The organism is Mesorhizobium sp. P160219 (genome assembly GCF_057786095.1).
In genome coordinates this window covers 5,986,590-6,442,504 of sequence record NZ_JBYNWG010000001.1, presented here as the reverse complement: position 1 = coordinate 6,442,504, position 455,915 = coordinate 5,986,590, and the positions used below count along the sequence as shown (strand labels likewise).

The following is a 455,915-nucleotide window of genomic DNA, read 5'->3' as shown; positions in this document are numbered from 1 at the left end:
AGCGATCGGTGTCGGGCGGACCGGCCTCGAGCAGCATGACGGACACGTCCGGGTCCTCGCTCAGCCGGGCGGCCAGAATGCAGCCAGCCGAACCGCCGCCGACGATGATGTAATCCGTCATTTCCACTCCCGGGTTCTCTTTGTTGGAGCATGATCTCCGGACAAAACGGTTTCCCGTTTGTCCGAGAAAACCGGTTCCCACTTTTCGGGATCAAGCTCCTGCCAGCGGTGATCACCGCCCCTTCCTCTTGCGCGCGACGATCTCAAGTCGCTTGTGCCGCGTCAAGAGAAAGGGTATGGTTATCGTGTTGAAGGGTTGTCGTACAAGTGGAGGAGCTTGACGATCCTCACCAGGAGGTCCCGGCCGCGCTCCACGCGCAAGATGCCGGGCGGAACAGAATTCAATCGGGAGGTTTCGAGGTATGAACGACACGAAGAATTTTGCGGTCAACCGGCGCACGCTGATGATGGGCGCCACCGCCGGCGTGGCGGCACTCGCCATGCCGAGCGTGCTGCGCGCGCAGGACAAGCCGACTCTGGTGACGTCGATCCGCTCGCTGTCCAACCCCTATCACGCGGTGTGGAAGACCGGCGCCGAAGCGTATGCCAAATGGGCCGGGCTGGAACACGTCACGCTGGTTTCGGAAGGCAACAGCGAGAAGGGCATTGCCGACATCAAGGCGATGCTGGCCAAGACCGGCGGCAACATGGTGCTGAATTCCGATCCCAACGACACGCCCGATGCGCGCCCGATCGTCGAGGCCTGCGCCAAGGCCGGCGCCTATGTGGTGACCCAGTGGAACAAGCCTGGGGATCTGCACCCGAAGGATTTCAACCCGAACTATGTCTCGCATATCGAGTTCGACGGCATCGACAGCGGCAAGACCATCGCCGAGATCCTGTTCAAGACCATTGGCGGCAAGGGCGGCATCGTAGCGCTCGGCGGCCTGATCTCGACCACGGCGGCGATCGAACGCAAGAAGGGCCTCGACGCAGCGCTTGCCGCCAACCCGGACATCAAGCTGCTCGATTTCCAGGTCGCCAACTGGAAGTCGACCGAAGCCTTCGACCTGATGGGCAATCTGCTCACCCGCTTCGGCGACGACATCAAGGGCATCTGGGCGGCCAATGACGATATGGGCTCGGGCGCTCTGGAAGCGCTGCGCGCCGAAAACCTCGCCGGCAATGTGCCGATCGTCGGCGTCGACGGCATCAAGACGGCGGTCGATGCGGTGCGCACCGGCGAATTCGCCTGCACGGTCACTTCGGATCCGTTCTGGCAGGGCGGCATGGGTCTCGCCATCGGCTACAACGCCAAGATCGGCAAGTTCGACCCGACCAAGGAGCCGCCGGAGCACCGTGAGTTCTACGGCAAGGCGGTGCTGATCTCGCACGACAATGTCGAGGAATATTACAAGACCAATGTCGATGCGAAGCCCGAGATCGACTGGAACGATCTGTGGGGCCGGGTCACCGGAGCAATCCGTACCTGATCCATCGGAGTGGGCTGCACCTCCCTGGCGGCCCGCTTCCTCCCGCAGCCGTCGCGATCCCCTTGTCGCGACGGCTGTCACCAGCAGACGGGAAGCGGTTTCTTGACAATCCATACAGAACCCCTGAAGTCCGTTTCGGACATCGAGCGGACGACGCCTATGACATCGTTCCCCGGCCGCATCGCGACATTCCTGGGCGGCAGGCGCTGGCGCAGCCTGGCGCCGCTGGCGGTGCTGATTGTACTCTGCGTACTCATCGCCATTGCCAATCCCAATTTCATCGAGCTGCGCAATCTGGTGCGGCTTGCGAATTCCGCCGCCGTGCCGCTGACGCTGGCGATGGGGCTGACCTTCATCATCCTGATGGGCAGCATCGACCTCGCAGTCGAAGGCACGCTTTCGGTGGCGGCAATGGTGCTTGTGCTGCTCGCCGCCAATGACGGCAACGGCAACGACTATGGCTGGTGGGCGGTGCTCGCTGCCATCGCCGCCGGCACCGCCATGGGCTTCGTCAGCGGTCTCGTCCAGACCATGCTGCGCATCCCGTCCTTCATGGGCACGCTCGGCATGTGGTTCATCGGCCTCGGCCTGTCGGTCTATATGCTGGGCGGCACGGCCATCAAGCTGAACGACGCCTCGATCCGCGACCTGGCCTTGCACCGTTTCCTCGGCCTGCCGGTGGCGGTCTGGGTCGCGTTCGGCGCCTTCCTGCTCGCCACTGTCATCCAGTATCACACCAAGCTCGGCCGCCACATATTGGCGATCGGCGGCGATGAGGATGTCGCCAAGCTCTCCGGCGTCAATGTCGTGCGCGTGCGCATCGCCGCTTTTGCGCTGGCAGGGTTCTTCTTCGGCATTGCCGGCGTGCTGGCCGCGGCACAGCTCGGCCAGTCGCACGCCGTCATCGGCGACGGCAGGCTGTTTGCAGCGGTCACCGCAGTGGTCGTCGGCGGCACCGCTTTGACCGGCGGCGAGGGCGGCGTCGTCAACACGCTGATCGGTGTGCTGATCGTCACCGTGCTTGCCAATGGCATGATCCTGCTCGGCATCTCGCCCTACATCCAGCAGACGGTGCAGGGTCTGATGATCATCGCCGCGGTGGCGCTGTCGCTCGACCGTGTCCGCCTGAAAATCGTCAAGTGAACGCCATGCTGCAGGCGTCCAACATCATCAAGAATTTCCCCGGCGTCCAGGCGCTGCGCGATGTCTCCATCGAAGTGCGGCCCAATGAAGTTGTCGGGCTGATCGGCGAGAACGGCGCCGGCAAGTCGACGCTGATGCGGGTGCTGGCCGGCGGCTACCGCCCGGATGGCGGCTCGCTCACGCTGGATGGCGAACAGCTGCGCATGCGCAACGCCCGTGATGCGGCCAGGCATGGCATCGGCATGGTGTTCCAGGAGCAGTCGCTGGTGCTGAACCTGACGGTTGCCGAAAACATCTATCTCGGCGAGGAGGACCGCTTCACCCGCTTCGGCCTCGTCAATTGGCGCGCCATGAACGCGGCGGCGCGGCGGCAACTGGCCAAGATCGGCATCGACATCGACGTCACCGCGCGCACCTCCGAACTCACCTTCGCCGCACGCCAGATGGTCGAGCTCGCCAAGGCGCTGACCTTGGAGGAAGTGGTCGAGCGGCAGTTGCTCATCCTGCTCGACGAGCCGACCTCGGTGCTCAACGCCGCTGATATCGAGGTGCTGTTCGCGCGGGTGCGCTCGCTTAAATCCCGCGCCAGTTTTGTGTTCGTCTCGCACCGCCTCGACGAGGTGCTCAACATCTCCGACCGTGTCTACACGATGAAGGACGGCGCGGTCGTCGCCGAGCACCGCGCAGCTGAAGTCACCGCGCCGGAGCTGCACGAGATCATGGTCGGGCGCGGCCTGCAGGCCGAATATTACCGCGAGGCCCGCCAGCTCGCGCCGCGCGATATCGTGATGGTCGAGGCCAAGGGGCTTGGCGCCAACGGTTACTATCACGGCGTCGATCTCTCGATCCGGGCCGGCGAAATTGTCGGCATTGCCGGCGTCGTCGGCTCCGGCCGCGAGGAGGTGACGCGCACCGTTGGCGGCTTCGTCCAGCATGATGCCGGCGAGATGAAAATCGCCGGCGATGCCGTGCGCTTCTCCTCGCCGGAGCCGGCTGTGCGCAAGGGCATCGGCTATGTCCCGCGCGAGCGCCGGCTCGAAGGGCTGGTGATGTTCCTGTCGATCGCGGAGAACATTTCGCTGGCCGATCTCTCCAGCGTCATGCGCCATGGCGCCATCGACTATGGCAAGGAGCGCCGGCTTGCCGCCGACTGGATCAAGCGGCTGCGCATCAAGGCGCCCGGTCCCGATGCCGCCTGCCGCAAGCTCAGCGGCGGCAACCAGCAGAAGGTGGTGCTGGCGCGCTGGATGACGGCGGGCTCGCGCATCCTGGTGCTCGACCATCCCACACGCGGGCTCGATGTCGGCGCCAAGGAAGAGGTCTACGAATTGGTGCGCGACCTCTCCGCGCAAGGCGTGGCGATCCTTTTGATTTCCGACACGCTGGAGGAAACGATCGGTCTGTCGCACCAGGTGCTGGTGATGCGCGACGGTGCAATCACCGCGCGCTTCGATGCCAGTCCGGGCAACAAGCCGAACCAGGTCGATCTTCTCAGGGCAATGGTGTGAACCGATGAATGAGGCGTTCTCCATCAGGCAGGTTTTCGAGGGCAAGTGGACGCAAGGCGCCATTCCGCTGATCCTGCTTGTCGGCCTGCTTTTGATCATTGAGATCGCCGCGCCCGGCTTCCTCACCGGCGAAACCGTGGCGCTTTTGTTTGCCAACACTGCCGTGCTGTTCATCCTGGCGACCGGCGTCACCTTCGCCATCCTGCTTGGCGGCATCGATTTGTCGATCCAGGCGGTGGCATCGCTGGCCAGCGTCATCCTGGCGCAATTGCTGCCTTCGCTCGGCCTTGCCGCCTTTCCGGTGGCGATCCTGTCGGGGCTCGCCTTCGGCGTGTTGAGCGGTGTCGTCCATGTCAAGCTGCGCGTGCCGTCCTTCGTCGCGACACTCGCCACCGGCGGCGTGGTCACCGGCCTGGCGCTCTGGGTCTCCAATGGCCGCGCCATCACCATCGAGGAAGGTGGCCGAGAAAACACGGCGTGGATCAACGCCACCATCATCGGCATTCCGGTGGTGGTGCTGATTTCGGCGGTCATCGGCATCGCCGCCTTTCTGGCGCTGCGCTACACACGCTTCGGCCGGCAAGCGATCGCGGTCGGCGCCGGCGAACCGGCGGCGTGGGCCGCGGGCATCAATGTCGACCGCACCAAGATCATCGCCTTTGCCGCGTCGGGTATGCTCGCGGCCATCGCCGGCATCGTGCTGGCAGCCAGGCTGTCGAGCGGTTCGCCGGTGCTGGCCAACCAGCTGCTGCTGCCGGCCATCGCCGCCGTCATCGTCGGCGGCACGGCGATCACCGGCGGGCTCGGCGGCGTTGCCCGCACGGCGGTCGGCGCGCTGATCATCTCGATCGTGCGCATCGGCATGACCTTCGTCGGCGTCAATATTTTCCTGGAAAACATGGTGTTCGGCGCGGTGCTCATTGCCGCCGTCGCCATCACCATCGACCGCAGCAAGATCGCGGTCATCAAGTGATCCCGCCTCCCAGGCAAGCGCGGACAGGACGGGACCGCATCGGCGCGAGGCCGATGCGGTCCGGCCCGATCGGATCACATCGTGTCGAGGCCGATCAGCTCGATCTTGTAGCCGTCGGGGTCTTCGACGAAAGCGATGTGGGTGGTGCCGTGCTGCATCGGGCCGGGCTTGCGCGGGATTTTGGCGCCGCGCTTTTCCAGTTCGGCGCAGACGGCGTAGATGTCGTTGACGCCGAGCGCCAGATGGCCGAAGCCGGTGCCGATCTCGTAGGGCTCCTCGCGGCCCCAGTTCAGCGTCAGCTCGACGACGGCTTCCTTGTCCTCGGGGCCATAGCCGACAAAGGCGTTGGTGAACTTGCCGCCGGGGTAGTCGTCGCGGCGCAGCAGGGTCATGCCGAGCACCTCGGTGTAAAAGGCGATCGACTTGTCGAGGTCGAGCACCCTGATCATGGTGTGCATATAGCGAAAGCCCGGGGCGTCGCTCATTGGGGGAGTCCTCCGAATTCTGTGATTTGCGGGTCTGACCATCCACATCGAGCGCTTGGCGGCAAGCCTTGCTTGATGTTCTCAATCAGGGTTGTATGATAACACGACAACACCGGTATTTGTCCAGCCGTTTTGCCTAGGGGCCCAGAGCCAATCCATGAATGCCGCGCCCTCCGCATCGCAGATCGCAGCCCTGGCCGGCGTGCTGCCGAATGGCGGGCTGCTGACCGATGAAGCGGATCTGGCGCGCTTCAGCCGCGATTGGTCGGGCGACCATTTCGGCCGGCCGCTGGCGGTGGCGCGGCCCTCCTCGGTGGATGAAATGTCGGCGCTGATGCGGTTCTGCCATGCCGAGCGCATCCCGGTGGTGCCGCAAGGCGGGTTGACCGGCCTTGTGGGTGCTGCGGTGGCGGCGGATGGCGGCGAGGTCGTCATCTCGCTGGAGCGGATGACCAGGATTCGCTCGATCAGCCCGATCGACTTTGCCATGGTGGTCGAGGCCGGCTGCATCCTCGAGGACGCCAAGCGCGCCGCCGAAGCGAGCGACTGCCTGCTGCCGATCACGTTCGGCGCGCAGGGCAGCTGCCGTATCGGCGGCAATGTCGCCACCAATGCCGGCGGCTTCAACGTGCTGCGCTACGGGATGACGCGCGACCTGGTGCTTGGCCTCGAAGTGGTGCTGGCCGACGGCCGCGTCTGGAACGGGCTGAAAGTGCTGCGCAAGGACAATCGCGGCTATGATCTGAAGCAGATCTTCATCGGCTCGGAGGGCACGCTCGGCATCGTCACCGCGGCGGCGCTGAAACTATTCCCCAAGCCGACGCAGATCGAAACCGCGCTGGTTGGCCTGCGCTCCGTCGAGGACGCGATGGCACTCTATGCAAGGGCGCGGCGCGATTGCAGCGATTTGCTCACCGCCTTCGAACTGATCCTGCGCGGCGGCATCGAGATCACCATGCGCGGCGGCCAGGATTTTCCCGATCCGCTCAGCCAGCCCTATCCCGTCTATGTGCTGATCGAGGTGTCGTCGGGAGGGCTGATCGACCTCTCCAATATGCTGCTGGGGTTTCTCGGCAGCGTCGAGGACATCGTCGAGGACGGCGTCATCGCTTCGACCAGGGCTCAAGGTGAGCGGTTGTGGCTCTACCGCGAGATCATGGTCGAGCGGCAGGGCAGGGGCGGGCGCTACCTGCGCACCGATGTGTCGGTGCCGATCTCCAGGCTTGCCGATTTCGTCACCGATGCGCTGGCCGCCTTGGAGAAAGCCCGGCCCGACGCGCTGGCCGTCACCTACGGCCATGTCGGCGACGGCAACATCCACCTCAACGTCGTGCCGCCGGAAGGCATGGGCACCGAGGCGATGGAACATCTGTTCGAGCAGGCGGAAGCCGAGATCTTCACCGTCGTCGATCGCTATGGCGGCTCGATCAGCGCCGAGCACGGCATCGGCCGGGTCAAGCAGAAGGCGTTCCTCGAACGCATCGATCCGGTGACGCTCGACCTCGCCGCCGGCATCAAGGACGCATTCGACCCGCGCCACATTCTCAGCAACGGCCGCATTCTGGCGTCCGCACCCGCCGTCGACTATAGGTGAGCGATGACGCTGAAACTCGACAAGGTCAATCGCGGCCCACACCTCTCCACTCTGGTGGCCAGTTCCATCTCGCGCGAGATCGCGCAAGGCCGGCTGAAGCCGGGTGACCAGCTGCCGACCGAGGCGGCGCTGGCAACCACTTTCGGGGTCAGCCGCAACGTCGTGCGCGAGGCGATCGCGCGGCTGCGCTCGGAAGGCCGCATCTGGTCGCAGCAGGGACGCGGCGCTTTCGTCGTCGAGACCACCAACCCGACGGTGCTGACCATCGACCATGAGACGCTGCAGCGCGCCGATTCGTTCCGCAACCTCTTCGAACTGCGCGGCATCCTCGAAGTGCAGGCGGCGGCCCTTGCCGCCAAGCGGCGCAGCGACGCCGATCTCAAAGCCATGGGCGATGCGCTGTCCGGCATGCGCGCCGCGCCGTATGGCAGCGTCGCCTGGCTGCGCAGCGACCTCGAATTCCACCGCACCGTCGCCGAGGCGACGCGCAACAGCTACATGGGCCAATTCCTGGTCTTCGTCTCCGAACGGGTGCGCGAAAGCATTCTGGCCGCCGGCAACCAGCAGAAATCCGACGACATGGCCCGCATCACGCTGGGCGAGCACGAGCGCATCCTGAGAGCGATCCGTGCCGGTGACGCCGAAGGAGCGCAAGCGGCCATGCGCGACCATCTGGCTGGTGCCGCGCTGCGGGTGGGGTTGCATGAGGGCGAGGCGGCTGTGGAGGCAGCGCCGGCGCCGGAGGTGGCATCGCCGGTGCGGCATTCGCGGTTGCGAAAGGCTGTGCGCGGGCAGGCTTAGCCGATAGGCTTGCCTATCAGCGCGCTGGGCCAATCGCCTATGTCGGCGCTGACCCCCACTCCGTCTCGGCTTCGCCGAGCCACCTTGCCGGGGCGAGCCACGGGTCTCGCCCGTCCTTCGGACCCCCCATTTCATGGGGGATGAGGAAATGCCAATCTCCGACATCGCAGCCCTTCAAAAGCTTGGGTTTCCTCTCCCCCACGAATGTGGGGGTAGAGGTGGCTCGGCGAAGCCGAGACGGAGTGGGGGAGCGCCATATCAGATTTCACACGGTCGTCGGCTCAACCAGCTCAGGGCCGGAGATAGGCCGCCACCCCACCGCGCTATTTCAGCGGCAGAAACAGCTCAAGCACCACCTCACGCACCGGTCCGTTCGACGAAAAGTGCCGTTGGCAATAGATCGGAAAGTCGCGCGCCTCCTCGCCGCTGGCCGGAAGCCATTCGCGGTACAGGTAAAGCGCTGCCGGCTCGAGATTGTTGGTGTTGCCGGGATAGCGCAGCACCGCGCAGCGTCCGGCGGGGATCACGCCGGCCTTCATCTGCGCGTCCTCGATCCGCCCGCCTTCTACCGGCAGGTCGGTTCCGGCACAAATATCCATGCTGTAATCGGCCGGGTTCGCCGGCTCCCTTTCGGAACGGAAGATGTTGAAGGTCGGGCTTGTCTCGGGCGAGAGGCCGGCCGCCTTGCGCCAGGCGATGAAGCGCTGGATGGTGTCCTGGAGCGTCGCCCGGTCGCCGCGATGCTCCATGATCGCCACCGGCGTCGGCGGCACATCGCGGATCATCACGTCGGCGGGTTCGAAGATTATCTGCATGAGCGTGGTCCTTGCTTTGTCGAGCGGCCCGAAGGCCATGAGCCACGCACCCCAGTCGGGAGACTTCCGGAACGACGAAGGCGATTGTCCGAACCGTTGCTGAAAGGCGCGGGCGAAGGCATCCGGTGCGTCGTAACCGGCATCCATCGCTATGTCGGTGACGCTTTGGGCGTCGCTCTCGGCAAGCCGGTACGAAGCGCGCTTCAGGCGGGCAAGCTGGACATAGCGATGCACGGACAGCCCGAAGGTGGACGTGAACTGCCGGTGGAAATGGAATTTCGAGAACGCCGCAACGCCGCTCAACGCTTCCAGGCCCAGATCGCCGTCCAGATGCTGGTCTATATGGTCCAGCACCCGCTGCATTCGGGCATGGTAGTTTTCAAGTGGCGTCATCAAACGTCTCGTCCTGCGTGGCGACACCAGATAGGCGCCGCCTGATATGTCGCGCTCGACCGATCTTGCGGTTTGACATGGATGGACCGGTGTTTGCCAGCGGAGGCTAGGCGCACGCCTGCGGCGAGTGATGCTGTGGAGGCGGCATGGTCAGTGCAGGAGTTGGCATCTCCATTGCGGTATTCGAGATTGCGAAGGCTGTGCACGGGCGGCTGTGGGAAGGGGGTTAAGTCACGGGCCGGCCCTATCCCTTGGCGAGCCACCTTGGCGCAGTTAGCCACGGGTCTCGCAGTCCTTCGAACCCATTTCAGAGGCAAGGAAACGCGAGTCTCCTGTATTAGGTTGCAGCTTCACTAGGATTCCATCACAGACTGCCTGTGAGGAAGTGGCTAGCCTCTTCACGAGGAACCGGCTCTATACCTGTTATCCACAACCAATACGGGTTTTCCAACGGTTTCCGGGAAATTGACTGGCAGGCCGCACACGGTCTCTGCAAAGTCGTTTGGCATGATTTGAGAACAAAGTAAAAACAAACCAATCCCATCCCCATTTACAATTCTCTTGTGAGTGGGAGAGAATCGGTTTAGTTACTGCCAGCATGGACACGATCAACCTCATCTCCCTTCGCCGCCGAGAGATCGAGCAGCGCATGGCGCAGCTGAAATCCGACCTTTCAGTATACGAAAAAGAGCTAGTCGAGCTCGACACCGCTGAGCGCGTTTTCGCGCGCCTTTCCGGTGCAGAGAGGCCTGCGGCGGGCGAGGCAAACCAATTGGCGGCGGCGAATGTCCACGGCTTCCTCACGAAAAAACTCACGGTCCCGGAAATGATCCTGTCCGTGCTGCATGACGAGCAGGACATGGCCAGCCACTTCGAAGGGATTGAGCCGAAGGAAATCGCGAGACTGATCGAAAAGAAGTTTCTTGGCAGGCAAATTCGGAGTGAGGCCGTTAGCTCGATTTGTTGGCGTATGCGAAAACGGGAACAACTCGTCAAATCGAGCGAGGGGCCTTTCTACTCTCTGCCAGGAAAAGAGAAACCCGCTGACTTGCTTTCTCCGGGAGGGGAACAGTCAGCGGGTCTATCAGAAACCGGTGCGCAAGGCGGTGAAGCCCGACCGGGAGGTGGAACATAACAACATAAGTTGACCCTGTTGGGTGACTGGGGCGTTCGCAGCGCCTTGGTCGCCCGCTGGGGCCGGGAAGTGGTTCCGCTCTCGGGTTTGCACTGAGCAGCGCGGGGTCCGACTCCCCGTCGGTCCACCAATTTTTCTAGCAGAATCTGCTAGATTCGTCAAACTGGGCCGGCCTCCTTGGCTGGTCCGGTTATTTTCATTTTTCACCAAGGCAATGCCTGGTGTTTCCAATGCCGCAGCCAGTTAGCCCGCGGCGACCCTCCTCAAAATCGCCGGTGAGACGCTAGTCGGGGCCGGCAATGATATCCTAGAGGATCGGCACAACTTCTCGCCATGGCCGGCGGTGACTGTGGTGTTGGTGAACCTTCCGTCTGAATTTTTCGGCTAGTCGCCGGTGCGCTCTCACGGCAGAGTGTGGCGATGTGCAATCTCTACAATCTCACCACATCGCAAGAGGCCATCCGCCAGTGGACTCGGACTTTGCGGGATATTCTGGGCAACCTTGAGCCCTCGGTTGATATCTATCCCAACATGCCTGGCCCTGTGGTCCGCAATGCCTCGGACGGGCAGCGTGAAGTCGCGAAGTTGCTCTGGGGAATGCCGACGCCGGCCGAGCGGGTGAAGGGCAAGGCGGACTATGGCACCACCAACATTCGTAACCCGCAATATGGCCACTGGCAACAATATGTCGGCGTCGAGAACCGCTGTGTGGTGCCGGTGACGAGTTTCGCGGAGCCCAGCCCAACGCCCGGCGACAAAGACCCTGAGACAGGCGTCCAGCGGAACTATTGGTTCGCGCTCAATGAGGGCCGCCCGCTATTCTTCTTCGCCGGCCTCTGGACGCCTTGGCATGGGGTGCGCAAGGTCAAGGACGGCCCCGGCGACTTCGAACTCTACGGCTTCATGACGACGGCACCGAATGCCTTAGTTAAGCCAATCCACGAGAAGGCCATGCCGGTTATATTGAGCACGAAAGAAGAGACGGAGACGTGGCTGACCGCGCCATGGTCGGTGGCTAAGCGGCTACAGCGCCCTGCTCCTGACGATGTGCTTGTGATTGTCGAGAAGCCGGCCACGCAGATCAAGTTTTTGCGCGGAGTTGACCAACGTGGGCAACTGCCACTTCTATAGGTCCTTGGGTGACTGCTAATGCTAAAATTTCAGAGCTCGCTCATGCGCAATTGTAATCGATTTCGGCTTTCAGTATGTAAGGGTTGTTGTCATTTCCGATAGCGGCAAATTATCATGGACGAAATTCTAGCTTCCGTAGCTATTTTTGCCGGACTCTCCGGCCTAATCGCATCTGCAATATCCGCGTTCATTTCTGCAAAAGCTAAGAAGAATGTGACGTTAAAATTATTAGATTCTACTATCGCTGGCACCCTAACTTTCGACCCTAAGAGCTTATCGGCCGCAGAGGCGGAGCGTATTATAGACATGCTGGGAGATGCTGTTCGGAAAAGGGAGGAAGAATCAGGCATTGTTGATAGGATTGGCGGCAACAATGGCTGAAGATTCTAAAAAAGTAGGTGCATCTAGCGCTGCAGGATTGTCTGCTGGAACAGGCTTCTCAGGATTAGTTCTTTTATTTCCTGATGGATTATTTAAATCATTTCTTCTTATACTTTCGCCGGCTATAACGATTGCGATTAGCAGCTCTTGGCATGTGGTGACGGAGGAAGTCGGGGCGCGGGTCGCCGATTGGCGAATCCGATCCCAGAGGAAAAAAGCTGGAAAGATGTTGCATGCATTGATGGCGGATCCATCAACAAGCCCAGATTTGCTGTCCCGAGCCAAACAGAATCTAGAGGCGCTCACTTTGGTCGAAGTTGAAATAACAAAGCGCCGCGTGGATGCAATTGCCTCCTGATCGATCCTGAGCCGCAACTCCTATTAGTCATCCCGCCAAATCACCCGCCGCACCATCCTGATTTCGACAAGCCGCCTCACGCGTATCTTCATGCTCTCCGATGCGCTTGGCAGCAGGATGTCGACGTCAAGTTCGCGCCGCTTGCACCGCTCGCAACGCATGTGGCGGTCAACGTCCCAGAACGGAATGTCTCCAACCAGCTTGACAAGATCGCCGGGCAGATAGTGGCGGGTGACGTTGCAGTTGAAGCAGCGGACGCGGATCAGCTGACCGACCTCATGCGCTTTGCTCAGCGTTTGGACAAGGCTGCGGGGTTTTCTGGGCTGCTCGGGCATATTAGAAAATAGGAATGAGTTCCTCGCTGATTCAATTCGTCATTGACATTTTTGTTCCCTTTTTGTTCACTGTGGCCATACAGCACCTGGAGTACTCGCTATGGACCGCATTGTGACACTGAACAGTCGGCAGGAAGCCGCCCTCCAGGCTCACGCCGAGGATTTCATCGCCGTCCATAATGGTGATGTGATGAAGGCGCTGAAGGAAATGATCGTGCTCAACGGACATCTTCAGGAACGACTTGATGCACTCACCGCACCTCGCCGCGCGGCACGTTAGGAGGGAACGGCAATGGGTATGATGCAGTTTGACGAGGAAGCGAAAGCCGAGTTGCATTCAGAAGCCGTGAAGCTCATCGCGCGTTACGACAGTCCGCTTGAGACCGTGAAGGCGCTCATGGTCTATAACTGCGAGCTTGAGACCCAGATACTCGCCATAGCCCACCGGCATCCGGGAGTGGTTTCAATCGGCTACGATCCTACTCCACCAGTGCTGGGGTAATCGCTTGTGATGGGCTGCGGTAGTTGCTTCGGTCCGCGTTATTCCGCCGCCGGCTCCACCAGCGACACCCCATTCAGCCCCGCAACAATATCCGACAGCGCCGGCACGAATTTTTCGCCATGGCCTGTTGTGACGGCCGTAGCGAACCCGTTGCGCACGGCGGCGCCGATCGGGTTGGCGATGCCGGCGGCCTGGGCGAAGGAGGCGAGGTAGGTCATGTCCTTCAGCGCATTGGCGATGGCGAAGCGCTGGGCGTTTTCGTTGCGGTTGAGGACGAAGTCGAAGAAGGCCTGGTAGAAGCCGCAATCCATGCGGCTGCCGGAAATGACGCTGTTGAAGACCTGGGGCGTCAGCCCGGCCTTGGCGCCGAGGCTCAGCGCTTCCGAATAGATCGCGGAATAGCCCATCGAGACGAAATTGTTGAGCAGCTTCATGGTGTGGCCGCTGCCGGTCGGGCCGGTGTGGACGATACGCGCAGCGAAGGCTTCCAGCACCGGCCGTGCGCGGGCGACGATCTCGGCCGCACCGCCGACCATGACGTCGAGCTTGCCCTCGGTGGCTTCCTTGGGCGTGCGCGCCAGCGGCGCGTCGATCAGCGTTATGTCTTGCTCCGCGAGGTCGGCGGCAAGCGCTGTCGTCGATGACGGGTTGGAGGTCGAGCAGTCGATGATCAGCAGCGGCGTCTTGGCCGCAGCAAGCCCGTCCGCGCCCTTGACCAGCGCTTCGACCTCGCGCGAACCGGTGACGCACAGGATGACGATGTCGCAGGCAGCGGCGAGTTCGCGCGGGCTTGGCGCTTCGGTGGCGTCGGCGGCGATCAGCCGGTCTGCGGCGGTGCGGCTGCGGTGGACATGCACCGTCAGCGGCCAGCCTTTGCGCAGCAGATTGTCGGCCATGCCGGCGCCCATGCTGCCCAGGCCGATGAAGCCGATGCGTTCTTTCATGCAATCCTCCTATCGCCCGTGCCAACGGGCCGAATTTTCGTCACCTTGCGGCGGGCACCTGTCGATGCAATTCTTTGAATAAGATTCGGCCTTCGAACAAGAATCGAACCGGAGTGCCACCGATGGCGGAGCCCATGACTTTCGACGCCATACCGCAGGCGCCCAACCTGCGGACGGGTCTGGTCAACACGCTGATTGCGCAGATCGAATCCGGTGACCTTGCGCCGGGCCAGCGGCTGCCGACCGAGCAGGAGATTGTTGCTGCCACAGGCGTCAGCCGCACCGTGGTGCGCGAGGCGCTGGCGGCGCTGCGCGAGCGGGGGCTGATCACCACGCGCCAGGGCCTCGGCGCCTTCGTCGCCAAGGATCCGCTGCCGAAGACGTTTTCGGTCCTGCCCGACGATCTCGAATCGATCGACGAGGTGCTGCGCGTGCTGGAACTGCGCATGGGCATCGAGGTCGAAGCGACCGGCCTCGCTGCCCAACGGCGCAGCGAGGCGGCGCTTCAACAGATGAGCGCGCGGCTCGACGCGCTGGAGGCGGCGGTGCGCGCCGGCGGCTCCGGCTCGGAAGAGGATTTTGGTTTCCACCGCGCCATTCTCGCCGCGACGCAGAATGCGAATTTCACCCGGCTGTTCGACACGTTCGGCAGCGCCATGATCCCGCGCCATTGGACGCGGCTCGACCGGATGACGGAGGCCGAGCGGGAAAAATATCTCGACCGCATGCAGCGCGAGCACCGCGCCATTCTCGGGGCCATCGGAGCCAGGGACGTCAATGCCGCGCGGCGCGCCATGCGCAGCCATCTGACCAAAAGTTATGCCCGCTTCGAGGATCTGCGCGACAAGGCTGTTCACGATTAGGGAGCCAACCACGGTTGACGGACTGCTCATCCGGCGAGCCCGCCGAGATAAAGTTCGCGCATCAGCGACATGTTCCTCCCGGCTCCAAATTGTTGCAATCTTGCCTGGTTGTCATACAACCCTGTAATCTGGTAAATCCCAGGAAGAGGGATGTCAATCGCGTTGCCACGCGATATGAGGCTCCCCGAAGAATCGCAATCATGGAGCCGGCATTGCCGGCGAAGCCGCAGTCAGGAACAGCGAGATGCATTCACGGAAATTTGGCCGTACCGGCAGATCAGTCAGCGAGATCGGCTTCGGCGCTTGGGCGATCGGCGCCGCCTGGGGCGAGGTCAATGACAACGATGCGGTCGCAGCCCTGCATGCCGCGCTCGATGCGGGCGTCAGCTTCCTCGACACGGCCGACGTCTATGGCGACGGCCGTTCGGAAAAACTGATCGCACGGGTGATGAAGGAACGTGGCGGCGCGCGCCCGTTCATCGCCACAAAGGCCGGACGGCGGCTGCCGAAGCAGACCGTCGAAGGCTACAGCGTCGAGAACCTCAACGGCTGGATCGACCGCAGCCTGAAATACCTCGAGACCGACACGCTCGACCTGGTGCAGCTGCATTGCCCGCCGACCGATCTTTACTACCACCCGGAGGTGTTCGAGCGTCTCGACCGTTTGGTGGAGCAGGGCAAGATCCGCAATTACGGCGTCAGCGTCGAGCGTGTTGAAGAGGCGCTGAAGGCGATGCAATATCCCGGCGTCGTCAGCGTGCAGATCATCTTCAACGCCTTCCGCCAGCGCCCGGCCGAGCTGTTCTTCGACCAGGCGAAAAAGAACGATGTCGCCATCATCGCCCGCGTGCCGCTGGCCAGCGGCCTGTTGTCCGGCAAGTTCAGGGCGGACACCAAGTTCGAGACCACCGATCATCGCCTGTTCAACAGGAATGGCGAAGCCTTCGATGTCGGCGAGACGTTTTCGGGCGTGCCCTATGAGGTCGGGCTGGCGGCGGTCGAGAAGGTGCGGCCGCTGGTGTCAGGCGAGACCACGATGGCGAAATTCGCGCTGCGCTGGATCCTGATGTTCGACGCGGTGACGGTTGTCATTCCCGGCGCCCGCAATCCGGCGCAGGCGGTTTCCAATGCGGAAGCGGCGGAGCTTGCGCCGTTGTCCTCCGAGTTGATGGCCAAGGTGAAGGCGGTCTACGACGAGAACATCAAGCCCTACGTGCATCAGCGCTGGTAACCCGGCGCCTGCCGCCCTCGACCGGCTGACTGACCAGAGGCCAGCCGGGCCAAATTGCGTTCGTCCGTCACAAGCCGTGCAGCGGATTCTATGATCCATCGGTCATTTAATCGACCGCGCCGATTGTTATTGTGCAGTGCAGCAACGATATTGCTGCGTGTGCGTTGTGTGCACGAGTCTGCCCATTCCGGCGCGCAAGGATACCGATTTGCGAGACATATCCGATACGATCGCCCGGCTGAGCGCGATACGCGGCCGGCCAGCCGGTACAGGACAGAGCAAGGACGACCACCTGTCCGAGATGACAGGGTTCGGGTCCAATCCGGGCGCCTTGCGCGCGCGGTTTTATCGTCCTGAAAACCTACCGAAGCAGGCGGCGCTGGTCGTGGTGCTGCATGGCTGTACCCAGACTGCCGCCGGCTACGACCATGGTTCCGGCTGGACCGAACTCGCCGACGAGCAGGGTTTTGCCGTGCTTTTCCCCGAGCAGCAGCGCGCCAACAACGCCAATCTTTGCTTCAACTGGTTCGTGCCGGGCGATATAAGCCGCGACAGCGGCGAGGCGCTGTCCATCCGCCAGATGATCGAGGCGGCGGTGGTCACCCACGGTCTCGACCGCAAGCGGATCTTCGTCACCGGCCTTTCCGCCGGCGGCGCCATGGCGGCGGTGATGCTGGCGACCTACCCGGACGTGTTTGCCGGTGGCGCGATCATCGCCGGGCTTGCCTATGGCAGCGCCTCGACCATCCCCGAAGCCTTCGACCGCATGCGTGGCCATGGCGGCCCGTCCAGAAGCGACCTGCAGCGTCTGTTGCGGGAGGCTTCGCCGCACAAGGGGCCGTGGCCGAGGATTTCGATCTGGCAGGGCTCGGCCGACACGACCGTGGTGCCTTCCAATGCCGGCGCGGTGCTGGCGCAATGGCAGGGCGTGCACGGCCTCGCTCAAGCGCCGACACGCACGGAAAAGGTCGACGGTCAGAGCCGCAAAGTCTGGTCCGATGGCAAAGGCCGCGACGTGGTCGAGGCATACAGCATTGCCGGCATGGGCCATGGCACGCCATTGCAGGCGGGCGGCGACAATGCTCTCGGCAAAGCAGGGCCGTTCATGTTGGATGTCGGGATTTCCTCGACGCGCCACATCGCCCGTTTCTGGGGGCTGACGAAGCCAGAGGTACGACGCACGGCGAAAGCCGAGGCCGCTTCAGGCACTGCATTGCAGCCTTTCTCGCCGAAGGAAAAACCGCGAGCCGTCCGTGTCGATCCGGCCCCGGAGCCTGTCAATCCGCCAGGCGGTCCGGCGGGCGGGATTGCCAAGGTCATCGAGGACGCGCTGCGGGCAGCGGGATTGATGCGCTGAGGCTGAGGCTCGCCCCGCACACGCCCAAAATACAAGGGCAAGCGCCAGCATCATTATCGCAGCAGGCCTTCGTCCTCGAACGCATCCCAGCCCTTCAATCCGGGCGGCGGGCCGTCCGTGTTCCGGGCCTTCCTCGCAGTGCGCGCCTGGCCGGTGCCCTTTCCCGCGCGCGTCAGCGCGGCCTTGCCCGCGCCGCGCCGCCTGTTCTCGGCGACTTCCTGGACATCCTGCTCTCTCCACACGGTTGCCAGATCGCGGTCCAGGACGTCCTCGATGTGGCGCGGGTCGAAAACGTGGAAGGTGACAGACTTTGATCGCCCACGCATCTTGACGGTGCGTGTGCCGGTGCTTTGCAGCCGACCGTCCTTGAGCCATTTGTGGCGCTCGCGCGAAGAGATCGTAAGGATATCCTCGACCTCGCGTGGAAGCACAGGCAGCGCCTCCACTCCCTCCAGTGTTTTGGAGATACTGGCAGAGGCGGCCTTGAACGCTTCCGCTTCGGATTTCGACATTCGCAATGCGATGCGCCCCGTCTCGGCCTTGACGTGCTTCCTGACTGCCCATGGCAGGCGGGCTCTGACTTCACGTTCGATCCCCTTGGAGCGCACGGCGGACCCGAGTGTCGCTGACGGCGACAACGGCCATTCGGCAATCAGTTGCGGGGACGGGCTCATGCCTTCCTGGGGCTGGTTTCGTTGGTTCGATGCTAACACGGCAAGAGCCGGTAAAGCCAAGGCAACAGCGAAAAGGGGCAGGTCCGATGAGAACCCGCCCCTTATGGCCGAATTTGAACGCCGCTTGCAGCGCACCGACAGCACCCTTGGCCCCGCCGCTGTACGGCGACGACGGGACTCGATGATCAGAGTGGGCTGGCGTTGCGCGTTTTGTCGCGTTCGGCCTCGATGTCGGTGTAGGGGTCGGCATCGGCATCGAAGCCGGTCCAGCCACCGGCTTCATAGGCGCGTCGGCGGTCTTGCAGATCGACCGAGTTGGACTCGCCAAGAATACGCTCGGCCTCGTCGGCGAGTTCGTCACTGACCCTGGCGGTCACCATCGTGCCACCGCGGCGAACGCCCTCCGCATAGACATGCGCATCCCTTTCGGGGACACCGGACTCGGTCAGCGCCCCGACGATGCCGCCGGCAGCGCCACCGACGACCGCGCCGCCAACGGCGCCGACCGCGGTGGCGGCCAGCCATCCTGCGGCCACGACCGGACCGACGCCCGGAATGGCCATGATGCCGAGCCCTGTCAGAAGCCCGCCGGCGCCGCCAATGACGGCTCCGAGACCGGCGCCGCCCGCTGCATCCTCGGCGGCGTTGGAGGTGTCGCCATCGTCGTACCAGTCGTCCGAATTGTTGGCGACGATGCTGATGTCGGCCTGCGGCACGCCGATTGCCTCCAGTTCGCCGACGGCATCGGAGGCATCATCGTAGTTGTCGAAAAGTCCTGTTACGGTTTTCATGGTCTTGATCTCCTCGATCTGGTTCAGAGGTTCAGTTGGCGCCGGCAACGACGTTGCCCTGATAATCGAGCGCCACGGTCGTGGTCTTGCCATCCTTGGTGGCCTGACCGCGCCAGATGCCCTGGTCGTCTTTGGTCAGCTTGGACACGCCGGAGAAGCCGGCATCCTGAATGCGGCTCTTCGCCTGATCCTCGGTGAAGCTGTTGGCACCCGGGACCGGGGCGGCCGGATTGGTGGTGTCGGTCGTGCTCACGGCCGGGGTGGTGGAGCTGGTGGTCGACGATGCATTGTCGGTGGAAGCGATCTTCTCGACCATTTCCTGATGCATTTTGAGCGTCGGCAAGGTCTCGGAGGCGAAGGTCTTCAACTGCGCGTTGTCGCCGTCCTTGGCATAGCTCTCGAACAGCGTGACCGCCTCCGAATGCGCATTGCGCTGCATCTGGACATAGGGCTTGTCGACGGCATCGTTGGCATTCTGCAGAGCCTCCAGATCGGCCTTGTGCTTGGCGTCCAGCTCCGTCGGCACTTTCAGCTTCTGTTCGCCGGCGATGGTCGCAAGCTTGGCGTTGGCGGCGCCGTGATCGTCGATCATCTTCTTGGCGAAATCCTTGACGCCTTGATCCTGGGCCTTGCCCTCGGCGATCTTGCTGGAATCCACTTCGAACAGGCCGCCGATGGCGGCCTTGTCGACAAAGTCCTGAGCGCTGTCGGCGGCGAAGGCGGGCAGGGCGAACATCATGGCTGTGGCGGTGGCCAGCGAAGCTAGAAGAACACGTGTTTTCATGGACAGAAATCCTCGTTGGGGCACACATCGTGCTGTGAGCCTAACCAGTGCGGCCAAGCTTTGTTCCGCCGCCCAAGCGTTATAGCCGGGAGGGTCGATGCCGCGATGATGGCCCCTCGTCAGCGGCTTTTTGCGCCTTTGCCATGTCGGCGCTGAGGACGGCGGCCGGCTCGACGGGCGCCTTGCAAGTCCATCGCAAAGGGAAACGAGGCCCTTCGCCGCCGGCAAGTGAACACCGCCCGCGGTGAACTATCGAGGTTCAGCGATCGTTGCGTTCGAGGCGGCGCGCAACCTCTGTCTGGGCGACCTGCAGCAGCGTGTCTATTTCGAACATCGCCGCGGCATGGCCGCCGTCGCGAATGACACGGCGGGCGCGGTGTAGCAGATCGGAGACCGTCCGCAGCGTTTCAGCATGGCTCGATCGATTCGACAAATGCGTGCCCTCCGTCAACCACAACCGTTGGATCGGGAGAGTGTTCCCAAAGTTGGCGGCCGGCCGGGTGAATGACTGTGAGCGCAGGCAGCGGAACCATCCTTGTCCGTTGGCCGTTCCCCCTGCCTCAACGAAAGGAACAGCCATGGCCGAGAACGACACCCCGAAGGACACCGCGAAGGACACCCCCAAGGACACCCCGAAGATTTCCGCCCGAGAGGCCCAGGAGGCCCTGGAGAAGCAGGTCGCATCGCTGAAGCGCGAGATCAGCAAGATCAACCGGACGCTTGCCGAGCGCGCAGAAGATGCCGTTGGCGAAGCCGGCGGCTGGTATGGCAGCGCGACCGAGCGCGCGGCACGGGCAACGCAGCAGCTGAGATCGCAGGCGCAGACGGTGTCCGAAGCCGTCCAGCAAAATCCCGGCACCATCAGCAGCGCTTTCGTGCTTGGCGGCATTGCCGGGTTGTTGATCGGCATGCTGCTCGGGCAAAGCCATGAACGCGACCGAAGCTGGTTCTAGCGGCGTATCTTATGAATATTGCGCCCGCCGGCTTTGCTGGCGGGCTTTGTATGGACGCCAGATCAGTATCGCTTGAGTGAAAAACTCCCGCTCGGAAATTCGGTGTTGACAGCTGTCCTACTAGTAGGTAGGTAAACGCCATGAGCAACCTTGTGGCGACCTCCGATCAGATTCTGGCGTCCGCGCGAAACTTCATCGTGGCCGGCGGCTACAACGGATTCAGTTATGCCGATATCGCCGGCGAGGTGGGGATCCGCAAGGCGAGCATCCACCATCATTTCCCCAGCAAGGTCGACCTTGTCCGCACGCTTGTGGCGCGCCATCGCGAGCGTACCGAGGCCGGCATGGCAGATCTGGAAAGTAAACTCTCGGACCCGCTTGCACTGCTTCAAACCTATGCCGACTACTGGGCAAAATGCATTGAAGATGCGAGCGTCCCGTTTTGCGTCTGCGCGCTGCTTGCCAGCGAACTCCCTGCGCTCCCGGCTGAAATTGCCGTCGAAGTGCGGGCTTACTTCAGGTTTCTGTCGTCCTGGTTGACCAGGGTCATGGAGCACGGCGCCGAGCAGGGGATTCTCGGATTTGCAGGCTCGGCGGAGCTGGAGGCCGAGACCTTCATGGCGACCGTTCATGGCGCCATGCTGTCCGCGCGCGCCTATGGCAACCCCGCCATGTTCGGCACCATTCTGACGCCAACCGTGCAGCGTCTGTCTCGGAAGGTTCACTAACAGGAATTTGCGCGACAGGGGCGGCGAGCCCCTTCACCGAATTCCCTCGACGCGTCCATCATGCCTACCTTCTAGTAGGTAAACACAAAAAGGGAAATCCGAAAATGCTTGCCAAGACGAATGAAGCCAACCAATCCTCATGGCTCAAGAGCTACTATTTCATACGCTTTGCCGTGGCGGCCGCCTGGGTGCTGCTGGCCTTTACCGTCGCCAGCACAATGCCGTCCCTGGCAGCCATCATGCTGGTCGCCTATCCCGCATGGGATGCGCTGGCCAATTTCGTCGACGCCCAGCGCAGCGGTGGGCTAAGCCGCAACAAAACGCAGCTGCTGAACTTCGTCATCAGCATCATCACCACGGCGGCGGTCGCCATTGCTCTGGGCAAAAGCATGAATGCGGTGCTCGCGGTGTTCGGCGTCTGGGCGGTCCTGTCGGGCCTCTTTCAGCTGGCAACCGCGGTCCGGCGCTGGAAGTCCGGCGCGCAGTGGGCAATGGTGCTGAGCGGCGCCCAGTCGGCGCTCGCCGGCATCTTTTTCGTGAAGATGGCGGGCAGCGATGCGACGGTCGGGATCACCGATGTCGCGCCCTATGCCGCGTTCGGCGCCTTCTACTTCCTGGTCTCGGCAGTCTGGCTGACGGTCAGCGACGCGCGGCGCAAGGCGGCTGAGGCCGCCGGCTGAGGGCGTCGCGTTTCGAAAACGGGATTTGTGGTCGCCGCCGCCTGCGCGGCGCCCTCGACAGGTGAGTTGAGTTTCCCTGCCGCGGTCGTATGTTGTTGACCGTAGTGGAGGATCACAAATGCCCATTCGACGCAAAGCCACCGAGGCCGGCGTTTTGCAGCCATCCGAACTCGAGCTGTTGGGCCGTGTATTCGAGCAGCTTAAGCGCGACGGTCAGTCGCCCGAAGCACGCGACGCCATCGCATCCCGGATTATCGCGAACTATATGGCCGGCGTGGTCGACGAAGCCGAGCTCGTCAGTCTTTCGAGGCAACCGCTGGGCCGGTAGCGCGCTTTCCATTCCGGGTTCAGAAGAGTTTCAGGTCGTCAAATCAGAGGGATAAGGCAATGCCGGCTGACCCACCGATAGAGCGACGGTCGCATATCCGTGATCTTGTTCTGAAGGAAGCGACAATCCGCGTTGGCGACGCCAGTATCAATTGTCTGGTTTGTAACCAGCACGCCCACGGTGCGGAGCTGCGGGTGAAGGCCGATATCGCAATCCCCGACCGTTTCGTGCTTCACGTGCCGGTCGATCATACCAGCTATCGCGCCGTGGTGCGGTGGAGACGGAACGAGCGACTTGGGGTGCAGCTTGATTCGGGAAGGCAGGCGTAGAGGGCGATAGCCGGGACGGATGCAGGGTTGATGGGACAAGGCAGGGCTCGTTTGCGGCACGAACGCTTCTTTCTATGCTACTTGCGATTTGCAATCAGTTGCTATAGCGTCTGACTGCTTGCAAATTACAAGCGGTTAATCCGTGAACCGACTATGTGAAGGCGCTGCTTATGGCCAAACTTATCTTGGGAATGAACGTCTCCATCGATGGCTATGTCGATGACCTTGCCGGAAATCTGGTCATGGGCGCACCAAGCCAGAAGCACTTCGAGTACTGGATCGAGACGATTCGCAACCATACCGGCGCTGTGTATGGCCGCCGGATGTACGAGGTCATGCGCTATTGGGACGATGATCACGCGGAATGGGACGCTCCGCTTCGCCAGTTCGCGACACTCTGGCGCAAGCTGCCCAAATGGGTCGTTTCGCGCACACTTTCACGGGTAGGCCCAAACGCCACCCTCATCTCCGGCGATATTGAAGCGCAGATTCGCGAGATCGCGGCCCGCACGGAGGGTACCCTGAGCGTTTCCGGTCCGGAACTGGCCGGCCTTATGACCAGGCTGGGGCTGATCGAGGAGTATCACCTGCACGTGAGGCCGTTCGTGCTCGGCAAAGGCAAGCCTTTCTTCCACGAGGCAAGGCCTGCGCTGCAACTGGTGTCGAGCACATTGATCGATGACGATACGGTTCATATGATCTATGTGCCGCGAGGCTGAACGATAAGGCGCTTCAGCGCCAACATGCGAACCTGGAGAGGGCCTGGTCCCGGCCTTCGCGCCGAGGTCTCACATGTCAGCTTGCGTGCTGGGTACCCAAGCAGCAGAGGGTCTGCTGTCGGCCCAAAATCTGCCGGTCAGCAATGCGCCCTATGCCGGTCAAAGAGGCCTTGCCGCCGTTCCTCCATAAGCAGACATTGCAGACCTACAAGGACATCGCTTTTACGCCCGAAGCGCCGCTTGGGTTGGTCCTTCAGTGACCTGGCGGCCCAAGGGCGTCGTCCTCCACCGCCCGACCTCGTCCGCAACTCATCGTTGCCGCCAGCGGCTCTGCTCCCGGCCTTCCCGATGACCGAGCGGGTAGTGAAACATCATGGTCAAGCCTGAAAAGCAAGGTCCAACCTAGCCGCCTTTCCGGGCCTGCGTCATCATCGTCCAGCAGTTCAGGATCCTGCGTGCGCCAGCCGGGTCCGTCGGGTCGGCCGGCCGCACAGTTTTTTCATCCCGCTGGAACATTGGCGAAGGAATGCAGTTGGTGTCGCTGCAGATGCCGCCGCGTGGTGCCTGTGGGCGATTGGTGGCAACACCTGATCGGCCGCCGCTCCTTTACGAGGCGGCTTAGCGTGTGAGCCAATCCTGCAGCAAAGGCCTAGGGATTGGAACGGCCAACAGGAGGCAGTCATGAAGCACCAGACACTCGATCAACTCCAGTCAGTCGCGGACATCAGTCCACTATCGCCGGCTCTGCTGGCTACAAGGACGCAACGGATAGAGCGGTGGGCGGAACTGCTCTATCGAAATCCGACGCGCTCCCTTGTGGCTCTCACCGGGACTGAGCATCTGCATCCCTCTGTCCGCGGAGAAGCGCGCGCGGTCGGATCGGCGATCAGTGTCGCCTTTGACGATCCACTGCTGCGTGCATCGGGCATGCAATCGGATACCTACGGGGAAGCCAGACGCTTCTTCGAACTCTCCGATTGGCAGTTGCATGAGATCGTCTGCAGTTGCCACACCGGCGCCACCATGCAGGCTGGCTGGGCCGCCGGACGTGTCCGCAGGGTCCTCAATGGGAGCAAGATATTGGCTTGGCTGAGAAAAGGATTCATGCCGCACTGAGACACAGCGCTTGCGCCTGAAGAAGCATGCAGGCTCCAGCAGAGATTGCGTCGGCTCCGCGAAGGCATGGCTGACCTCAATGGAGTAGGGCGGCCGAGTTGCTTGCGACTTCAGAAATGACGTTCACCATTGCTTAGTGGACCTCGTCAGGGTGATCGGCAATTTCGTGAATAGCGAGTACCAGCGCCAGTTTCGACCAACCGGTCGGCAGCGCCCGCGTGACCAAGCGGGGTTACTTATCCTCGGTGGGTCACATGTGCGCTTCGTCAGCGGTATAGCCTGCCAATCCCTCCACAGCCGTTTTGACGCTGCGAAAAGCTCGAGGCGTGAGGGGGCAATTTGACCCAGGAATCCCGACAACGGACCTTCCGCTTTCGGCCCCGAAATTGAAATTCGAGGCCCGCCCCATCACCCCGGAAAGATCGTAAACCCGCCATCGACGCGGAGCACCTGCCCATTGATAAACCGCGCCCGCGGGCCAGCCAGAAACGCCACCGCCTCGGCGATCTCTTCGGGCTCGGCATAGCGGTTCAGCGATTTCCTGCTCGAGTCCATGCGCTCGGGATCGACCACGCGGGTCGCCTGGAAACGTGCCGTCTTCGTGGCGCCTGGGCTGACCGCATTGATGCGCACGCCGTCGTCGATCAGTTCCTTGGCGAGACAGCGCGTGTAATGCACGACCGCGGCCTTCAAGGTGGAGTAAACGACCTCGGGCGAGCAGCCGAGATGTGCCGCCGCGGAGGCGATGTTGATGACGGAGCCGCCGCCGCGCTGCTTCATCGGCGGCACGAAGGCCTGGCAGACCAGCATCGTGCCGATCAGATTGTTCTCGGTGAGCACGCGGATGTCGTCCAGTTCGATGTCGAGGGCGTTGTTCGGGTTCGGCTTGCCGCCCTTGGCGCCGATGTCGCCGCCAGCGCAATTGACCAGCACATGGACGTCGCCGAGATCGGCCTCGATCCTGCGCTTCATCTCGGCCACCGCCTTCTGGTCGCCAATGTTGCCGGTCACCGACGTGACCTTCGTCCCATGCCGCTTCAGGCGCTCGACCACTTCGCCGAGATTGGCGAACTCGCCGTATTTGGCCGGCGCCGTTTCGTCCATGTCGTGGATCGCGACATTGGCGCCGAGTTCCGCCAGGCGCTCGGCCATCACGCGGCCGAGGCCGCGGCCGGAGCCGGTTACGAAGGCGGTCAATCCATCGAGTTCACGTGCCGTCATCGGATATTCTCCATCAAACCAAATTTGCGCATGTTGGCGGCGCTGCGCCGGATCATGTCGAGCTCATAGGAAACCAGTGAGACGTCGGCTTCGCGCTCCCAAGGCGTGCGGTAGTCGGCATCGTCGGGCAGCCGGTTGCGCTGCGCGGCCGCCAGGCAGGCGGCAAATTCGCGTGCCGTCTTCGGGGGATAGCCGCGCCACCAGTCGTCGCTGAGATAGCGGACATGCCGCGCCTCCAATGCGCCCGGTTCGAGGACGGCGGTCAGGCGATCATGGTGCTGGGCAAGAATTGCAAACAGCTCGGCGAACGGCACAGCACCGTCACCGATAGCGCAGCGGATCAGCCGGTAACCTTCGGTCGTGAACTGCACGCGGTAATCCTTGAGGTGGACATGGCGGACATAGGGGGCGATCACCTTCGTAAAATCGAGCGGCGCTTCGCCGACCGGGAACGTGTTGCCGGTGTCGAAGGTCACGCCCACACTGTCACCACCGAGGGCGCAGAAATCGACGAGTTCCCGGCTGGTAAAGTCCTGGTGGTTTTCGATCGCAAGGACATACCCTTCGGTATTCGCGCGGGGACCCCATTCCACCAATCGCCCCCGAATGATGCCGACGTACTCGCTCCATTTTGCGCCGGCGGCGTTGCGGTCGCCGCAGAGAACCGGCGTCAGCGCCGTCCGGATGATTTTGGCCTTGAGCAGGCGCGCGGCCCGAAACGCATCGTCGAGCGGTTCGCCCACCAGCAGGCCGCCGCTGACGACCGGCGTGATGCCAAGGCCGGCGAGCCGTTCGCGCAGCGCGATCACCGCGTCGTCGGAAAGCTCGCTCAGCCATGGCACCCAGATCTCCAGCACGCGCGCGCCGAGATCGGTCGCGAGCGCGATGAAACCTTCGAGCCCCGCAGGTCTAGGATTGGCGCGTGGCGTGCCGCGGCCCTGGAGGCCGAGATGATAGGTCAGGCCGTAGGGGTTCAGGCCGACCTCGAGCATGAAGCGATCCTTTGAGTCAGGTGTGGTCATCGCAGGCCGGCATCCACGGTGATCGACTGCTTGGTGATCATGCGGCTGTCGTCGGCGGCGAGGAACAGCACCGTGCGCGCGATCTCCTCGCCGAGCAGAACCTTGCGGATCACCTGGCGCTGCACGACCTGGTCGACCGAACCTTGGGTCTTGTACCAAAGCTCCCGCTGCCGGTCGGTGATGACGGCGCCCGGCTCGATGGCGTTGACGCGGATGTTGTCGGGGCCAAACGCCCGCGCCAGCGCGAAGGTCAGCCCGATAACGGCAGCCTTGGCCGCCGCATAGGGCGCCATCTCTGACGCGCCGAAACGCCAGGCGATCGAGGAAAAATTGACGATCGAACCGAAGCCCAGTTCCTGCATGTGCGGATGCACGGCCTGGGCGGCAAAGAAGTGGTGCCTGAGGTTCACATCCTGGGCGTGGTCCCAATATTCCTGCGTCACGTCGGCGACGGAGAGGCGATTGTCATCGGCGGCGTTGTTGACCAGCACCGCGACAGGCCCTAGGCGGTCGCGCACCGTGCCGATCGCGGCCTGGAGGGCGGGGATATCGGTCACATCGCAGCGCAGGAACAGGGGCGCGTGCGCTGCCGCGGCGGCGAGTTCCCGCGCGAGCGCCTCGCCGGCCTCCTGCTGCAGATCGAGAAACGCCACTCGTGCGCCATTGGCGGCGAAGGCGCGGACCGTGTCGGCGCCGATGCCCGACGCACCGCCGGTGATCAGCACGACACGCTCGGACAGGCTCGGATACGTGGCGAAGGACAAGGCGGAACTCTTTTCAGATCAGGCTTCGGTCAGATCGGGTCAGATCAGATCAGGCGTTGGGTCGTCGGGTCGAACAGGCAGGCACGCGCCATGTCGATGCCGAGCGTCACCGTCTCGCCCATAAGCGGCGTGCCGTCGGGGTCGAAACGGCCGGTGATCTCCTTGCCGCCCAGGCGCAGGACGGCCATGGTCTCCGCGCCTGTCGGCTCGACCAGTTCGACCACTGCATCGATCTGCGCGATGCCCGGCTTGCGGCGCGCAAGGTCGGGATCGAAGCGGTAGATGTGCTCGGGACGGATGCCGAGCACGAGCTGTCGCGGCGTGTCGGATGGGAGCGCCTGGACGATCGGCAGGCTGGCCGTCTTGCCGTCGGCGGTCTGCAGGACAACAGTGCGGCGACCGCCTTCCTGGCTCAGTTCGGCGGCCAAAAAATTCATCGCCGGCGACCCCATGAAGCCGGCGACGAACATGTTGGCCGGACGATTGTAGATCGTGGCGGGATCGTCGAATTGCTGGACCTCGCCCTGATGCATCACGGCGATGCGCGACGCCAGCGTCATCGCCTCGACCTGGTCGTGGGTGACGTAGACGGTGGTTTTGCCGACGCGGTGATGCAGCTTCTTGATTTCGGTGCGCATGTCGACGCGCAGCTTGGCATCGAGATTGGAGAGCGGCTCGTCGAACAGGAACAGTTTGGGATCGCGCACCAGCGCCCGGCCCATGGCGACGCGCTGGCGCTGGCCGCCCGAAAGCTGTCCGGGCTTGCGCCCTAGCAGCGGTTCGATCTGCAGGAAGGCGGCAACCCGCTTGACGGCCTCGTCCTGCTGCGGCTTCGGGACGCGGCGGCTTTCCATGCCGAAGGTGATGTTCTCGCGCACCGTCATCGTCGGGTACAGGGCATAGGACTGGAACACCATGGCGATGTCGCGGTCCTTCGGCGCCACCGAATTGACCAGCCGCCCGTCGATGCGGATCTCGCCGGAGGTAACGGATTCGAGCCCGGCGATCATCGCCAGCAGAGTGGACTTGCCGCAGCCGGACGGTCCGACCAGCGCGATGAACTCGCCGTTCCGCGCTTCGAGATCGATGCCCTTCAGCACCTCGACCGCGCCGAAGTTCTTGCGCAGCGATCGGATGATCAATGTCGACATGCAATGCCCTTCACTTGATCGCGCCTCATTTGATGGCACCTTGCGTCAGGCCTCGCACAAAATACTTGCCGCCGAAGAGATAGATCAGCAGCGGCGGCAGCGCGCCGATCAGCACGGCGGCGCTCATGACATCGTAGGCGCGCACATTGGTGCCGCTTGCCGTCAGCGCGACGAGCGCTGCCGTGATCGGCTGTTGCTGCCCGGAGGTGAAGACGACGCCGAACAGATATTCGTTCCAGATGCCGGTGAACTGCCAGATCACCGTGACGATCAGGATCGGTGAGGAGAGCGGCAGAATGATCTTGCGGAAGATGCGCCAGAAGCCGGCGCCGTCGATGCGCGCCGCCTTGATCAGGTCGTCGGGGATGCTGACGTAGTAGTTGCGGCAAAACAAAGTGGTGAACGAAATGCCCTGGATAACGTGGATGAGGACGAGCCCGTAGACCGAATTGCTGAGGCCGAGATTGCCGAGGATGAACGCCCACGGCATCAACGAAATCTGGCCCGGAATGAAGACGCCGAGCAGCATGCAGGTGAACAAAGCTTCCGAACCTCTGAAGCGCCATTTCGACAGGATGTAACCGTTCATCGCGCCGACCGCCGTCGAGATGATCGTGGCCGGGATCGTCATCTTCAGGGAGTTGTAGAAGTTGCGCTGCATGCCCTCGCAGGTGCCGCCGATGCAATAGGTGCTCCAGGCCTGGCCCCAGGCATCGAGGCGGAAGCTGCGCGGCAGCGAGATCAACCCGTTGCGCGCGATCTCCTGCTGGTCGCGGAATGAATTCAGCACCACCACCAGCAACGGGACCAGGTAGATCGCCGCGAAGACGACCAGCAGCCCATAGATGGCGAAGCGGGTGAGAAAATGCCGGCGCGACGCGACTGCGGCAGCGCGACGGTCGAGCGACTGGTCCAGGGAGACGTCAGCCATGGCCGGCTTCCTTGCGCCGGCGCCAGACCACCCAGAATGAATAGGGCACCAGCACCACGGCAACAGCGGCAAGCATCATGATGGCGGCGGCCGCACCTTCGCCGATCTGGCCGCGTTGGAACATCAGGTCATAGACGTAGATGGCGGGGAAGGTGGTCGAGATCCCCGGGCCGCCTTTGGTCAGGGCCGCCACGAGGTCGAAGGTCTTGATGGCGAACTGGATCTGGATGACGGCGACCGCCAGGAAGATCGGCGCAATGGTTGGCAGAAGCACCTTGCGATAAATGCGGAACGTCGATGCGCCGTCGATCTGCGCGGCCTTGACGAGGTCCTGATCCACCGAGCGCAGGCCGGCCAGGAACAGCGCCATGGCAAAGCCCGAGGCCTGCCAGACACCGGTGATGATCACCGCGTAGATCGCATAGTGCCGGTCGCTGGCGAGTGCGAACTTGAAGCTCGCCCAGCCGAAACCGCGCACCATGGCCTGGATGCCGTCGGTCGGATTGTAGAGCCAGCTCCAGACCGTGCCGGTGACGATGAAGGAGACGGCCAGCGGATAGAGGAAGATCGTGCGCCAGGCCGCTTCGCCGCGCACGCGCTGGTCGATCAGGATCGCCAGCAGCAGTCCCACCGCCATCGAGCCGACGATGTAGAAAGCGCTGAAGAAAAACAGGTTGTTGTAGGCGATGTTCCAGCGCCGGTTCGCCCACAGCGACGCGTAGTTCTCGAGGCCGACGAAGCCGTAGGTCGGCAGCAGCGAGGAGTTGGACAGCGAGATATAGAGCGTCCAGCCGGTGAACACGAAGACGTAGACGAAGCTCGCCACGAGAGAGGGGCCGAGCACCAGCAAGGGCATCGCGGAGCCCAGCCGCTCGCGCCAGGGGCGGGCGGGCGTCGGGACCGACAGGATCAGGTCGTGATTTGACATTCAGAGCACGGAAATTGGCAGAGCACGGGACTGGAAGGGAGGACGGCCGGGCGGATAGGCATCGCGCCCGGCCATTCCCGTCTATTTCTGTGCTTCCGCCGCGTCGGCCATCGCATTGGCGCCATCCTCGGGCGACATGTCCGGTGTCGCCACGAACTCGGTAATGGAGTCCATGATCGCGCCGCGCATCTTCTGCGGGATGGTCATGTTGTGCGCCATCGAGCGGACCAGCGTGCCGTCCTTGATCGAAGCCTGCAGATCCTTCTGCGAGAGCTGCTGGCACGGATTGAAGCCCTTCGACAGATCGATATCCAGGCGTGCAGGGATCGAGCCCTTGGCCTGGTTGAAGACCGTCTGGAAGTCGGGCGACAGGATCAGGCTGGCCAGCAGCTTCTGGCCGTCGATGTAATCCTGGTCCTTCTGCTTGAAGAACACGACCGAGTCCGAGTTGAGGATGAAGCCGGGTTTGCCCCAATCGGTCGGCGCCTGGGCGCAGACATAGTCGGTGCCTTCCTTGAAGCCGGCGGCGGTCAAAAGGCCGATCGTCCAGTCGCCCATGATGTGGAACGCCGCGTCGCCCTTGCCGACCAGCGCCGACATCGAATCCCAGTCGCGGCCGACCATGCCCGGATCCATGTATTTGCTCGTCATCAGGCGCATCTGCGTGAAGGCCTTGACCATTCCCGGGCTGCGCATGGACTCGACATCGCCTTCCACAAAGGCCTTACGGTAGAGATCGATGTCCTGGCCGTAGAGCACGACCTCGAACACCGTCGAATCCGTCCAGTCGGCGGTCGAATGCGAGATGCAGATCTTGCCTGTGGCGACGATCTTGTCGCAGGCGGCATTGAACTCGGCCCAGGTCTTGGGCATTTCCGCCACGCCGGCCGCCTGCATGACCTTGGGCGAGGCCCAGAGCCAGTTGATGCGGTGGATGTTCATGGGCGCGGCGACCCATTTGCCGGTCGGCTTCATCACCGGAAGCAATTCCGGCGCCACCACTTTCTCCCACCCTTCCGAGGCCGCCAACTCGTCGAGATCGGCGGTCATGCCGGTCTCGTTCCATTCGGCGATCTCGGGGCCCTTGAGCTGCACGGCAGGCGGGGCATTGCCGGCGATCACGTCGGCGCGCAGCTTGGCCAGCGTATTGGCGGTGTGGCCGGCGATCGAGGTCTGTTCCCATTTGCCGCCCTTGGCGGTGAACATCTCGCCGAGCTTGGCGATCGCCTGGGCGTCCGATCCGGTCGCCCACTGGTGCAAAAGGTTGGTCTTGGGTTCGGCGAAGGCTGTTCCGGCGAAAAATGTGCACGCAGCAGCGGCCGCAATCGCGGTCATGACGGACTTCATCGTTTCACTCCCATATCGTGTTGCACGGTTCGTCTCGACCGCTTATGGCCGCGGTTTGAAGCCGCCGCCGGCGAGATGCGTCAATCTCGAGTTCTTTCCAAGATGACATATTGGAGCTATCAGTCAACGATGTTTATGTTGAGCCATGACAAAACCTTCGCTTAGAACCTGGCTGATCGACAGACCCTCCGCGTCGCCGGAGAGCATGATCGTGCGCTGCCTGAGCGAGCGCGGCGCACTCTCCGCGTTGCAGATCGCACGCGCCACCGGTCTGGCGCGCTCGACGGTGTCAACCGCGCTTAACGGCTTGAAAAGGTCTGGAATGGTGATCGAAGCCCCGACCAGCCGCGACGGCATCAGAGGCATCGGCAGGCCAGCCGCGGCGGTGACGCTCAATCCGACAGCGGGCACCTGCGTCGGCATTCACCTGGCTCTTCAGCAGATACGGCTCATCGTCGCCGATGTCTCGCATTCCGTCATTGCCGAACAAAATATTCCAATGGCGCTGGACTACCAGCCGCAACAGGCGGCCCAGGCGGTCAAATCGGCAATTGCCCAATCTTACAGGGAAAACGGTCTGCCGGTGGCGGGGCTCCTGGGGGTTGGTGTCTCCGTCTCCGGCCCTGTCAGCCGCGATGGAGTGGTGCTGCGCGCAAGCATGGTTCCAACATGGGCCGGCGTCAACATACGAGATGTGTTCGGACCCGTCCTGGAACAGCCGATCTTCGCCGACAACGAGAGCAACTGCGCGGCCATTGCCGAGCTGATGTGGGGCGCGGCCGTAGGCCAGGACGATTTCGTCCTGTTCAAGATCGATCTGGGTGTCGGCGGCGCCATAGTCCAGCATGGCCGGCTGGTGACGGGCGTCGCCGGCGGCGCTGGCGAATTCGGGCACATCAGCATCGATCCCGGCGGCGACCTTTGCCGCTGCGGCAATCGCGGCTGCCTGGAGCTCTACGCGAGTTTTACCCGGCCGCTGGAACAGATTTCGCGTGTCGTTGGGCGGCAAGTCACCATGGACGATGTCATCGCCATGGCCGAGCAGGGCGACGTCAGGGCGTTGCGGATGATCGAGGATACCGCCGAGATCGCCGGCCGGGGTCTCGGCCTCATCGGCTCGGTGCTCAATCCGCCGCTTATCATCATCGGCGGCCACATGGCTTTGGCAGGGGACATTCTGTTGACGCCGCTGATCGCGTCCTATGAACGCCATACGCTGATCAAGTCCCGCGATATCGCTCCCGCCCTGCGCACGCGCATCATCGTTGGCAGGCACACCGAGAACGATGCCTTGCTGGGCGCGGTCGGCCTCGTTTTGAGACACCAAACGAAGGAACTGTCTCCGGGGTGATCGTCAGGACCAGCCTGTGCTTGTTCAAGTCAATTGCATGTGCCCGCAGCCTTGAGCGCTTCGGCGCGGGACGATTTGGGCAAATCCGCGATCCGCCGGACAGAAGCGTAAAACCTCGGATAGTCGCCGGAACACAGGTCGAACAAGCGAAGAAAGGCCGGAACCTGTTCACCGTAGACAGAAGTTGCGGCGAGCTTGGCGTTGTTGATCGGGGCAGAGAACCAGGCGTCGTATCCCCGGTATCCCGCCCAGTGCCTGTCGCGCATCCGCCGGTAGCGCGCCCGCAACCGGTCGATGGTTGCTGCCTTGGCGGCCGCCATCTTTTCCGGGGTGCGGGGACTACCATAGACCTGCCTTAGCTCGTCGCGCGTCTTCGCCACCAGTCCGAGAAAATCGGCGCTGCGTTTGCGGTCGGCTTCGTATCGGCGCAATCCGGCCCGGTCGCCGGCGGCGCGGAGCCATTCCCTGACGCCGCTGGTTTCAACGGCAACGGCGAATGCCTCGTTGAATGCGGAATCGCCATCCACATAGAGGCGCTGATGCGCCAGTTCATGAAAAACAAGGCTTGCGAGATAGGTGTCGTCCTGACGCAGCATGGTGCTCAGCAGCGGGTCACTGGACCAGCCAAGCGTGGAATAGGCGGTGACGCCCGAGACATAGACGTCCAGCCCCTGTCTTTGAAGTTCGACTGCGTTCTCAGTCGCGGATTTCCGGGAGAAGTAACCCCGGTATGGAACGCAGCCGAAAACCGGAAAGCACCATGTTCGTGGCGCCAGCGAGAATTGCGGCGCGGCAAAAACGGCCCAGGTCACGGCGTCGCGATGGATGTCGACATAACTGCGATAGCTGTTGTTTTCGGGCAGTGCCAGTTCATCCGTCGCAAACCGTCTTATGGCGCTGGCCGACGTCAATTTGGCGCGCAATGCTTCAGGCGTCGAAGGATCACGGATGAGTTTTGCAATATTTTTGCGGGCGGCCATGATCTGCGCGTGACCCTGCAACGACTGCGCGTAGTAGGAAATGCTCGTGCAGCCGGTCGCCCCGGACGCCATGACGACCGCGGCAAGCATCCGAAGAACGCGCTTCACTGTTTGCCCACCCTGGCCCATCTCCCCATGCAGCAAACGTCCTGGTCACCCTCAAACAGGAGGCACCGGTTTCCGTCAAGAGCTGCAGGGGCAGGGGGTGACACCGACCTGGGCAGGGCAAGGCGGCCATTCGCCTAGGATTGACGAAAGCCCACCGCAGGGCGGAGCGGGCGAGATACGGACCGTCCGTCGAGACGCGGTTCCCCCAAGCTGCCGCGCGCTACTGGTCCGAAAACTTCACGCTCACGCCGCGCTGGCGAAAATAAGCCTGCATCAACTTACGGCCCGAGCGGTTGTTCTGGGCCAATTTGGCCGGATCGAACACCGCCTGTTTTGCGCCCTCTCGTGTCAGCGCAGCCTTGAGCGTCGCGATATGGGCGTCGATGTCGGCATTGTCCGCCCGCAGCGAGGCATAGATACTTTCGGTCGCTTCGGCCACAGTCGGTTCGCTCACAGATGTCGTCCTTTGGTTGGTTGGGCGGCGGCTTTACCACAGATTTGCGGCTCCGACGATATCGACTGAACCGTCAGAGCACAGCGCCCAGGGCGCAAAACCGCAAAACGTATGTATTCGGCCCTGCTAAACATTGCCCGGCAGGCGAATGGGTCTAACTATCGGCTAGGAAACGGGGGGAATCAGGTGGCTGCCAATCGTCGAAACAACATCTCATCGTCCGAGCGGGGGCTAGGACGGATTCTTGCGGCAGGCAATGCCCATCCGCGCACAGCTCTGCCTACCGTGGCAACCATCGTCACGACGGTAGCTGCGCTGTATTTCGGTCGTGAGGTGTTCCTTCCCATTGCCATCGCGCTGCTTTTGACCTTTGCGCTGGTGCCGATGGTCTCCGCACTGAAGCGTGTCGGCTTGCCTCGGCTGCCCGCAGTGCTTCTGAGCGTGATTGGCGCATTCGCGGCCCTGGGCCTGTTCAGCTTCATTGTTGCGACCCAGGTAAGCGAGCTTGCTCAGAACATTTCCGTCTACCAGACAAACATTCTGACCAAGGTACGTTCCCTCAAGGAGACGGGCGTTGGTGGCGGCATAATTGCCAGGCTGAGCGGGGTGATCGAGCGTGTCGGTCAGGAGATCGACAAGCAGGATGTGGCGCCGCCTGCGGCCGACAAGCCCCGGCGCGAGCCTGTTCCCGTCGAGATCGTCGCCCGCGAGAGACCTCTGGAGGTATTGCAGAACATCATCGGACCGTTGATCAGCCCGCTGGCATCAGCTGGCCTGATCATCATCGTCGTCATCTTCATGTTGCTTGAGCGCGAGGATCTGCGCGACCGGTTTATCCGCCTCGTCGGCTATGGCGACCTCCATCGCACAACGCAGGCATTGCAGGATGCCGGCAAACGGGTTGGCCGCTATCTGATCATGCAATTGGTGGTCAATATCGTCTACGCGATACCAATCGCAATTGGCCTTTGGGTGCTCGGCATTCCCAACGCGCTGCTGTGGGGGTTGCTGGCACTGGCGCTGCGCTTCGTTCCCTATATCGGCCCTGTTATCGGCATGCTGCTGCCCTTGTTTCTGGCCTTGGCGGTTGCGCCCGGCTGGTCGCTGGTGCTGTGGACCGCCGCACTGTTTGTCGTCATGGAATTGGTAACCGGCAACGTCATCGAACCGTGGCTCTATGGCTCGCGCACGGGACTTTCTCCTTTGGCAATCATCGTTGCGGCAATTTTCTGGACATGGTTGTGGGGGCCGCTCGGCCTGGTCCTTTCGACGCCGCTGACAGTTTGCCTCGTCGTCCTCGGGCGACATGTTCCGCAGTTCGAATTTCTCGACGTCCTGTTTGGCAACGAGCCCGTCCTTGAATCTCACGCCCGGCTCTATCAACGGCTCCTGGCCGGCGATCCCGACGAGGCCACTGACCATGCCGAGGAGATCCTCGAGGAGAAGTACCTGATCGATTTCTACGACACTGTCGCCATTCCTGCTCTCCTGTTGGGCGAGCAGGACCGCATGCGTGGCGTGATGGGCGATCAACAGCGAAGGCAGGTGGCGGCGAGCGCCCAAATTCTTGTGGCAAATCTTGCCGACGATGCACAGGAAGAGGCAAGCGAGGAAGATGCGCCGGCAACCACCGCGGAAGGGAGCGCGAGCAGGGAAACAGATGGCGTCGAAGAGGAAGAGATCGAGCTGCCCGACGGCAAGGACATGTCGGTGCTTTGTGCCGGCGGTCGCGGCGAACTCGACGATGCCGCTGCCGCCATGCTCGCTCAGGTGCTGGAGGTGCAAGGTGCTACGGTGGCGAAGGCCAGTTTTGTCGATATGGAGCCGGCAGGTATTCGTCGTCTCGAACTAGAGGCGATCGACACCGTCGTGGTCGGTTTCCTGAACCGGGATTCGCTCAAGCATGCCCGCTTTCTGGTCCGGAGACTGAAGCGCGCCAAGGCAGGTTTGAGAATTGGGATTGTGTTCTGGTCAGACGCGGAGCAGGGCGATGTCGGGCAAGAAAGGCAAGCTTTGGCCGCCGACATCAGCGCCGATTTCGTAGCGCACGGCATGGTCAACGCTGTGCTTGGCGCACTTTCTCCAGCGCCGGCCGTTCCCCTCAAAGTCGTTTCGAAACGCCGCGATCGACGCCGTCCGGCCCCTCGAAAACGGATCCCGGCCCAGGCAACGGCCGCAACAGCCTAGCCGCACCGCCATGTCTCAGATTGCCGCGCCGGCGCTGGAATGCCTGGTGCGACGGCAAGATCGTCCCCACTCGCAAACCATGGAACAATCTCGCGGCCTTGCGGTTCCTAACATCGAAGGAGAACCCCCATGCTTAGATTCCTTATCCGCCTCGGCGCGATCTATGCAGCGTTCCAGATCGGCCGAGAGTTCGGCCGCAAGGAGACCGAAATCATGCTCCTGCCGCCGCCCGTTGACTACGAGCGGCAACCGACGTCAAGAAACGAAACCGATTTCGGAGAGGCATAGGACCGGTCAATCTGTCTGGTCGATCTGGCCCATGCTGGCGCCGTCCCTGCGCGGGGCGCTTTATCGTACGAACGGACCCGGCCACTTGGCTGTTGCCAGGATCGTTTCTGGCAACGCAATAATTGAGCCGCTATCTCTGTCGCTCAAACGCGGCACAGCGAGGTTGACCGTGCGTCGAAGAATGAGTCTCAGATCCTGGCGTTGAGCCGATGGAGAAGGCATGATCAGCACGGGCAAGGACGAGCACAACCCTAAGAAAGTGGAAGGGAATGAAGCACTGGTGCTGTCAACTGCCAAAGAGACCGGCATCACCGAGGATCAAGCGCGCGACCTTGTTCGCCTGATCGGCACCGGCCGCAATTCGCTGCTCCGTGAGGCACGGCAGCTGCTCCGGCAGCGCCTGGCTAGTTTAGACCGAAGGTGCTCAGAGCACGGCTATCCCGTCGCCTTCTGCTGCCCGGCGGTCATCGCTTTGAGAGCCCGGACCACCTCTGCAGGTCCGGCGGGTTTCATCACTCTTACGCCGGACGTGAACGCTTCGGGGGTTTCCTCGAGCCCCAGGCCGGAATAGACGATGAAAGGAACCGCCCGCCCTGCCAAGGTTTTTGCCGCGTCAACAGCCTCGCCGTCCGACAGCCTTACGTCCAGGATCGCTGCGGCGGGGGTATGGTCCGCAAGAAAACGTTTCGCCTGGGAACATGTCGCCGCCAATGCCACGGCAAAGCCCGCCTCCGAAAGAGTGGACTCCATATCCAGTGCTATCAAGGCTTCGTCGTCGACGACAAGGACCAAGGGTTTGCCCATGCGCGGATGATCGCACGTTTGTAGATGGAAGACGAGTCGAGGCTACGACCCTTTTAGGGTCCGGTTCCCGTACGCAGCGGGTCGAGACCGCGAGCAATGGGAACCAACTGATCCAAGCCGCATTATATTTGGTTGGACTGGACAAGGTGTTTGGGATGCATGAAGCAACACAGGCGAATGTTGTCGCCTTCGAAAACCCGGGGGTGTCCAGCAATGACGGTCTGGATTTCGATTACAAGGATTTCTTCGAAAACGGCGCCGTTGCCCTCCATCTGGTGAACGCAGACGGCGTAATCGTGCATGCCAACCAGGCTGAGCTCGACCTTCTCGGCTATCCCGCAGAGGACTACCTCGGTTGCCACATCGCCGAGTTCTATCCCGACCGGGACGTCATAGAGGACATTTTGGGTCGCCTTGCCAATGGCGAGAAGATCGTAAGATATCCGGCGCGATTGAGGGCCAGCGATGGATCGATCAAGCACGTCGAAGTCACCTCAAGCGGACATTTCCGGGACGGCAAGCTGATCAACACCCGGTGCTTCACGGTCGATGTAACCGACTTGGTGCACACCCGCTCGGAGCTCAGGCAGCATGACAGTACCTATCACCAGATACTCGACGGCCTACCCGTCGCCATCTACACGACCGATCAGGATGGGACGATCACCTACTACAACCGCGCCGCGGCCGATCTGGCAGGCAGGGAGCCTGAGGTCGGCAAGGATAAATGGTGTGTGACGTTCAAGCTGTTCAGTGCCGACGGCAAGGAATTGCCGCACGATGAATGCCCGATGGCCATCGCGCTCAAGGAGAACAGGCCGGTCCGCAATCAGCAAGCTGTTGCGCAGCGTCCCGATGGATCGTTTTTTCCGTTCCTGCCCTACCCGACACCGCTGCGGGACGAGCACGGCGCTCTGATTGGCGCCGTCAACATGCTGCTGGACCTGACGGACCGCCAGCGTGCCGAAGAAACCAGGCAGCACCTGTCAGCGATCGTGGAATCCTCATTTGACGCTATCGTCAGCAAGGATCTCAACACCATCATAAAAAGCTGGAACCACGGCGCCGAACGGCTTTTCGGCTATACCGCCGACGAAGCGATTGGCCGGTCGGTGACCATGCTGATCCCCGAAGACCATCAGGACGAGGAACCCCGCATCCTCCAACGCATTCGCCGCGGCGAGCGCGTCGAACCATTCGAAACGACCCGCCTGCGCAAGGATGGCAGCCTGGTTCCGGTTTCGCTGACGATATCGCCCGTGCGTAACGCAACCGGGCAGATCACCGGCGCATCGAAGATAGCGCGAGACATCACGTCGGCGAAGGAGAATGAATACCGCATCCGCATGCTGATGCGCGAGGTCAACCACCGGGTGAAAAACCAGTATTCGGTCATCCTGTCGATGATCCGGGAGACCAACAAGCGATCGGAGACGCCAAAACACTTTGAAACCCAGGTGCGCGAGCGCATCATGGCGTTGTCGCGATCTCACGACCTGCTTGTTTCGGCGGATTGGAAGGGTGCCACGATCAGCGACCTCTTGGCGGCCCAGGTCGAGCCTTTCCCGCGGGGGGATGTGATCGAAATGTCGGGCCCATCATTGGTGCTCAGTCCCAACGCAGTTCAGTATCTCGGGATTGCCTTCCACGAACTGGCGACCAACTCGGCCAAATACGGCGTGCTCTCAGGGGACAAGGGCCGGATTTCGGTCACATGGGGCATCACCGGTTCCGGTGCTTCGAGGCTCTTTCACCTCACCTGGGCCGAATCCGATGGTCCGCAGGTCCAGACTGTCGGACAAGGTGGCTTTGGAACCGTTGTGCTGAAGCGGGTTGCGCCCGCAGCGGTCAGTGGGCAGGGAATTCTCGAACACGGTCCGCATGGCATAACATGGAGCCTGGAAGCGCCTTTGGTTTCCGTGGCAGCTTCTGCCGACCATGAAGCTTAGAAGCAGGAAGCAGCCCTGCAACGAGCATTCGTCAATTGGAAGCCCTTGATGCGGCCTTTGCCGAGCGAAAACCCCGTTTCCGCTAAAGATCGCCAGAGCCATTGCTAAAGTCGGCAGAGCAAATCACCGGCAGAGGGCGCATTTCGTTGCACGGAACGGGACAGGACCGGCGTAGCCAGAGGCGAGGTAACTATGGACATCGACGAGTTCCGTGCGACCCTTCAGGGTGTAGAGCCCCCGGCGAATCTTGGGATGGCGCTCCACGCTCTATGGTGGGATAGACAGGGCGATTGGGAGCGGGCGCATGAGTGTGTGCAGGCCAACGAATCTGATCCGGCCTCTGTATGGGTTCATGCCTATCTGCACCGCAAAGAAGGCGACCTTTCTAATGCAGCCTACTGGTACCGCCGCGCCGGGCAGCCTGTGGCAACTGGCAAGCTAGACGCAGAGTGGGAGTCGATTACAGAATCACTTCTTGCAGGATAGTGAGGGTCGCCCAAGGGGCAGCCTAGCGCCTCATCGCCCCCGTAGAGGCGAAACTCACCTCCGCCCGATGGGATCGGCTGGGCCCATGAGGTCCGAACGTTTCCGCATAAATTCATGCAGCGAGATTGTTCTCGCGATTCCGTAAGGTCTCTGTTTAATAAGCTATATCTAATATTGACTATTTTCTGTCGCTCAAAAGTCGCAGACTTCATTTTACTGATCACCGTTAGCTTCTTGGTAGCTCTCACGACTATAAACTTCTTGCGGGCGAATAGCTTTCATGCTGCCTTCGCGCACTCAGGAATCAGGGAGCTTAGGCATGGCGGAGCGGATTGCGCGTGATGGGTTTTGGGTTTTGCATCTCGCGCGCTTGCCGCAAGTCGTGTCGCTTCGCTCCGGCACTTCCGCCTTGACGATCCTAACTGTTGCCCTTGCGCTGAGCGCCGCGCCGGCTCGGGCCGATGGCGGCAATGGTAGCAGCGCAGGCGCTGGACAAGGTGGCGTTGACGGCGCGCTCGCGAGTGCCACGGGTCAGAATGCCGCCAATGGCGCGACCGCTGGTGGCGGTGGTGGCGGCATTGACCTCACGACGGGTGACGGGGCGCCAGGAGGATCGGGAGCGGTAAGTGGGACAGCCAACAACCCAAATGGCGTTGCCGGTGCCACTGGTGCTACGGGTCTGGTCATCTCGACAGACGGGACCATTGCAACCAGCATCAGCGGCGGGGCCGGCGCTTTGGGCTCCCCTGGCACGAATGGCGTCGTCAGGAGCGGCGGCGGTGGCGGTGGCGGTGTGGGCGTCAGTGCCACGGCCGACGTTACAGTCACTGGCACAGGATCGGTGAGTGGTGGCACTGGCGGCCGAGGTGGGACCAATGGCAACAGCGGCAGCGGTGGTGGCGGCGTCGGCATATTCTCGTCCGCAAACGTGTTTGTAGAGGCGGGCGGCAGCGTTACCGGCGGCACGAGTCTTTCCACAATTGGGGTCCAAGCAGGTGGTGGCGGCGGCGCAGCTGCCATCGTCCTGATGGGCGGCGGGACAATCCAGAACAGCGGGAATCTGCTCGGGGGTGCCGGTGGAAGAACAGTTCTCGGCGGCGGTGGGGACGGTGGCGCCGCTGTTCTGCTGCTTTCAGGTGGAACCGTCATCAACAAGCTAGGTGCGACGATCGTTGGCGGCAGTGGCGGTCAGGGCTCCTTGGCAGGCGGCGATGGCGCCGCAGGGATCAAGGGCGCCAACATCGCGGTCATCAATGCGGGTACGATCAGCGGCGGTGCCGTCGGCACCGGTGGCGGAACGCCGGCAGCCGGCAAAGCCATCCAGTTCACCGGCGGCGTCAATTCGCTGGAGATTCAGGCCGGCTCCACCATCATAGGCAATGTGGTCGCTTTCAGCGCCGCGGATACATTCAAGCTGGGTGGCGATATCAGCGCCAGTTTCGGTGTGTCGCAGATCGGCGCTGGCGCCAAATATGACGGGTTTGGGTTCTACGAGAAAACCGGAAACAGCACCTGGACCCTAACGGGGACGACAACTGCCGTCACGCCTTGGACCTTGTCCGGCGGGACCCTGCAAATTTCGAACAATGACAATCTGGGCGCCCTCTCGGGCGGCTTGACCTTCGACGGCGGCACGTTGCGCACGACCACCAGCTTCGCCACCAATCGCAATGTCCTGATCAATTCGACCGGCGGGTTCGACACGGTGGCAGGCACGCAGTTGGACGTGTCAGGCCAGGTGACCGGCACCGGCACACTGGTCAAGAGCGGCGCCGGCACCCTCAACGTCACCAATTTGTCCAACAGCTATACGGGTGGCAACATCGTCAATGCAGGAACGCTTGCCGGCAACACCGTGGCGATCCGTGGCGACATCCTGGACAACGGCGCTGTCTCGTTTCTCGACCTCGGCCCCCACACCTTCGGCGGAAATATCTCCGGCTCGGGCAGCGTCGACATCGAAGGCTTCGGCACGCTGACGCTGACCGGTGCCAACACCCACAGCGGCGGCACGAAGGTCGGGACCGGCAAAAGCATCTCGGTCGCGTCGGACCAGAATCTGGGTGCCGCAACGGGCCTGCTGACACTCGACGGCGGCGAACTCGGCACGACAGCAAGCTTCGCCATGAGCCGCGATGTCAAGCTCACTTCCGCCTATGGCTACTTCCGCGCGGCGGCGGGTACGACGCTGACCGCCAATGGCGAGCTGAGCGGCGTGGGCGGCGTCTACAAGGAGGGCGCCGGCACCCTGGTGCTCAAGGGCGACAGTACCTATTCCGGCCGCACCACCGTCGACAGCGGCAAGCTTATCGTCGAGGGCTCGCTCGGCAGCACCGAAACGACGGTCAACAGCGGCGGCACGCTGGGCGGCTCCGGCTCGATCGGCGGCGCGGTGATCGTCGCCGATGGCGGTGTGCTGGCGCCGGGGTCCAGCCCTGGCACGCTTACGGTCGGATCGCTCAGCCTGAGCTCCGGTTCTATGCTCGACTACGAGCTCGGCCAGGCGGGCATTGTCGGCGGCGGTGTCAACGACCTGATCGAGGTGACCGGCGCGCTGACGCTGGACGGCAGCCTCAACATCACCGATGTCGGCGGCTTCGGGCCTGGCGTCTACCGGCTAATCAATTATGGCGGCGCACTCACCGACAATGGTCTCGAGCTCGGCAATCTGCCGGCCGGTGTCACGGCCGCCGACCTGACGGTGCAGACCTCCGTCGCCAACCAGGTCAATCTCGTCAGCAGCGTCGGCACCGACTTGCTCTTCTGGGATGGTGACGCGGCCGGCAATGCCAACAATGATCTGGTCGACGGCGGCAACGGCACGTGGACGGCGACAAGCCTGAACTGGACGACGAGCACCGGCCTGGTAACTGGCGCGATGAAGCCGCAGCCCGGCTTCGCCATCTTCCAGACGCTCGGCGGCACCGTCATCGCCGACGGCAGCGCCGGCGCGCTTGCGATTACGGGCATGCAATTCGCCGCCGATGGCTACCGCATCGAAGGCGACGCCATCACGCTTGATGGCGCTGGCGGCGAGAGCATCATTCGGGTCGGCGACGGCACGGTGGCCGGAGCAGGTTACACCGCCACCATCGCCTCCGTGCTAACCGGGACCAGCAGCCTGACCAAGACCGATGCGGGCACGCTGGTGCTGTCCGGCGCCAACACCTACACGGGCGGCACCACCGTCCTGGGCGGCGTGCTATCTGTTTCAGCCGACAACAATCTCGGCGTTGCCGCTGGCGGCCTGACGCTCTCCGGCGGGACGCTGCGCAACACAGCGGCGTTCAGCTCGGCGCGCGACGTCACGCTTTCGTCGGCCGGCGGCACCTTCGACACTGTGGCCGACCTGACCTTGTCCGGTGCGATCTCTGGCGCTGGCAGCCTTGCCAAGACCGGCGCCGGCACGCTGACGCTTACGGGAACGAACAGCTATGGCGGCAACACGTTGGTCAGCGCTGGCACGCTGGTCGGCGATGCAACCTCGATTCGTGGCGACATCGGCAATTCCGGCACTGTCGTGTTCGACCAGGCGGCGGACGCCAGCTTCGCCGGCGATATCTCCGGCACCGGCGCAATGATGAAGGATGGCTCCGGCGTGCTGACGCTGTCAGGCACGTCGCTGCTGGACTGGACCGTCAATCAAGGCGGCCTCGTCTCGGCAGCCGAGCGCTTCGGTGGCGATGTCGCGATCGGCGCCGGCGCCTCCTTCACATTCGACCAAGTCGCCTCCGCCAGCTATGCCGGCGTGCTCTCGGGCGCCGGTACGTTCATCAAGGACGGCCAAGGCACGCTGCTGCTTGCGTTGGACAACTCAGGCTTTATCGGCGCCACTACGGTCAGCGGCGGCACGCTTGCCGCGGGCGCTGCGAACGCGTTCAGTTCCTCCTCGCAGTTTTCCGTCGCCTCGGGCGCCACGCTCGATCTTGCCGGCACGTCCCAGACGATTGCGGGGCTGAGCAACGCCGGAACGGTGCGCATCGCGGGTGGCGTCCCAGGCGACACACTTACCGTAAGCGGCGACTATGTCGGCAATAGCGGCGCCGTCGTTCTCAACGCTGCGCTCGGTGGTGACGGTTCGCCGACAGACATGCTGGTGATCGCCGGCAACACGTCAGGGACGGGTACCCTTCAGGTCGTCAATTTCGGCGGGTCGGGCGCCCAAACGGTCGGAGGCGTCAAGATCGTCGACGTCGGCGGCGTCTCGAACGGCAGCTTCTCGCTCGACGGCAATTATACCTTCGAAGGCGATGCAGCGGTCGTCGCGGGCGCCTATGCCTACAGGCTTTACCAAGGCGGCGTCAGCACACCGGCCGATGGCGATTGGTATCTGCGCTCGGCCCTGGTCAACGGCGATCCCGATCCGCAGCCGCTCTATTCGCCCGGCGTGCCTCTCTACGAGGCCTATGAAGGGGTGCTGCAGGCCTTCAATGAACTGGGCACCATGCAGCAACGCATTGGCAATCGGTCGTGGGGCGAGGGTGCTACGCCGCAAGGTGCGGACCTGCCAAGCCAGGGCTCGGTCGACGGCAAGGCGATATGGGCGCGCATCGAAGCTGCCCATGCCGAGATCAAGCCGGAGACGTCGACCTCCGGCACGAACTATGACGTGACCACCTGGAAGCTGCAGGCCGGCGTCGATGGCCTGCTGCACGAAAGCGACGCCGGTACCCTGATCGGAGGGATTACGGCCCACTACGGAACCGCGTCGTCGGACGTCTCCTCGATCTTCGGGGCAGGGTCGATCGCTGCCACCGGCTACGGCGTCGGCAGCACGCTCACCTGGTTCGCCAGCGGTGGCTTTTACGTCGACGCGCAGGCTGAGGCGACATGGTATGACAGTGACATCCGGTCGGCCACGCTGGGCACCACGCTTGCGGACGGCAACAACGGTTTCGGCTACGGGCTGAGCATCGAGACCGGACAGAAGATCGCCCTCAACGGCAACTGGTCGCTGACGCCGCAGGCCCAGCTTGCCTATTCGTCGGTCGACTTCGACGCGTTCACCGACCCGTTTGGCGCCGTCGTGTCGCCCGGCAGCAGCAACAGCCTCGTCGGCCGGCTCGGCCTCTCCGCGGACTATGAAGACCAGTGGGTGGACGATGCGGGGCAAGTCAGCCGCTCGCACATTTACGGGCTCGGCAACCTTTACTACGACTTCCTCGACGGAAATGATGTCGATGTGTCTGGCACGAAACTGGTCAGCGAAAATCAGGCGCTGTGGGGCGGTGTCGGCCTTGGTGGCTCGCTGAGCTGGGCGGACGGTCGCTACGCCGTCTTCGGAGAAGGGACAGCGCGGACAAGCCTCAAGGATTTTGGCGATAGCCACGCCCTGGGCGCCAAGCTCGGGTTCGCTGTGAAATGGTAGCGGCGATCAAGCTGGACATGTCGACTTTGGCTTGAGGGTCGTGTCCGGCACGGCTATGGAATCCGGACTTGCGGGCCACCCGGCTCGTCGCCCTCGGACGTTTCCTTACCGGCTGCCGGCATCAAGTACCAGGCTCGAATCCGAAGCACCCTGGCGCTCGATCACAGGGATGCCAGCGCGCTGGACATGCGCTCCAGCCCTTGGCGCAACAGGGGACGCGGGCAGCCGACATTCAGGCGAATGAAGCCTTCGCCGCCAGGCCCATAGACGCGGCCGTCATAGAGATTAACCCCGGCCCGATCGACAAAGAATTTCTGAATTCCACCCACTCGGCGATCGAGCGCGCACGCATCCAACCACACCAGAAACGATGCGTCGGGCCGCATGGGCGTGATGCCTGGAAGGTGTTCACCGGCGAACTCGCAAACCAGATCGATGTTGCCGGCGATGTAGTGCGTGAGTTGGTCGAGCCACGGCGCGCCGCTGCTGTAAGCAACCTCCAAAGCCAGGCGGCCGAAAAAGTTCGCATTCACCATGAATGACGCCTGCATTGCGGCAAGAAGCGCCTCGCGGCGCTTTTTGCTGGCTACCGAAATGGTTGCCGAAGGAACCCCGGCAAGATTGAAAGTCTTCGTTGGAGCGGTGCAGATGAACGATTTCTCGGCAGCATCTTCCGAGATGGAGGAGAAGACGATGTGGGGGCGATCCGACAACCTTATGTCGCAGTGAATGTCGTCGGATATCACCAGGATCCCATGACGCTCGCAGATGTCGTTGAGCGCCGCCAATTCTTCGCGTGTCCAGGCCATTCCGGCAGGGTTGTGAGGATTGCACAGCAGGAATGCCTTGGCGCCGCCGGCCGCCAGTTTCTCGAAATCCTCGAGATCGAGCTCATATCTGTTGTTCTGCAGCCTCAGCCGGTTCGTAAGGAGAACGCGGCCGTTTCCCTGAACCACTTCGAAATAGGGCGAGTACACGGGCGACTGCACAATGACGCAGTCACCGGGCTTGGTGAAGGTTCGCAGTATCGCAGCCACGGACGGCATGATCGCCGGCGCGGGAAGCAAGGTCTCCAGTTTCGGCGACCAGTTGTGCCGGTGCGCGAACCACGATTGCACGATCTCATAGTGGCGCGGATCGCGGCGTGTGTAGCCGTAAATGCCATGCTCCGCGGCCTCGCGCAGTCGCGCGATGACGGTTTCCGGAGCGCGGAAGTCCATATCCGCCGTCCACAGCGACAGCAGGTCCTGGCCCTCGACCTGGGGAGAGAACTCGTCCCACTGGTTGGCCCATTTGACGGATCCGAACTGCTGACGGTCGTGGATCTGGTCGAAATCTATTCCCGCGATATGTCGCTGCCCATGCGCCGATGCGGGCGTGTCTGCACAAGCCATTTGATAGTCACCTTGCCGCGGGCATTGCTTGTGGCATCATCATCGCCTCCTAGGATTTGTGGCCACGCGCCAATTGGCGCTCCACAGATTGCGAGTAACGCGACATGCCGAAGCAAAAGCTCCAGTAGACCAGCCCCGCAAAGAGGTAGCCGGTTGATGAGATCGTCGGGCCTGCCCAGTTCGGATCGACGCGCGCTGTTTCGACGGCCTTCAGGAAATCCGCGATGCCGACGATGGCGACCAGAGTCGTGTCTTTGAACAGACCGATGAAGGTCGAGACGATGCTCGGTATGACGATCGTCAACGCCTGAGGGAGGACGATCAGGCGCATCATGTCGAAGTAGCCGATCCCGAGCGCCTTGGCCGCTTCGTACTGGCCCTTCGGGATCGCCTGAAGGCCGGCTCTCACGACCTCGGCCATATAGGCGGACGAGAACAACGCTATCGCGATGAGCGGGCGCAACAGTCGATCAGGCGTCAGATAATCCGGGACGAAGAGCGGCATCATAAAGTTCGCCATGAACAACACTGTGATAAACGGCACGCCGCGGACGACTTCGATGAACGTGACGCAAACCGTCTTGACGAAAGGGAGTTCCGACCTGCGTCCAAGCGCCAGGATAACCCCGATCGGAAGCGAGAAGACGATGCCCACGATCGACATCAGCAACGTGATCAAGAGACCGCCCCAGAGCGTCGTATCGATGACAGGCAAATGAAGAAAGGCAACGCCGCGCACGAGAACGAACGCGGCCACGGGGTAGACGAGGAAGAACAGCAACGCCGCCACTTTGCGCCGCGGAGCCTTCGTCCACAGGAGCCAAACGATGAGGATGGCGCCGATCGCCTGCGCAAGGTCCACGCGCCACCGCTCGGAAACCGGATACGCGCCGTATCGCAGGTAGTCGAACTTCTCGGCGATGAAAGGCCAGCAAGCCCCCTGGCTGTTCGCACGGCAAGCTTCATGGCCGCCGCTCCAGACCGCGTTGAAGATCGCAAAGCTCAGGAAGTGATGCAGCAGCCACGCGGCGAGGAGGACAAAGCATATTGTCAGCGCGCCTGAAGACGGCGTCGAAAACAGGTTCTTTTTCATCCAGCTCACTGGACCCGGTCGAACGTCCGCGGGAGGCGCCATGGCTGGTATGAGCGCGCTGATCACAATTGGCGAACGCATGGACTGATCGCTCACCCGTCACCTCTCAACGATTGCAAAATGTTGGTTGCACGCGTTCATGGCCAATGACGTGGCAAGGGAGATAACGAGATAGACCGACAGGGTAATCGCCATGACCTGGACGGCGGCTCCGGTCTGGTTGAGCACCGTGCCTGCAAAGATCTGAACGAGGTCGGGATAGCCGATGAACACGGCAAGCGACGAGTTCTTGATGAGATTGAGATACTGGCTTGTCAAAGGGGGAATGATGATGCGCAGCGCCTGGGGAACGACGACCAGACGAAGCGTCTTGCCCGGCGCCAGCCCCAGCGCATGCGCAGCCTCGGTCTGGCCCTTTGGCACTGCCTGGATTCCACCTCGCACGATCTCGGCGATGTATGAACCGGTGTAGACCGACAGACCGATCAGGAGAGCGGCAAACTCCGGATAGAGCTGATGCCCGCCTTGAAAATTGAAACCCCGTAGCTGCGGGGCGACGAACGAGACCGGCTCGCCAGCCGCCAGGAAAAGGACCAACGGAAATCCTATCAAGGTCGCCAGACTGACCAGAAGCACCGGCAGCTGCCTGCCCGTCCGTCTCTGGACGCTCCTGGCGCGAAACCAGAATGCAACGCAGCAGGAAATGGCCGCAACGAATGCCAGGCCCACCAGCCCCGCTCCCGGATGCAAATGAATCTCCGGAACGATGAGGCCGCGATTGTTGAGGTAGATGCCGCCGGGAATGGCGATGGACGCCTTCGGCGAGGGCAACGGCTTGAGGACGGCGTTGTACCAGAACAGCAGCTGCAGCAATAACGGAACATTGCGCACAAGCTCGACATAGGCGGTCGCCACCTTCGAAACGATCCAGTTCGGCGACAGGCGGGCAACGCCGATGACGAAGCCAAGCAAGGTCGCAAACAGGATTGCGAGGACACTGACGTAGAGGGTGTTGACCACTCCCACCCAGAACGCCTGACCGTAGCTGGACAATGCATCGTACGGTATCAGGGTTTGATTGATGTCGAAGCCGGCAGACTCATTCCAAAAGTCGAATGAGAGCGGAATCCCCCGGACCCGCATATTCGATGCAGTCTGCATGCCGATGCCCAGGGCCAAGGCCAGCAGGCAGCCGGCGAGCAAGAGCTGGTAGAAGATGCCCCGCACCTTCGTATCGTGCAGCGACAACCTCCTGCGCGACGGCGCGGGAAGCGACAAATGGGACATGGGCTGTTCCTATCTGGTCCGTGCAAGGCGCTGACGGTAACACGCCAGCGCCTTGCAACCATGCCTTTGCCTAAAGCGCGTCGCCATTGAACGGACTCAGGCGACGCGCTTTAGGGTCTTCGTTATGCATGTCGTGTCTCAAAACCGGGGCCATTTTTGAGCGACATGCGTTAGCGGATCGGCGGAGCGTATTGAACGCCGCCTTGGTTCCAGAGCGCGTTCATGCCGCGCTCCATTTTCAGCGGCGAATCCTTGCCGACATTGCGATCAAACACTTCGCCGTAATTGCCGACCTGCTTGATCACCTCGACCGGCCAGTTATCGCCGAGCCCGATGTCCTTGCCTATGCTGCCGTCCACGCCAAGCAAGCGGCGGATGCTGGGGTTGTCCGACGATTTCATGGCATCGACGTTCTTGGAGGTGACCCCGTATTCCTCCGCGGCCACCATGACGTAGAGCGTCCACTTCGCCACATTGAGCCACTGGTCGTCACCCTGCCGCACGGCCGGGCCAAGCGGCTCCTTGGAGATCAGCTTGGGAAGAACAATGCTGTCGTCCGGCTTGGCCATGCGAAGCCGCGACGCGTTCAAGGTGGAGGTGTCTGCGGACAAGACGTCGCAACGTCCCTCCTCATAAGCCTTCACTACAGCTTCCTCGTCCGCGAAACCAACCGTCGTGTACTTGATCGACTGCGAGCGAAAATAGTCGGCAAGGTTCAACTCGGTCGTGGTGCCCTGGGTGACGCATATCGATGCGCCGTCAAGTCCCTTGGCTGACGTGATACTGTCCGCCTTGCGCACCATGAACCCCTGGCCGTCATAGAAATACGTGCCGGCAAACAGTATGCCTAGCGACGTATCGCGGGACGATGTCCAGGTTGCGTTGTGGGCGAGAATGTCGATCTCTCCCGACTGCAAGGCGGTGAAGCGATCCTTTGGCGTCAATGGGATGAACTTGACCTTTTGCGCGTCCCCGAGCACGGCAGCGGCCACGGCGCGACAATAATCGACGACAAATCCGGTCCATTTGCCTTCATTGTCGGGAAGGCTGAAGCCAGCCGTGGCCGAATTCGTGCCACAGGTCAGCACGCCATTTTTCTTGACATTATCGAGGGTTGCGGACCACGCCGAGGAGGCGGTGCACGCGATGGCGAGGGCAAGTAGGCCCTTGAACGTTGATCTCATTTCGGCATTCCCCTGTTATTGTTGAAGGGAATGTGCTCTCCAGCCCAAGTATTCGTCAAATCGATTGTTCTCATGGTGAAAATGAGCGCTGCTCATAGTTGCGAAGCACTCCAGCTGAAAAGCGGTTGAGTGGTGAAGCAGCGCGCGCGACCTATTTTACGGCCGACCCCGGTGCTCCGACGGTGCCTTGGTGTCTCTTGCTCCGCGATTCGTTGTAGATTCCCACGATGATTTCCCGGAGCCACCTGGTTCCCGGGTCATTCGCCATCTGGCGGTGAACAATAAGCCAGGCATTCACATTCGCTATCGGAAGGGGTGGCGGGACCAACGTCACCTCACTCCTCTCATCCAGCATTTGCAGGATGGCATCACCGCAATGGGTAATCAGTTCAGTGCCGCGAAGCGCCCAGGGCAGCACCGGATAGTTCGAGATGGTCGCAACGACATTGCGGCGAAGACCCATCTGTTTGAGGGCGGCATCCGCGAGGCCTTCCGCCAGGCCATCTGCGGAAATCTGGAGGTGGGAACTGGCCAGATAGGTTTCCAGCGTCATTGCGCTTCTGGCGATCTTGCTTCCGCTCCACACTGCGCAAAACAATCGGTCCTGGCCAAGCTCCACCTTCAAGAGACCTGGGTCGTCGCGTATCGCTGCTCCCGTCAGCGCGCAGTCAACTTGTCTCAGATAGACCGATGAACCGATTTCGGGTCCGTTTGCGGGAATGACGTTCAGCGTCGCGCCAGGAGCTTGCCTGGAAAATTCTCGAATGAGGCCCGGGATGAAAACCATGGCATGATAATCTGTAAGTCCAACGCGAAAGTTGCGCCGCGTCGTTGCTGGATTGAAGATCTGATGCCGGTCGATCGATGCGCGGATCGTTGCGAGTGCGGCGGAAATATTCGACAGCAGCTCAACTGCCCGGGGAGTTGGCCGCATCTCGCCGCCATCTCTGGTGAACAATTCATCCTGCAATAGATACCGAAGCTTCGACAGGGAGTGGCTTACAGCTGATTGTGTTCTGCCCAATTCGGTAGCCGCCCGCGTCACGCTCCTTTCCCGCATCATCACGTCAAAGACCCGCAATAGATTGAGGTCGATATCGTTATAATTCACGGAATTACCTCATCTGCGACCTGAGACCGCACCAGGCGGCACTAACGCGTTGGTTGCGACGGTGACAGATGGGGCACGAAGAGTGAAGACAGAGGTCCGGCTTTGAAACTCTGGCGGTTGAACAGGTGACGGCGACCGCCGGATCGCTCTGCGGCATTTCTGAGCCTGGCTTGGCGAGCAAGCCGGCAATCCGCCATGAACCCAGGGCGAGCATGTGAAGCAAAGTCAGCCGCACCCGCTGGGGTGGGAAATCGCAGGCGGTTTCAAGGGCTTGATAGTGGCGGAGAGAGCGGGATTCGAACCCGCGTTACGGTCTCCCGTAAACACACTTTCCAGGCGTGCGCCTTCAACCACTCGGCCACCTCTCCGTCCTTGCATTCGCGCCGGCCGGTTTTGCCACGCGGGTTGGGGAGATGCATCCCTTTGGGATTTGCGGGAAGACCCGCTTGATGGACACCGCCAACCAGCGGATGCCCTTCCCGGCGCCCGTCAATCAAACAGGCGCGGGGCTCATCTAGTCGATCCGGCGCCGAATGCCAAGCCATAACGGCAGTCTATTCGCTTTGCCGGCCATGCATCGTTTCGCGGGGCGTTGATCGGCTCCGCTTCTAAGGCGCTTCGGTTCTGAATGGTGTTCCACGGGCAAGGCGGCAGGGCCGGCCGCGCTTGACTTCGCCCCTCGCCACCTGTCGAGTGCGGCGGAGGCTTTGCGGGGGGCATCGTCCGACATGACATCGAGCAATGAACAGCCGGCCAGCGGAACGCCGGCCGGAGGCATGCCAGGCGGGCTGACGCCCGCAGGGCGTCCGGACAGCGGGCTGTCCTTCGTGCCCGTGGTCTGGCTCCTCTTCGTCATGGCATGGTCGGTCTACTGGCTGGTCTCGGCGCGGTGGCTGTTCGAGAGTTCCGGCGTGCCGGACAGGGTCTTCTATTTCGTGCTTGGCGGACTGGCCTTCGACATCGTCACCATCGTGTGGGGGCTTTATCTGCTCGGTCTCGCCTTCAGCCGTTCCGCGCGCTTTCCGCGTCATTTCACCATCTGGCAGATCACCACCATCGCCTGGCGGCTGGCCGAGCAGGTCTATGCGCTGACCGTGCCCGATTTCACCGTCTCCGCCAGGGAGCTTGCGATCGCCGCCACCGAAATCGTCATCGGCCTTTTTTGCATTTACTTGCTGCGCCGCCGCGACGAGGCCAAGGCCTTTTATGCAAGGCCGGAAGCGCAGGCACCGTCAGCCTTTAGTTCGATCGTCGCCGCCCTGGCCGGCATCATCCTCGGCGCCGTCGTCGGCACTGTCGCCGGCTTCGCGCTCGGCGCGGGGATCGCCGAAGCCACCGACATCAGCTGTTTCGAAGGCGGCTGCGGCTACTTCGCGGTGTTCATCGGCCTTGCCGGGCTGGTGGTCGGGGCCATTGGCGGCGGCGTCCTCGGCGTCTGGCTCGTCCATCGGCGGAGCCGAAAAGTGGCCATAGGCGGGCGATAGGCTTCAAATTCGCGTATGGCGATTGCACGCCGGGCGTGCGCATTCTATTCCTCGCCTTTGACCGGAAGGTCCTCGGGAGGAACTTGAGGACCGGGGAAGATTTCGATGCTGCGTTTTTTGTTTCGCCTCGCGGCCATGGTCGCACTCTCGGTCGCCGTCATCATGGCCGTGCTCGACGCGACGCGCTCGGTGGCGGCTTCCGCATTGGTCATGACGCCGCTGAATTCGAGCTGGCTGGCGGTTTCGCCCGACACCCGCGCGGCCTTCGAGACCTTCGTGCGCGCCAAGGTCAATCCGATGATATGGGATGGCGGCATCGCCTGGGTGCTTGCCCAGCCCGGGTTTGCCGTGTTCGCGGTGCTTGCCTTCATCCTCTATGCGATCGGCTACCGGCGCCGGCGGCGCGGCGGAGAATTCGCGCCGGGCTGATGGGTTGTCCCAGCGGACTTGAGACGACAATGTGGCAATCGCCCACAGCTGTCACCGTCTTGGGCATGTTTTTCCAACGGGGGGCATGCTTTTCCAAAAGGTCAAAATTCCGCGTGAATTTTGTTTCGGGCCGTGCCAGATTGCCTTGAGCGGGAGGGGAGTACACTCCTGGCTGATGCCGCATGCCTGCCGGAGAACCGGGCAGGCGGACGGCGCGTAACGGAAAAAAATAACCGACAGGGTGTGGATCACATGAAACGTATCGTTCTCGGCCTCCTGGCCGCAACCGCAATGGTTCTTCCGGCTTTCGCCGCGGATGTCCAGCCGGCCATCCTCTACGATCTCGGCGGCAAGTTCGACAAATCCTTCAACGAGGCTGCCTATCACGGCGCCGAAAAGTTCAAGACCGAGACGGGCACCGCCTATGTCGAGTTCGAAGTGTCGAACGCCTCGCAACGCGAGCAGGCGCTGCGCCGCTTCGCCGAGGACGGCCGCAACCCGATCGTCATGGCCGGCTTTGCCTGGGAGGATGCGCTGAAGGTGGTCGCGAAGGAATATCCCGATCTCAACTTCGCCATCATCGACGATGCCGTCGATATGCCCAATGTCCGCTCGCTGGTCTTCAAGGAAAACGAAGGCTCCTATCTCGTCGGCATCCTGGCGGCGATGGCCTCGAAGTCCAAGAAGGTGTCCTTCATCGGCGGCATGGACATTCCGCTGATCCGCAAGTTCGAATGCGGCTATGTCGGCGGCGCCAAGGCGGCCGGTGCGACCGATGTCATCCAGAACATGACCGGTGACACGCCCGCGGCGTGGAACGATCCGGCCAAGGGCGGCGAGATCGCCAAGACGCAGATCGACCAGGGCTCCGACGTCGTCTATGCCGCGGCCGGTGGCACCGGCGTCGGCGTGCTGCAGGCGGCGGCGGATGCCGGCAAGCTCGGCATCGGCGTCGATTCCAACCAGAACGGCCTGCAGCCCGGCAAGGTGCTGACCTCGATGCTGAAGCGCGTCGACGTCGCGGTCTACACCGCCTTCATGGACGGCAAGAACGGCACCTTCAAGGGCGGCCTGCAAAATCTCGGCCTCAAGGAAGGCGGCGTCGACTACGCCATGGACGACAACAACAAGGCGCTGGTCACCGACGAGATGAAGGCTGCCGTCGAAAAGGCCAAGGCCGACATCATCGCCGGCACGATCCAGGTGCACGACTATACCGCCGACAACGCCTGCCCGTATTGATTGATAAGAATTCGCTTACGAACCGCCGGGTAAAAGCCCGGCGGTTTTGTTTGAGGGCTTTAAAGGACGTTGAGGATTGGCGGAGGTCTCGGCGACGTCCGATCTCCCCCCTTGCGGGGGAGATGCCTGGCAAGGCAGAGGGGGGGCTGTCCCTCGGCCTAACGGCCAATCAGGTTGGCGATCCTTCACACCCCCTCTGGCCTGCCGGCCATCTCCCCCGCAAGGGGGGAGATCGGCAGTTTCGGCGTTGCGGGTCCTTCTTCGCAAGTCCATATGCGATTGCCTTGGACGTCAGGGCAGAAGCGCACCGCCGGTCGACAACAAGCCCAAGAGATAACCCAGCGCAAACACCACGATCAGCGCGATGGCGATGACGGCGCCGCGTCGGGCACCGAGCGAATGCACGCCGACGCCATAGGGCTTCCGCTCCAGTCTGCCGAGCGCCGGCGTCGCTTCGTCCTGGCCGACCACACGCATCTGCGGCAGTTCGGCGATGCGTTGCGAGATCAGCCGCCAGCGATCGTCGTCGCCCGAGGGCCGCCCCGTGCCGTCGAAGACATGCATGCGCTCGGCCAGCCGCATCACCGTGTCGCGGAAGGCGGGATCGATCGCCAGGTCTCGCTCGGCACGCTCGCGGTCGCGATCGTTCATCAGGCCAAGCACATAGTCGCCCGCCCGCGTAACGCGATCGCTTTCACCGGCCATCGGCTTCTCCTTGCTACCAGTGCGGCGGTTTGGTTATCGGCACGTCGGGTGCCGATTGTTCCTCCAGCGCCATGAAGCGCCCGGTCAGCGCATCCAGCTTGCGCTGCATGCGCTCGATGACCGTCCACTGTTCGGCGATCTGGCCCGACAGTTCCTCGATCGTCTTTTCCTGCTCGGCGGCGCGGATTTCCAGCGTCGTCAGCCGGTCGACAGGCATGATCATTCGAAACTCCCCAGGTCCTGGTGCACGCAGTGCAGCATGATGCGACTGTCGAGCCTTGCATATTAGTGAATGTGAAGGTCTGCGGCCACGTTCGAAATTGACAAGCGCACCGGGATTTGTCGAGAGTGGCCACTGCGCCGCCAATTGGCACGGGTGGGGCATCATGCTAGGCGTTTTGACCAAGCGATAAAAAAATAAGAGTGGGACAGGCTGCATGGCGCAAGCCGCAATCGAACTGATCGGCATCAACAAGAGTTTTGGCGCCGTTCGCGCCAATCGCGACATCAATCTGGAGATCGCACGCGGCACCATCCACGGCATCGTCGGCGAGAACGGCGCCGGCAAGTCGACGCTGATGTCGATCCTCTACGGCTTCTACCAGGCCGACAGCGGCGAGATCCGTGTCGGCGGCAAGGCGGCGTCGATCAAGACCTCCAACGACGCCATCGCGCTCGGCATCGGCATGGTGCACCAGCACTTCATGCTGGTCGACAATTTCACCGTGCTGGAAAACATCATCCTCGGCGCCGAAAGCGATGCGCTGTTGAAAAAGAGCATCGCCAAGGCGCGCTCCGAACTGGAGCGGCTCGAGCGCGAATACGGACTGGAAGTCGATCCCGACGCCATCATCGAGGAATTGCCGGTCGGCCTGCAGCAGCGTGTCGAAATCCTGAAGGCGCTTTATCGCGGCGCCGAGATCCTGATTCTCGACGAGCCGACGGGCGTGTTGACGCCGGCCGAGGCCGACCATCTGTTTCGCATCCTCAGGCAATTGAAGGACCAGGGCAAAACGGTGGTGCTGATCACCCACAAGCTGCGCGAGATCATGGCCATCACCGACAATGTCTCGGTCATGCGCCAGGGCACGATGGTGGCGACGCGCGAGACCAGCAAGACGACAGTCGGCGAACTGGCCGAACTGATGGTCGGGCGGCGCGTGCTGCTGCGGGTCGAAAAGGGCGAGACGGAGGCCGGCGCGGTCAAGCTCGCAGTCAAGAACCTGACGGTGAAAGACCAGCGCGGCGTCACCATGGTCGACGACATCTCCTTCGATATCCGCGCCGGCGAGATCGTCGGCATTGCCGGTGTCGCCGGCAACGGCCAGTCCGAACTGCTCGAGGCGATTTCCGGCATCAGGCGCGCGGTTTCCGGCTCGGTGATGCTCGATGGCAAGCCGATCGACCTGACCGGGGCCGCCGATCCCGGCGAGTTGCGCGACCGTGGGCTCGCCCATGTGCCGGAGGACCGCCATCATGTCGGCCTGGTGCTGGCCTTCGAGGAGAACGAGAATTCGATCCTCGGCTACCATGACGACCCGCGCTACCTGAAAGGCCCGTTCCTCAACATCGACGCCATCATGGCTGATGCCAAGGACAAGATCGAGAAATATGACATCCGGCCCGGCAATCCGCGTCTGAAGACGGCGAATTTCTCCGGCGGCAACCAGCAGAAGATCGTGCTGGCGCGGGAAATGGAGCAGGACCCCGGTGTTCTGATCGTCGGCCAGCCGACGCGCGGCGTCGATGTCGGCGCCATAGAATTCATCCACAAGCGGCTGATTGCCATGCGCGACCAGGGCAAGGCGGTGCTGGTGGTGTCGGTCGAGCTCGACGAGATCCGTTCGCTGTCCGACCGCATCCTGGTGATGTTTGCCGGTCGCATCGTCGGCGAACGTGGCCCCGAGGCGACCGAGGGCGAGCTTGGCCTGCTGATGGCAGGCATCGATCGCCAAGAGGCGGCAGAGTGAGCACGCCTTACGCCAAACTGCCGGCCTGGGCCGATTATGGGCTGATCCCGCTGATCAATCTGTCCGTGGCCTTCATCGTTGCCGGTTTCGTCGTCATGCTGGTCGGCGAAAACCCGTTTCGTGCCGCCGTCATCCTGGTCGAGGGCGCTTTCGGCAAGGGAACCGGCATTGCCTTCACGCTGTTCTATGCCACCACCTTCATCTTCACCGGCCTGTCGGTGGCGGTGGCCGCGCATTGCGGCCTGTTCAACATCGGGACCGAGGGCCAGGCCTATATTGCCGGCCTTGGCGTGGGCGTGGTCTGCCTCGCCTTCGACACTGTGCTGCCGTGGTGGCTGACCTTTCCGCTGGCGATCGTCGCCGGAGCCGCCGTCGGTGCGCTGTGGGCGCTGATCCCGGCCTATCTGCAGGCCAAGCGCGGGTCGCACATCGTCATCACCACCATCATGTTCAACTTCATCGCGGCCTCGATCATGGTCTACCTCCTGGTTGGGCCGTTGAAGCCGGCGGCGTCGCAGGCGCCGCAGACGCGCAACTTCCTCGCTGGCGCCGAACTGCCCAAACTCAACTGGATCATCGAACTGTTCGGCGCCAAGATCCGCTCGGCGCCGTTCAACATCTGCTTCCTGCTGGCGCTGCTCATGGCATTCCTGGTCTGGCTGCTGATCTGGCGCACCAAGCTCGGCTACGAGATGCGCACCTATGGCCACAGCCCGAAAGCGGCGCGCTATGCCGGCATTTCGGAGACCCGCATCATCATTATCGCGATGATGATTTCGGGCGCGCTGGCCGGCATGATGACGCTGAACCCGGTGATGGGCGACCAGCACAATGTGGCAATCGATTTCGTCTCCGGCGCCGGCTTCGTCGGCATTGCCGTGGCGCTGATGGGCCGTCTGCATCCGGTCGGCATCGTGCTGGCGGCGATCCTGTTTGGCATGCTCTACCAGGGCGGCGCCGAACTTGCCTTCGAAATGCCGGCGATTTCCCGCGACATGATCGTCATCATCCAGGGTTTGGTCATCCTGTTTGCCGGTGCGCTGGAGCACATGTTCCGGCCCTACGTCCAGGCGCTGTTCGCCTCGTTCAGTCCAAGGTCGGTCGGCATCGAAGCGGTCAAAGGGAAGGGCGCCTGAGATGGACGTCTTCATCGCCATCGTGCAGATCCTGGACTCGACCATACGCCTGTCGGTGCCGCTGCTACTCGCTTGCCTCGCCGGCCTCTATTCGGAACGCGCCGGCGTTTTCGACATCGGGCTGGAAGGCAAGATGCTGGTCGGCGCCTTTGCAGGTGCGGCCGCCGCTTCGGTCTTCCATTCGGCCTTCCTCGGTCTCGGCATGGCGATCGTGATGTCGGTCGCCTTTGCCCTGGTGCACGGCTTCGCCTCGATCACCCATCGCGGCAACCAGATCGTCTCCGGTGTGGCCATCAACTTCGTCGCCGCCGGCTCGACCATCATTCTGGGCCAAGCCTGGTTCCAGCAGGGCGGGCGCACGCCGGCGCTGCAGCCGGGCGAGCGTTTCGAGGCCATCACTCTGCCTGGTGCTGCCGCGATCCACGACGTGCCGATCATAGGGCCGATCTATTCCGAGCTGCTCTCTGGCCATTCGATCCTGGTCTATCTCGCTTTCGCCATGGTGCCGTTCACCTGGTGGGTGTTGTTTCGCACCCGCTTCGGCCTGCGCCTACGCGCCGTCGGCGAGAACCCGGCCGCCGTCGACACCGCCGGCATCTCGGTCGCTTGGCTGCGCTACCGGGCGCTGATCTGCACCGGTGTGCTGACCGGCATTGCCGGCGCCTACCTCTCGATGGTGCAGAATGGCGGCTTCGTGAAGGACATGACCGCGGGCAAGGGCTACATCGCACTGGCGGCGCTGATCTTTGCCAAATGGCGACCGGTGAACGCCATGTTCGCCTGTCTTCTGTTCGGCTTCCTCGACGCGGCGGCGATCCGCCTACAGGGTTCGCCGCTGCCGTTGATCGGCAAGGTGCCGGTGCAGTTCATGCAGGCGCTGCCCTATGTGCTGACCGTGATCCTGCTTGCCGGCTTCATCGGCAAGGCGATCCCGCCGCGCGCCGGCGGCGTGCCTTATGTCAAGGAACGTTGATCCGGGCGCCCAGGAGCACTGTGTCGAACATGCGGCTGGTGCTCGAAAGGCGCCAGGAAAACGCAAATGGCCGGGTTTTGACCACGATCGTCGGAGAGAACGTCTAGATGTCGCATGATCTGTTCGAAGCCGCGCAGGAGGCCATGGCCAAGGCCTACGCGCCCTATTCGAAGTTTCCGGTGGGTGCGGCGTTGCGCACCGAAGACGGCCGTGTCTTCACCGGCGCCAACATCGAGGTCGCGTCCTATCCGGAAGGCTGGTGCGCCGAGACCACGGCGCTCGGCCATTACATCATGGGCGGCGGCGGCAAGATTGTGGAAATCGCCGTCATTGCCTCGCGCATGGCCAAATGCTCGCCCTGTGGCGGCTGCCGGCAAAGGCTGGCGGAATTCTGCCGGCCGGACACAAAGCTCTATCTTTGCGACAACACCGGCGTGGTCGAGACCGTGACCATGGGCGACATGCTGCCCTACGGGTTTCGTGGCGACATTTTGAAGTGAGAGTTGGCTGATATGAAGGAAGCTCTGGACCACCTCGTTGAAAGGCTGGACGGGTTGGCGCCGACAACGGCGATGGTGCTGGGGTCGGGCCTTGGCGGGCTTGTCGACCAGGTCGAAAATGCCGTGCGCATCTCTTATGCCGACCTGCCGGGTTTCCCCCGCAGCGGGGTGACTGGCCATGCCGGCGAGGTGGTCGCGGGGCTTTTCGCCGGCACGCCGGTGCTGATGCTGTCCGGCCGCGCCCATTATTACGAGCACGGCGTTGCTGCGGCGATGCGGCCGGCGCTGGAGGTGCTTGCCGGCATCGGCATCACCAAGCTGATCCTTACCAATGCCGCCGGCTCGGTCGATCCCGACATGCTGCCTGGATCGGTGATGCTGATCACCGACCACATCAATTTCTCCGGCTCCAACCCGCTGATCGGCGAGCCTAGCGACCGCCGCTTCGTCGGCCTGACCGAAGCCTATGATGCCGGCCTGCGCGCGGCGATCGAACGGGCGGCGAAGGCGACAGGGACGGCGCTGCACAAGGGCGTCTATATGTGGTTTTCCGGTCCGTGTTTCGAAACCCCTGCTGAAATCCGCATGGCCCGCGTCATGGGCGCCAAAGCGGTAGGGATGTCGACCGTACCGGAGGTCATTCTCGCCCGCTTCTTTGGGCTTCGCGTAGCCGCCTGTTCGGTGATCACCAATCTCGCCGCCGGGATGACCGGGGCGGAACTGTCGCACCAGGAGACCAAGGACATGGCGCCGATCGGCGGCGCACGGCTGGCGACGATCCTTGCGCATGTGTTCCAGGATGGGTTGCCGGAGCCAAAGGGCACCTGATGCTTCCGCAGGAAATCATCCGCCGCAAGCGCGACGGCCAGAAACTGTCCGCGCAGGAGATTTCGGCCTTTGTCGCCGGCGTCACTTCGGGCAGCGTCTCGGACGGCCAGGTCGGCGCCTTTGCCATGGCGGTGTTCTTCAACGGCATGAACCGCGACGAGGCGGTGGCGCTGACGCTCGCCATGCGCGATTCCGGCGATGTGCTCGACTGGTCGGACCTGCCGGGTCCGGTCACCGACAAACATTCGACCGGCGGCGTCGGCGACAATGTCTCGCTGATGCTGGCGCCGATCGTCGCCGCTTGCGGCGCCTATGTGCCGATGATCTCCGGCAGGGGCCTTGGGCATACCGGCGGCACGCTGGACAAGATGGACGCCATCCCGGGCTATATCAGCCAGCCGGATATCGCGCGCTTCCGCAAGACGGTGCTCGAGACCGGCTGTGCCATCATCGGACAGACCGCCGATCTCGCGCCCGCCGACCGTCGCCTCTATGCGATCCGCGATGTGACCGGAACGGTGGAATCGGTGCCGCTGATCACTGCCTCTATCCTGTCGAAGAAACTCGCGGCCGGCCTGCGGTCGCTGGTGCTCGACGTCAAGGTCGGCAATGGCGCCTTCATGGAGAAGTCGCGCGACGCGACAGCACTGGCCAACAGCCTGGTCGAGATCGCCAACGGCGCCGGCCTGGAGGCCTCGGCGCTGGTCACCGGTATGAACGAGCCGCTGGCGTCGGCGGCCGGCAACGCGGTCGAGGTGCGCAACGCCGTCGATTTCCTCACCGGAAGGTTCCGCGACAAGCGACTGGAGGATGTGACGCTGGCGCTGGCCGCCGAGATGCTGCAATCGGCAGGGCTGGCGTCGTCCAATCAGGACGGTCTCAGGCGCGCGGCCGAGACGCTGGCCGGCGGCCGCGCGGCAGCCGCCTTCGCGCGTATGGTCGCAGCCCTTGGCGGTCCCGCCGATTTCGTCGAGAAGCCGGAAAAATACCTGCCGAAAGCGGCGGTGGAGTTTGCGGTCAAGGCGACAGGCAACGGTTTTGCCACCGCTATTGCCACCCGCGATATCGGCCTTGCCGTGGTCGGGCTCGGTGGCGGGCGCACGCGGCCGGACGACAGGATCGACCATGCGGTCGGCATCACCAGGCTGCTGCCGCTCGGCGCCGAGGTGCGGGCCGGCGAGCCGCTGGCGCTGGTCCACGCCCGCACGCAAGTGGAGGCCGAAGCGGCCGCAGCCGCCGTGCTTTCGGCCTATACGATCGGGGCGTCGAAACCAGCCGCCGACAAGACTGTCATCCGGCGCGTGCTGCCGCGCGGGTAGCGGAACGCGCTACTGCACCAGCAACAGTGTGCCGTTTTCGACCTGGTATTTTGCCAGCCGCTGCAAAAATCTCATGCCAATGAGGTTGGTGCGCAGAGCCTTGTCGTCGAGCACTACCGCCTGGACGTTGTCGACGCTGATCTTGCCGATCTGCAGGCGATCGATGTTGACCACGGCGGCCCTGATCGCGCCATTGGCGGTGTTGACCTGCTGGTTGAAGTCCGACGGGTTGAGCGAGATGCCGATGCGGCGCGCCGTCGAGGTGTTGATGGCGACCAAAGTGGCGCCGGTGTCGATCATGCCGTCGACCTGGCGGCCGTTGAGCTTGAAGGCGGAGGTGAAATGGCCGCGCTCGTCAGCCGCCACCAATACTTTGCGCCCAGTGGGCAGCGGTGCGGCCGGCTTGCCGGGAACCGAGGCCATGTTCAGTTCGGGCTGAGGCTGCGCGGACGGCTTGCCGGCGACGGTCGACTTCAACAGGTTGTCGAGAATCTGCGGATTCGACTGATAGACGATCGGGATCGATGCCGACGTTCCGGCGAACACGCCCAGAATGACAAGCTTGCGCAGCATGAATGGACCTTCGTGAAGGCCCATTCTTGCCCACGTATGGTGTGTGCCGCTTTAACGCCAACCCGAAACCGCGGCTTTGCGTAAACGGGCGGTAAACGACTGGATGTCAGCTGGCCTTGCCAGCCGCCGTCATTTGGTTCCGTACATGCGGTCGCCGGCATCGCCGAGGCCGGGCATGATGTAGCCCTTCTCGTTGAGCTGGCGGTCGATGGAAGCGGTGAACACGGGAACATCCGGATGCGCCTTGGTGAAGCGCTCGATGCCTTCTGGCGCCGCCAGCAGGCAAAGGAAACGGATGTTGGTGGCGCCGCGCTCCTTCAGCTTGTCGATGGCCGCGATGGCCGAGTTCGCGGTCGCCAGCATCGGATCGACGACGATCACCAGCCGGTCGGCGAGATCGCTCGGCGCCTTGAAGAAATATTCCACCGCCTCCAGCGTTTCGTGATCGCGGTAGAGGCCGACATGCGCGACGCGGGCCGCCGGGACCAGGTCGAGCAGGCCTTCGAGCAGGCCATTGCCGGCGCGCAGCACCGAGGCGAAGACCAGCTTCTTGCCCTCCAGCGTCGGCGCTTCCATGGTTTCCATCGGCGTTTCGATGGTCGTCGTCGTCAGTTCGAGGTTGCGGGTGACCTCGTAGCCGAGCAGGAGCGAGATCTCGCGCAGCAGCCGCCGGAAACCGGCGGTCGACGTCTCCTTCTTGCGCATGATGGTGAGCTTGTGCTGGACAAGCGGGTGGTCGACGACGGTGACGCCCTGCATGGGTTGCTCCAGTGAATGGTGAATAGTGAATAGTGAATAGTGAGCAGGTTTGCGAGTCCCGATGGATCGATCATTGCGGTTGACAGGCCGAAGAGCCGGCAAACCATTCACCATTCACCATTCACCATTCACCATTCACCATTCACCTCTTCGCATCGAGCCGGGCAAGCAGCGCGCTTTTCGTCTTCCTGTCGACGAAAGCCGCCTCGATCGCGGTTCGGGTGATGGCGGCCAGCGCCTTTTCGTTCATGGCGAAATGCTCGGCGGCGATGTCGTATTCGCGCTTCAGCGAAGTCCAGAAATAGGGCGGGTCGTCAGAATTCAGCGTCACCTTGCAGCCGGCTGCCTGCAGCGCAGGGAAAGGGTGATCGGCGAAACTGTCGTAGACCTTGAGCGCGATGTTGGAGCCGGGGCAGCATTCCAGCACGATGCCCTCATCGGCGATGCGCCGCACCAGATCGGGGTTTTCGATGGCGCGCACGCCATGGCCGATGCGCGACGGGCGGATATGGTCGAGTGCGGCCTGCACCGTCTCCCATCCGGTCAGCTCGCCGGCATGGATGGTGATGCCGAGGCCGGCTTCGCGGGCGATCTCGAAGGCCCTGACATAATCCTCCATCTCGCCCATGCGCTCGTCGCCGGCGACGCCGAAGCCGGTGACCAGCGGATTTCCGCAGCGCGCCGCAAAGCGCGCCGCCTGCTCGATCGACTCGACGCCGACATGGCGTACGCCGGTGACGATCATGCGGCCCTCGATGCCGGTCTTGGCTTTGGCGCGCAGCATGCCTTCGCCGAGCGCATCGGTATAGGCCTTGGGCGACAGGCCGGCCCTGACGGCATGGTCGGGCGAGGTGAAGACCTCGGAATAGATGGCGCCGTCGCGGGCAAGGCTGGTCAGATAATGGTCGGCGAGGCGGGCATAATCCTCCTCGGTGCGGAACAGGTCGGCGGAAAAATCATAAGCCGCCAGGAACGAGGTGAAATCATGCCAGACGAAGGAGCCGTTCTGGATATAAAGCGAGGTGTCCTTGCCGTATTTCTGCGCCTGACGGATGACGAGTTCGGGCGCCGCTGCCCCCTCGATGTGGCAGTGCAGTTCTGCTTTCAAAGGCATGCAGTTATCCCGTCTCATCAGTCCAGGCCGTAAAGCCCACCACCTGGAAGCGCGGCCGAACACCGCGCCTTAAACAATAGCGCCCGCACCATCGATCGGCTATGGTCCCGCCGGTTTTATGACGGATCAAAATAATGTCAGTTGAGAGAACCACGGCCGCGGGCGGCATGGAAACCTCCTATGGTTTCAAGAAGGTAGGGCCAGGCGACAAGCAGCCTCTGGTCAACGATGTTTTCCACAAGGTGGCGAACCGCTACGACCTGATGAACGACCTGATGTCGGCCGGGCTGCACCGGCTGTGGAAGGATGCCATGGTGACATGGCTCAATCCGCCGAAACGTCCGGGCTGGAAAGTGCTTGACGTGGCGGGCGGCACCGGCGACATCGCCTTCCGCATTGTAGACGCCAGCCATGGCAACACGCATGCCACGGTGCTCGACATCAACGGCTCGATGCTCAGCGTCGGCCGTGACCGCGCGGAGAAAAAGCGCCTGTCCGGCAACACCGATTTCGTCGAGGCCAATGCCGAGGAACTGCCTTTCACCGATAGCACCTTTGACGCCTACACCATCGCATTCGGCATCCGCAACGTGCCGCGCATCGATGTCGCGCTGACGGAAGCCTTTCGCGTGCTGAAGCCCGGCGGACGGTTCCTGTGCCTGGAGTTTTCCGAGGTCGAGATGCCGCTGCTGGACAAGGTCTACGAAGCCTGGTCGTTCAACGCCATTCCGCAGATCGGCAAGATGGTGACGGGCGAGGGCGAACCCTATTCCTACCTGGTCGAATCGATCCGCAAATTTCCCAATCAGCAGAACTTTGCTGCCATGATCACCCGCGCGGGCTTCGAGCGCGTGTCGTTCCGCAACTATTCCGGCGGCATTGCCGCCCTGCATTCGGGCTGGAAGCTTTGAGGCACCACAGTTTGCAGCAGCAGGGTAGGCGATGAGCAGCGTCGGCGCCGCCTTTCGGCTCGCACGGGCCGGCTGGGTGCTGGTTCGCGAAGGCGTGATCGCAGCATTGCCTGGCGACGAACTCGGCGGCCTGCCGAAATTCGGCTGGCGCATGGCCCGGCTCTTCACCCGCCGCCGCGCGCTCGCTTATGAGCGCAGCGACCGGCTGGCCAAGGCGGTGGTCCGGCTCGGACCCTCCTACGTCAAGCTCGGCCAGTTCCTGGCGACGCGGCCTGATGTCGTCGGCAACGACATGGCGCTCGACCTCGCCATGCTGCAGGACAAGATGCACACTTTTTCGCAGGCGGAAGCGGTGGCGGCGATCGAGGGCTCGCTCGGGCGCAAGATCGGCGAACTCTATACGCAGTTCGGCGGGCCGGTCGCGGCGGCCTCCATCGCCCAGGTTCATCCCGCGCAAGCCATGCATGACGGTGTCGATACCAAGGTGGCGGTGAAGGTGATCCGGCCTGGCGTGCGCCGCCGCTTCTTCCAGGATCTCGAAAGCTATTTCCTCGCCGCTCGGCTGCAGGAGAAATACATCCCGTCGTCGCGCCGGCTGCGGCCGGTCGAGGTGACCGAGACGCTGGCGCAGACCACCAAGATCGAGATGGATCTTCGCCTCGAGGCGGCCGCACTTTCGGAACTGGGCGAAAACACCAAGGACGATCCGGGCTTCCGCGTGCCGTCGGTCGACTGGGAGCGCACCGGGCGCGATGTGCTGACCATGGAATGGGTCGACGGCGTCAAGATGAACGACATCGCCGGCCTCGCGGCGGCGGGGCACGATCTGAAGGCGATCGCCACCAACCTGATCCAGTCGTTCCTGCGTCACACGCTGCGCGACGGCTTCTTCCATGCCGACATGCATCCAGGCAATCTGTTCGTCGAGGCCAATGGCAATATCGTCGCCGTCGATCTCGGCATTGCCGGACGGCTCGGCAAGAAGGAGCGCCGGTTCCTCGCCGAAATCCTCTACGGCTTCATCACGCGCGACTATCTGCGCGTCGCCGAGGTGCATTTCGAGGCCGGCTACGTGCCGCGTCAGCACAATGTCGCGGCTTTCGCGCAGGCCATTCGCGCGATCGGCGAGCCGATCCATGGCCAGCCGGCTGAAACCATCTCGATGGCGAAGCTTCTGACGCTGCTCTTCGAGGTCACCGAACTGTTCGATATGGCCACGCGGTCGGAACTGATCCTGTTGCAGAAGACCATGGTGGTGGTCGAAGGCGTCGCGCGCACGCTCGACCCGGCCTTCAACATGTGGAAGACGGCCGAGCCGGTGGTCGGCCAGTGGATCGCCGGCAATCTCGGCCCGAGCGGCCTGCTGATGGACGCGCGCGACGGCGCCAAGGCGCTGCTGGCGCTGGCCCGCCAAGCGCCCGATCTTGCCGCCCGCACCGAACGGCTGTCGCGCGAGATCGATTTTATGGCCGAACACGGCCTGCGCTTCGACGAAGCGACATCGCGCGCCATCGGTAAGGCCGAAGCGCGCTACACCCGCTCCGGCCGCATGGCGCTGTGGGTCATCGCGCTGACGCTGGTGTATATCGCGTGGAAGCTGCTCTGATCGCTTGCAACGCTAGCAACTGTGGTGCTAGCGTTGCAGTCGCGCTATTGATGTCGCGGAGCAAGTCATGGGCACCATTACTGTCCGCAATCTAGCTGACGACGTGAAGCAGAAATTGCGTGAGCGCGCTGCGGCGCGCGGGGTGTCGATGGAGGAAGAGGCGCGTGATGCGCTTGCCAAAAGCGTGCTGTCGGCGGAAGCCGGCATGCCCGAGAGCGAAACCCTCTATGCAACAATCCGCCGCTTGGTTGAGCCTCATGGAGGTTTTGACATCGATCTGTCCCAGCGAGGTCAATCCACAAAAACGCACAAAACCCTCGACGGCAAGCGCATCCTGCTGATCATCGGCGGCGGCATCGCCGCCTACAAGGCGCTCGACCTGATCCGCCGGCTGCGCGAGCGCGGTGCGGCGGTGCGCGTCGTGATGACATCGGCGGCGCAGGAGTTCGTCACCACGCTTTCGGTCGGCGCGCTTTCGGCCGACCATGTCTTCACCGAACTCTTCGACCGCAGTGACGAGCACGATGTTGGCCATATCCGCCTGTCGCGCGAGGCCGACCTCTTGGTGGTGGCGCCGGCCACCGCCGACCTGATGGCCAAGCTCGCCAACGGCCATGCCAACGATCTGGCCTCGACGGTGCTGCTCGCCACCGACAAGAAGGTGCTGATGGCGCCGGCGATGAACCCGAAAATGTGGTCGCATGCCGCGACGCGCCGCAACCGGGCGACGCTCGCCAAGGACGGCATCGCCTTTGTCGGCCCGGCCAGGGGCGAGATGGCCGAGAGCAATGAGGTGGGCGAAGGCCGCATGGCCGAGCCGCTGGACATCGTGGCAGTGATCGAGGCACTGCTCGACAGCAGGCCGAAGCCGCTGGCCGGCCGCAGGATCATCGTCACCTCGGGGCCGACGCATGAGCCGATCGACCCGGTGCGCTACATCGCCAACCGCTCTTCGGGCAAGCAGGGCCATGCGATTGCGGCAGCGCTGGCAAGACTGGGCGCGGATGTACGCCTGATCTCCGGTCCGGTCAGCATTGCCGATCCGGCCGGCGTTGTGACGACGCATGTCGAGACCGCGGCCGAGATGAAGGCGGCCGTCGAACAGTTGTTGCCGGCGGACGCCGCGGTCTTCGTAGCTGCCGTCGCCGACTGGCGCACCGCTGGCACGGCCGGCGAGAAGATCAAGAAGGTGGCGGGCCAGGGCCCACCGGCGCTGCAAATGGTCGAAAACCCCGACATTCTCGCCGGCGTCGGTCATCACGGGCAACGGCCGGGGCTGGTTGTCGGCTTCGCCGCCGAGACCCAGGACCTGATTGCGAATGCCGAGGCCAAGCTGAAGAAGAAGGGCGCCGATTTCATTGTCGCCAACGATGTCTCGCATGAAAGCGGCGTCGGCCCCACCGGCGTCATGGGCGGCGACCGCAACAAGGTGCGCATCGTCTCGAAGGACGGTGTCGAGGAATGGCCTGAGATGGGCAAGGGCGAGGTGGCGGCGCGGCTCGCCGCGCTCATCGCCGAGCGTTTGCAAGCCTGAGCGGCCGCCGGTTCCGCAATCGGGCAGGCCATGGTCTTGCAAGCAGCCTTGTGGCCGAGGGCATTTGACGTCGACAGCGCCGGCGGAATGCTGTCGCCAAATTCTCGATCGGCCGTGCCCTCAGCCTGGCGCCAGTTGCGGCCGGCGTGCCTCCAAAGCCATCTTCAACGCCGCCAGGCAACCGACAATGCCAAGTGGCACGAAGGCCAGGTACAGCCAGCCGGCGACGTGCGCTGCTGCCTCGCGGTTCAGCCCGTCCGAAAAGCCGCTGGCATTGGCGATGATGCCGGCCATGGCGGCGCCCACGGCGTAGCCGATGCGCTGCATGGTCGGCACGGCGGCCGAGGCGATCGTCTGCTCGCTGTCGCGGGCCGAGGCGACGATGATGCGGGTCAGGAAGGGCCATGACACGCCGAAGCCACCGCCTTGCAACAAAGCGCAGAGCAGGATCAGCGGGATCGAGCCGGCGGGGATGGCATAGGCGAAACCGGCGAGGCCGGCTGCAATCATCAGCGCGCCGATGACGAGGATCTGCCGTTCGCGCTGCAGCGGCGCATTGGCGACGGCGATCGACAGGATTGACCAGGCGATCGATTCGGCGGCGATGATGTAGCCTGTGGTCAGGATCGGGATGCCGTGCAGCGTGGTAAGCAGAAGCGGCCCGTAGATGGAAAAAGAGACTGTCGCCACCGAGAAGGCGGCAACCATGGTCATGCCGCTGCCGACCGGCGAGCGCCATGAGAACAGGCCCGACGGGAACAGTCGCGATTGCGGCTTAATGGCGTCGACGAAAACGAACAGCGCCAGGCCGGCGAGGCCGATGATCAGCAGCAGCGACGATCGAAGCAAGGCGACGTCGACGCCTGCGGTGGCGATCAGCACGACGGCGATGGCGAGGCAGCCAAGTGCTGCATAGGGGAAGGGCGGCGAGGTGCCGGCGGCGGCTTGCGGCTTCGTCGCTTCCGGCGTGTTCAGGACGATGAAGCTTGCCGATGCCATGGCAATGCCACCCAGCACGAAGACGCCGAAGGCCCAGCGCCAGGACAGGAGCTCGACCATGATCGCGCCGAGCATCGGGCCGCTGAACGCGGCGACGCCCCAGATCGCCGACATTATGCCGAACAGCTGTGGCCAGATGTTGCGGTTAAACAGCCGCTCGACCGAGACGAAGGCCAGCGACACCAGCGCACCGCCGCCGAGCCCCTCGACCAGACGGCCGGCAAGAAACACTGGCATGGACGGCGCGGTGGCGCAGATCAGGGCGCCCACGGCATAGAGCAGGGCGGCGACCGTGACGTTGGAGCGTAGAGCGACATAGCTGACCAGCCGCCCGGCCGCTGCGCCGGCGACAATGGCGCCGAGCTCGTAGACGGCCAGCGACCAGCCGACGAACTGCACACCGGCGAGGTCCCCGACCATGGCCGGCATGACCGTCGCCACCATCGTCTCGTTGGTGGCGTGCAGCAGGATGCCGAGGCTGATGAAGCAGAAGCGCGCGAGGTCGCCGCTTGCCCACAATGCCCGCCAGTCGACCTTGTTGCTGGTGATTTCAGTCATTCTTTTACCCTGCCTTTGCATATCTCGATGCCGGCGCATGGCGCCAGAAGCCAGTGGGGGCTTTCCGGCGGGGCCATGCGCGCTGTTTCAGTCAGGCGAGTTGTAAAACCTCAAGCGCAGTTGAGCTCAAGTGGCTTTTTATCGAAGTGCAAACGGTCGAGATTGGCCGGAAGCCTCTCCGCTTGATGCGCCGGTCAGTTCTCAATGCTGCGCAGCTGAAACTGGCTGACGCCGATCGCGATGTTGATACCGGTCTGCGTCTGCAGGCTGAGCGGCTGCAGGGTGAAGGCCTGCGAGGAGCCGCCGACCAGGAGATTGGCGCCGGCGCCGACCGCAGCGGTCACTTCGGCGCTGGCGCCGATATAGTCGCCGGCCAGCGCGCCGGGCGCATAGATGTTCCTCAGCGGCGTCAGCACCAGCCATTGCATGACGGTCTGCTTGGTGGTGCCGATGTCGAGCCCATATTTGTTGACGGCGCCGAAATAGGCTTCCGGCGAAAAGCTCTTGTCGGCCGGCGTGAAGGTGCAGCTCAGATCCTTGCTGGAGCCGAAAACGAAGCCGGTGCCGCCGCCGATGGCGCAATCGAGCACACCGAGTTCGATGCCCTGGTCTTGCGCTTGGGCCTGGGCGGTACAGATGATGGTGATAGCGGCGGCGATGGCTGGTTTCAGCACGGCGGATCCCCCAAAAAGCATACGGCGCGAAACAGTAACCTGTTCCGCGCCGCGCGTAGAGGGATCAGTCGATCCTTATTTGCCGACGCTTATTTGAACGAGTGGATCAGCTCCAGGGAGGTCACGGCGACCGCTACATTGACGCCGGTCTGCGCCTGGACGCTGAGCGGCTCCAGCACAAAGGCGCCGTCGAGCCCGCCGACCAGCAGATTGGCGCCGCCGCCGGTCACCACGCTCGCCTCGGCGTTGACGCCGTAATAATGGCCGGCAAGGTCGCCCTCGTCATGGCCGCGGGTGGCGGCCAGAACCGCCCACACCAGCTGGCCCTGATGCGTCTGGCCGAGATCGACCCCGAGCTTGGAGATCATCCCCGTGTATTTCTCGGACGGCCCATGGTGATAAGGGCGGAACGTGCAGTCGACGCCCTTGTTCGACGTGATGACGTAACCGACGCCGCCGTCGATGGTGCAATCGAGCGTGCCGAGCTGAAGCTTGCCGGCGCTGGCGGGAACGGCAAGCAGCGTCGTGGCAAGTGCCGCGGCACAGATGATTTTCTTGATCATGGGTCAGTCCTTTCGAAAATGCCTTCAACAACGGTTGAATGGCCCGGAGCGTTCCGCTGAAAACTTGGCGCGATCAAGGCAGGGGTTAACGCTTTGCCCCGGTGGTTAAGATTGGGTGATAGTGGGGTTTTCTGGACACGCATCCCTAGCGGAAGCGCTCTGCGCTTTCCCGGGGAGAAACCGCTCACGCGGCGCACCGCATCAGGAATGGAACGTTGTTATAAAAGGCCGCGGATGGCGGCGCGCCGGCCGCATCTCAGCCGGCGGTGGCGCCCGATGTGCGCGACAGGCCGTCCTTGGCCGGCTGGTAGGTCGGGTCGAGATGGACGGCTTCGCGGTAGGCCTTCGAGGCCTTGACCTTGTCGCCGCGGCGCTCGTAGATCAGCGCCTGGTTGGACCAGGCTTCGGCGTTCTTGCCGTCGAGTTTGATGGCCATGTTGAAGTCGGAGAAGGCGTTGTCCTCGTCATTCATGGCGAGATAGGAGAGGCCGCGGCCGTTGTAGGGTTCGGCGGCGTCCGGCGCCAGCGAGATGGCGGTCGAGAAATCCTCGATGGCAAACTTGTGCTGGCCCTGGCTTTGATAGATCAGGCCGCGATTGTGGTAGGCGCGGGCATCCGTGGTGTCGAGCTGGATCGCCTTCTGGAAATCGTTGAAGGCCTGCTGGGTCTGGCCTGCCTTGCGATAAAGGTTGCCGCGGCCGATATAGGCGGCGTCATAATTTGCATTGATCTGGATCGAGCGGTTGTAGTCGGCAAGGGCGGCCGCCTGGTTGCCGAGGAAGCGCTGGATCAGCGCTCGGTTCGAATAGGCTTGGTAGAAATTCGGGTTGAGCTGGATGGCGGTGTCGAAATCCTTCAGCGCCGCCTGATACTGGCCGCCACGGCCATAGGCCGAGCCGCGCACATTGTAGCCTTCCGGATCCTGCGGATTGCGCTGGATCACCGCCGACAGCGAGGAGATGTTCTCGCTCGAGCCTTGCGCCTTGTCGATGTTGTTGAATTCGCCGGTCGGAACGCTCTGGCAACCGGCCAGCACCAGGCCGGACATCAGGGCTGCCGCCAGGGCCAAACCGCGCATTGTGGTTCTGCGCTCTACGCCGATTGCGTTCATGTCTGCCCTGTCCTCACTTCAGCCGCGCCGTCCAGGTCCCCCTCCGGGCCGGGTCACAGATTGTCGTAACAAAATCTAGAACGCCGTTTGCGCGTTCAAGGGAACGGCCTCTAACAGAATGGCGGCGCTCCAAACAAAAAGGTGGCGGCGATTCCGCATCGCGCCACCTCAGAGTATCCTTCGAAAAGGACGAAAAATTGGCGTCAGAACCGCGGTGGACGCGGAGCACCACCAGGACCACCGGCGGCGCCGGCAGCAACCGGGCGCGGCGTCATCGGCAGCAGGCCTTCGCGCTGGGCGCGCTTGCGGGCCAGCTTGCGGGCGCGGCGAACGGCTTCGGCCTTTTCACGGGCGCGCTTCTCGGAAGGCTTCTCGTAATGGCCGCGCATCTTCATTTCGCGGAAAATGCCTTCGCGCTGCATCTTCTTCTTGAGAGCGCGAAGCGCCTGATCAACGTTATTGTCGCGGACGAGTACCTGCACGGGCAATCCTGTCTTTCGGGTTTGATATCAACAGGCAAGTGGCCATAGCCACATGCCTCCGCGGCGCTTTACACCACGAATTGTGGCGGCTGATAGCAGAATCAGGCCGCGCTGTCCACACTGGAAATGAAGGACAACCGCCAATTTGCCACGGCAGCCCCGAGATAGGGCGCCAACTAGGCGCTGGCCAGATGGAGCCGTGCGAAATCCTCGAAGAATTCGCCGTAATCGCAGGTAATTTCCTCACCGGCTGATATATCTCGGGTGGCCGTGGCGCCGCCATATTGCGAAAAATCCGTGTTCGGCCGCTCGGCGTGGTTCATGAAGCGGCCATTATCGACTTCATAGACCATGAAGCCGGGACGGTCGGGGCTCGGATAGGCATAGCGGTCGAGCAATTCCTTGAGGTGCGGCGGCGCCGCCTCGTATTTGTCCATCGGGATCAGCCGGTCGAAATCCGGATCGAGCCGCCATATCGAGGCGCCCTTCCTGATCGGCTCGGCGGCGAACACGCCGACGCCTTCGATTGCGCTCTGGGCGACATAGGTCCTGATCAGCAGCATGTCCGTCCTCCTCACCCGAAACCGAATCGCCAAATCGCGTGGAAAAAGCAAGTCCGGTTTCGGGTTCTATGGCTGATCGGCGCGGGCGATGACCCGCGAAATGCTTCACGTCCGGGTGATCGAGACGCCGCCATCGGCAAACAGCGCCGATCCTGTGGTGAAGCTCGACGCATCCGATGCCAGGAAGAGCGCAGCGCGGGCGATCTCTTCAGGCACAGCGACACGTTTCAAGGCATGCAGGTTTTCCACGAAAGCGCGTGATTCCGGCGTCTTGAATGTTGCCGACGGGGTGTCGGTGCCACCCGGCATCAGCGCGTTGACCCGCACGCCCCTGGGGCCGTATTCGGCGGCCAGTACCTGCGTCAGGCCGATCAGTCCGGCCTTGCTCGCGGCATAGCTGGTCATGCCCGGCATGCCGACTGTGTGACCGACGAAGGTCGAGGTGAAGATCAGCGATCCGCCGCCGCGTTCGACCATCGCCGGCACCTGGTATTTCGCGCCGAGAAAGGCGCTGGTCAGATTGGCGTCGAGCGTCTCGCGCCATCCGTCCAGCGACAGTTCCGAAATCGGACCCATCGTTCCGACGGAGCCGACATTGTTGAAGGCGATATCGAGCCCGCCGAATTTTTCGACGGCGAGATCGACGAGGGCTTTTGCATAGGCTTCGTCGCGGACATCGCCGGCAAGCGCGACTGCCGTGCCGTCGGCGTCCTCGATTTCGACGACCAGCGCATCGAGTTCGGCCTGGCGGCGGGCGGCGATGACGACCCTGGCGCCTTCTTCGGCGAAGAGTTTTGCGGTGGCGCGGCCGATGCCGGAACTGGCGCCGGTGACGATGGCGGCTTTATTGGCGAGTGCGAACATTTTCTTACATCCTTTCATCGCGCCGGCTGTGCCGGCAACCGGGATGTTGATCGCAGTTCGAGACGGTGCTAGCCACCCGATACGTGCTCGACTTGCTGAATGGCTTCGCAGCGGCACAAGCGCCGCGCGCCGGACTATTGCTTCAGCAGCCAGCCGAGGCGATCGAGCGAAAATGCGTAGCTGATGGCGATGAGCAGCGTGATGACAACGCCCGTAGTCGTGTGACCGGCGGCATAGAATCCGGCTGCACCGCCAAACAGGATGGCCAGTTCAAGCACCAGCCTGACTGCGCCTGGTACAGGAACCGGCGCGCGTCCGGACCGGCTCGGATCGCCGCGCACCGCGAAGGTTCCCCACAGCGCAGCTGCAATGAACGGCAAGGCCAAGGCGAGGACCCAGCGCCACCATCCGCCGGAGAGGCTCCAGCCGGCAAAGCCGAGGCCAAGCAAGGCGGCAAGTTCCAGCAGGAAACGCAAGGTCAGATTCCACCAGGCGTTGCCCATATACGTCCTCCAGAGTCTCGCGATCGCCAGTGTGTCCGAACGCAGCCATGCCTGCCAGCCCGGGCAGGTCTTTTCCACCGCGGCGCAAAACGGCAAGCGCCGTCGCAAACAGCGCAAGGGTGGAAGCGCCGTTTCGCTAGTGATACACCTCGCGCGCCGGGGCTGCGTAAAATACCCCACCGCCATTTGCGAGGCTGGAACGTTGAAAAAATATTCGGTATTCGCCATCGCCCGCGAGGCCATGCGCGGCCACAAGGGCTGGGAGGAACAATGGTCCTCGCCGGAACCGAAGAAGGAATATGACGTCATCATCGTCGGCGCCGGCGGTCATGGCCTGGCCACCGCTTACTATCTCGCCACCGTGCACGGCATCACCAATGTCGCGGTGCTGGAAAAGGGCTGGCTAGGCGGCGGCAACACCGGGCGCAACACCACCATCATCCGCTCCAACTATCTCTATGACGAGAGCGCCGGCATTTACGACCATGCGCTGAAGCTGTGGGATGGGCTCTCCCAGGAACTCAACTACAACGTCATGTATTCGGCGCGCGGCGTCATGATGCTGGCGCACAATGTGCACGACATCCAGGTGCTGAAGCGCCATGTCCATGCCAACCGTCTCAACGGCATCGACAATGAATGGCTGACGCCCGAGCAGGCGAAGGAATTCTGCCCGCCGCTCAACATTTCCAGGCAGGCGCGCTATCCCGTTGTCGGCGCCGCCTTGCAGCGGCGAGGCGGCACGGCGCGTCACGATGCGGTGGCCTGGGGCTATGCGCGCGGCGCTTCGGCGCGCGGCGTGCACATCATCCAGAATTGCGAGGTCACCGGCGTCAAGCGGGCGGCCAATGGCGCGGTCATGGGCGTCGACACGACGCGCGGCTTCATCGGCGCCAAGAAGGTCGGTGTGGTGGCTGCAGGCCATTCCTCGGTGATCATGAACATGGCCGGCGTGCGCATGCCGCTGGAAAGCTATCCGCTGCAGGCGCTGGTGTCGGAGCCGGTTAAGCCGGTGGTGCCTTGCGTGGTGATGTCGAACACGGTGCACGCCTACATCTCGCAGTCCGACAAGGGCGAACTGGTGATCGGCGCCGGTACCGACCAGTATGTCTCCTATTCGCAGACCGGCGGCCTGCACATTTTGCAGCATACGCTGGACGCCATCTGCGAGATGTTCCCGATCTTCACCCGCATGAAGATGCTGCGCTCGTGGGGCGGCATCGTCGACGTGACGCCCGACCGTTCGCCGATCCTGGCCAAGACGCCGGTATCAGGCCTCTATGTCAATTGCGGCTGGGGCACGGGCGGCTTCAAGGCAACGCCCGGCTCAGGCCATGTCTTTGCCCACACGATTGCCAAGGACGATCCGCATCCGATCAACGCGCCCTTCACCATCGAGCGCTTCCGCACCGGGCGCCTCATCGACGAGGCAGCAGCGGCGGCGGTGGCGCACTGATGATGGTGGAACTGGCTGTAGCGGTGCCGCTGGTGCTGGCGGGGGAGCAGGACCTGTTCCATTTTCCGTCACCGGACGAGGTGCGGACGCAGCCGATCAGCCGCGCCGGCAACGAAGCCAATTGGCCGTTTTCGATCGACGCCGGCATTCTGGCATGCGTGTGGAGCGGTGGCCAGAAGGTGGTCATCTTCATGGAGAACAGGCCCTCCGATCTCGGCGAGGACGACACATTCGATGCGCGCAGCGTCATCGTAACGACCGATCCGTTTCAGCTCACGATCGGCAACATGGCGTATCGCGAGCTGTTTCGCCCCGCCGCAAGTGTAGAGGAGCGCATTCGGCTCGTCGCGCCTTTTGCGGCGATGGGCCAGAGGCTTTGCAACCAACCGGCCGGCGCGCATGTCGGCCACGGCGAATTGTAGGAACGAACGATAATGCTTCTCATCCGCTGCCCCTATTGCGAGGAAGAGCGCCCGGAGCTCGAGTTCCGTAACGCCGGCGAGGCGCATATTGCGCGTTCGGCCAACATGGCGGGCGAGAGCGACGACGACTTCGAAAAGTTCTTCTTCATCCGCTCGAACCCCAAGGGCATCATCTATGAGCGCTGGCGCCACATCCATGGCTGCGCGCGTTTCTTCAACGCGGTGCGCGACACCGTCACCGACAAGTTCGTCATGACTTACAAAGCCGGCGAGCCGAAACCGTCCAAGCTGCCCAAAAACTCCAACGAAATGGCTTCCAAATGAGCGGCGCGTTCCGCATTCCGAGCGCCGGCCGTCTCAGCCAGGCCAAGACCGCGCGGTTCTCTTTCGACGGCCAGTCTTACACCGGCATCGAAGGCGACACGCTGGCCTCGGCGCTGCTTGCCAATGGCGTGCATCTGGTGGGACGTTCGTTCAAGTATCACCGTCCGCGCGGCTTCCTGTCGGCCGGAGCGGAAGAGCCAAATGCGCTGGTCGAGGTCAAGCGCGACGCGGCACGCAAGGCGCCCAACATCCGCGCCACGGTGCAGGAGCTCTATGACGGGCTCGTCGCCAACTCGCAAAACCGCTGGCCGTCGCTCGCCTTCGACGTCGGCGCGGTCAACGATCTGGCATCGCCGCTGTTTTCGGCCGGTTTCTACTACAAGACCTTCATGTGGCCGAAGGCGGCCTGGAAGAGTCTCTACGAGCCGAAGATCCGCGCCGCGGCGGGTCTCGGCGTTTCGCCCGACAAGCCAGATCCCGACCATTATTCCTCGCGCTATGCGCATTGCGACGTGCTGGTGCTGGGCGGCGGTGCGGCCGGCATCGCGGCAGCGCTTGCCGCTGCCGAAACCGGCGCGCGTGTCATCCTCGTCGACGAGCAGGCCGGCTTCGGCGGCAGCCTGCGTTTCGAGAGCGGCGCCAGGATAGACGGCCATGACGGCTTTGGCTGGGCGCAAGCAGCGGTAGCCAAGCTTGCCGCCATGGACAATGTCCGTGTGCTCTCGCGCACGACGGCGTTCGGCTATTACGCGCAGAATTTCGTCGGCCTGGTCGAGCGGGTCAGCGACCATCTGCAAAACCCCGGCCACGATTTGCCGCGCGAGCGCCTATGGCAGGTACGCGCCAAGCGCGTGGTGCTGGCGACCGGCGCCATCGAACGCCATATGGTGTTTACCGACAATGACCGGCCCGGCATCATGCTGGCCTCGGCGGCGCGGACTTATCTCAACCAGTACGGTGTCGCGGTCGGCAAAAATGTCGGCGTCTACACCGCCAATGACTCGGCCTACTCCGCCGCGATCGACCTGAAGAAGGCCGGCGTCAACGTGGCGGCGATCGTTGACCTGCGCGACCATCCGACCGGACCTGTGATCGACGAGGCGAGGGCGCTCGGGATCGAGGTCAATTTCGGCCGCGCGGTGATCCGCGCCGGCGGCAAGTTGCGCGTGACCTCGATGACGGTGCAGCCGAAGAATGGGGGCGGCGAGCGCACCATTCCGGTCGACGCCATCCTGATGTCGGCCGGCTGGACGCCGTCGGTGCATTTGTTCTCACAGTCGCGCGGCAAGGTCGCCTTCAATGACGAGACCAAGCGCTTCGTGCCGGGCATCTATGCGCAGGACTGCGTTTCGGTCGGCGCCTGCAACGGTACGGATAGGCTCTCGGCGTCGATCGACGAAGCCTATGCGGCCGGCGCCAAGGCGGCGAAGGATGCGGGCGGCAAAGTGGCCAAGGGCGTTAAGCCGAAGGTCGACGCGTCGGAAAGCTGGTCGCGCGGCATGCTGGGCGCGGCGCCCGGCGCCGGGCCGGACAAGACGGTCAAGGCCTTCGTCGATTTCCAGAACGACGTCACCGCCAAGGACATCCGCCAGGCGGTGCATGAAGGCATGCGCTCGATCGAGCACGTCAAGCGCTTCACCACCAACGGCATGGCGACCGACCAGGGCAAGACCTCCAACATGCACGGCCTGGCGATTGCCGCCGAGACGCTGGGCAAGCCGATCCCCGAGGTCGGGCTGACCACGTTCCGCGCACCCTATACGCCTGTCACTTTCGGCGCGATCGTCAGCCATTCGCGCGGTCCGCTGTTCGACCCGACACGCAAGACCGCGATCCATCCCTGGGCGGAAGCTCAAGGCGCGGTGTTCGAGGATGTCGGCCAGTGGAAGCGCGCCTGGTATTTCCCCAAACCCGGCGAGGACATGCACAAGGCGGTCGACCGCGAATGCGTCGCTGTGCGCAGCAATGCCGGCCTGTTCGATGCCTCGACGCTGGGCAAGATCGAAGTGGTCGGACCGGATGCGGCCAGGTTCATGGAACTGCTCTACACCAATCCATGGGAGAAGCTGGAACGCGGCCGCTGCCGCTATGGCATCATGCTGCGCGAGGACGGCTTCATCTATGATGACGGCGTCGTCGGCCGACTGGCGCCGGATCGTTTCCATGTGACGACGACAACCGGCGGCGCGCCGCGCGTCATGAACCACATGGAGGACTATCTCCAGACCGAGTTCCCGCATCTCAATGTCTGGCTGACGTCGATCACCGAACAATGGGCGGTCATCGCCGTGCAGGGGCCGAAGTCGCGCGACATCATTGCACCGCTGGTCGAAGGCGTCGACATGTCGGACGAGGCGCTGCCGCATATGTCGGTGCGCGAAGGCAAGATCTGCGGCGTGCCGACCAGGCTGTTTCGCATGTCGTTCACCGGCGAGCGCGGTTTTGAAGTCAACGTGCCGGCCGATCACGGCCAGGCCGTCTGGGAAGCGCTGTGGGCCGAGGGCCAAAAGCATGGCGCGACTGCCTACGGCACCGAGGCGATGCACGTGCTGCGCGCCGAAAAGGGCTACATCATCGTCGGGCAGGACACGGACGGTACGGTGACGCCGAACGATGCCGGGCTCGACTGGGCGGTCGGCAAGAAGAAGACCGATTTCGTCGGCATTCGCGGCCTGACGCGGCCCGATCTGGTCGCCAAGGGCCGCAAGCAGCTGGTCGGCTTGAAGACCAAGGACCCGAAAGTGGTGCTTGAGGAAGGCGCGCAGATCGTCGCCGACCCGAAGCAGGCGATCCCGATGAAGATGATCGGTCACGTCACATCCAGCTACTGGTCGGAAAATTGCGGTCGCTCGATCGCGCTGGCGCTGGTTGCCGACGGCCGCGACCGGATGGGCGACACGCTCTATGTGCCGATGCCGAACGGGGTGATCGAAGTGGAGGTTACCGGCATGGTGTTCTTCGACGAGACGGGAGGGCGCCTCAATGGCTAAGGCTGCTGCAAAGAAGACGGCCCCAGCTGCAGCGGCGTCGGTCGAGCGCCGCCCGGCCCTGGCTGGACGCGTCGTTTCCGCAACGGATGTCAAGGTCGAGGTGCTGCCGCCGGCGGAGCGCATGTCGCTGCGCGCGCCGGAGGCTTCCGTGGCGGCGCTGTCGAAGGCGCTCGGCCTGACCTTGCCGAAGCAGCCGAAAACTTCGGCGTCGAAGACAGGGCGCACGGCGCTGTGGCTTGGCCCTGACGAGTGGCTGGTCATCGATGAGGCTGGCAAGGATCCGCTGGCCGATCGTGCTGGGGTTGCCGCATTGCATTCGGCGGTCGGCATCTCGCACCGCAACGTCGCCTTCGCCGTCACCGGCCCGGCGGCTGCCGCCGCGATCAATGCAGGCTGCCCGCAGGATTTGTCGCTCGAGGCTTTTCCGGTGGGCGCGGCGTCGCGCACCATTCTCGGCAAGTGCGAAATCCTGCTGTTGCGCACGGCAGCCGACGCTTTCCGGGTCGAGTGCTGGCGTTCCTTCTCGGACTATGTCTTTACTTTCCTGTCGGAAGCAGCCAGCGACGCGGCGGCGTAGGAACGTTTGACGGGTCAAGCCGTTCTGCTTCCCCCATCAGGGAGAACATACGATGCCGTCGAAAGCGCCGCCGAAGTCAGCTGGCAAGACGTCCGCCGTGCGCTCACTCGAACATGAGCAGCATCACGAGGTGACTGCCGAAGAGGAACTCGAGGAAGGCCTCGAGGACACGTTTCCGGCCAGCGATCCGGTGTCGATCACCTCGACCGCCATCCCAGGCGCGCCGGCAAGACCCGGCAAGGCCAAGACGGTGCCGGGTCGCAAACCGCGCAAGAAATAACCCGTTCGGCTACGCCAGGTTTGAACTCAGGAAAAGCCGGCTTGCGCTGAGGAAAAAACGGGCGGCCGGGATTATCCTGCCGCCCTTAAATTAGTCGTTGTGCTGTGGTCGAGCCCGATCAACTTAGAACGTGCTCGGCACGATCCATGGGTTGATCTCGATGCCGAGACGCGGGCTCTTGGCCTTGACGTCGGACTTTTCGACCGAGCCGGTCACGGCGCAATCGAGCTTGGCATTGGTCGTGGTGTCGACGCAGGTGGCGGCGGGGGCCTGCTTGGTCGAGTGTGTGTTGTTGGCGGCGAAAGCCGAGCCGGAGAGAGCCAGCACGGTGGCGAGAGCGAGAAGGGTCTTGTTCATGTCTGTCTCCATCGGTTAAATTTTTTTCGTACATGTACGATACAACGTACACATACGTCCACCGAGATGGGTTTTCAAGTCGGAAAACGTACGCGTACGAAAAATCTTTTTGAACGCCGAAAATTGCGGCGCACTGACACAGCCGAAGCTGTCAGGCCGGACGTTGAATTGGAGGGGCGGGGATGCTCAGCAGTCGACCGGGGTCTCGGTCAGCGGCGGCACATTCTGAGTGCTGAGCGTGGCGAGTGTGAAATCGCACATCCGCGTCACGAAAGCCTGCGGATCCCCGAAGGGGTAGAACGGGAACGTGATCAAAAGCGAGATGGTGCCGTGGCCGACTGCCCAAAGCATGGTGGCGATGGCGCGCGGATCGCCCTGCAGCTTGCCTGCGGCAACGCAGGCCTCGACCCTGGATATCAGCGCTTTCATCGCCGGGTTGGCCTCTTCCATGTCCTCATAGCTTCTGCCTTCCGGCAGCTTGGTCTTTTCGGTCATGAACACGGTGCGGTATTCGTTGGGATTGCCGAGCCCGAAGGCAGCATATTCGGTCATCACCGCACGCAAGGCCTCGATCGGATCGTCGGAAGGATGCTCCTCGATGCGGCGGGCAAGTGTTTCGAAGGCATCCTCGGCCAGCGCAAACAGGATGTCCTGCTTGTCGGCGAAGTACGAATAGACCGACATCGGGGCATAGCCGACCCGCTTGGCCAACTTGCGGATGGTCAGGCCTTCATAGCCCTCTTCCTTGACGAGCTTGTGGGCTGCGTCGAGGAGTTCGGAACGCAGTTCGGCCTTTTGTTTCTCGCGGCGTTTCTGGACGCTCAGTGGCAAGATCCGGTGCCTTTGGTTGGTGTGCATCGCTAAATATATACGCTGTACGGAAACGGGCAAGGGCGCTGTCAGGCACATCAAAAAGCGACCCCCAAGCTTCTCTCGAATAGTCGTGCCCGTTCTGGCCTATTTCGCCAGCATCTATGTCACAGCATGTGTAACCTGGGCGCACGCAGGCAACATCGGACTGTTACAAACAAAGCCTATTTGGCGGCTCTGCAAGAAAATTCGGTTTTGGGGGGCCTCTATGGCTGCGATAGAGCTTTCGTCCGGGCTGCCGGGCGCACATCCACTTTCTCATGGCGCAAGGCTGGCGCTCAGGCGGGTCGTGATAGTCGCATGGCTGGCGATCGCAATCGGCTTCGCCATGGAAGCGCTTATTCTGACTGCCGGATTTGCGGCAGGTTCGCACCCGGCCCCGACCCAGGTTCTGATAGACTTGGCGCAAGGCGTGACCTGGTCATTCTTCGTCTGCGCCGGCGTCAGCCTCGGCACGGCGATCACCAAGGTGCGAGCCTCGCTTGGCGGCCTGATCGCGATGATCTCGGGGCCGCTGGCCATGGGCATCGCCAAAGGTACGCAAAAGGTGATGGTGAGCGCGCTTGATGTATCGGCAAAGCCCGTGATCCTGTCGCTCACTACGCTCGGTATGTTGCGGGCGATCGAGTATGGTTTGCTGGGCTGGATGCTGGCTTCGCTGGCATCCAAGGAAGAACCTCGCTCGCTGCATTTCATACTGGCGGGTGCCTTGGCCGGCGCGGTGTTCGGCGGCGGGATCACGGCGCTGACGATCGAGACTGCCGCAGCCAAGGACATTGCGCTGGCATTGCCGCAGGCTGTCGCCACCGGCCTCATTGAGATCGTGTTTCCGATCGGATGCTCGCTGGTCGTCTACATCGCCCTGCAAGTCAGCCGGCACATGAAGTTCATTTCCAGCGACGCGCGCTAGAGCCGAATGATTCAGGTCGAATTGACCTGAAATCTGAAACCGGCTCTTAAATCAAATAGATAGAGCATGATGTCGTCCGAAAACCGCTTCACACTTTTCGGCATCATGCTCAGTCTACAGACGGTGATCGGTTTGCGTCCTGTTTCCAGGCCGGTTGCCACCACCTCCATGTGGGCTTGCTCCCCGGTCGGGGAACGGAACTGATCCGATCTGTCATCAAATCGCGCCGACCACAATATCTCATTGTCGAGTCAGGTTCGATCGATCAGCTTGGCGGCAAGGTGCGACAGCAGCTTCACCGCTTCGCCATAGGTCTTGGCCTTTTCGGGGTTGGAGGCGTTGCCGTCCAGCGCCCGCTTGTAGACGCCCTGGCAGATGGCAGCCAAACGGAAGAAGGAGAAGGCGAGGAAGAAGCTCCAATTGTCGATGCCGGCCAGCCCGCGCCGACGGCAATACGCCGCGACATAGGCTTCCTCCAAGGGCAGGCCGAGGGCGGCGCAGTCGACGCCGCCAAGACCGCGAAAGCCCGAGGCGTGCGGCAAGCGCCATTGCATGCACTGGTAGGCGATGTCGGCAAAGGGGTGGCCAAGCGTCGACAGTTCCCAGTCGAGCACGGCCAGCACTTTCGGCTCATTGTGCGCGAAGATCATGTTGTCCAGCCGGTAGTCGCCATGCACGAGGGATATCCGGCCGTCATCGGCCGGCATATGCGTCTCCAGCCAGGCGATCAGCCGGTCCATGTCGGCGACCGTGCCGGTCTCCGAGGCGCGGTACTGGCTGGTCCAGCGTGCCAGCTGGCGTTCGAAGTAATTGCCGGGTTTGCCGAAATCGCCGAGCCCGACCGCCTCGACATCGACGTCGTGCAGGGCCGCCAGGGTGGCGTTCATGGCATCGTAGAGGGCGGCGCGCTCATCGTTGCCAGCGGCCTTCGGCACTGCCGGATCCCAGAAGATGCGGCCGTCGAGAAAATCCATGACGTAGAACATGCGGCCGATCGGCGTCGCCTCCGCCGACAGATGCAGCATCGCCGGCACCGGCACGGCGGTGCCGGCCAGCGCCTTCATGACCGTGAATTCGCGGTCGACCTGATGCGCCGATTTCAGCAACTGGCCCGGCGGCTTGGCGCGCAGGACATAGCGGCCGCTGGCCGCGGTCAGCAGATAGGTAGGGTTCGACTGGCCGGATTTGAATTTTTCGATTGCCGAAAGCCCGGCAAAACCCGGGATGTGCGCCTCGAGATAGAGCGCTAGTGCCGTCTGGTCCAGCGCGTTGGCGTCGCCACTCATGCGGTCTCCGGCTCACGCTCGATCAGCGTCAGCGTCAGCCAGCGCGCGGTCAGCGCCGGCTTCTTCGAACCTTCGATCTCGATGGTCACGTCGTGCGCCGTCTGCACCCAGCCCGACGGCCTGACCTTGACGTCGGCCAGTACGAAACGGGTGCGGATGCGCGAACCGGTCTTCACCGGCGCCAGGAAGCGCAGCGAATCGAAACCGTGGTTGACGCCCATCTTGCCCTTTTCCAGCGGCGGCATGGTCTCGAAGGTCATCGCCGAGAGCAGCGACAACGACAGGAAGCCATGCGCGATGGTGCCGCCGAACGGCGTCTCGTTTTTGGCCCGCTCGGGGTCGCAATGGATGAACTGGTGGTCGTCGGTGGCGTCGGCGAACTGGTCGATCATGGTCTGTGTGACCTCGCGCCATGGCGAGACGCCGACTTCCTTGCCGACGCTGGCCAGAAGCACATCGAGACTGATCGGTTCCACTGCGGTGTCCTCCCCTTGCCGCCGACCGCGGCTCATTCCTTGAACAATGTCAGCCCATGCTGCACCGACTGCCCGCCGTCGATCGGCAGGATGGCGCCGGTGACATAGGAACCGGCACGGCTGCACAAATAGAGCGTTGCGCCGCCGATGTCATCCGCCACGCCGATACGTCCGATCGGCACATGGCTGCCGACATGTCTGGCCTTTTCGTCGGTGCCGGTGGCAAAGGCGGTCATCCGGCTCTGGAAGGGGCCGGGGGCGAAGGCGTTGACGGTGATGCGCCGCGCCGCCAGCTCGATCGCCAGCGTGCGCGTCAGGTGGTGAACGGCGCCCTTGGACGCGGTATAGGAATAGGCGTCGTCGGCCAGCGGCTGCGTGCCCATCACCGAGCCCAGATTGATGACGCGAGCCGGATCGGCATCGCTGGCCGCGGCTTCCAGCAGCGGCAGCAATTCGCGCGTCAGATGAAAGACGGCGGTGACGTTGACGGCGAACACCTTGGCCCAGCCGCTATAGGGAAAATCCTCCAGCGAGGCGCCCCAGGATATGCCGGCATTGTTGACGAGGATGTGCAGCTTCTCGGTGCGCGCCTTGACCTCGCTGACCAGCGCGGCAATGCCTGCTTCGCTCGAGACGTCACCGGCGAAACCTTCGGCACTGCCGGAGCCGCCGAGCCCGTTCAACTCAGCGGCGACCTTGATGCAATCCTCGCCCTTGCGCGAGGCGATCATCACGGTGGCGCCGGCTTGGACCAAGGCGGTCGCCACCATGCGGCCGATGCCGGTCGCGGCTCCCGTCACCAGCGCTGTCTTGCCGGCGACTGAGAACAGTTCTTCCAGATAGCTCATCGCAATTCCTCCGCGCCTCTCTGCTCACGGTCTGGGGCGAAAGGGCTCGCGTTGACAAGGCTACCCGAAGTACGGTCATCCTTGCCACGGGTAAAGTGCCCCAGATGCGTGAAAGGGTTGGAGACCGATGGCGGACATGAATCTCGGCATGACCGAGCGGCTGAAGCCGATCCACGCCCGCGTCGCCACCATGGTGCGCGATGAGATCATGCCGCTCGATCATGAGTTTTTGAGCGAGGTCGGCAAGGGCGGCGACCGCTGGGTCTACACCGCGCGGCAGACCGAGATCCTCGAAGGGTTGAAGAAGACGGCCAGGGAGCGCGGTCTGTGGAATTTCTGGCTGACCGGGTCCGAGCGCGGCTACGGGCTCTCGACCGTTGAATATGCCTATCTCGCCGAGGAGATGGGCAAGGCGCATCTCGGCGCCGAGACCTTCAACTGCTCGGCGCCCGACACCGGCAATATGGAGGTGCTGGAGCGCTATGGCTCGGAGGATCACAAGCAGGCATGGCTGGCGCCGCTGCTCGAGGGGAAAATGCGCTCGGCCTATCTGATGACCGAGCCGGACGTCGCTTCCTCCGACGCCACCAACATCGCCATGCGCTGCGAACGGCGAGGCGACGACTATGCACTCAACGGCGAGAAATGGTGGGCGTCGGGGGCCGGGGACCCGCGCTGCGCCATCTACATTGTCATGGTTCGGACCGGCGGCGAAGCCGAGCCGCAGCACCGCCGCCATTCGATGATCTTGGTGCCGTCCGGTACCAAGGGCGTGACCAAGCTGCGGCCGATGCAGGTTTATGGCGACGACGACGCGCCGCATGGCCACATGCATCTTCGCTTCGACAATGTGCGGGTGCCGGCCGGAAACCTGATCCTCGGCGAGGGCAGTGGGTTCGAGATCGCCCAGGGGCGGCTTGGCCCCGGCCGCATCCACCATTGCATGCGCGCCATCGGCCAGGCCGAAATGGCGCTGGAGCTGCTGTGCCAGCGCTCGGTGCGCCGCGAGGCCTTCGGCCAGCCATTGGCCAAGCTCGGCGCCAATTTCGACATCATCGCGGAGTGCCGCATGGAGATCGAGATGGCGCGGCTGCTCTGCCTCAAGGCGGCGTGGATGATCGACCAGGGCGATGCGCGCGCAGCCGCGCCCTGGATCAGCCAGATCAAGGTCATCGCACCGCGCGTCGCGCTCAAGGTCACCGACGAGGCAGTGCAGATGTTCGGCGCGCAAGGCATCAGCCAGGACACGCCGCTGGCACGCTCATGGACGCATCTGCGAACCCTGCGCCTCGCCGACGGGCCGGACGCCGTGCACCGCCGGCAGGTGGCGCGCACGGAGCTCAGGAAATACACGCAGGAAAAGGTCTGAGTGGATGAAAACCCTCATCGCCCGCGATCGCGCCGCTCGGCCACCTCGTCCATGCCGACAATCTGAAGGAGCTGGGTCGGCTGGCATCGCGCCGGCAAGGTTCGGCCGGTCATCGAAGGCACTTATCCGCTGGCCGATGCCGCCGCCGTGGTGACGCGCGTGCTTGGCCGTGGCGCATCCGGCAAGCTCATCCTCAAACTGTAAGGAGCCCCGCCATGGCGATCCCCTCAGACATGAAAGCACTGCTGCTGACCGGCGACGGCTACACCAGGACGCCCTCCGGCAGTGCGCTGGAGGCGATGGAGCCGTACCTCAAGCTTGGCAGCATCGGCGTGCCGACGCCCGGACCGAGCCAGGTTCTAATCAAGGTCAGCCTCGCCTCGATCAACCCGTCCGACGTCATGTTCATCAAGGGCCAGTACGGTCAGCCGCGCGCCAAGGGCCAGCCGGCCGGCTTCGAGGGTGTCGGCACGGTCGTTGCCAGCGGCGACGAGCCCTATGCGAAAAGGCTGATCGGCAAGCGCATCGCCTTCACCACAGGCGTCACCAATTGGGGCGCGTGGGCGGACTATGCAGTTGCCGAAGCTGCCGGCTGCATTCCGCTGCTCGACACGGTCCGCGACGAGGATGGCGCGGCGATGATCGTCAACCCGCTCACGGCGCTCGCCATGTTCGACATCGTCAAGGAGACGGGCGAAAAAGCCTTCATCATGACCGCCGGCGCCAGCCAGCTTTGCAAGCTGATCGCGGGTCTCGCCAAGGAGGCTGGGTTCCGGCCGATCGTCACCGTGCGCCGCGACGAGCAGATTCCGCTGTTGAAGGAGATCGGGGCTGCCCATGTGCTCAACGAGAAGGCGCCGGATTTCAAGGCAGCACTACGCGATGTGGTCAAGGCCGAGCAGCCGCGCATCTTCCTCGATGCCGTGACCGGGCCGCTGGCCTCGGCGATCTTCGACGCCATGCCGAAGCGCTCGCGCTGGATCATCTATGGACGGCTCGATCTGGACACCACTGTCATCCGTGAGCCCGGCCAGATGATCTTCCAACACAAGCACATTGAAGGCTTCTGGCTGGTCGAATGGATGCGCCAGTTCCGCGACAAGCGCGGCCCGGCGATCATGGAAGCACAGAAGCGCTTTTCGGATGGGCGCTGGTCAACCGACGTGACGGCGGTGCTACCGCTGGATGAGGCGATGGCGAAGGCCCCGGCGGAGCTGGCCAAGCCGAACGGGAAGGTGTTTATTAGGCCGTGACTTTCTACCCTCCCCCTTGTGGGGAGGGTCGACGAAAGAGCAATTTTGCTCTTTCGTCGGGGTGGGGGTCTTGGCTCCTACCTCTGTTATTCGCGGGAGCGCTGCACCGACGTTAGTTGGCGCTGCACCCCACCCCGGACCTGCGGTCCGACCCTCCCCACAAGGGGGAGGGTAAGCGGAGCTATTCCGCCGGCTCGACATTGGCGTACGCCGCTTCCTCAAGCTCCCGCTTCAGCCTCGCTTCCTCATGCGCCTTCGGCGTGACGAAGCGGCCGAGCAGGAGGTAGGCGACCGGGGTCAGGAAAAGCGTCGAGACGGTGGCGAGACCCAGCCCGCCGACGATGACCCAGCCGAGCGCGATGCGCGCTTCGGCACCGGCGCCGGCGGCCAGCACCAGCGGGACCCCGCCGAGGATGGTGCAGATCATCGTCATCATCACCGGCCGCAGGCGGATGATCGAGGCCTGCTCGATCGCCTCGCGCACGCCGAGGCCGCGGTCGCGCAGCTGGTTGGCGAATTCGACGATGAGGATGCCGTTCTTGGCCATGACGCCGACCAGAAGCACGAGGCCGATCTGGCTGTAGGCATTGAGGCTGGTGCCTGACAAAAGCAGCGCAAAGATTGCGCAGGCAAGGCCGAGCGGGACCGTCGCCATGATGATGACGGCGCTGACGAAGCTTTCGAACTGGGCGGCAAGCACCAGGAGGATGATGACCAGCGCGAAGCCGAAAATGGTGATCATGGCGCTGTTGGTCTCGCCGAGCGTCGCGGCTTCGGCCAGCGGCAGGACGCGGCTGCCCGGCGGCAGCAGCGGGGCGGCGATCTGCTCGGCAACGCCGAGCGCGTCACCCAGTGCGAAATTGCCGTTCAGGTTCGAGGTGATCGCCACCGAAGGCTGCTGCTGTTCGCGGGTCAGCGACGGCGGCACGGCGCGCTCGGTCAGCGTGGCGATGGTCGACATTGGCACGAAGCGGCCGTCGGCGGTCTTCAGGAAGATGTTTTCCAGATCGGTCGGATCATTGATCGGGTTGGTGGTCGAGACCAGCTTCACGCCATAGCTGCGGTCGGCGATGTAGACATCGACGACATCGTTGCCGTCGAGCATCGCCTGCAAGGTGTTGGCGAGCCCTGATATGTCGATGCCGAGATCGGAGGCGCGCTCGCGGTCTATGGCCACCGCCAGCTGCGGCTGCGTCGGGTCGATGGAAAGCCGCGGCGTCTGGAAGCGCGGATCGGCCTGCATCCGGGCGATGATCTTCACCGCCGCGTCGCCGAGCGCCTTGCGGTCGTTGCCGACCAGCGCGAATTGCAGGCCGTTGCCGGCGCCGCGAATGCCGAGGCTATTGGCCTGCACCGGGAAGATGCGCACGGATGGCACCTGCCGGGTCAGCTGGCTTATCTGCGCCATGATCTCCTGCTGGCTGCGCGTGCGCTCGTCCCACGGCGCCAGCGTCATCACCATGAAGCCGGAATTGTAGGCGCCGTTCTGGCCGGCGTTTTCGAAGGTCGAGACGATCTCGCCGGAATCGCGCAGCGGCTGGATCAGCCGCTCGATCTTCTGCATCTGCTGCGTGGTGTAATCGAGGCTGACGCCTTGCGGCGCGTTGATGCGCAACAGCACGACGGCGCGGTCCTCGCTCGGCGTCAGTTCCTGGCGGATGGTGCCGAACAGGCTGAAGGCGACGCCCGCAAACAGCACCGCAACCAGCAGCACGATCCACGGCGCGCCGAGGCAGGCATGCAAGGCGCGCTTGTAGGCCGCGTTCAGCGCGCCACCGACGCGCGCGCCAATGCCGTGACCGCCTTCATGGTGGAGCGATGCGCCGGTCAACATGCGCGAGGCCAGCATCGGGCACAGCGTCAGCGCCACCACGCAGGAGAGCAGCACCGACATGGCGAGGACGAAGCCGAATTCGCGAAACAGGCCGCCGGTCTGTCCCGGCAGGAAGGAGATCGGCACGAAAACGGCAACGAGCGTCAGCGTCGTGGCGATGACTGCGAAGAACACTTCTTGGGCGCCGAGCACGGCGGCGGCACGAGGCCCCATGCCTTCGTTGCGCCGTCGCACGATGTTTTCCAAAACGACGATGGCGTCGTCGACGACAAGGCCGGTCGCCAGCACCAGCGCCAGAAGCGTCAGAATGTTGATGGAGAAGCCTGCGAGATAGATGGCGGCGATGGTGCCGATCATGGCGACCGGCATTGACAGACCAGGGATCAGCGTCGCGCGCCAGTCGAGCAGGAAGATGTAGATGACGATCAGCACCATGGAGATCGACAGGCCGAGCGCGATCTCGACCTCGTGCACGGCGCCGTTGACGAAGACTGCGTCGTCGCTGGTGATCTTGATCGACATGCCCTTGGGCAGGTTTTCCTGCAGCTTGGCGACGGCTGCTTTCACTCCGGTGGAAATATCCAGCGTGTTCGATTCCGCCTGACGGATGATGCCAAGGCCAATGCCGGTCTTGCCGTCGGAGCGCAACGAGGTCTGGCCGATGTCGGGACCGAGCGTGACGGTGGCGACGTCGCGGATGCGCGTCGTGCCGCCGATGATGATGTTTTCGAATTCTTCCGGCGTCGTCACATCGGCCGTGGTGCGGACGATGAGATCCTGGTTGGTGGTGGTGATCGAACCGGCTGGTGAATCGAAAGCGACCGAGGCAAGCGCTGCCCTCAGATCGGCGACAGTGAAGCCGAGGCTGGCGAGCTTGTTCTGGTCGACATCGATGCGGAAGATCTTGTCGCGGTCGCCATAGACCTGAACGTCGGCGACGCCAGGCACGGCAGCCAGTTCGTCCTCGATCTGGTCCTGGACAATCACCGTCATGTCCTGCACCGACATGGTGTCGGAGGTGACGGCCAGTCGCATCACGGCATCGGAATTGGCATCGGCCTTGACGATGCGCGGCGGATCGGAGGTCTCCGGTATCATGTTGGCGACACGGCCGACCGCGTCGCGCACGTCGGAAGCGGCGACGTTCAAATCGACGCCGTCGTTGAACTCGATGGTGACGCGGCTCTGGCCGAAGGACGAGGTCGACGAGATCGACTTGACGCCGGATACGCGCGCGACCGCACCCTCGATGGTGTCGGTCAGTTCACGGTCGACGGTTTCGGCGGCGGCACCCTCGAAAGCCGTCGACACGGTGACCACGGCGCGGTCGACATCGGGCAGTTCGCGGATTTCGACGCCGTAGAAAGCGGCAAGGCCGGCCACTGCGATCAGCGTGTTCAGCACGAAGGCCATGACCGGCCTGCGGATGAAGAGAGCGGTGAAGCCGGTTTCGCTGGCGGTGCTGACAGGCGCGGTCATGAGCCTTCGGCCGCGTCCGCGGCGCGCTGATCCTGGCCGGCGATGCGGACCGCGCCGCCTTCGCTGACGCTCTGGGTGCCTTCGGTCACCACCATGTCGCCATCCTCGATCTCAGCGTCGATCAGCACCGTCTCGGTGTTGCGCTGGATGATGCGCACGGGAACGCGCCTGGCCTTGCCGTCCTCGACCTGCCAGACATAGGCGCCGTCGGAACCCCACAGGATCGCCAGGGGGCTGACGGCCGGGTAGGTGTCGCCGGGGAAGCGCATGGTGATGCCGAACGACATGCCGGCGCGCAGCGAATCCGCCGGATTGGCGATTGCAGCCTTGACCAGCAGAGTGCGGCTCTTTTCGTCGATGTGGTTGTCGATGGCCGACACGGTGCCGGTATAGGCCTTGCTCGGATTGGCGATCGGCGTCGCCGACAGTTGCGCGCCGACCTTGACGGCGGCGGCAAAGCGCTCGGGCACCAGGAAATCGACCAGGATGGAGGAGCGGTCGTCAAGCGTGGCGATCGCCGACTGGCTGGTGACGTAATTGCCGGCCGATATCGGCAGGATGCCGACCGTGCCGGCGATAGGGGCGACGATCGAACGACGCTGCAAGGCGAGTTCGGCATCCTGCAGCGCCAGTTTGGCGCCGGCCAGCACCACTTGGGCATCGGCGACGGCGACCGGGGTCGCGGCGTTGGAGGCCCTCAATGATTTCACCCGCTCGAGCTTGTCCTGGGCATCCTGCAAGGCGAGCTTGGCACGATCCTGCGAGATCACCTCGGTCTCGGAATCGAGAACAGCGATGATCTGCCCCTTGTCGACGCGGGTGCCGGACTGAACGAGGAATTCAACCAGCCGGCCGGAGCTGTACGGGTTGACCGTCACCGAGGCGTTGGCGCGGCCGGTGCCGATCGCCTGCAGGCGATCGTTGATGGTGGCGGTGGCCGCAGGCAAGGCGACGACATTTGCCGGGCGGCCGGCAGCGTTGCGACCGCCTGCCTGTTTTGTCGTGTCGACCGCACCGGTTGTGGCGGGCGCCGAAGCATAGGTCCAGTCGATACCCCAGCGTGCCAGAACCTCCGGCGCGCCCGGGAAGAATCGCGCCCAGGCGAGGACAGCCGCGACCAGGATCACAAGCGCAAAAACGATCTGTTTCCAGGCGACCATCGACACTCCGGTTGGCAAAACGTCTACCGGTTTCACCAAGCAAAAAAACGCGCAGCGACGCACCCGGTATGTGCGAAGCCGCCGCAATATCATGGCTTTATGGCAATTCTGCCGCTTCCATGCACATTAAATCTGCGTAATTTTGCGCACCTGCGGCCGGGATTGAGCGTGTCAGCGCAGGCTTTCCAGGTCGCGGATGCGCTTGGCGCTGTCGGCCTCGAGCTGCCTGGTGACAGCGCCGATCAGCGTCTCGGCGACAACGAACAGAGCGGCGGAAGAGTCCCACGCCGAAGGCACGGCGGTGCGTCCTGCAATGACATGGCGGGCGAAGCGGGCGATCGGCGATAGCCACTGGTCGGTGAACAGCACGATCTGTACGCCGCGCTGATGCGCGGTCTCGGCAAAGCGTACCAGACTGTCCTGGTAGCGCCTGATGTCGAAGATCACCAGCACGTCGCGCTTGCCCATGTCGATCAGCCGGTCGCGCCAGATGCTCTCCTGACCGGCGAGGTGATAAACGTCGGGCTGGATGATGGCGAGGTGGGCGGCCATGTAGCGCGCCAACGGATCGGTGAAGCGGCCGCCGATCAGGAATGTCTTGCCGCGCCGTTCGGCGAGCCTTTCGGCGATGTCGGCAAGCTGCCTGTCGGACAGATGCCTGAAGGTCTCGCGCATATTGTCCAGCGTCGCCTCCAGCATTGGCGACACGGCACTGCTGCCCGGTGAGGCCGGATTGAGCGTGCGCGATGCCGGCGACTGCAATTGCGCCGCCAGTTCGTCCTGCAGCGCCGACTGGAATTCGGGATAGTTCTGGAACCCCAGCCTGGAGACAAAGCGCAGGATGGTCGGCGACGATACGCCGGCGGCGGTCGAGAACTCGGCGACCGTCTTCAGCCCGATCAGCGGATAGTTGGCAATCAGCGTTTGCGCGGCGCGGCGCTCGCCGGCCGGCATCGTGCCGATGCGGTCCGAAATCAGTTCGGCAATGCTGGAAATCATCGTTTTCCCCACCCCTGAGCCCGTCCAGACCGCTTCCCCGAAATCGCGTTTGACAAAGCCGGACAAACTGTATGAAATCATCCACAGGGACGCAATGACGCAAAATACGTAACATAAGATACAGCGCTCCCCAGGGGACGGCAGACTATGGAGAGAGCACGGCCCGCCAGCCTTGCATCGTCTGATACCGTAGGGGTGACGAACCCCGGCGGGTCCAGCCCTTTCGTGCTGACCTGCGACCACGCTTCCAACTTCCTGCCATCCGAATTCGGCACGCTTGGCCTGCCGGCCGAAGATCTCTCCCGCCACATCGCCTGGGACCCCGGCGCGCTGCCGGTGGCCCGCCGCATCGCGACCGCCCTCGATGCGACGCTCATCGAAACCCGCATCTCGCGCCTGATCATCGACTGCAACCGTCCGCTCGACGCACCGGACCTGGTGCCGCCGGTCAGCGAGACGACGGCCATTCCGGGCAATGCCGGCCTGTCGGACAGTGAGCGCGCCGAGCGCATCGCTTTGTCGTGGCGGCCGTTCCACGACACGATCGCATCGATCATCGACGACCGGCAGGCGCGTGGGCAGGAGACCCGGCTGGTGTCGGTGCATTCCTTCACCCCGGTCTACAAGGGCAAGAACCGGCCCTGGCATATCGGCATCATCCACGATGACGACCGCCGGCTGGCGTCGCCGCTCATAGCGGCGCTGCAGCGGCTCTCCGGCGTCAGTGTCGGCATCAACGAGCCCTATTCGCCGGCCGACCGCGTCTATTTCACTTTGGAGCGCCATGCACGCTCGCGCGGCCTTGCCTGCGCAATGATCGAAATCCGCAACGACGAGATCTCCGGCGAGACCGGGCAGCGGAAATGGGCGGATCTGCTCACAGGCATTTTTTCTGACCTGGAACCCGAGGAGGCCAAGGGTTCCCGGCGACACGCAGTGGGAAAGTCAGTTCAATCGGCCAGCTAGAAAAACAGGGGACGAAAATGGCAGGACCGGACAAATCAGACGCTGAAAGATCGGAGGATGTAAAAACCCTCCATAGCATGGGCTATGCCCAGGAGTTGGCTCGCCGCATGAGCGGCTTCTCGAACTTCGCTATTTCCTTTTCGATCATTTGCATTCTGGCGGGCGGCATCACGTCCTTCCCGCTGGCCATGGCGACCGGCAGCGGCTTCGAGGCGACTGTCGGCTGGGTCATCGGCGGCGTCTTTGCACTTGTCGTTGCCGCGTCCCTTGGCCAGATCGGCTCGGCCTATCCGACGGCCGGCGGTCTCTACCACTGGTCGTCAATTCTCGGCGGGCGCGGCTGGGGCTGGGCCACGGCCTGGATCAACTTGCTCGGCCTGGTCTTCGTCGTCGCCTCGGTCAATGTCGGCGTCTACGCGCTGTTCAAGGACCTTGTCTGGTCCGGCGTGTTCGGTAACGACGTCTCCGCGTGGGGCTATCAGGAGCAGGTGATCGGCGTTGTGATCATCACGGTCGCGCAGGCGCTGATCAACCATTTCGGTATCAGGCTCACCACCATGCTGACGGATTTCTCGGGCTACCTCATTCTGGTCGTCGCCGTCGTGTTGACCGCGATGTTCCTGATCTGGGGCGCAAGCTGGGATTTCTCGCGGCTCACCACCTTCGTCAACAACACCGGTGATCCAGGCGCAGGCTACGTTCCGACCGCACGGACGGCACTCGTCGCCTTCCTGATCGGCCTGCTCTACCCACTCTACACCATCACCGGCTTCGACGCTTCGGCCCACACGTCCGAAGAGACCCACAATGCCCGCGTGGCGGTGCCGCGCGGCATGATCCATTCGGTTCTGTGGTCGCTGGTGTTCGGCTTCGTCATGGCCGTTTCGTTCGTACTGGCCAGCCCCGATCTGGCAGCGACGGCCAAGGATGGCGCCAATGCCTGGTTCAATCTCTTCAACAATCTGCCGGCGCCATTCCTGCTGAAGAGCATCATTGCCATCGCGATCGTGCTGGCGAACTTCATCTGCGCGCTCGCCGGACTGACGTCGACCTCGCGCATGATCTTTGCCTTCGCGCGTGACGGCGGCCTGCCCGGTTCGTCGGTGTGGAAAACCGTCAGCCCGACATGGCGCACGCCCGTGGCGGCGATCTGGCTCGGAGCGGTGCTCGCAGTCGCAGCGACATTGTACTCGCCGGCTTTTGCCGCACTGGCGGCCGGCTGTGCATTGTTCCTCTACGTGTCCTACGCCATGCCCGTGGCCGCCGGCCTGCTTGCCGAGGGCAAGAGCTGGACCGAATTCGGCCCGTTCCGCCTCGGCATCTGGTCCAAGCCGTTCGCCGTCATCACGGTGCTTGGCGTTCTGGTGCTGATGTATGCCGGCATCCAGCCGCCCTTCGACATCCTGATCAACTATGCCATCGGCCTGATCGTTCTGCTGGTGGTTCTGTGGTTCGGCATCGAATCGCGCCGCTTCAAAGGCCCGCCGATCGGCGCCGACATTGCTCGCCGCGCTTCCGAGATCGCGGCCGCGGAAGCAGCCGTCGGCCAGACGGCAGGCTAACAGCAAAGACTAGATGCTCCGGCCGGCGCAAGCCGACCGGGGCAGGGCCGGCCAGCTAAGAACGCAAAGGGGACTACAATGGCAGCACCGGGTTATTCAGACACAGATAAGGCGGAAGACGTAAAGCACCTCCATTCCATGGGCTACGCCCAGGAACTTGAGCGGCGGCTAAGCCGCTTCTCCAACTTCGCCGTTTCCTTCTCCATCATCTGCATCCTGTCGGGCGGCATCAATTCGCTAGCGCAGGCAACGTCGGGCGCCGGCGGTATCGGTATCGGCATCGGCTGGCTGGTCGGCTGCTTCGTTTCGCTCACCTTCGCGGTCGCCATGTCGCAGATCAGCTCGGCCTATCCGACGGCCGGCGGCCTCTATCACTGGGGTTCGATCCTCGGCAATCGCGGCACCGGCTGGGTGACGGCCTGGCTCAACCTGCTCGGCCTGATCACCGTGCTCGGCGCCATCAATGTCGGCACCTGGACGTTCTTCATCGGCGCCTTCGGGCCGACGCTCGGCATCGAGGGTACGCTGACCAATCAGATGATCTTCCTGGTCATCATCACTGGCGCCCAGGCCCTGATCAACCATCTCGGCATCAAGCTGACGGCGAAGTTGACCGATTTTTCGGGTTACCTGATCTTCTTCGGCTCGATCCTGATTGCGGTCGTCTGCCTGTTCTCCGCCGAGACCTGGGATTTCAGCCGGCTCTTCACCTTCCACAACTACTCGGGTGAGGCCGGCGCCAGCGTCTGGCCGTCCGTCTCGAACGCCTGGGTGTTCGCTCTCGGCCTCTTGCTGCCGATCTACACCATCACCGGCTACGATGCTTCGGCACATACTTCCGAGGAAACCATCAAGGCGGCCTCATCGGTGCCGCGTGCGATGGTGATGTCGGTTATCTGGTCGGCGGTCTTCGGCTATTTGTTCCTGGCCGCCTTCGTGCTGATGATCCCCAACATGGACGACGCCGCCAAGCAGGGTTGGAACGTGTTCTTCTGGGCCTTCGACCAGCGCGTCAGTCCCGGCCTCAAGGAGTTCGTCTATCTCGTCGTGTTCATCGCCCAGCTGCTGTGCGGCCTCGCAACCGTCACCTCGGCTTCGCGCATGATCTTCGCCTTCTCGCGTGACGGCGGCCTGCCGGGCTCGTCGGCACTGGCCAAGGTCAGCCCGACCTATCGCACGCCGGTGGCGGCGATCTGGACGGCGTCGGTCCTGTCGGTGCTGTTCGTTTGGGGTTCGACGCTGGTTTCGGTCGCCGGCACTTCGGCCTACACCATCGTCGTGTCGTGCACCGTCATCTTCCTGTTCCTGTCCTTCACCGTGCCGATCGTGCTCGGCATGCTGGCCTGGGGTACCCCGAAGTGGGACAAGATGGGACCGTGGAACCTGGGCCGTGGCATCTTCATGCTGTTCGGCGTTCTCTCGATCGTGTCGATGATCCTGATCTTCATCATCGGCATCCAGCCGCCGAACGACTGGGCGCTGTACATCACCGTCGGCTTCTTCATCCTGACGGCGATTGTCTGGTTCGCCTTCGAGCGCAATCGCTTCCAGGGCCCGCCGCTGGGCGACATCATCGCGGCGCGCCAGGCAGCGATCAAGGCCGCCGAACAGGCGGTCGGCGAAACCGGCCACTGACGTCACCATCATGGCCATGGCCGGCGGGCAGCCGGCTATGGTTCGTCCTCAACGACCAAGCACTGGAGTGCCAAAGGAATGGCCGGAAATTTCTCGTTCGATCAGTTGAAGAAAGCGGTCTCCAATGGCGAGATCGACACGGTGCTGGCCTGCATCGTCGACATGCAGGGGCGGCTCGCGGGAAAGCGTTTCCTGGCGCAGTACTTTGTGGATTCTGCTCATGACGAGACGCATGGCTGCAACTATCTGCTCGCCGCCGACATCGATATGGAGCCGGTGCCGGGCTACAAGGCGGCAAGCTGGTCGAAGGGCTATGGCGACTTCGTCATGAAGCCGGACCTTGCGACACTGCGGCGGATTCCGTGGCTGGAAAAGACCGCGCTGGTGATCTGCGACGTGCTCGACCACCACACCCATGACGACCTTCCGCATTCGCCGCGCGCGATGCTGAAAAAGCAGGTCAAGCGGCTCACCGAACGCGGCTATATCGGCTACTTCGCCTCCGAGCTCGAATTCTACCTGTTCAACGAGACCTATGATTCCGCCCGCAAGAAGCACTGGCAGGGCCTCGATACCGCTTCGCCCTATATTGGCGACTACCAGATCGGCATCACCACCAAGGAAGAAGGCGTCATGCGCCGGCTTCGCAACGAGATGGAAGCGGCCGGCATTCCGATCGAGAATTCCAAGGGCGAATGGGGCCCAGGCCAGGAAGAGATCAATGTGCGCTATGCCGAAGCGCTCGACATGGCCGACCGCCACGTCATCCTGAAGAACGGCGCCAAGGAGATTGCCGAGTCCGAAGGCAAGTCGATTTCCTTCATGTCGAAATACAATTACGGGCTCGCCGGTAATTCCAGCCACATCCACAATTCGCTGTGGAGCGCCGACGGCAAGACGCCATTGTTCTTCGACAAGAAGGCGGACTGGACTTTGTCCACGCTTGGCCAGCAATGGGCGGCTGGGCAGCTCAAATATGCCAGGGAGTTTACCTGGTTCCTAGCGCCCTACATCAACTCCTACAAGCGCTTCCAGGCCGGCACCTTCGCACCGACCAAGATCATGTGGAGCGAGGACAACCGCACCGCCGGCTTCCGCCTGTGCGGTGAGGGCACCAAGGGCATCCGCATGGAATGCCGCATCGGCGGCGCCGACCTGAACCCCTATCTCGCTTTCGCCGCGCTGATCGCCGCCGGCCTTGCCGGCATCGACGAGAAGCTCGAACTGCAGAAGCCGTTCGTCGGCGATGCCTACCAGGCCTCGCGCCTGCCAGAGATCCCGAAGACGCTTCGCGACGCCACCGAGACGCTGGCCAAGTCGAAGATGCTGAAGCAGGCGCTCGGCGATGACGTGCTCGAACATTATGTCCACACCGCAAAGTGGGAGCAGTTCGAATACGACCGCCGGATTACGGATTGGGAACTGCACAGGGGGTTCGAGCGGTATTAAAACTTTATACAGCTTTAATGTTGACAATGTAGTGAAGTTAGTACCATATGGTACCTGTAAATTGCAGTGCGCTACATTGAGGAGTTTGCAATGTCCAAATATGCGCCGCTCAAGGACTTCCTCATTGCCCAAAATGTCGATCGCGTTCCGATGTCATTCGCCGAAATCGAGAGAGTGCTCAATCTGCCGCTGCCCGCATCGAAGCAATACCCTGCATGGTGGAGCAACAATCCGAGCAACAATCCCATGACAAGGGAGTGGCTTGAGGCCGGGTTCGAGACCGAATCCGTCAATATAGGGAGTGGGAAACTGGTATTTCGCCGCGTTCGCAAAGTGCCCATTTCGGCGCCGCCCAGTGGTAGCGTGCCTGCCGCGCCAAAGGAGGCGCGCGCGGATCGCCACCCCGGTTTTGGTTTCATGAAGGGCCTGATAACAATCGAAGCCGGATTTGATATCACCAAACCTTTCGATGACGAGCCATGGGACCGGGGCTATCTGGGCGGTGAGGCTGACGCGCGCGACGGCAAACTTGCGGTGCGTAAATGAGCGAAGAGCCAAACCTGCTTCTGGATACATGTGCGATGATCTTTGTCGCCAACGATAGTCTGATCGATCCGCACGCAAGCCGGGAGATTTCGGAAGCGGCCTATGACGGCCGTCTGTATCTTTCGCCGATGTCGGCATGGGAGATCGGAATTGGCGTAGCCAAGGGCCGGCTCAATCTGCCATTGGCGCCACTCGACTTCGTGGAGAGATTCATCGAGCGAATGTCGGCAAAGCTCAGCGCTATCTCACCAGCCATTCTGATTGCGTCATCCAACCTGCCCGGTCCGCCTCATGGTGATCCCATGGATCGGATACTGATGGCAAGTGCGAGAGCGTTGGACATGGTTCTGGTGACGCGTGACGAGCCCATCCTTCGCTATGGCCGCAATGGCCATCTGCGCACCCTAGCCTGCTAACTTGGAGTATCCTTTGGAAACCGTAAAACTCAAATCGCCCATCGATGGTTCGATTTACGCCGAGCGGCCGATCGCGACCGACCAGGCGATCAATGCCGCGGTCGAGCGCGCCAAGGCGGCGCAGGAGAAGTGGGCGCTGACGCCGATCGTCGAGCGCGGCAAATTTATGCTGGCGATGCTCGAAGCGCTGGTCGCGATGACCGACGAGATCGTGCCGGAGATCGCCTGGCAGATGGGGCGACCGGTGCGCTATGGCGGCGAGTTCGGCGGCGTCAGGGAACGCACCAATTACATGGTCGAGATCGCTGAAGCCGCGCTGAAATCCGTGCCGGCATCCAACCCGAAGGACGGCTTCCGACGCTATGTGAAGAAGGATCCGCTCGGCGTCGTCATGGTGATCGCGCCGTGGAACTATCCCTATCTGACCGCCGTCAACACCATCGTGCCGGCACTGATGGCCGGCAATACCGTTATCCTCAAACATGCGGCGCAGACGCTGCTGGTTGGCGAACGGTTCCAGCAGGCGTTCGACAAGGTTGGGCTGCCCAAGGGCGTGTTCCAGAATGTCGTGCTGAACCATGCCCAGACCGAGAAGCTGCTCGGCTCGGGCAAGATCGACCATGTCAATTTCACCGGTTCGGTCGGCGGCGGCCGCGCCATCGAGAAGGCGGCGGCCGGCACCTTCATGACGCTCGGGCTCGAACTCGGCGGCAAGGACCCGGCCTATGTGCTGCCCGACGCCAAGCTCGACCATGCGGTGGCCAATCTGGTCGACGGCGCCTTCTACAATTCCGGCCAGTGCTGCTGCGGCATCGAGCGCGTCTATGTGCATGAGAAGGTCTACGACCAGTTCGTCGAAGGTTTCATCGCCGAGACGAAGAATTATGCCGTCGGCAATCCGCTGGAACAGGCGACGACAATGGGGCCGATGGCTCAGGCGCGCTTTGCCGACCTGATCCGCGAGCAGAAGGCCGAGGCGCTGCGCAAGGGTGCAATCGCACACATCAATATGAAGGTGGCTAACGACAAGGCCGGCTCGCCCTATCTGGCGCCGGAAGTGCTGACCGGCGTCGACCACCAGATGAGCGTCATGCGCGAGGAAAGTTTTGGCCCGATCGTCGGCATCATGAAGGTGCGTAACGACGAGGAGGCGATCGCGCTGATGAACGACAGCCCCTACGGGCTGACCGCTTCGATCTGGACCGGCGATATCGAGCATGCGGTGGCGATCGGCGACCGCGTCGAGACCGGCACCGTGTTCATGAACCGCTGCGACTACCTCGATCCGGCGCTGGTCTGGACCGGCGTCAAGGACACCGGCAAAGGCGTTGCCCTTTCGGCGCTCGGCTACGACAATCTGACCCGGCCGAAATCCTTCCATCTGCGCGAAGCCATCTGATTTTTTGAAAGACAAGACATGTCCAAGCTGATCTCCAAATGGAACTACCCGACCACCGTCCGCTTCGGCGCCGGGCGCATCAAGGAACTGCCTGAGGTGCTCGCTGCCACCGGCATTAAGCGGCCGCTTTTCGTCACCGATCCGGGGTTGGCGAAACTGCCGGTCGTCGCTTCGACGCTGAAAATCCTCGACGACGCCAAGGTATCCTATGGCGTGTTCTCCGAGGTGAAGCCGAACCCGGTCGATTCCAACCTCACCGCCGGCATCGCCGTGTTCAAGAAGGGCAAGCATGACGGCGTCATCGCCTTCGGCGGCGGTTCAGCGCTCGATCTCGGCAAGCTGATCGCGTTCCAGGCCGGCCAGACGCGACCGATCTGGGACTTTGAGGATGTCGGCGACTGGTGGACGCGCGCCAATTCGGATGCCATCGCGCCGATCATCGCCGTGCCGACCACTGCCGGCACAGGCTCGGAAGTCGGGCGTGCCGGCGTCATCACCAATGAGGCGACGCACACCAAGAAGGTCATCTTCCATCCGAAGCTTTTGCCGGCAATCGTCATTGCCGATCCGGAACTGTCGGTCGGCATGCCCGGCTTCATCACCGCCGGCACCGGCATGGATGCGCTGGCACATTGCCTCGAAGCCTATTGCGCGCCGGGCTACCATCCGATGGCCGACGGCATTGCGGTGGAAGGTGTGCGCCTGGTGTTCGAGAACCTGCCCAAGGCCTACGCCAACGGCAAGGACCTTGTCGCGCGCGCCCACATGATGAGTGCGGCCGCCATGGGTGCTGCCGCCTTCCAGAAGGGTCTTGGCGCCATCCACTCGCTGTCGCATCCGATCGGCGCGCTCTACGACACCCATCACGGCATGACGAATGCGGTGTTCATGCCCTATGTCTTGGCCTTCAATCGCGACTCCATCGAGGAGCGGATTGCCCGGCTCGCTGCCTATTGCGGCATCAAGGGTGGCTTCGACGGCTTTGCCAAAGCGATCATCAAGCTGCGCAAGGAATTGAAGGTGCCGCATGCGCTGCCCGGCCTGATCAAGGGGCTCGACATGGACAAGAAGCGCAAAGGGCTGATCGCCGACATGGCGGTGGTCGATCCGACCGCCGGCGGCAACCCGGTCAGGCTGACCAAAAAGGCGGCGCTGACGCTGCTCGAGAACACTATCGCCGGCACTGTCTGAGGCGGTTTCTGTGCCGGACGTGATCTAAAAACGAAGGGAAAGGAAGGGCAAGGGGGCAAAAAGCAAGGCAATAAACCATTAGCCGGGAAATTAAGTCGAGGCTAATTGCTACAGCCGGTTAAAAAGAGTTAACTTTTCGTACCGCCGGGGGCCAGTTTCAAAAAGCTTTCATCTGGCTGTCATATGAAACCGATACCGCATCGCAGGCGTCCAGGACGCCAGTTCAACGGAGAGAACACATGTTCAAGTTCACAGGGAAAGTGCTTTCCCTTTCGGCCGTCGCCCTCATGGCGACCTCTGCTATCTCGTCGGCCCAGTCCATGGATGAACTGGTTGCCGCTGCGAAGAAGGAAGGCCAGCTCACGACCATCGCGCTGCCGCATGACTGGTGCGGCTACGGCGCCGTCATCGACGGCTTCAAGGCAAAGTATCCTGAGATCACCATCAACGAACTCAACCCCGATGCCGGCTCCGGCGACGAGGTCGAGGCGATCAAGGCCAACAAGGACAACAAGGGCCCGCAGGCGCCCGACGTCATCGACGTTGGCCTGTCCTTCGGCCCGACCGCCAAGGCTGACGGCCTGATCCAGCCCTACAAAGTGTCGACCTGGGACTCGATCCCCGACAGCGCCAAGGATGCCGATGGTTACTGGACCGGCGACTACTATGGCGTGCTATCCTTCCTGGTGAACAAGGACCTCGTCAAGGAAGCGCCTGCTGACTGGGCTGACCTGCTGAAGCCGGAATTCGCCAACACCGTGGCGCTTGCCGGCGACCCGCGCGCCTCGAACCAGGCCATCCAGGCCGTCTACGCGGCCGGCATTTCCGGTGGTGCGGCTGCCGGCGAAGCTGCTGGCACTGCTGGTCTCGACTTCTTCAAGAAGCTTAACGCCGCCGGCAATTTCGTGCCGGTCATCGGCAAACCGGCGACCCTGGCACAAGGCCAGACGCCGATCCTGGTGACCTGGGATTACAATGCACTTGCCGGTCGCGACACGCTGAAGGGCAATCCGCCCGTCGACGTCGTCGTGCCCAAGACCGGTGTCGTTGCCGGCGTCTATGTGCAGGCGATCAGTGCTTTCGCACCGCATCCGAACGCTGCCAAGCTCTGGCTGGAGTATCTCTACTCCGACGAAGGCCAGATCGGCTGGCTGAAGGGCTATTGCCACCCGATCCGCTTCAACGATCTTGCCAAGAACGGCAAGCTCCCGGCGGACGTGATGGCCAAGCTGCCGCCGGCCGAGGCTTACGCTGCCGCGGTGTTCCCGACGCTGGACGAGCAGGGCAAGGCAAAGGAAGCCGTCACCAAGAACTGGGATGCCGTCGTCGGCGCCAACGTCAAGTAAGGCTTGAAACCAACCGGGCGGCCTCGCGGCCGCCCGGTGTTCCTCGGAGACGGTAGCCGGCGCATGACAGATATCTCGCTTTCCGATCACGCAGTTGCCGGGAAGACCGCGCCCCCCAGCGAGGCGCGTGCAATGCGACTGCCGACGCAATGGCTCGGCGTTGCGCCATTCTTCATCTTCGCCATCATGTTCCTGATCCTACCCACGCTCTATCTGATGCTGGGTGCATTCCAGAACGATGCCGGCGAATTCACGTTCGAAAACATAGCAGCACTGGCGCAGCCATCGATTGTCGCCGCCTACTGGATCTCGCTCAAGGTCAGCCTTTCCTCCTCGCTGATCGGCGCCTTCGCAGGTCTCGGCATCGCCATCGCCATCGTGCGCGGCGGCCTGCCGGAGTGGATACGTTCGGCGACGCTGACATTCTCCGGCGTGGCTTCCAATTTCGCCGGCGTACCGCTGGCCTTCGCCTTCATCGCCACGCTCGGACGCCTCGGTCTCGCCACGGTGCTGCTCAACACCGTGTTCGGCCTCAACATTTATGCGCACGGCTTCAACATCCTATCGTTCTGGGGCCTGACGCTGACCTATGTCTATTTCCAGATTCCCCTAATGGTGGTCATCATCACGCCGGCGATCGACGGCTTGAAGAAGGAGTGGGGCGAGGCTGCGGCGACGCTTGGCGCCACCCAGACGCAATACTGGCGCATGGTGGTCATCCCGGTGATCTGGCCGAGTTTCCTCGGCACGGTCATCCTGCTCTTCGCCAATGCCTTCGGCGCCATCGCCACCGCCTATGCGCTGACCGGCTCTTCACTCAACATCGTACCGATCCTGCTCTATGCGCAGATACGCGGTGACGTGCTGCACAATGCCCATCTCGGCTATGCGATCGCCTTCGGCATGATCGTCATCACCGGGCTGGCCAATGTCTTCTACATTTGGTTCCGGACGCGCTCGGAGAGGTGGCTGAAATGAAGTCCGGAAAATTCTGGGCCTGGGTCGTCTTCGGGCTGGGCGCGGCCTATTTCTTCATTCCGCTGATCGCGACGGTGGAATTTTCCTTGCGCATGCGGCGCGGCGCTTATTCCTTCGACGCCTATCAGATCGTGCTTGGCGACCCTCGTTTTCAGGCGACCTTTGGCTACTCAGTGCTTGCCGCCATCTTCACCATCATTCTGGGCGTGTTGATCGTGGTGCCCGCCGCCTACTGGATTCGACTGCGCCTGCCGCAACTGCGGCCGATCGTAGAGTTCATCACGCTGCTGCCGCTGGTCATTCCCGCCATCGTCATCGTCTTCGGCTATATCAGGATGTACGGTTCGAATTCGCCGCTGCCGTTCCTGGCGACCGACATGGGCACAAATGCCTTGCTGGTCATCGGCTATGCAATGCTGGCGCTGCCCTACATGTATCGCGCGGTCGATACCGGACTGCGCACCATCGACGTCAGGACGCTGACCGAAGCGGCGCAGATCCTTGGCGCCGGTTGGGGCACGATCATTGGTCGTGTGATCCTGCCCAATGTGCTGATCGCCGTGCTGTCGGGCGCCTTCCTTACCTTCGCCATCGTCATTGGCGAATTCACCATGGCCAGCTTGCTCAACCGGCCCGCCTTCGGCCCCTATCTGCAAAACGTTGGCGCCAACCGCGCCTATGAGCCGGCGGCGCTTGCCATCATCGCCTTCGCCATCACCTGGGGCTGTATGTCGCTGATCCAGATCCTGTCCCGTTTCGCGCCGAGATCGGCGAACCGCCCGAACTGATCGACAAAGTACTGATCGAAAGAAAAAGCCATGGCCGAACCATTCCTCTCCATCCAGCATGTGCGAAAATCCTTCGGCGCCACCACCGTGGTCGAAGATTTCAATCTTGATGTCGAGCCGGGCGAGTTCGTATCCTTCCTTGGGCCATCGGGTTGCGGCAAGACCACCGTGCTGCGCATGGTCGCCGGTTTCGAAGAGCCGTCGGCGGGCAAGATCGTCGTCGCAGGCAAGGACATCACGAGGCTAAAGCCCAACCAGCGCAATGTCGGCATGGTGTTCCAAGCCTATGCGCTGTTCCCCAACCTGACGGTGGCGCAAAACATCGGCTTTGGCCTGAAGGTCGCCGGCATGCCCAAGGCGGACATCGACAGACGCGTGGCCGAGATGCTCGACATCATCAAGCTGCCGCAGATGGCCGACCGCTATCCCTACCAGCTCTCCGGCGGCCAGCAGCAGCGCATCGCGCTGGCGCGTGCCATCGCGCCGAAGCCGAAGCTGCTTTTGCTCGACGAGCCGCTGTCGGCGCTCGACGCCAAGGTACGTGTGTCGTTGCGCGAGGAAATCCGCTCGATCCAGAAGAAGCTCGGCATCACCACCATCTTCGTCACCCATGACCAGGAAGAGGCGCTGTCGATCTCCGACCGCATCGCGGTGATGTATGGCGGCAAGGCCGAGCAGGTCGGCACGCCGTTCGAGATCTACAACCGGCCGGCGACCAAGTTCGTCGCCAACTTCGTCGGCACGCTGAACGTGCTCGAAGGCAAGGTCACTGACGCCGCGGCCGGCACGGTGCAAGTCAACACGCAGGAAGTCTCGCTCAAGGGCAAGCTCAACGGCTCGAAGTCGGGCGACACGCTGTCGCTGGCGCTGCGTCCCGAGGCGATCTCGCTCGGACGCCAGCCCGGTCGCGATTTAAGCCTGTCGGGCGAAATCTCCGAAGTGCACTTCCTCGGCTCGGTCATTCGCGTTCGCGTCGGCATCGGCGGCAACACGGTGTCGCTCGACACCTTCAACAGCCCGGCAACGCCACCGCCGGCTGTCGGCGAGAAGGCCGACATATCGTTCTCATCGAGCGATATGCTGGTGCTGCACTAGCAAAGCAGCATCCTGGGGCGACCGAGGCGGTCGATTCAAGCTGGCGCGATGAACGGCCGTATCATTGCCGGACCCCGAGTGCTGGATAATCAACAGCATCTTGCCATCCAGCCACTGCCCATGATGCCGCTTCGCCGTTACGATGGGCCATGGCGCTATTCGAACTTACCCTCATCCTGCTTCTGGCTGCCGTCGCGCTGACGGCGCTGTCGCGGCGGCTGGAAATTCCCTATCCGTCCCTGCTGGCTCTGGCCGGCGTCGCGATTGCCTTCGTACCCGGTGCGCCGACGATCGAGATCGATCCGGAGCTGGCGCTTGCCCTGTTCATCGCGCCGGTGCTTCTCGACGCCGCCTATGACACGTCGCTGCGCGACCTCAAGCGCTACCGGCTGTCGCTCGCGCTGCTGGCGCTAGGCGCCGTGGTCTTCACCACCGTGGTGGTTGCCTTGGTCGGCTGGAAGATGGCCGGCCTGCCGATCGCGGCGGCAATCGCGCTCGGCGCCATCGTCGCGCCACCGGATGCGGTGGCCGCATCCGCCGTGCTCAGCCAGTTCAAGGTACCGCACCGCATTACCGCCATCCTGCAGGGCGAGAGCCTGCTCAACGATGCCACGGCGCTGCTGATCTACCGGCTGGCGGTTTCGGCGGCGCTTGGCACGATCATGCTCAGCAACGCCGTTCCGGTGATCCTGCTGGCAACGATCGGCAGTGTGATCGCGGGCTATCTGTTTGGCCGCGTCTCGCTGCTGTCGCTCGGCCGCATCGAGGATGCGGCGAGCAGCACGGTGGTGCAGTTTGCCGGAACCTTCGCCGTGTGGATCATCGCCGACAGGCTGGGCCTTTCCGCCATCATCACCATCGTCGTCTATGCCATGACCATTGCGCGCAGGGCGCCGCGCCAGTCGTCGGCGAGACGCCGCGTCAGCACCTATTCGGTCTGGGAGTCGGCCGTGTTCGTGCTCAACGTGCTGGCTTTCGTGCTGATGGGCCTGCAGGCACGCACGATCGTTGGCAGGCTGGCCGGCGACGGGCAAGGCGAAGCATTCCTTTTCGCCGCAACGGTGCTGGTCGTCGTTATCGTCGCGCGCCTTGTCTGGGTGGCGAGTTACGTCGCGATCATCCGGTGGCTTGCCCGCTTCGGCAGCCAAGAGGCAAGGCGGGAATTGCCGACATTCGGCGGCGCCGTCATTGTCGGCTGGTGCGGCATGCGTGGGTTGGTGACGCTGGTGGTCGCCATTGCGCTGCCGGCCGATTTTCCCGGCCGAGACCCGATCGTGCTTGCCGCCTTCGCGGTGGTGCTGGGCACGCTGGTGCTGCAAGGCATGACGCTGAAGCCGCTGCTGCGCTGGATCAACTTCGACCCCGATAGAACCGTCGACAATGAGGTGGCGCAAGCGCGCGTCGCCATCATGCAGGCAGCACTGGACGTGCTGAGCCGCAAGACATCTGCGGCCGCCGCCGTCGTGCGCGAACAGTATGAAGCGCAGCGCCTGATTGCGGAAAACCCGGAGGACGCTCAGGCCGCGACCGAATACGACCGGCTGCGCCTCTATGCCATCAACCGCCAGCGCGACACGCTCGAGGAGTTGCGCAGCAACGGCACGATCGGCGACGAAGCCTACCACCGGCTGGAGGAAGAGATCGACTGGGCCGAACTGGCGGCATCGCCGGCGGGCCGGTTCCAGCCGCTGACCACATCATAGACGCTGGCCCAGTTCCGCCGTCGTGCCGGTACATTGCAACCCATCTGCCGAACCGCTACTGCCAAAGCGAAATTGAGCCGGATAAGCAATGAAGCTGGTCAGCTACAACATCCAGTACGGGTTCGGCGGCGATGGCCGTTACGATCTTTCGCGCTGCACCAAGCTGGTCGACGGCGCCGATATCATCGCGCTGCAGGAGGTCGAGCGGCATTGGCAGCGCACCAATGAGGACGACCAGCCGGAGGTCCTGTCCAAGCTGCTGCCTAGCTATTACTGGGTCTATGGCCCGGCCTTCGACATGGACGCCAGTGAGCGGCGCGACGGCCGGGTCGTCAACCGCCGCCGCCAGTTCGGCACCATGCTGCTGTCGAAGCTGCCGATCGCCTGGTCGCGGCTGCACGCGCTGCCCATGCGCCGCACGCTCAAGCCGCTCAACACCCGCAATGCGGCGCTCGAATGCATGATCCGCACACCCGCCGGACCGGTAAGGGTCCTGTCGCTGCACCTCGCCCATGTCGCGGCGGAGGAGCGGCTGGAGCAGATCGACTATCTCTTGGCCGAGCATCGCCGCGCGCCGTCCGAGGGCGGCCCGTGGAGCGGCGCGGACGATGAGCCTTCGCGCAACTGGACCAGCGGCGAGGCCGAGCCGGAGAACCCGACAGCTGCGATCTGGATGGGCGATTTCAACATGGAGCCTGGCAGCGCCGAATACAGCCGCATCGTCGGCAGCACGCCCTATCATCGCGGGGCAGCTTATCTCGACGGCTTTGTTGATGCCGCTGCCGTCGCTAGCGAGCCGGCTGCCGATTTCCACACCCATGTGAAAACGATCGACGGGAAAGTGGCAAAACGCCGGCTCGACCATTGCTTCGTCGGCGGTATGTTCGCGGACCGTGTGCGCTCGGTCAGTGCCGATATAGGCGAGATCGCTTCAGACCATTTTCCGGTCCGGATCGATATCGATCTCGAAACGCCTTTGAGCTCAGGAGATCGGTGAGCCCTCGATGACGCTTTTCGTCTTCTTCGCGGTGCTTGCCGCCGCCGCCATGCACGCGATCTGGAACGCGCTGGTCAAGGTCCATCTCGATCGCTTCCTGTCGATCACGCTGATGACACTGGGCATGGGTTTTGCCGCACTGTTCGTGCTGCCCTTCGTCGAGTTTCCAAAGGCCGCGGTATGGCCCTTTATAATCGCCTCGGTGCTCTTTCACATGGGCTACCGGACCTTCCTGATCGGCGCCTACAAGGCCGGCGATTTCGCCCAGACCTATCCGCTGGCGCGCGGCACGGCGCCGCTTTTGACCGCCCTCGGCGGCGTTGTCGTGGTGCAGGAGATGCCGGCGCCTTTCGCCATCCTCGGCATCCTGCTGCTGTCGGCCGGCACGCTGGTGATGTCGTTTCGCGGCGGCGCGCATCTGGAGCGGATCAATGTGCGGGCGGTCGGCTTTGCGCTCGGCACTTCGATCTTCATATCCAGCTACACGCTCTCCGACGGCAGCGGCGCGCGGCTGGCGGCGACGGCGCAGAGCTATGCCGCATGGCTGTTCATCTGCGATGCCACGTGGGCGCTGGTGCTGTGCCTCATCTTTCGCGGGCCCAAGGCGCTGCCCGTGCTGGCGCGTGACTGGAAGGCAGGCCTGTTCACCGGCGTGCTCAGCGGCGCGGCCTACTGGATCGTCATGTGGGCGATGACCAAGGCGCCGATCGCCTCGGTGGCGTCGTTGCGGGAGACGTCGATCCTGTTTGCCATGATGATCTCGGTTTTCGCGCTCGGCGAGAAAATGACAGGCTGGCGCGGCGCCGCCGCGCTCAGCATCGTCGCCGGTGTCGTGGCCCTCAGACTGGGCTGAGAGCCTGATACTTCAGCCGAGCACCGTCATCACCTGTCCGCGCCGTTCCGGACTGAAGCGGATGACGACGATGATGCAGACGGCGACCACGCCGGCAAACAGCGCCAGCGCGTAGCCATGAGATTGGGCGAGAAGGCAGCCAGCGGGCCGATCACCGAATAGCTGACGATGTTGAGCATCAGAATGGGCTTGCGGCCATATTTGTCGGCCAGCCTGCCGAAGAAGAAGGCGCCGATGAAGCGTGTCGCCAGCGTCAGGAACAACGCTTTGGAGACTGCCGGGACGTCAGTGTTGAATCAGGTTGCGATATCGGTGAGCAGGAACGTCAGAAGGAAGAAATCAAAAGCGTCGAGCGTCCAGCCGAGGAAGGAGGCAAGGACGGTTTTCTTCTGCTGCGCGGTGAGAGCCACGACGTTCCTCCTAAACGCCCCCGGGGAACGATATGTTCCTTGGGGCGCAAAAGAGAACAGGCGTCAGCCGGCTTTCGAAAGAAGCGCGGTCACTTTTTCGTAATGTCGAGATCGAACACCATCAGCCCGTCGGTGCCGCCTTCGAGCGCTGCGACCAATCGGGCGCCGGCGCGCTGATGCGCTTCATGCACGAGATAGGCGTCGCGGGCGGCGGCATCGCGGAAGTCGATGGTGAAGGCATGGCTGAAGCCGCGCGCGAACGGCTCCGGGCTGACATTGGTGCTGAAATGGACCGTGTCCATGCCGTCGACAACGGAGCGCAGTGCTTCGAGATCGGCGTGGATTGCCGTGCGCTCGGTGGCGGGCACATCGCCGCGGAAGCGTACGAAGACGCAGTGTCTGATCATTGGTGGTTCTCCTAAGTGGCTATGCGGCCCGATTGCCGGAGAACACCGCCGGCGGCAGCGGCTCGCGGCCGAGGATGATGTCGGCGCCTTTTTCGCCGACCATGATGGTCGGCGCATTGGTGTTGGAGGAAGGCACGCGCGGCATCACCGAGGCATCGCAGACGCGCAGGCCCTCGATGCCGCGCAGGCGCAGGTCCGGTGTGACCACCGCCATATCGTCATGGCCCATGCGGCAAGTGCCCACAGGGTGATGGTCGGTCTTGGCGGTGCGGCAGGCATAGTCGATCAGCTCGTCATCGCTGGCGAGCGATGGTCCGGGCAGCACCTCGCGCAACACGTAAGGTGCAAGCGCCTTCTGCCGCATGATCTCGCGCGCAAGCCTGAGGCCCTTGATCGACATGGCGCGGTCATAAGGGTCCGACCAATAGTTGGGATCGATCAGCGGGTGGTCGGCCGGGTCGGCGCTGCTCAGCCGCACCGTGCCGCGCGAGCGCGGGCGCAGGAAGGCCGAGTTCAAGGTCACGCCGGGGTTCTTCAACCTCTCGACGCCGGCCTCGATGCCGGAGCCGAGTCCCAGATGAAACTGGATGTCGGGCGAGGCGGCGGTCGGATCGGCGTACCAGAAGCCGCCGGTCTCGAACAGGCTGGAGGCGACCGGCCCTTTCTTCAGCAGCAGATACTGCAAGCCGGCCCACGCGGTGCGGTGCAGCTTGGCGTAGTTGTCATAGGTGTGGTCGCCGGTGCATTCGGCGATAACGAACAAATCGAGATGGTCCTGCATGTTGGAGCCGACACCGGGCAGATCATGCACCGGCGTCACGCCGACCGATTTCAGGTGATCAGCCGGGCCGATGCCCGACTGCATCAACAGCTTCGGCGAACCGATGGCGCCGGACGAGACGATCACTTCGCGCTCGGCGCGCATGATGGTCTTCTCGCCGCCGGGTTTGTCGACGATCTCGACGCCAATGGCGCGGCCTTTCTCGACGACGATGCGGGTGACCAGCACATCGGTTCGGACCGTCAGGTTCTTGCGGGCGCGGATGGGCTTCAAATAGGCGACCGAAGCGGATGAGCGCCGGGCGTCCTTTTGGGTCAGCTGGTAGTAGCCGACGCCTTCCTGGCTAGCGCCGTTGAAATCCGGGTTGAAGGGGATGCCCATCTCTTGGCCGGCGCGGAAATAGGCCTCGCAAATCGGCAGCGGCGAAATCGGGTTCGACACGCCGAGCGGCCCCTGGTCGCCGTGAAAATCGTTGGCGAAGCGCTGGTTGTTCTCGGCGCGCTTGAAATAGGGCAGCACGTCGCGATAGCCCCAGCCCGCGAGGCCCTCTTCCTTCTCCCATGCGTCGTAGTCGCGAGCGTTGCCGCGCGTGTATATCTGGGCATTGATGGACGAGCCGCCGCCGACCACCTTCGCCTGCGTATACCAGAAGACGCGGTCCTGCATGTGCCTCTGCGGCACAGTCGACCAGCCCCAGGAAGCGATGCCCTTGGTCATCTTGGCAAAGCCCGCCGGCATGTGGATGTAGGGGTGCCAGTCCTTGCCGCCGGCCTCGAGCAGCAGCACGGAATTCGCTGGATCCTCGCTCAGCCGGTTGGCCAGAACGCAGCCGGCCGGGCCGGCACCTACGATGATGTAGTCGGTCATAACTCTATCCACCTACAGTCGAGGCACGGAGAGCGCGCCGTCGACATTGATAATCGAGCCTGTGGAAAAGCCGAGCTTGCCGGCGGCAAGCGTCGCCACCACGGCGCCGATGTCCGATGCTTCGCCCCAGCGTTTTGCCGGCACCAGGCCGCTGTCGATAAGCGCGTCGTATTTAGCTGATACGCTCGCGGTCATGTCGGTGCGAATGATGCCCGGCCGCAGTTCGAACACGCCGATGTTTTCCGGCGCAAGCCGTAGCGCCAGGTTCTTCACCCACATCGAAAGGCCGGCTTTCGAGATGCAGTAGTCGGCGCGTTCCGGCGAGGCCATATCGGCGCTGACCGAGGTGATGGTGATGATCGAGCGCGGATGATTGCTGGGAGCCGCCAGCATCGCCTTGGCGACGGCCTGGCTAAGGAAGACTGTGCCGCGCAGATTGACGTCCAGCGCACGGTCGAAATTCTCGGGCTTCAGCTCCAGCAGATCGCCGCGCACCACGGCGCCGATGCCGGCATTGTTGACGAGGCAGTCGATGCGGCTGAAGGCACGTATGGCGGCGTCGACGAGGGCCGTGTGATCCTCGAGGTTGGCGATATCACAATGGACATAGGCGAACTCCGCACCCCGTGCGGTGATGTTGGCGGCCAGTTCGTCCGGCGCTTGTTCGGCAAGGTCGGCGATCAAAATGTCGAAGCCGGCCCCGGCCAGCGCCTCGGCGCAGGCGAGCCCAATGCCGCGCGCACCGCCGGTGACGATTGCTGCGGGGCGGGTCATGCCGCGAGGTCCGTCCGGCGAATATGCTCGGCCACGCGGAGCGCCTGTGCCGCAATCGACAGCGCCGGATTCACGGCGGCAGAGTTCGGCAAAAAACTGGCGTCGACAACGAACAGGTTCGGGTGGTCGAAGGCGCGGCAGAAAGGGTCGAGCGGCGACGTCGCCGGGTCATCGCCCATTTTCACCGTGCCGCACTGGTGCGAGGGCGTGCGCTTGTCGAAGGGACGCGACAGCACGATGGGATAACCGCAGGCGCGGAAGTTCTCACGCATCACCTTGGTCAGCCCGTCCAGCGACTGCATGTTGGAGCGCCGCCATTGCATGACGATGTCCTTGCCGTCGACCATGATGCGGCTTTCCGGATCGGGCAGATCCTCGCACATCAGATACCAGTCGACGGCGCGACCGGCCATGTAATCGAGCGCGAATTTCGGCACGCGTTTGACGTTGGCCTTCAACATGTTGCCGTCGATCTTGCCGAGCAGTTGGACGTTGCCGAGCGGCTTGCCGCCTTTGCCGTCGGAGAGATAGTAGTCATTCAGCATAAGCGTCTTCTGGTAGACGCTGTCGTTCCTGCGGCGCGGATCGATCGCCAGCATGGCGCTCGAATTATGGTTCATGAAATTGCGGCCGACCTGGTCGGAGCTGTTGGCGAGGCCTTTGCCATCTGGTGAAGGCGAGCGCAGCAGGATGACGGCGGAATTGACCGCGCCGGCGGACAGGATGACCAGCTTCGGCGCGACTTTCTTCAGCTCGCCATTCTGACGGTAGTGAACGGCAGCGATGCTTTTGCCGTCGGACGACGCTTCGAGATATTCGACATGGCAGCCGGTTTCGAGCCGGATATTGCTGTCCTTGAGTGCCGCCGTCAGCGGTCCGGTCTGCGCATCGACCTTGCCCTGGGCGGTGTTGGGGAATGCGTCCCAGCCGGTCTTGCCCTCTTTCAGCCAGGTGTCGATGTCGACGCCGAGCGGCAGCGAGGCGGGGTGCAGGCCCAGTCCCTTCAGCTCGGCGCGGGCGCGCGCAATCGGCGCCTCGTCGGGCACCGGCTTGAAGGCATAGGGGATGGAGTGGAACGGTTCGGTCGGGTCCTCGCCGAGTGAACCGCGGACGCGAAACAGCTGCTCGGCTTTCGAATACCAGGGCTCGAATTCATCGTAGGAAAACGGCCATGCCGGCGAGACGCCACCGAAGTGCTCCATGGCGGCGAAATCCTCTTTGCGGTAGCGGATCAGCACCGCGCCGTAGAATTTCGAATTGCCGCCGACATAGTAGTAATTGCCGGGGTTGAAGGCGCCGCCGCCGGGCTCGCGCCACATCTCCTTCGGACGGTAGTGGCCATCGACGAAGATGGAGCGCGTGTCGCGGGCATGCGGCGTTGCCGGCAAGGGCTCGCCGCGCTCCAGCATCAGGACCGAGGCGCCGCTGCCGGCCAGGCCGGAAGCGATCGTAGCGCCGCCGATGCCGGAGCCGATGATGACGATATCGGGGCTGACCATCTCGATCAGCGGATGCGGTGTTCGGTCGCCGGATCGAAGAACACGGCCTTGGTCAGGTTGAAGGCGAGCGGCGTGCTGGTGCCCGGCTGGATGTTGGCGTCGGCCCGCAACCGCGCCACCACGCCCTTGCCGCCGAGATTGGTCACCGCGAACGTGTCGGACCCTGCCGGCTCGACCACTTCGATGTGCAGGTCGGCAGTGGCAATGTTGGAGGCGTGGCGTTCCGCGCCTTCCGGATCGGTCAGCGCTTCCGGGCGCACGCCGAAGATGATTGGCTTGCCCTGGAATGCCGAAAGACCCGCCGGCGCGTTGGCCATCGGCAGCGTGATCGGCTCGCGCGCCTCGCGCTCCAACACGACGGACAGCGCATTGCCCGACGTGGCAATGGTCGCCGGGATCAGGTTCATCGCTGGCGAACCCATGAAGTCGGCGACGAACAAATTGGTCGGGTTGTTGTAGATCTCGGCCGGGGTGCCGAACTGCTGCACCTCGCCGTCGCGCATGACGGCGATCTTGGTAGCCAGCGTCATTGCCTCGATCTGGTCGTGGGTGACGTAGACGATGGTTGTGCCGGTGGTGGCATGCAGGCGCTTGATCTCGATGCGCATGTCAACGCGCAATTTGGCGTCGAGGTTGGACAAAGGCTCGTCGAACAGGAACAGCTTGGGGTCGCGCACCAGCGCCCGGCCCATGGCGACGCGCTGGCGCTGGCCGCCGGAAAGCTGGCTCGGCTTGCGCTGCAGGAGGTGGCCGATCTGCAGGACCTTGGCCACCTTGTCGATCGCCTTTTGGCGTTCGTCGGCCGGCACGCCGCGCATCTCCATGCCGAAGGAGATGTTTCCGGCCACCGTCATGTTCGGATAGAGCGCATAGCTCTGGAACACCATGGCGATGTCGCGCTTGGATGGGTGCAGATCGTTGATGGCGCGGCCGTCGACGCGGATTTCGCCCTCGGTGATCTGCTCCAGGCCGGCAATCGTGTTGAGCAAGGTGGACTTGCCGCAGCCGGACGGGCCGACCAGCACCAGGAAGCCGCCCTTTTCGAGCTCGACATCGATGCCCTTCAGGATCTCGACATTCCCGAAGCGCTTCTTCAGCCCATCAATTTCCAGAAAAGCCATGGTCGTTCCTTCCGAATTGATCAGCCCTTGACCGCGCCAGCCATCAGCCCGCGCACGAAATAGCGGCCGGCGACGACATAGACGATCAGGGTGGGCAGAGCCGCGATCATCGCGGCCGCCATGTTGACGTTGTATTCGACGACGCCGGTCGAGGTGTTGACGACGTTGTTGAGCGCCACCGTCATCGGCATGGAGTCGCCTGTGCCGGCGTAAGCCGAAGCGAACAGGAAGTCGTTCCAGATGTTGGTGAACTGGTAGATGACGGTGACGACGAAGATCGGCATCGAGTTCGGCAGCATGATGCGGCGGAAGATCTGGAAGAAGGAGGCGCCGTCGACCTGTGCGGCCTTGATCAGCTCGTTCGGGAATGCCTCGTAATAGTTGCGGAAAAACAGTGTAGTGAAGCCGATGCCGTAGACGACATGGACGAAGACCAGGTTGACCGTCGGATTGCCGAGACCGAAACTCGTACCCGTCGCATTCTGCAGCTTCACGCCGAAACGTCCCAGGCTGCCGAGGATGGTCGCCATCGGCAGCAGCACCGACTGGAACGGAATGAAGCAGGCAAACAGCATCAGCCCGAACACCAGCGTGGCGCCGCGAAAACGCCATTTGGTCAAGACGTAGCCGTTGAGCGCGCCGAGCATGGTCGAGATCAGTACGGCTGGAACCACCATCTTGATCGAGTTCCAGAAATAGCCCTTGATGCCGGCGCAGGTGAGGCCGACGCAGGTCTCGCCCCAGGCCTTCAGCCACGGGTCGAAGGTCGGCGCCGTGGGCAACGCCAGCATGTTGCCGTTCTGGATCTCGTCCATGGTCTTGAACGAGGTCACCAGCATGACGAACAGCGGCATCAGATAAAACAGCGCAAACAGCGCCAGAAGCCCGTAGATGACGATGCGGTTGAGGGTCTTGGTGCTCATGCCGCCGGAGGCCTTTTGGGAAGCAGCGGGGCGGGCAGGGGTGGCGACAGCGCTCATCGCGGCTTCTCCCTGAGTTCCGAATAGAGATAAGGCACGATGATGGCAACGATGGTCATCAGCATGATCACGGCACTGGCCGAGCCGACGGCCATTTCGTTGCGCTTGAAGGTGTACTCATACATGAAGTTGGACGGCAGCCAGGCCGAGCCACCGGGGCCGCCGCTGGTCAGCGCCACCACGAGATCGTAGGACTTGATGGCAAGGTGCGCGAGCACGATGAAGGCCGACAGGAAGATTGGCCGCAGCAGCGGAATGACGATGCGGCGGTAGAGCTGGAAGGTGGTGGCACCGTCGATCTGCGCCGCCTTCATGATCTCGCCGTCAATGCCACGCAGGCCGGCCAGGAACATCGCCATGATGAAGCCGGAGGCCTGCCAGACGCCGGCAATGACCACCGTGTAGATGACGAAATCCTTGTTCTTGATCCAGTCGAAATGGAAGCTCGTCCAGCCCCACTGATGCAAGGTCTGCTCAAGACCGAGGCCGGGGTCGAGGAACCATTTCCAGGCGACGCCGGTGACGATGAAGGACAGCGCCATCGGGTAGAGATAGATCGGCCGCAACACGCCTTCGCCGCGAATCTTCTGGTCGAGCAGGATGGCCAGGAACAGGCCGAGCGCCAGGCAGATGGCGATGTAGAGAAAGCCAAAAATGCCCATATTGACGATCGACGTGTACCAGCTCGATGGCGGGTCGGAGTCGAACGTCCAGCCCCACAGCCGTAGATACGCGCGTGGTCCGGTAATGACATAGGACGGGAAGGTCTTGGAATTGGTGAAGGACAGATAGACTGTCCACAGGATGAAGCCATAGACGAAGACGATGGTGATGGCGAAGCTCGGCGCCAGCACGATCTTCGGCAGCGCGTCCTGCAGTCGCGCGCGCACGGAGGGGCGAGACCGCTCGGGTGTCAGCTTGATCTGGGTCGTCGCTACACTGCTCATGAGGCTCCTCCCGTTCGGGTCGTCCGTGCTCTGCCGTCAGGCGGCAAGGCGGCCCCGTGCATACGGGTCTCTGGTCGGCATGGTGTTCAAGAGTGCTTTCACCGTTTCACGGAAACGGCGAACCTCTCTAACTCTTTCTTTTACGCAATTCCGGCCGGAAAACCGCTCACACTTTTCCTGGAATTGCGCCAGCTGGCCAATCCTTAGGTGACACCTTCCCCGCCGAAGCGGGGAAGGTGTGTTTCTGGCCAGCGCTTACTTGGCGTCGTCGATTGCCTTGACCAGTTCGGTCACGGCTTCGTCCGAGGTCTTGATCTGACCGTGGACGAACTTCGAAACGACGTCCTTGTAGGCATTGGCGACCGCCGGAGGCGCGCCATAGCCCTGGGCAAGCGAGCCGAACAGTGTGCCGCCTTCGTTGGCAGCCTTCAGGTCGGCGATGCCCTTCTTGCCGCACGCGTCGAAGTCGGTGTCCGGAACGTCGGTACGGGCGGGAACCGAACCCTTGACGACGTTGAAGGCCGACTGGAAGCTCTTCGACAGGGTGGCGGTGGCCAACGCGACCTGGGCGGCCTTGCGGTCCTCCGGAACGTTGAACATGCCGAACATGTCGGAGTTGTAGACCACCGAGCCTTCCGTGCCCGGGAAGCGATAGCACAGGAAGTCGGTGCCCGGCGTTTTCTTGGCGGCGTTGAACTCGCCCTTGGCCCAGTCACCCATCACCTGCACCAGGGCATCGCCCTTGATGACCATGGCGGTGGCAAGGTTCCAGTCGCGGCCCGAGAAGTTCGGGTCGACATAGGTGACGAGCTTGGCGAGGTTGTCGAACGACTTCTTCATCGTGTCCGACTTGAGGGACTCGTCGTCGAGGTCGTTGAAGGCCTTCTTGTAGAACTCAGGTCCGCCGGTCGACAGCACAACCGAGTCGAACATGGTGGCTTCCTGCCAGTTCTGGCCGCCAAGGGCGAGCGGAATGACGCCAGCCGCCTTGGCTTTGTCGAGCAGGGCGACGAAGTCGTCGAAGGTCTTTGGCTCGGTGCCGCCGATCTTGTCCATCACCGCCTTGTTGATCCACAGCCAGTTGACGGAGTGGACGTTGACTGGAGCAGCGACCCACTTGCCGTCATAGACGGAGAACTTCTGCAGGGCTGCCGGAACCGACTTGTCCCAGCCTTCCTTCTTCGCCGTCTCGGTCAGGTCGCCCATGACGCCGGCCGCCGCATAGTCGAGCACGGTGTAGCCGAGCATCTGCGACGCGGTCGGGTAATTGCCGGCCGCGACCATCGCCTTCAGCGCAGTCATGGCGGCGTCGCCGCCACCACCGGCCACCGGCACGTCCTTCCAGGCATAGCCTTCCTTGGCAAGGTCGCCCTTGAGGACGTTGAGAGCAGCCGCTTCGCCGCCCGACGTCCACCAATGCAGCATCTGCACTTCCTTGACGTCCTCGGCATGGGCCGAGAAAGCAAAGGCCGTCGCCAGAGCCGTTCCGATAAGCAGTTTGCGCAACATGTTCTACCTCCCTTGTTGCATTACATGACCGGTGGAAGCCCACCGGGTTCTTCCAAACTCAGCCGACCCACCAACCGGTGCGCTGGCCGCGATGAAACTGGATTGTCTTTTCCTCGGTATAATCTTCGACAGCGCGTTTGCCGAGTTCGCGTCCGATGCCGGACTGCTTGTAGCCCCCGAATGGCAACTCGGGAAAGCCTTCCATGAATGTGTTCACCCAAACGGTCCCCGAACGCACACCACGCGCCACCGACATACAAGTGTCGATGCTGGCGCTCCACACCCCTGCCGACAGACCATAGGGCGTGTTGTTGGCGATGTGCAACGCCTTTTCAATCGATCCAAAAGTCAGCACGGAGAGCACCGGGCCGAACACTTCCTCGCGCGCAATAGCCATGTCTTCGGTAACGCCGCGGATGATGGTCGGATCGAGGTAGTGGCCGGCATTGGACGCCAATTGGCCGCCACCGCTATAGACATTGCTGCCGTCTTTTGCTGCCGCCACGACGTAATCCGCCACCTTGGTCAGATGGTCGGCGGAAATCATCGCGCCAACCTTGGTTCGGTCGTCGAGTGGGTCGCCGACCGTTACCTTGGCGGTCAGGGCCTTGACAGTGGCGAGGAAATCGTCGGCGATGGCTTCATGCACGATCAGCCGACTGCCGGCATTGCAGCATTCGCCGGCGTTGAAGAAGCCGCCGAACACTGCTGCGTCAGCGGCCGCCTCGAGATCGGCATCGGGGAAGACGATCTGGCCGTTCTTGCCGCCGAGCTCCATCGAGACTTTCTTCAGCGACTGCGCGGCGGAAGCCATGGTCATCTTGCCGACGCGGGTAGAGCCGGTGAACGACACCATTTCCACCAGCGGATGGCTGACCATCGGCCCCCCGACATCGGCGCCGAGGCCGGCCAGGATGTTGACGACGCCCGCGGGCAGGCCGGCCTGCATCAGGATGTCGCCGAGCACGAAGGTCGAGGCCGAGGTCATTTCGCTCGGCTTGACCACCGCGGTGCAGCCGGCGGCGAGCGCGAAGGGCAGTTTCTGGCTGACGATCAAGAACGGGAAATTCCACGGGGTGATGATCGAGACGACGCCGATCGGCTCGCGCAGGACGACGCCCAGCATGGCGTCGCCGAGATTGGCGTAGCTCTCGCCGTGCAGCGTGCGGGCGAGCGAGGCGGCATAGCGCCAGATGTCGATGGCGCCGCCGATCTCGCCGCGCGCCTGGGCGATCGGCTTGCCGGATTCCAGCGCATCGAGTCGGGCGATGTCTTCGAGCTGGGCCTCGATCAGGTCGGCCGTCTTGAGCAGGATGGCTGCGCGCTCGGCCGCCTTCGTGCGCGGCCACGGGCCGGTCTCGAATGCCTTGTGCGCGGCCTGCATGGCCGCCTCCACCTCGGCCTCGCCGGCCTGCGCATAGCGCGAAACGGTGAAGCCATGGCCGGGGCTGTTGCGCGCAATCGTGCGGCCGTCACGGGCATCGACATGCTTGCCGTCGATCAGCAGCTTGTAAGCCTTCGGCGCCTTGGACGCCTCGGCCGGCATGGAAATGTTGAGCGGTGCGTTCATCATGCTTTCTCTAAGATCTGGAAAAGGCCGGCCTCTGCTTGGCCTTGAAGGCGCTCACGCCGGCTTTGAGGTCGCCGGTCAGCGCAACGAAGCCGCTGGCGAGCGCCTCGGTGGCGGCCGCACTTTCCTCGCCTTCGGCGACTGCGATCATCAGCTTGGCGGCTTCGGTTGCGAGCGGCCCGCGCCCGGCGATTTTTTCGGCCCAAGTCCTGGCCTCTGCCAGCGCCTGGCCGGTCTCGACCACGCGGTCAACGACGCCGAGGGCAAGCGCGTCGGAGGCGGCAAAGAGCTCGCCGCCGAGTGCCATGCGGCGCACGATCTGGGCCCCAAAGCGGCGCACGGCGCGCTGCGTGCCGGACCAACCGGGGACGACGCCGATCGATGTCTCGGGGAAGCCGAGCTTCACCTGCGTTTCGGCGACACGGAAGTCGCAGGCGACCGCCAGCTCCAGCCCGCCACCCAGCGCATGGCCGGAAAGCACCGCGATGGTCGGCTGCCGCAGCCGCGCCAGTCGGTCGAAGACACGGTGGCCGTAGCGCACCCATTGCACCTGAAAGTCGGCAGCGCTCATTTGTGCCCAGGCCTCGACGTCGCCGCCGGCGCAAAAGCCTTTGCCTTCGCCGCGGATCAGCACGACGCGCACACCTTCAGCCATTTCGGCTTCGTCGAGCGCTGTCTCGAGCGCGCGCAGCATCGGAATGTCCAGCGCGTTGAACTTCTCCGGCCGGCGCAGCGTGACGATGCCGATGGCGCCGTCCTGCTCGAAGGTGACGAGGCGCTCAGCCATGCGCGCCTCCGAGAGAAGCGCCACCATTCAGCGACAGGCCGATCGGCCGGTCCTGATAGAGAGCCGCCGGCGTGAACTTGAGATCGTTAGCGATGCCGAGCGGAATCTCTGACTGCGCCAGCACATCGCGTTCGAGGTCGATGCCGGGCGCCAGTTCCGTCACCATCAGACCGTCCGGCGTCAGCTTCATCACGCAGCGCTCGGTGACGTAGGTGATGTCCTGCCCTTGCGCGACGGCGCGCTTGCCGGAGAAGGAGATGTGTTCGACCTCGTTGACCACCTTCTTGACCTTGCCTTCTGCATCGATGCGGATGCCGCCATCGGCGAGCGACAGTTTTGCGCCGGCATTGAAGAAGCCGGAGAAGACGATCTTTTTCGCCCGTGCCGTGATGTCGACAAAGCCGCCGGCCCCGGCGGTGACATGTGGCCGGGCCGAGAGTTTCGACACGTTGACGGAGCCATGGCGGTCGATCTGCAAGAAGGAGAGCAGCGAGGCATCGAAGCCGCCGGCCTGGAAATAGATGAACTGGTGCGGCGAGGGCATGATCGCTTCGGCATTGGAAGCGCAGCCGAACTTGAAGTCGAGCAGCGGCACGCCGCCGACGGCGCCCTGCTCGATCACCCAGGTGACCTTGCCGTGCTGGCCTTCCTCGAGAAGGATACGCGGCACGTTTGCCGAGATGCCGAAGCCAATGTTGACCGCCATGCCGTCGCGCAATTCCATGGCGACGCGGCGCGCGATTACTTTCTGGACGTTCATCTCAGCGTTGCGGAAGCTGGACAACGGCCGGAAGATCTCGCCCGAAATCGCCGGGTCGTAAGGCGTCAACGTCGTCTGCAACTGGTCCGGCGCCACCACGATGTGGTCGACCAGGACGCCGGGCACGCGCACGTCATGCGGCTTCAGCGTGCCGTTCTCGACGACGCGCTTGACCTGCGCAATGACGATGCCGCCATTGTTGCGGGCGGCGAGCGCCTGTTCGAGGCCGCCCAAATAGGCGCCTTCATGCTCGTAAGTGAGGTTGCCGCGCTCGTCGGCGGTGGTGGCGCGGATGATCGAAACGTTGGGCACGATCGAGCGGAAATAGAGCCATTCCTCGCCGTCGAACTGCTGCACCGAGACGATCGGCTCGCTTGCAGCCTCATTCATGGCGCAGCCCTGGTGGCGCGGGTCGGCAAAAGTGTCGAGGCCGACCTTGGTCAGCACGCCCGGCCGCTTGGCGGCAGCTTCGCGGTGCATGTCGAACAGGATGCCGGACGGCACATTGTAGGCGGCGACCGAATTGTCGCCGATCATCTTCCATATCTGCGGCGGCTCGGACGAGGAGGGGCCCGAGGGATAGGAGCCGCAGAGCGTGCGCTTCAACAGGCCAGGCTTAGCCAGATGGTCGATGCCCTTGATGCCATACATGTCGCCGGCGGCGATCGGATGCAGCGTGGTGATGTCTTTCGGATGGCCTTCAGCGTCGAAGCGCTGGCCGATGGCAGCCAGCACGGCATCCGGGCAGCCGAGGCCGCTCGATGACGAGACGGAGACGGTCATGCCGTCCTTGATGAGGCTGGCGGCCTGCTGAGCGGAGACGAGCTTGCTCACTTGGCGCTCCCGAGTTTCGGCTCGATGGCAACCGCCTTGCCGGATTTCCCGGACAGCAACGCTGCTTCGGCGCAGGCTAGTGACCAGACGCCGTCCTCGCCGGTTGCGGAGGGCTGGCCCGCGCCGCTAATAGCGGCATGGAACTGGCGCAGCGACCTGACGTAGAGGTCTTCGCGGTCGAAGCTCAGTTCCTCCTCGCCCTTGGCGGTGCGTAGCAGCACCGAACCGACCGGCTTCTGCGTCATCACATTTTTAGCGATCAGCGAGCCTTCGGAACCATGCACCTCGAAGCCGGTATCGGCGAACTTCGTGGTGAAGCCTTCATGCGACTGGGCAATCAAACCGGACCTGAAGCGCCAGATGCACATGGCACCGTCTTCCAGCCCGCTGCCGGCCAGGCCGGCCGACTGGGTGAAGGCCGAAATCTCGATCGGGTCGTCGCCGAGCACGAAGCGCAGCGTGTCGGCATCATGCACGGTGATGTCGAGCACCACGCCGCCGCCGGCCTCAGGCTTGGTAATGCGCCAGCCCTGCAGGTTTTCCGGCAAATAGACGGAATGGAAGACGCGCGCGGCAATCGGCTTGCCGATATGGCCGGCTGATATGGCGTCGCGCATGGCGCGGTGGGCGCCGGCATTGCGCAGATGATGATTGGTGCCAAGCACGACACCGGCTTCCTTGGCGGCGGCGACCATTGTGCGCGCATCAGTGCTGTTCAGCGCCAGCGGCTTTTCGCACAGAACATGCTTTCCCGCCTTGATCGCAGCCAATGCCTGTTCGAGATGCAGTTCATTGGTGGTCGAGATGTAGACGGCGTCGATTTCGGCGCCGAGCAAATCGTCCAGCGTCGAGACGGCAAGCGGAATATTCTGTTCCGCGGCATAAGTCTTGGCGCGCTGCGGACTGGAGCTCATCACCGCCGCGATCTCGCCACCCTCTTGCGCGCGGATGGCGTTGATCATGAACTGTTTGGCGATCGTGCTGGCGCCGATCAGTCCCCATTTGACGCTCATGCCGCGTCTCCCATTCCTGCTGATGTGTCCTGGGCGCCGCGATCGGGACCGCAGCTGTCCCTGACGACCAGATTGACGGCGCCGATATGGTCCTCGGCATGCGTGATGCGCGACTGGATCATCTTCAGCATGACGTGGGCGGCGCGTTCGCCGAGGCCGGGTGTGTCCACCGAGACGCTGGTCAGCGCCGGCATATAATGCTCGGCCTCGACCACGTCGTCGAAGCCGACGACGGCGAAATCCGCGCCGGGCTCCAGCCCGCGCTTGCGCAGCGCCAGCATGACGCCGAAGGCGACGGCGTCGTTGAAGCACAGCGCCGCCGTCGGCGGCTCGGCCATGGCAAGGGCGGTTTCCAGGCAGGCGATGCCGCCCCTGCGGCTGGTCTCGCCTTCGACGACAAGCACGTCGCGTCTGGCCATGCCCAATGTCTCGCAAGCTTCACGAAAACCGCCCAGGCGCTCCTGATAGACGACTAGGTCGGAGGTGCCGCCGAAGAAGGCCAGCCGGCGATGGCCCTTGCCGATCAGATGGGCGGCGGCGAGATACGCGCCGCGATGATTGTCAGGCGCGATCACCGGGATGCGGCTGTCCGGCAGGCGGCGCATGGCGAAGACGACCGGCACGCCCGCCATCTCGAGGCGACGGAAGGCGCCCGGCGTGGTGCCGCGCGCCGGTGACACGATCAGGCCTGCGACGCCCTGTTCCATCAGCGACTTCAGCACTTCTTCCTGGCGCACCGGGTTCTCCGCGGTGTTGGCGATGAAGGGCACGATGCCGGCTGACTGGAAGACGCGCTCCATGCCGACCGCCAGTTCGGCGAAAAAGGGGTTGGTGAGATCGTTGATGACCATGCCGATGACGTTGGAATGGGCTTTGCGCAGATTGGCGGCGCCGCGGTTGTAGACATAGCCGACATCCTCGATCGCCTTGCGAACCTTGACCGCGGTTTCAGGCCGGATCAGCCCTGAGCCTTGCAGCACAAGCGACACCGTCGATTTGGACACACCAGCCTCGCGGGCGATGTCCAGGATCGTTGCCTTGGCCCGGCTGGCCATGTCGGTGGTTTCCTCCGCTTAAATGGGCAAATCTATTGGAACGTTCTAATCACTCTGCCAACCGAGAGTCAATCGGGATTCTTGCGGAGATCGAAAAGGTGATGAATGTGGTTCCTAGCAAGGACTCTTGGCCTTCTTCGGCATTTGGACCGGTTCAATCGCCGCAATCATAAAGGTTCTTGATTTATTGGAACGTTCCATTTATAGGATGCCGAAAACGGAGGTTGCCATGGATATCACCCTGCCTACGCAGAATGGCGGCCGCGTCAGCTACAAGCTCGCGGGCAGTCCGGTCGAGCCCGTAATCGGTGCGGTTTTCCCGCGCATCGCATATGCCGCCGCCCATGTCGTCGCCGATCCTTTCGCGATGACCGACCCCTGGTCGAAGCCTGCGGTCGATTGGGACAAGACGATGGCGTTTCGGCATCATTTGTGGCGGCTTGGCTTCCGCATCGCCGAGGCGATGGACACCTCCCAGCGCGGCATGGGTTTCGACTGGGCGAATGCGCAGGAATTGATCCGCCGCTCGATCGCCGAGGCGCGCAGCGTCGAAGGCGCAGACCTCGCCTCGGGCGCGGGCACCGATCATCTGGCGCCGGCTGCTGCCAGAACGCTCGACGATGTGATCGCCGCCTATGAGGAGCAGTTCACCTTCATCGAAGGCGAGGGCGGCAACGCGATCATGATGGCCAGCCGGGCGCTGGCGGCGGTCGCAAAAGATCCGGACGACTATATCAGGGTCTACGATCGCATCCTCAGCCAGGCATCCGGCAAGGTCATCCTGCACTGGCTGGGCGACATGTTCGATCCGGCGTTGCAGGGATATTGGGGCAGCGGCAATTTCGAGGCCGCGCTCGACACCGTCGTCGCCATCATCGAGCGCCATGCCGGCAAGGTCGAGGGGATAAAGATTTCCCTGCTCGATGCCGGCAAGGAAGTTGCCTTGCGCAACCGGTTGCCGGAAGGCGTCGTCATGTTCACCGGCGACGATTTCAACTATCCCGAACTGATTGCCGGCGACGGGAAGCGGCACTCGCACGCCTTGCTCGGCATATTCGACGCCATCGCGCCGGTCGCCAGTGCGGCGCTCGCGAAACTGGCTGACGGCGACCGCGCCGGCTTTGACGCGCTGATGGCGCCGACAGTGCCGTTGTCGCGCAAGATCTTCGAGGCGCCGACGGAGTATTACAAGGCCGGCATCGTCTTCATTGCCTGGCTCAACGGCCATCAGGACCATTTCGCCATGGTCGGCGGCATGCAGTCGGCGCGCGGCATCCTGCACTATGCCGACATCTTCCGCCTTGCCGACCAGGCAGGGTTGCTCGCCGATCCCGAGCTTGCACTGGCCAGGATGAAGCATTTCTGCGCGGTTGCAGGTGCCTGAGAACGACACAATCGCTGGCTGAAACCTGTCCCCCGTATGGGGGATTTGCGTTCTCGCGCCAAATCTGTATTCGGTTGCCGGGATTGGATGCGGACGGAGCGGCAATGACGGAAAAAGTGGCGCTCATCACCGGGGTTACCGGGCAGGACGGGGCCTATCTCGCAGAATTGCTTCTGCAGAAGGGCTATATTGTCCATGGCGTCAAACGCCGCTCGTCCTCGTTCAACACCAAGCGCGTTGACGACATCTATGTCGATCCGCACGAGCGCGGTGCGCGTTTCTTCCTGCATTATGGCGACCTGACCGACGCGACCAACCTTATTCGCCTGGTGCAGGAGACACAGCCCGGTGAGATCTACAATCTCGGCGCCCAGAGCCATGTCCAGGTGAGTTTCGAGACGCCGGAATACACCGGCAATGCCGATGCGCTGGGAACACTCAGGCTGCTCGAGGCGATCCGCATCCTGCGCCTGGAGAAGTCGGTGCGCTTCTATCAGGCATCGACGTCGGAGCTTTACGGCAAGGCGCGCGAGGTCCCGCAAAGCGAGGCGACGCCCTTCCATCCGCGCTCGCCCTATGCCGCGGCCAAGCTTTACGCCTACTGGATCACGGTCAACTACCGCGAGGCTTACGGCATGTTCGCCGCCAACGGAATCCTGTTCAACCACGAAAGCCCGACACGCGGCGAAACCTTCGTCACCCGCAAGATCACGCGGGCCGTCGCCTCGATCCATCACGGCCTGCAGGACACGCTCTATCTCGGCAATCTCGACGCCAAGCGTGATTGGGGCCATGCGCGCGACTATGTGGAGGGCATGTGGCGCATTCTGCAGCACAGCGAAGCCGACGATTTCGTGCTGGCGACCGGCGAGGCGCATTCGGTGCGCGAATTCGTCGAGCTGGCGTTTGCCGAGACCGGCCGCACCATCCGCTGGCAAGGCGAGGGTGTCGATGAAGTCGGTGTCGATGCCGGTTCGGGCACTGTCCTGGTGCGCATCGATCCGCGCTATTTCCGGCCGACCGAGGTCGACCTGCTGCTCGGCGACCCCGCCAAGGCCAAAGCCAGGCTGGGGTGGTCGCACACGACCGGCTTCAGGGATCTGGTGACGGAAATGGTGCAGGCCGATCTGGCGCGCACCGCCGGCGGCACGCGGCAGAACAGCCGTTCTGCGTGAGGCAGGTTCATGGATGCGACCTTTGATCTGAAAGGCAAGCGTGTCTTCGTCGCCGGGCATCGCGGCATGGTCGGTTCGGCCGTCGTGCGCCGGCTGGCGAGCGAGGACTGCGAGATACTCACCGTATCGCGCGACAGGCTCGACCTGCTCGACCAGGCAGGGGTGCGGCGCTGGATGGCCGAGCACAGGCCGGATGCGGTGGTGATGGCGGCCGCCAAAGTCGGCGGTATCCTGGCCAATGACCGGTTCCCTGTCGATTTCCTGCAGCAAAACCTGGTTATGCAGGGCAATGTCATTGACGGCGCCTTTCGCAGCGAGGTCGGCAAGCTTTTGTTTCTCGGCTCGTCCTGCATCTATCCAAAGCTCGCGCCGCAGCCGATCAGGGAAGACGCGCTGCTGACCGGTCCGCTCGAACCCACCAATGAATGGTATGCGATCGCCAAGATCGCCGGGCTCAAACTGTGCCAAGCCTATCGGCGCCAGCATGGCGTCGACTACATCTCGGCGATGCCGGCCAACCTTTACGGTCCTGGCGACAATTTCGATCTCCAGTCCAGCCATGTCGTGCCGGCCCTGATGCGAAAGGCGCATGCGCTGGCGCTGAGCGGCGGCAACAGCCTCGAGGTCTGGGGCTCGGGCACGCCACGGCGTGAATTCCTGCATGTCGACGACGCCGCCGATGCCTTGGTCTGGCTGTTGAAGAATTATGCCGGCGACAGCCACGTCAATGTCGGTTCGGGCGAGGATGTCACCATTGCCGAGCTTGCCCAGACCGTCGCATCGGTCGCCGGCGTCGAGGCTGATATCGCCTTCGATACGACCAAGCCAGATGGCACGCCGCGCAAGTTGATGGATGTTTCGCGACTGTTTGCAACGGGATGGCGCCCGCGCTACGCACTTCGCGGTGGATTGGAACAGACGTATGCGTGGTTTCTCAACCATGTTGAGAAGGGTGATGTCCGCCTCGGCGCGGCCTGATTCCAATTTTCCTTGAACCATTTCGCTGCCGCCCGCGACCAAGCGGTGTGTAGCAAACACGGTCCATCAAGGAGAACGTCAATGTTTATCACTTCAAGAAACGCATTTCTCGCCGCCATCGCGGTTTCGGTGCTGGCAGGGTGTCAGACGGCACCGCCGAGGGAATGCGAGAAGACCAAGCCCGGTATCACCTACAACGGCAAATGCTGCGGCATCGGCACCCCGTGCCGTGAAGGCAGCAACGCCCCTCATGACAAGCCCGACAGGCCCGATCCGCGGCCGCAATGATCCGCGAGCCTGAAACGTCCCGGCACGTGCCGGGACGTTTCGCCCTCCGACAGGGTGGATTTACGGATCGGAAGGCCGCTACCCGGTTCCTTGCTGGCCGGCATTTGAGTACGAAACGGGACGGCGGGGCAGTAGACGATGCGGTCGCGCAGATCGCGCGAAAACTTCCCGCCGGATCTGTACTTCAAGGGGCTGTTCGACTGTTCGAAGGGAAGGTCCTGGAGAAACTCAGATTTCGCTTTCCGTCGATGGGAGGATGCTACTAAAAAAAATTCGAGATGCTCTTGAACTCATTTGGGGCGCCTCCTAATTCGATTTCCGCCAAGGCCATAAGGCTCGGCAAAAAATGGCGGCGCCGCACGGGGCGGCGTCCTTGTACCCATGTTGCTTCAAGGAGGATGTGGCTATGAGAACCTTTGATACCCTCTATCGGACCACCGTCGGTTTCGACCGGCTTTTCGACATGCTCGACAGCGGCACGCGTCCAGACTGGCCGCCCTATAACATCGAGAAGGTCGACGAGAACGATTACCGTATCTCGATGGCCATCGCAGGCTTCAGCCAGGATGAGGTTGAGCTGACCCAGCATGGACCCGAACTGGTCGTGGTAGGCCAGAAGGCTGATGATCAGAGCGGACGCCAGCTGCTGCACCAGGGCATCGCCTATCGCAGTTTCAGGCAGACGTTCAAGCTTGCCGACCACATGAAGATCAAGGCAGCCAAACTGGAGAATGGCCTCCTCTCGATCGACATCGTCCGTGAGATTCCCGAAGAGCTGAAACCGCGCCGCATTAGCATCGGCGTCGGCGACACGCCAACGGCCGCCACTCAGATCACGCAAGACACGGACCGCGCGCGTAAAGCCGCGTAATCCTGTCGATCTGTCACACTTTGAACTGCGGGTCCGCCTCCCGGTTCCGGCCGGGAGGCTGTGATTGCGGAGAAACGAAGATGATCACTGCAGGACGTACTGGCGCGCCTCTGTCGCGCGCCTGCAGTTGGCCTGGACCGCGCAAACCATGAAACTCAATGGTTCGTTCAATTTGGAGGATCATATGAACGATCGGATGTTTGACAGCGCCGTTTTCGTGAAAAGCGGCGACAACCTTGTTCAGGAAATCACGTGTCTCGAGGACGCTCTGGAGTTCCTCTATGAATGGCCGAAGGACAGGCGCGGCCCCATTCACCAAACCGCATTGCGGGCCTGCCAGCGAGCTTTCGATAGCGATTATCCGCTTTCCGCAGCCAGAGAAGCGTTCAGCGGTTTTGCGAAAGCAGCCAGAATCCTTGAGGAAGTATCCACGACAATGCCGTGGATGATGGGCAGAGGTGGCGAAGGCGGAGGAGTGACTGCCTAAAGCGCGTCGCGCTGAAACCAATTCATGCGACACGCTTTAAGTCTTTGTTTTGATGCATGTCGTTGTCCCAGAACCGCGGCATACTTCTGGGTGACATGCATTAGGAAAGGAGGTCATGATGCTATCGAAACCTTTTGAAAAGCCAGTCCGGGTGTGGGTGGGATTGGGCTTTCCCCGCCAACTCAACACGGTCGCGGATGCTTATCAATTCGCAGCCGAATGGTGTGGCAACAGCCCGGAGCAGAGAGCTGCTATTCGCGCTTGCAAAGCCGCTCTGATTGGTGATGTGGAACCCGAGACAGCACGAGGCGTCTTCGTCGCGTTCGCTCGCAAGAAGGATATTCTTATGGAGGACGGCATCGAGCCTGCGCCTTCAAGGACGCTAAGTCCGCACCACGTCTAAAGCGCGTCGCGTTTGAACGGACTCAGGCGACGCGCTTTAGGTCTTTGTTTTTATGCATGTCGTCGTCTCAAAACCGGGGCCACTTTTGAGCGCCATGCATTAGAATGTCCACAAACACGAGGCGGCTGCCACAAGCGGTGGCCGCCTTACCGGCTAAGTTGTCGAAGGGGTGCGCCAAAAACGGGCTTGGCTAAGTTATTGAAAGGATGGTGGGCGTGACAGGGATTGAACCTGTGACCCCTGCAATGTCAATGCAGTGCTCTCCCGCTGAGCTACACGCCCATCCGAAGCCGAAACCCCAAAAAAGCCAACAAACTCAATACTCCTATCATTCTTACAGCCTTCCCTCTTCGATGCCAAGAGGCAGTAAAAATAGGCACCAATGTACCACCAGTGTGACAGGATCGTCATTGCCTTGTGGGGGATTTGTCGATGATCTCGTCAAGCAAATAGCGGTCCCACCGTCGGACTTTGGCGGTTGAGAACCGGTACTCTGCGGACCCAAACTCTTTCTTCAGGGTCTTAATTCCGACACCGCAATATCGGGCCGCCTCTGAAGTCGACAACAGCCTTCGCTGTAGTTCGTGGGCGCTTGGATCGTTTTCCATTTTTCGCAGCCTCCTTCCCGTGCTTTGCAGGCAGGTGGGATATGAGGACGCCACGACAGTTCGTCAAGCATATATTTTTACGTCAAGAGAAGATAAAAATAGAATTCTAGTATTCATCTATGGATTAATACATATCGCTCATATTCGAAAAATCAGCACACTCCTCGCTCTTTCATAGAAAATTATTTCTATTTTGTGCAAAAAATTAGAATAGGCAGTCGACATCTTCCAAATTCCACCAGTTTCGAGGGGGTTGATTTCCGGAAAAGGTCGGGCTATCTGCTGATCACGATAAGCCTTTCCGGAGAGAGTGTGATGTATTTGTGCGTTTATAAGATCGTACGTAATTACATTTCCGGGCTGAGCTTCGCTTTGTATTTATCAAATATTTTGAATGGGTATTGGTTTGGAGATCCGTTATTTGAGTGCGCCTGCGGGATCAGGCAAGTCGTATCAGGGAATTTTGATGCATGGATTTCGGGTGGCCATCCAAGGTGAGCGAGTTCTGGTCGCCATGCCGACGAAAGCCGTGATCGTCGAGACCATGAGCAAGCTAGACGTGACGGGCACGAACGTTCGAGTAACGGATGTTGTGAGTCACGATAGTTGCGAGGAGCGGAGCGTAACCAGCCGTCTGATGGAAAAATTGGGAGAGCCAGACAATGGCGGAGAAATGGTTTTCATAACCCACGAGGGGTGGAAGAAGCTTCCACACGTAGGAACGCTGGATTGGAGTCTGATCGTTGACGAAGCCCCTGCCATCCATTCAAGTTTCGTCCCTCTTATCGATGACGATCTGCGGCAACTAACCAATCAGGCCGTTTTTTTGCCCAGCCCCTACGAGGACTTGAAATATCTGATGCTCCCAAAGCGTCCCGGAAAGGCCCTGAGCTTCGATAGAGACACCGACAATCGCAGCAGAATTCACGACCTAGCGTGGGAGGCGCATTCGAAAAAATCCCATGTCCTCGTGCCTGTTGGCTCCATCGAAGCGTTACAGACGCCGGATTCCGAAGGCCGAAAGTTTCAAGCCTTCTCGCTTCTCACGCCGAAGGTGGTCCATCCGTTCAAAAGCGTTCTGATGATGAGTGCTAACTTTGAGAACACGTTGCCGTTTCATCTTTGGACGAAGCATGGCTCCCGCTTTGTCGAGGACCATGAACTCGCCAGCAGGTTGAAATTCCAAAAACACGACGGGCGACGGCTGACGATCAATTACGTCCTTGAAGCGGACTGGTCGAAGCAGATTCAGGATCGGGAAGTGGGTGATGGCTCTGGATGCACGATCCATGCACGGGTCATTGAGAAAGTGGCCGAATTTTTCGGTTCCGAAGAGTTCCTGTGGCTGGCCAATAAGAGGTTTGGCGACGAACTGTTCGCAGCGAGTGAGAATGCAATTCGTCTGCCCAATGTGTCTCACGGGCTCAACGCATATCAGGATGTCAACAACGTGGTTTCCCTTTCGGCGTTGAACCCAAGTCCCGCCGAGTTCTCATATTTTAGGCAACTGGGTCTGACAGAGAGACAGGCGAAGGCAGCTCGCTTCCATGAATCCGTGTATCAAGGGGTAATGAGGTGCTCGCTCCGCTCGCAGGACGATTCTCGTCCTGTTCAGGCTATTGTCATGGATCGGGCAACGGCAGTTTACCTGCGTGAACTGCTACCAGATTCGACAGTACGGAAACTCGATTGGATTCCTGCCGAAGATAGAATCAAAAAGCCGCCGGGCCGGCCCAAGAAGCATGCTGACACTGCGGCAAGGAAGCGGGCCAGTAGAAGTCGGAAGAAGGCCATCGACGCTCACGAGCAATTTGTCCATCAGTGTGATCACCTTCTCATGATGGGTCACTTCGTCAGCAGTGGCGGTCACGAAATCCCTATAGAATCTATTGGACAAAACGTGACCAAGTGGTTTTGGGGGATGCAATTCCAGTCAATAACGGCGGCGAGGGCGAGCGATGGTTTTTGGTTCGATACGCCGAACCACTTTGTAGCTGACCTTCAACGCATGGCGGCCCAACAGATCGCATCAAAGGACGAGCGTTCGCTGATCAGCCCCGCATACTTCAATCCGGACAAGGTCAAGGAAACTGACAGGGGCTACGCCAATATCGAATTTCTGCGTGGAATTTGGTTAGACAATGACGGTGGAGGCATTCCACCGAATGAAGTTCCAAAGCTCTTTCCAGAACTGCAAATGGTGATTTTCAACTCGTTCAACAGCACCAAGGCAAACCCTCGCTATCGTGTGTTCATGCCGACAAAAAGCGTATTCAGTCGGGAAAGCCACGACACGATCGTCCGTGGAATCTGGTCACGATTTCATGGTGCCGGCTATGAGGCAGACGCTTTGGATCAATGCTTAGATGGTCGTCGCTACCACGGGTTCGATCGAAGCAAGAGATCTGCGACGAGCTTGTTCTATCTGCCATGTCAGGCAGCAGATCCATCTGGCAATTATTTTGAGATTTCCATGGGTGAAGCAAGACAAATGCTGAACGTCGAGGAGTGGATCAGAACACACCACCACGAACCCGAAAGTGTGAAAAACGAAGGAACTGGTGGGGAAAATCAAAACGAAAATTCGTCTTGGGATTTGGCGCTAGTTGAATTCGCAAAGGCCGAATGGCGAAATTCGCCGAAAGTGGCCGGCACGGGCAACCGGAATTTTTTCAAGCTGGGTGTGAAGCTCAAATCAGCTGGCCTCTCGTATGCCGAAATTAGAGCTGTATTGTTTCAAGAAGCGATCTATGCACGAAGCCCCGACAAACGCAGGCGCCAAATTTCGTCAGTTATCGAATCGCTGAAAATCTATCTTGGGCGCCAAGTGGGAAAGGCAGCTTAAGTGAAGACACTTGTTTGAAAAACCATTGCGAGTCTGGCAGTGTCTGGTTTGGGGTGGAGGAACTATGAAAAAATTGGCAGTGTTATTCGGTGCAGTAGCATTTGCATCGCCTGTAAATGCGGCTGTGATTGACAGGATACCTCAGTCTGATGGTTCCGATATCATTGTCATCACAGGCGTTGTTGAGGACAACGACGATGTGAAATTTAAGCAAATCGCTGCAGCCACAAGACAAGCGATTGTTTTGCTGAACAGCGAAGGAGGATCCGTTGTACCCGCACTTGAAATAGGCAGGGCCATCCGCCTTAGAGGCTTCGCCACAGCCGTGGCCAGCGATGCGCTTTGTGCGTCTGCATGCGCTCTAGCGTGGCTTGCAGGAACACCAAGGCTTGCCGGCGAGCGTGCCAACATCGGATTTCACGCATCGTATGTAGTCAACAACGGCTCAACCAGCGTGAGCGGCGTCGCCAACGCACTCATAGGGGCATATCTGAATCAACTTGGCCTCTCAGAAAACGCCATTGTCTTTGTAACCTCGGCGCCACCTGAAGGCATGGCTTGGCTTTCTGGCCAGCAGGCAAACGAATTGGGACTGAAAGTTCTCGCTCTCCAAATGCCAGCGGCATCGACAGAGGCCGAAGACACACAAACGGCTCCCGAACCTTACGATCCTATGAAGACAGTGGCGGCATTCTACAATGCGCTGTCAAACGCCGATGGCAGTGCCGCTGCAGCCCTCGTCATCCCAGAAAAGCGGGGGATCGGACCATTCAATGAAAGCTCGATCCACACTTTCTTTGGCGGGCTTAAGATTCCACTAGCGCTTGAGTCGGTATCGAGAAAAAGTTCCGACAAAGTGGTGGCTTCATACTCTTACACCCGATCTAACGGGTCGAAGTGCAAGGGCCGGGCCGAAGTTTCCACGACCTACAAATTCGGGAAGACACTCATTGGCAAAATCCGTGCACTGAACGGTTGCTAGTGGTCAGGATCGGGATACAACGATGCCAAGTTGGTGGGTAAATCACAAGCAGACCTACCGTGAGGAAACTGACGGGGGCTACATTTGGTCACCAAAGCAGAATCAAAACGGTGCTCGCAATCAGACGTACGATAATATGGCATCTGTCGAGCCGGGCGATTTCATATTCTCCTATGCTAACCAACTTATCCAACAGGTTGGTGTCGCTTCTGATCGTGGAATAACCAGCACCAAACCAGCCGAATTCGGCAGCAAGGGCGAGAATTGGAATGCTAACGGCTGGCTAGTTCCTGTGGAATGGCAGGCGCTTCAACAGCCATTGCGTCCGAAAACCTTTATTGCCGAATTTGTATCGCTACTACCGGAAAAACATTCACCGTTGTCAGCTGATGGCGACGGCAGGCAAAACGTGTATCTGGCGGCGATTTCAGATCAAATGTCCCGGCTGCTGCTTTCCAAGATTCCTGAACGGGTGACTCTCGGATCTGCGAGTGCGCACGTGCAAATCCAGAATCCAATTGTGGAGGGCGAGGAAGATCAAGTTGAACGGGCGATCGTAAACAACACGGCTATCAGTTCGACCGAAAAGTTGGAGCTTATTAAAGCACGCCGTGGACAGGGGAGGTTTAGGCAAAACCTTGAAGGCATTGAAGGTTCGTGCAGGATAACAGGGGTGACCGATCGGCGCCTTTTGAGGGCGAGCCATATTAAACCTTGGCGCCTTTGCGAAACCAACCACGAGCGACTGGATGGTCACAACGGGCTGCTGCTGACTCCAACGGTCGATTTGCTCTTCGACCACGGATACATATCTTTCAGCGATGAGGGTAACTGCCTTATCGCCGATAGGATCGCCGCATCGGAACTTGCACTTGTTGGCTTATCAAACGGCAAACTCCCGGCAAAAGCGTTCAATGAAACGCAACGTGTGTACCTGCGATACCATCGGCGCCTGTTTTCATTCGTCGAGTGAGGATCCAATGCGGCTGAACAGATTCCAATTGGTCAGGCTCTCGGCTCGCCTCCTAGCCGTCGCCATATCTTGGTGGAGCTCGACAAGCTGCGTCTTCTCACAAGATCAATGTGATCCAAACTATGACCCATGTGTTCCGATTGCCAGCGATGTAGACTGCGCCGGTGGTTCGGGAAATGGCCCTGCTTACGTTCGAGGTCCAGTGCGAGTCACTGGCACCGATATTTACGGGCTTGACAGGGATGGTGATGGCATCGGATGCGAGGGGTAGCTATTTCGAACGTCACTCGAACAGAGTCATCTGAAGTTCGAATGTACTCTCCTGCATCACCCATTTCGCATGGTGTCTCGATGCATAGCGCACCGTATTGCCAAGGCGCTGCGTTTCGTCAACCCATCGGACATCCTCCGGGACAAGTCAGGTTTGAGCTACGATTTTCTTGCTACGTTCGGCCCAAAGCTACTTGGCAGTGGGCTTGATGCCCATTTGGGGGAAGGATGATGCTGACTATTTTCGTTGTTATAGTCGTGGTCTTGGTCTGGGTGGTCTTTAGATATCGGGTGGCCCCCTTTGGCCAACGAGAACATTGGAAGTGTTTGGGCATAGCGAACAAACTTCCCGTGGATGATCGTCAAGTTGTCGCCCACATATTGGCCGATGCTATCTCGTTTGCCAAAGCACGGAAGTCGCAACCTTACGCCGACATGGCGGCGGCCTATAAAGCCATGGTGATGTATCACAAAGAGATGCGACATGGGGCAATCAAGCTGGGAGCCCACAATCGCCAAAGTCCTCTTTGGCTAGGTGCAGCCATGTGCGAAAATTGGGCTATGGTGGCTCTTTCGGCGCCGCCAACCGATCCGTTCAGAGGTGATAAAATTCGTGATGATTTGGAGGGATTTGCGAGGGCAAATCTTTCAATCACCCATTTCAACAACGCAATGCGAAAAAAATGGGATTAGGCAGGCGCCGGTCCCTCAGAAAGCTACGGCATATGAAATCATCTTCCTTGAGGATTTCACCGATAACTTTCTGAAGCCTATCCCCGAAAATGAACTCCATGGATCAATCCTTCTTGGGGTTGTCGCTCATCGGGTCGGTCTGGCTTTGATCGTTGTGTAAACCCTGTCCAAGCTGGACGCCTTGCGATGTGTGGTTCTGGTCCGCCGATCTGTCGAAAACGTCCCGGAGATGAAAGAAGGGTGGCAGGCGTCCCGCAGCTACCAGCTCCGCCAGCGAGAGACCCTGAATAGCCTTGCGTTTTGCCTTAGTCGATTTGCTGTTCAATTGGCTTTCGCTGAGTTTTGCTGATTTTCCATTATGTCCGATATGACTCTGCGGACTGTGGACCGGCTCAACCCTGTCACGAGAGCAATTCGGCTCGGGCTTCTTTCACCCAAATGCATTTCGATGATCCGGAGCGTCTTCTTTTAAGTCTGCGGGCGACGATACATCAGTCGATTTTCAGGCATTGAGGACCTCTTTGAATGGGCCTTCGGCGCCCTAAAGCGCCAACTGCATCGCCCTTGCGGAGGGCAGGTATCGATAGAGAGTTGGAAGGGAAACGCCCAGCCGCTCCGCCACCTCTTTTACGGTGATAGCGGGATCCCCTAGCAGGGCCTTTGCAGCCGAAAGATCGGACTCCTTCAGCGAACGTGGGCGGCCCCCAAGCTTGCCCTTCGCCTTGGCGGCAGCAAGACCGGCGAGGGTCCTTTCACGGATGGTGGATCGTTCCCACTCCGCCAAAGCACCAAAGACATGAAAAATCAGACGACCGCCGGGTGATCCTGTTTCCAGTTGTTCGGTTATGGAGCGGAGTTCAATGCCACGCTTATTTAGACCCTCGACGGTATCGAGAAGCTGGCGAAGCGAACGGCCCAAGCGGTCAAGTTTCCAGACGATCAGTGTGTCGCCGGAACGAACGAAGTCCAGTGCCTTGGCTAGCTCTGGACGATCACGCTGTGCCCCAGACGCCTTTTCGAGGAAGACCTTTTCAACGCCTTCTCGGTCCAGTGCCTGCAATTGCAGATCGAGCGATTGTTCAACGGTCGAAACCCGGGCGTAGCCAATCTTCAAAAGGGAGCACCTCTCAAAACTCATTCGTCACTCTGCTATTGATATAGAGGTTTCGAGATACGGTTTCAAGACACAGGAAGGGTGCGGATCCTCCTTTCCAATGTCCTTTGCGCTTCCATCTCCAAAACCTTCGTTTAAGAGAGCGTGGACCCGAACGGCCTCGCCCGGTATGTTCCAAAGAAAACGGGGCCGATATGATACTTTCGCCATCTGATCCAGATATCCAGACCATCGTCGGACGTATCGAAAACGGCGACCTTGATCTACAGCCGGACTTCCAGCGTGGCGAAGTCTGGTCCACTCAAAAAAAGAGACGCCTCATAGATAGCATTTTGCGAAATTGGTATATCCCGCCAATTCACACCGTCTTAGTTCCAGAAAGCAATAAGCAAGATGTCCTCGACGGACAACAGAGACTGGTAGCGATACGGGATTTTGTGCGCAATCTCTATCCTGTAGATGGTAATATACAGCCATTCGATCCAGCGATAAGCCGCCTTGATGGTCTGTACTACACAGATCTTCCTAAGGACGCCCGGCGTCTGTTCGATACGTTTACGATCAGAGTAATGAGAGTGACTGACTATCGGCCCGAGGAGCCGGGGGAGTTATTTTTTAGGTTAAATGCGATCACAAACGTAACCGCTGCTGAACAGCGCAACGCTTTTTACGGTCCGGTCAGGCAGCAGGTGAAAGAACTTGTCCAATATTTTGAGGAGTCGGGAGGTTCGGCCTCTCTCGGCTTCTCAAACTCTAGAATGGCTTATGACGATGTACTGTCGAAGTTTTTATGCACGATGGAGGCTGGTTCTTTATCAGTCAAGCTGACTGCAAACGTCGTATCTGATCGATTTAGAATGGATGAGCCATTTACTCCAACGTTAGTATCCTATGCCAAAGAGGCAATTGCGACGTTTGAATTGTTGAAGAGTTACTCCAAAGAGACGAAATTCAATAAAGCGACGATGCTGTCGTGGCTGATATTCTGTGCGACATTCTCGCTACATAAGAAAACGCCTGATATTAAAAGCAATAGCGACTTCCTTTTTACATTTGAAATGATGAAAACAATAGCCAGTGACAAGGATATTGCCTCCAATATTGATGGTAAGCTTGCAATCAGAAAGGAGTGGGAAAGCCTTTTTAGCATTTACAGTGACCGTTCAACTTCACGAGTGCTTGACATATCATCAGTTGTATTGCGTGATTTCGTCATACATTTCGCTTATCTGTGCGCAACGTCCGGTGATGTAGATAGACTTCCCATAAATGACACAAAGAGAGCCATCCTAATTAAGGTGCTCGAAGGATGGGGTTCGGGACCGGAGTACCTGTCGGAGCGTAATCTCGAAAAGCTGCTGACCCCGGCATCGTGGGGGAGGCTGCTGTGAGGCGGGCTGAGGCCAGTGACAACTGGCAAAGACTGAGGTCATCCAAGCCCTTTTCGTCGAGACTGGTTCGAATTGAGTATTCGGGGATCGCAGGCCTGTTTGATGGCCACGTGGATTTTTCGTCTCCAATCACCATGGTCTGCGGATTGAATGGCGTTGGAAAAAGTCTTCTGCTGCGTCTGGTTTGGGCTGCGCTCGACTGGGAGTCTGGAAAGAGTATCGCCCCACTGGTTGGTCGGATCGCAAATGGTAAGGTCACGGTTTCGCTGAGAGCCAATAATACGCCGATCACTCGGCTCATCGACGGAAATCAGTTAACAGTCGATGATGTGATCCCAGATAATGTCGGAATTTCGTATGTTGACGCACCCAAGACAGCAATCGAACTATTTAGCTTCTTCGCTCAGGTCGAAAGTATAGATGATATTCTGAACGGGATTGACCCGATACCTCTCGACGATGAAGACCTCGCAACGCTGAAGTATATGACAGGCAAATCGTATAGCGAAGTTGGAATATTTGAGATCGAAGGGTTTGATAGTATCAAACCATTTTTCAGAGCGAAGGAATATGGCATAGAGTACGATGTGAAGACAATGAGTCTTGGGGAGATCTCTTGTTTTTATATGCTATGGTTGTTTCGGAGGGCGAAATCTGGATCATTCTATTTTATTGATGAGCCGGAAACATTTATTTCACCGATGTCACAATCGTCAATGATGGATTACATTGCTCGTGTCACCTTAGAAAAGAAACTTAGTGTTCTTCTATCAAGCCATTCGACGAGAATGATGGGTCGGTTATCCAAGCAGGACCTTGTTCTGATGTTCGCAACGCCGCTTGGAACAAAGTTCTATGATAACAGTAAATGGAGGCGGTTTCTCCAAGATATGGGTATGTCATCAGGGAGAAGGCATGTTCTGTTGGTAGAGGACAGGCTGGCCAGAGTCTTCTGTGGGAATCTACTTAGCAAATTTGATATGGCGTTGTTGTCTGAGTCTGAGTTGCTTGATGTCGGCGGAGAGGCCATCATAACAGAATTGCGGAAAAAGTTTCCTAGGCACACAAAAGATCTGAAAATCGTTGGCATATATGACGCTGATATAGAAGTGCGAGGTAGTAGAAAGCCGATATGGCCATTCGTGAAATTGCCGGGGGAATTGAGTGTCGAGGCTGCATTTAAAAAAATTGTTACGGATTCTCCAGTTAAGGTCTCAACTTATCTCAATCGTGCGGCGGATGACATTGAGATTGCTAATGCAAAGTTGGCTGGTGCAGACATGCATGATTGGACGTTCGAAATGGCAAACGGCTTGGGATTTGAGTACGACGTTCTGGTTTCGCTGCTAACAAACGCATGGTTGTCCGAGCAGGGAAATGAGACCGCTGCCCAAGAGTTTGTGACTGACGTGCGCAAAAAGACCGAGTCGGTGCCGGTGGCTGACGATGAAGGGTGACTGCTCCGTAACTTGCATTGCCGGGCGTCCAGAACCTTTTATGGGCCGTTGGACAGAGAAAAGTATGGAAGGATAGCAGCTTTGAGAGGGAAAAGGTTCCAACTGCCTGTGCTTTTTGTTGTTTGGTGTGCTGTTTGCATGTGCAGCGCCACAGCGAAGGACTACGGAGTGCAGGGTGAGTGGACGGAGAACGAGAAGTGGTGCGGCACACCTGATGTGGTTTCCATTGACCCGAAAAAGCTTGGGGGTATGGAGTTTGTTTGCAATTTCGAGGGCGGTGATGCGTCGAATACCAAGCACTGGGTGATGAAGGGCAGGTGTTCGGGTGAGGGGGAGTATGAGGATGGTTCTAAGCCTCCTCTTGCTCAAATCGATCTGTTTGTCGTCAGCGAGATATTGACAATTCGAATCCATGACACCGCTAGGTCAGATTGGCGTCTCGCAGTAAAATGCAAATGACTTTCTCACGGGGGTGACATGATTTTTATGCGCAGTACGCTTTGTCTCTTGGTGGCCTTTGCGCCGTTCTCGGCCAGCGCAGCTGACAGGCTTCCCTTTCCGGACGGTTCATATGCGTCCAACGCAAAGTTCTGCAAAATGAGCAGGGAACAGGCCTACAATGTGTCGGAATTTGCCCTTTATGACATCCGGGGGAGCGAACTTTCGAACTATGAGACTGCCTGCACCGTGAAAGGCGTCTCAGTCAAAGGGGACACCGTAAAATTCAAGCAGGTGTGCGAGACTGAGGGCGAAAGCACGGTCGACAAGGTGGCTTGGAAGAAGCTCAGCGTAAACAGCTTCTCGGACGAGAAAGGCCAAGTCTGGACGGGGTGCGGTCGCTTTGTGGAATGATCCAATGCGTCCGTCTTCTCGAGTACTTTTGGGTGTGGCGCTTGCGTTCTGTCCACTGCCGGCGGGCGTCGGCGTTGCGGCCAGCTTCGATTGTCGAAAGGCCTCAAGCAGAGAAGAGCGCCTGATTTGCACAAACCGGAATCTGTCGGACCTTGACGGCCAGATGGCGGACGCATTTAAGGCGGCTCGCCGAAAATCCAACGATAAGGATGCTCTTCTGGCTGATCAGAAGGATTGGCTGGAAACACGAAGCATGTGCGTACTTCGTGGCGATAAGGCGATGCAGATCAGTTGCCTGATCTCTGCAACTGAAAATCGTCGGGATGAGTTGCTGAACCTTACAATGAGTGGCGAGTTGGCACCGGAAGGTAGCGCCGCCACGATGTCGAACTCCATTGTCGGTCGACGAATCCAAAGCCGTTGTCACATGGATTATTGCGGCTGGTTTAGCATCGAGAAGCGCAGCATCGCCGCTCGTGCGCCAGATGGTGTCCTCTACAAGGTTGAAAGTCGGTATTGGGAATCAAGACATCCCGAAGGCACGTATGACACGCCGGCTCCTTTGAAAGATAATGGGCGAGGCGATTGGTATGCGTTCTGTTCGCTGACACGTCCGGCGACGATGTTCCACGACAGCACTGAAAACAACTGGGTCGTCTCGACGCTATCCCCTAACGATCAAGGTGGGATTTTTGGCTACAATGAGTCGGCATACACGGAATATTTCGCCGCCTGCCACGATATCGAAATCACTGATGTCTATGGTCCGATGATCTCGAAGGCAAAGCGATTGGGTTACCGGGTTGATGCAGAAGCGGTAAAGCAGGAGCGGTTGTCTGATCCGATGGATTATCTGTCGGAATAGCGCATTCAGACGGAAGCGAACGTTTTGCTAGTCTTTCTGCCCGTTCAATTTCGACAGGACCACCAGCCGGTTTGCGTGTGCGTAGCTGTATAGCATCCGCATATCCTTGTGCCCGGACATCGATTGGACCTCAGGCGCAGTGAGCCCAAGTTCGAAAAATCGACTTATCGCTTCGTGACGGAGATCGTGGAAACGCAGATCATTCACGCCGGCCCGTTTGGCCAGCCGTCGCCACGCTTGAGAAAGGGCACTCGGCGAGATTGGAAATACCCGCTCTTCGATTTTTGCAACGGAATCCAAGATTGCGATAGCGGTGTTCGACAAGGCTATGGTTCGAGATTCGCCATTCTTCGATGTGCGAATGAAAATATGGTCCTTGCCGATTTGGTCCCATCGCAGAGCAAGGAGTTCTCCTCTGCGCATTGAGGTCTCTTTGGCGAGCAGAAGAATGGGCAAGAGGTGTGGGTTTCGACTTGCCCTGACGGCAACGAGAAGCTGGGCGCCCTCAGCTGCTGTCAGTCGGCGTTGCCGTCTGTCTGAAAACACAGGGATGACTAATTTCCTAGTGAGATTCTCGATGGGTATGCGCCAAATCGAGCTAGCTATCTCGAAGAGATGACTGAGGATAGCTAGTTGTCGGCGCACCGTGCTGGCGCTGACTTCTTCGAGCCGTCCGTCACACCATTCTTGAAGATGCTCCCTGCGTAATTCGCTCAGTTTCAATTGAGCCATGGGATGTCGGAGAAATCGTTCGAGAACCCACCGTTCCATATTTAGGTGGCCACGTTTTGCAGGGGAGATAGCGTCTCGATAGCGAGCCAAAAGGTCAGCGAGTGTCGAGGTCTTTAGGATCGAACGATCCGGGATCAGGCCCTCTCGTTCAATTTCCAGTTCGGTGGCTTGAACCCAGCAAACGGCATCGCTGCGATAGGTGAAAGTCCGACCAATCGATCTGTGTCCGCTTTTGCGAACCATGGCCTGCCATTTCTCGCCCCGCTTTCGAATTGTGCCCAAAGTCTCTCTCCGTGTGACAAGAGTGTGACACCGAGCGGCTGGCACCTTGGATGACTGGACGACGCCTTACTGCTGTCGCCAGAAAGCAAGTGATTTTAAGGGATTGGATGGTGGGCGTGACAGGGATTGAACCTGTGACCCCTGCAATGTCAATGCAGTGCTCTCCCGCTGAGCTACACGCCCATCCGAAGCCGCGCATACACCATTTTTGGTCCAGCGCGTCAATAGCCGGAAAAGGGAAAGAAAGGCTCGTTTTGCCGCGCCGCCGACGAAGCGGCGAGATCACACTGTGCGCGCTTCAGGCGGCCTGAAGCATTTTTTCGACCTCATTGACGAGATCGCGCAGGTGGAAGGGCTTGGACAGCACCTTGGCGTCTTTCGGCGCCTTGGAATCGGGGTTGAGCGCGACGGCCGCGAAACCGGTGATGAACATCACCTTGAGGTCGGGATCGATCTCGGTGGCGCGGCGGGCGAGTTCGATGCCGTCCATCTCCGGCATGACGATATCGGTCAGCAGCAGGGAGAAGGGTTCTTCGCGCAGCCGCTCGTAGGCGCTGGCGCCATTGTCGAAATCGCTGACGTGATAGCCGGCCCGCTCCAGTGCCTTGACCAGGAACCGGCGCATGTCGTCGTCGTCTTCCGCCAGCAGAATGCGTGCCATCTTGTCCCGTCCGAATCACCCCAGCCGAGCCTGCCGTCCCGGCAAGCCCGTTAACCATCCTGTATATGAGGAGCTGACGGTAAACATCAAGTGAACGTTGGCTGCATTAATCCTGATTTGACGGGGTTCCTGACATGCCGAAATGCTGGACATGCGGCCGATGAGGTGGCAGTTTCCCATCATGATGCATTGCTGTTTCCGGGTTCGTTCAAATTGACGACGGCAGCCGAAGATTTTTCGGTCGTTCCACCCTTCGAAATCCGATCGGGCGCCGAGCAGCGCGTTCCCTTCGTCTTCAACTCACCGCATAGCGGCCGCTATTATCCAGACCGCTTCCTGGCCATGGCGCGGCTCGACCGGAACGCCATCCGCCGCTCCGAGGACTGCTATGTCGACGAGCTGTTCGGCGGCGCGGTGGCGCTGGGCGCGCCGATACTGGCGGCGAATTTTCCGCGCGCCTACCTCGACGTCAACCGCGAGCCCTGGGAACTCGACCCGCGCATGTTCGCCGAGCCGGTGCCGTCCTTCTGCAACATCCGCTCGGCGCGCGTTGCCGGCGGGCTCGGCACCGTGCCCAAGCTGGTGGGTGAGGGGCTCGACATCTATTCCGGCCGTCTGCCGCTGGCGGAGGCCGTCCAGCGCATAGAGGCGGTCTACAAACCCTATCACGAGACGCTGAAGCGGCTTTTGACCAGAACCCATGCCAGGTTCGGCTATGCCGTGCTGATCGACTGCCATTCGATGCCGGCGAGCATCAGGGTGGGCGACAGCGGCCTGCGGCCGGATTTCATCGTCGGCGACCGTTTCGGCATCTCGGCCACGGCGGCCCTGACCGAAACGGCGATCGGCCTGCTCATCGGCATGGGCTACACCGTCGCCCACAACAAACCCTATGCAGGCGGTTTCATCACCGAGCATTACGGCCGGCCGGCGCGCCACCTGCATGCGCTGCAGATCGAGGTCAATCGCGGCCTCTACATGAATGAGCGGACGTTCCAGAAATCGGCCGGCTTCGATGCGCTGGCCGACGATATGGCGCGCTTTTCGGCCGACCTGATGGCGATGCCCGACCACCACTTCGTCGACCTGCCACTGGCCGCCGAATGACGCCGGAGCGGCGGCTGTTCATGCAATCCCGCGCTGGCCATCCCGCAGCGTAAAAAAAGACCGCATCGTTTGCACGACACGGTCGAAGTCTAGGGAGGAAACGCCCAAGGAGGGCATGGACAGGAAAACCTGTCCGAGAACAAATTTATTGTGCGATGCACAAATGTCAATCGATCCCACGCTTTTTTAATTCACTCTGATGTGAAAATGCGTTTCGATGGTCCCGATGTGTGACATTTCGGCAACGCTGATGTCTCTGATAAATCGATAAACCGGCTTGTTTTGGCGGGAAAGTGCCGCCAGACCGGTTGGCACTCTGCAATGCGGGAGAATCACGTGGACATCAGCATCGATTTCATGCGCCGGATCGCGCAAGCGGCGGCGGCTGAAACCCTGCCGCGTTTCCGCGCACAGGGCGCGGTGGCCAACAAGGAAAAAGGCAGTTTCGACCCGGTCACCGAGGCCGACCGCGAGGCCGAGCGCGCCATCCGGGCGCTGATCTCGGCTGAGTATCCCGATCACGGTATCCTCGGCGAAGAACATGGCAGCGAAAACATCTCCTCAAGGCATGTCTGGGTGATCGATCCGATCGATGGCACCCGCGCCTTCATCTCAGGCTTGCCGGTGTGGGGAACGCTGGTCGGATTGACGGTCGACGGTGACGCCGTCGCCGGCATGATGGCGCAGCCCTTCACCGGCGAGCTGTTCTACGCCAACGCTTCCGGCTCCCACTACGAAGGCCCCGGCGGGCCGCGGAAGCTGTCGACCCGCAAGAGGACGAAGCTTGACGAGGCGACCTTGTTCACCACCACGCCGGCGCTTTTCAAGGGCGAGGCGCGCACCCGCTACGACGCGTTCGAGAAACAGATCCAGCTCGCCCGCTACGGCGCCGATTGCTACGCCTTTGCCATGATTGCCTCGGGCAGCGTCGACATCGTCGCCGATCCCGGATTGAAACCCTACGACATCGTGGCGCTGATCCCGATCATCGAAAAGGCCGGCGGCGTCGTCACCACATTCGAGGGCGGTCCGGCGGAAAAGGGCGGCGACATCCTGGCCGCCGCAACGCCGGAGCTTCACGCGGCTGCAATGGCAGCCTTGCGCGGCTGATAGTCGACCCGATCAGCGCGGCTTGATCGAGCGCTGGAATTCCGCCGGCGTTCGCCCGTAGACCTGCCTGAACGCTGAGCTGAAATGACTGTGGCTGGAGAAGCCGAGGTCCAGGCCGAGCGTGGTCAGATTGTCGTAGCAGCCAAGCAGGTCGAGCGCGCGCGCCAGCCGCAGGCGCAGATGGTAGCGATAGAGCGGCATCGCCTCGACCTGCTGGAAAACCTGCGTGAGATAAACCGGTGATACCCCGACTTCAGCGGCGATCTCGGCCAGCGTCCAGCGCCGCGAAAGATCCGAGGACAGGACGAGCTTGGCGCGATCGACCAGCTTCTGCCGGCCAGCGCTGGCGCCGGCGGCATGCGAGGTGCGCTCGCCGAGGGAGCGCCGCACCAGCGTCAGCGCCAGGGTTTCGGCCTCCAGAGTTTCGGCAATGTTGCGGCTCAGGCTGTGGCGCAGCACCGCCACCAGCGCCTGAGCCCGCGGGTCGATGCGGCGGCGCTGACGACGAAACGCCACGGCGCTGCCCGAGCGCAACTGCTCCTTCGGCGTCAACTCCTGCAGTTGCGCCTCCTCGACAACGAGATCGAGGCAGGAATCGCCACCCTCGACGGGATGGCTGATCCGGTAGCCTTCGGCGTTGTTGAAGAACAACAACTGGTTGGCTTCGGCGACCGCATCGTTGCGGCCGACATGGCGCACGAAGACGCCGCGGTAGGGAAACACAAGATGCGTGGCAGCGGTGCACTCTTCTTCGCTCTTGTGCCGGCATTCGCCGCTGCAGAGGACATCCCTCACCCTGACGGTGCCGGTGTCCAGAAGCGTCTGTACCGTGAACTGCGACATGGTGAGCTGAGACATGGCCGTTGCATTCTACCCTTGCGCCGAAAGCTGCTCCGGCACATTAGGCGATTGGCTTGTCCAAACCTGTCAGGAGACTTCACCTGTCAGGCCCTTCGTGCGGCCATGGCTCAGTCCCACAAACGGCGCATGTATTCGCAGTGAGCGTCGCTGCGCGACAGGCCGATGTCCTTGAGCTGTTCGTCGGTCATTTCGAGCAAGGCAAGGCGGCTTCGGCGCCTTTCCAGTTGACGGCCGATCCAGTTGGCCGCCGCGATGCCTTGTGTCCGCAAGGACCGCCGGAACGTCGCGGTTTGAGTTGTCGGCTGATGTGCGAGGCATTGCGCTGCATGATCGGGGCGCATCGCTCAGGCTTCCCCGTTGCCGGCCACTGATGCGCCGGCTTCGTTCAGCGCAATCGCGCATTCCTCACAGCAGACCTCGACGGTCTTGCCGCCGACCTTGACGCGGATCGGATTGGCGTCCAGCTGGCAATCGCAGGCAGCGCAGGTTTTCTCGGTCATGACGTCATCTCCTTGGCGTTCGGTTCGACACGGAGAGATGAGCATTCCGGGGCGGCACCGGCTGTCAGAATCTTTAGCTCTTTGTGTGCTGCCGGCGCTGCTCCTGACAGAAGGCTGTCAGCAGGCGCAAGCTCAAGGCGCCGTAACATGCAGCGCCGGCGGCATCAGGCTGTGGGGTCGTCGTTGCCGGGTATGAAGGCGTCGAAGGCGGCGAGCAACTGCTCGCGATAGACATCGGCCTCCTGCAGGATCTCGTGTTTCGAGCCATCGATCATCAGCAGCGAGCCGAGGCGCAGACGCCTGGCGTAGGCTTCCACGGCCTTGGTCGAGACGACCTGATCGGCGCCGGCGGCGATCATCAGCAGCGGCACCTGGATCCTGGCCATGAAGTCGGGCTCGCTGATGGCTTCGCCTGCCTTGATTGCCGCCTGCAGCCAGCGGATCGTCGGCCCGCCGAGCGCCAGTTGCGGATAGTGCTCGTAGATTTTCGTGTTGCGCTGATAGCGCCCGGGGTCCGATGTCACCTTGTTGAGGGCGAAGGGCAGGGTTTCCCTGGGACGCGGACCCCAGGCGGCGTAGAGCCGACCGAGGCCGAGAAAGCACAATACCGAGCAGACGCGGCGCGCCGTTTTTGCCGACACGGGCGAGTCGGGCACCGTCAGGAAAGGCGCAATCAGCACCATTCGACGCACCCGGTTGACCATCGACGGCGCCGCGAGCAGCGCGATCACGGCGCCCATCGAATGGGCGAGGATGTAATACGGGCCGCGGCAGTCGGGCAGCACGATGTCCTCGAAGAACTGTTCGAGGTCGCCGGTGTAATCGTAGAAGGAGCGGACATAGCCGCGTTGCGGGTCGGCGATCAGCCGGTCGGAATCGCCCTGGCCGCGCCAGTCGAGCGTGGCGACGCCGAGGCCGCGGTCGGTCAGGTTGCGGATGGTTTCGAAATACTTCTCGATGCACTCGTTGCGGCCGGGCAGCAGCACGACGGTGCCTTTCAGCGGCCGAGTGACCGCGGCAAACAGGCCGTAGCGGATCTTCTTGCCGTCGCGCGTGGTGAAAAAGCCGCCGGCGACATTTTGCGGCGGCGGATTGCCTGGCGTGGGATGGAAGAGATCCGTCATTAGGCGCTTGCGTCTTCGTGGTGTCTCACCCGGCAGGGCGTCGGCATGGTGATAGACGCCAATGGATGAAAAGCAAAGGGAGGACGCCAAGGGGGCGGACGAACGACAAGCAAGGCCGGAAGCAGCCTGCGGCGGCGTGCTTCCGGCCTCTGTCGATCCGGGAGGAAGGGACGTTACACCCGGTCGGCCTCGTCGCGGCGCTTTCATCCGGCGCCGCCTGGTTCTTTATCCTGGGGGCACTCTAGCGCCGGCCGGCTGAACGGGCGCCGAAGCAGCGGTTCATCTGCCGTTCATCGACGCCTCGATTGGCGCTCTTCAAAAATCCTTGAAATGAGCTTTTGCGCTCCCCAAATGTCGGATGCAGCCGCCGATGTCGGGGCTGCTGGTCCACCCGAAACGCCTTTCCAGGGTTTCGCACCGGCCACACGCAAACATGTTGCTCAACAGGAGAACACCTCATGCGTCACGTTGATTTTTCCCCGCTCTATCGCTCGACCGTCGGCTTCGACCGCCTGTTCACCATGCTCGACTCGCTGGCCCAGCCCGATGGCGCGCAGACCTATCCGCCCTACAACATCGAGCGCACCGGCGAGGACGCCTATCGCATCTCGATGGCGGTTGCCGGCTTCTCGGACGAAGAGATTTCGATCGAAGCCCACCGCAACGTGCTGACCGTCAAGGGTGAGCGCAAGGAAGAGGGCAATGGCGAAGGCTCCGAGCTGCTCTACCGCGGCATTGCCTCGCGTTCGTTCGAGCGCCGCTTCCAGCTTGCCGACCATGTCGAGGTCGTCGGCGCCACCCTGAAGAACGGCCTGCTTTTCGTCGACCTTAAGCGCAACATCCCCGAGGAGCTGAAGCCGCGCAAGATCGCGATTACCGCCTCTTCGGCCAACGCCAAGCAGATCGAGGCCAAGAACGCCGCGTGATCAAGACGGCGGCGTCACAACGCCCAAGGTTGAAAGCGTCTCCTCCCGAGACGAAAGCGGCGCCGCGAGGCGCCGCTTTTTTTCGCCGCAGCCTCTGTCACCCCAACCGAAGAGTTCTGGCTCTTTTGCGGCGGGCGCCGTCTTCCCATGAAGGGCGATGTCTGATCTTTCGGCTGATTTTTCCCTGGCCCTAACGGCAACCATTGCGGTGACCTTCCTGCTGGCCGGCATCGTCAAGGGCGTTACCGGTATGGGACTGCCGACGTTGGCGATGGGGCTGCTGGGCACAATCATGCCGCCGGTCGCCGCGGCTTCGCTGCTGATCGTGCCGTCCTTCGTCACCAATATCTGGCAGCTGTTTGCCGGCCCGAGCTTCGGATGGATCCTCAGGCGGCTGTGGCTGATGATGGTCGGCATCGTCGCCGGCACGCTGGCCGGCTCATGGCTGCTGGCCAGCGACAATGTCAAATGGACGACGGCCGGCCTCGGGGCGGCGCTGATCGTCTATGCCGTCTATACGCTGCTGGCGCGGCAGTTGACGGTTCCCGCGTCAGCCGAGCGCTGGTCGTCGCCCATCGTCGGTTTCCTTACCGGCATCGTCACCGGCGGCACCGGCGTGTTCGTCGTGCCCGCTGTACCTTACATTCAGGCGCTGGGCTTGAGCCGTGACGATCTGATCCAGGCGCTCGGCCTGTCCTTCACCGTGTCGACGATCGCGCTCGCTGCCGGCCTTGCCTCGCACGGCGCGTTCCAGGTCGGGCATGTCGCCATGTCGTCGCTGGCGGTTGCGCCGGCCTTGCTCGGCATGTGGCTCGGACAGTTGCTCCGGCAGCGGATCAGCCCGGCGACCTTCCGGCGCTGGTTTCTTGTTTTCCTGATCTTGCTTGGCCTCGAGCTTTTGGCGCGGCCTTTCCTTGCTTAGCGACCGGTGCCGGTTGCGAGAACGGCCTCGATGTTTTGCCGGTGGACGGGCTCGTACAGCGCGAAGTACTCGACCGCGCCCGTGGCGAATATGTCGGCGCCGAAGGTTTTCAGATCCTGCTTCGCAAGATCAGGCTCACGCCGGCAGCGAAGCAGTTTTTGAACGTAGGCTTGCGTGGCGGCGATGAGGCCTTTGTCGTAGCCGCCTCGCTCAATCGCTTCGAGCGAGCCGTGATTGGGCAAGATGCGGTCTATCGGCCACCCGCTCATGCGTTCGAGATCGACCAGATGTTGCGCCAGCCGATCCGCCTCGCTGACATAGGTGATCGGATCCTCGAGCGTGTCGCCCGCCAGGAGCAGGCCGGTTTCGGGCATGAACAGCACCGTGCCGTCATGGCTGTGGATTTCGACCTGACGCAGTTCGACGGCGATCGATCCAACGGCGAGGTCAAGACTGCCTGCGAAGGTCCTGTTCGGCAGCACGAGAGGCTTGATCGGTGGAACACCGCTTTCGATCTCAGCCCGGTTGTTCGCGAGCGCCGAGGCGGTGAGCGTGTTGGCGATAATCTCGCAATCCTGAAACACCTCATTGCCGGCAATATGATCGTCATGCCAGTGGCTGAGCACGACCCGGATCGATGTTGCGCCCATGTCTTCGAGCGTCTGCCTGATGAAGCGCGCGTGAGGCAGCGAAATATGCGTGTCGTAGACAAGCGCCTGCGAACCATCGACGATCGCATAGGTGCAGATGCCGAGGGCATAGGCGCCGTCGTCCAGCCAGTTCGGCTCGTCCGACCAGGCGCGAACGCCGTCAACGCGGCCATCGTAGAAGCCGAGCACGTTTGGCGCCGGGCGAACCAGCCGCATGGTTGAGCCGAGAGGTGGCTTTGTCATTGGCGCGGTCTCGCGGGTTCAGGCGATCATCTGGCCGAAGCGATCGACCTCATCTGAAGTCGTGGCAAAGCTGGTGACGAAGCGATAGAGCAACTCGTCCTCGCCGACATGGCCGTCGAAGCCGTGCGGCCTGTGCCAGTCGTAAAAGGCTGCGCCGACGGATTGCAGCCTTTCGGCTTCCGCCTTTTTCATCACCGCGAACACCTCGTTGGCCTGCGGCAACCAGGCGAGCTTCGCCGTTGCCGAATCCTCGATCGCAGCCGCCAGGCGCGCGGCCATGGCATTGGCATGACGGGCCGTGTCCAGCCACAGGCCGTCCGTGAAGTAGGCGTCGAACTGCGCTGCGATGAAGCGCGACTTGGAGAACAGCTGTGCGGCGCGCTTGCGCAGGAAGGACAACTCCTTGGCGCGGTCTAGATCGAACAGCACCACCGCTTCGGCGCACCAGCAGCCGTTCTTGGTGCCGCCGAACGAGACGATGTCGACGCCGCGCTTCCAGGTCATTTCGGCCGGCGTCGTCTCAAGCGCGACCAATGCGTTGGCAAAACGGGCGCCGTCCATATGCAGCGGCAGGGAAAAGCGTTTGGCGATCTCCGAAATGGTGGAAATGTCGTCGAGCCCGTACACTGTGCCGACTTCGGTCGATTGGGTGATCGAGACGGCCGTCGGGCGTCCCCAATGGACGATTTCGGGTGCGAAACGGGCGACGGCGCGTTCAAGGTTGTGCGGATCGATCTTGCCCAGGGCGCCGTCGACAGCATGGAGACGCGAGCCGCCGCTGAAATATTCCGGCGCGCCGCATTCGTCCTCGATGATGTGCGATTCGCGGTGCGCAAAGGAAATGCCGCCGGGCTTGTTGTAAGCGGCCAGGGACAGCGAGTTGGCCGCCGTGCCGGTAGCGACGAAGAACACCGCGACCTCGCGTTCGAAGATCTCGCTGAAACGCTGGTAGACGGCCCGGTCGAGATCGCCATCGCCATAGGCGGTCGAAAAGCCGCCAGCATTGGCTGACAGCCCGGCGGCAATGTTGGAATGGACGCCCGCCCAGTTGTCGGATGCAAAGAACATCAGGAAAGTCCCTGCCTGGTTGAGAAAGTCTGGTTGCGACAAGAGCGCGACCATGGCCGTTTCGGGGTTTGACGCGCAAGGGCCAAGGGCTGAAAAAGCGGTAAAGCCAAAGGCGATCACGAAGGAGTGCCGGGACCGAAATTTCGTTTCAACAGCGCCCGACGTAATTTTCTGTCGCCAAACGTCCAAGAATTTGGTGAATCGGTCTTGTGTGCGCCCAGGATTTCTGCCATAAAAATTTAGGACAGTAGTGCTGTCTTATTTTGTCGCACAAGTCAGGCTGGATTGGCGTATCATTTGGGCCACTCCGGCCGTTGCCGCGAGCGACGGGTAGACGGCTCGGCTGTGGCCTGTACGATACCGGATACGAACCGGCGGTGCACCGCACGGTCCGCCAAGGATTTCGAAAAGACGTGCCGCAAGAATGAGAGCGGAAGCCAGTCGCTTCCCAAGGTAGACCAGCGCCCCAAATGCTAGACGTGCAAGGGGCCGGATCGGAGGACAGGACGATGACGGAACTGACGCCATCTGCGATTATCGGCCAGGCCGCGCAGACGAAAGCGGCAGCCGTTAAAAATACCGTTCTGACCAAAGAAGGCCGAACCACCAACGGCCTGACCGGCAACGGTATGGCCGCGCAGGGTCTCTACGATCCGCGCAACGAGCATGACGCGTGCGGCGTCGGCTTCATCGTCAACATGAAGAACGTGAAGTCGCACCAGATCGTCAAGGACGGGCTCTTCGTGCTCGAAAACCTGACGCATCGCGGCGCTGTCGGCGCCGATCCGCTGATGGGCGACGGCGCCGGCGTGCTGGTGCAGATTCCCGATCATTTCTTCCGCGAAGAGATGGCGGCCCAGGGCGTCGAACTGCCGGCGGCAGGCCAATACGGCGTCGGCCACTGGTTCATGCCGCAGGATGCGGCACTGCGCGCCCATATCGAAGAGATCATCGCCGAATCGGCGCTGTCAGAAGGGCTGCCGCTTTTAGGCTTTCGCGACGTGCCAGTCGACAATTCATCGCTGTCGAAGGCGCCCGATATTGCGGCCTCCGAACCGTTCCATCGCCAGGTCTTCATCGGCCGCACATCGGACATTCCAGATGACGAGGAATACGAGGCCAGGCTGTACCTGCTGCGCAAGGTGATTTCCGGCCGTATCTACGCCGAGAACAACAACAAGGATATCGGCGCCTACTGTGTGTCGCTATCGGCGCGTACCATTGTCTACAAGGGCATGTTCCTGGCCTACCAGGTCGGCGCCTATTACAAGGATTTGTCGGATCCGCGTTTCGAGACCGCGCTGATCCTCGTCCACCAGCGCTTCTCGACCAACACCTTCCCGTCCTGGAAGCTGGCGCACCCCTACCGCATGGTCGCGCATAATGGCGAGATCAACACGGTGCGCGGCAACAACAACTGGATGGCGGCGCGCCAGGCCTCGGTCGATTCCGAACTGTTCGGCAACAACATCTCGAAGCTGTGGCCGATCTCCTATGACGGCCAGTCCGACACGGCGTGCTTCGACAATGCGCTCGAGTTCCTGTTCCAGGGCGGCTACAGCCTCAGCCATGCCATGATGATGCTGATCCCCGAAGCGTGGGCCGGCAACAAGCTGATGGATGCCGACCGCAAGGCTTTCTACGAATACCATGCAGCCCTGATGGAGCCGTGGGACGGGCCGGCCGCGGTCGCCTTCACCGACGGCCGCCAGATCGGCGCCACGCTCGACCGCAACGGGCTGCGGCCGGCGCGCTACATCGTCACCGACGACGACCGCGTCATCATGGCGTCAGAGGCCGGCGTGCTGCCGGTGCCGGAGGAGAGGATCGTCAAGAAGTGGCGGCTGCAGCCCGGCCGCATGCTTCTGATCGACCTCGCCAAGGGCCGCATCATTTCCGACGAGGAGATCAAGTCGGAGATCGCCACCAGGCATCCCTACAAGACCTGGCTCAACAACACGCAGCTGATCCTCGAGGATCTGAAGCCGGTGGAGCCGCGCGCGCTGCGCAAGGATGTCAGCCTGCTCGATCGCCAGCAGGCTTTCGGCTACACGCAGGAAGACACCAAGCTGTTGATGTCGCCGATGGCGACCACCGGCCAGGAAGCCGTGGGTTCGATGGGCACCGACACGCCGATCTCGGCGATGTCGGACAAGTCGAAGCTGCTCTACACCTATTTCAAACAGAATTTCGCCCAGGTCACCAACCCGCCGATCGACCCGATCCGCGAGGAGCTGGTGATGAGCCTGGTGTCGTTCATCGGGCCGCGGCCGAACATCTTCGACCTGGTCGGCAATTCGCGCCGCAAGCGGCTCGAAGTGCGCCAGCCGATCCTGACCAATGGCGATCTGGAAAAGATCCGCTCGATCGGCCACACCGAGGACCGTTTCGACACCAAGACCATCGACATCACCTACGGGTCGAGCGAGGGCGCGGCCGGCATGCAGGGCGCCGTCGAGCGTCTGTGCGAGCGGGCGGAAGCCGCTGTCGCCGGCGGCTACAACATCATCATCCTGTCCGACCGCCAGGTCGGTCCCGACCGTATCGCCATTCCGGCACTGCTGGCGACGGCTGCCGTGCACCACCATCTGATCCGCAAGGGTCTGCGCACCGCGGTCGGCCTGGTCGTGGAATCCGGCGAGCCGCGCGAAGTGCATCATTTCTGCTGTCTCGCCGGCTACGGCGCCGAGGCGATCAACCCCTACCTTGCCTTCGATACGCTGCTCGACATGCACAAGCGTGGCGAACTGCCGGCTGAGGTCGACGCCTACGAGGTGGTCTCGCGCTACATCAAGTCGATCGGCAAGGGCATCCTCAAGGTGATGTCGAAGATGGGCATCTCCACCTACCAGTCCTATTGCGGCGCGCAGATATTCGACGCCATCGGGCTGAAGTCGGATTTCGTCGAGAAGTACTTCACCGGCACAGCGACGCTGATCGAAGGTGTCGGTCTGGACGAGGTCGCGGCCGAGACGCTCAGCCGCCACACCGACGGTTTCGGCAACGATCCGGTGCTGCGCAACAGCCTCGAGGTCGGCGGCGAGTACATGTACCGCATGCGCGGCGAAGCCCACATGTGGTCGCCCGACGCCGTCGCCACCTTGCAGCACGCCGTGCGTCAGGGCTCGTGGGAGACGTTCAAGGAGTATTCCGCGCAGATCAACAGCGAGACGGCCCGTGCCCAGACCATACGCGGCCTGTTCAGGATCAAGCTTGCGGAAGAGACCGGCCGCAAGAAGGTGGCGATAGAGGACGTGATGTCGGCGGCCGATATCGTCAAGCGCTTCTCGACCGGGGCGATGTCGTTCGGCTCGATCTCGCGCGAGGCACACACGACGCTGGCGCGCGCCATGAACCAGATCGGCGGCAAGTCGAACACCGGCGAGGGCGGCGAAGAGGCCGACCGCTATCTGCCGCTGCCCGGCGGCAGCAAGAACCCCGAACGTTCGGCGATCAAGCAGGTCGCCTCGGGGCGCTTTGGCGTCACCGCCGAGTATCTCGTCAATTCCGATGTCATGCAGATCAAGGTCGCGCAGGGCGCCAAGCCCGGTGAGGGCGGCCAGCTGCCCGGCCACAAGGTCGACGCCACCATCGCCAAGGTCCGGCACTCGACGCCCGGCGTCGGCCTGATCTCGCCGCCGCCGCATCACGACATCTATTCGATCGAGGATCTGGCGCAGCTGATCTACGATCTGAAGAACGTCAACCCGGCGGCCGACGTCTCGGTAAAGCTGGTGTCGGAAGTCGGTGTCGGTACGGTTGCGGCGGGCGTCGCCAAGGCGCGCGCCGACCACATCACCATCTCCGGCTATGATGGCGGCACCGGCGCGTCGCCGCTGACCTCGCTCAAGCATGCCGGCAGTCCATGGGAAATGGGCCTTGCCGAGACGCACCAGACGCTGGTACTGAACGGGCTGCGCTCGCGCGTTGCGCTGCAGGTCGATGGTGGCTTGCGCACGGGGCGCGACGTTATCATCGGTGCGCTGCTCGGTGCCGACGAGTTCGGCTTCTCGACCGCGCCGCTGATCGCGGCCGGCTGCATCATGATGCGCAAGTGCCACTTGAACACCTGCCCGGTCGGCGTCGCGACGCAGGACCCGGTTCTGCGCAAGCGTTTCAAGGGCACGCCCGAGCATGTCATCAACTTCTTCTTCTATGTTGCGGAAGAGGTGAGGAGGCTGCTGGCCGAGATGGGCTACACCCATATCGACCAGATCATCGGCGACAGCGACCTGCTGGAAAAGCGCGAGATGATCCAGCAATGGAAGGCGCGTGGGCTCGATTTCGGCAAGATGTTCTTCAAGCCGGACGCGCCGCATGAGGCGGTGCACTGGACCGAACGGCAGAAACACCCGATCGACGATGTACTCGATCGCAAGCTAATCGAACTGGCGAAGCCCGCGCTCGAAAGCAAGCAGCCGGTCAAGGTCGAGGTCGACATCCGCAATGTCGATCGCTCCACGGGCGCCATGCTGTCGGGCGAAGTCGCCAAGCGCTTCAGGCACAAGGGCCTGCGCGAGGACACGATCCAGGTGAAGCTGACCGGCACCGCCGGCCAGTCGTTCGGCGCCTTCCTGGCGCGCGGCATCTCGTTCGATCTCGTCGGTGCGGCCAACGACTATGTCGGCAAGGGCTTGTCGGGCGGACGCATCGTCATCCGGCCGCCGGAGGAGTCCAGGATCGTCGCGGCGGAATTGATCATCGTCGGAAACACCGTCCTCTATGGCGCGACCGAGGGCGAGGCCTATTTCGCAGGTGTCGCCGGCGAGCGCTTCGCGGTGCGCAATTCGGGCGTCGCCGCCGTCGTTGAAGGCGTCGGCGATCATGGCTGCGAATACATGACCGGCGGCATCGTCGTCGTCATCGGCCAGACCGGTCGCAACTTCGCTGCCGGCATGTCGGGCGGCGTGGCCTATGTTCTGGATGAGGCCGGCGATTTCGCCGCGCGCTGCAACATGGCGATGGTCGAGCTGGAGCCGGTTCCGGAAGAAGACGATCTGATGGAAAGGCTGCTGCATCATGGCGGTGACCTCGACCACAAGGGTCGCGTCGACGTCTCGGGCGACATGACCACCCATGACGAGGAACGGCTTTACCAGCTTATCTCGAACCACGTCCATTTCACCGGTTCGGTACGCGGCCGCGAGATACTCGACGACTGGACGACCTTCAGGCCGAAATTCCGCAAGATCATGCCGGTCGAATACCGCCGCGCGCTGATCGAGATGGAACGCATGCGCATGGGCGTGGCGGCGGAATAGGTTTTTCGACTTGCCGGGAGGCGCAGGCTTCCCGGCGGAACTTTCAGCGACAGTTTGACCTCGGATGCAAGGTTGCCACGGCTGCCTCAAGGGGTTAACGGGTGCGAAAACCGCACCATCTGGACAGCAGGAACTGGACTATGGGCAAGGTAACAGGCTTTCTCGAAATCGACCGGCAGGTGCACAAGTACCAGCCGGCCTCCGACCGCATCCGGCATTTTCGTGAATTCACGCTGCCGATGTCGGACAAAGAGGTCGAGAAACAGGCCGCGCGCTGCATGGATTGCGGCATCCCGTTCTGCCACGGGCCGACCGGTTGCCCGATCCACAACCAGATCCCGGACTGGAACGACCTCGTCTACAATGGCGACTGGGACAATGCGATCCGCAACCTGCATTCGACCAACAATTTCCCCGAGTTCACCGGCCGCATCTGCCCCGCGCCCTGCGAGGAAGCCTGCACGCTGAACCTCGAGGACATTCCGGTTGCCATCAAGACTGTCGAACAGGCAATCGCCGACAAGGCTTATGAAACCGGCCATATCCGGCCTTATCCGCCAGAGAAGAAGACGGGCAAGCGGGTCGCTGTCATCGGCTCCGGCCCGGCAGGGATGGCGGCGGCGCAGCAGCTTGGCCGCGCCGGCCACGAGGTCAGCGTTTATGAGCGTGAGAGCCGTCCCGGCGGGCTGATGCGCTACGGCATTCCCGACTTCAAGATCGAGAAGCACTATATCGACCGCCGCATCGAGCAGATGCAGGGCGAGGGCGTGACCTTCCATTGCGGCGTCAATGTCGGCGTCGACAAGCCGGTGGCAGAGTTGCTCGCCGGATACGATGCGGTGCTCTATTGCGGCGGTTCGGAATTGCCGCGTCCGGCCAACATTCCGGGCGACGATCTCGGCGGCGTCTATGACGCCATGCCCTATCTGGTGCAGCAGAACCGTCGCGGCGGCGGCGAGCCGATCCAGTCGGTGGCCTGGCCGTCGCATCCGATCATCGCCGGCGGCCAGCATGTCGTCGTCGTCGGCGGCGGCGATACCGCGTCCGACTGCGTCGGCACCGCCTTCCGCCAGGGCGCGGTGCGCGTCACCCAGCTCGACATCCGCCCGCAGCCGCCGGAGAAGGAAGACAAGCTTTCGGTCTGGCCTTACTGGGCGACCAAGATGCGCACCTCGTCCTCACAGGCCGAAGGTGCGGAGCGCGAATTCCAGGTGGCGACGCTCGAATTCATCGGCGAGGACGGCCAACTGACCGGCGTCAAATGCTGCGAAGTCGACGAGAAGCGCAAGCCGATCGCCGGCACCGAATTCGTCATCCGTGCAGACCTCGCCTTCATCGCCATCGGCTTTGCCGGACCGGCTGCCGCCGGCGTCGCGAAAGAGCTGGACGGTGAGATGAAAATCACTACCGACAGCCGCCGTTCCCGCAATGTCGAAGCCAACGATCGCGACTACAAGACCAGCGTCGACAAGCTCTACGCCGCAGGTGATGTGCGCCGCGGCCAGTCGCTGGTTGTGTGGGCGATCCGCGAAGGCCGCCAGGCCGCGCGCTCGATCGATGAAGCGCTGATGGGGTCGACGGTACTCCCCCGTTAACGATTGATCGCCGTCGTCGTATCCGTCGCGGCAGCGGCCTTGGGCGGCCACGAGAAGTCGTCGGCGCGGCCGGGCGAGGCCTCGGGCGCCTTGCCTTCGAGGATTAGTTTTTCGCCGGGCAGATCCGGATTGGCTTTCGGCGCCGCCGCCGCACCGAGAAGTTCGGTACCGCCGTCGAGCGCCGGATCGTTGAGCAGCATTGGAACGGTGCGGTCGACCACGATCGGGGCGGCGGGCAGCGACGGCGCCTCGACCGGGGCGCCGGCCGGTGCGGCAGCCGTCACCACGCTTCCCGGCGCTGCCAGGCCGAGGATCTTGGCCAGCGGCTTTTCGGTGTAGAAGGCGAGCTTTCGCTTGCCGGCTTTCGAGACGTTGATGCCGTCGTCGGAGCGCAGCCGCACGGCCTGGCCGTTAATGTCGGGGCCGGTCGAGACAAAGGCGCCGTTCTCGTCGACGAACCCATCCCAGACATCGACGAATTCGCCGCCGTTCTTCTCGGCTGCCGAGTGGTAGATGTCGTTGAATGCCAGCATGTCGGAGGTCATCTTCGGCGTCTTGAAGGCTGGCATGCCGACCCACAGATAAGGCACCTTGGTCGCCGCCAGTGCCTTTCCCAAGGCTTCGGTCCGGCGTTCGTATTCCTTGGTCCAGTTCTCGGAGCGCGGCTGCTCGCGCACATCGTTGACGCGCATCTGCTGGCGGTCGTTGGAGCCGAGCATGACGACGACCACGGAGGGTTTTTCGGTCTCGACCAGCGATTTGACCTGTTCGGGCCAATTGTAGACATCATCGCGCACGAAACCCGAAGAACCGTTGGCGCGCTCGACGATCCTGACGTTGGCATTGTCGGCAAAGGCTGTTTCGAGGCCTTCGGCCAGGCCGTTGGCCATGAAATCGCCGATCACCAGAACGACGCGGGCATCCGGTGTCTTCTCGACAATCGGAGCGGAAGGTTCAACGGGTGCACGGGGCTTCTTCTTGACCTTCGGCTTTGCCTTGCGGACGTCGAGCGGCGGCTCGATGCGTTCGCTGCGGCGCGGGAACAGAAGGTCGCGCAGCGACCAGCCGCGGTTCTGCGGTTGTTCCTGCGCCAAAGCCGGTGTGTGGAAACTGCCGGCGACCCCCGTCGCCAGGACAACGATGGCCAGAACGAGGATCGGCAAGCGGAAAACGATCACACGGATACGCGCTGCCGAAACCAAGCACCCTCTCCATCCCTTGGTGCATGGCCCTCGCAGCGGATCATGCACACATCAATGCTACGGCATCCCTTGTGCGCCGCAATGCGCGGCGCTGCCGATGGCTCTATTTCTTTCTGAGCCATTTGAGCACTTCCATGCTCGGATACCCGTCCTGGGTCAAGCCGACCGTTGCCTGATAGGTCATGATGGCGGTTTTCGTGCCGTCACCGATCTTGCCGTCGAACTTGCCGTCGTAAAGTCCGTGCTGCGAAAGCCGCTTCTGCAACTCCTGCCTTTCCTCGAAGGACAGTTTGGTGAAAGGCCGCTTCCAGTCCTGCACCAGACCATTAGAACCGGCGATTTCGTCGGCAAGAAGGCCGACGGCCAGGGCATATTTGTCGGCGTTGTTGTAGGCCTTGATGACGGAGAAGTTCTTGATCATCAGGAAGGCCGGTCCGCCTCGGCCGTCCGGCACTTTCAGGGTCGCCTTGTCGGTTGCGTTCTTGAACGGCTTGCCATTGGCCCTGGCGACGCCGAGCGCCTGCCACTGCGCCAATGTCTTCGAGCCGGCCGGCAGTTTGCCCGCCGGAATGGTGACCTCGTAGCCCCAGGTCTTGCCGCCCTGCCAGCCATTCTTCTTCAGCAGATTGGCTGATGTCGCCAACGCATCGGGAATCGAATTCCAGATGTCGCGCTTGCCGTTGCCGTCCATGTCGACGGCATAATGCTGGTAGCTGGTCGGGATGAACTGGGTCTGGCCCATGGCGCCGGCCCAGGAGCCCATCAGGTGGCTTTCGTCGATGTCGCCGGTCTGCAGGATTTTCAGCGCGGCGACCAATTGGGTGCGGGCGAATTTCGAACGCTTCGGGTCGCCATAGGCGAGGGTTGCCAGCGAGCGGATGACATTGCGCATGATGTCGTCGCGCTTGAGGATCTCGCCATAATTCGATTCCATCGACCAGATGGCGAGCAGGATGTAGCGGTCGACGCCGAACCTGGCTTCGATCCGTTCCAGCCACGGCTTCCATTTCCTGGCCATCTGCTGGCCGACGGCAACGGACTGGTCGTGGACGCGGTTGTCGAAATAGTCCCAGGCAGGTGCGGTGAATTCGGGCTGGGTGCGTGCCTTTTCCAGCACCACCGGGTCGGGCTCGCTGATGCCCCGGAACGCTCGGTCGTAGACCCCGCCGGAAACGCCGCCCGCCACGGCCGTGGCGCGGAAGCCGGCGACCCATTGCCGAAAACCGGCATCGGCGAAGGCCGGTCCGGCCGGCATCAGCAAGGCGAGCGAGAGGCTGGCCGCCGTCAGCACGCTGGTAAAGAGTTTTGCGGCACTGCGAACGGACATATTTTCCCCTTTCTCTATCTCAGGAAAGACCATTCATCGCCGAACCGGGTTAGCAATTGGTTTACCATAGGCGGCGCCTGGAACGAAAAGACACCTGGATGCTTTACCGGTTGATGTTTCCCTCAATGGCCCGATAATCCACAATTCCGGCGCGAAAATGTCGCGAGGCGGGATTGCCGGGCACGCCCTCAAACGGATAATTGACGCATGAAGCGAGTTCGCAAGGCAGTTTTCCCGGTCGCCGGTCTCGGCACACGGTTTCTCCCGGCCACCAAGGCCATTCCCAAGGAGATGCTGACCGTCGTCGACCGGCCGGTCATCCAGTATGTCGTCGATGAGGCGCGCGAGGCCGGCATCGAACATTTCATCTTCGTCACCGGCCGCAACAAGGCGGTCATAGAAGACCATTTCGATATCCAGTTCGAGCTCTATGATACGCTGGCACAGCGCGGCAAGGACGATCAGCTGGCCCGCTTGCAGCGGCTGCAGCCGGCCCCGGGGCAGACCTCGTTCACCCGCCAGCAGGTGCCGATGGGTCTCGGCCACGCCGTCTGGTGCGCCCGCGAACTGGTCGGCGACGAACCCTTCGCGCTGTTGCTGCCCGACATGATCATGCAGTCGGAGAAGAGCTGCACGAAGGCCATGGTCGAGCTCTACGAGGAGACCGGCAACAACATCATCGCGGTGCAGGAATGCGATCCGGCCGAAACCCACAAATATGGCATTGTCGGCCGCGGCGAGGACACGCATCACGGCTTCCGCATCACCGAGATGGTCGAAAAGCCGAAGACCGGCACCGCGCCGTCCAATCTCTACATCAACGGCCGCTACATCCTGCAGCCCGAGATTTTCAAGATCCTCGAAAGCCAGGAAAAGGGCGCCGGCAACGAGATCCAGCTCACCGACGCGATGCTGAAGCTGGAAAAGCAGCAGCCCTTCTTTGGCTACCACTTTCAGGGCCGCACCTTCGATTGCGGCTCGCCGGAAGGCTTCGTCGAGGCCAATGTCGCCTTCGCGCTGTGGCGCAGCGACATGAACGAGAACATGGCCGGCGTCATCCGCACGCTGCTCGATGAGATGAAGCCGTCCGAGCGTCGCGGCGCTGCTTTTTAGCTACCGCTGCAGCTTCAGCCCCAAATAGATGCTGTTGGCGGTGTAGTTGCGCCCGGGCAGATTGCTGGTCAGCTTTTCGGTGCGGGCGCGGCTGGTGAGGCCGACATAGCGGTTCAGCCACCAGGTCAGCCCGGCCTCTGCACTCAGCGTCATGTCATGGCCGTCGGAGCCGGTGTAATTGCGCCAGTCGAGCCCAAGGGCTGCGTTGCCGGTCAGGTCGGCGCGGATCTGCCGCTCGCCGGTGAGGCGGCCGGAATAGAGGATGTCGCCGCTCTCACCGGCATTCGTCGTGCCTTCGACCGTGGTTCGCCCGGTGAGGCCGATGATGGTACCGCGCTCGGGCGACCATTTGAGGTCGGCATTGATGGTGGCTCCCGAAATCGCCTCCAGGTTCTTGTCGTCGATCGCCTCCCTCAGCCAGCCGGCCGAGAACTCACCCTTGAGCTTCTCGCCCATGTCGACTTCGATACCGGCGCGCGCGCCAAGCCGGGTCGAAGAGCGCTCGAAGCCCTTGTTGTCGATCCGTTGGTCATATACCCGGCGGCCGAGCTCAATCTCAGCAAAGGGCGTCAGAGCCGGGGAAATTTCATAGCCGGTCCGCAACGTTGCGGTGTAGAGCGTGTTGTCCTGGTCCTTCTGCGACAGCGAGGTGCCATCGGTAAGTTCGGCATCGCCATAGATGTCGTGGGAGACGGCGCCGGTCAGCGCAAAGCGCATCTTGCCGACGTCCTTCTCGACGCCGAGGCTGCCGTCGACCGTCTGGCGGATCGGCTGCGATTTGACGCCGGCAATGGCGTCGGGCGCGGAGGCCGATTCCGGTGCAATCTCGTAGCCGAGCTTGGCGATGGCGCGCAGTTCATTGTCGAGGTCGACATTGTACGTGCCTTGGATACGGCCGCGTGCCTCATTGATCTTCTGGCCCGAGATGGTGTTGCGGAAATTACCGTAGCCGTCGATGACCGCCGAATTCTCGCGCCAATCGGAGGCGGCGGAGAAACGCAGCGCCGTTTCGGACAGCACCGCCGACTTGCCGCCAGCGCTGGAATCGGCGTTCGACGTGACGGCAACGCCCTGCTCGAGCGCCGGCCGCAGCAGGAACGAGCCGACCTTGATGCCGGTTGCCGCGTACGGGTCGTCCTCGAGCTTCTTCTTCAGGCCCTCGATGGCGTCGGTGCGCTCGGCGCCGGGGTCGAGCTTTCGTCGGTCGACGCCGTCGACGGTGAGGACACGGCGGTTGGCTATGTCCTGATCGGCGTCGCCTGCCGCAGTGCCGTCCGGAGTCGTTCCGGTGGTGGTCTGGTCCGTGGCTTTGCCAGGCTTCTTCTTGTCGGCAGCCTTGGTTTTGTCCTTGGCCTTGTCTGCATCCGCGGCGGCGCCTTGTTTTGCCGTCGATGGCCGGCGTGGCTGGACGGTTGGCGGCTTGTCGGCGCCCGAATTGTCGATGGTCGCCGGCGGGTCGAAAATGCTGTTTGCGCCGGCCTGTGACGGGTCGGTGTCGTCAGGCAAGGCGCCATCGCTGGCCGGCACATAAGCGGTTGGCGTGTTTCCCGTGGGGGCGGTGTCGGCAGGGGCGGGCTTGACCTGCGTGTTGGCCTTGGTCAATTGCCTGGCCCGGCGCTGCTGGTCGGACAGGATCGCCGATTCCGAAACTTCGCCGCGCAGCTCGGTCTCCTGGGCATGAAGCGCAGTTGGCCGCAGCAAAGCGAGCACGCTCGTCGCGAGAAGCAGAGCGCAAAAGGCTCTGCCCGTTCGACCTTTTTTCTCTTGAGGCTGGGCCCGCGACATCGTCACCACTGCTTGCGCGGCGCAAGCGCGCCATACTTACCGAACCGTAAACGGGGATGGTTAACGGAGGGTTGAAGGTGTGCCTGTACGACATGGCTGGACGGCAATTCTGTTGGACAGGCGAACGGCAAAGCGCTAATCGCATCAGCCATGCATGCGGGATCCCCAGAAAAGAAGCCTTTGGAGGCTTCGGTCGCCTCGGCGCTGAGAACGGTAGCCACGGAACAGGCCGGCGTGGCGGCATTGGCCGCCGCGCTGGAGAACGAACTGGCCGAACCTTTCGCCCGCGCCGTCGACATGGTGTCGCGCATCAATGGCCGCGTCATAGTCACCGGCGTCGGCAAAAGCGGCCATATCGGCACTAAGATCGCGGCTAGTCTGGCTTCGACCGGCACGCCTGCCTTCTTCGTCCATCCGGCGGAGGCCAATCATGGCGACCTTGGCATGATCGCCAGAGACGATGCCATCATCGCCATGTCATGGTCCGGCGAGAGCAAAGAATTGATGGGCATCGTCGCCTATTCCAGGCGCTTCTCGATCCCGCTGATTGCGATTACCGCGGGCGCGGCCTCGGCGCTGGCGCGCGCGGCCGACGTGGTGGTGCTCCTGCCGTCCGCGCCGGAAGCCTGCCCGCACGGTCTGGCGCCGACGACATCGACCCTGCTGCAACTGGTGGTCGGCGATGCGCTGGCCATAGCGCTGCTCGAAGCGCGCGGCTTCACGCCCGACCATTTCCGCACGTTCCACCCCGGCGGCCAGCTCGGCGCCAATCTCACGCAGATCCACGAGATCATGCATGTCGGCGAAAGGCTGCCGCTGGTGGCTTCCGGCACGGGCATGCGCGAGGCGATCCTCGAATTGTCGAACAAGGGCTTCGGCTGCGTGGCGATCGCGACGGCGGATGGCGCGTTGGTGGGCATCATCACCGATGGCGACATCAGGCGTCACATCGGCAGCAATCTCATGGAAATGAGCGTCGATCAGGTGATGACGAAAAAGCCGAAGACGGCCACACCGGACACGCTGGTGGCGACGGCGCTGCAGATTATCAACAATTCGGCCATTACGAGCCTGATGGTGGTCGAAGGCAGGCGGCTCGTGGGACTGGTTCATCTGCACGACCTGCTGCGCATCGGCGCCGCCTGAAAAAATCAAAGGACGCGTCGCGTTCGGGAAGCCCTAGGCGACGCGGCCTGATTTTCCGGATCGAAAGCGCCATGCGCTTTCGAAATGTCAAACTGCCTCGACGGTCAGTTCCAGATCGGTGTCGGCCGAACTGACGACGCGCACCTGCGTGCCGGCCGGCAGGTCGGGACCGGAGACGCGCCACAGTGTGTCGCCGAGTTTGATGCGGCCGCGACCGTCCTTGATCGGCTCGGCCAGCGTTGCCATCCTGCCGACCAACTGCGCGCCGCGCCGGTTGAGCAGCGGCTGGTCGCTAGGGGTATTACGCCCACCAACCAGCTTCTTTCCGGCAAAGGCCGAGACCAGCGACAGGGCCAGGAAGGCGAGGACCTGGACTTCCCAGGCCCAGAAGCTTGCGTCCCAGACGAGCAGGGAAATCACACCGATCACCAATGCGGCGATGCCGATCCACAGCATGAATATTCCTGGCGCGATGACCTCCATCACCAGGAGGACGAAGCCCAGAACCATCCAGTTCCACGGACCAAGTTCGGAAATGATGCGGTCGAACATGGGAGTGCGCTCCTACTTCCTGTGGAGCATGATCTTTTCCGAAAACCGGTTCCCACTTTTCGGGATCATGCTCGCGACCTCAGTTCTCGTCAGGTCTCAGTTCTCATTCGGGCGAACCACCGGAGGGCGGGCGGCCTGCCTGGCGGCGCCGGCGGTGCCTTCGCTGCGGAACACCTCCCTGGCGATCTCGCTTATGCCACCGAGCGTGCCGATCAGCGCCGAGGCTTCCATCGGCATCAGCACGACCTTGCTGTTGTTGGCGGTGCCGATCTTGCCCATCGCTTCAGTGTATTTCAGCGCCACGAAGTAGTTGAGTGCCTGCACGTCGCCCTTGGAGATGGCTTCCGATACAACCTGGGTGGCTCGCGCTTCGGCTTCGGCCGAGCGTTCGCGCGCCTCCGCGTCGCGGAAGGCGGCTTCCTTGCGGCCCTCGGCCTCGAGGATCTGCGACTGCTTGAGGCCTTCGGCGGCGAGGATCTGCGCACGCTTGTTGCGTTCGGCGGTCATCTGACGGCCCATCGATTCGATGAGGTTGGCCGGCGGATTGATGTCCTTGATCTCGACGCGGGTGATCTTGATGCCCCACGGATGCGCCGCTTCGTCGACGACGCGCAGCAGCCGTTCGTTGATGGCGTCGCGGTTCGACAGCAGTTCGTCGAGGTCCATCGAACCCATGACGGTACGGATGTTGGTCATCGTCAAATTGAGGATGGCGTTCTCCAGGCCGGCGACCTGGTAGGCGGCCTGGGCCGCATTGAGGATCTGGTAGAAGGCGATGCCGTCGACGCCGACAATGGCGTTGTCGCGCGTTATGATTTCCTGGCTCGGAACGTCGAGCACCTGCTCCATCATGTTCATCTTGGCGCCGATTCGGTCGACGAACGGCACGATGAGGTTGAGGCCGGGGCTTAGTGTTTTGGTGTAACGACCAAAGCGCTCCACCGTATAATTATAGCCTTGCGGGATTGTCCGGATGCCTTTGATAAGAAGCACCAATACCAGAAAGGCAAGCGCACCAATCGCAATACCGAAACCACTGAAGTCCATTTGAATCTCCCTCAGATGCCGGCCATGGCGTTGATTCCATGCAACCGACTTCACCAAACACTTAGGTGTGTTTCAATAATGTTACAATCAGGTGATCGTTGATTATTAGTGCATGGAATAGCGCAACTGCGGCGATCGATCGCCGCAACGTGGCGGCCTCAGACCCAGCCCGACAGCTCGCGCCGCACCATCGCCTCGATCACCGCCATGCCTTCTGCACTGTCGTTGAGGCACGGGATGTGGGCGAATTTCTCGCCGCCGGCGTGATGGAAGGTCTCGGCCGCCTCGCGGCCGATTTCGTCCAGCGTCTCGATGCAGTCGACGGAAAAGCCTGGGTTGACGATGGCGATCGATTTCACGCCGTCCTTCGCCAGTTCCTCGACCGTCTTGTCGGTGTAGGGCTGCAGCCATTCCTGGGCGCCGAAGCGCGACTGGAAGGTGATGATCAGCTTCTTTTCATCCCACCCCAGTCGTTCACGCAACAGCCGTGTCGTCTTCTGGCAGTGGCAGTGATAGGGATCGCCCTTCTCGAAATAGGGCTTCGGGATGCCGTGATAGGAGGTGATGACCACCTCGGGCTCGAAGTCTAGCGTTGCTAGATGCCGTTCGATCGAATGGGCGAGCGCCTCGATGTAGACCGGCTCGTCATAGTAGGGCGGAACACTGCGCACGGCAGGCGCGCGGCGCATCTTCATCAAGGCGCGAAACAGCTGGTCGTTGGCGGTCGCGGTGGTGGTCGCGGAGTATTGCGGATAGAGTGGGAACGACAGGATGCGGTCGCAGCCTTGTGCGACCAGCCTTTGCGCGACGCTCGCGGTCGAGGGGTTGCCGTAGCGCATCGCCCAGTCGACCACGACATCGGGTAGGTCGATGAGCGCTGCGGCCAGCTTTTCGCCCTGCGCGCGGGTGTAGGTGCGCAGCGGCGACTCGTTCCTCTCGCGGTTCCATATCCTGGCGTAATTGGCGCCGGACTTGTTCGGTCTCGTGGTCAGCACCAAGCCGTAGAGGATCGGATACCAGATCGCCTTGTTGAGCTCGATAACGCGCGGATCGGACAGGAATTCGCGGAGATAGCGCCACATCGGCTTGAAATCGGTACCGTCCGGCGTGCCGAGATTGACCAACATGACGCCGATCTTGCCTGCCTTTACCGGCGGATGTCCGGCCGGCAGCGGGTCGAGCGCTTTCGCGGCTTTGGGGTCGACAGGCGTGGAAAGCGTCATGAAGGTCTCCCGACACCGCGAAACCGACGATGTCGGGCGAACCTAGCGATGTGGCGCGAGTTTTCAATGCTGCGTCTGGCCGCACCTTACCTTGAAAGCCAAAAACCCGTCCGGTTACCCGGACGGGTTTTGCTGGTCGTGAGTGCGAAGCGAGGTTACTTCGCCGGAATGGTCAAGGTCGCGCCGACCGGAAGCCGGCGTGGCTCGTAGCCTTTGTTGGCCTCGGAGATCACCTTCCACTTGGCGCCGTCGCCATAGGCCTTCTTGGCGAGATCCCAATAGGTATCGCCGGCGACGATGACATGGCTGGCTTCGGCCCGGGCGGCGTCAGCCGGCTTTGCCGGAGCAGGTGCGGCTTCGGCCGGTTTTGCCGGTGCCGGCGTTGACGGGGCCGTTTCCGCCGGGACAGTCGGCGGCGTGGTGGTGATGTCGCCGGAGCCTGCCGGCAATGCGGGCATCGCCGGCTCCGCCGGTGCAGCCTCGGCCGGTTTTGCCGGTTCGGCTGGAGCAGGTGCCGGTTCGGCTGGTTTTGCCGGCTCGGCGGCCGGGGCAGCCGCTACGGTTGCGGCAACCTCGGTGATGCGGCCGTCGAGCTTGGGCGTATAGGGCCGGTGCGCGGCGAGATAGTCGGCAACCACCTGTTCGAGGCCGGGGCCGTAATCATAGGCGTTCTTGGCCTTCTCGGCGAAGACCTTGTAGCCGTCGCCGCCCTGGCGGACATAGTTGTTGGTGGCGACCAGATAGTCCTTGTCCGGGTTGATCGGCGCCCAGGCGCCGCCTTCCATCACCTCGACCGACTTGACTCGGCCGGCATTGGGCGCGACCGACTTGTCGAATGAGTATTTCAGACCTGCCACTTGCGGGAAGCGGCCGCCGCCGTCCTCGACCTGGCTGACGCCGTTTTCCAGCCCGGCAACCAGATCCTTGCCGGAAATCTGGAAGGTCGCCAGCGTGTTCTGGAACGGCAGCACGGTCAGCACCTCGCCCATGGTGACGGTGCCTTTGTCGATCGAAGCACGCAAGCCGCCGCCATTGGAGACGACGATCTCGACGCCCTGTCCCTTGACCCGGTCGAGGATGGCGTCGGAGACGAGATTGCCCATCGCGCATTCCTTGGTGCGGCAGCTTTCGCGGCTGCCGTCGATGGCCTCGGTGGTCTCGGCCACTTCCTTGTTCTTCAGCGCCTCGATCGGCGCACCGAGTTCCTTGATGCGGGCAAGAACGGCCGGATCGGGAATGATCGACTTGTCGAGGAAGATCGGGTCGCCGCTGGCTTCCTTGACGTTGCCATTGTCGTCGAACACGACCTTGAATTCGCCGAGATATTTCGAATAGGACGCGGCCTGCACGACAGGCACCTTGGAGCCGTCGGGGTTGTCGACCATCGTCGGATAGGGGCCTTCCGCCTTCGGGTCGGTGTTGGACAGAAGCGAATGGCTGTGGCCGCCGACCACCACATCGATGCCCGGGATCTTGGCGATGGTATCGCGCTCGCGCCTGTAGCCGATATGGGTGACGGCAATGATCTTGTTGACGCCTTGCGCCTTCAGCTTCTCGACCTCGGCGGTGATCGACTTGACGTCGTCGGCGATGGTGATGTTGGGGCCGGGAGAGGCGAGTTCCGGCGTGTCGTTGGTCACGGCGCCGACAATGCCGATCTTCTGGCCGCCGACCTCAAGCACAATCGACGGCTTGATCTTGCCTGCGGCACCGGACTTGTCGTTGGGCACGACATTGGCGCTGACGATCGGGAACTTCGCCTTGTCGAGATAAGGCACCAGCGCGCTCTCGCCATCGTCGAATTCGTGGTTGCCGAGCGTCACCGCGTCGGGCTTGATCTGATTGAGGAATTCCTCCTCCGCCGTGCCCTTGTAGGTGATGTAGAACAGCGATCCCTGAAAGCTGTCGCCGGCATTGAGCAGCAGCACGTTCTGGCCTTCGAGCTTCTTGCGCTCCTGTGCGATCGCGGTGACCAGCCGGCCGGCGCCGCCGATGCACTCACCCTTGGTCTCTTCCTCGGCCGAGCAGGTCGACTCGTATTTGTTGTTGCCTTCGATGCGGCTGTGCCAATCGTTGAAATGCAGGATGTTCAACGTGTAGTCGGCAAAGGATGGTGCGGCCGACAGGCCGAGTGTCGAGGCAGAGAGGGCGGCAATGGCGGCGAGCTTCTTCATCTTCGTCTCCCGGATATGATCAAAGGCGTTTAACGCTCTTGCCCGACTGCAGGATAACAGCCAGCATTTCGGGTATGTTCACATCGCGGTTGTGGCGATGCAAGAAGAATCAGGGCGGATAACCGGCATCGGTTTGCCGGCATAAAAAAGGCGGCGGCATCGCGGCGCCGCCATCCGCAAAGCCGCATGGGAAAGGTTCAGCCGCGCCTGGTCAGCACGAAGTTCTGCCCGGCGGAGCTGGTGCAATTCAGCTGGTTTATGGACACCAGCAGGCAGTTGAAAGCGATTGGCTGCTGCCGGATCAGCGAGGTTCCGTTGATCTCGACCGAGGTGGCGCCGGTCTTGGTGTAGCTGCCGTCAGCGAATTTCTCACCGGTCTCCGCCGAAACGGTGGTGAAGACGCCGCCGTTCAATGTCGAGACCGCCTTGCCTTCGGCGTTCAGCCATGAGCCTTCGACGCCTCGCGCCTGCGATGAGATCGGTGGCCCGTCGGAGCCGCCGGTGGTGCAGGCGGCAAGCATCGTCGCAAGAGCGCCCGCCGCGCCCGCAGAAAGAATTTTGCGCGCAATCGTCATATCAAATCCTCTCCTGACGCATCGGCCCAATCGTCAAACGACGTTTTGGAGAACACGATGTGCGTGGCCTCAAGTTTCCAGAGCCGTCCCTCGTGCGTCCAAATGGATGCACACTGCTCTCGTCCGCTTCCCTTCAATCGCCCGATTTCCGGGCGATTGCAAGGCAGTGAGGCAGGGGTATGGAACCGCTATCGAACGAGGATGTTGCGGAATTGCCACGGGTCGCTTTTGTCGAGGTCCTCGGGAAACAGGCCCGGACGGTTATCGAGCGGCGTCCAGTCGGTGTAGTAGCCCTTGACTGGTCCGAGATACTGGGACTGCACTTCCAGGCAGCGCTTGTAGTCCATCTCGTCGGCCTCGACGATGCCGGCTTCCGGGTTTTCCAGCGCCCAGACCATGCCGGCGAGCACGGCCGAGGTGACCTGCATGCCGGTAGCGTTCTGGTAGGGCGCCAGCTTGCGGGCTTCGGCCAGCGACAGCTGCGAACCGTACCAGTAGGCGTTCTTGGCATGGCCGTAGAGCAGCACGCCAAGCTCGTCCACGCCATCGACCAGCTCGTTTTCGTCAAGCACATGGTGGACCGGCTGCGGCTTGCCGGCAGCGCCGAACATTTCGTGGAGTGACAACACGGCGTCGTTGCAGGGGTGATAGGCATAGTGGCAAGTCGGGCGGTATTGCACCTTCCCCTTCTTCGACCGCACGGTGAAGAAGTCGGCGATCGAGATCGCCTCATTATGCGTCACCAGGAAACCGTATTGCGCGCCCGGCGTCGGGCACCAGGAGCGCACGCGGGTGTTGGCGCCGGGCTGTTCGAGATAGATCGCAGCCTTGGAGCCATGCTTGTGCTCCTTGCCGTTCTTCGGCATCCATCTCTCATGCGTGCCCCAGCCGAGCTCGGCCGGCTGCAGCCCTTCCGAGATGAAACCTTCGACCGACCAGGTGTTCCAGAACACGTTCATCGGCTTCGGCTTCTTGGTGCGCTGGGTGTCGCGCTCGGCGATGTGGATGCCCTTGACGCCGGCCTTTTTCATCAGCTTGGCCCAGCGGTCACGGTCGTCCTGCGCGGGTTCGGAAAACTCGAGGCCGAGGTCGCCGGCAAGGTTCAGCAGCGCCTGCTTGACGAACCACGAGACCATGCCCGGATTGGCGCCACAGGTCGAAACCGCGGTAGCGCCGCCGGGCTTGTCGTGCTTCTCCTTGATCAAGGCTTCGCGCAGCGCGTAGTTGGTGCGGCTGGCATTGTCGGCCCTGGCGTCGAAATAGAAGCCGAGCCACGGCTCGACGACGGTGTCGATGTAGAGCACGCCGAGCTTGCGGCAGAGCCGCATCAGGTCGACCGAGCCGGTATCGACCGACAGATTGATGCAAAAGCCCTGGCCGCCACCATTGGTCAAAAGCGGCGTCAGCAGTTTCTTGTAGTTTTTCTCGGTCACGTGCTCCTGGACGAAGGCGATGCCGCGCTCGTCGAGCAGCTTGCGGTCGGTGTCGAGCGGGTCGATGACCGTCATGCGCGACTTGTCGAATTTGAAATGGCGCTCGATCAGAGGCAGCGTTCCCCGTCCGATCGAACCAAAGCCGATCATCACGACAGGGCCGGTGATTTCACCGTAAACGGGCCAGTTTTCATTCGCCATTTTATCGAGCACTCCTTCAAGCAACGCGCCAAAACGGCCGTTCGACCGCCGCGCGACAAACCATAGATCATTGTCACAATAAAGCGAAAAGCAGGGATAAGGTTAGTTCCCGACGGCGCAGATGCGCCTACGGTTCGAGCAGTTTCGCGAATTCCGGCGTGAGCAGCGCTTGTGCTTCGGAGTCCGGGATTTCAACGAGATCGCCGCCGCAAGCCTGGATGACGTTGGGCAAACCTTGCAGGCCGAAGACCAGAACCTGCCTGTCGCCATCGCGCTTCAGGCTGGCGCCGAGATAGTCGCCGATCAAATCGTCGATGCCGCATTCGGCCTCGTAATCCACCTCGGTCTGGTCGCTTGGCTTCTTGCGCTTCTCCTTGACGAAGGTGGCCAGCGAGGGGCCTGGCTTGCCGTCGACCGTATCGGAAAACATGTCCTGAAGGGTAAGCAAGGCGCCACGGCGCACGTCCATGACATAGGCGTCGGAATAGTTGTTCGGATGCGCACCGCCGCAATAGAGGCTGCCGGATTCCGACCAGCTCATCAGCTTCGGCGTCAATGACGTAACTTTGGACGTCGTGTCTTCATAGCCGCCAAGCGAATCGTCGTCCATGCCCTCCATCGGCGGCCCGTCGTGGAAACCGGCATATTGCAGCGCCGCGCATGTCAAGGCGCTGAGGCTGTCATGCCAATGGCGGTTCTGCAGCAAGGCATTGGCGGCTTCGATCGGCGCACTGCCGGCGAGATCGACGATGCGCGGCCTGGCGAATTTGGTGCGCGGATCGGTGACATAGTTGTAGGCTGCATCCGGCCAACCTTCCTTGGCGTCTGCCTTGGGCGCGAAATCCAGCTTGAGATAGTCGTAGGGCGATGCCGCCATGGTGATCGGCGCATCGTCGCCCGAGAATGTCATGTCGGTGAAATCATAGAGATCGCGTGGCGTCGTCGCCGGCGTCTCCGTCTGGGCACGGCTGGCGATCCTTGTCAGCTTCAGCGGCAGGGTCTTTTTGGCCGTCCAGGTGCCTTCCAGCGTCTTGCCCTTGTCGGCGGAACTCAACCGCCAGACGGCGCCGATGGGTGGAGCCTGGCCGTCGCCGCACTTCTTGGCATCGCAGGCTTCTTCCTCGGCCAATTGAAAGGTGGCGCCCTTGCTCGACTTCGCCTGCAGAGGAATATCGACGCCCTTGGAGCGGTAGAAATAGCGGCCCGCCAGTGCCTCTCCAGCCGTCGCCGGATCACCGGTAAACTCGACGACGATGTCGATGTTGCCGAGCTTCCCCGCATAGGTCACCGGTTCCGCATGCGCTGTTGCCGGCAACGCCAGCAATGCACCGAGCAGGACGGCTAGCTTCAGAACATGTCGGATCATCGTCACTCCTGAGCCATGGTTTGCAGGCGTTGCATCAGCCGGTCACGGTCTGATGTCATCCCCTTATAGTCGAGTTGAGCCTCATCCAGCGCCTGCAATTGCGCCGCGAAAGAGGCGGCAAGCGTTGCCCGGTCGGGATGCCGCGCCAGCACTTTCAGCGGGTCGAGATGGATGCGGATGGTGAACAGGATGTCGCGCGACAGAGGCAGTTTGCGCAGCGTCTGGCGCTCGACGCGGATGAAGGCGTGGGCGTTGACGTCGCCGTCGGGAAATCGCGAGGGGCGGTTGGTGGCACGGTCGATGCGCTCGACATTGGAGAGCGGATGATAGAGCGCGTCGCCGGCCTGGATCGACCAGTTGAAGCGTTCGACGGCCTGGCCCTGCAGGCCGTCGAACATGCGGTTGATGAGCTCCGCCGGCCTGGTGCCCGGACCGAAGCCCGGCACCGGTGCGTGGATCTGCTGCAGCGGCCGGCCGAACTTCTCGACCAGCGACCAGGATGACGGGAAACACAGCGAGCCGGCGGCGAGCCGCCAGCCGGTGTCGTCACGGCGCATCAGGATCAGGTCTTCCTGGACGAGCAGCGACGCTGCGACCAGCGGGGCATCGTGGAAGGTGGCGTCAGAGTCGGCTTTGGCGCCAATGACCTCAACCCCGGCATTGGTGCGCCGGTACATCCCGGGAAATGTCGACAGCAGATGTGCTTCGATGAGGCCGCGCACTTCGCGCTGGGTGTCGCGCGTGCCGTCTTCCTCGACAAACACCTTGTCGGGAATTTCGGCATAGAGCCGGCGCTTTTCGGCGAGATGGTCGAAGAGATACCGGTCGACCTCGATCCACTTGTCGAGCTCGAGCGGCTTCAGCCCGATGGTGAAGAGCTTTGAGGAGCCATCATAGGGCGTGTGCGTGGGCTGACGAGAATTCATGCTTCGCTAGAAAGTGTCCAATGCCGGCGGTTATTCTCGCAGCCGCTTCGTATCAGGCCAATGTTGCCGGGATCAAGCCGCGCAGAGAATTGCCGACGAACAGTGTTTTGGCGGATTTCAACTCGTCATAGCTGTGGATCGCCTCCTGGGCGCGCCCTTCGTCCAGCAGCTCGGCGCGCAATACGCCAGGCAGCAGGCCGCAGTCGAGCCTGGGTGTCATCAGCATGCCATCACCGAAATCGGCGAAGACGTTGGTGATGGTGCCTTCGCAGATTTCACTGCGCTCATTTGCGAGCAACACTTCGTCGGCCTGGGTGATCAGATATTCGGAGCGGGCGTGAGTGTAGACTTGCCGCCGGCCGGTCTTGTGGCGCAGCAGCGTGTCGGTGGAGGAGAGCCGGACCCGCGCCAGTCGCAGCCGCCAGACCTTGTCGGCGGCGAGTGGCTCGTAAGGCTGAACAGAAACCGTCACCTCGCCATTGCGCTGCAGGACGAGCCGGGTGCGCAGCGCCGTCTGCTGCGCCCCGATAGTATTCGCCAGCACCTCGCCGATCCGCTGCGGATCGCAGGCAAAGCCGAGTTCTTCCGCCGACCCGTAAAGGCGTGCGAGATGGCGTTCGAAACGCAGAAAGCCCTGGCCGGGCTCCCAGCGCATCGTCTCGATCAGCTCGAAATCGGCGGTGTCCCCGTCGCGAAGCGCGCCTTCAGCAGACACTCCTGATACTCCTCTTGCGCGGTCGAATCGAAGACGACGCCGCCGCCGACATTGTAAACTGCCTCGCCACTGGAAAAGAGCGATATGGTGCGGATCGCCACCGAAAAGCGCATCATGCCGCCAGGCGCGATCCAGCCGATGGCGCCGCAATAGACGTCGCGCGGTGTGTCTTCCAGCTCGTGCAGGATTTCCATCGCGCGGATTTTCGGCGCGCCGGTGATCGAGCCGCAGGGAAACAGCGCGCCAAAGATTTGGCGGATGCCGAGATCAGGCAGAAGCTTCGCCCGCACACGGCTCACCATCTGATGGACGGTCGGGTAGCTCTCGATGCGGAACAGTTCCGGGACTTCCAGCGTGCCGACCTCGCTGATCAGCGAGATGTCATTGCGCAGGAGATCGACGATCATCCGGTTCTCGGCCTGGTTCTTTTCGTCGCTGCGCAAGAAGGACTTCAACCGCGCGTCCTCGGCCTTGGTCGCGCCGCGCGGTGCGGTGCCCTTCATCGGATGGGTTTCGATCATGCCTAAGGCATTGATCTCGAAGAACAGCTCGGGCGAACGCGATAAGACGATGGGATCGCCGAGCGAAATCAGTGCGCCATACTTGACCGGCTGGCGTCCTGTCAGTGCGTCGAAGGCAGCAACCGGATCGCCCGACCATTGGGCACGGACCGGAAAGGTCAGGTTGCCTTGGTAGCAGTCGCCCTTGCGGATGTGGTCGTGAAGGCGCGCGAAGCGTTTGGCGTAGTCCTGAGCGGACCAACTGGCCCTGGCGTCGAAGATGGGGCCATTGGTGGCCGGCGCATCGTTGCGCGGCACGGCCTCTTCGGCCGGAGCATCGAAGACACCCAGACAAACCAATGGCGCGCGCCGGCCTTCAGGCAGCAGCGGCACGAGTTTCGGTTCGAGCAGATAGCCCGCTTCGTAGGAGAAATAGCCGGCCAGCCATTTGCCGGCATCGCTCGCCGCCTGCGCAGCCGCCAGCGCCGGCAGAAAATCCTTGGCATCATAGGCAATGATGATGTCGGCCGGGTGGTCGAAGACCAACTGACGGCCGCTTTCATCGTTGCGGAAAATGGCAGAGGGCAGGGGCATGGGGCTCGGGTACTGCGGTCGATGACGCCAGAACCGCTCTATATGGGGGCCGGGCGGCGTGCAATCGAGGGAGCGGCGTCGCAGGGCGCAAAGACAGTGGCGAATGCAAAAACAAAGACGGCGCCCGAGAGCGCCGCCTTCTGGTTATGTTGCCGATGACGGATCAGCTGTTGTTGGCGGTCCCGGCGCTCGGGAATTGGCGTGCGAACTCCTTTTCGTCGCCGGCGGCAAGCAGCTTGGCCTGCTCGACCCACTTTTCGCGAGCGATGCGGCCGTCGAAATTCAGCGTGTCCTCGATGCGCTTGACGTCGGCCGCGGTCCAGCCGGCGATCTGCGCGTAGGTCGTGACGCCAAGGCCCTTGAGCAGTTTGTCGTTGACCGGGCCGATACCGATCAGGCGGCGCAGATTATCGGCCTTCCCAGCTGCCGGGGCGGCCTTCTTCGGGACGGCGGCGGGCTTTGAAGCAGCGGCTTTGGGCGCGGCCTTGGCGGCGGCAGGTTTGCTGGCCGCTGGTTTTGCGGCCGCGGATTTGGCCGCAGCTGGTTTGGCCGCGGCGGGTTTGGCGGGGGCCGGTTTCGCGGCCGGGGCGGACTTGGCCTTTGCCGCTGTCGATACCAGCGCGGCCGGCGCCGAACTTGAAGGCTTGGCGGATGGAGCTGATGTTTCACGCAGCCGGCGTTCGAGATCGGCGCGGGTCTTGCCGCAGGCGTCGAGTTCGCCAGTCAGGCGATCGGCGTCGGCGCGCAGTCTGTCACGCTCGCTGCGGGTGCGGTCGAGATCGCCGCGCAGGCTGTCGAGTTCGCCGCGCAGCCGGCCCCAGATAAACCAGCCAACCAACACACCTACAAGGAACGCCAGGACAATGTAAAAGAAGGTCATCGTCTCTCTCCAGTCGGATCCGTCCGCCGCCGTCCCAAGTCATGACCTTGGCAGATCGGATCATCCAATGTGGTTCGGCGGCTCAGGGAACAGCCGGTCTGTCGTCGAGTGTCGGCGTTCGGCTTTGCCGCCCATTGCCAACCGTCGCTGTCGCATTCGTCAGACCGCTGCCATGGGCCGGGATGCTGTCCGGCCTTAAGCCGCGCGCCCGGCTGAGCTTCGGTCGGAAAGCTATCATACGGCTTCGGGAAAGCTAACGGAAAATTTCGCCGGAGAGTTATTCAAGAACAGGTATTTAGAACAAGAACAGCGCTGCCGTCACATGCATCCCGGCTAAACTGTTCTGCGATTCTGCAAAGTCGAGGCCGCTGCTGAACCTGCCACTCTGCGCCATCGGTCCAATGGGTGCGCGCATTAACTGTCGAGCGCTTCCAACTCGTCGATCAGGCCGCCGATCACGCCAAGCCCGATCTGCCAGAAGGCGGGGTCGGTGGCGTCGAGGCCGAAGGGCGCGAGAAGCTCCGAGTGATGCTTGGTGCCGCCGGCGCGCAACATCTCGAAATACTTATCCTGGAAGCCATGCTCAGCGTTCTGGTAGACCGCGTAGAGCGAGTTCACCAGGCAGTCGCCAAAGGCATAGGCGTAGACGTAGAAGGGGGAGTGGACGAAGTGCGGGATGTAGGTCCAGAAGACCTCATAGCCCTCGCGCAGCTTGATCGCCGGCCCCAGGCTTTCGGCCTGCACCTCGAGCCAGAACTGGCCGAGCTTGTCGGAGGTCAGTTCGCCGTTCTTGCGCTCTGCATGCACCTTGCGTTCGAACTCGTAGAAGGCGATCTGGCGCACGACCGTGTTGATCATGTCCTCGACCTTCTGGGCGAGCATCGCCTTGCGCTGGCGCTTGTCGGTGGTCTGGTCGAGCAGCGAACGGAAGGTCAGCATCTCGCCGAACACCGAGGCCGTCTCGGCCAAAGTCAGCGGCGTCGAAGCCATCAGCGCGCCCTGGCCGCCGGCCAGCACCTGATGCACGCCGTGGCCGAGTTCATGCGCCAGCGTCATCACATCGCGCGGCTTGCCCATGTAGTTGAGCAGCACGTAAGGGTGCGCCGAAGGCACGGTCGGATGGGCGAAGGCGCCGGGCGACTTGCCGGGCCTGACCGGCGCGTCGATCCAGTTGCGGTCGAAGAAGGTGCGGGCGATCTCCGCCATGTCGGGGGAAAAGCGCTGATAGGCCGATAGCACAGTGTTCCTGGCATCATCCCAAGGAATCACCGCTTGCGGCGTTTCGGGCAAGGGCGCGTTGCGGTCCCAGTGGTTCATCACCTCCATGCCCAGCCAGCGCGCCTTCATGGCGTAGTAGCGATGAGACAGGCGCGGATAGGCCTCGCGCACGGCCGATGCCAGCGCGTCGACCACGCTGCGCTCGACACGGTTGGCGAGATGGCGTGAGTCGGCGATGTCCTCGAAGCCGCGCCAGCGGTCGGAAATCTCCTTGTCCTTGGCCAGCGTGTTGGTGATCAGCGTGAAGGTGCGCAGGCTCTTGCGGAAGGTTGTGGCCAGCGCTTCGGAAGCGCGGCGGCGGACCTCCCCATCGGCGTCCTGCAGGCGGTTCAGCGCCGGCTCAAGCGTCAGTTCCTCGCCGTCTATGTCGAAACGCAGATCGGTCATCGTCTCGTCGAACAGCCGGTTCCAGGCACCGCGCCCGGTGATCGACTTCTCATGGAACAGCTGCTCGACCCGATCCTCGAGCTGGTAGGGCTTGTCCATTCTGAGGTCGAGCACCCAGGGCCGGTAATGGGCAAAGCCGGCGTCGGCGGCGAGGGCGGATTCGAGCGCCTTGTCATCGATCAGGTTCAGTTCCAGCGCGAAGAACAGAAGATGCGCGCTGGCGTCGGTCATCTTTTCCTGGATGTCGCCATAGAGCTTTGCGCGCTGCGGATCGGCGGTGTTGCCGGCATAGATCAGGCCGGCATAGGAGACGATGCGGCCGATCAGTTCCTCCAGCGCCTCATAGGCTGTCAGCGCCTCGCCAAGCCTGCCGGCGCTTCCGCGCCCGGCCTCCGCAGCCAGTGTGCCCTTCCAGCGGTTCTCGAAGGCGACGGCGTCGGCCGCCGCCTTGGCAAGGTCACGCTTCAGTTCGGGCGCCTCCATGCCGGAATAAAGATCGGCGAGATTCCATTCCGGCAGGTCGCCAAGTTCCGCCGCGCCCTGACCGGACGCTACCGCCGCAAGCTGCCGACCGAGAATCCTGCTCATCAACAATTACCTTCTGGAATCAAGGGGAAAGGACAAGCCGGTCAAATCCTAAGGAATTCGTTCACCGGGTTTTTTGAAACCTTGTTTAGAACCCTGTGCCAAGATGATCCATGGGAATTTCCCAGGCGGGCAACTCAAATCAGTCATGACAGGTTCCATTCTTATAGTCGATGACGATCCCGTGCAGCGCCGGCTGCTCGAAGCGGCGGTGACGAAATTCGGCCACAGCGCCATCGTTGCCGATGGCGGCGAGGCCGGTCTGAGCGCGCTTGACGGACCCAATGCGAGGGATATTTCGGCAGTCATCCTCGACCTTGTCATGCCGGGCCTCGACGGCATCGGCGTGCTGAAGGCGATGCGCGAGCGCGGCATCACTGTTCCCGTCATTGTGCAGACTGCGCAGGGCGGCATAGAAACGGTGGTCTCGGCGATGCGCCACGGCGCCTTCGATTTTGTCGTCAAGCCGGCGTCTCCCGACCGGCTGCAGACCGCGATCGGCAACGCGCTCAAGGTCGAGGCGGTCGAGGACGAGGTCAAGCGCACGTCGCGGCGTCGGGGCGGCCACCTGACATTCAAGGACATGATCACGCATAGCCCGGCGATGGACCGGGTGATCCGCCTCGGCCAGAAGGCTGCGGCCTCCAACATCCCGATCCTGATCGAGGGCGAATCGGGCGTCGGCAAGGAATTGGTGGCGCGCGCCATCCAGGGCAGCGGCGAACGCCGCACAAAACCGTTCGTCACCGTCAATTGCGGCGCCATCCCCGACAATCTGGTCGAATCGATCCTGTTCGGTCACGAAAAAGGTTCGTTCACCGGCGCCACCGAAAAGCATACCGGCAAGTTCGTCGAGGCGCATTCGGGCACGCTGTTCCTGGACGAGATCGGCGACCTGCCGCTCGACGTGCAGGTCAAGCTGTTGCGCGCCGTGCAGGATGGCGAGGTCGATCCGGTCGGTGGCCGTTCCACCGTCAGGGTCGACATCAGGCTGATCTCGGCCACGCACCGCAACCTTCTGCAGCAGGTCAAGGACGGCAAGTTTCGCGAGGACCTGTTCTACCGGCTCAACGTTTACCCGATCGTCGTGCCGCCGCTGCGCGACCGCCGCGACGACATCCCCTATCTGGTCAAGCATTTCATGGACAAGGTGGCGCCGGCGGGCAATCGCCTGCACGGCATCTCGGATGCCGCACTGGCCATGCTGCAGGCCTATGATTGGCCGGGAAACATCAGGCAGCTGGAAAACGCCGTGTTCAGGGCCTCGGTGCTTGCCGAAGGCGATGTGCTCACGACTGACGAATTTCCGCAGATCCGGGCGCAGGTCGACGGCACCGTCAATCTCGACGCCGATGCGTCCTTGTCGGACCCCGGCATGGCCTTGAGCACCGGATCGCAAGGCGATGGCGCGCAGACTGACGACGCCGGTACTGCAGCTGCCGAGCCCGCCCCTCCGGCGAGGCTGCTTCAGCGTTTCGGCACGCTGCGGGCGCTGGACGAGCGTGGCAATGTGCGTGCGCTGGCCGATGTCGAACTCGAAATGATCAAGCTCGCCATCGACCATTATAACGGCCAGATGAGCGAGGTCGCGCGGCGTCTCGGCATCGGCCGCTCGACGCTCTACCGCAAGCTCAAGGAATACGGCATCGACCCGGAAACCGGCCGCCTCGACCGCCTTGCCTCCTGAACGCCGAATTCCACAGCTTGCCAACGCAAGGCCGGGACCAGCTTGCCATGCCACATCCGGCGCTGCATAAGGGTTGGGGCGGGAATATGACTGATGCGGACAGCGTTGTTCACGCATTAAGGCCAGCGGTAACAGATCGTGTAGCGGGAAAAGGCTGAATCTTGATCTAAACCAGCAGTTTACCAAGAAATCCTGTGTATTATTTTTGACGGGATATCGCCACGGTGTTACCGCATTTCGGCTTCAATAAGCGATGATTAACCATTAGGATCGATATTCGGATGTAAGAACCACGCATCCGTTTGGACAAATCCGGGGACAAACGGCAGCCTGCAAGGCCTTTTGATTTGAACAAAGTCGAACGACACAGAAACGGGCGGCGCGATCACATGGGCGTCTGGCCGAGATGGCTGGCAGCGGTGATCGTTGCGTTCGCTTTCCTTGCCGCTACTGCTGCCGGCGCCAGCGCTGAAACGCGCTCGCTCAAGCTCTATCACCTCCACACGCACGAAAAGGCCGAGATCGTCTACAAGCGCAATGGCCGCTACGATCCGGCAGGCCTCAGGAAGATCAACATCATCCTGCGCGACTGGCGTCGCAACGAACCGACCAAGATGGATCCGCGCCTGCTCGATCTGGTGTGGGAAGCTTATCGGCAGGCCGGCGCCACCGACTATATCCAGGTCGTTTGCGGCTATCGCTCGCCGTCGACCAATTCGATGCTGCGCAGCCGCAGCCGCGGTGTCGCCAAGGAAAGCCAGCATATGCTGGGCAAGGCGATGGACTTCTACATTCCGGGTGTGCCGCTGAAGAAGCTGCGCAACATCGGCCTGAAGATGCAGGGCGGCGGCGTCGGCTACTATCCGTCGTCGGGTTCGCCCTTCGTCCACATGGACGTCGGCAATGTGCGGCACTGGCCAGGCATCAGCCGCCAGGAACTGGTCAGCCTGTTTCCCAATGGCAAGACGCTGCATGTGCCGAGCGACGGCAGGCCGTTGCCGGGTTATGACCAGGCGCTCGCCTCCTACAAGGCGCGCAAGGGCGCCGGTTCTCCTGCCATCATGATGGCCAGCGCAGGCGGCAGCACCAAGAAATCCGGTGGCTTCCTGTCCGCTTTCTTTGGCGGTGGCGGTGAAGACGAAGCCGACGACAGCGCCGATGTCGCTACCGCCGCGCCGCCGCCGAGAAGCGTGAAGCCGGTGCTGGCTGCCACGAGCAACAACAACAGCAATCTGCCTGGCATCGCGATCGTGTCGCCGCAGAACGCCAAGCGCGCCAACATTCCGCAGCTTGCCGACGACAGCGCTGACGATGCGGAGCCGCAGGACACGCCGGAGACGATCATCGCCGCGCTGCCCGCCAAGGAAGTGCCGCTGCCCGCTTTCGCACCGCGGCCGAAGGCCGATGTCGGCGCGCAACAACCTGAGACCGTGCCGTTCGGCGTGGCCGATGCCACCACCGAACAGACGGTGGCGACGGCGCAGGCGCCGGCCAATGTGCCGTTCGGCACGGCCGATGCGAGCAATGCCGACCAGGGGGCCGATCAAGCTGCCGCTCCGGCGCAGGTCGCGGTCAACGTCCCGTTGCCGACCTGGCGTCCCGACCGCTCTTCGCCGCCGGCTGAGCTTGCGCCGCAGGACAAGGGCGTTCTGCTGGCGCTGGCCGATACGGCTGCCCACAAGCAGACCGCAACCGACGCGTTCTCGGTGCTGCCGTCGCAGCGTCCGGACGAGGTCAAGGCGGTTCTCGAACAGGCCAGCGCCGCCGATACAGCCGGTGCTACCGACGACTATCAGGTTGCGTCGCTCGAGCCGCGCTCGGCGTTCAACGATCCGTCAGGTGTCGATGCCGCATCGCCGCGCGGTGCTATTGCTGCCCGTCCCGCCGGTACCGATCCAGCCTCGGTGATCGGCGCCGGCGTCAAGACGACACGCAAGGAAGCCAGGGCTTCGGCCCGCGACCTGAAGCCAGGACCGAAGGCAGTGCTGGTGGCAGCCGAACCGCAGGCGGCGCGCTGGGCGCTGAGCAGCGGCGACAACATCGCCACCGTTTCCAGCCCGACGACAGCGCCGCGCTATGCCTACAACATCGTGCATACGCCGCCGAGCGAGGTCTACACCGCAGGCTTCCAGGCGGACAACCAGATGGCCGATGCCAACCGCTTCACCGGCAATGCCGTGAAATTCCTTTCGGTCGCCCGCTTCCAGACGAAGTAAGAGCTCGACGGGGTAAACATCGAAGCCGCGCTGGGCAACCCGCGCGGCTTTTTGCTGTTGGCGAATCTCCAGCGCTGGCTTCTAGCGTCCCGGAATGCTAACCACCAGCCTGCATTCCCGCTTCGTCTAATGGTAGGACAGCGCCCTTTGAAGGCGTGAATCGAGGTTCGAGCCCTTGAGCGGGAACCAAAATCTCAACGCGTAGCAAACCCGGTCGGCGCAGCTGGCGGGTTTTTGTGCCGAGTGCAATTCCGGGAACACTGTGATTTTCCCGGGAAAGCGCGGAGCGCTTCCCTTGGGATTGTGCAAAGATAAAGTAGCGGAGGTTATTTTCCGAGCTTGCTCGCGGTCTGTGCGAGCGCCTCGATCTCATCCCACTTGCCGGCCTTGACCAACTCGTCCGGCGCCACCCACGAGCCGCCGACGCAGATAACGTTGGACAGGCTGAGATAGTCGGCGGCGTTCTTGGCCGAGATGCCGCCGGTCGGGCAGAATTTCACGTCGGCCAGCGGCGAGGCAAAGGCCTTCAGCGAGGCGATGCCGCCGGATTGTTCGGCCGGGAAGAATTTCAGGAACCGCAGGCCGGCCTCGCGGGCAGCCATGATCTCGCCGGGCGTGATGGCGCCGGGCAGCAAGGGAACGTCGCTGTCCTTGGCCGCCGCCAGCAACTCGCGCGTGATGCCGGGGCTGACGATGAACTTCGAGCCAGCCGCCGCTGCCTGGTCGAACTGCTTGGCATCGAGAATTGTGCCGGCGCCGACAATGGCGCCCTCGACCTCACCGGCCACGCGGCGGATCGCTTCCAGCGCATCGGCGGTTCTCAACGTGATCTCGATCGCCGGCAGGCCGCCGGCGGCCAGCGCCCGGGCGAGCGGGACGGCGTCCGCGACATTGGCGATCTTCAGCACCGGAATGAACGGCTGGCCATTGAGCAGCGACAGGAGCTTTTCGGTCTTGCTGGGCATTGGCTTTTCTCTCCCTGGGTGATTTCAACCGATTAGCAGAAGGCCGATTCCGAGTCCACGAAACCCGGCCTGCCGCGATGTCACATGTCGGCCAACGAGCCTGCGGGCGAATACCGACGAAGTGTCTTTAGCTCTGCCTTGAATCCGCTTTGACCACGGTCTAGTGGCTTGGCGATGACCAACCATGAACCCGTGCGCGTCGCCGCGCTCTACAAATTTGCGAGGCTGGGCGACTTCGACGCGCTGCGGGTCTTGCGCACGCCGCTTGCCGCCTTCTGCTGCGGGCGCGGCATCAAGGGCACGCTGCTTCTGGCGCAGGAGGGCATTAACGGCACGGTCGCCGGCAGCGAAACCGACATAGCCGACCTGATCGCTTATCTCGAGGCCATCGAGGGTCTTGCCGATCTCGAGGTCAAATACAGCACTGCCGCCGAAATGCCGTTCCATCGCATGAAGGTGCGGCTGAAGCGCGAGATCGTCACCATGGGCGTCGAAGACCTCGACCCGGCGACGGGTGCGGGGACCTATGTCGCGCCGGCCGACTGGAACGCGCTGATCTCGGACCCCGGCACCATCGTCATCGACACACGCAACGCGTACGAAGTGTCGATCGGGACGTTCGAGGGCGCGGTGGACCCGCGCACGTCGAGCTTTCGCGAATTCCCGGCCTGGGTGGAAAAACACCGCGACCAACTCGACGGCCGCAAGGTTGCGATGTTCTGCACCGGCGGCATCCGCTGCGAAAAGGCGACGGCCTATGTGAAGTCGCTCGGCTTCGAGGATGTGTTCCATCTCAAGGGCGGCATCCTCAGATATCTTGAAGAGGTGCCGGCCGAAGACAGCCTGTGGCAGGGCGAGTGTTTCGTCTTCGACGAGCGGGTCTCGGTGTCGCATGGGTTGACCGAAGGCGAGGCCGAACTCTGCCGCGCCTGCCGGCATCCGCTGACGCCGGAGAACCGGCTGTCGCCGCATTTTTCCACCGGCGTGTCATGCCCGCATTGCTACGAGGCACGCTCGGATGAGGATCGCACCCGCTATGCCGAGCGCCAGCGCCAGGTCGAACTTGCGCAGGCGCAGGGCAGGGGACATATCGGCAGTTAAGTGCCGCCGACGCCCTGACTGGATCACCACACGACAGAATAGCGGTCGATCACCCACAGCCATGTGCCGTCGGCCTGCCGGCGCGCGACCTCTGAGGTTATCGAGCCGTCGGCAAGCCTGGTCGACGTCAACGCGAGGTCGCCGTTAATGGCCGCCGGGCGCTGCTCGCCGCGCTGGAATTTTCGCCAGCTCGCGGCAAAGGCTTCGAACAAAGCGCGGATCGCCTCATGGCCACGCGTCAATTCGGCTGCTCCGGTGTCGATGACGGCATCGGGTTCGAACAGCGCTACCATGCCCTCAATGTCTCCCGCCCATTGCCGATCAATTAGCAGGCGCTCCAGATCCTGGGGATCTCGTGCTTGGTCGCGGTCTGGCTGATCGGTCACGGCAAAACTCCTCCCTCGCCGACGTTGCGGCGACACTAACCGAAGCCGAGGCGGGTTTCGACACATCGAATTTGATTTGCGGCATTGCCGGCGCCGATAGCAAAGCGCCGGTCCGTCATTGTAATGTCAACAATCGGGACCTACGTCTGCAACGTCCAAAACCTGCCCGTCCACGTTGGCGCGGGCCCTTTTCTGGAGGCACCATGTTCGACCCCAAGAAGCTTCTCGACGATCTGCTCGGCTCGCAAGTTCCCGGCACAACCGGCACCGTTCGCGACAAGGCCGGGCAGGCTGTGCAGATGGCCAAGGACAATCCGCTGGCCGCCGGTGCGCTGGCCGCGGTGCTGCTTGGAACCGGCACGGGACGGCAGGTCACCGGCACGGCCGTGAAGCTCGGCGGACTGGCTGCGATCGGCGGTCTCGCCTACAAGGCCTACCAGAATTACAAGGCCGGCAATGCACCCGAGCAGGCGCCGGCGGCCGGCCAGCCGGAATTGCTGCCGCCGCCCGCCGACACCGGCTTTCATCCTTCACAGGCGCCACAGGGGGAGGACGAGTTCACGCTGACCCTGGTGCGGGCGATGATCTCGGCGGCCAAGGCCGATGGCCATGTCGATGACGCGGAACGCCAAAAGATCGCCGGCAAGCTCAGTCTGGCCGGCATCGGCACGGAAGCGGAAAAGTTTCTGATGGCCGAGCTGGACAGCCCGCTCGACCTCGATACGCTGGTCGCAGGCGCCAAGACCGATGAGCAGAGGCTCGAGCTCTACACGGCGTCCCGACTGACGATCGACCCCGATACGCGCGCCGAACGCGGCTATCTCGACCTGCTCGCCGGCCGGCTCGGCCTGCCGGATGCGCTCGTCGATCATGTCGAGGCGACGGTGTCGGCGGCCAAGGTGCCGGTTCCGTCAGGCACGGCGCCGAACCCGCGCTGGTAGACAACGCAGCCGCGGCGGGAAAAGCGTTAACTTCTCGTTTACCGAGGAAGCGCATGATTTTAGTTAGTCGGATCGGCTTTTCCTCCTCCCAAGCCCGGTTCAGATCAGGGGGCGGTCGCCAATGACCGCCCTTTTTGTCGGACCGATCACATAAAGCGCGTGGCGCTTCATGTTTTTGTCCGGATGCATGTCGTTCTCTCAGAACCGGGGCCACTTTTGAGCGACATGCATTAGTGTCCGGCTTGCCATGATCGCCCTCATTTGCGATGGGTCGGTGCATTCGGATGCACCCCGATCTGTGCCGGGGATGCGCGGCGCGCAGGAGCAAAATCATGACAGTCCTCACAGAGAAAACCGCCATCGTCACCGGCGCCGGCACCGGCATCGGCAAGAGCGTCGCCACGGCGCTGCTCAAGGCCGGCTGGAACACGGTGTTTTGCGGCCGCCGCAAAGCGGTGCTCGATGCCGCCATTACCGAGGCCGGGAAAACGGACGCCAAGGCGCTGGCGGTTGCCTGCGACATCAGCAAGGCCGGCGAAGTCGATGATCTGTTCGAGACGGTGGCCGCAGCCTTCGGCCGCGTCGACCTGCTCTTCAACAATGCCGGCATGAGCTACAAGTCGACGCCGATCGACGAGATCCCGGTCGAGGTCTGGAACGATATTGTCGGCGTCAATCTCACCGGATCGTTCCTGTGCGCCCGCGCCGCCTTCGGCGTCATGCGCAAGCAAAAGCCAATGGGCGGCCGCATCATCAACAATGGCTCGGTGTCGGCCTATGCGCCACGGCCGGGCTCGGTGCCCTACACCGCGACCAAGCACGCCATATCGGGGCTGACCAAGACGCTGGCGCTCGACGGCCGGCCCTATGACATCGCCTGCGGCCAGATCGACATAGGCAACGCGCTGACCGATATGGCGCATGCCATGACGGTCGGCGTGCCGCAGGCCAATGGCACCATCGCCGCCGAAGCGGTGATGGACGTCCAGCGCGTCGCCGACGCCGTCGTCCACATGGCCAGCCTGCCGCTCGATGCCAATGTGCTGTTCATGACGGTGATGGCGACCAAGATGCCGTTCGTGGGGCGTGGGTGAAGAGCCGAAGGCCTACCTCTTCAAAAACGACTCGATCCGCTCCAGCGCGCGCAAGATGTTCTCTTCGGAATTGGCGTAGGAGAGCCTGATGTAGCCTTCGCCGAGAATGCCGAAATCGGGGCCGCCGATCAGCGCCACGCCGGCCTCCTCGAGCAGTGCCGAGGCGAGCTTCTTGGCCTTCCAGCCGGTCTTCGAAACATTCGGGAAGGCATAGAATGCGCCCTTGGGCGTGATGCAGGAGACGCCGGGCAGCGCGTTCAGCCCCTCGACCACCATCTTCCTGCGGTTGTCGAAGGCGCACATCATCTTGTCGACATCGTCCTGCGGGCCGTCGATGGCGGCGATGCCGGCGAACTGGCTCGGCGCGTTGACGCAGGACCAGCAATTGACCGCCAGCTTGCGGACCTTGTCGTAGAGATGCCCGCCCTTGTCGCCATTCGGCCAGATCGACCAGCCCATGCGCCAGCCGGTCATCGCCCATGTCTTCGACCAGCCGTTGAGCACGATCAGCCGGTCGCGAATTTCCGGAAAATTGAGCAGCGAAAAATGCGTCTCGCCGTCATAGGTCATGACGTCGTAGATTTCGTCGGAGAGGATAGCGACCTGCGGATGCGCTTGCAGTCCCTTTACCAGCTTCTCGATCTCGGCGCGCGGCGTGACGCCGCCGGTCGGGTTGGCCGGTGAGTTGAGGATTAGCAGTCTGGTCTTCGACGTGATCAGCGCCAGCGTCTCTTCTGCCGAGAAGGCAAAGCCGTTCTCCTCGCGGATCGGCACCGGAATGGGCGCGGCGCCGGTGAACTCGATCATCGAGCGGTAGATCGGAAAGCCTGGGTCTGGATAGAGGATCTCGGCGCCGGGTTCGCCGAACATCAAGATGGCCGCGAACATGGTCGGCTTGCCGCCGGGCAGGATCATTACATTCTCGGGCGAGACTTCGACGCCGGTAGTGGTCAGCGTGCGCCGCACCACCGCTTCGCGCGTCGCCAGCAGGCCATTGGCCGGGGTGTAGCCATGGTGGCCGTCGCGCAGCGCCTTGATCGCGGCCTCGACAATGTGCTGCGGCGTTTTGAAGTCGGGCTGGCCGATGCCGAGGTTGACGATGTCGCGGCCCTGTTGAGCCAGTGCAGTCGCGCGCGCCAACACGGCAAAGGCGTTTTCCTCGCCGAGACGGTCGAAGGCCGAAATCGTGTGGAGCATTTTTCCCGTCCGTGTGGTTCTTGCTGTTAGGTCGCGTTTTTGTGAGCGTCTGCTCACAAAAGTCAAACGGATTGGAGTTTTGCGTGTCGGAAAATCTCAAAGATTGGCAAGCGCGTCCGCGGCCCGAGCGCAAGCCCATTGACGGCCGCTATGTCCGGCTCGAACCGCTGAGCGCCGAAAAGCACGGCGATGGGTTGTACGAGGCGTCGTCCGTGCCCGACATCGATGGACGCTTTGCCTGGCTGCCCGACTACCCGCCGCAAACCCGCGCCGATTTCCAGCCATGGCTGGACAAGGTCGAGGCGAGCGAGGACCCGCTGTTCTTCACCGTCATCGACAAGGCCAGCGGCAAGGTCGCCGGGCGACAGACGCTGATGCGCATCGATCCCACCTATGGCGTCATCGAGATCGGCAACATCTATTGGGGGCCGCTGATCTCGCGCAAGCCGGCAGCGACCGAGGCGCAGTTCCTGTTCATGAAGTATATTTTCGACGGGCTCGGCTATCGCCGCTACGAGTGGAAATGCAACAACCGCAACGAGCCGTCAAAGCGCGCGGCGGAACGGTTCGGCTTCAAGTTCGAGGGCATTTTCCGCCAGCATCTTGTGGTCAAGGGTGAAAACCGCGATACCGCATGGTACTCGATCATCGACAAGCAATGGCCGGCGCTGCGCAAAGCCTATGAGGCATGGCTCGATCCCGCCAATTTCGATGGCGAAGGCCGGCAGAAGCGGCGGCTCGAGGATTTCCGCGCCGAGTTCGGCGCGTAACAGGAGTTTTTTCCGATGGCGCACAGCCATGATCATGGTTCGCTTGCTGGGCATGGCGCCAGCCACCTGCATGGCTCGACCGACAAGAAGCGTGTGCTGATCGCAGCCTGCCTGACCGCCGGCTTCATGGTGGCCGAAGTGCTTGGCGGCCTTTTGACGGGATCACTGGCGCTGCTGGCCGACGCCGGCCACATGCTCGCCGACTCGATCGCGCTTGGCCTTGCCTGGTACGCCTTCCATCTTGGCGGACGGCCGGCGACAGTGCGCCTGACCTATGGTTTCGGCCGGGTCAAGACGCTGGTCGCCTACACCAACGGCATCGCCATCTTCGCCATTGCTTTGTGGATCGTCTACGAAGCCTGGGGCCGGCTGATGACGCCGGCGCCGGTGCTGGGCGGGCCGATGCTGGTGGTGGCGATCGCCGGCCTTCTGGTAAACTTCGCCTCGTTCTTCGTGCTGCATGGCGGCGACCACGACAGCCTCAACATGCGCGGCGCCATCCTGCATGTGCTGGGCGACCTGCTCGGTTCGGCGGCGGCGATCGTGGCGGCGCTGGTCATCCTGGCCACCGGCTGGACGCCGATCGACCCGATTCTGTCGGTGCTGGTCTCGGTGTTGATCCTGTCCACCGCATGGTCGCTGATGCGCGAAGCCGCCCACGTCCTTCTCGAAGGCGTACCGGCAAGCCTCGACCGCGACATCATCGCCAAGGACATTGCCGGCACCGTCAAGGGCGTGCGCGAAGTGCACCATATGCATGTCTGGTCGCTGGACGGCTCCAGCAACATGGCGACGCTGCATGCCTGCCTCAACGATGGCGTCGATCCGCACCAGGCGGTCAGCGCCATCAAGAAGCGGCTCGCCGCCGAACACGGCATCAGCCACGCGACGGTCGAACCGGAATTCGGCCAGTGCGCCGACAGCCATGACGAGCACGATCATGACCACGACCATGGTGCGCCACCGCATCACGGCCATTATCACTGACAGGGAATTTCATGGCATTGGCATCCGAGTTGACGAGTTCCCGCTGTGGCGGGACGGCATGATGGATCGCGACACGCGAAACGCGCTGATTGCCGCAGCCTGGATCATGCTGCTGTTCGGCATCGCGGCGTTCTATCTGCCGACGGTGATGCTGGCTGTCGGCAATGTCTCGACCGTACTTGCCGGCATCGTCGGCATCGCCTTCGTGCTGGCATTCTTTCTGGTGTTCTGGTTGCGGGGTCGCAGCCAGAACAAGGGCAAATAAGAGGCTTTGAAATGCGCATCCTGATTACTGGCGCCGCCGGCATGGTCGGCCGCAAACTTGTCGACCGGCTGGCCAAGGACGGCACGCTCAACGGCCGCAAGATCACCGGGCTCGACCTGCACGACATCGTGCCGCCGCAGGCGCCGGCGATGGACGGCGTCAGCATCGCCACGCATACCGGCGACCTTGCCGACGCCGGTGCTGCCGAGAGCCTGGTGGCGTCACGCCCCGACGTCATGTTCCATCTCGCCGGCATCGTGTCGGGTGAGGCGGAAGCCAATTTCGATCTCGGCTACCGCGTCAATCTCGACGGCACACGGGCTCTGTTCGATGCGGTCCGGCTGGCGGGCTTTTCGCCGCGCCTCGTCTTCACCTCGTCGATCGCGGTGTTTGGCGCGCCGTTCCCCGATGTGATCCCGGACGACTTTCATCCGACGCCGCTGACCTCCTACGGCACCCAGAAGCAGATGAGCGAGGCGCTGCTGGCCGACTATTCCAGGCGCGGCTTCTTCGACGGCATCGGCATAAGGCTGCCGACCATCTGCGTGCGGCCCGGCAAGCCGAACAAGGCGGCGTCAGGTTTCTTCTCCGGCATCATCCGCGAGCCGCTGAGCGGCCACGAGGCGATCCTGCCGGTGCCGCGCTCGGTGCTGCACACCCATGCCAGCCCGCGTTCGGCGGTGAACTTCCTGATCCATGCCGCCGGGCTCGACGGTGCCGCTGTCGGGCCGCGCCGCAACCTCACAATGCCCGGCGTTGCCGTCACCGTCGGCGAGCAGATCGAGGCGCTGGAGCGCATTGCAGGCGCCGACGTCGTGAAGCTGATCCGCGAACAGCCGGATGAGACCATCTGGGCGATCGTCAAGGGTTGGCCGACGCGCTTCGAGGCGCGCCGTGCAAGGGACCTCGGCTTCAGCGCCGAAAACAGTTTCGATGAAATCATCCGCGCTCATATCGAGGATGAGTTGGGCGGAAAGATCGCGGGTCAGGCCTGACCCGCCGAGGTCATACAGTTCCGGACAGGCTCGCCGACAACAGCAACAGCCCGAACAGGAAGACGAAGGCGGCGCCGCCGATTTCGACGACTGTGTGGATGCGGTTGCCCATGCGGCCGTCGCCGGCGAAATAGACCGCCCAGTTCTTGGCGGTGACTGCGATCGTTGCCAGCGCCGAGACTGTGATGGCGGTTCCAATCGACATCGCCAGCACCGACAGCAGGCCGCCGAGCCACAGGCCGTTGAGCAAAGCGAAGCTCAGCACAATCAGCGCGCCGGAGCAGGGGCGGATGCCGACGGCGGCTACAGCCGACCAGGCCGTGCGCCAGTCGAAGCGGTCGCCCGACAGCAGCGCCGGATCGGGCGCATGTGAGTGGCCGCACGTATCACAGACCTCGCCGGCTGGGTGATCGTGAGCGGCGTGATCGTGATGAGCGTGGTCGTGATGGGAATGATCGTGTGTGTCGTGGTCGTGCGCAGCGTGATCGTGATGATCATGCGAATGGTCGTGATGCACATGCAAGGCATGCGAATGCGCATGCGCCGCGTGGCTGTGAGCGGCATGCGAATGGCCGCCATGGGAATGACCGGCGTGGGCTGCCGACAGGCTGTAGGCGGGCGCCCTGCCGAACCAGCGCTGGACCGTGGGCCCAAGCTTGCGCCACAGCAGCCAGGCGCCGAACAAAGTGACGAAGACATAGCTCATGATCTCCATGAACCAGGCTGCGTCGGTCATCGAGATCGCGGTGCCGCGCAGGACGAAATAGGCAAGCAGCATCACCAGGATCGCGGTCAGGCCCTGCAGCAGCGCCGAGACGAAGGACAGCAGGATACCGCGCCTGAGCGCCACTTCATTGGCCACCATGTAGGACGAGATCACCGCCTTGCCGTGGCCGGGGCCGGCGGCGTGGAAAATGCCGTAGGCGAAGGACAGGCCGATCAGCAGCCACATCTTGCTGCCATCCTCGCGCATTGCTTTCATCGCCGTGGCCAATGCGCGGTAGAATTCCTGCTGGCGCAGATTGATCCACATCAGGATGTGGGCGAACGGGCCGGTGGTGGGCGCCATGCCGTCATTGACACCGATGCCGAGTGAGCTCTGGGCATGGGCCTGCCCGAGAAAGTGCGTCATCAGCAGGGCAGCGGCCACAAGGCCGAATGCCAAACGCAGGGACGGTTTCATCACCGGATCTATCCTTCTGGCGGGCAATTCAGTTCGAGCTTGGTGGCGAAGATCTTGCTCATGTCGGTGCCTGTCGGGTCGTTGAAGAACGCGTCCGTCAGGGTCTTCTGGTTTTCCTTGATCGCCTCGTCTGGATCAGGCCGGATGACGCTCTTGGTGCAGTTCGAGGGCAGGCCTTCCACCGTGATGTTGCTATCCTCGGTGAAGTCGATCGCTGTGTAGAAGGTTGGATCGTAGACGCCGAAATCGATCTTGCCGGCGAGCTTGATCGGCACCTTGGGTTCGGATTCGAACAGGATGATCAACTGGTCGTTGTCAAAATTGGCCATCAGATGCGGTGGCGGCGTCATAGGCACGTCCTTGCCGTCGACGGTGACGAGCTGGAAATAGTTGAATTCGGCCAGCGAGGCATGAACTGTGTCGGCGACATCCTTCAGCTCCTTGTCGTCAAGCTTCAGGTCGGAGTTCTTGTCGAACTCCATCATCACCGTACTCGAAAACAGATCATCGAAACGCCAGAGGTGACGCAGCGCTTTCACACTTTGGTGATCCGGAGAGAGGATCACGTCGAGGCGGGCCTCGGCGAAGACATGAGGATGCGCGCCAGCCGCTCCGACGGCGGCAAAAGGCGCCGCCAAGGCCGAAGCCAGCATGATTGCGTGCCGTTTCAGATGCATTCTCGGTCGCTGTTCCATCGGCCTCGGAGAGATTTCGAGAGGTTACCAGAAACGGGGCGAAATTGGGACCGCGGCACGGCAAGACCGGGTCAGGCGCTCTCGCGGTTCTTGAACCACTGCACCAGAAAATCGACGAAGACACGGACCTTGGCCGGCAGATAGCGGCGGTGCGGGTAGACGGCGAAAATGCCGCTGCCCGACTGGATGCGGTCGTCAAGCAAGGACACCAGCAGCCCGGATGCGAGGTCGGGTGCGGCGATGAAATCCGGCAGGATGGTGAAGCCCAGACCGGACACGGCGGCGGCTCGCGCGGCCATCGGGCTGTTGACCTCGATCGGACCCGATACGTTGACACTGACAGACTCCTCGCCATCGCCCCTGAAGCGCCAGTTGGCGAGCGAGCGGCCATTGGTGTCGACGATGCAGGGCAAGTTGGCGAGATCCTGCGGGCGCGTCGGCTTGCCGTGCTTGGCGATCAGCTCCGGCGAGGCGCAAAGCTTGATCGAAAACGGCCCCAGGCGGCGGGCGATCAGCGATGAGTTCTCCAGGCGCGAGATGCGCACGGCAAGATCGAAACCTTCCTCGACCAGATCGACAAAACGGTCGTCGAGATGGATGTCGAGCACGATGTCGGGATGCTGCTTGGCGAAGTCGATCAGCGACTGGCCGATCGGTGCATCGGCAAAGGTGCGCGCCGCCGACAGCTTGATCCTGCCGCGCACGTCACCGGAGGATTCGCGCACGGCGTCGGCTAGGCTGTCGACCTCGCGCACGATTTCCGAAGCGCGGCTGTAATAGGTATGGCCGGCCTCAGTCAACGAGAACTGCCGCGTGGTGCGGTTGAGCAGCAGCGCGCCGAGTTCGTCCTCGAGTTCGCGCACATATTTCGACAGCAGCGCCTTGGAGCGACCGATCTTGCGCGCGGCCGCCGAAAAGCCTTCGGCCTCGACGACGTCGATGAAGGCGCGCATGCGGGTCAGTGTATCCATCATCAAGCCTTTCGTGCCGCATCGAGAATTCGCCGGCCGAGCCGTATCAGGGCAATGTCGCTGCCGGGAGGACCGAGCAGCGAGAGGCCGAAAGGGGCGCCGTCAACCGAGCCCAGCGGCAGGGTGATTTGCGGAAAGCCTGAAAGACCCGAAAGGCACAAAAGATGCAAGGCCCTTTCGCGGTAGGCCTGGAGCTGCTGCGGCTCGCTTTTGACCAGAGGTGCGGGGCCTGGAACGGTAGGCAGGACAAGAAACCCGTCCTGGCCGAGCAGCGCGGCTAGCTCGGAGCGGAACGTCAAGCGGCGCACCGCCTCGGCCCGCGCGGTCTTTTCGTCGATTGTCCGGCCGAAACCAAAGCGCTCCTCGACGCCCGGCCCGAGATCGCGCTCGCCCGAAATGATCCAGGCGCCATGCTGCTGCCAGGCCTCGGCGGCCTGGAGGCGGCGAAAGCACCAGTAGAGCTCGTCGGGGAAGGAGGCGAAGCTGTACTCTACCGGCGCCGGCTCACCGACAAGACTGGCGGCCAGCGCTCTCATCCTGGCATATTCGGCTGCCTCGGCGGGGCCGGCCACGAAAGCGTCCAGCCAGCGGATCGAAAGCGGCCGGTTGAGCGGATGCTGATGCGGGTCGCGGCCAAGCAACAGCTTGCCGATCGTCTCATAGGTCTCGATGTCGTCGGCGAACCAGCCGAATGTGTCGAAGCTCGGCGCCAGCTTCATCGTGCCTTCGAGCGAAATGCGGCCATGCGTGGTGCGCAGCCCGATCAACCCGCAAAAGCTCGCCGGGGCGCGGATCGAGCCGCCGGTGTCGGAGCCGGTGGCGATATCGGCAAGCTTGCCGGCCACCGCCGCCGCCGATCCGGAGGACGAGCCGCCGGTGACGCGATCGGGAGCGGCCGGGTTCACCGGAAACGGAAAATGCGCGTTCTGGCCCATCAGCGAGAAAGCGAACTCGTCGGTCTGCGTCTTGCCGATGAAGCGCGCGCCGGCGTCGAGAATCATCTGCACGGCCGGTGCCGTGCTGGACGCGGCATGCGCCTCGTCGAACTTCACCGGATTGCCGCAACCGGTGCGGTAGCCGGCGACGTCGCAAATGTCCTTTACCGCCAGCCTGAGCCCGGCCAGCGGCCCCAGTTCCGCATTGGCGACCGGCATGCGGCGCAGGTCAAGAAAGGCGTTGAGCGGGCCGTGCGTGCCTGGCATCGTTCGATATCCGTATACAGTAGGCCCAGCATTGTTCGATGCCGGAAATTTTACAACCTGGGATACGATTTTTATTGATTGTGAAATCTTTCGATCTTATATCGCGCTTGCCCAAAGTCGCACGTGCCTGTGGGTGTCCGCCGATCCTCGAATGGTGAGGGAAATCGGTAAGGTAACTGGAGCTAACCCCTCCAGTCGGTCTAGCGGCCAACCGCCAGCCCGAGGACACCTTGAAGCAACGACGGTGCGGGCCTTTCTGGTGTTCTGCCGGTCGTCCAAAGACCGGGGTTACTGAAGAGGCACACCTTCATTGCCGGCAGTGCGGACGGGTCTCCCATCCAAGCCAAGGCAGACAAAGCGAACCGAGGCCGGGCAAGGCCAAGGTTCACCGCCGCGAGATGGCGTTTCATGGTTCCGGGGTCTCCACCGGCTGGTTCCATGGATTTCCGTCCCGCCTTTGTTTGACCGCGTGTTCGCGAGGCCGAAAGCCCCGCGTCCGCAGCCTTATTGCGCGCCGCAAGGCGTATATGGAGAGACCCCATGGCCACCCAGCGCATCCTTGACTTCCTCGCCACCCGACGTCCGTCCGGCCCCTGCCTCGTCGTCGACCTCGATGTCGTGCGCGACAATTTTCGCGCCTTCGAAAAGGCGCTGCCCGATTCCCGGATCTACTATGCGGTGAAAGCAAATCCGGCGCCGGAAATCCTGCGCCTGCTTGCTGCGATGGGCTCGTCCTTCGACACCGCTTCCGTTGCCGAGGTCGAGATGGCGATGGACGCCGGTGCGCCGGCGGACCGTATCTCCTTCGGCAACACTATCAAGAAGGAGCGTGACATTGCACGCGCCTACCAGCTCGGCATTCGGCTGTTTGCCGTCGACTGCGTCGAGGAAGTCGACAAGATCGCCCGCGTCGCTCCCGGCGCGCGCGTGTTTTGCCGCGTTTTGACCGATGGCGAAGGCGCCGAGTGGCCGCTGTCGCGCAAGTTCGGCTGCGTGCCGGCGATGGCCGTCGATGTGCTGCGCCACGCCAGGACGCTCGGCCTCGACGCCTATGGCGTGTCGTTCCATGTCGGCTCGCAGCAGACCGACCTGACGGCGTGGGACCGTGCGCTGGCCGACGCCAAGAAGGTGTTCGCCACGCTCGCCGACGAAGGCATCGTCCTCAAGATGGTCAATATGGGCGGCGGTTTCCCGACGCGCTATCTGCGTGACGTGCCGGCGGCCCAGGCCTATGGCCAGGCGATCTTCTCGGCGCTGCGCAAGCATTTCGGCAATGCGATCCCTGAGACCATCATCGAGCCGGGTCGCGGCATGGTCGGCAATGCCGGCGTCATCAAGTCGGAAGTCGTGCTGATCTCGAAGAAGGCCGAAAACGACAATGTGCGCTGGGTGTTCCTCGACATCGGCAAGTTCGGCGGTCTGGCCGAGACGATGGACGAGGCGATCCGCTATCCGATCGTCACCCGCCATGACGGTTCGGAGACCGCACCTTGCGTGCTCGCCGGCCCGACCTGCGATTCGGCCGACGTGATGTACGAGAAGACGCCGTATCCGCTGCCTCTGTCGCTGACCATCGGCGACGATGTGCTGATCGAAGGCACCGGCGCCTACACGACCACCTACTCGGCGGTCGCCTTCAACGGCTTCGAGCCTCTCCGATCCTACGTGATCTGACGGCTTCGGCCTTCAGATCACCTCAGGTGGACGTTTGCGTCCGCTCGGGTTCGCCTGTGGAACAAGCTCCGCTCGTGAAGGATCGCGGAAATGGACATTGTAAATTACATTGATGGCATTGGATTCTCCCCCTCGACGGGGGAGATTGCCGGCGCCATTCCCATCGTCGCCGAAACTGCGGCAGACATTGCATCGCGTGAAGCGTTGCTCGATCGCGCCATGGGGCCGATGCGGCGCAAGAAATCGTCGGAGAAGCTGCGGCGTGGCCGCCGGCCTTCCGAAGGCCTCGCCTTCGTGGCGCGTGATGCGGCGGGCGCGGTGATCGGCACTGTGCGGCTGTGGGATGTAAGGCTGGGCGAGGGCGGCCCGGCGGCGCTCCTGCTCGGGCCGCTCGCCGTCGATCCGGCGCTGAAGAACGCCGGCATCGGCTCGGCGCTGATGCGCCATGCTTTGGCCGAGGCCGCGCGTCTCGGCCATGCCGCGATGCTGCTAGTCGGCGATGCGCCTTACTATGGCCGCTTCGGCTTTTCGGCGGAGAAGACAGGCGCGCTCGCCATGCCTGGACCTTACGAGCGGCGCCGCTTGCTGGCGTTGGAGCTGATCGAGGGTGCGCTCGACGGCGCGCATGGCACGCTGAAGGCTGCAGGTCGCAAGCTCAAGGCACAGAGGCTGTCGCTGGCCGCCTGATTGTCCAAAAACAAACGCCGCCGGTCGTTTGCATTTCAGCGAGGGCGGCGTTTTGTTTTTGCGAAGGGCTCAGCCGATCAGTTGGCTGAGCGCCATGGCGACCGACATATCGCCTTCGACCTTTATCTTGCCGGACATGAACGCCATGGTCGGGTTGAGGTCGCCGGCGATCAGCGAATCCAGATCGTCGAGCGACAGCTTTATGGTGCAGTCGGTCGGCGCGTCGGTGGTCGAGACGGTTGCACCGTCGATGACGATGACGCCGTCACTGCCGGTATCGAACTTCACGGAATGTTCGAACCCGGCGCTCGCCACGCGCGACCTCATCTTCTCGGCAATGTCCTGAACGCTCATGACTGTTCTCCTGGTCTCGTTGCGTTTTGCCGCGCTTCAGTGACCGGCCTCCGCCGAAGTCGCTGTCTCGCGCGTGCCGCGATCCTGGTCGCTTGGCGCATATAGCTTCGAGTTGACGTAAACGTCAACGCGCGATGCGTCATCTCGTTTCAGTCGGAAGGAATGCGGCAGAGAACATTCACCCTGCGACGAAGGTTAGTGTTCAGCAGCGGGCTTCGCCGCCTCGGCCTGGGCCGATTCCGCCGGGGCCGGTTCGGTCGGCGTGGCCGGATCCTTGCGGCGGCGCATGGCGTTGTCGCGGATTTCATCCTTGGTCAGGAAGTTGACTTGGTCTATCAGCACTTCATGCACCAGGTCGGCGCCGACGCGGGCGTTGACGGTGTCGCGTATGGCCTTGCGGAAGGCATCGAGATCGATGGTTTCCTTCTTGGTGAAGTCGATCTGAGGATTGGAGTAGAGATAGGAATAGACCTGATCGGTCATCAGCGCTTCGGCCGGGATCGACATCTTCTTTATCTCGGCCGGCTCGACCGTGTAGACGAGCTTGGTGAGGAAATAGCCGTCGATCTTGGAATCGCGGATCAGCGGCACCGAGATGATGTCGGTCTTGACGTAGTCGAGGCCACCCAGCATCGGTTTCGGCGTCTCGCCGACGCCGCGCTCACCGGCCGCCTGGAACGAATAGAACACCGCGCCAAGCGTGGCGGCGCAGATCCAGATCGCGGCGGCGATGAATTTGATCACCGGTTGTTCCCGCCTGTTGCCGAGATCATCAGCTCGCCCAACCGAATTCACCGGCCGAATAGGTGCCGTCGGCTTCGGCGCGCTGAATGGCGTTCTTCAACAGCGTGGCGACTTCGTTGACCGCGTTGAGGTGGGCGAGGATTGCAGCCTCGTTTTTCGCGAGCTTCTGGCGCAGCCGCGCCAGACTGTCGCGATGCTGTTCCAGGAATTCGATCTCGTTGGCGCCCTTCATGGCGCGGGTCAGCTCATAGAGGTAGCGGCTCTTGCGGGCGTTGGAGGCCTTGAGGTCATAGCTGGTGTCGTTCTTCAAACCGGCCGTCTCTTCCTCGACCGCTTCCTCGATGCGGCCGATGATGGCGGCAAGGTTGCCCGGCCGTGCAAACGGGATCGGCGCTTCGGACGTACGCGCCGGCAGGTTGGAAGAGTATTTTGAAAAATCGGCCATTGAAAATCCTGGTCTAGATCTTGATTTCGGTTTTGATGGTCGTCTCGTCGCCGGTCATCGACCGTGCGGCCTTGCGCTGCAATTCCTCGACCAGCGAGGTGGACAGCCGCGCCTGCTGGTCGATCTCGGTCTTGTGCGGCCCGGTTGACACCGGGCCGATCGGCACGGTGCGCTTGCCGTCCTTGTAGTGGTCGGCGAGCAGCGATTTGGCAATGCCGATCCCTCCGCGCTCGGCCATGACGTCGGCGACACGCTCGGCAAGCTGCGATTTCCACATGTCGCCGGCCAGCCCCTTGCCGTAGACGCCCTCTGTGTCCTTGGGCAGCATGTTCTGGATGAAGGTCTGCAAGACCATGGCCTCGAACTTCTTGAATTTTCCCGCGGGATCGGCGCCTGCCGCGGCCTTGTCGGCCGTGGCACGCGACAAGATCGAGCCGGTATCCACCGAAGCCGCCATGTCGACCAAAAAGGCGCCGCCAACGCCGTTGGCCCGCTTGGCCAGCGCGGCACGGGCAGCCTCGATATCCGTCGGGTCGACGGCTCGGGCAACATCGAGAACGATGTCGCTGGGTGGAGAAATCGCCAAGAAAGTCCGCCTCTTTGCCGGGTTTCCTGAGCGACCATGCCGCAGCAAGCTTGTGGCAGGCTTGCCGGCTCGAAATCCTTCGCCGGATGCTAGGCATTGCTATCAGCAGCGGCAACTCCGGCTGGGTCGATGCGATCTGGTCGTTTGCGGTGGGCGCTGCCGGCGTCGCCATGGTCAGATCGTAGGTGGCGTAGGCGCAGAGGCCGAACACGGCGCCGTACACCCAACACAGCCCGCCGCACGGAACGAAACCGAACGCCGTCCGCAGGTGACCCGGCTCTAACTTCCGATTATTCCTGCCCTCGCCTCTGCGCGATCAGATCGAGCCGGTCGCGGTCGGAGCGTTCGCGTTCGTCCTGTCGGCGCACGTCCTTGTAGGCGCGCTCGACCATGTTGGTGCGCGCCGTCGCAGTGGCGATGAGCGTGACCTCCTGCCTGGCGCTTTCCAAGCTCGCTTCCTGCCGGACCAGCGCATTCGCGATGCGGCGATGGTAGAGGTCAGGGAACAGCACCGCCATCGACTGGTCGGCGTCGAAATGCTGGACTAGTTCCTTGGCCTCGGTTTCGGCGGTTGCCGCTGCCGCCAGGAAGGCCGCATGGCGCGTCTCGTGCAGGGCCTTCAGCTGCTCCTGCACCTTGACCAGTTTCTTCAGCCGTTCCTTGCGCGTGCTCATCTCACCTCGCCAGCGTCAGGTCGACAAAGCCGTCGACGAACAGCGACAGCATGGTCCCGATGGCGAAATAGAAGATGATCATGCCGCCGGCGATGACGAAAGGCAGCGAGATGAAGTAGACCGGGATTTGCGGCGTCAGCTTGTTGACGAAGCCGATCGTCAAATTGACCAGGATGGCATAGGCGATGAACGGGCTGCCGAGCCGGATGACCAGGAAGAAGGCGTCCGACACCGTGTCGGTGAGATCGACCAGGGCGGCCTGCGGATTGAAGAAGACGTTGACCGGCGCCACCGTGTAGGAGGCGACCAGAGCGCGGATGATCTCGTGGTCGAAATCGAAAACGAAGAGCAGCAGCAGCGCCGAAAACGAGATGATGGCGGCGAGCGCCGCCTGCGGTTCCGGCTCCTCGATCGCCGGTCCGCCTGTGCCGCCATAGCCGATCAGCATGGCGATGGCCGAACCCATGAAGCGCAGCGCCTCCATGTAAAGCCTGGTCATCGCGCCGATCAGCCCGCCGACCAAAAGTTCGGAGATGATCATCGGCGCCAGCACCTGCGGACGCGCATCGACGAAGGGAAAGATCTTGTCCCACAGGAAGGCGAGCAGGCCACCGGTTGCGGCGATCGACGCGAACAGCCGAACCTGGATCGGCACGCGGGCGCTGGACAGGCCCGGCATCAGCATGAAGCAGGCGCCGATGCGACAGAAGGCGAGGAAGGCGGCGATGACGACGCCTTGCGACAGTATGTTCACGAGATCGTCCCGAGCACCTTGATCTCGACGCCCTTGGCGATTTCGACATGGGAGAGAACGGGAAGCGTCGTGAACAGGCGCTCGATGATCATGCGCACATAAGGCCGCGCATCGGGCGCGGTGACGAGGACAAAACGCTCGCCGGCCTCGAGATGCTTGCGGATCGCCTTGGTCGCGTCCTGGCCGAATTCCTCCAGCTGGCGCGGGTCGATGTCGAATTCGCGCACCTCGCCCTTGGCGTCGCGCTTGAGGCTCTGGTGGAAGGCGAGGTCCCAGCGGTTGCCGAGGCGCAGCACCTTGAGCATGCCGCCCTCGGAGAGATCGCCGCAGATCTGTTGGGCCATGCGGATGCGGACATGCTCGACGATCTGCTCGGTGCGGCGCACATGCGGCGCGATCTCGGCGATGGCCTCGATGATCAAATGCAGGTTGCGGATCGATACGCGTTCGGCCAGCAGCAATTTCAGCACCGCCTGCAGGCCGGGATAGGAGATGTGCGAGGTGCAGATCTCGTCGGCGAGCTTGCGGTATTCCGGATCCTGGCGCTCGAGCAGCGCCTTCATGTCCTTGTAGGACAGAAGCTGCGGCAGGTTGTTGCGGATCACCTCGGACAAATGGGTGAGCAGCACCGACATGTTGTCGGCAAAGGTGTAGTTCTCGCGCTTCAGATCCTCGGCGAAGGTTTCGAGCACCGAGAAGGCGCGCATGCCGAAGGCCGGCTCGCGGATTTCCTCGCCGGGAACGTCGGGCAAATCCCGGTTGCCGAGCAGCACCATGATCTCGCCGACGCGCATCTGGTATTCGGCGACGACGGTGCCGTGGACCTTGATCTGGTAGCTTTTCGGCGGGATGCCGAAATCGTCGGCGACGCGCACTTCCGGCACGACGAAGCCATATTGCGTGGCAAATTTCTTGCGCATCTTGGCCATGCGGAACACCAGTTCCTGATGCGACACCAGCAGCCGCGTCGACAGCTGTTTGCCGATCAGAAGCTCGATCTCGGCGGTGGTCAGCGAAGCCTTGACCGAGTTCTTCTCTTCCTCGACCTTGTTCGCCTTCTCCAGATCCTTGATCGCTTCGGCGGCGGCAGCCTCGCGGTTGGCGCGCATCGGGATGACGTAGCCAAGGCCGGCCATGCCGGCGGCTAGCGTGAAGAACGGGAAGAACGGCAGGCCGGGCATCAGGCCGAGCAGGACGAGCAGCGAGGCCGCGACATAGAGCGCGCGCGGATGCGCACCGAGCTGGCCGAACACCGCCTGGTTGGTCGAGCCGCGCGTGCCGCCCTTGGACACAAGCAGGCCGGCGGCGAGCGAAACGATAAGCGCCGGGATCTGGGTGACGAGGCCGTCGCCGACCGACAGTTTGATGAAGACATCGGCGGCTTCGCCCATGCCCATGCCGTGCCTGATGTAACCGATGGCGATGCCGCCGACGATGTTGATGGCGGTGATGATGAGGCCGGCAATGGCGTCGCCGCGGACGAATTTCGAGGCGCCGTCCATCGAGCCGAAGAAGGAGGATTCCTCTTCCAGCTCGCGGCGGCGCAGTTGCGCTGTCTTGTCGTCGATCATGCCGGCGGACAGGTCGGCGTCGATCGACATCTGCTTGCCGGGGATCGCGTCGAGGGTGAAGCGGGCGCCGACTTCGGCAATACGGGTGGCGCCTTTGGTGATGACGATGAAGTTGACCACAATCAGGATCATGAAGACGATCAGGCCGATGACGAAATCGCTGGCCATCACAAGTTTGGAGAAGCCGGCGATGACATAGCCGGCGGCGTGCGTGCCCTCATTGCCGTGCGACAGGATCATGCGCGTGGTGGCGATGTTGAGCGATAGCCGTAGCATGGTGGCGATCAGCAGCACGGTCGGGAAGGACGAGAAATCGAGCGGCCGCTGGATCCACAGCGCCACCATCAGGATCAGCACCGACAGTGCGATCGAGAAGGCGAGGCCGATGTCGATGAGGAAGGCCGGGATCGGGAGGAACAGCACGGCCAGGATGATGACGATGCCGATGGCGAAGAAGACATCGCGGCCGTTCTTGGCCACTGTTCCTGTCGCTAAGCTTTCGCTGACGGCCATATCGTCCCCAATCACAAGCCTGCCGAGCACGCGACAGCCCTTCGAGCCTAACCGGTCAAGCTTGCGCGAGGGTGGGAGGACTGGTTACTTGCCAGGACGACAGAGGCCTTGAGGAGAGAGATCATGCTGGTGATCATCGGCACCATTCGCCTGCCTGCGCAACTGCTCGACGAGGCAAGGCCGGCCATGCGGCGCATGATACTGGGCAGCCGTGCGGAGCCCGGCTGCATCGAATACTCCTACGCGCAGGACGTGCTCGACGTCGGGCTCATCCATGTAACCGAGGTGTGGAGCGACAGGGCCGCGCTCGACGCGCATTTCCGCTCGCCTCACATCGCCGATTGGCGGGCGAGCTGGGCATCGCTCGGCATAGGCGAGCGCAACCTCATGCTCTATGAGGCCGGCGAGCCGAAGCCGATCTGAGGACCGGGCACAGTCAAGAAGGCGTGGGCCCAAGAAAATCTAGCAGGCGTTGACCTGTCTGCAGGACCATCCGCCGCCATCGGTATCGTGGCAGTCTTCATAGCTGCCGTAGCAGGTGTTCGTCGAATTGCGATACCAAGGGTAGCCGCCGGGACAGCAAACATCTTGTTGTGCAGTCTGGATAAATTCCTTTGCCGGCCGGCTTTGGTTTTCCGGATTGCCTCCCGCCAAAAAAAGAGACATCGGGTGTGACACAACAGACCTAACCGGCATATCCATGCTTGAATTGCTCACCGCAGACGAGCTCAAAAAAATCATGCCAACAGCTAATGAAAAAAATCCCCGCGCACTCATCTTCTCCTCCTTGAGGGAAATAGAGACGGCCAAAAATAACACAGCTGCGTCGATTGCGTAAGCGATCGCTCATATACCTCGACACGCTCGCGGGGAATTGAAGCGGGGCGGCAAGCCTGACTGCGCCTCAGCGCCAGAATGGCGCCGCAAGCAGCCGGCATTATGTCGGCGTGCTGATCGTCGCCGAACTGCACAGCGATCCGTCCGATGGTGAGACGCCGGTGCTGGCGCCGGCCAAATTCCGGCATGCGGTGCTGGTGCCGACCATGAACGTCCGGTCCACCGCCGAAACCATCCAGCGCGCCGTCGCCGAGGAACTGGCGGTGGTCGAGAATTTCGACAACCGGGCCGTTGTCGGGCTTTTGACCGAGGGCCATCTGATGCGGCGCTACGCGGAGGAACTCGACAAGGCGCGGCGCGACCGGGCGAAGACTAGGCCTCGGCCGGCATCTTAAATGTCCCTACTCGGCGCTTGCCACGTGTACAGTGTCACTGTACAAATTGTTCAGTGGGAGAAAAAGACGGGATGAGCACCGACCAGGCTCCGGTCAAGAATGGCGTCGCCTCGACGGCGACGCATGCCCATCAGATGCTGGGCCAGCGGCTGAAGAGCCTGCGTCTCGGCCGGCGGCTTTCGCTGCGCGAACTCGCCGAGCTGACCGGGACCAGCGCCAGCTTCATCAGCCAGCTCGAGCGCGGCCTGACCGGCGCCAGCACCGCCTCGCTCAACCAGATGGCCTCGGCGCTGGGTGTAAGCGTGGCGATGCTGTTCGAGGATAGTGCCGCCGGGCAGCGCGGGGTCTTGCTGCGCAGCGAGCGGCCGAGCCTGCCGCCCAGCGACGGCTGCCGCAAGATGCTGCTCTCGCGTCCCCCTTTAAGCGACATGGAAGTCTATGTCGGCGAGTTCGAAATCGGCGGCTCGACCGGCCCAGCGCTCTACACCCATGGCGACGCGCACGAGATGCTCGTCGTGCTGCGCGGCATCGTCGAGGTTTCGCTCGGCGATGTCAGGCATGTGCTGGAAGAGGGCGACAGCATCGAATACGCGACATCGACAGCACATCGCTCAGAGAACATCGGCAGTGGCCGAGCCGAGGTGATGTGGATCATTGCGCCACCGACTTCGGTGCGCGCCGAACTCGATCAATACAGGGCCTGGAAACCGCTCGCAGCCAGGTAGGTTCAATCCATGCGGGTCAAATGGGAGAACAATAATCATGCTGAAAACAAGACATCTTGGCCTTGGCGCCGTGCTGGCGCTCGGCGTTCTGGCAACCGCAGCGTTCGCGCAGGAAAAGCCTGTCGCGGGTGAGGTCAAGGAAGGCTCGCTCAAGGGCAAGACGCTGACGCTCGTCTCTTATGGCGGCATCTACCAGGACGGCCAGGCCGCCGCGCTCAAGGAGTTCGTCGAAAAGTCCGGCGCCACGCTGCTCAATGACGGGCCGACAGAGATCGCCAAGCTGCAGGCGCAGGTCGAATCCGGCAACGTCACCTGGGACGTCGTCGACACCGCCGACCTGCCGCCTTACGTCTATTGCGGCAAGCTGTTCCAGAAGCTTGATTTCAGCAAGCTCGACGTCTCCAAGGTGCCCGAGGGCCAGGTCGGCGAATGCTCGGTGCCGGCCATGAACTACGGCGTCGTGCTGATGTACAACAAGGAGAAGTATGGGGATAACCCGCCCAAGAACTGGGCCGATTTCTTCGACACGGCAAAATTCCCCGGCACGCGCGCGCTCGACGGTTCGGGCGACCCGACGGGCGGCCTGCTGGAGCAGGCGTTGAAGGCCTCTGGCGGCGACCCGAAGGCGATGACGGTGGCCGACATCGACAAGGCCATCGATGTCATCCGCAAGCTCGGTCCCGACACGATCTATTGGAAGACCGGCGCTGAATCGCAGCAGCTTGCCGAATCTGGCGAAGCCGACATGCTGATGATGTGGACCGGACGTGCCATGACGGCGGTGAAGAACGGCGCCAAATATGCGCCGGCCTGGCAGGACTGGCTGGTGGTGATGGACCAGATGACCATTCCGGTCGGCGTCAAGGATACGGATGCGGCTTATGCGCTGCTCAATGCCTATCTCGGCAAGGGGGCGCAGGAGATCCTGGCGCAGCAGACCTCCTATACGCCGATCAACAATGACGCGCAGCCCAAGGTCGATGCGTCGGTCGCCGCCTTCCTGACCAACACGCCCGAGCGCCAGAAGCAGGGTTACAAGCAGAACATCAAGTTCTGGGTCGAGAACTTCCCGGTGGCGCAGGAGAAGTGGTCGGCGCTGATGGCCGGCAACTGAACAGCCAAGTGAGAGCCAGGCCGTGAGCGCGTCCGAACCCATCGCCCAACCCGCCGCCCATGCGCGGTCGGGTCGGGCATGGCGGCCGTTCGCGCTCACGGCGCCGGCGCTCATCCTGCTCGTCGCGGTGATCGGGTATCCGCTGCTCACCATCGTGCTGCGCAGCCTGTCGGAACCTGAGTGGGGGCTGCAGAACTATGCCTGGTTCTTCGGCGCGCCGGTCAACCTGACAGTGCTGCAGCGGACTTTCGTCATTTCGGCCTGGGTGACGCTGGTCTGCGTCATCGCGGCCTATCCCTATGCCTATCTGATGACCGCGGTCGGGCCGCGCGTCCGGCTGGTGCTTGTGCTTTGCGTGCTGATCCCGTTCTGGGTGAGTGGTGTGGTGCGAACGCTGTCATGGGTGATCCTGCTGCAGGATTCGGGCGTCATCAATTCGTTGCTGCGCTCGGTCGGGTTCGGCGCGGTCAAGCTGATCCGCACCCAGACCGGCGTGGTCATCGGCATGGCGCAGGTGCTGTTGCCGTTCATGATCCTGCCGCTCTATTCCGTGATGCAAGGCATCGACCTCAGGCTGATGCGTGCGGCGCAAAGCCTCGGTGCGCGGCCGTCGCGCGCGTTCTTCACCGTCTATCTGCCGCTGTCGCTGCCCGGCGTCTATGCCGGCGCGGTCATCGTCTTCATCCTGTCGCTCGGCTTCTACATCACGCCGGCTTTGCTCGGCGGCCCGCGCTCGACCATGCTGTCGACGCTGGTGCAGACGCAGGTGCTGAGCCTGCTGCAATGGGGCAGGGGCGGCGCCATGGGCGTCGTTCTGCTGGTCACCACCTTCGTGCTGCTGGCGCTGGCAGCACCTGTGATGCGGTCCAGGCATCGGGAAGCGGGGCGGCGCTGATGGAGATGAAGCCGCTCACCCGCGTTCTTCTCGGGCTCGTCTGCCTGCTGGTGGCGATATGGCTGGTGGCGCCGACGCTGGTCGTGGTGCCGATGTCGTTCAACGAAAACAAATCGCTGGCGTTTCCGCCGCAAGGCTTTTCCTGGCAGTGGTACCAGAATTTCGCCACCAATCCGGACTGGTCGAACAGCTTCCTGAATTCGCTGAAGGTCGCCTCGATCGTGGCGGTGCTGGCGACGGTGCTCGGCACGCTTGCCACCTTCGGCCTCGACCGCATGAAGGCGCGGCCGGCGAACCTTTTGCGTATGCTGATGCTGACGCCGATGGTGGTGCCGGGCGTGGTGCTGGCGATCGGCATCTATGCCGTCTATCTCGACACGCAGCTCGTCGGGACGCTGCTCGGCTTCGTGCTGGCCCACACCATCCTTGCGCTGCCCTTCGTGCTGATCGCGGTCTCGGCCAGTCTCGAAGTGTTCGACCGCCGGCTGGAGACAGCCGCAGCCAGCCTGGGCGCCGGCGCACTGACCACGTTTCGCACGGTGACGCTGCCGCTGATCGCGCCGGGCGTGCTCTCGGGCCTGCTGTTCGCCTTCGCCACCTCGTTCGACGAGATTGTCGTGTCGCTGTTCATCACGAACCCCTATCTCAAGACATTGCCGGTGCAGATCTTCGCCTCGATTACGCGCGATGCCGACCCGACGGTGGCGGCCGTCGGCACGATCCTGCTTTTCGCGACCACGATCCTGATCGCCGGCGGCATGCTCCTTCTTGGCCGCGAGCGGAAAGGACGCCAATAAATCCGAAGCCGACAAGCAAGGGCGCCTCGATCGATCTCGAAGCGATCAGCAAGGCCTATGGCGGCTTCAAGGCGCTGGACGGCGTGTCGCTGCGCATCGAGCCCGGCGAGTTCATGACGCTGCTTGGCCCCAGTGGTTCGGGCAAGACGACGACGCTCAACGTGATCGCCGGTTTTACCGACGTCACCAGCGGCAAGCTTTTGGTTGGGGAAAAGAGCGTCGTCGGCGTGCCGGCGCACAAGCGCAACATCGGCGTCGTCTTCCAGCACTACGCGCTGTTCCCGCATATGAGCGTCGGCCGCAACGTCGCCTATCCGCTGACGCTGCGCGGCGTCGACCAGGCGACGCGGCAGACACGCGTGGCAAGGGCGCTCGACATGGTCAAGATGGGCGATTTTGCGCATCGCTATCCCAGCGAATTGTCGGGAGGCCAGCAGCAGCGCGTGGCGTTGGCACGCGCCATCGTCTTCGACCCGCCGCTGCTCTTGATGGACGAGCCGCTCGGCGCGCTCGACAAGAAGCTGCGCGAATGGCTGCAGCTCGAGATCAAGCGCATCCACCGCGAGCTCGGCACCACCTTCGTCTATGTCACGCATGATCAGGAAGAGGCGCTGGTGCTGTCCGACCGCATCGCCGTGTTCAACCGCGGGCGCATCGAGCAGGTCGGCACCGGCCGTCAGCTCTATGACGAGCCGGCAACGCTGTTCGTCGGCCGCTTCATCGGCGATTCCACCGTGCTGCGCGGCAAGGCGCGCAGCGATGGCAACAGCACCGCGCTGAGCATCGCCGGCGAGACGGTGACGGTACCGCGTAAGCTGTCGGGAGAAGCCAGTCCGGTGATGCTGCTGCGTCCCGAAAAGCTCGCGATCCAAAGAGCCGGCCAAAGTGCTGCCAATGGCGCCAACCGCCTGTCGGGGACGATCGCGGAAGCCATCTATCTCGGCTCGGAATCGAAATACGAAGTTAAGCTCGCCGACGGCTCGGCCGCGATCGTGCGCTCACCGGTGACCGGCGAGAGTTTTGGCCTCGGCGACAAGGTCGAGCTCTGCTTCGACGGCAGCGACGCCAAGCTGCTGGCGGACGACGCAAGCGCCGAGACCACACTCACCTGATCCCATCTGGCCTGATCCCATCTGAAAGTCATTCCATGCAAGCCAAGCGCAACGGCGACATATCGTTCTGGTATGCGGATCTGGGGGCGGTTCCCGTTCCGCGCCCGCCCTTGCCTGGAAACATCGAGGCCGATGTCGCCATTGTCGGCGCCGGCTATACCGGCCTGTGGACCGCCTACTATCTGAAAAAGGCGAAGCCATCGCTGCGCGTCGTGATCGTCGAGCGCGAAATTGCCGGCTTCGGCGCTTCGGGGCGCAATGGCGGCTGGCTGTCGGGCGGCTTCAGCTGGTCGCGCGAAAAATATCTCAAGACATCGAGCCGCCAAGGCGTGATGGCGATGCAGGCGGCGATGGCAGGCTGCGTTGATGAAGTGATCCGGGTCGCGACCGAGGAAGGCATCGACGCCGACATTCGCCGCGTCGACAATCTGACGGTGGCCACCAACGCAGCGCAGTTGGAGCGCGTGCGCGAAGAATGCGAGACGATCCGTTCCTGGGATGTCGACCCGAACCGCGTCGAGATGCTGGACGCCGCCTCAACGCGCACGCGCATCAACATCCGTAACGTCATGGGCGGCTTCGTCGTCCATGGCCAGGCGCGGGTGCAGCCGGCCAAGCTGGTGCGCGGGCTTGCCGATGCCGTCGAGCGGCTGGGCGTGCCGATCTATGAGAAGACGACGGTGACAAGCATCGCCAAGGGCAGCGTGACGACAGACCGCGGTACGGTGCAGGCGGAGACGATCATCCGCGCGACCGAGGGTTTTACATCAGGCATCCCCGGCGAGGAGCGGACCTGGCTGGCGCTCAACAGCGCGCAGATCGTGACTGAGCCGCTGCCTGCCGACCTGTGGCGCGACATCGGTTGGGAAGGGCACGAACTGCTCGGCAATGCGGCGCATGCCTATTGCTATGCCCAGCGCACGCGTGAGGGACGCATCACGATGGGCGGACGCGGCGTGCCTTATCGCTACGGCTCGCGCACCGACGTCAACGGCCAGACGCAGCAGGCCACGATCGACCAGCTGCACACGATCCTGACGACGCTCTTGCCGCAGACCAAGGGATGCCGCATCGATCACGCCTGGTGCGGCGTGCTCGGCGTGCCGCGCGACTGGTGCACCACGGTCGGCCTCGATCCCGCGACCCGCATCGGCTGGGCCGGCGGCTATGTCGGCCTCGGCGTGTCCAGCTCCAACCTTTCGGGGCGCACGCTGGCTGACCTTGTTCTCGGGGCAAACACCGAGCTGACGAAGCTGCCCTGGGTCAACCGCAAGGTCAGGCCATGGGAACCGGAGCCCTTCCGCTGGCTGGGCGTGCATTCGATGTACCAGCTTTATCGCATTGCCGATGGCCGCGAGGCGGCAGGGCTTGCGCGCACCTCGAAGCTGGCCGCGTTGGCCGACAGCATCACCGGCCACTAAAGCCATTTGTTCTCACGCAATTCCGGGGCAGACCCCTTTCCTGCAATTGCTCTTATCCATGGAGCTAGACTTGATCGATCTTTCGACCTTCCACGATCTCGCCAAGGCCGAGATCGGCGCGTTCTCACCTAAGCCAACCTCGATTGAAGGGGATCAGGTCGAGGCCGTGCGCTCGTTCTTTCAATCGCCGGACGGGACTGTCGATGTCGGCATCTGGGAATGCACGCCCGGCCGCTTCACCGCCGATCGTTCGGACTCGTCGGAGATCTGCCACATCATTTCGGGGCGCGTGGAACTGAGCCGCATCGATGGCGAGGTGCGCGAACTCGGTCCGGGCGATCTCCTCGTCCTGCCGCAGGGCTGGAAGGGCGAGTGGCTGATACGCGAGACCACGCGCAAGCTCTACATGATCCAGAGCGCCGGCTGACCGGCGCTACGGATATGGCGAGCTCAGTGATCGATCGGCCCCTTCGGCGAGACCAGCGCGGTGCCGGCGGTCGTCGGGCGCTCGATCAGGCGGCGCACGCGCGGCGGTTCGTCGCCGCTGTGCAGCGCCCGCACCCGCTCGCCGACGACGGCGTCGGCATGGGTGGCGCGCCGGTTGTGGCGGATGTATTCCAGCCAGGTCGGCGTGTGGTAGTGTTCGATCCAGACTGCGGGATTTTCTAGGTCCCGAGCCAGCGTCCAGTTGCGGGCGCCGTCGCGGCGGCGGATGCGCCCGCGCTCGGCCATGGTGGCGAGGAATTCGGGCACATCTTCGTCGCGGATAATGTACTCTATCATGATGGCGATGGGGCCGCTGCGCGGCTTCAGGTCGAGGCCGAGATGCGGCTCCTTGAAGCGGTTGAGCGGGTCGAGGTTGAGAGTCGTCTGCTGCGGCAGCGGCAGGAACAGGCCGATGGCGCCGCCAACAAGCATCGCGATGGCCGCCGCAATCAGCGCGGTTTCGGCGCCATGCGCATCGGCAACGACGCCCCAGATCCAGCTGCCCAGCGCAATGCCGCCGAAGGTCGCCGTCTGGTAGACCGACAGCACCCGGCCGACGACCCAGCGCGGCGTCGACATCTGCACCGTGACGTTGAAATGCGACAGCGCGATCACCCAGCAGGCGCCGCCGATGAGCAAACCCGCCGCAGTCTGCCAGGCATTGAGGCTGATGGCGGCATTGAAGGCGCAGACGGCAAAGCCGGCGAAGGCCATCCGCACCATCGTCTCGCTGGATAGCAATTGTCTGAGACGCACGCTTATCAGCGCGCCGCCGACGGCGCCGATGCCGAAGGCGCCGAGCATGATGCCGTAGGTCAAGGCATCGCCCTTGACGACGTCGCGCGCCACCAGCGGCAGCAGCGCCAAAACCGCGCCGGCGCTGAAGCCGAAGGCGGAGCCCCTGACCAGCACCTTGCCGATGTTGGGCGACATGGCGACATAGCGCAGGCCGGCGCCCATGGCGGCGCCCAGCGTCTCGCGCGGCAGCGTCGAAACCGGCAGTTCCGGCTTCCAGCGGAAGAGCACGATGATGAGACCTATATAGCTCAGCGCATTGGCGGCGAAGGCAGCAGCCGCACCAGCGGCGGCAACGATGATGCCGCCGATCGCCGGGCCGACGCTGCGCGTCAGGTTGAAGCCCAGCGAATTCAGCGCAACCGCCGCCGGCAGCTTGTTGCGTGGCACCATGTCGCCGACCGATGCCTGCCAGGACGGGTTGTTGAGCGCGGTGCCGCTGTCGATCAGGAAGGTGAAGGCAAGCAGCGTCCACGGTGTCATCCAGCCGTTCCAGGTGAACAGCGTTAGAAGTGCAGAGACGACCAGCATGAAGATTTGGGCGATCAGCATCACCTTGCGCCGGTTGAAGCTGTCGGCGATGGCGCCGGCGACGAGTGCAAACAGCATGATCGGCAGAGTGGCCGAGGCCTGGACCAGCGCCACCTGATAGGGCGACGTGGCGATGGTGGTCATCATCCAGGCGGCGCCGACGCCCTGGATCAGGCCACCGAAATTCGACACCAGGCTGGCCGACCAGACGGCGCGGAAGATGCCGTGCCGGAACGGCGCCAGCGCCGAAACGCGTTCGCTGTCCGGCTCGTCATCGATCATCAGACCTGTCCCACCTTAACGTGCTGGTTTCGTCCGCCGGGACGACAATCATGGCATCCGTTTGAAATAGAGCACGACATCCAAAAGGGCGAACGCGTCTTCGAAAAAGATCATGGTCCAACAACAGGATAGCAAGGCGAAAATACGTCAGCCGGGAAGGGTTCGCTACCCAGAGCGATGTTCTCATTGGTCCACTGCTCGGGGCTGTCGGCCGCGCGCGAAGTCAGCTTCTGTCCCGGGCAGCGGTATGCAAGGCTTCGGTCAGCGTGCTTGGCGTCTCGCCGCCGGCGTGAAGGCGCAGGAAAAGCTCCATGCCGACAAGCCGCAGCCTGGACGGTTGCTCGCGCCGCGCCAACTGGACCATGTCCTCCAAATTCGCGGCGGGCCATTTCAAGGCATCGCGCAGGAAACCGCCGCGCAGCAAAGTCTCCGTGCCGGCAGAGAATTGCGACGACATTTCGAAGCCGATCTTGCGCGCCTGGACGTTCTGGCGCGGAATGTGCTTTTCAGCGATCTTTCGCAAAAGCCATTTTCCTGTTTTGTCGCGGTATTTCTGCCGCCTCGGCAAATGGATGGCGAAGTCGATCAGCCGGTTTTCCAGGAACGGGACCCGCAGTTCCACGGACGCCGCCATGCTCAGCCGGTCGTGCCGGTGCAGTATGTCCTGCAGATGCGAATAGAGGTCGTAGAGGCAACTACCGAGAAAGGCGCGATCCGCGGGCGGCGTCACCGGCTCCAGCCGGTCGAAGATCTCGGTTTGCAGGAAATTCAGCTCCGGCGACAAAGCACGCAGGACCATGCTGCGATCCATTTGTGAGTGGCTTCCAGCCGAGACCTTGTAGGGGGCATGACGCTGTTGCTCGAATCTCCGGTCGAGCGAGCGCTTCGAATGGACCAGGCGCCGGGGCCACGACCAGGAACGCCACTTCTTCATGCTCAAGGCCTGCAATGGGTAGCCGCCAAACAATTCGTCTGCGCCTTCGCCGGTGAGCAGCACCTTGACGCCATCGGCCCGGCATTGTTCGGCAAGCGCCAGCAGCGCGACATGGCTGGCGTGCCAGCCATCGCTTTCAAGATGCCAGATTACCCTCGGCCAAAGTTCGAAAAACCGGTTCCTGTCGACCTGCACCCGGCGCAAGGGCACGCCGACATGGCGGCCGGTGCGTTCGGCGTCTTCGGCCTCGCTGTTGCCGAGCTGCGGGTCGACGACATAACCGTGGACTTCCGGCCTGAACCGCTTTGCCAGCGCCGTTATCAGGCCGGAATCGACACCGCTGCTGCAGGCGGTGGCAACGCTGGTATCGGCGATGCAGTGAAGTCCGACGCTGTCCTTGAGCAACGCCTCGAGCGTCGCCATGTGTTCAGCATCAGCGGATGCATCGCCGGTAATGCGCGCGGTCTCCAGCACGTCCAGCACATGCCAGAAGCGGCGCCTCTCGATAACGCCATCGGTGATCTTCCACAGGCCGGCGGGCGGCAGGCGCTCGATGCGGTCGAACAGGCTGTAGCTGGAATCGCGGCTCTGCCAGGCAAGCCGCAAGGTGATCTCGCGGCTGTCGATGTCGCGCGGAAAACCGTCGCAGGCGAGGATCGCCTTGTCCTCCGAGGCGAACAGGATTCGCTCCGGCGTGTCGGCCACCGACATCGGCTTGATTCCAAGACGGTCACGCGCAAGCCACAGCGCACTGCTGCGAGCGTCGAAATAGGCGAAGGAAAACATCCCGTCGAACAGCGGCACGGCTTTTTCGGGACCCCAGTGATGCAAGGCTTCGAGAACCACTTCGGCATCGCAGATGGTTCGAAAGACGACGCCTTGCGCCTGCAGCGTTTCGCGCAACGAGCGGTAATTGTAGACCTCGCCATTGTAGACGAGAACGCCATCGCCGGAAGAAGTCAGCATCGGCTCACGGGCGGCGGGCGAGGGATCGATGATGGTAAGTCGGCGGTGACCGAGGGCCAGCCGATTGTTGTGCCAGCTGTCATGATCGTCGGGGCCGCGATGTACCAGCGCCTGCATCATGCTGGCGACATCCGACAGGTCGTTGGCGTCGATCGGGTTTCGTTTGCGCCAGACGCCGGCTATTCCGCACATGGCCTGCCGGTGAGTTCTGCCTGAGTCATGGCCTGCAATCTAGCCGGAACACAGCCGCCTGCAAGCGCTGCCTAGAACCCGTTTTCAATGCGCTCGAAGATGACGTTGGTGAAGGCCGAGATCTGGCTGCCGATGAACGGACCGGTCAGCGCCACGACCAGCATGATGGCGACGATCTTGGGCACGAAGGTCAGGGTGATTTCCTGGATCTGGGTCAGGGCCTGGATCAGGGCAATGCCGATGCCGACCACCATGGCGACCAGCACCACCGGCGCGGAAGCAACAAGCACCGTCCATACCGCGTACTGGACGATGTCTAGGGCGTCGGCCTCGTTCATGTGAGCGCGCCTCTATGGAACTGTCTAGCTGGCCGGCTTTATCGAAACGCCCGCGCCGACCGGCACTTCGGTGCCGTTCTGCAGCACGGCGATCACGCCGTTGCTTGCAAGCTTGACCGAGGCCACGACGCCGGTCGTCTTGCCGTCGGCCGAGGTGATCGAGCGGCCGATCAAGGCATCGGCCTGCGACAGCGCCGAGGACTGCATGATCTGGTCGAGCTTGGTGTTGGTCTGCACCGATTGCTCTACCTGCGAGAAGGTGGCGAGCTGGGCGACATACTGTGTCGAATCCATCGGTTTCGTCGGATCCTGGTTCTTCATCTCGGCGATCAACAGCTTCAGGAACGACTGGTAGTCGACCGCTGTCTTCGACGTCTGCTGGGTGCCCTGGTTGGCGCCCGTGGGGATCGTCGTCGTCATGTCCACATTCATCAGTATTGTGCTCCCACGGCCAGCGGGCGCTTCGCACCCAGAACATCGTCATTGCCGCCAAGTGCGCGGCGTTCGAGCGGATAAAGCGCGCGGATAGCCTTCAGCGCTTCATAGATATGGTCTTCGCCGACCATGCGGTCGATCTGCTTCAGCGCGCCACTGATCTGCTCATCCTCGAAGCTTGCCAAAAGCAAGGGCAGCGAGCGGCGGAACATGGCGCGCGCCTCGATGGCGCCGGCCGGGTTCATCAGCATCACCTGCAGGATGAAATAGAGCTGCTTGAGCGGCGTCGAGGCATCGTCGGCCTGGATGACATGGTTCTCGAGCAGGAACTGTACGTCGTTCATTAGCTCGACGGTGACCTTGCGGTCGACGCGGATGACGGCGCCGTTGATGTAGATCTTCTCGTTCGGCTTCAGCGATATCTTCAGCGTGTTGGTCATTGAATGCCGTCCCGGATGATCTGGGACACTTCGATCAGCCCTTCGAAATTGTCGGTGCGGCCCTGGCGGATGTCCTCGGCCTCGCGCAGCAGCCACAGGCCGATGGAGATGAGGTTGGCGCGCAGTTCCTTGGGCAGGACATTGTCGCTGGAACCGAGATCCTCGACGAAGGTGGTCCAGACCCGGTTGGTGAAGTGCAGCGCTTCGACCGCCTCCATCGAGGTGTGGCCGACCGCCGCCGCCGCCGCCAGCATTTCGATCGAGCGGGTCAAAAGCTGCCGCTCGCGATCTTTCGCATCGGCAACGGAGTCGGTCTGGATGTCGGCGTAGGAGAATTGGTACATCGTTTGGCTCTACCGTTGCGGTTGAGATTGTCAGGTCAGGTAGTTCAGCAGGCTCATCTGCTGCAGGCGCGCCGTCAGCGCGAAGGACGTCTCGATATGCTGCGTCAGATCCGCGACGCGGGTGGCGGCCTCGGCCGGATCGACGCCCTCCAGATCGAGGATATGGCGCTCGAACAGGTCGACCTGCGTCTTCATGCGGTCGCTCGCGTCGGAAACACGCTTCTCGGCAAGGCCGGTCTCGGCCTGCAACTGGCCGAGTCCGCCCAGCGCCTCGCCGACCATCGCCTGGGCGCGACCGACGACGGTGGTCTTCGCCGCCTGGCTGATGTTGCCGGAGAGCAGGCCGGTGACCAGGGCGGAAGCCATGGCGAGCTTGCGGATGCTGTCTTCATTGGCGCTGGCCGAGGTCTGGGTGGTTTCGCCCAGCGAAATGCGGCTGACGATCTGCTGGTCGGTGGCGTTCGACCAGTTGGCCTGCCAGCCGGCGCCCATGAACTGCGGCACGACATTGCTGGTGATGAAGCCGTCCATCTGGGCGGCGGTGATGTTGGCGGCGAGCGGATCGGTCTGCGTGAAGCCGAAATACGACGAGAAGGAAGCGTCGAACGCCGCCTTGGCCGGCGAGCCGGCGGCGGTGAAATCGTCGATCGGCTTGACGTCGGTGTTGGTGCCGGCAAACAGATATTCGCCGTTGACGCTGGCATTGAGGATAGAGGTCATCTGCTGCACGGCGGCCTTGCCGGCTTGCTGCGTGATGGTGCTCGAGGAATTGCCGGCGGCGGTCAGTGCGGTCAGCAAATTCTGCGCAGTGTCGGAAAGCTGGCCAAGCGCAGCCTGCGTCGAGGACAGCCGAGCGGTGACCAGCGAATTGGAATCGATGATGACGTTCAACCGGTCGAGGTCGCGCGAGAAGGTGACCGCCTGCGAGGTGCGCGCGCCGAGCGCCAGACCGACATCGGCGACGGTGCCGGTCGTCGATTCCTTGGTGGCTTTGACCAGTTCGCCCTGCATGCGCATCTGCTGATAGCGCGCGGCGTTGGAGAGAGCGGCTGAGGAGACGGATGTGGCTTTCATGGCTTATCCCACGGCATCGAGCAGGGCCGACAGCATGTCGTCGACGGTTTTCATCATGCGCGCCGAGGCCTGATAGGTGTGTTCGAGGTCGAGCAGCAGCGACATCTCCTGGTCGACATTGACGCCGGTGTCGTTGGACAGCGCCTCGGCGGTGCGCGATGCCAGCGCTTCCTTGGCGTCTGCATTGCTCGAGGCCTGCTGGCGCTGGCCTTCGAACCAGCCAATGGCATTGGCGGCGTAGTCGGAGACGCTGGACGTCACGGTGATGCCGGCCGCAGCGTCGAAAGGCATCGGCTTGTCGAGCTTGTCGCCATAGCCGATCAAGAGCTGCGAATAGGAGGCGTCGCCGGCGGTGTTGGCGATATAGGCCGCACCATTGGCGCCGCCGTCGCGCAGCAGCACCGGATTGCCGCCGACGCTCGGGTCCATTGCGGCGTTGACCTTGATCGAGCCGGCAAGCCCGTCGATCAGCGTGCCGGCGGCCGGAATGGCGGGCGCACCCGACCAGGTGAACAGGCCGGTTCGGTCGGGCTGCGAAGGTGCTGTTTCGGCAAAGGCGGTGATGAGGCCGCGCGCCACTTCGTCGAGCTGGCTCTGCATCGTCGCCGCGACGCCGTCGCGCAAGGTGATGAGCCCGGCGAGCTTGCCGTCGGCGCTGGTGTTGCCGCCAGCCCCGGCGCTGACCGGCACATTGTCGATGTAGATGGTGTTGCCTGGTGTGCCGGCCGTGTAGCCCGCCGACGGGGTGAAACTTACCGAGCGCGGAATGGTCTCGAACAGTGTCGTGCCATCCTTGGTGGTGATGACCATGTCGTTGTCGCCACGCGTGAAGGTCGACACCGGCACATAGTCCGCGATCTTCTTCAGCAAAGCGTCGCGCTGGTCGAGCGCGTCGGATGCGTCGGTACCCGAACGGGTTGCGGAGATGACCGCCTTGTTGGCGTCCTGGAACTGACTAAGCAGCGAGTTGAGATCGTTAACCGCCGTTGATATCTCGCCATCGGCCTGGGTGCGGAAATCCTGGATCGCGTTGGTGCCGTCGTTCAGAGCGCGCACCACCTGCTGGGCCGCGTCGATGACGCTGGAGCCGAGGTTCTGGTTGGATGGCGTAGCGGCGTAAAGCTGCAGCGCGTTCTGCAGCTTGCCGATCGCGGTCGAGGCAGAGGAGGCGTTGTCGACGCCGTTGACGGCAACGGCGAGGCGGTCAATTCCGCTGTAAAGCGTGCTCTGGCCGCTCCATGCCGATTGCGCGCTAAGGTTCTGGCGAAACAGCAGGGCGTTGGTGGCGCGCTGGATCTCGACCGAGCGGGCGCCGGGCGCGCTGCTGACGACGACCGCCGTGCGGCGGGCATAGTCGGGGTTGCTGGCGTCGGCAATATTGCGGGAAAGGACGCTGGTCTGCTTCGATGTGGTCTGAAGCGACTGTTGGGCTATGGTCAATGCGGAAGTCAGCGACATGCGGGTCTTTCACGAGGCCAGTGGGGAGGGGATGACGTCTCTGCCCTGTCGGCGGCGTCGGCGTTCGGAAACCTGCAATTCCAGACCACCCCGGCCGGTTTGCCGGTGTGGCCTTGAATTCGAAATCCGCGCACCGCGCTGCTCTGGTTTGGGTTCATTCCCCTGGCGCCCGTCGTTTATCTCTTCAGGTTGACAAGGACATCCATGAGGTCGGAACCGGTCTGGAACACTTTCGAGTTAGCGGTGTAGCTGCGCTGCGCCGCGATCATGTTGGTCAATTCCTCGGCGATATCGACGTTGGAATTTTCCAACGCGCCGGAGATGATGCTGCCGAGCTTGCCTTCATTGGCGAAGCCGATGCGCACGGTGCCGGAGTCGGTGGACTGCGCATAGACATTGCCAGGCAGTGCGGTGAGGTTGTCGGCGCTCTGGACGTCGGCCAGTGGGATCTTGAACAGCGGCTTGGTCGAGCCGTCCTGATACTGGGCGTAAATGACTCCGTCCTCGCCGATCTGGATCTTTTCGATCGTGCTGGGCGCGTTGCCGTTGACCTTGGCTTCGGAGACCGTGAAGCCGGTGCCGAGCTGAGTCAGCTTGGACAAATCGAGGTCGAGCGACGCACCGCCCGGTACGGGGATGGTAATCGAATCGACGGCGCCGGTGAGTTTGCCGGTGGTGGTGTCGAAGGTCAGGTTGGCCGTGGCCAGCGCGCCGCCCGTATAGGGAAAGGATGTGCCCGGCGTCGCCTGGGACTGGTCGAACACAGAGACCGACCAGGTGCCGGTCCCGGTGTTGGTGAAATAGAGGTCGAGCAGCTTCTTGTTGCCGAGATTGTCGTAGGTGACCATCGAGGATTTCGACGTGTATTCCGCCGTCGGGCTGTTGGTGGACGGCAGCGGACCGGCGGGCGGCGTGGCGCCGGCCGGCAGATTGGCGTTGAAGTTGCCCGCGGTGCTGGGCGTCGCGGTCATTTCATGGTCGGAGATCTGGACCGGCACCAGCCCTTCGAAACCGTTGGCGGTGGCAGCCGGTGTGCCGTTGGCGTAGCTGTAGGCCATCAGCTGGTAGCCGGCGGCGTTGACCAGTCTGCCCTGAGCGTCGGGAACGAATGCGCCGGCGCGGGTGAGGAAAGGCGTTCCGCTGGGGTCCTGGACGACGAAGAAACCGTTGCCGTTGACCGCAAGGTCGGAAACCGAGGTCGTGTACTGCAGCACGCCCTGGGCGCTGATGGCCGAGCGGATGGTGGTGTTGACGCCGCCGGAATTATAGGCGCCGCCGACCTGCGGCATGATCAGCGTCGAAAACTCGGCCGAGGATCGCTTGTAGCCGGTGGTGTCGGAATTGGCGATGTTGTCGGCTGTGGCCGAAAGGCGGTTGGCCTGCGCGTTCATGCCGGAAACGCCGGTCCGCATCATTCCGTAAAGGCTCATCGAACGTCTCCTCAATGCCCAACATCGTTGGGCCCATCTGTGGTCGCGAGGATATAATTTCTGTCTTGCGCGAGGCTGGCGCAGACCGCCATCAGAACACCAGCCGGTAGCCAAGGAAGCGCTTGGAATCTATCGGGTCCTGGCCGAGCTTTTCGCGCAGCTTCTTGCGCAATTTGGAGATGTGGCTCTCGACGACGTTCTCCTCGACCTCTTCGTCGAAGATGCCGTAGATGGCGTTGAAGACCTGGGTCTTGGTGACGCGGCGTCCGCGGTTGCTCGCCAGATATTCGAGGATGCGGCGTTCGCGGCGCGGCAGAGGCAACGGCTGGCCATCGATCTCGGGATCGCGGCCGTCCATGAAGATGCGCATGGCGCCGATCTCGGTATAGCTGACGTCCTCATGGGCGCGGCGGCGGATGGCGGTGATGCGGGCCAGGATCTCCCGGATATGGACCGGCTTGCGGATGACGTCGTCGACACCGCTCTCGAACAGCCGCAGCGTATTTTCAAGCGAGTGCTGTTCGCTGAGCGCGATAACCGGAGCGCCGGTGCGGTCGCGGATCTGGCGTGGCGAGATGGCGCCTTCGCGGCAGTCGCCGATGAGGAAGGCTCGGACCGATCGCAAATCCGTGTCGGCGGCCGATGTCACCCACTCGCCGAATTCACCGGACGCGAAGCCTGCACAGGCGACGCCCTCACGATCGAAAAGTGAATTATAGCCTTCAGTTACGAGCTCACGCTCGTCAACGATTACAATCATCGGCCCCGCCTCCGAATCAGATCATCTGCCCCGTGGGAAGAGCCGTAACCGGTGCCGGGAATCCTGAACAACCATCATTTCTTGTAGCTATTTTCTTGGGAGTTATTTCGAGTTTCGAAATAACCGCAATCAGGAGGTTGTATCGTTGGTTGCCGAACGGGTGACGTGGCACGTCACCCGCCGGGCGTGGATTTGCAGCCGTTCGCAAGAGATGATTCACCTAATGGTTGCAGAAGTTGCGGGCGTTCGGGGTCCATTTGCCGAAGCCGGTGGCGACCATATTGGCGATGACGCGGCAGACATAGAATTTCTGCGCGGGGTCATTGTCGGGGCCGGCGTGGTAGCGGGCGACGGCCATCGACCAGCTGACATGACGCGCATGCAGGCTGGCCAGGAAGCGCGCGGCATAGTCGACATTCTGGCGCGGGTCCAGCATGTCGTCGACGCTGCGGAAATGCGCGGCGTGATAGTGATGGTTGATCTGCATGCAGCCGAGATCGATGAGTGTCTTGCCCTCGCGCCGGGCTGCTTCGAAGGCGGCCAGGGCCTCGGTGCGGTTCCTTGGAAATACCGCTTTCCCCTCTATATTCAACGCATTAGGCTGCAGGCTTCCCTTCTTGCCGGTCTCGGTCAGTCCGACCGCATAGAGGATGCCGGCCGGCACGCCATAGCGATCGGCGGCACGCAAAATCTCGGGCTCGCAAGGGTTGGTGGCGGCGGTGGCCGGCTTGGTGGCGAGGCTAGATAAACATATCGTCGCCAGCACGCTCGCGAGCAGGCGCGCCAGCGCGGCCGAATTCCTGGGCATCGTCATTGCGGTTTCTTCCCGACTGGTGGCCGCCCGAACCCGTATTGTTGCCGCTCGAGTTTCCGGGCTGAAAAGCGGACTGGTCGCGGCCTTGCGGCATTGGATGCGAGTTCGCTGCATCGCTGCGGGCCGCTGCGTGGATCGCTATCGAGGGTTGCAGGATGGTCACCTTGTCGACATCGAAGCCGAGCCCGCGCAACGACTTCACGATGGCGTCGCTGTCGGTGGCGAGACGGCGGTAAGCCTCATGGGTTTCGGGCTTCAATTCTATCGAAAGTTGTTCTCCGGAAAGCCTGAGACTGGCGGTGACCATGCCGAGCTCTGCCGGGTGAAGCTCGATCTTCAATATATGTGTCGGAACGGCAACAGAACCGGCCGTCTGGGCGGTCGTCGACGGCGTCGAAACCGCTTGCCGCAGGCCGTTATCCGAAGCCAGCGCGTCGATAAGCGCCGAAGTCGTTTGGTTTATCGGACTATGCGCCGGCGCGGGGAAGCTCTGTTCGGCGACAATGTCGACGCGCGCAGCGAATGGCGGCTGTTTTCCCTGTGTGGACGATGCCGCGGAATGGGCTCCATCGACGGACTTCGCCGACGGCGCGGACCGTTTTGCCTCGGGTGCCGAAACGTCGCTTGCCGTCTGGCCCGCCGGTAGAGGAGGCGTCGGACCATCCTGGTGCGGCAGTTTGCCGGACTGGAGCCCGATCGCGGGCAGCTTTTGCCCCTGATCCTGTGCGGAAACGCTGGTACCGGGCTTGGCCCGTTCCGATCGCGTCGTCGTGTCGAGTTTGTTGTCAATGCCGGACGCTGCGCGGTGTCTCTTCAGAGGCGACGTCTGTGCAGAAGTGGCCTCGCCAGCGGGCGCCGGTTGCCCAGTCTGTCCATTCGTCGCGATGCCGTTCCCGCTTGTCCGGACCGTTGAGAAATGCCTGATATCGTGCAGCGCCAGCACCAGTGGCAAATGATCCTGCAGCGATCCTGCATCCGCGTCTCGTCCGGCCACCTCAGCGTCCTTGGATGGTTTGTCCGGGCCACTATCGGCATGTTCTTTTGCGGCCTTGCCGGCAGCGGATTTCGTCCCCGTTTTGCCAGACTGGGTGTGTGGGATTTCGCTTTTGCCGGGACCGGCAGGGCTGCGTTTGGCCCAATGCAGCTCGTGCGACGCGGCCTCAATTGCTCCCTGGCCTATCGGTGTCGGCGCATCGTCGTCGCCGCGCACCATGTCGCCGAAGCTTTTGTCGCCGCCATTGGCGTTTGAGGCCGACTGCTTCGATCCGGCGTGCGCGGGAGCCGGCAGGGCCTGGCCAACATTGGTGGTCATTTCGGGGCTGCTCCAAGCATCTGGTCGATCAAATCGAGCTGGTGACGCGTCCTCGCCATGGCGGCGTCGGTGGGATCGGTAGGCTCTACTGCGGCGGGGGCCGGCACCGATGCCGGCACGACCGGAGCCGCATCGCTGGCCGAGGCGACTGCAGGCGTTTCCGCCGCCTTTGGCTCGGGCGTGCTCGGTGCCTGCGCGGCCGGCTCACTTGCCGCCTTCGGTTGGTCGGTTGCGGGCTGTTCACTCGACGTTGTGGCGGCTGGCTGTTCCGGCATCGCGCCTTCGACCGGCGGCAGCTCTGGCTCGTCGGGTCTTTCCACGGCCGCGGTCTTGACCGGCTCCTGCCTGGCCGCGGCAGGTGCGGGCTTTTCGGCAGGCAGCGGCGCCGGCGGGGCGATGACTTCACCCGCCACGGCCTGCGCGGCATCGAGCAGGTCGCGGTCGCTTTGCGAAAGCTGGTTGCGATCGATCTTGTCCAGCTTGGCGCGGACCTCGCCGATGGTGCCGGACGTTACCGTGGACAGGCTGGAATAGAGCTGGGCGCGCGGATCGTCCTGATTGTGGATGCCGTCGCGGCCCCGTTCAGCCCTGGCCGAGGCAAAGGCGGAGAGATCGGCAAAGCCGTCGATCGCGGCGCGGCGGGCGATGCGCAGATAGATCACCTTCTCGCGTTCTGGATCCATCATTGCGGTGATGTCGGCGAGCTTGTCCTGGCTGATCGCCATGTGCAGCGTGATGACGCCGGAGACGAAGGCGTCGGCGAACTGGCTGGCATAGGGCGAATAGAGGTAGTCTTCGACGTATTGGGTTGAGGCAAGCGCGAAACGCGCACCGTCGCCTTGCGCGGCGGCGATGCCGACCGAGCGGCGCAGTGCTGCTTCCTCGACCAGCGTGCCGGGGCTGAGCAGGCGAGCATCGTCGAGCAGCGCAAGCGCGCTGACCGGTTGCTCGGTGGCGAGAAGCGAGCCCTTGACCAGCGCCAGAAAGGCACCGACATCGGGGGGCAGGGTCATCGGATCGATCGGCTTCAGCGCCTCGATCGCAGCCGCCTGCCGGCCGTTCAGATAATCGACAATGCCCTTGGCGATGGTCAGGCTTTGCGGGTCGGTCTTGGCGCGCGACACCGCCGCCTCGACGGTGACGGGGTTGCCGCCACTCATGCCATAGACCAGCAAGGCGCGAAAATTCTTCGGGTCGCTGAAATCATCTGCGTCCGCCGCGCGCAGCCTTGTGTCGGCCATTTCGAGCAGCTTGGCCTGCATCGGCAGCGCGGCGTGATCGCCGGCGGCGATGCGGTCCTGCACAAGCTGCAGCGAGCGCACCAGCTGATAGGGCTGCAAGCCGTCCTCGGCGAAGGCCGATGGCGGATGGACAGCGCTCAGCAGCAGCAGCCCGACGGCGCGGCCGATGATGGCGGCGCGCCTCATCCGTCGGTCGCCATCAGGATTTCGATGCGGCGGTTCGCGGCCGCCATCGGGTCGGCTGCAATTTTCGGCTCGCGATCGGCGAAGCCGGCGACCTCGGTGATGCGGCGCTCGTCGACGCCGCCGCGCACCAGCATGTAATAGGCGGAATGGGCGCGCGCCGTGGACAGCCGCCAATTGTCGTAAGTGTCGCTGCGGAACGGCCGCGCGTCGGTGTGGCCGTTGATGCTGATCGTGCCTTTCTGCTCGTTGACGATGCGGCCGATCTTTTCCATCGCCAGCACCAGTTCACGCCTAGGCACCGCCGATCCGATCTCGAACATGCCGAAATCGAACTGGTCCGTGATCGAAATGACGACACCCTTGTCGGTGGCTTCGACGGAGACGCCATTATGCAATTTGTCGCCTGGCTTGAAGGCCTCGGCCAGTTCCTGCTTGACCTGCGCCGCGGCTCTAACAGTGGCGGCCGTCGGCGCTTTTTCCGCGGCTTCGGGTTTGGGTGCGGGTTGTGCTTCGGCGGCTTCGGCCTTTGCAATTTCGGCCTTCGCTGCTTCAGCCTTGGCCTCTGCTTTGGCTTCAGCCTTGGTCAGCGGCTTATCGGAAACGGATTTCGCCAGCGGCTCGAGCGGCGCCGCGGCCACTGGCGGCGCGGCCGGCACGGCCTTCACCTCCGCCACTTGCGTCTGTGCCGCCTTGTCACCCGGCTTCAGGGGATCGCCTTCGATCTTGGTGCGTTCGGCGGTGGCTTCGGCGCCTGGTGCAGCCACCTGCTGCGACCAGAAATCCGGCGCGAACGGGTCGCGGTAGGATTGGCCGCCGGATGCGCCGGTAGCCGGGCCGGACGCCTGCGCGCCGCCATCGCCCTTCTCGCGGACATTTTGCATGACGCCGGTGTCGGTGGCGATTTCCGACAGCACCGCATAGGGAGCGGCAAACAGATGCTCGTCGGAAAGATCCGTCTTTGGCGCCGATTCCTTCGATTGCTTCTTGTCGGAAGTACCGGCGCCGCCGACGCCGTCCTGTCCGGCCTTGCTGGTCTTGTCCCGCGGGTCGTCCGCCGTCAGCCCGACCTTGCTCGGGCCATCGCCGAGGTCTTCGAGGCCCTTGCGGCTGGCGTTGCGATCGACCAGCTTGACCGGATTGAAGTAGCTGGCGACGGCTGCCTTGGTCTGCTCGTTGGCGGCGTTGATCAGCCACATGACGAGGAAGAAGCACATCATGGCAGTCATGAAATCGGCAAAGGCGATCTTCCAGACGCCGCCATGGTGGGCGTCGTCGTGGTCGTCGTGGTTGCGCCGCACGATGATGATCTCATGCCTGGCGTCTGCGGCCTCGACAACGCTCATGACGTCCACTCGTTCGTAAGAGGGCCCTCGCTCATGACAGGGCCTCCGACAAGGCGGCCGACCATTCGGCAATGCGGGTTTCGAACACCGCCTCGTCAATGGCGACGGTAAGGTCGAAGCCGGGCGCCTCGACGAAATCGAGATTGGCCGCGCGTGGGCCGAGCGAAGCCTTCAGCGTCTCGAACAATGACAGCGGTCCGCGCACGGCGATGCGCACCGCCTCGCTGTCGCCGACGGCTTCGCGGATCGTGCCGGCAAGGGTTTCCAGCGAACGCTTCTGCAGATCGTCGCTGACAAGGCCGCCAATGATGCGCGCAATGGTGGCGCCGACGAGGTCGCTGACCTTGGCCTCCATGATCTCGATGCGGGCAGTGACGACCGCGCCGAGATCGCCGCCGAAACTTTCTAGAAAGGCCTTTGCTTCATCGGCGTTGGCCTGTCTCTGCGCCTCGAGCGCTGCCTGGTGGGCGATGGCAAGGCGGGCTTCAAGGGCGGCTTCGGCATCGATGACCGCTTCGGCGATCAGCGCGCCGATGTCGGCCTGCGGCGCCGACGTCTCCGGCCTTGGCTCGGCCATGGCGGCGAGCGAGGGCTGGCCGGCACGCTGGCTGCGTGCGCCGAAATCCGGCAAAAGGTCGAAAAGCGCTGCCGAGGCCATGGTCTATACCGCTGCTTCCTGGGCCGCCCATTTGCGCAGGATCTGCGCGGTGCGCTCCTCATTGATGTCGACCATGCGGGCAAGCCGCTCCTGCGGCGCCGGCCTGATCTTCTGACGAAGATCGTCGAGTGGAGTCGGGCCTGGGCGGCTGCCGGGCAAGGCAGCCGGCGCCTGTTCGGCGCTGGCGGCTTCGGGTGTCGGCAGTGAACGCTGGACGTCGTCGAAGCTCGGACCGGCAAGTGCCGGCGTCGGCCGCGCGCTCAGCGCGGTGGCCATCGGCCTCAGGCCGAAGAAGGCGACCAGGAACACCACGACGATGAAAGCGCCGGCGTTGATCATCGTACCGGCATGGGTTCCGATCGACGCCATTATGCCCGGCTGTTCGACCGCCTCGCCGTCGAGCCCGTCGATGAACTCGACGGCCGAGACATCGATGATGTCGCCGCGCTTGTCGTCGAAGCCAGTGGCCGAAGCCACCATCTTCTGGATGTCGGCAACGCGCTTGGCGATCTGCTCGGGCGTTGCGTCCTTGCCGAGGATGGTCATCAGCCGCTGCTGATTGACGACGACGGCGATCGACATCTTGGTGACGGAATAGCCGTTCGAGACTGTGGCGATCTTCTTGGAGTTGATCTCGTAATTGGTGATCTCCTCCTTGCGATCATTCTCCGATGACGTCTGCGGACCATCGGTGCTGGTCGCCTGGGTCTCGGGCAGGTTCTGCTCGACGGTGGCCGGGGTCGAGGCCTGCCTCTGATTGCTGTTTTCGTTGGCGCGCACCGACTGCACGGAACGCTCCACGCGTGACTCCGGATCGAAGATCGTCTCTTCGGTCTGGCGGGTGTCGGTGTTGACATCGGCCTTGACGCTGGCGCGGAAATTGTCGGGGCCGAGATAAGGCGTCAGCGCGCGGCGGATGTTGTCGCCGATCTGCGCCTCGACGGTCTGCTCGACGCCGAGCGTGCGGGCAGCACTTGTGTTGGAGGGATCGTCGCCGGCGGCGAGAAGGTTGCCGTTGGAATCGAGCACGGTAACCTTGTCGGCCGACAGGCCCGGCACGGCGGCGGCGACGAGATGGCGGATCGACATGGCGCTCTTTTCGGCGTCGATGCCGGAATAGCGGATGACCACCGAGGCGGAGGGTTGCTGTTCGTCGCGGCGGAAATTGGCGCGCTCGGACATGACGATGTGAACGCGGGCGGCCTTGATGCCGGATATCGACTGGATGGTGCGGGCGATCTCGCCTTCCAGCGCGCGCACGCGGGTGATCTGCTGCATGAAGGAGGTCAGGCCAAGAGAACCGACATTGTCGAACAGTTCGTAGCCGGCATTGGCGCTGGTCGGCAGGCCCTTTTCGGCGAGCAGCATGCGCGCCTGCGCGGTGGTGCCGGCCGGCACCAGCACGGAGGTGCCGTCGGAGCCGACGTCGAAGCCGATGCCGGCTTCGCCGAGCACCAGGCCGATCTGGTTCACGTCGGAGCGATCGAGCCCGACATAGAGCGTCTCATAGGCCGGGCGGTTGAGATAGACCGAGCCGATGCCGATGACGGCCATCACCAATGCGGCAATGCCGGCCAGCATGGCAAGGCGCCTGACGCCAAATGCCCTGAGATTCGAGATGATGCTCTGGATCTGTTGCGGCACGATTCAAGCGCTCCCAGCATGATATTCCGTGGGAACACTAGACCGCGAAGCTTGTGCGAAGATGATAGAGCATGTCGCCCGGAAGTGTGCAGCGGTTCCGGGTCAACGACATGCGTCAAAACACACCCATACAGGAAAGGGCCGCGCTGTTGGCGCGGCCTATTCAAGGAAGAGAAAGCCGGGTCAGGCTTACTGCTTGAACAGCGCCAGGATCGACTGCGAGTTGCCGTTGGCGATCGACAGCGACTGGATGCCGAGCTGCTGCTGGACCTGGAGGGCCTGCAGCCGCGTGGATTCCTTGTTCATGTCGGCGTCGACCAGCGCGCCGACGCCCTTGTCGATGGAGTCCGAGAGGTTCGACAGGAAGCTCTTCTGGGTGTCGATGCGCGACTTGGCGGCGCCGAGATAGGCGGCACCCGTGGACAGCTTGGCAAGCGCCGTTTCAACGGCGCCGAGTGCGGTGTCGATGGCCGCCGGGAGGACCTGGGTGGTGCTGGGATCGAAGAAGGTCGTCGCCAGCAGAGCGCCGACGATGCCGCCAGTGCCAGGAAGATCGAGAACCTGCGTGTCGGCCGCCTTGACGTCGATGGTGTCGATGGCGACGGTCGTGCCGGTGCGGTTATAGGACGCGACGATCTTCAGGTCGGAGGTCGCAGCAGCGTCGTTCTGCAGCAGGTTCGAGCCGGCATAGGAGGCGTTGGTGACCGACGACTTGATCTGGTCCTGGATGGCCTTGATTTCGGTCGCGATCTTCTGCTGGTCGTCCTTGCTGGCGCTGCGTGCAGTGACCAGCTTGGCCTTGATCAGGTCGACCTGGTCCTTGATGTCGGTGATGGCGGTGTAGGCGGTATCGACCTTGCCGGCGCCGAGGCCAAGCGCGTCCTGAACGGCCGAAAGCGCCTTGTTGTCGGACTTCATCGTGGTGGCGATCGACCAGTAGGCGGCGTTGTCGCTGGCGGTGGCGACGCGGTAGCCGGTCGAAATGCGTGACTGGGTGGTTTCAAGCTGCTTGTTGGTGTTGTTCAGGCTCTGCAGCGCGGTCAGAGCCGAAGCGTTCGTCATGATGCTAGCCAAGATATTTACCCCTTTTCAAACACTGGCGTGTCCCGAACACGCCGGATCAACTTCATCAAGGGGGTAGGCATAAGCCCATCGACCGTATGGTCTGCCCGCCATGGAATGGTTAACCATGACTACCGGGATATGGTTAACGGCCTGTTAAACCAAGCCATTCAGGGCGCTGGCCAAGAGCAAAAATCGGCAGCCATTTAGCAAGAAAATCAACAGCCGCAAAAAGAAATCGGGCCGCGCTGTTGGCGCGGCCCGACGGATGGTGTCAGTCGTAATGTCGAGAGATCAGCCGCGGAAGAGCGACAGGATCGACTGCGAGTTGCCGTTGGCGATCGACAGCGCCTGGATGCCGAGCTGCTGCTGGACCTGGAGGGCCTGCAGACGGGTCGATTCCTTATTCATGTCGGCGTCGACCAGAGCGCCGACGCCCTTGTCGATCGAGTCCGACAGGTTCGACAGGAAGCTCTTCTGGGTGTCAATGCGCGACTTGGCGGCGCCGAGCGAGGCAGCGCCGGTGGACAGCTTGGCAAGCGCGGTTTCAACAGTGCCGAGCGCGGTGTCGATGGCGGCGGGGGTAACCGCCGTGGTGCTCGGGTCGAAGAAGGCAGCGGCGAGCAGGCCGCCGACGATGCCGCCCGTGCCGGCGACATCGAGAACCTGCGTATCGGCAGCCTTGACGTCGATGGTGTCGATGGTGACGGTCGCGCCGGTACGGTTGTAAGCCGCAACGATCTTCAGGTCGGACGCAGCGGCAGCGTCGTTCTGCAGCAGGTTCGAGCCGGCGAAGTTGGCGTTGGCGACCGAGGACTTGATCTGCGCCTGGATGGCGTTGATTTCGGTCGCGATCTTCTGCTGGTCTTCCTTCGAGGCGCTACGGGCAGTGACCAGCTTGGTCTTGATCAGGTCGACCTGGTCCTTGACGTCGTTGATGGCGGTGTAGGCGGTGTCAACCTTGCCGGCGCCGAGGCCGAGGGCGTCCTGCACGGCCGAGTTTGCCTTGTTGTCGGACTTCATCGAGGTCGCGATCGACCAGTAAGCGGCGTTGTCGGAAGCGGTGGCAACGCGGTAGCCGGTCGAGATGCGGGCCTGCGTCTGCTCGAGGGATTTGTTGGTGTTGTTCAGGCTCTGCAGCGCGGTCAGCGCCGAGGCGTTCGTCATGATACTGGACATGGCTACTCGTACCTTGATTTTTACAGGGTGTTTTTGACATACCGGCTTTTCCGGTATGACGGAGCGGCATCATGCCAATGATCGTGAGACCCGATCACCCGCCATCTGCGAGCAATATGCGGGCAAGTCCCTACCAAAGGGCTAAACGGGACGGTTAACCGGAAATATATTGCATAAAACTTTAGCAAGGCGCCAACGGCGCGCGGACGGTCAGGTGAAGGAGCGCACCAGGCTGCCGACAAGCAGGTTCCAGCCGTCGATGAGGACGAAGAACAGGATCTTGAAGGGCAGCGAAACGACGGTCGGCGGCAGCATCATCATGCCCATGGCCATGGTGATGGTGGCGACGATCAGGTCGATGACGAGGAACGGCAGCACGATCAGGAAGCCGATCTCGAAGCCGCGGCGGATTTCGGAGATCATGAAGGACGGCACCAGGATGCGCAGGTCGACGGTGTCCCTGGCAACGACCTGGCCGCGTTCGCGGGCGAGATCGGCGAACAGGTCGAAGTCCTTGTCGCGGACATTGTGCAGCATGAAGGTGCGGAACGGGTCCGAAATCTTTTCGAACGCCTCGGTCTGGCTGATCTGGTTGTCCATCAGCGGCTTGACGCCGGTGTTCCAGGCCTGGTCGAAGGTCGGCGCCATGACGTAGAAGGTCATGAACAGCGACAGCGAGATCAGGATCAGATTGGCCGGCGTCGACTGCAGGCCGATGCCGGCGCGCAGGATCGAGAAGGCGATGACGAAGCGGGTGAAGCTCGTCACCATGATCAACAGGCCCGGCGCCACCGACAGCACGGTGATCAGACCGAACATCTGGATGATATAGCCGACGGTGGCGCCGTCGGCCTTGCCGATGCCGCCGAGATCGAGCTGCTGGGCGGCGGCGACAGAGGTGGCGGCGACGACGATCGCGGCGGCGAGGACGAGTTTTCTCATTCGAGCAGCAATGTCCTGATCAGAACCTGTTTGGCATGGCCACCGCTGCGGATTGCGGCGCGCTCCTCGAGGTCGGCTTTCAAATGCTGGTAGCCGCTGGCGCCTTCGATCTGATGCATCTTCAGGGTGCGGACCATGGCAAGCAGGTCCTGGTGAATGCTTTCGGTAAGTTCCGGCGGCTGCGGCGCATCGTAGACCACCGACGCTTCCAGCCTTATCCAGGTGTCGGCAGGCGAAGCCAGATTGGTGGTGATCGGCGCCAGCTGGACAAGCGTCGGCCCGGTGCCGGGCGCATGTTCGGCCGCCTTGCTCGGTTGCTCGGCGTTGGACTGGTTCTCGGGCGCGGCGGGCACCGGCACCGGTCCCCCGACGCCCTTCAGATAGCCGCCGGACATCCAGCCCATGCCGATCGCGGCGCCCGTCATCGCCAGCAGCATCGCAAGCTGGATGACAAGCGACGGGCCCTTTTTTTGCTGAACCTGTTCGACATTTGCCACGGCGCCGTTCTCCAGTCCTAAAAGGGGAGGACTTGGTCGAGGATCTGCTGACCGTAAGCGGGCTGCTGGATTTCGCTGACGCGGCCGCGGCCGCCATAGGAGATGCGCGCCTCGGCGATGCGTTCATAAGAGATGGTGTTTTCAGCGCCGATATCGGATGGACGCACCATGCCGGCGATGGTCAGCACCCTGAGCTCGTAATTGACGCGCACCTCCTGTGAGCCCCGGATCATCAGATTGCCGTTGGGCAGGACTTCGGTGACGACGGCGGCGACGTTGAGCTCGAGGTTCTCCGAGCGCTTGATTTCGCCGTCCGCATTGGTTTCGGTGGTGGAGCTCAGCCCCGCGTCGCCCTTGCCGCTGGTGGTGGCACCTTCCCATCCGAGGTTGACGTCATAGCCGAGCTTGCGCCCGGCGGTGCGGCTGCGGTCGTTCTGGTTCTTGAAGTTGGCCTTGTCGTTGAGCTTGATCCTGACGGTGAGGATGTCGCCATCGCGCAGCGCGCGTGGGTCGGTGAACAACCGGCTCTGGCGATCATCCCACAGCGAGAATTTCTTCACTGGCGCGGGTGGCGTTTCGGGATAGGAGTAGGGCGCATTGACGCTGCCGGTAATGCCGGCGCCAACCGGCGACAGCGCCGGCTCCCTGCCGATCTCCCTGGGGTCGGAGGCGCAGCCGGCAAGTGAAGCGGTGGCGACCAGGGCGAGTATATGCGACTTCATGACGGGTCTACCCTTCGCGCCGCGCTGGCCATAATGCCGGTGAGCGTGGCTGCCGCCTTCTGGTCCATTTCGTTGAGAATGACGCCGGCCTTGCGCGAATCGAGTTTCATCAGGATGGCGGCGGCGAGATCAGTGTTGACCATGGCCAGGCGCTCGGCCGCGGCATCCGGTTTCATGCCGGCATAGATCTTGACGACGCCATCCTCGGCGCGGGCCAGGAAAACTTCACGCCGCTTCAGCCATTGCTCGTATTCGGCGCGCTTGTCGTCCAGCGCCTTCATGCGCTGGTCGATGCCAGCCTGCAACTGCTTCAACTCTTCGGCCTGCAGCGCGTAACGGCGGTCGCGGGCGGCGTCGGCGATGTTGGAGCAGAAGCGCTGGATCTCGCTTTCATCGGGCACCTTCTCGCGGACCAGCTGCTGCATTGCCGCCGGCTGTTGCCCGCCAGGCAGAACCTGCCGCACCGCTTCTTCCGCGCGGACAGTGCCGCCGGCAAGGACGGTGGCGGCGATGACGCAAGCTGCCAAGGCCGCGCTTCGGCGGTGCTGCTTTTGGGAAAAGAAATCGATCATCGGCATGGCCTATTGGAGAACCAGATCGGCCTGCAAAGCGCCGGCCGACTTGATGCCTTGCAAAATGGCAATGATGCCGTCCGGCTTGACGCCGAGACGGTTGAGGCCCGACACCAGCGTTTCGAGGTTCGGTCCGTCGAGCACATTGACGCGGGCGTCAGGCCGCGTGGCATCGATGGTGGTGAAGGGTTCCTCCGCTGTCACGCCCTTGGAGAACGGTTCCGGCTGGACGATCTTCGGCTGTTCGGTGATGCGCACGGTGAGCGTGCCGTGGCTGATCGCCACCCGCGAGATCTTGACCTCGTTGCCGATGACGATGGTGCCGGTGCGTTCGTCGATGACGACGCGTGCCGGCGTGTCGGTCTCGACCACCAAATTCTCGATCTCGGCGTAGAAGCGCGCCGCCGAAACATTCTTCGGCCGCCTGATCTGCACGGTACGTGCATCGCGCTCCGCCGCCACGCGCATGCCGAAGCGTTGCGAGGTGTAGCCGTTGATGGCGTCGGCGATGCGAACGGCAGTGGAGAAATCGGGGTTGCGCAATTGCAAGGTGAGCAGCGCCTGGTCCTCGAATTCGGCGCGCACCGTGCGCTCGACGATGGCGCCGTTGGGCACGCGGCCGGCCGTCGGCACGCCCTGCGTCAGCTTTTCGGCATCGCCCTGGGCAGTGAAGCCGGAAACGATGACCGAGCCTTGCCCGACAGCATAGATTTCGCCATCGGCCGCCTTCAGTGGCGTCATTATCAGCGTGCCGCCGGCAAGCGATGTGGCGTCGCCCATCGAGGAGACGTCGATGTCGATGCGGGCGCCCGACTGCACGTAAGGCGGCATGTTGGCGGTGACGATGACGGCGGCGACGTTCTTGGCCCGCGCGCTGCCGCCTTCGGTGGCGATGCCGAGATTTTCGAGCATGGCGCGGATCGACTGTTCGGTGAAGGGCGAATTGCGCAGGCTGTCGCCCGATCCGGCGAGGCCGATGACGAGGCCGTAGCCGACGAGCTGGTTGTCGCGCGAAGCCTGCAGCTGCGCAATGTCCTTGATGCGCGATGCGACCTGGCCGGGTGGCAGAGAGCTTGGGCCGTTGGAGACCCTGAACATGCGGTTGGTGGTGGCCGGATCATATTCGGGATCGACAAAGGCGCCGCCATTCTGGCCGGCAAGATCGCGCTTTTGCTTCGGCGTAAGACCGTCGGCCAGCGCCGGCTGCAGGCCGACAACGGTCGCGAGCAGAAGGGCAGCTCCGCGTCTCATGACGCGCTGACCCGGACGGTGCCGTCCGCCATCACCGTGCCGGAAAAGATCTTGCCGCTGTCTGTGTTGCGGACCTTGATCAAATCGCCGGCGGCACCCGGCTGCAGCGACACCGCCGTAGCCGAAATGGTGAGGTCGCCGGCGATGAAAAAGACCTGCACGGCGGCGCCCTGTTCGACCAGCCAGGCGTCGCGGATGGCGGCGGCCGGGATGTAGCGGCCGGGCAGCAGCGTGCGCTTGGCGACCTTGCCCTGGAGTTCCATGGCCTGCGTGGCGACCGCATCCGGCCTGTGCTTTCCGGGGAGCAGCGTCACCGGTTTCAGCACGCCGGTGTCGATCATCTCGCCGGGATAAATGACCCGGTTGGGGATCAGAACGATCTCGCCGGTTGCCTGACTGCTCGCGACGTGGGTGCTGGTCTGCTGGTCTGCGCTCTCCTGGGCAAACGCCGGCACACCGCCGGCTACCAGCGCGAGCATCAGCGCGGTGCGGCAAAGCGCGGAGCGGGAGGCCGGAGAGAGCATCAAACCTTACCTGATGTTCTTGGACACGACGGAGGCCATGTCGTCGGCGGCCTGGATGACCTTGGAGTTCATCTCATAGGCGCGCTGCGCCGAGATCAGCTCGGTGATTTCCTTGACAGGATCGACGTTGGAGGCCTCGAGATAACCCTGCTCGACCGAGGCGAAGCCGGGATCGCCGGGCACGCCGACATTGGCCGGGCCCGAGGCCGGCGTTTCCTGGAACAGATTATCGCCGAGCGGCGCCAGGCCGGCTTCATTGGCGAAGTTGGCGAGTTGCAGCTGGCCGAGCAGCTGGAGGTCGGTCTGGCCGTCGATGCGGGCAAAGACCTGGCCGGTCTTGTTGACCACGACTTCGATGGCATCGGTCGGCACGGTGATGGCCGGGATGACATTGGCGCCGTCGACGGTCACCAGCTGGCCGGTGGCGTTGGTGTTGAAGGCGCCGGCGCGGCTGTAGAGTGTGCCGCCGTCGGCGCCCTCGATCTGGAACCAGCCTCGGCCGGTCAGCGCCATGTCGAAACTGTTGCCGGTCGAGGTCAGTTCGCCCTGGGTATGGACGTTGCGCACCGCCGTCGTCTTGACGCCAAGGCCAATCGACACGCCTTCCGGCACCAGCGATGAATTGGAGCGGTTGGGCACGCCCTGCGTGCGGTCGACCTGGTAGAGCAGGTCGGAGAATTCGGCGCGCGCGCGCTTGTAGCCGGTGGTGTTGATGTTGGCGATGTTGTTGGCGATCACTTCCAGATTGGTCTGCTGGGCATTCATGCCGGTCGCTGCGATGGCGAGTGCTTTCACGGCAAGTCTCCTCAGATGCCCATACGGCTGATTTCGAGATAGGCGGAGACGACCTTGTCGCGGATGGCGATCGTGGTCTGCAGGGCCTGCTGGGCGCTCATGACGGCGTCGACGACCTGACGGGTATCGGCGTCGCCCTTGAGCGCCTGGATCGAGACCTGCTCGGCGTTGTGCAAGGTGTTGACGGTCTTTGAAGCAGCCTGGCTCAGCGCTTCGGCGAAGGTGGCGCCGATTTCGCTGCCGGCCATCGGCGCCCTGGTGCCCTGGAACAGGTCGGTCGTGGTATCGGCGCCACCGATCTCCGGCTTGAGGGGAAGCGATCCGATACCGCCAATGCCGCTGATCATTACTGGTTCCTCATCAGGTCGATGGTCATGGAGATCAGATCACGCGCCTGCTTGATGACCTGAAGGTTGGCTTCGTAGGAGCGGTTGGCCTCGCTCATGTCGGCCATCTCGACCAGCACGTTGACATTGGGCATCTTGACGTAGCCCTTGTCGTCGGCGGCCTCGTTGCCGGGCTGGAATTCGACGGGAAAGTCGCTGGGGTCGCGGTCGATGGAGTTGACCTCAACTGTCGTGCCACCGGAGGCACGGTCGAGTTCCGAGACGAAACTGATGGTCTTGCGGCGATAGGGGTCAGCGCCCGGGGTGTTGCCGGTCGACTGCGCGTTGGCGAGATTTTCCGAGACGACGCGCAAGCGGTCCGACTGGGCGCTGAGGCCGGACGCGGCGATCTTGAGGGCTGAGGTCAAGGCGTCCATGGTCAGCTCTTCACCGCCATCATCATCATCGAATGGAAGGCCTTGACGATCGCGGTGTTGAGTTCAAACGAGCGGCGGACCTCGCCGGCCTTCATCAGTTCGTTCTCGACCACGACCGTGTTCTTCGAGGGCATGATGGCGCCGGTCGTCTCTTCTGGCTTGACCGTGAAGCCGGCATTAGTGGCGGCAGTGCCGAGGTGGCCTGCCTGGGTGGCGGTCAGCGACACTGCCGTGCGGTCGAGCACCTTCTCAAACGGCTCGACATCGCCGGCGGTGTAGCCCGGCGTGTTGACGTTGGCGATGTTGCCGGCAATGGCCGACTGGCGCACCGACAGCCATTGCGACTGCTTGGCGGCGAGATCGAAAAGATTGACGGGCTCCATGGGGATCTCCGGGCTGGTACGTACAAGACTAGGCTGCCAGTCTTGCGCGGACCTTGCGCGGCTCGGGGGTAAATCCGGTGTGCCGCTATTTGGAGAGTTCGATCACCTGGTCGGTGCTGGTGACCATGACCCACTTGCCGCCCCGTTGCTCGATCGACGAGACGACGCTGGTATCGGGCAGCTTCGAGCCGCGCTGGACGATCCACAGGCCGGCATCGTCCTCGATCATGGCGCGGCCATTGGCGACATGAACCATGCGAAATTTGGCGTCCGCCGGGAAGGGCTGCTCGTCGACGCCGGGAGGCTGGGTCTTGTCCTCGGGGTCCTGCAGCGTGCCGGTGGCGAACAGGTCGACATCGGGAACATCGTTTGCCGTCAGCGGCTGACCGCTGTTCTCCATCTGCGAGCCGCCGCTGACCCGCCCTGCATTGGTGCCGCTGCCGCCGAACTTGATCGCCTGCACGCCGAACTGGTCCTGATTGAAGAAGATATACCAGGGAAACAGCGCGCAGATCAGGCCAAGCGTGATGCCGAGCGCGGCAAAGACGATATCGCTGCGGCGGTCGGATTTCTTGTCGAGCCTGGGATATTGCGGCCTTGGCGGCTGCGGCCATTCGGTGACCGGGAACAGCCCGTCGAGAAGCGAGTCACGACTGGTCTCGATCGCTTCTTTGGGGCCGGCGCGAGGGGTCCTTGGCAATTCAGGCTTGACGACGCTGGGCAAGGCAGGCTCGGCCAAGCGAGGCACAGTGGACTCGACTACGCTGGCTACCCTGGGCAAGAATGGCCTGGCGGCCCTGGCCAGAATGGCCTCAGCCTTGGCGGCCTTGTCGAGATCGGCCTTTGCCCTGACAGCTCTCGCTTCGTTGGCCCGGGCTTCCTCGGCGGCACTGGCCTCTGCGATCATCTCGCGCAAAAGCCGCTCGGTGTACTGAAGCTCAGTCTCCTGCATCGACACTTTGCTTGCCTTTCAGATGACGGGCGAGGTCGGAGAATGCGTCGCTCGAGGCGCGATCCCTGGGCGACTGCGTCAGCGCCTCGTAGATCAGCGGCACCTGGCGCACGGCAATATCGAGCTCGGCATCGGCGCCGCCCTGATAGGCGCCGAGCAGGCGGATGTCGCGCGTGTCCTCGAAGCGCGAGATCATCGACTTCAGCCTGGTCACCAGCATGCGTTGCTCGGGGCTCCATGCCTTGTCGGCGAGGCGCGAGATCGACGACAGCGGATTGACCGGGGGGTAGCGGCCCTGTTCGGCAATGGCGCGGTCGAGCACGACATGGCCGTCGAGAATGCCGCGTACCGAATCGGCGACCGGGTCGTTGTGGTCGTCGCCGTCGACCAGCACCGAGATGATGGCAGTGATTGATCCCTGTCCTTTGATACCGGGGCCTTCAGCGCCCGGGCCAGCGCGTTCGAGCAGCTTGGGCAGGTCGGTGAAAACCGAAGCGGGATAGCCGCGGGCGACCGGCGGCTCGCCGGTGCCGGTCGCTACCTCGCGCAGCGCATGGGCAAAGCGGGTAATCGAATCCAGCACCAGCAGCACGCGATGGCCCTGGTCGCGAAAATGTTCGGCAACGCGCATGGCGGTATCCGGCGCGCGCCGGCGCATCATGGCGCTCTCGTCGCTGGTAGCGACGACGGCGACCGTCTTGGCCATGCTCTCTGCGCCGATCGTGTCTTCGAGGAATTCGCGTACCTCGCGGCCGCGCTCGCCGATCAGCGCCACGACCACGGTGTCGAAGGCGTCGGCGCCGGCCAGCATGGCGAGCAGCGTCGACTTGCCGACGCCGGAACCGGCAAAGACGCCGAGGCGCTGGCCGAGGCAGAGCGGCGTGAAGATGTCGATGACCTTGACCCCGGTCGTGAAGGCGGTGCCGACGCGCTGCCGCGCCATGGCGCCGGGCGTTGTGCCGTCGCCGCTCGCAGCCTCGCCGATCCTGATCAGCGGCGGGCCGCCGTCGATGACGCGGGTCAGCGCGTCGATGGCGCGCCCACGCCACGAAGCATGCGGCGTTACCGTCAGCGGGCCGCGGCGAAACACGGCGTCGCCGATGCCGGCGTCGGCGCTGCGTTCGAAAGGGGCGATGACGACTTCGTCGCGGCCGATCCTGACGATCTCGCCGCGGCGCGTGCCGGCATTGCCGCGCTGTTCGACGAGGTCGCCAAGCCTGGCGACTTCAGACAGGCCGCGCACCTTGTAATGCGTTGGCGAAACCTCCGAAACACGGCCGCCGCGCCGCAGCAACGTCTCGGTGTCATCGAAGCGGCGCCAGATCCGCTCCAGCGCAGCCAGCCGGTTTTCCGGTGCTGTCTCCGGTTGCCGTTCAAGCGCGCGTATCGATGATTTGCTGCTCGACATGCTGCTACGACTTGGAGCCGAGCGTCTTGATGGCGTCGTCGGTCGAGGCATCGGTCTGGCGCATCAGCGCCGCCGTGTTTTCGAAGGCGCGCTGGACCATGATCAGGCGCGTCATCTCCAGCACCGGATTGACGTTGGATTCCTCGACATAGCCCTGCGCGACGCCGAGATCGGAACGGTCGGTGACCGGCTCCGGCGCACGCGCGGGCACGATGCCAGAATTGCCGTAGCGGACGAAATTCGGGCCGGGATCGAAATTGAACAGGCCGATGGCGCCGACGAGCTTGTCGCCCTGGCGCAGCGAGCCGTCGGCGCCCGCCTTGGGTGGGCCGTCGCGCGGGTCGAGCTGGATCGGCGCACCGCCGGCGTCGAGCACCGGATGGCCTTCGAGCGACATCAACTCGCCGTTCTCGTTCATCGAAAAGCGTCCGTCGCGCGTCATCACGGTGCCGGCCGGGGTGTCGATGCCGAACCAGGCATCGCCCTGGACGGCGAAGTCGAACGGGTTGCCGGTCTGCGTCATCGCGCCATGCGCGCCGGACAAATAGGTCTTGCCGGAGGAGGCGAAGGACACCGATTTGGGGCCGCTGCCGGAGACGACATCCTCGAACTTCACGCCGGTGGCGCGAAAGCCGATGGTCGAGGCGTTGGCGACATTATCGGCGATGGTGTCGAGACGGCGCTCAAGCGCGATCTGCGAGGAAAGGGCGACGTAAAGGCTGTCCTGCATGGTGTTCTCAGAATCTCAGTTTCTGCATGGCCATCATCAGATCGGTCGAGATGCCGACGGTGGTCGGCTGCGCAAACAGCACACCGATCGATGTCTGGGCGGTCGAGGTCGGATGATTGATTTCCCAAAGGCTGGTGAAGCGGGTGAGGAATTTCTCGAGCTTGGCCGGGTCGGTGAAATCGGTGAGGTCGAGCTTTGCGTCGAAGGCCTGCGCCTGCTTGTCGATATCTGCGGCAGCGAAGGAATCGGGCAGGCCGATGGCGGTGCGTACCACGCTGGCCAGGGCCGTGTCGGCCAGCACGTCGTACCAGTTGGTGATGGTCGAGGCCTTGCGCTCGAAATAGAGCGCCAACCGCACGCCCTCATTGGTCTTGCCGGCGTCTTCTTCCAGGGTCTGGCGCATGTATTTGTCGACCACCGGCTGCTGCGACGGGCTGCGGGTCGTTGCCGCTTCGCCGTAGGCCTCGAAATTCAACGAGGTGGCGAGCCTGGCATAGGCCTTGTTGGAGAGCTTGTTGGCGACACTGGCGGGATCGCGGACACCGCCCTCAAGGACATCACGGACGAGATCCTTGTTGGTGGTCGCCGGATCGAGCCCGCTTGCGGACAGAGCATAGTTATAAAGGCGGCTGTCGGCCATCAGGTCGTCGACCGATTTCACCTTGGTGATGTTGGCGAGGTAGTAGCTGGTCTCGGCCTGGACGGCGTCCGCATTCGGCTTGATGAGGCCAAGACTGGACTCGGTCGTGTAGAGCTTCGGCGTGGTCTTCAGCACCGCGTCGCGCGTGATCGTCTGATCGCCATACTGGGCAAAATCAAAGGCGCTGACGAAGTTGGCGTAGCTCTTGTCGGTCAACAGGTTGGCGGGACTCAACGGATCGGTGACGCCGCCATTGACCATGGTGCGGATCTGCTTCGTCGTCTGGGTCGATGCATCAAGCCCATAGGCAGCCATGGCGAAGGTCAGCAGGCGCTTGTCCTTCAGCAGGTCTTCGATGGACTTCACCTTGGAGATGTTGGCTGCGTAGTAGTCGGCCTCGCCCTTGATGTATTGCGCGGTCGGCTTGACGAGCAACAGTCCGGTTCCGCCGATCACAGCCTTCGGCACCGCCTGCTGGACGGCGTCGCGCGCCGTAGCCTGGTCGCCATATTGGGCAAAGTCGAAAGCCGCGACGAAAGCCGCATAGCCCTTGTTTGTCGACGTGTTTGCGGGGCTGTTCGGGTCGGTGACGCCGCCTTCCAGCATGGCCCGCACGGTCGCAGCCGGCTCGGCGTCGGCGTCCAGGCCGAACGCGGCCATCGCATAGGTGAGCAGGCGATCGTTGCCCATCAGGTCGTCGATCGATTTTACGTTGGAAATGTTGCTCAGGTAGTACGAGGTTTCGCCCTTGTAGTAGGTGAAGCCGTTCTGCGAAGGGCCGACCGAGACCTGGAGACCATAATTGTTGGTCACGCCCTGCTGTGCCGAATTGTAGCTCGTGGCATTAGCGCCAAGTGCGGCGAAATTGAAGGCCGACACGAACTCGGCATAACGCTTGTCGCTCAGTTTGTTGGCGAAGCTGTCGGAATCCGACACCCCTTCCTTCAGGGCTTTGACCATGAAGGCCTTGGCGTAAGCCATGTCGCCGAGACCGAAGGCTTTCATGGCATATTTGAACAGCCGGTCGTTCTTGACGAAATCGTCGATCGATTTCACGCTGCCGATGTTCGCGAGATAGTAGTCGGTGTCGCGCTTGGTGATCGGCTCCGCCTCGATGCGGTCGATCGCCTTGGGGATGTCCCTGGCGATGAGCTGGTAGCTGGTAAAAGTGCTCAACACGACATGCCTCCGGTCGCAGCTTCAAAAGCAAGACTATGCGGACTTGCTTGCGCGAGGCTGAATCGCCTCACCTTGCATGATTCAAGCCTCACACAAGGCACGGGGGCTATCGGTTAGGCCTGACGTGATGCGGAAGGATCTGGCGTGGGCATTCTGATCGGACTTGTGGTGACGCTCGGCTGTGTTCTCGGCGGCTTCATGGCGATGGGCGGCCATCTGCATGTGCTGATGCAGCCTTGGGAAGCGGTGGTCATCTGTGGCGCCGCACTTGGAACCTTTCTCGTCGCCAACCCGATGAAGACGGTCAAGGACACCGGCAGGGGTATCCTCGAAGCGTTCAAGCAGGCGGTGCCGAAAGAGCGCGACTATCTGGAGACGCTGGGCGTGCTGCACAGCCTGATGCGCGAACTGCGCTCGAAGTCGCGCAGCGAGGTCGAGGCGCATATCGACAATCCGGAGGAGTCGGCAATCTTCCAGGCGTTCCCGACCGTGCTCAAGAACCACGACCTGACGAATTTCATCTGCGACTACTGCCGCATCATCATCATCGGCAATGCCCGCTCGCATGAGATCGAGGCGCTGATGGACGAGGAAATCCAGACCATCAAGTCCGACAAGATGAAGGCTTACCATGCGCTGGTGGCGGTGGGCGATGGTCTGCCGGCGCTCGGCATCGTCGCCGCCGTGCTCGGCGTGGTCAAGGCGATGGGCGCGCTCGACCAGTCGCCCGAAATCCTCGGCGGCCTGATCGGCGCTGCCCTTGTCGGAACCTTCCTCGGCATCTTCCTGTCCTATGCGGTGGTCGGGCCGGTCGCCACCAAGATCAAGACGGTGCGCGAGAAGAAGAACCGCCTCTATATCATCGTCAAGCAGACGCTGCTTGCCTACATGAACGGCGCCCTGCCGCAGGTGGCGATCGAGTTCGGTCGCAAGACCATCTCGTCCTATGAGCGGCCGACGATCGATGCCGTCGAGCAAAGCACGATGAACACAGCTTCCGCCGAGAAGAAAGCGGCTTGAGCCATGCATGACGACAGACAGGACCGCACGCCGTCATGACAAGTCCTGGCAGCCCCTCGCAAGCCCGCTCGCTGATCATTGAGCGTCTGGTCGGTGACAGCGGTGAGGCCGCTCATGTCATCGGCACCGGGCGCTCGATGGGCGAGCGCGCCCTGCCGCTGCTGCAGAAGAGCCTGGCCGGCGAACTCGGCGCACCGGTCACCGTCGACCTGCGCGCGGTCGAGATCAGCCGTGTTCCCGATGCCCGCACGAATGCCGGCGATGCCTTTGCCATGGCCATCATAGCATCGCCGACGTCTTCGGATGCGATGACGCTGGTGGCTGATGCGCCGGCCATCGCCGTGATGGTGTGCGCGCTGTTCGGCGGCGATCCGGATCAGCCGGTTTCGCCGATCGAGCGCGCTCTGTCGCAGATCGAGACCGATGTCGCGACCACGGTCTTCCAGGAAGTTGCGCAGGCGTTGAACGGATCGGGCCGGCGCTCGCTCGAGCTGCGGCTGCCGGTGCCGCGGGCGCTTTCGGGCAGCGAAGCCAAGCGTCGCGTGCTGCGCGATGGCGCGGCGGTGCGCATCGTCTTCGGCATCTCGACGCCGACCGACAGCGGAACGGTCACGGTGATGATCCCGCAGCGCATTCTGCTTGCCACACGCGGTATCGCCGATGTCCACGACAGCGAAGGCACGACCTCCGACTGGCGGGCACGTTTTTCCGAAGAAGTGATGCGCTCGACGGTGACGCTCGAAGCGACCATGCCGCTGGCCCGCCTGACGCTCGGCGATCTCGCCGGTTTCGAGCCAGGCCAGGTCATCGAGTTCGAGGAAACCGCGCAGTCGCAGGCCAAGCTGAGCGCGCGCGACAAGACGCTGTTTGTCTGCGAGTTCGGTAAACTCGGGCAGAACTACACCGTCCGGATCAGGCATCCTTACGATGCCGGTCAGGATTTTATCGATGGGCTCATGCCGGGCTGACGCCGGGCAAGCCCAAGCATTTGGAGACGACTGATGGCCAAGACCAAGGTGGAAGCCAATATCGACCAGCCGGACGAACAGCTCGACCGCGCCATCGAGGAATTGCGCGGCGTCCTCCAGGAGGAGGAAAAGCGCCCCGACGCCGCCTTGCGGGCTGCCACGTCCGGCGCCAATTCCAACATCATCATGAGCATCCCGGTCGATGTGCAGATCATCCTCGGCAGTACGGAAATGCCGGTGTCGGACCTGATGGCGCTGCAGAAGGGCTCGACGGTGGCGCTCAACCGGCGCATCGGCGAACCGGTCGATGTCGTGGTCAACGGCCGCAAGATCGCGCGCGGCGAGATCACCGTGCTGGAAAGCGATCCGTCGCGCTTTGGCATCAGGCTGACCGAAATTATCGCGGCGACCAAGGGCGCTTGAGCAATGAATGACATGCGGTCTCAGCAGGAGCGGATGCCATGACGACGCCGGTGACGCTCACGCGCCCGCAAAAGGCCGCCGCCATCCTGGTGGCGATGGGCAAACCTTCGGCCAGCCGGCTGCTGAAATTCTTCAAGCAAGAAGAACTGAAGGCACTGATCGAAGGGGCGCGGCTGCTGCGCACCATTCCGCAAAGCGACCTCGAACGCATCGTTGCCGAATTCGAGGCCGAGTTCACCGAAGGTGCGGGCCTGCTCGATTCCGCCGACCGGATGGACACGATCCTCAATGAATCGCTGTCGCCCGAAGAGATGAGCGCCATCATGGGCGACAAGCGCTTCGAGGTTGCGCCGGAAGGGCCACCGCCGATCTGGCCGGAGCTGGAAAAGCTCGAACCGACGCGTCTGGGCACATTCCTTGCCGCCGAGCATCCCCAGACCGCGGCCATGGTGCTGTCGAAGCTTGCGCCGCAAGCCGCCGCCAACATTTTGCTGACCATGGAAAAGCCGATGCGCAGCGAGATCATCAAGCGCATGGTGACGATGGCGACCATTCCGGACGCGGCCACCAGGATCATCGAGAACCAGCTGCGCGCCAGCGTGCTGGCGCAGACCGCGACCAAGGATATCTCGGCGGGACAGGCGCGCGTCGCCAGTATGCTCAACGAGATGGACAAGCCTCAGTTGGAAGAGGTCATGCAGGATCTGGAAGAGGCCGGCACGCCGGACCTCGGCGGTGTTCGCTCCAGGTTGTTTGCCTTCGACGATCTGCCGCTTTTGACGCAGAAGGCGAGGGTACTCCTTTTCGACGGGCTGTCGACCGAACTGATCACGCTGGCGCTGCGCGGTGCGGCGCCCGCATTGACGGAATCGGTGCTGTCGGCGATCGGCGCACGGTCGCGGCGCATGATCGAGTCCGAGCTCGGCCAGGGCTCGGAAGGCATTCAGCTTGCCGACATCATGACGGCGCGCAAGAACATCGCGGTGGCGACAATCCGGCTTTCGCGCGAGGGGGCTTTCGAACTGCCCTCATCGCAGCAGAGCGAAGCGGCTTAACGCCGAGCGCTGAATGGCTGAAGCGGCGGACAAAGACTCCAAAACCGAAGACGCGACCGAAAAGAAGATCCGCGACACCGTCGAACAGGGCAAGCTGCCCCATTCGCGAGAGGCCGCACTTCTGGCGTCCTTCATCGCCATACTGGTGTTCACCGTCTTCTACGCCAAGGACGCGGTCGTTGATCTCGGCATGTTCCTGTCGATGTTCCTGGAAAAGCCCGAGGCGTGGCCGATGGACACCGAGACCGACGTCATCGCGCTCTACAAGACCGTGATGATGGAGATCGGCCATGCCGTTGTCAGCCTGCTGGCGCTGCTGGTGGTGGCCGGCATCGGCGCCTCGGTGCTGCAGAACATGCCGCAATTCGTCGGCGAGCGGATCCGGCCGCAGCTGTCGCGCATCTCGATAGCCAAAGGCTGGACCAGGATGTTCGGCATTCAGGGCTGGGTCGAGTTCCTGAAATCGCTGGGCAAGCTCGGCTTCGCCAGTATCGTGCTCTACTTCACGCTGTCGCAGGACTACCGCCAGCTCCTGGCCGGCATGATCACCAACCCCGTCGCTTTCGGCCTCGTCATCAAAAGCATCACCGTCGACATATTGGTGGCGATCGTCTTCGTCATGGGGCTGATCGCGGCGGTCGACGTCGTCTGGTCGCGCTTCCACTGGAAGCAGGATCTGCGGATGACCAAGCAGGAGGTCAAGGACGAGTTCAAACAGTCCGAGGGCGACCCGATCATTAAGTCCCGGCTGCGCTCGCTGGCGCGTGACCGGGCGCGCAAGCGGATGATGACGGCGGTGCCGCGCGCGACGCTGATCATCGCCAATCCGACGCACTTTTCCATCGCGCTCAGATATGTCCGCGACGAGGATTCAGCACCCCTGGTGCTGGCCAAGGGCCAGGACCTGGTTGCGCTCAAGATTCGCGAGATCGCCAAGGAGCACAACATCCCGATCTTCGAGGACGTGGCGCTCGCCCGCTCCATGTACAAGCAAGTTTCGGTTGATAGCGTGATCCCGTCGCAATTCTACCAGGCCGTCGCCGAACTGGTGCGGATCGTCTACTCCAAAAAGGCTGAGCGGAGACAAATTTCATGAACCGCCAACCGCACGCAAAATCCCGCGAACTCATCGTTGCCAAGGCCATCGAGCAGGTGGTCGACGAGTTGCGGCTGATCGATGTCGCCGACTACATCGCCTTCATCCGGCTTGAGCATTTCGCTTGCCTGTCGGATCTGGTGGATTCGGCGGTGGAGCTTTTTTTCCTGCCGGGCACGCTCAGGCTCGGCCATGGCGGCGAGGCACATGTCGACTGGAGCGGCAGCCCGCGCATCGTGCTCGATCTCGAGCTTCGGCCGCCGGGCGTCACCGTCTATTTCCAGCTGACGCTGAGCGAGGAGAGGTCTTCGGTCGCGGTCAACTATGTGTCGTTCGAAAAGCCCGGCGAGGACCCCGAGCACAACACCCCCTTGCTGGAGACGGTGATCGAAGAGGCGCGCATTCGCCGGACCGAGCCGCTCGCCTATCGCTGATCTTTTGTCTTATCCCAATCGCCGGACGCAACTCGGATCACTCGATCAGCCCCAGGCGCAGCGCCTTGGCCACCGCCTGGTTGCGGTTGACCGCGTTGAGCTTCTGCGTCGACTGGGTGAGATACTGGTTGGCGGTGTGGACCGACAGCTTCAGCAGCCTGGCGATCTCTTCGCTGGTGTTGCCGTTGGCGGTCAGCTTCAGGCACTCCAGTTCACGCTTGGAGATCGACCGCATCCGGCCGGCATCGTTCGGACGAATGCGGGCGACGGCGGCGAACAGCGAAAAACAGCGGGCGTGGATTTCGTAGAGCGTGTCCTCCGGCAGAGCGATCGTCGAGCCGAGGAACACCACCAGCCCGCAATGGCCGCGATCGGCATGGACGGGAAAGGCAATGCCGTTGGTGCCCGGCGCCAGCGGCGCCGTCCGCTCCGCCCAGGCGAGGTTCTGGAAGACGGCGTCCGAGCCGGCGATGCCGTCATCGGCCCACCAGCGCGGCGCTGTCGAGGCGCCGCTGTGGCGCACCATCTCCTCGCCATTGGCGCCGGCGATGAACTTGGTTGTCACCGCAGTGGCTGGATAGTCGGAATCGAAGCTCGGCACCAGGCGCGCCCGTTCCGGCGAGGGGCTGACGAAATAGAGGCCAAACGCCGACGCGTTGATGTCGACGGCGATCCAGCGGCAGCGGCGCACCGCGTCCGGGATGGTAACGGCATGGTGCGTCTCGGAACCGATGGAGAAGGCGCCGAACGGATTGCGCTGCTCGTTGAAAAGGGCTTCGGCCGCCGCCTTGATGTCAGCGTGTTTCAAATGATGCCGCTCCTGATCGCCGTGGCGATGGCCATCGCGCGGTTCGAGGCCGCGAATTTCTGGATGGCGTGGGTGATGTAGCTGTTGACGGTGTTGGACGAGACCCCGAGGATCACTGCGACCTCATCGGTGGTTTTGCCTTCAGACACCCAGAACAGGCATTCGCGCTCGCGGTCGGACAGCGGGTCCTGCATGGCGACGGCGGCGATCAATTGCGGGATGGCGGACAGCGCGTAACAGCACTTCAACTGAGCCTTCATCAGCGCCGGCTGGTCGATACTGCCGGCCTCGGCCGCCGAGAAAAGCGCAAACAGCCGCTGGCGGCCGACATTGAGCCGCAACGAATAGACTTCGGCATGTCCAAGCACGTCGAGCAGGCGCGCCTCTTCGCCTGTGAGCAGTCCGCCGGCGTCGGGTGCCGCGGCGGCGACCAGGGGCCTCGGGCGGATGCCAGGTGCAACGGTCAGCGGTCCCTGGGCAAGGCCGGCGATCAGCCGCTTGCCGATCAGTTCAATGGCGTCGAAGATCCAGTTGGATGAGACGATGCGGGCGTCGTTGCGGTCCTGGTCGTGGACGATGGCGACGAGCATGTAGCTGTCGGCGCCGATCTCGGCGGCAAGCTGCATGAAAAAGGAGGTGAGATCGCCGCGCGATTCAAGGCGCGAGCCTAACGTATCGGATTGGAGAAGCGCGGCGGAACTGCTCATTGGATGCTTTGGTTGTATGTCATGGCCGGAGTCTTTTCTTGAGCCCGGACGCTGGGGTTAGCAGCGGCCGAACTTGAAGACGCATCACGTTTACGAAGCACTCACACGGCGCGGCGGTCGCGCTGATCGCCGAATCCATTCAGGGAACGCGAAGCCGTCCGCGTCTGGTGCCGGTCATTGGCCGGAACTTAAGACTTTGGGTGGTCGCCGCGCCCCCCAAGGACCGGCTGATTCGGGTCTAATCTACCCGCAGATGAATCCGACATCAAACGCGATTTGACAAAATCAATATTATTGGACTCAAGCGACTCAGGGGCGGCTTCCGCGGCCTTTTCCGCCGCAAAAGGCCTGAAACGCCGACACGAAAAAGCCAGAGGGTGTTGCGATACTGCCGTATCGAGGGCCGATCGATTCCGATAGGGTCTCGGCAGCCGGCAGGGGTGGGCATCCCTTCGGTCATACGGCGGATTTGGCGGCGCTTGCTCGCGGCCATCAGCATCGGGGGTCATGATGAAGCAGGTTTTCCTGGCGTTCACGGTGGTGCTTGCGGTTCTTGCCGGCATGGAAGCGCCCGCCAAGGCTGAGCCGACCGTTACCTATGCGCTCTACAACGGGCTGCAGGTGGTGCTGGTGCCCGACCATCGCGTGCCGAAGGTGGTGATGAACCTGCGCTACCGCGTCGGGTCGATGAATGAACCCGCGGGACGCTCGGGCTTTGCGCATCTGTTCGAACATCTGATGTTTTCCGGCACGCCGGCCTGGCCGAACGTGTTCGGCGCGCACGCCGCGCTCGGCAACGAGATCAATGCCTGGACCACCGAAGACGGCACCGTTTATTACGTCGACGGGCTGTCGTCGTCACTGCCGATGATCCTGTCGCTGGAGGCCGACCGCATGGCCAATCTCGGCCGCTCGGTGACTCAGGCCAAGCTCGATCTGCAGCGCTCGGTGGTCAAGAACGAGATGCGCCAGAACGTGCTCGACAAGGCCGGCGCATCCGGCTGGGAAGCTTTCTGGTCCGGGCTGTTCCCGAAGCCGCATCCCTATAGCCGCATGGTCATCGGCTCGGTCGCCGATCTTGATGCGGCGACGCTCGACGATGTCAGAGGTTTCTTCAACAGCTACTATCTGCCCAACAATGCGGTGCTGGTGCTGGTCGGCGACTTGGAGATCGACGACACCAAGGCGCTGATTGCCGACACGTTCGGCCGCGTGGCGCGCGGCGCCGATGTGGCGCGGCCCGCCGTGCCGGAACCGACGCAGGCCCGGCTCAAGCTGGTGCTCGAGGATCGTGTGCCAAGCCCCATCGTCGTGGTCGGCTTCAGTGGCCCGGTGGCGCAGTCGCCCGACAATGGTGCGCTCAGCATTGCCGCCGAACTGCTCGGCAACGGCGAATATGGGTTTTTGCGCAACCGGCTGGTTTCGCAGTTGGGCATTGCCACCTATGCCAGCGCGAGCTGGACCGGCGGTCTGCTCGGTGGCCGCTTTACCTTCGAGGCGGGTGCCGCCGAAGGTGTGGCGCCGGAAGCGCTGGAAAGCGCGATGAAAACGGCGTTTGCGGATTTCCTGAAGACCCCGCTCGATCCGGTCGATGTCGAGCGTGCGCGCACCGGCATCTTGCAGGCAGCGCGGCTCGACAGCGAAGCACTGAAGGATCGCGCCGGCGTCGTCTCCTACAATGCCGACGTGCTCGGCGATGCGCAGAGCGCGCTGGTCGACGACCCGCGGGTGAAGGACGCCAGCGTGGCGGGCGTCGAGGCAACGATGAAGCGGCTGTTGAAACCGGAAGACGCCAGCATACTGGTGCTGAAGCCCGGCCCGCGCGGCGGCTATCCCGATGCACTGATCGGGTCGTCCGGCACACCGCAGCCGTTCACCGCGCCGGAGCGACCGGCGATCGACATTCCGAAGCATGCGGCCGGGCAAGCGCCTTCGGCAACACTGCCCGCCATGGAAACGGCGACGCTCTCGAATGGCATCAAACTCGTCCACTACACAATGCCGGAAGCGCCGATGGTGTATGTCGCGGCCAGTGCCGCCGGCGGCTGGAACAGCGTGCCGGAAGGCAAGGAGGGATTGCTGGAGCTTGCAGCAAGCATGGCGACACGCGGGGCCGCCGATCGCGGCTCGGCTGATTTCGCCAAGGTGGCCAGCGACATCGGCGCCGGCGTCGGCCACCAGGCCGGAACGCTGACCACGATGATGACGCTTGGCGTGCCGCCGGAAAAGCTCGACCAGGGTATTGGCCTGCTCGCCGACGCGGTGCTGAAGCCTCGTTTCGACAAGACCGAATGGACGGTGCTGATGGCGCAGACAGTCGATTGGCTGAACGGCCGCGAGGCGGATCTGCCCGGCGTTGCCGGCCGCGTGGCAAAGGCGACGCTGATCCCGCAGGTGCCGGGCAAGGCAGCGGTGGACTGGTCGGCAAAGGCGCTGGCCTCGATCTCGCTCGACGGGGCGAGGGACGCGTTCAAGGCGGAGTTCACGCCGAAGGCGGTGACCTTCTACAGCGTCGGCCCGATGCCGGTCGCGACCGTCACCGCCAGCCTTGAAAAAGCATTCGGCGCGTGGACAAGCGACACCGCCGGCTATGCCGTCGAGCCGTCGCCGGCGGCGCATTTCAACGGGGGACAGAAAGTGCTGCTGGTGCCCGAACCCGGCGCCAGCCAGTCGGCGCTGTTCGTGGCGCGGCCGGCGCCCGGCACCGACGAGAGCGAGCGCGCTGAATCGACCGCGGTCTCCAACCTGCTTGGCGCCGATTTCTCCAGCCGGCTGAATTCGGTGATCCGCGAGGAGAAGGGCTACTCCTATGGCGTGTCGAGCTATCTGATGAGCCCGATGAAGGCCGGCTCGGGATTGGTCGTGGCAACCACCGTCGAGCGCGCCAACACCGGGCCGGCGATTACCGAAATCCTGAAAGGATTTGCCGGCCTGACCACCTTGCCGGTGGCGCAGGACGAAGTCGACCGCACGGTGACTGTCTATCGCCGGGCGCTGGCTGGATCGGCCGAGACGTCGGCTGGTCTGTTCTCCTCGCTGATTGGCGCGGTCGGCAGCGGATCGACGCTGGAGGACCAGCAAACCCGCATGGCGGCGCGCACAAAGCTGACGCTCGATGCGGTTCAGAAACAGGCGCTGGCCCTGGCGTCGCTCGATCCGTCGCTGATCGTGGTGGCGGGCGACCCCGATGTGGTGATGCCGCAGCTTGCCGCGATCGGCCTCAAGGACGTCGAGATCGTCAAGCGTGACGAGGCTGGTGAAGAGACGGCGATGCGGGCGCTCGATCTTCTCGGGGGCAATCGCCAGGCGCCGCTGTCGGCCTCGCCGTGGCGGGTTGGCGATGGCGGCACGACACGGGCGGTGCATTCCTGTACAGGCGATAGGGACTGCGGCGCGCAGATCCACGCCGACTGATCGATACGAGGCGGCCGCCGGCCGCGTTTAAATCTTGGGCAACTTTGTTTCGGGGGAAACGATGAGCGATTCATTTCGGGAAGTCACATCCGTCTCGTGGTTCGGGCGGATCAAGCGCGCGGTCGGCGGGGTCATCTTCGGCCTTATCCTGATCGTGCTGATGGTGATCGGGCTGTTCTGGAACGAAGGCCGCGCCGTGCAGACGGCGCGCTCGCTGGCCGAAGGTTCTGGAGCGGTGGTTTCGGTCGGCGCCGACAGCGTCGATACCGCCAATGACGGCAAGCTGGTTCATGTCAGCGGACTGGTGACGGCGGACAGCGGCCTGGCGGATCCGGATTTCGGCATCGCCACGCAAGGGCTGCGGCTGTCGCGCAGTGTCGAGATGTATCAGTGGAAGGAAGAGTCCAAGTCGGAGACGACCAAGAAGCTCGGCGGTGGCGAAGAGACGGTGACCACCTACAGCTATTCCAAGGTGTGGGACGACAGCCAGATCAACTCGTCGGACTTCAAGAAGCCGGACGGCCACCAGAATCCGCCGATGGAAATCCACGGCCGGACCTTCCAGATTCCTGAGGGCAAGCTTGTCGCCTTCGATCTCGATACGCCAGTGCTGGACCGTATCGAGGGTGACAAGGACTATTCGCTCTCAGCCGACCAGTCGGCGGCGATAAAGGCTGCCTATACCGGAACGAAACCGCTCAGCATCGTCGATGGCAAGATTTTTCTCGGCAATGACAACACGACGCCCGCTTTGGGTGACTATCGAATCGGCTACGAACTGGCGCCGCTGGGCGTGATCAGCATCATCGCGCGCCAGGCCGACAGCCGCTTCGAGCCCTACCAGACGCAAGCCGGCGATGCGCTGCTGATGGTCGACACCGGCAACGTCCCGGCCGAAAAGATGTTCGCCGACGCCGTCAGCGCCAACACGCTGATCACCTGGCTGCTGCGCGGCGCCGGCTTGCTGTTGCTGACCATAGGCTTTGCGCTGTTCCTCAGCCCGATCGGGGTGATCCTCGACGTCATACCCTTCCTCGGCAGCATGGCGCGGATGGGTACTGGCATCATCGCCTTCGTCCTGGCGATCCTGGTCGGCACGGTGACGATTGCGATTGCCTGGTTCTGGTACCGACCGTTGCTGGCGCTCGCCATCCTGGCGGCAGGCGTGATTGCGGCGGTGATTGTCTACCGCATCGGTCGGTCGCGAAGGCCAGCCGTTCCGGTGGTTGCGCCCAACCCGGCGGCGGCCGCCTAGATAGAGGTCGGGGCGGCCGGAGCCGCCCCATATCTCTTTGGCGCAATTCCGGCGGGAAAACCGCTTCACACTTATCTTGGAATTGCTTTCCTATTTGTCCTCGAAGCCGGTGAGCACGCCGACGGCGTTGATGCCGATCTCCTCGACGGCGTAGCCGCCTTCCATCACGAACAGCGTCGGCAGGCCGAGCTTGGCGATGCGATGGCCGATCTTCGGATAGTCCGGGCTTTTCAGCTTGAACTTGCTGATCGGGTCCTTCTCGAAGGTGTCGACGCCAAGGGAGACGATGACGATATCGGGGGCGTAGGCGGCGAGCTTGACGCAGGCATCCTCCAGCGAGGCGTTCCAGGCGTCCCAATTGGTGCCGAAGGGCATGGGATAATTGACGTTGAAGCCTTCGCCGGCGCCGGCGCCGCGTTCGTCGGCATGGCCGAGGAAGAAAGGGTACTCGACCATCGGATCGCCATGCAGGTTTAGAACCTGCACGTCGGCGCGTTCATAGAAGATCTCCTGCGTGCCATTGCCGTGGTGATAGTCGACGTCGAGGATCGAGACGCGTTTTGCGCCCTGATCGAGGAACCACTGCGCGGCGACCGCGGCATTGTTGATGTAGCAGTAGCCGCCCATGAACCCGGCACCGGCGTGATGGCCGGGCGGGCGGCAGAGCGCGAAGGCCGACCGCTCGCCACCCTTGACCAAGGCCGCCGCCGTCAGCGCCACGTCATAGGACGATTTGATCGCGGTCCATGTGCCTTCGACGAAGGTGGCGCCGGCGTCGAAGGAATAGTAGCCGAGCAAGGCGTCGACGCGCTTGGGTGGCACGTCGCCGCGCAGGCCGCGCGTCGGCCAGGTGAAGGGCATCGCCGTGCCCTCGAAGCCGGCGGCCTTCCACGCCGGCCAGACGGTCGGCAGGAAGTCGATATAGTCGGCCTTGTGGATGCGCTTGGCGGCTGTGAGATCGTGCTCGACCGGTCCGATGATCGGCCCCAGCTTCTCGCTCTCGACCCGCGCCTTGATGAACTCGGCCCGCGACGGCTTTTCGAAACCCGGCACGATTGCCGACGTGACCAGTTCCATCTGGCCGGCATGGCCGGCATGAAGCGGCGAATAGACAGTCTTCATGAATTTCCTCTCGAAATAGCAAAATCACTCAAGGTTGAGATAGGGGGTGACCAAAGCGAGCCACATTCTTTCCACATCGTCCTCGATGAGGTCGTATGTCTTGCGATCCCGCTTCAACCCCACAAGCCGGCAGGCGTGCCCGACATCCATCATCAGCACGCCGAGCCGGCTGGCGATCTTGTCTTCAAGGGCCGGGTTCACATGCTGCAGCCACGCGGCGTAAAGCGCGATGATCTGCTCGTCATATTCGTCCTGGATCGGCCTGAGGTCGGCATTGCCGGATATCGCCTCGATCACCGGCATCAGGGTGGCGTTTTCGAGATATATTCTGGAGGTATCGATGAAGAGCTTGCGCACCTCCTGCCGAAACTCGTCGCGGTTGGTGGGTGGGGTGACCTCGATGCGCCTGGCGATCACCTCGGGAAACGACGACAGCCAGCGCCGGGCGAGGTCGAGGAGAATGGCTTCCTTGTTGGGAAAGTACTGGTAGACCGAACCGACCGACAGGCCCGCGCGCCGGGCAATGGCGAGCGTCGTCGGCGTCTTGGTTCCCTGCTCCCGCGTCAGGATCAAAGCCGCGTCGAGTATCCGGTCGACCACCTTGCTCGACCGTTCCTGCCGCGGCTGCTTGCGCGGTTCGAGCGCCATCCTGGTTTCGCGGCTGAGACTGCGCTTCACGGATTGATGCCTTCGTTCCCTGCCGGTTTCAACACAGGTCCCGGTCTCAACATTGGCGTGGTGTGTTGTCCACAATACATTCGAAATTCGGCACGTTGACAAACGCGAATAATTAGTCGCATTCTTTTATCCACGCTGTTTTGAGAGATCACAAGGGGAATTTCGAAACAGCGCACTGGCATCAGTTTTCGTCCGATAACGCCGCTCCAGCGGAGTGGCAGCTTGTCGGACAAGAGGGTTGTCGGTCTCAGCCAGTCGTCAAAAGCGCGGAGTCGCGATGTCTGTCACGGGTGCGGGTCAAAATGCTGATCTGATCGTCATCAATGGTCGCGTGCGGACCATGGACGATGACAATCCCGCCGCCGAGGCGATTGCCGTCAAGGACGGCGCCATCATCGCCATAGGCAACCACGCCGCCATCGAAAAACTCAAGGGAACGACCACAGAGGTGATCGACGCCAAGGGCGGTTCGGTCCTGCCCGGTTTCATCGAAGCCCACATGCATCTGTTCTCGGGAGGGGCCGAGCTCGCGCATCTTCAACTCGGCGGTATCCATGGCTTCGAGGCGCTTCAAAGCGCCATCCGCGACTACGCAACGACGCGGCCCGAGGCGAAAATGCTTGTGGGCCAGGGCGTCGACTACACCGTGCTCGGCGACGAGCGGGTGACACGCCATCATCTCGACGCCATCCTGCCCGACCGCCCCTTCTGCATGGCAGCGCCCGACCACCATACGATGTGGGCCAACACCAAGGCGTTGGAGATAGCCGGCATCCTGAAGGGACGCACGCTCGGTCCGGGCAACGAGATCGTGATGGGTGGCGACGGCCTGGCCGCGGGCGAATTGCGCGAGGGCGAGGCCTTCGGTCCGGTGCTCGACCTTGCCGGCGAAAGCCGGGTGCGGCTGGGGCTGTCGACCGGCGGTGAGCCCGACCCAATGCCGTCGGCCGCCGAGCGGGCCGCTGACCGTGACATCATGCGGCGCGGGCTTGCATGGTGCGCGCGCCACGGCATCACCTCGATCCAGAACATGGACGGCAATCTCTACCAGCTCGAACTGCTTTCCGAGATCGAGGCCGAGGAGGGATTGCCCTGCCGCGTCAAGATCCCGTTCCACTACAAGAATTTCATGACACTCGACATGCTCGAGAAGGCGTCCGTCATGGCCGAGCGCTACCACAGCGAGTGGCTGTCATCGGGCATGGTCAAGGTGTTCTATGACGGCGTGCTCGATTCCTGGACCGCTGTTATGGTCGAACCCTATGCGGATCGTCCCGACTGGGTCGGCGAGCCGCTGTTCACGCCGCAGCAATTTATCGATCTCGCCGTGGCTATCGACAAACGCGGGCTGCAGATCGCGGTGCACTCGATCGGTGACGGCGCGGTGCGCGCAGTGCTCGACGGTTACGAGGCGGCGCAGAAGCTCAATGGCAAGCGCGACAGCCGGCACAGGGTTGAGCACATCGAGGTCACCACAGCAGCCGACGTGCCGCGTTTTGCCGAACTCGGCGTCATCGCCTCGATGCAGCCGTCGCATCCGCCCGGCGCCATGGATTTTCCACTGGAGCCGACGGTGTCACGCATCGGACCGGCCCGCTGGCCGCTGAGCTATGCCTGGCGCACCCTGAAAAGCGCCGGCGCCCATGTCGTGTTCGCCTCGGACTGGCCGGTGGCGGCGATCGACCCGATCCTGAGCATTCAGGCGGCAGTGCAGCGCAAACCATGGGCAGAAGGCGATCCTGACCAGAGTTTCTCGCTGCAGGAAGCGATTGCCGCCTACACGGTCGAGGGCGCCTATGCCGAATTCGCCGAGCATCGCAAAGGCGTTCTGAAACCCGGCTACATGGCGGATCTGGTGGTTTTGTCGGCCGATATCGAGAAGACGGCGCCGGCCGATCTGCACAAGCTGCGACCGGTGACGACGGTCTGCGGTGGCAAGGTAACCTACCAGGCCTGACAATGGCATGCGGCTTGCACAGCTTGCCGCTTGCAAGACGAAATGACCGACTGAACTGTGGTTCAATGCCGGACTTGCCAACCAACCGGCCGTGTGGTCACATCGAACAGGGGAAAAACTCCGCCAGCAAGAGCGGGGTCAACAGTGAGGCGTATCGTGCCGGAAAAACCGGATCGGAATGCAATTGAAGTCGTAAACGTCAGTAAAATTTTCGGATCGGGTGAGGGGCAGGTTGCTGCCCTCGATACGGTCTCGGTATCCATCCGCGAGAATGAGTTCTTCACCCTGCTGGGACCATCCGGCTGCGGCAAGACCACGTTGCTGCGGCTGATTGCCGGCTTCGACTTTCCAACCGCCGGCGAAATCCTTCTCTACGGTCAGGACATCGCGCCGTTGCCGCCCTTCAAGCGGCCGGTCAACACCGTCTTCCAATCCTACGCGCTGTTCCCGCATATGACGGTCGCCGACAATATCGGCTTTGGCCTGGAAATGCTGGGCAAGCCGAAGGCCGAGATCAAGGCGCGCGTCGCCGAGATGCTGAAACTGGTGAAGATGGAGGCGCTGGCGGGTCGCCGAACCAGCCAGATCTCCGGCGGCCAGCAGCAGCGCGTGGCGCTCGCCCGGGCGCTGGCGCCGCAGCCCAAGGTGCTCCTGCTCGACGAACCGCTCTCGGCGCTCGACTACAAGCTGCGCAAGGAAATGCAGATCGAATTGAAGCGGCTGCAGCACGAGACCGGAATTACCTTCATCTTCGTCACCCACGACCAGGAGGAAGCGCTGACCATGTCGGACCGCATCGCGGTGATGTCGTCGGGCAAAATCCTGCAGGTCGGCTCGCCGCGCGACATCTACGACCGGCCGGCCGAGCGTTTCGTCGCCGACTTCATCGGCGAGTCGAACTTCCTCAAGGCGGATGTGGTTAGCGCGACTGGTGGCCGGGCGACGGTGAAGCTGCCGTCTGGTGTGGAAATCCCAGCCTCGCTGCCGGAAGGCTTCAGCCCCAGCGGCAAGGTCACCATCGTCGTGCGTCCAGAGCATGCGCAGTTGGGCACGGCCAGCCCGAGCGCTTCGCTGTCCGGCACCGTCGAAAACATCGTCTATCTCGGCACCGACACGCACTTCCATCTGCGCCTTGCCGGTGGCGAGCCGTTCATCGTGCGGCGTCAGAACAGCCGCGGCGCCGGTGACGGCTTCGTGCAGGGCGGCCAGATCGGCATCATGATCGGCAACGACGCCGCGCAAGTGCTGAAGGACTGATCATGGCGACCGCGGAACAAGTCGCCAAGGCAGCGGAGCGACGCGATGTGCGCGACCGGTGGCTGCTGTCAGCGCCAGCCTTGCTGGTGATCTTCCTCGCCGCGACCGGCCCCTTGCTGATCGTGCTGATCTACTCGTTCCTGACGCCTGGCCCCTATGGCGATGTGAAGTGGCAGTTTTCGCCCGATGCCTGGCTGTCGGTGTTCATGGAACGCGACATTTTCGACGATACGCTTTCGCTTGCGGCAGCGCATGTCACCATCTTCTGGCGCTCGATCAAGCTGGCGGTGATAACGACGATCGCCACTTTGGCATTGGGGTTTCCAACCGCCTATTTCATGGCGACGCGCAGCGAGAAAACCAGGGATCTCTGGCTGTTCCTGATCACCATTCCGTTCTGGACCAACCTTCTGATCCGCACCTTCGCCGTGCTGCAGATCATCCGCAACGAAGGCATCATCAACACCATCCTTATCAAGCTTGGTATCGTCTCAGCGCCGGTGCAGATCCTCTTCACCGACACGGCGATTCTGATCGGCATGGCCTATGTCTATCTGCCGCTGATGGTGCTGCCGATCTATGCCAGCATGGAGAAGCTTGATTTTCGCCTCGTCGAGGCGGGCTACGACCTCTACGCGACCCGATTCAAGGTATTGCGGAAGATCATTTTCCCGCTGGTCAAACCCGGCGTCATTGCCGGCTCCATCCTGGTCTTCATTCCAGCCCTTGGCGCCTATGTGACGCCGAGCGTGCTTGGCGGCGGCAAGAATATGATGCTGTCCAACCTGATCGAATTGCAGTTCGGCCAAGGCCGCAACTGGCCGCTCGGCTCGGCGCTGTCGATCACGGTGATGATCATCGTCATGGTGGCGCTGCTTGCCTATGTGCGCAATGCCGGCAAGTCGGGGGCGCGGCATGGCTAAGAACTTTTCCATCAAGCACCAGACCGGCTTCACGGTGATCGCTGCGACCTGTTTTATCGTGCTCTATCTGCCGATCATCGTGCTGGTCGCCTATGCCTTCAACGCGGCGAACTCGACGTCCGAATGGGGCGGCTTTTCGATGCGCTGGTTCCAGTCGGCTTGGCAGAACGTGCAAGTTATCGACGCGACGCTACGCTCGTTCCAGATCGGCGCCGTCGCTGCGGTGCTGTCGACAATCTTTGCCACCATGGCCGCGCTCGCCACCACGCGCACCGCGTCCTATCCGGGCCTCACCTTCAAATATGCGGCGATCAACCAGCCGCTGATGGTGCCCGAGATCGTCACGGGCGTGGCGCTGCTGATCTTCTTCTCGCGCATCAAGATCTTCACCGGCTATTCCGGCATTGGCTATCTGATCGCCGCGCACACGGCGTTCTGCATCCCGTTCGCCTATCTGCCGATCCGGGCGCGGCTGGAAAACATGGACCTGACGCTGGAGCGCGCGGCCGCCGATCTGTACGCGACGCCTTGGAAGACCTTCCGCCGCATCACGCTGCCGCTTTTGTGGCCCGGCATACTGGCCGGACTGATGCTGGCCTTCGTCATCTCGCTCGATGACGTCGTCATCACCGAGTTTGTCAAATCGGGCGGCCAGGATACGCTGCCCACCTACATGCTCGGCCAGATCCGCCGCGGCATCACGCCTGAGATCAACGCGATATCGACCGCCTTCCTGCTGCTTTCGGTCGCGATCGTCACGTTGTTTTTCTTCGTCAGCAGGAAAAGAGACTGAACCGACAAATGGGAGCTAAAACCATGAACTGGAAAACAACGACAGCCGCCATGGGGTTGGCGCTGCTCGCAACGACGAGCCTGGCCAGCGCCGATGGCGAGCTGAACATCTACAATTGGGGCAACTATACCAGCCCCGACGTGATCAAAAAGTTCGAAGCCAAATACAACGTCAAGGTGACCATCACCGATTACGATTCCAACGATACGGCGCTCGCCAAGGTACGCCAGGGCGGCACCGGCTTCGACATCGCCGTTCCGTCGCAAACCTACGTGCCGATCTGGATCAAGGAGGGCCTCGTGCAGGAGACCGATCCGGGCAAGATGGAGAACTTCAAGAACGTGGCGCCGGAATGGGCCAATCCAGACTTCGACCCCGGCCGCAAATATTCCGTGCCGTGGGCGCTGGGCACCGTCGGCGTCGTCGTCAACACCGATGCCTACAAGGGACCAGCCGACAGCTGGGGCATCATCTTCAACACCCCGGACGAGCTGAAGGGCAAGACCAATGTCGTTCCCGAGATGAATGACGTTATCTTCGCGGCGATCAAATATGTCGGCGGCCAGCAGTGCACCGACGACAAGACGGTGCTGAAGAAGGTGCGCGACACGCTTGTCGCGGCCAAGCCGAACTGGATCGCCATGGAATACAACACCATCGAAAAGATGGGCGCCGGCGACTTCAAGGCGACCAGCGACTGGAACGGTTCGGCGCTGCGTCAGCGGCTGGCCAATCCGGCCATCCATTACAATTATCCGAAGGAAGGCTACGGCCTGTGGAGCGATAACGTCGTCGTTCTCAAGGAAGCCAAAAATGTCGAGAACGCCAAGCTGTTCCAGAACTTCATCATGGATCCGGAAAACGCGGCCGGCCTCTCGGCCTTCCATCGCTACGCAAACGCCATTACCGGCTCGGACAAGTACATGCCGGCCGATATGAAGGATGCCCCGGAAGTCGTCATTCCGGAGGCTGCGAAGGCACAAGGCGAATTCCAGAAGATGTGCGCGCCTGAGATCCAGGACATCTACACCAAGATCTGGACCGAACTGCAGAAATAACCGCAGTCTGACAGACCCGGCGGCATGCGCCGCCGGGTCTTTTCTTTTCCGGAATGGCTTTCATGGACTCCTATCGCAACAGCGATCCGCGGCCGTCGATCATGCAGGGCTCGCCGCCTCAAATGGTGCTGCCGAAGCTCGACTGGGACCGGCCGCCATGGAATCGCTGGGCCTTCCAACACATCCGCGAATTCCTGCCGACCATCGAGGTCTGGCGCGGTAATGGCCATCGCCATCGTCTTGAGCGCGCAGAGACCGATCTCGACGCGCTGCCGGTGGAAGACAGCAAGGGCCGTCCGACGACGCTCGTTGGCCTGCTCGACGAGACCTACACGGACGGCTTCCTGGTGCTCAAAGACGGCAAGGTCGCCTATGAGCGCTATTTCAACGGCATGGCCGAGCGCACGCTGCATCTGTCGCAGTCGATGGCGAAGTCGGTAACAGGCACCGTGTTCGGTATTCTGGTTGGGCGCGGCTTGATCGACCCGGCCAAACCGGTGACCGCCTATCTGCCGGAGCTCGGCGCGACCGGCTGGGACGGCGCCAGCGTGCAGCATGTGCTCGATATGACCACCGGCGTGCGCTTTTCCGAGGAATACACCGACCGTTACTCCGACATCGGCCAGGTTGATGTCGCCACGGGCTGGAAGCCGGTGCCGCCGGACAGCGATCCGGATTTCCAATGGCCGCCGCATCTGTTCGAGTTGATCCTGCAGCTGAAGGACAAGGTGCGGCCGCATGGCGCCGCGTTCGAGTACCGCTCGATCGAGACCGACGTGCTTGCCTTCATCATGGAGCGGGTCACCGGTAAACGGCTGGCGCAGCTGGTGTCCGAGGAGCTGTGGCAAAAGCTCGGCGCCGACGAAAGCGCTTGCTTCACGGTCGACAGCGCCGGCTATGCGCTGGCCGATGGCGGCTTCAACGCGACGCTGCGCGATTACGCCCGCTTCGGCCAGCTGATCCTCGACAAGGGCCGCGGCATCGTGCCGGCCGACTGGGTCGAGGCGACGCGCAACGGCAGGCATGGGCCGGACTTCAATCCGAGCCTGCCCGAAGGCAGCTATCGCAACCAGTTCTGGATCGAAGACCCGCGCTCACGCGCGCTGATGTGCCGGGGCGTGTTCGGGCAGATGATCCATATCGACTGGGACACCGGCATGGTCGTGGTCAAGCTTTCGACCTATCCGGATTTCAGCAATGTCGCCTATTCGGTGGCAACGCTGAAGGCGGTGCACACCATCGCCATGGCGCTTGGTTGACCCACAACAAATCACCCTCTGAGGAAACGTTCATGACCGGCAAGACCGCGTTCGAGACCCGCTACGGCTTTGCCCGCAATGAGGTGCTGCTCTCCAACTGGCGCGAAAACCCCTTCAACCGCTGGTCGTTCCAGAACCTTGGCGAACTGGTGCCGACCGCTCCCGTGGCGGCGACGCCGGGAAGCGTCGAAGCGCCGGTGCGGGACCTGAGCGGCCTGCTCGGCGAAAAGGTTTCGATCGCCAGCGCCCCGGAAACGGTGGCCGAATTCCTCACACGTTCGAGCAGCGACGCGCTGACGGTGATGAAGGCTGGCAAGGTCATCGGCGACTGGTTCGCGCCCAATATGGATTTCGGCGCCCGTCACATCATCTTTTCGATCAGCAAATCGGTCACCGCGATCATCGCCGGAATACTGGAAGGCGAGGGCGTGTTCGACCCGGAAGCGCCGGTGACCCAGTACATTCCGGAAGCCGCCGGCTCGGCCTATGCCGATGCAAGCTGCCGGCATGTGCTCGATATGAGCGTCAGCCTCGACTTCGAGGAGGCCTATCTCGATCCCGAAAGCGCCTTTGCCCGTTACCGTCGCGCTACGCTGTGGAATCCGGGCGGCGGCACTGAAAGCTTGCGCGAATTCATTCTGACCTTGCAGCGGCTCGAAGAACCGCACGGCAAAACCTTCCGCTACCGTTCGCCCAATTCCGATCTGCTCGGCCTGCTGCTCGAACGAGCTTCCGGCCTGCGCTTCCCGGACTTGATGCGCGAGAAACTGTGGCTACCGCTAGGTGCTGTCAGCGAGGCTTCGATCGGCGTCGACATGGAAGGTACGGCGCGCACCGCCGGCGGCATTTCGGTGACGCCGCGCGACCTGGCGCGTATCGGCGAGATGATGCGGCAGGGCGGCACGGCCAATGGCCGGCGCATCGTGCCGGAAGGCTGGGTGCGCGATACGACCGTTGCCGGCGGCAGCGCGGAGGCCTGGCAGCGCGGCACGATGGTGCATCTGTTCCCGAAGGGCCGCTATCGCAACAAATGGTACCAGACGGGTGCGGCAAACGGTGCTTTCTGCGGCATCGGCATCCACGGCCAATGGCTCTACGTCGATCCGAAGATGGAAGTGGTGATTGCAAAAATGGGGTCGCAGCCGGTGCCTGAAGATTATCCGCTCGAACGCGAGATCGTTGCCTTTTTCGAGGCGCTGAGCGGGATGGTCTGAGGACGAGCCAAAGCAAGGCGCTTTCCTGTGGACCTCTTTGACGCTTGAGAACACTGCGGTTGGCGGGACGGACATCAGCGCCTATGGTCGCCGCTCTTTGCGACAGGGACCAGCATGGCAGCAGACAGCAAACGCATCGCATCCATCATCGCGGCAGAGATCGGGGCGCGGCCGGAGCAGGCATCAGCAGCTATAGGGCTGCTCGATGAGGGCGCGACGGTGCCGTTCGTGGCGCGCTACCGCAAGGAGGTCACCGGCGGGCTCGACGACACGCAATTGCGCGACCTTGCCGAGCGGCTGGCCTATCTGCGCGAGCTCGATGCGCGGCGCGATACGATCCTTGGTTCGATTCGCGAGCAGGGCAAGCTGACCGACGAACTTGAGGCCAAAATTGTGGCTGCCGCCACTAAGGCTGAACTGGAAGACATCTACCTGCCCTACAAGCCCAAGCGCCGCACCAAGGCCGAGATCGCCCGGGAGCGCGGGCTGGGGCCATTGGCGGAGGCTATTTTGGCCAACCGGTCGTTGGTGCCCGCCCAGGCGGCGCTGGCTTATGTGACCGAGGATGTGGCCGACGCCAAGGCCGCACTGGAAGGCGCACGCGACATCCTGTCGGAACAGTTTGCGGAAAATGCCGATCTGGTCGGCAAGCTTCGCACCTACATGAAGGAGCGCGCTTTCATGCGTGCCCGTGTCGTCGACGGCAAGCAGGAGGCCGGGGCGAAATTCTCCGACTATTTCGACCATGTCGAGCGTTGGGCAAATGTTCCGAGCCACCGTGCGCTGGCCATGCTGCGCGGCCGCAACGAAGAGGTGTTGTCGCTCGACATCGAGGTCGATGCCGACCATGCCTCGCCGGTGAAGCCGGTCGAGCGGATGATCGCCAATGCCTACGCCATCGGCGGCAGCCTGCCGGGCGACCGCTGGCTGATGGAAGTCGCCGGCTGGACCTGGCGGATCAAGCTTTCGCTGCACCTGACGCTCGATTTGATGCGCGATCTGCGCGAGCGGGCGGAGGAAGAGGCGATCCATGTCTTTGCACGCAACCTCAAGGATTTGCTTCTGGCAGCACCCGCCGGCTCGCGGCCGACCATGGGACTCGATCCCGGCATCCGCACCGGCGTCAAGGTCGCGGTGGTAGATGGCACCGGCAAGGTGCTGGCGACGACGACGGTCTATCCATTTCCGCCGCGGAACGATGTGCGCGGCACACAGGCGGAACTCGCCAAGCTCATCCGCCTGCACAAGGTCGAGCTGATCTCGATTGGCAACGGCACCGGCAGCCGCGAGACTGAAAAGCTGGTCGCCGACATGCTGTCCGACATGCCTTCGGATGGTGGGCCAAAGCCGCTCAAGGTGATCGTCAGCGAGGCCGGCGCCTCGGTCTATTCGGCCTCGGCGACAGCGGCGGCTGAGTTTCCCGGGCTCGACGTGTCGCTGCGCGGTGCGGTGTCGATCGCCAGGCGCCTGCAGGACCCGCTCGCCGAACTGGTCAAGATCGAGCCGAAATCCATCGGCGTCGGCCAATACCAGCACGATGTCGACCAGTATCGGCTCGGCCGTTCGCTGGAAGCGGTGGTGGAGGACGCGGTCAATGCCGTCGGTGTCGATCTCAACACCGCCTCGGCGCCGCTCTTGGCCCGCGTGTCAGGCCTGGGCGCTTCGCTTGCCGACGCCATTGTCGCGCATCGCGATGCGACCGGGCCGTTCGCCAGCCGCAAGGAGCTGCTCAAGGTAGCGCGGCTCGGACCGCGCGCGTTCGAACAGTCCGCAGGCTTCCTGCGCATTGCCAATGGCAGCGAGCCGCTCGACGCCTCGTCGGTCCATCCGGAAGCCTATGGCGTGGCCAAGAAGATCGTCGCCGCCTGCGGCCGCGATGTGCGCTCGCTGATGGGAGACAGTGCCGCGCTCAAGGCGCTCGATCCGCGCGTCTTCGTTGACGAACGGTTCGGCCTGCCGACGGTGCGCGACATCATTGCCGAGCTGGAAAAGCCCGGCCGCGACCCGCGCCCCGGCTTCAAGACCGCAACCTTTGCCGATGGCATCGACGACATCAAGGATCTGAAGCCCGGCATGCTTCTGGAAGGCACCGTCACCAATGTCGCTGCCTTCGGCGCCTTCGTCGATATCGGCGTGCACCAGGACGGGCTGGTGCATGTCTCGCAACTGGCCGATCGTTTCATCAAGGACGCGCATGAGGTGGTGAAGGCCGGCGACGTGGTGAAGGTGCGGGTCGTCGATGTCGACATCAAGCGCAAGCGCATCGCGCTGTCCATGCGCAAGGACGGCGGCGAGGGCGGGATGCCGAAGGGGCCGCGCGACAATGGCGGCGGCAAGCCGGCGCAACCTTCGCCGATGCCGCGGCGTCAGCCGGAACGACCGGCACAGCAAGGCGCGTTTGGCGCAGCACTGGCCGATGCCTTGAAGCGGAAGTAGCCTCGAATGGTTCCTTGCAATCGCTAGAGCGTTATCTACCATCCTTGTGTGGAGATACGCGCGATATGGCAAGTTTCGAGAAAGTGAGTGTCCAAGAGTTGGGGCGTCTTTGGGACGAGGGCATGGCGAGTGGCAGTTCGGTCGATGGAGACCAGGCTTTCGCCCGGATCAAAAGCAAGCTCGATGCGAAAGTTGCCGAACGCAAGTCGCAAAAACGCTGCGCTTCCAGCCGGAAACCGTGCCGATGAAGCGGAAGTAGCTACCAGGCCAGAACGGCCGGTTCCTTCTCAACCTGGCCCAGCAGCCAGTCGCGAAAGCTGACGACGGGCGGGTGGCCGCGCTTGTCGTTCGGGACGACGAGGTAGTAGGCGCTGCGGCTTTGCATCGGCTGTCCCGGCGCCGGCACGAGCTGACCGCGCTGCAATTCGCCGGCGATAAGAACTTGCGGCAGGAGCGCGACGCCAAGCCCCGCCATGCAGGCTTGGGCAACGGTGCCGAATTGCTCGAACTGCATGCCGGGTCCGATCGGTGCGCTCAAGCCCTGTTCCTCGAACCATTCGCCCCAGGCCCCGGGACGCGTCGCCATGTGCAGCAGCGGCAGGCGGCTGATGTCGGCCGCCGTGGTGATATCGCGGCTGGCAAGGAAGTCGGGCGAAACCACCGGCATCACGGTTTCGCGCATCAACAATGTGGAATCGGCGTCCGGCCAGTCGGGCTGGCCATGATGGATGGCGGCGTCGAGCCGCTCGCGGGCGAAGTCGAAGCGGCCGATGCGGGTGACAAAGTTGATGGTGATGTCAGGGTTTTCTGCGACGAAATCCGGGATCAGAGGCATCAGCCAGCGCGTGCCGAAGGTCGGCAGTATGGCGAGGTTCAGCATGCCGCTATGCCGATTGCTCATCAATCCGAGCGCGGCGTCGCGCAATTGCCCGAGTGCCGCCCGCACGGCTTCGGCATAGATTTCGCCCGCCGTGGACAGCCGAACATTGCGGCTGTCGCGCTCGAACAGCCGGCGGCCGAACTGTTCCTCCAGAAGGGCTATCTGGCGGCTGACGGCCCCTTGGGTCAAATCGAGTTCCTGGGCGGCAGCGGTGAAGGAGCCAAGGCGGGCCACGGCCTCGAAGGCGGCAAGGGCGCTGGTGCTGGGCAAAAGCCGGCGTTGGACGTTCATGATCCATTACTAAACCTCATTGATCGGTGATGCAATTTTGTTTGATTTTTCCGAAGCGAAGGCGGATAAGCCCGAGCACTTCAAGATTTTGGGAGAGAGCGAAGCCATGGCCGCCGACAAGAACGCGTTCGTTTGGGAAGACCCCTTCCTGATCGAGAACCAGCTTTCCGAGGATGAGCGCATGGTGCGCGATGGCGCGGCCGCCTTTGCCGCCGACAAGCTCGCGCCGCGCATCGAGGAGGCCTATCTCGAGGAAAAGACCGATGCCGGCATCTTTCGCGAGATGGGCGAGGCCGGCCTGCTCGGCATCACCATCCCTGAGGAATATGGCGGGCTCGGCGCCAATTACGTCACCTACGGGTTGGTGGCGCGCGAGGTCGAGCGGGTCGATTCCGGCTACCGCTCGATGATGTCGGTGCAATCGTCGCTGGTGATGTACCCCATCCATGCCTATGGCACGGAAGAGCAGCGCAAGAGATACCTGCCGAAGCTGGCTTCGGGCGAATGGATCGGCTGTTTTGGCCTGACCGAGCCGGATGCCGGTTCCGATCCGGGCGGCATGAAGACGCGGGCCGAGAAGACGGCGAACGGCTACAAGATTTCCGGCTCGAAAATGTGGATATCCAACGCGCCGATCGCCGACGTGTTCGTGGTCTGGGCGAAGCTGAAGGGCGACAACGGCAAGGACGAAATCCGCGGTTTCGTGCTGGAGAAGGGCATGAAGGGGCTGTCGGCGCCGAAGATCGGCGGCAAGCTCAGCCTTAGGGCCTCGATCACCGGCGAGGTGGTGATGGAAGGCGTCGAGGTTGGCGAAGACGCGCTGCTGCCCAACGCCAGGGGCCTCGGCGGCCCATTCGGCTGCCTCAACCGGGCCCGCTACGGCATTTCCTGGGGCGCGATGGGCGCCGCCGAGGATTGCTGGCACCGGGCCCGGCAGTATGGACTCGACCGCAAGCAGTTCGGCAAGCCGCTCGCCGGCACGCAGCTGTTCCAGAAAAAGCTCGCCGACATGCAGACCGAGATCGCGCTGGGCCTGCAGGGCTCGCTGCGCGTCGGGCGGCTGATGGATGAAGGCAAGATGGCCCCGGAAATGATCTCGATCGTCAAGCGCAACAATTGCGGCAAGGCGCTCGACATCGCGCGCCAGGCCCGCGACATGCATGGCGGCAACGGCATCCAGATCGGCTACCACGTCATGCGCCACGCGCAGAACCTGGAGACGGTCAACACCTATGAAGGCACGCATGACGTGCATGCGCTGATTTTGGGACGGGCGCAGACGGGGATACAGGCGTTTTTCTAAGCTGTGCCGAATTCAAGTGAGGCCGGCCTGCAAATGGCCGATACCTGCGCTTCCGGTGCTCGCGTGCCAAAAGTACGCTCTGCTCCGGTTCTCGGTATCAGCCATTTTCGACTCGGCCTGACCTGAATCTCGACACAGCGTAGCCGGCTTCGGCTGCTTAATTTAGGTGCAGCGCAACATCTCTGCTTGGAGAATGGCCAATAGATGTGTCAGGGTTCGGCTGAAGAAACGCCGATCTCCGGGGCCCCATGGCAATACTGGCAGCCGTCTACCACCTGACCCATTACAAATATGACCGGCCGGTGGTTCTCGGGCCCCAGGTCATCAGGCTGCAGCCGGCACCGCATTCCCGCACCAAGGTGCTCAGCCATTCGCTGAAGGTCGGGCCGGCGAACCACTTCGTCAATCTGCAGCAGGACCCCTACGGCAATTTCCTGGCCCGCTTCGTCTTCCCGGAACCAGTGACGGAATTGAAGATCGAGGTCGATCTCGTCGCCGACATGACGGTCTACAATCCGTTCGATTTCTTCGTCGAGCCATCGGCCGAGACCTTCCCGTTCGAGTACCCCGAAGACATCAGGGACGATCTCGCCATCTACCGCACGCCGGAGCCGGCGGGGCCGCTGCTGTCGGCTTTCCTCGCAACCATCGACCGTAGCGCCACCAACACCGTCAATTTCGTCGTCGACCTCAATGCGCGGCTGCAGCGGGAGATCGCCTATATCGTGCGGATGGAAACCGGCGTGTTCTCGCCGGAGGAAACGCTGGCCGCGAAAAAGGGATCGTGCCGGGATTCGAGCTGGCTGCTGGTGCAAATTCTCAGGAATCTCGGCCTCGCCGCGCGTTTCGTCTCAGGCTATCTGATCCAGCTGAAGCCCGATCTGGTCGCGCTCGATGGCCCAGCCGGAACCGCCGTCGACTTCACCGACCTGCACGCCTGGTGCGAGGTCTATCTGCCGGGCGCCGGCTGGATCGGCTTCGATCCGACGTCGGGCCTGCTCACCGGCGAAAGCCATGTGCCGCTGGCGGCCACGCCGCATTTCCGCAACGCCGCACCCATTTCCGGCATGGCGAGCTTCGCCAATGTCGAATTCGGCTTCGACATGCGTGTCGACCGCATCGCCGAACATCCGCGCATCACCAAGCCATTCTCGGACGAAAGCTGGCAGGCGCTGGATGCGCTGGGCAACAAGGTCGACGCCGCACTTCAAGCGGGCGACGTCAGGCTGACCATGGGCGGCGAGCCGACCTTTGTCTCCATCGACGATTTCGAGTCCGCCGAGTGGAACACCGCCGCCGTCGGCCCGACCAAGCGCGAAAAGGCCGATGCGCTGATCCGTAAATTGCGCGAACGCTTCGCGCCGGGCGGCTTCCTCCACTACGGCCAGGGCAAATGGTATCCGGGCGAAAGCCTGCCGCGCTGGACCTTTTCGCTCTATTGGCGCACCGACGGCCAGCCGGTGTGGAGCGATCCGTCGCTGATCGCACGCGAAAAGAGCGACGCAAAGGTGGGGCCGCAGCAGGCCGAGAGCTTGCTGACGGCAATCGCCGGCGAACTCGGCATCGACAAGGCGATGGTCAGCGAGGCCTATGAGGACCCGGCCGAATGGCTGCTGAAAGAAGGCAAGCTGCCCGACAATGTCGATCCGTCCAACTCCAAGCTGGAAGACCCGGAAGAGCGCAGCCGCATGGCGAAAGTGTTCGAGCGCGGGCTGACCAAGCCGTCGGGCTACGTGCTGCCGGTGCAGCGCTGGAACAGCCAGGCTTCGGACCCGCGCTGGCGCTCGGAGAAGTGGAAGACCCGGCGCGGGCGGCTGTTCCTGGTGCCGGGCGATTCCCCTGTCGGTTACCGCCTGCCGCTGGGCACGCTGCCCTATGTGCCGCCGGCGCAGTTCCCCTATATTGTGCCGGTCGATCCGTCGCTGCCGCGTGGACCGCTGCCGGCGCGGGAAGCCATACTGCCAGAACCGGCTCCGGCCGAGCTGGAAGGCGCCGACGAGATGGCACGACGCCAGCAGGCGATTTCTTTCACGGCGACGACCGGCCAGCAGGATAGGGTCGAACAGGAGATCACCGAGATCGGCGGCGCGGTGCGTACAGCACTTTCGGTCGAGCCACGCGACGGGCGGCTGTGCGTGTTCATGCCGCCGGTCGAGGCGCTGGAAGACTATCTCGAACTCGTCGCAGCCGCCGAAAACGCGGCCAAGGCGATCGGCCTTCCCGTCCATATCGAAGGCTATGGACCGCCGCACGATCCGCGCCTCAACGTCATCAGGGTGGCACCCGATCCCGGCGTCATCGAGGTCAACATCCATCCGGCTGCCAACTGGCAGGACTGCGTGGCGACGACGACGGCGATCTACGAGGAAGCACGGCAGACGCGGCTTGGCGCCGACAAGTTCATGATCGACGGCCGCCACACCGGTACCGGCGGGGGCAACCATGTCGTCGTCGGCGGCGCGACGCCCAATGACAGCCCGTTCCTGCGCCGGCCCGATCTGTTGAAGAGCCTGGTGCTGCAATGGCAGCGGCGCCCGTCGCTGTCCTATCTATTCTCCGGCCTGTTCATCGGCCCGACCAGCCAGGCGCCGCGCTTCGACGAGGCGCGGCACGATTCGCTTTACGAACTCGAGATCGCGATGGCGCAGGTGCCGCACCCGGGCCAGGGCAACCCACCGCTGCCTTGGCTGGTCGACCGACTGTTTCGCAACCTGTTGACCGATGTCACCGGCAATACGCACCGCTCGGAAATCTGCATCGACAAGCTGTTTTCGCCCGATGGCCCGACCGGCCGGCTTGGGCTTGTTGAGTTCCGCGGTTTCGAGATGCCGCCCAATGCGCGCATGTCGCTGGCGCAGCAATTGCTGGTACGCGCCATCATCGCCCGTGCGTGGAACAACCCGCTTGATGGCCGCTTCGTGCGCTGGGGCACCTCGCTCCATGACCGTTTCATGCTGCCGCACTATGTCTGGGCGGATTTCCTCGACGTGCTCGACGACCTCAAGCTCAACGGGTTCGAATTCCGGCCGGAATGGTTCGATGCCCAGCTGGAGTTCCGCTTTCCGTTCTGCGGCGAAGTCCAGCATGCCGGCATCAAGCTGGAACTGCGGCAGGCGCTGGAGCCGTGGCATGTCATGGGCGAGCAAGGCGCAATCGGCGGCACTGTGCGTTTCGTCGACTCCTCGGTCGAACGGCTGCAGGTCAGGACCGAAGGCCTCAACCCGGAACGTCATGCCATTGTCTGCAATGGCCGAATCGTGCCGATGAAGGTCACCGACAATCGCGAGGTCGCGGTGGCCGGTGTGCGCTTCAAGGCCTGGCAGCCTTCGTCGGGCCTGCATCCGGCGCTGCCGGTCAACACGCCTTTGGTTTTCGACATTTACGACCGTTGGTCGGGGCGGGCGGTGGGCGGCTGCGTCTACCATGTCGCGCATCCAGGTGGGCGCAGCTACGACACCTTCCCGGTCAACGGCAATGAGGCTGAGGCGCGGCGTCTCGCCCGCTTCGAGCCGCGCGGCCATACGCCGTCGGCCTATGTGGTGCGCAATGAAGAAGCCTCTGAAGACTTCCCCATGACCCTTGACCTCAGGCGGCCAGCAAGACTCTGATCAGCGATGGCAAAGGGGAATCAGAAAAAGGTCCGCGGCAAGCCGCTGAGGCACAGTCTGCTGGAGCACTATCAGCCGATTGACGGCGTCGTCGACGAGATGGTCGATGCTTCGGGCCATCCGCGTCCGGCCTGGGCGCCCTTCATCGAGGCGCTGGAGGAGCTGGGTCCCGAAAAGCTGGGCCAGCGCTTTGCCCGCGCCGACCAGTATCTGCGCGACGCCGGCGTTTATTATCGCGTCTACGACAAGGCCGGCGCCAACGAGCGCGAATGGCCACTGGCGCATATCCCGCTGCTGATCGAAGACAAGGAATGGGCCGGGATCAGCGCCGGTCTCGTCCAGCGCGCCGAGCTTTTCGAGGAGATAGTCGCTGATATTTACGGGCCGAACCGGCTGATCGAGAAGGGAATCCTGCCGGCAGGCCTGATTGCGGCGAGCCCCGAATATTTGCGCCCCGTCGTCGGCACCATGCCGGCCAGCGGTCATTTCCTGCATTTTTGCGCCTTCGAGCTCGGTCGTGGGCCGGATGGAAGCTGGTGGGTGCTGGGCGACCGCACGCAGGCGCCGTCGGGCGCCGGCTTTGCGCTGGAAAACCGCGTCGCCACGACGCGGGCTTTGTCCGACGTCTATGGCGAGATGCATGTGCATCGCCTGGCCGGTTTCTTCCGCCGCTTTCGCGATGCGCTGATCGGCATGGCGAAGGAGAATGACGGCCGCGTCGCCATTCTGACGCCGGGGCCGCTCAACGAGACTTATTACGAGCACGCCTATATCGCCCGCTATCTCGGCATCATGCTGCTCGAGGGCGAGGATCTGACCGTCTCCGGCGGCAAGCTGATGGTGCGCACGGTTTCCGGGCTGATGCCGATCAGCGTGCTGTGGCGGCGGCTCGATGCCGCCTTTGCCGATCCGCTGGAACTGAGGTCGGACTCGCATATCGGCACGCCGGGGCTGGTCGAGGCGATCCGCCGCGGCACCGTGTCTACGGTCAATGCGCTGGGGTCGGGCTTGATGGAAACCCGGGCGCTGCTCGCCTTCCTGCCGAAGATTTCGCGCGCATTGCGCGGCGAAGAGCTTCTGTTGCCAAGCGTGGCCACCTGGTGGTGCGGGCAAGCAACCGAACGGGCGCATGTGCTTGCCAATATCGATCGCATGGTGATCGGTCCGGCGCTGTCGACGCGGCTGGCCTTCGAGGATGACGGCCAGACCAGGCTCGGTTCGGCACTGACGCCGGAGGAACGCATCGCGCTGATCGCGCGCATCGAGAGCGATGGCAGCGGTTTCGTCGGCCAGGAAGCGGTGACGCTGTCGACGACGCCGGTCTATGTCGGCGGCTGGCTGGAACCGCGACCGGCAAGCCTGCGCGTTTATCTGGCGCGCACGCCCGATGGCTGGACGGTAATGCCGGGCGGTTTCGCCCGTGTCGGCCTTTCGCTCGACCCGACGGCCATCGCCATGCAGCGCGGCGGCCAGGCGGCCGACGTCTGGGTGGTCAGCGACCGGTCGGTCGAGCGCGAGACGCTGCTGCCGCAGGAGCATGACAGCTTTGTCCGCACCATGCCGGGCAGCCTGCCCAGCCGCGCGGCGGAAAACCTGACCTGGCTCGGCCGCTATATCGAGCGCTCGGAGGATACGGTTCGCATCCTGCGCGCCTATCATGTGCGGCTGGCCGAGACGTCCGATCCTGACATGCTGCTGCTCGCCGATATCAGGGACTATCTCGAACCCTTCGGCGTCGATCTCGAAGCGGCCATTCCGCCCGGATTGATCGGCACGCTGGACAGCGCCGTCTACAGCGCCGGACAGATCCGCGACCGCTTTTCGCCCGATGGCTGGCTGGCGCTGAAGGACCTGTCGAAGACCATTCATCAGTTCGCCACCACGGTGGCGCCGGGTGACGACGCGACACGGGCGATGACGGTCATGCTGCGCAAGCTCGCCGGTTTCTCTGGCCTGTTGCACGAGAATATGTACCGTTTCACCGGCTGGCGTTTCCTCGAGATCGGCCGGCGGATCGAGCGCGGCATCCAGATCGCCCGTACGCTAGCCCGACTGACAAGGTCCGGTGCGCCGGACGGCTCGCTCGACATGATGCTGGAGATCGGCGACAGCGTCATGACCCACCGCCGGCAATATCCGGTGCGGGCCGGACGGCGCACGGTGATCGACCTCTTGGCGCTCGACCCACTCAACCCGCGCTCGATCCTGTTCCAGCTCGAACGGCTGAAGGCGGAGATCGGCCTGTTGCCATCGGTTGGGCCGGAGGGGCATATGTCGGTCGCGGCCAAGGAAATCCTGCAGCTCAACACGGCAATTGCCGTCATGGAGCCATCGGAGATGTCGGCGGAGGTGCTGGACGATCTCGCAACTGAGATCGGCAACCTCTATAGCAGCCTGGCTAAAGCGTATTTTGGTTAACATGCTGTACGATATCAGGCTTCATCTCAGCTACGATTATGACGCCGCGGCCGGCGGCAGCCGGCATCAGGTGCGTGTATTACCGCCGACCATTGCCGGCGTGCAGCGCGTGATCGCGGCCTCGCTTTCGTTTGTGCCGACCCCATCGGAGCGCACGGATTTTGCCGATTTCTTCGGCAACAATGTCACCGCGATCGCCTTTCGCGACGTCCATGACGGGCTCGACATCAGAATGAGCGCGCGCGTGTCGGTGTCACGGCCGGAGCCTGGGCTCGACGTGTCGCCCGATCTGCAGCGCCTGCAGGAAGAACTCGGCGCCGTACGGTCACTGGCGCCGGATGCACCGCATCACTTTCTCGCCGCCAGCGATCATGCCGGCATCGATGCGGCGATCACCGCCTATGCCCGCGACAGCGCCGGCGGCTCGACGGTCGGCATGGCCATCGATCTGTGCAACCGCATCCACCGCGATTTCACCTATGACGGGGAAGCGACCACGGTGCGTACCGGGGCCAGCGATGCCTTCGGTTTGAAGCGGGGCGTGTGCCAGGACTTCTCCCACATCATGATCGCCGGCCTGCGCGGGCTAGGTATTCCTGCGGGTTATGTCAGCGGCTTCCTGCGCACCATTCCCCCGAAAGGGAAGCCGCGGCTCGAAGGCGCCGATGCCATGCATGCCTGGGTCAAGGTGTGGTGTGGGCGCGATGCCGGCTGGCAGGAATTCGACCCGACCAATGGCATGCGGGCCAGCAACGACCACATCACCGTTGGCTATGGCCGCGACTATTCCGACGTGGCTCCGATCGTCGGCGTGCTGAAAACCACCGGCGGCCAGGTCGGCGACCAGGCCGTCGACGTCATCCCGGTCGCGCTCGAGAAGGCCTGACAGCCTCGAAGCACAGCTTCTCAACAACGGCGATGCCCGTTATGCTCGGTTGAAACTTCGGGGAGGATCGGTCGGCAGGCATGCTGATGCGGAGTTCGGTATTGACGGCAATCAGTGTCATCATCCCGGCGCACAATGCGGCGGCAACCATAGCGGCCACGCTGGCCTCGCTTCGTTCCGAAGCCGAGGTTATCGGCGAGGTGCTGCTGGTCGACGATTCCTCCTCGGACGGGACGGCAGAAGCCGCGCTGAATGCCGCCACGCAATTCTCGTTGCCGTTGCGCGTGCTCATGAGCAACTGCCGGGACGCGGGCGGCTCCCGCAATGTGGCGCTGGCGCAGGCGCAATGCTCCTGGATCTACCTGATCGACGCCGACGACTTGCATCTGGAGGGCGGGCTGCGGTCGATGCTGGTCCGGGCGGGGGCGCAGCCGGCCGCCGACATGGTGATCGGCGCCTACCGTCGGCGCACCGATGGCGAGAACCGGAACCTCAAGCTTCCAGCCGGCTACATAGAAGACGGTATAGCCAATGCCTCGGCCTATCTGGAAGGTCACATTCGCTCGATCGCCGTGGGCAGTGCGCTGGTTTCCCGGCGCGTCGTCGGCGACACGCGCTTCCCGACCGGGCTTGCCTATGACGAGGACACGCTGTTCTGGTCCAGGCTGATGGGCAGGGCGTCGCTTGCCCTGATCGTGCATCCCGTCATGATCTACCACGTTTCGGCAGTGCGTTCTGATGATCGCTTCATCACCAGGCCGGTGCGCCGCTTTCTCGACTGGCGGCTGGCGCTGCGCGAGCTGACTGACTGTGGCATCCCACTGCCGTCGCTAAAGACCAGGGAGGGGCTGGTCGCCCTCAAGATCGCCCGGGTTCACTATGCGCGCGGTGATCTGGAGACGGCGGCGCGGTTCCTGAGGATCGCGGCGGCGGCGCCGAAGGTGCGGTCGAACACCTGGCGTTGCAGGCGCTACCAGCTGAAGCTGGCGCTGCGGCGCTGGTTTTCCTCTCCGCGCGTCCAGTTGCAACGTGCCTGAATCAGCCCCGCCGCAGCTTGCCGTCATTGTCATCGGCTATCGCGCGCCGGCTCAAATCGTCGAGGCGGTGACATCCCTGCTTGATCAGAATGCGCCGCTCGAGATCATGGTGGTCAACTCGGGCGGAGGCGAGGTCCTGGCGCTGCTGACCGGCGCCGGGGTCAAGGTGCCAGTGATCGAGGTCGGTCGAAGGCTGTTTGTCGGCGCAGCCCGCAATCTCGGCATTGCGGCCACCAAAGCGCCTTTCGTTGCCTTTCTTGCCGATGATTGCCTCGCCTGTTCGGGCTGGGCCGAGGCACGGATGCAGCGGCATCTGGCTGGCGACCGCGCCGTGGCGAGCGCGATGGTGAATAGCCATCCGCGCAATCTGATCGCCTGTGCGGCTCATCTGATCATGTTCATGCGACGGCTTCCCGGTCTGCCGTCGGATCGTGCGCTGCGTTACGGCGTGTCGTTCGATCGGCGGCTGTTCGATGAATATGGCTTGTTCGATGAAACCATGCCTGCTGCCGAAGACACCGAATTCCTGGGGCGGCTGCCGCAGGAACTGCAGCCGGTCTGGGAGCCTAAGGTGCAAACCGTTCATCGCAACGAAACCCGGCTGTCCAGATTGCTTGCCGATCAGTACAGGCGCGGCTGTCGCCGCGGCGATTACCTCGCAGCGTCCGCCCTGAACACTCCGTTTCGGTGTTTTCGCGACACGTTTCGCGATCGGCGGAATGCCCGCAAGCTGGCGAAGATCGGGCTTTCCGATCGGGATCGAACTTTCGCGATGATGTCGATGCCAATTGTCTGGCTTGCCCTGCTGGTCAAATCCGTGGGTGTCTATATTGGCGTGCGAAATCGCGTGAAAGCGGCAACAAGAAAATGATAACGAGCCAAATCAAGCCTCGACGCTGGCGACGGAGCCGACTGTTCTGGACGCGCCAGAGAACGGTCGCAGTTTTCAGCTATCGTTATGACGCGCATCTGGTTGCCGATCTGATCACCAATATCGATCCGGTCGTTGACGGCTGGATTGCCTATGACGATCGCGGGGCGACCGGCGTGTTCAGCAGCGAGCCGCAGCGGCGGCGGATCTTGCTCGACGCAGCGCATGAAGCTGCCGCCGACTGGATCCTGGCTATTGATCCCGATGAGCGGCTGGAACGCGGTACCGCGGAGCGGATCGGACAGCTGACGGGGGATTACAGGCGCATGGCTTGGGGGTTCCGGCTCCGCGAATTGTATTCGCCGACCGAGTACCGGGTCGACGGGCTGTGGGCCGAAAAGTTCCAGTATCGTCTGTTCAGAGCCTACGATCCGGCGAAGTACCGACCAGAGGACCTGCACGGGCTCTGGTATCCTCCCGATCTTGGTTTCAAGGCCCGCAACAGCGGGCTCAACCTCTATCATTTAAAGATGATGGAGCCGAAGCGGCGGATCGCCCGCCGCAATCTCTACCACCACCTTGATCCAAAGGGGCTCCTGCAGGATGTGGGCTATGACTACCTTGCCGATGAGGCAGGGGCCGTGTTCGAACAGATTCCGCCCGGGCGCGACTACCATCCGCCTCACGTCGACGATGGCGGCCTCTGGATGGCCGTGCCGGCTGGTGCCACCATTGGTGGACCCGACCACATTCCATAGCAACGGGGTGGAACCAGCAGTCGGCTTAGCGCTTATCTACGAGAAAAATTTCGTGGAGCGGGCATGCTTGACAAATCTGGGACGCCATCCGGCCGGTCGGCTGCCGGACGGGGGGACGATGGAGCGCCGAAGAACGGCGCGCAGACCGCTGCCGAACAGGCCTCGCTCACCTATATCAGCGACAGCGAGCCGGGGATCCGGCGCCTGAAGGCGGGCGAAGGCTTTTCCTACAAGGGCGCGAAAGGACAGGCCGTCGGCGCGGCAGCCATTGCCCGCATCAAGGCGCTGGCCATTCCGCCGGCATGGACGGATGTGTGGATCTCGCCCGATCCCGCCGGCCACATCCAGGCGACCGGCCGCGACCAGCGCGGGCGCAAACAGTACCGCTACCATCCGCTGTGGGCCGCCGAGCGCGACGGCGCCAAATACTCCAGCCTTGTCGCCTTTGCCGAAAGCCTGCCGGAGCTGCGCCGCCGGATCGATGCCGATCTGCGCCGCCGTGGCCTGCCGGCCGAGCGCGTCGTGGCGGCAATTGTCTGGCTGCTCGACAACACGATGATCCGGGTCGGCAATGCCGCCTATGCCCGCGACAACAAGAGCTTTGGGCTGACGACGCTACGCGACCGCCACGTCGACATCAAGGGATCGAGCCTGCGCTTTGCCTTCAAGGGCAAGTCCGGCAAGGAATGGAAATTGAAGCTGGTCGACCGCCGCATCGCCCGGGTCGTGCGCGGCGCGCAGGATATTCCGGGGCAGCAACTGTTCCAATATCTCGACGAGGATGGCGAGAGGCATGGAGTGCGCTCCGACGATGTCAACCGCTATATCCGCGACGCGATCGGCGCCAATTTCAGCTCCAAGCATTTCCGCACCTGGGGCGGCACCATCCATGCCGCGTCGCTGTTTGCGCGGACGGAGCTTCCCGAAAGCCAGGCGCAGACCAAGCGTGTGATGAACGCGGTCATCGACAAGGTGGCCGAGCGGCTCGGCAACACACGCGCCGTCTGCCGCAAATGCTACATCCATCCACAGGTTTTCGAAGCCTGGGTGGAAGGGCGGCTGCTTAGCGAAATGACCGAGGCCAACAAGCGCAAGCGAGCGATCGACGGTCTCGATGATGAAGAGGCTCTTGTGCTGAGATGGTTGAAGGCAAGCGAAGGCTGACAAAAATGGCGTAACTTTTTTGTCGACGCCATGTCGGCACAGGCCCTACTGTTTCGTCCTTTGAGACAGAAAAGGACGTCCCATGCTCTACGCTATCCTCTGCTATGCCTCCGAAGATGTCGTCTCCTCCTGGAGCAAGGCACAGGATGACGAGGTCATGGCAAAGCTCATGCATGTGCAGGAAAAATATGCTCAAGCCGGCCGGCTTGGGCCGGTGGCGCGGCTTTTGCCCACCACCGCCGCGACGACGCTGCGCAAGGTCAAGGGCGAATCGGTCGTCATCGACGGCCCGTTTGCCGAGACCAAGGAACAGTTCCTCGGCTTCTACACGCTGGAATGCGCCGATCTCGACGAAGCCGTCGACTTCGCGCGCGAGCTTTCCGAGGTTAATCCCAGCGGCGGATCCTATGAGATCCGACCGGTTTCCGTCTTCAACCCAACCAGAGTAGCCACATGACAGACCTCGCCTGGATAAGCTCGGCGATCAGCGCTGCCCGCCCGCAGGCTATGGGTGCGCTGCTGCGCTATTTCCGCAATCTCGATACGGCGGAGGAAGCTTTCCAGGACGCGTGCCTGAGGGCACTCAAGAACTGGCCGCAGAACGGGCCGCCGCGCGATCCTGCGGCCTGGCTGATCTTTGTCGGCCGCAACACCGGCATCGACGCGGTGCGCAAGCGCGCCAAGCAGGCGCCGATGCCGGAAGAGGACCAGATATCGGACCTGGAAGATGCCGAGAGCGATATCGCCGAACGGCTGGACGGCGCGCACTACCGCGATGACATATTGCGGCTCTTGTTCATCTGCTGCCATCCGGATCTGCCGCCTACGCAGCAGATCGCGGTGGCGCTGCGCATCGTCTCCGGTCTCACCGTCAAGCAGATCGCGCGTGCGTTCCTGGTCGGCGAAAGCGCCATGGAACAGCGCATCACGCGCGCCAAGGCGCGCATTGCAGATGCCGGCGTGCCGTTCGAGACACCCGGCGCGGTCGAGCGCTCGGAGCGGCTCGCCGCCGTCGCCGCCATGGTCTATCTGATCTTCAACGAAGGTTATTCCACCAACAGCGGCGAGGCGCCGGCGCGTGCGCCGCTTTGCGAGGAAGCGATCCGGCTGGCTCGCCTGTTGCTGCGGCTGTTCCAGACCGAGCCGGAGATCATGGGCCTGACGGCATTGCTTTTGCTGCAGCATGCGCGCGCGCCGGCCCGCTTCGACGAGAATGGCGAGATCGTGCTGCTCGACGACCAGGACCGCTCGCTGTGGAGCCGCAAGATGATCGACGAAGGCCTGGCGCTGGTCGACAAGGCCCTGCGCCACCAGAAGCCCGGACCCTACCAGGTGCAGGCGGCGATCGCCGCCCTTCATGCGCGGGCGGCAACCCCCGAGGAGACCGACTGGACAGAGATCGACCTGCTCTACAGCCTGCTGGAGGCGATGCAACCTTCGCCGGTGGTGACGCTGAACCGCGCGGTTGCGGTCGCCAAGGTGCGCGGGCCGGAAGCTGCCCTTGCCATGATCGAGCCGCTTGGCGAGAGGCTGTCCGGCTATTTCCACTTCTTCGGCCTCAAGGGCGGTCTGTTGATGCAGCTCGGCCGTGGCGAAGAGGCGCGTGTCGCCTTCGATCGCGCCATTGCGTTGGCCAACACGGCAGCGGAAGCCGCCCATATCCGCATGCATATCGACCGGCTGATGCGAGACGGAGCCGTGAAGGCGCCGGCGAAGACAGCGCACTAAGCCTGTTCCTCCTCTGGCTCAATCGTGCAATCTCGGCTTGGACCATGCCGGGGTGGCGATTTTCCCCTGAAACGAGTAATGGCACGCCATGACAGCGCTTGCGGCATGCGGGCGATAATGGCGCCAAGGCTCGACCGCCGCCCTATGATGGCGAGCGGATCTGAAAGGGACAAAAATGACGATAGCGAAGGAAACGGCCGAACTTCTGGCGAAACTGGGTGTGGCCAAGGACGCGCTGACCGGCGGCGACCTCGTCGTGCGCAGTCCGGTGACGGGTGAACAGATCGCGGCGCTGAAGACGATTTCGCCGGCCGATGCGGCCAAGACCATCGATGCCGCGCACACGGCGTTCCAGGCCTGGCGGATGGTGCCGGGTCCCCGGCGCGGCGAACTGGTGCGGCTGCTCGGCGAGGAGTTGCGCGCGCACAAAACCGAGCTTGGCCGGCTGGTGTCGATCGAGGTTGGCAAGATCCCGTCGGAAGGCCTCGGCGAAGTCCAGGAAATGATCGACATCTGCGATTTCGCCGTCGGCCTTTCCCGCCAGCTCTACGGTCTGACCATCGCCACCGAGCGTCCGGGACATCGCATGATGGAGACCTGGCATCCGCTCGGCGTCGTCGGCGTCATTTCGGCCTTCAACTTCCCGGTCGCGGTGTGGTCGTGGAACGCGGCGCTCGCGCTGGTCTGCGGCGACGCCGTGGTGTGGAAGCCCTCGGAAAAGACGCCGCTGACGGCGCTCGCCTGCGAGGCGATTTTTGCCGGCGCGGTCAAGCGCTTCGGCGCAGATGCGCCGCAGGGCCTGGCACCGGTGCTGATTGGCGACCGCTCCGTCGGCGAGATCCTGGTCGACCACCCGAAGGTGGCGCTGGTTTCGGCCACCGGCTCGACCCGCATGGGCCGGGATGTCGGCCCGCGTCTGGCCAAGCGCTTTGCCCGCGCCGTGCTCGAACTCGGCGGCAACAATGCCGGCATCGTCTGCCCGACCGCCGATCTCGACATGGCGCTGCGCGCCATCGCCTTTGGCGCCATGGGCACCGCCGGCCAGCGCTGCACGACGCTGCGGCGCCTGTTCGTGCATGACAGCGTCTATGACGCGCTGCTGCCGCGGCTGAAGAAGGCCTATGAGAGCGTCTCGGTCGGCAATCCGCTGGAGACGTCTTCGCTCGTCGGGCCGCTGATCGACAAGGCGGCCTTCGACGCCATGCAGAAGGCGCTCAAGGAAGCCACCGCTCACGGCGGCAAGCTGACCGGCGGTTCGCGGGTCGAGAATGGCCATCCCGATGCCTATTACGTGCATCCGGCGCTGGTCGAAATGCCGAAGCAGGTGGCTCCTGTCACCGAAGAAACCTTCGCGCCGATCCTCTACGTGATGAAATATTCCGATTTCGATGCCGTGCTCGACGAGCACAATGCGGTCGGCGCCGGACTGTCGTCGTCGATCTTCACCCGCGACCTGCAGGAATCCGAGCGCTTCCTCGGCGTCGATGGTTCGGATTGCGGCATCGCCAACGTCAACATCGGCACGTCGGGCGCCGAGATCGGCGGCGCCTTCGGCGGCGAGAAGGAAACCGGCGGCGGGCGCGAGAGCGGCTCCGATGCCTGGAAGGCCTATATGCGCCGCGCCACCAACACGGTGAACTATTCCAAGGCGCTGCCGCTGGCGCAGGGCGTGTCATTCGACATCGATTGAGATGCTGCGCCCGGCTTTTGACCAGTTGATCCACCCGAACCCGTCGGGCGGATCGCTGCCGCTCGCGCGGATCGTTCCGCTTTCAGGCTTCGCCCCCGCTGTCCAGATGTCCGTATCCCGACGGCGGAAAGGCCACCTCGGCCATGCGCCCGGACGGGTCCTCGCGGTCGGCACGATCGGCTGCGCAACAGCGTCTGCGCCGAACGTTCAGCCAGCGTGCGGCGACGCCGGTCGGCAGGCCTCGAACGCGGCATCGATGACGGCAAGCTTGGCGGCCTGCACGGTCATGTATTCCTGGTAGAAGCTGTTGGACACCCACATCACCGAATGCCCGCGCCGGCCCAGCCAGCCGACGCTGCCGAGCTTTTCGGCGTCGCGCAATTTGCGCGCAAGATGGGTGCGCGAGAGTTTTAGCCAACTGGCGAATTCGCCGATCGAAACCACGCTGGTCGGGATCCGGTCGAGGGCGGCATTGTCGGGATCGATGCCGGACATCAGCCAATCCATGACGATGCCGCCATTGTTGAGCCAGATGAACAGCGAAAACGTCTGCTTGGGCTCACGCACTGGGTTGGAGGAGAGCAGGCCTTCCGCCACCAGCGGCTGCAGCCTGGAAATCATGCCGTGCTGCTCGAGAAAGGCGGCGAGGCGGCTGCCGCTGTCGAGACCGTCGAGCGTGCGCAGATGCGCAACCACCCAGCCGTCGAATTCCTTCAGCGTCGCTGCCGTCACCTGAAAGGGATGGGCTCGTCCATCACCGGTGTGCGGCAGGTATTCGATGATGTGATAGTATAGCATCTCCTTGATGAAGGCTTCGGCCGTGTTGCGGCTAGCGACGGAATAGTGAAGCACGGCATCGATGAAGCGGGCCAGTGTCAGTTCCGTGCGGGGATCGCGCGGGTCGCGGGCGAAATGCAGGGCTAGGCCGGTGTGAGCCAGCAACCAGCGCTGTTGCGTGGCGAACACGGCGGCCAGGCGTGGGCTCGTTTCATAGATATGCAGCAACGCCTTCGACTGCGCCTCGACATGACGGTGCAGCGCCGGATGGCCGGCAATATATTCGAAATTCAGCGCCATCCTCCTCGTCCTCCGGCCAGCCCCCCGGCAGCGAAGACGTGCAATCACATTTCCAGCCTTAGCCGCCCGTGTCAGGCCATGCCAACCCGGACAAAAGGCCTAGAGCGATCAACCGTTCTACAGACACGTTGAAACCCCCGTCATCTCTTGATTTCGAGGCAAATTGCTTGAGAAGCGCCGCGCGCTTCTGCAGAGAAAACCGTGTCACACTTTTTTGGAAACGCTCTGGTCCGTTCGCGCCTAGGGCGTGTCGGAAAACGCTAAGCCATTGCAACCGTTGAAAAACCTACCGCAATAATAGTCAGCCCGGCAGCCTGCGGTTAGAATTTGCCTTAAGATCGCCAGCACGTTGCGCGCGGTCCGTTTGTATCCAGGCGGTTCGCCACGTCGGAGCGCCTGGGCTATCGTTCCGGCTATTACGGCCGCAAGCGCGAGGTGATGGAGAGCCATCGCGTCCTAGCCACGAAGACCACATCGTGGCAAACTTCTTGTTAACCACATGCTCGGTGAAATTATCGGATTAACCCCAGATGCCACTATCGAGGTTATGTTCCGTACCTTAGCGTTCAATATGAGTTCAAGGGATGTGTGGATTCGGGGGTTATTTCGGGTCAATCCGGGATGCGGAAGCTTTGCTCACGCACATGGTAGCCGCAATTGCCCATCGTGGGCCGGATGAGCAAGGGAAATTCGTAGCACCCGATGCCGGGCTCGGGCATGCGCGGCTGTCGGTGATCGGCATCGGCGATGGCCAGCAACCGATGTCCGACGAGGCCGGCAATTTGACGATTGCGTTCAACGGCGAGATTTTCAACTACATAGAACTGCGCGAAGGGCTGATCGCCAAGGGCCGGCACTTTCGGACGTCGAGCGACACAGAGGTCATCCTTCAGCTCTATGAGGAGATGGGCGAAGACTGCTTGTCTCTCCTGAACGGTGATTTCGCCTTGGCGATATGGGACAATCGGCAGCGACGAATGGTGCTTGCACGAGACCGCATGGGTGTCCGGCCGCTGTTCTACACAAGCAAGGACGGGGTGCTTTACTTTGCCTCGGAGATCAAAGCCCTGCTGAAGGTCCCGGGCGTCTCCGCTGAAATTGATCCGGTTGCGCTGGATCAGATCTTTACGCTGTGGGCGCCGATCGCTCCGCGCACGGCGTTCCGCAATATCCACGAGTTGGAACCGGCAAGTGTGATGATCGCGACGCAGGGGCAGGTCACGGTCAAACGGTACTGGCACCTGGACTATCCGCATCGTGATGAGCCGTCGAAGATCACGAACGAGGACCACGCGGCAGAGGAATTGCAAGCCCTTCTGACCGATGCGGTGAGGCTTCGCATGCGGGCCGACGTGCCGGTCGGTTCCTATCTTTCCGGAGGGCTCGATTCGTCGCTTGTTTCGGCGCTTGCCGCCGGCATGACTCCTCGGAGACTGGAGACATTTTCCGTAACCTTCGACAGCGCCGAGCATGACGAAAGCGCCTTTCAGACCGAAATGGCCTCGGCGCTCGGCACGCGCCACCACGCCATAGAATGCGGCGCCCGCGATATCGCCAGCGTCTTTCCTGAGGTCATCCGCTTTACCGAGCGGCCGATCATCCGCACGGCGCCAGCGCCACTCTACAAATTGTCCGCCCTGGTTCGCCAGGCCGGCCTGAAGGTGGTGCTGACGGGTGAAGGCGCCGACGAGGTCTTCGCCGGTTACGACGTCTTCAAGGAGGCGCGTGTCCGCCGGTTCTGCGGGCGGCAGCCCACATCGCGCATGAGGCCGCAGCTGTTCCGCCGGCTTTACCCGTATCTGCCGGGCCTGCAACAGCAATCGGTGGAGTATCTGGCTGCCTTCTTCGGCACCAGCAACGCTGCCCTCGACGATCCGCTGTTCTCGCATCGGCCACGCTTCAAGACCACGGCGGCGGCGAAAATCTTCTTTTCCGGCGACCTGCGCGCGACGTTGAAGGGTTATGACGCAGCTGAAGAGCTGACCAGCCGCCTACCCGAGGCGTTTTCCCTATGGCATCCGCTGCATCAGGCGCAATATCTCGAAACCCGCTTCCTCCTGCCCGGCTACATCCTCTCCAGCCAAGGCGATCGGATGGCCATGGCGCACGGCATCGAAGGGCGGTTTCCTTTCCTGGATCATCGCGTGGTAGAGTTCGCGGCAAGACTTCCGCCGGAGATGAAACTGAAAGGCTTGGTGGAGAAGCACATATTGCGCAAGGTGGCCAGGCACCACCTTCCGGCGGCGATCGGTAAACGCACCAAGCAACCTTACCGCGCCCCGGAGGCCCGCTCCTTCGTCGGGGCGGAGGAACTAGACTATGTTCGTGACTGCCTGGGCGAGGCGAGCATTACCGCCGGCGGCCTGTTCAACGCCAAGGCGGTGGCCAAGCTCCACGAGAAATGCCGCATGGAGACCGCGACCGGATTTCGCGACAACGCCGCCTTCGTCGGCATTCTGTCGACGCAGCTGTGGCAGAAGAATTTCGCCGGCCAAGCGGTCGGCGCGGCAAGAGCGGCCTGAGACGGCGAGGAAAAGGAAAGACACGATGACGGCAATCAAGGACAGGGTCAGAAGCTTTATCGTCGACAACTTCCTGTTCGGCGACACCTCCTACAAACTGTCGGATTCAGCCTCGCTGATCGAGAACGACATTATCGACTCGACTGCGGTGCTTGAGCTGGTGGCCTTCATCGAGGACAATTTCGGCATCGCGATGGTGGATGCCGACATCGTTCCGACCAACCTGGACTCGCTTGACCGCATCTCGTCCTTCATCGAGGCGAGAGCACAAACGCTGGCAGCGTAAGCGCCAACGGCGAGGAACGTCCCGTGCGGATCGAGCATTTTCTGGTGGCGAAGGCTGCTGCCCACCCGGCCAAGACGGCATTGGTCACCAGGGGCAAAAGGCTGAGCTACGAAGAACTCGACGACCTTTCGAGCCGGCTGGCCACCGCTCTCTTCATGAATGGGATCAGGCGCGACGACCGCGTTCTGATCTTCATGGACAATTGCTGGGAGGCCGCCGTATCGATCTTTGCCGCACTCAAGGCAGGTGCGACCTTCAGTCCGATCAACCCCTCCACAAAGGCCGACAAGCTCGGTTACGTCATCGCCGATTGCGACGCCAGGGCGGTCCTGACGCAGGCGAAGCTGGTGCCCGTGGTCACCGAAGCCTGCGCATCGCAAGGCAAGACCGGCATCTTCGTGGCTTCCACCCCTGGGGCCGATGGGCAATGCCCGGCAGGGGCCGCGTCCCTGACTGACTGCCTGACGTTCGATGGCGCGGAGGTGAACCATCGCGGCATCGACGTCGACCTTGCGATGCTGATCTACACGTCAGGTTCGACCGGCCGGCCCAAGGGTGTGATGATGACGCATCGCAATTGCGACGCTGCCGCGGGGTCGATCGCCACCTATCTGCGCAACGCGCCGGACGACATCATCCTGAACGTCCTCCCGCTTGCCTTCGACTATGGCCTCTATCAGTTGCTGATGGCAGTCAGGCTCGGGGCCACGCTGGTGCTCGAGAAGTCCTTCGCCTTCCCGCACGAGATCTTCGAACGCATCCGCAAAGAGGGCGTCACCGGCCTTCCGCTGGTGCCTACCATGGCGGCGATGATCCTGCAGATGCGTGATCTGGCGCCGGGTTTCCTGCCCAGCCTCCGCTATATTTCCAACACCGCGGCCGCCTTGCCGCCAGCCCACATAGAACGCCTGCGCTCGCTGCTGCCCGGCGTCCGGATCTATTCGATGTATGGGCTGACCGAATGCAAGCGCTGCACCTATTTGCCACCCGAGGAACTTGACCGCCGGCCAGGGTCGGTCGGCATAGCCATCCCCAACACGGAAGCCTTTGTCGTCGACGACCTTGGACAACGCGTGCCGGCGGGCGTGGCAGGTGAGCTCGTTATCCGCGGTCCGCACGTCATGCAGGGCTATTGGCGCAACCAGGCCGCGACGGAACGAGCGCTCCGGCCGGGGCCTAACCCTTGGGAAAAGGTGCTCTATACGGGCGACCTGTTCCAGACCGACGAGGACGGCTTTCTCTATTTTGTCGGGCGTAAGGACGATATCATCAAGACGCGTGGCGAGAAGGTCGCCCCCAAGGAAGTGGAGGCAGTGCTCCACGCCCATCCAGGTATCGCGGAAGCGGTGGTCGTCGGCGTGCCGGATCCGGTGCTGGGGCATGCGATTGGCGCGCTCGTCGTGCGGTCCGATCCGGCGCTTGGCGGAAAGGACATCATTCGTCACTGCGCGCGGCACCTGGAGGATTTCATGGTCCCCAAAATCATAGAGTTCCGCAGCGAATTACCGAAGACGGAGTCGGGCAAGGTCAGCCGCCGGCTCGCGGCTGAGATGATGGAGGCCGAGCAATGAACATCGGCTCAACCCAGGATGCGCCGGCCTTCACGCAAGCCCTGGTCATCGATCCCGCCGCCGAAACGGACAGGATCGTGGCGGCCCTGCGCGAGCAGTTGCGCGGCATTCGCAAGCGCGGCCTCGTGCTCGGTCTTTCGGGCGGTATAGATTCCAGCGTTTCGGCTGCATTGGCCGCGCGTGCCGTCGGCCACCAGAATGTGCTGTGCGTGCTCATGCCGGAAAGCGATTCCGACCCCGAAAGCCTGCGACTCGGCCATCTGGTCGCCGACACTTTCGGCGTCGAGGCCGTTGTGGAGGATATCGGGCCGACCCTGCGGGCAATGGGCTGCTATGAACGCCGCGACGCCTTCATCCGCGAAATGGTCCCGGACTATGGCAAGGGCTGGGCCTCAAAGATCGTGATCGCGAACGTGCTCGAAGGCGAGGGCTACAACATCTCCTCGCTGGTGGTGCAGGACCCGCAAGGCAAGCAGACGAAACTGCGGATGCCGGTGACGGTCTATCTCGGCATCGTTGCCGCCACCAACATGAAGCAGCGCACCCGCAAGCAGATCGAATATTATCATGCCGACCGGCTGAACTTCGCCGTGCTCGGCACACCGAACCGGCTGGAATACGATCAGGGGTTCTTCGTCAAGAACGGCGACGGCGCCGCCGACGTCAAGCCGATCGCGCATCTCTACAAGACGCAGGTCTATGCGCTAGCCGCCTATCTCGGCATTCCGGAAGAGGTCCGCAACCGGCCGCCGACCACCGACACCTACTCGCTGGCGCAGACGCAGGAAGAATTCTACTTCTCCCTGCCTTACGATCGGATGGATCTGTGTCTCTACGGCCTCAACAACGGCGTGTCCGCCGAGGTGGTAGGGCAAGCGGCGGGATTGACCGCCTCACAGATCGAACGCGTCTGGGCCGACATCGCCGCCAAGCGAAAGGCAACGCGCTATCTGCACCTGCGCCCGCAGCTCGTTGACGGCGTGGACGAAGTCGGCTCCTGACCTATGCATATCGAGCAAAAGTGATCCGGTCTTGCGATACGACATGCATGAAAGAAATACTAAGCTCTTGTCTTTACGCAATTCCGGACGGAAAGCCGCGCACCCTTTCCTGGAATTGCTGTAGGCGGAACGCTTCAGGTGAAGCGGCCGCCGATCAACTGGCTCCACTGCTCGCCCGCAAGCCCGTTCAGAAAGACCTGCGCGTTCTTCATGGCATCGAGAAGCTCGGGATCGCGTGAATGCACGACGGTCGAGGCGACCGGTATGAAGGCTATGCGTCTTACAAGCATGGCGTCCAGAAGCGCGGGCTGGACGCGGCCGCGCAAGCCGGAGACACCGCGCCGGGCGGCATGCTCGACCAGGCAATCGATCACCGGCCCGGCCTGGCCGGGAAGAGCGAGGACCTGCAGCACGCGGCCGATCCCGTCCGGTCGCGCGTAATAGGCGAAAGCGCCGACATTGGCGCCGTTCGGCGATGCCACCGACACGTAGACAAGCTCTCCGAAATCCGGCTTTTGCGCCGCATCGCCCAGAATATGGTTGAGCTGACCTTCCGCCCACTGCGGACGTAGCGGAAATTGGGCGCAAAGCGGCTCCAGCAGCCCCGCAAAGCTGCCGCTGTCGATCTCGGAGGTCCGAAATGCCCCCCGGCTCGATGCGTTGGCGACGACGCCGGTCCAGCGTCGTTGACTGCCCTTCATTTTGCGAAGGTAGAGCCGGTCGACGATCCGGGCGAGCGGGTTGAACATCCAGGCAAGCTTCATGTGATTGGCAAAAAGGCTGAGCATGAAGGTCGCCGGCCGCATCACGCGAACCCAGTCAAGGCTGTATTGCGGCAGCACAACGCCGCGAAGCCGCGTCCACAGTTTCACGGACGTATCATTGGCGGTTTCGCTGAAGGAGATGTCCTGCGGACCATCGAGGAAGGCCTTCAACAGGCGGGCACCGGCCATCGGATCGGTCTCGTGATCCTCGACCATCAGCGAACTGCAGATGGCAGCGTAGAGCTGCCGGCCGTTGAATTTCATCGGCAGCGCATGAACGCCGACGAACCCGGAAACCTGGCCGGCGTCATTGACATGGACAAGCGAACGGAGCCCGCTGCCCCAGTCGGGTGCGTCCAGATAAAACCGCCTCATGTAATCGACGAGGGAGGCCGGCGCTGGCCCCCGCTTCTTGCGCAGCATGCGTTGAAACATGCCCGCGACGGCCGCAAGGTCGGCCTGATCGAGGGCGCGGACGACGCTCACGCCGGGCTCCCGGTTCCGGGAACCCGGCCACCATGTTTGCGCGCCATGGCGACACGGGGCTGGCCGTCGGCCGTCACGGCAAAGGTTGGGGTTTCGTAGGATTTCGTTCTCGATAAAAGGGTTGCTATCTGCCGATCTTGACCTTCGCCGAACTCAAACAGCAGCCATCCGCCTGGCTTGAGGAAAGCTGCGGCATCCCGGACCAGCCTTTGGAGGATCGAAATACCGTAAGGGCCGCCGTCGAAAGCTTCCCGAGGTTCGTTCTCCAACAGATGCGCGCTTTCGCTATCGAGACGGGACGACGAAATATAGGGCGGGTTGCACAAAACCATGTCGGCAGCGCCGTGGAGGCCGTCACCCTCGATCGCGGCAAATAGGTCGCCTTGCCGGACCTTGATCCTGTCCTGCAGGGCGAGGCGCACAACATTGCGGCGGGCAAGCGAAACCGTGCTGTCGGTCAGGTCCGCCGCCCATGCCCGAGCCCGAGGACATTCGCTGACGATGCCCACGGCAAGATTGCCGCTGCCGCAGCACATGTCGATCAGGATCGTTTCGTGCGCCTGTTCGCCAAGAATGGCCGCGGCCGTCCGGCCAAGCAGTTCCGTTTCGGCTCGCGGCACCAGGACGTCAGGCGCGAGTTCCAGCTCAACCCGCATGAAGCGGTGCAATCGCGGCCAATTGCGATCGTTTGCACGGCCGGCAGGAAGGCTGTGATGCTGCGGCAAGGAAAATCCCTATCCTGAGGATAAAACGCGGGTTCCCTGTTGTTACCAACTCCGGGTAAATTGATGTTAAAGATCATGATTGGATTGGGAGTAACCGGCCTATGTTGGCGGCGTCCTGTCCCATCAATGGCGGATTCCTGTGCCGCCGCAAGCCGATCCATGCGCTAATTCAGAGCAACGCCTCGTACCGGTCTCCGATCTTTTCAATTTCGAAATCCGCCGCCCTGCTTTTCAGGATCGCGGCGGTTGTCGGCTGGTCGAGCATTCCGGCCATCGCCACTGCCAGGGCCGCGGCATCGCCGACCGGCACCAGGGCGCCGAAGCGGCCGTCATCAAGTATTTCGCGCGGGCCGTGCGGCGCGTCCGTGGAGACCACCGGAATCCCCGCTGCCATGGCCTCGACCAGAACATTGCCGAAGCCCTCGCTGGTCGATGATAGGACGAACAAGTCAGCTACGGCGTAGCAGGCCGCCGGATCATTGACATAGCCCGCAAACAGAACGTCTGCGCCGATACCGGATTCTTCGGCATAGGCGCGCAACTCGTCGGCCAGCGGACCCTCGCCGAAGATGACAAGCCGGGCCCGGCGCCCGGCGCGCAGCACAGCGAAGGCCCGCAGCAACGTCCAATGATCCTTAACGGGCACCAGGCGTCCGGCGGTGATGATGATGGGGCCGTCGCCCATCGCCGCGAGCTCTGCCTGCCAGGCGTAGGCGCGTTGCTGGGATGCCGCAGCCGGCGGCAGCGGGTTGTTGATGACCACGACCTTGGATTTCGGGAAGCCTCGGGCCACAAGATCGCCGCCGACACCCTCAGAAACCGCGATGGCCCTGGTGGCGCGGGCCGCAACCAGGGCCGAAAGCCAGACCGCCATTTTCGCGCCAAGGCTGCCGGAAGGCAGTGAGGCGGCGGCGTGGAAACTCGGGAAGAACCGCGCCCTGCTTCGCGCGAGGGAAAGCGCCAGCGCCACGACCAGATTGGCGAATTCCGGGGCGCTGTAGATCGCGTCGGGAGAAAGGCGGCCAAGCAGGCCCGCGCTTCGCACGATGCCTTTCAATGTCGCCCACTTGCCATAACCCTCGCCGCGAATGGGGAGGCCGAAATCGACCAGATGCACGGCAGGCGAAAGCAGGGCGGCATTGGGCCCCTGCGCGTTCCAGGTAAAAAGCGTGACGTTGTGGCCGCGCGATGCCAGCTCGTTCGCTATCAGGACGAACACACGCTCGGCGCCGCCGCCCCTGAGGCTGGCAATGTGAAAGACAATCCGCTTCGCCATTTCAGGCGCGGCTGGCAATGACATCCGGGCGGTTCGGCGGAAGCCGCATGTCGCGCACGATACCCAGGGTAATGGCGAGCAACATGCCGAGGATCATGCCGCCAATGGCCCCCAGGCCGATCATCACGACGGTGCGCGGGGGCCATGAACGGCCCTTTGGCGGCACTGCGGTGGAAATCACCTGCACATTGGTGCTGTCGATCTGTTCGCGCTCGGTTATCTGGCGTGCCCGCGACAGGAAGCTCTCATAGATAGCCGTCTTCGACGCGGCGTCACGTTCAAGCTCACGCAAGGCGACCTCGGAATCGCTATCCGAGAACACGTTGCCCTTCAAGTCATTCATCTTGGCATTGAGGGAGGCCGACGAGGTTTTGGCGGCATCGAGATTGACCTTCGCCAGGCGCAGGGTGCGCGCGTATTCGGCGCTGAGTTGCGCGCTGACCGTGTTGTACTCCGTCTTCAGCCTGACGATCGACGGATGACGGGGGCCAAAGGTCATCGACTGCGAATCGATCTGCTGGCGCAGGCCGTTGGCCGTTGCGCGCAGCGCCACAAGCGCCTCCGACGTGGCGGGACCGGAATTGGTGCCGTTTGCGCCGGCGGCAAGCAGGGCGTCGTAACTTGCCTGCGCGGCGATGACGCGCGATTGCGTCTCCACGATCTGGCCGTTGAGCTGGGTCATGGTTTGCGAGGAAACAAGCTGCCCATTGCTGGTGGCCAGATTGTGGCTGCGCCTATAGGCTTCGACCTTCTCTTCGGCCGCCTGCACATCGCTCTTGAGCTGGCCCAGCCGCCCGTCCAGCGCCGCCGCGGCACGGCTGGCGCCGGAAGCCTCGGCGCTGGCCAGCTCTTCCTGGAAAGTCTTGACGATATCCTGCGAAATCAGGATCGCCTTGGCGGGGGTTTCCGCCGATACCATCAAGGTCGTGACAAACGACTTTTCATCCGCGATGCTGCCAACCCGTTCCGCCAGGTTCTTCAGGGCGGTAAGCTTTGGATCGGGTTTGGCGCCGTCCGTCCCTGTGCGGCTACGGTCCGCGTCGAAGAACTCCGGGTCACTGGCCAGGTCAAGATCGTCTACAACACGTGAAAGCACGCTGCCCGAGGTCAAGATGCGCTCTTTGCTGCGCGCGCTGAGCAGCTGTCCATCGACCTGGGCCGATTGCGGGTAAAGATCGTTCGGAACAACCTGAAGATTGGCGGGATTGATGAGGATGTCCGTGGTCACGGTGTAGCGCTGCTTGCTCAGCAGAGCGTAGGCACCGCCGATGATCCCGCCGGCTATTGCCAGCAGGCATACCAGAGCGAGGCCGGCGCGCAGCCAGACAAACAGACGCCCGAAATCGAGTTCGAGAAAGGTTCCGATCTTGTTGAGCGTCACCGTCGTGACGGGCTCGGCTACAGGCGGCGCCACGGGTGCAGGCGACACAGGGGCCGACGTTACAGGGGCCGACGTTACAGGGGCCGACGTTACAGCGGGTGCCGCCGCATGTGCCATGATCGGCGCGGTTTGTTGCGGCTTTGGCCTGCTGGCGCGCCGCGCATTTTCGATCCGTTCATAGGGGCTAATGCCGGCGGCGGCCGCGGCTGGAGGAGGACCGGAAGCGGCGGACATCATGCTAACCCTTTAATATTCAATACGCACAGCCTGCTTTACGGAAACATCGTTAACATTTCATTTTCCAGGCGTGTCAGGCGCGTTCCGGAACAGCGATCTATCCACCCTTGGTCGGTATTCTGCCACGCCCGTCGTAGCCTGGCAAAGCGTGCAGGCGTTTCAAATGGAAATACAAGAGGTCGTCGCGAGGGCACCCGCAAGGAGCGGGCTTGGCGTCATGTCGCTGTTGATGCTGGTTGGCCTTGAAGGGGCGTGCCGGTTTGGCGCCCATCCGGCTTTCGATAAGCGAGCAACAAGATGACGAGCAGCATGATATCCGGCGCCTTCGAAGAAAGGGCATTGTTTGACAATGCCGCGAGGATGGACGCGGCCGCTGCGATATGGGCGGCCCGAGGCGTATTGCGCAGGAGCTTGAAAAGGAACCGGAAGAAAGCAAACGCGAAGAGCAGGGCGATCGGCAGGCCGAACAAAAGCGTAAGAACGACCGGCGTGCTTTCGATGAAGGGGAGGTTGAGCTTTTCGTTGACGATCTTCAACAACTCGTTGGGATTCATGCCAAGCAGGATGTCCCTCCATTCAACGAACTTGAATACATCGTAGATCTTGACGCGCGCGTCGTAATTTTGATCAAAGAGCGTGTTGCTGAAGCGGTTCAGCAGCCCCGCCGAAAAGAGTATCGCAATCAGTATGGCGCCACCGGCCAGCGTCAGCATCAGCACCAGGAGTTTGGCCTGGCGTTGATGTCTGGGTGACAAGTCCGGCCAAGGCAGGAACACGAGCAGGAACAGGATCTCGCCGCAAGCGAGCAGCAGGGCGGTGCGCGCGCCCGAAGCGGCCGTGCCGATGAAGAGAATGAAGATGCAAAGCGCGCACACCCAGATACGCCACCGCGTCAATGCAACGAAACCTATGGCGGTGGTGCAAAGCGCGCCCAGCGCCAGCGGATGGGCCGACAGTCCGATCGGCCGAAAGTCCAGCTCAACGAGGGGATAGGGCAGGAATCGATGCTGGGTGACGGCCTCGATCGTTCCGATGATGGCGCTGAGGACGATCATGCCGACGATGACATTGCCAAGCGCCCTGCGCACATGGTCACCCAAGGCAAGCATGATCATCGCCGCGGCACAAGAGACCAGATAGGAATCGATTATGAAGCCGGCCGAGCCGGCACGGCCTATCACGAAGAGATAAGGCACCAGCCACAACAGCAGCAGCGAATATAACAATGTCGCCTTGAACAGCCTGACTTCATCGCCTTCGAGCCGAATTGGCCGGGTCGTGGCGATGACGACAAGCAGCAGAAAGATGGCATAGGTCCCGATATGCAGCTTTTCGGGAAACGACCCCCCCTCCGTCGAATAGGACATCACCATATTCATCAACTGCGGAGAGATGGTCGAGCGGAGCAGGAAAGCGAAGGCCGCGAGGAGAAAGAACAGGAGTGTGAGGGCGTCTTGGCGGCTGGCCTGCGCGGTCACGAACTGTTGCTCTGTGGGGGTGACACTCACGATTATCCGACCAGCGTTGCGGCTTGCGATTGAGATGGCAGGGGACGAACGCGCCCCCGGGTACATTTTCCTGCACGAACGTAAAGGAATATGGATAACCCGATCTTAACAGTGGCGATGCCGGGCATGGGCCGCCACATGTCAGCTTTGCCGAAAAGCCGGACACCGCTCATTGAAATCTCACCAAAGTGCGCCGCGTGGGAACGAATGCACGCAATGCACTTGCGCGACATGCATCGGCAGCCGGATTTACGCTATTCGTGAACTCGGTAACCCACACTTAATTGGCCGGTCGTATTGATGGCGATGCTTTGCACGGCGCCCGACGCGCTGCCTGTGGACGGCACAATGGCATCAGGCACCGGCAAAGCGCAGGAGATCAAGGTGAAGAAGTTCTATTCGATTCAGTATCTTCGCGCCTGCGCCGCCTTGCTGGTTCTGTTCGCACACGCCTTTTCCTATCAGATTGGCGTGGACAATCTGATTATTGTGACGGCGGGCCGCCTGGGCGTCGTTCTGTTCTTTGTCATCAGCGGTTTCATAATGGTCCATATTACGGGAGATGGTCCGTTTTCCGCTGCCACCTTCCTGAAACGCCGAGCAATCCGGATCATCCCCCTTTACTGGCTTTTCACCAGCCTCGCCGCGGTTCTGGCGGCGCTCGCGCCAAGTCTCTTCCAGAAGACCGTCTTTACGTGGCCCCACTATCTTCAGTCGCTCCTCTTCATTGTTCACGAAGCGCCTGGACGGGATAGCGCCAGTCCAATCCTCTCACTCGGCTGGACGCTCAATTACGAGGTATTTTTCTATATCGCTTTTGCGGTGTTCGCATTCCTGTCCGTGACCTCGCGCGTATTTGTGCTGACGGTCTTTTTCATTGCGATGTGGATAGCCGGGCTGTGGCTGGCTCCCACCAACCCTGTTATCCAGTTCTATCTCAACCCTTCTCCGGTGGCATTCGTCATCGGTATGTGGATAGGGCGGCGCTATTTGGACGGTGATTTCACTTCCGACATACGCCATGCTTGGATATTCGGCGTAATGACCGCTGCGGGCGGGGTGCTTTCATTCGTCGATGACGGTACGCCGCTCTTGGGTCAGATCAGCTTCGCGGGACAAGCAATGTGGGCGGCGGGCCTACTTCATCTCAGCCTCATTCTGGAGCCGAAACTCAAGCACTGGAGCCTTCTCGAGCAGTTGGGCGACGCTTCCTACGCGCTTTATCTGTCGCATATCTTCGTGATCGGCGCTGTGGCGTACCTGGCCAGACGCACCGTCGGATACGAGCATCCGACAACGGTATTGTTGGTGTCGGTGGTCAGCATCGTGGCAGCCTGCCTCGTCAGTCTGGTGATTTACGAGATGATCGAGAAGCCGATTCTTCAGACCCTGAACGGCAGAAGGAAGACGAGAAACACACCGCTTCCTCATATTGCCACGGAGAACAAATAAGCAGGCCACGCAACGGGACGCTCACGGCTTTCAGCGCTTCAGTCAGCCCGCGCTGTCCACGACCTCGACATTGCCGGCGCGGTTAAGCGTATGAATGCCCGTGCGTGCCCATGCCGGACCCGCGCCGATCGGCCGGGGCGAGGCAAAACGGACATCGGACGCGTCGAGTCGCTCAAGCCGCATCAGCCCCAGACCACCGCCATAGGCCCTCGATCCGTTCTGCACCGGCAGCACCAGGGCATCGTCGTGGCGGATAAAGGCGCCGCCCGGCCGGGTGGCCGAATGATCGACGGCAATGGGATTGAGCGGATGGGCGACCCATGGCCCGCGCAGCGAGGGTGCGCAATAGACCGCCATCGTGTCCGACGCGCTGCCGTAGCCGAACCGCTCCGTTCCAACCAGCCAGAAGCGACCGTCGGATTCGAGCAGCGTCGCGTCGTTGAAATCCCTGTCCGCCATCAGCACCGTGTCGCGGACCCAGCGGTCGGGAAACTGCGCGGCGCGATAGAGCACAAGTTCGCGAGCCGAACCACTTTCGGGGATCATGAAAATCTCGCCATCGTGTGCGAACACCTGCGGATACGACAGGTGGTGCGCTTCCTCCAATACAACCCTTGGAACACCGAAAGTGCCATCGTCACCGAGCTCGGCGACGGAAATCACGCCACGACTCGTCGCGTAGGGGAATTCCTCGACAAACAGATGATGGCGGCGGTCGGCCTCGAAGACGAACGGGTCGGCATAGAAGCGTTGGCCATCGTCCGGCAGGACTGTGAACGGTTTGCCGTCGAGTTGCCCGGTTTCGGCGATGCCTGGTCCGTCGATCACCCGATAGGCAACCTGCCAATAGAAGGGGCGTCGTCCCCGCCTGATTTTTTGCACGGCGCGATCGATCAAAGCCCTGCCAAAAAAGGGCACATAGTGTCGAACAAAACTGTCGTTCTTCAGGATCGGCACCGGGTTGTCGCTTACCGGCACAAGCTTGCCCGCAAAGAAGCGGGCGACGGTTTGCATGATCAGCGACATGGCGCCGGCGAGCAGGTCGTTGCAGCTTCGAGATAGCCAGAGCCTGTCTGCCAGCATCGGTCTAGCCTGGGCCACGACAACGCCATCGAGGCGAGCGCCAAGTTCAGGCAATTGTCCGCTCGCCAACATTGCGGCAACGCCGGCTGGAAAGCTGTTGCGACCGCAAAATTCGAGCCTCAGGACTGGCGCGTCTTGCCCCGTTGCGCTGGCAGTGAGATCTATGACGAGGTCCGGAGGGCCGCGATCGATGGGCGGCAACGGCTCGGACCGGCCCGCCAGCGAGGGACCGAAACGCCGGCTCTCGATCGCCAAGACAGTGTCCAGCCCCCGAGCGGTTGGCGCCGCCGCCGGCGCGTGGCAACTCGAGACCACGTAACCAGCCGCATCCAACCGCATAAAAAGCTCATTTTCCCAGCGCCGGGATCCGACGGCGTGGCCGATGATTAAAATATTAGTCAACCCAAGTTATTCTCGTTAAAGCAAAAAATGGCTTGCTCTGGTATCTTTCCCCACAGTTCCTGGCAAGGCTTGCCCAAGGGGGGCTGCGGACTCTAGCGTTAATCATACGTTAATTTTTTTGAATACGAAGGCGGTTCAGGGCGCTATTGTTAGGCTGAAAGCACATGTCAGCCGGGCGCCCACGCTTTCGGTGACCAGGGTCAACCATGAACGCCGTTTCACATCCGAGATTGCCCTCAAGGCGAAAACTGCTGATCGTGTTCGGCACGAGGCCGGAGGCGCTCAAATGTTTTCCGGTGGCGCGCGCCGCGCTCGCCCATCCAGGCTTTACCACGGAAATATGTGTGACGGGCCAGCATCGCGAGATGGTCGATCAGGTCATTGAATTGACGGGCCTACCGGTGCACTACGATCTCAACATCATGCAGCCAGGTCAGACGTTGTTCGACGTGACCTCGCGCGTGCTCCTCGGAATGGCGGGGGTGCTGGAGAAGGCGAAGCCGGACATCGTCATCGTCCAGGGCGACACAACCACCGCGATGACCGCGGCTCTAGCTGCCTTCTACAAGCGGATTCCGGTTGCCCATATCGAGGCGGGATTGCGCAGCCACAACATCAACTCTCCCTTTCCGGAGGAACTGAACCGCAAGATTGCCGGCAACATCGCCACTTGGCATTTTGCGCCGACCACCGAGGCGCGCGACAATCTCATCGCCGAAGGAAAGGCTGCGAACACCATCTTCGTAACCGGCAATACCGTGATCGACACGCTGCTGCATTTCTCCAGCGAGATCGATGCCGACAAGCTGATGAACGCCAAGCTCGCCGCTCGTTTCCCCTTCATCGATCCGACCAAGAAAATGATCCTCGTCACCGGTCATCGCCGTGAGAATTTCGATGGCGGCATCCAGAGGATCTGCACCGCGCTGAAGGCATTGTCGGCGCGCAGGGATGTGCAGATCATCTACCCGGTCCATCCCAACCCGAATGTGCGCTCCGTGGTCGACGCCGAAATCGGGACGGTGCCGAACATCCACCTGATCGACCCGCAGGACTATTTGCCGTTCCTGTACCTGCAGAAACAGAGCTACCTGGTGTTGACCGACAGCGGCGGCGTGCAGGAAGAGGCGCCTTCACTCGGCAAGCCGGTGCTGGTGATGCGGGAAAACACGGAGCGACCCGAAGGGATCGCCGCTGGTACTGCCCGGCTGGTCGGTACCGATATCGAAAAAATTCTGGCCAATGCCAATAGCCTGCTCGATGATGAGAGCGTCTATCGCGGCATGGCGGAGAGGCACAACCCATACGGCGATGGCCAAGCTGCGACCCGGATCGTTGAGGAATTGCTGAATCATGGCTGAAATCAAAACCGTTTCCGTTGTCGGCATGGGCTATATCGGCCTGCCGACCTGCGCCATTTTTGCCAGCCGCGGACTCGAAGTCATCGGTGTCGATATCAATGAGGCGGTGGTCGCGAAGGTCAACCGCGGCGAAATCCACATCATCGAACCGGACCTGGATGGTTTGATCCAGAAAGTCGTCGCCAATGGCAAGCTCAAGGCATTCAGCACGCCTCAGCCGGCCGATGCCTATATTATTGCCGTTCCAACTCCGATCACCCCGGACCGCAAGCCGGATGTCAGCTACGTGCTTGCGGCAGCGCGAAGCATCGCTCCGGTGCTAAAACGGGACGACCTGGTGGTGCTGGAATCAACATCGCCGGTCGGCACGACGCGCGTCATGACAGCGCTGCTCGCGGAACTGCGACCCGATCTCAAATTTCCCGTTGCGCATGGCGAGGAAGCTGACGTCCTGGTCGCCTACTCTCCCGAGCGCGTGCTGCCGGGAAAGGTGCTGACCGAGCTGATCAACAATGATCGCTCGATCGGCGGACTGTCCCGAAAGTCTTCGGAGCGGACAGCGGCACTCTATTCAAGCTTCGTCGCCGGCGACCTGTTCATAACCCAGGCCGAAAGCGCGGAACTGGTTAAGCTGACCGAAAATGCGTTCCGCGATGTCAATATCGCCTTCGCCAATGAGCTTGCGGCGGTGTGCCAGGATCTATCGCTCAATGTCTGGGAGGTAATCGATCTCGCCAACCGGCATCCTCGCGTGAACATCCTGCAGCCGAGCCCGGGCGTGGGCGGCCACTGCATTGCGATCGATCCGTATTTTATCATCGACGCCGCACCGAACAATACGCGGCTGATCAGTTCGGCGCGGCGAATCAATTCCGAGCGACCCTTGTCGGTGGTCAGGGACATCGAGGCATTGCTCGACCCGACCCGCAAGCAGACGATCGCCTGTCTTGGCCTCAGCTTCAAACCCAACATCGACGATATGCGCGAGAGCCCGGCGGTCGAGGTTGTTAAGCTTCTGTCCAAGATTCCCAATATCAAGATCGTCGCTGCCGAGCCCAATGCGCGTCAGTTGCCACACGAGCTCGAGGGCAGCGGCGTCATGTTCACCGATGCACTTTCCGCTATTGACCAATCCGATATCGTCGTCCTGCTGGTCGACCATCGACAATTCAATCTGATCGATCCCGAAGCGCTCAAGGACAAGAAGCTCGTCGACACACGGGGCCTGTGGACCTGGCGCAAGGCGCGCAAGCCCGACGCCCGCATCGAAGGCAAGAAATCCGAAATGGAACGCTCGCAGTCTCTCGCTCGCACCGGAGAAGCGGCATGAACTCGCATGACCCGGCATGGGCGCAACACTCTCTATTGGCATCGCGCCGCCGCGAGTTTCTCGGTGCGACCATCCATGCGCTGACCATGGCCGAGACGCTGGCCATCGCAGACGAGGCGATGGCGACGCGGCGGCCGCTTCATCATGTTGTCGTGAACGTCGCCAAGCTTGTGAACATGCGCAAGAATGCTGAACTGCGCGAGGATGTCGTCGGGGCGGATATGGTCAATGTCGATGGCAAAGGCGTGCTTTGGGGCGCGCGGCTCTGCGGCGTCGAGTTGCCCGAGCGTGTGACCGGCGTCGACGTCATGATCAACCTGCTGGCGCTGTGCGCCAAGCGTGGCTATCGCCCCTACCTTCTGGGCGCTGAACAGCACATTCTCGACGCAGTTGAAAGCCGACTTGCCAGAGATCATCCGAGCCTGGCCATTGCCGGCCGGCGCAATGGGTATTTCAAGGCGGAGGAAGAGGCCGCGATCGTCGAGGCCATCAATGCTTCAGGTGCCGACTGTCTGTTTGTGGCGATGCCGACGCCGAGCAAGGAGCGCTTTCTCAAGCGCTATCGCGACGTACTCGCTCCGAGTTTCGTCATGGGCGTGGGCGGCAGCTTCGACGTCTATGGTGGAAAGGTCGCCCGGGCACCGAGACTGGTTCAGGCGGCGGGCCTGGAGTGGCTGTTTCGCGTGGCGCAGGAGCCGCGACGATTGTGGCGCCGCTACTACGATACCAACACCGCCTATGCACTGCTGCTGTGGCGTGAGTTCTGGTCTCGCCGGGGACGCCGAAACGTCAATCCGTAGGCTCGCGACTTTCAGACAAGCATGCCTCATAGCGCGGGATTTATGCGATCCGGAGCCGTGCCCTTAGCTTGCCGATGAACTGCGTCACGGCCGCGGGGTGAAACAACCAGGTCAGTCCCAGGAAAGCCGCAGCGCCGGCGACACCGCCCGCCGCGAGCGGAAAGATCGCCGGCATATTGCCCAGCCCAGTGCTGGCAAGGCTGGCGGCCAGTCCGGTGCAGATAGAAATGATGACCGAGACAGCGATGTCGCGCCAGGGAACCGGCACCGGCGTGAGCCTCTCGGCGATGACGATGCAGGCTGCAAGACCTGCCAGCGATCCGCCCGCCAACGCCAACGCCGCGCCAACCTCCGCCATGGTGGGGATCAACAGAAAAGACAGTGAAATCGTTGCCACCGAGCCGAAGGAATTGGCGATGATCAGCAACCACGGCCGCTTATGCGCGTGCACCACGACGCCATAAACGAAGCTTGTGAGATTAGCACAAAGAACGCTGAAGGCGATGATCGGAAACAGCAGACCGAAGCGACCATGATATTCCGCGGGCAGCAGGAGTCGCGTGATGTCGCCGCTGAGCGCGATAAGCATTGCTGCGACCGGCAGGCAAAGGCGTATCATCAAGGCCATGAGTTGCGACAACAACCGCCCGGACGCCTCGGATCCCTCTTCGTCGAAGCGGCTGACCACTTCTGGAAATGCGCCCATGTTGATTGCGTTGGCGACCATATCGATCGGCTGCCGAGCCAATGCGTAGGCGGCTGCGAAGACGGCCACCGCGCCGGCATCGTAGTAGAGCTTGAGGAAGACGCGTTCAGCGCTGTTGAGACCGAAACCGACCAGCGCCATGATGACGAGGGGCACGCCGAGGGCAAAAAACTCCTTGTGGGTGAAGCGCGGCGGGCCGCCAATAACGCGCCCGGATGCCACCACGCACGCCACGATGCCGGCAATCAGCACGGCGAGGCTCGAGCCGAGCGATACCGTCAGAAACGAGCGTTGGAAGATAAGGATGGCGGCGATCGGCAAGGCGAGTTGCAGCAGGCCGCGCAGATATTCAAGCATCGAATAGAGGGAATGACGCTGCTGCATTTGCAGCACCGTCAACGCGAACCGGCTGATGGAGCCGGCAATCAGATAGCTGCAGACGGCGATTGCAAATTCGATCCAGCGCTCCGGCACGATCACCGCCGAGGCGATCACGGATATGATCAGGGCCAGCACCGTGGTGACAAGCAATACCTGTCCGGCAAGCATCAGGCTGCCACGGCTGACGTCGCCTTTTCCGCCAAGCCGCAGCAAGGCAATGCGCAGCCAGTTGGTAACGGCAACATCCGTCATTTCGCCCACGGTGACCACCAGGGTCAGCAGGCCATACTCGGTCTGGTCGATCAGCCGCGTCATGACGACCAGCAGGAGCAGAGCGGAAACCCGCGTCAGCAGAATAGCTGGGCCATAGATGAGTGTGGAACTGAGCAGCAAAGGGTTGTTCCCGGAAAATTTGCCGTCGATTAATCGTTGACCGACGGGAATTCCAGCATGATGACGGCAAAGGGTGAACGGATACAGTTTGAACCAAAAGATTTGTCGTAAACCTTTTTTGGAACGTTTGCTTTAGGGTCACCCGGCATCCGCAATCCAAATGGTGTCATGTTGCAGCGTCTCGCCCACAATAGAAAAATACATGTCTTGGTCGCAACGCCCTCGGGCGTTTCGGGACAAGGCGGCATCGACCGGATCATGGGGGCGCTGAAGCAGGAGTTCGAACGGCAAGAGATCGCCGACATCGATCTGCGCTTTCTTTCCAGCCGTGGCCCGGGACATGTCGGGCTTTCGATCTTCTACATGCTTGGTTTTTGCGCGCGGATGCTTGCGGCCCGCCTCGACAGACGCGCCGACGTCATTCACATCAATATATCGGTCTCCGGCAGCACCTATCGCAAGATGATGATCGCCGCCTGCGCCAGGCTGTTGTCGATACCATATGTCCTTCATCTGCATGGGGCGCAGTATCAGACATTCTGGAAAGATGATCATAGTTTCATGAGCCGCCGTATCAGGGCTCTGTTCGAGCATGCCGGCCGGGTGATTGTCCTGGGGGGGCTTTGGCGCGATTTCGTCGCCAGCCGGGCACCGGCGAACGGCGGCAATATTGTCATCGTTCCCAACGCCACGGCAGTTCCTTCCCTGGCGCATGTCGGCGGAGGCGATCACGTGCACATCCTGTTCCTCGGCCGCATCGGCGAGCGAAAGGGCGTGCCGCAGTTGGGCGAGGCGCTGGAGCGGATGAAACATCTCAGGGGTTGGCGTGCCTCGATCGCCGGCGATGGTGAGGTCGAGCCGGCACGAGCGAGGTCGGTCGCTCTAGGGATTGCCGACCGTATTGCTTTTCCGGGCTGGGTGGGACCTGACGAGGTCGCATCACTGATCGCTTCGGCCGATATTCTGGTGCTCCCCTCGTTCGCCGAAAATCTGCCAATGTCGGTGATCGAAGGCATGGCGGCCGGCCTGGCTGTCGTGGCCACCCCGGTTGGCGCGGTCGAGGACATCATCACCCACGAACAATCCGGTCTGTTGGTGCCGCCCGGCGATGTGGCGGCGTTGACCGAGGCGTTAACTCGGCTGGTCGAGGATACGGCGCTGCGCGCGCGGCTTGGCGCCGCCGCCATGGCGGTGCACCGGGAAAGGCTTGAGCTTGCACCGTTTGTCGACGCGATCTGCGATGTCTGGAGATCGGTCGCGTCCGAGGCGCGATCGGTCAAGCGCTGACGCTGTCCTTCATTGTCGTCACTGCGGCGGGCCAAGCGCGAATTCGCGGTGGAATATCTCCAGGTTCAAAAGCGCCCATATCAGTTTTTCGTGGTCCGCGGCGCGCTCGGCGTGCTCCCTGACAATCTGGTCCAGCTTCTTGGCGCTCAAATAGCTACGGATGACCGAATGGGACGAACACAGATGGTCCCGTACATAATCGCTCATCGGCCCGCGGAACCATTCGGCGACGGGCACCTTGAAGCCGATCTTTGGGCGGTTGAGGACCTCGTCGGGAACCATGCCGGCCATGCAGTCGCGCAGGATCTGTTTGCTGTGCAGGAGGCCCAGCCTGTAACGATCGGGCAGTTGGCTGACGAAGGAAACCAGATCGCGATCAAGGAATGGCATTCGCCCCTCGATTGAACCGGCCATCATCACTCGGTCGCCCCGTTCCAAGAGGTTGTCGGGCAACCACGATGTCTGATCAAAAAACAACACACGGCGCAGATGAGATTCCGTCACACTCGAAGAGAACGGGAAATCATTGCGGTCATGGCCGCAAGTGGCCAATCCACCGAGGAGCGAATCGCGTTCCCGCGCCGTCATGGCTCCAAACCAGGAGATCATCCGGGTGGCAAAGTCCCGTTCACCCGCGCTTCGGGCAAATATGTCGAACTTGGCCGATGCGCCGGGCAATGCGCGCATCAAAGGGGCGAGGAGATTGTTGTGAAGCGACGCTGGAACAAGTGACCGGTAGACACCCGCCAGAGACTCTGCGCGATGTTTGGGGTAGCCGCCGAGAATCTCGTCCGCCCCTTCGCCCGTAAGCACCATCTTGACGTCCAGCGAGGCTCGAACCGACATCAGGTAAATTGGAATGTCCGTACTTTGTGAAACAGGTGCCCCCCGATGGCGGACCATCTTGGGCAGATGATTCATCAGGTCATCCGCCTGGATGACGATTTCGCAATGATCGGTCTTGAAATGATCGGCGACGCGCCGGGCGAATGGAAGCTCGCTGTAAGCCTGTTCGCTGAAACCGACCGAAAACGTACGAATGGGGTTGTCGCTGTGCCTGGTCATCAGGGCAACGATTGCCGACGAGTCGAGCCCCCCGGACAGAAAGGCGCCAAACGGCGCATCACTGCGCATCCTGATCTCGACAGAACGGTCGAGCAATTCCAGAAATCGTCGCTTGGCGGTTCCTGGATCGATATCCGCTGTCAGATCGGTCTGATCCGGGGGCGCATAATAGCGCGTTTCCGTTACTTCCCCTTGCGACCACACAGCGTAGCTTCCCGGGTTGAGCTTGCGGATCTGTTTGAAAAGCGTCCGCGGTCCAGGCACGTAACGCCAGGTCAGATACTCGCGCACTCCATCCAGATCGAGCTGCTGGCCATCTGGCTGCGCAGACAACAACGCGCTGATCTCCGAGGCAAACGACAGCAAATTTCTGCCTTGCATGAGGTAAAGGGGTTTTTTTCCAAAGGGGTCGCGGGCGAGGATCAATTCGCGCCGTTGAGCGTCCCACAGCGCAAAAGCGAACATCCCGCTCAATCGGTCGAACATGGCCAGGCGCCACTGGTCATAAGCCCTGAGCAGCACTTCCGTGTCGGAGCGTGTGCGAAAACGGTGGCCGAGACCGATCAACTCCTCACGCAGCTCGATGTAGTTGTATATTTCGCCGTTGAAAATAATCCGGAGCCGTCCGTCCTCGGTCTGCATCGGCTGATTTGAATCGGCGTTTAAGTCAATAATCGCCAGGCGGCGATGCACCAATGCCAACTGGTCCTCGCCTGTGTTCAGGTCCAGGAGTTCGATGCCTTCGGCATCGGGACCACGATGCTGCAAGGCATTCGACATCCCGGCGGCCCGATCTTGTGGCTTCTCGACCCTGCGCCCAATCCAGCCGGCAATTCCGCACATTCTTTCCCTTGGCCCTCTTTCCCTTGTTTGCGTATGATCGAGGACACCAATCTACAGCGAATATATTAAATAGCTGCTCGGTGGAGTGATTTTAAAACTGAGCCTGATTTGGTTCGATCAGGCCCTCTCGGCTGCAACTGGAGACGATAGTCCTTGGGTTTCCACGCGATTGATCGCCAGCAACCAGGCAGACCGCTCGAACCGATCCTGACCCGATGACGAGTTATGGCAGGCCTAGTGCCCGCAACATCTCCCGGTCCGGGATCGCAGGCCCCTTGGGTTGGATAACACTCATTCCGTAAGGGTTGGAGAATTCCCAGGCCGACCACGGCATCGCGAAGCGTTCCGCCTCTCTGCGCACTGCCATGAGATAGCGCAGGCGATCAGCATCGAAAGCTCCCATGCGGCCATCCGCAGACATCAGGATAACGCCGAATTCGCCCACGAACAGGCGTCTGCTCGCTATGCCATGGGCTTCAGCCCAGTCGACCGCCTGACGGAAACCCGCTTCGAGCTGGCTCTGCCCCCAATTCTGCTCAAAGTATCGGGCGATCGTTTCACGCGCCGAGGCCATGTTCATCACCTCTTCGATCTGGCTCAAGCCGGCGGCGTCCATCTGCGCCTTGAGGGTTTCGGCGACCACTTCGGGCGTGCTGGCGTCGGCAGGCCAGGGAAGGCCGGAGGAGAAAGCGTTCTTGTCATCGGCCCGCTGGTGCGTGAAGCTGTGCGGATCATACATGTGGAAGCTGTAATAGACGTTGGGGTCGTCGAAGTTGGGGTCCAGGTTGACCAGTCCGGCGATGCTCCCGCCGCAGGCGCCGGTCGCGACGATGGTGAGTTCGCTGCTGAAGGCGCGAATATCGCGAACCGTGCCTGCCATGATCCGCTGCCAGTCATCGCTGCCGCTTGAATCGCAAGGGTAGTAGGCGGGCTCGTTATAGGGCTCGAGGGCGACCTTGTCGGCGCCAATTTTGATCAGCATGGCAGCCACCGCCACTACCATTTTTCGATAGCGGGCAACACCCTCGCTGTCGGCCCCGCCATAGATCATTTCCATGCTGTAGGCTGGAACCTGGCTGACGCCATGCAGATCGAAAACCACCTTGAGCCCGCTTGAAACGACCCGCTGCACCGCAGCGGCAAGCATGTCCAGCGCCTGTTGTCGTTTGGCGCCCTCGCTGGCAAGCAGAGGGCCAGGGTCGACACTCAGCCGGACAAAGTCGAAGCCCATGGATCGAATGCGATCAAACTGGTCGCCGTCCGGCCAATCGGTGAGCGGCCTGCCGCCCGCAAGCCATTCCTTCTCGCTGCGATAGGGCGGCCATTTGTAGGAACCATCTTTCTCCACCGGCGACCAGTTGAGCCATTCATGGACGCCGACGCCGCGCTCAAGCGGGATCGGCGCCGCCTCGGCTGACATAGCCATGCCAAGCGCGCACGCTATGACGTAGACAACTTTTCTCATCGCAAAACTCCGCGTCATGGCCGAAGATATTAACCGCGGGAACGGAAAAGAGGATGCCGCCACACGCTTTTTCGACGGGATGGTGTATGAGGATCAAAATCTTGGCGGAGCGCGGATGAGGGTCGGGTGGTATTTCAACCGATTGCGCAGCATGGAGTTGGCCGAGATATTGCATCGGTTGGACGAGCAGCGCCGGAGGACCGTTTCGCGCCGCCGCGACAACGGCTGGCAGCGCTATGCGTCGCCGCAGTTGCACCCGGTGCTGCACGGATTGCGGAATGCTGTGCCGGCCGCTGCGACACCAGCCCAGCGGCAAGCTATCGAGGCGGCTGCGCAAAACACTCTTCGAGGCCAGTTTTCAGCACTTGGGCAGACCTGGCCACAGCGAGACCCCTATACTCTCTTTCCACCCGAGCTCTGGCGCCTTGATCCGGTGACCGGCCGGCTTTGGCCGGGCCCCAAGACCCATACTTTCGATATCGATTTTCGCCATGCCACCGGCCGTGGCGATGTAAAATATGTTTGGGAAATCAACCGGCTGCAGCAACTGCCGCCACTGGCTGCCCATCTGCTTCTCACCGGCGATGATCAATCCCGTGCGGCCATCGAGGCGGCGATCGAGAGCTGGCATTTCGCCAACCCACCATTTCGGGGCGTTGGCTGGGCCTCGGGCATCGAGGTCGCGCTACGAGCCATCAGCCTGATTGTCACGCTCGACCTCGTCGGCGAGCGGCTTGGCGCGGCGACGCGAGAAAAAGTCGGTGAAATACTGGCGGCAAGCGCCTATTGGCTGCCGCGGTTTCCCTCCCGTTTTTCGTCCGCCAACAACCATCTCGTCGCGGAACTGGCTGGCGAATATCTGATCGGTCTGGCTTTCGGGGCCGAGGTGGCTCGCGAGTCGCTCCTGGCTGAGGTGCTCAAACAGATCCTGGCCGATGGCGCCGGGGCCGAGCAGACCCCGACCTACGCCGCCTTCAGTGCCGAGCTTTTCCTGCTGTGCGCTGCGGCGGCGCGCCAGGCCGGACTGCCTTTTCCCCAGCCCGTCGAAGCGCGTTTGGCCGCTTTCGCCAATTTCGCAGGCTGGCTCCCGCCGAAAGCCAGCGGCTTCGGCGACAATGATGAAGGCCGCGTGATCACGCTGGGGGGCGAAACCGATTATGTCGGATCGGTCGCGGCCGCCATCCATGGTTTTCTACGGATGCCGGGCAGGGCACCGGAGCCCGGCGATTTTCGCGCGCTTTTCTTCGGCGCGCCACCGCGGCCGGCGCCGGTGCCCGATGGATTGCATACGTTCACGCAAGGCGGGCTCTCCGTCTGGCGCGGCGAGATGAATGGTCTCAACGTCCATCTGACATACGACCACGGCCCGCTGGGCTACCTTTCGATAGCGGCGCACGGTCATGCCGACGCGCTGTCGCTCACCCTGTGCATTGACGGCGATCCGGTGCTGGTCGACCCCGGCACATGGCTCTATGGTTCGGGGGGAGGCTGGCGCGACTGGTTCCGCTCGACGCCGGCGCACAACACGCTGAACCTAGAGGGTAAAAGCCAAAGCATCATCTCCGGGGCGTTCAACTGGTCGCACAAGGCGGTTGCGACATTGGTGGAGAGCGAGCCGGGGCCGCACTGGAGGCTGTGTGCCCGACATGACGGGTACAAAGGCCGCTTCGGCGTTGTGCATCAACGCGCCGTGACACGCGATGGCGACGGCATCCTCGTGACCGACCAACTGCTCGGCGGCAGCCGGGTCGCTGAGATCGTCTTCCAACTCGCCGCCGACCTCCACGCCAACAGGGATGGAAACATTGTCACGATATTGCGCGGCGCTGAACCTTTGATGACTATCCACTTTCCAGACGCAGCGATCCACATCCGTTCCGGCGGCGACACACCGGGCCAAGGCGGCTGGGTTTCGCCGCGTTTTGGTGCAAGGCAGCCAGCCGAACGCCTCGCATGGCGTGGCCAAGTAGGCGAAAAGGGAGTAGTCATCCGGCTCGCGCCAAGTCCGCCGCAGACCCGATAACGGGCAGGTTGCAGGCGCAGCGTTCGACATTAATTACGTTCAGATATTTAGCGGTTTTGACACCGTTGATCTGCTAATTTGGCCATGATTGTTCTGCCAGTCGCATCCCGATACACAGTTGCGGGCAGCATATGATGGGCCTGGCAATATGTGCTTCGCGACGAGCCGGATCGCCATTTCACCACCTAGGAGCCACTGCATCGATGTTTTCGGAATTCGCCAGAGTGATCGTGGAAAAACTCTCACACATCAATCTGCTGACACTCGGTCTCCTGTTGCTCACGGCGCTGGGGAGCGCGGTGGTCGCCTACTGGCGAACGGTCGAACAGAAATCCTTCCGGGACTTTTTCGACTTCGCCTTTCCCGCGGAAGTCATCATGCACCCATCGGCGCGAGCGGACGCATTGTTCTGGATCACGAAAAGGCTGGTGATGCCCTTCCTGCTGATTCCCGCCGGTGTCACTTTCGTTGCCGCCACGGGATATGCAACAAACCAGGCAGTCGGCTGGCTCTTCAGCATCTCGCAACCGCTGATACCCGGCCCCGCCGGCCCAGTGACGATCATCCTCTTCACCGCAACCATGCTCGTTGCTTACGATATCTCCTACTACCTATATCACGTTGCCCAGCACCGTTTCCCGTTCCTGTGGGAATTGCACAAGGTGCATCATTCGGCCGAAGTGATGGTTGGGATCACCAAGGACCGGGTTCACCCCCTGGACGATCTGATGAACCGGATCTGGGACGGCGTCATACCGGGGATCAGTTTCGGCTTGTGGAGCCTGATTGCGCTTGATCCGGTCGAGATCGCCATATTTGGCATCAACGTCTATGTCATTCGCAACATTCTCATGATGGACTTTGTTCGCCACACGCATCTGAAGATTTCCTTCGGCCGGTTGAACGGCGTCATCTTGTGTCCGCACTGGCACCAGGTGCATCACAGTGTCGACCCTCGCCACTACGACAAGAATTTCGGGCTGCTTTTTTCATTCTGGGATCGCATATTCGGAACGCAGTTCATCCCGGATCCGGACGAAGACCTCAAGTTTGGACTGATAGATCGCGACGTACGCGACTATCAGTCGCTTTTCGGACTTTACGTGCTGCCGCTCAAGAAAATGGCAAACCATATCATGCGACTCTTTCAAAAGCGCATCGATGTCGCGCAGCCGCAGGACCGTCTCCAACCATGAACAAAATGGCTTCGATTGACGCTGTTGGTGCGGAGCGACTGGAAATCGTCAGTTCGACGGATCGCCTGGCCGCCATCGAAGCCGAATGGGTAGACCTATGGCATCGTACCCATGCACTGATCTTTCAGAGCCATGCCTGGGTTTCGGCATGGTGGAGCACCGTGCGTGACCGCGACCGGCGCTCGCTGCGGATCGGCCTGGTATGGAGCGATGACAGGCTGGTCGCTGTCATTCCCCTGGCGATCGGCAGACGAAAAGGACTTCGGCTCCTCGAATGGGCCGCCAATAGCTATACGGACTATGGTGATATTCTTGTCGCGCCGGAATGCTCCCTATCGGCCCTCCAGAACCTCTGGAACCGGATCTGTTCGGCGGGTGGCTTCGATCTTGCTTTTATCAATCGTCTGTCGCCGGATGCGGCAGCCCGCAGGATTTTTACACCGGGCTCTTCCAGCGGCGTCAAGCTTCGCGCCAATCACCGGGAGGAAGTCAGTTATCGCGTCGCTGGACAGTGGGCCAGCGGAGCAGCATGGCTGGCGGACCAGCCGAAAAAGATGCGCCAGAACTATCGGCGCGGCATCAAGATACTGGAAGAAACAGGCGAAGTGAAATTCCGCCTCCTGTCGGCCGACGAGCCGCTGCAGCCATTGCTGGAGCGACTGTCGGCGCTGAAGCGCAGATGGCTGGAAAAGCACACGCGTGAATCCGACCTTTTCGAAGAGGGCGAGCCGGTTCTTGCCGCCCTGGTGGACGCGCTGTCACGCGCCGGTGTGCTGCGCATTTTCGTACTTGAATGCAATGGTGCGATGGTCGCGGTTTCCATCAACATCGTCCAGCACAACGTCATGATGGCATTCGTTACCACCTACGACCCTGACTTTAGCCGAGCGTCGCCGGGTGCGGTCCTGATTACGGAGTATATACAGTGGTCGTTTGATCACGGCTTGGGATTGGTCGATTTCCTCTGTGGCGGAGAGGCCTTCAAACATAGGTTTGCAACACAGGCCGTTACCCTCCAATCCGTTCTTGGGGCACGCACTGTGCAGGGCGCGCTCGCTTCTCTCGCTGATCGTATCTGTCAGACGATCCGCGTACGCTCACGCGGATTGGCGTCGGCGAATCCAGAGCGCCCGCCCGATGAGACTGCTTAATTTAGCTGGATAACTTGGGCATAAGCCGCCGAGCGTTGAGGGCTGGCGTGCGACATGGGCGCGCCATTCGAAAATCCGCGTCGATTGCGCCTCGGAATCGGGACCGAATGGGTCCGCAGGTGCAGACTTCAATTCCCGCAAATCACGTCTCTCGAGGCGCAGTTTGTCGTCTGCGAAGCGTTGCAACACGTTCGTTGGCGTCACAACGGTAGCAGGCTAGGTCCTGAGAATCATTGAAGATTTTTTCGGACAGGGCGCTACCATAGGTCGGCGTTTTTACTATGATTTCAGTAGCTTAGGTAGGCTGGTAGCGGGAGAGCGCTACCGCCTTTCCGCCCACTCGTCGAACTACCGGTTCCTGCTTAGGTGCTGCGGCTGAGCTGTGTCGCTGCAATCTCCCGCCAGACATGCGCGCCAGCATGACATATGATGAACGTGACAACCCAAGGAGTGTGAGCCGGAGTCGATGTCTGGACGCCCCGGGTTCGGAACTGCGCTGCGGATGGCCAACGCATGGAAAAGGAGTGCCTGTCAGTTCAGGGTTCTACCGTTCCCTGCCGCGCTGCCCAGTCGAACGGGTAAAGGCAATAGAAATAGCCGGTACGCTCGGTGGCGATGTATTTCAGGTGGGTGGCGTTTGGCAGCCAGACGATATCGCCGGGATTGCACTCATGGCGACCGTCGTCCAGTTCGATCGTCAAGGTGCCCTCGTGGATGAACAGCACCTCGTCGTAGGTCACGGTCCAGTCGATCGAGGCGTTCTCGAGATACTCGATGCCGCCGCCCATGGTCCGACTTATATCGGCATTGATGACGCGGGCAATCGAGGATGTGCCAGTCGGTGTGACCGACGGCTTCAGGGTCAATTCGCTGTGCTTGAAGATCTTGGCCTTGGACACCGTTTATCCTTTCCTTGCGCGGAGGTTGGCTTTCGAAGGGGTGACGCCGGACGGGGCCAGTCCCGCGAGCCATCTGGTCAAGAGGTCGGGTTTTCGGCCGGCATGTTCGAGATCGTCGCGCCGCCGCACCGCGCCACGAACGAAATGCGCGCCGACGAACCGGAATGGTTCGGATGGGAAGCCTCGCGTCACTGGGCGCACGAGCGCCGAATGGGTGAGCTCGGATTCGCCGCCGGTCAACAGGCCGGTCAGGATCTTGCCGCCGAGATAGGCCATCGTCGTGCCGTTGCCGGAGAAGCCGTAGCCGTAGACGATGTCGCGGTTGGCGGGCAGGGCGCCGAACAGTGGCACGCCGCTGACGGTCCGATCGATCGGGCCGTTCCATGATGTATCGAGCGGAAAGTCGGCGAGCGCCGGGTGACCATCCCGCAACGCGCGGCGCATGTCGGCGACCCGTGGCGATAGACCATGAAACCGCCTGTCGACGATGCCGCCGAGGCCGATGACGCCGCCACTGACGCCGACAGACAGCCGACCATCGCGCGTCGGCGACCAACCGCCGACGAAAACGCGGGAATCGATCATCAGCGGCGCGCGGCGGTAGCCGATCTTGTCGAGAAGGTCTGGAATGGGTTTTGACATGGCGTCGTCGCTGGAGATGTTGAAGATTGCCGGCGCCAGTTCTCGAATGGCGCCGGACCATGCATTCATGGCAAGCACAATCTTGCCGCAGGACACAGTGCCTCTCCCCGTCTCCACCTTGAGCGTGCCGTCGCGCGAAAACCGCGTCATCGGCGACTTTTCATAGATGCGCACGCCGCGTGTTAGTGCTGCCCGGCGCAGGCCGCGCACGAGGAAACCGGGATGCACGGTTGCCGACGACGCATCGAACGCGCCGCCGAGGTGGCTCGTCGTGCCGGCTATCGCTGCGATCTCGTCGCGCGAAACTCGTCGCGCCGGCACGTAGCCATGCGCCGCCAGCTTGTTCAACGCGTCGTCCCAGGCGCCAAGCTGGGCTTCGCACGTCGCACCCCAGATCCAGCCGATGCGATCAAACCAGCTGTCTATTCCCTCGGCCTTGCAGAAAGCCTCGATGCCGCCGATTGCGGCTTCGGATGCCTTGATGATCGAAAGTGCATCGTTTCCGTCGCGCAGCGCGGCGAGCGCGCTGTATTTCGTCCATGCCGAGAGCACCATGCCGGAGTTGCGGCCGCTCGGGCCACCGCCGCAAATGTCGCGCTCGACGATGACAACATCGAAGGCGGGATTGTGCTCCTTGAGGCGTATAGCGGTCCACAGGCCCAGATAGCCGCCGCCGACGATGCAGATGTCAGCCTGCGTCGCCTCTTCGAGCGGAGGCGCAAGGTCTGGGTCCTCGGGCAGGGCCTGCCGCAGCCAATGGCTTCGCCAGACGATGTCCTTTTCCGTCAGTTGCATCACGATGCGCCTCTGGCTGATAGGCGGCGCTCCACGAGCCTGACCCAAAGGCTCGCGCCAATCGGCAGGATTGCGTCGTTGAAATCGTAGTTGGTGTCGTGAGCCGCGGCCTGGTGCGCATCGTCGGCCTGGCCGAGCAGGAAATAGCAGCCGGGCCGCTGTTCCAGCATGTAGCAGAAATCTTCAGAACCCATCTCGGGAGGCGGATCGATGACGAGACTTGCCGGTCCCATCACCTCGTTCACAATCGCGATCATCGCGTCGGCTTGCGCCGCAGTGTTTATCGTCGGTGCGAAGGGCGTTTCGTAGCGGAGGTCGACGCCGGCGCCAAAAGCTTCAGCTTCGTTTTTCGCGATGCGGCGGATTGCCGTCTCCAGCGCCTTTTGAACCTGGTGGTCGAAGGTGCGCACGGTGCCGGTCAGAAACGCCGTATCGGGGATGGTGTTGAAGGCTTCGCCTGCGCGCAGGCTGCCAACGGTGACGATTGCGGGAGAATGCACATCGGTGACGCGGCCGGGCAGGGCTTCGATTGCCAGCAGGATGCGCGCGGCGATGGGGAGTGGATTGATCGCCAGATGCGGCATCGCCGCATGGCCGCCCCTTCCGTGGACGACGATCTCGAAGCGATCGGCCCCCGCGGCCACCGTTCCGCGGTGGACGGCGATCTCGCCGAGCGGCCGTTCGCAATTGTGCAGCGCGTAGACTTCATCGCAGGGGAAACGCTCGAAAAGGCCCTCGTTCAGCATGGCAAGCGCCCCACCTCGACCCTCCTCGGCCGGCTGGAAGATGAAATGCACCGTGCCGGCGAAGTCGGGCGAGCGAACAAGCGCCGAGGCTGCGCCGAGCAGCATAGTGGTATGGCCGTCATGGCCGCAGCCATGCATCCGCCCGGGGGTGCGGGACGCATGCGCCAGCGGCCGTGCCTCAGTCATCGGCAGGGCATCCATGTCGGCGCGGATGCCAAGGCTGCGACCAGCGCCAAGCCTGCCCCTGAGCGTGCCGACGACACCTGTGCGTCCGACGCCTTCGGTCGTCTCGATGCCCCACGCGCGCAGTTTGTCCGCCACGAAACGGGCCGTCTCGAACTCTTCGAAACCGAGCTCGGGATTGGCATGGAGATGCCGCCGCCACGCCGTCATCTCGGTCTCGAGTTGCTGCACCGGCGGAACCAGTTTCATGCCGATGCCTTTGCGCGGAGAGCTTGCGAGCGGCTCTGCAGGATAGCGATGAGCCCAAGCAGGATCGCCGAGAAAGCCATCAGCAGCACGGCGACAGCCGCGATGGCAGGGCTGATGGACTCGCGCACCCCGGAGAATATCATGCGGGGCAAGGTTCGCTCCGCGCCCGTCGAGAGGAAGCTTGCGACGACGACTTCGTCGAAAGAAATGATGAAGGCGATGATGGCCCCTGTAACGACGCCCGGCGCTATCAGCGGCAGCACCACCTTGAAGAAGGTGCGCATGGCGCCGGCGCCCAGCGATGCCGCCGCACGAACCAACGTCCGGTCGAAGGTCGAAAGACTGGCGACGACGGTGGTTAGCATCACAGGCACGGCCATCGCCGTGTGCACCAGAATGATTGATAGCTTGTTGCCAACGAGTCCCAGCGTGGCGAAGAATGAAAAGGCCGCGACGCCGACGATGACGACCGGCGTCACCAAAGGCGCGGCGATGATCGCGTAGAGGATCCGTTTCCCGGCAAAATCACCCCAGGCGAGCCCGATCGCCGCAGGTATTCCGAGCAGCAAAGCCAGAACCGTGGTGGATAGCCCGATGACGACCGAGTTCCACAGCGCGTTCGGCCAGCGCTCGTCGATCCACAGTTCGGCATACCAGCGCAACGACCAGCCCGGCGTCGGAAATGCCAGCGAATTGCTCGAGGTCAGCGACATGGGGACCACGATCAGCAGGGGCAGGATCATGAAAGCCAGCAACGTCGCCGCATAGGCATACATCAGCCCTTTCCGGAAGCGGTCGGCGCTCATGCGACATGCGCCTTGCTGCGGAAGAGGACGGATGCCGTCCAGAACAGGAACGCAAACAATACGAGGATCATCAGCAGTTGCAGGGAAAGCGCTGCGCCCATGCCCCAGTTCAGCGTGCTGTTGGTGTAGAAGGCTATGTAGCTGGAGATCATCTGGTCTGTCGGCCCGCCGACAAGCGTCGGGGTGATGTAATAGCCGAGCGCGAAGACAAAAACGATCGCCCCGCCGGACAGGATCCCGGGCAGGATCAACGGCAACTGGACGCGGCGCCACGCCGTGAGCCACGGCGCCCCCAACGACAGCGCCGCGCGCATGTAGGTGGTCGGAACCCGCCGCATGACGGCGACGACGGAGAGGACCATCATGGGCAGCAGAACCTGAACCATCGCCAGATACAGCGAAAAGCGGGTGTAGATGAGGTCGAGGGGTTCGCTGACGATACCCAATCCGAGCAGTGTGGAATTCACGGGACCGTTCTTCTGCAGCACGATGATCCAGATGACGGTGCGCACCAGCAGCGATGTCCAGAGCGGAAACAGGATCAGCGCGAACATCAGCTTCGACCAGGCAGGCGGCGCGCTGACGATCGCCTGCGCCAGCGGCACGGCGAGCACCGCGCAGATGACCGTCACCACGATGCTGATCCAGATCGTACGCAGCAGCGCGTCGACGAAGATGGCGCGGTCGGCCGAAACGGCTTCGATCGAATTGTCCGCGCCGCGCTTCAGGTCGAGGCTCGCAAGCAGATAATAGTCCGTTCGCGCGCTTTGCTGACGTGCTATGACCTGCCAGAGATCGATGTTTTTCCAGCCGGCCTGTTTGGCGAGCACCTCGTCGCGCACGGGGCGCATGCCGAGCTTGCCGTCGGCCGCATCCTTTGCCGTCTTGATGACGAGGAAACGGCTACCGACAACGCGCTGGTTCACGAGTTGCGCCAGGACGCCTTCCTTCCCGGCGCGCCGCGCGTCGGCCAGGTCCTCGACGAGTGCTGCAAAGACGGGTTCGCCAGGCAGGCCGCTCTCTGCTTTCCAGCCGGCAAGAGCGGCAATGGTGCGCGGCAGGTTGTTCGAGAAATCCGAGTTGTCGACGGCCAGAGCGAGGAAGCGCGCCACCGGCCACAGAAACAGAATGACGACGAATAATATAAGCGGAGCCGTCAACAGGGCGAGCATGCCGCCCCGTTGGCGTCGCTTCATAGCCGGTTTTGTCCCGACCAACATGCCCAAGTTACTTCGCGAGCCAGGCCTTGAAGCGTTCTTCCAACGCTTCCTTGTGCTCGGTCCAGAAGTCGTTGTCATAGGCGGCGCCGTACTGGAGGTGCTCCGGCGACGTCGGCAGGTTGGCCTTCCAGTCCGCGGGAATGAGGTCGGCGGCTTCCTTGCGGCCGGTGCCATAGGCATAGAGCTTGGAGAAGCCGGCCTGGTTTTCAGGGATGGAGAACCACTTGAGGAGATCCAGCCCGCCTTGCTGGTGCGGTGCGCCCTTCACCACGGCCCAGTAGTCGGTGCCGTAGAAGAAGCCGGCGTCCCACGCGATGGCGTAGGGCTTCTTCTCGTTGATGGCTTCGTTGGTGATGCGTGCATTGAACGCGTCGCTGAGCGTCACTTCGCCGCTGTCGAGGTTCTGGATGCCCTGCGTCGTGGTGGACCACCAGACGACGTTCGGCTTGATCTTGTCGAGCATGGCGAAAGCCCGGTCGACACCTTCCGGCGTGGCCAACACCTTGTACATGTCCTCGCGTTTCACGCCGTCGGCCATGAGCGCGTTTTCCAGCGTGAACTGCGCTTGCTGGTAGAGGCCGCGCTTTCCTGGAAATTTCTCGACGTTCCAGAAGTCCGCCCAACTCTTTGGCGCGGCGTCGCCCTTATAGACATCGGTGTTGTAGGCAAGAACCGTTGCCCATGTGTCGGACGCGACACCGCATTCATGCAGGGTGCCTGGGAGATAATTCGCCGCGTCGCCGGTGATCTCGGGCGTCAGCGGGACGAACAGGCCTTCGGCGCAGCCGACCTCCATGGCGGGCGCTTCCACCGAGACGACGTCGTAGGTAATGTTGCCCGCCTGCACTTGGGCACGCACCTTGGCGACCTCGCCGCCCCACTCTTCCATGATGATCGGGACGCCCGTCTTTTCGGTATACTTGTCCCAGACTCCATCCTTGTAGGCCTTGTCCCATGTACCACCCCAGCCGACCACCGTGACGGGATCGGCCGCGGACGCGGCAAAAGTCGAGGTCGCGAGGCAGATAGCGGCGGCAGATACGGCTTGCAGATAAGTCCTCATCGCAGTTCCCCTTTCTTATCGTTGCGGATTTGATCAAATTTCAAACGCAAAATGGATTGATTAGCAACAGGAATTTGCGATAGGGTGCAAAAAAGTTAAAAAGACAAGGGGATTTGATCGAATGCTGCAAGGCACTAGAGACGTGCGCGCCAATGTCAGTCTCGCTGCTGTTCTGGACGAGGCGCGACAGTGTTTCGCTGACGCCAACCCAAACAGCCTGGCGCGTCAGAACGAGGCCGCGGCATCGTTGCCGGGCGGCAATACGAGGGCTGTACTTTGGTACCCGCCATTCCCTGTTTCGTTCGTCTCCGGCGAGGGCTGCAGGGTGACCGATCTGGACGGCCATACCTATGTCGACCTGGTCTCGGAATACAGCGCCGGCTTCTACGGCCACTCCGACAAGGCGATTTCGGCGGCCCTTGTGGACGTCATACAGGGCGGCATCATGCTGGGTGCACCCAACCGCTACGAGGCGCGCCTGGCAGCGGCGGTGGTCGAGCGTTTTCCAGCCATCGAGCGCGTGCGCTTCTGCAACTCGGGCACCGAGGCGAACATCATGGCGATTTCCGCCGCTCGCGCCATCACGAAGCGTTCGAAGATACTCGCCTTCCGGGAAGGCTATCACGGCGGCGTACTGACTTTTGCGCATGGCGGCTCACCGCTCAATTTGCCTTTCCCCTTTGTTTTCGCCGACTACAACGATAGTGCAGGCGCCGTGGCGCTCATCAAGGAACAGGGCGACGAGCTTGCCGCCGTCATCGTCGAACCGATGATGGGCGGCGGCGGCTGCATCCCGGCGACACGCGAGTTCCTGCAGGCGCTGCGCACAGCGACGAAGGAGACCGGCGCGCTGCTGATCTTCGACGAGGTCATGACCTCGCGCCTCGACTATCGAGCGCTCCATGGTGCGCATGAAATTTTTCCCGATTTCGTGACGCTCGGAAAGTACATCGGCGGCGGTGCGAGTTTTGGCGCATTCGGTGGACGCGCCGACCTCGTCGACCGCTTCGATCCGGCTTTGCCTGGTGCGTTCTCGCATGGCGGGACGTTCAACAACAATATTCTCAGCATGGCTGCTGGTTTCACCGGTCTGACGCAGGTGCTGACGCAAGAGGCGAGCCGCGCCATCAATGCGCGCGGCGATCGCTTGCGTGAAGCGATGAACGTCTCCCTTGAACGACATGGCGTCGAGGGCATCGTCATAGGGCGCGGGTCGTTGATGAACCTGCATTTCGTCAGGGGGCCGGTGGACAAGCCGGCGCGGCTCGACGATGCCGATCCATCGGTGATTGCGCTGTGGCATATCGAGATGCTGTTGCGAGGGTACTACGTGACGCCGCGCGGCATGCTGGCGTTGTCACTGCCATTTGGCGACGCCGAACTCGACGGCTTCGCCGCCGCATTCGACGATTTCCTGTCGAGCAACCTCAAAATACTGCCCCGCCGGACAAACTGATGCTCGATCGCAAGGATGCCACCGCCGGCTCGGCCGCGCAAAAGACAGCTCATGTTCGTGTCCATACGGGCTTGAAGGAAGCACTGATGAACGGTGACTTCCTGCCCGGCCAAAGACTGGTCGTGCGACAGCTTGCCGAACAGTACCGGACCAGCGCCATGCCGGTGCGCGAGGCCTTGCGGCAACTCGTCAGCGACGAGGCGATGTTCGACCACCCAAACCGGGGCGTCATCGTCCCCGAGGCCACGGTGGCGCGTATTTCGGATCTCGTGCGTGTGCGCTGCAGCGTCGAAGGGACCGCGGCCGAATGGGCTGCGACGACCATCACGCCCGAAGAACTCGATGAATTGGCGAAGCTGAACAGCCTGATGCGCGAGTGCGTCGAGAGCAACGTCATGGCTAACTATCTCGGCCTGAACAGGCGGTTCCATTTCACGATGTACCATGCCGCGCGGTCACCTCTCATCCAGCAGATCATCGAGAAATTGTGGCTGCAGGCAGGACCGTTTTTGAACATCGTCCGCTCGGACGTGACCTACGGCCTGGGCCTGGACCATCACGACGAAATGCTCGCGGCGCTGCGTCGCGCCGATGGCGCGGCTGCGCGCAAGGCCTTGGTGGCCGATCTGCGCGAGGCCGCCGACATCATTCTTCGCGCCGCGGCGGCGGCTGAGGCGCAGCCTGCTCGAAAGCGCTCGACTTCGGTGCGCCGTGATCCGAAGGCGCAGGCTCGGTGATGGGCGGATCTCCGCGTGGGCCGGTTCACGTCGAGTTTCGCGGCGTCAGCAAGCGCTACGGGCATGCGGTCCAAGCGGTGCGCCAGCTCGACCTGGAAATCATGCGCGGCGAATTCCTGACGCTGCTAGGCCCTTCCGGGTCCGGCAAGACGACGGCGTTGATGATGCTGGCAGGATTCGAAGATACGACCGAGGGCGAAATTCTCATTGACGGTCAGCGCATCGACAACGTTCCCGCCAATCGTCGCGGCATCGGCATGGTGTTCCAGAACTACGCGCTTTTCCCGCACATGACGGTCGCCGAAAATCTGGCTTTCCCGCTCGAGGTCCGCAAACTTGGCCGCGAGGAGGTCAGGCGACGTGTCGGGAACGTTCTCGACATGGTCCAGTTGCCCGAATTCGGCAATCGGCGGCCAGCGCAGCTTTCGGGCGGGCAGCAACAACGCGTGGCGGTTGCCCGGGCCCTGATTTTCGAACCAAATCTTGTCTTGATGGACGAACCGCTTGGCGCCCTCGACAAGCAGCTGCGCGAGCAGATGCAGTTCGAGATCAAGGATATTCACGCCCGGCTGGGCGTGACCTTCGTCTACGTCACGCACGACCAGACTGAAGCGCTGACCATGTCGGACCGGATCGCAGTGTTCAGCGCCGGCCGCATCGAGCAACTGTCGACGCCGCGCGAACTGTACGAGCGTCCCGCGGCGAGCTTTGTCGCAAGTTTCATCGGCGAGAGCAACCGCATGTTGGGTGCCGTGCTGGCCGGGAGCGAGGATGGCGGCGTATCCGTCCGCCTCGACGACGGCGACGTTGTGTTGAACGCCATGTCCTGCGGTGCTGCGCTTTCTGCGGGTGTCAGGGTGACGCTGTCGATAAGGCCCGAGCGCCTGTCCGTTCTGCAGGACGGCGTCACGGCGCTCAACGAGATTCCGGCGACGGTCGTTCAATCAATCTACGTCGGCGATCATGTCCGGCTCGTCGCCGCGACCGCGAGCGGCCAGAAATTCATCGTCAAGCTAGCCACTTCATCGTCTCAGCCGAAGCTCGATCCAGGTACGGCGATCCGGCTGGGCTGTGGTCGTGAGGATTGCCTCGCGCTCGATAGATAACAACAAAAGGCAGACAAGGGAGACTCTAACCATGAAGAAATCGCCGAAAGTCGTCATCACCTGTGCGGTCACCGGCTCGATCCACACGCCGACGATGAGCCCGCATCTGCCCATAACGCCGTCAGAGATCGTCGATGCCGCCGTCGGCGCAGCCGAAGCTGGCGCCTCGGTGATCCATCTGCATGCCCGCGACCCCGAGACGGGCAAACCGACCCCCGATCCCAAGCTCTTCATGGACTTCCTGCCGCGCATCAAGCAGCAAACCAACGCGGTGATGAACATTTCTACCGGCGGCGGCCTCAAGATGACGCTCGACGAACGTCTCGAAGCCGCTCATGCCGCCAAGCCCGAACTCTGCTCGCTCAACATGGGGTCGATGAATTTTGCCTTGCACCACATCGCGCCAAAATACACCGAATGGAAGTTCGACTGGGAAAAGCCTTATCTCGAGGACACCAAGAACGGCATCGTCTCCAACACGTTCCAGCAGATCGAGCGCATCATCGTCGAGGTCGGCCAGGCCTATGGGACGAAGTTCGAGTTCGAGTGCTATGATGTCAGTCACCTCTACACGCTGGCGCACTTTCTCGACCGCAAGCTGCTGAAGCCACCGCTTTTCGTCCAGACGATCTTCGGACTTCTAGGTGGAATCGGCTCTGACCCCGAAGACATGATGCATATGCGCAGGACGGCGGAGCGACTGTTCGGAGACGACTATCTCTGGTCGATCCTTGCAGCCGGCAAGCATCAGATGAACCTTTGCACGATGGGAGCGATCATGGGCGGCAATGTGCGGGTTGGGCTGGAAGACAGTCTCTATGTCGGCAAGGGCGCGCTTGCCAAGAGCAATGCCGAGCAGGTCGCCAAGATCAAGCGAATCCTTGGCGAACTCTCGCTTGAAATAGCGACGCCCGAAGAGGCGCGGCAGCTGCTGGATCTCAAGGGTGGCAACGAGGTCGGGTTTTGACCGCGCCCGGCATTGAAACCTATGTCGGCGTCGTGCACCCTTGGATGTGCGACGCGATGGGCCATCTCAACGTTCGTCACTACGTCGCCATGTTCGATGATGCCAGCTTTCAACTGCTGGGCAGGATTGCCGCTCCCAATCTAACGCCGACTCTCGGCTGGGCGGACGTCAGGATGGAGATCGACTATGCGCACGAAACCGCGGTTGGAACCTTGGTCACCATTCGCTCGGTTGTCGAAAAGGTTGGGAAGTCGTCTCTGACCTATCTGCATGAAATGCGCGGCACGCTGGACGATGTGCTGCATGCACGCATGCGCACCGTAACGGTGCGCTTCGATCTTCAAGCGCGGAGCAAGATCGAGATCGAAGGCAAGGCCCGACAAGCGAGCGCAAATCTCCCGAGGGGTGAAGCCGATGCGCATGCGTGGTCAGAGCGCAGATCATGAACCTGTTTCTGAAGCTGCGCGATGATTTCGGAATGTCATGTCTTCTCATTGCGCACGATCTGGCCATCGTTCGCCAGGCCGCACAGCGCGTCTACGTGATGTATCTCGGCCGCGTCATGGAAGAAGGTGAGAGCGGCGCGCTCTATAGCCAGCCCGCACATCCGTATACACAGGCGCTGCTCAGCGCGGTCCCGTCGACAAATCCAGTTGAGGAGCGCGAACGTCAGCGGATCATTCTAAAGGGAGATGTGCCAAGCCCTGTGAATCGGCCGACCGGATGCCGTTTTCGTACGCGCTGCCCTGCCGTGCCAAGTGTTTGTGAGACATCGCCTCCGGTCAACAGCTTGTCGGAATCGAATCTCGCAAGTTGTCATTTCGCTGGTCGGATCAAAGCGGGTATCCTGCAGGAATACGACGTGAGACAAGTCGGATAAACCGGCGTGGGAGACGGAGAGGCCCAGGTTCTCCAATATTGATGCGTACTCGCGGCGCCGAATACGGCTTGGGGATCTCCATGCCAGTAGCCGGAGACCGGATTCCTCTGGTCGGCACAGTCGCAACGTTGCGTCGGCGCGATCGGTGCTTCAGTCGGCATTCAGCGGTACATGCATCGGCTACTTGGGTTTCTCCTCAAGCTTTTCATCCCCGAAAGAATTGCCTCCCAGGTGCGGCTCGATATCCGAAGCTTGACGATTCTATCCCACATTCGCCTCACGTCCGCACCCTCAACGCCTGCTCCAGCCTGTCGGCAATCTGTGTGACGATATAGGCAATCACCATGTAGATCACGACGGCAATCACGAAGGCTTCGAGGTAGTAGTAGTTCAGGGCGGCGGTCAGCTGGGACTGGGCGAAGATATCGACGACCTCGATGGCGAATCCGAGAGAAAGCGCCTTCATGATGACCATCATCGAAGTCGTCAGGTCGGGAATTGCCGTGAGGGCCACCTGGGGAAACAGGATACGTCGAAACAGTTGGCCGCCCGTATAGCCGAGCGAATGGGCCGCGTCCGACTGACCGGTGTCGAATGCATTCAGGGCTCCCTTGATAATCTCGGATTGGAACGCGGCGACACAGCCGGTAATCGCAACGACAAGAATGACCCAATTGGGGGTTTCGTGAGCGTTGAAGTTGATCCCGAGCAACGAGAACAGGAACTGGAATGCGGGCGGCAGACCGAAATAGGCGAGGAAAATCACGATGACCATTGGAACGCCCTTGAAGACGATCTTGTAAGTCATGATGAGCTCTCGCAGAACCGGCACCCGTCTGTATTCGATCAGCGCGAATATGCTGCCGACTATCGTCGACAGGACGAAAATCAAGAGTGCCATTCCAACGGTCACGGGTACGGCACTCAGAATTTCCTGCGTGTCCTGGAGCAAAATATCGGTATCAAACATGGTTGAATACCCTTACGTCAGACGCTCGCGAGGAGCTCGTTCTTGATCTGAGTTGTTGTCGTTGCCTCTGGCGCTTGCATCGGTGATCGAAGCTCGAAGAAGCGCACGATGAGCCATGCGACCAGGCACATCAGCGAATAGATGACCGCCAGGACGAGGTAGGTTTCGAACTGGAACTGGTTGTAGTCGCGCTCCATGATCAAATGCGCAGTCGCCATGACGTCGGCGGCGCCGATGTACATGACCAGCGCAACGTTATGGATCAGGTAGATGACGGAGTTCCCGTAGCCCGGTAGTGCGAAGTGCACCCCTTGCGGGCCGACGACGCGAGTAATTTTCTGCCGGAACGTATATCCAAGGCTATCGGCCGCATCGTGCTGGCCGCGATCGACGGCAAGATATGCAGGCCGCATGACTTCCGACAGATATCCTCCATGGTAGAGGCTCAACCCCACCATGGCAGCCATCGTCGGCGAAATAAAATCTTTGGCGCCGAACAGGATCACCAACAGCGGAAGCCCATAAAACGCGACGAACAGCTGCAGGACGACAGGAACGCTCCGGGCATAGGACACGTAGAGGTCCACCAGGTGACTGATCAGTGGCACCCTGCGAACACGGAGTGTTGTCGCGATGAGAGCCAGACAGAACCCGGAAATGAGGGCCGTAAACGTGATGGCGAGCGTCAGCGGCAGTGCCGTTAGCAACTCGGGAATCATAGCAGATACATCCACTTTGAAACGCTCCTTCTTGCAATTCAGCCTTGCCGCTGACTAGCGAATATGGCCCTCAACGGCCGTGCTATTTCATGTACTGGACGATGCCCTCGCCGAACCACTTCTGCGAGAGCTTCTCGATCGTGCCGTCGTCTTTCAATTCCTTGAGAACCTTGTTCACATCGTCAGCCAGAACCTTGTTCTCGTCTGATCTGTGGATCAGCATGTAGGTGTTGTTGCTGAACACTGGTTCGGACGCCACGATATCGAGTTTCTTTTGCTCGATGACGGTCTGCTCACCGAGATTGGACGGCAAGACGAGAGCGTCGAACTTGCCGTTCTGAACTTCGTCCAGCCGGTTCGGGTAGGGAATGCCTGCACTCGATGCCGTGACATCGAGCTTGTATTGCGGGTTTTCTTTCTGCCAGTTCATGATGAACTTGTAGGTTCCACCGCCGGCCGTGGTCGGAACGATCCTCTTGCCGACCAGGTCTTTCATTTCCTTGATGCCGCTGTCTTTCTTGCTGTAGATCTTCATCAGGCTGGCGCCCATGGGATTTTCCGGAATGAAGAACTGCTTGGAGCGCTCGGGCGACTTGTAGTAGCCACCCACCGCGATGTCGTACTTGCCCGTGGCGAGGCCAGTTTCCTGCGCGATGTCAGAGACACCTTCCATCTCGAACTTGTATTGCGGCAGCTTTGCGTTGATCGCCCTCAGGAGATCGGGCTCATAGCCTTGCGGCTCGACGCCGATCGCGCCCCATGCCAGCGGCTTGGATTCGGCAGACGTCGCGATCTTGATTGTCCGAACGGTCTGACCATAACTGACTCCTGCGGTTGCAAGGGCTATTGCGATGCCGCCGACGACAGCCAGGGCATGACGACGGGAAAAGCGGGATGTGATTACAGACATTTCTTAGGTTCCCTTGTTGTTGGATTATTGAAAAGCGAGTTCTGACTGCAGGAATTGAGCAAGTCGTGGGCTGGAAGGCGCGTCGAAGATATCAGCCGGGCTGCCATCGGCGGCGACCACGCCACGGTCCATGAAGACGATCCGGTTGGAGATGTTCCTTGCGAATTGCATCTCGTGGGTCACAAGCAGCGAAGTGATCCCTGACGAGGTGACGTCCTTGATCACCTTCAGGACTTCACCGACGAGTTCTGGATCCAGCGATGACGTAGGCTCATCGAAGAGTATCACGTCGGGACGAACTGCCAGGGCGCGCGCAATGCCGGTGCGCTGGAGCTGGCCGCCCGACAGTTGGGAGGGATAGCTGTCTCGCTTCGGGGTGAGGCCGACCCGCTCGAGCTCCCGCAAGGCGATCTCCCGCGCCTCGTCCGCGGACTTGCGCTGCACGACGACCAGTGGATCCATCACGTTCTGCAGGACCGTCATGTTCTTGAAGACGTTGAATTGTTGAAAGACCATCGCCGTTCGCAACCGGATCGCCTGGACAGCGACCTTGTCGGCACGCTGGTAATCCATCCGGATCTGATCGAACGCGATGGTTCCTGACGACGGCTTGGCCAGGTAGTTGATGCATTTCAGCAACGTGGTCTTGCCGGTGCCGCTGGGGCCGATGATCGAAACCACGTCACCCCGCTTTACCGAGAGATTGACGCCGTTCAGAACCTGCGTGCTTCCGTAAGACAGCTTTACATCTTTGAGTTCAAGCATTGCTGGTTGTCCCTTCGGAAAGTGTGAGACGGACTGCTTCGACCGCATGCGACATCATCACCCGCTCTCCGCATGGCCGAGAACGTGCATCAGCCGGTTTGCCCAGCCGAAGATCGATATGGCGTGGATCAGGTCGATAATCTCGCGGTCGTCCATGCCGACTGATCGAAGCGCGGCGATATCGTCTGCCGTCGCTTCCGACGGGGCCGCCGACAGGCGGCGGGCAAAACTGTAGATTGCCGCATCGCGTGGGCCGAGCGCTTCAGGTTTATCGAGATAGAGCGCGGTGACCACTTCGTCGTTCTTGGTCAGCTCTGCATGCCTGCGGGCGTGAACAACGGCGCAGAATTTGCAGCCATTGACGATGGACGCACCTAATGCACCAAGCTCGCGGTCAGGGCGGGCAAGCCCGCCTTCGACATACATGATGGCGTTGAACAAGATGGTGCGGGCAAGGTAGCTCTCAGGGTCATGCGCAAGGGTGCGCACATATTCCGAAACTTTCTTGGCTGATGGCGTGACCTTCATCGCTTCAAGCTGTTCCGGCGTGGCCTCGGATAGCTCGACCGGCGCTATGTACGGATGCCAATTCAATGGCTTCAGGCGCACCGCGGAAATCATGCCGTCCTCAACAATCGCAGGCCGGTTGCCACCCGCGTCTGGAAATTGACGAAGGCGATGAGCTCGGAAAGGGCGACGATCTGAGGATTGTTCAATCCAGCTTGGGCGAGCAGGGCGATGTGGCCCGCTTCCGCCTTTTTCGGTGTCAGCGTAATCAGGTCCACATGACGTGCGATGGTCGCCAATGGCTCTTCCAAATCCGTTTCCCCCTGGGCTAAGGCCAGAAGCTGCTCAGTCGGATCGAGCTGAGCCAGCTGCACATCAAATTCGGCCATCAGGACCGGATCGGCATTCAGAGCGGCCATGCGACGGGCCAGAGCAACCCGCAAATTAGGCGCAAGCCCTTGGTCGTTTGCTGGCTGCAGGACGGAGAGGCGACATTCCTCGGCCCCCAGCACGAATTCAGGCCGAAACCGACGCGCGCTGAAAAGCGCATCGTGCGGTGATAGACCGGCGGCCTTGTCCATTGCGTCGATCACAGCGCGGCCTCCTTCTCCAACAAGGGTGTTGAATCGACCCATTCGTCGCCCAGAAGTTCGGGCGTGTCGTAAGCGATCAGGTTGGCGAAGTGGGTTTCGACATCTTCGGCAAACAGCGATGCGGCAATGCCGCGGACCAAACGGTCGGCACCCGCGCTGACGGCTGGGATATCACCGGAGACCTTGCCGTGCGTCAGCATGGCGGCGTCGTTGAAGCAGTGGATATGCGACAGCATCGGGCAGGAGCCGGGGACGCGCTCACGAAACTCGAAGGCGGGACCTAGGTCCGGTGCATCGGACATGCCTGCACGCGCCGGCCCCATGTCCGGTGTATATCGGCCATCCGACCAGGTGCGGATATGTGGCGCGATGGCTGCAAATTCCGGGCGGCCGTTGAAGTCGTTTGAAAAGCCGGTTGCCGCGATCAGGAAGTCGTAGCGCATCAGCCCCTGGGTGGTTTCGATAAGCAGGCCTCCCGCATCTTCCGTGACCGCGACGATGCCGCAGTCGAGAAAGAACCGGGCATTGGGGTGGCGAGAAACGCGAAGCGTCGATGAACGCGGCGGCGGCGTCTGGGTTGAGGCGGTGTAGTCGAAGAACTTCCACTTCCAGGCATCGGGCAATTGATGCATGCCGAGTACAACACCCGGACTGCCGATTCCGGTCAGCTTGTTGATGCGCGGCATTTCCTTGCGCCGGATCAACATGTCCACAGATCCGGCGCCCGCCTCGAGTGCGGTTGCGGCATTGTCCATGGACGAGGCACCGGCGCCGATGACCGCCACACGCTTACCTTGCAGCGCGTCGAAATCGATCTCGTCCGCAGAATGGGCCCAATAAGCGCGATCGATGCCCCTGAGGAAATCGGGCACGGCAAAACCGCCCAGACCAGAGCGGCCGGTGGCCAGAACGAGATGACGGGTGAGAACCCGGCCGGATTCCGCGCCTTCGATATCGATCGCAATCAGATCACCAACCGGTGCGACGCCGGTCATGCGCACGCCGTTGCGCACAGGCAGAGCAAGAACCTTGCGGTACCAGACCAGGTAATCCATCCACTGGCCCTTGGGGATTTTGTCCAGCGACCGCCAGGCGTCGACGCCCCATTGCGCCGTGAACCAGGCGCGGAACGTCAATTGCGGCAAGCCGAGCGACGGACCGTGCAGGGTCTTCGGCGACCGGAGTGTTTGCATGCGGGCAAACGTTATCCACGGTCCTTCGAGCCCAGCCGGCGCCGCATCATAGGCGACGACATTGGTGATCCCTGCCAGCACCAGCTTTGCCGTGGCAGCAAGTCCGCACATGCCAGCGCCAATGACCACGACATCACGGACCGGGGCGCCCTCATGCATGCGTGTGGGGACCCAGGGCTTGGCGGGCAGCTCGACAAAGTCGAGATCCTGCGCAAGCTGGGCTTCCAACGCGGCAAGGCCCGTCGATGCTGCCGGGGTGGGAGTATGCTTCATATTCCAGTTCCGTTATTTGTGCCCGACGCGGGATCGTTCACCAATTGGCTGGCCAAAGCTGGATCGAGCTTCTTGAAACCGACGATCGACCGTTCAGCCACCGCTTCGACCGCATCCATCAGCGCCTGCGCGACTGGGCGAAGGGGACGTTTTGAGGCAGCCACAACGCCCCAATAAAAGAGAACGGTTACATCGATCGGGCGAATGACGACCCCAGGCAGGGCGACGCCATAGGCCGTGAGGGGATCGATGACGGCCGCGACACCAGTATGGCGCACGATCTGCAACGCGCCGTAGGCAGTATTGGTCCGGATCACCGGGCCGGTGTCGATGCCCCGGGCAGCGAGTGCCTTGGCGACATGCAACTGAAACCGCAGCGGATTGAGCAACGTAGCCACGCGACGACCCGCAAAAGCCGAAAGCGGTATGACATCAAGTTCAGCCAGCGCATCGTCCTCCCGCACGGCAGCAACATCAGGCGCCGAATAGAGCCGTAGGACATCCAGACCGGGCGTATCGAGCGGCAGGCTTGAAAACCCGATCTCGGCACGTCCGCTGCGCACTTCCTGGGCGACGATCGAGGGAAGAAACTGCCCGAGATGCGTCTCGTGCGGAAGCTCGACACCCTTGAGCTCGGCCAGGGCCGCCGGGATCAAGCCGGTGCCGATCGCGGAGGTTGTGACAATCTGCAGGATCCGCCCACGGCCGGCGGCGATCATCTTGGCCCGCGCTGCAAGTTCGGTGAAAGACATCAACAATCGCCGCGCTTCCTCCTCGAATGCGACACCCTCTTCAGACAGCTGCACCCGTCGACCGATCCGATGCAGCAATTCGAAGCCAAGTTCGGCCTCGAGCTCCTGAATGGTGCGTGTCACCGAAGGTTGGGAACGCCCGAGCATGTCAGCCGCCTTGGTGATGCTGCCGCTGGCAGCAACCGCAAGGAAGGTCTGAAGGTCCCGGGTTTCCATGTTCTCCCTACATGCGTAATTCGTATGATTGACATCGTCTCATTCATTTTTGATATATGTCAAGCGGAAACTAATAGTCGTTGCGGCGTTTGCCGGCTCAGAGCCGGAGTCCTGATCGAAACGGCTGATGGCAACCGACGTGACTTCAATTCGGATCCTCCCGATGAAAAAACTTGTAGGCGGGGACGGCAAGGATTCTCGAACCATAAAGCCGGCGACAGGAGGAATGTTATGCGCGTGAGTATTCTGGGCGCTGGAGCAATTGCCTATGGCCTTGCGGCCTATTTGGCACAATCGGGACATACGCCAACACTTTGGTCACCGTCGGGAGACCGCACCAGAACGTTGGCGACTGGCGAATTATTGAAGGCGACGGGGGATATCGAGGCGACGGTGCCGGTGCGTATTGCCAATGATTGTAAAGATGCCATCGATCACGCGGATGTGGTGGTGATCGCGCTTCCCGCTTACGGCCACAAGATGGTGATGGATGCCGCGGTCCCTCACCTGGCAGATGGTATTCCTGTCATCGTCAGTTCGCACAGTTCGTTCGGCGCGCTGTATCTCTCCAAGCGGTTAGCCGAGCGCAAGGTCAGGTTGCCGATCGTCGTTTGGGGCACAACGCTCTTGACCGGCCGCCAGCTCGGACCAACAGAAGTCCAGGTCACTTCCATTCGCCAGAAGCTTGATGTTGCGACGCTGCCTTTCGATGCGCTCGATCAAGGGTACAAGCTTTGCACGGCCTTGTTCGGCGATCGTTTCGTCAAGCGCGATGGTCTGCTGGCAATTGCGCTCAGCAACCTCAATCCGCAGAACCATCTGGGAATTGCCCTTCTCAATCTCACACGAATGGAGAGGGCCGAGCGATGGAGCCAGGGGGGAAATGTCACTCCTGCCGTTGGTCGCTTCATCGAGGCTCTGGATGCCGAACGATTGGCCATAGCTGGCAATTTCGGTATCGCGGTTCGTACCGTCCAGGAACATTTTTCATTGTCGTTCCACGTCCCCATGAGCACCGTTTCGGAAATGAACCTGGAGATGGATCGCCAAGGTCGTGGCGGCTTTGGCCCGACGACTATCGAGAGCCGCTATATTCTCGAGGACGTTCCGTTCGGCCTGTTACCAACCGCAGTCCTGGGGAAGATCAGCGGAAATCCGGCGGTTCTCCATGAATCCGGAATTTCCATATTGTCGGCGGCTTATGGCCGGGATCTCAAGGGAGATAATGATATTCTTCCTGGGCTCGGCATCGAGAACATGACAAAGACGGATCTTGAAGCCCTTTGCCGCAAGGGGTTTTGAGCGCGCTCGCGGCCAATGCGGCGTGATTACGCTTTGAGGAAGCTAGCGCGACGCTCCTGTTACATCATTGCGAGCTGATTCTAACCAACGACATCCGAAGGGGACCAACACAGGTTGGATATTATCAAACTGTGTTGGTCCGAGTTGGCTATTTCACCTGCTTGATCTCCCCCGGCGCCAAACGGCGCCGGATAAGACGTGCCGTATCGATCACATCATGCGTTTGATGTCGGTGTACGCGCCATTCGTCTTCAGCGTCACGGTGACGTCGGCACCGGTGCGGTTGCGCCAGAACCAACCGTGATTGCCGTCAAAGGCTGCCTCAAGTACGCCCTCGTCCTCTGCAGCACCGCGTCCCTTCTCGTATGAGATGTTTTCGCCGCCGCCGTCACCATGGGTGTCGAAGTTCACCGCCGCGCCATTGGCTGTCCAAGAGTAGTTTGCCTTTGCGCCCTTGGCCATGACGAGCTTGATCTCAGCTCCTTCGCCGGGCTTGAGGGTGACCGACATTTCGTCCGTCCGCAGTTCCTGGGCAGAGGCGGAACCAATCACCAGTTCAGCGAAGACGCGCTCCAGAAGACTCGACTGCTGATCTTGGCCTGGCACTGCGGTCGGCGTGCCGTTTTGCAATTCGCGAAGGCGGTCTTGCTCGGCCTCTTCGGCGAGTTGTGTCTTGATCTCGCCCATCTCGGTGAGCTCGAGCGCTCGCCCAACGCCGGTGGGATCGATGGCGTATTCGGCCGGCAGCACGATGGTCACAAGGATGGCCGCTGCCGCGACAATGGCGATGAGGGTAGATCGGAGGAGCTGCATGGATGTCGGCAGTTCAGCGCGGGTCGGGACGTCTGTGTTGTACATGGGAGAATTCCTTTTTTGATCTTTACTTGGAGGTTCAGGAGACGACCCAGCCGGTGAGTTGATAGCCGATCAGCACAAACCCGGCGGTCATCATGATGGTGTTGGCGGTGTATGCGTGGCGCCAGAAACTGTCGGTCCGGCGCCAGTAGCCCATGACGATAAGGATAGCAGCGAGCGCCAGAAGCTGACCGACCTCAACGCCGACGTTGAAGGCAAGTAGGTTGGGCACGAGCCCGTCGGGCGAGATGTTGTATTCGATGATCTTCGTCGACAGGCCGAAGCCGTGGAAAAAGCCGAAGATCAGCGTCGCGATCTTGGTGTTCGGCTGGAAGCCGAGCCACCTCTGGAAGGCACCCATATTGTCGAGCGCCTTGTAGACGACCGACAGGCCGATGATCGCGTCGATGATGTAGCTGTTGATGCCAACGTTGAAATAGACGCCAAGCAGCATGGTCGTGGAATGGCCGAGCGCGAACAGGCTCACATAGATGCCAATGTGCTTCATCCGGTAGAGGAAGAAGATCACGCCGAACAGGAACAGGACGTGGTCGTATCCCGTCACCATGTGCTTGGCGCCGAGATAGATGAAGGGCAGCAGATTGATGCCCGTGATCTCCTGGATATAGCCCTTGTCGCCTTCGGCAACGGCATGGGCGAGGGCAGTCCACCCAAGCAATGGGAGGGTCAGGAGAGCAATGAGCACAGGAAGGGCAAACCGCCAGCGCGCGCAAGGCGTGCGTGGCGGACCCTTGTAGAAGGATCCTTGCATGAGAATTCCAATCGTCGTCGTTGAGGATGGCCGCGCGTGCGGCCGCGATCATGCGATGACGATCTGCCTGGGAGGGCGCTCAAGCCGGAAACGGATTTCTAGGTCGGCAAACGAAGGCGGGTAAACCAGCCAGCTCCGGCCTATCGGCGGTGCTGGCTGCGCGAAGCCCGGAAGCGTGCTCGCCGTTTCATGGGTGTGGTCGGCCGGATTGTGGCCGTGGGTATGACCAAAGCTCTGCTCATCGGCTTCGCCATCGTCATGGCTGTGGCCGTGTTTTCCGATCTGTGCTGTCAGCTCTGCGTGACGCGCTGCCTCGGCGGCAGCGAGCGCAATCGGGCTATGCGAGGCCGAACTACCCACTGGGGAGAGCAGCACGCCGAGAGTCATCGCGAACGCGACGATGAGACGAAAGGCTGTGCTAGGGATCCAATTCGGCATGCTTAACGATTATTCTCTAAAATCCTAACGAATGGTGGCATGCACCAGAATCGAGGCCACTTTGAGGCTTGGAATATCCTCTCGGGGGGGATAGCATCAAGGGCATGAATGAGCGTCCCCACGTCCACGAAACCCATCCTGCCATCATCAAGCGGCTGAAGCGCGCCGACGGCCATCTGCGCGGGATCGTCGAGATGATCGAGGCCGGGCGACCGTGCCTCGACATCGCCCAGCAACTTCATGCCGTGGAGAAGGCCATCGCCCAGGCCAAGAAGACGCTGATCCAGGACCACCTCAACCACTGCCTTGAAGACGTCGTCGGACCGCTGGCGCTCGAGCAGCGCCGCTCGATCGACGAGTTCAAGGATATCACCAAGTACCTGTGAGAAGCGCCATGATGGACAAAGTTCGCGATTGGTTCGGGTTCGGCCCGATGACGCAAGGCATGGGCGGCCACGGACATGATCACGGCGAGGGCGGCCATGGCCACACGCATGGCGTCATCGACCCGACGATCGCCACGACGACGCGCGGCATCTGGGCGATTAAATGGTCATTCGTCGTTCTGGCCATCACGGCGGCGCTGCAGTTGGTGGTTGTGTTCCTCTCCGGCAGCGTGGCGCTGCTGGCCGACACGATCCACAATGTCGGCGACGCGGTCACCGCCATCCCATTGTGGGTCGCCTTCATGCTGGCCCGTCGCAAACCGAGCAAGACGTTCACCTACGGGCTGGGTCGCGTCGAAGATCTGGCCGGCATTCTGATTGTCCTCATCATCTTGTTCAGCGCCATCGTTGCCGGCTACGAGGCGATCGACCGGTTGATCAATCCGCAGCCGATCGCATTTCTTGGCTGGGTCGCCATAGCCGGCATTATAGGTTTCTTAGGCAACGAGGCCGTTGCAGTGTTCCGTATCCGGGTCGGCCGCGAGATCAACAGCGCGGCGCTGATCGCCGACGGCTACCATGCGCGCACCGACGGCTTTACCAGTCTGGCGGTTGTGCTGGGTGCTATCGGCGTATGGCTGGGGTTTCCGCTGGCCGATCCGATCATCGGGCTCTTGATCACGGTGGCCATCTTCGCGATCGTCTGGCAGTCTTCGAAGGCAGTCCTCACGCGCATGCTCGACGGTGTCGAGCCCGGCATCGTCGATGAAATCCATCATGCCGCCGAGCATGTGTCCGGTATCGAACGTGTCCAAAGCGTGCAGGCGCGCTGGATCGGCCATCGCCTGCATGCCGACGTCGCCATCAGTGTCGCCGACGCGGCGACGGCCAAGGACGTGATGGGCGTCACCGAAGCCCTCAAGGAGGAACTGTTCGCCCACTTGCCGGCGTTGGCTGAAGCGAATGTTCGTCTGGAGAGTTCGGCCGGGTCTGCCGCGACGGGCACGGAACCCTCTCACTCACATGGTCATCATGCGCCGGAGCCCTTCAAGGTCGACTGCGATCTGGCTGCCGGGACATTGGAAATCGTCGACACGCCGGCTGGCGAGCGGATGCGGCTGACCATCGACCGGCATGCCGACGATCTGATGGCAACGGTGATCATCGATAGGCCTGGCGGGCCGGAGACGCTTCGCCTCGAACCCATCGCCGACAACCATCATCGCCTTGAGAGCACCGTGGCTCCTGCTGAGCCGCATGAGTTCCAGGCGAGGCTGGTCTTGGCCGCGAAGGGTCGCGAGCAGGTGCTGCCGTTCAAAATGGTCGAGCCGGAAGGCCACCATCACTGAGATCAGGCCCGCCATTCAATCGCCACAGATCAACGACCCATCGCTCCTCCAAGAAGACAGACATATGCTGCAAGTCCTTGCCAATCGCACTTATCGCCATCTTTTCCTGGCCCAGGTCATCGCCCTGATTGGCACTGGCCTTGCCACCGTGGCGCTCGGGCTGCTGGCCTATGACCTTGCCGGCGCCGATGCCGGCGCGGTGCTCGGCACGGCGCTTGCCATCAAGATGATCGCCTATGTCGGCGTGGCGCCCGTTGCCGCCGCGTTCGCCGAGCGCCTACCACGCCGTACCATGCTGGTTTCGCTCGACCTCATCAGGGCAGGGGTTGCCGTATTCCTGCCCTTCGTCACCGAAGTCTGGCAGATATATCTTCTCATCTTCATCCTGCAGTCGGCGTCAGCCGGCTTCACCCCGACCTTCCAGGCTTCGATCCCTGACGTGCTGCCCGAAGAGAAGGACTACACACGGGCCTTGTCGCTCTCGCGACTGGCCTACGACCTGGAAAGCGTCGTCAGCCCCCTCCTCGCGGCGGCGCTGCTTTCGGTCATAAGCTTCCATAGCCTGTTCGCCGGCACGGTTGTCGGGTTCCTGGCGTCAGCGGCGCTGGTCGTCTCCGTGGTGCTGCCCAGCCCGCAGCCCTCCGAGCCGCGCGGCATCTATGAACGCACGACGGGCGGGATCCGCATCTATCTGACGACGCCGCGTTTGCGCGGTTTGCTGGCCCTTAATCTTGCCGTCGCGGCGGCCAGCGCCATGGTGATCGTCAACACGGTGGTCCTGGTGCAGGCAAAATTCGACCTCTCCCAGAGCGACACGGCATTTGCCCTTGCCGCCTTCGTGGCGGCTCGATGATCGCGGCGCTGGTCCTGCCGCGGCTGCTGGACGGCATCCCGGATCGGGTTGCGATGTTGTCAGGCGCCGGCCTGCTGGTTGCCGGCGTGTTCGCAGGGCCGTTTGCCATCAGCTATCAGCTGCTCTTGCCGCTCTGGTTCGTGCTCGGGCTCGGCTATTCGCTGGCGCAGACCCCGTCTGGGCGGCTGATCAAGCGCTCGGCCGATCCCGTCGACCGGCCGGCATTGTTTGCCGCGCAATTCGCGCTTTCGCACGCCTGCTGGCTCATCACCTATCCGATCGCCGGACTCGTCGGCGCGGCGATGGGCCTGCCCTTCACCTTTATCCTGCTTGGCGTCATTGGCGCCGCGGCACTCTTTGCCGCGATGTGGTTGTGGCCGCGTCACGATCCCGACGTTCTCAGCCACGCCCATGACGATCTGTCTGACGGGCATTCGCACCTCGAGGACGCCGTCTGGACCGAAGCAGGCTTCGAGCATGCGCATGGTTATGTCGTTAACGATAGGCACCCAAAATGGCCGAAAGCGAGCTGAGCGGCCCCAATGCTGGGAGATGTTGGTGCCTTCGGCGCGCTGTTCCTCACCGCGTTCGCCGCAGCGACAATTCTGCCGCTGCAGTCAGAGGCGGTGCTGGCCGGCCTGCTGCTGACCGGAAGCCAGTCACCGGCGGCGCTGATCCTGGTCGCGACGATCGGCAACGTGCTTGGTTCGGTTGTCAACTGGCTGCTCGGCCGCTGCATCGACCGCTTTCGCGACCGCAAATGGTTTCCGGTCAAGCCCACTGCGCTCGATCGCGCCGCGGCGCGCTACCGCCGTTGCGGACGATGGAGCCTGTTGCTGAGCTGGGTTCCCGTCATCGGCGATCCGCTGACGATGATGGCCGGTGTTCTGCGCGAGCCGCTCTGGAGCTTCGTTGCGATCGTCACGATGGCGAAAGCCGGCCGCTATCTCGCGCTCTCGGCGGCGGCGCTGAACTGGCTGTAGGCCGCAACCGCGACCAAGTGGGTCGCTGGGGTAAAACTCTCAAACGGTTTTCCGACTTTATGTCTTATGTCTATACAAATTAGCAAGCGTGCACATGATCGTTGCCAATCAAACAAAAAGGGGAACTAACATGATGACTCTCGACCGCCGCAATTTCCTGGCCTCCACAGCCGGCCTGGCCTTCATTGCCGCGTTTCCACGCGCCGCGTACTCGGAGGGGCATGAAACGTTGAAGGTCGCCATTGCCGCCGAAACCGGCGATCTCGACCTGCTGCAAAACGTCTCCACGCTGAGTTCCTACACGGTCGTGTTCGACGCCCTCATACACTATGGCCAGGACGGCGCGCTCGAGCCCGGGCTCGCCACCAAGTGGGCTGTCGCCGGCGACCAGCTTTCGATCGCCTTCGACCTGCGCGAAGGTGTTGCCTTCAGTGACGGCACGCCCTTCGATTCGACCGCCGCGGAATGGAATCTCAAACGCTGGCTGGGCGTCGCGGATTTCTCATGGATCGGTGTGTCCGACGCATTCGACAGCATCGTCACCGATGGACCCAGCAAGTTGACGATCAAGCTAAAGCGTCCGGTGCCCGCCGCCTTGCTGGAGCTCACCATAGTGCGTCCGGTGCGCTTCCTGTCGCCGAAGGCGGTCGACGCCGGCGGCAAGCAGACCGCTCCGGTCGGCACCGGACCGTGGATCGTCGAAAGCTACGATTCCTCCGGCACCGTGCTGGTGCGCAACGACAAATACTGGGGCGAGAAGCCACTGTTTGCTCGCATGGAACTGAAGGTGGTTCCCGACGAACTCGCCCGCGCCAACGCGCTGCGTTCCGGCGACCTCGACGTGATCGGCGGCGACTGGGTGGCGACGCTGTCGCCGCGCCGCGCCCGCGCGCTTGAAAAGGACGGCATGAAAGTGGTGGCCGAGGCCGGCACCGCAACCATGCTGCTCGGTTATTCGCCGAAGGCCAAGATGATGGCCGACAAGGCCGTGCGCGAGGCCATCTATGTCTCGGTCGACCGCGCCGCGATCGCCAAGGTGTTGTTCGAAGGCTACGCAGATCCGGCGGCGGATCTCTTTCCGACCAACGTGCCTTCCTCGGGCAAGCGGCATAACGTGCCGGTACGCGACGTCGCCGCGGCCAGGAAAATCCTTGCCGATGGCGGTTGGAGCGAAAGCGGAGGCGCCTGGAGCAAGGAGGGCGCGCCGCTGGCGATCGATTTCCTCGTATCGGAGGAATCGCTGCCGGGTTCGCGCCGCATCGCCGAGATGATCCAGGGTCAGCTGTCCGAGGTCGGCTTCCAGGTTCAGGTCTCGTCAGTCGACAACGCCACCATGCACGACCGTCGCCCGGCGTTCGAATATGATCTTGCCTTCTTCACCACCTATGGCGCGCCCTATGATCCGCACGGCACGCTCGGCAACGCGTTCGTATCCACCGCCGACAGCGGGCCGGACGGCAAGATCTATGTTTCCCCGGAGCTTGATGGCGTGGTCAAGGCCGCGCTCGAAGCGAGCGGCGACGAACGCGAAGCCAAGATGCAGGCGCTCTACGACTGGCTGCACGACAACCGGGCGATCTGCCCGCTCGTTGTCAGCCAGCGGCTGTGGGCGCACAATCCTCGCGTCGAGAACTTCGCGCTTCCCGCGACGGACTACGACCTGCCGTTCAAGGCGATCACGCTGAAGGCCTGAACGCCTCGAATCTCCTGGGGGAGTTCCGATGAGACGCACGATTCTGCGAAGGATGTTGCTTGCCTGTCTGCTTGTCGTGGCGGCATCGGCATTGACCTTTACAATGGTTGCCGCGGCGCCGGGCAACGTCGCCGCGCTCATGGCCGAGCGTGCGGCAGGCCCGGGCGCGGATGCCGAAATGATCAAGAAGATCGGCGAGGACCTCGGGCTCTATGATCCGCTGCCGGTCCGCTACGGCCGATGGCTTTTCAGCGCTATCACCGGCGATCTCGGCGTCTCGCTGCGCACCGGCAAGCCGATCGCGCAGGAATTCGCCGCCAGAATCCCGATGACGGCGGCGCTGCTTGCGGGCGGCGGCATTCTCGCCTTTTTCCTGTCGCTGGCGCTCGGCGTTGCCGGTGCGGTCAGCAATGGTGGCGCGTTGGACCGGTTCCTCCACGCCTTCTCGCTGGTCGGCGCCTCGACGCCGAACTTCTTCGTGGCGGCGCTGCTGGTCATCGTCTTTTCGGTGATGCTGGGCTGGCTGCCCACCTTCGGCGTCGGCGGCTTCACCTCGTGGCTCTTGCCGTGGGTGACAATCGCCCTGTTTCCGGCATCGGTGCTGAGCCGCGTCGTCCGCGTCAACCTCCAGGAGGCCATGTCGCGACCCTTCGCCACGACGGGCTTCGCGAAGGGCTACACGAGGACACAGGTGCTGATGCGCGAGGCTCTGCCCAACATCGCCATCCCGTTCCTGACCACCTTCGGCGCCCAGTTCACGCTGATGATCATCGGTTCGATCGTGGTTGAAACGGTGTTTGCGCTGCGCGGCGTCGGCGCCTTCTTTATCGATGCAATCCGCTTCCGCGACTTCGTCGGCATGCAGTCGGTTCTGTTGCTGTTCGTGGTGTTCTTCGTTGTCGTCAACCTGATGGTTGACGTGATCTGCATGTTTGTCGACCCGCGCATGCGTAGGGCGAGAGGAGCTTGATCCGATGAACACTTCCTTGTTCAGGAGCATGAAGGACTGGCCCTGGCTGGTGCTGCTGCCAGTCGTCTTCTTTGTCGCGGTCGGTGTGCTCGGTCCCTCGATCATGCCTTACGATCCCGGCGCGCAAGACTACGACGTCACGCTTGCGGGACCGAGCTGGGCTCACTGGCTGGGCACCGACTATCTCGGCCGCGATATTCTGAGCCGCATCATCGGCGGCGCCCGCATATCGCTGGTGGCGATGGTGATCGTGCTGGTGGCCGCACTTGCCATCGGCGTCAGCATCGGTTCGTTCGCCGGTTATGTCGGCGGGCGCGTCGAGCTGGTGTTGATCAGCCTCATCGACATCGCGCTGGCGCTGCCAAGCTTGGTGATCGCGCTGGCGCTGATCGGCATTCTCGGCACCGGCTACTGGTCGATGATCACGGCGCTGACGCTGGCGTGGTGGGCGAACTATGCCCGCATGAGCCGCGCCGTGGTCACCGCCGAATTGCAACAGCCCTATATCGAAGCGGCAAGGGTGATGGGCGCCAGCCATCTGTGGATCTTTGTGCGCCATATCCTGCCGCATGTCCTGGCCCTCGTCGTGGTCTATGCCAGCGCCGATGCTGGCGCCCTTGTCCTGGCCATCGCGACGCTGAGCTTCCTCGGCCTGGGCGTCGCGCCGCCGGCGCCGGAATGGGGCCAGATGCTGGTCGACGGCATGAGCTACATTGAGGAATACCCGAGGCTGGTCGTCCTTCCGGGCCTTGCGCTCACTTTGGTGGTGGTCAGCTTCAATCTGCTGGGCGAGACCTTCGCGTTGCAAAAGGTGCCGAGGCCGGTGCGCGGCGGTTTGCTGCGCAAGCGTCGCAAGGCGCGCGCCGTTGAGGAAGCGGAGCGGAACGCCGTCGAAACGGGAACAGCCGCGCCATGAGCGACGAGCCGATCTACTCCATAGAAAACATGGTCATTGATCTCTACGCCACGACCGTTTCCGTGCGCGCGGTCGATGGGGTGTCGTTCAACGTCCGTCCCGGCGAGACAGTCGCCGTCGTCGGCGAGAGCGGTTCGGGCAAGACCGTCATGACGCTTGGGCCGCTCGGCCTGCTGCCCGAGGGCGTCACCGTCGACATCAAGGGATCGGCCCGAGCCGAAGCGAGCGAACTGGTCGGAATGGAGTCCAGGCGCTTGTCTGACCTTCGCGGCCGCTATTTCGGCGTCATTTTCCAGGACCCGATGAGCGCGCTGAACCCGATGCTGAAGATCGGACCGCAACTGGCGCGCCAGGCGCGCCGCTTTGCCAATCTCTCGCATGCGGATGCCCGCAAGGAAGCGGTCTCGCTGCTCGCCCGCACCGGCATCCCTGACCCGGAAGACCGCTACGATCGCTATCCGCATGAAATGTCTGGCGGCATGCTGCAGCGCGCCATGATCGCACTGGCCCTGGCAAGCCGGCCGCGCGTGCTGATCGCCGACGAGCCGACCACTGCGCTGGACGCCACGGTGCAGGCGCAGATCCTGGAGCTCATCCGCCAGATCCAGCGCGAGGAAGGCATCGCGGTCGTGCTGATCACGCACGACATCGGCGTCGTCGCCTCGGTCGCGGACCGGGTCATGGTGCTCTATGCCGGGCAGGTGGCGGAGGAGGGGACCGCGATGGATGTGCTGACGCGGCCGACGCATCCCTATACACGCGGGCTGCTTGCCTCTGTACCGGATTTCCGCGCCGACGAACGCGCCGCGACCAAGGAAATACCAGGTTTGCCGCCGAACCAGATCAGGCTGGAGCCGGGCTGCCGTTTCGCTGCCCGCTGCGAACTGGTTGAGCCCGAATGCCGCGTGCATCGGCCGCCGCTCCAGACGATCTCGACGGGCGGGACGCCGCACAAGGTGGGATGCCCGGTGGTGCTGAGGCGGGAAGGGATAGCAATCCATGGCTGACATTGCGGCGATTGAGGTCAAGGGCCTGAAGGTCCATTTCGCCAACCGCTCCGGAACAGGCGCCGTGCGGGCGGTCGACGGCATCGACCTGACCATTCCGCGTGGTGCCTTCCATGGCATCGTTGGCGAATCCGGTTGTGGCAAGACCACGCTGGCTCGCAGCGTCGTCGGCCTGCAGAAGGAGACTGAGGGTACGGTGCTGATCTCGGGGCGGGATCGCGCCCAGTGGCTGAAGTCGGACCGCAAATCGTTCAGCCGCGAGGTCCAGTTCGTCTTCCAGGATCCGCTGGGCTCGATGAGCCGTCGCCAGACCGTCTACCAGACGCTGGAAGAGCCGCTGCAGATCCATCGCCTCGGATCTCCGGCCGAGCGCCGGCGCCGTATTGGCGAGCTGCTGGATCTGGTGGCGCTGCCAGCGACCGTGCTCGACCGCCTGCCGCGTTCGCTTTCCGGCGGCCAGCGCCAGCGCGTTTCGATCGCTCGCGCGCTTGCGCTGAAGCCATCGATCCTGGTTTGCGACGAACCGCTCAGCGCGCTTGACGTTTCGATCCGGGCGCAGATCGTCAACCTGTTCACATCATTGCAGAAACAGCTTGGCCTTACCATCGTCATCGTTGCGCATGACCTGGCGATCGTGCGCGAGGTCTGCTCAAACGTGACGGTGATGTATCTTGGCCGCATCGCGGAAGCCGGCGTGACGCGGCCGCTGTTTCGCGAGCCGGCCCATCCCTACAGCCAGGCACTGCTTTCGGCGGTTCCTTCGCCGGATCCTCGTATCGAGGCCGGCCGTCGCCGAATCATCCTCGCGGGCGACCCTCCAAGCCCCAGCGCGCCGCCACCGGGATGCCGCTTCAACACCCGCTGTCCTGTGGCGATCGATGTCTGCCGGACCGAGGAGCCGATGTTGCGCTCGGTGCCGCATGGCGGGGTCGCGGCCTGCCACCTGGCCGACGGCGAGCGGCGGCCGGTGATTTGAGTGCCGACTTGATCTGCCCTCGTTGCCCGCTACTTCAGGCCGCCGCCGGCTTCGTGACGGGTGGCCAGCTATGGGTCTCCGCCTTGCGTCGTGAGGCCCAGGCATAAAGCGCATCGTAAATGACGAAGCCGTGCTTCAGGATCTCGTGGTCGTCGGGCGTCACGTCCCGCAGCCCCATGGAGATCGCGAGCAGTCCTGCAGACTGTGGCGTGAGATCGTGCCGATCCGTGTCGGCGCCGCGCACGATCGCGGCAATGGTCACGATCGCCGGGTCGCGATCGAGGCCGAATTTCGAGACGAAGGTGTCGAAGCTGCAACCGTCGCCGACATGGGTGAATTCGACGCCGGGCACGTCGTAGGGTGTCGCGCCCGCTTCCTGGGCAACACGGATCACCTGATCAGGTGCCGCGAACAGGAAATCAGGTTCCTTGTCGATGAAGCGTGCAATCAGCCAGGGGCAGGCGATGCGGTCGATGACCGGGCGTTCACGGGTAACCCATTTCATGACGCAATCCTTTCTTCGCTCATCACCAGAGGGACGGTTGGCGCGCCGATGGCGTGCCAGGCGGCGATGCCGCCTGAGAGCGCCGTTGCATCGACGCCGCGGCGACGCAGTTCGGCGACTGCGTCGCCGCTGACCTGGAAGCCGTAGACGCAATAGACGATGACAGGCCTGTCCCTCGGCAGTTCATCGGCCCAATCGGCAATGGTCTCGGGAGCGCGGAGCTTGGCGCCCGGCAGCATATCGCTGCGTTTTGCCAGATCGTCGGCCAGGCAGACGTCGAGCACGACCAGATCTTCGCCCTGGTCGAGTCGGGCCCGCAGTTCCTCTGGCGCAACAGTTGGAACCTTATTGTCCGATGCAGGTCCTGTTGAAGGATCGCGCTGCGCGACAGCCCGCCGGTGGCGGGCGGCAACCCGCTCCCAATGGATGTTCTTCATGAACGCGTCGACATAGGCGCCAGCCTTGGCGCCAAAATCGAGGTGGTAGGCATGTTCGTACATGTCGAGCGCGAGGATCGGCATGCCGCCGGCGAGACAATTGGTGTGATCCGCCGCCCATTGAATCGTCAGCCGATCGCGGCGCTCCGACCAGGTCAGCAGCGTCCATCCCGAGCCTCCGGCCTGCGCCTTAGCACAAGCCATGAACTTGGCGCGCCATGCCGCCACGCTGCCGAAGTCGCGCTCCAGTGCTGCGGCAAGATCGCCTCCGGCATCGCCGGAACCACCGAGCCCATCGAAATAGATCTCGTGCAGGATCGCCGAATTTGCCGCGACCAGCTCTTCGCGCTTCAACCCGTTGATGTCGAAGACGGGTGCTGCGCCCCAGTCGAGTTCATCGAGCCGCTGTTCGATAGCGTTGAGGCGGCGAACCGCACCGCCGTAATTGTTTTCATAATGGCTGGCCAGCAGGCGTTCGGACAGTCCGACGAGCCTGGGCGGCTTGAACGGCAGCGGCATGATCTGGTGCGGCATTGGATTTCCTCGCTCGGCGGCACGGCCATCCGTGAGCAGGCGCACGTTATGCCCAAACGAGAAATGATACAAGTGTTGCATCTTGCTCAGACGTTTGATACCGGTCACTTATGGGCGAGAGGGGATCGATCCCAGCTGCGCCGGGTATTCCACCAAGGACGAGGAGCGAACCATCTGCGGCTGAACCGCAGTCCTCAGGGGCGGCACGCCTTGGGTGGTTGCCACCACCGATGTCGCTTCCGAAAGGCCCGCGGTCACCTCGACGCGACCGTTGTCGGTGACACCAGCCTTGATGGCGAGGCGTGTGATGCGATTGTCCGTAACTGTGTACACGAAGGTGCCGTCGCCACTACTTCCGGGGCCTCCATTCCTGCCGGACGACGTTCGAGGGGCGCCACATGAGCTTTCTTTCTTCGCCCGGAAGTGCGCTGGGGCGCTTCGACAACCGACGATGAGCTTCGCCCGCATTGAAGTATGGTGTCTCTGCGGATTTTGGCCATTTAGTATGGTTTGCGCATGAGTCATGATACAAGTGTTGCATCTAATTCAGTCCATGATACGGTTCACTTATGAGTGAGGGGCAATCGCAGGAGCAGCGCTGGCTGCTCCTGATTTATCAGCTGCCAAGCAAGCCCGCCTATTTCCGGGTGAAGATCTGGCGACGGTTGCAAGGCATCGGCGCGGTCGCAGTCAAAAGCACCGTTTACGCCCTGCCGGCGAATGCCGAGATGCAGGAGGATTTCGAATGGCTTCTGAAGGAGATCGTCGCCGGCGGCGGCGAGGCCATGATTTGCGAGGCGCGCCTTGTCGACGGTCTGTCGGACGCGCAGGTGCGGGCGATGTTCGACGCGGCCCGTGATGCCGACTATGCGGAGATCGCTGGGGAAGCGCGCGAGCTGGCTGCAGCGATTGGGGCCGACGCGACATCGGAAAAACACGCAGAAGCGCGTCCGCAACTTGGTCGCTTGCGCAAGCGGCTCACTGAAGTGGTGATGATCGACTTTTTTGGTGCCAGCGGTCGCCTCACGATCGAGGGACTGATCGCCGAACTTGAAACACAGCTTACAGAGGACAAGGCCATGACCAAGGAACCGAAGAAGGCCGCCGAGCCGAGCGAGCTCAAGGGCCGAATCTGGGTCACGCGCCGGGACGTGCATGTCGACCGCATCGCCTGCAGTTGGCTGATCCGCCGGTTCATCGATGCTGACGCGATCATCCGCTTCGTAGCGGGCAAGGGATACGTGCCAAAGGAGGGGGAATTGCGCTTCGACATGTTCGAAGGCGAAATCACCCATGAGGGCGATCGCTGCAGCTTCGAAGTTCTGCTTACCCGCGCCGGCATCAATGATCCGGCACTCCAGGCCATCGCCGAGATCGTCCATGACATCGACCTCAAGGACAACAAGTTCGGTCGCGAGGAGGCGACTGGGATTGCCAGTCTGATTGCAGGCATCGCCATGGCGAACGAGAGCGACGAACAGCGGATCGCGCAGGGCGCTCCTGTCTTCGACAACCTCTATCAGTATTTCCGCAAGAAACGCGGATGACCGCAGGGACTCAAACTATGGCCAATCTGGAGCAGTCCGTCACGACGCCGCCATCTCTGGCCGAAACCCACGACCATGACATTTCGTTTGCGGACGCCATGCGAGTATGGGCCCGCGTTGCAATGCTCAGCTTCGGCGGCCCGGCCGGCCAGATCGCCATGATGCATCGGATCGTCGTTGAGGAAAAGCGCTGGATCGGCGAGACGAGATTCCTGCATGCGCTCAACTACTGCACGCTGCTGCCCGGTCCGGAGGCGCAGCAATTGGCCATCTATATTGGCTGGCTCATGCACAAGACCAAAGGCGGCCTCGTCGCGGGAATCCTGTTCGTGCTGCCAGGCGCGGTCGCCATCATGGTCCTGAGCTGGATCTACGCCATCTTCGGCAACGTTGGCGCTATCCAGGCGCTCTTCTTCGGCCTGAAGGCGGCGGTTCTGGCCATCGTGCTCGAAGCGGTCCTGCGGATCGGCAGGAGGGCGCTCAGGAACAATGTGATGGTCGGCCTCGCTGCGGCAGCCTTCATCGCCCTGTTCTTCTTCCATGCACCGTTCCCGCTGGTCATCCTGGTTGCGGCCGTGATCGGCTACGTCGGGGGCAAGATGGGTTGGGCCGCATTCCAGCCAGGCAATGGACATGGCAAGCTTGGTGGCAAGCAGGTCGATGATGTCGACTCGGCGCTTGGCGAAGGGATGCCGGCGCATGCCCGGCCATCCATCGAATGGTCGCTGAAGATTGCGGCGGTGTTTCTGCTGCTATGGTTCGTTCCGGTCCTTTTCTTGTTGCTGTTTCTTGGGCAAGGCAATGTCTTCACCGACATCGCCATCTTCTTTTCCAAGATGGCGGTGGTGACGTTCGGCGGGGCCTATGCGGTGCTTGCCTATGTCGCCCAGCAAGGAGTCGAGCACTATGGCTGGCTGAAGCCTGGAGAAATGCTGGATGGCCTCGGCATGGCCGAAACAACGCCGGGTCCGCTGATCATGGTCACTCAATTCGTTGGTTTCATGGGAGCATTCCGGGAGCCGGGGGTTCTTAACGCGTTGGTCGCTGGAACGCTCGGCGGCCTTCTGACGACGTGGGTGACCTTCGTCCCGTGCTTCCTGTGGATATTTCTCGGCGCGCCGTACATAGAGACGATGCGCAGCAACAAGGCCCTGTCAGCCGCACTGTCGACCATCACGGCAGCGGTGGTTGGAGTGATCCTGAACCTCGCGGTGTGGTTCGCGCTTCATGTCCTGTTTCGCGATTTGCATGAGATCGGCTTGCTGGGCATGAGGCTCGACGTGCCAGTCCTCGGTTCCCTCAACATTCCGTCTCTCGTACTGACCCTCGGTGCGATGCTGGCGGTATTCCGCTTCAAGGTCGGCGTGATCCCGATGCTAGCGGCATGTTCGATCCTGGGCGTGCTTTTCGGCGTCGCGGCGGGCTCGGTCTAGGGCGATCTTTCTGCTCGGATGCGAGCATCGCAGTCTATTTCGTATCGGGGCTGCCTGATGGGCGAGCAAGTAGGAGGCGAGGTATAATGGGCACGAGGCGAGTGGCTTTGGTCTGGCGCGGTGACCGGGAGGCGCGTCGCACGGCGACACCGCAGAACAACCGGTTTCATCGCGTGTTCGAGGAACTCGCTGCGATCGGTGTTCACGCCGAACCGGCCGTTTATGACGAAGAGTTTGCCGAGGAGGTTCGGACCCAGCTCCTGGCGACGGACGGCGTGCTGGTCTGGGTCGATCCCTTGCACGAGGGAAAAACCCGTGCGGTGCTTGACCCGCTGCTGCGCGACGTGGCGGCACGCGGCCCCTGGGTGAGTGCACATCCAGACGTGATCCTGAAAATGGGCGTGAAGGAAGTTCTGCACCGTACGAAGCATCTCGGATGGGGAACCGATACTTACCTCTACGGCTCCGCCGAGGCTTTTCGCGAGGCGTTTCCGGAGCGGCTTCGAACGGCCGGTCCACGGGTGCTGAAGCAGAACCGCGGCAATGGCGGCCAGGGAGTATGGAAGGTCGAGCTGATCGGTTCGCTTCCTGGCGGAGAGCCGGCGGTTCGGGTGCTGCACGCGCGACGCGGCAGTACGCCGGAAGAACTCGCACTGCCGGATTTCATGGCGCGCTGCGAGGTGTATTTGACACCCGATGGCTGCATCGTGGATCAGCCATTCCAACCGCGTTTACCCGACGGGATGATCCGCTGTTACATGGGCGCCGACAAGGTGGTCGGCTTTGGCCACCAGTTCATCAAGGCCCTAATCCCGCCACCTCCTGAAGGGCCAGATTCCGAGGCTGCGCAACCAGGGCCGCGGATAATGCATCCCGCCACGGCCGAACCGTTTCAGTCGCTGCGGACCAATATGGAAACCGGGTGGACGCCGCAAATGATGGCTGTGCTAGGCGTCGATGCCAGGTCGCTGCCGATCATTTGGGATGCCGATTTTCTCTACGGACCACGGACTGTGTCAGGTGAAGACACGTATGTGCTTTGTGAGATCAACGTCAGCTCGGTCTTTGCCATCCCCGATCAAGCGCCGGCCGAAATAGCTCGACTCGTTGCCATGCGATTTTGAATCGACGAAGATTGGCGGTCCGGGGGCTCTGGCCGAACGCGGTTCGGCGGTCAGTCCGATGGTCGCCGGACCCCTGCTTGCCGTTTCCGGTTTCGGCTGACCAATTCTCGTCGCCGGTGGCTTGAACACCATCTACGAAATCCTTTGCTCATGACGTTTCGCAAGATTCGGCCGCCCGAGGAACGTTAGCCTCAACCGGCGCGAGATCTGGATTTGGAAGGTCTTGCTAGGGTGACCGCCCCGGAAGAGCTGAACCCGCCATCCGCTGGAACAGGTCGTCGACCTGGGCCGGCGATAGGCTGGAGTCCTCGGCGATCCACCAGGCAAGCACCGAGAGAAAGGCTCCCGATATGAACTGGACGACGAATTCCAGCGGCACGCCCGCGTCGCCGATCCGCTTGCCAGACAGTTCGGTTCGCACTGCGCGCCGTATGCGTTCACGCAATTGATCGTGGATCGTGTCGCCGCTGCTCGCAAGTAGCGCTTTGTGAAGCGACCGGAACGCCCGCGCGTGCTCGAACATCGGCAGGCTGAATTCGAACAGGCGATTGCCTGTCTTTTCGTCTGCCGACACGCGCCTGCTCAGCGACAGCAGATGCGCCTCAAGGGCCGCGCTGCGCAATTCGTCCTTGCCGGCATAGTGCGTATAGAAGGTCGACCTGCCGACATCAGCTTTCTGGCAGATGTCTTCCACGGTGAGAGCCGCATAGCCGCACTCTGGGATCAGAGCAATCAGCGCGTCCTGCAGCATGGCGCGCGTGCGCGCGACACGACGGTCGATCGTACCCCTGTCGTCGGGCCGCTCGATTTTAATGGTCATTGCTCTTTCCACCGTGCGGTTTGGGACGTTCAGCGGTCCGTTGTCCAGCAACAGCGCTAATGGACAATCTGTCCAGTATGATACGCCGAGTCCAGAAGCTCAAGAATGCCTTGAGCACTCCGGAAACGGACGAGGAGGCAAAAGGAAATGCACCAATTTGGTCATCGGGCTGGAAACGGACAGCATTCGCGAAAGGGTGTTATTATGCTTGCCGTGCTCGTCAAACTGTCGCTGGTCAGCGGTTTTCTACTAATGCTTCATTTCGGGGACGGCTATCTCAATGCCGGTGCTTGGACGGCTGCAGTCCACGGCCTCATCCTCGCTGCGGTCGCGGCATTCGCACTCTGGGGCGGCTTCCATCACATGCGGACTGCCGGCGCGCATGGCGCCGGCGAAAGGGGCATCGGCATCGTCCTGCATAGGGCGGTCGGCTATGACCTGCTTGCGCGCGTCCTGACTTGGGGCCGCGAGGACCGGTTCCGTGAATTCATGCTGCGTCTGGCAAGGCTCCAGCCCGGCGAGGCGATGCTCGATGTCGCCTGCGGTACGGGCACGCTTGCCATAGCCGCGAGACGGTTGGTCGGAGCGGTCGGACGCGTCACGGGCGTCGACGCATCGGTCGAAATGGTCGAGAGGGCGCGCGTCAAGGCTACGCGAGCCGGCGTTGATCTTACCTTCGTCCAGGCGACGGCCCAGGAACTTCCCTTCGAGGATGGCCAATTCGACATCGTGATCGGTACGCTCATGCTGCATCACCTGCCGAAACCCGACCGATCGACCTTCTTCCGTGAAGCGGAGCGGGTTCTGAAGCCGGGAGGCCGACTGCTGCTGATCGACTTCGGAAGGCCGCTGCACGAATCCAGATTGCCGAGGCTCCATCGGCACGGGCATATCGACATGAATGCGGTCGGAACTCTACTGGTCGAGACAGGCTTCAGGGTCGACGATACCGGCGCCGTCGGGACCATGAACCTCGATTATGTGCGCGCGACCACGGACAAGATCCTGCCTGCCTGAGCGCGGCATGCCGCGGCGACCGGACCGGGCGCGCCGCCGCCAGGAACACGCGCGGGCCGGTAGTCGCGGGCCGCGCTGCATTGCGTGCGTAGCCGCCGCGGCGCTATCTTGCCGATTGGCTATCCCGGCCTGCTTCGATACGCGAGTCTACCGAATGCCCAAGACCTACTTGTCCTTGACGCTTGCGGCCGCATGGTTGGCATCACCGCTTGCGCATGCCGATGGCGTCGACCGGGCGCTGGATGCCTTCCACGCGACATGCCTGGCGCACGGCCCCGACTTCGAGCGAACCGCGACATTGGCAAAGACGCGCGGATGGACGCCGCTCGTCGACGGCGCGGCACTTGCTCCTGTGGATGCCATGAAGGCGTTCCGCGGATGGCAGGTCACCGGCGACGACCTTCCGGCCGGAACGATGGTCGCGGTGACCAGGGCTACCATGGACGGCAGGTCCGTCCAGACCTGCTCGCTCAAGCTTTTCGATGTCGACCGCGCCGAGTTTGAAAAACGGTTCTTCCACCGCACCGACGCCGAAAAAATCGGCGAGGAGAGGAAGGGCAGGCAGGTTTCCCGGCTGTTCATACTGATCGCGGGCAATCGCAAGCAGCTCGTGCATTTGACGTCGCCAGCCGTTCGGAGCACAGCGAACGCCATCATAGCAAGTTCGATCGTCGATGATTGAAAAGGCTTCGCGGGCCGCGTCCCAATTTAGCCTGCTTGCGCTGCCAGATCACTCGGTTGGCGCGCAATGACGAGAAAGCGAGCGCAAATGCGACTGACCAGCACGATTTTTGGCATGGCGCTCCTGCTCGCCTCCACCGTCGCGGTCGGCGCTCATCCTCATGTCTTCGCGGAAGCCCGTTTGGACCTAACGGTTGGCGCTGACAAGTCGGTCAAGTCGCTCAAGCATCTCTGGCGGTTCGACGAGCTCTTCTCCTCGACGGTGCTGATGGAGTTCGACAAGAATTCCGACCTTACTCTGGACGCCGAAGAACTCGACGCCGCCGCCCTCACCATCCATGCCTCACTGGAAGAATACAATTATTTCCAAATGGTCACTGTGGAAGGCAAGGACGTGGCGATGACGCCGCCGGCGAGGCTGGTCACTAGCTACGAGAACAATCAACTCGTCATCCAATTCGAGACGCAGCCGAAAGACACGTTGGCGCTCGCCGGCAAGGTGAGCATCGGCGTCTACGATCCGACCTTCTACACCGCGATCGATTTCACCGATGACGATAAGATCGCCGTGGCTGGCCTACCGAAAGATTGCACGAGGGCAGTCGTCCGCCCCGATCCGAATACCGCAATCGCACAGAATCAGACGAAATTGACGGATGCCTTCTTCAGCGATCCGACCGGAACCGATCTCGGCAAGATATTCGCGACACGCCTTGAATTGACGTGCGGTTGAAGCGGCGGAACGGATAGAACGTGTTTTTCCAAACCCTGGTCGAGTTTCAACGCACGATATACTTGGCGCTCGCCGAACAGATCAAATTGCTGTCAGCCGGGGGCGACTGGCTGGCGTTCACTGCCTTCCTGCCGATGGGTGTCCTGTTCGGAGCTGCGCATGCTTTGACACCCGGACACAGCAAAGCCGTGCTGGCTACCTATTTGGCCGGATCGGATGCCAGCATCCGTCGCGGCCTACTGGTGTCGCTGACACTCTCCTTCACCCATGTCACGATTGCCGTTGTGATTGCAGCCCTCTCGTTGCCATTGGTCTCGATTGCGCTGGGCAGCGTCGGCCGGGCGCCGCTTTTGGAGGATGTCAGTCGTGGCCTGCTCGGGTTAATTGGTCTGTGGATGCTTTGGCGGGCGCTCAGCCACGGTCATCACCATCAGCATGAAGGCGAGGTTGTGGGCGTCATGGCCGGCCTGATCCCATGTCCATTGACGCTCTTCGCGATGACCTTCGCGATCTCAAGAGGTGTTCCGGTCGCGGGCATACTCTTTGCAATCACCATGATGGCCGGCGTGGCACTGACGTTGTCTTGCGTGGCAGTTCTGTCGATCCTGTTTCGGGAACGGCTGGTGCATTTCTTCGACCGTCGGCCGCGCCTGTTCGATGTGATATCGCGAACTATCGAAGGTACCGCCGGCCTTATTCTTACTGGCGTGGCTGTCTGGCAAATCTCGTCGAAATGAGATAGTTTGACCGACCGCCAAGGCCACAGCGATTCTCATAGGGATCACATTGCAATTAACGACGTCGTGCCATTAAGTGCCGGCACGCGTGGTTCGGGTTTGGGTTTAGAACATTGAGCGACCGTCAGAAGATCATTTGGATGATAGCGCTGGCGATCCTCGCCGGCATCGCGGTGATATTGCTAAATCACTGGATCAAAGGCGATCTCTACGCGGCGGGTCCATTGACTTCGACTACCCAGACGCCACATTTAGTTCGGCCGGCATGACCGGTTCTTTTTCTATCCGATTTCTGGCCCGCCGGTTCGCGCCGGCGGATTTTTTGCGGGGGTAGGATACTCAGCGCGGATTTGGCTATCTTGCCCCTGATTGTCAGAGGCGGAGCTGCGGTGATCGCTCCGCAATGATGGCCAACGGCGGTTTCACGACGGCATACGCGCTTGAGAGATGAGAGTGGCTGTTTCATAAAGAGGATATCATGCCTGCGGACGATGGTAGTCTACGCGACATTCTTGGAATTCTGTTGGTTCTCCTACTCGTAGGCGCCAACGGTTTCTTTGTCGCCGCCGAATTTGCGCTGGTCGCGGTTAGACGAAGCCGCGTCGACGAATTGGCTACAGCTGGACGCTCGAACGCCAGCCTCCTTCAACGGGCTTTGGTGAATCTCGATGCGAACCTTGCAGCAACTCAGCTCGGCATCACCATCTCATCGCTGGCGCTCGGTTGGGTCGGCGAGCCTGCACTCGCTCATCTGATCGAGCCACTCCTCTTGGGAGTGATGGGGTCGCTGGCCACGGCAGCTTCGCACACCATTGCCGTCGCAATCGCCTTCATCATCATAACCGCGCTACACATTGTCCTGGGTGAACTAGCGCCGAAAAGTCTGGCGCTCCAGCGCAGCGAGAGCACGGCACTTCGGGTCGTCCGCCCTCTCGGTCTGTTCCTGTTCCTGCTCAGGCCGGCGATTCTTGTTCTCAACGGTCTCGGCAATCTGGTGCTGCGTCTGTGCGGTCTGCGTCCGGGCACAGGCGAGGAGTCCTTGCATTCGCCCGAAGAGCTGAAGCTGCTCGTGGCGGCAAGCCAGGAGGCAGGGCTCCTTCATCAGACGCAACAGGAACTGGTCGAGCGTGTCTTCAACATCGGCGATCGGCGCATTGCCGACATCATGACACCGCGACGCGATATCGACTGGATCGATACCGACGACATCCCTGACGAGATTCTGCGCACCATCCGGCAATGTCGCCATGAGCAGCTTCTGGTCGGCCGTGGGGGGATAGACGAACCGCTTGGCATGATTCTGAAGAAGGACCTTCTCGACCAGGTGCTCGACGGCAAAACGCTTGACCCGATGGCGGTCATCCGAGAACCTTTGATCGTTCACGAGGCAACGCCGATTTTCCGTGTACTCGATCAGTTCAAGCGGACGCCGGTGCGTCTGGCGATCGTCATCGACGAATATGGCGCTCTGGAGGGGATCGTCACCCAGACCGATCTGCTCGAAGCCATCGCAGGCGACCTTCCTGACCTGGACAATGAGGACCCTGATGTCATCGAGCGCGATGACGGGTCCTTGCTCATCGACGGAATGATGCTGGCGCACGATGCGTTCGCTCGCCTAGGATTCCGATCGGGGTCTGCCGAAGGGGATTTTCACACGATCGCTGGGTTCGCCTTGTCAAGCCTTGGGCACTTGCCGGAAGCCGGTGAGCACTTTGACTACGAGGGCTGGCGCTTCGAGATCCTCGATATGGATGGAAGGCGGATCGACAAGCTGCTCGCTCGCCGTGAGCCGCCTACATCCAAGCCGGCAACCAGTTGAGACTGACCGCGCGACAGGCCGGTAAGCCGGCCGGCCTTTTGCGCGCGAATATTCCCACTTTTCGAACCCACGCTCCCACAGTAGTCCCTATCCACAAACGCCCGTCAGTTCGCCCAGGACGCGTATCCGCTGGAGTCACAGTGACTGGTGAGCGTCTTCGCGTCGCGCTATGTGATCAATGGAACCGACAGTTGAGGGTCTAAATGGACGCCAAGAGCGCCGTCTGGCTGATTATTGGGGTCCTGGTGGTGCTAGTGGTGGCCTTTCTCACCGCAATGGCATTCGGGCTGCTATGAGTCAGCCAGGCTGATCGACACTCGCCACAGGCCGTTGTGACCGCCGGGGCGGTGGCACCCCCATTACCACAGCGACTGCGCGACGGAGGGACATGTCGGTTGCGTGTCGACGAACGACCACAGATGCGGCATGCGGCAATTTTTTGCGGCGAAGAATGATTTTTGAATCGTGTACAGAAGTCATGGCCAAGACCAATCCCAAATCCCCTGATTTTCCGCCGCCGCGCCGTTGACCCGCTTTGAGAAAGCCGAGTTCGCGAAGCTTTGCGATCCGAAAGGCCGTCGCAAATCAACTTGCGCCGACAGATGCCTCGCTGGTCTGTGATCTGGTAACGGCGAGGTCGCGCTCATCGCCATGCGAGCCCTGTTCAAGCGCGCTGTGGCCGATTGCAGCGACTCCGAATTTCTTTCGACGAAACGACATCTGCTGTCGATCACCAGCGGCATTGACCGGACAACGGCGGCCACGCAAAAGATGGCCGCGCAATTGGGCGTCTAAGTCCGTCGCTCGCCATTTCATCGGCCGATCTTGATGCGCGGGAGCAATATTGGATATTGAACATCGGCACTTAACCAGTAGGTAATTTGCAATCAGCCAGTTGTGCTAACTCCACGATAGTGCTCTTCTGTCCGAATTATCTTGGGAGGGCGATATGAAATCCACAATTCTTGCCGCCATGGCGGCTTTGACCATGTTGGCATTTTCGGTGGATACCTTCGCACACGGCGGCGGCACCGATGCCAATGGGTGCCATACCAACCACAAGACTGGCGAGTATCACTGCCACTGATATCAGGACCAAATTGCGTGATTTGGGTTCGTGCGAGTAGGCATATTCGCGGCGCCTGGATAGCAGCGTTGCTCACCATGGGGGGGCGCAGATGAGAATTCGAAGGCTGTTCCACTTGGGCACATTGATGCTTGCGGCGGCATCAGCCACGCCATGTCATGCGCAGGGGACTTTCGGAGGAAATGACTGCACCGAAGATTGTTCCGGGCATAAAGCTGGCTACGACTGGGCTGAGCAAAATCAGATTTCCAACGACAGCGACTGCAGCTCAAACAGCCAATCATTTAATGAGGGTTGCCAAACCTTCGTCGAAGACCCGTCTCGCGGTTCGGACGAAGACGATGAAGGCGAAGAGATAGACGACTGAGATACAGCGCTGATTCGGATAAGGATCCAGCCGGCGGCTTCCCGTCGTGTAGGCGCGGTCGCTTTTGGTGTGGCATCTTTCATCGGCTGCGCTCATGCCGAAGACGCGTGCGACCCAAACTACGCGGGAGCCTGCGTTCCAATCGCCAGCGACGTCGATTGCTCCTCCGGAAAGGGCAATGGTCCGCCTATGTACGCGGCCCGGTCACTGTTGTCGGCAGGGATATCTATGATCTGGACCGCGACGGCGATGGGATCGGCTGCGAAAACGGCTAGAGCCACGCTACGGCTTGGACGGCCCTGTCCCGTTCCACTGGATGAACGCCACTTCCTTCCCGGTGACTTCCCGCACGGCTTTCAACAGCACCTCATGCAGGACGCGCGTCTGCCGGTAGTCGTCGCTATGGGGCGATATAAACGGCTGATGATACTTAAGTGCAGTGCCTCCGCTGCCGTCGCAAAGCGCTCAATTTCAGCCTGTGATAATTGCTGCGAACCTTTCGACCTGGCCATGTCCTATCCTCGAAATCTCTCTGTGTGCCAGACGACCTTGCCGTCGATCTTCATCGGCTTGTGGATCATCAAGCGCTTCGGCAGATGCTCGGGATGCACCTCCAAACCAATGGTCGAACCGGGAATTTCCACCACTCTTATCGGGAAAGTCACGCAGCGCATCACCTCGGCGTCAGACGCCCGGCGTGAATCCGACCTTCCAGCAATGCCTCACCGCGCGTCGGCGTGACCGCAGCGGGAACATTCGGCCATGCGGTGGAGGATCAGGTGTGGCGCATCTATAGGAAATCGTCGGCATCTGTCGGCTTAGAAGTGCTGCCCTCAGCAATCAATTGGTCGCCTTCGGAGCCGCCCTGAACGCGATGACGATTCAGCCCAAAGATTAGGGAAATCGGACGTCCCTTCTTCACCGGTTAGGAGTAGGACCAACACCGCCCTGGCGCGTGAGGAAGGTCTGTGGCCGAAATTCAGAAGCGCAGGGCGCAAGCTACAATGGCCCTGACTGATCTTAGCCAATGTGGCGTTCCTTCCGGGTATTCTTTCCAGGCCACGCCCAAGGCGTCCTCGAATGGATTGGGTCTGACCGAAGACCGTCTTCGTTTCACTCCGTCTCGATCGTCTTCTCGCAACGTCGGCGCTGCGTTTTCTTCCCCTGTCCGCTGCGCGTCCATTCCTCACGGTCCAAGAAAGCCTCGCGTCGCCGTCTTCCACTTCGTTTCAGCCCCTTCGGGATGCAGACCGATCGTTTCCGGTCTCACGTCCACCATCGAGGCCGCGATGGGCGCGGCCCGAGAAAACACAAAGGAACATCACCATGGCTACGATCGGCACTTTCTCCCGCACCGCGAACGGCTTCTCCGGCTCGGTCAAGACCCTCAATCTCAACGTCAAGACGGTAACGTTCGCTCCGACGGATGGCGAAAATGAAAAGGGTCCCGACTTCCGCATCTTCGCTGGCGCCACCGAGTTCGGGGCGGCATGGAAGAAGACCTCGCGCGAGGGACGCGACTACCACTCGGTCAAGCTCGACGATCCCAGCTTCCCCGCTCCGATCTATGCGAGCCTGGTCGAGACCGACACCGAGGGTGAGTTCTCGCTCATCTGGTCACGCCGCGCCGCAGAGTGACCCGACAAAACACGAAGCCCCGCCGCAAGGCGGGGCTTTGCCATGTTCAGGTCCTATACAACTTGGCACGTCCGCTAGGTGCAGCGCGTTACGCTTTGGCCGGCGCCTTGCGGACCTTCTTCAGCGGCGACTTCATGGCCGCCGCAGTCGTCGCCGCTGCCGCCGCACGAGTAGCCCGTTTTGGTTTTTCCGCCGCGGCAGACGTGGGCGTCGCCGCCTTGCGCCCGAGCCCTATTGATTTCGCCAGAGCCGACCGGGTAGCCGCGTAGTTCGGCGCCACCATCGGATAGTCGGACGGCAGGTTCCATTTCTGCCGGTATTCGTCGGGGGTCAGGTTGAAGTGCTGAAGGTGCCGCTTGAGCGATTTGAATTTCCTTCCGTCTTCCAGACAGATGATGAAGTCAGGTGTCACCGATTTCTTGATCGAAACTGCCGGGTCCTGTTTTACCACAGGTTCTACCGCCGGCGTGCCGATGCCATTCAGGGCGGCATGGATGTCGCCGATGAGTTTCGGCAACTCGCCAACCGGTACTGGATTGTTCGATACATAGGCGGCGACAATGTCAGCCGTTATCGACACGGTATCCAGTTTGTTGCCTTGCTCGAGAGCAGTGGTCATATGATTTCCCTTTTTTGTATCGGATGAATTGAGCGACCTTTGATTTTTCTAGCCTGCCCACGGCGCAAATAGTACGTTTCTTCGTAAAATCCACCTCTTTTGCGCAACATGACAAGAGTAAGTTTCGCTTCTGTTGTCCCATCGGCTGGGATGCTTTTGCCTATCTCATCTAAAGCGAGGAGCTTCCTTCACTTTTCCGCCCGTTCCAGCTGTGCAGAGCAATGCCGCTGGCTCTCACCCTGGCTATAGAGTTTGTATCAATGCGCAGTGTGCATGATCGAATCTGGAGGGCGTGGGAGGTTTCGAGGGCACGATCTGGATTTTGAAGTTCGCTCATAGGGCAGCGCCCGCTTTGACGAGCGTCGCCAACGCGAGCCTTGCGCTCTATATGATCAGGATCAAGGCTCGCGAGAGAAGATTGTCGGCGGTCGCGAGGAGATCGCGAAAGCTTCCTGCGCAAGCGCTTGACTGCGGCGCTGGCACACCGGCGGAAGTTTGCTGTTCCGACTTCGGACTGGCCGCTGCTCGCCAACTGTGGCTATGTTCGCCAGTCCATCTGCTCTTCACGCCGTTCACCATCGAATGCCTGCTTTCCCTTCGCGGCCAAAAGCTCCCGGGCATGCTTACCGTCATGGCCCTGCAGCTTCGCGGCGATCCAGAGCATCGCGCCGTAGATGATTGCGCGATCGTCATTGGTGAGCTCGACAATGCCTGCCTTGAGGACGAGACCGCCAAGCTCGATCAGCTGTCGGGTGCGTTTGCGACGCTCCACCTGCCATGTTCTCATGTCATTGCGAGCCTGTGCCGCCTGCCGGCGATTGCGCGCTGCCCGATTGCGCTGGAGCGCCGCGAGGGTTGCGCTGAGATGCCGAAGCAGTTCGCCGGGACCTGCTCTCGAAAAACATCACCCCACGCTTAGCCCATGCCTCACGCTTTGCCGTGTCTTTCGTCTCAGTGATTGCGACCAGTGCGCCCGCCAGTTCGTCCGCGCTGAGCTGATCGGCGCCGGTGGCGATCACCAGCTCGCCAAGCTGCTGCACCTTTCTGGTTTTGAGCTCTCGCGCTTTTTCTTCCAGGGCTTGAAGTTCTGCGTCGAAGTCCCGCGGTTTGCGCATGGCTGTCTCCATCGGTTGTCGGTCGGAGGATGATAGGGGAGCGGCTGCCGGAAGGCTTCAGGGTCGCCGAGACAGCCCGGGACGGGCTGGTCCATCCCGAGATTTTTTCGAGGGAGGGCGCGCTTATACGTCGTGCCGACGTGGGCTTTGACGTGCAAATGATCTGGTCGCGATGGCGATCTATCATCTTCACGTCAAGGTCATTGGCCGCAAGGCAGGCTCAAGCGCTGTGGCGTCCGCCGCCTACCGCTCGGCCTCGCGGCTGCGTGACGAGCGGATAGAACGCAGCCACGACTTCTCCGCCAAGCGCGGTGTCGTTCATTCCGAGGTGATGCTGCCGGAGGATGCACCGGAGGCCTGGCGCGACCGCGAACGGCTTTGGAACGATGTCGAGGCGTTCGAGGTGAGGAAGGATGCGCAACTTGCCCGCGAGGTCGAGTTTGCGCTCCCGCGTGAACTCAGCCAGGCGCAAGGCATCGAGTTGGCGCGCGACTTCGTTCAGGCTGAGTTCGTAAGCCGGGGCATGGTCGCCGATCTCAATGTGCACTGGGACCGCGCAGAGGATGGAAGCCCCAAGCCGCATGCTCATGTCATGCTGACCATGCGGGCCGTGGACGAGAATGGTTTTGGCGCCAAGGTTCGAGACTGGAATGCTACCCAGCTGGTTGAGCGCTGGCGCGAGCGATGGGCGGAGCTGGCCAATGAACGCCTGGCCGAACTCGACATCGACGCGCACATCGATCATCGCAGTCTGGAAGCGCAGGGCATTTCACTGGAGCCGCAAACCCAGATTGGTGCGCCAGCACAGCGCATTGAGGGCAGTGGCCTTGCTGCTAGCGACATTGAAGCAGATCGCGCCGAACTGCATCGCGACATCGCGCGCAACAATGGTGCGCGCATCATTGCCGATCCATCCGTGGCGCTCGATGCCATCACGCATCAGCAATCGACTTTCACCCGAAAGGACATTGCGAAGTTCTCGCATCGGCACAGCGACGGAGTGGAGCAGTTCAACGCGGTCGTGGCAGCCATTAGCAACGCACCCGATCTGATTGAACTCGGCAAGGACGGACGTGGCGAAGATCGCTTCACCACTCGGCAGATGATCGACACCGAACAGCGCCTTCACCGCGCTGCGGAGCGTATCGATTTGGACGAGAGACACGCGGTGAGTAACGCACATCGCGAGGCGGCACTGGCGCGCGCAGCGCAACGCGGGCTTGTCCTTTCGAGCGAGCAGACCGATGCGCTGGCGCATATCACCGATAGAAACGGTCTTGGTGTCGTCGTCGGCTTTGCCGGAACGGGCAAGAGCGCCATGCTGGGCGTTGCGCGCCAGGCATGGGCAGCGGCGGGCTACGAGGTTCGAGGCGCCGCACTCTCCGGCATTGCCGCCGAGAATCTGGAAGGCGGATCAGGCATCTCATCACGCACCATCGCCAGTATGGAGCATAGCTGGGGACAGGGCCGCGATCTGCTCACAGCTCGCGATGTCCTGGTGATTGATGAGGCCGGCATGGTCGGCACGCGCCAGTTGGAGCGCGTGCTTTCCCATGCCGCCGACGTTGGCGCAAAAGTCGTACTCGTCGGCGATCCGCAGCAGTTGCAGGCGATCGAGGCCGGCGCCGCATTCCGTTCCATCCACGAGCGTCATGGCGGCGTCGAAATCGGTCAGGTTCGCCGGCAGCGTGAGGACTGGCAGCGCGATGCCACGCGCGATCTGGCAACCGGCAGGATCGGCGCCGCGATCGGCACCTACGATGCGCAAGGCATGGTGCATCAGGCTGCAACGCGCGACGAGGCGCGAGCTGAACTCGTCGAGCGCTGGGATCGCGACAGGCAGGCGCATCCAGAGGCAAGCCGGATCATCCTCACCCACACAAACAACGAGGTGAGCGCGCTCAACCAGGCAGCGCGCGAGCGCATGCGCGCTGCTGGCGATCTCGGCGACGAGGTTCAGGTGGATGTGGAACGCGGCCCAAGAAACTTCGCCAGCGGCGACCGGGTCATGTTCTTGCGCAACGAGCGCGGGCTTGGCGTCAAGAACGGCACGCTCGGCATTGTGGAAGAAGTCAGCAAACAAGGCATGACCGTGCGCACCGATGATGGCCGATCCGTGCGCTTCGATCTGAAAGACTATGCCCACATCGACCACGGCTATGCCGCGACCATTCACAAGGCCCAGGGCATGACCGTCGACCGGACGCATGTGCTCGCCACACCGGGCATGGATGCGCATGGCAGCTACGTCGCACTGTCGCGGCATCGAGACGGAATGGACCTGCACTACGGCAGCGATGACTTCACGACCCGCGAACGCCTCGTCCGGACGCTGTCACGGGACCGCGCCAAAGATATGGCGTCGGATTACGAGCAGGTCGACTCGGCGCAACACTATGCCGAACGGCGCGGTATCACGTTCCGCGAGCGCGTGGTCGAGATCGTGCGCCGGATCGTTCCGGAGAAGCTGCGCGACAGGATAGGCGGACTGCTCGACGGGTTGCGCTCGCCCGCAGACGCCGTGCCCATGCAGGAACGTGGACCTGGGCCGGGAAGGGAGAGTGTTGGGGTGCGGATCGGAGATGCAGACCCGACGCCCGGCAGAGGAAATCTTGCCACCGGAGTGCCGCGCGACACGAATGTGCCGGTGGACGCGGAAGCGGCGTTGCGCAGCGCTCGTACGAAGGCGCTTATTCGTCACGCGCGCGCTATCGACGCGATATCGCACAACGGAGATGCGGATGGGCTGGGCAGTCCCGAGCAGATGCGCGAGTTGAGGGATGCCCGTAGGGCCTTCGAGAAGGTGCGGCCCTTTGGCTGGCGCGATGCCGAAGCGGCTTATGTGAAAAATCCCGAACTTGTCCACGAGGCGGGGGCTGGCCGCGTCCGCCGCATCGTGCTTGCTCTCCAGCTTGAGACGGAAATCCGCACCGGGATGGACATCGATCCAGGCCGCCGCGCCGACCGTTTCGTCGAACGCTGGCAAAAGCTCGATCGGACGGGACGGGAGCAATATCAGGCCGGCGACATGTCCGGCTACAAGTCAACGCGCTCGGCCATGTCCGATATGGCCAAGAGCCTTGAACGCGATCCGCAGCTTGAATCCATGCTTGCCAATCATAAGAAGGCGCTTGGCATCGAGGTCGAATCCGGCCGGCGTCTGGGTGTGGAACTGGCATTCAGCCATGGCATCGGAAAGGGGCGGGGCCTTGGGCTCTGACACCCCTCCGATTTGCCACCGTTTTCACGCTACAGGCGGATGAAGCGAAAAATCGGATTGCCTCCGGCATGGGTTCGTCCTGTCTGTCCCAACAGAAATCAGCAACAACCATTCAGGTGGACGCAAGCTATGTCCGAGCCGGATCGTATCGTTCGTCTCAAAACAGTCCTCGCCAGGACCGGCCTGTCCCGCTCGACAATCTATCGCAAGATCGCCGACGGCACGTTCCCGGCTCAACTGAGGATCAGCACCAATGGCGCCGGGTGGCATGAATCCGAGATCAACCGCTGGGTTGAGGATCCCATTCGATGGGGGTCGAAGGCTGAGGTGAAGAGGTCCGATTGAACGGGTAGGTGCAACAACCTGGGGGCTTCCTTGCCGGTTCTGCAAATTGTCAATTTGCACTAGCGCGGTCACACGCTCCCATCGCTCAACCTGTTACTTCCGATAGCTTCTTGATGGCTGACGGAGCGCTAAAACCGAGAATCTCGGCGAGGTTTATAAACTCCACGACATCAACACGTCTCTGTCCGCTTTCTAGTCGAGCTACGAACGATTGGTATTGGCCGAGCCTGGTTGCCAACTCAACTTGCGTAAGGCCTGCCGCTTCACGGTTTTTGATCAGCAGCGCGATCAAAGCTTTGTGCCGATTCGTACCGAGTGTATCGACCACTTATCACCTCATCTGAACTCAGATGGGGGCTTCCTTTATATCTGATTTTCAGTTATCTTAAATTCAGATATTTAGCTGAGGCCGCCAAAGCGTTTGGCTGTATCACCAACCATGCAAAGCTGTTTGGAGCTCGGATCATGGATGATTCCGACGATAGCATGAATTTGTTTTTCATCACCCGGCGGCGCTTGCTGACGGGAACGGCCACGGGCGCGGCGGCATGGCCCTTCCAGGCAAAATCGCTGGCTGGCGAACTGACGGACGGCAGCGCGGCCGATCCTGCTCTTCGTCTGTGTGGGAGCTGGCAAAGAATCCATGATGAGACACTGGCGCTGTGCCGCGAACAGCAGCGGTTGGAGACACACCTCGCCAGGATAGTTGGCTTTCCCTGCGCCAAGGTGCGGCTTGCCGATGGTACGGACGTGACGCTCCATTCCATCGAGAGCCTGAACGATGCCCACTCTCCTGAAAATGAAGTCGAATGGGGCAGGGCGCTTGCGGATTTCGTGGCACACCAGGCGCGCTGGGACGCTGCTGATGCTGAGATCGGCTATTCGAGAACAGACGAACTGATCCGGCAATCGGAAACAGTCGAAGGGGCACTTCTGGATGATCTACCGCAGACAGCGGCCACGTCCATCGAAGGCATTTTGGCCAAGCTCAAGGTCATCCTGCGTGACGGTGAGCACTGGGAACATCCAGACGATTTTCCCTGGCCGCACATCCGATCGGTACTGAATGACCTCGTCCGTCTTCACCGTTTAGACGTTGCGACGAACCCAAGCTCAGAAAAGCAGCAAAACTCACAGAGCAGGTGAAGCCTTGATGAAAATCTTGGATCGTTTTCAAAGCGGTGTGGCACCTAACGGTGAGGTCGGTCCCCATCCGGCCGACCGTCACGTCGGCAGGCAGATCGCGACTCTGCGAGTCCAGTCGGACGTCTCGCAGGCGCAACTGGCCCGTGCGATCCGCATCAGCTTTCAACAGCTCCAGAAATACGAAAGCGCGCGCAACCGCGTCAGCGCTTCCACGCTCTACGAAATCGCCCGCTCGCTGGATGTTCCTGTCAGCCGCTTCTTCGATGGTCTGCCGGGCAATGGCGAGGCAACCGCTCCGCTCCTGACCGTAGACGAACGCCTGGGATTCATCGCCAGCGCGGAAGGCAGACGCTTGATCGAAAGCTGATGCGACTCCCCCCGCGTGTGCGCAACCGCGTGTCGTCTCTGCTCTTTGAATTGGGAAAGGAAATCGATCCTGTGCAATGCCCAGACGAGTATTAGAAACGAGGTTGAGGAGGTCGTGAGGGCCCGCGCCACTTGTTGCCTACAACCTCGGAAAGACGGCGGTGGGTGTAGTCAGGCGATCCCGCCAGACATGCCTGAGAGCTTCTCCAGAGCCGCCCGGAATAGCTTGCGGCTTGAGGTTGGGACTTACGGATTTCCGAAAAGCACGCCTTGCTATCCAATTCTGCGACTAATCAATTTGATGGCTTTTCTCATCTCCTGCATGCGCGCATCTGGGAGACATGGACCAAGATCATGATCTCGGCAGGATCGAACCAAGCCGCGCATTCTTATTTTCAGCAGAAGCCCAGCCGATCCGTAGCGAGCGCTACTCGCAATGGTTGTGAGGCACCAAAAAAGGGCCTTGTTCCGAGCGCCTGATAGAGCGATTCTGCGCCTTGCAAAAGCACTTGCGCGCCAAGCGGCTCGCGAAGACCACGAGCGTGAACAGGCCGAGAAAACTTATCATGACTCGAACCGCGATCTACGCACGCTTCTCAACCGACCTCCAAAATGAGCGATCAATCGACGATCAACTCGCTTTGTGCCGAGCATATGCAGAACGTGAGGGGTTGAACGTTGTCGCAACGTTTGACGACCGAGCACGCTCCGGTGGCTCCGTCCTGGGCCGTGACGGATTACTTCAGCTCATGGACAAAGCGCGTGAGCACGAATTCGACGTGCTCGTCGTAGAGGCACTTGATCGGCTCTCGCGCGACATGGAAGACCTTGCGGGCATTCACAAACGCCTTTCATTTCTCGGCATCGAAATTCGTGCCGTTCACGAAGGCGTGGTGAACACGGTCTTGGTCGGCCTGCGCGGTCTCGTTGGCCAGCTATACCGAGAGGACATCGCTCACAAAGTCCGCAGGGGCCAAGCCGGCCGAGTCAACAAAGGGCTTCACGCCGGCGGTCTGACCTATGGCTATTCGTACGTGCTAGGCGATCCCGGGAAGCGGATGATCGCAGAGGATGAAGCGGAAATCGTGCGTCGTGTCTTTCGAGAGTATGTCGCAGGGCAAACCCCGCGCGATATCGCTCACGATCTAAACACAGACCGCATACCGCCGCCTCGCGGTCGTGCCTGGAATGCCTCCACCATCAATGGAAATGTGCAGAGAGGGACGGGGCTGCTTCACAATGAGCTTTATGCTGGCCGCCTGATCTGGAACAGGGTCAGAATGATCAAGGATCCTGACACGGGGAAACGTGTCTCGCGCCCAAATCCCAAGGGTGACTGGCGAGTAGTCGCAGTGCCCGACCTCGCTATTGTTCCGTCCGACCTGTTCGACGCAGCACAAGCACGCAAGAAGGCGCGTGCAGCCACTCATCCAAGCCACCAGCGCCGACCACGGCACATGTTGACGGGGCTCCTGAGGTGTGGTGCCTGTGGTGCGGGAATGTCGTCGAAAGGCGTGGACAAGTCCAAGCGCATTCGCATCCGCTGTTCCGCCGCGACTGAAAGCGGAACATGCGCCGATCCCAAGACCTTCTATTTGGATACGGTCGAAGCTGCAGTTCTGAACGGCCTTTCCGCCGAGTTGCGCCATCCCGAAGTGATTGCCCAGTACGTCCAGACCTACCACGAAGAACGGAAGCGCTTGGCAGCCGACACCGATGCCAGGCGCAGCCGTTTGGAGCGACGGCTTGAAGAACTAACTCGGGAGATCGAGCGCCTGGTCAACGCCATTGCCAAGGGCTATGGCGACCCAGCCGTGCTGGGACCGCAATCAACAACGCTGAATGAAGAGCGTAAGGGCATTCTAGCCGAGTTGGATCGGGTGCCCGCCGCTACGGGAGTGATCGCGCTGCACCCTGCGGTGCTCGCTCGCTACGAGGAACAACTAAACCAACTTCGGACCGGGCTTGCTAAGGGCATTGCTTTTGGCGATTCCGAATGTGCAGAGGCAATGCGCGACTTGGTCGAAACCGTCACGGTGTTTCGAGATCCATCGAGGATCGGCGGCGTCGAAGTCGAAATCGCTGGGCGGTTAACGGCACTCTTGGGCGAGGGTGCCTTCCCCCACGGCGTCAAACGAGCGGGGGGAATGGTGGTAGCGGGAGAGGGACTTGAACCCCCGACCCCAGGATTATGATTCCCGTGCTCTAACCAACTGAGCTACCCCGCCAGGGCGGCGAAAGGCCCGAAATCCGCCTTAAATCGAAAGGCATTTCGAGGCGTTCGCCAAGGTCGCGCGGATATAAGGTTGGGAGGGCGAGCCTGTCAAGCATCGATGCGCGAGGGGCGCCGGCATATTGTCGCCGGTAAAAGCTTTGCCGGGCTGGCATCTCCGGTAAGCCACCGGGGTTGAGTTCGACGGGGCACGCCGCTATGTCTCGGCCAAGAAATTAGAGTTTGAAGCTGATGAAGCCGCGCATTGCAGTCCTCGGTTGCGGATACTGGGGCAGCAACCACATCCGCACCCTCAAGGCGCTCGGCGCGCTGCATGCGGTTTCCGATGCCAATCGGGCGCGGGCCGAAGGCTTTGCCAGCGAGCAGGACTGCCTGGCGATCGAGCCCGACCAGCTGTTCGTGCGTGATGATATCGACGCCATCGTCATGGCGCTGCCGCCGCAGTTCCATGCCGATCTTGCCGTGCGCGCCGCTGAGGCCGGCAAGGACGTGCTGGTGGAAAAGCCGATTGCGTTGACCGTGCCCGACGCCGAGCGCGCCGTGCAGGCGGCCAGGGACAATGGCCGCGTGTTCATGGTCGGCCATGTCTTGCGCTTCCATCCCGCCTTCGAGACGCTGAAGGCGCTGATCGACAATGGCGAGCTCGGCGAGGTCCGCTACATCCACTCGCACCGGCTCGGCCTCGGCAAATTCCACACCGAGAACGACGCACTGTGGGATCTGGCGCCGCACGATCTGTCGATGATCCTGGCCATCACCGGCACCGAGCCGATCGAGGTCAGGGGCGAGGGGGCGGCACTCCTCGACAATCTCAGCGATTTCGCGCATCTGCACATGCGTTTTCCCAACGGGCTGCGCAGCCATCTCTTCACCTCGCGGCTCAATCCCTATCGCGAGCGGCGGCTGACCGTGGTCGGCACCAAGGCAATGGCGGTGTTCGACGATGTCGAGCCATGGGAGCGCAAGCTGGCCGTCTACCGCCACGCGGTGTGGCAGGACAGCGGCCAGTGGGCCTTCACCACCAACGAGCCGTCCTATGTCGCGGTCGGCCAGGGCATGCCGCTGACGCGCGAGCTCGAGCACTTCATCCAGTGTATCGAGACGCGGGCCGAGCCGCGCACCAGCGGCGAGGAAGCCATCAGGGTGCTCCGCATCCTGACGGCGGGTACAGTCACGCACACAAAGTCCTGAGACCGTTTCGAAACTCTGCCCTTAAGGCAGATCGAAACTAAAACTGTCTCCGAGAGGGTAGTGTTTACTCTGCGGGAATCTGCGCCGGCCTGGCTGCGAGCCGGCTGAGCATGGCTTCGGCCTCGGCGCCGCGCTCGGAGCGCTCGATGAAGCCGCCGCCGAAGACGCGGGCTTCGTTGCCGTCGTCGGAATAGAGCACGCAGGCCTGTCCGGGCGCGATGCCGGACTCGCCGTCGACCAGTTCGACAAAGGTGCTGCCGGCGCGGTGATGCAGCACGGCCGGGCGCGGCGGCCGCGTCGAGCGGACCTTGGCGAACAGCTCCATGCCGGCGGCCGGAATGTCGGACAGCGCGCGATCGCCCAGCCAGTTCATGTTGCGCAGATAGATCTTGTGGGTCTCCAGCGCCTCGCGCGGGCCGACGATGACACGGGCCCGGTCGGCGTCGAGATGGACGACGTAAAGCGGCTCGCCCGAGGCGATGCCGATGCCGCGGCGCTGGCCGATCGTATAGCGCAGGATGCCGTCATGGCGACCGAGCACGCGGCCGTCGATATGGACGATGTCGCCTGGGTTGGCGGCAGCTGGCTTCAGCTTGGCGATGATGTCGGAATATTTGCCCTGGGGCACGAAGCAGATGTCCTGACTGTCCTGCTTGGCGGCAACGGTCAGCCGCATTTCTTCGGCGATGGCCCGCACCGCAGGCTTGGACAGCCCACCCAGCGGAAAGCGCAGATAGTCGATCTGCGCCTGCGTGGTGGCAAACAGGAAATAGCTCTGGTCGCGGTCGGCATCGACGGGCCGGAATAGCGCGCGGTGGGCGCCATTGGCCCCGGAGCGGATATAGTGGCCGGTGGCGAGCGCATCGGCGCCAAGGTCCTTGGCGGTGGCCAAAAGGTCGGCGAACTTCACCGTCTGATTGCAAGAGACGCACGGAATGGGCGTTTCGCCGGCGACGTAGCTTTCGGCAAACGGGTCGATGACCGCCTTACGGAAGCGCTCCTCATAGTCGAGCACGTAATGCGGAATGCCCAGTGTCTCGGAAACGCGGCGGGCATCGTCAATGTCCTGGCCGGCGCAGCACGACCCGGCCCGGTGCGTTGCGGCGCCATGGTCGTAGAGCTGCAGCGTGACGCCGACGACATCATAGCCTTCGCGCTTCAAAAGGCCGGCAACGACAGACGAATCCACACCGCCCGACATGGCGACGACGATGCGGGTGTTTTGCGGGCTGGCGGGAAGGTCGAGGCTGTTCATGGTTCTTTCGTTCTGCGCGGCGCTTCAATGGCAGTGGCGCGAATATAGGTCAACCACACCAGCGGCGCTAGCTTTGCGGCGGTGCCGATTTTGCGGGAAAATTGCGCGCCTGCCCGCCGTTGCCTCAAATGCCGATAAAAAGACTAACGCGGCGTTCATGATCCTTACCTACTCATTAGGGTTCGCTTAGGCAATTTTTAAAGCTGTGGCGGTAATGTGGTGGGGATTGGGTCTTTGAGTTTTTAGTAGAGAGTACGATGACCGATCTTGTTAGACCGCGAGTCAAATATGTTATTGGGCCTGACGGCAGCCCTCTTACGATTGCCGATCTTCCGCCGACGAATACACGTCGCTGGGTTATCCGGCGCAAGGCGGAAGTGGTTGCTGCGGTGCGCGGCGGGCTTTTGAGCCTCGACGAGGCATGCCAGCGCTACAAGCTGACCACCGAGGAATTCCTGTCCTGGCAAGCGTCGATCGACGAATACGGCCTTGCCGGGCTGCGCACGACGCGCATCCAGCAATACCGGCACTAGAGCCAGGACCACAACAGAAAAGGGCGCGGTAACCGCGCCCTTTTGCCTGTCGGTAATGCCTGCTTCAGACCGTCAGCACCACCTTGCCGATCGGCCTAGTGGCGAGAAAAGCGTGCGCGGCGCCCGCCTGTTCGAGCGGAAACGCCTTTGCCACATGGACCGCAAGCTTTCCCGCATCGACCAGTTTGCCAAGTTCGACGAGGCCTTCACGGTCGGGCACGACGGACATGCGCTCGACGCGGATCCCACGCGCAGCAGCCTTGGCTCGGGTGGTGTCGTGGACATTGAGCAGCGACACCAGGGCGCCACCGTCCTTCAGGACTGTCAGCGATTGGTCGGCATGGTCGCCGCCCATCGGCTCCAGCACCAGGTCGACGTCGCTGACCTCGGCGGTGAAATCTCGCTTGGTGTAGTCGACCACTTCATCGGCGCCGAGCGAGCGGACGAAATCGAGTTTCTTCGGGCTGGCGGTGGCGATGACATAAGCGCCGTGCGCCTTGGCGATCTGCACCGCCAGATGCCCGACGCCGCCGGCCGCGGCATGGATCAGCACGCGCTGGCCGCGCTTCAGGCCGCCATGGCGGACAAGGCCTTGCCAGGCGGTCAGGCCGGCCAGCGGCAGCGCGCCTGCATGAAAGTGATCGATGCCTTGCGGCTTCGGTGCGATTTCATCAGCCGGGGTGACAGCGAGTTCCGCATAGGCTGCGGCCTGCTTGGGAAAATGCGGCATGCCGAACACGGCGTCACCGACCTTGAGGCCTCCATCGACGCCTGGGCCTACCGCCTCGACCGTGCCTGAAATATCCCAGCCCAAAGTGAAGGGCGGTTCGCCCAGCAAAGGATAGTAACCGGCGCGCACCGAGCCATCGACCGGATTGATGCCGGCGGCATGCACGCGCACGAGCACTTCGCCTGACTTGGGCAAGGGCGCAGGGCGATCGGCGATGACGAGGACGTCGGGTCCGCCGACGGAATTCTGGACAACGGCACGCATGGGTGAGGCTCCTGCTGGGGTTTCTGTGCCACTATCATTTGGATAGTAATATTCCCTTGTCCAGTATGTACCTTTTTCATATATAGGCACTTTATGGATAGTGATAATGATTGCGGCTCCGGCTATGACGCCTTCCAGCGGACGTGTCCTTCGCACGCCGTGCTCGAGATGCTGGCCAGCAAATGGGTCTATCTGACGGTTTGTGCGCTGCGCCGTGGCCGGATGCGCAACGGCGAACTGGCGCGCAAGCTCGAAGGCATCACGCCTAAAATGCTGACGCAGACGCTGCGCGTCCTCGAGCGCGACGGGCTTGTGCGGCGCGAAATCTTTCCGGTGATCCCGCCGCGGGTCGAATATGAATTGACCGAACTTGGCCAGAACCTGGCGGGGCTGCTCACCCAGATACGGTCCTGGTCGGAAGAGCATGTGCCTGACATCAAGCAAGCGCGGGCGAGGGCGGCGGCGAACCAGGACGGGGATTTGACACGGGCCTGAAGCTGCGGCCGCCTTGCGGCCAGGTCAGCAGCGCCGGAGCCTTTTGGCGCGCTACACGCAAAGCAAAGCGCGGCGTCAGGGGGCGCCGGTCGGGTTAAAACCCTGCCGTCAGCCGATCATGGCGCTGCGACCGCCGAGTTCCGCGTCGCGGATCTTGGTGTCGCGCGATTCCAGCATCTCGGCCTTGGAAAGCTCCGCTTCAGCTTCGCCGAGTAATGATTCGGCAGCGCTTCGCTGCTGGGCGAGGTCGCTTTGAGAGTTTCTGAGGTTATCACGGCGCAGACGCGCCGCCTTGGCGAAGGTCGGATAGGCAAAATGATTGATGTCGGTGATCCCGGCCTTCTTCTCCTCGGCGGTGATCTGAAGCTCCAGTTCAACGGCCATGCGCTCGAACTCGGCGATCATCATGTCGAGCTGCAGCAGCTGCCGCCGCTTCTCATTCACCTGAAATTGCTTCAGCCGAACGAGGTTTTCACGTGACTTCATGATTCGGTACTCCCGGAAACGCACACCTGCACATATCGTCCAATCCGCCCGCCAGGGCCTGGCGCCGCCCGTATCCACCGGCATTCCCCGAACTATGGGAAACAAATCCCTAAAGTTTTTTGCCGGCGGTAACCATTCGTTTACGCGCATTGTTAATCATAAGGGCGAGGACTTAAGGCCGGGTAAAAATTCCGGCTCCCGATGCGGAAGCCGGCCAGCGAGTCCCTTGAGTCACTTAGTCCGACTTATTAATGTGTAGCATTAGCGATTTGGTTCTGTGATTCATTATTAGATTCAAGAGGGTGTAGAAAGCGGTTAAAAAATCTGGTACCGTCCTTGGTGCGGAATTAGGTTTTGTTAACCATTCGATGGCAGCCTCTGTTCAGGCAATCACTGCTCCGGTCCCGGATGGGTCGTGACATGGTCCGGCGGCAGAAAAGGGGAATGAAATGCGCGTTCTGCTGATAGAAGACGACAGTGCAACCGCTCAGAGCATCGAGCTGATGCTCAAATCTGAAAGTTTTAATGTTTACACGACCGACCTCGGCGAAGAAGGTGTCGATCTCGGTAAACTTTATGATTACGATATCATTCTTCTCGACCTCAACCTTCCCGATATGTCCGGCTACGAAGTCTTGCGGACACTTCGCCTGTCCAAGGTGAAGACGCCGATCCTGATCCTGTCCGGCATGGCCGGTATAGAGGACAAGGTGCGCGGCCTGGGCTTCGGCGCCGACGACTATATGACCAAGCCGTTCCACAAGGACGAGCTGGTCGCCCGCATTCATGCCATCGTGCGCCGTTCCAAGGGCCATGCCCAGTCGGTCATCACCACCGGCGACCTAGTGGTCAATCTCGACGCCAAGACCGTCGAAGTCGGCGGCCAGCGCGTGCATCTGACCGGCAAGGAATACCAGATGCTGGAGTTGCTCTCGCTGCGCAAGGGCACCACGCTGACGAAGGAAATGTTCCTCAACCACCTTTATGGCGGCATGGACGAACCGGAACTGAAGATCATCGACGTCTTCATTTGCAAGCTGCGCAAGAAGCTCGACGCAGCATCCGGTGGCCAGAACTACATCGAGACGGTCTGGGGTCGCGGCTATGTGCTGCGCGAGCCGGAAGACATCCGCGTCAGCGCCTGAGCGAACACCATCCGATTGAACCAATGCAAAAAACCCGGCTCAGGCCGGGTTTTTTGCTGTCCTTTTTGGCCGAAAACGAGCCGAATCAGGCGGCAACCTTCAAGGTACGAAAACGTTCGAGCAGTTGCGGCCGGTTGAACGGCTTCAACAGATAACCCTGGGCGCCGGCGCGCTTTGCCTTCATGATCGAGGCAACGTCGACCTCGACCAGTGAGATCAGAATCTGTGGTTTGATCGTGCTCTCCATGGCGCGAACCTGGCGAATGACGTCGACCGCTTGCATGTCCGGCAGGGCGCCGTCGACGACAATCACATCAGGCATCTCGGCAGCGCACATCTCGACAGCATCAAGTCCAGTTGCCGCTTCGATCACCACCATGTCGGAGCCGCCAAGAATCCGTTTTGCAACTTTTCTGATGACGCTCGAATCGTCGACAAACATGCAGCGCTTCATTTCCGGGTCCTCTTTGCCATGGGGCGAACCGGCGGCATCCGGGTATCGGGATGCACACTAGGCCGATCTGGTAAAGAAGCAGAAAAGCCGTTAGGTAAAGTTTTTACAAACATGTCGTTTGCAGCCCCATTCTGCAGGGGCGTTGCCGGCAATGAAACTTGCCTGTTCTGAATTGCCGCAAATATCAGCGGGAAAAGATACTTGATTGTTCTTGATGCTCGGCGTCCTGCCGAACGGCTTCGCTCAAGCCGCGGACAGCACGATCTCTTCGGCGGTCGCGTGAATCGAGATCGTCATGTTGGCCTCACGCGCCAGCAGCAGCGTGTAGTAGGGCTGGACGGTATGGGCGTCGATAGGCTCCTCGGGCTTGTTGCCGGAATGGAGCTCGAGGAATTTCGGCGGCACGCGCAGCATCGGGCCGCTTGCGGCAAGCGCAAAGCGCGGCTCGGTGTCGAGGTTTTCCAGCGTGACCACCAATCTGCCACCGCGCGGGATGGCGGCATTGGCGACGAGCAGCAAATTGAGCAGCAGCTTGACCTTGTTCTTGGGCAGCAGGGCGCGAACCCCGTTCCAGATCAATTCCGGCTTCTCGTTCTTCAGGAAGGCGATGGCGACGGACTCGGCATCGCCGGTGTCGATCATCATGCCCGCCGAACCGGCGGCGCCGAAGGCGATGCGGGCGAATTGCAGGCGGGCCGAAGCGTTTCTGGCGCTCTGCCGGATCAGTTTCATGGCGTCTTCGTCGGCGCCGCCCTCGTCCAGGAGTTCAAGGCCGTTGTTGATGGCGCCGACCGGCGAAATGATGTCGTGGCAGACTCGGCTGCACAACAAGGCTGCGAGATCGGGTGCGGAGAGAGAGAAAAGCTCAGCCATCGGCGAAAAATCCCTGCTAAAATTCACATCCTGGTGGCCGCGCGGCCGACAGCCACGCTCACCACCCGAATCACGCTCTCTCCCCCCAGGCATTCTGAATACACAGCGCCCGAGCGTGCAGCAACAATCCACAATTCTTGTGAGAAAAACGGCACTTTGCACAGGATGGGCGCCCGCGCAGACCGTCAGAAACAGCCTTCGAACCGCCATGTTCATGTGGGAGGTTAATGGTTGAAAAAGGATTACGGCATAGTTTGCCCGTAACAGTCATCCTTAACGGCCGCCTAAAGAGCCGGACGGGGTGCGAGGCGTCGGCGAAAGTGCTCCCTGACGGAGATTGGAAGCATGGTTTCCCGATTCTACGACCGGACGTTTGTCCGCGTCTTCTTCATGGCGATTGCCCTCATGGGCGCTCTCGCTTTCTCAACCTCTGCGTCGCGGGCACAGGAATACACCGCTCAGGAGATCGTCGATTCCGGTCACAAGTTCTTCGGCGCGACGTCGGGCGGTCTCGCCACCGTCGTCGAGAAGATTTTTGCCTCCTACGGCCTGCCCAATGGCTATCTGCTCGGCGAAGAGGGATCCGGCGCGCTGATTGGCGGCCTGACCTATGGCGAAGGTACGCTCTACACCAAGAATGCCGGCGACCATAAGGTGTTCTGGCAAGGGCCTTCGCTCGGTTGGGATTTCGGCGGCGAGGGATCGCGGGTGATGATGCTCGTCTATAACCTCGACGACGTCAGCAATCTCTACAATCGGTTCGGCGGCGTTGCCGGTTCGGCCTATGTCGTGGCCGGCGTCGGCTTCAACGTGCTGCAGAACAACAGGGTGCTGCTGGTGCCGATCCGCACCGGCGTCGGCGCGCGGCTTGGCGTCAATCTCGGCTATCTGAAGCTGACGCAGAGGCCGACCTGGAATCCTTTCTGAGCGATTCCGACCACACTTCGACCCGATCAACAGATTCTGACCCGGTGCAGCTGCGGCAAACCCTTGCCGCAGCGCTGGATTTGCGTCATTGGCAAAGTCCAGACTTGGCGGTTGCCGGATAGCGGCCCGCCCGTAACGGGTAGTCACCTTGGTTCAGTCGATCCTGTTCTTCGCCCTCGGCTTTCTGTGCGCAGGCTTTCTGGCGCTGCTGGTCGCGCCGGCCATCTGGCGGCGGGCGGTCGCGCTGACACGCAAGCGTGTCGAGGCGTCGGTGCCGCGAACGCTGGCCGAGATCCAGGCCGACAAGGACAGCTTGCGGGCCGAGTTCGCCATGACGACGCGCCGGCTCGAAATCAGCATCAAGACGCTGCGTGAGCAGGCGAATGAGCAACTCGTCGAAATCAATCGCGGCCGCGAGGCGCTGAAGGGCCTGGCGGTCGAGCGCAAGGACAAGAAGCAGGCGCTTTCGGAGCTCGGGGAAAAAAACGAATTGCTGCTGCATCGCGAGCAGCAGATACAACAGCTGTCGGACAGGCTTGCACAAACAGAGCGCATGATGGAAAAGCGCGCGCTCGAGCTGGAAAAGCTCGAACATATGTACGACGACGCGTCCTTCTCCTCCAGCAATCGTCAGATCGAACTGGTGGCTCGCGAATCCGAGCTGGAAAAACTTGCCAACGACATTTCAGTGCTGCGCGGCCAGCGGAAGGAGGCCGACAAGCGCCATCAGGAAGTCGTCGCCGAAGGCAAGGCCACGCGCGATGCCTTGAAGGCCGAAAAGAAAAGAACCGCCGACCTCGACAGAAAGCTCGAGCGCCTGCTCGCCACGCTTGCCGATCGCGAGGACAAGCTCGATCGCCGCGAAAAGGAACTGGCCCGGCTTCGCGAGCGGGTGAAGGGCGAGGCTACAGGAGGCGCCGCGGCTGCTGGCCTGGTTGGTGCGCAAGACAGTGCCCGCGCCAGGAACGAGGACATGGACAAGACGCTCGCCAAGCTCGAAGGCGACCGAGAGCGGCTCGAAGCCAGGCTGACGACGCTGGCCCGCGAAAACAAGCGGATGAAGGCGGAGCTTGGCGGTTCTGGATCCGCGAAGCCCGGGAATGGCCCCGGCAATGGCAATGATGCCGGTTCTGCCTTGCGCGAACAGATGAACAATCTGGCGGCTGAGGTCGTCCATTTGACGGCCAAGCTCGAAGGACCTGATTCACCGATCGCCAAGGCGCTGGCGGCGCCGCAGGAAACGCGGTCGGGAACCACCAGCCTCGCCGATCGCGTGCGGGCGTTGCAGAAGGCAGATTTGCCGAGCTGAGTTTCAAGCCCCGGCTTGGAATTGCCTGACTACGCCTATCAGGGCGAAATGGTGCAGCGCAATGGCTGACGCGGCAGCAACATTCAGGCTGTCGAACCCTTCCGACATCGCGATCCGCACCGTCCGCAGGCGGGCAAGCAGGCTCTCCGGGAGGCCCTCGCCTTCGGTGCCGAGATAGAGGGCCAGTCGTTTCGGTCGCGCGGCATCGCGAATGTCAGCCTCACCACGCGGCGACAAAGCGACCTGGCCGAAGCCCAACTCGCCGAGCTTCGCGATGAAAGCTTCAGTGTCGCCGAAGGACGCAAAGGGCACCTTCAACGCGGCGCCGACGGAGACGCGGATCGCCTTGCGATACAGTGGGTCGCAACAGGTGGCGTCGACGAAGACGGCATCGGCGCCGAAGGCGGCGGCATTGCGGAAGATCGATCCGATATTGTCATGGTTGGCGATGCCGATGAGAACGACGATCAACGCTTCGGCAGGCAAGGTGTCGAGCAAGGCCTCGGCGGGCTGTGGCGTGCCCTTGCTGCCGATCGCCAATATACCGCGATGCATGTGGAAGCCGGCGATCCTGTCCATGACGGCGCTTGCCGCAACGTAGACCGGCAGGTCGGCAGGGGCCTTGCGCAGGATGTCGTCGAGCCCGGCCAGCCGGTTTTCGAGGACCAGGACCGACTCCGCAGCAAAGCGTCCGGCTGACAGCAGGACGTCCAGCACCACCTTGCCTTCGGCAACGAACCGGCCATGGCGGCCGGTGAGATCGCGCTCGCGGATGTCGAGATAGGCGGCGACCCGCGGATCGCGCGCGTCGTCGATCTGGATCGGATCCATCAATACCTCGGCCGGCGAAAAATCGTCAGCGAGGTAAGGAGCGATCGGAGCCGCAGGTCAAGCCCTGCAGGTCAAGTCCCGGCGCGGCGCAGACGCGTTGCCATTTGGGACAAGTCGCCTATCCCGAAAATGCCGTCCAGCATGCGCAACAGTTCGCGCACGGCTTCGGACTTGCAGGAATAGTAGATCATCTGCCGGTCGCGGCGGGTCTCGACAAGATCGAGCGCCCTGAGCTTGGCCAGATGTTGCGACAAAGCGGACTGGCTGAGCATCACCTTTTCGGCGATGGCGCCGACCGACATTTCACCGTCGGCCAGATAGCTCATGATCAAGAGCCGCTTTTCGTTGCCCATAAGGGTCAGAAATGTCGCCGCCGATTCGGCATTGGCGATTAGTTTGGTCGAGACCATCGATGCCCCATGTTTTCCTGCTCATCCAAACGCTATGGGGGCAAATAGCGTTGGCTGCTATAATTCAGCTATGGATCACGCTGCTGATTCAGCGTCGCCTGAATCGTAGATCATTTCGCCCAAATCTCAAGACGTGCTTTTGATTCATGACGATTATCCTTGCGTAGCTGGCGCACGACCGGCTTTGGCCATGTCGACCAGAACCGGCCGCAGGTCGCGCGCGGTCTTCAATGGCTGTGGAAAATAGACCCTGCAAACGGTGTCGCCCGATGCCAGGTCGATGCCATCGGCATCGAAGCCGGTCATGGTCCAACCATCACCTTCAACCCTGGCGAAATGATGGGCATAGACGGCGATGGCGTCGAGATGGTCGGCATTCATGTGGTCGAGAGCGGATTGTTCGCTGGCGGCCAGCTCGTCGACGATCAACCCCTCGGTGATGAGATCGGCACGGTCGAGCAGGTAGGCCTTACCGTAGCCGCCATTCAGGCTGGCGCGCTCCGGCTCGAGGCGAAAGATCGAGAAATCGCCGAGCCCGGCATAGAGCTTTGCCTTGGGATTGCGGTTGAGATAGCGCCGCTCGGCGCGGGCATGCGCGCTCGACCCGCGTTCCAGCGGCTGCGCCCGGCAGACCAGCGTTATCCTGGGATGCGCCAGCGGATCGCCCTTGCCGGGTTCGCCGACAAGCAGCGAGCAGCGCGGCTCGGCAAGGATGGCGCCGGTATGGGCTGACAGCGCCGAGACAAGGATCAGAGGCGTGCCATCGATGTCGGTGGCGACTCCGACCCTGGAGGCCAGCGGTGCGCCGGTCGAAGGCTCGATCACCGCGAGGGCGCCGAAACGGGCGCTGCGGATCAGCGTTGCGGCCAGCCTGATCGCCTCGGCGTCCGTCGCGCGAATGACGTCCTTCTTCGGCTGGTCCAAAATGCCCACCAGGTAAGTTGATTTTCTAAATCCAGTTATTGGCCAATCATGCCGGCTTTGACAAGCGCTTTGATCTCGGCTGTCGAAAAGCCGAAGCGCGCCAGCACAGTCTGGGGCAGCTGATCGTCATCTTCAGACATGCCGGCAAGCGCCGGCTGCGAGGCCGAGAAGCGTGGCGCGGGCGCGGGGCGCTCGAGCGCACCGGCCTTCACAAATGCGTGACGCGCCCGGTTGTGCGGATGATCCCTGGCTTCGGCCAGCGACAGAACCGGCGCCACGCAGGCATCGCTTGCGGCAAACAGCGCGTCCCAGTCGTCGCGTGTCTTCTGCCGGAACCGGTCGGCAATGGCCGCGCGCATGTCCGGCCACAACGCCTTGTCGTATTGGCCGCGGACAAAATCCTCGCCGAGCGGCAGCAGTCTTGCGAATGCGGCGAAGAAGCGCGGCTCAAGGCAGCCGACCGCAACGTGGCGTGCGTCCGCCGTCTCATAGGTGTCGTAGAAGGGCGCACCGGAATCGAGCAGGTTGGCGCCGCGCCGGTCGCTCCACAGACCTGCCGACATGAAGGCGTGTATGGGGGCCACCAGCATCGAAGCGCCCTCGACCATCGCCGCGTCGATCACCTGGCCTTTGCCGGAGCGCGAGCGCTCGAACAGCGCTGCAAGCACCCCGGCGATCAGCATCATGGCGCCGCCGCCATTGTCGGCGATCAGATTCAGCGGCGGCACCGGCCGGCCTTCCTCCCGGCCTATGGCATGCAACACACCGGAATAGGCGAGGTAGGTGATGTCGTGGCCGGCGCGACCTGCGAGCGGCCCGTCCTGGCCGAAGCCGGTCATGCGGCCGTAAATCAGCGCCGGATTGCGCGCCAATGCAGCATCCGGGCCGAGACCAAGCCGCTCCATCACACCGGGGCGAAAGCCTTCGACAAACAGATCGGCCTTTTCGGCAAGGCGCAGCAGCAGTTCCGTTCCTTTGGCCTGCTTGAGGTCGACGCGCAGGATGGAGCGGCCGTGACGGTCGAGATTGTACGCATCGGAGAGCGGCAGCAGGGGTTGGTCCGAACCGGTGCGCTCGATGCGCAGCACCTCGGCCCCCATCTCCGACAGCATCAGCCCGGCCAGAGGCACCGGGCCGAGCCCAGCCATCTCGATGACTTTCAGGCCGGCCAGCGGACCGGTCTTCACTGCGCCGGCCGTCATGGCCGTCTATTTCGGCGCCATGCGGATTGCCCCATCGAGGCGGATGGTTTCGCCGTTCAGCATCTGGTTTTCGACGATATGCAGGGCGAGCGCGGCATATTCGGACGGCTCGCCGAGGCGGGACGGGAAGGGCACGGCCGCGCCGAGCGAATCCTGCACCTCCTGCGGCATGCCGGCCATCATTGGCGTCTTGAAGATGCCGGGCGCGATGGTGCAGACGCGAATGCCGGAGCGCGCCAGGTCGCGGGCAACCGGCAGCGTCATGCCGACGACGCCGCCCTTGGATGCGGCATAGGCGGCCTGGCCGATCTGGCCATCATAAGCGGCCACCGACGCGGTGTTGACGATGACGCCGCGCTCGCCGCCCTGCAGCGGTTCGAGTTGGGCGGCACGGTCGGCGACGAGGCGGATCATGTTGAAGGTGCCGATCAAATTGATCTCGATCACCTTGCGGTACTGGTCGAGCGGATGTGGACCATCCTTGCCGATCGTCTTCACGCCGATGGCAATGCCCGCGCAATTGACCAGGATGCGCGCTGGCCCAAGTCTCTTTTCCACCTCGGCGAGCGCGGCCGCACCGCTGCCGGCGCTGCTCACATCGCACTGGATGGCGGCGCCGCCAATGTCGCCAGCCACCTTCGATGCCCGGTCGATGCCGATATCGAAAATGGCGACGCGCGCGCCCTTGTCGGCCAGCGCGCGGGCGGTTGCCTCGCCGAGGCCAGAGCCGCCGCCGGTTACGATCGCAATCTGGCCGTTCGGGTTCATGCTGCATGCTCCGTGCTGTTCCGGGTCATGCTACGGAGGTCGCCGCCATGGTGCAACCTGACCAATGGGGATCCATCGCGACCGCTGCCGCGACCGATCCTGGAGCTCAGGCCATCACTGGTGCCTGCTCCGCGATCCTGGCAAGGCTGGCATGGCCGACCTCGCCGGAGAGCCGCGCCACGGCACCGGGCACGATCTCGTGCGACAGCAGCCGGTCGAGGTCGACCGGGCGCGGCATGGAGATCTGGCCGCGGGGGATCTTTCTGAAGCCGAGCGGGCCGTAATAAGGCTCGTCGCCGACAAGGATCACCGCCGGCGCGCCGGCCTTGGCGGCCGCCTCCAGCGCGATCGCCACGAGCCGGCGGCCGATACCGAGATTCTTGAAGGCGGGCCGCACGGCAAGCGGCCCGAGCATCAGCGCGCGTCCGGCGCCGGCGGCGATGCGGGTCATGCGCACCGAAGCAACGACGATGTCGCCATCCATGGCGACAAAGGATAGCGAGCGCTCGTGGCCGCCGGTCTCGCGAATCTTGTAGGCGGCCAGCACGAAACGGCCGGGGCCAAAGGCTTCGTCGTTGATGGCTTCGATTTCGGGATCATGCGCCGGAGTTTCCGGCAGGTATTTCACGTCGGCAAGGCTCATGGTCTTCGCGGTCCGATAAAGAGGAAAGGTTGCTGCAAGCGGCAGCGTTCGCCAGTCAGCGCTTTCTAAGCGCGGGCGCCCTTTCGTCGTCGGTCAAACCGGATCAAGCCAAGATCGAACATGCGGAGTGTCCGCTAGCATCAATTTCCGGCGGCTGCAATCGGCTGTTTTCATCCGGCGTTTCATACGAGTGACGCTCTGTTCAGCAGATGACGGCTTCGGCATTGCCGCCTTGCGACTACATTGGCCAAGGCACGCAAGGAGATTTCGTATGGGATTGCTGGTCGAAGGCAAATGGCAGGACCGTCCGGCCAATGTCGATAGCAGCGGCAGGTTCATCCGCGCCGAGACGCAGTGGCGTGACCGGATCACGCGCGACGGCGCGCCGGCGCAAGGTCGTTCGCGCGGCTTCAAGGCCGAGCCCGGACGCTACCATCTTTATGTCTCGCTCGCCTGTCCGTGGGCGCACCGCACGGTGATCTTTCGCGCGCTGAAGAAGCTAGAAGACATCATCCCGGTTTCAGTCGTGCATCATTTCCTCGGTACTGAGGGCTGGACGTTTTTGGCCGAGGATGGCGCCACCGGCGACACGCTCTACGGCCTCGACTTCCTGCACCAAATCTACACCAAGGCCGATCCAGCCTATTCGGGCCGGGTTTCGGTGCCGGTGCTGTGGGACAAGAAGGAAGAGACCATCGTCTCCAACGAATCCGCCGAAATCATCCGCATGCTCAATTCGGCCTTCGACGAGTGGGGCGATGCCGCTCTCGATTTCTATCCGCCAGGCCTGCGCGGCGAGATTGACAAGGTCAATGCGCTGGTCTTTCCCGCCGTCAACAACGGCGTCTACCGCGCCAGCTTTGCCACCACGCAAGCGGCCTATGAAGAGGCGTTCGGCGAGCTGTTCGCGGCGCTCGACACGCTGGAGGGCCGACTGTCAAAACAGCGCTATCTCACTGGCGAGCATATCACCGAGGCCGACTGGCGGCTGTTCACCACGCTGGTGCGTTTCGACCCGGTCTATGTCGGCCATTTCAAATGCAATCTGCGCCGCATCGCCGACTATCCGAACCTTTCGAACTATCTGCGCGACCTCTACCAGGTGCCTGGTATCGCCGGCACGGTGAACCTGCACCACATCAAAATGCACTATTACGGCAGCCACGAGAGCATCAACCCGACGCGCATCGTGCCGGTCGGGCCTGGGCTCGACTATGGCGCGCCGCACGACCGGGCGCGGTTCAGGCAGGCGGCGTGAGCATCGGATTGACAGCCTACCAGTACGGCGATACCGGCTGGCCTTCAAAAACCTCGGCAAGCCGCCGCAGCGTCGCCGGCGTCGTGCCATGCGGCAAGCGGTCGAGCGGAAAGAAGCCTGCTTCGGCGATCTCGTGGTCCGGCAGTTTCGGCGCGGTCTGGTTGAAGGTTTCGATGAGATAGAGGCCGACATGGTCGCGGCGGCTGGAGCGGCGGTTGAAATGCATCGACTTCAGCACCGGCGGGGCGGTGAGCGCGATATTGCCTTCCTCGGCCAGTTCCCGCGCCAGCGCTTCGCCAAGCGTTTCGCCGACCTCGACGCCGCCGCCCGGCAATTGCCAGCCGGGGACATAGGTGTGGCGGATGAGGAAGACGGTGTTCGAGGCGCGATCGTGGATCAGGCCGCGCACGCCCAGCGTCATCGGCCGCCGCAGCAGGAAATAGAGATGGAACAGCCTTGCCCTGAGGCCTGCCCAGCCGGTCTGGCGAAACGCCTGCTCCGGGTCCGATATAGCCATGACTAGCGAAACCGTGGATGGGCAGGAAACAGTGAGTGGAAAGCGGGGAGCGCGTCGCCTATGAAGGAAGGATGTTCAGGCTCGCGCATATTTCCGATGTCCATCTGGGGCCGCTTCCCGGTGTAACCTATCGCGAACTCGCGTCCAAGCGCGTCGTCGGCTACGTCAACTGGCAGCGCAACCGCCGCCGCCATATGCACGATGCCGTCATCGACACCATCGTCGCCGACATGAAGGCGAGCACACCCGACCACCTCACCGTTACCGGCGATCTGGTCAATCTGGCGCTCGACGGCGAGATCGAGATGGCCAAGCACTGGCTTGAGACGCTGGGTTCGCCGGAGGATGTCTCGGTGGTGCCGGGCAACCACGACGCCTATGTGCCGGGCGCCTTCGACAAGGTCTGCCGCTCCTGGGCGGCGTGGATGAGCGGCGACGGCGTGACTGCGCCGATCGACCGCAACGCTTTTCCCTATCTGCGCGTACGCGGCAATGTCGCGCTGATCGGCGTTTCGACGGCGCGCGCCACGGCGCCGTTCATGGCCAACGGCTTCTTCCTCGAAGGTCAGGCGCAAAGGCTGGCGACAGTGCTCGACGCAACGAACAAACGCGGCCTGTTGCGGGTGATCATGATCCATCATCCGCCGGTGCGCGGCGCCGTCGCCCAGCAAAAGCGCCTGTTCGGCATCTCCCGCTTCCACAAGACCCTTCATAGGCATGGCGCCGAACTCGTGCTGCACGGCCATTCGCATCTGCCGTCGCTGTTCTTCATCGGCGGGCGCGGCGCCAGGATTCCGGTCGTCGGCGTCGCCGCCGCCGGGCAGTCGCCAGGCAGCAAGAACCCGGCGGCACAGTACAATCTGCTCGATATTGACGGGGAGAAGGGCAATTGGCTGATTCGCCTGACGCGGCGCGGCCTGACCGGGCCGGCCTTGCCGCCATCGGACCTGCAGGTCATTGAACTCGGCGCGCAGACACCGAGGCCTCCAGATCGTTGATCAGAAGCTGATCTTCATCGCCATCAGGCGATCCCAAAACAGGGCGGCCGCCACCGCCAGGCCAACAAGCGCGCCGGCGGCGACCAAGCCGAGACCGGAAAGGAACGTCGACCAGCCCTTGCGGGGCACGGCTGCTTGCAAGGGCGGCTCAGCTTCCGGCACGGCGGCGCGTTTCAGGTCGGCGACGGCCGGCTCGACACCGCCCTCCATCATGCGCTGGCGCTCGACGATACGCTCCGCCACATAGCGCGTGACCTGATCGGCGACCGGTTTCATATCGGTCAATTCGGCGAGCACGACGCGGCCGATGCGGGTATCCCTGAGAAAGCGGTAGGTGCGGCGGTCGCGCCCCATGGCGACATGGCTGACGGCGTCGATCCACAGGCGGGGCTGCAGGCCGGAGGAGACGACGAAGTCGAAATTGTCCATGTCGGCGGGCACGTCGGCAAAGGCCGGGGCGAGCTCGGCCGCGAGCAGATCAAGCCGCATCCGGTGCGCCTCGCGCATGTCGACCACGACATCGTCGCGATCGGCGAAGGCATTTTTCACATCGCGAACGGCGTCGGACAGTTTGCGGGAGGTGTCGATGGGGGTGATGTTTTCGCCAGTGTCCTTCATCGGCGTCGCCTCGCTGATATGGTTAATTGCGAGTTAACACAGGCGGCGGCAAAATGCACTGGCGAGATGCGGGGCGCAAGTAAGTTAGCTCGCCGCGGCCTCGAATGTCGGACGCAGGCGCCTGCCGCGGCGTGCCATGTTTCGGCGCACGGCCTGGGCGACCACATCAGGCACTTCCTCGACCAGCATATGGCCGGCATCGAGCACGTGATGAATATGAAAATGCGCCGGCAGACAATCAGCCTGGGTAAAGGGCAGCACCGGATCGTCCGTTCCCCAAACCACCATCACCGGCATGTCGAGGGTGTCCAGCTGTTCGCGGGGTATGACCCCCTGCCGCTCGTTCCTGGTCATGACGGCCGATATCTCAATCAGCTTGCGCAACTGGCCGGGGCGACGGCGTAGGTCCGCCAGGACGCCAACGATGCGTTCGGGCGGCGGGCTTCGCGGTCCCGACATGGCGGCAAGGCAGGCGCGGATTTCCCGTCTGTCGGCGGCCGCGGCGTAGCGGCGCAACAGCGGTCCGTTGATCTCGGGGCCAACACCGCCCGGCGCCAGAAGCGTCAGCGAGCCTATCCTTTCAGGCTCGGCAAGCGCCATCAGGGAGGCGACCGCGCCGCCCATCGAATGACCGGCGACATGCACCCTTGCTATCCCGCGTGCGGCGATATCGGCGAGAACCGCTCGCGCCGCTGTTTTGGCCGGGCCGCTGCCAGGAAATTCGAGAGACAGTCCGTGTCCCGGAAGATCGTAGGCCAAGGTCCTGACATCGGGCCCTAGCGACGCGGTCACCTCGCGCCAGATATCATGGCAACCACCGAAGCCATGCAGCAGGACGACCGTCTTCGGCCCGGCGCCCCGCTCGGCAACATAGAGGGATGAGACCATGAAAATGTGGGATTATTGCAAGACTGGAGAGGAAATTCGAATCGAGGCTGGATTGCTCCCAGTCCAGACCGATGGCCAGTAAAGTTTTCGCGATCCGGAAAGACTAGCTGGCGTTGCCGAGGCCCGCGGCGCGCAGCGCCTCAACCAGCCGGTCGGTCAGATCGGCGGGATATTTGCGCTCAGCGAAGGCCGCGCGCGGATCGGCGGCGAATTTCGGGAATTTGGTGGTCAGCTCATCCAGAAGCTTGGCTGCCAGCTGTTCGCGGCCGGCAGCCTTGGCGCCGATCAGCCGCGCCGCCAGATAATGCGATTTCATCGCCGTCGTGCGCAGCAACTCGCTGGCTATCGCGGCCTTGTTCATGTCGCCCAGCATGAATTGCCCGGCGAAAAGCCCAAAATCCCACCATGTCGGATGGCCGCTGAACGTCTCGACGGCATGGGTCAGGATGGGTGTTCCCTCGGCATATTTGCCGGCAAAGATCAGGCCATAGCCGTAAGCGGCAGCCATGCCGAGGTCGTAGGGGTTGAGCTCATAGGCCTTGCGCATCCAGCGGATCGATTCCTCGGTGTTGCCGAGGCGCGAATTGAGGTAGCCATAGGCGCGGTGCGCATAGGGGCTGGTCGGTCCCATCTGGATGGCGCGATGGGCGAAGGACATTGCTTGTTCGACCGTCGCGCCAGGCGGATAGGCGTAATGATCGGTGGCGGCCTCAAGGGTCAGGGAGGCCAGTTCCGAATAGACCAACGACGATTTCGCACCCTGGCCGGCGAGGTTGTCCAGGCAGCGATAGGCGGCCTCGTGCGTCCTGGTGCTCTGGTCGAGATAGTATCTGTCGTTGAGGATCAGGCAGCTCGTCAGCCCGGTCTGAATGCCGTTCTGTTCGATGTAGCTGTAGAGCGGGCCGGAGGCGGGAACGGTCGAGCTGAGGATGGCGGCGATACGATCCTCGACGGTGCCAGGTGCGCTGTCGGCGGCCGTCAGACTGCGGGACAAAAGCACGCGGCCGGTCGCCACGCTCTGCAGTTCGAGCGTCACGTCACCTGCCATTGGTCCCGGCAGGACATCGAAAACGAAGCTGGTCGGGTCGGTGCTCGGATCGCGCTTGCTGTCGGCGTCGCGGCCGATGAAGTCGATCGTGTCGAAACCGGCAAGGCCGGCGCGCAGCGAAGCGGCGACGCGGCCGGCCTCGGGGCCGGTGGCCTTCACCGCGATGTAGACGAGGGGCAGGGCCTCCATCGACGGCGATGCGATGCTGCTCGTTACGCCCGCGGTCTCGACCACCGCGGTAGGATCGCTGCTGGCAAGCAATGCGCCGCTGCCCTGGCGCAGGATGAGCACGCCCAGCATGAGAATGACCAGCGTCATGGCGACCCAGAAGAACTGGAGATGGCGCGCCAGCGAAGGCCCAGGTTCTGTAACCCCCGAAGCTGTCGCGGCAGCGGGAACGGCGTCAAGAGCCGCCTGGTCGGGCGATCCGGGCAAGGCGGCTACCGCCGCCGCAAGCGGCTCCTGCCCAACCGGCAGGCGTATGGCGTTGAGCTCATAGGACGGCACGTAGCCGCCGCGCGGAATGGCAATGCGAACCGGTTCGGCTATGCCTTCATTGGCGAAATAATGCTGGAGAAGTTCGCGCAGCCGGCCTGCCTGCACCCGGACAACGGCGTCGGTCGACGAATCGAAATCGCCGTCCTTGCCGAAGACGTCCATGGCGATGGAGAAACCCTTGAGCCTGTCGGCTTCGCCGGCCTGCTCGCGCTCAACAAGATAGCGCAGCAACTTGCGCGCGCGCTCGGAACGTCCGAACGTTTCGCTGGCGAGCAGTCGCTCCAGTGTCTCGCGCACTGCGGGGGCGGCAGGCGTGGCATGCTGCAAGTGTCGATCCTCTCGAAGTCGGCACAGGTTGAGGCGCAATCATATAGAGCCTGCACTTCCATACAAGCATGCTTATGTTATGCGATCGCGTAACACACCGGATAGTTGCCGGTGGTTGACACAAAAGACCGGACATTCGGCGCCCGGGAAAATATCAGCCGGCCTTGCGGCCGATTATCCGGTTGGCGGCCGAAACAACGGCTTCCAGCGAGGCGGCGACGATGTTGGTGTTGATGCCGGCGCCGAACAGCTTGCCGCCGGGATATTCCATCTCGACATAGGAAATCGCCGAGGCGTTCGAGCCGCGCTGGAGCGAATGTTCGGAATAATCAAGCACCGACATGTCGACGCCAACATGACGCGACAGCGCATCGACGAAGCCGTCGATCGGGCCGGTGCCGGAGCCGGCGATGGTCGTCTCCTTGCCGTTGTCGAGGATCACCGCCTCGACCACGCGCCGGCCCTTTTTCTCGGTATCGGGATAGGTGTGATGGTCGAGGAACTTCAGTCGTGCGCCGGGCTGGTCGACATAGGTTTCGATAAAGCGGTCATGGATGCGTTTTGCCGGCACTTCCTTGCCTTCGGCGTCGGTGATCGCCTGGATCTCCTGGCTGAACTCGATCTGCAGGTTGCGCGGCAGATTGAGGCCGTAATCGGCCTGCAGTACATAGGCGATGCCGCCTTTGCCTGACTGTGAGTTGATGCGGATGATCGCCTCGTAGCTGCGCCCGACATCGGCCGGATCGATCGGCAGATAGGGCACTTCCCAGACCGGCGTGTTGGCCTTCTTCAAGGCCTTCATGCCCTTGTTGATGGCGTCCTGGTGCGAGCCGGAAAAGGCGGTGTAGACCAGTTCACCGACATAAGGATGGCGTTCGGATATCTTCAGCTGGTTGGAATATTCGTAGACGTCCTTCATCCGGTTGATGTCCGAGCAATCCAGATGGGGATCGACGCCTTGCGTGTACATGTTGAGCGCCAGCGTCACGATGTCGACATTGCCGGTGCGCTCGCCATTGCCGAACAGCGTGCCTTCGACGCGGTCCGCACCCGCCATCAGGCCGAGCTCGGTGGTGGCGATGCCGGTGCCGCGGTCATTGTGGGGATGCAGCGAGATCAACAAGTTTTCACGGTTGTCGAGGTTACGGCACATCCACTCGATACGGTCGGCGTAGATGTTGGGCGTCGACATCTCGACCGTCGAGGGCAGGTTGATGATCAGCTTGTTGTCGGGCGTCGGCCTGACGATCTCGGTGACGGCGTTGCAGATCTCCAGCGCCACGTCGAGTTCGGTGCCGGTAAAGCTCTCCGGCGAATATTCGAAGCGATAACCGCCGCCGGCCTTGGCCGCCATGTCGGTGATCATCTTGGCCGCGTCGGTGGCGATGCGCTTGATACCGCCGACATCCTTCTCGAAGACGACGCGACGCTGCAACTCGCTGGTCGAATTGTAGAAATGCACGATCGGGTTGGTGGCGCCCTTCAGAGATTCGAAGGTGCGGGTGATGAGTTCGGGACGGCACTGCACCAGCACCTGTAGCGAAACATCAGCCGGCACATTGCCTTCCTCGATGCACCAGCGGGCGAAATCGAAATCGGTCTGCGAGGCCGAGGGGAAACCTATCTCAATCTCCTTGAAACCCATGTCGAGCAGCAGGGCGAACATGCGCGCCTTGCGCTCATGACCCATCGGATCGATCAGCGCCTGGTTGCCGTCGCGCAAATCGACCGAGCACCAGACCGGTGCCTTGTCGATGACCTTGTTGGGCCAGGTGCGGTCGGTGAGACCGACCGTCGGGTAGGGCTGGTATTTTCGGGCCGCGCCCGGCATGTGGCCGGCCGCGCGTTTTACGCTTTCGGCTTCGCCGGCGCGGATGTCTTCTCGTGCGTTCATCGTCTTGTTCTCCCGGCGGCTCGCGGATCGGTCTTCGGACGGATTCCAGGGCGAGCAGCGCCTTATCAGATTTTCGTTCGCTTGATGTGAATTGCCAATTTCTGAACTGGCCAAGGAGCGTGCGCGTAAGCGGCGGTTCGACCGCCGGGCGCTCCTTCAGCGAACCCGGCGATCGCCGATAAGGCCGAGAAGAAGCAGGGTCGATGCCAGCGCGCGCACGGTCTCGCCGGCAAAGCCGGTCGGACGGGAAGCGACGGAGGAGACGCGCGTGTTCATGGCGGGGTTCATACAGGAGCCGCCATGGACAGGCAAGTGGGCTGCCATTCCACCACTCGCGAGCACTCTTCCCCATGCGCGGCAAATGCGCCAGACTTGCGTGTAGCCGGGGCCGCAATGCTTCGCCGTCGGAGGGGTCATCCGTGAATTTTGTTTTCTTCTCGCCGCATTTTCCCGCCAACGGCGCCGATTTCTGCGACCGGCTGAAAAAGGCCGGCGCTACGGTGCTGGGCATTGGCGATGCGCCTTATGAGGCGCTGGACGGCAAGCTGAAGGCGGCCCTGTCGGAATATTACCGCATCGCCGACATGGAGGACTACGATCCGGTGTTCCGGGCGATGGGTCATTTCATCCACAAATGGGGCCGGATCGAGCGCTTCGAGTCCCTCAACGAGCATTGGCTGGAGCTGGAGGCCAATATCCGCACCGACTTCAACATCTACGGCACCAAGCTCGATTTCGTGAAGAATTTGAAGCGCAAGAGCCGCATGCGTGCATTCTTCCGCAAGAGCGGCGTCGACACCATCGCCCAGCGCAAATGCTCCGACCGGGCCGGCGCCATGACCTTTATCCGCCGCGTCGGCTATCCCGTGGTGGTGAAGCCCGATTCCGGGTCCGGCGCCTCGAACACCTTCAAGATTTCCAACGCCAGGGAGCTTGACCAGTTTTTCAGAGACAAGCCCGAGGACGTGACCTTCGTCATGGAGCAGTTCATCGAGGGGCTGGTGGTGACCTTCGATGGGCTGGTCAACCGTGACGGCGAGGTGGTGCTGGCGGCCAGCCACCGCTACGACCAGAGCATCATGGAAGTGGTCAACAAGGATCGCCACATGAGCTACACCTGCTTTCCCAAGGTCCGACCGGCGATCGAAGAGGCCGGCCGCAAAATCCTCAAGGCGTTCGACGTGCGCGAGCGCTTCTTCCACATCGAGCTGTTCGAAACCAAGGACGACCGCGTCATCGCGCTTGAGGTCAACATGCGGCCGCCCGGCGCCTGGATGACCGATGCGATCAACTACACGTTCGACATCGACGTCTACGCGGCCTGGGCGGACATGGTGGTGAAGGATGCCACCGGTGGTCCTTATGAGGGCAAGTATTTCACCGCTTATGCCAGCCGCAAGCAGCACCTCCACTATTTGCACAGCCATGAGGACGTGCTAGCCGCGCATCGCGACAAGATCGTCCATCATCAGCCGATAGAAAAGGTTTTCAGCCGCGCCATGGGAAATTACGCCTACCAGATGCGCTCGAAGGACGAAGCAGCACTGCGCGCGGCTGTCGCCTACATCCACGCGGAAAAGGCTTAGACGCGATGGACATCTCTTATCACAAGGGTTTCTCCGGCAATCTCGGCCGCGACATGGAATACAAGCGCTACGGCCATGCCGGCCGGCCGGTGGTGGTGTTCCCGACGTCGCAGGGGCGGTTCTACCAGTTCGAGGATTCCGGCGGGGTAGGAGCGCTGGCCGAATTCATCGACACCGGCCGCATCCAGCTGTTCGCGGTCGACGGCGTCGATTCGGAATCGTTCTTCAACAAGCATGCCGGCGCCGCCCACCGCATCGGTCGCCACGAGGCTTACTTCCGATATGTGCGCGAGGAGGCGCTGCCGGAGTTTCTGGCGACCGCTGAGCAAGCCAATGGCGGGCGCAAATTAAAGCCGCTGTTCACCGGCTGTTCGATGGGCGGTTATCATTCCACGAACTTCGTCTTTCGCTTTCCCGAACTCGCCAGCGGCGTCATCGCGCTGTCGGGCGTCTATTCGGCGGGCGACTTCTTCGGCAAGGCGCTGGAAGGTGATATCTTCTACAATTCACCGCTCGACTATCTGCCCGGCACCGTAGACCCAAAGCTGCTTGCCCGGCTGAAGTCGCTGAGGATGATCTTCTGCTGCGGGCAGGGCGCCTGGGAAGAGCGGATGCTGGTCGAGACCCGCAGGCTGGAACAGATCCTGCGCGACAAATCCATTCCCGCCTGGGTCGACTATTGGGGCGGCGATGTCAGTCATGACTGGCCATGGTGGCACAAGCAGCTGGTCTATTTCTTCGGCCGCTGGCTGGATGATGATCTGATGCACCGGCTCGATTGATGACCACACCCGAACCTATCCGCCGCTTTATCGAGGCCACCAATGCGGGTGATAGCGAAGCCGTTCTCCACACGTTCACAGCCGACGCGTCCCTGACCGACTGGGGGCGGTCCTTCCAAGGCCGCCAGCAGATCGCGCGCTGGAACCAGTCGGACAATATCGGCGTGAAGTCCAATCTTCGCATTGTCCGCATCGCCGAGGTCGAGGGCAGCTACCGCGTCCGCATTGCCGTGAAAGGCAATGGCTTCAACGGCGAGGGTGACATGACCTTCGTGCTGGACGGCCACCGCATAGCGAGCCTCGTCATCTCCTGACGCGGCTCAGCTACCCTTCCTGGCAAACCGGCAGAGCAATGGTCTCGTGTTCCACCGCCGATCCACGGCGCAAGCCGAGAAAGACGACAAGGGCGGTGACGATGGTGATTGCCGCCAGCACGATCAGCAGCCTGTCGAACGCGATCTCATAGGCCTGGACCAGGACCGTGGCTCCGGCACCCGGCAAGCGGGCTGCCGCTTCGCCGATGTTGCCGGTCACCAGCAGCTGCGCGGCGGCGGTTGCATCCAGGGAAGACGCCGTTCCCTGAGCCGCCAGTTGGGCTGCCGTGAAACCCGACAGGACTGCCATGACGATCGCCAGCGCCACGCCTTCGCAAGCGACGCGGGTGGTGTTGAAGATGCCGACCGCCATGCCGGCACGCTCTTTCGGCACGACGCCGACGGCAAGTCCGTCCATCAGCCCCCAGGGCAAGGCGATGCCGACGCCTATGAGGATCAGCGGCGCCACCAGCGCTGCGACGACAGGCGGTGTCAGGCTCAGCCAGACAAGGCCGCCGGCGGCCACAAGCAGGCCGACACCGCAGATCGTTGCCGGAGCGATCCAGCGCGCTACCTGGCCGGCGAGCAGTGGCAGGATCAACAGCGGTCCCGACAGGCAGATCATCAACTGCCCCCCCTTGATCTCGCTCATCCCCTCGATGCCGATGAAGCGGATCGGCAACAGCACCAGCAGGACGACGAAGCCATAGGCGGGAGCGGCCGCCAGGAACTGGACGCCGACGAAGCGGGGAAAGCGGAACAGCGAGAGATCGAGCATCGGCCGGCGCACGCGCCGCTCGACGACGACGAAAGCGGCAAAGCAAAGGGCGGCCGCCACGAGAAGCGCGATCACCAGGGGATCGGTCCAGCCGCTCTGCGGCGCTTGCAGCACGCCGTAGGTCAGCGATGCCAGCGCGATCGTAAAGGTGCCGGCTCCCGCCCAGTCGAGGCCGGTCGCATCCGGATCGCGCGATTCCCTGATGGTGCGCAGGCCGAGCAAAGCGGCTGCAATCGCGAGCACTGCCACCAAGACGAAGATCGATCGCCAGCCGAAAGCATCTATGAGCAGGCCCGACGCGATCGGCCCAAAAGCGAGGCCGATGCCGAAACTGGTGCCGAGGAAGGAGAAGGCGCGCAGCCGCAATGGCCCATCGAATTCCTGGGCAAGAGCGGAGGCGCCGCCGGCAAAGGCGGCGGCACTGCCGAGCCCTTGCGCAGCCCTGAGCACATCGAACCAGACGATATCAGGAGCAAACATCGATCCCAGCGATGCCAGCACATAGGTGGCGAGGCCAACAAGGAAGAGCCGCTTGCGGCCATGATTGTCGGCCAGCGCGCCTGATGCCATCAAGGTGGCGGCGAAGGTCAGCATGAAGGCGTTGGTCACCCAGTTGAGCGCGATCGGGCTGCCGCCGAGGTCGGCCGCAATGCGGGAAAGCGCGACGGCCGGGCCGGTGAAGGTCAAGGGCATTGTCATGGCGGCAAGGCATACCGACAACAGGACAAGCCATGGCGCGACCGCGCCGTTTGTGGTCTTCGGGGTCATAATTTTCCTATCTGAACCAGGATCCGCCGGCCTGCCGCAAGCTTGGTGCGCCGGTCGTAACGGGAAGATAGGCTCGCGACACTTCGAGAAAAATAGTGTTAAATCTCCAGATATACCGGACTGAAACGCTCGAATGGAGAGATGCGATGGAACGCCTCAATGGGCTCCTGGCCTTTGCCCGCACGGCTGAGTTCGGCAGCTTCATCGCTGCGGGCCGCACGCTCGGAATCTCGGCATCGGCCGTCGGCAAGAGCGTCGCCAGGCTCGAGCAGGATCTCGGCGTAAGGTTGCTTCAGCGCAGCACGCGCCGCATCGGCCTGACCGAAGAGGGCAAGCTGTTCAACGAGCGGGTGCGGCGCATCCTCGACGACATCGACGATGCCGAGGCGATGCTGTCGCGGAGCCGCGAAACACCGCATGGGCGGCTGCGCGTTTCGACGCCGATCGTGACCTATCATTTGCTGTTCCCGGCGCTGTCGGAGTTCATGGCGCGCTATCCCGAAATCGAACTCGACATCGACTTCAACGACCGCATCGTCGACCTCATCGACGAAGGCGTCGACATCGCGATCCGCAGCGGCGACCTGCCGGATTCGCGCCTGGTGGCGCGGCCGCTTGCACCCTTCCGGCTGCTGTTGTGTGCGGCACCCTCCTATATCGAGCAGCACGGCAACCCGAGCGGTCCGGACGATCTCGTGAACCATTACGGCATCCGCTTCCGCTTTCCCAACAGCGGCAAGCTGCAAGGCTGGCCGTTCATCGGCGGCAGCGCCGAGCCGCAGGTCCGCTCGATGCTGACCTGCAACAACACGGAGGCGCTGAAGGGCGCCACGATGGCCGGGCTCGGCATCAGCTCGATGCCCGATTTCCTGGTCCGCGAGGCGCTGCGTGACGGCCTGCTGCGCACGGTGCTGGACGACCATGTCGACGGCCGCGGCCAGTTCCGGTTGCTGTGGCCGTCCAATCGTCATTTGTCGCCGAAGGTTCGCGCCTTCGTCGATTTCCTTCCCGACCGGCTTGCCGCGACGCTGGGCGGCTCTTAGAGCATGATCCCAAAAAGTGGGTACCGGTTTTTGGAAAAGATCATGCTCCAACAAAGGGTTAGATCATGATGAAATTTCAACGAAATCTCATCATGATCTAGTCCTTCGCGGCGCCGACAGCGACGGCGACAGCAAGGAACAGCGACGCTTCTCAGTAGGTGGCGCGGCCGCCGGAGAGATCGAACGTTGCGCCGGTGGTGAAGGAATTTTCGTCCGATAGCATGAAGGCGATCATCGCAGCCGCCTCTTCGACTTCGACGAACCGGCCTCGCGGCACCTTGCCCAGCATGTAGGCGACCTGGGCCTCAGTGAGCTGTTCGAGGATGCGGGTGCGGGCGGGCGATGGGGTCAGCGCATTGACGGCGATGTCGTGGCCGGCCAACTCCTTACCGAGCGATTTTGTCAGCGCGAGCACGCCGGCCTTGGCGGCGGAATAGGCGGCGGCATTCGGATTGCCTTCCTTGCCTGCGACCGAGGCGATGTTGACGATGCGGCCGTAGCTGCGCGCGATCATGCCGGGCACCAGGCGCTTGCAGCAGTAGAAGACGCCGTTGAGGTCGATGTCGATTATCTGGCTTCAGGCGGCAGGATCATAATCCGCCACCGTCGCTGCCGGTCCGGCGATGCCGGCATTGTTTACCAGCAGATCGACCGGACCAAGCGAGCGCTCGGTTTCGGTCGCGGCGCTGTCGACGGCCTCCATCAGCGATTGATCGCACAGCAAACCCTCGACCCGGCCGAGCGGGGCGAGTTCGGAAACGGCCTTCGCCATGGCGGTCTCGTCCACATCCCAGAGGGCGACGCTGGCACCCGATGACAGCAGTCGCCGGGCGACGGCAAGGCCGATGCCTTGCGCGCCGCCGGTCACCACGGCGACCCGGCCTGAGAGATCGACGGCATTCACACGACGGTTCATGGGCACTTTTCCTCTTCCCTGCATATTTGAATCTCAGTCCCTGACGGCTCTCGCCACCAGCCGCGCTATGCTCGGCCCGGCGATGAGCACGACCAGGAAGCGGGCCGACTGCAAGGCCATGACGAAGGATATGTCGACGTTCTGCGCGGCGGCGGCAATGATGGCGACGCTGTCCATGCCGCCGGGGCTGGTCGCGAGATAGGCGGTCAGCGGATCGATACCAAGGACGTGGCTGATCAGCCAGGCTAGCCCGCCGCAAAAGGCGATCAGCACGACGATAGAGCCGACGATCTGCGGCAGCGCCCGTGTCGCATGGCGCAGGATCGCCCGGGTAAAGTTCAGCCCTATCGACCAGCCGACCATCGCATAGGAGAGCGCCAGCAGCCATGGCGGCAATTGCATCGCCGCGCCGAAGCCGAGATGGACTATGGTGCCAAAGATGAAAGTGCCGAGGAAGAAGGGTGACGGCAGCCGGCACAACCGGCCAAGCAGGCCGCCGACCAGCGCCACGCCGAGCGTGGCGGCAAAGGCTGCCGGTTCGATCGGCGGGAACCAGACGATGGCTGGTACCTCGATGCCCGAAGTGTCGACCCACATCTTGGCGACGAGTGCTGCCGTCATCGAGACGAAGATGACGCGCAGATACTGCATGAAGGCGACGAGGCGCTGATCGGCGCCGAAGGCACCGGCCATCAGCACCATGGCAGTGGCAGCACCCGGCGACGAGCCCCAGACCGCGGTGGTGCCGGGCAGGATGCGCCAGCGGCTGATCAACCAGCCAAGCAGGCTGGACGCCGCAAGGGTCGCCAACACCACGACAAGGACCAGCGGCCATTCCTTGTAGAACACCGAAAAAATGTTGGTGGAGATCGACGCCGCGACCAGACAGCCGACCAAGGCCTGGGCGGCGGCGAACAGCGGCCGCGGCACGCGCACCGTGGCGCCATTGGTGCCGGCAAGGATCGCCGCCAACATCGGGCCGATCAGCAGCGCCGCCGGCAGTGCGGCGTATTCCAGCGCGCCGGCGAACAGCAGCGAGACGATCAGCAGCACCAGCCACTGCCGAACCGGACGCATGCGCGCCATGCGTTCGACGGCCGGTTGGTCTGGCGAAGAGTCCATGTTTGGGTCTTAGACCTGGAAGAGAAAAATGCGAACGCTGTCTCGGACGAAATTCACGACCCCGACCCCGCGTTGGGATGTCACTCGTTCTTGATGGCGGGCAGGCCGAAACCGCCGGCCGGATGGGTCTCGACCTGGAATTCGAAGCCGGCGATGATCGGCCGGGCCTTGGCGATCGCTGCCTGGACCTCCGGCAGCTGCAGCGAAGCCTTGTGGCTTGCGGCGTCGGTCCACACTTCGGTCACCCAGATCGCGTCGGCATCGGCCGGGTCGCGGGCGATGACATAACTCAGGCAACCCGGCATGGCGCCGGTCGAGGCGAGCAGCACATCCATGATCGCGTCGCGCTGGCCGCGCGACGCCCGCATCTTTCCGATCAATCCGTACATTGCCTCTCCCCTTTCTTCCAACCTCAGCAAACGTGCGCACGACATGCATGGTTGCGAGACGCAGTATGCAATTGCCGGCTCACGGCATCAACTGGCCACCGTTCACCTCGATCACCTGGCCGGTGATGTAACCACTCAGGAGATCGGAGGACAGGAAGAGATAGGCGCCGACGCAGTCTTCGGCCGTGCCGGCACGCCCTTGAGGAATGGTGGCGACCATGCCCTTCATCTGCTCGTCGGTGGAATAGCGCTCATGGAAGGGTGTCGCGATGGTGCCCGGCGCCACCGCGTTGACGCGGATGCCGAAGCCGATCAGTTCCTTGGCCATGCCGCGCGTCACATTGGAGACAAAGGCCTTGGCCGAACCGTACAGCCCGGCGCCGCCGCCAGCGCCATTGCGCGCCGCGATCGACGAGGTGTTGACGATGAAGCCGCCCTGCTTCTTCAGCCATGGCATCGCCTTGCGCGAGGCCGTCAGCACCGAGCGGGCGTTGAGGTCCATCACCGCGTCGTAGTGCGCCTCGGTCTGCTCCGCATAAGGTACGCGGCCGAGCATGCCGCCGGCATTGTTGATCAGCCCGTCGAGCCGCCCGAATGTTTCGGCGCTCTCCTCGACTACCCGCTCGACATCGGCTGCCTGTGAGAAGTCGCCCTGTGTCAGGAACACCTCACCGCCGCTGTCGCGGATGTTTTTGGCCAGCGTTTCTGCGGCCTCCCGGCTCGAATTGTAGTGCAGGGCGACCCGGCATTTCTGGGCGGCGTAGGCCAGTGCAAGGGCGGCACCGATGCCGGTCGAAGCGCCGGTGACCAGCACCGCCTTGCCGGCAAGATCGGGGATGACGAGGGTGGTCGCGGTCATGAGCACTTTCCTTCGGGCTGTTTGGCCACCCTTCGTAGGCTCTCATGGCCTTCACGTTCAAGCCCGTGGCGGCTCAGGGCCGGAGATAGGCGTAGCCCTGGCGCTGCAGTTCGGCGAGCTTGACGACGCCGCCCTTGTCGGCGGCGTGGAAGCCCTCGAGCAGGTCGGCAAGCGTGATCTCCATGCCTTGCATGGTGTTGCCGCAGGCATGCGGCTCAAGGCCCTGCTGGACAAGGCCGGCAAAGCGTCCCGAGATCGCCGCCGATATGCCTTTCGACTTGAAGCCGGCGAGGGCCGGACCATGCACGACCAACACGATGTCGACATTGCCGCCGGTGCCTTCATAGTGGTTCTTGATGTTGCCGAGCACGAAGTTGACCTTATCGAGGTCGCTGAGGTGATAGGCGACCTTCGGTCTGTCTTCAGCGGCGGCGGCCCGGCTCAGCCCGAACAGGCCGGCGGCACCGGCAAGGCTGGCCCGGAACATGTCGCGTCGACGCATGGCATCCTCTCGGCTTGGCGCTCCCCGCAAATTGCGTGGCTGCGGCCATGATACTAGCATAGATTCACGTTACGTCCTGTCGATGCGAGGAGGGGGTCACATGGCGTTCAGGAAGTGGAAGGTTGTTGCCAGCGCTGGATTTGGCGCCGTGCTGCTCGGCGCGCTTGCGGGTTCGGCCGCGGCCGACGATGTGCTTAAATTACCCGAACTCAGCCCGAATGGCGCCGATGCCTGTTTCGGCCGCGTCTATGATGCGGCGCACCTCAAGGCGCATCCAAAGCAGAAGGTGGCGCGGATCTTCTTCCTCTATGGCCATGATCCGGTGAGCCATCCGAACGAGGAGCCGATGGCAAACGCCGACACCTCCTACAACGGTTTTCTCACCACCATGGTGCGCGGCGCCAAGGCGCCGCAATGGGCCGGCGGCTGGTGCAATCACGAGTCCGAGGACGGCAAGTCAGGTCCGATCCGCTGCGGCATGGACTGCGACCGCACCATGGCGTCGCTGAAGCTCGATGACAAAGGCCGCCTGATCCTCACCGATGTTTCGTCCGATCTCTATCTCGACGCCGGATCGGAAGACGAACTGGGCGAGGCTGAATATGATCGGCAGGCGCTGGGCTCGGAGGACGACAATTTCCGCCTCGACCCGATGCCGGCGGCAACCTGCAAGGCCGAATTCGCCAAGATCGATCCGATCGATCCGGCGCTGGGTGCGCCGTTGCGCGAGCGGCTGAAGCCGGACCAGCCTTTCTGCTTCGGACGCGATTACGATGCCGCGCACCTGAGCTCTCATCCCGACCAGCTGACGCAGTCGATCCGGGTCTTCCGCGGACCGGTCGAGCTTGCCTCCTTCGCCTCAGGCGGCGATGTCACAAATTGGCCCGACGGCGCAGACATCGCGGTTTCGGTGACCACCAGGAAGAACGGGACGAAGGTCACGCAGACCTATTCCTGCCAGGGCGAAGCGGATCAATGGCGCTGCGCGGCCAGTTCGAAGATGAGCAATTTTTCCTGCGATATCGCGCAAAAGGAAATCTTCCTCAAGCGCGGCGCCAACGGCACCATGATGCTCGCCAATCCCAACAGCAGCCTGGCGATCGTCGATTTGTGCTCGAAGACGGCGGATGGCAAGACGAAGTCGGACGACAAGGTTTACCGGTTGGAGGCCATGCCGCAGTCGGCGTGTGCGCCTTAGTCACTTTAGCAGCCATTTGGAAATGAATATGATGCGTCGCAGCTTTCTTGGTTTTCTGACTTCCTTGGCTTTCATCGGTTCCGCCAACGCTGAAGGCGAGGCTGAGGCTCGCAAGGCGGCCTCAACAGCACAGTTGAAGAAGGAGGGCGTGCCGTTCATCGACCATTTGCCGACGATCGAAACCGCAGCCGAAAGTCGGCGACGAACGAAGGACGAGGTGGTTAAACGCGCCATCGCACTGGTGATCGTGGCCGTCACAGCGGAGACCAATGATCGAAATCTTTTAAGCAACTTGATCAGCCAGTTTGGAGCCGAAGGGTTTTTTACGCCCAAAGAGCAAGCGTTTGTCGGTAACCCCGTTGCAACCGAGCAAGATCGCGCAAATTTTAGCTGGCGCTATGAAGGGGCTTTCGTGATGTTGTGGGCGTTGCAAGTCTTCAAAAACCTTGGGCGTCCAGACAAGCCTTGCGATGTGTCGCGTATGGTTTCGGTGTTGCGTGACCTCGACACGGAAGGGCTGCTCAAGCGGGCCAATTTGCGCCCGCAAAGCGAGCTTCTCGATGCTGCCGATCTGATCTATCGGTACAATTGGGCTGTGATGGATGCGCGGGTGAATGGGAAAGCCGCGCCGGCAGGATTGGAACGAGACGTGGTTGTCGAACGTCATTACGCGCTCAATTGGCTGATTGGGTATATGGGGCAGGAATGGGATGACATCTCGACCGACACATGATGAGCCGATCGCAAGCGGGTGCTACCTTGGATCGGACTTCGCTTGCCGAGTTTGGATTTGACGAACTTAGACGGTTCGCCTGACTACGCTTTGCCGAGGCCGGCGCGCGCTTGAGCAGCAGGCGCTGCCTGATTTGGAGGCAATCAACGCCTGGATGTAGCCATTGGCGGGCTACCCCACATGGCGGTAATGGCGCAATCGATCCGGCGAGGTCGGCAGATCCTCGCCCGGATGATGCCCTGAGTTTTTCCTCAAGCAAACGGCACAGCAGTGGTGCCTTTCGGCAGCTTCGCCTCGTCGTCGGGCTCGACATGGATGGTGACGCGCACCGAGGGGATTTCGGCCTTCAGCGCGTCCTCGATGCGGTCGCAAATGACGTGGCTGGCGCCGACCGTCATGTCGGCGTCGACGACCAGGTGGAACTCGATGAAGGTGGCGCGGCCGGCGATGCGGGTCTTGAGGTCATGAACCTCCAGCGCGCCCTTGCAATTGGCCGAGATGATGTCGCGAATGTGCATGTGTTCGGTCGTGTCCACTGCGCGGTCCATCAGCCCGTTCATCGACGAGCCGATGACGTGCCAGCCCTGCCACAGGATGTTGAGCGCGACGATGACGGCAAGCGCCGGATCAAGGATCTGCCAACCGGTCAGGATAGCGCCGACGAGGCCGCCGAAGACGCCGACCGAGGTCACGACGTCGGTCATGATGTGCCGGCCGTCGGCGACCAGCGCCGGTGATTTTGCGCTGCGCCCGGCGCGGATCAGCGTCCAGGCCCAGAAGGCGTTGATGACGGTGGCGACGCCGTTGATCGCCAAGCCCTCCCAGGGTTGTTCGAGCGGGGTCGGCGTCTGCCAGGAGCGCCAGACCTCGTTGAGGATCAAAAGCGCGGCGAGCACGATCAGCACGCCTTCCAGCACCGCCGAAAAATACTCGGCCTTGTGGTGGCCGAACGGATGGTCCTGGTCGGCCGGCTTGTAGCTGACCAGGACCGCCCAATAGGCGGCGGCCGAGGCTATGACGTTGACGATCGATTCCAATGCGTCCGAATAGAGCGCAACGGAGCCGGTGACGTACCAGGCGGCAAGCTTGAGCGCGAGCACCACGCAGGCGATGACAATCGACCAGAAGGCAAGGCTGGCGATCCTTTGCCTGGCCGCTGCTTTCGCTGCGATCGCCGCCATGTTGTCCGTTGCCGCCATCGTTTCTAAGCGGCCTTTTCCTTGGCCTTGCGCGGCAGATGCGCAACGATGTTTTCGATGATGCGCATGCCGGCATTGTGGCCGAGCGTCATGATCGATTCCGGATGGAACTGGACGGCGGCGATCGGCTCCTTGCGGTGTTCGAAGGCCATGATGATGCCATCCTCGGTCTCGGCGGTGACGATGAAATCGTCGGGCAGCCGCACCGGATCGGCAAAGATCGAGTGGTAGCGGCCGACGGTCACTTCCTTGGGCAGGCCGGAGAAGATGATTCCGGGCTTGGAGACGCGGATGCGCGACGGCTTGCCGTGCATCGGCACGTGCAACTGCCTGAGTTCGCCGCCATAGGCCTCGGCCAGCGCCTGCAGGCCAAGGCAGACACCGAAGATCGGCAGGTCGCGGGCGCGGGCGTTCTTGATGGTCGCGGCGCAGTCGAAATCCTTCGGCGTGCCCGGTCCGGGCGACAGCACGACGAGATCGGGCTTCAGCCGTTCGAAGACTTCTTCCGGCACCGGCGAACGCACGGTCGAGACATTGGCACCGGTCTGGCGGAAATAGTTGGCCAGTGTGTGGACAAAGGAGTCTTCGTGGTCGACGAGCAGGATGTTGACGCCGTCGCCGACGCGCGCGGTGGTGCGTTCGGCGCCTGCGGCATTGCCCAATTTGGCATCGCGAATGGCGGAGAGCATGGCGGATGCCTTCAGTTCGGTTTCGGCTTCTTCTTCCTCGGGGATGCTGTCGAAGAGCAACGTGGCGCCTGCTCGCACCTCGGCAATGCCGTCCTTGATGCGGATGGTGCGGAGCGTCAGGCCGGTGTTCATGTCGCCGTTGAAATTGACCATGCCGATGGCGCCGCCATACCAGGCTCGCGGGCTCTTTTCGTTCTGCTCGATGAAGCGCATGGCCCACAGTTTCGGCGCGCCGGTGACGGTGACCGCCCAGGCATGCGACAGGAAGGCGTCGAAGGCATCCATGCCTTCGCGCAGGCGCCCTTCGATGTGATCGACGGTGTGGATCAGGCGTGAATACATCTCGATCTGGCGGCGGCCGATGACGCGCACCGAGCCCGGATCGCAGACCCTTGACTTGTCGTTGCGGTCGACGTCCGAGCACATGGTCAGCTCGGATTCATCCTTCTTGGAATTGAGCAGCTTCAGGATCTGCTCGCTGTCGGAAATGGCGTCGTCGCCGCGCTTGATGGTGCCGGAGATCGGGCAGGTCTCTACGCGGCGGCCGTTGACGCGCACGAACATTTCGGGCGAGGCGCCGATCAGATACTCGTTTTCGCCGAGATTGATGAAGAAGGAATAGGGCGACGGGTTGATCGACTTCAGCTTGCGCGAGATTTCGGAAGGCTGCGTCTCGCAGCGTTCGTAGAACATCTGCCCGGGCACGACCTCGAACAGGTCGCCGCGCTTGAAACTATCCATCGCCTTGCGCACCAGATTGGCGTATTCGCCAGGCTCATGGTCGCCGCGCGGCGGGATGCGGTCGGCGGTCTTGAACGGCTCGGAGATCTCGTCACGCGGCAGGCCTTCTGTCGAAAAACCGTCGCCGGAATAGTCGTAACGGTCGGTCCAGGCCTTGGTCGAATAATGGTCGACGACCAGGATCTCGTCGGGCAGGAACAGGACCAGGTCGCGCTGGCTCTGTTTGCGCTCGAGCTTGTAATCGACCGGATCGAACTGGAAGGCGAGGTCATAGCCGAAAGCGCCGTAGAGGCCGAGATTGGCGTCTTCCTCGGTCTTGAACAGAGCGGTGATGGCGCGCAGCACAGTAAACACAGAGGGGACGCGGCTGCGCTCTTCCTCTGTGAAGACGCGGCCGGGCTTGGCGACATCGAGGCGGATCAGCTTTTTCGAGGTTTCAGCAATCGTCACCTCGGCAACGCCGGCCAGCGTCTTGCCGATCACCGGCAGCAGCACTTCGCCACGGCCGTTCAGCGCCTCGATGCGCATGGCGCGGCCACGCGCGGAAATCACCAGCGGCGGATCGATGATGGCCGTATCCCAGCGTGTGTAGCGGCCCGGATATTCGTAATTCGAGGAAAACACCGCACCCCGGCGCGAGTTCAAGCCGTCGACATAAGCGTCGATGGCACCGGCGTAAGGCTTGTCGTGGCGTTCGCGGGTGATGGTGACACCACCTGCGGTCACGAAGCTTTCCGCGCCGTTTTCCAGAGCCTTGATCGTCATTGCCGTCTCCATATGGCTTGTTGGGCAACGGACCCGGGACTGGCTTTGAAAAACAAATGGCCGCCCGGACATTCCGTTGCGGCCACCCTCTATTTTCACGCGCACGCGTTCGAACAGGCCGCTGTCAGCGAGCCCACCACCAAATGGTCTTGATCGAGCGCATGTTCATGGGCGAAATCCATAGCGGCGAAAAGCCGGATGCGCAACAGGTTTGAAAGGCCTGTTTGTGGCCGCCGCTTCCGCAGCCCATGGCACATCGCCAAGGCTTGGGGTCCTGCCTAGACTGTTCGTCCAACATCGGAAAGACGGGAAGACAGCAATGACCGAGCAGATCGAGCGCGCACGCAGGTTCCATGCGCTCCACGTCAGGGGCAACCCGATCGTTCTCTACAATGCCTGGGATCCGGGCTCGGCCAAGATCGTCGAGAAGGCGGGCGCCAAGGCGATCGCCACCGGAAGCTGGCCGGTCGCGGCTGCTTTTGGTTATGCCGATGGCGAGAAAATTCCGCTGGAGCTGGCGCTGGACAACATCAAGCGCATCGTGGCGGCAGTCGACCTGCCGGTGACCATGGACCTCGAAGGCGGCTACGGCGTCGAGCCGGTGACTGTCGCCCAGACGGTGACACGTGCCCTGCAGGCCGGCGCCATCGGTTTCAATTTCGAGGACCAGATCGTCGGCGGCGCCGGTCTGCACGACATCGCCATACAGGTGAAGCGCATCGAGGCGGCAGCGGCGGCGGTGAAGGCTTCCGGCATTCCCGCCTTTATCAACGCCCGTACCGACATTTTCCTCAAGGCCAAGCCGGATGTGCATGACAGCGTGCTGCTCGACCAGGCCATCGAGCGGGCGCACGCTTATGAAAAGGCAGGAGCGAGCGGCTTCTTTGCGCCGGGGCTCGGCGACGAGGGTCTGATCGAGGCGCTGTGCAAGGCCACCGTGCTGCCGGTCAACATCATCGCGCTGGCGCATGTGCCGCCGCGCCAGCGCCTGGCCGAGCTTGGTGTCGCCCGTGTCAGCCACGGCCCGGTGCCGTACCGGCAGATGGCCGAATGGCTCGAGGCCAAGGCGCGGCTGGCGATTTCGGGTTAGCTCAGTCCTCCAGCGTGCCTGACCTCGCGTCGGCGCTCTTCTTGTCGCCGACCAGCTTCAAGAGATCCTCGCCGGCGCGGATGATGCGGCGCGAGCGGCGGGTCAGGATGACGCCGTCCTGCGGTGCCAGCACCTCGGTGCGGCCGCCGGCCTCGCCCGGTGTGTGGACGATGGTGGCGAGGCGCGCGCCCTTCGCGACGCGGTCACCGGGCTTGACGTCGTAGAGGATGGCGCCGGCCCTGGGCGCCGGCATCATGTCGATGTTTTCGAGCGGCGCGACGAGGCCCTTGAACGGGCCGGGTTCGGGAAGGGCGGCGTCGGCGATCACGCCGCGCGCCGCCAGCAGCCGGTAGAGGCCTTCGGCATCGGAATTTGCCAGCGCGCCGTCGACATCCAGCATGCCACGGTATTCTACCGTGGTGGCAACGCGGCGGTCGAGCTTCGCCACGTTGGCGGGGACGTTCTGGTAGGGCATGATCGTGGCGCCCTCGAAGGTGCCGTCGGCGTCCTCGCTCCACAACACCACGGCGTCGATACCCATGGCGGCGGCGCAATCGGCCATCGCCGGCCACAGGCTGGCGTGGACGTAGAGATAGGCAAGGCCCTCGTCGTCGCAATGCAGGTCGAGCACGATGTCGTGGCCGAGCGACAGCTGCACCAGACGGGTCTTCAATCGCTGGTCGGGGGTGCCAAGCGTGGTGTCGGGCAAAAGCTTGGCGTCCGGTGCTGCGAGCAACGGAAAGCCGCGGTTGAAATTGTTGCGGGTGCCGAGATGAAAGCGGCCCTGGTGCTCGCCGAAATGATATTGCGCGCGGCCGATCGGATTGGCCCAGGGCACGACCGTGATGCTGCCCTTGATGCGGCCTTCCGCTTCGGCCTTGTTCAGCGCCGGCATCAGCGCGTCGATGGCGACGACACCAGGCAATTCACCGGCGTGGAGTGCTGCCTGCAGGTAGGCCGAAGGTGCTGCCTTGTCGGCGCCGGCGAAGCGGAACACCGGGAATTCGTAGGAAACGCCTTCGGTATCGCCGGCGATGCGTTCGATCGATTTCTGCATGGTATGCCTCCAGGATAAGAGGCAGCACACATGCACTTTTGCCGAAGGGCTGTCGATTGGTCCAGTTCGCGCCGCCATGGGCGCAATGGAATTATTCGGCGGCGGCCGGAACCGTCGCTATCGGCGCCGATCCTTCGAGCGCCTGCGAGACGACGGCGACGCTGACCGCCAGCAGGGCCAGCGCCGCGCCGACCAGCGGCAAATGAGCATAGGAAACGCCGGCCGACAGAGCCACGCCGCCGATCCAGGCGCCGCTGGCATTGCCGACATTGAATGCGCCCTGGTTGAGCGTGGCGGCGAGGTTCGGCCCTTCCGAAGCCGCTTCGACGACGCGGATCTGCAGCGGCGGCACGACGACGAAGATCAGCAGTCCCCACAAGAAGACGACGCCGATGGCGACGCTGGCGATAGCGCCGAACTGCATGAAGCCGACAAACAGAACTGCCATCAAAAGCAGCGTGCCGATGACCGTCGGCATCAATTTCCAGTCGGCCAGCCGGCCGCCGATGATGTTGCCTATGGTCATGCCGGCGCCGAACAGCAGCAGGACCCAGGTGACCGCGGAGGTCGACAGGCCGGAGACATCGGTAAGGTAGGGCTTGATGTAGGTGAAGACGGCAAACAGGCTGGCCGAGGCCAGCGAGGCGATCAGCATGGCGAGCCAGACCTGCAGCTTGCCCAGCACGCGCAGTTCGCTGCGCAGGCCGCCGCCGCTCGGTTCGACGACATTGGATGGCACCAGCCAGGCGATGGCGGCAACAGAGATCAGGCCGATGCCGACGACGGCAAGGAAGGTGGAGCGCCAGCCGAAGGCTTCGCCAAGCGCGGTGCCGGCAGGAACGCCGAGAATGTTGGAGAGCGTCAATCCCGCGAACATCATCGCCATGGCGCTGGCGCGCTTGTTGCGCGGCACCAGGCTGGCGGCAACGACGGAACCAATGCCGAAAAAGGCGCCATGACCGAACGCGGTGAAGACGCGCGCGGCCATCAGAAGCCAGTAATTGGGCGCAATGGCGCAGAGCAGATTGCCGACGACGAACATCGCCGTCAGCGCGACCAGCACCGGCTTGCGCGGCAGATGCGCGGTGGCCATGGCGACGATGGGTGCGCCGAAGACGACGCCCAGCGCATAGCCGGTGACCAGCAGGCCGGCCGAGGGGATCGACACGCCGAGATCGGCCGCAACCTCCGGCAACAGGCCCATGATGACGAATTCGGTGGTGCCGATGCAGAAGGACGCAATGGCAAGCGCAAGGATCGGCAAAGGCATGGAAAATCCAGACTGAATCGGTTCAATTCAGACTGAACGAGAAGCCTTGCCGCGCGCAATGCACATTGCTGCAACGCACCAATGCAGAAAGCGCTGAGCTTGACGCGGGGCTATGTCAGGCGAGCGGCTTCAGCTCCTGGGCGATGGTTGGCAACAACTCCGAGACGTTGGGGTGGATATGCACGGCGCGCGCCAGCGTATCGACCGGCGCCTTGGCGTACATCAGGTCGAGCACGCAGTGCACTGCCTCGTCGCCGCCGGGGCCGAGCACGGAGCAGCCGAGGATTTGCCTGGTGTCGGCATCGACCAGGATCTTCATGAAACCTTGCGTCTCGCCCTTTTCGATGGCGCGGCCGACGCGGGTCATTGGCCGCTGGCCGACCAGCGCCTTGCGGCCGGATTTCTTCACCGCAGCCTCGGTCATGCCGCAGCGGCCGAGCGGCGGATCGATGTAGAGCGCATAGGCCTCGATGCGGTCGCTGACCTTGCGCGGATCGTCGTCGAGCAGATTGGCGGCGACGATCTCGTAATCGTTGTAGGAGGTGTGGGTGAAGGCGCCCTTGCCGTTGCAGTCGCCCATCGCCCAGACGCCGGGCACGCTGGTGCGCAACTGGTCGTCGACGGTGACGAAGCCGCGCAGGTCGACCGCGACACCGGCCTTGTCGAGACCGAGATCGTCGGTGTTGGGGGTGCGGCCGAGCGCCAGGAGCACGTGCGAGCCGACAGCCGGCGGCTTGCCGTTCGAGAAGGTCACGGCGATGTCCTCGCCCTGTTGGGCAAAGCCGATGTTGTCGGCGCCGACATGGACCGCTACGCCTTCATTCTCGAGGACCGACAGGATGGCCGCTGAGACGTCCTCGTCCTCGCGGCCGGTCAGGCGCGGGCTCTTCTCGATGACGGTGACTTCCGAACCGAAGCGGCGGAACATCTGCGCGAATTCGAGCGAGATATAGCTGCCGCCGACGATGACGAGGTGGCGCGGCAGAATTTCGAGGTCCATCATTGAGGAGTTGGTGAGGTAGTCGACGTCGTTGACGCCGGGCAGGTCGGGCACCGAGGCGCGGCCGCCGGTGTTGAGGAAGATCTTTTCGGCAGTCAGAAGCTCGTCGCCGACGCGCACCGTGTTGGCGGATTCGAAGCGGGCATGGCCGCGATAGAGCGTGCAGCCCTTCATGCCGGCGATCCAGGTCTCCAGATTGGTGCGGGAGTCATTGGTGACCTTGTCCTTGCGCGCCTTGATCCTCTTGTAGTCCACGCCGACAGGGCCTGAGAACGTCACGCCATAGTCCGCGGCACGCCGCGCCAGATGCGCGGCATAGGCGCTGGCGACCATGGTCTTCGTCGGCATGCAGCCGGTGTTGACGCAGGTGCCGCCGACCAGCTTGCGCTCGATCAGCGCCACGCTCATGCCGGCTGACGTCAGCCGGCCGGCGAGAGGAGGGCCGGCCTGTCCGGCGCCGATGATGATGGCGTCGTATGTCTTGGCGTCTGAGGCTTGGGCAGTCATACCACCGCCGCCACGATCAGCAGGCCGCCGATGATCGCCACCGCGTCCTCGATGAGGGCGGCAGGCAAATCCTTGCCGAAGGCGGCGGCCAACCGGCCGCGCGCTTCGGCGCCGCCATAGGTGCCGATGACGGCACCGATGGCGCCGGCAATCAGGCCGCCAATGGTGGAACCGGCAGTGGCGCCGATCACCGCGCCGCTGAAGGCGCCAAGCAGGATGCGGGCGCCGAATTGCTGCGGCACCTTGCGGCTCGGCGTCGAGGGCAGCTGGTCGGTGACCAGTTCGACGATGGCGAGGATGGTGAAGATACCGACGGCGGCCCAATGGCCCATGAAACTTGCCCAGGTGCCGGCCACCGGCAGCCATCCGAGATACGCGCCCCAGGCGATCGCGCCCGGCGCGGTCATGGCGCGAAGACCGGCAATGACGCCGATCAGAAGTGCAAGCAAATAGAGCATTTAGATCCCCTCGAAAGCAGGCCCGGGACTGGCCCACGAGGCAAGCTAGCATAGGTCCTACGTTTGACGAGAGTAGGCGATGGTGCTTCTTCCATCAGTGAGCATTGTACTTTGGTAACCAGTCGAACACGACGAAGGGACGGAGTCGCTGTGATGGCCGGAAGCGAACGCACAAGGATGATTGCAGGCGAATGGTACACCTGCATCGACGACGAACTGGAGGCGCTCCGCGTGATCGCGCGAGATGCGGTGTTCGAGCACAATGCGCTGCCGCCCCAGCAACGCGGCAATATCGGCCCGACGCTATTGGCGCTGCTCGGCAGCGCGGGCGCAGGCTCCCGGATCGAGGCGCCGTTCCACTGCGCCTACGGTTTCAACATCCATCTCGGCGACGGCGCCTTCCTCAATGCCGGCTGCACCATCCTCGACCCCGCGCCGGTGCGTATCGGCAGGCGGACGCTTCTCGGCCCCAATGTGCAGATCTACTGCGCCGAGCACCACAAGGAGGCCGCGGGCCGTGAGGCGGGACTGGAGATTGCCCGGCCGGTCACCATCGGCAATGACGCCTGGATCGGCGGCAGCGCCATCATCCTCGGCGGCATCAGCATCGGCGATGGCGCCATAGTCGGCGCCGGCGCGGTGGTGACGCGCGACGTGCCTGACAACACCACAGTGGTCGGCAATCCGGCGCGGGCGGTCAAGCGGGGCTGAACTCGTCGTGGGCGGTCAGTATGAAGCCGTACGTGCCATGCGCTCGTCCGGACCGGCTCGCCGCGAGAATTCACGCCGGTATTGGGCCGGTGACGTCTTGAGCCGTGCGGCGAAATGCTGGCGCAGCGAGGTGGCGCTGCCGAAGCCGGCTTCGAAGGCCACCATGTCCATCGATTTTTCCGTCGCCTCCAGCAGCCGTTGCGCCAGTTCGGTGCGTTGGCCGGCCAACCATTCGCCAAAGCTGGTGCCGATCGATTTCTGGAAACGGCGGGTGAAAGTGCGCCGAGTCAGGCCCGCGGCCTCCGCGACGCGGTCGAGGTTGTGCGTTTGTCCGAGCGTTGCCCGCACCGTGTCCAGCGCCAGGGTGAAGCGGTCGGTGGCCGGGGTTTTCGCCAGCGGGCGCTCGATGAACTGCGCCTGCCCACCCTGCCGGTGCGGCGACAGTACAATGTGCCTTGCCAGCCGCAGCGCTACCTCTGCGCCATAGCGCGCGCGCACAATGTGCAGGCAGCAGTCGAGCCCGGCGGCGACGCCGGCCGAGGTGACGATGTCGCCGTCGTCGACATAGAGCACGTCGGCGTCGACTTCGATGTCCGGGTACAATGCCTGCAACCGGTCGGTGGAGGCCCAATGTGTCGTCGCACGCCGGCCCGCAAGCAGCCCGGCGGCGGCAATGGCGAAGGTGCCGAGACAGAGGCCGACGATCAGCGCACCGCGCCGGTGCGCGTGGGTGAGCGCTGCCAGGAGCGGCGGCGGAAGTGGGGCCTCGAGATCCTTCCAGCTCGGAACGATGACGATGTCGGCATCGTCGAATGCGGAAAGGCCATACGGCACCGCGATGGTCAGCCCGGCATCGGTGTGGATCGCTCCATCGTCGAGCGCGCAGACGCGAAAGTCGAAACGCGGCAGGCCAAGCTTGGTGCGGTCGGTGCCGAACACCACGCACGGCACGGAGAGGTGGAACGGGCTGATGCCGTCAAAGGCGAGAACGACAATGATCGGGTCGGCCATGCGTGTTTCCAGCAAGCGAAAAGCGGATTGTCCCAATTCTTTCGACTGATGTCAATCGGGCCACTTTTGGCAGTCGGGCGATTCGCCTATTTCCTGTCCCATTCAAGCTCGAAGGAGAACACCATGTCCGCCAATATCACGCCGCGCCGCGCACTCATCGTTATCGATGTCCAGAATGATTATGATGGCGGCAACCTCGCCATCCAGTGTCCGCCGTTCCGCGACAGCGTCGTCAATGTCGCGCGCGCTATGGATGCCGCCGCTGCGGCCGGCGTGAAGGTGGTGGTCGTCAAGCAGATGGCGCCCGAGACCTCGCCAGTCTTCGCCAAGGGCAGCCATGGCGGCGAACTGCATCCCGAGATCGCCCGGCGAAGCCGCGACCACTATGTCGAGAAGTCACTGCCTAGCGCCTTTGCCGGCACCGACCTCGAGGCGTGGCTGCGCGCCAATACCATCGATACGATAACGGTGATCGGCTACATGACGCATAATTGCGACCTGTCGAGCATCATCCACGCCGCGCATGTCGGCTTTGCGGTCGAGTTCCTGTCCGACGCCACCGGTTCGCTGCCTTACGCCAACAGCGCCGGCTACGCCTCGGCCGAGGAGATCCACCGCGTGGTGTCCATCATCCTGCAGTCGCGCTTTGCGGCCGTGCTCAAGACCGCCGAATGGATCGATTGCCTGAAGACCGGTGCTTTGCCCGAACGCGACACGCCCTATGCGTCCAACCAGCGCGCGCTGGCGCGCAACGCTGCATAGGCAATCTGCGCCCGAAAAGCAAAAGGGCGGCCAGTGGCCGCCCTTCTTGGATCTCGCAACGATCTCGAAATTTTCAGAACAGGCCTTCGATCTGGCCGGCCTCGTTGAGGAAGATCTTTTCCGAGGACGGCGCCTTGGGCAGGCCGGGCATGGTCATGACCTCACCGCAGATGACGACGACGAAGCCGGCGCCCGCCGAAAGCCTGACCTCGCGCACCGGCACGGTGTGGCCGGTCGGCGCGCCGCGCAGGTTCGGGTCGGTCGAGAAGGAATACTGGGTCTTGGCCATGCAGACCGGCAACTTGCCGTAGCCGGCGTCTTCCCAGGCCCTGAGCTGGTCGCGCACCGACTTGTCGGCGATCGCCTCCGAGCCGCGATAGATGCGCTGGACGATGGTGTTGATCTTCTCGAACAGCGGCATGTCATCGGGATAGAGCGGCGCGAACTGCGACGCCCCGGATTCAGCCAGCGCCACCACCTTGTTGGCGAGCTCCTCGATGCCCGCGGAGCCATTGGCCCAGTGCTTGCACAGGATCGCCTCCTCGCCCATCGAGGCGACATAGTCCTTCATCGCCTGGATCTCGGCGTCGGTGTCGGAATAGAAGTGGTTGATCGCAACCACCGCCGGCACGCCGAACTGACGGATGTTCTCGATGTGGCGGCCAAGGTTGGCGCAGCCCTTCTTCACCGTCTCAACGTTTTCCTTGCCGAGGTCTTCCTTCTTGACGCCGCCATTCATCTTCATGGCGCGCACGGTGGCGACGATGACGGCAGCCGCCGGCTTCAAACCCGCCTTGCGGCACTTGATGTCGAAGAATTTTTCGGCTCCGAGGTCGGCGCCGAAGCCGGCTTCGGTGACGACGTAGTCGGCGAGCTTCAGCGCCGTGGTGGTGGCGACCACCGAGTTGCAGCCATGCGCGATGTTGGCGAACGGGCCGCCATGCACGAAGGCAGGGTTGTTCTCCAGCGTCTGCACCAGGTTTGGCTGCATGGCGTCCTTCAACAGCACCGCCATGGCGCCGTCGGCCTTCAAGTCGCGGGCATAGACCGGCGTCTTGTCGCGGCGGTAGGCGACGATGATGTCGCCGAGGCGCTTTTCCAGATCCTTGAGGTCGGTGGAAAGGCACAGGATCGCCATCACTTCCGAGGCGACGGTGATGTCGAAGCCTGCCTCGCGCGGATAACCGTTGGCGACGCCGCCGAGCGAGCAGATGATTTCGCGCAGCGCCCGGTCGTTCATGTCCATGACGCGGCGCCAGGCGACGCGGCGGGTGTCGATGCCGAGCTCATTGCCCCAGTAGATGTGGTTGTCGATCAGCGCTGACAGAAGGTTGTGCGCCGTGGTGATGGCGTGGAAGTCGCCGGTGAAGTGGAGGTTCATGTCCTCCATCGGCACGACCTGCGCGTAGCCGCCGCCGGCAGCACCGCCCTTGACGCCGAAATTCGGGCCGAGCGAAGCCTCGCGGATGCAGACGATCGCCTTCTTGCCGATGCGGTTCAGACCGTCACCAAGGCCGACGGTGGTGGTCGTCTTGCCTTCGCCGGCCGGCGTCGGGTTGATGGCGGTGACGAGGATCAGCTTGCCGTCCTTGTTGCCCTTCACCGATTTGATGAATTCGGCCGAAATCTTCGCCTTGTCGTGGCCGTAGGGCAAAAGGTGCTCGGTCGGGATGCCGATCTTGGCGCCGATCTCCTGGATCTGCTTTTTCTTGGCGCCGCGCGCGATCTCGATGTCGGACTTCACTTCGGCCATGACGGCTTTCCTTCGGATTGGACGGTGGAGGGGACGGGTTTGATCTCACTCGCAGGCATGTTGAACCCGGGCGTGGGCATGTTCTAGCCCTGTCGCTCCCGCGGCGTCAACTTGCATGCAACTATGTTTCCTATGAAGAAAGTGTCTCCGCGGCCGGCCGACGTGTCGCCGGTTCTTCCTGGCTCCGTTGCCGCGCCGTATAGAAGCCAGAGGACGCGACGTTCCGCCGTCTCAAAACAGCCGCCCAATGCACGGAATGCGACAGAGGCGACGGCGCAAATTCGCCATCGCTCGCCGGGAAAGCTGTGAACGCTACTGAGTCAGGACGTTGCTGATCTCGACCATGTTGGAGCGCACGCGAAGCACGTAGAAACCCATCGTCGTCAGGTGCGTCGGCATGATCCAACCATCCTCGCGGCCATTGGCGATGATGAAGGGCTGGATGCGCAGCGCCGAGACGAATTGCGCATCCATCGTGTCCCACAGATTGCCGAGATGCTTTTCCTTGATGACGTCCTCGAAGTCGGCCTGGGCGCCCTTCATCAGGCCGTAATAGGCATAGAGCTGGCCATAGGCGAACCAGAAGCGGTCATCGGCGCGGAAGTCGAACCAGCCATTGTTATGGTTTTCGGCGCGCTCCTTGAGGATCGCCGAGGTCGAACCGATGTCGGAGGAGATGCGGTCGATATACTGCTTCAGATTGTCGGCGCGGGCATCGAACGTCGCCTGGCAGCTGCCGAGGCGGGCGTTGAAGGAGCGCAGCTTGGTGACGGCATCGCGATAATAGCTCGGCGTCGGCGTCTTGGGGCCGAACGGGTTGAGGCCGAAATACCAGGTCTCCTCGTCGAACTGCAGATTGCCGCGCGCATCCTGCAGGTCGCCGTCGATCTGCGATGTGGTGCGAACACGCCCGAGATTGTCGGCAAGCTCGGTGGCGGTGCGCCGCACCGCCTGGTTGATGCCGCGCTGGAACGAGGCCTTGTTGTCCATGAACGGCGTGTTGTCCCAGTCGATGCCGAACAGGCCGAGTTTGTAGAGGATCATGGACGAGATCCAGGCATTCTGGTTGACGTTGAAGTCCGTCAGGTCGGCCGCCACCTGGGCGATGCCCGAATTGCCGCAGGTCTTGGCGGTGTCGGTGCCGGCGCCGGCGGCGACCTGTTCGCCGGCGGAAATGTTGCGGTTCTCGAAGGTGTATTTGTCGACGTAGTTGGGATCGAACTTGTTCCACCACTGGGTGGCGTAGAAGAAATTGGCGTAGAGGCCGATCAACACCAGAAGCGCGAGGCCGACCACAGCCTTCAGGATCCAGCCGCGCTGCGTATACCAGCGCCCAGCCCAGAGGAACGGCCACAGGATCGCGCCGATGACGAGGCCGATGCCGCGGCCTATCCATTGGAAGATGCGGGTGAAGAAATTCACGATCGGATCAAGCATGGCTCTCGTTCACCCCTCAGTCAGTCAGGCCGTAAAGGCGCGTGCGAAACGCCACTTTGTCTTTCAAATATGTGGTTTTCAGAACGTCCACAACATGCGACCGCCAGGCGTCGCTGTAGCCGTCATAGTCCTTGTAGAAGCCCGGCTTGTTGAAGACGTAACGCGAGACGAAGTCCTGCGGCACGAAATCCGAGATCAGCTGGTTGGTCAGCCAGGCGTCGGGATGGTCGGGCTTGCCACGCACGACCAGGAAGCGCTGTTGCGGAAACACATCCTCGATCTTGAGATGGCCGAGCTGGGCGATCTCACGCTTGGCGGCGTTGAGAAAGGGGAAATTGCCGTCCTTGGTGATCAGATCGGCATGGCCATGGATCCAGGTCTGCAGCCAGACCTTGTCGACCTCGGTCAAATTGCGGTTCGGCTCTGTGTCGCGGATGAGAGAGCGCACCACCATCTCGGCGCGATGCTCGAGATAGCCCGAGCTTTCGACCCATGACGCACGGGGCAGTTCGATGCGGCCGGTGCTGGCCAGGAACTTGAACACCTTGTCGGCATCGTTGATCGAGAGATAGCTGACCTGCCAGGGCCGCGAACGGCGAAAGCCGGGGGCGGCCGGGTCGCCGATGACGGTGGTCATATCAGGATCGACGAAGACGTAGACGCCGCCGAAATGGCTGGTCCAGTAGGCGTTGTGGCGGAAGATCACCTGGTCGGGCACCAGCGCATTCTCACGGATATCGCCGCACACCTTCGCCAGTTCCACCATACGGCTCAGCATGGTGTTGTCGCGCCAGGCATCGGGCTCCTGCTTCAGCCGGTCGACCAGCTTGCCGAGTTCGGCGGCCTTGCCCAGCACGTCCTCGGCCGAAAGCACCCTGAACTCGACCTGGCTGATCGACAGCAGATCCTCGATGTCGTTGACCAGGGGAACGGAATCCTCGATCTCCCCGTAGATGACATCCTTGATGGTCAGCGCATCGATGGCGCGCTGGTTCTTGGACATGAACTCGAACATCAGCTGCGAGGTGTTGGAAAAGGCGGTGTGCACCACCGGCAGATCGATCTGCGACGGCGTCAGGATGATGAAGCGGCGGTTGACCTCATTGGGGTCGAGATAATCGTAATCGCCGCATTCCTCGGCCACTTCGGGCGAGAAGCCGGTGCGGTCGATCTGGAAGCTCTTCAGCTTGGTGGGCTTGAGGCCGAAGGCAACAAGCGCCTTGTTGTAGCGCTGGATGAGGTGCGACTCGTCGACGGTGAGCAAGCGACCGTAGATCAGCTCATTGTCGCGGAGAAGGTCGGGCTTTTTGGCGTGGCTCATGCAGAACGTTCCGAGCGGCGTTGCCTGTTGTGGCGAAGCGCCAACGCTGACGCCTCCCTCTCCCCGTTCTTCACGGGGAGAGGGTAAGGGTGAGGGGCAGCGCTAGCATTCAAGGACATGTCTCCCCATGGCCATTGGCGGCAATAAATCGAAGATCATGGGTCCGGATGTGCCGATCGAGGCGCTGTTCGATAGCGCCAGTATGGTCGTAGCGATCTCTGGTCCACGCATGCGCCGCCCCTCACCCTTGCCCTCTCCCCGTGAGGGACGGGGAGAGGGGGGCGTCAGCGTTAGCGCCAAGCCTTTCAGCACCTGCGGGCAGCGAAGGAAGTTCACGCATTCCAGAGCCCCTTCTTCTTCATCTCCTCCATCTCGCGCCCCGCCCGTTCGCGCAGGCGTGCGTCGCGCAGCAGCTTCTCCACCGCGGCGTCGTCGGATTTGTCGGAATAGCGGAACTCCGAGTCGGCGTAGCGGTTGATCTCCTGCATGACCATGTCCATCGAGAACGGCCCACGCAGTTCCTCGATCATGGCTTTCTTCTCGTCGTAGCCCTTGTGCATGAAGGCTTCCGGCTTCTCGAACCAGTCGTCGGGCAGCTCGATGTCCATGGCGCGCATCTTGATGGCGTCGGTGACGTTCTTGATGGCTCGGCCGGTGAAGCGCGGCTCGGCATCCTTGATCAGGTGCAGATAGGTGCCGATGTCGGCCATCGATTTCGGCGCGCCATTCTCCTTCATGTAGCGCTCATAGACCTTCATCAGCCCGTCTTCCTGAGGCTTCTCGTGCTCCTCATAGGCTTCGGTCACCGCGCGCTGGATCTCCTGCGCGGCGTAGAGCTTGTGGTCGCCGAGTGGGATCTTGTGGTTCTTGCCGGCAAGCAGGACGAAGATGTCGATATAGTCGTCGCGGCTCTGTGGGCCGTCGACCAGCCAGCGGGCCCCGGCGCGCTGGCGCAGCGCATCGTCGACATTTTCGGGATAGTTGGAAAACATGCCGAACGAGCAATTGCCGCGCACCACCGTGCCGGCGCCGGCAAAGGCGTCCATCAAGACGCCGGTGATTTCCTGTTGGCCGGCCGAGGCGCGGTCGTCGGAGCGGCGGGCCGCCACCTGGTCGATGTCGTCGACGGTGCCGAAACCGATGACGCGTGGGTTCAAGACATTGTTGATGAACTGGCGGCAATTCTGGCCAGATTTGCCCTGGTAGGACGAGATCTGGTCGACGCCGAAATTCTCATAGGCGAAGGGATAGCCGGCAACCTGGCAATAATTGTTGACGAGGCCGGCGATCATCTGGATCAGCGTCGTCTTGCCGGTGCCCGGCGCGCCGTCGCCGATGAAGGTGAAGAGGAAGCCCCCGAGTTCGACGAACGGGTTCAACTCGCGCTCGAAATCATAGGCCATCAGCATCTTGGCGAGCTTGACCGACTGGTATTTGGCAATGTGGTTGCCGACGACCTCTTCCGGCTTCTTGAAGGTCATCACCAGCGGCTTGGAGCGCTTGCCGGGCGCGACGTCGAAGCCGTCGAGGGTGAAATCGTCGGCGTCGATGCGGATATGGGCGTTCTCGAACGGGCCGATGCCGTCGAAGCGGCCTTTACGGGCCAAGAGCCCGTCAATGGCAACACGGGCGAAAGCACGCGCCCGGGTCGTCAGGTCGCCATCGTCCTTCGACCCGGTGATCGCCTTGTCCAACCCAGCCACGATCGACTTCACCGCGTCCTGCGGCGTGTCGAACAGGAAGTCGGGTTCGGGGATATCGTTGGGCGCCTCGCCATCGCTGTCGATCAGCTGGAACAGATAGGAGGCAAGGCTGAAGGCCGAAACGTAAGCAGAGGCTGACAGAAGCTTCTTGAAGGTCGCGGCTTCATCGCCTTCGAGCGGTGCGCGGGTGTTCTTGGCCTGCAGGCTTTCAAGGTCGGAGCCTTCGGCGAAGACATCGGAAATGGCGAGCGCAATCGCCAGGCCGCGGCGGGCGCGAAACAAAAGCGTGTGCTGCGGGATGCTCATCAACTGGTCGTCGGGATGGATCGCGGCGACGGTCTTGGTAAGCTCGACCTCGCGGGTACGGCGCACCGAGCCGACCGAGACTGTCGAGACAAAGCGGCGATTGGTGCCGGCAAGTGCTGTGCCGGATTCGCGCGCAGGGTCTTCCAGCACGACGAGGCGAGTGATGAAGCTTTGCGCGGTTGCGCGGTGCTTTTCGATAGCCGCTTCCGGAATGGTGGTCAGGCCGGTGTCCATGAAGGATGCTCCGCGATGTGACGGTCAGACATCTGAAATCACCTGCCCATTTGACAGGATGTGAACCTTGTAGCCGGAAAAGATCTTTTGAGCTTCGCCGGCGGCGTAGAGTGCTTGATAGGCTTCGTGCGGGATCAGGGCGTGGTTCTCGTAGCTCGACACACCCTGGCGCGCGGCTTCGAGATCGTCGGTGTTGATAAAGAATTCCTGCGTCGTCTTATCGCTCGAAAACAGGCCCTTGCGGCCGGGTTTCTCGCCCTTGGAGTAGACCTCCTGGATGGTCCAGGTGAGCAGCCAGGCATTTTCCGGTTTGCGCACCTTGGCCAGCACCTCGGTCACGGTCGAATTGTTGTCCGTAATGCCTGCGGAATAAAAGGGGCCGAGCACGACGCGGCGCAGCTGCTTAGGGTGCAGCGGCTCGAAATCCTTGTCGAGATTGACCGCAATCGTTGCGGGCGAAAGCGTGTAGGCGGAATTCTTCTCGGTGAAATCGTCGAAGCGATGGGCGAGTTCGGGGTTGAGCAGGCCGTCCACCGGCAGCGGGATGTCGACCCGTTCATTGAGCTTGCCGCTGCTGTCAACGAGCTGCCGGATCATGCTTTCGGAGGAATCCTCCACCGTCACCATGTAGACCAGCGGCAGGTTGGCGCTGCCGTCGAAGCTCGCCCAGTGCACGAGGTAATAGGGGCGCCCGGTCTTTGGATTGACCGAGACCTTGGCCGTCTGCGCCAGCGAGAACGGGCCAAAAGTCTGTTCGCTCTTGACGTCCTCGAGATAGAGCCGCTCGGCCATCGACTTCTGCAGCGCTTCGGGGAATTCCTTGTGGCGCAGGATGAAGTCGGCCATTTCCTCGCGCAATTCGCCGGCCAGCGGAATGTTGGCCAGCCGCGCCTCGGCCTGGCGGCGGTCGTTTTCCAGTTCGAGCAGGTTCTGGAAGACGGGATAGCCGCTGTCGGCGCGCGAAATGCGGAACGTGTCCATGAAGCCGAGCCGGTTGCGCCAGCAGGAAAACGATTTGTCCAGCCGGGCAATGTATTCGGCGACGATCTTGGCGACGATGCCGTGCCGGTAAAGCGGCGAGCGGTCGTCGCGCATGAACACTTCGAGGCCGCTGAGTGCCGCCGTGATGGCGGAAAAATAGCGCGCCGCCGCTTCGTTTTCGGGAGTCATGCCGGTGTGCCCGCGTGCAGCCGCTCCTTACGACTGCACGTAGTTGGCCGAATTGTGCTTCTTCATCACGTCGTCGAAACGGCGGGCGAAGGCGTCGTCGGCGAGCTTCTTGCGGCGCTGGATGTCGGAGCTGGCGACCATGTTCTTCTCGTGCATTTCGAGGAGATCGCCGATGTGCTTTTGCGAGGCGGCGCCAATGCCGGCCATGGTCTCTTCGGCGGTGTTGTCAACCTGGCTGCCCAGCGTGTTGATCTTGTGGGCGACATCCTGCTGGGCGGCGGTCTTCAAGGAATCTTCCAGTGCCTTGTAGAGCACGATGCGCTGCTCGGTATCGATTGTCAGCTTGTTGATCAGCGTCGACTGCGCTGCGATCTGATTGTTGAGCGAATCGACGAAGGTCTGGAACATCGAGGTGTAGCGTTCCAGCGTCTGGCTTTCGGCCAGAAGCTCCTGCTCCTTGGCCTGCTTTTCATTGTATTCGGTCGCCAGTTTCGAGCGCTCGCCCTCAAGCTGCGTGCGCTCCTTCTGACTGGTAGAAGCGGCGATCTTGTTTTCGATGTCGAGCAGCAGCGGATTGACCTCCTCGATGCGCTTCTGCACCGCCTCGAGGTTGGTCATGGTGACCTTGCGGCGCTCGATCACCTGCGACAGGCTGTTTTCCGAGGTCTTGTAGCGCTGGTCGAGGACCTCTTTCTGCGCTTTCAGGATGCCGACGATGGTGTCGGACTTGACCAGAAGCTCCTGCAGATTGCCGGCCAGCGACATGTTGCGGACGCGGTCGGTGCGCATGCGCTGCTTGCGTTGCGCCGAGAAGACGCCGACGAAGCTTTCCCAGCCGGTGTAGTTCTTCATGCTCTCGAATTCGGTGCCGAAGACGTTGGTGGCGTCTTCCAGCCCGATGATCAGGTCGGCAATGTTGCCTTCCATCACCTTCTGCTGCTTCAGCACGTCCTCGATGCGGGCATTCTCGATGTCGAAATTGGCGTCGCCGATCTTCTTGTCGGCGGTGGCCAGCGTATCAAGCACCGTGCCCGACTGCTCGATCTTGGAGCGCATGTCCTGCACGACCTGCCTGGTCTTGGCAATTTCGGCATCGAAATTCTGCAATGTCGCCATAGGGGCCTCCCGCTTCGGCTTCCGGTCGCTGGCTGCGAACAGCGGCGAATATATGTGGGGTATCAGGGGATTGAAAGACGCAAGACAAGACCCGCCCCGAAAACAAAAAAATGCCTGGTCGTCTTGAAAGGCAATGAAGGCGGGGTCATGGCGTGATTAACCAGCCGGCCAAGTTTGTTCAATTGTCATTGAACTTTGACGGCTGCGAAGAAGTCGATCTCGGACAGTGTGGGTGTGCTGAATTCGACAGAGGGCTCAATGAGTTGCAAGTGCGAGACTGCTGGCGGAAGCCGTCGCCATCACGCTACGCATCGCGCCGTTCAAGGCTTCGGATCGGCCTTCAGATAGGCGATGACGTTGGCGATGTCCTCGTCGCTGCTCAGGCCGGAGAAGCCCATCCTGTTGCCGGGTACTTTCAGCTTGGGAGCGCCGAGATAGGCTTTGAGGTTGGCTTCGTCCCAAACGAGGCCGGCCGCGCCGGCGTCCTTCATGGCCTGCGAATAGTTGAAGTTCTGGGCGGTGCCGGCGGTGCGGCCGACGATACCGAGGAGATGCGGGCCGACCTTGTCGCGGTCGCTTGCCGCCTCGTGACAGGCCATGCAGCGGTAGAACACTTTCTTGCCAAGTGCTGCATCGCCGTCGGCCAGCGCGGCGAGGATACCGGCCAAATAAATGACAAGGCCTGATGAAATGGCTCGAAGCATGGCGGTTCCCGGCTGGCTCTGGCTGAGGGCAAAATAGGCTGCAGGCCTTAACAAACGCCGTATGCCGGTGGATAGCAGCCGGGCTCAATCCGTGCGCGGGATCGCCGCGACCGCCTGCTTGACCTGCTTTTCAATCGCCGCCGACGAATGATTGTCGCGCACGAAAGCGCGGCCGATCTCCGCCATCTCGGCGGCCGCTTGCGGGCGTGTCGCGAGATCGATGATTTTCAATGCCAACTTGCCGGCATCGTCGCTGGACAGGAAATGCCTGCCCGCCTGCAGGCCAAGCCCTTCGACGGCCTTTTCGGTGGCGGCGACGACAAGGCCCGCCGCCATCGCCTCCAGCACCTTGATGCGGGTTCCGCCGCCGAAGCGCAGCGGGATCGGCGCATAGCCGGCACGCCCAAGCAATTCCGGCAGATGCGGTGGGTTCTCGATCAACCGCAGACCATGCCTGGTGCATAGACCGCGCACGACATCGCGCGGGTTTCTGCCGGCGACGGTGATCGACCAGGGCCGGCCGGAGGCGGCGAGGCGCGGCGCCATCGCGCGGCCGATCTGCTTGACGGCGTCGATGTTTGGGAAATAGCCGAGATGCCCGATGAAGCACAGGCTGAGCTCACTGAAGCGCTCGGCAGCAATCGGCAGGGAAAGCACGCTCTCGTCTGGAATGGGGTTGGCGACGAACCTGACGTCGTTGACGGGGCCGAGAGCGGACAGAAGCGCTTCGTCCGCCCGCGAACAAACCCAGACCTGGTCGGCCAGGGCAGCCGCACACCTGTCGGCTTCGCGCGCCTCTGCCTTCCTTCGCCTGTTTTGGCGCCAGTCTCGAATTTGCTGCCACAGCGTCAGGCCGGCGATCCGGTCGGACACCGTCCGGGAATCAATGTTGTGCTGGTCAAGGACGGTGCGCGCGCGATGCTTCGGCGCCAGCGTCAGCAGCTGCGAAAGCACGATCTCCTCGATCACCACGAGATCGGGCGCGAATTCCCTCCAGATGGCGTCGGCTTCGGCCAGCTCGTCGTCCGGCATCATATGCACGGTCGGGTGCGGGCTGCGCCTGCCCCAGGGCGCCCTGCCGCGCGCTGCCTCGATGATCCGGTGACGGATGTTCGGCGGTGTGGAGGGTGCCGGGGCGCCAGTCAGGCTTACCGTCAGGACCTCGCCCATCGATGCCAGGGCGCGTGCATTGGCGGCGTTCCGGATCTCTCCGCCGGAGACCGGCGGAAACGGGCAATCGACTGTGAACTGCAGAATTTTCATGTTGTCCCGGCCGTTCAGCCTCTGGTGAAGCCAATGAAATCGTCGGGCGCGGCGCGGCCCATTTCCTCTTCCCAGTGGCGGCGGCAGAGCGAGATATAGACGTCCTTGCCGATCGCCACCTGTTCGCCTTGTCTGGCCACCTTGCCGTCAGCGCCGAGACGCACGACCATCGTCGCCTTGCGGCCGCAGCGGCAGATGGTGCGCACTTCGCGCAGATCGTCTGCGATGGCGAGAAGCGCTCGCGAACCGGAAAACAGATTGCCCTGGAAATCGGTGCGCAGGCCGTAGCACATCACCGGGATGTTCAGCCGGTCGGCGATACGGGCGAGCTGCCAGACCTGCTCTTCCTCGAGAAATTGCGCCTCGTCGACAAAGATGCAATGCACCGTCGTATGTTCGTGATGCTCGGCGACGCGAGCGTAGAGATCGTCGCCGTCGCGGAACATCTCGGCCTCCGTCTCCAGGCCGATGCGCGACGAGATCAGCCCGGTATCGCCCTTTCTGTAGTGGCCGGCGACGAACAGCATCGTCGTCATACCGCGTTCGCGATAATTGTAGGACGCCTGCAGCAGCATTGTCGTTTTGCCGGCATTCATCGTCGCATAGTGGAAGTAGAGCTTGGCCATGCCGTCCTTTTAAGCCGAGTTGGCGCTGTGCGGGGAGAGGGCACCGCTGCATTTCATGGGAAAAGCCGTCTGCCATCGAAAAAGCAGCAGGCGTGTCGCTGTTTGGCCAGTCCGCGCCGTTGATCGTGATTGTCTTAGCGCTTGAAACCACACCAGAATGGTGTTTGGCTGACGAAACAAGGCGGGCAGAGAAACCGTATTACGCTTCGCCAAAGAATCACAATGGGAGACTGCCAATGTCGCGTATGAACACCTTCGTCGCCGGTCTCGGCCTGGCGACTTTTCTGTCCACGAGCGCTGCACTTGCCGGCGATCCGGAGAGCTGCAAGGCGGTGCGCCTTTCCGATGTCGGCTGGACCGACATCCAGGCAACCACCGGCGTCGCTTCGGTGCTGCTCACCGCGCTCGGCTACGAGCCGCAGACGATCCAGCTGTCGGTGCCGGTGACCATGGCGTCGCTGAAAAACAAGGATCTCGACGTCTTCCTCGGCAACTGGATGCCGTCGATGACTAACGACATCAAGGACTACACCGCCGATGGTTCGGTCGAGACGATCGGCACCAACCTGACCGGCGCCGGCTACGGCATCGTCGTCCCGACCTATGTCGCGGAGGCCGGCGTCAAGTCGCTGACCGACATCGGCAAGTTCAAGGACAAGTTCAACGGCAAGATCTATGGCATCGAGGCGGGCAATGACGGCAACCGCATCATCCTCGACATGATCAAGAATCCGAAGGACAATCTCGAAGGCTTCGAGCTGGTCGAGTCCTCGGAAGCCGGCATGCTGACCCAGGCCGAGCAGTCGATCAAGAACAATGAGTGGATCGCGTTCCTCGGCTGGACGCCGCATCCGGTGATGGGCGCCATGAAGCTCACCTATCTCGACGGCATGGGCGACAGCGGCTTCGGCGCCGCCACCGTCTACACCAATGTGCGCAAGGGCTACACCACCGAATGCCCGAACGCCGGCAAGTTCATCGCCAACCTGAAGTTCAACCTGGACATGGAAGGCGAGATGATGGACGCGATCCTGAAGGGCGGCGACGCCAACACGGTCGCTGCCGACTGGCTGAAGAAGCACCCTGACGCGGTTGCGCCGTGGATTGCCGGCGTCACCACCTTCGATGGCGGTGATGCGGCAGCGGCGGTCAAGACCGCGCTCGGAAGCTGAGCCGACTGAATTCGGCAAAGCCGAACCAGGAAGGGCAGCCAATCTAGAAAAGGCTGCCCTTTTTCATATCCTGTGAGAAGATGACCTAACGACAGCGGAGGCCGGAAGCAGGCGGTCTCTCGCATGAGAGGGGCGATATGGATCCGATTTCGAAATTCATGGTCGATCACAAGATACCGATCGGCGCCTGGGGAAAGGCGTTCTTCGGTTTCCTCACCGACAATTTCGACACCGTGTTCAGGGCCTTCTCGAATGGCCTCAATTTCTTGCTCGACGGGCTGGTTGGCATCCTTTTGATGGTGCCGCCGGTGCTGCTGGCGCTGATCATCGCCATCATCGCCTGGCTGCTGCAGCGCTCGCGCCCGCTGGCCATAGGCGTCTTTCTCGGCCTGATCTTCATCATCAACCAGAACCTCTGGAAGCAGACGGTGCAGACGCTGGTGCTGGTCGTGGCCGCCGCCGCCATGGCGATGGCCATCGGCGTGCCGCTCGGCATCTGGGCCGCGCACAAGCCGAAGGTCTACCGCATCATGCTGCCGGTGCTCGACCTGATGCAGACGCTGCCGACCTTCGTCTACCTGATCCCGGTCCTGACCCTGTTCGGTCTCGGCAACGCGCCCGGCCTCATCGTCACCATCATCTTCGTCATCCCGACCGCGGTCCGGCTCACCCATCTCGGCGTCGTCTCGGTGCCGAAGTCGATCATCGAGGCCGGCGAGGCGTTTGGCGCCACCAAGCAGCAGCTGCTGTGGAAGGTCGAATTGCCCTCAGCGCTGCCGACCATCATGGCCGGGCTGACGCAATCGATCATGCTGTCGCTGTCGATGGTGGTGTTTGCAGCACTCATCGGCGCCGGCGGCCTCGGCACTGAAATCAACCGCGCGCTCGGCTCGCGCCGCATCGATCTCGGGCTCGAGGCGGGCCTGGCGATTGTCGTACTCGCCATCGTGCTCGACCGGATGACGCGTATCGGCGTTGGAGGCAAGAAATGACCGTCGCCGTCGATTTCAAAAATGTCGATATCGTCTTCGGGTCCGACCAGGCCGGTTCGCTGGCTCTGATCGACGGCGGCGCCACGCGCGCCGAAATCCTTGAAAAGACCGGCAATGTGCTGGGTTGCGCCGGCGCCAGCCTGACCGTGCATGAGGGCGAAATCTCGGTGCTGATGGGCCTGTCCGGCTCCGGCAAGTCGACGCTGCTGCGGGCGGTCAACCGGCTCAACGTGGTGTCGCGCGGCCAGGTGCTGGTCAAGGACGGCGACAATATCGTCGATGTCGTGACCTGCGATCAGGCGACGCTGCGGCGGCTGCGCCAGAAGCAGGTGGCGATGGTGTTCCAGCAGTTCGGCCTGCTGCCCTGGCGTACGGTGGAGGAGAATGTCGGCCTCGGCCTCGAACTCGCCGGCGTGCCGGAGCAAGAGCGCAAGGAGCGCGTGCAACGCCAGCTGAAACTGGTCAATCTCGACCAGTGGTCGAAGAAATACGCGCATGAGCTGTCCGGCGGCATGCAGCAGCGCGTCGGCCTGGCCCGTGCCTTCGCCACCGAGGCGCCGATCCTGCTGATGGACGAGCCGTTCTCGGCGCTCGATCCGCTGATCCGCACCAAGCTGCAGGACGAATTGCTGCAGCTGCAGGCGGAGCTGAAGAAGACCATCATCTTCGTCAGCCATGATCTGGAAGAGGCGCTGAAGATCGGCACCCACATCACCATCATGGAGGGCGGTCGCATCGTGCAGACCGGGGCGCCGGAAGACATCGTGCTCAAGCCCGCCAATGACTATGTCCGCGACTTCATCGCCAATGTGAATCCGTTGTCCGTGCTGACCGCCTGGAACGTCATGCGCGACAGCCGCGACCTCGAGCACGGCGATAATGGCTGGGTGTGGCTCGACCGGCGCAAGACGACGCGCTTTAAGATCGACGAGCACGGGCTGGTGGCGGCGGCGGAACGCGACGGCAAACCGGCGGTATGGGTTTCATGCGCCGATGTCGAGGCGCAGCCGGAGGAGACGGCGCAGGTGTTCTGGGCCAACCCCGGCACGTCGCTGAAGACGGTGATGCTGGCCATGCACCGCTCGCAGACGGCACCCGTGGCGCTGTTCGACGACCAGTCGCGCTTTGTCGGCGCGATCGGGATACGCGATGTGCTGAGCGCGGTGTTGCGGCGCTAGATCATGATGAGATTTGGTTGAAATCTCATCATGATCTAACCCTTTGTTGGAGCATGATCTTTTCCAAAAACGGTACCCACTTTTTGGGATCATGCTCTAAGCCAGCCCGATGCGCGTGGCGCCGAGCTTGAACAGGGCTGTGGCATCCCGGTCGAAGCGGAAGGTGTCGATGAAGTCGTCGGCTCGGTAATCCGGAAGCGTCTTGCGGATGGCGGCGGCGAAGTTTTTCGCCTCGTCCAGCCGCCCAGCCAACGCCAGGCAGTGAGCGGCGATCGACAGGATGATGACATGTGCGTTGGGGCGGGCGGCCGCCTTCAGTGCCCAATCGGCTGCCTCGTCGAACTGGCCGAGGCGGACATGCGCCATGGCGCGTGCGCCCAGCATGCCGAACAGCATCGGGTCGAACGGCGACAGATGGCGCGAATGATCCGACGATCCGATCGCCGCGTGCGGGTCGCCCGACTGCGAATGCACGAAGGACAGCGCATAGTGGCCAAGCGCGAAGTTCGGGCTGAGGTCGACGGCTCTTTGCAGTTCTAGCACGGACGCATCACCCTCGCCGCGCAGCCACAGCGCCCGGCCCATCGCCCAGTGCGCGGCGGGATTATGATCGTCGACCAAAACGCTCTGGCCGGCCGCCTCAAAGGCAAGCGCGCTGTCCTGGTCGCGGTCGCCCCAGCGCTGGAAGGCGCTCTGCCAATGGGTGAAGGACAGGCCGGCATAGGCGCGGGTAAAGGTCGGATCCTGCTGCAGTGCGATGCCGAAGAAATGCCTGGCCTGCTCGTTTTCGCTGCGGGTGAAGCGATACATATGCCAGAGTCCTCGATGGTAGGCCTCCCAGGCATTGAGCGAATTGGGCGCCTTCAGCATGGCGCGGTTGCGCTCGACCATCTCTATCTCGGATGAGATGAAGGCCACGATGCTGTTGCCGATATCGTCGAGGACAATGAAGATGTCCTCGGGCTTGCGCTCGAAGGTCTCGGCCCAGACGATCCTGGCCGTGCGCACCTCGACAAGCTCGACGGTGACGATCAGGCGGCCGGTCAGGCTGCGCACCGTGCCGGTGGCGACATAGTCGACATCCAGCCTGCGGCCGGCATCTTCCGGCGCGATGTTCTTTTCTGCCAGCGCAAAGACCGAGCCCCGGGCGATTACAAAGAAGTCCCTGAGCTTGGCGAGGCGGGTAATGATGTCGTGGGTCAAGCCGTCGGCCAGCCCACCACAAACGCCGCCGGCATCTTCGGCAAATGGCATCACGGCAAGCGAAGCTTTGTGGGGCGCCGCGGCTTCGGTGGGGGCACGCGCGATCGGGCTGTGGCCCGCCACCGGCGCTACCGCAGGCTGTGCCGGCAAAGTCGCGCAGTGACGTTCCGCGCGAATGGCAAGCCACGCCTGGCGCACAGGGCCAAAATCCAGCTCTTCCGATTGGAAGAGCGATGCTGCTGCGGCAAGATGGTCCTCGCAGGCACCGAACTGGCCGCGCCGCGCCAGCCTCACCAGGAGTGCGACATGGGCGCTGCTGTCGAACGGGGTCAATTCCAGCCATTTTTCGAGATGGGCGGAGACGTCTTCGGAATCGGCCGGCAGCGTCTTGACCAGATGTTCCAGTATAGCAGCTTGGCAGGAACCGAAACGGCGGCGCTGCGCGGTCAGCCAGCTGTTGAAGAGAGGGCTGCGGTCGATCTCCAGCCCTTCGAGGAAGTCGCCGACGAACAGGCCGGAGAGCAACTGCAGTCGCATCGGCTCGAGCGTTTCGATGCCTGCGGCAGCCGCCGCCGCGACATCCAGCACGTCGACTGAGATGCCGTCGAGATCGAGCGCGATCGTATCGCCCGATGTTTCGATTCTGCAGCGGCCCGGTTCGTCGAGCGCGGCCCGCAGCTTGCTCAGGCACCAGCGAAGCTCACCCCTGGGATCATTTGGAACGTCCCACAGCAACTCGCAGAGCTTGCCACGTCCGACCGGATGGGGCGCCAGCGCCAGATAGGCCAGCAGCGCGCGCAGCTTGCGCGATGCCGGCAAGGCCACCGGAGCGGCGTCGCGCACAATCGCCAGCGGGCCGAAAAGCCGCAGAGACAGGCCTTTCCGGCTGCTTGCCTGGCTCGATTCCACGCCTGTTTCCACGCCTTTTCCCACGCTTGCCCACCGGACCTTGTTTTATCACCGAACGCGACAAAGTGCACACCCGGCTCGCAGATTGTGTGCCGAATGTGGTGCTTTCCACATTGTGGCACTTCAAAGACCTGTAGTGCGGCAAGGTGTCGAAACCTCGTCGCCCAAACCGCCGGTGTGTAACCGGCCCGTGAGCAAGAACCAGGAGTTTACCCATGTTGCATCAGCAGACAATCAGAACCACGGCAGGCCGCGGCCGCCTTTTCGACAGCATTCTCGATACGGTCGGCGACACGCCGGTCATCCGCGTCAACAATCTCGGCCCGGCGCATGCGACCATCTACGTCAAGGCCGAGTTCTTCAATCCGGCTGCGTCGGTGAAGGACCGGCTGGCGCTCAACATCATCGAGGAAGGTGAACGCACCGGCGCGCTCAAGCCTGGACAGACCATTGTCGAGGCGACCAGCGGCAACACCGGCATCGGTCTTGCCATGGTCTGTGCGCAGAAGGGCTACAAGCTGGTGGTGACGATGGCCGACAGTTTCTCGGTCGAGCGCCGCAAGCTGATGCGGATGCTGGGCGCCAAGGTGGTGCTGACGCCGCGCGCCGAGAAAGGCTTCGGCATGTACAAGAAGGCGGTGGAACTGGCCGAAGCGAATGGCTGGTTCCTGGCCCGCCAGTTCGAGACCAAGGCCAACGCCGACATTCATGAAGCTACCACGGCACGCGAGATCGTCAACGATTTCGCCGGCTCGCGGCTCGACTATTTCGTCACCGGCTACGGCACCGGCGGCACCGTCGCCGGCGTGGCGCGGGTGCTGCGCCGCGAGCGGCCTGAGACTCGGATCGTGCTCACCGAACCGGTTAATGCGCAGCTTGTCGGCAGCGGCAAGCCGCAGATGCGTGGCGCCGGCGGAGCGCCGGCCGCCAGCCATCCGGCTTTCGAACCGCACCCGATCCAGGGTTGGACGCCGGATTTCATTCCCAGCGTCCTGCAGGAGGCCATCGATGGCAACTTCTATGACGAGGTGATGCCGATCGCCGGGCCGGAGGGCATGAAATGGGCCAAGGCGCTGGCGCAGCAGGAAGGCATCTTCACCGGCATCTCCGGCGGTTCGGCCTTTGCCGTTGCACGCCAGATCGCCGGCACGGCGCCGGCCGGATCGGTGGTCCTGTGCATGCTTCCCGATACCGGTGAACGCTACATGACCACGCCTTTGTTCGACGGCATCGAGGCCGAGATGAATGCGGAAGAGCTCGCTCTGTCGCGCTCCACGCCCGGCTGCCAGTTCCCGGCATAATGACGCGGGAGCAATCTGCATGGACGCGATGCCTGGACACTCGGCTACCAGTACCGAGGAAACGCTTGACCCCTCGGACTGGGCCGATGTGCAAAGCCTGTCGCATCGGATCGTTGACGATGCCGTCGCTTACCTGCGCGATGTCAGGCAACGGCCGGTGTGGCAGGAGATGCCTGGAGATGTGAGGCATTTCTTCACCGCCTCGCTGCCGCAATCGCCGACCCCGCTTGCCGACATCTATGGCGATGTCGTGGACAAGGTGATGCTCTATCCGATGGGCAACATCCATCCGCGCTTCTGGTCCTGGTATATGGGGTCGAGCAACTTCACCGGCGCGCTCGGCGATTTCCTGGCGGCAATCCAGGGCTCCAATCTCGGCGGCGGCAATCATGCCGCCGCCCTGATGGATGGCCAGGTGGTTGACTGGTGCAAGCAGATGACCGGCATGCCGGCTTCGGCCAGCGGCACGCTGGTTAGCGGGGGTTCGATGGCCAACATCATCGGGCTGACCGTGGCGCGCAACACCAAGGCCGGCATCGACGTGCGCGAGCACGGCGTTGGAGCAATCGAAAAGCCCTTGCGTTTCTATGGCTCGGACCAGGTCCATTCCTGTCACCGCAAGGGGATGGAAGCGCTCGGCCTCGGCAACAAGGCGCTGCGCCGCATTGCCAGCGACGCCGGACTTCGCATCGACATTGAAGGTTTGAGGACTGCGATATCGGAAGATCGCGCGGCCGGGTTCAAGCCGGCCTGCATCATCGGCAACGCCGGCACTGTCAACACCGGCGCCATCGACGATCTGCAGGCGCTGGCCAAGCTGGCGCATGAGGAGGACCTCTGGTTCCATGTCGACGGCTGCATCGGCGCGCTGATCGCGATCGCGCCTGAGAATGCCCATCGCGTCGCCGGCGTCGAATGGGCCGATTCCGTCGCGCTCGATCCGCACAAATGGCTGCATGCGCCTTTCGAGGCAGGCTGCGCGCTGGTGCGGGATGCCTCGGCGCATCGCAAGACCTTCGCGGTGACGCCGGAATATCTGGAATCGACACCGCGCGGGTTGGCCTCCGGCCAATGGCTGCACGACTATGGCCTGCAGACGACACGTGGCTTCAAGGCGCTGAAAGTGTGGATGGCGCTGCGGGAACACGGCGTCGAAAAATTCGGCCGTCTGATCGACCAGAACATTGCGCAGGGGCAGTATCTCTCAGGCCTGATCGAGGCTCAACCGGCGCTCGAACTGACAGCGCCGACCAGCATCAACATCGTCTGCTTCCGCTATCGCGCGGAAGGGCTCGATGGCGAGCGCTCGAAGGCGCTCAACACCGAGATCATGCTGAGGCTGCAGGAAGAAGGCATCGCCGCCATTTCCGATACCACGGTGCAAGGCCAGCATTGCCTGAGGGTGGCGATCAACAACCACCGGACCCGGCGCGAGGATCTCGACCTTCTCGTCGCCGAAACGGTCCGCCTGGGCAACGAGATCGCTTCTGCCTGACCGGCCATGGGGTAGGGCAAGCGGCTCTCAGCCGCTGGCGGCCTCCTGGAAATCGCCCTTCGTCACGGGGAACGCCAGGCCGGGAAGGTAAAATGTGATCGGCCGGATCTCGTACACCGCCGAGGGGTTCACGCGGCGCAAGTCGCGCGCAGCCGCAATCGCCGCCTCCTGCGTGGCGCAGTCGAGGACATAAAGACCCAGCAATTGTTCCTTGGTCTCGGCAAACGGCCCGTCGATGACGATGCCGTCTCCCGGACCACGCAGCGTGACGGCGTCGGCGGTCGCGCCCAGTCTTGCCGCCGGCCCGAGCTTGCCTTCGCGGGTCAATCTGGCATTGACCTCGAGCAGGTCGTGCATCAGCGCCGCGTCCTGCTGCGGCGTCAGGGACTGGATGGTCTGTTCGACGTGATAGGCCAAGATGGCGTAAAGCATGCGGCGATCTCCTCCTGTTCGAGCGGCCGCACTATTGCAAGGTTGGGTTGGTTGATCCACCCCCGGTGCCCATCGAGACGCTAGTCTGCTGCCTTATGCCGCCAGCGGCAGGCTGAGCTCCGTCAGCAGGCCGCCGCGAGGATGGTTGGACAGGTTGACATCGCCGCCGGCGGCACGCGCAATGTTGCGGGCAATGGTCAGGCCTAGCCCGAGACCGCCGGTCTGGCGGTTGCGCGATTGCTCCAGCCGCACGAAGGAACCGAACACCTGGTCGAGCTGCGCCTGCGGTATGCCCGGCCCCTCGTCGCGGATAACCAGCGTGACCGTGCCGTCCGACTGCCGCAGGCTGACATGGGCTTTCTTGCCGTAGGTCACGGCATTCTGGACCAGATTGTTGACGCAGCGCTTGAGCGCCACCGGCCGCGCCATGCAGATCATGCCACGCGGCCTGGCGCCGTCATGGTCGAACGTGACGTCCTCGAAACTGTCGGCGATCGATTCCACCAGCGACCAGAAATCGATCCGCTCGCTCTTCTCCTCGGTGACTTCGAAGGTGGCGAAGTCGATGACGGAGCTGGCGATGCTCTCGATGTCGGCGAGGTCGTGGGCGAGCGCCTCGCGCGCCGTCGATCTGCGCAACAGCTCGAGGCGCAGCCGCATGCGGGTCAGCGGAGTGCGCAGATCGTGGGCGAGCGCGGCGGCCAGATGTTCGCGGTCCTCGACATAGTCGCGCAGCCTCACCTGCATGGCGTTGACGGCTTTGGCCGCGGCGCGGATTTCGCGGCTGCCGGTCTCGGCGATCGGCGGGCTCTTCAGGTCCGTGCCGATCCGGTTGACCGCCGTTTCCATCATCCGATAGGGCGCCGTCAGCCGGCGTAGCGACCAGATCGACATGATCACCACCAGGGCCGCGATCAGCGAATAGAGCGGCAGGCTGTCGAAGCTCAATATCGGTCCGACCGGCGTGTTGGGCTCGGTGAAATTCAGCCATTGGCCGTCGGCGAAGCGGACAGAGGCCGTCAGCTTGTCGCTTTGGGCGAAGCTGGCCGCCAGCGATAACAGGTCGCGCTCCACCGCGCCAACATCCTTGGTCACGGCCACACCGCCAGGCGCGTTGGCTGCCTGGGTTGCCGGATCGCGCCGGACGCGGGCGTCGGTGATGCCGAATTTCGACAGCCGCCCGACCAGAATGTCCTCGAGCTCGGCCAGTTCGTCGTCGCCGGCGATCGACGAGGTGACCGCGGGCGTGTCCGAAACAGTGAGCGCATAGGTGGCGTTGAACAGACCGGAGGCCGTCAGCTTGCGCTGCTCCGGCGTGTCGTCATGCATCAGCTGCACCAGCGAATAGGCGCGGTCGTTAAGCCGGTAGAGATCGACCTCGTCATTGGCGACGGCACGATCGCGCGAGACGATGTAGAGCGTGGCGACCTGGCTGATCAGCAGGCCGGCAATGACGATGAGCAAAACCCAGACCGGCAGGGTTTGCGGCAGGAAACGTCTCATTCGGAGGTGGTCTCGGGCAGGAACTGGTAGCCGCCGCTGCGCACAGTCAGGATCAGTTTCGGCGTCTTGGGGTCGTCTTCCATCTTGCGCCTGAGACGGCTGACCAGGATGTCGATGCTGCGGTCGAAGGAATAGTCGCTGTCACCGCCGGAAAGCTCGATGAGCTGGTCACGGGTGAGGACGCGCTGCGCGCTTTTGACGAAGGTCTGCAACAGGTTGAACTCCGCCATCGTCAGTTCGACCCTGACGTCGCCCGGCGCCATCAGCCGGCGGCGCGAGCAGTCCATCGTCCAGCCGGCAAAATGATAGATCTGCTTGGTGGTGGCCCGCTTCGGCTCGGCAGCACCATTGCGCCTCAAAACGGCGCGGATACGGGCCAGCAGCTCGCGCGGATCGAAGGGTTTGGGCACATAGTCGTCGGCGCCCATTTCCAGGCCGACGACGCGGTCGGTGGTCTCGGTCACCGCCGTCAGCATGATGATCGGCGTCGAGTAGCTGGCGCGCAGGTCGCGGCAGAGCTCCAGCCCGCTCTTTCCTGGCAGCATCACATCAAGCACGATCAGGTCTACCTGCGTGCGGCGCAGCATGTCTTCCATCTCGACGCCGTCGGCGGCAACCGTGGTGCGCAGGCCGCGCTTCTGGAAGAATTCCTGAAGCAGGTCGCGAATGCCCTTGTCGTCGTCGACGATCAGTATGTGCGCATCGGATTTCACGGCGATCCTGTCATTGCTGGCGGCCCGTCGGCGGCTGCCTTCTGAGTCTGCTTCTGTGGCGTCACCCACACGATAGAATTCTGGCCACATGTTGGCGAGCGGCGATGATCGCCCGCAAAGCCGATTTGCCAGAAACAGTCCAGAAACAAAATTCTATAGTCCGGAAAAACTCCCGAAAAGAATCAAGGGCATAAAGGGTGCCGTGGCGGTCAGGACATCGGCTGCGACGCTAAGTCTCCGGAGTAACGGACATTACCGATGCACAGGTTCACGATCAGCTTGATGGGTGCGCTGCTCAGCATTCCGCTCGTCACAGCCGCGATCGGAGCCACAACCGCAAAGGTGACGCCGATCACAAGGAGCGAGCGCTGCATCGATCTCAATCGCCAGGTAGACGAAGCCCTCGAAACCCATGCCGCGGCAACGCAGGTCACTGCGGCGAAAGCACTGCAAAGAAAGGGAAACCGGTTCTGCGCCAACAAGAAACAGGCACAGGGTATCCGGATGCTCGCGAACGCTTTGAAGCTGCTTGGAGTGACACCGATCGACCCGGTTCAGTGACACTCGAAACTCGACCCGCACAAAGAAGGAAATGAAGCCATGAAAAAGTCCATCCTCTCCGCCACCGGTCTCGCCGTCGCTCTCGCTTTCGCAATGCCGGCTCTGGGCAATGCCGCTGCCACCACGACCGCTGCTCCGGCTGCTTCCACGACCACCGCTCCGGCGACCACGACCGCCAAGCCCCCGGTGAAGAAGGTCGTCGCCAAGAAGCCCGTCAAGAAGCACAAGAAGGCGAAGAAGGTCGTCAAGACGGACGCCCCGAAGGCCTGATCCAGACAGCCAACAGGTTTGTCTGTAACAAGGCCGCTCCAGCACCCCCCGGCTGGAGCGGCCTTGTCGTGTGAGAGCATGATTACCCGTTGATGGGTGCCGGCCACCCAGGACTTTAACCCGTTTGCAATGCCGGTCCGGTAGGATAGCCCGCATGAAGAAGCGGCTTTCATCCATTCTGCGCTCGATGGCCATCGGCGGCCTTGTGGCCTCGGCCATGGTCAGGGTGCTGATCCAGTTCACCGCCAGCCCGGTGCCCGATCCGGTGAGCGGGCGCACGGAGCCGTCGCTGTTTGCACCGGCAATCTCCAGCAGCTGGCAATACATCACACCATGGCAAAGCCTGCTGCTGACCGTGATCACCGGCGCGGCGCTGGCCTGCTTCTTCGGCTGGCTCGCGGTCGCCTGGGTCGAATACAAGGCGGCCGGATCAAGGCCCGATGCGGCATCCAGCGCACGGCAATTCCAGGCTCGTCGCGTCGCCGACCGCCAGGGCCGTTGAACCGCAGCGCACAGTTCCTAAATTTGTGAACGGCAGCACTTCCGGGAAGCCGGTTTGGCGCGCCGATCAAAATGGACGACGGCTTTCCCCCATGACAAAGTGAGAGCGACCCCTCGCGCGATACCGGTTCCCGATGCCTGAAATCAGCTCCAAACCCCGGACCAAGACCAAGCCGCAGACCGAGCGACCGAAGCTCTACAAGGTCATCCTCATCAATGACGATTTTACGCCGCGCGAATTCGTGGTGACGGTGCTGAAGGGCGAGTTCAAGCTCAGCGAAGACCAGGCGAACCGGGTGATGATCACCGCGCACCGGCTCGGCGTTTGCGTCGTTGCCGTCTTCACCAGGGATGTGGCCGAGACCAAGGCGACACGGGCCATCGACGCGGCCAAGGCCAAGGGGTACCCGCTGCTGTTTACGACGGAGCCGGAGGAGTAGGTTGAGCGTCTTTCTCCCCGTCACTATACGGGGAGAAATGTCCGGCAGGACAATGAGGGGCAGCGCCGAGGTCGATGACAGTTCGCTTGCGCGGGCCGAGGAGATTGCCAACAACCTCAGGCTCGCGCTGCCCCTCATCCGCCCTTCGGGCACCTTCTCTCCGTGAACCGGGAGAAGGATAAGCGGTGCTACCGTCCCTCTCTGTACCACATCGCGCCCATGGCCAGCAGCAGCAGGCAAAGGCCGAGGAAGCCGCCGAACAGGGGTACGCGCGAGACGGCTTTGAGCACGCTGTCGTCGGTGCTGCGCAGGCCGATCCAGTCTGCGCCCGAGGCCGCACCGGAGGCGCGGACCGGGACGATGGAGGGCAGGGCGACACTGCCGGTGATCTGGCCAAGGGTGGAGGAGGCCGCCAGCCGGCGCACGCTGCCGCCGGTGGCCTCAGTCGGAGCCTTCAACCGGTCCTCGGTGGAGACGACGTCGGAGAATTCCGGCGCGTTGACCGGGCCGACATGGGCGAGTGCGGTCAGGTCACCATTGCCGATCTGGTAGAGGCCGATCTCCTTGGTCTCGATGCTGCCCAGGAAAACGCCGGGTTCGGACTTCTCCAGCTTGACGATCAGCGCCTTGCCCGAAGGGGTGATCACCTGCGCCGGGCCGGGATCGTCGCTCATCGTCTGGCGGCGGATTTCCAGCATCATGCCGCGGCCGTCGGCAGTCAGCCGCTCTTCCTCGAGTTCAGGTTCCTTCATCAGCCAGTGGGCGATGCGGCGGTAAAGCTGGACATGCGGGCCGCCACCCTCGAAGCCGCGCGCCCATAGCCAGCCCTGATCGGACAGAAGCATGCCGACGCGGCCTTCGCCCTTATGATCGAGCAGAAGCAGCGGGCGGTTGTCGGCGCCCTTCATCACCACTTCGCCTTCGGGGTTCTGTACGCCGATGGTGCGGAACCAGCGGCTCCAGCGCGGCGGCTCGGTCGCCGAGCCGTCGAGGCCGCGCGTCACCGGATGGCGCTGGCCGAGATCGGTGAGGCGCGGATAGAAGGCCTTGTCGATGACTTCGCCGGTCGGCATTGCCGGCAGCGACGACATTAGCGGGGTGCGGGCGATCGAGGCGTCGCCGGCATATTCCGGCCCGGCGGCGATCAGCAGCGCGCCGCCCTTTTCGACATATTCGGAGATGTAGTCGTAATAGAGGATCGGCAGCACGTCGCGGTGCTGGTAGCGGTCGAAGATGATGAGATCGAAATCCTTGATCTTCTCGACGAACAACTCGCGGGTCGGGAAGGCGATCAGCGACAGTTCGTTGATCGGCGTGCCGTCCTGCTTTTCCGGCGGCCGCAAAATAGTGAAATGGACGAGATCGACCGAGGCGTCGGATTTCAGCAGATTGCGCCACGTGCGCTCGCCGGCATGCGGTTCGCCGGAAACCAAAAGCACGCGCAAGTTCTCGCGGATGCCGTCGATCAGCGCGATGGCGCGGTTGTTGGCGTCGGTCAGTTCACCCGGCTCGCGGTCGATGGAGAGTTCGACGATGTTGCGGCCGGCGCCGGGGATGGTCACCTGCAGCGGCATCGCCTGGCCGATGGTCGCCTCTTCGACCGCGACCTGCTCGCCATTTACCGAGACGCGGACATCGACCGGGCCGGTTTCGCCGTCGGTGGCGATGACGCGGTAGGTCATGTCGAGCGGCTTGCCGACGAGGCCGAAGCGCGGCGCGTTCTCGAAGCGGATGCGGCGGTCCTTCTCGTGCTCGTTGCCGGTGATCAGCGCGTGCAGCGGCGCATTGAAGTCGGGGGCGGCCGGTGCGTCATGCACCTCGCCATCGGTGATCATGATGGCGCCACCGATGCGCGAGGGCGGCACGTCGCGGAAGGCGCCTTCAAGCGCTGCAAAAAGCTTGGTCTCGGTGAGCTCGTCGGCAGCTTCCGACTTGCCGGCCTCGACGACGCGGACGTCGAACTGCTTGAAGCGGCCAAGGCGCTGCTGCAAACCGGCAAGCGCTTCGTCGGTCTGTTTGGTCCGGTCGCCGATATCCTGGCTCTGGCTGCGGTCGACGATGACGGCAACGACGCTCTTCAGCGCCTCGCGCTCCTCATCGAGGAAGACCGGATTGAGGAGTGCTGCGCCCAGCGCAATCAGCGCCGCGAAGCGGAAGATCGCGCCGCGCTGGCGAAACCACAAGCCGACAGCGGCCAGCACCAGCAGCGGTGCGAGCACCAAAGCCAGCAAGGGCCAGGACAGCAGCGGTTCGAACGAAATCGACCAGTTCATCGTTTACCCTCCCTCTTGTGGGGAGGGTCGATCCGCGTAGCGGAGCGGGGTGGGGGTAGGCGACAGAGCGCTGGCTGCACCCCCACCCCGGCCCACTGTCTTCGCTTCGCTGCGACAGCGAGCCGAGCCTCCCCAAAAGGGGGAGGGTGAGGGTGAGGCTGCGCCGCCGGCGCCAGACAGGATCGAGACGAAATTAGCCAATACTGCCATCCTATTGCCCCAACCGTTCGAGCAGGATGGGCACGTGCACCTGGTCGGATTTGTAGTTGCCGGTCAGCATGTACATCATGATGTTGACGCCGGCGCGCAGCGCATAGATGCGCTGCATCGGATCCGATGGCACGGTCGGCAAAAGCGGGTCACCATTCCCGTCGACGGCCCAGGCGCCGGCAAAATCATTGGCGGTGATCAGGATCGGCGAGACGCCGTCGCCGACGCGTACCGGCCGATTCTCGGCATTGCTGGCCTCGAGCGAGGCTTCCACCCAGAGCGGGCTGCCGGAGAAGCGGCCGGGAAATTCGGGCAGGATGAAGAAGGATTTGGTCAGCACATGGTCGGCGGGCACCGGCTCCAGCGGCGGCACGTTGAGATTGCCGAGAATGTCGCGCAACCGTTCCGTCGCCGGGCTCGCCGAATCCGCACCGATGCCGTTGGCGAACTGGTCGCGCGTGTCGAACAGCACCGTGCCGCCCTGCTGCATATAGGCGTCGATGCGGGCGATCGCGGCTTGGCTCGGCATCGGCGCGGAAGGATCGATCGGCCAGTAGATCAGCGGATAGAAGGAAAGCTCGTCCTTCGAGATATCGACGCCCGCCGGCGCGCCCGGCTCGAGCGCGGTCTTCTCGATCAGGAAGCGGGTCAGGCCTTCGAGCCCGGCGCGGCTGATCGAATCGTCACCGGGCACACCGGTCAGCACATAGGCGATGCGGGTCTTGGCAATATCCTCGATTGCCGCGGCATCGCCGGGCTTGGCGTCGTCGGCGTGGGCGAGGTCGGCATGGCCAAACAGCATGCCGAGGCCAAGCAGCAGCGCAGCCGTCGTCGCCGCGGCCGATCGGCCGCGGCGCGGTCGGCGCGACATCAGCCCGCCCATCCAGAACACCGCCAGCGTGTCGAGCAGCATAAGCGCAAGTGCCGCTGTGACCAGCGATCCCTTGAGGTCGCGCGATTCATCGAAAGCGTACTGGATATTGGTCACCGGCACTGTGAATTGCGGGCGCACCAGCGGCGCGAAGGCGGTGGCCGGTTCGAGCAGATTGTGGGCGAAAACGCCGGTTTCCGAGCCGTAGAGGCCGGGCGGGTTCTCGAACGTCACCGGCAGCGTGCCGGCGCCGGGGACCAGCGGTCGCGCGTCCGGCGTCGGCGGCACCAAAGTGCCGTCGGCGGCTATCATGCGATAAGGTGCCAGCGACATAGCAGCGGCTTCGGCGTTGGCAACCGCCGCACCCTGGTTGCGCGACAGCTGCACGATGCGCCGCAGCATCTCGACGAAGCTGCCGGAGATCGGCAGCGTCGACCATGTCGCTTCCGGGGTGATGTGGAACAGAACCAGCGTGCCCTTGCCCTTCTTCAACCCGGTCACCAGCGGGGTGCCATCGGCAAGGGTTGCCCAGGTGCGTTCGACGATGTCCGGCGTCGGTTCGGCCAGCACCTGCCGGCTCACCGTGACCTCGGCCGGCGGTGCGAGGTCGGCGAACGGGCCGTTCTTCGGGAATTCGGTCACCGCCTGCGGCGTCGTCCATGACAGCGCGCCGCCAAGCGAGCGCTCGCCGGTGCGCAGCCTGACCGGCAACAGATCATCGTCATTGCCGGCGGCGGCCAGCCGCGAACCGGCAAAGCGCACCAGCGTGCCGCCATTGTCGACCCAGTCGACCAGCCGCTGATGGACCTGCGGCGGAATGGTACCGATATCGGCCATGACGATCATCGCCGGCTTCTGGTCGAGAAGCTGCGGGATGGCGTCGGCGAGATCGACGCTCGACGGTTCGACCAGATCGGCGAAAGGCTGCAGCGCGCGCCTGATGTAATAGAGCGGCGACAGAAGCGGCTGCGCCTGGTCGGCCTCGGCCTGCGATAAAAGTCCGACGCGGCGGCGCTTGGAGCTTTCGTCGAGCACGCGCACCGCACCTGCCTGGCGTTCGCCGTCGAGCGCGATCGAGGCGAAGTCGTTGCGCAGTTCGAACGGCACCGCCATCGTGCCGCTGGCGGTAGTCTCACCCGGCGCGAAGGTCAGCGTCGCGTCGGCGATGCGGCGGCCCTTGTCGTCGAAGGCGCCGGCGGTGACTTGTGCCGGCGCCGGGTCGCCGGGCGCGCGGATGGCGGTCAGGGCGAAGCCGTCGACCTGATTTTCGGCGCCAGTGAGCCCAGTCAGCGCCAGCCGGTCGGAATTGGCCCAGACGACACGGGCGGCATTTTTCGACAGCAGTGTGTTGAAGGCGGCCTCGTCGCCCTTTGCCGCAAGGCCGTCGGCGAGAACGGCAACGCTGGCGCCGGGCAAGGTTTCCAGCACGCCGGCGACGCGGGCATAGACGGCGGGTCGGTCGGTTGGGATCGGCCTCGGCTTGGCGGCGCGCAGCCGGTCGAGGGCAGCCGCGGCATCGAAGGGGCCGATCTCGGCGTTCGGCTTTTCGGCGGTGAAGGCGATGACGACCGGTACGCCGTTCGAACCGGCATCGGCGATCAGCCGCTGGGCGGTGGCGACGCGCTTGCCCCAGTCGGCGGCACTCGCCCAGTCATTGTCGATGACGAGCGCCAGGGCGGCGCCCTCGGCCGGCAATTTTTCGCGCGGATTGAAAACGGGTTCGGCTAATGCCGCGACGACAAGGGCTGCCATCAACAGCCGCAGCAGCGTCAGCCACCACGGGCTCTGCTGCGGCGTTTCCTCGCGCTTCAGCACGCGAGCGAGGATCTTCAGCGGCGGAAACATTTCGGACTGCGGCTTGGGCGGTGTGAGCCTGAGCAGCCACCAGATCACCGGCAGCGCGAGCAGGCCCCACAACACCATGGGAGCGCCAAAGGAGAGCGGCAGCCAGCTCATGCGCCGGCCCTTCCCACGAATGCGCCATCGGCGGTCATCGCCATGTGGATGCGCACCAGCGCCTCGGAAGCGAGGCGATCGGTGTGGTTGACGGTGTAGCTCCAGCCGAGGCGCTTGCACCAGCTGGCCATCTCCTGGCGGCGGGCGGTGTAGAGCAGGCGGTATTCGTCGCCGAGCATTTCGGCGCGGCCGGCGGTCAACTTGTCGCCGGTCTCGGGATCGGTGAATTCGGTGCGGCCGGCATAAGGAAAGGTCTCCTCCGCCGGATCGGCAACCTCGATCAGATGCGCACGCACGCCATGCCGCGCCAGCACATCGAGCCATTCCATGGTCTCCTCGACCGGGTCGAGGAAATCGCTCACGACGACGATGTCGCAGAAGCGGCGGATGGCGGACAGGTCAGGCTTTGCTGGCAGGTCCGCGGCGTGCATCAATTGCGCTGCGATGCGCTCGGCGCCGTTGCGGGCGGTGAACGGATCTGTCAGGCCGGGCCATGCGATGCGCTCGCCGCTGCGAGATAGCAATTCGGCCATGGCCAGTGCCAGCACCAGCGCGCGCGATTCCTTGGAAACGCTGGCGCCAGTCGATTTGTAGAGCATGGAGGGCGATGGGTCGGCCCAAAGCCACACCGTGTGGGCTGCTTCCCATTCGCGGTCGCGCACATAGGTGTGGTCGTCCCGGGCCGAACGGCGCCAGTCGATGCGCGAGGAATCGCCTTCGACATAGGGGCGGAACTGCCAGAAATTCTCGCCGATGCCGCGCTTGCGGCGGCCATGCCAGCCGGCAATTACCGTATTGACGATACGGCGTGCCTCGACCAGCAGGTCCGGCACCAGCGAAGCCCGCAACCGGCCCCTGGCGAGCGCGTCGCGCGTCGCTGCCGGTGCCTGGACTTCGCCGATACGTGCCATCAGATTCCTTTGGCCAGTTTCGCCACCACGTCGCGCACAGTCGTGCCCTCGGCGCGGGCGGCAAAGGTCAGCGCCATGCGGTGCTGCAGCACCGGTTCGGCCAGCGCGCGGATGTCGTCCACCGACGGCGCCAGCCGCCCGTCATAAAGCGCGCGCGCACGGGCGCACAGCGTCAGCGCCTGGCTGGCGCGCGGGCCGGGACCCCAGGCGACATGCTTGTCGGTCTCGGCATTGCCCTGGCCGGGACGCGCCGAACGCACCAGTTTGAGGATGGCGTCGACGACGCTTTCGGGCACCGGCATACGGCGGATCAGCGTCTGGATTTCCCTCAGCCGCGCCGGCTGCAGCACGTTTTGCGCCTTGGCGTCCTCGATGCCGGTGGTTTCGAGCAGGATGCGCCGCTCGGCCTCGATTTCGGGATAAAGGATGTCGACCTGCATCAGGAAGCGGTCGAGCTGCGCTTCGGGCAGGGGATAGGTGCCTTCCTGCTCCAGCGGGTTTTGCGTCGCCAGTACATGGAAGGGCGCGGGCAGGTCGTGGCGAATGCCGGCGATGGTGACGTGATATTCCTGCATCGCCTGCAGCAGCGCCGACTGGGTGCGCGGCGAGGCGCGGTTGATCTCGTCGGCCATCAGCAATTGCGCGAAGATCGGGCCGGAGATGAAGCGGAAGGAGCGCTTGCCGGCCTCGTCCTGTTCCATCACCTCTGAGCCGAGAATGTCCGACGGCATCAGGTCGGGTGTGAACTGGATGCGGCGCGAATCGAGGCCGAGCACGACACCGAGCGTTTCGACCAACTTGGTCTTGGCAAGGCCGGGCACGCCGACCAGCAGCGCATGGCCGCCGGCAAGCAGCGCCACCAGCGTGCGCTCGACCACCACTTCCTGGCCGAAAATGACGCGGCCGACGCCGTCGCGCACCCTGGAAATATCGGCCAGCGCCGTCTCGGCCTGGGCGATCATGTCCTTTTCGCTGATTGGGCTTTCCTTGACCATTACGCTCATGCCGCATCGATCCTTGTGCTGGAAGTACCGGCTTGCACTGTAGAGCCTTAGAATGCCGCGATTCGGCTTCGCCTGGCGCCTACGAATGAATTTAAATCACAGACTTAGGCTGACAAGCGGAACAACAGTGACTATTTCGTGACCATGACGGAACGCTCCGAACATCGCGAACACAGCCTTGCTGCCGCAACCGAGGCGCGCGGTCTCGAAGCGTTGATCTCGCGTGCGGCTCGCGCCGGCAAGGGCGCGGCGCCGGTGGAGCGCTGGAATCCCGACTTTTGCGGCGATCTCGACATGGAGATCAAACAAGACGGAACGTGGTTCTATCTCGGCACGCCGATCGGCCGCATGCCGCTGGTGCAGCTGTTTTCCAGCGTGCTGCGCAAGGACGAGGATGGCAGGACCTATCTGGTGACGCCGGTCGAACGGGTCGGCATCCGCGTCGTGGACGCGCCTTTCATCGCGGTTGAAATGGATGTTTCCGGCGCCGGCGCCGAGCAGACCATCACTTTCCGCACCAATGTCGGCGATGTCGTCGAGGCCGGACCTGGCCATCCGCTGCGCTTCGTCGACGAGAACGAGACCGGCGGCCTGAAGCCCTATGTGCTGGTGCGCGGGAGGCTGGAAGCGCTGGTGGCGCGGCCGGTGATGTACGAACTGGTCGAGCATGGCGAGGAGATCGATATCGGCGGCAAGACGATGTTTGCCGTGCGCTCGAAAGGCGAAATCTATCCGATCATGCCGGCGGAAAAACTGAAGCGGCTGAGCGCATGATGGATCAGGTGAGGCCGCCGCCGTTTTCCACAGCGGATTTTCGCGCGCGGGTCGCCGCGCAAGCTGAAGCCCATGCCGGCGACGATTATGGCGATCATCGCTTCAACCCCGGCCATCCACGGTTGACGCAGCTCAAAGCGCTGCGCGACGCCGCGGTGCTGATCCCGGTCGTCGATCATGGACGCGATGCGACCGTGCTTTTGACCAAGCGGGCGGAAAAACTGCGCAGCCATTCCGGGCAGGTGGCTTTTCCTGGCGGCACCATTGATCCCACCGATGCGACCCCGGAAGCAGCGGCCTTGCGCGAGACCTTCGAGGAGATCGGCCTCGGCCATGACCGCATCGAGATCATCGGCCGCATGCCCGATTATGTCGCCGGCAGCGGCTATCGCATCGCGCCGGTGCTGGCGATCGTCGAGCCCGGTTTTACGCTGTCGCTCAATTCCGACGAGGTCGACGCCGCCTTCGAAGTGCCGCTTTCGTTCCTGATGGATCCGGCCAACCACACCAGGGACAGCCGCATGTGGAACGACCTGGAATGGTTCTTCTACGATATGCCCTATGGCGGCCAGCGCATCTGGGGCGTCACCGCCGGCATCATCCGCACGCTCTATGAAAGGCTCTATGCTTGAGTGATCCGATATCGCTGGCGGGCAGAGCCGACTGGCTGGGTGAAAAGCATCTGCAGCGGCTGCTTGCCGTGCTGGCGCAGGGCGGCGAGGAAGCCCGCATCGCGGGCGGCGCGGTGCGCAATGCGCTGATTGGGCAGCTGGTCGCCGATATCGACGTTGCTACCACTTGCCTGCCCGAGGAAACCGTTCGCCGCGCCGAGGCGGCGGGCTTCAAGGCGGTGCCGACCGGCATCGAGCACGGCACGATCACGGTGATTGCCGGCGGCGCGCCCTATGAGGTCACCACGCTGCGCGCCGACATCGAGACCGATGGCCGCCGCGCCAAAGTGTCGTTCGGCCGCGACTGGAAGGCCGACGCCGAACGGCGCGATTTCACCATCAACGCGCTCTATGCGGAGGCTGACGGGACGGTCGTGGACCTGGTCGGCGGCGTCGGCGATATCGAGGCACGAAGGCTGCGCTTCATTGGCGATGCCGAGCAGCGGATCCGCGAAGACTATCTGCGCATCCTGCGTTTCTTCCGCTTTTTCGCCTGGTATGGCGAGGGTCGGCCCGATGCCGAGGGATTGAAGGCCTGCGCCCGGCTCAAGGACGGTCTCGCCCATCTCTCGGCCGAACGCATCTGGTCCGAGCTGAAGAAGTTGTTATCGGCCCCAGATCCGTCGCGCGCCTTGCTGTGGATGCGCCAGGCCGGCGTGCTCACCAGCGCCCTGCCGGAAAGCGAGAAATGGGGCATCGATGCCATTCATGAGCTGACCAAGACAGAAAAGGATCTGGGCTGGGCGCCGGACCCGCTGCTCAGGCTGGAGGCGATCGTGCCGCCCGATGCGGAGAGGATGAAGACACTGGCCAAGCGGCTGAAACTTTCGACCACTGAGGCGGAGCGCCTGCGCCACTGGGCGCTGACGGCTGCCGTCGAGCCCAAGACAAGTGAAGCGGAACTGGCCAAGAAACTCTATTCCGGGGAGCGCCAGGGTTTTCTCGATCGCCTGCGGCTGTCGCTGGCGTCGGCGCGAGCGCGGGCTCTCGAGGACAATGACGCGCTGGTTCAGGCCGGCGGGTTTTCGCGCCTGCTCGCTTTTGCGCTGAAATGGGAAAAACCGGTGTTCCCAGTCAAGGGCGGCGATCTGACGGCGCTTGGCGCGTCGCCGGGGCCAATACTCGGTGCGATCCTGAAAAACCTGGAAAAGGAATGGATCTGGTCCGGCTTTGCGCTCGATCGCGACGCGCTGCTGGAGCGCGCCGCAGAAGCCTTGAAGGCCAGATAGGACTGCTCAGGCCGCGTCGCGAACTTTCTCGATGCGCGAGCGGATCGCCTCGATCATCGTCTCGCGAATGACCGTTTCGCCATGTGTCTCGCGCATATGGTCGACGGCGCGGCGCATGACCTCGGCTTCCTCACCGGCACGGGTGTGCCACTCACAGCCGGGAACCAGCGAGCCGCAGTGGAATTCCTTCATGGGATTTTCTCCTTTTCCTCCTTGGAGCCTGTGCCTCTCATGGGCACACGAAGCTCCGCCATCTCTGTTCCGCGCCCTGTCACAGCAGTCGGTTTCGGGGGCGCGCACGGGGGAGTTAGCATAACACGGTTCCACGAGTTTGGTTGCCGTGGGGGCGAAAAAGGCGGAGCAGCGCTGCTCCGCCCCCTCTTGCCAGGCTAAGCCAAGGCGAGAACGTTCGGTCTTGTCCCGATCACTTCTCGATCTTGACGGACTCGGCAACCTTGTTCTTGCCGCTCATGTCCCAGGAAACGCGGACCTTTTCGCCTGCCTTCAGGCCAGGATCCTTGAAGGTCTTGGGCAGCGTAAAGGTCGATCCATCGTCCAGAACGAGGCTCATGGCCGTGCCATCATAGGTCTTGACCGTGCCCGTGGTGTGCTTGACCGCGGCAAAGGCAATCGAGCCGGAAGCGAGAAGGGCAGCGGCGGCTGCCGAAACAATGAGCTTTCGCATGTAATACTCCTGGAAATGCGGGCATCCGTTTGGAAAATGCTCCGCCTTGTTCAGGGCCGTCCGGTAGCGTCGTGTCGCGGTTCGGGACTGAACCGCCGGCGCTTCCCGGCCCGAAACGACAAATAGTCGTTTTATTTCAATCGCCTATTAGACGAAAAAGATAATGGCGATGCCACATTGGCTGCCCAGATTCGGCGAATGGGACGTCAATGCGGCTCACGTTTCGCTCACCGATTTTTTACGGCCACCTGACCTCCGGCGGCAGGCTGGACAGGATCGAAGCGACATTGCCGCCGGTCTTCAGGCCGAAGATGGTGCCGCGATCGTGAAGAAGGTTGAATTCGACGTAACGGCCGCGGCGAATGAGCTGCTCGTCGCGGTCGTCGTCGGTCCAGTTCTCGTTGAAATGGGCGCGAACCAGGTGTCCGTAGACGACAAGGAAAGAACGCCCGACATCCTGGACGAAGTTCAAATCGGCATTCCAGCCGCCTTTCTCCTCCCCCGAATGCAGCCAGTCGAAAAAGATGCCGCCGACGCCGCGCGGCTCGTGGCGGTGCGGCAGATAGAAATACTCGTCGCACCAGGCCTTGAATTTGGGGTGGTCGGCGATCGCAGCGTTCTTCTCGCAGGCGAACTGCATGGCTCGATGGAAGGCGACCGTGTCGGGGTGATCTTCCGTGCGGTTGCGGTCGAGCACCGGCGTCAGATCGGCGCCGCCGCCAAACCAGTGGCGCGACGTCACGACCATGCGGGTGTTCATGTGCACGGCCGGCACGTTGGGGTTCCAGGGATGCGCGATCAACGAAATGCCTGATGCCCAGAAGCTCGGGTCTTCCTCGGCGCCGGGCATCTGCTTCCTGAATTCGGGCGAGAATTCGCCATAGACGGTCGAAGTATGGACGCCGACCTTCTCGAAGACGCGGCCGCGCATCATCGCCATGGCGCCGCCGCCGCCCTTTCCATTGTCGCGTTCCCACGGCGTCTTCTCGAAGCTGCCGGGCGACCATTCGGCCAGTGGTCCCTGCAGTTCCTGTTCGATCTGCTCGAAGGTTGTGCAAATGCGCTCGCGCAGCGTCTCGAACCAGAGCCTGGCCTTCATTTTCTTCTGTTCGATGTCGGGTGGCAGGCCTGCCGGTATTTCTGGTCGTTCCAAAATGCTGTCTCCGGTCGCGGCCGACAAAGGACCTAGTGGAGTGAATTTGACATTTGCACACAGCGTGGCGCAGGGCACGACGCAAATGTCAAATTCGAAAACTCCACCAGAAACATGAACTTGCTAGTGGTCCTTGTGATTCCAACGTTCGCAACGGCGACTGGGGATTAGGAAGGCGAATGTTGGAATCGGAGCACTAGCCTTTTCCGGGCGCGATCCCTAATCTCTTAGGGGCAAGGGTCAAGTGTCATCTGGTTCGGCCCAGGAGTTCTTTCATGCGCACGCCGGCAAGACCGCCGCTGCATGGCCTGAAGAAAAGGCTCGATCGTTCACGCGCCGAGCGCGAGCGCATGCCGCGTGACGGGTTTTTGCGGGAGACCTTTGTCTTGCCGCGCCCCGATGCGCGGCTCAAAGCCAAGGAATGGTTCGAACGCTTTCCCAAGCAGGCCTACTGGACCGAGATCGAAAGCTGGTTCGAACGGCCAGGCGACGTCATCGAATTCACGATACGGCGGCTGCCTGCGGCGGATTAGAATTCCGCAAGCAGTCGCCTTGCGCCCGGCCCTTGCGCACTCAAGCGATCTTCCCTGTTTCGCAGCGGGCATTTGTCGATCGACATGCAGCCGCAGCCGATGCAGTCGGTCAGGCCGTCGCGCAGCTTCTTTAGCTGAGTGATCTTGCGATCGAGGTCGTCGCGCCAGCCGGTCGACAACAGGTTCCAGTCCTCGCGCGTCGGGGTACGGCCTTCTGGCAGCGATTCAAGTGCGGCGCCGATCTCGGCCAGCGAGATGCCGACCTCCTGGGCGATCCGGATGATCGCCACCCGCCGCAGCACGTCGCGGCCATAGCGCCGCTGGTTGCCCGACGTGCGGTGGCTGCGGATCAGCCCGCGCGCCTCGTAGAAATGCAGCGCCGACACCGCCACGCCGCTGCGCATCGCCACCTGGCCGACCGTCAATTCCTTTACCGGAGCCATCTCGATTTTCCGCTTGACCTCAACTTAAGTTGAGCTTGTAGCCAGGAAACGTCGATAGGGCAATTGAGGAGAAGGCGATGTGCGCCTGGGTGAGAATGATGCAAGACGCAACGGCCGTTGGCGATGACGACAACGCGCTGAAGGGTCTAGCCGAGCTGCCGGATGGCTTCACCGGCGACCATGGCGACCGACAGCGCGACGTTGATGCTGCGCGTGCCCGGCTGCATCGGGATCGTCAGCCGCGCATCCGCCGCCTGATGGACAGGATCCGGCACGCCGGCGGATTCGCGGCCGAACAGCAGGATGTCGCCTTGGGCGAAGCTGAAGCCCGCATAGGGGGTCGCGGCTTTGGTGGTGAGCAGCACCAGCCGGCAGGCTTCGCCCTTGCGCCAATCCTCGAAGGCGTTCCAGTCGACATGGCGGGTCAGGGCAGCCATTTCGAGGTAGTCCATCCCGGCACGCTTGAGCGCTTTGTCGGAGAGCGGAAACCCGGCTGGTTCGATGATGTCGACGCCAAGGCCGAGGCAGGCGGCGAAGCGCAGGATAGTTCCGGTGTTGCCGGCGATGTCAGGCTGGTAGAGGGCGATGCGGAGACGGTGGTTCATTTCCGCGTCTTTCTAATAAGTGGCAGATCGGCCACAGCGGGTGGCTGGTTTTGGAAATTGCTGGACCTGCGGGTGGCCATTTTCTGCGAAGTCGATTATACCGCACGCATTGTCAACCCGAACCGATGGAGGGGTATTTCATGATGACCATGCACATCCAGCGCCCCTCCCGTGGGCTTACCTGCCTTCCGGCGGTTTCGGTACGACGATTTACCTGATTTCTTAGATCTGATCGCACCGATTCCCGCCGAACCCAATTTTCGGCTCTCGAAGGAATCCTGCGATGTTTTTCAACCGGTTAAAGGGGCCAAGCGCCCCAGCTGAGCATGTCGCGACCGAGGCCTATCCTCGTGTCCCGACGGATGCAATCCGTGCCTCCGGCCGAATGCCGGCGCACGACATTGCTTCGCCTTTTTATGTCTATTTTCACACGGAGGACGGACCGATGTTCGATCCCTATAAGATACCTGGTTCAAGAAGCCTGCACGAACGCAAGACGGCGACCTGGGCGTTGCTGGTCGGCGAGACCTATTCGTCGGCGGTTCACGCGCAGACGCGCCGGCGTCCGCATCGCGGCATGTTGCCGGATGTCGATTTCTCGCGTGCGGTTCCCGACCACAGCCGGCCGTCGCTGGTGCGCCGGATCATCCGGCTGATCCGGCCGGGCGCGAAAAACCGGACTGGCGGCGGCGTGCCGTCAGTTCAGTCGAAGGCTTCTGTCGGTGAAAAGCCCGCAAGTCCCTATATTGCGCGAAGCAGGACCGATGGCCCGGGTGATTCCGGGCCGTCAGTCCCCGCCGACGTACGGTCTGGGGACGCGGAGCGCCCCGGGGATTTTTCCCGCGCCGCATGAGCGGACAACAGTTTTGTGAGCATCCCTATGTTTAGCTGGTTTGAAAGAAGGCTCGATCCGTTCCCCGCAGCGGAACCGGTCGAGCCGCCGAAGACGCTGGTTGCCTTCTGCGTGCATTATACGCGCGGCGCCTGGCCATACATCATCGTCGATGCGGTGCTGGTGACGGCGATTGCCATCGCGGAAGTGTGGATGTTCGGCTTCATGGGCCACATCGTCGACTGGCTGTCCGGGCAGAACCGCGAAACCTTCCTGCAGACCGAGAGCTGGAAGCTCGCCGGCATGGCCTTCGTCGTGCTGTTCGCGCTGCCGGGTACGGTATGGCTGCATTCTTTGCTCAACCAGCAGACGCTGATGGGCAACTACCCCATGCGCATCCGATGGCAGGTGCATTGTTATCTCTTGAAGCAGTCGATGAGCTTCTACCAGGACGAATTTGCCGGCCGCATCGCCACCAAGCTGATGCAGACGGCACTCGCCGTGCGCGAATGCGTCATCAAGGTGATCGAGGTGCTCAATTACGTCATCGTCTATTTCCTCGGCATGCTGTTCATCGTCGGCTCGGCCGACTTGCGGCTGGCGGCACCTCTCGGCGTCTGGCTCCTCGGCTATATCGGGTTGTTGCGCTATATCATCCCGAAGCTGGGCAAGGTCGGCGAGGCGCAGGCCAATGCGCGATCGACTATGACCGGCCGCGTCGTCGACAGCTACACCAACATCCAGACGGTCAAGTTGTTTTCTCATGCACGGCGCGAAGCAACGTTCGCCAAAGAAGGCATGGCAGGCTTCCTCGACACGGTCTACCGGTCGATGCGGCTGGTGACGGTGCTTTACGGGCTGCTCTATATCCTCAACGCGCTGCTCCTGTTTTCGGTGACGGCGACGGCGCTGTGGCTGTGGCTCGGCCAGGCGGTGACGATCGGCGCCGTCGCCGTGGTCATCGGCCTCGTGCTCCGTATGTGGGGCATGTCGCAGTGGATCATGTGGGAAATGTCGAGCCTGTTCGAGAACATCGGCACGGTGCAAGACGGTATCGCCTCGATCTCGCTGCCGCGCCTGGTCGAAGACCGGCCGGGGGCGAAGGACATTGCCGTCACCAAGGGCGAGATCCGCTTCGACGACATTCGTTTCCACTATGGCAAGCAGAAGGGCGTCATCGAGAACCTGTCGCTGACGGTGAAGCCCGGCGAAAAAGTCGGCATTGTCGGGCGCTCGGGCGCGGGCAAGTCGACGCTGGTCAATCTCCTGTTGCGGTTCTACGACCTCGAGAACGGCCGGATCCTGATCGACGGCCAGGAGATCGCTTCGGTGACGCAGGATTCGCTGCGCGCGCAGATCGGCATGGTGACGCAGGACACCTCGCTGCTGCATCGTTCGGTGCGCGACAACATCCTTTACGGGCGGCCCGATGCGACGGAGGAAATGCTTGTCGAGGCAGCCGGGCGGGCCGAGGCGCTGGAGTTTATCGGCAGGCTTTCGGATCACACCGGACGTAAAGGGCTCGATGCTCATGTCGGCGACCGCGGCGTCAAATTGTCCGGCGGCCAGCGGCAACGCATCGCCATTGCTCGCGTTATGTTGAAGGACGCACCGATACTTATCCTTGACGAAGCGACGTCGGCGCTGGATTCCGAAGCCGAGGCCGCCATCCAGGAGAATCTCTACAAGCTCATGCAAGGCAAGACCGTCATCGCCATTGCGCACCGGCTGTCGACCATCGCGGCGATGGACAGGCTCGTCGTCCTCGACAAGGGCCGTGTCATCGAGGAAGGGTCGCACGAGGAACTCGTTGCCAGCGGCGGGCTCTACGCGCAGCTCTGGCAGCGCCAGTCGGGCGGGTTCCTGCTCGACGACGGTCCGGTCGATGCCGCCAATGACGCCGTTGCCAACGACATCGGCGTGAAGGGTGAAGCCGCAGAGTGATGACGTCAGCATGATGACAGCCGTCTATCGCTGGTTCGAGGACTGGGTCTATCCGTTCAGGGAGCCGGCGGACCTTCGGCCACCGCCAAGCGTCGGCGGCTTCCTCTGGCACTATGTCGGCCAGGCGAAGTTCGCCTTCTTCGCCATGCTTGTCATCGGCGGCATCGCGCCGCTGATCGAGGCCGGGCTTTTCTACTTCGTCGGGCGGCTGGTCGATATTCTCGATCAGCTTCCCGGTGAACGCAGCTGGGACGCGCTGTGGACCGCCGCCGGGCCTGAGCTTGTCTTCATGATCGCAGTGGTGCTGGTCATCCGCACCATCGTCGTCGGCCTGTCGGCGCTGGTCAACGAACAGACGATCACGCCGGGCTTCTACAATCTGGTGCGGTGGCAGGCGCACCGGCATGTGTCGCGGCAGTCCTACACTTTCTTCCAGAACGATTT

At 62.5% G+C, this 455,915-nt stretch carries 432 protein-coding genes, 5 tRNA genes and 3 pseudogenes (2 of these 440 cut by a window edge); 214 read left to right on the top strand and 226 right to left on the bottom strand.

Annotated features, from left to right (window positions below; translation table 11 throughout):
* Positions 1-121, bottom strand: partial view of a GMC family oxidoreductase gene (locus AC3EMP_RS31190; protein WP_352711659.1) — the 5' portion only. It extends 1,475 nt beyond the left edge of the window; only the first 121 of its 1,596 coding nucleotides appear in the window; it begins with the start codon at positions 119-121; its stop codon lies beyond the left edge, outside the window.
* Positions 122-422: 301 nt separating this feature from the next.
* Between AC3EMP_RS31190 and AC3EMP_RS31185 the strand changes: the two genes are divergently transcribed.
* From AC3EMP_RS31185 to AC3EMP_RS31170, 4 genes are all read left to right on the top strand, one after another.
* On the top strand, positions 423-1,493 hold the full coding sequence (locus AC3EMP_RS31185) for a sugar ABC transporter substrate-binding protein (RefSeq protein ID WP_023714088.1): 1,071 nt from the start codon (positions 423-425) through the stop codon (positions 1,491-1,493).
* Between the two features lie 159 nt (positions 1,494-1,652).
* A complete protein-coding gene (locus AC3EMP_RS31180) occupies positions 1,653-2,636 on the top strand; it encodes an ABC transporter permease (RefSeq protein ID WP_023714087.1) in 984 nt (327 codons plus the stop codon).
* A 5-nt stretch (positions 2,637-2,641) separates the two neighbouring features.
* Positions 2,642-4,144, top strand: a complete 1,503-nt coding sequence (locus AC3EMP_RS31175) for a sugar ABC transporter ATP-binding protein (RefSeq protein ID WP_023671076.1) — start codon at positions 2,642-2,644, stop codon at positions 4,142-4,144.
* Between the two features lie 4 nt (positions 4,145-4,148).
* Positions 4,149-5,117 (top strand): ABC transporter permease, encoded by a 969-nt coding sequence (locus AC3EMP_RS31170; RefSeq protein ID WP_023704158.1) that lies wholly within the window; start codon positions 4,149-4,151, stop codon positions 5,115-5,117.
* A gap of 74 nt (positions 5,118-5,191) precedes the next feature.
* Here the strand turns inward: AC3EMP_RS31170 and gloA are convergent, their stop codons facing one another.
* Positions 5,192-5,602: a lactoylglutathione lyase gene (gene gloA, locus AC3EMP_RS31165; protein ID WP_019856614.1), complete on the bottom strand. Its 411-nt coding sequence runs from the start codon at positions 5,600-5,602 to the stop codon at positions 5,192-5,194.
* A 157-nt stretch (positions 5,603-5,759) separates the two neighbouring features.
* Between gloA and AC3EMP_RS31160 the strand changes: the two genes are divergently transcribed.
* Complete coding sequence (locus AC3EMP_RS31160) at positions 5,760-7,196, top strand: FAD-binding oxidoreductase (RefSeq protein WP_352534125.1); 1,437 nt, start codon at positions 5,760-5,762, stop codon at positions 7,194-7,196.
* A gap of 3 nt (positions 7,197-7,199) precedes the next feature.
* A complete protein-coding gene (locus tag AC3EMP_RS31155; RefSeq protein WP_352711656.1) occupies positions 7,200-7,997 on the top strand; it encodes a FadR/GntR family transcriptional regulator in 798 nt (265 codons plus the stop codon).
* A gap of 323 nt (positions 7,998-8,320) precedes the next feature.
* On the opposite strand, the gene AC3EMP_RS31150 is transcribed toward AC3EMP_RS31155, so the two are convergent.
* On the bottom strand, positions 8,321-9,205 hold the full coding sequence (locus AC3EMP_RS31150) for an AraC family transcriptional regulator (RefSeq protein WP_488494715.1): 885 nt from the start codon (positions 9,203-9,205) through the stop codon (positions 8,321-8,323).
* A gap of 598 nt (positions 9,206-9,803) precedes the next feature.
* On the opposite strand from AC3EMP_RS31150, the gene AC3EMP_RS31145 reads away from it, so the two are divergent.
* The 4 genes from AC3EMP_RS31145 to AC3EMP_RS31130 all read left to right on the top strand — a co-directional run bounded on the left by AC3EMP_RS31145 (position 9,804) and on the right by AC3EMP_RS31130 (position 12,210).
* A complete protein-coding gene (locus AC3EMP_RS31145; RefSeq protein ID WP_352711650.1) occupies positions 9,804-10,340 on the top strand; it encodes a hypothetical protein in 537 nt (178 codons plus the stop codon).
* 420 nt (positions 10,341-10,760) lie between these two features.
* Complete coding sequence (locus AC3EMP_RS31140; RefSeq protein WP_352711649.1) at positions 10,761-11,471, top strand: SOS response-associated peptidase; 711 nt, start codon at positions 10,761-10,763, stop codon at positions 11,469-11,471.
* 114 nt (positions 11,472-11,585) lie between these two features.
* Entirely contained in the window at positions 11,586-11,852 is a 267-nt protein-coding gene (locus AC3EMP_RS31135; protein ID WP_352842746.1) for a hypothetical protein, read from the top strand.
* Complete coding sequence (locus AC3EMP_RS31130) at positions 11,845-12,210, top strand: hypothetical protein (RefSeq protein ID WP_352711645.1); 366 nt, start codon at positions 11,845-11,847, stop codon at positions 12,208-12,210. Before AC3EMP_RS31135 ends, AC3EMP_RS31130 begins: the two co-directional genes overlap by 8 nt.
* A 23-nt stretch (positions 12,211-12,233) precedes the next feature.
* On the opposite strand, the gene AC3EMP_RS31125 is transcribed toward AC3EMP_RS31130, so the two are convergent.
* Entirely contained in the window at positions 12,234-12,545 is a 312-nt protein-coding gene (locus AC3EMP_RS31125) for a hypothetical protein (RefSeq protein WP_352711644.1), read from the bottom strand.
* Between the two features lie 100 nt (positions 12,546-12,645).
* Here AC3EMP_RS31125 and AC3EMP_RS31120 point away from each other — a divergent pair, with 100 nt between their 5' ends.
* Both AC3EMP_RS31120 and AC3EMP_RS31115 read left to right on the top strand, forming a co-directional pair.
* Complete coding sequence (locus tag AC3EMP_RS31120; RefSeq protein WP_352711642.1) at positions 12,646-12,825, top strand: hypothetical protein; 180 nt, start codon at positions 12,646-12,648, stop codon at positions 12,823-12,825.
* Positions 12,826-12,837: 12 nt separating this feature from the next.
* Complete coding sequence (locus AC3EMP_RS31115; protein WP_352711639.1) at positions 12,838-13,047, top strand: hypothetical protein; 210 nt, start codon at positions 12,838-12,840, stop codon at positions 13,045-13,047.
* A 38-nt stretch (positions 13,048-13,085) separates the two neighbouring features.
* Here the strand turns inward: AC3EMP_RS31115 and AC3EMP_RS31110 are convergent, their stop codons facing one another.
* Positions 13,086-13,991 carry an NAD(P)-dependent oxidoreductase gene (locus AC3EMP_RS31110; protein ID WP_352711637.1) on the bottom strand — a complete coding sequence of 302 codons (906 nt, stop codon included), beginning with the start codon at positions 13,989-13,991 and terminating at the stop codon, positions 13,086-13,088.
* 122 nt (positions 13,992-14,113) lie between these two features.
* Between AC3EMP_RS31110 and AC3EMP_RS31105 the strand changes: the two genes are divergently transcribed.
* The 3 genes from AC3EMP_RS31105 (at position 14,114) to AC3EMP_RS31095 (ending at position 17,442) form a co-directional block, all read left to right on the top strand.
* The gene (locus AC3EMP_RS31105; RefSeq protein ID WP_352711635.1) at positions 14,114-14,854 is read left to right on the top strand and encodes a FadR/GntR family transcriptional regulator; all 741 of its coding nucleotides are present in this window, start codon (positions 14,114-14,116) and stop codon (positions 14,852-14,854) included.
* A 244-nt stretch (positions 14,855-15,098) separates the two neighbouring features.
* Positions 15,099-16,085, top strand: coding sequence for an aldo/keto reductase (locus tag AC3EMP_RS31100; protein WP_023750122.1), 987 nt, complete (start codon positions 15,099-15,101; stop codon positions 16,083-16,085).
* A gap of 208 nt (positions 16,086-16,293) precedes the next feature.
* Positions 16,294-17,442, top strand: coding sequence for an extracellular catalytic domain type 1 short-chain-length polyhydroxyalkanoate depolymerase (locus AC3EMP_RS31095; RefSeq protein ID WP_352711632.1), 1,149 nt, complete (start codon positions 16,294-16,296; stop codon positions 17,440-17,442).
* A 53-nt stretch (positions 17,443-17,495) separates the two neighbouring features.
* On the opposite strand, the gene AC3EMP_RS31090 is transcribed toward AC3EMP_RS31095, so the two are convergent.
* The 4 genes from AC3EMP_RS31090 to AC3EMP_RS31075 form a co-directional block, all read right to left on the bottom strand.
* On the bottom strand, positions 17,496-18,116 hold the full coding sequence (locus AC3EMP_RS31090) for a hypothetical protein (protein WP_352666718.1): 621 nt from the start codon (positions 18,114-18,116) through the stop codon (positions 17,496-17,498).
* 185 nt (positions 18,117-18,301) lie between these two features.
* On the bottom strand, positions 18,302-18,907 hold the full coding sequence (locus AC3EMP_RS31085; RefSeq protein WP_023710869.1) for a general stress protein: 606 nt from the start codon (positions 18,905-18,907) through the stop codon (positions 18,302-18,304).
* Positions 18,908-18,938: 31 nt separating this feature from the next.
* On the bottom strand, positions 18,939-19,691 hold the full coding sequence (locus AC3EMP_RS31080; RefSeq protein ID WP_352597659.1) for a DUF4142 domain-containing protein: 753 nt from the start codon (positions 19,689-19,691) through the stop codon (positions 18,939-18,941).
* A 259-nt stretch (positions 19,692-19,950) separates the two neighbouring features.
* A complete protein-coding gene (locus AC3EMP_RS31075) occupies positions 19,951-20,124 on the bottom strand; it encodes a hypothetical protein (protein ID WP_155923304.1) in 174 nt (57 codons plus the stop codon).
* Positions 20,125-20,269: 145 nt separating this feature from the next.
* Here AC3EMP_RS31075 and AC3EMP_RS31070 point away from each other — a divergent pair, with 145 nt between their 5' ends.
* The 7 genes from AC3EMP_RS31070 (at position 20,270) to AC3EMP_RS31040 (ending at position 24,544) form a co-directional block, all read left to right on the top strand.
* Complete coding sequence (locus AC3EMP_RS31070) at positions 20,270-20,644, top strand: hypothetical protein (RefSeq protein ID WP_352711630.1); 375 nt, start codon at positions 20,270-20,272, stop codon at positions 20,642-20,644.
* Positions 20,645-20,784: 140 nt separating this feature from the next.
* Positions 20,785-21,372, top strand: coding sequence for a TetR/AcrR family transcriptional regulator (locus AC3EMP_RS31065; protein ID WP_023710872.1), 588 nt, complete (start codon positions 20,785-20,787; stop codon positions 21,370-21,372).
* 104 nt (positions 21,373-21,476) lie between these two features.
* The gene (locus AC3EMP_RS31060) at positions 21,477-22,052 is read left to right on the top strand and encodes a DUF308 domain-containing protein (RefSeq protein WP_023700951.1); all 576 of its coding nucleotides are present in this window, start codon (positions 21,477-21,479) and stop codon (positions 22,050-22,052) included.
* A gap of 118 nt (positions 22,053-22,170) precedes the next feature.
* Positions 22,171-22,380: a hypothetical protein gene (locus tag AC3EMP_RS31055; RefSeq protein WP_023671091.1), complete on the top strand. Its 210-nt coding sequence runs from the start codon at positions 22,171-22,173 to the stop codon at positions 22,378-22,380.
* A gap of 59 nt (positions 22,381-22,439) precedes the next feature.
* Positions 22,440-22,709 carry a PilZ domain-containing protein gene (locus tag AC3EMP_RS31050; protein ID WP_023726509.1) on the top strand — a complete coding sequence of 90 codons (270 nt, stop codon included), beginning with the start codon at positions 22,440-22,442 and terminating at the stop codon, positions 22,707-22,709.
* 170 nt (positions 22,710-22,879) lie between these two features.
* Positions 22,880-23,428: a dihydrofolate reductase family protein gene (locus AC3EMP_RS31045; protein ID WP_023754306.1), complete on the top strand. Its 549-nt coding sequence runs from the start codon at positions 22,880-22,882 to the stop codon at positions 23,426-23,428.
* Between the two features lie 681 nt (positions 23,429-24,109).
* Complete coding sequence (locus AC3EMP_RS31040) at positions 24,110-24,544, top strand: hypothetical protein (RefSeq protein WP_023671095.1); 435 nt, start codon at positions 24,110-24,112, stop codon at positions 24,542-24,544.
* A 408-nt stretch (positions 24,545-24,952) separates the two neighbouring features.
* Here the strand turns inward: AC3EMP_RS31040 and AC3EMP_RS31035 are convergent, their stop codons facing one another.
* The 7 genes from AC3EMP_RS31035 to AC3EMP_RS31005 form a co-directional block, all read right to left on the bottom strand.
* The gene (locus tag AC3EMP_RS31035; protein WP_023751367.1) at positions 24,953-25,765 is read right to left on the bottom strand and encodes an SDR family NAD(P)-dependent oxidoreductase; all 813 of its coding nucleotides are present in this window, start codon (positions 25,763-25,765) and stop codon (positions 24,953-24,955) included.
* Positions 25,762-26,757: a sugar phosphate isomerase/epimerase family protein gene (locus AC3EMP_RS31030; RefSeq protein ID WP_023751366.1), complete on the bottom strand. Its 996-nt coding sequence runs from the start codon at positions 26,755-26,757 to the stop codon at positions 25,762-25,764. Before AC3EMP_RS31030 ends, AC3EMP_RS31035 begins: the two co-directional genes overlap by 4 nt.
* A 26-nt stretch (positions 26,758-26,783) precedes the next feature.
* Positions 26,784-27,551: an SDR family NAD(P)-dependent oxidoreductase gene (locus AC3EMP_RS31025; protein ID WP_352711626.1), complete on the bottom strand. Its 768-nt coding sequence runs from the start codon at positions 27,549-27,551 to the stop codon at positions 26,784-26,786.
* A gap of 44 nt (positions 27,552-27,595) precedes the next feature.
* Complete coding sequence (locus AC3EMP_RS31020) at positions 27,596-28,702, bottom strand: ABC transporter ATP-binding protein (protein ID WP_023686485.1); 1,107 nt, start codon at positions 28,700-28,702, stop codon at positions 27,596-27,598.
* 25 nt (positions 28,703-28,727) lie between these two features.
* Positions 28,728-29,633 (bottom strand): carbohydrate ABC transporter permease, encoded by a 906-nt coding sequence (locus AC3EMP_RS31015; RefSeq protein ID WP_023671100.1) that lies wholly within the window; start codon positions 29,631-29,633, stop codon positions 28,728-28,730.
* Positions 29,626-30,561, bottom strand: coding sequence for a carbohydrate ABC transporter permease (locus AC3EMP_RS31010; protein ID WP_352711622.1), 936 nt, complete (start codon positions 30,559-30,561; stop codon positions 29,626-29,628). The genes AC3EMP_RS31015 and AC3EMP_RS31010 overlap by 8 nt, the downstream gene beginning before the upstream one ends.
* A gap of 81 nt (positions 30,562-30,642) precedes the next feature.
* Positions 30,643-31,908 carry an ABC transporter substrate-binding protein gene (locus AC3EMP_RS31005; RefSeq protein ID WP_352711619.1) on the bottom strand — a complete coding sequence of 422 codons (1,266 nt, stop codon included), beginning with the start codon at positions 31,906-31,908 and terminating at the stop codon, positions 30,643-30,645.
* Between the two features lie 145 nt (positions 31,909-32,053).
* On the opposite strand from AC3EMP_RS31005, the gene AC3EMP_RS31000 reads away from it, so the two are divergent.
* The gene (locus AC3EMP_RS31000) at positions 32,054-33,259 is read left to right on the top strand and encodes an ROK family transcriptional regulator (protein ID WP_352711618.1); all 1,206 of its coding nucleotides are present in this window, start codon (positions 32,054-32,056) and stop codon (positions 33,257-33,259) included.
* Positions 33,260-33,288: 29 nt separating this feature from the next.
* On the opposite strand, the gene AC3EMP_RS30995 is transcribed toward AC3EMP_RS31000, so the two are convergent.
* Together AC3EMP_RS30995 and AC3EMP_RS30990 are read right to left on the bottom strand one after the other, a co-directional pair.
* The gene (locus AC3EMP_RS30995) at positions 33,289-34,329 is read right to left on the bottom strand and encodes an aminopeptidase (RefSeq protein ID WP_031244690.1); all 1,041 of its coding nucleotides are present in this window, start codon (positions 34,327-34,329) and stop codon (positions 33,289-33,291) included.
* A gap of 238 nt (positions 34,330-34,567) precedes the next feature.
* Positions 34,568-34,801, bottom strand: a complete 234-nt coding sequence (locus AC3EMP_RS30990; RefSeq protein ID WP_023686482.1) for a hypothetical protein — start codon at positions 34,799-34,801, stop codon at positions 34,568-34,570.
* Positions 34,802-34,987: 186 nt separating this feature from the next.
* Between AC3EMP_RS30990 and AC3EMP_RS30985 the strand changes: the two genes are divergently transcribed.
* Both AC3EMP_RS30985 and AC3EMP_RS30980 read left to right on the top strand, forming a co-directional pair.
* Positions 34,988-36,988 (top strand): AI-2E family transporter, encoded by a 2,001-nt coding sequence (locus AC3EMP_RS30985; protein WP_352711615.1) that lies wholly within the window; start codon positions 34,988-34,990, stop codon positions 36,986-36,988.
* Between the two features lie 129 nt (positions 36,989-37,117).
* A complete protein-coding gene (locus tag AC3EMP_RS30980) occupies positions 37,118-37,276 on the top strand; it encodes a hypothetical protein (RefSeq protein ID WP_023671107.1) in 159 nt (52 codons plus the stop codon).
* A 435-nt stretch (positions 37,277-37,711) separates the two neighbouring features.
* On the opposite strand, the gene AC3EMP_RS30975 is transcribed toward AC3EMP_RS30980, so the two are convergent.
* Positions 37,712-38,080, bottom strand: a complete 369-nt coding sequence (locus AC3EMP_RS30975; RefSeq protein WP_352711613.1) for a response regulator — start codon at positions 38,078-38,080, stop codon at positions 37,712-37,714.
* Positions 38,081-38,235: 155 nt separating this feature from the next.
* On the opposite strand from AC3EMP_RS30975, the gene AC3EMP_RS30970 reads away from it, so the two are divergent.
* The 3 genes from AC3EMP_RS30970 to AC3EMP_RS30960 all read left to right on the top strand — a co-directional run bounded on the left by AC3EMP_RS30970 (position 38,236) and on the right by AC3EMP_RS30960 (position 45,883).
* Entirely contained in the window at positions 38,236-40,029 is a 1,794-nt protein-coding gene (locus tag AC3EMP_RS30970; protein WP_023683170.1) for a PAS domain S-box protein, read from the top strand.
* A 192-nt stretch (positions 40,030-40,221) separates the two neighbouring features.
* On the top strand, positions 40,222-40,515 hold the full coding sequence (locus AC3EMP_RS30965; RefSeq protein WP_023704064.1) for a hypothetical protein: 294 nt from the start codon (positions 40,222-40,224) through the stop codon (positions 40,513-40,515).
* Between the two features lie 319 nt (positions 40,516-40,834).
* Positions 40,835-45,883, top strand: a complete 5,049-nt coding sequence (locus AC3EMP_RS30960) for an autotransporter outer membrane beta-barrel domain-containing protein (protein ID WP_352842739.1) — start codon at positions 40,835-40,837, stop codon at positions 45,881-45,883.
* A gap of 161 nt (positions 45,884-46,044) precedes the next feature.
* Here the strand turns inward: AC3EMP_RS30960 and AC3EMP_RS30955 are convergent, their stop codons facing one another.
* The 6 genes from AC3EMP_RS30955 to AC3EMP_RS30930 all read right to left on the bottom strand — a co-directional run bounded on the left by AC3EMP_RS30955 (position 46,045) and on the right by AC3EMP_RS30930 (position 52,320).
* On the bottom strand, positions 46,045-47,277 hold the full coding sequence (locus AC3EMP_RS30955) for a MalY/PatB family protein (protein ID WP_352711608.1): 1,233 nt from the start codon (positions 47,275-47,277) through the stop codon (positions 46,045-46,047).
* Positions 47,278-47,326: 49 nt separating this feature from the next.
* The gene (locus tag AC3EMP_RS30950) at positions 47,327-48,451 is read right to left on the bottom strand and encodes an amino acid ABC transporter permease (protein WP_488494744.1); all 1,125 of its coding nucleotides are present in this window, start codon (positions 48,449-48,451) and stop codon (positions 47,327-47,329) included.
* Between the two features lie 18 nt (positions 48,452-48,469).
* Complete coding sequence (locus tag AC3EMP_RS30945; RefSeq protein WP_352711605.1) at positions 48,470-49,657, bottom strand: amino acid ABC transporter permease; 1,188 nt, start codon at positions 49,655-49,657, stop codon at positions 48,470-48,472.
* A 170-nt stretch (positions 49,658-49,827) separates the two neighbouring features.
* Complete coding sequence (locus tag AC3EMP_RS30940; RefSeq protein WP_352711602.1) at positions 49,828-50,841, bottom strand: amino acid ABC transporter substrate-binding protein; 1,014 nt, start codon at positions 50,839-50,841, stop codon at positions 49,828-49,830.
* A 151-nt stretch (positions 50,842-50,992) separates the two neighbouring features.
* Positions 50,993-51,952: a LysR family transcriptional regulator gene (locus AC3EMP_RS30935; protein WP_023686474.1), complete on the bottom strand. Its 960-nt coding sequence runs from the start codon at positions 51,950-51,952 to the stop codon at positions 50,993-50,995.
* 278 nt (positions 51,953-52,230) lie between these two features.
* Positions 52,231-52,320 (bottom strand) — tRNA-Ser (locus AC3EMP_RS30930).
* A 360-nt stretch (positions 52,321-52,680) separates the two neighbouring features.
* On the opposite strand from AC3EMP_RS30930, the gene AC3EMP_RS30925 reads away from it, so the two are divergent.
* The 3 genes from AC3EMP_RS30925 (at position 52,681) to AC3EMP_RS30915 (ending at position 55,107) form a co-directional block, all read left to right on the top strand.
* Positions 52,681-53,436 carry a DUF2569 family protein gene (locus AC3EMP_RS30925; RefSeq protein WP_352711599.1) on the top strand — a complete coding sequence of 252 codons (756 nt, stop codon included), beginning with the start codon at positions 52,681-52,683 and terminating at the stop codon, positions 53,434-53,436.
* A 105-nt stretch (positions 53,437-53,541) separates the two neighbouring features.
* A complete protein-coding gene (locus AC3EMP_RS30920) occupies positions 53,542-53,865 on the top strand; it encodes a hypothetical protein (RefSeq protein WP_023691865.1) in 324 nt (107 codons plus the stop codon).
* A 252-nt stretch (positions 53,866-54,117) separates the two neighbouring features.
* Positions 54,118-55,107, top strand: a complete 990-nt coding sequence (locus AC3EMP_RS30915; RefSeq protein WP_023683177.1) for a BMP family lipoprotein — start codon at positions 54,118-54,120, stop codon at positions 55,105-55,107.
* A 291-nt stretch (positions 55,108-55,398) separates the two neighbouring features.
* Here the strand turns inward: AC3EMP_RS30915 and AC3EMP_RS30910 are convergent, their stop codons facing one another.
* Both AC3EMP_RS30910 and AC3EMP_RS30905 read right to left on the bottom strand, forming a co-directional pair.
* A complete protein-coding gene (locus AC3EMP_RS30910; RefSeq protein ID WP_023755057.1) occupies positions 55,399-55,812 on the bottom strand; it encodes a hypothetical protein in 414 nt (137 codons plus the stop codon).
* 13 nt (positions 55,813-55,825) lie between these two features.
* On the bottom strand, positions 55,826-56,032 hold the full coding sequence (locus AC3EMP_RS30905) for a SlyX family protein (RefSeq protein ID WP_196813704.1): 207 nt from the start codon (positions 56,030-56,032) through the stop codon (positions 55,826-55,828).
* 217 nt (positions 56,033-56,249) lie between these two features.
* Between AC3EMP_RS30905 and AC3EMP_RS30900 the strand changes: the two genes are divergently transcribed.
* The 6 genes from AC3EMP_RS30900 to deoA all read left to right on the top strand — a co-directional run bounded on the left by AC3EMP_RS30900 (position 56,250) and on the right by deoA (position 62,538).
* On the top strand, positions 56,250-57,782 hold the full coding sequence (locus AC3EMP_RS30900; protein ID WP_352711596.1) for an ABC transporter ATP-binding protein: 1,533 nt from the start codon (positions 56,250-56,252) through the stop codon (positions 57,780-57,782).
* Positions 57,779-58,918: an ABC transporter permease gene (locus AC3EMP_RS30895; protein ID WP_023686470.1), complete on the top strand. Its 1,140-nt coding sequence runs from the start codon at positions 57,779-57,781 to the stop codon at positions 58,916-58,918. Before AC3EMP_RS30900 ends, AC3EMP_RS30895 begins: the two co-directional genes overlap by 4 nt.
* Position 58,919: 1 nt before the next feature.
* Positions 58,920-59,891 (top strand): ABC transporter permease, encoded by a 972-nt coding sequence (locus AC3EMP_RS30890; protein WP_023683182.1) that lies wholly within the window; start codon positions 58,920-58,922, stop codon positions 59,889-59,891.
* 107 nt (positions 59,892-59,998) lie between these two features.
* Positions 59,999-60,391: a cytidine deaminase gene (gene cdd, locus AC3EMP_RS30885; protein WP_023683183.1), complete on the top strand. Its 393-nt coding sequence runs from the start codon at positions 59,999-60,001 to the stop codon at positions 60,389-60,391.
* A gap of 12 nt (positions 60,392-60,403) precedes the next feature.
* Positions 60,404-61,219, top strand: a complete 816-nt coding sequence (locus tag AC3EMP_RS30880; protein ID WP_023735052.1) for a purine-nucleoside phosphorylase — start codon at positions 60,404-60,406, stop codon at positions 61,217-61,219.
* Complete coding sequence (deoA, locus tag AC3EMP_RS30875) at positions 61,219-62,538, top strand: thymidine phosphorylase (RefSeq protein ID WP_023831747.1); 1,320 nt, start codon at positions 61,219-61,221, stop codon at positions 62,536-62,538. Before AC3EMP_RS30880 ends, deoA begins: the two co-directional genes overlap by 1 nt.
* A 9-nt stretch (positions 62,539-62,547) precedes the next feature.
* Here deoA and AC3EMP_RS30870 read toward each other — a convergent pair whose 3' ends face one another.
* From AC3EMP_RS30870 to AC3EMP_RS30860, 3 genes are all read right to left on the bottom strand, one after another.
* Positions 62,548-63,111, bottom strand: coding sequence for a TIGR02281 family clan AA aspartic protease (locus AC3EMP_RS30870; protein ID WP_352711592.1), 564 nt, complete (start codon positions 63,109-63,111; stop codon positions 62,548-62,550).
* Positions 63,112-63,240: 129 nt separating this feature from the next.
* Entirely contained in the window at positions 63,241-63,870 is a 630-nt protein-coding gene (gene upp / locus AC3EMP_RS30865; RefSeq protein WP_023671129.1) for a uracil phosphoribosyltransferase, read from the bottom strand.
* A gap of 142 nt (positions 63,871-64,012) precedes the next feature.
* Positions 64,013-64,984, bottom strand: coding sequence for an adenosine deaminase (locus AC3EMP_RS30860; RefSeq protein WP_023695615.1), 972 nt, complete (start codon positions 64,982-64,984; stop codon positions 64,013-64,015).
* Between the two features lie 134 nt (positions 64,985-65,118).
* Between AC3EMP_RS30860 and ubiE the strand changes: the two genes are divergently transcribed.
* The 3 genes from ubiE to coaBC all read left to right on the top strand — a co-directional run bounded on the left by ubiE (position 65,119) and on the right by coaBC (position 69,035).
* Positions 65,119-65,895, top strand: a complete 777-nt coding sequence (ubiE, locus tag AC3EMP_RS30855) for a bifunctional demethylmenaquinone methyltransferase/2-methoxy-6-polyprenyl-1,4-benzoquinol methylase UbiE (RefSeq protein WP_023747104.1) — start codon at positions 65,119-65,121, stop codon at positions 65,893-65,895.
* Between the two features lie 31 nt (positions 65,896-65,926).
* Positions 65,927-67,501 carry a 2-polyprenylphenol 6-hydroxylase gene (gene ubiB, locus AC3EMP_RS30850; protein ID WP_023683189.1) on the top strand — a complete coding sequence of 525 codons (1,575 nt, stop codon included), beginning with the start codon at positions 65,927-65,929 and terminating at the stop codon, positions 67,499-67,501.
* A gap of 67 nt (positions 67,502-67,568) precedes the next feature.
* The gene (coaBC, locus tag AC3EMP_RS30845; protein ID WP_352594554.1) at positions 67,569-69,035 is read left to right on the top strand and encodes a bifunctional phosphopantothenoylcysteine decarboxylase/phosphopantothenate--cysteine ligase CoaBC; all 1,467 of its coding nucleotides are present in this window, start codon (positions 67,569-67,571) and stop codon (positions 69,033-69,035) included.
* A 120-nt stretch (positions 69,036-69,155) separates the two neighbouring features.
* Here coaBC and AC3EMP_RS30840 read toward each other — a convergent pair whose 3' ends face one another.
* The 8 genes from AC3EMP_RS30840 to AC3EMP_RS30805 all read right to left on the bottom strand — a co-directional run bounded on the left by AC3EMP_RS30840 (position 69,156) and on the right by AC3EMP_RS30805 (position 75,352).
* On the bottom strand, positions 69,156-70,592 hold the full coding sequence (locus tag AC3EMP_RS30840) for an MFS transporter (protein ID WP_023833593.1): 1,437 nt from the start codon (positions 70,590-70,592) through the stop codon (positions 69,156-69,158).
* A 194-nt stretch (positions 70,593-70,786) separates the two neighbouring features.
* Entirely contained in the window at positions 70,787-71,266 is a 480-nt protein-coding gene (locus tag AC3EMP_RS30835) for a DUF992 domain-containing protein (RefSeq protein WP_023825171.1), read from the bottom strand.
* Positions 71,267-71,355: 89 nt separating this feature from the next.
* Positions 71,356-71,829: a DUF992 domain-containing protein gene (locus AC3EMP_RS30830; protein WP_023671136.1), complete on the bottom strand. Its 474-nt coding sequence runs from the start codon at positions 71,827-71,829 to the stop codon at positions 71,356-71,358.
* Between the two features lie 256 nt (positions 71,830-72,085).
* Positions 72,086-72,940, bottom strand: coding sequence for a tetratricopeptide repeat protein (locus AC3EMP_RS30825; RefSeq protein ID WP_023714058.1), 855 nt, complete (start codon positions 72,938-72,940; stop codon positions 72,086-72,088).
* Positions 72,941-73,143: 203 nt separating this feature from the next.
* Entirely contained in the window at positions 73,144-73,422 is a 279-nt protein-coding gene (rpsU, locus tag AC3EMP_RS30820; RefSeq protein WP_023671138.1) for a 30S ribosomal protein S21, read from the bottom strand.
* A gap of 176 nt (positions 73,423-73,598) precedes the next feature.
* Positions 73,599-73,985 (bottom strand): SET domain-containing protein, encoded by a 387-nt coding sequence (locus AC3EMP_RS30815; RefSeq protein WP_023671139.1) that lies wholly within the window; start codon positions 73,983-73,985, stop codon positions 73,599-73,601.
* 105 nt (positions 73,986-74,090) lie between these two features.
* A complete protein-coding gene (locus tag AC3EMP_RS30810; protein ID WP_023704048.1) occupies positions 74,091-74,849 on the bottom strand; it encodes an SDR family oxidoreductase in 759 nt (252 codons plus the stop codon).
* Between the two features lie 134 nt (positions 74,850-74,983).
* Positions 74,984-75,352, bottom strand: coding sequence for a YrdB family protein (locus AC3EMP_RS30805; RefSeq protein WP_023683195.1), 369 nt, complete (start codon positions 75,350-75,352; stop codon positions 74,984-74,986).
* Between the two features lie 202 nt (positions 75,353-75,554).
* On the opposite strand from AC3EMP_RS30805, the gene AC3EMP_RS30800 reads away from it, so the two are divergent.
* From AC3EMP_RS30800 to AC3EMP_RS30775, 6 genes are read left to right on the top strand one after another with little or no spacing between them, the layout of a single operon-like run.
* Complete coding sequence (locus tag AC3EMP_RS30800; protein WP_023686460.1) at positions 75,555-76,808, top strand: sarcosine oxidase subunit beta; 1,254 nt, start codon at positions 75,555-75,557, stop codon at positions 76,806-76,808.
* Positions 76,808-77,230: a hypothetical protein gene (locus tag AC3EMP_RS30795; RefSeq protein ID WP_023686459.1), complete on the top strand. Its 423-nt coding sequence runs from the start codon at positions 76,808-76,810 to the stop codon at positions 77,228-77,230. Before AC3EMP_RS30800 ends, AC3EMP_RS30795 begins: the two co-directional genes overlap by 1 nt.
* A 12-nt stretch (positions 77,231-77,242) precedes the next feature.
* Positions 77,243-77,554 (top strand): sarcosine oxidase subunit delta, encoded by a 312-nt coding sequence (locus AC3EMP_RS30790; RefSeq protein ID WP_023683197.1) that lies wholly within the window; start codon positions 77,243-77,245, stop codon positions 77,552-77,554.
* The gene (locus AC3EMP_RS30785; protein WP_352711586.1) at positions 77,551-80,544 is read left to right on the top strand and encodes a sarcosine oxidase subunit alpha; all 2,994 of its coding nucleotides are present in this window, start codon (positions 77,551-77,553) and stop codon (positions 80,542-80,544) included. The genes AC3EMP_RS30790 and AC3EMP_RS30785 overlap by 4 nt, the downstream gene beginning before the upstream one ends.
* Positions 80,537-81,121, top strand: coding sequence for a sarcosine oxidase subunit gamma (locus AC3EMP_RS30780; protein ID WP_023671146.1), 585 nt, complete (start codon positions 80,537-80,539; stop codon positions 81,119-81,121). The genes AC3EMP_RS30785 and AC3EMP_RS30780 overlap by 8 nt, the downstream gene beginning before the upstream one ends.
* Before the next feature lie 52 nt (positions 81,122-81,173).
* Positions 81,174-81,401: a hypothetical protein gene (locus AC3EMP_RS30775; protein ID WP_023671147.1), complete on the top strand. Its 228-nt coding sequence runs from the start codon at positions 81,174-81,176 to the stop codon at positions 81,399-81,401.
* Between the two features lie 123 nt (positions 81,402-81,524).
* On the opposite strand, the gene AC3EMP_RS30770 is transcribed toward AC3EMP_RS30775, so the two are convergent.
* Both AC3EMP_RS30770 and AC3EMP_RS30765 read right to left on the bottom strand, forming a co-directional pair.
* Entirely contained in the window at positions 81,525-81,758 is a 234-nt protein-coding gene (locus tag AC3EMP_RS30770) for a DUF680 domain-containing protein (protein WP_023671148.1), read from the bottom strand.
* Between the two features lie 186 nt (positions 81,759-81,944).
* A complete protein-coding gene (locus AC3EMP_RS30765; protein ID WP_023671149.1) occupies positions 81,945-82,589 on the bottom strand; it encodes a TetR/AcrR family transcriptional regulator in 645 nt (214 codons plus the stop codon).
* 112 nt (positions 82,590-82,701) lie between these two features.
* Between AC3EMP_RS30765 and AC3EMP_RS30760 the strand changes: the two genes are divergently transcribed.
* On the top strand, positions 82,702-83,538 hold the full coding sequence (locus AC3EMP_RS30760) for a hypothetical protein (protein ID WP_352711583.1): 837 nt from the start codon (positions 82,702-82,704) through the stop codon (positions 83,536-83,538).
* A 251-nt stretch (positions 83,539-83,789) separates the two neighbouring features.
* Here AC3EMP_RS30760 and AC3EMP_RS30755 read toward each other — a convergent pair whose 3' ends face one another.
* Genes AC3EMP_RS30755 through AC3EMP_RS30745 form a run of 3 tightly spaced genes read right to left on the bottom strand, consistent with a single transcriptional unit; the run spans position 83,790 to position 86,148 of the window.
* Entirely contained in the window at positions 83,790-84,824 is a 1,035-nt protein-coding gene (locus AC3EMP_RS30755) for a phosphotransferase family protein (RefSeq protein WP_352443506.1), read from the bottom strand.
* Positions 84,821-85,336 (bottom strand): MaoC family dehydratase, encoded by a 516-nt coding sequence (locus AC3EMP_RS30750; RefSeq protein ID WP_280940371.1) that lies wholly within the window; start codon positions 85,334-85,336, stop codon positions 84,821-84,823. Before AC3EMP_RS30750 ends, AC3EMP_RS30755 begins: the two co-directional genes overlap by 4 nt.
* Complete coding sequence (locus tag AC3EMP_RS30745; RefSeq protein WP_023710918.1) at positions 85,333-86,148, bottom strand: SDR family oxidoreductase; 816 nt, start codon at positions 86,146-86,148, stop codon at positions 85,333-85,335. The genes AC3EMP_RS30750 and AC3EMP_RS30745 overlap by 4 nt, the downstream gene beginning before the upstream one ends.
* Before the next feature lie 127 nt (positions 86,149-86,275).
* Between AC3EMP_RS30745 and AC3EMP_RS30740 the strand changes: the two genes are divergently transcribed.
* The gene (locus AC3EMP_RS30740) at positions 86,276-87,517 is read left to right on the top strand and encodes an acyl-CoA dehydrogenase family protein (RefSeq protein ID WP_352711579.1); all 1,242 of its coding nucleotides are present in this window, start codon (positions 86,276-86,278) and stop codon (positions 87,515-87,517) included.
* A 215-nt stretch (positions 87,518-87,732) separates the two neighbouring features.
* A complete protein-coding gene (locus AC3EMP_RS30735) occupies positions 87,733-88,770 on the top strand; it encodes a zinc-binding dehydrogenase (protein WP_352711576.1) in 1,038 nt (345 codons plus the stop codon).
* Positions 88,771-88,951: 181 nt separating this feature from the next.
* Here AC3EMP_RS30735 and AC3EMP_RS30730 read toward each other — a convergent pair whose 3' ends face one another.
* From AC3EMP_RS30730 to AC3EMP_RS30720, 3 genes are all read right to left on the bottom strand, one after another.
* Positions 88,952-92,083, bottom strand: coding sequence for an efflux RND transporter permease subunit (locus AC3EMP_RS30730; protein WP_352711177.1), 3,132 nt, complete (start codon positions 92,081-92,083; stop codon positions 88,952-88,954).
* The gene (locus AC3EMP_RS30725; protein WP_023686447.1) at positions 92,080-93,243 is read right to left on the bottom strand and encodes an efflux RND transporter periplasmic adaptor subunit; all 1,164 of its coding nucleotides are present in this window, start codon (positions 93,241-93,243) and stop codon (positions 92,080-92,082) included. Before AC3EMP_RS30725 ends, AC3EMP_RS30730 begins: the two co-directional genes overlap by 4 nt.
* 171 nt (positions 93,244-93,414) lie before the next feature.
* Positions 93,415-94,242, bottom strand: coding sequence for a MurR/RpiR family transcriptional regulator (locus tag AC3EMP_RS30720; protein WP_023686446.1), 828 nt, complete (start codon positions 94,240-94,242; stop codon positions 93,415-93,417).
* Between the two features lie 147 nt (positions 94,243-94,389).
* On the opposite strand from AC3EMP_RS30720, the gene AC3EMP_RS30715 reads away from it, so the two are divergent.
* The 15 genes from AC3EMP_RS30715 to AC3EMP_RS30645 all read left to right on the top strand — a co-directional run bounded on the left by AC3EMP_RS30715 (position 94,390) and on the right by AC3EMP_RS30645 (position 111,166).
* Positions 94,390-95,208, top strand: a complete 819-nt coding sequence (locus tag AC3EMP_RS30715; RefSeq protein WP_023686445.1) for an N-formylglutamate amidohydrolase — start codon at positions 94,390-94,392, stop codon at positions 95,206-95,208.
* 17 nt (positions 95,209-95,225) lie between these two features.
* Positions 95,226-96,770: an amino acid permease gene (locus tag AC3EMP_RS30710; RefSeq protein ID WP_023691842.1), complete on the top strand. Its 1,545-nt coding sequence runs from the start codon at positions 95,226-95,228 to the stop codon at positions 96,768-96,770.
* A gap of 78 nt (positions 96,771-96,848) precedes the next feature.
* A complete protein-coding gene (locus tag AC3EMP_RS30705) occupies positions 96,849-98,405 on the top strand; it encodes an amino acid permease (RefSeq protein ID WP_023671163.1) in 1,557 nt (518 codons plus the stop codon).
* 78 nt (positions 98,406-98,483) lie between these two features.
* Positions 98,484-99,854 (top strand): glutamine synthetase family protein, encoded by a 1,371-nt coding sequence (locus tag AC3EMP_RS30700; protein WP_023671164.1) that lies wholly within the window; start codon positions 98,484-98,486, stop codon positions 99,852-99,854.
* A gap of 90 nt (positions 99,855-99,944) precedes the next feature.
* A complete protein-coding gene (locus AC3EMP_RS30695) occupies positions 99,945-100,400 on the top strand; it encodes a DUF7662 domain-containing protein (protein ID WP_023695631.1) in 456 nt (151 codons plus the stop codon).
* Positions 100,397-100,816 carry a type II toxin-antitoxin system VapC family toxin gene (locus AC3EMP_RS30690; RefSeq protein ID WP_031196520.1) on the top strand — a complete coding sequence of 140 codons (420 nt, stop codon included), beginning with the start codon at positions 100,397-100,399 and terminating at the stop codon, positions 100,814-100,816. Before AC3EMP_RS30695 ends, AC3EMP_RS30690 begins: the two co-directional genes overlap by 4 nt.
* 13 nt (positions 100,817-100,829) lie before the next feature.
* Complete coding sequence (locus AC3EMP_RS30685; protein WP_023701010.1) at positions 100,830-102,215, top strand: aldehyde dehydrogenase family protein; 1,386 nt, start codon at positions 100,830-100,832, stop codon at positions 102,213-102,215.
* Between the two features lie 18 nt (positions 102,216-102,233).
* Entirely contained in the window at positions 102,234-103,406 is a 1,173-nt protein-coding gene (locus AC3EMP_RS30680) for an iron-containing alcohol dehydrogenase (RefSeq protein ID WP_023725206.1), read from the top strand.
* A 239-nt stretch (positions 103,407-103,645) separates the two neighbouring features.
* Positions 103,646-104,752: an ABC transporter substrate-binding protein gene (locus AC3EMP_RS30675; RefSeq protein ID WP_023671169.1), complete on the top strand. Its 1,107-nt coding sequence runs from the start codon at positions 103,646-103,648 to the stop codon at positions 104,750-104,752.
* 63 nt (positions 104,753-104,815) lie between these two features.
* Positions 104,816-105,730, top strand: coding sequence for an ABC transporter permease (locus AC3EMP_RS30670; RefSeq protein ID WP_023671170.1), 915 nt, complete (start codon positions 104,816-104,818; stop codon positions 105,728-105,730).
* The gene (locus AC3EMP_RS30665) at positions 105,727-106,518 is read left to right on the top strand and encodes an ABC transporter permease (RefSeq protein ID WP_023671171.1); all 792 of its coding nucleotides are present in this window, start codon (positions 105,727-105,729) and stop codon (positions 106,516-106,518) included. The genes AC3EMP_RS30670 and AC3EMP_RS30665 overlap by 4 nt, the downstream gene beginning before the upstream one ends.
* 30 nt (positions 106,519-106,548) lie before the next feature.
* On the top strand, positions 106,549-107,613 hold the full coding sequence (locus AC3EMP_RS30660) for an ABC transporter ATP-binding protein (RefSeq protein WP_488494714.1): 1,065 nt from the start codon (positions 106,549-106,551) through the stop codon (positions 107,611-107,613).
* Between the two features lie 149 nt (positions 107,614-107,762).
* The gene (locus AC3EMP_RS30655; RefSeq protein WP_023695635.1) at positions 107,763-109,316 is read left to right on the top strand and encodes a cation:proton antiporter; all 1,554 of its coding nucleotides are present in this window, start codon (positions 107,763-107,765) and stop codon (positions 109,314-109,316) included.
* Positions 109,317-109,404: 88 nt separating this feature from the next.
* Positions 109,405-110,313 (top strand): endonuclease/exonuclease/phosphatase family protein, encoded by a 909-nt coding sequence (locus AC3EMP_RS30650; RefSeq protein ID WP_023710922.1) that lies wholly within the window; start codon positions 109,405-109,407, stop codon positions 110,311-110,313.
* A 7-nt stretch (positions 110,314-110,320) separates the two neighbouring features.
* Positions 110,321-111,166: an EamA family transporter gene (locus AC3EMP_RS30645; RefSeq protein WP_023710923.1), complete on the top strand. Its 846-nt coding sequence runs from the start codon at positions 110,321-110,323 to the stop codon at positions 111,164-111,166.
* 29 nt (positions 111,167-111,195) lie between these two features.
* On the opposite strand, the gene AC3EMP_RS30640 is transcribed toward AC3EMP_RS30645, so the two are convergent.
* The 14 genes from AC3EMP_RS30640 to AC3EMP_RS30575 all read right to left on the bottom strand — a co-directional run bounded on the left by AC3EMP_RS30640 (position 111,196) and on the right by AC3EMP_RS30575 (position 126,480).
* Positions 111,196-111,429, bottom strand: coding sequence for an MFS transporter (locus tag AC3EMP_RS30640; protein ID WP_027049806.1), 234 nt, complete (start codon positions 111,427-111,429; stop codon positions 111,196-111,198).
* A gap of 236 nt (positions 111,430-111,665) precedes the next feature.
* The gene (locus AC3EMP_RS30635; RefSeq protein WP_023814631.1) at positions 111,666-111,983 is read right to left on the bottom strand and encodes a Dabb family protein; all 318 of its coding nucleotides are present in this window, start codon (positions 111,981-111,983) and stop codon (positions 111,666-111,668) included.
* Between the two features lie 19 nt (positions 111,984-112,002).
* Positions 112,003-113,631, bottom strand: coding sequence for a GMC family oxidoreductase (locus AC3EMP_RS30630; RefSeq protein ID WP_023691834.1), 1,629 nt, complete (start codon positions 113,629-113,631; stop codon positions 112,003-112,005).
* Positions 113,632-113,643: 12 nt separating this feature from the next.
* Entirely contained in the window at positions 113,644-114,405 is a 762-nt protein-coding gene (locus AC3EMP_RS30625; protein ID WP_023725201.1) for a 3-ketoacyl-ACP reductase, read from the bottom strand.
* Entirely contained in the window at positions 114,402-115,904 is a 1,503-nt protein-coding gene (locus tag AC3EMP_RS30620) for a GMC oxidoreductase (RefSeq protein ID WP_023751347.1), read from the bottom strand. Before AC3EMP_RS30620 ends, AC3EMP_RS30625 begins: the two co-directional genes overlap by 4 nt.
* Before the next feature lie 5 nt (positions 115,905-115,909).
* Positions 115,910-117,025 (bottom strand): ABC transporter ATP-binding protein, encoded by a 1,116-nt coding sequence (locus AC3EMP_RS30615; RefSeq protein WP_352711185.1) that lies wholly within the window; start codon positions 117,023-117,025, stop codon positions 115,910-115,912.
* 20 nt (positions 117,026-117,045) lie between these two features.
* Positions 117,046-118,005: a carbohydrate ABC transporter permease gene (locus tag AC3EMP_RS30610; RefSeq protein WP_023671181.1), complete on the bottom strand. Its 960-nt coding sequence runs from the start codon at positions 118,003-118,005 to the stop codon at positions 117,046-117,048.
* On the bottom strand, positions 118,002-118,952 hold the full coding sequence (locus AC3EMP_RS30605; RefSeq protein WP_023671182.1) for a carbohydrate ABC transporter permease: 951 nt from the start codon (positions 118,950-118,952) through the stop codon (positions 118,002-118,004). Before AC3EMP_RS30605 ends, AC3EMP_RS30610 begins: the two co-directional genes overlap by 4 nt.
* Positions 118,953-119,207: 255 nt before the next feature.
* Positions 119,208-120,461: an ABC transporter substrate-binding protein gene (locus AC3EMP_RS30600; protein WP_031243986.1), complete on the bottom strand. Its 1,254-nt coding sequence runs from the start codon at positions 120,459-120,461 to the stop codon at positions 119,208-119,210.
* Positions 120,462-120,519: 58 nt separating this feature from the next.
* Positions 120,520-122,031, bottom strand: coding sequence for an aldehyde dehydrogenase family protein (locus AC3EMP_RS30595; protein WP_023751345.1), 1,512 nt, complete (start codon positions 122,029-122,031; stop codon positions 120,520-120,522).
* Positions 122,032-122,041: 10 nt separating this feature from the next.
* Positions 122,042-122,818, bottom strand: a complete 777-nt coding sequence (locus tag AC3EMP_RS30590; protein WP_023683222.1) for an enoyl-CoA hydratase/isomerase family protein — start codon at positions 122,816-122,818, stop codon at positions 122,042-122,044.
* Positions 122,811-124,412, bottom strand: a complete 1,602-nt coding sequence (locus tag AC3EMP_RS30585; protein WP_023710931.1) for an acyl CoA:acetate/3-ketoacid CoA transferase — start codon at positions 124,410-124,412, stop codon at positions 122,811-122,813. The genes AC3EMP_RS30590 and AC3EMP_RS30585 overlap by 8 nt, the downstream gene beginning before the upstream one ends.
* Positions 124,409-125,425: a Gfo/Idh/MocA family protein gene (locus tag AC3EMP_RS30580; protein WP_023714046.1), complete on the bottom strand. Its 1,017-nt coding sequence runs from the start codon at positions 125,423-125,425 to the stop codon at positions 124,409-124,411. Before AC3EMP_RS30580 ends, AC3EMP_RS30585 begins: the two co-directional genes overlap by 4 nt.
* Entirely contained in the window at positions 125,422-126,480 is a 1,059-nt protein-coding gene (locus tag AC3EMP_RS30575) for a LacI family DNA-binding transcriptional regulator (RefSeq protein ID WP_023740951.1), read from the bottom strand. The genes AC3EMP_RS30580 and AC3EMP_RS30575 overlap by 4 nt, the downstream gene beginning before the upstream one ends.
* 229 nt (positions 126,481-126,709) lie before the next feature.
* On the opposite strand from AC3EMP_RS30575, the gene AC3EMP_RS30570 reads away from it, so the two are divergent.
* From AC3EMP_RS30570 to AC3EMP_RS30540, 7 genes are all read left to right on the top strand, one after another.
* Complete coding sequence (locus AC3EMP_RS30570; protein WP_352594573.1) at positions 126,710-127,864, top strand: dihydrodipicolinate synthase family protein; 1,155 nt, start codon at positions 126,710-126,712, stop codon at positions 127,862-127,864.
* Positions 127,865-127,968: 104 nt separating this feature from the next.
* A complete protein-coding gene (gene gmd / locus AC3EMP_RS30565; protein ID WP_352711188.1) occupies positions 127,969-129,039 on the top strand; it encodes a GDP-mannose 4,6-dehydratase in 1,071 nt (356 codons plus the stop codon).
* A 9-nt stretch (positions 129,040-129,048) separates the two neighbouring features.
* Positions 129,049-130,017: a GDP-L-fucose synthase gene (gene fcl, locus AC3EMP_RS30560; RefSeq protein ID WP_352544464.1), complete on the top strand. Its 969-nt coding sequence runs from the start codon at positions 129,049-129,051 to the stop codon at positions 130,015-130,017.
* 81 nt (positions 130,018-130,098) lie between these two features.
* Positions 130,099-130,305 carry a hypothetical protein gene (locus AC3EMP_RS30555; RefSeq protein WP_352594578.1) on the top strand — a complete coding sequence of 69 codons (207 nt, stop codon included), beginning with the start codon at positions 130,099-130,101 and terminating at the stop codon, positions 130,303-130,305.
* Between the two features lie 406 nt (positions 130,306-130,711).
* Positions 130,712-131,176 carry an Hsp20 family protein gene (locus AC3EMP_RS30550; RefSeq protein WP_023671192.1) on the top strand — a complete coding sequence of 155 codons (465 nt, stop codon included), beginning with the start codon at positions 130,712-130,714 and terminating at the stop codon, positions 131,174-131,176.
* A gap of 64 nt (positions 131,177-131,240) precedes the next feature.
* Positions 131,241-131,663, top strand: a complete 423-nt coding sequence (locus AC3EMP_RS30545; protein ID WP_348625649.1) for a DUF982 domain-containing protein — start codon at positions 131,241-131,243, stop codon at positions 131,661-131,663.
* Positions 131,664-131,778: 115 nt separating this feature from the next.
* Positions 131,779-132,066 carry a DUF982 domain-containing protein gene (locus AC3EMP_RS30540; protein ID WP_245260022.1) on the top strand — a complete coding sequence of 96 codons (288 nt, stop codon included), beginning with the start codon at positions 131,779-131,781 and terminating at the stop codon, positions 132,064-132,066.
* Positions 132,067-132,273: 207 nt separating this feature from the next.
* On the opposite strand, the gene AC3EMP_RS30535 is transcribed toward AC3EMP_RS30540, so the two are convergent.
* Positions 132,274-132,348 (bottom strand) — tRNA-Val (locus AC3EMP_RS30535).
* 720 nt (positions 132,349-133,068) lie between these two features.
* Here AC3EMP_RS30535 and AC3EMP_RS30530 point away from each other — a divergent pair.
* From AC3EMP_RS30530 to AC3EMP_RS30515, 4 genes are all read left to right on the top strand, one after another.
* A complete protein-coding gene (locus AC3EMP_RS30530) occupies positions 133,069-135,519 on the top strand; it encodes a hypothetical protein (RefSeq protein ID WP_352711191.1) in 2,451 nt (816 codons plus the stop codon).
* Positions 135,520-135,583: 64 nt separating this feature from the next.
* Positions 135,584-136,501, top strand: coding sequence for a hypothetical protein (locus tag AC3EMP_RS30525; RefSeq protein WP_352711194.1), 918 nt, complete (start codon positions 135,584-135,586; stop codon positions 136,499-136,501).
* Between the two features lie 22 nt (positions 136,502-136,523).
* Positions 136,524-137,474: an HNH endonuclease gene (locus AC3EMP_RS30520; RefSeq protein ID WP_488494713.1), complete on the top strand. Its 951-nt coding sequence runs from the start codon at positions 136,524-136,526 to the stop codon at positions 137,472-137,474.
* A 498-nt stretch (positions 137,475-137,972) separates the two neighbouring features.
* Positions 137,973-138,437 carry a hypothetical protein gene (locus AC3EMP_RS30515; RefSeq protein ID WP_352907708.1) on the top strand — a complete coding sequence of 155 codons (465 nt, stop codon included), beginning with the start codon at positions 137,973-137,975 and terminating at the stop codon, positions 138,435-138,437.
* 103 nt (positions 138,438-138,540) lie between these two features.
* On the opposite strand, the gene AC3EMP_RS30510 is transcribed toward AC3EMP_RS30515, so the two are convergent.
* Both AC3EMP_RS30510 and AC3EMP_RS30505 read right to left on the bottom strand, forming a co-directional pair.
* Positions 138,541-138,762 (bottom strand): hypothetical protein, encoded by a 222-nt coding sequence (locus tag AC3EMP_RS30510; RefSeq protein WP_352711201.1) that lies wholly within the window; start codon positions 138,760-138,762, stop codon positions 138,541-138,543.
* A 216-nt stretch (positions 138,763-138,978) separates the two neighbouring features.
* Positions 138,979-139,575 (bottom strand): recombinase family protein, encoded by a 597-nt coding sequence (locus AC3EMP_RS30505; RefSeq protein ID WP_488494712.1) that lies wholly within the window; start codon positions 139,573-139,575, stop codon positions 138,979-138,981.
* Positions 139,576-139,745: 170 nt separating this feature from the next.
* Here AC3EMP_RS30505 and AC3EMP_RS30500 point away from each other — a divergent pair, with 170 nt between their 5' ends.
* The 4 genes from AC3EMP_RS30500 to AC3EMP_RS30485 all read left to right on the top strand — a co-directional run bounded on the left by AC3EMP_RS30500 (position 139,746) and on the right by AC3EMP_RS30485 (position 144,116).
* Positions 139,746-140,942, top strand: coding sequence for a DUF262 domain-containing protein (locus AC3EMP_RS30500; RefSeq protein WP_352711204.1), 1,197 nt, complete (start codon positions 139,746-139,748; stop codon positions 140,940-140,942).
* Between the two features lie 110 nt (positions 140,943-141,052).
* Positions 141,053-142,399: an AAA family ATPase gene (locus AC3EMP_RS30495; protein WP_488494711.1), complete on the top strand. Its 1,347-nt coding sequence runs from the start codon at positions 141,053-141,055 to the stop codon at positions 142,397-142,399.
* Positions 142,400-142,876: 477 nt separating this feature from the next.
* Positions 142,877-143,251, top strand: a complete 375-nt coding sequence (locus tag AC3EMP_RS30490; RefSeq protein WP_352711210.1) for a hypothetical protein — start codon at positions 142,877-142,879, stop codon at positions 143,249-143,251.
* Positions 143,252-143,255: 4 nt separating this feature from the next.
* Positions 143,256-144,116: a lysozyme inhibitor LprI family protein gene (locus AC3EMP_RS30485; RefSeq protein ID WP_352711213.1), complete on the top strand. Its 861-nt coding sequence runs from the start codon at positions 143,256-143,258 to the stop codon at positions 144,114-144,116.
* A gap of 27 nt (positions 144,117-144,143) precedes the next feature.
* Here the strand turns inward: AC3EMP_RS30485 and AC3EMP_RS30480 are convergent, their stop codons facing one another.
* From AC3EMP_RS30480 to cpdR, 3 genes are all read right to left on the bottom strand, one after another.
* Entirely contained in the window at positions 144,144-145,091 is a 948-nt protein-coding gene (locus tag AC3EMP_RS30480) for a site-specific integrase (protein ID WP_352711216.1), read from the bottom strand.
* Positions 145,092-145,238: 147 nt separating this feature from the next.
* Positions 145,239-145,313, bottom strand: a tRNA-Val gene (locus tag AC3EMP_RS30475).
* Positions 145,314-145,428: 115 nt separating this feature from the next.
* Positions 145,429-145,791 (bottom strand): cell cycle two-component system response regulator CpdR, encoded by a 363-nt coding sequence (gene cpdR, locus AC3EMP_RS30470; RefSeq protein WP_023671195.1) that lies wholly within the window; start codon positions 145,789-145,791, stop codon positions 145,429-145,431.
* Between the two features lie 165 nt (positions 145,792-145,956).
* Between cpdR and AC3EMP_RS30465 the strand changes: the two genes are divergently transcribed.
* Together AC3EMP_RS30465 and hisN are read left to right on the top strand one after the other, a co-directional pair.
* Complete coding sequence (locus AC3EMP_RS30465) at positions 145,957-146,898, top strand: N-formylglutamate amidohydrolase (RefSeq protein WP_023710935.1); 942 nt, start codon at positions 145,957-145,959, stop codon at positions 146,896-146,898.
* Positions 146,899-147,234: 336 nt separating this feature from the next.
* Positions 147,235-148,008 (top strand): histidinol-phosphatase, encoded by a 774-nt coding sequence (hisN, locus tag AC3EMP_RS30460; protein ID WP_023671197.1) that lies wholly within the window; start codon positions 147,235-147,237, stop codon positions 148,006-148,008.
* A 12-nt stretch (positions 148,009-148,020) separates the two neighbouring features.
* Here the strand turns inward: hisN and AC3EMP_RS30455 are convergent, their stop codons facing one another.
* From AC3EMP_RS30455 to AC3EMP_RS30440, 4 genes are all read right to left on the bottom strand, one after another.
* Positions 148,021-148,851, bottom strand: coding sequence for a helix-turn-helix domain-containing protein (locus AC3EMP_RS30455; protein WP_023704022.1), 831 nt, complete (start codon positions 148,849-148,851; stop codon positions 148,021-148,023).
* A gap of 125 nt (positions 148,852-148,976) precedes the next feature.
* Positions 148,977-149,210, bottom strand: coding sequence for a DUF1127 domain-containing protein (locus AC3EMP_RS30450; RefSeq protein WP_023671199.1), 234 nt, complete (start codon positions 149,208-149,210; stop codon positions 148,977-148,979).
* Positions 149,211-149,213: 3 nt separating this feature from the next.
* Positions 149,214-149,369, bottom strand: a complete 156-nt coding sequence (locus tag AC3EMP_RS30445; protein WP_023704021.1) for a hypothetical protein — start codon at positions 149,367-149,369, stop codon at positions 149,214-149,216.
* Positions 149,370-149,533: 164 nt separating this feature from the next.
* Positions 149,534-150,493, bottom strand: coding sequence for an alpha/beta fold hydrolase (locus AC3EMP_RS30440; RefSeq protein WP_023704020.1), 960 nt, complete (start codon positions 150,491-150,493; stop codon positions 149,534-149,536).
* A 458-nt stretch (positions 150,494-150,951) separates the two neighbouring features.
* Here AC3EMP_RS30440 and AC3EMP_RS30435 point away from each other — a divergent pair, with 458 nt between their 5' ends.
* Together AC3EMP_RS30435 and AC3EMP_RS30430 are read left to right on the top strand one after the other, a co-directional pair.
* Entirely contained in the window at positions 150,952-151,419 is a 468-nt protein-coding gene (locus AC3EMP_RS30435; RefSeq protein WP_023671202.1) for an Hsp20 family protein, read from the top strand.
* A gap of 157 nt (positions 151,420-151,576) precedes the next feature.
* Complete coding sequence (locus AC3EMP_RS30430) at positions 151,577-152,341, top strand: sulfite exporter TauE/SafE family protein (protein ID WP_023686418.1); 765 nt, start codon at positions 151,577-151,579, stop codon at positions 152,339-152,341.
* On the opposite strand, the gene AC3EMP_RS30425 is transcribed toward AC3EMP_RS30430, so the two are convergent.
* Positions 152,338-153,234 (bottom strand): MBL fold metallo-hydrolase, encoded by an 897-nt coding sequence (locus AC3EMP_RS30425; RefSeq protein ID WP_023686417.1) that lies wholly within the window; start codon positions 153,232-153,234, stop codon positions 152,338-152,340. The two genes, AC3EMP_RS30430 and AC3EMP_RS30425, sit on opposite strands and share 4 nt — an antisense overlap.
* 18 nt (positions 153,235-153,252) lie before the next feature.
* Complete coding sequence (locus AC3EMP_RS30420) at positions 153,253-154,302, bottom strand: threonine aldolase family protein (RefSeq protein WP_023686416.1); 1,050 nt, start codon at positions 154,300-154,302, stop codon at positions 153,253-153,255.
* A gap of 509 nt (positions 154,303-154,811) precedes the next feature.
* Between AC3EMP_RS30420 and gltB the strand changes: the two genes are divergently transcribed.
* Together gltB and AC3EMP_RS30410 are read left to right on the top strand one after the other, a co-directional pair.
* On the top strand, positions 154,812-159,563 hold the full coding sequence (gene gltB / locus AC3EMP_RS30415; RefSeq protein ID WP_488494710.1) for a glutamate synthase large subunit: 4,752 nt from the start codon (positions 154,812-154,814) through the stop codon (positions 159,561-159,563).
* Between the two features lie 140 nt (positions 159,564-159,703).
* Complete coding sequence (locus AC3EMP_RS30410) at positions 159,704-161,158, top strand: glutamate synthase subunit beta (protein ID WP_488494709.1); 1,455 nt, start codon at positions 159,704-159,706, stop codon at positions 161,156-161,158.
* On the opposite strand, the gene AC3EMP_RS30405 is transcribed toward AC3EMP_RS30410, so the two are convergent.
* Both AC3EMP_RS30405 and AC3EMP_RS30400 read right to left on the bottom strand, forming a co-directional pair.
* On the bottom strand, positions 161,155-162,360 hold the full coding sequence (locus AC3EMP_RS30405; protein ID WP_023820653.1) for an SGNH/GDSL hydrolase family protein: 1,206 nt from the start codon (positions 162,358-162,360) through the stop codon (positions 161,155-161,157). The two genes, AC3EMP_RS30410 and AC3EMP_RS30405, sit on opposite strands and share 4 nt — an antisense overlap.
* A gap of 103 nt (positions 162,361-162,463) precedes the next feature.
* Positions 162,464-163,687, bottom strand: a complete 1,224-nt coding sequence (locus AC3EMP_RS30400) for a lytic murein transglycosylase (RefSeq protein ID WP_352594670.1) — start codon at positions 163,685-163,687, stop codon at positions 162,464-162,466.
* A 207-nt stretch (positions 163,688-163,894) separates the two neighbouring features.
* On the opposite strand from AC3EMP_RS30400, the gene galU reads away from it, so the two are divergent.
* Positions 163,895-164,800: a UTP--glucose-1-phosphate uridylyltransferase GalU gene (gene galU / locus AC3EMP_RS30395; RefSeq protein ID WP_023671956.1), complete on the top strand. Its 906-nt coding sequence runs from the start codon at positions 163,895-163,897 to the stop codon at positions 164,798-164,800.
* Here galU and AC3EMP_RS30390 read toward each other — a convergent pair whose 3' ends face one another.
* Positions 164,801-166,585 (bottom strand): outer membrane beta-barrel protein, encoded by a 1,785-nt coding sequence (locus tag AC3EMP_RS30390; protein ID WP_488494708.1) that lies wholly within the window; start codon positions 166,583-166,585, stop codon positions 164,801-164,803.
* Positions 166,586-166,735: 150 nt separating this feature from the next.
* Here AC3EMP_RS30390 and AC3EMP_RS30385 point away from each other — a divergent pair, with 150 nt between their 5' ends.
* Positions 166,736-167,731 carry a KpsF/GutQ family sugar-phosphate isomerase gene (locus tag AC3EMP_RS30385; RefSeq protein ID WP_023704013.1) on the top strand — a complete coding sequence of 332 codons (996 nt, stop codon included), beginning with the start codon at positions 166,736-166,738 and terminating at the stop codon, positions 167,729-167,731.
* A gap of 87 nt (positions 167,732-167,818) precedes the next feature.
* On the opposite strand, the gene AC3EMP_RS30380 is transcribed toward AC3EMP_RS30385, so the two are convergent.
* The 12 genes from AC3EMP_RS30380 to AC3EMP_RS30325 all read right to left on the bottom strand — a co-directional run bounded on the left by AC3EMP_RS30380 (position 167,819) and on the right by AC3EMP_RS30325 (position 182,170).
* Positions 167,819-168,283, bottom strand: a complete 465-nt coding sequence (locus AC3EMP_RS30380) for an NfeD family protein (RefSeq protein WP_023671953.1) — start codon at positions 168,281-168,283, stop codon at positions 167,819-167,821.
* Positions 168,284-168,379: 96 nt separating this feature from the next.
* A complete protein-coding gene (locus tag AC3EMP_RS30375; RefSeq protein WP_023686408.1) occupies positions 168,380-169,330 on the bottom strand; it encodes an SPFH domain-containing protein in 951 nt (316 codons plus the stop codon).
* A 158-nt stretch (positions 169,331-169,488) separates the two neighbouring features.
* Positions 169,489-170,553, bottom strand: a complete 1,065-nt coding sequence (gene hemH / locus AC3EMP_RS30370; protein WP_023751331.1) for a ferrochelatase — start codon at positions 170,551-170,553, stop codon at positions 169,489-169,491.
* Between the two features lie 155 nt (positions 170,554-170,708).
* Positions 170,709-172,727, bottom strand: a complete 2,019-nt coding sequence (locus tag AC3EMP_RS30365; RefSeq protein WP_023751330.1) for a bifunctional metallophosphatase/5'-nucleotidase — start codon at positions 172,725-172,727, stop codon at positions 170,709-170,711.
* Between the two features lie 197 nt (positions 172,728-172,924).
* Entirely contained in the window at positions 172,925-173,302 is a 378-nt protein-coding gene (locus tag AC3EMP_RS30360) for an Omp10 family outer membrane lipoprotein (RefSeq protein WP_023683250.1), read from the bottom strand.
* Positions 173,303-173,490: 188 nt separating this feature from the next.
* The gene (locus AC3EMP_RS30355; protein ID WP_023751329.1) at positions 173,491-174,936 is read right to left on the bottom strand and encodes a homospermidine synthase; all 1,446 of its coding nucleotides are present in this window, start codon (positions 174,934-174,936) and stop codon (positions 173,491-173,493) included.
* A gap of 127 nt (positions 174,937-175,063) precedes the next feature.
* Positions 175,064-176,302: a hypothetical protein gene (locus tag AC3EMP_RS30350; RefSeq protein WP_352594675.1), complete on the bottom strand. Its 1,239-nt coding sequence runs from the start codon at positions 176,300-176,302 to the stop codon at positions 175,064-175,066.
* Positions 176,303-176,304: 2 nt separating this feature from the next.
* Positions 176,305-177,228 carry a heme-dependent oxidative N-demethylase family protein gene (locus AC3EMP_RS30345; RefSeq protein ID WP_023751326.1) on the bottom strand — a complete coding sequence of 308 codons (924 nt, stop codon included), beginning with the start codon at positions 177,226-177,228 and terminating at the stop codon, positions 176,305-176,307.
* Between the two features lie 52 nt (positions 177,229-177,280).
* Positions 177,281-177,943 carry an aminotransferase class IV family protein gene (locus tag AC3EMP_RS30340; RefSeq protein WP_031192935.1) on the bottom strand — a complete coding sequence of 221 codons (663 nt, stop codon included), beginning with the start codon at positions 177,941-177,943 and terminating at the stop codon, positions 177,281-177,283.
* Positions 177,892-179,037, bottom strand: coding sequence for an aminodeoxychorismate synthase component I (locus tag AC3EMP_RS30335; RefSeq protein ID WP_023751324.1), 1,146 nt, complete (start codon positions 179,035-179,037; stop codon positions 177,892-177,894). Before AC3EMP_RS30335 ends, AC3EMP_RS30340 begins: the two co-directional genes overlap by 52 nt.
* Positions 179,038-179,200: 163 nt before the next feature.
* On the bottom strand, positions 179,201-179,917 hold the full coding sequence (locus AC3EMP_RS30330) for a protein in NADH-ubiquinone oxidoreductase complex (protein ID WP_023751323.1): 717 nt from the start codon (positions 179,915-179,917) through the stop codon (positions 179,201-179,203).
* Positions 179,918-180,331: 414 nt separating this feature from the next.
* Positions 180,332-182,170 carry a M3 family oligoendopeptidase gene (locus AC3EMP_RS30325; protein WP_023671941.1) on the bottom strand — a complete coding sequence of 613 codons (1,839 nt, stop codon included), beginning with the start codon at positions 182,168-182,170 and terminating at the stop codon, positions 180,332-180,334.
* 145 nt (positions 182,171-182,315) lie between these two features.
* Between AC3EMP_RS30325 and AC3EMP_RS30320 the strand changes: the two genes are divergently transcribed.
* From AC3EMP_RS30320 to AC3EMP_RS30310, 3 genes are all read left to right on the top strand, one after another.
* A complete protein-coding gene (locus AC3EMP_RS30320) occupies positions 182,316-183,854 on the top strand; it encodes a sigma-54-dependent transcriptional regulator (protein WP_023825450.1) in 1,539 nt (512 codons plus the stop codon).
* A gap of 389 nt (positions 183,855-184,243) precedes the next feature.
* Entirely contained in the window at positions 184,244-186,070 is a 1,827-nt protein-coding gene (gene mepK, locus AC3EMP_RS30315; protein WP_352711236.1) for a peptidoglycan L,D-endopeptidase MepK, read from the top strand.
* A 115-nt stretch (positions 186,071-186,185) separates the two neighbouring features.
* A tRNA-Gln gene (locus AC3EMP_RS30310) sits at positions 186,186-186,259 on the top strand.
* A 137-nt stretch (positions 186,260-186,396) separates the two neighbouring features.
* Here the strand turns inward: AC3EMP_RS30310 and AC3EMP_RS30305 are convergent.
* Entirely contained in the window at positions 186,397-187,035 is a 639-nt protein-coding gene (locus tag AC3EMP_RS30305; RefSeq protein WP_352711238.1) for a 2-dehydro-3-deoxy-phosphogluconate aldolase, read from the bottom strand.
* Between the two features lie 174 nt (positions 187,036-187,209).
* On the opposite strand from AC3EMP_RS30305, the gene trhO reads away from it, so the two are divergent.
* Positions 187,210-188,136, top strand: coding sequence for an oxygen-dependent tRNA uridine(34) hydroxylase TrhO (gene trhO / locus AC3EMP_RS30300; protein WP_023704004.1), 927 nt, complete (start codon positions 187,210-187,212; stop codon positions 188,134-188,136).
* A gap of 23 nt (positions 188,137-188,159) precedes the next feature.
* Here trhO and AC3EMP_RS30295 read toward each other — a convergent pair whose 3' ends face one another.
* Positions 188,160-188,522 carry a YybH family protein gene (locus tag AC3EMP_RS30295; RefSeq protein WP_023671936.1) on the bottom strand — a complete coding sequence of 121 codons (363 nt, stop codon included), beginning with the start codon at positions 188,520-188,522 and terminating at the stop codon, positions 188,160-188,162.
* A 203-nt stretch (positions 188,523-188,725) separates the two neighbouring features.
* Between AC3EMP_RS30295 and AC3EMP_RS30290 the strand changes: the two genes are divergently transcribed.
* On the top strand, positions 188,726-189,463 hold the full coding sequence (locus tag AC3EMP_RS30290) for a tellurite resistance TerB family protein (RefSeq protein WP_023671935.1): 738 nt from the start codon (positions 188,726-188,728) through the stop codon (positions 189,461-189,463).
* A 332-nt stretch (positions 189,464-189,795) separates the two neighbouring features.
* Complete coding sequence (locus AC3EMP_RS30285) at positions 189,796-190,557, top strand: SDR family oxidoreductase (RefSeq protein WP_023683264.1); 762 nt, start codon at positions 189,796-189,798, stop codon at positions 190,555-190,557.
* Between the two features lie 12 nt (positions 190,558-190,569).
* Here the strand turns inward: AC3EMP_RS30285 and AC3EMP_RS30280 are convergent, their stop codons facing one another.
* Positions 190,570-191,754, bottom strand: coding sequence for a pyridoxal phosphate-dependent aminotransferase (locus tag AC3EMP_RS30280; RefSeq protein WP_023683265.1), 1,185 nt, complete (start codon positions 191,752-191,754; stop codon positions 190,570-190,572).
* An 83-nt stretch (positions 191,755-191,837) separates the two neighbouring features.
* Here AC3EMP_RS30280 and AC3EMP_RS30275 point away from each other — a divergent pair, with 83 nt between their 5' ends.
* Genes AC3EMP_RS30275 through denD form a run of 4 tightly spaced genes read left to right on the top strand, consistent with a single transcriptional unit; the run spans position 191,838 to position 194,771 of the window.
* Complete coding sequence (locus AC3EMP_RS30275; protein WP_023683266.1) at positions 191,838-192,524, top strand: GNAT family N-acetyltransferase; 687 nt, start codon at positions 191,838-191,840, stop codon at positions 192,522-192,524.
* Between the two features lie 15 nt (positions 192,525-192,539).
* Complete coding sequence (locus AC3EMP_RS30270) at positions 192,540-193,511, top strand: cation diffusion facilitator family transporter (protein ID WP_023683267.1); 972 nt, start codon at positions 192,540-192,542, stop codon at positions 193,509-193,511.
* 58 nt (positions 193,512-193,569) lie between these two features.
* Positions 193,570-193,776, top strand: a complete 207-nt coding sequence (locus AC3EMP_RS30265) for a hypothetical protein (protein WP_023686390.1) — start codon at positions 193,570-193,572, stop codon at positions 193,774-193,776.
* Between the two features lie 11 nt (positions 193,777-193,787).
* Positions 193,788-194,771 carry a D-erythronate dehydrogenase gene (gene denD, locus AC3EMP_RS30260; RefSeq protein WP_023683269.1) on the top strand — a complete coding sequence of 328 codons (984 nt, stop codon included), beginning with the start codon at positions 193,788-193,790 and terminating at the stop codon, positions 194,769-194,771.
* A gap of 10 nt (positions 194,772-194,781) precedes the next feature.
* On the opposite strand, the gene AC3EMP_RS30255 is transcribed toward denD, so the two are convergent.
* The 4 genes from AC3EMP_RS30255 to AC3EMP_RS30240 all read right to left on the bottom strand — a co-directional run bounded on the left by AC3EMP_RS30255 (position 194,782) and on the right by AC3EMP_RS30240 (position 198,822).
* A complete protein-coding gene (locus AC3EMP_RS30255) occupies positions 194,782-195,954 on the bottom strand; it encodes a nickel/cobalt transporter (RefSeq protein ID WP_488494743.1) in 1,173 nt (390 codons plus the stop codon).
* A gap of 8 nt (positions 195,955-195,962) precedes the next feature.
* Positions 195,963-196,631, bottom strand: a complete 669-nt coding sequence (locus AC3EMP_RS30250; protein ID WP_023695722.1) for a DUF1007 family protein — start codon at positions 196,629-196,631, stop codon at positions 195,963-195,965.
* Positions 196,632-196,720: 89 nt separating this feature from the next.
* The gene (locus AC3EMP_RS30245; RefSeq protein WP_023671925.1) at positions 196,721-197,620 is read right to left on the bottom strand and encodes a LysR family transcriptional regulator; all 900 of its coding nucleotides are present in this window, start codon (positions 197,618-197,620) and stop codon (positions 196,721-196,723) included.
* 2 nt (positions 197,621-197,622) lie between these two features.
* Positions 197,623-198,822 carry an amidase gene (locus AC3EMP_RS30240; protein WP_023701056.1) on the bottom strand — a complete coding sequence of 400 codons (1,200 nt, stop codon included), beginning with the start codon at positions 198,820-198,822 and terminating at the stop codon, positions 197,623-197,625.
* A 540-nt stretch (positions 198,823-199,362) separates the two neighbouring features.
* Here AC3EMP_RS30240 and odc2 point away from each other — a divergent pair.
* Positions 199,363-200,496, top strand: a complete 1,134-nt coding sequence (odc2, locus tag AC3EMP_RS30235) for an ornithine/lysine decarboxylase (protein WP_023671923.1) — start codon at positions 199,363-199,365, stop codon at positions 200,494-200,496.
* A 90-nt stretch (positions 200,497-200,586) separates the two neighbouring features.
* Complete coding sequence (locus AC3EMP_RS30230; RefSeq protein ID WP_023701057.1) at positions 200,587-201,183, top strand: GNAT family N-acetyltransferase; 597 nt, start codon at positions 200,587-200,589, stop codon at positions 201,181-201,183.
* A gap of 69 nt (positions 201,184-201,252) precedes the next feature.
* Here AC3EMP_RS30230 and AC3EMP_RS30225 read toward each other — a convergent pair whose 3' ends face one another.
* From AC3EMP_RS30225 to flhA, 7 genes are all read right to left on the bottom strand, one after another.
* Positions 201,253-201,537, bottom strand: a complete 285-nt coding sequence (locus tag AC3EMP_RS30225) for an SCP2 sterol-binding domain-containing protein (RefSeq protein WP_023671921.1) — start codon at positions 201,535-201,537, stop codon at positions 201,253-201,255.
* Positions 201,538-201,732: 195 nt separating this feature from the next.
* On the bottom strand, positions 201,733-202,281 hold the full coding sequence (locus AC3EMP_RS30220; RefSeq protein WP_023683275.1) for a hypothetical protein: 549 nt from the start codon (positions 202,279-202,281) through the stop codon (positions 201,733-201,735).
* A 28-nt stretch (positions 202,282-202,309) separates the two neighbouring features.
* Positions 202,310-202,726 carry a hypothetical protein gene (locus AC3EMP_RS30215; protein WP_023671919.1) on the bottom strand — a complete coding sequence of 139 codons (417 nt, stop codon included), beginning with the start codon at positions 202,724-202,726 and terminating at the stop codon, positions 202,310-202,312.
* A gap of 13 nt (positions 202,727-202,739) precedes the next feature.
* Complete coding sequence (locus tag AC3EMP_RS30210) at positions 202,740-203,312, bottom strand: rod-binding protein (RefSeq protein WP_023701058.1); 573 nt, start codon at positions 203,310-203,312, stop codon at positions 202,740-202,742.
* Between the two features lie 290 nt (positions 203,313-203,602).
* Positions 203,603-203,986 (bottom strand): hypothetical protein, encoded by a 384-nt coding sequence (locus AC3EMP_RS30205; protein ID WP_023701060.1) that lies wholly within the window; start codon positions 203,984-203,986, stop codon positions 203,603-203,605.
* A 1-nt stretch (position 203,987) separates the two neighbouring features.
* Complete coding sequence (gene fliR / locus AC3EMP_RS30200; protein WP_023686374.1) at positions 203,988-204,740, bottom strand: flagellar biosynthetic protein FliR; 753 nt, start codon at positions 204,738-204,740, stop codon at positions 203,988-203,990.
* Complete coding sequence (gene flhA, locus AC3EMP_RS30195) at positions 204,737-206,824, bottom strand: flagellar biosynthesis protein FlhA (protein ID WP_023671908.1); 2,088 nt, start codon at positions 206,822-206,824, stop codon at positions 204,737-204,739. The genes fliR and flhA overlap by 4 nt, the downstream gene beginning before the upstream one ends.
* Before the next feature lie 123 nt (positions 206,825-206,947).
* Between flhA and AC3EMP_RS30190 the strand changes: the two genes are divergently transcribed.
* On the top strand, positions 206,948-207,247 hold the full coding sequence (locus AC3EMP_RS30190; protein WP_023671907.1) for a putative quinol monooxygenase: 300 nt from the start codon (positions 206,948-206,950) through the stop codon (positions 207,245-207,247).
* 39 nt (positions 207,248-207,286) lie between these two features.
* Here AC3EMP_RS30190 and AC3EMP_RS30185 read toward each other — a convergent pair whose 3' ends face one another.
* Entirely contained in the window at positions 207,287-207,601 is a 315-nt protein-coding gene (locus tag AC3EMP_RS30185; protein WP_155921527.1) for a hypothetical protein, read from the bottom strand.
* A 170-nt stretch (positions 207,602-207,771) separates the two neighbouring features.
* Between AC3EMP_RS30185 and AC3EMP_RS30180 the strand changes: the two genes are divergently transcribed.
* The 8 genes from AC3EMP_RS30180 to AC3EMP_RS30145 all read left to right on the top strand — a co-directional run bounded on the left by AC3EMP_RS30180 (position 207,772) and on the right by AC3EMP_RS30145 (position 214,547).
* On the top strand, positions 207,772-208,056 hold the full coding sequence (locus AC3EMP_RS30180) for a hypothetical protein (RefSeq protein WP_023671906.1): 285 nt from the start codon (positions 207,772-207,774) through the stop codon (positions 208,054-208,056).
* Positions 208,057-208,127: 71 nt separating this feature from the next.
* Positions 208,128-208,781 carry a helix-turn-helix domain-containing protein gene (locus AC3EMP_RS30175; RefSeq protein ID WP_027049833.1) on the top strand — a complete coding sequence of 218 codons (654 nt, stop codon included), beginning with the start codon at positions 208,128-208,130 and terminating at the stop codon, positions 208,779-208,781.
* A gap of 37 nt (positions 208,782-208,818) precedes the next feature.
* Complete coding sequence (locus AC3EMP_RS30170; protein ID WP_023686368.1) at positions 208,819-209,895, top strand: extracellular solute-binding protein; 1,077 nt, start codon at positions 208,819-208,821, stop codon at positions 209,893-209,895.
* A 22-nt stretch (positions 209,896-209,917) separates the two neighbouring features.
* Positions 209,918-210,790, top strand: a complete 873-nt coding sequence (locus tag AC3EMP_RS30165; RefSeq protein WP_023671903.1) for an ABC transporter permease — start codon at positions 209,918-209,920, stop codon at positions 210,788-210,790.
* Positions 210,790-211,587, top strand: coding sequence for an ABC transporter permease (locus tag AC3EMP_RS30160; RefSeq protein WP_023671902.1), 798 nt, complete (start codon positions 210,790-210,792; stop codon positions 211,585-211,587). Before AC3EMP_RS30165 ends, AC3EMP_RS30160 begins: the two co-directional genes overlap by 1 nt.
* Entirely contained in the window at positions 211,584-212,699 is a 1,116-nt protein-coding gene (locus AC3EMP_RS30155) for an ABC transporter ATP-binding protein (RefSeq protein WP_023735029.1), read from the top strand. Before AC3EMP_RS30160 ends, AC3EMP_RS30155 begins: the two co-directional genes overlap by 4 nt.
* Positions 212,700-212,734: 35 nt before the next feature.
* On the top strand, positions 212,735-214,120 hold the full coding sequence (locus AC3EMP_RS30150; RefSeq protein ID WP_352711247.1) for an NAD(P)/FAD-dependent oxidoreductase: 1,386 nt from the start codon (positions 212,735-212,737) through the stop codon (positions 214,118-214,120).
* 58 nt (positions 214,121-214,178) lie between these two features.
* Positions 214,179-214,547: a cupin domain-containing protein gene (locus tag AC3EMP_RS30145; protein ID WP_081726812.1), complete on the top strand. Its 369-nt coding sequence runs from the start codon at positions 214,179-214,181 to the stop codon at positions 214,545-214,547.
* 23 nt (positions 214,548-214,570) lie between these two features.
* Here AC3EMP_RS30145 and AC3EMP_RS30140 read toward each other — a convergent pair whose 3' ends face one another.
* The 32 genes from AC3EMP_RS30140 to AC3EMP_RS29985 form a co-directional block, all read right to left on the bottom strand.
* A complete protein-coding gene (locus AC3EMP_RS30140; protein WP_023671898.1) occupies positions 214,571-216,214 on the bottom strand; it encodes an MFS transporter in 1,644 nt (547 codons plus the stop codon).
* A 223-nt stretch (positions 216,215-216,437) separates the two neighbouring features.
* Positions 216,438-218,306 (bottom strand): asparagine synthase (glutamine-hydrolyzing), encoded by a 1,869-nt coding sequence (gene asnB / locus AC3EMP_RS30135; protein WP_352711249.1) that lies wholly within the window; start codon positions 218,304-218,306, stop codon positions 216,438-216,440.
* Between the two features lie 71 nt (positions 218,307-218,377).
* On the bottom strand, positions 218,378-218,644 hold the full coding sequence (gene fliQ, locus AC3EMP_RS30130; RefSeq protein ID WP_023671896.1) for a flagellar biosynthesis protein FliQ: 267 nt from the start codon (positions 218,642-218,644) through the stop codon (positions 218,378-218,380).
* A gap of 24 nt (positions 218,645-218,668) precedes the next feature.
* Positions 218,669-219,076: a flagellar hook assembly protein FlgD gene (flgD, locus tag AC3EMP_RS30125; protein WP_023671895.1), complete on the bottom strand. Its 408-nt coding sequence runs from the start codon at positions 219,074-219,076 to the stop codon at positions 218,669-218,671.
* Positions 219,076-219,519: a flagellar biosynthesis repressor FlbT gene (gene flbT / locus AC3EMP_RS30120; protein ID WP_023695743.1), complete on the bottom strand. Its 444-nt coding sequence runs from the start codon at positions 219,517-219,519 to the stop codon at positions 219,076-219,078. The genes flgD and flbT overlap by 1 nt, the downstream gene beginning before the upstream one ends.
* Positions 219,516-219,863 (bottom strand): flagellar biosynthesis regulator FlaF, encoded by a 348-nt coding sequence (flaF, locus tag AC3EMP_RS30115; RefSeq protein WP_023671893.1) that lies wholly within the window; start codon positions 219,861-219,863, stop codon positions 219,516-219,518. The genes flbT and flaF overlap by 4 nt, the downstream gene beginning before the upstream one ends.
* 30 nt (positions 219,864-219,893) lie before the next feature.
* Positions 219,894-220,937, bottom strand: a complete 1,044-nt coding sequence (locus AC3EMP_RS30110) for a flagellar hook-associated family protein (RefSeq protein ID WP_023683291.1) — start codon at positions 220,935-220,937, stop codon at positions 219,894-219,896.
* A 3-nt stretch (positions 220,938-220,940) separates the two neighbouring features.
* Positions 220,941-222,395, bottom strand: a complete 1,455-nt coding sequence (gene flgK / locus AC3EMP_RS30105) for a flagellar hook-associated protein FlgK (protein ID WP_023735027.1) — start codon at positions 222,393-222,395, stop codon at positions 220,941-220,943.
* Between the two features lie 176 nt (positions 222,396-222,571).
* Positions 222,572-223,825 carry a flagellar hook protein FlgE gene (locus AC3EMP_RS30100; RefSeq protein ID WP_352711252.1) on the bottom strand — a complete coding sequence of 418 codons (1,254 nt, stop codon included), beginning with the start codon at positions 223,823-223,825 and terminating at the stop codon, positions 222,572-222,574.
* Positions 223,826-223,916: 91 nt separating this feature from the next.
* The gene (locus AC3EMP_RS30095) at positions 223,917-224,585 is read right to left on the bottom strand and encodes a response regulator transcription factor (RefSeq protein ID WP_023683295.1); all 669 of its coding nucleotides are present in this window, start codon (positions 224,583-224,585) and stop codon (positions 223,917-223,919) included.
* Between the two features lie 220 nt (positions 224,586-224,805).
* The gene (locus AC3EMP_RS30090; RefSeq protein WP_373432824.1) at positions 224,806-225,393 is read right to left on the bottom strand and encodes a transglycosylase SLT domain-containing protein; all 588 of its coding nucleotides are present in this window, start codon (positions 225,391-225,393) and stop codon (positions 224,806-224,808) included.
* A complete protein-coding gene (gene fliK, locus AC3EMP_RS30085) occupies positions 225,326-226,711 on the bottom strand; it encodes a flagellar hook-length control protein FliK (protein WP_488494707.1) in 1,386 nt (461 codons plus the stop codon). Before fliK ends, AC3EMP_RS30090 begins: the two co-directional genes overlap by 68 nt.
* Positions 226,708-228,138 (bottom strand): chemotaxis protein, encoded by a 1,431-nt coding sequence (locus tag AC3EMP_RS30080; RefSeq protein ID WP_023744229.1) that lies wholly within the window; start codon positions 228,136-228,138, stop codon positions 226,708-226,710. The genes fliK and AC3EMP_RS30080 overlap by 4 nt, the downstream gene beginning before the upstream one ends.
* Positions 228,135-229,481 carry a MotB family protein gene (locus tag AC3EMP_RS30075; RefSeq protein ID WP_352711261.1) on the bottom strand — a complete coding sequence of 449 codons (1,347 nt, stop codon included), beginning with the start codon at positions 229,479-229,481 and terminating at the stop codon, positions 228,135-228,137. Before AC3EMP_RS30075 ends, AC3EMP_RS30080 begins: the two co-directional genes overlap by 4 nt.
* A gap of 31 nt (positions 229,482-229,512) precedes the next feature.
* Positions 229,513-230,139, bottom strand: coding sequence for a hypothetical protein (locus tag AC3EMP_RS30070; protein WP_023686351.1), 627 nt, complete (start codon positions 230,137-230,139; stop codon positions 229,513-229,515).
* A gap of 3 nt (positions 230,140-230,142) precedes the next feature.
* Positions 230,143-231,783 carry a flagellar basal-body MS-ring/collar protein FliF gene (fliF, locus tag AC3EMP_RS30065; RefSeq protein WP_023686350.1) on the bottom strand — a complete coding sequence of 547 codons (1,641 nt, stop codon included), beginning with the start codon at positions 231,781-231,783 and terminating at the stop codon, positions 230,143-230,145.
* A gap of 189 nt (positions 231,784-231,972) precedes the next feature.
* Complete coding sequence (locus tag AC3EMP_RS30060; RefSeq protein WP_023683302.1) at positions 231,973-232,857, bottom strand: flagellin N-terminal helical domain-containing protein; 885 nt, start codon at positions 232,855-232,857, stop codon at positions 231,973-231,975.
* A gap of 282 nt (positions 232,858-233,139) precedes the next feature.
* The gene (locus AC3EMP_RS30055; RefSeq protein ID WP_023683303.1) at positions 233,140-234,024 is read right to left on the bottom strand and encodes a flagellin N-terminal helical domain-containing protein; all 885 of its coding nucleotides are present in this window, start codon (positions 234,022-234,024) and stop codon (positions 233,140-233,142) included.
* A gap of 210 nt (positions 234,025-234,234) precedes the next feature.
* A complete protein-coding gene (gene fliP, locus AC3EMP_RS30050; RefSeq protein WP_352711263.1) occupies positions 234,235-234,966 on the bottom strand; it encodes a flagellar type III secretion system pore protein FliP in 732 nt (243 codons plus the stop codon).
* On the bottom strand, positions 234,963-235,463 hold the full coding sequence (locus AC3EMP_RS30045) for a flagellar basal body-associated FliL family protein (RefSeq protein ID WP_023686347.1): 501 nt from the start codon (positions 235,461-235,463) through the stop codon (positions 234,963-234,965). The genes fliP and AC3EMP_RS30045 overlap by 4 nt, the downstream gene beginning before the upstream one ends.
* A 17-nt stretch (positions 235,464-235,480) precedes the next feature.
* Complete coding sequence (gene flgH, locus AC3EMP_RS30040; RefSeq protein ID WP_023686346.1) at positions 235,481-236,185, bottom strand: flagellar basal body L-ring protein FlgH; 705 nt, start codon at positions 236,183-236,185, stop codon at positions 235,481-235,483.
* The gene (locus tag AC3EMP_RS30035; protein ID WP_031195437.1) at positions 236,182-236,763 is read right to left on the bottom strand and encodes a MotE family protein; all 582 of its coding nucleotides are present in this window, start codon (positions 236,761-236,763) and stop codon (positions 236,182-236,184) included. The genes flgH and AC3EMP_RS30035 overlap by 4 nt, the downstream gene beginning before the upstream one ends.
* Positions 236,764-236,766: 3 nt before the next feature.
* Positions 236,767-238,008, bottom strand: a complete 1,242-nt coding sequence (locus tag AC3EMP_RS30030) for a flagellar basal body P-ring protein FlgI (RefSeq protein ID WP_023683306.1) — start codon at positions 238,006-238,008, stop codon at positions 236,767-236,769.
* Positions 238,005-238,532: a flagellar basal body P-ring formation chaperone FlgA gene (gene flgA, locus AC3EMP_RS30025; RefSeq protein ID WP_352711267.1), complete on the bottom strand. Its 528-nt coding sequence runs from the start codon at positions 238,530-238,532 to the stop codon at positions 238,005-238,007. Before flgA ends, AC3EMP_RS30030 begins: the two co-directional genes overlap by 4 nt.
* 6 nt (positions 238,533-238,538) lie before the next feature.
* On the bottom strand, positions 238,539-239,327 hold the full coding sequence (gene flgG, locus AC3EMP_RS30020) for a flagellar basal-body rod protein FlgG (protein ID WP_023686343.1): 789 nt from the start codon (positions 239,325-239,327) through the stop codon (positions 238,539-238,541).
* 11 nt (positions 239,328-239,338) lie between these two features.
* Complete coding sequence (gene fliE / locus AC3EMP_RS30015) at positions 239,339-239,674, bottom strand: flagellar hook-basal body complex protein FliE (protein ID WP_023686342.1); 336 nt, start codon at positions 239,672-239,674, stop codon at positions 239,339-239,341.
* Entirely contained in the window at positions 239,674-240,090 is a 417-nt protein-coding gene (gene flgC, locus AC3EMP_RS30010) for a flagellar basal body rod protein FlgC (RefSeq protein ID WP_023686341.1), read from the bottom strand. Before flgC ends, fliE begins: the two co-directional genes overlap by 1 nt.
* A 2-nt stretch (positions 240,091-240,092) precedes the next feature.
* Positions 240,093-240,473 carry a flagellar basal body rod protein FlgB gene (flgB, locus tag AC3EMP_RS30005; protein WP_023683310.1) on the bottom strand — a complete coding sequence of 127 codons (381 nt, stop codon included), beginning with the start codon at positions 240,471-240,473 and terminating at the stop codon, positions 240,093-240,095.
* Positions 240,474-240,558: 85 nt separating this feature from the next.
* A complete protein-coding gene (locus AC3EMP_RS30000) occupies positions 240,559-241,425 on the bottom strand; it encodes a hypothetical protein (protein WP_023673646.1) in 867 nt (288 codons plus the stop codon).
* A complete protein-coding gene (gene fliI, locus AC3EMP_RS29995) occupies positions 241,412-242,833 on the bottom strand; it encodes a flagellar protein export ATPase FliI (protein ID WP_023710976.1) in 1,422 nt (473 codons plus the stop codon). The genes AC3EMP_RS30000 and fliI overlap by 14 nt, the downstream gene beginning before the upstream one ends.
* A 4-nt stretch (positions 242,834-242,837) precedes the next feature.
* A complete protein-coding gene (gene flgF / locus AC3EMP_RS29990; protein ID WP_023671749.1) occupies positions 242,838-243,563 on the bottom strand; it encodes a flagellar basal-body rod protein FlgF in 726 nt (241 codons plus the stop codon).
* Positions 243,564-243,570: 7 nt separating this feature from the next.
* Complete coding sequence (locus tag AC3EMP_RS29985) at positions 243,571-245,382, bottom strand: DUF1217 domain-containing protein (RefSeq protein ID WP_023686338.1); 1,812 nt, start codon at positions 245,380-245,382, stop codon at positions 243,571-243,573.
* A 144-nt stretch (positions 245,383-245,526) separates the two neighbouring features.
* On the opposite strand from AC3EMP_RS29985, the gene motA reads away from it, so the two are divergent.
* From motA to AC3EMP_RS29955, 6 genes are read left to right on the top strand one after another with little or no spacing between them, the layout of a single operon-like run.
* A complete protein-coding gene (motA, locus tag AC3EMP_RS29980; protein WP_023671751.1) occupies positions 245,527-246,402 on the top strand; it encodes a flagellar motor stator protein MotA in 876 nt (291 codons plus the stop codon).
* A gap of 35 nt (positions 246,403-246,437) precedes the next feature.
* Positions 246,438-247,370, top strand: a complete 933-nt coding sequence (locus tag AC3EMP_RS29975) for a FliM/FliN family flagellar motor switch protein (RefSeq protein WP_023683478.1) — start codon at positions 246,438-246,440, stop codon at positions 247,368-247,370.
* A 33-nt stretch (positions 247,371-247,403) separates the two neighbouring features.
* Positions 247,404-247,793, top strand: a complete 390-nt coding sequence (gene fliN / locus AC3EMP_RS29970; RefSeq protein WP_023683477.1) for a flagellar motor switch protein FliN — start codon at positions 247,404-247,406, stop codon at positions 247,791-247,793.
* A 38-nt stretch (positions 247,794-247,831) separates the two neighbouring features.
* Complete coding sequence (locus AC3EMP_RS29965) at positions 247,832-248,848, top strand: flagellar motor switch protein FliG (protein ID WP_023683476.1); 1,017 nt, start codon at positions 247,832-247,834, stop codon at positions 248,846-248,848.
* Positions 248,849-248,861: 13 nt separating this feature from the next.
* The gene (gene flhB / locus AC3EMP_RS29960) at positions 248,862-249,944 is read left to right on the top strand and encodes a flagellar biosynthesis protein FlhB (RefSeq protein ID WP_023755000.1); all 1,083 of its coding nucleotides are present in this window, start codon (positions 248,862-248,864) and stop codon (positions 249,942-249,944) included.
* Positions 249,941-250,378: a hypothetical protein gene (locus AC3EMP_RS29955; RefSeq protein ID WP_352711272.1), complete on the top strand. Its 438-nt coding sequence runs from the start codon at positions 249,941-249,943 to the stop codon at positions 250,376-250,378. Before flhB ends, AC3EMP_RS29955 begins: the two co-directional genes overlap by 4 nt.
* Positions 250,379-250,415: 37 nt before the next feature.
* Here AC3EMP_RS29955 and AC3EMP_RS29950 read toward each other — a convergent pair whose 3' ends face one another.
* Entirely contained in the window at positions 250,416-251,186 is a 771-nt protein-coding gene (locus tag AC3EMP_RS29950; RefSeq protein WP_023686334.1) for a helix-turn-helix transcriptional regulator, read from the bottom strand.
* Positions 251,183-251,893 (bottom strand): helix-turn-helix transcriptional regulator, encoded by a 711-nt coding sequence (locus tag AC3EMP_RS29945; protein ID WP_023683473.1) that lies wholly within the window; start codon positions 251,891-251,893, stop codon positions 251,183-251,185. The genes AC3EMP_RS29950 and AC3EMP_RS29945 overlap by 4 nt, the downstream gene beginning before the upstream one ends.
* A 507-nt stretch (positions 251,894-252,400) precedes the next feature.
* Here AC3EMP_RS29945 and AC3EMP_RS29940 point away from each other — a divergent pair.
* A complete protein-coding gene (locus AC3EMP_RS29940; protein ID WP_352594697.1) occupies positions 252,401-255,307 on the top strand; it encodes a M16 family metallopeptidase in 2,907 nt (968 codons plus the stop codon).
* Positions 255,308-255,368: 61 nt separating this feature from the next.
* Positions 255,369-256,562 (top strand): TMEM43 family protein, encoded by a 1,194-nt coding sequence (locus AC3EMP_RS29935; protein WP_488494706.1) that lies wholly within the window; start codon positions 255,369-255,371, stop codon positions 256,560-256,562.
* A gap of 90 nt (positions 256,563-256,652) precedes the next feature.
* Here AC3EMP_RS29935 and AC3EMP_RS29930 read toward each other — a convergent pair whose 3' ends face one another.
* Together AC3EMP_RS29930 and AC3EMP_RS29925 are read right to left on the bottom strand one after the other, a co-directional pair.
* Positions 256,653-257,684: a histone deacetylase family protein gene (locus AC3EMP_RS29930; RefSeq protein WP_352594699.1), complete on the bottom strand. Its 1,032-nt coding sequence runs from the start codon at positions 257,682-257,684 to the stop codon at positions 256,653-256,655.
* Positions 257,685-257,708: 24 nt separating this feature from the next.
* On the bottom strand, positions 257,709-258,362 hold the full coding sequence (locus AC3EMP_RS29925; RefSeq protein ID WP_023804754.1) for a TetR/AcrR family transcriptional regulator: 654 nt from the start codon (positions 258,360-258,362) through the stop codon (positions 257,709-257,711).
* A 277-nt stretch (positions 258,363-258,639) separates the two neighbouring features.
* On the opposite strand from AC3EMP_RS29925, the gene AC3EMP_RS29920 reads away from it, so the two are divergent.
* The 9 genes from AC3EMP_RS29920 (at position 258,640) to AC3EMP_RS29880 (ending at position 269,507) form a co-directional block, all read left to right on the top strand.
* On the top strand, positions 258,640-260,319 hold the full coding sequence (locus AC3EMP_RS29920; RefSeq protein WP_023683468.1) for an amidohydrolase: 1,680 nt from the start codon (positions 258,640-258,642) through the stop codon (positions 260,317-260,319).
* A gap of 156 nt (positions 260,320-260,475) precedes the next feature.
* On the top strand, positions 260,476-261,576 hold the full coding sequence (locus AC3EMP_RS29915) for an ABC transporter ATP-binding protein (RefSeq protein WP_023691713.1): 1,101 nt from the start codon (positions 260,476-260,478) through the stop codon (positions 261,574-261,576).
* Between the two features lie 2 nt (positions 261,577-261,578).
* Entirely contained in the window at positions 261,579-262,499 is a 921-nt protein-coding gene (locus AC3EMP_RS29910; protein WP_023691712.1) for an ABC transporter permease, read from the top strand.
* Positions 262,492-263,292, top strand: a complete 801-nt coding sequence (locus AC3EMP_RS29905) for an ABC transporter permease (RefSeq protein ID WP_023671766.1) — start codon at positions 262,492-262,494, stop codon at positions 263,290-263,292. Before AC3EMP_RS29910 ends, AC3EMP_RS29905 begins: the two co-directional genes overlap by 8 nt.
* A gap of 23 nt (positions 263,293-263,315) precedes the next feature.
* Positions 263,316-264,350, top strand: a complete 1,035-nt coding sequence (locus tag AC3EMP_RS29900; protein ID WP_023683465.1) for an ABC transporter substrate-binding protein — start codon at positions 263,316-263,318, stop codon at positions 264,348-264,350.
* A 62-nt stretch (positions 264,351-264,412) separates the two neighbouring features.
* The gene (locus AC3EMP_RS29895; protein WP_352711277.1) at positions 264,413-265,609 is read left to right on the top strand and encodes a serine hydrolase domain-containing protein; all 1,197 of its coding nucleotides are present in this window, start codon (positions 264,413-264,415) and stop codon (positions 265,607-265,609) included.
* 32 nt (positions 265,610-265,641) lie between these two features.
* The gene (locus tag AC3EMP_RS29890; RefSeq protein WP_352711279.1) at positions 265,642-266,823 is read left to right on the top strand and encodes a serine hydrolase domain-containing protein; all 1,182 of its coding nucleotides are present in this window, start codon (positions 265,642-265,644) and stop codon (positions 266,821-266,823) included.
* Positions 266,824-266,937: 114 nt separating this feature from the next.
* Positions 266,938-269,259, top strand: a complete 2,322-nt coding sequence (locus AC3EMP_RS29885) for a Tex family protein (RefSeq protein ID WP_352711281.1) — start codon at positions 266,938-266,940, stop codon at positions 269,257-269,259.
* A gap of 65 nt (positions 269,260-269,324) precedes the next feature.
* Positions 269,325-269,507: a hypothetical protein gene (locus tag AC3EMP_RS29880; RefSeq protein WP_023820690.1), complete on the top strand. Its 183-nt coding sequence runs from the start codon at positions 269,325-269,327 to the stop codon at positions 269,505-269,507.
* 11 nt (positions 269,508-269,518) lie between these two features.
* Here AC3EMP_RS29880 and AC3EMP_RS29875 read toward each other — a convergent pair whose 3' ends face one another.
* Complete coding sequence (locus tag AC3EMP_RS29875) at positions 269,519-270,430, bottom strand: LysR family transcriptional regulator (RefSeq protein ID WP_023686321.1); 912 nt, start codon at positions 270,428-270,430, stop codon at positions 269,519-269,521.
* Between the two features lie 106 nt (positions 270,431-270,536).
* Between AC3EMP_RS29875 and AC3EMP_RS29870 the strand changes: the two genes are divergently transcribed.
* From AC3EMP_RS29870 to amaB, 11 genes are all read left to right on the top strand, one after another.
* On the top strand, positions 270,537-271,733 hold the full coding sequence (locus AC3EMP_RS29870) for an acyl-CoA dehydrogenase (protein ID WP_027049851.1): 1,197 nt from the start codon (positions 270,537-270,539) through the stop codon (positions 271,731-271,733).
* 248 nt (positions 271,734-271,981) lie between these two features.
* Positions 271,982-275,341, top strand: coding sequence for a transglutaminase family protein (locus tag AC3EMP_RS29865; protein ID WP_023699742.1), 3,360 nt, complete (start codon positions 271,982-271,984; stop codon positions 275,339-275,341).
* Between the two features lie 6 nt (positions 275,342-275,347).
* Positions 275,348-277,759 (top strand): circularly permuted type 2 ATP-grasp protein, encoded by a 2,412-nt coding sequence (locus tag AC3EMP_RS29860; protein ID WP_352711285.1) that lies wholly within the window; start codon positions 275,348-275,350, stop codon positions 277,757-277,759.
* A 1-nt stretch (position 277,760) separates the two neighbouring features.
* Positions 277,761-278,645 carry a transglutaminase family protein gene (locus AC3EMP_RS29855; RefSeq protein WP_023725136.1) on the top strand — a complete coding sequence of 295 codons (885 nt, stop codon included), beginning with the start codon at positions 277,761-277,763 and terminating at the stop codon, positions 278,643-278,645.
* A 101-nt stretch (positions 278,646-278,746) separates the two neighbouring features.
* Positions 278,747-279,682, top strand: coding sequence for a glycosyltransferase family 2 protein (locus AC3EMP_RS29850; protein WP_352711288.1), 936 nt, complete (start codon positions 278,747-278,749; stop codon positions 279,680-279,682).
* A complete protein-coding gene (locus AC3EMP_RS29845) occupies positions 279,675-280,553 on the top strand; it encodes a glycosyltransferase family 2 protein (protein ID WP_023741010.1) in 879 nt (292 codons plus the stop codon). The genes AC3EMP_RS29850 and AC3EMP_RS29845 overlap by 8 nt, the downstream gene beginning before the upstream one ends.
* A complete protein-coding gene (locus AC3EMP_RS29840) occupies positions 280,550-281,311 on the top strand; it encodes a hypothetical protein (RefSeq protein WP_023686315.1) in 762 nt (253 codons plus the stop codon). Before AC3EMP_RS29845 ends, AC3EMP_RS29840 begins: the two co-directional genes overlap by 4 nt.
* 63 nt (positions 281,312-281,374) lie before the next feature.
* Entirely contained in the window at positions 281,375-282,475 is a 1,101-nt protein-coding gene (locus AC3EMP_RS29835; protein ID WP_023713995.1) for a DNA topoisomerase IB, read from the top strand.
* 82 nt (positions 282,476-282,557) lie between these two features.
* Positions 282,558-282,932: a YciI family protein gene (locus AC3EMP_RS29830; RefSeq protein ID WP_023671781.1), complete on the top strand. Its 375-nt coding sequence runs from the start codon at positions 282,558-282,560 to the stop codon at positions 282,930-282,932.
* Entirely contained in the window at positions 282,929-284,203 is a 1,275-nt protein-coding gene (locus tag AC3EMP_RS29825) for an RNA polymerase sigma factor (RefSeq protein ID WP_023707663.1), read from the top strand. The genes AC3EMP_RS29830 and AC3EMP_RS29825 overlap by 4 nt, the downstream gene beginning before the upstream one ends.
* A 175-nt stretch (positions 284,204-284,378) precedes the next feature.
* Positions 284,379-285,893, top strand: coding sequence for an L-piperidine-6-carboxylate dehydrogenase (gene amaB, locus AC3EMP_RS29820; protein WP_023671784.1), 1,515 nt, complete (start codon positions 284,379-284,381; stop codon positions 285,891-285,893).
* A gap of 207 nt (positions 285,894-286,100) precedes the next feature.
* Here the strand turns inward: amaB and AC3EMP_RS29815 are convergent, their stop codons facing one another.
* Entirely contained in the window at positions 286,101-286,970 is an 870-nt protein-coding gene (locus AC3EMP_RS29815) for a hypothetical protein (protein ID WP_023828185.1), read from the bottom strand.
* A gap of 584 nt (positions 286,971-287,554) precedes the next feature.
* Between AC3EMP_RS29815 and asnB (AC3EMP_RS29810) the strand changes: the two genes are divergently transcribed.
* From asnB (AC3EMP_RS29810) to nadE, 4 genes are read left to right on the top strand one after another with little or no spacing between them, the layout of a single operon-like run.
* On the top strand, positions 287,555-289,492 hold the full coding sequence (gene asnB / locus AC3EMP_RS29810) for an asparagine synthase (glutamine-hydrolyzing) (RefSeq protein ID WP_352711292.1): 1,938 nt from the start codon (positions 287,555-287,557) through the stop codon (positions 289,490-289,492).
* Positions 289,493-289,517: 25 nt separating this feature from the next.
* Positions 289,518-289,778 carry an acyl carrier protein gene (locus AC3EMP_RS29805; protein WP_023686311.1) on the top strand — a complete coding sequence of 87 codons (261 nt, stop codon included), beginning with the start codon at positions 289,518-289,520 and terminating at the stop codon, positions 289,776-289,778.
* Positions 289,779-289,801: 23 nt separating this feature from the next.
* On the top strand, positions 289,802-291,349 hold the full coding sequence (locus tag AC3EMP_RS29800; RefSeq protein WP_023686310.1) for a class I adenylate-forming enzyme family protein: 1,548 nt from the start codon (positions 289,802-289,804) through the stop codon (positions 291,347-291,349).
* Positions 291,346-292,350, top strand: a complete 1,005-nt coding sequence (gene nadE, locus AC3EMP_RS29795) for an NAD(+) synthase (protein ID WP_023696871.1) — start codon at positions 291,346-291,348, stop codon at positions 292,348-292,350. Before AC3EMP_RS29800 ends, nadE begins: the two co-directional genes overlap by 4 nt.
* 134 nt (positions 292,351-292,484) lie before the next feature.
* Here nadE and AC3EMP_RS29790 read toward each other — a convergent pair whose 3' ends face one another.
* The 5 genes from AC3EMP_RS29790 to AC3EMP_RS29770 all read right to left on the bottom strand — a co-directional run bounded on the left by AC3EMP_RS29790 (position 292,485) and on the right by AC3EMP_RS29770 (position 298,697).
* A complete protein-coding gene (locus AC3EMP_RS29790; RefSeq protein ID WP_023696870.1) occupies positions 292,485-293,600 on the bottom strand; it encodes a hypothetical protein in 1,116 nt (371 codons plus the stop codon).
* Entirely contained in the window at positions 293,597-294,325 is a 729-nt protein-coding gene (locus tag AC3EMP_RS29785; RefSeq protein WP_023696869.1) for a N5-glutamine methyltransferase family protein, read from the bottom strand. Before AC3EMP_RS29785 ends, AC3EMP_RS29790 begins: the two co-directional genes overlap by 4 nt.
* A 169-nt stretch (positions 294,326-294,494) precedes the next feature.
* A complete protein-coding gene (locus AC3EMP_RS29780) occupies positions 294,495-295,601 on the bottom strand; it encodes a glycosyltransferase (protein ID WP_023691695.1) in 1,107 nt (368 codons plus the stop codon).
* Between the two features lies 1 nt (position 295,602).
* Positions 295,603-297,216 carry a GumC family protein gene (locus tag AC3EMP_RS29775; RefSeq protein WP_031196492.1) on the bottom strand — a complete coding sequence of 538 codons (1,614 nt, stop codon included), beginning with the start codon at positions 297,214-297,216 and terminating at the stop codon, positions 295,603-295,605.
* A 218-nt stretch (positions 297,217-297,434) separates the two neighbouring features.
* Positions 297,435-298,697: a VpsF family polysaccharide biosynthesis protein gene (locus AC3EMP_RS29770; RefSeq protein WP_023671794.1), complete on the bottom strand. Its 1,263-nt coding sequence runs from the start codon at positions 298,695-298,697 to the stop codon at positions 297,435-297,437.
* A gap of 378 nt (positions 298,698-299,075) precedes the next feature.
* Here AC3EMP_RS29770 and AC3EMP_RS29765 point away from each other — a divergent pair, with 378 nt between their 5' ends.
* Positions 299,076-300,179, top strand: a complete 1,104-nt coding sequence (locus AC3EMP_RS29765; protein WP_352594713.1) for an acyltransferase family protein — start codon at positions 299,076-299,078, stop codon at positions 300,177-300,179.
* A 42-nt stretch (positions 300,180-300,221) separates the two neighbouring features.
* On the opposite strand, the gene AC3EMP_RS29760 is transcribed toward AC3EMP_RS29765, so the two are convergent.
* Positions 300,222-301,136 (bottom strand): glucosamine inositolphosphorylceramide transferase family protein, encoded by a 915-nt coding sequence (locus AC3EMP_RS29760; RefSeq protein ID WP_245261280.1) that lies wholly within the window; start codon positions 301,134-301,136, stop codon positions 300,222-300,224.
* A 734-nt stretch (positions 301,137-301,870) separates the two neighbouring features.
* Between AC3EMP_RS29760 and wecB the strand changes: the two genes are divergently transcribed.
* The 3 genes from wecB to AC3EMP_RS29745 are packed head-to-tail and all read left to right on the top strand — an operon-like array spanning position 301,871 to position 305,155.
* Positions 301,871-303,025, top strand: a complete 1,155-nt coding sequence (wecB, locus tag AC3EMP_RS29755; protein ID WP_023671798.1) for a non-hydrolyzing UDP-N-acetylglucosamine 2-epimerase — start codon at positions 301,871-301,873, stop codon at positions 303,023-303,025.
* The gene (wecC, locus tag AC3EMP_RS29750) at positions 303,018-304,355 is read left to right on the top strand and encodes a UDP-N-acetyl-D-mannosamine dehydrogenase (RefSeq protein WP_352594715.1); all 1,338 of its coding nucleotides are present in this window, start codon (positions 303,018-303,020) and stop codon (positions 304,353-304,355) included. Before wecB ends, wecC begins: the two co-directional genes overlap by 8 nt.
* A complete protein-coding gene (locus tag AC3EMP_RS29745; RefSeq protein ID WP_023833544.1) occupies positions 304,352-305,155 on the top strand; it encodes a WecB/TagA/CpsF family glycosyltransferase in 804 nt (267 codons plus the stop codon). The genes wecC and AC3EMP_RS29745 overlap by 4 nt, the downstream gene beginning before the upstream one ends.
* Before the next feature lie 40 nt (positions 305,156-305,195).
* Here AC3EMP_RS29745 and AC3EMP_RS29740 read toward each other — a convergent pair whose 3' ends face one another.
* Entirely contained in the window at positions 305,196-306,635 is a 1,440-nt protein-coding gene (locus AC3EMP_RS29740) for a lipopolysaccharide biosynthesis protein (RefSeq protein ID WP_352513970.1), read from the bottom strand.
* A 168-nt stretch (positions 306,636-306,803) separates the two neighbouring features.
* Between AC3EMP_RS29740 and AC3EMP_RS29735 the strand changes: the two genes are divergently transcribed.
* Positions 306,804-307,922 (top strand): glycosyltransferase family 4 protein, encoded by a 1,119-nt coding sequence (locus AC3EMP_RS29735; RefSeq protein ID WP_352711298.1) that lies wholly within the window; start codon positions 306,804-306,806, stop codon positions 307,920-307,922.
* Between the two features lie 18 nt (positions 307,923-307,940).
* Here the strand turns inward: AC3EMP_RS29735 and asnB (AC3EMP_RS29730) are convergent, their stop codons facing one another.
* Together asnB (AC3EMP_RS29730) and AC3EMP_RS29725 are read right to left on the bottom strand one after the other, a co-directional pair.
* Positions 307,941-309,830 (bottom strand): asparagine synthase (glutamine-hydrolyzing), encoded by a 1,890-nt coding sequence (gene asnB, locus AC3EMP_RS29730; RefSeq protein ID WP_352513969.1) that lies wholly within the window; start codon positions 309,828-309,830, stop codon positions 307,941-307,943.
* A gap of 223 nt (positions 309,831-310,053) precedes the next feature.
* Complete coding sequence (locus AC3EMP_RS29725; protein WP_352711301.1) at positions 310,054-311,313, bottom strand: glycoside hydrolase family 5 protein; 1,260 nt, start codon at positions 311,311-311,313, stop codon at positions 310,054-310,056.
* On the opposite strand from AC3EMP_RS29725, the gene AC3EMP_RS29720 reads away from it, so the two are divergent.
* From AC3EMP_RS29720 to AC3EMP_RS29710, 3 genes are all read left to right on the top strand, one after another.
* Entirely contained in the window at positions 311,312-313,318 is a 2,007-nt protein-coding gene (locus AC3EMP_RS29720) for a heparinase II/III family protein (protein ID WP_352513967.1), read from the top strand. The genes AC3EMP_RS29725 and AC3EMP_RS29720 overlap by 2 nt on opposite strands.
* 203 nt (positions 313,319-313,521) lie before the next feature.
* A complete protein-coding gene (locus AC3EMP_RS29715; protein ID WP_023703933.1) occupies positions 313,522-314,514 on the top strand; it encodes a sterol desaturase family protein in 993 nt (330 codons plus the stop codon).
* A complete protein-coding gene (locus AC3EMP_RS29710) occupies positions 314,511-315,665 on the top strand; it encodes a GNAT family N-acetyltransferase (protein WP_023696861.1) in 1,155 nt (384 codons plus the stop codon). The genes AC3EMP_RS29715 and AC3EMP_RS29710 overlap by 4 nt, the downstream gene beginning before the upstream one ends.
* A 536-nt stretch (positions 315,666-316,201) precedes the next feature.
* Here AC3EMP_RS29710 and AC3EMP_RS29705 read toward each other — a convergent pair.
* The 6 genes from AC3EMP_RS29705 to AC3EMP_RS29680 are packed head-to-tail and all read right to left on the bottom strand — an operon-like array spanning position 316,202 to position 322,268.
* The gene (locus AC3EMP_RS29705) at positions 316,202-316,564 is read right to left on the bottom strand and encodes an AraC family ligand binding domain-containing protein (protein WP_023671808.1); all 363 of its coding nucleotides are present in this window, start codon (positions 316,562-316,564) and stop codon (positions 316,202-316,204) included.
* A gap of 3 nt (positions 316,565-316,567) precedes the next feature.
* A complete protein-coding gene (locus AC3EMP_RS29700) occupies positions 316,568-318,001 on the bottom strand; it encodes an NAD(P)/FAD-dependent oxidoreductase (RefSeq protein WP_023713985.1) in 1,434 nt (477 codons plus the stop codon).
* Positions 318,001-319,179, bottom strand: a complete 1,179-nt coding sequence (locus tag AC3EMP_RS29695) for a M20 aminoacylase family protein (RefSeq protein ID WP_023713984.1) — start codon at positions 319,177-319,179, stop codon at positions 318,001-318,003. Before AC3EMP_RS29695 ends, AC3EMP_RS29700 begins: the two co-directional genes overlap by 1 nt.
* The gene (locus tag AC3EMP_RS29690; protein ID WP_050588874.1) at positions 319,176-319,985 is read right to left on the bottom strand and encodes an ABC transporter permease; all 810 of its coding nucleotides are present in this window, start codon (positions 319,983-319,985) and stop codon (positions 319,176-319,178) included. The genes AC3EMP_RS29695 and AC3EMP_RS29690 overlap by 4 nt, the downstream gene beginning before the upstream one ends.
* Positions 319,982-321,181: an ABC transporter permease gene (locus tag AC3EMP_RS29685; protein ID WP_023686279.1), complete on the bottom strand. Its 1,200-nt coding sequence runs from the start codon at positions 321,179-321,181 to the stop codon at positions 319,982-319,984. Before AC3EMP_RS29685 ends, AC3EMP_RS29690 begins: the two co-directional genes overlap by 4 nt.
* 31 nt (positions 321,182-321,212) lie before the next feature.
* Complete coding sequence (locus AC3EMP_RS29680; RefSeq protein WP_023696855.1) at positions 321,213-322,268, bottom strand: ABC transporter substrate-binding protein; 1,056 nt, start codon at positions 322,266-322,268, stop codon at positions 321,213-321,215.
* 121 nt (positions 322,269-322,389) lie between these two features.
* Between AC3EMP_RS29680 and AC3EMP_RS29675 the strand changes: the two genes are divergently transcribed.
* From AC3EMP_RS29675 to AC3EMP_RS29650, 6 genes are all read left to right on the top strand, one after another.
* Complete coding sequence (locus tag AC3EMP_RS29675; RefSeq protein ID WP_023713980.1) at positions 322,390-323,724, top strand: aspartate aminotransferase family protein; 1,335 nt, start codon at positions 322,390-322,392, stop codon at positions 323,722-323,724.
* Positions 323,724-324,461, top strand: coding sequence for a GntR family transcriptional regulator (locus AC3EMP_RS29670; protein WP_023713979.1), 738 nt, complete (start codon positions 323,724-323,726; stop codon positions 324,459-324,461). The genes AC3EMP_RS29675 and AC3EMP_RS29670 overlap by 1 nt, the downstream gene beginning before the upstream one ends.
* A gap of 77 nt (positions 324,462-324,538) precedes the next feature.
* Positions 324,539-325,567, top strand: coding sequence for an ABC transporter ATP-binding protein (locus AC3EMP_RS29665; protein ID WP_023713978.1), 1,029 nt, complete (start codon positions 324,539-324,541; stop codon positions 325,565-325,567).
* 31 nt (positions 325,568-325,598) lie between these two features.
* A complete protein-coding gene (kce, locus tag AC3EMP_RS29660; protein ID WP_023713977.1) occupies positions 325,599-326,534 on the top strand; it encodes a 3,5-dioxohexanoate:acetyl-CoA acetone transferase in 936 nt (311 codons plus the stop codon).
* The gene (locus tag AC3EMP_RS29655) at positions 326,531-326,980 is read left to right on the top strand and encodes an acyl-CoA thioesterase (RefSeq protein WP_023669863.1); all 450 of its coding nucleotides are present in this window, start codon (positions 326,531-326,533) and stop codon (positions 326,978-326,980) included. The genes kce and AC3EMP_RS29655 overlap by 4 nt, the downstream gene beginning before the upstream one ends.
* Complete coding sequence (locus tag AC3EMP_RS29650) at positions 326,977-327,414, top strand: oligopeptide/dipeptide ABC transporter ATP-binding protein (protein ID WP_352711305.1); 438 nt, start codon at positions 326,977-326,979, stop codon at positions 327,412-327,414. Before AC3EMP_RS29655 ends, AC3EMP_RS29650 begins: the two co-directional genes overlap by 4 nt.
* Positions 327,415-327,691: 277 nt before the next feature.
* Here the strand turns inward: AC3EMP_RS29650 and AC3EMP_RS29645 are convergent, their stop codons facing one another.
* The 8 genes from AC3EMP_RS29645 to AC3EMP_RS29610 form a co-directional block, all read right to left on the bottom strand.
* Positions 327,692-328,384 carry an amino acid ABC transporter permease gene (locus tag AC3EMP_RS29645; protein ID WP_023669865.1) on the bottom strand — a complete coding sequence of 231 codons (693 nt, stop codon included), beginning with the start codon at positions 328,382-328,384 and terminating at the stop codon, positions 327,692-327,694.
* Positions 328,385-328,401: 17 nt separating this feature from the next.
* A complete protein-coding gene (locus tag AC3EMP_RS29640) occupies positions 328,402-329,118 on the bottom strand; it encodes an amino acid ABC transporter permease (protein WP_023669866.1) in 717 nt (238 codons plus the stop codon).
* Between the two features lie 67 nt (positions 329,119-329,185).
* Positions 329,186-330,013: a transporter substrate-binding domain-containing protein gene (locus AC3EMP_RS29635; protein WP_023669867.1), complete on the bottom strand. Its 828-nt coding sequence runs from the start codon at positions 330,011-330,013 to the stop codon at positions 329,186-329,188.
* A gap of 24 nt (positions 330,014-330,037) precedes the next feature.
* Positions 330,038-330,778, bottom strand: a complete 741-nt coding sequence (locus AC3EMP_RS29630; RefSeq protein WP_023669868.1) for an amino acid ABC transporter ATP-binding protein — start codon at positions 330,776-330,778, stop codon at positions 330,038-330,040.
* Positions 330,779-330,835: 57 nt separating this feature from the next.
* Complete coding sequence (locus tag AC3EMP_RS29625; protein WP_023669869.1) at positions 330,836-331,399, bottom strand: peroxidase-related enzyme; 564 nt, start codon at positions 331,397-331,399, stop codon at positions 330,836-330,838.
* Entirely contained in the window at positions 331,396-331,878 is a 483-nt protein-coding gene (locus tag AC3EMP_RS29620) for a CMD domain-containing protein (protein WP_023669870.1), read from the bottom strand. The genes AC3EMP_RS29625 and AC3EMP_RS29620 overlap by 4 nt, the downstream gene beginning before the upstream one ends.
* On the bottom strand, positions 331,875-333,344 hold the full coding sequence (locus tag AC3EMP_RS29615) for an NAD(P)-binding domain-containing protein (RefSeq protein ID WP_023669871.1): 1,470 nt from the start codon (positions 333,342-333,344) through the stop codon (positions 331,875-331,877). The genes AC3EMP_RS29620 and AC3EMP_RS29615 overlap by 4 nt, the downstream gene beginning before the upstream one ends.
* Positions 333,341-334,312 carry a LysR family transcriptional regulator gene (locus AC3EMP_RS29610; RefSeq protein ID WP_023669872.1) on the bottom strand — a complete coding sequence of 324 codons (972 nt, stop codon included), beginning with the start codon at positions 334,310-334,312 and terminating at the stop codon, positions 333,341-333,343. The genes AC3EMP_RS29615 and AC3EMP_RS29610 overlap by 4 nt, the downstream gene beginning before the upstream one ends.
* A 231-nt stretch (positions 334,313-334,543) precedes the next feature.
* Between AC3EMP_RS29610 and AC3EMP_RS29605 the strand changes: the two genes are divergently transcribed.
* Complete coding sequence (locus AC3EMP_RS29605; protein WP_031197587.1) at positions 334,544-335,614, top strand: NAD/NADP octopine/nopaline dehydrogenase family protein; 1,071 nt, start codon at positions 334,544-334,546, stop codon at positions 335,612-335,614.
* A 210-nt stretch (positions 335,615-335,824) separates the two neighbouring features.
* On the opposite strand, the gene AC3EMP_RS29600 is transcribed toward AC3EMP_RS29605, so the two are convergent.
* From AC3EMP_RS29600 to AC3EMP_RS29590, 3 genes are read right to left on the bottom strand one after another with little or no spacing between them, the layout of a single operon-like run.
* Positions 335,825-336,472, bottom strand: coding sequence for a transmembrane anchor protein (locus AC3EMP_RS29600; protein WP_352711308.1), 648 nt, complete (start codon positions 336,470-336,472; stop codon positions 335,825-335,827).
* Between the two features lie 34 nt (positions 336,473-336,506).
* Positions 336,507-337,241 (bottom strand): HupE/UreJ family protein, encoded by a 735-nt coding sequence (locus AC3EMP_RS29595; protein WP_023713974.1) that lies wholly within the window; start codon positions 337,239-337,241, stop codon positions 336,507-336,509.
* Positions 337,242-337,289: 48 nt separating this feature from the next.
* Positions 337,290-337,679, bottom strand: coding sequence for a hypothetical protein (locus tag AC3EMP_RS29590; RefSeq protein WP_023696825.1), 390 nt, complete (start codon positions 337,677-337,679; stop codon positions 337,290-337,292).
* A gap of 104 nt (positions 337,680-337,783) precedes the next feature.
* Here AC3EMP_RS29590 and AC3EMP_RS29585 point away from each other — a divergent pair, with 104 nt between their 5' ends.
* From AC3EMP_RS29585 to AC3EMP_RS29545, 9 genes and pseudogenes are all read left to right on the top strand, one after another.
* Positions 337,784-338,065 (top strand): metal-sensing transcriptional repressor, encoded by a 282-nt coding sequence (locus AC3EMP_RS29585; RefSeq protein ID WP_023669876.1) that lies wholly within the window; start codon positions 337,784-337,786, stop codon positions 338,063-338,065.
* Between the two features lie 8 nt (positions 338,066-338,073).
* On the top strand, positions 338,074-339,414 hold the full coding sequence (locus AC3EMP_RS29580) for a cation diffusion facilitator family transporter (RefSeq protein ID WP_023713973.1): 1,341 nt from the start codon (positions 338,074-338,076) through the stop codon (positions 339,412-339,414).
* A gap of 64 nt (positions 339,415-339,478) precedes the next feature.
* Positions 339,479-340,800, top strand: a pseudogene (locus tag AC3EMP_RS29575) (MFS transporter).
* Positions 340,801-340,809: 9 nt separating this feature from the next.
* Positions 340,810-341,250 carry a YqaA family protein gene (locus AC3EMP_RS29570; RefSeq protein ID WP_031197584.1) on the top strand — a complete coding sequence of 147 codons (441 nt, stop codon included), beginning with the start codon at positions 340,810-340,812 and terminating at the stop codon, positions 341,248-341,250.
* Positions 341,251-341,380: 130 nt separating this feature from the next.
* Positions 341,381-342,943 carry an ABC transporter substrate-binding protein gene (locus tag AC3EMP_RS29565; RefSeq protein ID WP_023804777.1) on the top strand — a complete coding sequence of 521 codons (1,563 nt, stop codon included), beginning with the start codon at positions 341,381-341,383 and terminating at the stop codon, positions 342,941-342,943.
* A 28-nt stretch (positions 342,944-342,971) separates the two neighbouring features.
* Positions 342,972-343,913 carry an ABC transporter permease gene (locus AC3EMP_RS29560; protein ID WP_352711310.1) on the top strand — a complete coding sequence of 314 codons (942 nt, stop codon included), beginning with the start codon at positions 342,972-342,974 and terminating at the stop codon, positions 343,911-343,913.
* A gap of 4 nt (positions 343,914-343,917) precedes the next feature.
* Positions 343,918-344,829, top strand: coding sequence for an ABC transporter permease (locus AC3EMP_RS29555; protein ID WP_023669882.1), 912 nt, complete (start codon positions 343,918-343,920; stop codon positions 344,827-344,829).
* On the top strand, positions 344,826-345,836 hold the full coding sequence (locus AC3EMP_RS29550) for an ABC transporter ATP-binding protein (protein ID WP_023669883.1): 1,011 nt from the start codon (positions 344,826-344,828) through the stop codon (positions 345,834-345,836). Before AC3EMP_RS29555 ends, AC3EMP_RS29550 begins: the two co-directional genes overlap by 4 nt.
* On the top strand, positions 345,829-346,812 hold the full coding sequence (locus tag AC3EMP_RS29545; protein WP_023686257.1) for an ABC transporter ATP-binding protein: 984 nt from the start codon (positions 345,829-345,831) through the stop codon (positions 346,810-346,812). The genes AC3EMP_RS29550 and AC3EMP_RS29545 overlap by 8 nt, the downstream gene beginning before the upstream one ends.
* A 34-nt stretch (positions 346,813-346,846) precedes the next feature.
* Here AC3EMP_RS29545 and AC3EMP_RS29540 read toward each other — a convergent pair whose 3' ends face one another.
* Together AC3EMP_RS29540 and AC3EMP_RS29535 are read right to left on the bottom strand one after the other, a co-directional pair.
* Positions 346,847-347,317: a chromate resistance protein ChrB domain-containing protein gene (locus AC3EMP_RS29540; RefSeq protein WP_023669885.1), complete on the bottom strand. Its 471-nt coding sequence runs from the start codon at positions 347,315-347,317 to the stop codon at positions 346,847-346,849.
* A complete protein-coding gene (locus tag AC3EMP_RS29535; RefSeq protein ID WP_023669886.1) occupies positions 347,314-348,288 on the bottom strand; it encodes a Fe-Mn family superoxide dismutase in 975 nt (324 codons plus the stop codon). The genes AC3EMP_RS29540 and AC3EMP_RS29535 overlap by 4 nt, the downstream gene beginning before the upstream one ends.
* Before the next feature lie 569 nt (positions 348,289-348,857).
* Between AC3EMP_RS29535 and AC3EMP_RS29530 the strand changes: the two genes are divergently transcribed.
* The 3 genes from AC3EMP_RS29530 (at position 348,858) to AC3EMP_RS29520 (ending at position 352,392) form a co-directional block, all read left to right on the top strand.
* Entirely contained in the window at positions 348,858-349,835 is a 978-nt protein-coding gene (locus tag AC3EMP_RS29530) for a chromate resistance protein ChrB domain-containing protein (RefSeq protein ID WP_023669887.1), read from the top strand.
* A 17-nt stretch (positions 349,836-349,852) separates the two neighbouring features.
* Complete coding sequence (chrA, locus tag AC3EMP_RS29525) at positions 349,853-351,268, top strand: chromate efflux transporter (protein ID WP_031197581.1); 1,416 nt, start codon at positions 349,853-349,855, stop codon at positions 351,266-351,268.
* A gap of 86 nt (positions 351,269-351,354) precedes the next feature.
* Complete coding sequence (locus AC3EMP_RS29520; protein ID WP_031201381.1) at positions 351,355-352,392, top strand: Cj0069 family protein; 1,038 nt, start codon at positions 351,355-351,357, stop codon at positions 352,390-352,392.
* Between the two features lie 226 nt (positions 352,393-352,618).
* Here AC3EMP_RS29520 and AC3EMP_RS29515 read toward each other — a convergent pair whose 3' ends face one another.
* Positions 352,619-353,263, bottom strand: a complete 645-nt coding sequence (locus AC3EMP_RS29515) for a TetR/AcrR family transcriptional regulator (protein ID WP_023669890.1) — start codon at positions 353,261-353,263, stop codon at positions 352,619-352,621.
* 153 nt (positions 353,264-353,416) lie between these two features.
* On the opposite strand from AC3EMP_RS29515, the gene AC3EMP_RS29510 reads away from it, so the two are divergent.
* The 7 genes from AC3EMP_RS29510 (at position 353,417) to AC3EMP_RS29480 (ending at position 359,656) form a co-directional block, all read left to right on the top strand.
* Positions 353,417-354,229, top strand: a complete 813-nt coding sequence (locus AC3EMP_RS29510) for a class I SAM-dependent methyltransferase (protein WP_050588535.1) — start codon at positions 353,417-353,419, stop codon at positions 354,227-354,229.
* 154 nt (positions 354,230-354,383) lie between these two features.
* Positions 354,384-354,911: a hypothetical protein gene (locus AC3EMP_RS29505; RefSeq protein ID WP_023669892.1), complete on the top strand. Its 528-nt coding sequence runs from the start codon at positions 354,384-354,386 to the stop codon at positions 354,909-354,911.
* 87 nt (positions 354,912-354,998) lie between these two features.
* Positions 354,999-355,643: a DUF1007 family protein gene (locus AC3EMP_RS29500; protein ID WP_460221597.1), complete on the top strand. Its 645-nt coding sequence runs from the start codon at positions 354,999-355,001 to the stop codon at positions 355,641-355,643.
* 20 nt (positions 355,644-355,663) lie between these two features.
* Positions 355,664-356,380, top strand: a complete 717-nt coding sequence (locus AC3EMP_RS29495; protein ID WP_023669894.1) for a HoxN/HupN/NixA family nickel/cobalt transporter — start codon at positions 355,664-355,666, stop codon at positions 356,378-356,380.
* Positions 356,381-356,858: 478 nt separating this feature from the next.
* Positions 356,859-358,202, top strand: a complete 1,344-nt coding sequence (locus AC3EMP_RS29490) for a hemolysin family protein (RefSeq protein ID WP_023669895.1) — start codon at positions 356,859-356,861, stop codon at positions 358,200-358,202.
* 949 nt (positions 358,203-359,151) lie between these two features.
* Positions 359,152-359,289, top strand: coding sequence for a YHYH domain-containing protein (locus tag AC3EMP_RS29485; RefSeq protein ID WP_023669898.1), 138 nt, complete (start codon positions 359,152-359,154; stop codon positions 359,287-359,289).
* A gap of 115 nt (positions 359,290-359,404) precedes the next feature.
* Positions 359,405-359,656 (top strand): hypothetical protein, encoded by a 252-nt coding sequence (locus tag AC3EMP_RS29480; protein WP_245263712.1) that lies wholly within the window; start codon positions 359,405-359,407, stop codon positions 359,654-359,656.
* Positions 359,657-359,938: 282 nt separating this feature from the next.
* Here AC3EMP_RS29480 and AC3EMP_RS29475 read toward each other — a convergent pair.
* A pseudogene (locus tag AC3EMP_RS29475) lies at positions 359,939-360,168 on the bottom strand (hypothetical protein).
* Between the two features lie 814 nt (positions 360,169-360,982).
* On the opposite strand from AC3EMP_RS29475, the gene AC3EMP_RS29470 reads away from it, so the two are divergent.
* Entirely contained in the window at positions 360,983-361,294 is a 312-nt protein-coding gene (locus AC3EMP_RS29470) for a DUF736 domain-containing protein (RefSeq protein ID WP_023669902.1), read from the top strand.
* Positions 361,295-361,382: 88 nt separating this feature from the next.
* On the opposite strand, the gene AC3EMP_RS29465 is transcribed toward AC3EMP_RS29470, so the two are convergent.
* The 3 genes from AC3EMP_RS29465 to AC3EMP_RS29455 all read right to left on the bottom strand — a co-directional run bounded on the left by AC3EMP_RS29465 (position 361,383) and on the right by AC3EMP_RS29455 (position 363,028).
* The gene (locus tag AC3EMP_RS29465; protein WP_023669903.1) at positions 361,383-361,913 is read right to left on the bottom strand and encodes a Ros/MucR family transcriptional regulator; all 531 of its coding nucleotides are present in this window, start codon (positions 361,911-361,913) and stop codon (positions 361,383-361,385) included.
* A gap of 538 nt (positions 361,914-362,451) precedes the next feature.
* Positions 362,452-362,700, bottom strand: coding sequence for a conjugal transfer protein TraD (locus tag AC3EMP_RS29460; protein WP_023669904.1), 249 nt, complete (start codon positions 362,698-362,700; stop codon positions 362,452-362,454).
* A gap of 1 nt (position 362,701) precedes the next feature.
* Positions 362,702-363,028 (bottom strand): conjugal transfer protein TraD, encoded by a 327-nt coding sequence (locus AC3EMP_RS29455; RefSeq protein WP_023669905.1) that lies wholly within the window; start codon positions 363,026-363,028, stop codon positions 362,702-362,704.
* 172 nt (positions 363,029-363,200) lie between these two features.
* On the opposite strand from AC3EMP_RS29455, the gene traA reads away from it, so the two are divergent.
* On the top strand, positions 363,201-366,248 hold the full coding sequence (traA, locus tag AC3EMP_RS29450) for a Ti-type conjugative transfer relaxase TraA (RefSeq protein ID WP_352711316.1): 3,048 nt from the start codon (positions 363,201-363,203) through the stop codon (positions 366,246-366,248).
* Between the two features lie 129 nt (positions 366,249-366,377).
* Complete coding sequence (locus AC3EMP_RS29445; RefSeq protein WP_023669907.1) at positions 366,378-366,593, top strand: helix-turn-helix transcriptional regulator; 216 nt, start codon at positions 366,378-366,380, stop codon at positions 366,591-366,593.
* A gap of 85 nt (positions 366,594-366,678) precedes the next feature.
* Here AC3EMP_RS29445 and AC3EMP_RS29440 read toward each other — a convergent pair whose 3' ends face one another.
* Positions 366,679-366,921 carry a helix-turn-helix domain-containing protein gene (locus AC3EMP_RS29440; RefSeq protein WP_023699715.1) on the bottom strand — a complete coding sequence of 81 codons (243 nt, stop codon included), beginning with the start codon at positions 366,919-366,921 and terminating at the stop codon, positions 366,679-366,681.
* A 137-nt stretch (positions 366,922-367,058) separates the two neighbouring features.
* On the opposite strand from AC3EMP_RS29440, the gene AC3EMP_RS29435 reads away from it, so the two are divergent.
* From AC3EMP_RS29435 to AC3EMP_RS29425, 3 genes are all read left to right on the top strand, one after another.
* Positions 367,059-367,739 (top strand): hypothetical protein, encoded by a 681-nt coding sequence (locus AC3EMP_RS29435; protein WP_023669908.1) that lies wholly within the window; start codon positions 367,059-367,061, stop codon positions 367,737-367,739.
* Positions 367,740-367,746: 7 nt separating this feature from the next.
* Positions 367,747-368,106: a helix-turn-helix domain-containing protein gene (locus AC3EMP_RS29430; protein ID WP_352624172.1), complete on the top strand. Its 360-nt coding sequence runs from the start codon at positions 367,747-367,749 to the stop codon at positions 368,104-368,106.
* A gap of 565 nt (positions 368,107-368,671) precedes the next feature.
* Complete coding sequence (locus tag AC3EMP_RS29425; protein WP_031201392.1) at positions 368,672-370,300, top strand: recombinase family protein; 1,629 nt, start codon at positions 368,672-368,674, stop codon at positions 370,298-370,300.
* On the opposite strand, the gene AC3EMP_RS29420 is transcribed toward AC3EMP_RS29425, so the two are convergent.
* A tRNA-Met gene (locus AC3EMP_RS29420) sits at positions 370,257-370,333 on the bottom strand. The genes AC3EMP_RS29425 and AC3EMP_RS29420 overlap by 44 nt on opposite strands.
* 236 nt (positions 370,334-370,569) lie before the next feature.
* Here AC3EMP_RS29420 and AC3EMP_RS29415 point away from each other — a divergent pair.
* Positions 370,570-371,529, top strand: coding sequence for a Gfo/Idh/MocA family protein (locus AC3EMP_RS29415; RefSeq protein WP_023669941.1), 960 nt, complete (start codon positions 370,570-370,572; stop codon positions 371,527-371,529).
* 64 nt (positions 371,530-371,593) lie between these two features.
* Here AC3EMP_RS29415 and mnmA read toward each other — a convergent pair whose 3' ends face one another.
* Positions 371,594-372,784, bottom strand: a complete 1,191-nt coding sequence (gene mnmA / locus AC3EMP_RS29410) for a tRNA 2-thiouridine(34) synthase MnmA (RefSeq protein WP_023669942.1) — start codon at positions 372,782-372,784, stop codon at positions 371,594-371,596.
* A gap of 257 nt (positions 372,785-373,041) precedes the next feature.
* Here mnmA and sciP point away from each other — a divergent pair, with 257 nt between their 5' ends.
* Entirely contained in the window at positions 373,042-373,317 is a 276-nt protein-coding gene (gene sciP, locus AC3EMP_RS29405; protein WP_013529904.1) for a CtrA inhibitor SciP, read from the top strand.
* A 64-nt stretch (positions 373,318-373,381) separates the two neighbouring features.
* Here sciP and AC3EMP_RS29400 read toward each other — a convergent pair whose 3' ends face one another.
* Positions 373,382-374,311, bottom strand: a complete 930-nt coding sequence (locus tag AC3EMP_RS29400; protein ID WP_023669943.1) for an NADP-dependent oxidoreductase — start codon at positions 374,309-374,311, stop codon at positions 373,382-373,384.
* A gap of 93 nt (positions 374,312-374,404) precedes the next feature.
* Here AC3EMP_RS29400 and AC3EMP_RS29395 point away from each other — a divergent pair, with 93 nt between their 5' ends.
* On the top strand, positions 374,405-374,806 hold the full coding sequence (locus tag AC3EMP_RS29395; protein ID WP_023669944.1) for a winged helix-turn-helix transcriptional regulator: 402 nt from the start codon (positions 374,405-374,407) through the stop codon (positions 374,804-374,806).
* A 108-nt stretch (positions 374,807-374,914) separates the two neighbouring features.
* Here AC3EMP_RS29395 and AC3EMP_RS29390 read toward each other — a convergent pair whose 3' ends face one another.
* Positions 374,915-375,292 carry a flagellar export protein FliJ gene (locus AC3EMP_RS29390; protein WP_023669945.1) on the bottom strand — a complete coding sequence of 126 codons (378 nt, stop codon included), beginning with the start codon at positions 375,290-375,292 and terminating at the stop codon, positions 374,915-374,917.
* Between the two features lie 449 nt (positions 375,293-375,741).
* Between AC3EMP_RS29390 and ctrA the strand changes: the two genes are divergently transcribed.
* A complete protein-coding gene (ctrA, locus tag AC3EMP_RS29385) occupies positions 375,742-376,437 on the top strand; it encodes a response regulator transcription factor CtrA (RefSeq protein WP_006203583.1) in 696 nt (231 codons plus the stop codon).
* Between the two features lie 85 nt (positions 376,438-376,522).
* Here the strand turns inward: ctrA and AC3EMP_RS29380 are convergent, their stop codons facing one another.
* A complete protein-coding gene (locus AC3EMP_RS29380) occupies positions 376,523-376,891 on the bottom strand; it encodes a response regulator transcription factor (protein WP_023669946.1) in 369 nt (122 codons plus the stop codon).
* A 243-nt stretch (positions 376,892-377,134) separates the two neighbouring features.
* On the bottom strand, positions 377,135-377,764 hold the full coding sequence (chpT, locus tag AC3EMP_RS29375; protein WP_023669947.1) for a histidine phosphotransferase ChpT: 630 nt from the start codon (positions 377,762-377,764) through the stop codon (positions 377,135-377,137).
* A gap of 390 nt (positions 377,765-378,154) precedes the next feature.
* Between chpT and AC3EMP_RS29370 the strand changes: the two genes are divergently transcribed.
* Both AC3EMP_RS29370 and AC3EMP_RS29365 read left to right on the top strand, forming a co-directional pair.
* Positions 378,155-378,691, top strand: a complete 537-nt coding sequence (locus AC3EMP_RS29370) for a DUF1134 domain-containing protein (RefSeq protein WP_245259859.1) — start codon at positions 378,155-378,157, stop codon at positions 378,689-378,691.
* Between the two features lie 148 nt (positions 378,692-378,839).
* Entirely contained in the window at positions 378,840-380,000 is a 1,161-nt protein-coding gene (locus AC3EMP_RS29365; RefSeq protein ID WP_023686196.1) for a coiled-coil domain-containing protein, read from the top strand.
* A 3-nt stretch (positions 380,001-380,003) separates the two neighbouring features.
* Here AC3EMP_RS29365 and AC3EMP_RS29360 read toward each other — a convergent pair whose 3' ends face one another.
* The 6 genes from AC3EMP_RS29360 to AC3EMP_RS29335 form a co-directional block, all read right to left on the bottom strand.
* Positions 380,004-380,831: a TrmH family RNA methyltransferase gene (locus tag AC3EMP_RS29360; protein WP_023686195.1), complete on the bottom strand. Its 828-nt coding sequence runs from the start codon at positions 380,829-380,831 to the stop codon at positions 380,004-380,006.
* A 71-nt stretch (positions 380,832-380,902) separates the two neighbouring features.
* Positions 380,903-381,241, bottom strand: coding sequence for an ArsR/SmtB family transcription factor (locus tag AC3EMP_RS29355; protein WP_023669951.1), 339 nt, complete (start codon positions 381,239-381,241; stop codon positions 380,903-380,905).
* Between the two features lie 153 nt (positions 381,242-381,394).
* Positions 381,395-382,165, bottom strand: coding sequence for a HugZ family pyridoxamine 5'-phosphate oxidase (locus tag AC3EMP_RS29350; protein WP_023686194.1), 771 nt, complete (start codon positions 382,163-382,165; stop codon positions 381,395-381,397).
* Between the two features lie 35 nt (positions 382,166-382,200).
* Positions 382,201-383,367 carry a CaiB/BaiF CoA transferase family protein gene (locus AC3EMP_RS29345; RefSeq protein ID WP_352594722.1) on the bottom strand — a complete coding sequence of 389 codons (1,167 nt, stop codon included), beginning with the start codon at positions 383,365-383,367 and terminating at the stop codon, positions 382,201-382,203.
* A 6-nt stretch (positions 383,368-383,373) separates the two neighbouring features.
* Entirely contained in the window at positions 383,374-384,135 is a 762-nt protein-coding gene (locus AC3EMP_RS29340) for a 3-hydroxyacyl-CoA dehydrogenase (RefSeq protein WP_352594723.1), read from the bottom strand.
* Positions 384,136-384,241: 106 nt separating this feature from the next.
* Positions 384,242-384,778, bottom strand: a complete 537-nt coding sequence (locus AC3EMP_RS29335; RefSeq protein WP_023686191.1) for a GNAT family N-acetyltransferase — start codon at positions 384,776-384,778, stop codon at positions 384,242-384,244.
* Between the two features lie 271 nt (positions 384,779-385,049).
* On the opposite strand from AC3EMP_RS29335, the gene AC3EMP_RS29330 reads away from it, so the two are divergent.
* Positions 385,050-386,036, top strand: a complete 987-nt coding sequence (locus tag AC3EMP_RS29330) for a glutathione S-transferase family protein (protein ID WP_352594725.1) — start codon at positions 385,050-385,052, stop codon at positions 386,034-386,036.
* 16 nt (positions 386,037-386,052) lie between these two features.
* Here AC3EMP_RS29330 and AC3EMP_RS29325 read toward each other — a convergent pair whose 3' ends face one another.
* Positions 386,053-386,553, bottom strand: a complete 501-nt coding sequence (locus tag AC3EMP_RS29325; protein WP_031197573.1) for an NUDIX domain-containing protein — start codon at positions 386,551-386,553, stop codon at positions 386,053-386,055.
* 71 nt (positions 386,554-386,624) lie between these two features.
* Here AC3EMP_RS29325 and AC3EMP_RS29320 point away from each other — a divergent pair, with 71 nt between their 5' ends.
* Positions 386,625-387,551, top strand: coding sequence for a metallophosphoesterase family protein (locus AC3EMP_RS29320; RefSeq protein ID WP_023744260.1), 927 nt, complete (start codon positions 386,625-386,627; stop codon positions 387,549-387,551).
* Here AC3EMP_RS29320 and AC3EMP_RS29315 read toward each other — a convergent pair whose 3' ends face one another.
* From AC3EMP_RS29315 to leuA, 4 genes are all read right to left on the bottom strand, one after another.
* Entirely contained in the window at positions 387,552-388,169 is a 618-nt protein-coding gene (locus tag AC3EMP_RS29315; RefSeq protein ID WP_488494705.1) for a hypothetical protein, read from the bottom strand.
* An 84-nt stretch (positions 388,170-388,253) separates the two neighbouring features.
* Positions 388,254-389,057, bottom strand: a complete 804-nt coding sequence (locus AC3EMP_RS29310; RefSeq protein WP_023686188.1) for an alpha/beta fold hydrolase — start codon at positions 389,055-389,057, stop codon at positions 388,254-388,256.
* Positions 389,058-389,160: 103 nt separating this feature from the next.
* Entirely contained in the window at positions 389,161-390,930 is a 1,770-nt protein-coding gene (locus AC3EMP_RS29305) for a tetratricopeptide repeat protein (RefSeq protein ID WP_488494704.1), read from the bottom strand.
* 154 nt (positions 390,931-391,084) lie between these two features.
* On the bottom strand, positions 391,085-392,761 hold the full coding sequence (gene leuA, locus AC3EMP_RS29300; RefSeq protein WP_023669962.1) for a 2-isopropylmalate synthase: 1,677 nt from the start codon (positions 392,759-392,761) through the stop codon (positions 391,085-391,087).
* Between the two features lie 482 nt (positions 392,762-393,243).
* Between leuA and AC3EMP_RS29295 the strand changes: the two genes are divergently transcribed.
* The 3 genes from AC3EMP_RS29295 to AC3EMP_RS29285 are packed head-to-tail and all read left to right on the top strand — an operon-like array spanning position 393,244 to position 395,506.
* Positions 393,244-394,410: an ATP-grasp domain-containing protein gene (locus AC3EMP_RS29295; protein WP_023695839.1), complete on the top strand. Its 1,167-nt coding sequence runs from the start codon at positions 393,244-393,246 to the stop codon at positions 394,408-394,410.
* A gap of 5 nt (positions 394,411-394,415) precedes the next feature.
* A complete protein-coding gene (locus tag AC3EMP_RS29290; protein WP_023804785.1) occupies positions 394,416-395,192 on the top strand; it encodes an esterase family protein in 777 nt (258 codons plus the stop codon).
* Positions 395,192-395,506: a nuclear transport factor 2 family protein gene (locus AC3EMP_RS29285; protein WP_031192978.1), complete on the top strand. Its 315-nt coding sequence runs from the start codon at positions 395,192-395,194 to the stop codon at positions 395,504-395,506. Before AC3EMP_RS29290 ends, AC3EMP_RS29285 begins: the two co-directional genes overlap by 1 nt.
* A 10-nt stretch (positions 395,507-395,516) precedes the next feature.
* Here AC3EMP_RS29285 and AC3EMP_RS29280 read toward each other — a convergent pair whose 3' ends face one another.
* Positions 395,517-397,052: an MFS transporter gene (locus AC3EMP_RS29280; protein WP_352711324.1), complete on the bottom strand. Its 1,536-nt coding sequence runs from the start codon at positions 397,050-397,052 to the stop codon at positions 395,517-395,519.
* 146 nt (positions 397,053-397,198) lie between these two features.
* Between AC3EMP_RS29280 and AC3EMP_RS29275 the strand changes: the two genes are divergently transcribed.
* Entirely contained in the window at positions 397,199-398,095 is an 897-nt protein-coding gene (locus AC3EMP_RS29275) for a LysR family transcriptional regulator (protein ID WP_352711327.1), read from the top strand.
* A 151-nt stretch (positions 398,096-398,246) separates the two neighbouring features.
* Here the strand turns inward: AC3EMP_RS29275 and AC3EMP_RS29270 are convergent.
* The 5 genes and pseudogenes from AC3EMP_RS29270 to AC3EMP_RS29250 all read right to left on the bottom strand — a co-directional run bounded on the left by AC3EMP_RS29270 (position 398,247) and on the right by AC3EMP_RS29250 (position 401,883).
* Positions 398,247-398,999: pseudogene (locus tag AC3EMP_RS29270) on the bottom strand (SDR family NAD(P)-dependent oxidoreductase).
* 45 nt (positions 399,000-399,044) lie between these two features.
* Positions 399,045-400,133 carry an AbrB family transcriptional regulator gene (locus tag AC3EMP_RS29265; RefSeq protein WP_352711330.1) on the bottom strand — a complete coding sequence of 363 codons (1,089 nt, stop codon included), beginning with the start codon at positions 400,131-400,133 and terminating at the stop codon, positions 399,045-399,047.
* Between the two features lie 80 nt (positions 400,134-400,213).
* Entirely contained in the window at positions 400,214-400,522 is a 309-nt protein-coding gene (locus AC3EMP_RS29260; protein WP_023686181.1) for a putative quinol monooxygenase, read from the bottom strand.
* Positions 400,523-400,601: 79 nt separating this feature from the next.
* Complete coding sequence (locus AC3EMP_RS29255) at positions 400,602-401,381, bottom strand: SDR family NAD(P)-dependent oxidoreductase (protein WP_023686180.1); 780 nt, start codon at positions 401,379-401,381, stop codon at positions 400,602-400,604.
* A gap of 73 nt (positions 401,382-401,454) precedes the next feature.
* A complete protein-coding gene (locus AC3EMP_RS29250) occupies positions 401,455-401,883 on the bottom strand; it encodes a DsrE family protein (RefSeq protein ID WP_023686179.1) in 429 nt (142 codons plus the stop codon).
* A gap of 100 nt (positions 401,884-401,983) precedes the next feature.
* Between AC3EMP_RS29250 and AC3EMP_RS29245 the strand changes: the two genes are divergently transcribed.
* Complete coding sequence (locus tag AC3EMP_RS29245) at positions 401,984-403,081, top strand: hypothetical protein (protein ID WP_352711333.1); 1,098 nt, start codon at positions 401,984-401,986, stop codon at positions 403,079-403,081.
* A gap of 28 nt (positions 403,082-403,109) precedes the next feature.
* The gene (locus AC3EMP_RS29240; protein ID WP_352711336.1) at positions 403,110-403,814 is read left to right on the top strand and encodes a DUF4272 domain-containing protein; all 705 of its coding nucleotides are present in this window, start codon (positions 403,110-403,112) and stop codon (positions 403,812-403,814) included.
* A 251-nt stretch (positions 403,815-404,065) separates the two neighbouring features.
* Here AC3EMP_RS29240 and AC3EMP_RS29235 read toward each other — a convergent pair whose 3' ends face one another.
* Together AC3EMP_RS29235 and AC3EMP_RS29230 are read right to left on the bottom strand one after the other, a co-directional pair.
* Positions 404,066-405,013, bottom strand: a complete 948-nt coding sequence (locus AC3EMP_RS29235; RefSeq protein WP_023683651.1) for a cation diffusion facilitator family transporter — start codon at positions 405,011-405,013, stop codon at positions 404,066-404,068.
* 5 nt (positions 405,014-405,018) lie between these two features.
* A complete protein-coding gene (locus AC3EMP_RS29230; protein WP_352711339.1) occupies positions 405,019-407,208 on the bottom strand; it encodes an anthranilate synthase in 2,190 nt (729 codons plus the stop codon).
* Positions 407,209-407,527: 319 nt separating this feature from the next.
* Between AC3EMP_RS29230 and AC3EMP_RS29225 the strand changes: the two genes are divergently transcribed.
* On the top strand, positions 407,528-408,298 hold the full coding sequence (locus tag AC3EMP_RS29225; protein ID WP_023695831.1) for an isocitrate lyase/PEP mutase family protein: 771 nt from the start codon (positions 407,528-407,530) through the stop codon (positions 408,296-408,298).
* A 1-nt stretch (position 408,299) separates the two neighbouring features.
* Here the strand turns inward: AC3EMP_RS29225 and AC3EMP_RS29220 are convergent, their stop codons facing one another.
* From AC3EMP_RS29220 to AC3EMP_RS29205, 4 genes are all read right to left on the bottom strand, one after another.
* A complete protein-coding gene (locus AC3EMP_RS29220; protein ID WP_023705935.1) occupies positions 408,300-409,355 on the bottom strand; it encodes a succinylglutamate desuccinylase/aspartoacylase family protein in 1,056 nt (351 codons plus the stop codon).
* 91 nt (positions 409,356-409,446) lie between these two features.
* On the bottom strand, positions 409,447-410,625 hold the full coding sequence (locus AC3EMP_RS29215) for an MFS transporter (protein WP_027049882.1): 1,179 nt from the start codon (positions 410,623-410,625) through the stop codon (positions 409,447-409,449).
* 115 nt (positions 410,626-410,740) lie between these two features.
* Entirely contained in the window at positions 410,741-412,132 is a 1,392-nt protein-coding gene (locus AC3EMP_RS29210) for an FAD-containing oxidoreductase (RefSeq protein WP_027049883.1), read from the bottom strand.
* On the bottom strand, positions 412,129-412,590 hold the full coding sequence (locus AC3EMP_RS29205; protein ID WP_023669981.1) for a membrane protein: 462 nt from the start codon (positions 412,588-412,590) through the stop codon (positions 412,129-412,131). Before AC3EMP_RS29205 ends, AC3EMP_RS29210 begins: the two co-directional genes overlap by 4 nt.
* Positions 412,591-412,743: 153 nt before the next feature.
* On the opposite strand from AC3EMP_RS29205, the gene AC3EMP_RS29200 reads away from it, so the two are divergent.
* Positions 412,744-413,301 carry a sugar O-acetyltransferase gene (locus AC3EMP_RS29200; RefSeq protein WP_352521370.1) on the top strand — a complete coding sequence of 186 codons (558 nt, stop codon included), beginning with the start codon at positions 412,744-412,746 and terminating at the stop codon, positions 413,299-413,301.
* A gap of 15 nt (positions 413,302-413,316) precedes the next feature.
* On the opposite strand, the gene AC3EMP_RS29195 is transcribed toward AC3EMP_RS29200, so the two are convergent.
* Entirely contained in the window at positions 413,317-414,312 is a 996-nt protein-coding gene (locus AC3EMP_RS29195) for a helix-turn-helix domain-containing protein (RefSeq protein WP_352711344.1), read from the bottom strand.
* Positions 414,313-414,435: 123 nt separating this feature from the next.
* Between AC3EMP_RS29195 and AC3EMP_RS29190 the strand changes: the two genes are divergently transcribed.
* Positions 414,436-415,074 (top strand): isochorismatase family protein, encoded by a 639-nt coding sequence (locus AC3EMP_RS29190; RefSeq protein WP_023686167.1) that lies wholly within the window; start codon positions 414,436-414,438, stop codon positions 415,072-415,074.
* A gap of 73 nt (positions 415,075-415,147) precedes the next feature.
* Here AC3EMP_RS29190 and AC3EMP_RS29185 read toward each other — a convergent pair whose 3' ends face one another.
* From AC3EMP_RS29185 to AC3EMP_RS29145, 9 genes are all read right to left on the bottom strand, one after another.
* Positions 415,148-416,827 carry a formate--tetrahydrofolate ligase gene (locus AC3EMP_RS29185; RefSeq protein WP_352711347.1) on the bottom strand — a complete coding sequence of 560 codons (1,680 nt, stop codon included), beginning with the start codon at positions 416,825-416,827 and terminating at the stop codon, positions 415,148-415,150.
* Positions 416,828-417,139: 312 nt separating this feature from the next.
* The gene (locus tag AC3EMP_RS29180; RefSeq protein ID WP_023686165.1) at positions 417,140-418,264 is read right to left on the bottom strand and encodes a DUF2333 family protein; all 1,125 of its coding nucleotides are present in this window, start codon (positions 418,262-418,264) and stop codon (positions 417,140-417,142) included.
* Between the two features lie 16 nt (positions 418,265-418,280).
* Positions 418,281-419,585, bottom strand: a complete 1,305-nt coding sequence (locus AC3EMP_RS29175) for a DUF6638 family protein (RefSeq protein WP_023683664.1) — start codon at positions 419,583-419,585, stop codon at positions 418,281-418,283.
* A gap of 332 nt (positions 419,586-419,917) precedes the next feature.
* On the bottom strand, positions 419,918-421,828 hold the full coding sequence (locus AC3EMP_RS29170) for an ATP-binding protein (RefSeq protein WP_352711350.1): 1,911 nt from the start codon (positions 421,826-421,828) through the stop codon (positions 419,918-419,920).
* Between the two features lie 24 nt (positions 421,829-421,852).
* The gene (locus tag AC3EMP_RS29165; protein WP_023686161.1) at positions 421,853-422,998 is read right to left on the bottom strand and encodes a hypothetical protein; all 1,146 of its coding nucleotides are present in this window, start codon (positions 422,996-422,998) and stop codon (positions 421,853-421,855) included.
* A 27-nt stretch (positions 422,999-423,025) separates the two neighbouring features.
* Positions 423,026-424,114, bottom strand: coding sequence for a hypothetical protein (locus AC3EMP_RS29160; RefSeq protein WP_023669990.1), 1,089 nt, complete (start codon positions 424,112-424,114; stop codon positions 423,026-423,028).
* 320 nt (positions 424,115-424,434) lie between these two features.
* Entirely contained in the window at positions 424,435-424,818 is a 384-nt protein-coding gene (locus AC3EMP_RS29155; RefSeq protein WP_023669991.1) for a c-type cytochrome, read from the bottom strand.
* Between the two features lie 84 nt (positions 424,819-424,902).
* Positions 424,903-426,081 carry a glycosyltransferase gene (locus tag AC3EMP_RS29150; RefSeq protein WP_023691608.1) on the bottom strand — a complete coding sequence of 393 codons (1,179 nt, stop codon included), beginning with the start codon at positions 426,079-426,081 and terminating at the stop codon, positions 424,903-424,905.
* Positions 426,082-426,095: 14 nt separating this feature from the next.
* Positions 426,096-426,707 carry a thymidine kinase gene (locus AC3EMP_RS29145; RefSeq protein ID WP_023683669.1) on the bottom strand — a complete coding sequence of 204 codons (612 nt, stop codon included), beginning with the start codon at positions 426,705-426,707 and terminating at the stop codon, positions 426,096-426,098.
* A 236-nt stretch (positions 426,708-426,943) separates the two neighbouring features.
* Between AC3EMP_RS29145 and AC3EMP_RS29140 the strand changes: the two genes are divergently transcribed.
* From AC3EMP_RS29140 to choV, 3 genes are all read left to right on the top strand, one after another.
* A complete protein-coding gene (locus tag AC3EMP_RS29140) occupies positions 426,944-427,879 on the top strand; it encodes a choline ABC transporter substrate-binding protein (protein WP_023686157.1) in 936 nt (311 codons plus the stop codon).
* A gap of 137 nt (positions 427,880-428,016) precedes the next feature.
* Positions 428,017-428,871, top strand: coding sequence for a choline ABC transporter permease subunit (gene choW / locus AC3EMP_RS29135; protein WP_023669995.1), 855 nt, complete (start codon positions 428,017-428,019; stop codon positions 428,869-428,871).
* Positions 428,868-430,049 (top strand): choline ABC transporter ATP-binding protein, encoded by a 1,182-nt coding sequence (gene choV, locus AC3EMP_RS29130; RefSeq protein WP_023669996.1) that lies wholly within the window; start codon positions 428,868-428,870, stop codon positions 430,047-430,049. The genes choW and choV overlap by 4 nt, the downstream gene beginning before the upstream one ends.
* A 96-nt stretch (positions 430,050-430,145) precedes the next feature.
* Here choV and AC3EMP_RS29125 read toward each other — a convergent pair whose 3' ends face one another.
* Complete coding sequence (locus tag AC3EMP_RS29125; RefSeq protein ID WP_352711354.1) at positions 430,146-432,161, bottom strand: transcriptional regulator; 2,016 nt, start codon at positions 432,159-432,161, stop codon at positions 430,146-430,148.
* A 215-nt stretch (positions 432,162-432,376) separates the two neighbouring features.
* On the opposite strand from AC3EMP_RS29125, the gene AC3EMP_RS29120 reads away from it, so the two are divergent.
* Positions 432,377-433,462: a PLP-dependent cysteine synthase family protein gene (locus tag AC3EMP_RS29120; RefSeq protein ID WP_352711356.1), complete on the top strand. Its 1,086-nt coding sequence runs from the start codon at positions 432,377-432,379 to the stop codon at positions 433,460-433,462.
* Between the two features lie 19 nt (positions 433,463-433,481).
* Positions 433,482-434,957 carry a pyridoxal phosphate-dependent decarboxylase family protein gene (locus tag AC3EMP_RS29115; RefSeq protein ID WP_352711359.1) on the top strand — a complete coding sequence of 492 codons (1,476 nt, stop codon included), beginning with the start codon at positions 433,482-433,484 and terminating at the stop codon, positions 434,955-434,957.
* Positions 434,958-434,984: 27 nt separating this feature from the next.
* On the opposite strand, the gene AC3EMP_RS29110 is transcribed toward AC3EMP_RS29115, so the two are convergent.
* The 3 genes from AC3EMP_RS29110 to AC3EMP_RS29100 form a co-directional block, all read right to left on the bottom strand.
* Positions 434,985-435,389, bottom strand: a complete 405-nt coding sequence (locus AC3EMP_RS29110; RefSeq protein WP_023733367.1) for a YciI family protein — start codon at positions 435,387-435,389, stop codon at positions 434,985-434,987.
* A 93-nt stretch (positions 435,390-435,482) separates the two neighbouring features.
* Positions 435,483-436,892, bottom strand: coding sequence for an ATP-binding protein (locus AC3EMP_RS29105; protein WP_023670001.1), 1,410 nt, complete (start codon positions 436,890-436,892; stop codon positions 435,483-435,485).
* Complete coding sequence (locus AC3EMP_RS29100) at positions 436,889-437,605, bottom strand: response regulator (protein ID WP_352711361.1); 717 nt, start codon at positions 437,603-437,605, stop codon at positions 436,889-436,891. The genes AC3EMP_RS29105 and AC3EMP_RS29100 overlap by 4 nt, the downstream gene beginning before the upstream one ends.
* Before the next feature lie 258 nt (positions 437,606-437,863).
* On the opposite strand from AC3EMP_RS29100, the gene AC3EMP_RS29095 reads away from it, so the two are divergent.
* The 5 genes from AC3EMP_RS29095 to AC3EMP_RS29075 all read left to right on the top strand — a co-directional run bounded on the left by AC3EMP_RS29095 (position 437,864) and on the right by AC3EMP_RS29075 (position 439,543).
* Positions 437,864-438,166 (top strand): hypothetical protein, encoded by a 303-nt coding sequence (locus tag AC3EMP_RS29095; protein ID WP_023705925.1) that lies wholly within the window; start codon positions 437,864-437,866, stop codon positions 438,164-438,166.
* 39 nt (positions 438,167-438,205) lie between these two features.
* Complete coding sequence (locus AC3EMP_RS29090; protein WP_023670004.1) at positions 438,206-438,436, top strand: hypothetical protein; 231 nt, start codon at positions 438,206-438,208, stop codon at positions 438,434-438,436.
* Between the two features lie 154 nt (positions 438,437-438,590).
* On the top strand, positions 438,591-438,938 hold the full coding sequence (locus AC3EMP_RS29085; protein WP_023705924.1) for a hypothetical protein: 348 nt from the start codon (positions 438,591-438,593) through the stop codon (positions 438,936-438,938).
* A 133-nt stretch (positions 438,939-439,071) separates the two neighbouring features.
* A complete protein-coding gene (gene clpS / locus AC3EMP_RS29080) occupies positions 439,072-439,377 on the top strand; it encodes an ATP-dependent Clp protease adapter ClpS (protein WP_023683679.1) in 306 nt (101 codons plus the stop codon).
* A 37-nt stretch (positions 439,378-439,414) separates the two neighbouring features.
* On the top strand, positions 439,415-439,543 hold the full coding sequence (locus AC3EMP_RS29075; RefSeq protein ID WP_280802373.1) for a hypothetical protein: 129 nt from the start codon (positions 439,415-439,417) through the stop codon (positions 439,541-439,543).
* Positions 439,544-439,565: 22 nt separating this feature from the next.
* Here the strand turns inward: AC3EMP_RS29075 and AC3EMP_RS29070 are convergent, their stop codons facing one another.
* The 4 genes from AC3EMP_RS29070 to AC3EMP_RS29055 form a co-directional block, all read right to left on the bottom strand.
* Entirely contained in the window at positions 439,566-441,650 is a 2,085-nt protein-coding gene (locus AC3EMP_RS29070; RefSeq protein ID WP_352711363.1) for a hypothetical protein, read from the bottom strand.
* Positions 441,651-441,861: 211 nt separating this feature from the next.
* Positions 441,862-444,687, bottom strand: a complete 2,826-nt coding sequence (locus AC3EMP_RS29065) for a DUF4159 domain-containing protein (RefSeq protein ID WP_027049896.1) — start codon at positions 444,685-444,687, stop codon at positions 441,862-441,864.
* Entirely contained in the window at positions 444,684-445,598 is a 915-nt protein-coding gene (locus AC3EMP_RS29060) for a DUF58 domain-containing protein (RefSeq protein ID WP_023683683.1), read from the bottom strand. Before AC3EMP_RS29060 ends, AC3EMP_RS29065 begins: the two co-directional genes overlap by 4 nt.
* Positions 445,598-446,602, bottom strand: coding sequence for an AAA family ATPase (locus AC3EMP_RS29055; RefSeq protein ID WP_023670009.1), 1,005 nt, complete (start codon positions 446,600-446,602; stop codon positions 445,598-445,600). Before AC3EMP_RS29055 ends, AC3EMP_RS29060 begins: the two co-directional genes overlap by 1 nt.
* A gap of 144 nt (positions 446,603-446,746) precedes the next feature.
* Here AC3EMP_RS29055 and AC3EMP_RS29050 point away from each other — a divergent pair, with 144 nt between their 5' ends.
* From AC3EMP_RS29050 to AC3EMP_RS29040, 3 genes are read left to right on the top strand one after another with little or no spacing between them, the layout of a single operon-like run.
* Positions 446,747-447,376, top strand: a complete 630-nt coding sequence (locus AC3EMP_RS29050; RefSeq protein ID WP_023670010.1) for a DUF1285 domain-containing protein — start codon at positions 446,747-446,749, stop codon at positions 447,374-447,376.
* Complete coding sequence (locus AC3EMP_RS29045) at positions 447,376-448,008, top strand: CoA pyrophosphatase (protein WP_023683684.1); 633 nt, start codon at positions 447,376-447,378, stop codon at positions 448,006-448,008. Before AC3EMP_RS29050 ends, AC3EMP_RS29045 begins: the two co-directional genes overlap by 1 nt.
* Positions 448,005-449,276, top strand: a complete 1,272-nt coding sequence (locus tag AC3EMP_RS29040) for a CCA tRNA nucleotidyltransferase (protein WP_031192981.1) — start codon at positions 448,005-448,007, stop codon at positions 449,274-449,276. Before AC3EMP_RS29045 ends, AC3EMP_RS29040 begins: the two co-directional genes overlap by 4 nt.
* Before the next feature lie 6 nt (positions 449,277-449,282).
* On the opposite strand, the gene AC3EMP_RS29035 is transcribed toward AC3EMP_RS29040, so the two are convergent.
* The 3 genes from AC3EMP_RS29035 to hemF form a co-directional block, all read right to left on the bottom strand.
* Positions 449,283-449,468, bottom strand: coding sequence for a DUF1059 domain-containing protein (locus tag AC3EMP_RS29035; protein WP_023670013.1), 186 nt, complete (start codon positions 449,466-449,468; stop codon positions 449,283-449,285).
* A 232-nt stretch (positions 449,469-449,700) separates the two neighbouring features.
* Entirely contained in the window at positions 449,701-449,961 is a 261-nt protein-coding gene (locus AC3EMP_RS29030) for a DUF1344 domain-containing protein (protein WP_023686144.1), read from the bottom strand.
* A gap of 238 nt (positions 449,962-450,199) precedes the next feature.
* The gene (gene hemF / locus AC3EMP_RS29025) at positions 450,200-451,114 is read right to left on the bottom strand and encodes an oxygen-dependent coproporphyrinogen oxidase (protein WP_023695814.1); all 915 of its coding nucleotides are present in this window, start codon (positions 451,112-451,114) and stop codon (positions 450,200-450,202) included.
* A 275-nt stretch (positions 451,115-451,389) separates the two neighbouring features.
* On the opposite strand from hemF, the gene AC3EMP_RS29020 reads away from it, so the two are divergent.
* A complete protein-coding gene (locus tag AC3EMP_RS29020) occupies positions 451,390-451,647 on the top strand; it encodes a hypothetical protein (RefSeq protein ID WP_023683688.1) in 258 nt (85 codons plus the stop codon).
* Here AC3EMP_RS29020 and soxR read toward each other — a convergent pair.
* Positions 451,644-452,090: a redox-sensitive transcriptional activator SoxR gene (gene soxR, locus AC3EMP_RS29015; RefSeq protein WP_352536625.1), complete on the bottom strand. Its 447-nt coding sequence runs from the start codon at positions 452,088-452,090 to the stop codon at positions 451,644-451,646. The genes AC3EMP_RS29020 and soxR overlap by 4 nt on opposite strands.
* A gap of 146 nt (positions 452,091-452,236) precedes the next feature.
* A complete protein-coding gene (locus AC3EMP_RS29010; RefSeq protein ID WP_023814986.1) occupies positions 452,237-452,695 on the bottom strand; it encodes a tRNA (cytidine(34)-2'-O)-methyltransferase in 459 nt (152 codons plus the stop codon).
* A gap of 445 nt (positions 452,696-453,140) precedes the next feature.
* Here AC3EMP_RS29010 and AC3EMP_RS29005 point away from each other — a divergent pair, with 445 nt between their 5' ends.
* The 3 genes in view from AC3EMP_RS29005 to AC3EMP_RS28995 are tightly spaced (at most 27 nt apart) and all read left to right on the top strand, a layout consistent with a single transcriptional unit that may run on beyond the window.
* Positions 453,141-453,548: a hypothetical protein gene (locus AC3EMP_RS29005; RefSeq protein WP_352711996.1), complete on the top strand. Its 408-nt coding sequence runs from the start codon at positions 453,141-453,143 to the stop codon at positions 453,546-453,548.
* 27 nt (positions 453,549-453,575) lie between these two features.
* Positions 453,576-455,471 (top strand): ABC transporter ATP-binding protein, encoded by a 1,896-nt coding sequence (locus tag AC3EMP_RS29000; RefSeq protein ID WP_352711998.1) that lies wholly within the window; start codon positions 453,576-453,578, stop codon positions 455,469-455,471.
* 10 nt (positions 455,472-455,481) lie between these two features.
* A protein-coding gene (locus tag AC3EMP_RS28995; protein WP_352712000.1) for an ABC transporter ATP-binding protein crosses the window boundary here: on the top strand, positions 455,482-455,915 show its start. Its footprint extends 1,450 nt past the window's final position; 434 of the gene's 1,884 nt are visible here — the first part of the coding sequence; its start codon is at positions 455,482-455,484; the stop codon falls past the right edge of the window.

Coding starts and splice junctions, on each gene's coding strand:
- AC3EMP_RS31185 (WP_023714088.1), top strand. CDS start 423: ATGAACGACACGAAGAATTTTGCGGTCAACCGGCGCACGCTGATGATG.
- AC3EMP_RS31180 (WP_023714087.1), top strand. CDS start 1,653: ATGACATCGTTCCCCGGCCGCATCGCGACATTCCTGGGCGGCAGGCGC.
- AC3EMP_RS31175 (WP_023671076.1), top strand. CDS start 2,642: ATGCTGCAGGCGTCCAACATCATCAAGAATTTCCCCGGCGTCCAGGCG.
- AC3EMP_RS31170 (WP_023704158.1), top strand. CDS start 4,149: ATGAATGAGGCGTTCTCCATCAGGCAGGTTTTCGAGGGCAAGTGGACG.
- gloA (WP_019856614.1), bottom strand. CDS start 5,602: ATGAGCGACGCCCCGGGCTTTCGCTATATGCACACCATGATCAGGGTG.
- AC3EMP_RS31160 (WP_352534125.1), top strand. CDS start 5,760: ATGAATGCCGCGCCCTCCGCATCGCAGATCGCAGCCCTGGCCGGCGTG.
- AC3EMP_RS31155 (WP_352711656.1), top strand. CDS start 7,200: ATGACGCTGAAACTCGACAAGGTCAATCGCGGCCCACACCTCTCCACT.
- AC3EMP_RS31150 (WP_488494715.1), bottom strand. CDS start 9,205: ATGACGCCACTTGAAAACTACCATGCCCGAATGCAGCGGGTGCTGGAC.
- AC3EMP_RS31145 (WP_352711650.1), top strand. CDS start 9,804: ATGGACACGATCAACCTCATCTCCCTTCGCCGCCGAGAGATCGAGCAG.
- AC3EMP_RS31140 (WP_352711649.1), top strand. CDS start 10,761: ATGTGCAATCTCTACAATCTCACCACATCGCAAGAGGCCATCCGCCAG.
- AC3EMP_RS31135 (WP_352842746.1), top strand. CDS start 11,586: ATGGACGAAATTCTAGCTTCCGTAGCTATTTTTGCCGGACTCTCCGGC.
- AC3EMP_RS31130 (WP_352711645.1), top strand. CDS start 11,845: ATGGCTGAAGATTCTAAAAAAGTAGGTGCATCTAGCGCTGCAGGATTG.
- AC3EMP_RS31125 (WP_352711644.1), bottom strand. CDS start 12,545: ATGCCCGAGCAGCCCAGAAAACCCCGCAGCCTTGTCCAAACGCTGAGC.
- AC3EMP_RS31120 (WP_352711642.1), top strand. CDS start 12,646: ATGGACCGCATTGTGACACTGAACAGTCGGCAGGAAGCCGCCCTCCAG.
- AC3EMP_RS31115 (WP_352711639.1), top strand. CDS start 12,838: ATGGGTATGATGCAGTTTGACGAGGAAGCGAAAGCCGAGTTGCATTCA.
- AC3EMP_RS31110 (WP_352711637.1), bottom strand. CDS start 13,991: ATGAAAGAACGCATCGGCTTCATCGGCCTGGGCAGCATGGGCGCCGGC.
- AC3EMP_RS31105 (WP_352711635.1), top strand. CDS start 14,114: ATGGCGGAGCCCATGACTTTCGACGCCATACCGCAGGCGCCCAACCTG.
- AC3EMP_RS31100 (WP_023750122.1), top strand. CDS start 15,099: ATGCATTCACGGAAATTTGGCCGTACCGGCAGATCAGTCAGCGAGATC.
- AC3EMP_RS31090 (WP_352666718.1), bottom strand. CDS start 18,116: ATGAGCCCGTCCCCGCAACTGATTGCCGAATGGCCGTTGTCGCCGTCA.
- AC3EMP_RS31085 (WP_023710869.1), bottom strand. CDS start 18,907: ATGAAAACCGTAACAGGACTTTTCGACAACTACGATGATGCCTCCGAT.
- AC3EMP_RS31080 (WP_352597659.1), bottom strand. CDS start 19,691: ATGAAAACACGTGTTCTTCTAGCTTCGCTGGCCACCGCCACAGCCATG.
- AC3EMP_RS31070 (WP_352711630.1), top strand. CDS start 20,270: ATGGCCGAGAACGACACCCCGAAGGACACCGCGAAGGACACCCCCAAG.
- AC3EMP_RS31065 (WP_023710872.1), top strand. CDS start 20,785: ATGAGCAACCTTGTGGCGACCTCCGATCAGATTCTGGCGTCCGCGCGA.
- AC3EMP_RS31060 (WP_023700951.1), top strand. CDS start 21,477: ATGCTTGCCAAGACGAATGAAGCCAACCAATCCTCATGGCTCAAGAGC.
- AC3EMP_RS31055 (WP_023671091.1), top strand. CDS start 22,171: ATGCCCATTCGACGCAAAGCCACCGAGGCCGGCGTTTTGCAGCCATCC.
- AC3EMP_RS31050 (WP_023726509.1), top strand. CDS start 22,440: ATGCCGGCTGACCCACCGATAGAGCGACGGTCGCATATCCGTGATCTT.
- AC3EMP_RS31045 (WP_023754306.1), top strand. CDS start 22,880: ATGGCCAAACTTATCTTGGGAATGAACGTCTCCATCGATGGCTATGTC.
- AC3EMP_RS31040 (WP_023671095.1), top strand. CDS start 24,110: ATGAAGCACCAGACACTCGATCAACTCCAGTCAGTCGCGGACATCAGT.
- AC3EMP_RS31035 (WP_023751367.1), bottom strand. CDS start 25,765: ATGACGGCACGTGAACTCGATGGATTGACCGCCTTCGTAACCGGCTCC.
- AC3EMP_RS31030 (WP_023751366.1), bottom strand. CDS start 26,757: ATGCTCGAGGTCGGCCTGAACCCCTACGGCCTGACCTATCATCTCGGC.
- AC3EMP_RS31020 (WP_023686485.1), bottom strand. CDS start 28,702: ATGTCGACATTGATCATCCGATCGCTGCGCAAGAACTTCGGCGCGGTC.
- AC3EMP_RS31015 (WP_023671100.1), bottom strand. CDS start 29,633: ATGGCTGACGTCTCCCTGGACCAGTCGCTCGACCGTCGCGCTGCCGCA.
- AC3EMP_RS31010 (WP_352711622.1), bottom strand. CDS start 30,561: ATGTCAAATCACGACCTGATCCTGTCGGTCCCGACGCCCGCCCGCCCC.
- AC3EMP_RS31005 (WP_352711619.1), bottom strand. CDS start 31,908: ATGAAGTCCGTCATGACCGCGATTGCGGCCGCTGCTGCGTGCACATTT.
- AC3EMP_RS31000 (WP_352711618.1), top strand. CDS start 32,054: ATGACAAAACCTTCGCTTAGAACCTGGCTGATCGACAGACCCTCCGCG.
- AC3EMP_RS30995 (WP_031244690.1), bottom strand. CDS start 34,329: ATGCTTGCCGCGGTCGTCATGGCGTCCGGGGCGACCGGCTGCACGAGC.
- AC3EMP_RS30980 (WP_023671107.1), top strand. CDS start 37,118: ATGCTTAGATTCCTTATCCGCCTCGGCGCGATCTATGCAGCGTTCCAG.
- AC3EMP_RS30975 (WP_352711613.1), bottom strand. CDS start 38,080: ATGGGCAAACCCTTGGTCCTTGTCGTCGACGACGAAGCCTTGATAGCA.
- AC3EMP_RS30970 (WP_023683170.1), top strand. CDS start 38,236: ATGCATGAAGCAACACAGGCGAATGTTGTCGCCTTCGAAAACCCGGGG.
- AC3EMP_RS30965 (WP_023704064.1), top strand. CDS start 40,222: ATGGACATCGACGAGTTCCGTGCGACCCTTCAGGGTGTAGAGCCCCCG.
- AC3EMP_RS30960 (WP_352842739.1), top strand. CDS start 40,835: ATGGCGGAGCGGATTGCGCGTGATGGGTTTTGGGTTTTGCATCTCGCG.
- AC3EMP_RS30955 (WP_352711608.1), bottom strand. CDS start 47,277: ATGGCTTGTGCAGACACGCCCGCATCGGCGCATGGGCAGCGACATATC.
- AC3EMP_RS30950 (WP_488494744.1), bottom strand. CDS start 48,451: ATGCGTTCGCCAATTGTGATCAGCGCGCTCATACCAGCCATGGCGCCT.
- AC3EMP_RS30945 (WP_352711605.1), bottom strand. CDS start 49,657: ATGTCCCATTTGTCGCTTCCCGCGCCGTCGCGCAGGAGGTTGTCGCTG.
- AC3EMP_RS30940 (WP_352711602.1), bottom strand. CDS start 50,841: ATGAGATCAACGTTCAAGGGCCTACTTGCCCTCGCCATCGCGTGCACC.
- AC3EMP_RS30925 (WP_352711599.1), top strand. CDS start 52,681: ATGACATCGAGCAATGAACAGCCGGCCAGCGGAACGCCGGCCGGAGGC.
- AC3EMP_RS30920 (WP_023691865.1), top strand. CDS start 53,542: ATGCTGCGTTTTTTGTTTCGCCTCGCGGCCATGGTCGCACTCTCGGTC.
- AC3EMP_RS30915 (WP_023683177.1), top strand. CDS start 54,118: ATGAAACGTATCGTTCTCGGCCTCCTGGCCGCAACCGCAATGGTTCTT.
- AC3EMP_RS30910 (WP_023755057.1), bottom strand. CDS start 55,812: ATGGCCGGTGAAAGCGATCGCGTTACGCGGGCGGGCGACTATGTGCTT.
- AC3EMP_RS30900 (WP_352711596.1), top strand. CDS start 56,250: ATGGCGCAAGCCGCAATCGAACTGATCGGCATCAACAAGAGTTTTGGC.
- AC3EMP_RS30890 (WP_023683182.1), top strand. CDS start 58,920: ATGGACGTCTTCATCGCCATCGTGCAGATCCTGGACTCGACCATACGC.
- cdd (WP_023683183.1), top strand. CDS start 59,999: ATGTCGCATGATCTGTTCGAAGCCGCGCAGGAGGCCATGGCCAAGGCC.
- AC3EMP_RS30880 (WP_023735052.1), top strand. CDS start 60,404: ATGAAGGAAGCTCTGGACCACCTCGTTGAAAGGCTGGACGGGTTGGCG.
- deoA (WP_023831747.1), top strand. CDS start 61,219: ATGCTTCCGCAGGAAATCATCCGCCGCAAGCGCGACGGCCAGAAACTG.
- AC3EMP_RS30870 (WP_352711592.1), bottom strand. CDS start 63,111: ATGCTGCGCAAGCTTGTCATTCTGGGCGTGTTCGCCGGAACGTCGGCA.
- upp (WP_023671129.1), bottom strand. CDS start 63,870: ATGCAGGGCGTCACCGTCGTCGACCACCCGCTTGTCCAGCACAAGCTC.
- AC3EMP_RS30860 (WP_023695615.1), bottom strand. CDS start 64,984: ATGCCTTTGAAAGCAGAACTGCACTGCCACATCGAGGGGGCAGCGGCG.
- ubiE (WP_023747104.1), top strand. CDS start 65,119: ATGTCAGTTGAGAGAACCACGGCCGCGGGCGGCATGGAAACCTCCTAT.
- ubiB (WP_023683189.1), top strand. CDS start 65,927: ATGAGCAGCGTCGGCGCCGCCTTTCGGCTCGCACGGGCCGGCTGGGTG.
- coaBC (WP_352594554.1), top strand. CDS start 67,569: ATGGGCACCATTACTGTCCGCAATCTAGCTGACGACGTGAAGCAGAAA.
- AC3EMP_RS30840 (WP_023833593.1), bottom strand. CDS start 70,592: ATGACTGAAATCACCAGCAACAAGGTCGACTGGCGGGCATTGTGGGCA.
- AC3EMP_RS30830 (WP_023671136.1), bottom strand. CDS start 71,829: ATGATCAAGAAAATCATCTGTGCCGCGGCACTTGCCACGACGCTGCTT.
- AC3EMP_RS30825 (WP_023714058.1), bottom strand. CDS start 72,940: ATGAACGCAATCGGCGTAGAGCGCAGAACCACAATGCGCGGTTTGGCC.
- AC3EMP_RS30815 (WP_023671139.1), bottom strand. CDS start 73,985: ATGCTGCTGATCAGGACCTATGTCGCCCAGAGCGCAATCGAAGGCGTC.
- AC3EMP_RS30810 (WP_023704048.1), bottom strand. CDS start 74,849: ATGTTCGCACTCGCCAATAAAGCCGCCATCGTCACCGGCGCCAGTTCC.
- AC3EMP_RS30805 (WP_023683195.1), bottom strand. CDS start 75,352: ATGGGCAACGCCTGGTGGAATCTGACCTTGCGTTTCCTGCTGGAACTT.
- AC3EMP_RS30795 (WP_023686459.1), top strand. CDS start 76,808: ATGATGGTGGAACTGGCTGTAGCGGTGCCGCTGGTGCTGGCGGGGGAG.
- AC3EMP_RS30790 (WP_023683197.1), top strand. CDS start 77,243: ATGCTTCTCATCCGCTGCCCCTATTGCGAGGAAGAGCGCCCGGAGCTC.
- AC3EMP_RS30785 (WP_352711586.1), top strand. CDS start 77,551: ATGAGCGGCGCGTTCCGCATTCCGAGCGCCGGCCGTCTCAGCCAGGCC.
- AC3EMP_RS30780 (WP_023671146.1), top strand. CDS start 80,537: ATGGCTAAGGCTGCTGCAAAGAAGACGGCCCCAGCTGCAGCGGCGTCG.
- AC3EMP_RS30775 (WP_023671147.1), top strand. CDS start 81,174: ATGCCGTCGAAAGCGCCGCCGAAGTCAGCTGGCAAGACGTCCGCCGTG.
- AC3EMP_RS30770 (WP_023671148.1), bottom strand. CDS start 81,758: ATGAACAAGACCCTTCTCGCTCTCGCCACCGTGCTGGCTCTCTCCGGC.
- AC3EMP_RS30755 (WP_352443506.1), bottom strand. CDS start 84,824: ATGAGTGGCGACGCCAACGCGCTGGACCAGACGGCACTAGCGCTCTAT.
- AC3EMP_RS30750 (WP_280940371.1), bottom strand. CDS start 85,336: ATGAGCCGCGGTCGGCGGCAAGGGGAGGACACCGCAGTGGAACCGATC.
- AC3EMP_RS30745 (WP_023710918.1), bottom strand. CDS start 86,148: ATGAGCTATCTGGAAGAACTGTTCTCAGTCGCCGGCAAGACAGCGCTG.
- AC3EMP_RS30740 (WP_352711579.1), top strand. CDS start 86,276: ATGGCGGACATGAATCTCGGCATGACCGAGCGGCTGAAGCCGATCCAC.
- AC3EMP_RS30735 (WP_352711576.1), top strand. CDS start 87,733: ATGGCGATCCCCTCAGACATGAAAGCACTGCTGCTGACCGGCGACGGC.
- AC3EMP_RS30730 (WP_352711177.1), bottom strand. CDS start 92,083: ATGACCGCGCCTGTCAGCACCGCCAGCGAAACCGGCTTCACCGCTCTC.
- AC3EMP_RS30725 (WP_023686447.1), bottom strand. CDS start 93,243: ATGGTCGCCTGGAAACAGATCGTTTTTGCGCTTGTGATCCTGGTCGCG.
- AC3EMP_RS30720 (WP_023686446.1), bottom strand. CDS start 94,242: ATGATTTCCAGCATTGCCGAACTGATTTCGGACCGCATCGGCACGATG.
- AC3EMP_RS30715 (WP_023686445.1), top strand. CDS start 94,390: ATGGAGAGAGCACGGCCCGCCAGCCTTGCATCGTCTGATACCGTAGGG.
- AC3EMP_RS30710 (WP_023691842.1), top strand. CDS start 95,226: ATGGCAGGACCGGACAAATCAGACGCTGAAAGATCGGAGGATGTAAAA.
- AC3EMP_RS30705 (WP_023671163.1), top strand. CDS start 96,849: ATGGCAGCACCGGGTTATTCAGACACAGATAAGGCGGAAGACGTAAAG.
- AC3EMP_RS30700 (WP_023671164.1), top strand. CDS start 98,484: ATGGCCGGAAATTTCTCGTTCGATCAGTTGAAGAAAGCGGTCTCCAAT.
- AC3EMP_RS30695 (WP_023695631.1), top strand. CDS start 99,945: ATGTCCAAATATGCGCCGCTCAAGGACTTCCTCATTGCCCAAAATGTC.
- AC3EMP_RS30690 (WP_031196520.1), top strand. CDS start 100,397: ATGAGCGAAGAGCCAAACCTGCTTCTGGATACATGTGCGATGATCTTT.
- AC3EMP_RS30680 (WP_023725206.1), top strand. CDS start 102,234: ATGTCCAAGCTGATCTCCAAATGGAACTACCCGACCACCGTCCGCTTC.
- AC3EMP_RS30675 (WP_023671169.1), top strand. CDS start 103,646: ATGTTCAAGTTCACAGGGAAAGTGCTTTCCCTTTCGGCCGTCGCCCTC.
- AC3EMP_RS30670 (WP_023671170.1), top strand. CDS start 104,816: ATGACAGATATCTCGCTTTCCGATCACGCAGTTGCCGGGAAGACCGCG.
- AC3EMP_RS30665 (WP_023671171.1), top strand. CDS start 105,727: ATGAAGTCCGGAAAATTCTGGGCCTGGGTCGTCTTCGGGCTGGGCGCG.
- AC3EMP_RS30660 (WP_488494714.1), top strand. CDS start 106,549: ATGGCCGAACCATTCCTCTCCATCCAGCATGTGCGAAAATCCTTCGGC.
- AC3EMP_RS30655 (WP_023695635.1), top strand. CDS start 107,763: ATGGCGCTATTCGAACTTACCCTCATCCTGCTTCTGGCTGCCGTCGCG.
- AC3EMP_RS30650 (WP_023710922.1), top strand. CDS start 109,405: ATGAAGCTGGTCAGCTACAACATCCAGTACGGGTTCGGCGGCGATGGC.
- AC3EMP_RS30645 (WP_023710923.1), top strand. CDS start 110,321: ATGACGCTTTTCGTCTTCTTCGCGGTGCTTGCCGCCGCCGCCATGCAC.
- AC3EMP_RS30635 (WP_023814631.1), bottom strand. CDS start 111,983: ATGATCAGACACTGCGTCTTCGTACGCTTCCGCGGCGATGTGCCCGCC.
- AC3EMP_RS30630 (WP_023691834.1), bottom strand. CDS start 113,631: ATGACCGACTACATCATCGTAGGTGCCGGCCCGGCCGGCTGCGTTCTG.
- AC3EMP_RS30625 (WP_023725201.1), bottom strand. CDS start 114,405: ATGACCCGCCCCGCAGCAATCGTCACCGGCGGTGCGCGCGGCATTGGG.
- AC3EMP_RS30620 (WP_023751347.1), bottom strand. CDS start 115,904: ATGGTCAGCCCCGATATCGTCATCATCGGCTCCGGCATCGGCGGCGCT.
- AC3EMP_RS30615 (WP_352711185.1), bottom strand. CDS start 117,025: ATGGCTTTTCTGGAAATTGATGGGCTGAAGAAGCGCTTCGGGAATGTC.
- AC3EMP_RS30610 (WP_023671181.1), bottom strand. CDS start 118,005: ATGAGCGCTGTCGCCACCCCTGCCCGCCCCGCTGCTTCCCAAAAGGCC.
- AC3EMP_RS30605 (WP_023671182.1), bottom strand. CDS start 118,952: ATGAGCAGTGTAGCGACGACCCAGATCAAGCTGACACCCGAGCGGTCT.
- AC3EMP_RS30600 (WP_031243986.1), bottom strand. CDS start 120,461: ATGTTGCGCAAACTGCTTATCGGAACGGCTCTGGCGACGGCCTTTGCT.
- AC3EMP_RS30595 (WP_023751345.1), bottom strand. CDS start 122,031: ATGAACGCACCGCTCAACATTTCCATGCCGGCCGAGGCGTCCAAGGCG.
- AC3EMP_RS30590 (WP_023683222.1), bottom strand. CDS start 122,818: ATGGCTGAGCGCCTCGTCACCTTCGAGCAGGACGGCGCCATCGGCATC.
- AC3EMP_RS30580 (WP_023714046.1), bottom strand. CDS start 125,425: ATGAGCGTCAAATGGGGACTGATCGGCGCCAGCACGATCGCCAAACAG.
- AC3EMP_RS30575 (WP_023740951.1), bottom strand. CDS start 126,480: ATGGCCAGCCGGGCCAAGGCAACGATCCTGGACATCGCCCGCGAGGCT.
- AC3EMP_RS30570 (WP_352594573.1), top strand. CDS start 126,710: ATGGATATCACCCTGCCTACGCAGAATGGCGGCCGCGTCAGCTACAAG.
- gmd (WP_352711188.1), top strand. CDS start 127,969: ATGACGGAAAAAGTGGCGCTCATCACCGGGGTTACCGGGCAGGACGGG.
- fcl (WP_352544464.1), top strand. CDS start 129,049: ATGGATGCGACCTTTGATCTGAAAGGCAAGCGTGTCTTCGTCGCCGGG.
- AC3EMP_RS30555 (WP_352594578.1), top strand. CDS start 130,099: ATGTTTATCACTTCAAGAAACGCATTTCTCGCCGCCATCGCGGTTTCG.
- AC3EMP_RS30550 (WP_023671192.1), top strand. CDS start 130,712: ATGAGAACCTTTGATACCCTCTATCGGACCACCGTCGGTTTCGACCGG.
- AC3EMP_RS30540 (WP_245260022.1), top strand. CDS start 131,779: ATGATGCTATCGAAACCTTTTGAAAAGCCAGTCCGGGTGTGGGTGGGA.
- AC3EMP_RS30530 (WP_352711191.1), top strand. CDS start 133,069: ATGGGTATTGGTTTGGAGATCCGTTATTTGAGTGCGCCTGCGGGATCA.
- AC3EMP_RS30525 (WP_352711194.1), top strand. CDS start 135,584: ATGAAAAAATTGGCAGTGTTATTCGGTGCAGTAGCATTTGCATCGCCT.
- AC3EMP_RS30520 (WP_488494713.1), top strand. CDS start 136,524: ATGCCAAGTTGGTGGGTAAATCACAAGCAGACCTACCGTGAGGAAACT.
- AC3EMP_RS30515 (WP_352907708.1), top strand. CDS start 137,973: ATGATGCTGACTATTTTCGTTGTTATAGTCGTGGTCTTGGTCTGGGTG.
- AC3EMP_RS30505 (WP_488494712.1), bottom strand. CDS start 139,575: ATGAGTTTTGAGAGGTGCTCCCTTTTGAAGATTGGCTACGCCCGGGTT.
- AC3EMP_RS30500 (WP_352711204.1), top strand. CDS start 139,746: ATGATACTTTCGCCATCTGATCCAGATATCCAGACCATCGTCGGACGT.
- AC3EMP_RS30490 (WP_352711210.1), top strand. CDS start 142,877: ATGATTTTTATGCGCAGTACGCTTTGTCTCTTGGTGGCCTTTGCGCCG.
- AC3EMP_RS30485 (WP_352711213.1), top strand. CDS start 143,256: ATGCGTCCGTCTTCTCGAGTACTTTTGGGTGTGGCGCTTGCGTTCTGT.
- AC3EMP_RS30480 (WP_352711216.1), bottom strand. CDS start 145,091: ATGGTTCGCAAAAGCGGACACAGATCGATTGGTCGGACTTTCACCTAT.
- cpdR (WP_023671195.1), bottom strand. CDS start 145,791: ATGGCACGCATTCTGCTGGCGGAAGACGACGACGACATGCGCCGGTTC.
- AC3EMP_RS30455 (WP_023704022.1), bottom strand. CDS start 148,851: ATGTCGCAGTTCACGGTACAGACGCTTCTGGACACCGGCACCGTCAGG.
- AC3EMP_RS30450 (WP_023671199.1), bottom strand. CDS start 149,210: ATGCGCCCCGATCATGCAGCGCAATGCCTCGCACATCAGCCGACAACT.
- AC3EMP_RS30445 (WP_023704021.1), bottom strand. CDS start 149,369: ATGACCGAGAAAACCTGCGCTGCCTGCGATTGCCAGCTGGACGCCAAT.
- AC3EMP_RS30440 (WP_023704020.1), bottom strand. CDS start 150,493: ATGACGGATCTCTTCCATCCCACGCCAGGCAATCCGCCGCCGCAAAAT.
- AC3EMP_RS30435 (WP_023671202.1), top strand. CDS start 150,952: ATGCGTCACGTTGATTTTTCCCCGCTCTATCGCTCGACCGTCGGCTTC.
- AC3EMP_RS30430 (WP_023686418.1), top strand. CDS start 151,577: ATGTCTGATCTTTCGGCTGATTTTTCCCTGGCCCTAACGGCAACCATT.
- AC3EMP_RS30425 (WP_023686417.1), bottom strand. CDS start 153,234: ATGACAAAGCCACCTCTCGGCTCAACCATGCGGCTGGTTCGCCCGGCG.
- AC3EMP_RS30420 (WP_023686416.1), bottom strand. CDS start 154,302: ATGTTCTTTGCATCCGACAACTGGGCGGGCGTCCATTCCAACATTGCC.
- gltB (WP_488494710.1), top strand. CDS start 154,812: ATGACGGAACTGACGCCATCTGCGATTATCGGCCAGGCCGCGCAGACG.
- AC3EMP_RS30410 (WP_488494709.1), top strand. CDS start 159,704: ATGGGCAAGGTAACAGGCTTTCTCGAAATCGACCGGCAGGTGCACAAG.
- AC3EMP_RS30400 (WP_352594670.1), bottom strand. CDS start 163,687: ATGTCCGTTCGCAGTGCCGCAAAACTCTTTACCAGCGTGCTGACGGCG.
- galU (WP_023671956.1), top strand. CDS start 163,895: ATGAAGCGAGTTCGCAAGGCAGTTTTCCCGGTCGCCGGTCTCGGCACA.
- AC3EMP_RS30390 (WP_488494708.1), bottom strand. CDS start 166,585: ATGTCGCGGGCCCAGCCTCAAGAGAAAAAAGGTCGAACGGGCAGAGCC.
- AC3EMP_RS30385 (WP_023704013.1), top strand. CDS start 166,736: ATGCATGCGGGATCCCCAGAAAAGAAGCCTTTGGAGGCTTCGGTCGCC.
- AC3EMP_RS30380 (WP_023671953.1), bottom strand. CDS start 168,283: ATGTTCGACCGCATCATTTCCGAACTTGGTCCGTGGAACTGGATGGTT.
- AC3EMP_RS30375 (WP_023686408.1), bottom strand. CDS start 169,330: ATGGACTTCAGTGGTTTCGGTATTGCGATTGGTGCGCTTGCCTTTCTG.
- hemH (WP_023751331.1), bottom strand. CDS start 170,553: ATGACGCTTTCCACGCCTGTCGACCCCAAAGCCGCGAAAGCGCTCGAC.
- AC3EMP_RS30365 (WP_023751330.1), bottom strand. CDS start 172,727: ATGAAGAAGCTCGCCGCCATTGCCGCCCTCTCTGCCTCGACACTCGGC.
- AC3EMP_RS30360 (WP_023683250.1), bottom strand. CDS start 173,302: ATGACGATTGCGCGCAAAATTCTTTCTGCGGGCGCGGCGGGCGCTCTT.
- AC3EMP_RS30355 (WP_023751329.1), bottom strand. CDS start 174,936: ATGGCGAATGAAAACTGGCCCGTTTACGGTGAAATCACCGGCCCTGTC.
- AC3EMP_RS30350 (WP_352594675.1), bottom strand. CDS start 176,302: ATGATCCGACATGTTCTGAAGCTAGCCGTCCTGCTCGGTGCATTGCTG.
- AC3EMP_RS30345 (WP_023751326.1), bottom strand. CDS start 177,228: ATGAATTCTCGTCAGCCCACGCACACGCCCTATGATGGCTCCTCAAAG.
- AC3EMP_RS30335 (WP_023751324.1), bottom strand. CDS start 179,037: ATGCCCCTGCCCTCTGCCATTTTCCGCAACGATGAAAGCGGCCGTCAG.
- AC3EMP_RS30330 (WP_023751323.1), bottom strand. CDS start 179,917: ATGACCTTCTTTTACATTGTCCTGGCGTTCCTTGTAGGTGTGTTGGTT.
- AC3EMP_RS30325 (WP_023671941.1), bottom strand. CDS start 182,170: ATGAGCAGGATTCTCGGTCGGCAGCTTGCGGCGGTAGCGTCCGGTCAG.
- AC3EMP_RS30320 (WP_023825450.1), top strand. CDS start 182,316: ATGACAGGTTCCATTCTTATAGTCGATGACGATCCCGTGCAGCGCCGG.
- mepK (WP_352711236.1), top strand. CDS start 184,244: ATGGGCGTCTGGCCGAGATGGCTGGCAGCGGTGATCGTTGCGTTCGCT.
- AC3EMP_RS30305 (WP_352711238.1), bottom strand. CDS start 187,035: ATGCCCAGCAAGACCGAAAAGCTCCTGTCGCTGCTCAATGGCCAGCCG.
- trhO (WP_023704004.1), top strand. CDS start 187,210: ATGACCAACCATGAACCCGTGCGCGTCGCCGCGCTCTACAAATTTGCG.
- AC3EMP_RS30290 (WP_023671935.1), top strand. CDS start 188,726: ATGTTCGACCCCAAGAAGCTTCTCGACGATCTGCTCGGCTCGCAAGTT.
- AC3EMP_RS30285 (WP_023683264.1), top strand. CDS start 189,796: ATGACAGTCCTCACAGAGAAAACCGCCATCGTCACCGGCGCCGGCACC.
- AC3EMP_RS30280 (WP_023683265.1), bottom strand. CDS start 191,754: ATGCTCCACACGATTTCGGCCTTCGACCGTCTCGGCGAGGAAAACGCC.
- AC3EMP_RS30270 (WP_023683267.1), top strand. CDS start 192,540: ATGGCGCACAGCCATGATCATGGTTCGCTTGCTGGGCATGGCGCCAGC.
- AC3EMP_RS30265 (WP_023686390.1), top strand. CDS start 193,570: ATGATGGATCGCGACACGCGAAACGCGCTGATTGCCGCAGCCTGGATC.
- denD (WP_023683269.1), top strand. CDS start 193,788: ATGCGCATCCTGATTACTGGCGCCGCCGGCATGGTCGGCCGCAAACTT.
- AC3EMP_RS30255 (WP_488494743.1), bottom strand. CDS start 195,954: ATGAAACCGTCCCTGCGTTTGGCATTCGGCCTTGTGGCCGCTGCCCTG.
- AC3EMP_RS30250 (WP_023695722.1), bottom strand. CDS start 196,631: ATGCATCTGAAACGGCACGCAATCATGCTGGCTTCGGCCTTGGCGGCG.
- AC3EMP_RS30245 (WP_023671925.1), bottom strand. CDS start 197,620: ATGGATACACTGACCCGCATGCGCGCCTTCATCGACGTCGTCGAGGCC.
- AC3EMP_RS30240 (WP_023701056.1), bottom strand. CDS start 198,822: ATGCCAGGCACGCACGGCCCGCTCAACGCCTTTCTTGACCTGCGCCGC.
- odc2 (WP_023671923.1), top strand. CDS start 199,363: ATGGCCACCCAGCGCATCCTTGACTTCCTCGCCACCCGACGTCCGTCC.
- AC3EMP_RS30230 (WP_023701057.1), top strand. CDS start 200,587: ATGGACATTGTAAATTACATTGATGGCATTGGATTCTCCCCCTCGACG.
- AC3EMP_RS30225 (WP_023671921.1), bottom strand. CDS start 201,537: ATGAGCGTTCAGGACATTGCCGAGAAGATGAGGTCGCGCGTGGCGAGC.
- AC3EMP_RS30215 (WP_023671919.1), bottom strand. CDS start 202,726: ATGGCCGATTTTTCAAAATACTCTTCCAACCTGCCGGCGCGTACGTCC.
- AC3EMP_RS30205 (WP_023701060.1), bottom strand. CDS start 203,986: ATGAGCACGCGCAAGGAACGGCTGAAGAAACTGGTCAAGGTGCAGGAG.
- flhA (WP_023671908.1), bottom strand. CDS start 206,824: ATGGCCGTCAGCGAAAGCTTAGCGACAGGAACAGTGGCCAAGAACGGC.
- AC3EMP_RS30190 (WP_023671907.1), top strand. CDS start 206,948: ATGCTGGTGATCATCGGCACCATTCGCCTGCCTGCGCAACTGCTCGAC.
- AC3EMP_RS30185 (WP_155921527.1), bottom strand. CDS start 207,601: ATGAGTGCGCGGGGATTTTTTTCATTAGCTGTTGGCATGATTTTTTTG.
- AC3EMP_RS30175 (WP_027049833.1), top strand. CDS start 208,128: ATGAGCACCGACCAGGCTCCGGTCAAGAATGGCGTCGCCTCGACGGCG.
- AC3EMP_RS30170 (WP_023686368.1), top strand. CDS start 208,819: ATGCTGAAAACAAGACATCTTGGCCTTGGCGCCGTGCTGGCGCTCGGC.
- AC3EMP_RS30160 (WP_023671902.1), top strand. CDS start 210,790: ATGGAGATGAAGCCGCTCACCCGCGTTCTTCTCGGGCTCGTCTGCCTG.
- AC3EMP_RS30150 (WP_352711247.1), top strand. CDS start 212,735: ATGCAAGCCAAGCGCAACGGCGACATATCGTTCTGGTATGCGGATCTG.
- AC3EMP_RS30145 (WP_081726812.1), top strand. CDS start 214,179: ATGGAGCTAGACTTGATCGATCTTTCGACCTTCCACGATCTCGCCAAG.
- AC3EMP_RS30140 (WP_023671898.1), bottom strand. CDS start 216,214: ATGATCGATGACGAGCCGGACAGCGAACGCGTTTCGGCGCTGGCGCCG.
- asnB (WP_352711249.1), bottom strand. CDS start 218,306: ATGTGCGGAATAGCCGGCGTCTGGCGCAAACGAAACCCGATCGACGCC.
- fliQ (WP_023671896.1), bottom strand. CDS start 218,644: ATGAACGAGGCCGACGCCCTAGACATCGTCCAGTACGCGGTATGGACG.
- flgD (WP_023671895.1), bottom strand. CDS start 219,076: ATGAATGTGGACATGACGACGACGATCCCCACGGGCGCCAACCAGGGC.
- flbT (WP_023695743.1), bottom strand. CDS start 219,519: ATGACCAACACGCTGAAGATATCGCTGAAGCCGAACGAGAAGATCTAC.
- flaF (WP_023671893.1), bottom strand. CDS start 219,863: ATGTACCAATTCTCCTACGCCGACATCCAGACCGACTCCGTTGCCGAT.
- AC3EMP_RS30110 (WP_023683291.1), bottom strand. CDS start 220,937: ATGAAAGCCACATCCGTCTCCTCAGCCGCTCTCTCCAACGCCGCGCGC.
- flgK (WP_023735027.1), bottom strand. CDS start 222,395: ATGTCGCTGACTTCCGCATTGACCATAGCCCAACAGTCGCTTCAGACC.
- AC3EMP_RS30100 (WP_352711252.1), bottom strand. CDS start 223,825: ATGAGCCTTTACGGAATGATGCGGACCGGCGTTTCCGGCATGAACGCG.
- AC3EMP_RS30095 (WP_023683295.1), bottom strand. CDS start 224,585: ATGATTGTAATCGTTGACGAGCGTGAGCTCGTAACTGAAGGCTATAAT.
- AC3EMP_RS30090 (WP_373432824.1), bottom strand. CDS start 225,393: ATGCCCAGGAATTCGGCCGCGCTGGCGCGCCTGCTCGCGAGCGTGCTG.
- fliK (WP_488494707.1), bottom strand. CDS start 226,711: ATGACCACCAATGTTGGCCAGGCCCTGCCGGCTCCCGCGCACGCCGGA.
- AC3EMP_RS30080 (WP_023744229.1), bottom strand. CDS start 228,138: ATGAGGCGCGCCGCCATCATCGGCCGCGCCGTCGGGCTGCTGCTGCTG.
- AC3EMP_RS30075 (WP_352711261.1), bottom strand. CDS start 229,481: ATGAGCGTTGTCGAGGCCGCAGACGCCAGGCATGAGATCATCATCGTG.
- AC3EMP_RS30070 (WP_023686351.1), bottom strand. CDS start 230,139: ATGGCCTCGGCAGCGCTTTTCGACCTTTTGCCGGATTTCGGCGCACGC.
- AC3EMP_RS30055 (WP_023683303.1), bottom strand. CDS start 234,024: ATGTCCAGTATCATGACGAACGCCTCGGCGCTGACCGCGCTGCAGAGC.
- fliP (WP_352711263.1), bottom strand. CDS start 234,966: ATGAGAAAACTCGTCCTCGCCGCCGCGATCGTCGTCGCCGCCACCTCT.
- flgH (WP_023686346.1), bottom strand. CDS start 236,185: ATGAAGTCGCATATACTCGCCCTGGTCGCCACCGCTTCACTTGCCGGC.
- AC3EMP_RS30035 (WP_031195437.1), bottom strand. CDS start 236,763: ATGCCGATGATCGATTTCTTTTCCCAAAAGCAGCACCGCCGAAGCGCG.
- AC3EMP_RS30030 (WP_023683306.1), bottom strand. CDS start 238,008: ATGAGACGCGGAGCTGCCCTTCTGCTCGCGACCGTTGTCGGCCTGCAG.
- flgA (WP_352711267.1), bottom strand. CDS start 238,532: ATGCTCTCTCCGGCCTCCCGCTCCGCGCTTTGCCGCACCGCGCTGATG.
- fliE (WP_023686342.1), bottom strand. CDS start 239,674: ATGATCAGCGGCATTGGCGGTATCGGATCGCTTCCCCTCAAGCCGGAG.
- flgC (WP_023686341.1), bottom strand. CDS start 240,090: ATGGACGCCTTGACCTCAGCCCTCAAGATCGCCGCGTCCGGCCTCAGC.
- flgB (WP_023683310.1), bottom strand. CDS start 240,473: ATGGAGCCCGTCAATCTTTTCGATCTCGCCGCCAAGCAGTCGCAATGG.
- AC3EMP_RS30000 (WP_023673646.1), bottom strand. CDS start 241,425: ATGCAGGAGACTGAGCTTCAGTACACCGAGCGGCTTTTGCGCGAGATG.
- fliI (WP_023710976.1), bottom strand. CDS start 242,833: ATGTCGAGCAGCAAATCATCGATACGCGCGCTTGAACGGCAACCGGAG.
- flgF (WP_023671749.1), bottom strand. CDS start 243,563: ATGCAGGACAGCCTTTACGTCGCCCTTTCCTCGCAGATCGCGCTTGAG.
- AC3EMP_RS29975 (WP_023683478.1), top strand. CDS start 246,438: ATGACAAGTCCTGGCAGCCCCTCGCAAGCCCGCTCGCTGATCATTGAG.
- fliN (WP_023683477.1), top strand. CDS start 247,404: ATGGCCAAGACCAAGGTGGAAGCCAATATCGACCAGCCGGACGAACAG.
- AC3EMP_RS29965 (WP_023683476.1), top strand. CDS start 247,832: ATGACGACGCCGGTGACGCTCACGCGCCCGCAAAAGGCCGCCGCCATC.
- flhB (WP_023755000.1), top strand. CDS start 248,862: ATGGCTGAAGCGGCGGACAAAGACTCCAAAACCGAAGACGCGACCGAA.
- AC3EMP_RS29955 (WP_352711272.1), top strand. CDS start 249,941: ATGAACCGCCAACCGCACGCAAAATCCCGCGAACTCATCGTTGCCAAG.
- AC3EMP_RS29945 (WP_023683473.1), bottom strand. CDS start 251,893: ATGAGCAGTTCCGCCGCGCTTCTCCAATCCGATACGTTAGGCTCGCGC.
- AC3EMP_RS29940 (WP_352594697.1), top strand. CDS start 252,401: ATGATGAAGCAGGTTTTCCTGGCGTTCACGGTGGTGCTTGCGGTTCTT.
- AC3EMP_RS29935 (WP_488494706.1), top strand. CDS start 255,369: ATGAGCGATTCATTTCGGGAAGTCACATCCGTCTCGTGGTTCGGGCGG.
- AC3EMP_RS29930 (WP_352594699.1), bottom strand. CDS start 257,684: ATGAAGACTGTCTATTCGCCGCTTCATGCCGGCCATGCCGGCCAGATG.
- AC3EMP_RS29920 (WP_023683468.1), top strand. CDS start 258,640: ATGTCTGTCACGGGTGCGGGTCAAAATGCTGATCTGATCGTCATCAAT.
- AC3EMP_RS29910 (WP_023691712.1), top strand. CDS start 261,579: ATGGCGACCGCGGAACAAGTCGCCAAGGCAGCGGAGCGACGCGATGTG.
- AC3EMP_RS29905 (WP_023671766.1), top strand. CDS start 262,492: ATGGCTAAGAACTTTTCCATCAAGCACCAGACCGGCTTCACGGTGATC.
- AC3EMP_RS29900 (WP_023683465.1), top strand. CDS start 263,316: ATGAACTGGAAAACAACGACAGCCGCCATGGGGTTGGCGCTGCTCGCA.
- AC3EMP_RS29895 (WP_352711277.1), top strand. CDS start 264,413: ATGGACTCCTATCGCAACAGCGATCCGCGGCCGTCGATCATGCAGGGC.
- AC3EMP_RS29890 (WP_352711279.1), top strand. CDS start 265,642: ATGACCGGCAAGACCGCGTTCGAGACCCGCTACGGCTTTGCCCGCAAT.
- AC3EMP_RS29885 (WP_352711281.1), top strand. CDS start 266,938: ATGGCAGCAGACAGCAAACGCATCGCATCCATCATCGCGGCAGAGATC.
- AC3EMP_RS29880 (WP_023820690.1), top strand. CDS start 269,325: ATGGCAAGTTTCGAGAAAGTGAGTGTCCAAGAGTTGGGGCGTCTTTGG.
- AC3EMP_RS29875 (WP_023686321.1), bottom strand. CDS start 270,430: ATGAACGTCCAACGCCGGCTTTTGCCCAGCACCAGCGCCCTTGCCGCC.
- AC3EMP_RS29870 (WP_027049851.1), top strand. CDS start 270,537: ATGGCCGCCGACAAGAACGCGTTCGTTTGGGAAGACCCCTTCCTGATC.
- AC3EMP_RS29865 (WP_023699742.1), top strand. CDS start 271,982: ATGGCAATACTGGCAGCCGTCTACCACCTGACCCATTACAAATATGAC.
- AC3EMP_RS29860 (WP_352711285.1), top strand. CDS start 275,348: ATGGCAAAGGGGAATCAGAAAAAGGTCCGCGGCAAGCCGCTGAGGCAC.
- AC3EMP_RS29855 (WP_023725136.1), top strand. CDS start 277,761: ATGCTGTACGATATCAGGCTTCATCTCAGCTACGATTATGACGCCGCG.
- AC3EMP_RS29840 (WP_023686315.1), top strand. CDS start 280,550: ATGATAACGAGCCAAATCAAGCCTCGACGCTGGCGACGGAGCCGACTG.
- AC3EMP_RS29835 (WP_023713995.1), top strand. CDS start 281,375: ATGCTTGACAAATCTGGGACGCCATCCGGCCGGTCGGCTGCCGGACGG.
- AC3EMP_RS29830 (WP_023671781.1), top strand. CDS start 282,558: ATGCTCTACGCTATCCTCTGCTATGCCTCCGAAGATGTCGTCTCCTCC.
- AC3EMP_RS29825 (WP_023707663.1), top strand. CDS start 282,929: ATGACAGACCTCGCCTGGATAAGCTCGGCGATCAGCGCTGCCCGCCCG.
- amaB (WP_023671784.1), top strand. CDS start 284,379: ATGACGATAGCGAAGGAAACGGCCGAACTTCTGGCGAAACTGGGTGTG.
- AC3EMP_RS29815 (WP_023828185.1), bottom strand. CDS start 286,970: ATGGCGCTGAATTTCGAATATATTGCCGGCCATCCGGCGCTGCACCGT.
- asnB (WP_352711292.1), top strand. CDS start 287,555: ATGTGTGGATTCGGGGGTTATTTCGGGTCAATCCGGGATGCGGAAGCT.
- AC3EMP_RS29805 (WP_023686311.1), top strand. CDS start 289,518: ATGACGGCAATCAAGGACAGGGTCAGAAGCTTTATCGTCGACAACTTC.
- nadE (WP_023696871.1), top strand. CDS start 291,346: ATGAACATCGGCTCAACCCAGGATGCGCCGGCCTTCACGCAAGCCCTG.
- AC3EMP_RS29780 (WP_023691695.1), bottom strand. CDS start 295,601: ATGGCGAAGCGGATTGTCTTTCACATTGCCAGCCTCAGGGGCGGCGGC.
- AC3EMP_RS29775 (WP_031196492.1), bottom strand. CDS start 297,216: ATGTCCGCCGCTTCCGGTCCTCCTCCAGCCGCGGCCGCCGCCGGCATT.
- AC3EMP_RS29765 (WP_352594713.1), top strand. CDS start 299,076: ATGGCATCAGGCACCGGCAAAGCGCAGGAGATCAAGGTGAAGAAGTTC.
- wecB (WP_023671798.1), top strand. CDS start 301,871: ATGAACGCCGTTTCACATCCGAGATTGCCCTCAAGGCGAAAACTGCTG.
- wecC (WP_352594715.1), top strand. CDS start 303,018: ATGGCTGAAATCAAAACCGTTTCCGTTGTCGGCATGGGCTATATCGGC.
- AC3EMP_RS29745 (WP_023833544.1), top strand. CDS start 304,352: ATGAACTCGCATGACCCGGCATGGGCGCAACACTCTCTATTGGCATCG.
- AC3EMP_RS29735 (WP_352711298.1), top strand. CDS start 306,804: ATGTTGCAGCGTCTCGCCCACAATAGAAAAATACATGTCTTGGTCGCA.
- asnB (WP_352513969.1), bottom strand. CDS start 309,830: ATGTGCGGAATTGCCGGCTGGATTGGGCGCAGGGTCGAGAAGCCACAA.
- AC3EMP_RS29720 (WP_352513967.1), top strand. CDS start 311,312: ATGGCCGAAGATATTAACCGCGGGAACGGAAAAGAGGATGCCGCCACA.
- AC3EMP_RS29725 (WP_352711301.1), bottom strand. CDS start 311,313: ATGACGCGGAGTTTTGCGATGAGAAAAGTTGTCTACGTCATAGCGTGC.
- AC3EMP_RS29715 (WP_023703933.1), top strand. CDS start 313,522: ATGTTTTCGGAATTCGCCAGAGTGATCGTGGAAAAACTCTCACACATC.
- AC3EMP_RS29710 (WP_023696861.1), top strand. CDS start 314,511: ATGAACAAAATGGCTTCGATTGACGCTGTTGGTGCGGAGCGACTGGAA.
- AC3EMP_RS29700 (WP_023713985.1), bottom strand. CDS start 318,001: ATGCAACTGACGGAAAAGGACATCGTCTGGCGAAGCCATTGGCTGCGG.
- AC3EMP_RS29695 (WP_023713984.1), bottom strand. CDS start 319,179: ATGAAACTGGTTCCGCCGGTGCAGCAACTCGAGACCGAGATGACGGCG.
- AC3EMP_RS29690 (WP_050588874.1), bottom strand. CDS start 319,985: ATGAGCGCCGACCGCTTCCGGAAAGGGCTGATGTATGCCTATGCGGCG.
- AC3EMP_RS29685 (WP_023686279.1), bottom strand. CDS start 321,181: ATGAAGCGACGCCAACGGGGCGGCATGCTCGCCCTGTTGACGGCTCCG.
- AC3EMP_RS29680 (WP_023696855.1), bottom strand. CDS start 322,268: ATGAGGACTTATCTGCAAGCCGTATCTGCCGCCGCTATCTGCCTCGCG.
- AC3EMP_RS29675 (WP_023713980.1), top strand. CDS start 322,390: ATGCTGCAAGGCACTAGAGACGTGCGCGCCAATGTCAGTCTCGCTGCT.
- AC3EMP_RS29670 (WP_023713979.1), top strand. CDS start 323,724: ATGCTCGATCGCAAGGATGCCACCGCCGGCTCGGCCGCGCAAAAGACA.
- kce (WP_023713977.1), top strand. CDS start 325,599: ATGAAGAAATCGCCGAAAGTCGTCATCACCTGTGCGGTCACCGGCTCG.
- AC3EMP_RS29650 (WP_352711305.1), top strand. CDS start 326,977: ATGAACCTGTTTCTGAAGCTGCGCGATGATTTCGGAATGTCATGTCTT.
- AC3EMP_RS29645 (WP_023669865.1), bottom strand. CDS start 328,384: ATGTTTGATACCGATATTTTGCTCCAGGACACGCAGGAAATTCTGAGT.
- AC3EMP_RS29635 (WP_023669867.1), bottom strand. CDS start 330,013: ATGTCTGTAATCACATCCCGCTTTTCCCGTCGTCATGCCCTGGCTGTC.
- AC3EMP_RS29630 (WP_023669868.1), bottom strand. CDS start 330,778: ATGCTTGAACTCAAAGATGTAAAGCTGTCTTACGGAAGCACGCAGGTT.
- AC3EMP_RS29625 (WP_023669869.1), bottom strand. CDS start 331,399: ATGATTTCCGCGGTGCGCCTGAAGCCATTGAATTGGCATCCGTACATA.
- AC3EMP_RS29615 (WP_023669871.1), bottom strand. CDS start 333,344: ATGAAGCATACTCCCACCCCGGCAGCATCGACGGGCCTTGCCGCGTTG.
- AC3EMP_RS29610 (WP_023669872.1), bottom strand. CDS start 334,312: ATGGAAACCCGGGACCTTCAGACCTTCCTTGCGGTTGCTGCCAGCGGC.
- AC3EMP_RS29605 (WP_031197587.1), top strand. CDS start 334,544: ATGCGCGTGAGTATTCTGGGCGCTGGAGCAATTGCCTATGGCCTTGCG.
- AC3EMP_RS29600 (WP_352711308.1), bottom strand. CDS start 336,472: ATGTACAACACAGACGTCCCGACCCGCGCTGAACTGCCGACATCCATG.
- AC3EMP_RS29595 (WP_023713974.1), bottom strand. CDS start 337,241: ATGCAAGGATCCTTCTACAAGGGTCCGCCACGCACGCCTTGCGCGCGC.
- AC3EMP_RS29590 (WP_023696825.1), bottom strand. CDS start 337,679: ATGCCGAATTGGATCCCTAGCACAGCCTTTCGTCTCATCGTCGCGTTC.
- AC3EMP_RS29585 (WP_023669876.1), top strand. CDS start 337,784: ATGAATGAGCGTCCCCACGTCCACGAAACCCATCCTGCCATCATCAAG.
- AC3EMP_RS29580 (WP_023713973.1), top strand. CDS start 338,074: ATGATGGACAAAGTTCGCGATTGGTTCGGGTTCGGCCCGATGACGCAA.
- AC3EMP_RS29570 (WP_031197584.1), top strand. CDS start 340,810: ATGCTGGGAGATGTTGGTGCCTTCGGCGCGCTGTTCCTCACCGCGTTC.
- AC3EMP_RS29565 (WP_023804777.1), top strand. CDS start 341,381: ATGATGACTCTCGACCGCCGCAATTTCCTGGCCTCCACAGCCGGCCTG.
- AC3EMP_RS29560 (WP_352711310.1), top strand. CDS start 342,972: ATGAGACGCACGATTCTGCGAAGGATGTTGCTTGCCTGTCTGCTTGTC.
- AC3EMP_RS29555 (WP_023669882.1), top strand. CDS start 343,918: ATGAACACTTCCTTGTTCAGGAGCATGAAGGACTGGCCCTGGCTGGTG.
- AC3EMP_RS29550 (WP_023669883.1), top strand. CDS start 344,826: ATGAGCGACGAGCCGATCTACTCCATAGAAAACATGGTCATTGATCTC.
- AC3EMP_RS29545 (WP_023686257.1), top strand. CDS start 345,829: ATGGCTGACATTGCGGCGATTGAGGTCAAGGGCCTGAAGGTCCATTTC.
- AC3EMP_RS29540 (WP_023669885.1), bottom strand. CDS start 347,317: ATGAAATGGGTTACCCGTGAACGCCCGGTCATCGACCGCATCGCCTGC.
- AC3EMP_RS29535 (WP_023669886.1), bottom strand. CDS start 348,288: ATGCCGCACCAGATCATGCCGCTGCCGTTCAAGCCGCCCAGGCTCGTC.
- AC3EMP_RS29530 (WP_023669887.1), top strand. CDS start 348,858: ATGAGTGAGGGGCAATCGCAGGAGCAGCGCTGGCTGCTCCTGATTTAT.
- chrA (WP_031197581.1), top strand. CDS start 349,853: ATGGCCAATCTGGAGCAGTCCGTCACGACGCCGCCATCTCTGGCCGAA.
- AC3EMP_RS29520 (WP_031201381.1), top strand. CDS start 351,355: ATGGGCACGAGGCGAGTGGCTTTGGTCTGGCGCGGTGACCGGGAGGCG.
- AC3EMP_RS29510 (WP_050588535.1), top strand. CDS start 353,417: ATGCTTGCCGTGCTCGTCAAACTGTCGCTGGTCAGCGGTTTTCTACTA.
- AC3EMP_RS29505 (WP_023669892.1), top strand. CDS start 354,384: ATGCCCAAGACCTACTTGTCCTTGACGCTTGCGGCCGCATGGTTGGCA.
- AC3EMP_RS29500 (WP_460221597.1), top strand. CDS start 354,999: ATGCGACTGACCAGCACGATTTTTGGCATGGCGCTCCTGCTCGCCTCC.
- AC3EMP_RS29490 (WP_023669895.1), top strand. CDS start 356,859: ATGCCTGCGGACGATGGTAGTCTACGCGACATTCTTGGAATTCTGTTG.
- AC3EMP_RS29485 (WP_023669898.1), top strand. CDS start 359,152: ATGAAATCCACAATTCTTGCCGCCATGGCGGCTTTGACCATGTTGGCA.
- AC3EMP_RS29470 (WP_023669902.1), top strand. CDS start 360,983: ATGGCTACGATCGGCACTTTCTCCCGCACCGCGAACGGCTTCTCCGGC.
- AC3EMP_RS29465 (WP_023669903.1), bottom strand. CDS start 361,913: ATGACCACTGCTCTCGAGCAAGGCAACAAACTGGATACCGTGTCGATA.
- AC3EMP_RS29460 (WP_023669904.1), bottom strand. CDS start 362,700: ATGAGAACATGGCAGGTGGAGCGTCGCAAACGCACCCGACAGCTGATC.
- AC3EMP_RS29455 (WP_023669905.1), bottom strand. CDS start 363,028: ATGCGCAAACCGCGGGACTTCGACGCAGAACTTCAAGCCCTGGAAGAA.
- traA (WP_352711316.1), top strand. CDS start 363,201: ATGGCGATCTATCATCTTCACGTCAAGGTCATTGGCCGCAAGGCAGGC.
- AC3EMP_RS29445 (WP_023669907.1), top strand. CDS start 366,378: ATGTCCGAGCCGGATCGTATCGTTCGTCTCAAAACAGTCCTCGCCAGG.
- AC3EMP_RS29435 (WP_023669908.1), top strand. CDS start 367,059: ATGGATGATTCCGACGATAGCATGAATTTGTTTTTCATCACCCGGCGG.
- AC3EMP_RS29430 (WP_352624172.1), top strand. CDS start 367,747: ATGAAAATCTTGGATCGTTTTCAAAGCGGTGTGGCACCTAACGGTGAG.
- AC3EMP_RS29425 (WP_031201392.1), top strand. CDS start 368,672: ATGACTCGAACCGCGATCTACGCACGCTTCTCAACCGACCTCCAAAAT.
- AC3EMP_RS29415 (WP_023669941.1), top strand. CDS start 370,570: ATGAAGCCGCGCATTGCAGTCCTCGGTTGCGGATACTGGGGCAGCAAC.
- mnmA (WP_023669942.1), bottom strand. CDS start 372,784: ATGAACAGCCTCGACCTTCCCGCCAGCCCGCAAAACACCCGCATCGTC.
- sciP (WP_013529904.1), top strand. CDS start 373,042: ATGACCGATCTTGTTAGACCGCGAGTCAAATATGTTATTGGGCCTGAC.
- AC3EMP_RS29400 (WP_023669943.1), bottom strand. CDS start 374,311: ATGCGTGCCGTTGTCCAGAATTCCGTCGGCGGACCCGACGTCCTCGTC.
- AC3EMP_RS29395 (WP_023669944.1), top strand. CDS start 374,405: ATGGATAGTGATAATGATTGCGGCTCCGGCTATGACGCCTTCCAGCGG.
- AC3EMP_RS29390 (WP_023669945.1), bottom strand. CDS start 375,292: ATGAAGTCACGTGAAAACCTCGTTCGGCTGAAGCAATTTCAGGTGAAT.
- ctrA (WP_006203583.1), top strand. CDS start 375,742: ATGCGCGTTCTGCTGATAGAAGACGACAGTGCAACCGCTCAGAGCATC.
- AC3EMP_RS29380 (WP_023669946.1), bottom strand. CDS start 376,891: ATGAAGCGCTGCATGTTTGTCGACGATTCGAGCGTCATCAGAAAAGTT.
- chpT (WP_023669947.1), bottom strand. CDS start 377,764: ATGGCTGAGCTTTTCTCTCTCTCCGCACCCGATCTCGCAGCCTTGTTG.
- AC3EMP_RS29370 (WP_245259859.1), top strand. CDS start 378,155: ATGGCGATTGCCCTCATGGGCGCTCTCGCTTTCTCAACCTCTGCGTCG.
- AC3EMP_RS29360 (WP_023686195.1), bottom strand. CDS start 380,831: ATGGATCCGATCCAGATCGACGACGCGCGCGATCCGCGGGTCGCCGCC.
- AC3EMP_RS29355 (WP_023669951.1), bottom strand. CDS start 381,241: ATGGTCTCGACCAAACTAATCGCCAATGCCGAATCGGCGGCGACATTT.
- AC3EMP_RS29345 (WP_352594722.1), bottom strand. CDS start 383,367: ATGACGGCCGGCGCAGTGAAGACCGGTCCGCTGGCCGGCCTGAAAGTC.
- AC3EMP_RS29340 (WP_352594723.1), bottom strand. CDS start 384,135: ATGAACCCGAACGGCCAGATTGCGATCGTAACCGGCGGCGGCTCTGGC.
- AC3EMP_RS29335 (WP_023686191.1), bottom strand. CDS start 384,778: ATGAGCCTTGCCGACGTGAAATACCTGCCGGAAACTCCGGCGCATGAT.
- AC3EMP_RS29330 (WP_352594725.1), top strand. CDS start 385,050: ATGGGATTGCTGGTCGAAGGCAAATGGCAGGACCGTCCGGCCAATGTC.
- AC3EMP_RS29325 (WP_031197573.1), bottom strand. CDS start 386,553: ATGGCTATATCGGACCCGGAGCAGGCGTTTCGCCAGACCGGCTGGGCA.
- AC3EMP_RS29320 (WP_023744260.1), top strand. CDS start 386,625: ATGTTCAGGCTCGCGCATATTTCCGATGTCCATCTGGGGCCGCTTCCC.
- AC3EMP_RS29315 (WP_488494705.1), bottom strand. CDS start 388,169: ATGAAGGACACTGGCGAAAACATCACCCCCATCGACACCTCCCGCAAA.
- AC3EMP_RS29310 (WP_023686188.1), bottom strand. CDS start 389,057: ATGGTCTCATCCCTCTATGTTGCCGAGCGGGGCGCCGGGCCGAAGACG.
- leuA (WP_023669962.1), bottom strand. CDS start 392,761: ATGCCGGGCGCGGCCCGAAAATACCAGCCCTACCCGACGGTCGGTCTC.
- AC3EMP_RS29290 (WP_023804785.1), top strand. CDS start 394,416: ATGGACATCTCTTATCACAAGGGTTTCTCCGGCAATCTCGGCCGCGAC.
- AC3EMP_RS29285 (WP_031192978.1), top strand. CDS start 395,192: ATGACCACACCCGAACCTATCCGCCGCTTTATCGAGGCCACCAATGCG.
- AC3EMP_RS29280 (WP_352711324.1), bottom strand. CDS start 397,052: ATGACCCCGAAGACCACAAACGGCGCGGTCGCGCCATGGCTTGTCCTG.
- AC3EMP_RS29275 (WP_352711327.1), top strand. CDS start 397,199: ATGGAACGCCTCAATGGGCTCCTGGCCTTTGCCCGCACGGCTGAGTTC.
- AC3EMP_RS29265 (WP_352711330.1), bottom strand. CDS start 400,133: ATGGACTCTTCGCCAGACCAACCGGCCGTCGAACGCATGGCGCGCATG.
- AC3EMP_RS29260 (WP_023686181.1), bottom strand. CDS start 400,522: ATGTACGGATTGATCGGAAAGATGCGGGCGTCGCGCGGCCAGCGCGAC.
- AC3EMP_RS29255 (WP_023686180.1), bottom strand. CDS start 401,381: ATGACCGCGACCACCCTCGTCATCCCCGATCTTGCCGGCAAGGCGGTG.
- AC3EMP_RS29250 (WP_023686179.1), bottom strand. CDS start 401,883: ATGCGTCGACGCGACATGTTCCGGGCCAGCCTTGCCGGTGCCGCCGGC.
- AC3EMP_RS29245 (WP_352711333.1), top strand. CDS start 401,984: ATGGCGTTCAGGAAGTGGAAGGTTGTTGCCAGCGCTGGATTTGGCGCC.
- AC3EMP_RS29240 (WP_352711336.1), top strand. CDS start 403,110: ATGATGCGTCGCAGCTTTCTTGGTTTTCTGACTTCCTTGGCTTTCATC.
- AC3EMP_RS29235 (WP_023683651.1), bottom strand. CDS start 405,013: ATGGCGGCAACGGACAACATGGCGGCGATCGCAGCGAAAGCAGCGGCC.
- AC3EMP_RS29230 (WP_352711339.1), bottom strand. CDS start 407,208: ATGACGATCAAGGCTCTGGAAAACGGCGCGGAAAGCTTCGTGACCGCA.
- AC3EMP_RS29225 (WP_023695831.1), top strand. CDS start 407,528: ATGACCGAGCAGATCGAGCGCGCACGCAGGTTCCATGCGCTCCACGTC.
- AC3EMP_RS29220 (WP_023705935.1), bottom strand. CDS start 409,355: ATGCAGAAATCGATCGAACGCATCGCCGGCGATACCGAAGGCGTTTCC.
- AC3EMP_RS29215 (WP_027049882.1), bottom strand. CDS start 410,625: ATGCCTTTGCCGATCCTTGCGCTTGCCATTGCGTCCTTCTGCATCGGC.
- AC3EMP_RS29210 (WP_027049883.1), bottom strand. CDS start 412,132: ATGACTGCCCAAGCCTCAGACGCCAAGACATACGACGCCATCATCATC.
- AC3EMP_RS29205 (WP_023669981.1), bottom strand. CDS start 412,590: ATGCTCTATTTGCTTGCACTTCTGATCGGCGTCATTGCCGGTCTTCGC.
- AC3EMP_RS29200 (WP_352521370.1), top strand. CDS start 412,744: ATGGCCGGAAGCGAACGCACAAGGATGATTGCAGGCGAATGGTACACC.
- AC3EMP_RS29195 (WP_352711344.1), bottom strand. CDS start 414,312: ATGGCCGACCCGATCATTGTCGTTCTCGCCTTTGACGGCATCAGCCCG.
- AC3EMP_RS29190 (WP_023686167.1), top strand. CDS start 414,436: ATGTCCGCCAATATCACGCCGCGCCGCGCACTCATCGTTATCGATGTC.
- AC3EMP_RS29185 (WP_352711347.1), bottom strand. CDS start 416,827: ATGGCCGAAGTGAAGTCCGACATCGAGATCGCGCGCGGCGCCAAGAAA.
- AC3EMP_RS29180 (WP_023686165.1), bottom strand. CDS start 418,264: ATGCTTGATCCGATCGTGAATTTCTTCACCCGCATCTTCCAATGGATA.
- AC3EMP_RS29175 (WP_023683664.1), bottom strand. CDS start 419,585: ATGAGCCACGCCAAAAAGCCCGACCTTCTCCGCGACAATGAGCTGATC.
- AC3EMP_RS29170 (WP_352711350.1), bottom strand. CDS start 421,828: ATGGACACCGGCCTGACCACCATTCCGGAAGCGGCTATCGAAAAGCAC.
- AC3EMP_RS29165 (WP_023686161.1), bottom strand. CDS start 422,998: ATGACTCCCGAAAACGAAGCGGCGGCGCGCTATTTTTCCGCCATCACG.
- AC3EMP_RS29160 (WP_023669990.1), bottom strand. CDS start 424,114: ATGGCGACATTGCAGAATTTCGATGCCGAAATTGCCAAGACCAGGCAG.
- AC3EMP_RS29155 (WP_023669991.1), bottom strand. CDS start 424,818: ATGCTTCGAGCCATTTCATCAGGCCTTGTCATTTATTTGGCCGGTATC.
- AC3EMP_RS29150 (WP_023691608.1), bottom strand. CDS start 426,081: ATGAAAATTCTGCAGTTCACAGTCGATTGCCCGTTTCCGCCGGTCTCC.
- AC3EMP_RS29145 (WP_023683669.1), bottom strand. CDS start 426,707: ATGGCCAAGCTCTACTTCCACTATGCGACGATGAATGCCGGCAAAACG.
- AC3EMP_RS29140 (WP_023686157.1), top strand. CDS start 426,944: ATGTCGCGTATGAACACCTTCGTCGCCGGTCTCGGCCTGGCGACTTTT.
- choW (WP_023669995.1), top strand. CDS start 428,017: ATGGATCCGATTTCGAAATTCATGGTCGATCACAAGATACCGATCGGC.
- choV (WP_023669996.1), top strand. CDS start 428,868: ATGACCGTCGCCGTCGATTTCAAAAATGTCGATATCGTCTTCGGGTCC.
- AC3EMP_RS29120 (WP_352711356.1), top strand. CDS start 432,377: ATGTTGCATCAGCAGACAATCAGAACCACGGCAGGCCGCGGCCGCCTT.
- AC3EMP_RS29115 (WP_352711359.1), top strand. CDS start 433,482: ATGGACGCGATGCCTGGACACTCGGCTACCAGTACCGAGGAAACGCTT.
- AC3EMP_RS29110 (WP_023733367.1), bottom strand. CDS start 435,389: ATGCTTTACGCCATCTTGGCCTATCACGTCGAACAGACCATCCAGTCC.
- AC3EMP_RS29105 (WP_023670001.1), bottom strand. CDS start 436,892: ATGAGACGTTTCCTGCCGCAAACCCTGCCGGTCTGGGTTTTGCTCATC.
- AC3EMP_RS29095 (WP_023705925.1), top strand. CDS start 437,864: ATGCACAGGTTCACGATCAGCTTGATGGGTGCGCTGCTCAGCATTCCG.
- AC3EMP_RS29090 (WP_023670004.1), top strand. CDS start 438,206: ATGAAAAAGTCCATCCTCTCCGCCACCGGTCTCGCCGTCGCTCTCGCT.
- AC3EMP_RS29085 (WP_023705924.1), top strand. CDS start 438,591: ATGAAGAAGCGGCTTTCATCCATTCTGCGCTCGATGGCCATCGGCGGC.
- clpS (WP_023683679.1), top strand. CDS start 439,072: ATGCCTGAAATCAGCTCCAAACCCCGGACCAAGACCAAGCCGCAGACC.
- AC3EMP_RS29075 (WP_280802373.1), top strand. CDS start 439,415: ATGTCCGGCAGGACAATGAGGGGCAGCGCCGAGGTCGATGACAGTTCG.
- AC3EMP_RS29070 (WP_352711363.1), bottom strand. CDS start 441,650: ATGAACTGGTCGATTTCGTTCGAACCGCTGCTGTCCTGGCCCTTGCTG.
- AC3EMP_RS29065 (WP_027049896.1), bottom strand. CDS start 444,687: ATGAGCTGGCTGCCGCTCTCCTTTGGCGCTCCCATGGTGTTGTGGGGC.
- AC3EMP_RS29060 (WP_023683683.1), bottom strand. CDS start 445,598: ATGGCACGTATCGGCGAAGTCCAGGCACCGGCAGCGACGCGCGACGCG.
- AC3EMP_RS29055 (WP_023670009.1), bottom strand. CDS start 446,602: ATGAGCGTAATGGTCAAGGAAAGCCCAATCAGCGAAAAGGACATGATC.
- AC3EMP_RS29050 (WP_023670010.1), top strand. CDS start 446,747: ATGACGGAACGCTCCGAACATCGCGAACACAGCCTTGCTGCCGCAACC.
- AC3EMP_RS29045 (WP_023683684.1), top strand. CDS start 447,376: ATGGATCAGGTGAGGCCGCCGCCGTTTTCCACAGCGGATTTTCGCGCG.
- AC3EMP_RS29035 (WP_023670013.1), bottom strand. CDS start 449,468: ATGAAGGAATTCCACTGCGGCTCGCTGGTTCCCGGCTGTGAGTGGCAC.
- AC3EMP_RS29030 (WP_023686144.1), bottom strand. CDS start 449,961: ATGCGAAAGCTCATTGTTTCGGCAGCCGCCGCTGCCCTTCTCGCTTCC.
- AC3EMP_RS29020 (WP_023683688.1), top strand. CDS start 451,390: ATGCGCACGCCGGCAAGACCGCCGCTGCATGGCCTGAAGAAAAGGCTC.
- soxR (WP_352536625.1), bottom strand. CDS start 452,090: ATGGCTCCGGTAAAGGAATTGACGGTCGGCCAGGTGGCGATGCGCAGC.
- AC3EMP_RS29010 (WP_023814986.1), bottom strand. CDS start 452,695: ATGAACCACCGTCTCCGCATCGCCCTCTACCAGCCTGACATCGCCGGC.
- AC3EMP_RS29005 (WP_352711996.1), top strand. CDS start 453,141: ATGTTCGATCCCTATAAGATACCTGGTTCAAGAAGCCTGCACGAACGC.
- AC3EMP_RS29000 (WP_352711998.1), top strand. CDS start 453,576: ATGTTTAGCTGGTTTGAAAGAAGGCTCGATCCGTTCCCCGCAGCGGAA.